Here is a 461,373-nt window from a genome sequence, read left to right as displayed (position 1 = left end):
TAATCCATTCTGATGAAGTTGTCCAAACATTGGAACTATTGATAAAAGTAACACAAGTCGTGTCACAGCTGTTTTGCGGCATACTGGAAAATGTAAAATTTGCACGGGGAAAATCAAGCACTGATATTAACTCATTTACCTTATCAGATCCACATTCGTTTGTCGCAATTAATGTAACTAAATAATTACCTGAATTTGGAAACATTTTTGTAAAATTATTAGCAGTTGATGATGTTCCATCATGGAATTGCCATAATATTTCTGTCTCATTACAACTTTTATGACTAAATAATACATCACTATTTATACACACAGTTTTAGGAAAATCAGCAATTGCTTTAGGCCTTAACATTAAACCAAATTTTATTGTACTAGGCTGGCAACTTATTCCTTCAGTGCAATATTTAATACCTGTAAATTCCAATGTAATAGTAATGACACCATTAATGTATTTACAAAGATTCGAATCCGGAATATTATAAGTATGAGAAAATGAGCTATAGTCATTCTTAATTTCAATAGGAGATCCATCACCCCAATCTACAATAAATTCACTAAATCCTAAAGACGGGTCTGTAGTGTTAGTAAGAGTAATAATTCGACCTTCACAGAATGCAATGCCTCCTTCAATTTTCATTGAAGGGTTCTTATTTCCTACGCCACATTTATCTATAGGAAAAGGACACTTATTTTGTGCATAAGTAAAATTGCATATAAGCATTGATAATGACAATAAAAATAAATTAATTAATCTTGCTTTACTTTGCTTGGTACCAAATATTCTCATACAATTTTCTTTTAGATGGAGAAATAGAATTGATTTCACATTTTACATCACTGCTATATGGCACTTCATCTCCCTTGCCAGCCAGTTTACACGAAGGGCTTGATGCAAAATGAATTGCAAAGGTCAACTCATACGTTGCACCTAGATAATTGCGAATACCGGAAATGTTATCTGAATAGGCCAGTCCAATCGCGATCTGACTATCTTTATTAATAAATTTAGCCAACTCAAGGCTCACGGTAAACCAATCCGTATTCCAACCGGATTTTGCCTGGCCATTGAAGTGATAACTGAAACCGATTGCTGCCTGACGATTCAGAGAAAGCCGTGCACCCGCCTCCCAATATTTTAAGTTTTGTTGCTTTTGGTATAATACCATTGGTTTTAAACTAACAAAAGACCTTTTGAGATTGACCATTATAAATTCAGAACTTAAGAGAAAATTATATCGGCTTGGGATTTTCGTTTCCTGCCCAAGAATGGATTCAGAGCCCCCGGTAACACTAGAGTTTCCTAAAGAATAAAAATTGTGCATAGCAAAGCCATATGTCATATTAAATCCTCTCTTACTGTCCTTATTAAATAAGACTTGGTGTACGAAGCCAATTGTAGGCGTAAAAAACCAAAGTGATCGTCCACCGTTTGGTGGTAAGAATCCGGATTTTAAATCATTACCAAATTCGTCCTTAAAACCGTATTTCGCATCCAATTCATCAGAAAAAACCAATTTGCTGTATTCAATGGTCTTCAGAGACCATTGCAATCCAACACCCACTTTGATATTGTGATGAGACTGTCCAATCTCGAAAGGGATAGCGCCTGAACCTCTTAATCCAGCTGTATAGGTAGTCAAAAACCCTTCGCCTTCCTGGTCCCAATCCAGATTTAAACCATAATCAAAATAACTACATGGCATACTTTCCTCAAAATAGAAGGACCCTGTATGAAAACCAGCTTTACCATATTGGTTCCATTGTGATTTATATTTTAAATTAACATTAGTGGAACCCTTAAACCCGGTAAATGCAGGGTTGAACCTGCTCTCATTGCCCAAAAAGTGGGTATAAAAAGGATCTTGAGCATTTAGAACATATCCCTGAGTCAAGCATAGGATCAGAACAATTTGAAGTAATTTAAACTTTACCATATTCATTTATAAACCTTTCAATTACTTTATAATAGTTTTAAGTGAACAATTGTCAACATCCAAAGAGGAATAATTTTACAATGTGTAATTTCATATCAATCCATATTGCCATATCCAACCATCGAAGCCCAGTAAAATGGATGAGAAGTGGACTTATTGCCTAATAGCGCAAGTTTTGCCTCTTGTAAAGCTTTCGCCTTATTTCCAATTGATTGCCCAGAATTATATGAATTTTGAATAAACTTACTACTCAGATCAAACATAGCCTTGTCATTTACTTTCCATAATGTGGAGCAGACATTGTGTACCCCCGATAATGCAAAAGCGTAATTTAAACCTATCATACCTTCACCTTTATGAAGTCCGCCTAAAGCTGTCTCGCATGCACTCAGGACAAACAAATCATTCTTTAAATTGATTCCAAATAACTCGCGTACATATAATACTCTGTCTGAAAAAGCAAGATATGAGTAGTCGCCATAACTGAGATCAGCCTTCCCGTGCGTACTCAAAAGAACGATATCGTGCTTTTGAACATTATCAAAAAATAAATTTGTAGATGCCAAAGTATCGAACGCTAAAAGCCCACTCCCAATTGCATTCATAAATGCATTGGCCTCTTTACCGGAATATGCCAAAGATGAAAAATCTGAAATAGCACTGTTATTTAACAAATTAAAATCGCTTACAAAAGGTGCCATTGCAAGACAACTTAGTTTAAACTTTGATTTCTCCTTATCCTTAATTTTACTATGGTAATAAAGGTTTGATGACAATGCGTAGCAAATGGATTTACCAGCTATTAAATATTCCAAATCGAATGTAATGTTTCCATTATGAGACTTTCTCTTAATTAAGGCATCAAATGGAATATACCCTAATTCGCGATCAGGAACAATAATTAAAGCCTCGTGCAATTTGTGTTCAATTGGCAAGATAAGTTTAGAATACAAAAATTCTGATGCTTTAATAAAACTTTCAAATCCAGCGTAAATAACATGGGATGTTGTATCCTTTCCCTTCAAAATGATTCCATCTAACAATGTCTGAATATGCTCGACCATACGAAAATCGTTAGGAATCGCAAATACTTCAAAATCCATTTTATTGATTACAAAAATGTAAATGGAACTATCTCCGACAAAATATTGAATTAATGTCTGCTTCTCCAATAAAACTTTTTGAATATCCCTCACTTCTAATTTTGACTTTTCATACTTAGCTTTATAGTATTCAGGATATTCTTTTTCAAGCAGTTGGTAAAACTTTTCCTGCCTTTCCAATGCACTGTATCGTTCGATGATTTTGTTATTTATCCATTGCTTGTTTGTTTCATTTGATTTACTTAATAAATCATGTTTCCCTATCTCCAAAGAAAGTATCTCCAATCGCAGTTTTTCTTCCTCGTTTATTAATTCTTCCGGAACATTTGCAAATTTCAAAGCTTCTATATGCAAAAATGTTTCGCGCAATGTTTGCAATCTGCTTCTTTCTGCCACTTCAAAGGCTTTGTAATAGCCTTCCCGCTCTTTCATTAAATCATAAGTTCGAATGACGTTTTCATAAATATGGTAATATTTATCTGCAAACACAACTTTGGATTTAAGCGACTTTATAACTCTTTTATGCCACTCCAATATCTCCATGGCTTCGATAAACGTAGAATTACTTAATTGAAGATGCAACATACTCCCAGAATGATTATACCAATCGCGGTAAAAACTACCTTTTACAATCAGAACATCAACTAATTTTGGTAAATTTTCTATTTTATATAAGTCTACATTACTTGTTCCGGAATAATTAAAGTGTGCTAACACTGTATCAATCATGGGTTCTGCTGTATTAAACTCACCCAGAGCCCCTTTTACTTCAATTATGGCAGCATAAATAATTGCCGGTATTGAATGACCTCTATCAAAAACTTTAATTGAACAAGTGTAACCAAGTTCATAATTAGACAATGCCATCTGATAGTTTCGGGTTTTGAAATAAACTCTACCAAGCTGATAATACGCCTTTCCTAACTCCTCGTAATTACTTAATGTTTCTCCATTGGCGAATAAATCAATACCCGACTGAATTGAAATAATTGCATCATTGTAGCTTCCCATTTCGACATACAGCAATCCTTTATTAGTGCGCAATGAGATCAAGCTCATAAAATCATTAATATTCAAATTTTTAAATATACTGTCCGCCTTATTGTAAAAAGTCAGCGCATTTCCATATTGCTTACTGTTCTTATATTCAATAGCCAGATTAATATACATTTTGCCGGCTAATTGGTGTTTAACATATTTAAGGTGCTTAAATATGTTAATGCTTGTTGTATCGCAGCAATTGCCTTTTCGTGCTCCTGTCTTTCCGCGAATAATCCGGCCAAGTTTATTGTACATTGTGCCTTAGCAATTAAATCGTTAGGCTGCGTTGAATTTCCACTCAATTCAATGCCTTTCTCCAAATATTCTTTGGCTTTCGGGCTATCATCTTTTATAAAATATAATGCCCCTAAAGAAACATAGAATGGCACCATCAAAGGGCTATTAGGTGGTATTAATGTCTTATAAATATTTAATCCTTCTAAAGAATACTTAATTGCTAAATCATAATTACATCTTTGGGATTCAAGCAATGCCTTACAACTGAATATTTGTGCCTCAAGTATCCACTGTCTTTCTTCAAATTTCGAAAGAATTAATTGCGCTTCCATTAACAAAGTATCAGCAAGTAACATGTCGCCTGAAAATATGCAACATTCCGCATAAGAAAAATTCAATGAAACCCTACTCCAATGTGCGTTTGAATTTTTCGCATTCAAAAATTCACTTCCTTTCTTAAAGTGCACTTTTGCAGTATAAAAACTATCCTGTTGCCGCAAAACCCTGCCTAATCCCAACCAACAATTTGCAATTTTTACCGAATCCAATTCATCAGATTCATAATAATAATTAATCGCTTTATTAAAACTATTTTTTGCCTCATCGATTTTTCTGCTTTGTAAATAAATATTTGAAATTGAATACCAGGATTCAGCAATATCTCTCTTAATGGGCCTTGAAATATGAGTTCTGATTTTTAAGGCTTTTTCCTGAAGCATCATGGCTTCACCCAGATTTTGAATCCTTGTATAAGTATCCCCTTTAACTTGGCATATTTTTGCATATAGCAAACTATCAAAATAAGATAGAACCTCTCCTAAAAATAATTCCGCAGTATCTAATTTAAATAATGCCAATTGGTGCTGTCCGGAATTGCCCAACTTACTAGCTTCAATTAAAAAGTTTTTAGCTAATGAAGTATCTTTTAAAGCATCTCTATTCGCAGTTAATAAATGCTTGCAATAAGCTGATGCATTTAAATTCAAGCAAAATAATATCGATAAAAATGCAAATAGTACTTTATTCATATATTAACTTAAACTCATACACTATTTTACTACCACCAAATTAGTTTTAGCTATTAAAATCTTGTCCAATAAAAAATCGGTCTTTCAGGGGTCACAATTGCCAAATTACAAATATCTCCCCACTAAATATTTAGATACTTTTACAAATAAACAGGTAACATTATATTCTTAGTTTCACATTGTCATAAGCAATATCACTTTCAATGAAAAATATTAAAAATGCCTTTTCCTGATTTTAGGATAACATTAAGCAACTCCAGCCAAAATACACAAATTTGTTTATACCACATTCATCACGTAAATACTACAGCATTACTCACCGAAAACTCTTTACCTTAAAGTTATAGCAAAAGGAAATTTTCTGAGAGTCGCAATCAATTCTTCCCCAAGTAAAAAACAAAATTCAAACCTGCTACTCCTTTGTTCCCAAAAAAGGATACACTGGCTGATTCTTCATCTCCAGTTCGCTCTGTAACATTGACGGTCTCCGATCCATTGGGAGAAGATTTAACCCTGTTGACCCGTTTGTAATCTTCCTCACCACTTATTTTAATAAAGGCAAAGCCCAACTTATACTCCAAACCAATAGATATTCTCTTGCCAACAAAATAGTTTAACCCGACAAATCCATCTAAGCCAAATCCAATTCCACCCGGAAGGAATTGCTCCGTAGTTGATAAATTATAGGTCCCATTTGAATAGTATTGATCAAACGTCTCTTTCAATTTCGTTTTACCCACAAACGCAATAGGTACAGCAGCCCCTATATAAGGTGACAAGCGTTTTGTGCCTGCATAGTGGTATTCAAAACCCGGCGATATTCCGATTGAAAATTGAGTTATGGATTCTTCACGATGGTCGTAATTCCCTGTTGAAGCATCCTCCGTAGAACTATTCTTATCATTGCGAAATGCAATGGTGAGATCAGTGCGAAGGTAAATATTCTCTGAATGAACCTTTCTTACCTGTAAAATAAGACTGTCAAAATTATTTTCCCAAATAAGTCCTTTGAGTCCGTCAGCCTTGATTCCAAAGCCAAGATCACCAATGTTAGGTTTAAGTGGTTCTATAATTTTTGAAACGATATCGGGTGGTTTGGGAACTTCCGTGGTTTGTGCCTGAAGGCCGCCGAAAGTAATGAAGCTAGCAATTGCCAGCTTGGAGAGTTTACTAATTTTCATGGTTATTGATTTCATACAAATATATAAATAATAAAGAAATAATAATTCAAATATTTTTGTCCATAAATGCATTTTAGCATTCCCGGGGTCAATAATGTTTCTTGTCTTAAATGTTCAACCGGACCAATGAAACTATCAGATACTCTTTCGAATAAAGACCAACTCCGGGTCAGTCAACAAGTCTTCTGCAATAACTGACACCCCGCAATGATGTTGTTTTGAAATGATAATGGACATATTTATCCAACACTTCGTTTCATAACGGCCATAAACAATGGACACGAGGTGTCGGCAATCTTGAACCTGAAAAGCAGGATGCTGATTTTTAATCTTGCTGAGCAAAGCGCCAAAGCCGCCATACTTATGTGCAAAATACGACGCAGCCTTATCCATCGCGAAGGGAAGTATACACATATCAAAGCATACAGGTGGCATTGCTAGGATTATACTATGCTCAAGTCCATCCTCTAAACTGAGATTTATTTTCCCATGTGCATATTGAGCCAACTCCTCCATTCTATCGGTTATAAACTCATAAATAAAATCACGTGTACCCGGAGAATTTGTTAGGATTCTATTCAAATGCAAGGTCATTTGGTTTACAAATATTTGTGACTCATCGTACATCATCGTATAGAAATATAATTGAACAATAAAACTAATAATGAGCTACAGCTGTAAAGATTCGTTTGAATCCAGACTTTCAGACATATGTTGCAACCGGATCCAAAACCTCCCTTATTCAACAAGGTGAAACGATGCAATACACTAACATTTATTTGTATAAGTATGGATTGAACCGATTTCATATCAACCTATTTACAATACTTATTAGTTAATTCTCACAAGCTGTTCTTTCAAGTTATTTGGAATTTCATGAATGCCATAAACTTTTAGGTCAGATTCTTTATCATCCGTAAGAGTTATTTTTGATAAATCCTCATTCACACTATTGGTTTTAAGCTTATACATAGCACCTGTTATCGGATCAATAATTAATATTCCAAGCAAACCTCCAAATAAAATATTTCCCCAATACCAACCAATTATTTTGCAATCAACCTTGACCTCTCGTACCATATTTCCGTTCATGTAAAACTTAATCCTATAAACCTCTTTCTTAAAAAAACCAGCTCCGGATTTTAACTTTAAAATTGATTTTTGGATATAAGCTTACCTAAAAAAATCTCCCGCAACCTCAACGACAACGGTCTCACCCCGAATCGTTTTAACCCTGACGTCTCTCGACTTTTTTCCATCAAGCGTAGATATTTCCAAATACTTCTCATTCACGGGAACACCATATAACTCACATGTCCCGGATCGCAATTCAGCTCCAAAAGGCAAATTGAAATCTCCAAAATATACCAATACCGTTTCACTATAATGATTGGTTACCTGGATAAACGCCGGTCCATGAGCATTGACAACCAATTCACATGATTGCCCTTCATCTTTGCTACAAGAACATAAGAAAAGGAAGGTGACAACTAAAACGTATAAATTTTTCATAATTTCAAATTTGGTTTTTAAAACATTATAAGACAGCCCATTTTTTTAATAGAGAAGAGGCTGTTTTATCTCCTAACTGGTAAGACAACTTCAGGTAAACAACAGCTTTATGAACATCTATTCTGACACCCAGGCCCTGGGCATGCATAATTCCTAATAAGTTTAGAGACTTTTGAATTGGTTTTAATGAAGTATCCGTGATTTCCCGATCAATTACTTTATTCAACAGTGCAAGTGAATACGCATAATTAACTTGACCAGATATCCCATTCAAATACATGACAGCCAACTGATACATACCTTGCGGATTTCCATAACTTGCCAACCTTTCAAGCCACCCCTTGGCTTCACTCAGGCGTCCCTCATCCTGGCATTGGTTCGCTATAAAAAGCATGCTTTTTTCTTCACCTTTCTCAGCAGCTTTTTGAATCCAGGAAATACCCATTTCATAATTCTTTTTATGTCCAATTCCTTTAAGATATGATACTCCAATATTATACATGGCATCCTTGCATCCTAGTTCGGTTGCTTTGAAATACAATTCGATAGCAGCTTTAACATTTTTTGAAATACCATTACCAAACATGTACATATTGGCTAGAATAAAAAGTGCATCTGCATTTGCTTGAACTAACTCAGGGTTTTTCATTAAGATTGAAAATGACTTTTGGTAATCGCTATTATAATAAGCCCGTATTGCTTCTTCTATCAAGTCTATACCATTGGTATTTTTGCATGTTTGAGAAATTGCCTGCCTGTTTATAACTCCACCTTCTGCACTGCCAAAAGTCCATGCCAAAATGGTACTCCAAAACGATTTAAAAGGAAGGTTAATAGTATTCATAATATCCATTTAATAGTATATAAACTGGGAATACAATTCGTCAACAGAATAGGTTAATTATTTTGAAATACGGTTAAAGGCTTATAGGTAAACCTCCTTGGCAAATAAATACATTTGGGCTCAAAGAGAGCACTCTCCTTATTCCCTAATCGGAATCATTCCTTTAATAAACAGACTCATTTTGTGGCTCCCATATTTAATATAGCAGGACATTGAGCCATTCGTACAAATTGTACGGCTACCAAATACGCTTTTCAAATTCTATGAAAAACTAATTTAGGTCAAAATTCATAGTGAAGATGCTAATCCATCCTCCCTAACTCTACCATAGCCGCCCAATAATACGGATGGGCTGTTGCGGTTCTATTGAGTAGCTTTAATTTAGCATCGCGAAGTGCTGCTGCCAGGCTAAGACTCTTTTTATTGGATCCAAATGCATTATCTACAAAATGAGAAGTCAACTCTGCTGTTGCCTTATCATTGACCTGCCATAGTGTCGAGCAAATATTTTTTGCCCCGGCAAAAGCAAATGCATAATTCATCCCAATCAGGCCTTCACCATTTTTCCACTGCCCCATTCCTGTTTCACAGGCACTCAGAATGACAAGGTCAGCTTTTAAGTTCAAACCAAAGATCTCCCTTACGTACAATTTTCGATCTGCAAATGCTATATAGGAATAATCTCCTGCATTCCGGTCAGCTTTACCGTGTGTGCTCAATAAGATGATGTTGTGATTTATTGCATTATTTATAAAATAATCAGTAGTTGCATTCATGTCCATCGCCGAATTTCCCTTTCCGATGATGGAAAGCACCTCAACGCTTTCTCTTTTCGAATAAGGCAGCTTATGAAATTCAGAACGCATAGCGTAATTTGACAGTTCGCCTGATTGAGCAAATGGCGCCATTGCTAGACAAGTATTTGATTCCAGCGTTGTTGTATGGCTTTCCTTATTATTCTTATAAAACAGCGCAGCAGAAAATGAATAAACTATGGTTTTTGTTCGCACCCAATATCCAGGATTCTTCAATTTTATTCCCTGCAAATCATCTTCGACGACCAGGGCTTCAAAGGGTATAAAACAAAGTGCTTTATCCGGAACAATGACTAATGTATTACAGAGAAACTCTTGAACTGGAGCCACCAGTTTTTTATAAAGCATTTGGGAAGCACTGTAAAACTTACTCCATCCCCCATTTATAGCAGCCAGGGTCGTGTCCATTGATTTTATGGTAATTCCTTCTAACATGTCCCGAACTTGATCTTCCAGATGAAAATTATTGGGAATAACTTTCATGTTGAAACTATTTTTGTTTACTACGAATATATAAATCAAACTATCACTCACAAAATACTCCAATATGGATTGGTCAGGATCCATTCTGCTTTGCATTTGATCGACTGCTATTTCTTCCGTTTTGTATTTTGAAGCATAGTATTCAGGATATTCATTTTCAATCTTTTTATAAAACAATTCGCGTTGGGTATTGAGTTCCAAATACTTTTTATCCAGACTGTCCAACCACAACCTTGATTCTTTATCTTGACTCTTCATCAACTCATGTCTGCCCACTTCAATGCTCAGGCTAGCCAATCTGAGTTGCTCTTCCACATCGGCTAATATTTTTGGAATTTTAAAATTATCATTGGCTTCATCCTTTTGGATCATATCTCTAAGAATTTGGGCCCTCCCTTTTTCTGCGACCACCAAAGCTTGCCTTTTACCACCTTCCGTATCCAAATAATCCAAGGCCCTTAACAATCCACCAAAAACGCTGAAGTATTTGTCTGCCAAAAGAAATTTAGAATAATCAGAATGAACCGTCCTTGATTGAAATTCAAAGGCCTTTAGCGCAGCCTCGTAAGCATTAATGGATTCCTCCAAATATTGATTTTGTTTATCGCGGATAAACCAGTATAAATAAAAATTGCCTTTGGCATAAAAAGCCTGAATGAGTAAATGGAGTCTGCTGACTTTGAAATAATCCACCTTTTCAATACTTTTAACATCTAATGCCTCAAATACACTTTCAATATAAGGCAAACCTTCTTCAAATGCACCCATCAAACTATACGTTTCAAAAATTGAAGCATATAAATGAGCTCTTAAAGGGTGCCGGAGAGGGGTCGTATGTTTAAAGATCGTATCTGCTATTTTAAAATGAATTATGGCTTCATTATACCTTTTTAATTTTTTATATAAACCTCCCAAACTCATATAGTAATCACCAAGTTCAAAATGCATTTTACCACCGGTGATTTCCACAACTTCATTCAAATAAGCGTTTAAAGTATCCAATGCCCATTGATAATGGCCTTGATCGGATATGAGATTACAAATATTCTGCTTGTTATGGATGTTGTCCAAATTTAAACCCTTTCTATAATTACTCAGATATTGATCAGCCTTCGAATAAGAGTCAAATGCTGATGAATAATTTTTCACATTTTTGTAAGCAACACCCAATTTCATATAAGCTGATCCTGCTATCAATGAATCAAGACCCGGAACATCCAGAAATAGATTCAGAGCCTGTTTTTGATATTCCAATGCTTTATGGTAATCTTCCATATCTGAAAACAAAGATCCTAGGCTTCCCATGATCTTCCCCAAATTTAATTTGTCATTTGTTTGCTGTGGATGAGCGCAAAATTCTATACCCGTAAACAATGCTGCTTTTGCACGTTTATAATCTCTTTTATGCTTATATAAATTTCCAATATTTAAATAGAATGGAGCTAATACAGTCTTGTTATTTGCATAAATTTTACTGTAAATGGATAAGGCATTGTTCGCATAAACCATAGCAGAATCATAAAACCCTTTTTTTTGATTCAACAAGGCCATTCCATTAAATATTTGGCCAAGTGTCAATAAGGATTTGCTCTTTCCTCTATAATACAACGAAAGCGCCGAATTCAATGTTTCCGTAGCCTTCAGCAATTCACCCTCCTCCAATAAATATTGAGAATATCCATACAACACTGTTTGCCTAATATTCCAAAATTTTGGATTATACTCCGGCAACAATATCAGTGATTGAAGAAAGTAATCTCTTGCACGCGAAGGCTCAGCCAGCAAATTGGCCACATTTGCCAAAGCAAAATAGCAACTACCCACCTTTATAGAATCAAATAAAGGAAGGTTTTTTAGTATCCATAAGGCACTATCATAATGGAGCCTTGCCTTTTCAAAATTGCGCAAGTCTAAATACACATTTCCCAACATATACCATGAACCAGCAGTTTCTGAATGTTGGTATCCGAAAATCTTATTTCTAATGAATTTAGCTGAATCATGAAAGCGAATGGCCCAATCATAATTCCTTAATCTGTAATTGCAATTACCCTTCTGATGGTAAATCTGAGCCAAAAAAAGGCTATCCTCTTTTTGCAAAGTAACTCCTACGGTTGTTCTGAGCGAATCCAGAAGTTGCAATGCTTTGCTATATTGACCCGTGGTTTCAAGTTTAAGAGTTTCGTCGAAAACATTTTGTCCACGCAGGGTATCTGCATGGGTACTCCATTCTAAACTACTGTAAACGATCAGGTCGTTTCCTGCATTTAAATCACATAGCGTAGAAAAGCCCAGCATAAACATGAAATTGATGCAAAAGCTTATCCTATTCATCATGGGTCCTATTTGATTTTTTTAAGTTTTAGTCCAGCTGCACGCTGCTTCAATTCGCTTTCAATACTTTCATCGTTCATAAATTCATCTATTAAAGCTTCAGCTTGGCTTTGAACAAGATTAGAGGCAGACAAATTTGAAAGCAATTTATACCATTTCGCCCTTCCATGCCACTCTCCGGCCATTTCATTTTGAACTATCAGATTATAACAACTATTTGCCTTTTCAAACTTCCTTTCTTTAAGGTAACTATACCCCAATTTCAAGTAATCGTTCATGTATTCATCAATGTTATCGACCTTGGTATAGTAGTCAATGGCAGCTTTATAATTTCCCTTTACAAAATTCATGAGACCCAATTTCCTGTAATCGCTTAGGTCAGTTTTTGAATTTTCACTTCTCAATCGATCTGTTGCAAAATCTTCATCCCGGTATGTATCATTCTGTACATATGCTAAAGCAACAAGTTCCATTTCGGAATGCTCTTCGTTAGCCATCATATTTCGGGAACCCTTAGTGTTCATTGGAGGATTATCCTTACTATGAAGTGAATCGATTCCACCAGGAGTTTCATCCGATCCAGGAATGATTTCCATTTCAGGCTTTAATTCCTTCCCGGTTTCATCTGGTTTATTTTCCAAATCTTTGAAGAACCACAATAGTATAGCGATCGTGGAAATACCCAATAAAATTAAAATCCATTTTTTTTTAAACCACTGCACATTTAAACGAGAAGGCCTCTCAGCATTTTTTGTTTTTTCATCTTCCATATCCGGATTCCCATCTATCCAAATACTTTTCCTGATTTCAGTGGCTGCTCTCCTCATTCCCATTCTCTTAATTCCCTCCTTCATGAATAGATGTCGTTCAAAAGCAGATTTAAATTCAGCATCTGACTCCAATTTGAGATTGAACTCTTTCCGGGTGTCGGGATTTAGTTTTCCTTCAATGTAATCATCGAAGGATGCCATTAATTGTTCTTTATCCATTGTTTATTTTCTCTATAAGATGCTCACAAAACTTATTTTCTCAATTTAACTTTAAGACATGGATCCAAATCTTCATTTTTAAGTCTGCTCAAGGTCTGCTTTACAACATTTCCAGCCTTTTTAAGTTCGTCTTCACTGACATTCGGTTTGGCATATGCCAACAATATGGCAATTTCTTCATAGGACTTTTCATCATAATCTCTCATCAATAAGATTTGCTTTTTCTTTTCCGAAAGCTTTTCAAAACAATCAGCAAAAGCCAGATATTCATCCCTTTCAAATTTTCGAAATGTCAGAATCTCCCTCAAGTCTTGCTTTGAAAGAGGATCTGGATCGTCCCCGCCTGTATTTTTATCACTAAAATTTATAGGATCTACAGGCCGGTCTCTTTTCTTTCTTTTCAATTCGCTCAACCACATATTTCTGGCTACTCCAAAAATGTAATGATCCAACGTGGATTCCGGATTATAATCAAAATGACCAGAGTCACAATTAGCCCAAAACTCGGTAACTGCATCATCGAGGATCATCAAACCTTCTTCTTTTGAACCACTATTATTCATAACATAATTAACAATGCTCTTGAGGTCATCTTTTCTGGTCTGATAGAGCAGTTTAATTGCTTTGTTGCCTTCCTTTTGCTTTATCAATTTGACAATCTCTGAATCACTTTTCGGATCCTTAGCCATGGATGAGGTATATTTATGAACTCAAAAATAGCCAATTCACCTGAGTTTACCGCTTAAAGAATTTTAACCATCGAGTAAAGCAAACTTCTACTGAATTTTAATTCCCTCATGAAATCAATTTATTTTCTTTTGGGTAAACCTTGCATTAATTCGTATGCTGCCTCATCTATAGAAAGTCCGGAACTCGCGATGGCCATTAAACCAAAAGAAGTATCTGAACCGGAGCCTACATTTTTCCACAATAATCTTCTATTTAGTTTGTCAAACACAAAACCGGAAATAGTCAATCCTGCGCGCTTACCAATGCCACATGAAGTTGATTCCTGTTCCATCAACACGGTTAAAAATACGTACCTCTGAGATGCATTTCCCAAATAGGACTCTATTTTTTCGTCATAATTGATAAGTTGTTCATATGAAATTTTCTCTGCTAAGATTTTTTCACTTGTCGTAAATACAGCATTGTAATTTTTTTTGCTCAGATACCTCAGCATATTCTTACGCAGATAGTTTTCCTTTTTAAAAACGTCCTTTGAATTTTTTCTTATATCAGCCAAAGAAAGTATATAAATGGTATCATTTGTTATGGAAGTAAATTGTGGATCCAGATGTTCTGGTGCAATGTATTTGGGCGTGACACAGGATTGCAAAACAGTCAATGCCAAACAAAATTTTAAAATGGTTTTCATATCATTTCAATTGATTGATGACTTCATTGTATTTCGTAACTGCTTTTTTCTTGCTTTTGCCACCCGGCAACCCGATCAGTACTCCTTAGAGTGAAATCGCTGCACCTGCAATCGTTTTTCCACCAATGGAGGATTCACTTGAAGTTGAGGCCAGACCCGCAAGCATTACTGCTAAACCTACGCATTGCACCACTATTCCTGCGGTTTGCAAATTCTTTCCTTTTTTGAATAATTGATTTACTTCTGCATTATTTGCTTTTTGCAGAGCCAATCCGAGAGGTTTTCCCGGTTTTAATCGGACGCCTTCCTGGTAAAATTTAGATTTTCTGATTTCAATAGATTTCAATGCAGGTGTTGGCATAGGTGCCTGACTGAAGCCCTGCATGCAGGTCAACAGGAAGAAGTAAAATAAAAAGCTGACTTTCATAATTGTAGTTTAAATTTTGAAGAATTTATTTTTTTAGAGATAAGTTGATTTGTTGTTTGATTTAGATCTTGCACGATTTCGTATAACTTTCCGCACATCTGTTATACACTCCTTGTTTATTGAAGAATGAATAACATTTTAAGCCACAGCAACAATCAACTTCTGTATGGCAGGGCTTGCAAAAGCCTTGAGAGCCGGGATCAAAGACGCGCTCTTTAAAACAACTGCTGAGCGAAATGGAAATCCAAACGAAAGCGCATATGAAAGATAATTTTATTGACTTTTTCATCGTGTTTGATTTTGTTGTTAAAGAATTATTTGCTCATTTCTTAATGAATAGGATTAATCGGATGATTGTCAACAAATCTTTTATCATTTTTTCAAAAATTAATTAAAAACGAGCTTCCCTTCGGATTGAAAAATGAGCAACAAATTCATTTTCAGATAATTAAAGAAAATTTAATCCAATTTCCCAAAGATTTGTTATATTAGAACACAACCAGCCTATATTTGCGCCCTTTAAAAAGTAAATAAATGAATGAGGTATATATAGTTTCCGCTGCACGCACCGCCATGGGCAGCTTTGGTGGTTCATTAGCAGGTATGTCTGCGATCCAATTGGGGATTCATGCTGCCCAAGGAGCAATCGCAAAATCAGGAATTGACAAAGAATTGATAGAGCAAGTTTGGATGGGTAATGTTTGCTCCGCAAATTTGGGCCAGGCTCCGGCAAGACAGGTTTGCCTGGGTTCTGAATTACCTGCTTCAACCATTTGTACAACCGTCAACAAAGTTTGCTCATCCGGCATGAAAGCTGTGGCATTGGGTGCACAGTCGATTCAATTGGGCGATGCAGATATCGTATTAGCTGGTGGAATGGAAAGTATGTCGAATATTCCGTTTTACGCGGAGTCCATGAGATGGGGCGCGAAATATGGACACTCCCAACTGATTGATGGCTTACAAAAGGATGGCCTTTCAGATGCTTACAACCATTCGGCCATGGGAGCATGTGGAGATCTTGCGGCGACTAAATATGGATTGACCAGAGAAATGCAAGATGCATATGCCATTCGCTCCTATCAGCGCTCACAAAAAGCCAGCGAAGCTGGTGATTTTAAAAATGAAATCATACCCATCCTGCTCCCGCAAAAAAAAGGCGACCCAATTTCATTTCAGGAAGATGAAGAAATCAGAAAAGTGGACTTTGCAAAAATACCAGGCTTGAAGGCTAGTTTTTCCAAAGATGGAACCGTTACTGCTGCCAATGCTTCTACCATCAATGATGGCGCATCTGCTTTGATACTTGTAAGTGAATCTAAATTAAAAGAACTCGGACTTAAACCACTTGCACGTATCGTTGCAAGTGCTGAGGCAGAACAAGCCCCTATATGGTTCACCACTTCACCCACCCTAGCCTCAAAAAAGTTTTGGATAAAGCCGGTTTACAATGGAATGATATTTCTTTTGTTGAAGTCAATGAAGCTTTTGCTGTAGTTCCTTTGGCTTTTCAACAAATTCTCCAAGTCAATCCGGATATCATCAACATCAAAGGCGGCGCTGTTGCTATGGGGCATCCGCTGGGTTCTTCGGGGTCTAGAATATTGACCACTCTTGTGTATATACTCAAGCAGCAAAATTCCAGATATGGTCTGGCCGCTATTTGTAATGGCGGCGGCGGAGCATCAGCAATGATTATCGAAAATATGCAGTAATTATTTTCCTTTGCCCTGAATCAATACCGCAACGGTATAAAACAAGATTTTAAAATCAAGACCCAAGGAACGGTTTTCGATGTAAAGAATATCATACTCCAATCGTTTCATCATTTCTTCTAATGAAGACGCATAGCCGAATTTAACCTGACCCCATGAGGTAATTCCCGGTCTCACTTTTAATAAATGTTTATAATGTGGCGCGTTCTGCATGATCTGATCGATAAAATATTTTCTTTCAGGACGTGGCCCTACAAGTGACATATCACCTTTAATCACATTTATGAATTGTGGAATTTCATCTAATCTCCATTTTCTAAGTATAGCGCCCCAGGGCGTAATGCGTGGATCGCCTTCATAGGACAACAAAGGTCCGTTTTCTTCTGCTTCTACATTCATAGATCTGAATTTATAGATTTGAAATGGCTTTCCATTTAAGCCAATACGCTCCTGACTATAAATAGCGGGCCCTCTTGCAGAAATTTTAGAGCGAAGATAAATATAAGCAATGAGTGGCATCAAAATGAGCAATGCCAGAAAACTGACCATCAAATCCAAAACTCTTTTGAAAAATATTTGCCATCTGGGCATAATCTCTTGTCGCACTTCAATTAGAATAGCCCCATACAAATGGTTTAATCGAACAGTACCCAATAAAATATCATAAGTGTCAGGAATGGTTCGAATAATTAAGCGATCACCAAATTCAAACAATACATCCAAAATGGATTTTAGTTTTTCATGTTCTGTAGATTCTATGGCAATAATCACTTCTTCAATATTTAAATTGCGAATCACAGTTTCAATATTTTTGAGTCCGCCAACTTCCGGAAGATATTGCACGAGTTCATTTGAACTTGAACCATTGGAGTGAATAAAACCTAAAAATTTATGGCCAAGAGAATAATGCAAAGAACTAATTTCTTTAAAAAGTTTTACTGCACTTTGATCCCCACCAATGATAATAGTATTAAATCCAACCTGACCTTTTTTGAGTCTATTACTGATATACGTGAGATAAACCAAGCGAAAAATTATAGAGAGTCCGAAATGCAGAGAAAAATAGACTGCAATCGCAGAAAAATACCTTCCGTCAAACTGAATATTTTTATTCGCTAGTAAAATAAAAAAAAGAACAAGGCTTCCGAATATAGAGGACATCAGGGTTTGCGAAAATACAGACCAGCGCGATAATCTATACACATCGCGGTATTGTTCGGTGAGTATATAAAACAAAGACCAACTAAAAGGGACTAGAAAGAATCCGATAAAGAAAAACAGGTCAATTTGATTCGGCTCTTTCGCACGGATATATTCGTTTGCACTTAGATATTCGAAAAAGAGGTACCAGGCGATCAGAGAAAGCAGGAAATCACCGGCCTGATATATAAAATTTTCTTTCCGTTTGAACATGGATTAACGATGTACCACTTTGATGTTATCCAATAAAATTCGCTGTATTGCAATAGCAGTATCCTCCTGAAAATTTGCTGAAATTGCCAGACGATATCCGTTTGCGTTGGAATCATTTATAATATCTCTGAAATCAAAATATGCTTTGGTCCATTCTTTTTTAGGTAAAAGACTTGCATTGATTAAATAATCTTCTCCCAATGCACCTTTATTCCCCAGAAATCCAATTGAAAATGGAATATCTGCTTTGAAATGTAATTCGAGAATGATGGGGTCCGGACTTTGCGGGATGACTTTTTCGATATCGTAAACCGCAAGCAAGGATTTGCGGTCCTTGGTTAATTCTATGACACCAGATCTCAATCCTTCGAAAGCATCTTCAACCGTGCTCAATAATATTTTTGTTTCCGAATTGCCATCGCGGTCAATATTTAAAAAATGGACACCCTCAAATTCTTCTAAAAAAGTAAAATCCAAATTTGCCTGGTAAGCAGTTGAAGGAGCTAGCTGCGTAGTTTCAAGCGGATCAAACAAGGCTGTTGTTTGATAAGGTTCTAACAATTCATAACGCGAAGGACTCGTAATCCGCCCATTTTTGCGAAAACCGGCTTGAATCAATACCTCTAACAAACCACTTGATAATACAGGGATTGTGGCCGGTAATTCATAAGCACCAACATATTGATTGTTTACATAAATCCAGGCGTCCGTAATATTTTGCCTTGAAGTCCCTTCGCCTGGTTTAGCCTGAAAGCTAAAGTCCTGGACCGTTAAATAAGCCGGGGCTGGTTCTTGCTCTGTATCACATGCATATAAAACCAAAAAAGATATAAAGTAAGTAAAGCGTTTTTGGAAAAAGCTCATTGGTTTTGGTCGATTTGCTTCGTTATTGCCTGAACCAAGGTCATTACCTGAATTCCTTCATGCAAATTGACCTCTGGAACTTCATCATTAACGATGCTTTTATGAAAAGATTTTAATTCTTCCACAATGGCGTTCATATTTTTTATTTCCGGATTGACCAGACTAATATATTTTTTACCTCGGTGTGTGTCAATTTCAATGGTATCATCAAGAGGTCCATCCAAAAGTCTGATGACCTGGGCTTCTTTTTCGAGCATATCCAGACTAATGTAGGCATCTTCCTGGAAAATTCGAAGTTTGCGCATTTGTTTAAGCGAAATCCTGCTGGCCGTAACATTACAAACCAAACCGCTTTCAAATTCAATGCGAGCGTTACAAATGTCGGGCAATGGACTTACCAATGAGACTCCGTTGGCCCGTATTTCTTTAAATGGACTATTGGCCATTAAACAGATCAAATCCAAATCATGGATCATGATGTCATGAACGACAGAAACATCCCTTCCACGAGGATTAAAACTGGATAATCGATGCGCTTCAATAAATCTCGGATTTTTTATAAAAGGTCTTACTGCAGCAAAGCTTGGATTGAAGCGCTCTACATGCCCAATCTGAACATTTACGCGATACTCTTTGCTGAGTTTTTCCAGGCTTACTGCTTCTTCCAGGGTACTACTCACCGGTTTTTCGATAAAGCAATGTTTCCCGGCCTGAATGCATCTAGTGGCCAATGAAGCGTGTGCAGAAGTTGAACTCACAATATCTAATGCATCGCATTTTTCGATGAATGCATCCAAATCATCGAAAGCTGGTATCCCAAAAAGTTTGGAGACCTCTGCTCTGGTTTCCGGCACAATGTCATAAAAACCAACAAGCTCCCATTGTGGCAATTCCAGCAAGCATTTTAAGTGAATTTTACCGAGATGTCCGGCACCCAATAGACCAATTTTCAATTTTTGAATGGACATGGGTTTATTGAATATTTCTCATGAAAAATAAAAGGAGGAATACGAGGATGATCACACACACAAAGAGCAAACCAGTCGTAAGCATGTGTTTGCGAAAACGATTCAGCAAATCGATATCATCTGGATATTGCGCAAGAATCTTTTCCCATCTTAATTTGCTGAAAATATCTTTAAAATGAAATTGGATGCGGCGATCTACCAGTTGCTTATAAAATTTAAACGTTTTCACACGGATGTAAATGTTAAATCCTACAAACAAAGCGAATATACAGAAGATATATATAAATGCCTGGATCATGTATTGACTTTTGAAATTTGTTCCTGAATCAATTGTTTAGAAAATTCAACCGCAGCATTGAGCCCATTTGCATTTTTACCGCCAGCGGTTGCAAAAAATGCCTGACCACCCCCACCACCATCTATATGCTTAGCAATTTCGCGAACCCAACTGGAAGCATTATAAGCGTATGCTTTCGTCAATTCCTCAGAAATGAGACACATCAATTGTGGCTTTTCGTTTTCGATAAAACCAAAAAGAATGATAGCAGGCTCCATTTCTTTTGCAATTTGATAAATGAGACTTTTGGCAATTTTGCCGTCATCGACAGGAATCACTTCACATAGCAGACGGATTCCGGCAATGCGATCACTTTTGCTGAGCATGGTCTGCTTCAAAGCCATGGCCTGAGCTTCTTTGAGTTCCTGGACCTGCTTTTGAAGTGTTTTATTTTCTTCAAGCAAATGATGAATCGAATCAACGGCATTATTCGGATTCTTTAATAAATTTTTGATTTCAAACATTTGTTGAAATTGTGCTCTGATCAATTTTTCCGCCTCAATAGCCGTGACGGCTTCTATTCGTCGGATACCTGCAGCGATGGCTGTTTCCGAAATAATTTTAAAGAAACCGATCTGCCCTGTAGTATCTACGTGACATCCTCCACATAACTCAATCGAATAAGCCGGGTCAAATGTGATCATTCTTACTTTATCTCCATATTTTTCACCAAAAAGCATCATAGCACCTGCTTGTTTTGCTTCATCAATGGGAGCTGACCTCCGTTCTATTCGTGCAATGTTTTCGCGGATTTTTTCATTGACCAACTGTTCTACCTTAGCGATAGATTCCTCATCCATTTTTTGGAAATGCGAAAAATCAAAACGCAGATAAGAATCCTGAACTAATGAACCTCTTTGCTGTACATGGCTTCCCAAAACTTTACGCAGCGCAGCGTGTAGTAAATGCGTTGCGCTATGGTTGTTTTCGATCAAACTTCTCCGGTAAGAATTTATTTTTAAGCTAACGGGTTTATCCAAATGCTCAGGTAAACTTGAAGCCATATGAAGGATGAGCTCGTTTTCTTTGAGGGTTTCTGTTATTTCAATGGGACTCCCATCAAATACTGCAATGCCTTTATCGCCTACCTGTCCGCCACCTTCCGGATAAAAGGGAGTCGTTTCAAATACCAACTGAAAAACGTTTTGTCCTTTTAGCGCAAGTTTTCTCCATCTCAACAATTTGGTAGATTCAACTTCATCTGTATCGTATCCAACAAAATGACTGGTTCCATCATGAATAATGTTCCAATCAGAATATTCTTTTTTGGCATCTGATCTCGAACGTTCCTTTTGTTGCAACATGGCATCATGAAAACCTTGCTCATCCACTTTCCAATTGTTTTCTTTTGCAATTAATTGGGTGAGGTCAAAAGGGAAACCATAAGTGTCATAGAGTTCAAATGCCAATTTGCCCGATAGGGTTTGCATATTTTGATCGAGGGCCTCGATTTTGCGCAAGCCCTCTTCTAAGGTGCGCAGAAAAGAAGCCTCTTCTTCCAGCAATACGTTACTGATCAATTTGCTTTGCGCCGCCAACTCCGTGTAAACATTTCCCATTTGTTCCAATAAGATCGGTACCAGTCTGAACAGAAATGGATCCTTAATTCCGAGAAAAGAGTAATAATATCTCACAGCTCTTCTTAAGATCCGGCGAATAACATAACCCGGACCTGTATTAGAAGGTAGAGATCCATCTGCAATGGCAAAGCAGACTGCTCTAATATGATCTGCAATTACGCGCATGGCAAGATCTGATTTTTCAGAAAAATCATAACTAGCTTTATAAGTGATCCCTGTAAATTCGGAAATGAAACGAATGAACGGACTAAAAATATCTGTATCGTAGCTGGCAGTTTTGCCTTGTAGGACCATCGCCAATCTTTCAAAACCCATTCCCGTATCAATATGTTTATCGGGAAGTTCTTCCAGACTACCATTTGCTTTTCTATTATACTGGATAAAAACGAGGTTCCAGATTTCGATGACATCGGGTGTTCCAACATTAACGAGATCAGCTCCTGGCTTTGACTTTCGCAATTCATCGCTTCTGATATCATAATGAATCTCTGAACAGGGACCGCATGGGCCGGTATCACCCATTTCCCAAAAATTATCTTTTTTGCCAAAACTCAGGATGCGCTCTTCGTCGACCCATTTTTTCCAGTATCCTATAGCCTCTTCATCTCTTGCCAATCCTTCCTGGGTATCTCCCCCAAATACAGAAACGTAGATTCTGTCTTTTTGCAAACCGTAGACCTCAGTAAGGAGTTTCCATGCCATCTCGATGGCCTCTTCTTTGAAATAATCTCCAAATGACCAGTTGCCCAACATTTCAAACATGGTGTGGTGATAGCCATCTGTGCCTACTTCTTCCAGATCGTTGTGTTTTCCACTCACTCGAAGACATTTCTGGCTATCGGCAATTCTTTTGTTTTGTGCGGGCTGATTCCCGAGAAAATAGTCTTTGAATTGATTCATCCCTGCGTTTGTGAACATCAAAGTGGGGTCATTTTTGACGACAATTGGCGCAGAAGGCACAATTTTATGTTGATGTTTTTCAAAAAACTCTAAAAACGTTTGGCGAATGCTGCGGGAATCCATATTATATTATAAGTATTTATTATATTTAAATAGCTAATTTATTGATAATTATATATTTAACAAGAATTTATAAACTTTTTGAGCGATTAAACCAAGGTTAATTATCAAAAAATCATTAATTTTGATCATTCAAACAAAGCGAGCGTAATCGGATCGCAAATTTAGTATTTTTAACGCAGGCAGGTTTTAATGAGATCTGAAAAATACGTTTATAATCCACAAACACTTCAGTTTGAGAAAGTTAAACTCAGCGGGACTTTTTACGTCTTACGTGTTTTAGCCTTCTTATCTGCTGTTATTGTTACTACCTTCCTCATCTATTTTTTTACATCCGAATTTTTTCCATCGCCACGCGAAAAAGCCCTTAAACGCGAACTAAGCCAAGTAGAATACCACATGCTTTCAATGAAAGACCAGATTGTCGTCATGGATAAAGTATTGGATAATCTGCAAAAACGCGATGCACAGGTTCACCGGGTCTTGTTTGGAATGGATCCCATCGACAAAGACCTTTGGGAAGGTGGAATTGGCGGCCATGACCCCAATGCCATGGATGGAAGTTTGAATGTTACCGGCAATACTTTTAAAAATCTAAAAGGCCAGGTTGGCAAATTAGAACGTCAGTTATACATCCAATCTAATTCGCTGGATGCCATCGAAAAGAGAATGAAAGAACGCGAGGATTTCTTTCAAAGTATTCCATCGATAAAGCCTGTAAGAGTCGACAAATTAAACAGAGGTGTTAGCCAAATGTCAGGATACGGAATCCGTCTCCACCCGATCCATAAAGTATCCAAAATGCACGAAGGCATAGATTTCGCTGCACCTGCAGGTACTGAAATTCAAGCTACCGGAAATGGCCGGGTGCTTAAAATAGAATCCAAAAAAAGCGGTTACGGAAGAAGCATTCTCATTGACCACGGACATGGTTTTTCTACACTGTATGCACACATGAAAGAAATTAAAGTTCGCATAGGTGAAAAGGTCAAAAAAGGCCAATTAATTGGTACCATTGGCAGTACAGGCACATCCACTGCTCCGCACCTGCATTATGAAGTCCGTCAAAATGGCAAAGCCGTTAATCCAATTCATTACTGTATGGATGGTCTTACTCCTGAAGAATATCAGGATATGGTGGACATGGCATCAACTTTGAATCAGTCGTTTGATTAGGGGTAAAGTCTTAAGGCTTAAGTCTTAAGGCTAAAGGCTAAAGGTAAAAGTTTAAAGGCTAGTTTAGGGGCTAAAAGCAGGAAGCACAAAGCTTTATTTGGTTTAAACTCGTTTCTACATCAAAGTGGGTATAAGAATGAATTTTCAACAATACATTTATACTAACGAACGATTGTTAGTCAGAATGGGCTGCCAACAAAACCCTAAGCACTGGAGACTGCAAACTTCCAAATTTTATGCATCAGAATTTTAAGATTCAAAAAAAGATAAACGGATCTAATTATGAGCTTCATAACCCATCCTTAGTTACTTTGACCTTTAGACTTTAAGCTTATCTCTACTGTCAGCTGTTCATTAAAAACTGCTAACTCCTTTAATCCACAATCAATACCTTCGTCTGATAGTTACTTTGTTGTCCGGTGGCCTGAATGATATATAATCCGGCTTTCCAAAGGGAAGTATTCACAAACATCAGTTTCGAATCAACGAGTCCGCTGAAAGCGACGTTTCCTTTTATATCAGAAATCCTTAGCGATAATGGATCTGTTGTCGCGATGTCTCTCAAATCAATAATGAGTTCTCCTTGTACAGGATTTGGATACACTCGTATTTCATTTGTAGTAAGGGGATCATCGTTTGATACGGTATAACTCAGATCAGCAGAACCCGATTGTAATATAGTTCTGTCGCTTTCCTGTAACCATGCAAGCACTTCAAGATTTGAAAAATCCTCAATACTATGTTCCGTATCGAGATTAATAATGTTTGCTGTCCGACCGTCTATTGGTAATCTATACGCGCCAGGGACTGTCCAGTTAAAATTAAATAGGATACTTGTATCTTCACTTAGAGGATTTATCATAATGCCCAAGGTATCGGGCAAGAATTTTTTCAAGACATGATTAAAACTCGTTTCGCCATTGCTTTTAACATTTTTTGAAGTTTGCTTTTCACTAATGACTACGTATAATTTAGTATTGTTAAGTAAAGGTGCTTCACTTTTAATTTCAACTTGAACATCTATTTGCTGAGCTTTCACTGAACCTTTGGGCAATATTTGGTAAAAGGCTGGAATTTCCTGACTAGATTTGAAACTTTGGTCGGTATAACTCAGTGGGCTGATGCCAATATTTCCGTCTACCAGTAAACTAGGTATAGATTGATTTCCAAGGCTGTAATATCTTCCTCTGGCTGCTGCTTCAGAAGTATGATAAGGGTCACCACCCTGTGGACTTCCCATAGGATATCTCAATTCCGTGTATACACCTGGAAAGGATTTTAATACATTGCTCATGGTATCATATCCCGTTTTTGTTTGTGTGGACGTTGGCGATGCAAAAAACTCATGCATAACAACTCTGTCAAAAATCGTATCATTGACTATGATGCTGGAAGAAAGTGTATCATCAGCGGCTTGAATTGCAGGATTATCGTTAATATTTCCAATCCAGGACCTGATCGTATGCTGCGCAAATTTTGTATTCCCATTTTGCCAAGGCGTAGTATGTGTTATTGAAAATTCCTCTAATGGTGCTATATCCAATCCGTTGATAGTCGCATTAAGAACGGGACCATTGTCAACCTGATAATGATAATCCAATTTATGGATGGAGTTGTTGCCTATATTTTTAAAAAAGCCTACAACCTCCAAAGGAAATTCACGATATAAGTAATAATCTTTGAAACCATGTTTTATCGATTCAATATCCAGATCTGGTCGTTGTCCTGGAATAAAAGCATAGTATGCATTATCTGCAGAGGTAGAAAGGTTTTGATTTTCGCTAGCATAAGCAGGTGAACCGGCAATCATAATTGCATTTGTGGAATCGATCTGAAGCCCTAAAGTGAGGTCAGTTTTATCGGTACAGTCAACATTGTTTTGTCTACAAATTGTTCGTTGGTCAACCAAATATATTTTATTGCTTGTTTCTTCTAAAACTATAGAAGCGTAAATATGTCCTCCACTTTTGAGATTCTGCTCGCTAAACGAATTATACGATATCCATAATTGACGATGGGGTTCAGATCCAAAGGTTTTGATCACGATGAAATCTCCCTGCAAAGCACGAAGCCCCCAAATACAAATAGAGCTGTCGGGAACGCGGGATGTTGGTAAAGCAATATTATTGGAATCTACGCGCATGCTGGTTTTTGAATTAAAGGTCACTACCCCGCTCGTAGATGCTTTGTAATTTCTAACCAAGGCACCATTAAAATAAAATTTAAATGGAACCTGAAATGTAGCTGACCAATTTCCCGAAGCTTGTGGACCTTGTAAAATGGTTTGCCATCCGGCGCTCAGTCCACCATTTTGAGGCAATTCATTGTCGCGGTTTAAATTTCCGGGATTCAGGCCGTTCTTCACAACTGGCAAAACATAGTATTGGCTTTGCCCAAGGGCACAAAACAGGAATAAAATTCCAAATAGAAAAGTGTTCTTCATATATTAAATTTAAATGCAATACATTAATAGCCGACAAAGATATGCGAATGATAGTCTGTAAGGATGGAATTGTGATCCGCAAATTAAGTTTTAACATTTGCGCCTTGGCTTGATAACATTTTTAAAAAGCAATGAAAAGTACATTCAGAGACCTCTAATTCATTCATGATCATAACCTATTGAAAATGTAACCTTCAGGAATTTTAATCCTTACTTTTGGCTTTGAGCTTTTTGCTTTTTGCTAAAAATGTAGCCCGGACAAGAATCGAACTTGTATCTAAAGTTTAGGAAACTTCTATTCTATCCATTGAACTACCGGGCCTGATCATTGAACGTCTATTTTGGCCGGATCGACTATTTGCCAAAGTTGAGGGTACAAATTTAACTGGAATTTACAATTTTAAACTTTTGAATTCTGTTGACTAAAAGATCGCAAATCTAAAACTTCATTTACATTTACGAAATCTTCTCGATCATTAGAGGCAATGATGACCAATCTGTCTTTCGTAAAATTTGCCAATAAATTTTGATACCATTCAATTGCCTGTTCATCAAGATTGGTCAATGGTTCATCTAAAAATAAAACTTTACTATCTGTGAGTATTGCTAATGCAAGGCGCAATCTTTGTTTCATACCTGAAGAATAAGTCTTGATCCATTTTTATTCGTGCCCTCGCACATAGCTGAGTTTGATAAAATTCTCAGTATTTACTTCCTTATAAAAGGATCGAAAATTCTGGTGATGATTCAATAATTCGGCTATGGTCAGGTAATCATAGACTTCTGCATATGGTGCACCGTAACTGATATACTTATACCATTCATCTTCAGGCAAATTCGAACCGTTAATATTATAAATGACTTTACCTTTCGATGGAGGTATGAGTCCGGCCAATATTTGCAATAATGTAGATTTTCCGGAGCCATTCGGACCTGCTATGCCGTAAATTATAGGAACTGAAAATTCGAATTGAATGTTTTTAAAAATCCAGTTTGACTGAAATCGTTTCCAAAGATTCTCTACATGAATTTGCATGTGAATTAACTTCGGTATCCTTTCATTACACCACGACTGGAATTTCTGACAAACTCAAGAATAGTATCCTTCTCTGGCGAATCCGGCAATTCAACTTCAATAGCCTTGGTGGCTTTGCCGATATTCTTGAATTTTACAAACATGTAGCGGTATATCTCATGAATCCGATTTACTTGATCTACTGTAAAACCTCTCCTTTTAAGACCTATAGAATTAATACCTTCATAAGATAGCGGGTCTCTGGCTGCTTTCGTAAATGGAGGTACATCTTTCATGACGAGTGACCCTCCGCCGATCATTGCATGTGCGCCAATTTTAACAAATTGATGAATTGCGGACATCCCACCTATAATAGCATAATCCTCTATTTCAATATGTCCTGCAAGATTGACGCTATTGGCTAAAATCACATTGTTTCCTACAACACAATCGTGAGCAACATGCACATAAGCCATCAAAAGACATCTGCTCCCAACTTTGGTGGTCATTGCTGCTTTTGTGCCTCTGTTAAGTGTACAACATTCGCGAATGACGGTATAATCACCTACTTCAAGCAAACTGTTTTCGCCGGCATATTTAAGATCCTGAGGGATTGCGCCTACAACAGCCCCCGGAAATACTTTACAATGGTTACCTATTCGACTTCCATCCATGATAGTGACGTAAGGACCGACCCAGCAATTGTCGCCGATGACAACATCTCCTTGAATCGTAGCAAACGGTTCAATGACTGTACCGTTACCAATTTTGGCATTAGGATGGATATTGCTTTGAATCGAACTCATGATCCTCTTTTCACTATTTGCGCTGTTAAGTCTGCTTCGCAAACCACTTTAGTACCTACATAAGCCGTGCCAAGCATTTGAACTATTCCTCTTCGAATGGGGGCGGCTAATTCCATCTTTAATATTAAGGTGTCGCCCGGAACTACTTTTTGCTTAAATCTGGCAGTATCAATTTTAAGAAAATAAGTATCCCATTGCCCTTTGTCTTCCACAGTTGATAGTGCCAAAATTCCACCAGTCTGGGCCAGGGCTTCAATTTGCAAGACCCCTGGAAATACATTATTGCCCGGAAAATGTCCTTGAAAAAAGGCTTCATTTCCGGTAACATTTTTTACACCAACAACCATTTTATCGGTGAGCTCGATAACTTTATCCAATAACAGGAATGGGTATCGGTGCGGTAACAAATTTTTGATCTGTTCTATATCGTAAATGACAGGTTTATCCGGATCATAAATCGGCATTCCAGACATTCTACGCTGTTCGATCATTTTCCTCTTTAGAATTTTCGCAAATTCAATATTGAGTTTATGGCCAGGTTTTTTAGTCAAAATATTTCCAATAATAGGCCTTCCTACCAATGCCAAATCGCCCATGACATCTAATAATTTATGTCTGGCCGGTTCATTGTCGAAATACAATTTGATGGTATTCAAAACACCTTCTTTTTCAACTTTAACACTGGGTTTATTCAGTTTACGAGCCAGAACATCCAATTCTTCCTGGTTCATCATTCTGTCAACAATGACTATAGCATTATTTAAATCACCACCTTTAATCAGGTTTTGATCAATCAATTTTTCCAATTCGTGCAAAAACACAAAAGTTCTACAAGGAGCTATTTCGGTTTTATAGTCTTCAATTTTGCCCAGGGTAGCATATTGTGGGGCAATAATCTTTGAATTAAAATCAATCATCGTTGTGATCTCTAATTTTTCGGATGGCATAGCCAGAAATTCAGCTCCCGTTTCAGGATCTTCAAAAGAAATGGGTTCTGTAATTTTAAAAAATTCACGGTTCGCAGTTTGGAATACTTTTCCGGCTGATTCCAGTGCATCCACAAAATCAATAGCACTTCCGTCTTTGATAGGAATTTCTGGTCCATTTATTAAAATGAGAACATTATCTATTCCCAGTCCGACGAGTGCCGACAAAACATGTTCTACCGTCCAAACCTGAGCAGCACCTTCCTGTAAAGTCGTTCCCCGATTAGTGGATGCTACTTTGCTGACATCTGCTAAAATGATGGGTTGGCCTTCCAGGTCTGTTCTTTGAAAACGAATTCCATGATTCTCTGGTGCTGGCTGAAATGTCATCCGCACAAATGAGCCTGTATGGAGTCCAATTCCTTCTATTTGGACTTCTTTTTGAATAGTAGATTGTTTGCAAACTTGTTCCATGAATTAAGATTTAAGGCGATCTTCTAGTACTTTAATGCGCTTTGCTAAAGTAGGCAAAGCTTTGAATTCTGCGAAAGAACGCAGATAGGCCAAATATTCAATGGCAGGAGATCCGTACCATTTGCCATTAGCGCTTTCCAGTGAACTGGCGATACCTGATTGAGCTTGGATTAGCGTCCCATCGGCAATGGTCAAATGCCCGGCGATGCCAACCTGGCCGCCAATTTGGCAAAAGGAACCTATGCGCGTACTTCCGGCTATCCCTGTTTGAGCAGCTATAACCGTGTGTTCACCAATCTGAACGTTATGGGCTATTTGTATGAGGTTATCCAACTTACAGCCGTTTCCAACTCGCGTGTCGCCCATGGTTCCTCTATCGATCGTGGTATTTGCTCCTATTTCAACATTATTTCCAATTTCAACATTGCCTAATTGAGCTATTTTCTGATAACTGCCTTTCTCGTCAGGAGAAAAGCCAAAACCGTCGGATCCGATGACCACATTTGAGTGAATGATACAATCATTCCCTATAACACACGCTTTATAAATTTTAACACCGGGATAAATGATCACCCTTTGTCCGATACTCACATTTTTATCCAAAAACACATGGCCATAGATCTTTGATTGATCACCTATCCGGCAAGCATCAGATATAACGGTATAGGGACCAACACTTACATGATTACCTAGTTGGGTTGTTGGCTCAATAATGGCGGTAGGATGTACACCTGTATAGGCAATTTTGGATTCTTCGAATTGGCTAAGGAGCTTGCCCACAGTCAGATAGACATTGTCTACCCGAATGAGTGCAGCACCAATCTTTTCCTTTGGTTGAAAGCCCTTTTCGACGATGACAGCTGAGGCCCGGGTTTGATAAATATAGGACTCATATTTTGGGTTAGCAAGAAAACTAATGCTCCCTTCTTCCCCCTCTTCTATCTTGCAGGGATGGGTGATCCAAATATCCGGATCCCCCTCCAATAAACCATCGACCATTCTGGCTAATTCACCTGTTGTTATTTTCACGGCCCAAAATTAGCAAATAGCCATCAAAGCATATACTATTATGGAATTCCTGTATTCAGCAACTTCCTTTTACCTTTGTAACTTAGGATCTGCCATATGGGTCAAAAAGCAAAAAAAAACAAACCAAACCAAGCTGAGCCTGTCAAAATACAGACCCAGAATGAAAGCATCCCGGGGTTGCGATACCTTTATATTTTACTTGCGTTTACCTTTCTGATATTTAGTCCGTCACTCAAGTGTGATTTCGTAAATTGGGATGATGACCGCAATGTCTATGAAAATATACTGGTCAAGGAATTTGATGTCGTAGGCATTTTTACTCAAAATGTAATAGGTAACTATAATCCCCTCAGTATTTTGAGCTTTGCGTTGGAGCACAAATTTTTTGGAATGGATCCCAAAGTGATGCATTTCAATAATGTTTTATTACATCTGCTTTGTGTATTTTTTTCATTTTTAATATTTAGTAAATTAGGTTTGCAAATGAGGTTTGCTCTTTTGGCAACTGCCTTTTTCGCGCTACATCCGCTTCGCGTCGAATCGGTCACCTGGCTTACGGAACGAAAGGATGTTTTATATGGCTTATTCTTCAGCTCAGCTATTTGGCTATACTTAAAAAATCTCGAAGAATATAAATCCACCAGAGCTATTTTGATATTTATTTTATTTGTATTGGGCCTGTTTGCAAAAATCCAAATGGTGAGTTTACCTCTGACAATGCTGGCTATTGATTATTGGAAAAACAGACCGATTCAAATGAAGCTGGTTTTTGAAAAATGGCATTTCTTTTTGGGAGCATTGGCATTTGGAATACTAGGCATCATCTTTTTGAAGGATCAGGGCTCATTGGAAACGAATGAAGCAGTGCATACGGGATTCTCAAGGCTGTTTATTGGTAGTTTTAGTTTGTTGATCTATCTCATAAAGTGTTTGATTCCGTTCAGGATGTCGCCCCTTTATCCTTATCCTGAATCATTGAGTCTATGGCATTATATTTCGATGCCAATAGTTTTATCATTGCTGGCATACATTTGGTATGCATTCAAAAAAGAAAAGAAAGCAGTTGTTTTCGGATTTAGTTTCTTTTTTGTAAACATCGTTTTTCTGTTGCAGATCCTGGGCGCCGGACAAGGATATCTTGCAGACAGATTTACTTACATTGCCTACATGGGATTGTTTTTTCTATTCGCCTATTTAGCACAAACTTGGTCCGAAAAAAAACCAGAATATATCACAGCCATTTTATCAGCCTGCATAACCTATTTAATGGTATTTTCATTTTTAGCCTATAAGCAAACTAAAATCTGGAAAGACTCAGGCACACTTTGGACTCACGTACTTCAATACTATAAAAACACACCCCTTCCTTATAATAACAGGGCTAATTTTTACAGAGACCAGAAAAAATTTGATTTAGCACTTCAAGATTATAGTAATGCAATTAAATACAAAGCCGGACACGCTACCTATAATAGCAGGGCAAAATTATTCTTTCAGCGCAATGAAGATGAAAAAGCATTACTGGATTATGATAAAGCCATAAGTTTGAATCCTATCGCAGAATATTATGTAAACAGAGGCGCAGCTAAAGCCAAACTTGGAAGAACGGAAGAAGCTTTTGCAGACATCAATAAAGGATTAAGTGTCGATCCCAATTGGAAAACAGGATATTTAAATCGCTCCATCCTCTATAACCAAAGAGGGCAATACGATTTGGCAGCAGCGGATATTGATCGCTATTTAAAATATGATGCCAGCAATGCCGATTTATGGTATGAAGGAGCAAGATGTTACCGGGCTATCAATCAATTTGAGAAAGCGCTTGAATATTATTCCAAAGCCATTCGCTTAAAACCTAATGTTGGTCTGTTTTATCTCGAAAGAGGAAGAACATATCAGATACTCGGCAAAACACAACTTGCTGATCAGGATTTGAACAAAGCACAGCAAATGGGCGAATCTATACGTTAACCAAAGAAGATGCTGAAAACACTATTTATTAAAAATTATGCACTCATCGATGAGTTGACAATTTCGTGGAATAAAGGCCTTACAACTATTACAGGAGAAACGGGAGCAGGAAAATCAATTATCATAGGTGCTTTACAATTGGCTACCGGCGAAAGGTCAGATTCAAAAGTTATCAGAGTTCCTGAAATAAAATGTATTGTAGAAGCCAGTTTCAGCTGTCCTGATGCTTTGCGCAATAAACTGATTCAGGAATTTGATCTCGACGAGTCTGAAGAAATTATATTGCGCCGCGAAATTTATCCTACCGGAAAATCAAGATGCTTTGTAAATGACAGTCCCAAATTATTGTCTGAACTCGAACAAATCGGAAATTACTTACTGGTCATACACCAGCAATTTGATCACCTTGATTTTTACGACCGCAAATTTCAATTGGAAGTTATCGATACATATGCCGGTAATACGCAATTGCTTGCAGACTACCAAATACAATACAAACAACTTATTGAAAAATTAAGAGAACAAAAAGAATTAGAGCGGCAAATACAAGAAACTATCCGTGAAAAAGAATTTTTATCCTTCCAATTAAACGAATTGGAACAGGCGCAATTAAAGGAAGGAGAAATTACACAACTCGAGCAGGAATTAAATTTAGCGACTAAGGCAGAAGATTTAAACGCCTTTAGTATTCAGATCAGTGAAGCCATCAACACAGACAATGGAATAGTTGACAAATTGCAAACTTGTTTAGGTTTGATCCGGCAGATTTTATTAAACGACCAGCTTAAAAATTTGTTCCAGCGTCTGGAAAATGTTAAACTAGATCTTGAAGATATTGCACGTGAATTGGAACAAATTGCAGATCACTCGGAAGCAAATCCGGAACGCATTGTTCAATTAAATCAAAGATTGGATTTGCTCAATAGTTTACTCAAAAAGCATCGTTTGAATACAGACCATGAATTAATCGCGTTGCTGGATCAAATAAATTCCAAACTGGATCTTATGGAACATTCTGATGAAAAACTCCAAGATATCAATAAAGAAATTTCAATACTTCAAAAATCTCTGCAAGTTATATCATCGCAACTAAGTGTTAGTCGCAAAAAAATCATCAAAGAATTGCAATCAAAAACCATTGCCTTGTTGCAAAAACTAGGAATGGAGTTCGCGCGTTTTGAAATTCAAATGATACAGGACCAGCCATTAACTGAATCAGGTTCTGATCTTGTTGAATTCTTATTTTCTGCAAATAAAGGCAATGTACTAAAGTCATTAAAAGATCAGAGTTCCGGAGGTGAATTGGCAAGATTTAACCTCGCTATCAAAGCACTTATGGCCAGCAAAAACGATACAAGTTGTTTGGTATTTGATGAAATTGATACCGGGGTGTCTGGACAAATTGCATTGCAAATGGGTACAATTTTAAAAAGTATTGCGATGCAACAACAAGTCATATGTATAACACATTCACCACAAGTCGCATCGAGAGCAGCATCGCATTATTATGTATACAAACAACATCAAGATCAGTCAAGTGAAACAAAAATAAGACCCCTTGATGAAAAGGAAAGGATCGTTGAACTTGCAAAAATGCTAAGTGGTGAACCCCCAACTAAAGCAGCCATTAACAACGCATCCGAATTGCTGCATTTAAAGGATCAATGAAACCTCTTGAAAATAACCAAAAAGGAATGAGTTTGCTTTCTATTTTTGCACTGAAAACATTTACATTATGTCAAATAATCTTTTAGCCGGAAAACGCGGCATCATCTTTGGCGCATTAGACGAACAGTCGATCGCATGGCATGTAGCCGAAAAATGCGTTGAACAGGGCGCGCGAATCACACTGACCAATGCTCCGGTTGCACTACGTATGGGAAAAATTCAGGAGCTCTCAAACAAATTAAATGCAGAACTCATTGGCGCAGATGCGACTTCTGTTGAAGATCTCGAAAAACTACTGACGCAGAGTATGGAGGTCCTGGGAGGTAAAATAGATTTCATATTACATTCTATAGGCATGTCATTAAACGTTAGAAAAGGAAAACCTTACACGGACTCTAACTATGATTTTATGCAAAAGACCTTCGACATTTCATCCATTTCATTTCATAAACTCATGCAATCAGCTTTAAAACTGGATGCAGTAGCAGATTGGGGGTCAATACTCGCGTTGACCTATATTGCAGCACAAAGAGTGTTTCCTGATTATGGAGAAATGGCAGAATCAAAAGCTTTACTTGAATCATTTGCCCGAAGTTTTGGTTATCATTTCGGCACTTTGAAAAAAGTCAGAGTGAATACGATTTCGCAATCACCGACCTGGACAACTGCCGGTTCGGGTGTCAAAGGATTTAAAGAATTTTTGAATATGCAGATAAAATGAGTCCATTGGGAAATGCATCCGCTGATGCTTGTGGCGATTATTGCGTTGTCATGTTTTCAGACCTGACCAAAATGGTCACCATGCAAAATTTATATCACGATGGTGGGTTTTCTCATATGGGAATGAATCCAGCCGTATTAAACTTATGAAAATGCCGGGATTATTTACAAGAGTCAATTGTCAAGAGTTAGGAGTTAAAAGGTCAAAATCAACGAACTTGAGTTATTTAAAATTTATAATCCAGAAATGTCTAATTTTTCTCTTTATACTTTTTATTGCTTTAGTTGCCAATATCCACGCACAGGCTCAAAAAATGAAACTGCTTGGGCATTGGAGGGATAGCAGCATTGTAGGCTCAGCGGCTTATGACAATGCCTTCAATGAAGCATGGGGCCTTGCAGTCAATGGCCATGAATATGCTATCATTGGATCGACTGCTGGTACTCATTTTATTGATATCACAGACCCAACAAAGCCATTTGAACGATATAGATTTCCGGGTGCTTTTAATGGAGATGGGGTTATTCATCGAGACTATGACGATTACAATTGCATGTTGTACGCGGTATGCGATGAAGGTAATAGTTCGCTTCAGATCATCGACTTCTCGAATTTGCCAGATACCGCTTTTGTCGTATATGATTCAAGAGAGTTTATGACAAGAGTCCACAATATTTATTTAGATGTTCCAAAAGCAAGATTGTATACTTGTGCAGAATCAGGTGTAGCAGGATTCAAAGCGCTGGGTCTTTACGATCTTTCGGATCCGGCGAAACCAAAGTTTGTAGGACATTACAACAGATTCGGAGATATTACGGCTTCTCATATTCACGATGCATTTGCAAGAAATGATACGGTTTACCTGAACTGCGGGAATGACGGTTTCGCCATCATGGATTTTAGCGATGCCACCGATCCGAAAGCCATTTTTACGGCCAAACCCAATGAATACCCCCATTCAGGATACAACCATTCCGGTTGGCTAACACCAGATGGAAAAACTTATGTAATGGCGGATGAAAATCACGGGCTCCCTTTGAAAATATATGACCTCAACGACATTAGCAATGCACAAGTAGTCTCCTTGCTATATGCCAACAAAGATACTTCGGTCGCCATTCCACATAACCCATTGGTTAGTTGTGATTACGCTTATGTGTCTTACTATTATGATGGACTGCAAGTTTATAACATCATTGATCCACAAGAACCGAAACTCGAATATTACTACCCCACTTCAGTGTTGCCAAATAATAGAAATTACAAGGGTTCTTGGGGTAATTACCCATATCTTCCTTCTGGGAATATTGTCATTGCAGATATGCAGAATGGATTATTTGTGGTAGAAGGAATTGAAAAGCTTTGCAATTCAGTTTACAATTGCCTTAAGGTATCAACCCACGATAATTTAGAAAATAAAGGATTGCAAGTTTATCCAATTCCGGCAGATGAGAATTTGAAGATTTCACTGCCTGAAAGCATGGTTGCAGAAACGTATGCTATTTTATCATTGACCGGACTACCCATCCAAACTGGAACCTTCACTACAACAAAAATGGAAGTAGCTATAGATCGGATAATGCCAGGAATGTATGTATTCGTTATTTATACTAAACAACAGGTATTGTTCAGACAAACCTTTATCAAAGAATAAATCAATCGCTCGTTTATCTGTTGCATATCTTAGCAAAATGAATTGCAGCAAGCAAATCATATTCATATGCTTATTTCAGCTTATTTTATGCAATGCATACGGTCAGCAAATTATCGACAGCTTGAAAGTTTCTGCTGTTGATAGTATCAAAACTGTAAAATTGAGTTTGTTTTCTTTTAGTGCGCAGGATCCTGAACATTTGATGGAGATCGATACGCAAATTTCATTATTACCAAGATTAAATAATTGGGGGCTTGCATTATCCAACGCTTATACCATTCGACTTGAAAATTTTGATCAATCTGCGAACAGCAGGTTTTATCAACATGGACAAAACAGCATGTCCAATTTGAAAGCTTTTCCGGAAAATTATGTTTTTACATTACCCAATCAAGCTTATTCCGAAGTTCAAACGAACAGATGGCGGGCATTAAGTAATTCGCAAGCAGGATTTCAGGACAATTTTGACATCAGCCTTATTTTTGCATCTGCCTTCAGAAATAACATTACCTGGAATTTTTCCTATGACCGACAGATTTACAAAGGTATTTATACTCATGAAAAACAACGCAATACCTTATTTACAACAGGTTTAAATTTTGCATCCAAATCAAAATCCTATCAAACAAATTTAGTCTTTACAACTGAAGGTCATTACCTGGAACATCATTGGGGAATTAGTTCTGATACATTTTTACAAATTTCTCAATTTTCGGTAAGGGAATCTGTACCGGTAAATAATCTTTTAGCATTTACAGAGTCATCCAATCGAAATCTTCAAAGCCATCATTTGATTCGGCTTAGAAAAGACACAACACTTCCTTTTTCCAGACTACAAATCAGGAGTTCACTTGGTCGTTTTGAATCAGACTACACAGATACTGATAACAGACCTAGTGATTCACTTTATTTTGCATACAATATTGATAGCAGCATTAGGCTCAATATTGAAGAAGATTATTGGACCAACCAGCTGGTTTTAAATTTGTATTCGACATCAAAGCAACAGATTTATGGAAATTTTCAATACGAATGGCAAAACTTTAAAACTGGATCATCAGATCGTTCAAGAACCGTCTTTAAATTGGGCGCTAAACATCATTATTTAATAGATTCAAAATCCGAAGTAAAAAGCGAGCTCAATTATTGGCTGGCAAGTAATAAATCTTACCCCGATTTAAACATTACCGGAATATTTAAAAACTATAAAGGACTTAGCGGAAATTTGAGTTTATACCATTTGCAAAAACCCATACCCAACGTATACGAAACTATTTATTTAAATGACAGCATTGCCATTACATCCGGTATATCACATTCAGATTTTTCCACAAGTGGATTCAGACTAAATGTAAAAATGGAATCACCCTTAAAGCCATTTCTTAGACTGGAATTCAAACGCTACGACCAATATTTTTATTTAGGCAGGAATGCCATGATTTCAGAACTAAACGACGCCAAATTATTTGAAATACAGGCTGGCATCGAATCGAATCCCGGGATCTGGCAACTCAAATTAGAAGGCCAGTATCAAAAAATGACACCAGATTCATTGGGCATTACCGGTTGGTTGCTAGAAAGTCAATTTGGACTGGCTACAACAGTATTTAAAAACAAAGTCTTTGCAAAATTGGGACTCCGCTGCAATTTGGCAGGATATGCAAATAAGCCAGCTTATTTCCCTCTGCTCCAGTTGTTTCAAACCTCGGGTGAATCAAATCAAACAATCTATTCAGTAGGTGCTTATGCACATTTTACCGTACAAGATTTTCAATTCAAACTGGATTTGGATCAAATTGATTCATTTTGGGAAAAACAACGCAAAGAATTTATTCACCGCTACCCTATTTACGACTTTATGCTGAGAATGGCTATTTCGTGGAGATTTTTGAATTGATAACAATGAATTCATTTGATAAAAATAAATCTGCTGACGTTACCAGGCAATGAACGAAGAACGCAAAGTTACCTGCGTATTTCAGGGCTATAACTCAAAAGTAGGACGTAATGAAGTACCAGCACCTTCCTCATAAAATCTCAAGACTTCTTTTACTACCTCTTCAGGAGTATCCACAACCGGCATCAATGTCAAATCATCCTCGCTGACATAATTGTAATTTTCAAGCATGGTCGTCCGAATCCAATCTTTAAGCGGAGCCCAAAAAGATTTACCGACCAAAATGATCGGTACTTTGTGAATTCTTCCGGTTTGTGTTAGCGTTAAAACTTCAAATAATTCATCGAGTGTACCAAATCCACCGGGCATGGCAATAAATGCCTGCGAATATTTCACAAACATCACTTTTCTAACAAAAAAATATCTGTGTTGTAAATTTTTATCACGATCAATGTAATCGTTTTCAGACTGTTCAAAGGGCAAGTGAATATTCAAGCCAACCGAAACCCCTTTATTGATAAAAGCACCCTTATTGACAGCTTCCATAATTCCGGGCCCCCCTCCAGTGATGACTCCAAATCCTTCATCGACAAGGGCCTGAGCGATTCGCATGGCTAATTGGTAGTGCGGATGATCCTCTTTTACCCGGGCAGAGCCAAAAATCGAAATACATGGTCCGATATTATTCATCGTTTCAAATCCATTGACAAATTCAGCTAGGACTTTAAACATCGTCCAGCTGTTTTCACCTTTGAGTTGAGACCATTGTTTCTGTGTTTTCATTTAGGCGTTCATTTAATGAGTATAAATATATGCATTCTAAGGACTAGAGAATACATTCCTATAACATTAAAAAAGCAATATTAAGGGCGGGAGAAATTAGCTTCCGTTTACAACTTGGAATCAAGCCGGCGTTTTAAACGCATTAAACTCCTTTTTGATAAAATCGTTGAGCTCTTGTAAGTTATCAAATTGCTCAAACAATTCTCTGAAGCGGAAACTTCGCTGACTGGCCGGAATGACATAATCCAACACTTCTTTTCTGCCTATTTTATTTTTAGAGAGAATGATCAATCTTTCGACTACGTTTCTTAGTTCTCGAATATTACCTGTCCAATTGTATTTCTCTAGTTCTTCAATGGCGGCATCGTCAATTTTTTTAACAGGCATTCCGTATTCGTAACAGATCAGATCTACAAAATAATCGACCAGCAATGGAATATCATCTTTGCGGTCGTTGAGTGATGGTACTTCCACGATGATAACTGCCAGACGATGGTAAAGGTCTTCGCGGAAACGGCCTCTGGCAATCTCCTCACGCAAATCCTTGTTGGTAGCTGCAATGACTCTAACATCTACGGGTATTTCTTTGTCACCGCCAACGCGGGTGATCCTGTTTTCCTGCAATGCACGGAGTACTTTGGCTTGTGCCGACAAACTCATATCTCCTACTTCATCTAAAAACAAAGTACCTCCATTCGCCAATTCGAATTTGCCGATGCGTTGTTTGATGGCTGAAGTAAATGAACCTTTCTCATGTCCAAATAATTCGCTCTCTATTAACTCTGAAGGAATAGCAGCACAATTCACCTCTACTATACTTCCTCCTGAGCGATTGCTTTTTTCATGGATCCAACGGGCAACCAATTCTTTTCCGGTACCATTGGGTCCGGTTACTAACACCCGTGCGTCTGTTGGTGCCACGAGATCAATGGTCTCACGCACTTTCAGAATTTGTTTAGACTCACCTACAATTTCCTGAACTTTTATTTTAGAAACTTTCTTTTGAAGGACTTTCTTTTCAGAGATCAGGGAAGATTTATCGATCGCATTTCGGATCGTAATCAACAAACGGTTGAGATCCGGTGGTTTGGATATAAAATCAAATGCTCCTTTTTTGACTGCTTCAACTGCTGTATCAATAGTTGCATGCCCACTAATCATGACTACCGGAGTATCCGGCGCCAACTGCTCAATTTTATCGAGAGCTTCCATCCCGTCCATCTTCGGCATTTTGATGTCGAGGATAATGACATCAAATTCTTTTTGCTTCAGCTTTACCAGGCAATCAAGGCCATCCACGGCCTCTTCTACTTCATACTTCTCGAGCAAAAGGATATCCTTTAGTGCTCTTCGTATGGCTTGTTCATCATCGACAATTAAAATTCTAGCCATGCATTAAGTCATCTACTATTTGAACCTTGTAGTTTAAAAGACAAAAATAATACTCTGGTTGATATCTAGTTACAAATTAGTAATTTATTTTATATGTATTTGCAAATTGACTTTTACCTAAAGACCCACTTTTCTAAACATTCAAAAAAATAAATGTTTATCCATCTGTGAATCAATCGCGAAGGTCCACTTGTAGTTGCATTGCCAGGTAGGCCATCAATCCAGCACCTACAGGTAAACATCGTTCATCGATATCAAAATTTGGGTTATGTACCGATACCTCTTTACCTATTCCGGTCCGATAAAAGATCGCTGGAACTTTTTGAGAGTAATATGCAAAGTCCTCAGACGTCATTCTTGTACCTAAATGCTCAACATTTTCATGCCCTAAATATTGCATAGCAAAGGTTTTCGCCTGATTTGTGCTGTTTTCATCATTGATCAGACTAGGATAGCCCAAATCAATTAAAATGCTTGCAGATGCTCCGTGTTTTTCACAAATACTTTCGATGGCCTTGCGAATACGGCTATGCATGTGCTCACGAAAACTTTCATCCAAGCACCGAAAAGTTCCTTCCAATCTTACTTGATCGGGAATCACGTTAGTAGCACCACCGAGACTGTTTATTTTACCGATACTCAATACGATTGGCTGGTTTTCTTTTTTTTCTTCATCGACCAGATTTTGAAGTGCAATCACAACTTGTGAAGCAATTTTGATGGGATCGATGCATAAATGCGCCAAAGCTGCATGTCCGCCTTTCCCCAAAATATCAATATACAATTCATCGCAAGATGCCATGAATTGTCCAGCCTTCAGCCCTACTACTCCGACATCCATTCCTGGCTGCACATGCTGGCCTATTATAACATCGGGTCTCGGATTTTCAAGTGCGCCTTCTGCGATCATTATAGACGCCCCGCCAGGTAATTTTTCTTCGCCGGGTTGAAAAATAAACTTAACAGTTCCACCCCATTGGGTTTTCATTTGCTGCAAAATAATCAATGCACCCAATAACCAAGTCATATGTACATCGTGACCGCAGGCATGCATTACGCCTTCATTTTGGGAACTATACGAACAGTTGTTTTTTTCCTGAATAGGCAGCGCATCCATATCTGCACGCAAGGCTATCACGCGTTTTTCATTTTGATGCCCATGCAAAGTACCTACAATTCCATATTGTGCAAATCCACTCTTATAAACAATACCATACTGATCTAAAATTTGCTGAATAAAAGCAGATGTCTTTTGTTCTTTAAATGACAATTCGGGCCAGCGGTGAAGATGGTTTCTCCATTCTACCAATTGATCTTGCAGAAGTGAAGCAAGCTCTTTGATTTTTGGGATGATTTGTGTCCTCATTTATTTTTGGTCCAGTTTTAAAAATTCTTTTAAGCAAATATCCAGGTCCATCCATACTGTATAATTCCAAGCATAATTGTGGACCATTTGAATCGCAATCTCTTGCATATATTGTTGTGAATTCAATTGGAAAACCTGTAAGATACCTTCTTTCAAAGGCGGAAGATTTAGTTCCATCTTTTTAAATCTGTCATAAGATACCCAGCTACGTTGATTTGTTATGACTTTAAAAATATTCAACAAATATTGTTTTTTATCCTTATATAAAAAAATGAGGATCCAAATAAAGCTCAAATGCAAACATGCAAACAATACATCAAACAATCTTTTCTGGCGTTGAAACACTTTTTGCGATAGATGATAATCAAGTTCAAATGAATAGATATCTCCGGGCTGATCTTTTGAAGAACTCCCAACGATTCCGCTTCCGCTGGAAGTCAATATTTTAAAATCAGCTTTTCCTCTAAACTTTGCGATAAACCCAAGAATTTCCTTCCATGGCATGTTTTTTTCGCATAAAATAATCTCATGGATATTATTTATGCGAATAAAATCAACCCACATTTCCGGTGTAAAGTTCAATGTGTTCTCTACATTTTTATGCATTAGTTGAATTTTATTCCGGGTAAATTGAATCAATACTTTAGCTTTTTCAAACTGCGAATCATCGCCTATGACAAGACCATTTAATGGCTGGTCGGAGCCAATGGTCCATTGGTTTTTAATAAATTTATTTAAAAATAATCTGCTCATGATGGCATAGCCGATTACATAAAAAAAAGAAAATACCAACAACATCCTGGAAGCTCTCCACTCCTCCGGCAGCATAGCATACAACATGAGATTTATAAAAAATCCCCAAATGGCAGCAATTACGATATCTTTAAGTGTATACTTTTTTTCATAAACGCCCTGATAATAAAAGCTTGAAATCCAAATCAGTATAAACAATGCGGTATTTATAAGGGTCGGTAATTTGTCCAAATAATCTGAGTTTCCATGATAAACTTCTGACCAAACATTTCGGATAAATTGAAATCCCAAACACAAAGCAATCCCATCTATCAACACCATTCGAAGTTGAATAAAGCTGCTCTTTACAGCGCTCATCAGTGCTTTGGCCCAAATAAGGGCTTTTAAAAAAACGATAAAAAACGTTTTTTGTCCGCCAGTGATATGTTTAAAAGAGAAAATGATCATCGCATTGTAAAATGCGGTGAGGTAATTCAAACTCGATTTGCGCGTACTTTCACCTTTGAAATGCAGGATCGTGGTTTCCGGAAAATAATAGTTTATGTATCCGGCTTTTTGAATTCTATAAGACAAATCAATGTCTTCGCCATACATAAAGTAAGCTTCATCAAAACCCTCCAATTGTCTGTACAATTCCGTTTTCATCATCATGAATGCTCCCGATAACACATCAACTTTTTGAATTTTGTCTTCGGTTAAATGCCCCAAATAATAAGCATTGAATAAAGATGATTTAGGAAAAAGTTTATAGAGTCCTGACATTTTACAAAATGAATTCCACAATCCTGGAAATCCTCTTTTGGACTCTGGCAAAAAATGTCCAGCACCATCCAGCATTTTAACACCTAAGGCACCTGTCTCCGGGTGCTTCTCAAAAAAATCTAAACATTTGATCAGACAATCTTCTTCAACCAGCGTATCAGGATTAAGAATCAAAACATATTGCCCGGTGGCTTGCCTTACGCCTATATTATTAGCTTTTGAAAATCCTAAATTCTCTTTTGAGGCTACTAATTTCACCGATGGAAACATTTCAAGGACCATTTCAACTGAATCGTCCATTGATGCGTTATCGACAACGATAATTTCGGCTTGAATGTTGGTGATTGCCTTGGAAACGGAATTTAAACACTGCTCCAAAAAATGCCGCACATTGTAATTGACAATTACGATACTGAGTTTCACCCGCTAGTGTTGTCTGTTAATTGATAAGGGGTGCGATTCATTATAGATCGACTCAAAGTTAATTCATCTGCATATTCCAATTCCGACCCGAATGACACACCTCTAGCCAACATTGATAACTTAACGTTGACATCAGGCATATTCTTATGAATATAATAGGCAGTTGTGTCGCCTTCTATGTTTGGGCGAATGGCCAGAATAATTTCCTTTACCAGACCGGTCCTAACTTTTTCGAATAAAGCTGCTATATTTATTTTGTCAGGTCCTATACCATCTAAAGGAGAAATCAGCCCTCCCAATACGTGATATTGGCCTTTAAAGCTATGGGTTTCTTCGATGGCAAATAAATCGCGAACGGATTCAACGACACAAACAAAACTTGAATTTCGATGCGGATTTGAGCAAATTGCACAAATTTCGAAATCGCTATAAGCAAAGCAATTTCTGCAAAATTTCAAATCTGTCGCAATCAAATTTACTGAAGCCGCGAGATTTTTAGTGCGTTCCTTATCCTGTTGTGCCATGTGCAAGACCAATCTCAATGCGGTCTTCTTCCCTATTCCCGGTAATCCGCTTAAGGACAAAACGGCCTCATCTAGAATTTTCGAAATTTGATTCATGGCTTAAAATTATACATTTTTATAATTCATAAGTATCTGATAACGGTCCATTTTAAACTATTATGTGGCTTTCGATGCGCAATCAGATAATTAAACGGGAATAACTTAATTTTGCATAAAATTAGTGCGATGGCTTCTGTAATTAAAATGCCCAGGCTTTCTGATACCATGTCTGAAGGTTTTATCAAAGGCTGGAACAAAAAAGTAGGTGACAAAGTTAAACCGGGAGATGTTTTAGCTGAGGTGGAAACGGATAAAGCAACCATGGATTTGGAGGCTTTTGAAGAAGGTACGCTTCTGCATATAGCTGTACAACAAGGGCCAGTACCAGTAGATGGCATTATTGCCATCGTCGGACAAGCCAATGAGGAATTTCAACATTTATTAAATCCGAAAAAAAACACGTCGGATTTAATAATAACAGCAACCAAAAACCAAGGCTCATCTTCAGATGCTACAAATAATTCTGTGCTTGCGACCCCATCGGAGCATGCATCAATTGCATCCACAACCGACCAACGCATTAAAGCCTCACCATTAGCAAAAAGTATCGCCCGTGAAATGGGCATCCCTTTGAATCAACTAACTGGTAGCGGAGATCATGGCCGGATTGTCAAAAAAGACGTAGAAAATTTCAAACCTTTAACTTCCACCATTTCAAAGAATTCGGCTCAGTTTGCTATTGGCGACAAAGAAGTAGAACTCAGTCAAATGCGCAAGACCATTGCAAGGAGATTAGCTGAGAGTAAATTCACAGCACCGCACTTCTATTTGACGACTGAAGTAAATATGGATTCATGCGTCCAGGCTAGAAATCAATTGAATGAAATCTCGCCTGTAAAAATATCTTACAATGATCTAATTGTGAAAGCTTGTGCATTGGCCCTTAAAAGTAATCCCGGAGTCAATGTTTCCTGGATGGGCGACAAAATGGTTTATCATGGTGATGTACACATAGGAGTGGCTGTAGCCATTGAAGATGGTTTGGTCGTTCCGGTCGTCAAACATGCAGATTTGAAATCTCTGATAAGCCTCAAAGAAGAAATTGGTGATAAAGCAACACGTGCAAAAGAGCGCAAATTAAACCTTGATGAAATGCAGGGAAACACGTTCACCATCTCAAATCTCGGCATGTTTGATATTGAACATTTTACAGCAATCATCAACCCACCGGATGCATGTATACTTGCTGTAGGCTCTATTCAGAAGAAACCTGCCGTTGTAGAAGACCAGCTGGTCATTTCACATCGCATGAAGATGACTTTGTCTTGCGATCACCGCGCCGTTGATGGAGCAACCGGAGCTAAATTTTTACAAAGTTTGAAAAACTTGCTCGAACAACCCGTGAGTATGTTGTTGTGATTTCAAACAAATATTAAGGCTACTGGAAAAACTAAAAAGGGAATTGATTCCCAATCCAATCAGGCCATCCCAAATTAACAAAAAATACCCGATAATTTCTTAATTCTTATTTTATTTCTGGGTTCCTGATTCTTTCTGAACAGGCACGGTAAGTTTGCGTCCACGCTTTTTGTGGCATTCACCAGCATTAGGTCCTGTTGGTTTTTCCATTTCTTTATCATCGGGAGAAGCAACTCTGAACTCTGCTCTGCGGTTGATGAGGTGGTTGGACTGATGTCCGCCCAATGGATGTTCTTCACCGCCATACATCAAAATAAAACGATCCCGTGAAATACCATAGGTATTGACCATATAATCTATGGCTTCTTTCGCTCGATTGTAGGATAATACCTTGTTGTATGCATTTGAATGCCTGATATCAGTATGTCCATGGACAGTGATCTTCAAACCTGGATGTGTTTTCATGACCTGGGCAACGCTGGCAAACTGAGGCGCATATTTTTCAAGTATACAATATTCGTCTAAATTGAAGTGCACCATTGGCAAGAACCACTCTACATTGCTCAACAAAGCTTTTGCTGCATCGCCGTCTTTGGTGCCGGGCGGTATACCCAATCTCTTGTCGAGTATATTTCGAACATCTCCTTCATTAATAGTTGGTGGAACGTTGGCAATTCCTTTGTCATTTACACCAAAACCTGGAGGAGAATACGGTTCCGCATCCAAATGATCTGGAATTCCGTCTTTATCACTATCTAAAGTCACGCCTCTGGTATCAACTGCTGCACCTGCAGGAGTTTCATTTTCCTGATCCAGTAAATCTATGATACCATCATTATCTGAATCTGTAGGATCGTATATAGGTCTTTGCTTTAAATCGGCGATATCCGACATGACTGCATCCAATGGATTCAACCAATACAGAGGTTCCTTTTTTGTTTTTAAAGCTACCAAGATTAATCGCTAACCTTAAATTGGTAAAATGTTGAACGTCATTTTCAGTTGTTTGATCAAGGTTCGTTCTCCATCTGATGCCATCGAGATAATCATTATCAGTTAAACCTATCTGATGCTCGAGCGCTATGTTTATTCGCCTGTTTATTTTTCTGGCAAGACCTATACCTGCCTGAAATAACACATGGGCATTGTAATCATCGCCAAAACGAAAAATGCCTTTTTGCTCATAGGCTTTCGTCTCATATTTTCCATCGTATATATTTTCTATTTTGTCTTTGATCTCAGATCTTCCCTTACTGGTGTTAAAACGATCTACCGTAAATCCGGTCAACTGCACAAGATTTTTATACACCCCATTTTGATCTTTTAAATCCAGTTCTGTCTTGTGGTGATCTAATCCCAAACCTACAAACATATACCAATTCCAAACATTGTGATCCTTATGAAACAAGATGTTACCAATATTGAGTACCCCTTGCAAACTTGCAGATAAATATTTTGTGCGATAGGAAGGAAACCAGGAATTGCCACCGGCATTAGTACCGTAACCATAGAAAACTTCCTGCTCATTGTCGAGAGAAGAATTGTATGGTTGTGGTTCTAAGCCATAAGCGATGCCATAAAATAAATCAGCACGTATTGAAAACGCATAATGCAATGCACGTCTTACATGTAAAGCAAATCCATAACCCGGAAGGCAATAATCTACATCACCACTGATAAAATAATTTCCAACACCCACACCTATTTCCCACATATGCTTCGGCTTCGGAGGATATTTTGCCTTTCCTGATTTCCACTGAGCATCTGCACCACCCAGTTGAAGGTCATTTTTAGAAGTATCCATTACGATGGTTCCTAACACCACATTCTTATCTTGGTCTTTCAGAAGCAGAGGTGCAGACATCGTTGGAGGTGAAGATTGAACGTCCAGGTTTTGTTGAATTTGAACGGCTTGGTTTGGCTTTTCTTCAATAAGTGGGGTTCTTCCTTCCTTGAATGTATCTACTACAACTACTACAGTGTCAGAGGATGGTGGAACTGCATGATTTTGCCCAAACGCTAAGTTCAAACCAATAAAAAGTAAAAAGTAAATGGATAATCGTAGCCTCATGCGGAAAACTTTGGTCAAAGGATATGGGCAAAAAATATGTCCTAACAAAGTTATGCAAAAACCCGGCCATTTTAGCTAAAGTTTATATAAAAATATTACTAGATACATATATTGCTTATAATGAGCATAATATGTAATTAATCACAAATAGAGGTCCAATGCATTTTGGATCAAAAAATTGGATTTTTGCCCATCATTTGTAATTCTGCAAACTGCCTTGGAAATAATTTGATCTACATCATTAAAAATCGCATTTTCTTCAATGGGGCCTTCACCAGATAACAAATAAGAGAAAAGTCGAGCGACCCCGCAATTTGCTATAAAGTCAGGAATAATGGCTACTTTTTCATCGAGCTCCCGAGACAATGAACCATAAATGATCTCTTCTTCATCGAAAGCAACATTCGCCCCACAAACCATCAATTCAAGTCCCTGTCGGAGTAAACCGTTGGATAATTCGCGGGTCAACAAGTCTTGAGGCGGCTGCTGGTATGAATGCATCAATTTTGAGCGTTTCAATCTGGGATGCAGCTAGTTGGCCTTCCTTTCCTTGTACCTGGAGCAAGGTATTTCCCTTTCTTTCCATAAAAGTTTATCAATATCTTCAAAGGATGCTCCCTTTCATTCAAATAATAAGAATTCCGATCCTGAATCAAAACGATCTTCCCACCATCTCTTGACAAGTACCATCCTGCAGCAGCTCCCACATTTCCCCAGCCTTGAATAAAAAATCGTTTGTCTTTGATTCCGCTTGAAGAAATCTGCTGGTAATAGGCTTTAATCGCAGAATACACTCCGAAACCGGTTATAATGTCTGCCGTGGAATAAGGTGATCCCGCTTTGAACGGGGCAAAATTGGGATTCGTCAAAAGCAAGGATGTACCTTGTTTTAAACGATTCAAACGGAGGGCACTTTTTTCTGCATTCAAGGCATAATGGCCCGTGAGAACACCTTGCTGCGGATGCATAATTCCAATCTCCTGCAACATCGGACTCACCTCCAAACGCTCATCCACATTTAAATCGCCTGCCGTTCCATAATAAGTTTTCAGCAAGGGACTTATAACTTTGAACCAACGGGACAACACTTCTTTTTTACGCGGATCATTGGGATCAAAATTAATTCCCGATTTCGCTCCACCGATTCCAGGTCCGCAAACATTAAATTTGACCTCCATGGTCTTAGCGAGTTCAACGACCTCAGTTTTAGTAAGGCCCTTCCGCATGCGAGTACCACCACCTGCCGCACCGCCTTTGAGTGAATTGATGACGACCCATCCGATCGCTTCCGATTCCGGATCTTTCCACTCGAATATGATTTCTGGCGCCTTGATTAAATATCGATCTAACGCATTCATACTTATAATTTCTTTAAAACATATTAAATAAATAATTAATATGTATATTTGTTCCACAATTTCGTTTATGCATTCAAATTCTTCACATGGATTTTTGGATCCTGGCTCAGATCTTGCTGGCATTTTTGCAAATCAAGCTGCAAATTACTACCGAAACCCAAATTCAAAATGGATACTTTTTAATGTACATTCTGAACAAGGAAATCGAATGATGCAGAGATTGGAAAATTTGTCATCGGCCTATTTTGATAAAGATGGTATATGTTATGGTGGTGAATTGTATCCGGAACAACTTGAAGAAAATACGAACATGCTTTATCATTTAATGCATGTAGAAAACAAAACTGTCATTCTTGCCGGTGCCGGTGCAGAATGGATTGCAGCCGTTCAAAAACAGTGGTCAGTGCATTACAATCCATATAGGTTAAGTATCGTGAGCGATAAAACTTTGCTCACACACAAAATTCAAGAGGATTGTATGTATTTAAAGGAGATGCACTTTTTAGGGCTCCAACGACATTTCTTAAACCCAGGAACAAAAGGAATTTCCCAAAGTATTCGATTGGGTGAATTGCGCAACAATGCAAGCTGTGCAGATCCGTATATTCGTTCTTCTGAATTTATATATTTTGATTTGAATGCAGTTCGTGCTGCTGATTGTCCGGCAACTACTTCACAAAATCCAAGTGGTTTATATGCAGAAGAAGCAGCAGCCTTGTCAAGAATGGCCGGAATGTCTGATCGAAACAAATGTTTTGTGATTTCTGATTGGAATTCAGAAAAAGATGAAAGAGATATTACTGCAGAACTCGTTGCTCAAATGGTATGGTATTTTTGGGAAGGTTGTCATTTAAAACAGCTCGACCAAGCGCTTCAAAGACATCAACTGACCAACTATCAGGTACACCTGCACAATATTGACTATGTTCTGAATTTTTACAAATCTGAACAATCCGGCAAATGGTGGTTTGAAGAGCCTCTGGTCGACAATGAGTTTTCCAATCAACTCATACCCTGCTCTTATGAAGAATATATGCTTACTGCAAAAGATCAAATTCCAAAAAGAATACTAGAAAAGATCAACGGATAAGTTTTTCAAGTTGCGATGATCTAGAACCTTTGATAAGAATGGCAGCACTTTCAGGCCAGTTTTCTTGAAGCCAAAGTTTACAATCTTCATTGGTGGTAAAATATTTGAGTTGATCATTTTCTTGAATATTTTGAAAAGCTGTTCCAATAAAAATAACTTTATTAAAATTTTTGGTGCTTGCAAAATGAATGAGATGCAAGTGTTCTTCTTCAGAATAATCTCCTAATTCTGCCATCTCACCCAGCACCACCCATTTGTTAGGGAGATCCATATTAGCAAATGTTTCTAAACTGCTATGCATCGAACTCGGATTTGCATTATAGGCATCCAATAATATGTTACACCCATTGTGTATCTTCCATTCTGAACGCATGTTCGTTGGGACATAAGCCTCTATACCTGTCTTTATTTTATTGGTTTCGATTCCAAACCAGGATGCTAATGCGCAAGCACAAAGGATGTTGCAATAGTTATACTTTCCCATGAGCTTTGAATGTATTCGCTCACCCTGGAATTCTAATTGTATATCCGGCAATTCCTGAATCAATCGTCCTGTGATCATAGCTGCCCATTGTTCGTCGCCAAAACTGATATGATGATCTGCATTTGTATAAATATTTCGAATGGAGTCATCATTAAGATTATAAAAGCAGGCACCTTTTTTGATATCTAGATATCGGAACAATTCCGATTTGGTTTTTAGGATCGCTTCATAAGAACCAAATCCTTCTAAATGAGCTTTTCCTATACTGGTAATTAATCCAACATCTGGATCTGCTATTTGACATAACTCGTCAATTTCAGTTGTCCTGTTTGCGCCCATCTCGATAATAGCTACTTCCGTTTGATCCGTAATGCGCAAAAGAGTAAGTGGGACACCAATATGATTGTTTAGATTTCCAATCGTTGCAAGGGTCTCAAAGCCCTTAGAAAAAATGCTATAACAAAGTTCTTTAGTAGTCGTTTTGCCATTACTTCCAGTTATAGCTATGATTCTGGCTTTCGAAAGTTTTCTATTTAATTGAGCCATGGTTTGCAACTCCTGCAAACAATTTTCGACGCGAATCAAACCCGGATGATAGGGCAGATCTTCATCTACAATGGCATAAGCGGCTCCTTGATCTAAGGCAGATAAAGCAAATTGGTTGGCATTGAAATGAGGACCTTTCAGGGCAAGGAAGACGCCACCGGAAATAACATTTCTGCTATCCGTAAATATTTTTCTGTCTTGTTGTAAATACCTGTTATAAGATTCCGGATAATTCATAAAAAAAAACTCACAGCAAAAATTGCCGTGAGTTTAATTGTTTTTTTAGAAATGACTGTAATTTATTTATAGTCTCTTTTCGTTTGAGGCAATTTGCGATTAAAATCAAGACCACCTGCATCATCATTTCCTTCGGGTCCTCCTGTACGCGTCATCGCGCAACGGAAACCGATGGTACGGTCAGATTTATCTTCATCTTTAAATCTTCTGGCTCCGGGTGATAACCAAAACAAGCGATCTGCCCAGGAACCTCCTTTGTATACCCGCGACTTTTCATTGATCAAAGAAGATTTTCCATATTGATATTTGATCAATTCATCATCGTCATCGCGGTATTTTTTAACATCTGCTTTATTATAGTTCTCGCGGAACTCAACAGCAGAGTCAGATACCACTTGATAAGTCAACTGGCCTATGCTGTCTTTTTCAACCGGATTACCTGATTCATCGAGGATCAATTCTTTGAATTCGTTACCACGAAAAGGGTTCAGGTCATGATTTTCAACATCGCGCAAAGTCGTTGATGTTAAAGGTCTGAACAAGTCTGCAACCCATTCTGCTACGTTTCCACCCATGTTATAGAGTCCGAAATCATTAGGATAATATGACTTAGCGGGAGCAGGGATATGTGCGTGGTCATTTAATTTACCGGCCATACCCATATAATCACCATGTGATCTTTTGAAGTTCGCCAAAATTTGTCCCATGTATTTATCTCTCCTCTTGTAACGCGCTCCTGCACCATCCCAAGGGAAATTTCTGCGATCTGTGATCAATTCATCTTTGTTTTCTGATTGTTTGCCTTTCAAAGCTAAAGCTGCATATTCCCACTCGGCTTCTGTTGGCAAGCGATACTCTGGAAGAAGGATTCCATCCTCAAATTTCACAGGTCTTTCTCCTCCGGTTTGAATGTCGGGTAAATTCTTGCGAACATTTCCTTGGTACTGTCCTGCCAAATAAGAATTGGTGTTGAAGTTGTCTGCATCAACCTGTTCCGGATTTGGGTTCAGAATGCCCTTTTCGATAAGGATCATTTCATTGACCCTGTTGGTACGCCATTTACAATATTCAACAGCTTGTAACCAGCTAACACCTACCACCGGATATTCATCATAAGATGGATACCTAAAATAAGTCTCAACGAATGGTTCGTTGTAAGCCAATTCTTCACGCCAAACTAAAGTATCCGGCAATGCTTGTCTGAAAACTTCAGGGTAAGATTTGTATACCCTGTTCAGCCAATAAATGTATTCTCTATAGTTGATATTGGAAACCTCAGTCTCATCCATATAGAAAGAAGATACCGTCACCCTTCTTGGAATGTTATTCCATTCATAGGTTACATCCTCTTCCGTTAGTCCCATTGTAAAGGTTCCCCCTTCAATGAGGACCAAGTTTGGACCTGTGATTTGACCTTGATAATCAACTTTTTCGAATCCGCCCCACTTAGGGTCATTGTACTTCCAGCCAGTGGCTGAAGATTCGTCTGTGCTTCTTTTACTGCAGGCTCCTACTATCAATAACGAGCCCAACAGAAAGACTAAATGGAAAAATTTGCCTTTCATCCTACTACTTACTTTTTAGGGGAACAAAGATAAACATTAATTTATTGTACAAACAAGAATTTTTTTCTACCTAAATGCTTCAAAACAATCACTTATATTGCTTTTCTGCTTGAATACTTCTTCAAGATACATTCCAATACTCAATTCATGGCTCCCACCTGTTCCAATCCCCAACGACGAAGTCGTATAATCGAAACTGTAAGCAAACTTCCACAGGCCCTTTCTCAATCCAAATACGGCGATGAGGGCATCTGAATTGTCTTTTGCCATTCGGTACCAAAGTCCACCAAAAACCGTGCTAACTTCTAATTGTGCCCCAACATTAACTTGCATAAATTCAGATTGTCGGGCAAACAACAAAGAAGGGTTAATAAATACCTGCCTGGATGTTCTTTTTCCAAGCCCAATCCTCGCACTTCCATGTAATACCCACCGAATAGGTATCCCATTATACGCTGCAGTATTGACTTGCAAGATATCATTACTCGGCGAATTAATATGTTTTGCTGAAAAGCCGACATTAAAATAGGGATTAAAATAAAGCAGTCCGGTTCCAATATCAAGATAGCTACTTTGTATTTTATTGGGACGCAATTCCTGACTGGGATATGGGGTTCCTCCAGGAGAAATGGCCCCAAATTCAGGATTTAGCTGATCTCCAAAAACATATTTGTCCCAACCATATCTCGTTTGTACCCCTCCAAGCTCTATACCTCCTCTCAGGTAATTGCCTTTGCTGATTTTAGCCTGATAACCATAAGTGAATGCTGCTTTTAAAGTTTTAATTAATCCACCACCCGCATCATCAGCAAGCAATTGAAAACCCAAACCGCTATTGATGTCTTTAAAAAACTGATCATAACTTACAGCATAGCTTACATAAGCCGGGGAAGATTTATCCAAAACCGGCCATTGATTTCGGTAGATCATTTCGATGTGCGGAGCATAACTGATACCACTAAAACCCGGATTGATATGCATAGGCATTGCATAATACTGACTAAACAATGGGTCCTGCGCTTGCACCTGAACATCAAATGTCCAGATAAAACACATCAGCATTATTCTATACACGAAAGCGTTAATGTGGCGAAAGCTTGGTAATATTTCAATCATTCAATCGTTAATCTTATATTTGGAAACAATTCTAGTCCCCCATTTATTGTAAACGTATGAAGTTCAAAATTATCTCTTTTTTACTCTTAGCCGTTCATTTTTTAAATTCACAATCGCAAAGGATTGAAGTTAACCTTCAATGGGAACTTGATGCATTCGAATCGAATGGCAACATACTCAACGACTTGAGCTTTAAACAAGCCTCTAAAAAAGCAGGATTAAGCAGACTCCCTTTTTATAAATATGAATTTAAATTGCCTCAAAATGGACATCTTGAAGCAAAACTTATCATTAAAAAAGAATTTTCCAAAAAAGCACAATTTACAAGTTCAGAAATTGACGAACTCAAAGATGCCTATATTCTTCAAACCCACGTTTTAGAATCCAGATCCAATTTTACAGGAATCATTGAACTTCTGCCACTTCGCAAACTGGAGGAGTCTCAGGTGCATTTGCTCCATCAATTTGAAATCGAATACAATTTCATTCCTGCATTCAGTCCTGTGCCAATACCTGAATTCACCAGAATATCAAACCTTTCGTCAGGAATCTGGCATAAAATAGGCATTCCGAAACGCGGACTGTATAAACTGGATAGGTCCTACTTTATCAATACGATGAAATTAGATGTGAGCAATCTTGACCCAAGGCGCATTCAAATTTATGGAAATGGTGGACAGATGTTGCCGGAATCGAATGACGAAGCATTTATCGATGATTTAAAAGAAAATGCAATTTATTTTAAAGGAGAATCAGATGGAAAATTTGATGATGGCGATTTTATTTTATTCTATGCTGCCGGTCCGGACAGTTATGCATTTGATTCTGCCAGTCAAAATTATTCCTATCGCAAAAATGTGTACATGGATGAGTCCATTTATTTCATAAGACTGGATGGAACGAATTCGAAACGAATGGCATCCATTCCATCTGCAGAAAATCCGGATTATACCAGTCAACAAACATTTGATTTTATACATTACGAAAATGATCTCGTCAACCTATTGGATTTAGATCCAGGAGGTGAAGGATCTGGTAAAGATTGGTATGGAGAAGAATTAAGTAATACCCGTGAATTTGATTTTGGGAATACTTTCATATTCGATCACATTGATGTGAACCAAAAAGCTAAATTCAGTTTTGCATTTGCAGGAAGAGCCCCAACGAGCAGTGTAGTTTACGCCGAAGTAGAAGATAAAACGGTCTCCCAAAATATATTTCAGATCACCATCAGCAGTATTAGCCGATTTGCGAACATTGCTCGCCGGACAGATGAATTCCAGCCGGTGAGTGATTTGATCCGCGCCAAGATAAGATATCCTCTAATCAACGGAACAAATTCTGAAGGATGGTTAGATCATTTCAGGATTTCCGCCTACAAAAAGCTAATTTGGACCGACAAACCTATTTACATTTTGGATCCCGTATCTGCAAAGTATGAAGTCAGTCAATTCAGAATTGAGAATGCCGGAACTGGAAAATTGATTTGGGATATATCAAATCCATTGGATGTTCAATCCATTCAGGCTAAACCCGCAACCGGTAGTGAACTTCAATTTGCTATTCCTACCAAAGCAAGATACAAACAGTTGTTAGTTTTTAGCGAAACAGGCTCCTACCCTACTCCTATTTATAAAGGAAGTACCGGCAACCAAAATTTACATAGTCTGGATCAGTTGGATATGCTGATCGTATATCATAAATCTTTTAAAAATGAAGCTGAACAATTACAAGAACACCGAAGTCAGCATTCAGGTTTACGGATCACTTCCGTCGAATTGGACCAGATCTATAATGAATTCTCTTCCGGATCACAGGATCCTGCCGCCATCAGGAATATGTGCAGGATGCTTTACTCCAGAAATTCGGATTTTAAATACCTTTTATTATTTGGTGACGGTAGTTACGATATGCGCCATCGGAATAAAAAAGATCCTGATGAAAATTTTATAGTGAGTTATGAAACAGACGAAAGTTTGGATCCCATTACTGCTTTTCCAAGTGATGATTTTTTGGATTATTGGATCCGGGAGAAGGCAAAAATCTGGCCGGAAAACTTGATTTAAATATTGGAAGATTGGTAGCTCGTGACAGTAGTGAGGCTAAAAATTTAGTTTCCAAAATCATCCGTTATGACAAAGACCCGAAAACCATGGGTGATTGGAAACTAAATACACTATATACTGCAGACGACGAAGATTCAAATATACATTTTCACCAGGCAGAAACGATCGCAGAAAAAACGGCATCCATTCACCCTGTTTTTAATCAGGAAAAAATATATTTGGATGCTTATACCCAAACTACAACACCAGGAGGGGAAAGATATCCTGAAGTGAATAAATCCATCGCCAATGCATTTTTCCAAGGCACACTGGTGATGAATTATTTAGGACACGGCGGTTATACCGGATTGGCGCAAGAGCGCGTATTTCAAAACAACGAAATACCCAATCTTGAAAACTATTACAAGCTTCCGTTGGTCATCGTTGCTTCCTGTACCTTCAACGGTTATGATGATCCCTCCAAGACCAATGCCGGCGAGGAAGGATTGCATAATACCAATGGCGGATTTCTAGCCCTGTTTTCAACGGTCAGGGCCGTTTACAGCGACGATAATTTTGACCTGACATCTTCTGTTTATAATTTACTTTTTCAATTTGAAAACGGAAAACCATTACCCCTGGGAGAAATTATGCGGCGGGCAAAAAATGAACACTCTTCGGGATTTATATTATTAAATTCTAGAAAATTCCTTTTGTTTGGAGACCCGTCTCAACATCTAGCCATCCCACAATTTAAAAACAAAGTCACAACGATCAACGGCAAGGCGGTTGGCAGTGCAATTGATACATTTCGGGCTTTGGAACGCGTCAATGTGAGCGGAATTGTAACCGACCAAAACGATGTACTACAATCGACTTTTAATGGTAAACTATATATAACTGTTTTTGATAAAGAAATTCAGCTTCGCACAAAAGCGAATGACCCGGGTTCTTATTCCGATAACTATTCCATTCAAAAAAATATTATTTACAAAGGATTGGTAAATGTGAAGGATGGCAATTGGAGTTTTAGTTTTAAAATTCCTAAGGATATTAATTACGAATTTGGTCGCGGTAAAATCAGTTTGTATGCTACGGACGAGATCAGTCGTGATGCTGCCGGATATGAAGACCAACTAATCATTGGAGGCGTTTCAAGCGATTCGTTAATAGATGATAATCCACCGGTTGTAAAAGCATTTATTAACGATGCAAATTTTATTTCAGGCGGTATCTGTGGGCCGGAAGCCAAATTATATGCCCAAATAAGTGATGATACGGGAATCAATATTTCAGGAAACAGCATAGGACATGATCTGATTGCCGTCATTGATCAAAATTCAAGATCCCCAATTGTTCTCAACCAATATTATACATCCCAACTCAACAATCCTCTGGAAGGAGAACTGTTGTATTTACTTCCAAGATTATCGCCGGGCAAACACAGCATTACAGTAACAGCATGGGATATCTCCAATAATTTTGGAACTGGTACAGTTGAGTTTTTCGTAATCGATGAAAACGAGATTGTGATCAAAGACGTTTATAATTATCCCAACCCATTTAATGAATATACGAAATTTCAGTTTCAAACTAATTGGTCTGCAGCCGAATTGTCCATTGAAATAGACATTAGGGCTATATCCGGGCAACCAGTGCGCAAGCTCCAACAGAAAATTCAAAATAATGGCTTTAGAGTTATAAGTATGGAGTGGGATGGCAGAGAAGATGGCGGAGCTGAAATTCCAAATGGCGTTTATACTTATAAAGTGACGATTAGTGGAAAAAAAGAAGGTGAAATCATTAAAAAAGAATCTCCACCTCAAAAATTGGTGCTTGTTAAATAATAAAACACAGGCATTTTGAGTTTATTCATTGATTTTCGTCAATAATTAAACTTTACGAACACATTATCGTAAAGCTTAATATTTAAAATCGTAGTACTTTTGCATCTTATGAATACTGATTTCCCTTTTATGCGTAGTTTAAGCCTCATTCTTCTCGTTTGTTCATTTCATTACATGAATGCTCAGACCTGGGATCCCAACCGTGGTTGTATCGTCGATAACAGCACCGGCGATTGTCTTCAAAACACTATTTTAACTGCAATGCCCTTTTTAAGGATCAATCCGGATACGCGATCAGGAGGACTCGGAGATGCAGGTGTAGCCCTTACCGCTGATCCCAATGCAATGCACCATAATGCTGCAAGGCTGGCTTTTTCAGAACAGAATCTCGGTATTTCAATTACTTACTCCCCATGGTTGAGGAATTTAGGAATTGACGATATTTATTTGCTATACGCCTCTGGTTATTATAAAATAGACAAATTTCAAACGGTTGGAGGATCGATCCGATATTTTTCGCTTGGCAAGATCGATTTCCGCGATGAAAATGGTGTAGACATAGGTACTGGTCAGCCCAATGAAATGGAAATTGCCGCTGGTTACTCCAGAAAGTTATCAGATGTATTTTCGGCCAGTTTGACGGCAAAATTTGCATATTCAAACCTTGCCACCGGAAGAACTTTGGGTGCCTTTACCATTACAACTGCTAAAACATTTGCTGCAGATATTGGATTTTTTTATCGCAACAAACTTGGTGCAAGTGGTCGGAGGAATTATTTAAATGCAGGCGTTGCTTTGACCAACCTTGGTGCTAAAGTGACTTATACCAAAGGAGTTGTAAAGGATTTCATCCCTTCAAATCTAGCCATTGGTGCAGCTTATGAAATGAATTTCGATGATTATAATTCATTGACTGCAACTATAGAAATCAATAAATTATTGATTCCAAGTCCCCGCAAACCAGGCGACCCCGAATACGATGTCGATAATAACAAAATAGCAGATTACCGCGAGAAAGGTTTGTTTGAAGGTGTGTTTGGATCTTTAAGTGATGCACCCGGCGGTGCTAGCGAAGAATTACAAGAACTCATGTACTCTGTAGGATTGGAGTATTGGTACGATAAGCAGTTCGCTGTACGTGCCGGTTATTTTCACGAACACGAATTGAAAGGAAACCGAAAATTTCTAACCCTTGGATGTGGTGTCAAATACAATGTATTTGGACTAAATCTTTCTTACTTAGTCCCGGCAACTAATAATCGCAGTCCATTGGCTAATACGGTGCGTTTCTCCATCAGCTATGATTTTGACGGTGGGGGAAAAAGCACAGCTGCAGGGGAGGAATAGGCGTTTAGGCATGTAGGCATTTAGGTGTTTAGGCTTATAGGCAGGAAGCTTTACCTACATGACTGCATGAGACCACATTCCTACATTCCTACATTCCTACATTCCTACATTCCTACATGCCTACATGCCTACATTCCTACATTCCTACATTCCTACATTCCTACATGCCTACATGCCTACATGCCTACATTCCTACATTCCTACATTCCTACATTCCTACATGCCTAAAAAAAAATTGGGCAAGCATTACGCTCACCCAAAATTCCACTGTAAGCCGGATTCTGTTACCTCCGCAGAACGGAAGCATCTTATCATTTATCTGCTCTGCCTACCCCTCCATCTGTCTAATGACACCTCAGGGCCAGAGTACCTTTTCAGGTAATGGATATACATGGCATTTCAATCCGCAAGGTTTATCCCTGTGTTCAATTGCTCAAACACAGCGTGTGCTCTTACCACACATTTTCACCCTTACCTCAACGAATTGAGGCGGTTCTTTTCTGTGACACTTTCTCGTCAGAATAAATTCTGAGCCACCTGTTAAGTGGTGCGGTTGCCCTGCATTGTCCGGACTTTCCTCACCGGTAAAACCGGCGCGATAAGACGTGGAAGAACAAAGTTAGCCCATTTTCTTATGTTGTTCATTTTCGTAAAAACACATTAAAATAAGATATAATGTATTAAATCTTAATTTTACCTATTATTTCTATTGTGAATACCAGGGTTTTTAGAAATGCATACTTGATCTGGGCAGCTGCCCTGATGTTGCTTTGTTTAGGCAAAGTCTATGAATGGGCTTACCCGGGTTTTGAACATGATTACCGCAACTTTTTAAAAAATGAGATCCAGAAGGAACTGCAATCGTTTCATAAAATAGAACAAACCCAGTCTCAGCAAATCCAGAATTTATTAAATAGAAAGGACAGTACGGGTTTTAATCCCACAGCATTAATACAATACCTCGTTCACCAGGCTAGCCTTCATTGTGTCGTTTTTGAAAATCATTCAGCCAGATACTGGAGTGGTGAAGCTGCCTTCCTTAAAGATCTTTGGAGTCCAAGCTCCCGCATCAATGGCTTTCGCATTATCAAACACCTGGATGCCTATTACCTTGTTAAGAAGATCCAGTTTTCAAAGTCAGGAATTCCATATACCCTGATCAGCTATAAACCATTAGAAGCAGCCAATCAATCGTATATCCATGTCAACATTGCAACGGAAAAAACCGAGAAAACCGGTCTGATCATCCGAAATCCCATGGATCCCAAAAAGGCCTTGGGTATTCTTCACTTGGAAGGTGAATTTCTTGCCCCTGTTTATGGTAATGTTTTGATTCTGTTTTACTTTTTTGTATTGCTGTTATTCTACATTCCAGTACACAAGGTTTCAAGATATTTTTACACCCATAAGGATTACCCTTGGGGAAACATGATCTTGCTATTAGGCATTTTAGTGACTTCAAGCATGTGTCAGTGGATTGTTCACCAGAATGACTTTTACCATAGCATACTCACTGACAAATTAATTCATACCCGTTTTTATAATTACACGCTTTTTGAGTTTACTGTTTTCTCCTGCCTGTTTTTTCACCTGAGTTACTTTTTTTATAAGTATGCACTCATCACACAACTTGCTGCACCCCGGTGGACAGGATATCTGATCGTGTTGTTTAATTATCTTATTGCCTTATTTGCATTGGTGATTTATTGTTTTATTTTCAGTGCTGTCTTTATCAAATCAGATTACTATTTTGACCTCAACAATATATTTTCATTTAATTTTCAGCATTTCATTTTATTATTTGATTTACTTACAGTCCTCCTTGCAATTTTTTTAATTACAAACAAACTCACCACCAGTACTTATAGTTTTCAACTTGAATTCCGCAAACGTTTTATTTTCTTTCTGTTGTCTCTCATCATCGCAATTCCATTTATTCTCCAGGCTAAATTAGAAATTGGGCTTGCCACATTTTTGTTAGGTGCAAGTATCATTATTTGGATGCAGGATTTTTTCAATGAAGACTATCAAAAAAATATTCTTTGGCTGATTTCATGGATCATCGTTATCAGCATTTTAAATTCGAGTCTGATCTTTCATTACCAAAATCAGAAAAAAAGGTATGTCAAAGAACAATTGGTAACAAGTTATGTGTCTTGCATGAATGAGAACAAACCGGATTGTCTGGCAGACCTCATACAAAATTGCAATACTAATAATTATGATTTTTATTTTTATGAAGACAGGCTGCTCAAATTTTCCAGCAATGTGTTTAAACCAAATTATGACGAAAGTTTGCAATTCCTTAAAAAAGACAGCATCCGTCATATTAATATTGAAAGCAAAGACATTTTATATTTAAAGCCCTCAGCAAATCAATTGCTCATTTTGAGTAATCCTCTGGAATCAAGTTTAAAAGGCATTTCTTTATTTTCATATATGTTTACTTTGCTGATTGTGATATCGTATATGATCAGCCTGGTACATCAGAGGTTTCCTTTTTTGCCAGAGGATTTGCAGATCAGTTTCCCGGACAAACCCTCCTTAAAAAACAGGATTCAATTTTATGTAATACTTGGAATTGTAATCAGTTTTCTCATCATAGCTTTGACCACCGTATTTTTTACCAAGCGATCTGAAAACGAAATTTTTAAAGAAAACCTGATCAGTAAGACCCGAAATTTAAGTGGTTTTTTAGAATCCGCGATTCGAAATGCAGGGAGTGCAGATGATGCAAAAATTATTCTCCGGACGCAAATCAAACAAACAAGTCAAATGGTGGATTTCGATATTCGATTTTTCCATGAGAACGGCTTTGAGGATTCTGATAAAAGCTTGCATCAACACTATAATAATTCCATTCAACTGCTGAATCCGGCTTTTTATTTTCAATATCCATCATATGCAGAAGATATAGTTGTACTGGAAAAATCTGATAAACCAGATGAATTATATGCTTACCGCAATATATTTTATAATAATCAAAGAGCAGGAGTATTACAAGTAGATGCCCTGGCTTCACGCGAGTTAAGTTATAGTGCAAGGCTTGCCAATCTTGTAAATACCTTACTCAATATATACGTCTTTTTATTTTTAATAGCTGCGAGTCTGGCAACATTATTGGCAAACTCCATTACATCTCCTCTGGTAAGCCTTACGGATAAACTCAGAAGTATCCGCCTTGGAAAATCAAATGAAATGCTCGAGTGGAAAAGTGAAGATGAAATAGGAGAACTCATTCAGAATTATAATCAAATGGTCAATCAATTGGATGAAAGCGCACAATTGTTAGCCAAGACAGAAAGAGATTCGGCATGGCGGGAGATGGCCAAACAAGTAGCCCATGAAATTAAAAATCCGCTGACGCCCATGAAACTATCTATTCAATATTTACAGCAATCACTGCGGACCGGCACAGAAGATATCAAAGAAATGGCACAGAAAGTATGCCACACACTGATCGAGCAAATAGACAGCTTAAGTAAGATTGCCACGGAGTTTAGCAATTTTGCAAAGATGCCTCAAGCTCATAACGAAAAATTAATCTTGAATGATATTCTTGCATCTGTGCACGATCTTTTTCGCAAAAGGGAAGATATTGATATTCATTTAACCGTACCTATTGATGAATTGTATGTTTTTGCCGACAAAGATCAAATCATTCGCGTTTTAAATAATTTGATCAATAACTCGATACAGGCGATACCGGATTCCAGGCGGGGACAGATTTTTATTAGTATGGATTCAAATGGAAAAAATGCTATCATCTGTGTCAGAGACAATGGAAGCGGAATTCCCGAAGAAATGCAGTCAAAAGTTTTTCTTCCAAATTTTACATCTAAAAGCTCTGGGACCGGGTTAGGACTTGCGATGTGTCAACAAATCATTGAGCTCGCGAATGGAAAAATATATTTCAAAACCATTCCTGAAAAAGGGACCAGTTTTTTTGTTGAAATTCCATTGATGCGGATTGTTGATTTTGAAGATGCGCAATAAATACTTTTGCATATGATCAAATAAATGAAATTGAATCCTCATTTGAAGCTAAACTTCAATACACAATTTGTGTTACTCTTAATATAGATAATAATTTCATGTTCACAGCAATTGCTTTAATCGTCGGTGCTTTCTTCTTTATGGAATTCATGGCCTGGTTTACTCATAAGTACATTATGCATGGAATTTTATGGTCATGGCATGCAGATCATCACGATCCGATTCATCTGAAAAAAGGATTTTGGGAAAAGAACGACCGTTTTTTCTTAGTTTTTGCATTACCCTCTGCAGCTTGTTATATGGCTGGCAGTTTTTATCCCGAGTTGAGATTTTTACTCTACATCGGTATTGGCATTTCCATTTATGGATTGTGTTATTTTCTAGTTCACGATGTTTACATCCACAGACGGTTCAATTGGTTTAAACAGTTGGAAACTGATTATTCTAAAGCTGTATTAAGAGCACATGGCGCCCATCACGCAAAGACCACAAAAGAAGATGGAGAATCTTTCGGAATGTTGCTGGTCCATCCCAGATATTTCAATAAGAAGAAAACAAAAGAGGAAGCAAATAAAGTTTAAGCTTTATTGAGGACAGCTTTCATAGTTGAACCTATATCTGCCGGAGATTGAACAACATGAATTCCACAGGCAGCCATCACTTCCATCTTGGCTTCTGCCGTATCTGCCTTACCACCGATGATAGCGCCGGCATGGCCCATTTTACGGCCTTTTGGAGCAGTTTTGCCTGCAATAAAACCGACCACTGGTTTCGTTCCATAAGCTTTGATCCATTCAGCAGCTTCGGTTTCCATATTACCACCGATTTCACCGATCATAACAATACCTTCTGTCTGATAATCTGCCATAAGCAATTGAATGGCTTCTAATGTTGTTGTACCCGGAACGGGGTCACCACCAATTCCGATGCAAGTCGATTGGCCCAGGCCTGCTTTTGTGACCTGGTCAACCGCTTCATAAGTGAGCGTACCAGAGCGCGAAACGATGCCAATACTTCCTTTTTTATGTATAAAACCGGGCATGATACCCACTTTAGCTTCGCCCGGCGTAATAATTCCGGGACAGTTGGGCCCGATAAGTTGTGTTGGATAATTTTTTAAATATTGCTTCACTTTGAGCATATCCTGAACGGGGACCCCCTCAGTGATGCACACGATGAGGTGAATTCCTGCTTCAGCAGCTTCCATAATGGCATCTGCGGCAAAAGCCGGAGGTACAAAAATGATTGATGTATTCGCGGCGACTGATTTTACAGCATCCGCGACCGTATTAAAAACCGGTCTGTCTAAATGCATTTGGCCTCCTTTGCCGGGTGTAACACCACCTACAACCGGAGTACCATAAGCAATCATCTGTTCTGCATGAAATGTGCCTTCTTTTCCTGTAAATCCTTGAACGATTACTCTAGATCCGGCGCCAACTAAAACTGCCATGTTTGTTTATTCTTAGGGGAATTCTGTTTGATGATAAATACGTCCTCATCTGATCTGGACATGTAATATTTTTCGCGTGCAAATTTCTCATAATTATTCTCAAAATCACGCTTATCCTCCCTAAGTTTTGAAATTAATTTTTGATACTCCGCTTTTTCTGTTTCCAATTTTTTGACATCGCTATAGATAGACCAGGCCACCGGAATCCGGTATTGATCAAAAAAAATCATATGCACAGCAAAAAAGCCAAAACTTAGGATGTACCGGTATCGGTCAATCCAATTTTTGAGCGCAGTGAGAATATGGGTTTGAGATTCCAATCTTGGCATCTAATCACGGGAATATTAGGCAAATATATATAATATTTATTTATCAAATATACTTTTTCCCGGATAGTGTGCCTGTTGTCCCAATTCCCACTCGATCCGGAGCAATTGATTGTACTTGGCGACCCGGTCAGACCTCGACAATGAACCAGTTTTGATTTGTCCACAATTCAATGCAACAGCGAGATCAGCGATTGTAGTATCTTCTGTTTCACCTGATCTGTGGCTCATTACACATTTATATTTATTTCTATGAGCTAATTGCACTGCATCAATTGTTTCAGTCAAAGTGCCAATTTGATTCACTTTTATTAAAACGGAGTTTGCTACGTTCATATCAATACCTTTTTGAATTCTTAAAGGATTTGTTACAAAAACATCATCGCCAACCAATTGAATTTTAGCACCCAATAAGCGAGTCAGTTCTTTCCAACCTTCCCAATCATCTTCAGCCATTCCATCCTCAATTGAAAAAATTGGATACTGGTCTACCAGACGATTCAAGTAATTGACCATTCCTGGAGCATCGAGAGATTCCGATCCGGATTTATGAAATACATATTTTTTGATATTATCGTCGTAGAATTCGCTTGCTGCAGCATCCATGGCAAGGACAAAATCCGTTCCTGTTTTGTATCCGGCTTGTTCAATTGCTTGCATGATTAAATCCAATGCTTCTTCATTGGATCTCAAATTTGGCGCAAATCCACCTTCATCACCTACATTTGTTGAATATGATTTTTCTTTCAATACTTTTTTTAAAGTATGAAACACTTCTGCACCCATGCGGAGTCCTTCTGTAAAACTGGAAGCTCCGACCGGCATAATCATAAATTCCTGAAAATCCAGTTTATTATCTGCATGTGATCCTCCATTTATAATATTCATCATAGGGACCGGGAGTACCGCAGCATTAACTCCACCAACGTAACGGTAAAGAGGTAAACCCGCTTCCATTGCTGCAGCTTTTGCCACTGCCAATGAAATACCCAACATAGCATTTGCCCCGAATTGGGATTTATTTTCGGTACCATCTGCTTCAATCATCAATTGATCGATTTCTCTTTGCTGACTTACTTCGATACCTAACAAACAATCTGATAATTCTTCTTCTACAAATGTGCAGGCTTTTAAAACACCTTTCCCTTTATATCTATTGGCATCGCCATCTCTTAACTCAAGTGCCTCGTGCTTTCCGGTAGAAGCTCCTGAAGGAATAGCAGCACGTTGTACGACACCGAATTCCGTTTCCACTTCAACCTCCAGGGTTGGGTAGCCACGACTGTCCAATATTTCTCTTGCACGAATATCAATAATTTCACTCATGTGTAATCTTTGTTGTTTGATGCAGCTTGCTGAGATTCTGGTAGAATTGGGTAAACAGGTATCTGGAATCATGGGGACCTGGACCTGCTTCCGGATGATATTGTACTCCGAATACCGGAAGCTTTTTGTGTTCTATTCCCTCAACCGATTTATCGTTTAAATTGATGTGGGTTAAACTAATGTCTGCAGATTTACGCTTCAGCATCTCTGCATCAACCGCAAAACCATGATTTTGGCTTGTGATTTCAGAGAGTCCGGTATTCAAATTCAATACGGGGTGATTACCGCCTCTATGTCCATGATGCATTTTGAAAGTTGGAACGCCAAGTGTAACACTTAATAACTGATGACCCAGACAAATTCCAAAAACCGGTTTTTTAGTTTCCACGAATTTTTGAACATTTTCCAAAGCATAGTCCATGGCCATCGGATCACCTGGGCCATTTGACAGAAAAAATGCATCCGGATTCCATCGATTTATGGATTCAAAGTCGGTTTTTGCGGGAAATACCTGCATATAGAATCCGGCCTTATCCAATTGTTTCAGAATGCTTTTTTTAATGCCATAATCCATCACTGCAAGCTTAAATTCAGCCTGTGGGTTTCCATAGTAATAAGCAGACTGGGTACTTACAATGCTTGCCAACTCCAATCCTTCCATAGATGGTACAGATTGAAGAAATGCTTTTAACTTGGCCAAATCATTGAATTCCGTTGATATTACTGCATTCATGGCTCCATGGATACGAATATGCCGTACGAGAGCCCTGGTATCTATGCCGTGAATGCATGGGATTCCGTTTGACTCTAAAAAGGATTGCAAGGAATCCTGAGCCAAAGGCCTGCTCAGATGATCCGAAAAATTTCTACAAACCAAGCCCCGGATTTGCACAGACGATGATTCCGATTCCGAATGAACGATGCCATAATTCCCAATATGAACATTTGTATTAATCATAATCTGACCGTAATAGCTTGGATCTGTATAGATTTCCTGATACCCGGTCATGCTTGTATTAAAACAGATCTCACCTCCTACTGTGCCCAATTTACCCGCTGCAAATCCTTCAAAATAACTTCCATCTTCCAGTAATAGAAAGGCGTTGGTTTGCGTGGTTCCTGACATGGATTAAATTTATATTAAAGTTTTGCAAATATATTACCAACTGGACAGCCCTGCGAATTCCGCAGGATGTTTTTTCCAAAAGGCAAAAAAAAAGCGGCCATTTGGCCGCTATCTATTAAAAATTAATTTGTTTCTTCCTGAATGGTTGTTTCAGCAGTGCTTGATTCATCTGACTTTTTCTTAGCCCGACTTCTCCTGGTTTTCTTCACTTCAGCCTCAGGAGCCGAAGATTTAGAAGCAGAGACCATTTCTGTATTGTAATCAACCATTTCGATCATTGCCATTTCAGCACCATCTCCTAAACGGAATCCGGTGCGAAGTACGCGGGTATAACCACCCGGTCTGTCGGCAATTTTTAGAGCTACCCCAGCAAATAATTCGGTAATAGCGTCATTATTTTGCAGATAGCTAAAAACGATACGCCTTGAATGTGTTGTATTGTTTTTGGCTTTTGTTAAAAGGGGTTCAATAAACGCTCTTAATGCCTTGGCTTTAGCCAGCGTTGTGTTGATTCTTTTATGCTTTATCAAAGAGATGGCTAGATTTCTTAATAATGAAACCCTATGTCCTTTTTTTCTACTTAGATGGTTAAATGCTTTTCCGTGGCGCATGGCAATTTTATTTGCTTACTAATTTATGAATACTAATCTTCGTCTAATTTATATTTGCTCAAGTCCATTCCGAAACTCAGATTTTTCAATTGAAGTAATTCTTCAATTTCAACCAAAGATTTTTTTCCGAAATTTCTAAACTTCAGCAATTCGTGTGTGTCGTAACGCACCAATTCTGCAAGGCTATTGATTTTAGCAGCTTTCAAACAGTTGTAGGCTCTTACGCTCAAATCCAAATCTTCCAAAGGTGTCTTTAGAAGTTTTCGCATATGTAAAATATGCTCATCGACAATCACATCTTCTTTGCGTACAGAATCCTCAAAAGTGATATTTTCATCCGTAATCAACATAAGATGTTGAATCATAATTCTTGCAGCTTCTTTGACGGCATCTTCAGGATGAATCGTACCATCCGTTTTAACATCGAGCAACAACTTTTCAAAGTCCGTTTTTTGTCCTACACGTGTATTTGAAACGCTATAAGAAACTTTTTTAATCGGCGTATATATGGCATCTACAGGAATAATTCCTATTGGTAAATCTTTGGTAATCATTTCATCTGCGGGAACATAACCTCTACCTTTTGAAATGGTCAACTCCAGTTCTAAATTAACAAAAGGTTCCATGCGACAAATGACCAAATCAGGATTGGTTACAGTAAATACATTCGTTGCATTTTGGATATCACCGGCAACAAATGAATCTTTTCCGCTGATGGATAGGTAGATTTTTTCTTCCTTTAAGCTATTGGCATCCATCGCAGGTTTCAAACGAACCTGTTTGAGATTCAGGATTACTTCCACGACGTCTTCCATAACACCTTTAATGGTAGAAAATTCGTGCTCAACGCCTGCAATTCGAACATAAGAAATAGCAAAGCCTTCTAATGAAGACAATAATATTCTTCTTAAAGAGTTGCCCACTGTTTGTCCAAAACCTGGTTCCAGTGGTTTGAATTCAAACGTTCCTTCAAAGTCGGTTGCTTTTTGAAGAATGATTTTATCCGGCTTTTGAAAGTTTAATATACTCATGCTTGAATTTTTTATAGTAATGGGTAAAATCTTATTTAGAATACAATTCGACGATCAGCTGCTCGTTGATGGGTTCCGGAACTTGATCGCGTGTTGGGTATTGTATAAACTTGCCTTCCATTTTATCCGGATTCCATTCCAGCCATGCGTATTTGCGCATATCTGTTTTTTGAGCTACGTTATGGCGAATGAGCTCCAATCCTTGTGATTTTCCACGTACCGTGACCACATCACCAGGTCTTAATCGAGCTGAAGGAATGTTGACGAGTTTACCATTCACCATGATATGGCGATGTGAAACCAACTGACGAGCACCTTTTCTCGTAGTTGAAATCCCCATCCGATAAACGGTATTATCAAGACGTGCTTCCAGATACTGAAAAAGATTTTCTCCAGTGATGCCACCTTTTTTATGGGCATCGTGGAAAATGTTTCTGAATTGTCTTTCAAGTACACCGTAAGTATATTTTGCTTTTTGCTTTTCGATCAACTGCAAAGCATAATCAGAGCGCTGCTTTTTTCTGCGGGAAGGTCCATGTTGACCCGGAGCATACTTTTTGCGTTCGAAAGATTTGTCATAACCCGTGAGGGATTGACCAAAAGATCTTGATTTTTTTGTTACCGGTCCAGTATATCTAGCCATGCTTCTTGTTCAATTTAAAATTATACCCTTCTGTGTTTTGGAGGTCTGCAACCATTATGTGGAATAGGCGTTAAATCTGTGATTTTGGTAATCCGAATCCCGGATGAGTCCAGACCGCGAATTGCAGCTTCTCTTCAAGAGCCCGGGCCTTTCACATAAACTTCTGCAGAACGCATTCCGGCCTCATAGGCAGTAGAAGCCGCACTGTTTGCAGACATTTGTGCTGCGAAGGGCGTATTCTTTTTTGAACCTTTGAATCCGGATTTACCTGCACTTGCCCAGGAGATAACTTCTCCAGCTTTATTGGTCAGCGAGATAATGATGTTGTTAAAGGTTGCCTGTATGTATGCCAAACCATCAGCATCCACTTTGACTTTCCTCTTTTTTGCTTTTTTACCTTTTGCCATATAAACAGTACTGTTAATTATTTAGTAGCTTTTTTCTTGTTTGCAACCGTCTTCCGTTTGCCTTTACGAGTTCTTGCATTGGTTTTGGTTCGTTGTCCTCTTACCGGCAAACCTTTTCTATGTCTGATACCTCGGTAACTAGCAATATCCATAAGCCTTTTAATACTCAACTGGACATCTGAGCGAAGTTCTCCCTCAACTCTATACTCTTCTTGTATGACTTTAGCGATCGCCTGAACCTGGTCATTGGACCAATCCACGACGCGTACACTTTCATTAAGCCCTACTTTACTTAAAATATTTTTTGCAGAGGTTGGACCTATGCCATAAATATAAGTGAGGCCTATTACGCCTCTTTTGTTTCTTGGTAAATCTATTCCTGATATACGTGCCATATAAGCTTGGGTTAATAACTATCCTTGACGTTGTTTGTATTTAGGATTCTTTTTATTAATAATGTACAGCCTGCCCTTTCTGCGGACAAACTTGCAATCAACGGTTCGCTTTTTAATCGAAGTTCTGACTTTCATACCTTATTTATTTATATCTATAAGTAATACGTCCTCGCGACAAGTCGTAAGGGCTCATTTCTACCGAAACCTTATCTCCTGGCAATATCCTGATGTAATTCATCCGCATTTTACCTGAAATTGTGGCGATTATCAGATGGTCATTTTGCAGTCGCACTCTAAACATTGCGTTTGAAAGGGCTTCTTCTATGATTCCATCCTGGATTATCAGGTCTTTTTTTGCCATCTAAATTTTTTCGGAGTGCAAATATCTATCTTTTTACGCAATTTCTGTCAATTCTTTGTTATTTTTAACGGAAGTTTCAATTATTGTGTGATCTGAGAGGCATTCTGCCCTATCTTTTCTAACAACAATGGTATGTTCGTAGTGCGCTGAGGTTTTTTTATCCTGAGTTGCAATGGTCCAACCATCCTTTAATTGTTTCACGCGATGGGTTCCAAGATTGATCATAGGCTCGATGGCAATAACCAATCCTTCCTTTAAGACCATACCCTTCCCTTTTTTTCCAAAATTTGGCACATCAGGCGGTTCATGGAGCTGTCTACCGATTCCATGGCCAACGAGCTCTCTTACGACTCCATAGTGATGATGGACCTCTGTGTACTCCTGAATGGCATTACTGATATCGCCTATGCGATTTCCTGCAATAGCCTGGCCGATACCAAGCCAAAGTGATTTAAGGGTAGCTTTTAATAGATTTAAAACTCCATCATGAACATCTCCAACGGCAAAAGAATAAGCAGAATCACCAAAGAATCCATTGAACTGTACTCCACAATCTACTGACACGACATCGCCTTCTTTGATAGGCAAGTTATTTGGTATGCCATGCACTACTTGTTCGTTCAATGAAATGCAAAGATTTGCTGGAAAGCCATGATAGCCTTTAAATGCAGGAGTCGCCTTATGATCTTGTATAAAAGTACCGGCAAGTGCATCCAATTCCAAACCCGTAACACCAGGTCTGAGGATCTTAGCAATTTCTGCCAACGTCTGACTTACCAACTGGCAACTTACTTTGATTTGTTGGATTTCCTCTTCAGTTTTGAGGTAAACCATTAGCTTTAACCATTGACTACAGGACCAACGCCCTGGCTAAAACGGCCTTCTATTCTTCCGGATTTTACCAGTCCGTCGTATTTGCGCATGAGTAAATACGATTCTACAACGGCGAGGGTATCCAGAATTACACCAACCATGATTAAAACTGAAGATCCCCCAAAGAATCGGGCAAATTCAGGATTCACTCCAAATAACACAGCTATAGCTGGCAAAATGGTCAGAAATCCCAGAAAAATTGAACCCGGTAAGGTAATCCTGGTAGTTGTCGCATCTATATACTCTTCTGTATCTTCTCCTGGTTTGATACCGGGAATAAATGCATTTTGTCTTTTTAAATATTCTGCATAATTCTGGGGATTCACAATCAAAGCGGTATAGATATAGGTAAACCCGACGACCAATAAAAAGGTCAGAAAATTATGCCAGAATCCGTAGGGATCTGTAATTGCTCCAAGAACCCCTGAAGTTCCCAAACTGGGATCAGAGGTCATATACTGTACAGCAGTCAATGGCAGAAATAAAATCGCTTGAGCAAAGATGATGGGCATTACCCCGGCTGCATTTACTTTTAGAGGAATAAAATCGCGATTATTTCCAACAGGCATGGAACCTGCACCTCTACCCACCATGCGTTTTGCAAATTGAATCGGTATTTTACGAACGCCCTGAATGACCAGAATACATGCTATAACTATTAAGAACAGGATGACCAATTCTACCAGGAATAGCAGTAACTGCTGTGTATTCAATTCGAAAGCAAAAGCCGAAGGCAAAGTTGCAATGATACCGATCATAATGAGGAGTGAAATTCCATTACCAATACCTCTATCTGTAATCCTTTCGCCTATCCACATACAGAATATGGTACCAGCAGCTAGAATAATACTGTTTGAAAACCAGAAAATAAACTGGCTTACATTAGGGTCAACAGCACCCATTGATTTTACATAAGTTAAGTAACCTCCCCCTTGAACCAGGGTTATTAATACGGTTAACATCCGGGTGATCTGGTTCAATTTCTTTCTACCTGATTCCCCTTCCTTTTGTTGCAAACGCTGAAAAAACGGAACTGCAAATCCCAACAACTGGATGATGATGGAAGCAGTAATATAAGGCATGACCCCTAAGGCAAATATGGAAGCCTTATCGAATGCACCGCCTGTATAACTCGAAATCAAACCAAAAAGACTATTTGAAGCATTGGTTGTTTTCTGACTTAAAATCGCAGGATCTACTCCTGGCAAAACGATAAAAGATCCTACCCTAAATATGATCAACAAGGTCAGTGTATAGATAATTTTATCTTTCAGCTCCGTGATACTCCAAATATGCTTAAAAGTCTCTACTAGTTTTTTCATTTTCTAAAAATTAAATCAATTCAACAGATCCTCCTGCAGCTTCAATTTTGGATTTTGCAGATGCGGAACATGCATGTATGGTGAGCTTATAAGATTTCGTCACATCGCCATTACCAAGTAATTTAATGCGGTCTCTTTTATTGAAGATTTTGTTTTTTACAAAGAAATCCTGATTCATTTCTGTGGAACCATATTCTTCAGAATATTTTTCCAAATTAGCCAGGTTCACCTCTTTATAATCAATACGGTTCACATTCCTGAAACCAAATTTTGGCAGACGTCTTTGCAAAGGGGTTTGACCTCCTTCAAATGATTTGGTAGTAGTTGCACCTGAACGGGCCTTCATACCTTTATGTCCTTTTCCGGAAGTGCCTCCATGACCTGATCCTTCACCTCTTGCAACTCTTTTTTCTTTATGAGTGGCTCCCTTGGCCGGTTTTAAATTATATAATTCCATAGTCCGTTATATCTTTTCAATGTGAATAAGATGATTTACTTTTTTCAACATTCCATCGATCTGAGGAGTGTGTTCCAATTCCACTTTATCATGGAGGTTGCGCAATCCAAGAGCTTGTATGGTAAGCTTCTGCTTAGAATTAGCCTTGATTACGCTTTTCGTTTGTGTGATTCTGATTTTAGACATGTTGCACTATTAAAATCCTTCAAAAACTTTTACCAAATCAATTTTTCTATCTTTTGCCACATCATACGGGCTTCTGATTTTTGTCAGGGCATCAAGGGTCGCCTTGACGACATTATGAGGATTGGAAGAGCCCATGGATTTTGCCAATACATTATGTATTCCTGCAATTTCCAAAACAGCTCTCATGGCACCTCCGGCAATAACTCCTGTTCCATCTGCAGCCGGTTTTATAAATACGCGACCAGCACCAAATTTTCCTTTTTGTTCGTGTGAAATGGTGCCCTTTTGAATTGGAACTTTGATTAAATTTTTCTTGGCATCATCAACTGCTTTAGAAATAGCGTCTGATACCTCACGCGCTTTACCGATTCCCTGCCCTACTATGCCATGACCATCGCCGACGACAACGAGTGCCGAAAAGCTAAAGGTCCTACCCCCTTTCGTTACTTTCGCAACGCGGTTAAGAGATACCAATTTTTCTTTAAGTTCCGTTTCTCCAGCCGCTTTAACTTTTACTACATGCGTTTTTCCCATGATCTATTTTTCTAATCGATTTATTAAAATTGAAGTCCGCCTTCGCGAGCAGCATCAGCCAGTGCTTTGATGCGACCGTGATAGATAAATCCACCTCTATCGAATACCACATTCTGTATTTTCATACCCTGTGCTTTGTTCGCGATGAGGGCCCCTACTTTTTTAGCCATTTCAGATTTAGGAGCCTTTTCCAAGCCCTTTTCCTTTGATGAAGCTGCGCATAAAGTATGCCCACTTAAGTCATCAATTAATTGGCAATAAATACCGGTATTGCTTTTAAATACTGCCAAACGAGGTTTTTCTGCAGTACCATTCACAGATTTGCGAATGCGGTATTTGATTTTTTGTCTTTTTATAATTTTCGTATTTTTCATTATACGTGGAATCTTACTTGTAAACGAATATTATTTTCCTGCTGACTTACCAGCTTTTCTTCTCAATATTTCTCCTTTGAATTTGATACCCTTGCCTTTGAATGGTTCCGGAGATTTCATGGCTCTGATTTTGGCACAAACCTGTCCGAGCAGTTGGTTGTCTGAGCCTTTCAGAATAATTCTTGGATTGGAACCTTTTTCTGTAACGGTCTCAACTTTGAGTTCTGAAGGAACAGCAAAATAAATAGGATGCGAAAAACCCACTGAAATCTCTAAAACATTACCAGCATTTGAAACCCTGTAACCTACACCGACTAACTCCATTTCGCGGGTAAACCCATCTGTAACACCAGTTACCATATTGCTCAATAAAGCTCTGGTCAGTCCGTGCGCAGATTTATGGCGTTTTTGTTCTGTAGGACGTGTAACCTGCATGATGCCATCCTCCACTTTAACGGTCATATCCGGATCAATTTGCTGAGTCAATGCGCCTTTCGGGCCTTTTACCGTAACAGAAGCTGTATCGATTTTGACATCCACTCCTGTCGGAATTTTGATTAATTTTTTACCTATCCGTGACATTCGATTCGGTTTAATGTTATTATTGAATATGACACAATATTTCTCCACCTACGTTGGCCTTCTTAGCTTCCTTATCGGTAAGTAAACCTTTAGAAGTGGAAATAATGGCGATGCCCAATCCATCAATGACGCGTTTTATATTATCGGCCTTAGCGTATACTCTTCGTCCTGGTTTACTAACTCTCGTTAGTGTCCGGATGATCGGTACACGGGTTAATGGATCGTATTTAAGCGCTATGCGGATCAAGCCTTGATTATTTTCAGTATCCTCGAATTTGTATTTGAGAATATAACCATAATTGTAAAGAATCTCCGTAATGCGTTTCTTTTCATTGGAAGCCGGAATATCTACGATGCGAAATCCAGCCTGCTGTGCATTGCGGATGCGCGTTAAATAATCTGCTATTGGATCGGTAACTGCTGACATAATTTTTTTACTTTAATAAACTACCAACTTGCTTTTACAATTCCTGGAATTTTTCCATCCAATGCCATTAAACGAAAGACATTTCTGGAAACTCCAAACCTTCTCATATATCCCTTAGGTCTGCCTGTCAATTGACATCTGTTTTTCAAACGCACCGGAGATGCATTCCTTGGCAATTTACTGAGGGCATCATAATTTCCTTCTGCCTTTAGTTTAAGGCGAAGTTCCCGGTATTTCGCAACTACTTTCTCGCGTTTTTCCTGGCGTGCTATAATTGACTTCTTGGACATATTTTCAATTAATTTTTCTGATTTTTAAATGGCAGTCCCAGTTGCTTCAACAATTCATAAGCTTCTGCATCTGTTTTTGCTGTAGTAACAAAGGTGATATCCATACCTGCAATCTTATTGATTTTGTCAAGATCAATTTCAGGAAAGATGATTTGCTCTGTAATTCCCAATGTATAATTTCCTCTACCGTCGAATGAATTATCATTAATCCCTCTAAAGTCACGTACACGAGGTAAGGCCACGGTTACAAGGCGATCCAGAAATTCGTACATGCGATCTCTGCGAAGTGTAACTTTTGCGCCAATGGGCATTTTCTCGCGAAGTTTAAAGTTAGATACTGCCTTTTTAGACATTGTTGCAACGGCTTTTTGGCCGGTAATCGTAGTCATTTCGTTAATCGAAATATCGACCAGCTTTTTGTCCTGTGTTGCGGAACCAACGCCTTGATTGATGCTGATTTTCACTAATTTGGGAACCTCCATAATGGATTTGTAATTAAACTTTTCCTTCAATGCAGGAACCACGCTGGTCAGGTATTGCTGTCTTAATCTGTTCTGGTAACTCATTACTTTATAATTTCACCTGATTGTTTAGAAACTCTTAGTTTTTTTCCATTCTCTACCTTATATCCTACCCTTGTTGGCTTTCCGCTTTTAGGATCTAAAAGCGCCAGGTTAGAAATATGTATAGGTGCCGACATTTCAACAATACCACCCGGATTATTATTGGTCGGTTTTGTATGCTTTTTAACAATATTAAGGCCTTCAATCACCGCGCGATCTTTTTCCAAGATCATTCTGGTGATGATACCCGATTTCCCTTTGTTGGAACCAGCTATCACCTCAACTTTATCACCTGTTTTTATTTTAAACTTTTTCATGTTTATACATTTTCGAATTAAAGTACTTCGGGGGCTAAAGAAACAATACGCATATAATCCTTTTCTCTGAGTTCGCGGGCTACCGGACCGAATATACGCGTACCTCTCGGTTCATCTGATGGATTTAGCAAAACGACTGCATTGTCGTCAAATCGAATGTATGTTCCATCCTTACGGCGGATCTCTTTTTTCGTTCTAACGATAACAGCTTTTGAAACCGTACCTTTTTTGACACCACCCGGAGTAGCGGACTTTACAGTAACAACTATTTTGTCACCCACTGAAGCATAGCGCCTTTTAGTGCCACCCAAAACGCGGATGCAAAGCACTTCTTTGGCACCACTATTATCTGCCACATTTAATCTGGATTCCTGCTGTATCATACCACTCTAATTTTTAAGCGTTAATTATTCTCCTTTTTTATAATTTCAACCAAACGCCATGTTTTATTTTTGCTCATAGGCCTGGTTTCCATGATCTTTACCATATCTCCAATTCCGCATTCATTTTTTTCATCGTGTGCGAAATATTTAGAAGTTTTCTTCATCTTTTTGCCATATTTGGCGTGCATCATGGAGCGCTCCACTTTAACCACAATGGTTTTCTCCATTTTGTTAGAGCTTACAACTCCTATTTTCGATTTTCTTAAATTCCGTTCTTCCATTCCAAATATGATTTTATGCTTTTGCTGAAGTTCTTTTGATGAGTTCCGTTTTCATTTGTGCAATTTCCTTGCGAATGTGTCTGATCTGAACCGGATTTTGTAAACCTTTAATCTTGTGTTCTAATTTCAAACGATGCCATTCAGTGACAGCTGTGTTTAAGTCTCTTTCAAGAACTTCCGTATCAAGTCCGGCAAATTCGCTATATTTTTTCAATGCCATATCTATTATAAATTATGCGGTTGCTAAATTTTGGAATTCTCTGCGAACGATCACCTTTGTTTTTATTGGCAACTTTTGGGCAGCCAATAAAAATGCCTGTGCAGCAATTTCGAAAGGCACTCCATCCATTTCAAACATTATGGTCCCTGCTTTCACGACGGCTACATAATGATCTAAAGCTCCTTTTCCCTTTCCCATCCTTACCTCAGCAGGTTTAGCTGTAATAGGTTTGTCCGGAAATATGCGGATCCAAACATTTCCTTCTCTTTTCATATGGCGGGTCATGGCAATACGTGCCGCTTCGATTTGGCGGTTGGTGATCCGGCTGCTTTCCAGCGCTTTCAAACCAAAGGTGCCAAAGGCAATCGTAGTACCTCTGTGAGCTACTCCCTTAATCCTTCCTTTCTGTTGCCTTCTGTATTTAAGGCGTTTTGGCTGTAACATACTATTTACCTTTTAAAAAAAGAATCGCAAAATTACGACTATTTAAAATTATTATCTCCTTTTTCCTCCGCGGTCCGGTCTTCTATCTCTGTTTTCGCGATCTCCGCCGCCGCCTCTTCTGTTTGGTCCCTGTCCCATGCCGCCTTTCGTTTCCTTTTTCTCTAATCCTACCAGCGGTGAAAGATCTCTTTTCGCAAACACCTCACCCTTACAGATCCAGGTTTTGATACCGATTTTACCATACACCGTTTGAGCTTCCTTGATCGAATAATCTATATCAGCCCTGAAAGTGTGAAGCGGAATACGGCCTTCTTTGTATTCTTCAGAACGGGCCATTTCTGCTCCGTTCAATCGTCCGGAAATGCGCACTTTTATCCCTTCTGCACCTGCACGAATCGTTGATTGAATGGACATTTTAATGGCACGTCTATAGTTAATTCTCGATTCAATCTGTTTTGCGATAGACTCCCCAACAATAGCGGCATCCAATTCAGGTTTGCGAATTTCAAGAATATTGATTTGGATGTCCTGATTCGTCAGTTTTTTCAATTCTTCGCGAATGCTATCCACTTCAGTACCTCCTTTACCTATTATGATACCAGGCCTTGATGTTTGTATTGAAACCGTGATGCGTTTCAGCGTTCTTTCGATGATAATGCGCGCCAGTCCGCCTTTTTCAATACGGGCATTGAGATAGTTTCTGATTTTTTCATCTTCCACTACTTTTTGCGCGAAAGCCTTTCCCCCAAACCAGTTGGAGTCCCATCCTCTGATGATTCCCAGGCGATTACCTATCGGATTTGCTTTTTGACCCATTCGAGTAAATTGTTTTTTTTATTAATCTTCTTTTTGAATGATTGTTCCATTTTTATTACCTACCACTAATGTTACGTGATTTCTGCGCTTGCGAATTCTGTGTGCTCGTCCATGAGGCGCAGGTTGAAAACGCTTTAGCATCATACCACCATCAACAAATGCTGTTTTAACAATTAGATCTGCTCCTTCTGCAGAGCCTTCGCCGTGCTTTTGCTCATAATTATTGATAGCAGATAACAATAGTTTCTCCAACCAAATAGATGCTTCTTTTTTGGTAAATTTCAAAATACTGAGTGCTTCACCCACTTTTTTCCCTCTTATCAAATCCACAACCAACCTCATTTTCCTGGCTGACATCGGGCAATTCCGCAATTTGGCTACAGCTTCCATCTGTTTTGCTTTTAATTTATTTATTATCTGTTTCCTGAATGTGTTCTAAATGTCCTTGTAGGTGAAAATTCTCCCAATTTATGGCCTACCATGTTTTCCGTGATGTACACAGGTATGAATGTTTTTCCGTTGTGAACAGCAATTGTCTCCCCAACCATATCCGGAATAATTACCGAAGCTCTGCTCCATGTTTTGATAACAGTCTTCTTTCCTCCTTCTTTGGATTTATGTACTTTTTCCATAAGCTTATGGTGTACAAAAGGGCCTTTTTTTATAGATCTAGTCATATCTAATCTTTATTAATTGGTTGTTTTTCTTCTGGAAATAATGAGTTTAGATGAATGCTTTTTGCGTGAACGCGTTTTGGCACCTTTTGCGATAAGTCCTTTTCTTGATCTTGGATGTCCTCCGGATGCACGACCTTCACCACCACCCATTGGGTGATCAACCGGGTTCATGGCTACCCCTCGAACTCTTGGCCTCCAGCCCAACCATCTGAATCTTCCAGCTTTACCCATACGCTCAAGGCTATGGTCCGGATTAGAAGTTGAACCCATGGTAGCTCTACAGGTCGCCAAAATACGGCGAATTTCACCTGAAGGCATTTTGATAGAAGCATACCTATCTTCTTTACCCATCATAGTTGCAGCTGTTCCTGCGCTTCTCACCAGACAAGCTCCCTGTCCGGGATGTAATTCAATAGCATGGATTGAAGAACCTAAGGGAACATCCTCTAAAAACAAGGTATTTCCAACATCGGGCGTTGCTTTTTTACCACTCATCACGCTATCTCCTACTTTGAGGCCGTGTGGAGCGATAATATATCTCTTTTCACCATCTGCGTAATTGAGTAAAGCAATATGCGATGAGCGATTTGGATCGTATTCAATGGATTTTACTTTTCCAGGAATTCCATCTTTGTCGCGAAAGAAATCAATTTTTCTGTATTGCCTTTTATGTCCACCACCGCGGTGACGCATTGTTTGTCTTCCCTGGTTATTGCGCCCGCCATGAGAACTGATGCTTTCGAGCAGCGATTTCTCAGGTTTTGAAGTCGTAATTTCTTCATGCGTCAGCTGAACGCGGAATCGCATTCCCGGGGTAATCGGATTTAATTTTTTAACTGGCATATCGTTTATTATTTCTCGTCACCAAAAATGTTAATTTCATCTCCCGCTTTCAAGCTCACAAATGCTTTTTTGTAGGAGGCTTTTTTACCTTTTAAAACGCCATTCCTGGTATTCCTCGTTTTGAGTTTGCCGGGATAGAGCGCTGTGTTTACAGATTCTACAGAAACGCTGTACATTTTTTCGATGGCTTTAGAAATCACTATTTTGTTGCTATCTCTTGCAACTAAAAAAGTGTACTGATTCTTTTTTGTGGAAAGCGTCTCAGATTTTTCAGTAACCACCGGTCTAATAATTATTTGCTTGTTCATGTCTCTGATATTAAGCTAATGTTTCACTTATTTTACCAATACTGGATTCTGTTAAAACCAGTTTTTTACAATTAAGGATATCGTAAGTATTTAAGTCTTTTGCAATTTTCAAATCAGCACATGGAATATTGCGGCTTGACAAATAAATTGCCTCGTTATATTCAGGAGTAACGACTACAGTTTTGATTTTATCAACCTGCAGATTTTTCATAATCCCAGCAAACTCGCTGGTTTTAATAGCGCTCATTTGAAAATCTTCAACGACTACAATTCCTTCGCCAGCTGCTTTTTGAGAAAGAGCAGACCTTCTGGCCAATTGGTTCACTTTTTTATTTAATTTCTGCGTGTAATCCCTTGGATGTGGTCCGAATGCGCGTCCACCTCCTTTAAAGGTTATATTTTTCATAGAACCTGCTCTAGCACCACCTGTTCCCTTTTGCTTTTTGATTTTACGGGTTGAACGGTTGACTTCATTGCGTTCTTTAGAATCATGTGTTCCTTGTCTTTGATTTGCCATATAAGCTTTAACCGCGAGATAAAGAACATGTTCGTTTGGTGCAATTCCAAATATATTGTCAGGCAAATCTATACTTCTGCCCGTGCTTTGACCCTGTGTATTCAGTACATCCAATTTCATGGCAACTTATTTTTTTTCTATGATTACAATGGAACCTTTGTGACCGGGAATCGCTCCCCTTACCAAAAGCAAATTTTTCTCTGGTAGGATTTTTGCAACTTTCAAATTCCTGACCTTAATATTAGTATTTCCATTCTGGCCGGCCATTCTTAAACCCTTCACGACTTTTGAAGGATATGAAGATGCACCAATTGAACCCGGTGCACGCAGCCTGTTATGTTGACCGTGGGTTGCATTTTGTACGCCACCAAAACCGTGACGTTTAATAACTCCCTGGAATCCCTTTCCTTTACAAACTCCACTTGCATGGATTACATCGCCTTCTGCAAAAACTTCTGTCACCAGCACTTCATCACCCAATTGTTTTTCCAGGCTGCAATCTCTAAATTCCACTGAGTTTCTTTTAGGAGTGGTCTTGGCATTATTAAAATGTCCGGTGATGGCACGGTTTGCATTTTTGGCTTTGGCCTCTCCGTGTGAAAACTGCAAAGCAGAGTAACCATCCGATTCCTCAGTTTTGACTTGTGTAACTACATTCGGAGAAATCTCTACAACGGTACATGCAATGAATTTGCCGTCCTTGTCATAGATACTCGTCATGCCGACTTTAGTTCCAATTAATCCGTTCACAATATGTGATTTTAATTATGTTATCAAATAAGATCTCCGTTTTACCGGAAACCTCAAAAAAAACAGAAATGGAAGACGCTTAAGACAACTTTACCTGTATGTCTACTCCACTGGGCAGTTCGAGCTTAGACAACGCATCTACCGTTTTATTGGTAGGTGTATAAATCTCGATGAGCCTTTTGTGCGTCCGAAGTTGAAACTGCTCTCGAGCTTTCTTATTTACGTGCGGTGATCTCAGCACTGTAAATATTTCCTTCTCGGTGGGCAGCGGAATCGGACCAGCAACTACTGCGCCACTACTGCGCACTGTCTTCACAATCTTCTCCGTACTCTTATCGACCAAATTGTGGTCATAAGAGCGAAGTTTTATCCGAATTTTTTGATTCATGCCTATATTTATTTCTAATCAATTTTTACAAACTATACTTTCACGGTACCTTTTGCTTTTGCAATAATTTCTTCAGCGACCTGTTTAGGAACCGGAGCATAATGAGAGAACTCCATCGTAGAACTTGCTCTTCCTGAAGTGATGGTGCGCAATTGCGTAACATAACCAAACATTTCAGAAAGCGGAACTTCTGCTTGTATCGCCACTGCACCGCCCATTCTTTGCTCTTGTCCTTTTGGCATTCCCCTTCTTCTGTTGAGGTCACCAATAACCGGACCCACATATTCGTCGGGTGTGATGACTTCCAATTTCATAATAGGTTCCATCAGTTGAGGACCTGTTTTAGGAGCAGCTTCCCGGAAACCGTCTTTTGCACAAAGTTCAAAAGCTTGTGGTTTAGAGTCAACAGAGTGCATAGAACCATCAAACACGCGAACTTTCATGTGTTCGAGGTTATATCCTGCCAATATGCCTTGATTCATCATAGATTCAAAACCTTTGATGATAGGCTGCATATATGCTTTATCGATAGCGCCTCCAAAAATATCCCAAATGAATTGCATTCTGGTCTTACCACTCTTAAACTCATCACTCTCCATAAATGCAGCATCAGCCGGACCCAATTCAAATTCCATATCTGCAAACAATCCCGAACCACCCGTTTGTTTTTTGAGGCGTTCGCGATGACCTACAGTTTTGGTCATGGACTCTTTATAATTAACCTGAGGGGCACCCTGATTGCATTCAACGCCAAATTCGCGTTTCAAGCGATCGACAATGATTTCAAGGTGTAATTCTCCCATTCCACTGATGATGGTCTGCCCTGTATTTTCATCAGTAAACACGCGGAAGGTAGGATCCTCTTCAGCTAATTTAGCCAAAGACATACCTAATTTATCCTGATCTTTTTGTGTTTTCGGTTCAATTGCAATGGAGATTACCGGTTCAGGGAATACCATAGATTCCAGAATGATCGGATTGTTCTCATCACATAAAGTATCGCCCGTTTTAATATCTTTAAATCCAACAGCTGCAACGATATCTCCGGCCTCCACAAAATCAATAGACTTACGATCGTTAGCATGCATAAGGAATAGTCTGGAAATGCGTTCTTTTTCCATGATAACGCGGTCCTTGTCGGTACGCACTTTCATCACATAAGATCCTGCATCCAGGCGACCTGAGTATACGCGCATGAAAACCAATCGTCCAACGAAAGGGTCGGTAGCAACTTTAAAAGCCAAAGCAGCAAATGGCTCAGTAGCAGAAGGTTTTCTAAATAATTCAGCATCAGTTTTTGGATGTGTTCCTTTCACATCCTCAATATCCATTGGAGATGGAAGGAAAGCGCAAACTGCATCTAAAACTGCCTGCACCCCTTTATTTTTAAAGGCCGAACCGCAAAGCATCGGCACAAATTTCATATCACAAACAGCAGAGCGAATTGCTGCAATCATTTCTTGCTCAGTGATAGTTTCTGGGGCATCAAAAAATTTAACCATCAGATCGTCATCGTATTCTGCAATAGCTTCGATCAGTTCCTGGCGGCATTCGTGCACTTGGTCTGCAATGTCTGCGGGAATTGGAATTTCATTATAGGACATGCCTTTTGAGGCATCATCCCAGATCATGGCTTTATTGGTGATGAGATCTACTACTCCGGTAAAGTGTTCTTCTGCACCAATGGGAACCTGAAGCGGAATAGCTTTAGAACCCAACATCGAACGTACCTGGCTAACTACATTGAAAAAATCAGCACCCTGGCGATCCATTTTATTTACGAATCCAAGTCTCGGAACTTTATAATTATCTGCAAGCCTCCAGTTTGTTTCACTTTGTGGTTCAACGCCATCAACAGCACTGAATAAGAAAACAAGACCGTCCAATACGCGAAGCGATCGATTTACTTCAACGGTAAAATCGACGTGTCCGGGTGTATCGATAATATTTACAATATAAGATTGACCTTTCCAATTCCAATTTGTCTGGGTGGCAGCAGAAGTAATGGTAATACCGCGTTCCTGTTCCTGAGCCATCCAGTCCATAGTTGCTGCACCATCGTGAACTTCACCGATTTTATGTGTCATTCCTGTGTAATAGAGGATGCGCTCGGTAGTTGTAGTTTTACCTGCATCTATATGCGCTGCAATTCCAATATTCCTCAAGTAACTTAAATCCTTTGACATCCTATATCCTTATTATTAAGATTTGAAATGTGCGAAAGCTCTGTTGGCTTCTGCCATTTTATGTGTATCTTCTCTCTTTTTAACTGCAGCACCTTCATTTTTGCTGGCAGAAATTATTTCATTCGCTAATTTATCAGCCATCCCCTTTCCTGCGCGCAATCTTGAATATTTGATTAGCCATTTAATAGCTGTTGCTGTTTTACGAGCTGGCCTCATTTCCTGTGGAATTTGGAAAGTAGCACCTCCGATTCGCTTCGGTTTAACCTCGATATGTGGCATCACATTCGTTAAAGCGCGCTGCCAAACTTCATGTGGATTTTCGCTCAGCTTTGTTTCAACCTGATCCATTGCCTGGTAAAAGATGCTATAGGCCGTACTTTTCTTGCCTTCCCATATCATATTATTCACAAACTGAGTAACCAGTGTATCACCAAACCTGGGGTCTGGTTCCATTATTCGCTTCTTTGGTTTATGTTTTCTCATGGACGATTGTAATCTTTAATCCTAATTATTATTTCTTTGGTCTTTTACTTCCGTACTTAGATCGACTCTTTTTGCGGTTATTCACACCAGCTGTATCCAAAGCACCTCTTACAATAGTATAACGCACACCGGGAAGATCTTTTACCCTACCTCCACGTACGAGGACGATAGAGTGTTCTTGAAGGTTGTGGCCTTCACCCGGGATATAACAGATGACCTCTATACCATTTGTCAACCTTACTTTAGCTACTTTACGCAAAGCCGAATTCGGTTTTTTGGGAGTTGTGGTATAAACTCTGGTGCAAACACCTCGTTTTTGAGGATTTGACTGGAGAGCTCTGGATTTACTCTTGTACTCCACTTTTTCCCGGCCTTTTCGGATCAACTGATTAATAGTAGGCATATTTTGGTTTATCTGTTTTTATCTAATTTTTATATAATGCACATTTTCAGTACCTTATGGCACACCTATCCCATAAAGAGACGCAAAAATAGTATTCTTTAGCTTATCAGCCAAGCCGATGTTCAAATTTATTCCATTATTTTGCATGTCGTTAACAGGCCCTGGACTATTAAATTGTTGAAATGGAAGTTAATAATGCAGTATTAAGGCTTGCAGTGCCGGAAGATGCCCCTAAGTTATTAGAACTGGTCATGGAATTGGCAGTCTATGAAAAAGCCCCGGAGGAGGTACGTACCGGACCAGAAGAATACAGAAACGGTCTTCAATCCGGTCTGTTTCAGGCAATCGTCGTCGAATTGCCCAATACCGGAATCGTGGGTATGGCCTTGTTCTTTCCTTATTTTTCAACCTGGGGTGGAAAAACTTTGTATTTGGAGGATTTTATCGTTCGGGAGCCTTTTCGCAGGTTTGGATTCGGAAAGCTCTTATTTGATGCTTTTCTGGAAACCGCCATTGCGCAATCTGCACGCAAAGTCAAATGGCAGGTATTGGACTGGAATGAACCTGCCAAGTCATTTTATAAAAAATACGGGGCCAAAATGATAGCTGGTTGGGAAAACGGGGTTATTCAATTAGATGATCAATGCTAGATCGGCTGATACGATTTATTGGGAATACCTATTTCAGCTACTTTTTAGGCGCCATCATAATGACTGCCATATTGCGCATTGCCGAAACCTTACATTTATTGATGAGATTTAATCCGCCCCAACTTTATAGTTCCGAATTATTGGGTTGGCTCATCGACATTTTTCAGGCAGGGCTCGTGCTTTGTCTCGTCTTTCCACTCCACCAAATACTCATTAAACGATTTCCAGGATTTGGAATTAAATATGGCTGGTATCTGATTGGCTTTTTTGTTTTCATGCATATCACGATCTCCGAATACTTTTTCTATCAACAGCGGCCACTAGATGTTTTTGTCTTTAAGCACAAAGCTGAAGAAATGGTCTTTTCAGTAAGCACCGCAGATTCACATATCTTGTTACCGGCCATGATCAAATACAGCGTTGTCATGTTAATTTATTTTATAATGGCCATATGGCTTTATAAATGCACACTTCCGGCAAAACTGAATAAGGTACTCTTACTACTATTTATAGCGATCTCATTGACCATAATGCCTGTCTTCCATAGTTTAAAACTACCCGTTGCAGGTAATCTGGTAGTCAATAAATCGACGTTTTTATATGTAAATTCCCTCAAGGAACTGTACCTCATGCTCACCGACAGCGGATTAAAAAAATATGCCAAACGCTTTCAAACAGAATTTCCAGGCCCCAATTATACAGACCCCAAATTTCCCTTTCTCCATTTGATTACCGGCGAAGATCGACTATCGAAACAACTGGATAAATTCGAATCCCCACCCCATATTGTCCTCATCATCGTTGAAGGCCTTGCAGACGATTTTATTCATCCCATGAAGGGAGGACTGCTCATGCCATTTATGGATAGTTTATCGCGGAAAAGTCTTTATTGGGACCGCTGTCTGAGCAATTCAGAACGTTCGTTTGGTGCTACACCTTCGCTGAATGGCTCTCTGCCTTTTGGCAACAACGGCTTTGCTTTAATGGATAAATATCCTTATCATTTTTCATTGGTCAACGTATTAAAAGAAAACCATTACCGCAGTCGTTTTTTTTACGGACAGGGGGCATGGTTTCACGGAAAAGAGCCCTTTTATCAATTTAATAATATTGATGAGATTATCGACAAGGAAGATTTCTCCTCCAAATTTACCAAAGTCTTCGTGGGGAAAGAAAAATTTTTTTGGGGTTATAATGATTTTGATTTGTTCAATCAATATTTTTTAAGCACTCCGGAACCGTCCAATAATTCCCGATATGATGTGTTTTTTACAGGAACTTCACACGCACCTTTTGCAGTGAACGACGAAAACCATTACCGAAAAAAATACCGACAGATCACTTCTAAAATCAGCGATCCACAAACGAAACAACATTACCAGCAGTATTCCAAGTATTACACTTCATTGCTCAACGTAGATGATGCTTTGAAACATTTGTTCGATAACTATTCAAAGCGAGAAGATTATTGCAATACCTTGTTTATAGTCACAGGAGATCATCCTATAACCGAAATTCCGGTAAACAATCCTTTAAAGAAGTACCATGTACCGCTGATCATATATTCTCCGCTATTAAAAGAAACTGAAAGGTTCCACGAAGTATGCAGTCATCTGGACTTATACCAAACCCTAATGCCTTATTTAAGATCTGAATATGATTTGCGAGTGCCTGTATTCAGCACAGCACTTGGTGAAGGATTGAAATTTGAAAAAACATTTAACCAAGCGAAAGTAATCCCGCTGATGACAGATAACCGGCGAATAGAAGATTTTTTCTACCATGGATTATTTATCTCCGAAAGCAACCGCATGTTTAAGGTTGATGAAAATTTTGAATTACACGAATATTACAACAACAAAAGTTTCCAAAACATTTATCATAAACTCAAATGTTATCAGGCGGCCAGCGTTGTTGCCACCGAAGATGAATATTTATTGCCGGTAAAGATCTACGACGATTTTTTTCAATACAAAGAAATAGCCCTTTTCCAAAGAAACGAACAGATGAGTTTATCGGAAGATGGAATCGTAATTTTTAATAATATCCCTTGTGAAGAGCATTTATATTATTTGGATGTAACAGTAAGTAGCTGGAATTTTTTCAATTTTGCACCCAATTGTATTTTGAATCTCAAAGACAAATCTACCGGAAAAATATTACAAACTTTTGAAGTACATAAATCCGGATCCACTACAGTACAATTTCATGTGCCGATTAAAATCCCGGAAGCCCTGCTTTCGAAAGTTGTATTGGAAGTAAAGATTACGGACAAGGAAGGCGGATTGACTTTGTTGTCTTCGTTGAAGGCGAGGTTGTATTATAAACAATCGGGGGAACCCTTTAAAAATTTAAGCGAATTGAATTATTGATAAATTTCCAGTTTCTAAACTCTGTAATACTCCCCAATTGTTAGACATAAAGTTGTGTTCGCTAATGTATTAAAACTAATATTATAATTTATCGTTATATGTTTATTAAGCAATAAAGAGAACCTGCTCAATTCAATCGGGACTATTTCATGTTAATTTCAACAGACTTTACAACTGCATTATCTCTTTTAAATCCGCTTGTCTTAGTCATATGACTTAAATAAATAGAATCGAATACTTCCTGTGAAATCATTTCATAATCAGAAAATTTATAAACCCAAATTTGTGGATTTGGTTTAAAATAAATGGTATCGTAAATGGCCCTTATTAATGTATCCGTTTTACTCCATTCAATGATCACCTTCTGCTCTGCGTTTTCTTTACTTTGCTCATCATTCGTAAATCCGGTATTCACAAATCGTGTACATTCCAAGATACTTTCGGCATTTCCCTCTTTTTTTTGTTTGACCACCCATTGGTCCAAGGTGAATATATTTTTCCGATAGACAAATGGACAATATAATAATCTCGTCATAAGACCTTTGGTTAAATCGGCATAAGGAGGTACTATTTTTTTAGAGTACATTTTTTCATTGACTGCATCAATTTGCGTTAAATGTTTATTTAGAGAAAGGCAGGCCAACTGATTATTTTTCACCACTATAAAATCGCGAATGGAATCAAGGTTTGATCTCTTCCTTGTATATACAGAAGAGCTGTAGGATTTGCCTGAAGATTTTGTTATAGATTGAAAACTAACATTCAAATTATAGCTGTAATTTTTCAAATTATAATATTTCATGTTTAATAAGTCTAAAATGGTGGCGGGGTCTACTTCTTGTGCAATACTGAGCCTAGACAAAAACAAGATCACAATGAAATACAATTTTCTTCTATAGGCATATCGTATCATCATATCATTATGTTAGCTCACTTTGAAGGCTTTTTAAAGCATTTCGGTTATTTGGTTGGTAATATTCGCCCTTTGAAAATGAACACTTTTTACCATAAGTTAGCTTTATTACATCTTAAAAATAGCATTTCTTCATCCGTTCTCTCAAATTAATTTTTCCCAATACCGCTCATCCTATTTGCAAATTTAAAAAATTGCCTACTTTAGTAGTTCAAAACAAAACAAAAATTATATGAAAAATCAACTGATCACTATTACCGTTACCGGAATCATTATTTTCATCTGGCAATTCTGTACCTGGGGCTTGCTCAATCTGCATGCGGATGAATTTAAATACAGTCCTAATCAGGATGCTATCCTAAATGCCTTAAATGCAAATCTGACAGAAGATGGGAATTATTATATGCCTACTTTGCCTATGGATGCAAGCCATGAACAACATGAGGCGGCAATGAAAGCAAATATGGGTAAACCCTGGGCAATGGTCAAATATCATAAAGTAGCTGATTTCAGCATGGGAATGAATATGTTTCGAGGCTTCGTCGTTGATCTCTTTGCAGCATTTTTACTGATCTGGCTGTTGATGCAATTTCGGGAGACGAGCTTTAAAACGGTCATGATGAGTTCCCTGGGCATCGGGTTCATAGGTTACCTGGTGATTACCTACACCAATAGCATTTGGTTTGATACCAATACGATGATGTATTTTGTTGATACAATTGTTTTGTGGGGATTGGTTGGTGCCTGGTTGGGTTGGTGGTTGAATAGAGGGCAGGCTAATGGCTAATGGATGATGGATTATGGATGTCCCGACATGAAGATGTTACTTTTTAACAACAACATGATGATGTCGGGAGATGATGGATGGTAATACATCCATTGCAACACGAGTACAAAACAAAAAATCTTAGATCTATGTTCCGTTTGGAAAACGGAGTTTTCCGATCACCCCAGCGTATCCCGCTTTGAAAAATTCTACGGAGTCCATTATACATTTATAAAGCGGGATGAAGACTACGCAGAGCGTTTTTAGTTGATGGATGATTGCTGAAGCTAACATTTGTTAGTTTTTGTAATACTGAATTACTTTTTATTTGATTATTTTGACTTTACTTTATAGATGCTGGATGGCGGGTTTTTTATTTTATGATAATCTCTTTTCCGCCTAAAATCACTTTTGATACTTTTGTTTTTGCAAGCTCTTCGTCTGTGCAAGTCAAGAGGTTCCGATCCAGGATTACAAAGTCAGCTAATTTACCGGCTTCAAGACTGCCTTTTAAATGTTCTTCTTTGGCTGCATAGGCATTCCAAATTGTATAAGAACGCAGGGCTTCCGTTCGGGTCATCTTTTGTTCGGAAAAAAATTCGAGTCCGTTATCCAATCGTTTTCGGGTTATGGCTGCGTACATGCACTCAAAAGGATTTACGGATTCTACCGGACAATCGGTGCCGTTGGCTAAACTTGCTCCTGAATCGATGAGTGATCTCCAGGCATAAGCTCCAAGGCGCGCCCTCTGCTCCCCAGTCTTTTTCGACAAAGGGCGCATCTGATGTACAATGTACCGCTTGCATGGAAGCTATGACTCCTAATCGCTTAAATCGCGGGATGTCGTCCGGATCCAGATGTTGGGCATGTTCGATGCGCCAACGATAATCCGATGGGCCATGTTTTAAAAAATGTTGCTCAAATACATTTAGGATCTCGCGATTTGCACGGTCCCCTATACCATGTGTGCACAATTGCAAATCTCTTGCGATACATAAACCTGCAATTTTATCCAGGTCTTCAAGCGACATTGTATTTTGACCAAAGTGCTCGGGTTTGTCTTCGTAATCATCGAGCATCCAGGCACCGTAACTTCCCAAAGCACCGTCAACATATGCTTTGACGGCTAAAGCACAAAAATTCTTTGCTGCATTATGTGCAACCGGTAAAAGACTTATTTGGCTTGCTATCTTGTCAGGGTCTTCATATAACATGACCCACATTCTGGTCTGAAGAATTGCAGAATCGCAGAGGCTTTTGAGTAGTTGAATTTCTTCGATACTACTTCCGGCGTCTTGAAAACTGGTGATACCTTGCTGTATACAGGCTTGTGATGCCAGCAATGCGTGTTTTCTTATGGTAGCTAATCGCTCTTCTCTGCTTTTTTTACTTTCTTCCTCATGAAAGGCCTGTTGGATCAATTGCATGGCATTCTCTTCAAAGACACCGGTTCTTTTCCATGTAGATCGGTCACAATCCTGCCACCTGGTGGCGATATGCTCTCAACGGTAATGCCTGCAAGATCCATAGCGCGTTGATTGGCCATCAGAGCATGCCCTGATGCATGCACGAGGATTACAGGATTGTCCGGACTTACTGCACTGAGGGCATCGTGATAAGGATATCCATTGAATTTAATTTCTGCTTCATCCTTCCATTTTTCCTGATGCCAGCCCCGGCCTTCTATCCACTGACCAGGATTAGCCTTGGCAATGGCTGTCTTGGTCTGTGCTACAATTTCCGACCAGGAAGTTGATTGCATGAGATTCAGTTCACTGAGGCTCGCCCCAATCCAAGAAAATGTCCGTGGCCTTCGATGAGCCCGGGCATAACGAATGCTCCTTTTAAATCAAACATTTTTGTTTGAGGGCCTGTCCAGCTCTTCATTTGTGCGAGACTACCCACGGCTGAAATCCGGTCACCGGAAATCGCAAGCGCCTCGACCAACTGATTCAGGGTATCGGCCGTGTAAATCTGGCCACCATACCATACCGTATCGGCTTTTTTATCTTGTTGACATGCAGACAAGAGTAAGAAAATATTAAACAGGTAAAAGAATGGATTTAGTTTTGCCTTCATTATGGCAAATGTAAGTCCGGAGGAAGAGTTCCTCAAATTGTTTGAAAAATTTGTTCAGGAATCTTCCGGAAAAACGAGTCCTTCAAGTTTGTATGAACCCGTTGAATACATACTTTCATTAGGTGGTAAAAAGATACGACCGGTAGCACTATTGCTCATTTGCAGACTACTAAAGGGAAATGAAGTCTCCGCGCTCAACGCAGCTTATGGAATCGAACTTTTTCATAACTTCACTTTGATGCATGACGATATCATGGATGCATCTGATTTCAGGAGATCGCAAGCAAGCGTTCATAAAAAATTCGGATTGAATGCAGCGATATTATCCGGGGATGTCATGTTGATTGACTCCATTCGTTTTGTGAGAACTTCGGAAGAGATCAGCGGCGCGAATCATCTCACTGATCTTTTGTTGCAAACTGCTAAAGAAGTTTGTGAAGGACAGGCCATGGACATGGAATTTGAGATGCGGGCGATTGTCAATATGGCTGAGTACCTCGAAATGATCAGACTTAAAACAGCTGTCCTGCTTGCAGCAAGTTTTAAATTAGCCGCATTAATAAGCCAGCGCCCGGATTTGGCGGATGCATTATACGAACTGGGAATCCAGGCCGGGATCGGATTTCAATTGGAAGACGACTGGTTAGACTACTATTCTGAGAATCCTGCTTTTGGTAAACAACATGCCGGAGATATCCGAAGAGGTAAAAAATCGGGATTGATTCTTGAATTAGCAGAACAAATGGATTCGATTGAAAAAACAGAATTTCTCGACGCTTACCAGCAAGAAAAAGAAGAACTGAAGAGAATAAAAATCGTAGAAAAATATTTGCTGAAATTTCCAATACGCGAAAAATTAAAAGCGCGATTTCTGAACTATAAATCCAAATCATTCGAATTGATAAAACAATTGAATGTAAGTGATGGTGTCCGGATTCAACTTTCTGATTTTATACATCAGATTTTAGAGCGAAAAAAGTGATCATGATTCAGTCGGTTCCTTATGAATTGATATCCCAAATATTTAACCCTGGCATTAAACACAAAAAGTTAAAATTTACGGGAAAATTCAAACCAGTCCAACTTTCAACAGCCTTTATTGTTCGAAACAGATGAAACGAAATGAATTTTTACAAACACTGGCTTATTTACCGATAACTGCAAGTCTGCTGCCTTTGAATGCACTTGGCAAATTGGTGGAAAATCTCGATGCAAGTCCGGAAATGCCGGTATTGTTTTTAGGTCATGGGAGTCCTATGAATGCCATCGAGGAAAATGAATTTGTAAAAGGATTTCGTGAAATTGCCAAAACTCTGCCAAAACCAAAAGCGATTCTGTGCATATCAGCACATTGGGAAACAAATGGAAGTTTTGTAACAGCCATGCCCAAGCCCAGGACGATCCATGATTTTGGAGGCTTTCCAAAAGAACTATACCAACAACAATATCCGGCACCTGGGCATCCATTACTTGCTAAAGAAATAAATGGTCTGATCGCAAAAACATCTGTTAAGCTGGATACGCAATGGGGTTTAGACCATGGTGCCTGGACCGTCATCAAACATTTGTATCCGAAAGCAGATGTACCTGTAATTCAATTCAGTCTGGATTATACCAAAGATCCTTTGTACCATTATGAACTCGCTCAACAATTGATGCCCCTGAGAAGAAAAGGTGTATTGATCATAGGTAGTGGAAACATCGTTCACAACCTCAGACTTGTTGCCTGGGATAAACTGAATAAGATTGATTTTGCATTTGAATGGGCACTAGAAGCGAGAGAAAAAATGAACCAATATCTTAAAATCGGTGACCACCAAAAACTGATCCATTATCAAAAACAAGGAAAAGCCTTTGAACTTGCTATACCGACCCCGGAACATTATTTACCCTTGCTTTACACTTTAGGCCTACAACACAAAAATGAAAAACTTCAGGTCTTTAACGATAAAGCTGTAGGTGGTTCATTGACGATGACATCATTAAAAATTGGTGGTTAATTGGAATAGTTCCATCAACCAAATCAGTGTAAGTTTCAAGCCTGGGACCTAATATTTGATTTAAGTTTGATCATTAAATCACAATAGAACGGCTTTAGTGCAAAGGCCTTTTCTTAATCATTCCACCACGCGTATCTTTGATTGGATATTGAATCACAAATGCTCCCGGATCGATTTTATCTATTTCTAAAAGTACTTTTGTAACTTCGAGTCGTGTCACCACACAAAACAATACATTCTTATCTTCAAGTTTGGTTCCTTTTTACCATGTCCGCCTTCAGACTTAAAAACGGTAAATCCTCTTCCGATTTTGTCGACTATGGATTGTTTAATGTCTTCCGATTCTTCAGATACGATCATGATACCTATATATTCCTCAATACCATTGATGATAAAATCGACAGTTTTGGATGCTGACAGATAGGTTAACATAGAATACATGGCTGTTTCAATATTCACGATAAGTGCAGCGACAGCAAACAAGATGATATTGAATACTGCAATAAAATCACCAACTGTCAAACTCGATCTCCTGCTCACTGCAATCGCAAGCACTTCTGTACCATCAATCACAGAACCTCCCCGAATGGACAATCCAATTCCAGCTCCCAGAAAAAATCCACCAAATACGGCTATGAGTAATTTATCGACCGTGACGACCGGATAATTTATAAAATGTACTACCAATGCCAGAGCGATAATGGCCAAGCTACTTTTAATTCCAAATTGCAAAGAGATCTGCTTAGTTCCTAATATGATAAATGGCAAATTGATGAGTACGATGAGAACTGACAGGTCAATACCTGTTTGAATTTTTAAAAGCAGCGAAACTCCCATGGCGCCACCATCCAAAAAATGACTGGGCAATAAAAAACATTTCAAGCCAATGGACGCCATGAATACGCCTAAAGCAATAAAGAAAATGTCTTTCACATGCCTAAACAAAATGATCCTTTGTATAAATTCGCTTTCGTGTATTTTAAGTATTCTATTCATGAAGCAAAATCATGGTAATTTTACAAATATAAGAGTTCAGAGAAATTTTCGGGAACTCATTTTATAAATGGATCGATAAAATAATGGAGCAAGGAAATGGGTTTCTGTTCTGCATGCTATTTCGCTGATTTCAAACTTGCCCGTCCGCCCAGAAATAAATGTAAATGGTAGCAGGACTTTCTGTTGAGAAATAGCAATTATCAGCTGCAATTTAGAGGCAATTGTGAAACCAGATCAAAGGTAAAATTACAAATCAAAGAGCTCAGGAAGCAATAATACTGTTGATGTTATTGATTGCGCATAACCAACTTAATTCCCAAAAAGCCCATAGGTAAATAGGCTCCAACAAGATCAAGGATGTTAAACCACATAGGCGATGGAAGCATAAAGACATTTGCAATTCCACCCATTAGGAAAAATGCAGCAACAACCATCCCACAAAGAAATGGACGCTCAGCTGCAAATTTAGCAGCCACAAAAGCACCTGCCAAAGTGCCCAATGCATGTGCCAAAAAAGGCATGATAAAATGCTTGGGTTGAAACAAAGCTAGCGTTGCTTTAAGTCCTTCCATGGTGGTCACATCTGCACCCTCCGGAGGCGGTATAACAGATCCACTTATAGATATTAAACTCATGTTGACGATGGATCCGACAATGATTCCGGCAACTACAGCAAGGATGTTTTTAATGGTTGGATTCATAACTTAGATATTGGATTATGGATTATGGATTATGGAAATTGAATATTGGATAAAATTGCCGATTTGTTTAAATTGTTCCATAGTTTAAAGGTAATCAAATTTATATATTACAATATCACAAACTATTAAATTTATTGCCTGTTTAAATTTCTGTAAGAAATTTAAATTGGTGATCTCAAATGCATTGCCCAATGAACAGAAGCGTTTTGGTAAAAGGTAACTCCAGATGAATTTCGCGCATCCCGTATTCCTGGTTAAAGGGTTTTCGATGCTTTAAATGAAAAACTTGATTTTCGATTTTGAGCCATAATTGATCAATGTCATCCACTTCTAGATAAAATTCCATTTGACCAATATTTTCACCGGCAGGAAGAAGATGAATCGTCAGGTGATCTTTTTCATATATGGCATACTCATTCTTTTCCATATGTGGCTTAAAGCCCAGAATATCTTTAAAAAACTTACCGGTCTCCACCAAATTGTACGATGGTATCATGGGACTTATGTAAAGAGCTTTATAAGTTGACACTTCAATTTTTTTTTTCAAAAATAAGGTATTTAATCCGCAATGCTATTGCAAAATAAAATGAATACTTTCCTATTGATAGGTTCACTTCCAAATATCAAAAATTATCAGCTCGAGGTCGCCGGAAAATATCTGTCCTCATTAAAAAAAAATCTCAATTTGTTATTAATTTACGGCTTGAGTTCATAAGGAAAGTCCAAAATTGCATATGATCTATGATTGAAATATTGTTGCCTACTATTACTCAATGAGTATGACTCTAGCATCCTTTTCATAACTCGTTTCAAACTTTAATAGAAAAGCCTTTTGTTTCATTAAATCAGGATATTCTTTTTCTACATAGTGTTGGCCAATTTCCACATTCATGCTTTTAAACTCATCTATTTTTAATCCGTCCAGAGTCCATAAAGAGATATGGATATCTGTGTTTTTGATGATCTGAAATTGCAAATTCAGAATTCCATTGCTTGGATTAGGATAAACCATAAGTTTTAAACTTCCATTAGAAGGCTTGTTTAATTCATCAATGGCTGTGTTAGGATTCTTAATTAAATTTACTTTCAACAACTGACTGCTTGCGACACTTTGTGATCCATCATTTACCCAAAAAATATTTGCTGCAGTACTATTTATGCCCCCAAATATATAACCTATGTGTGAAGTGCCATCTGGCAATTCATCTAATTTTAAAACACCATTTTCATATCGCGATAAATGCTCAAGCGGAATAAATTCGCTTCCGGCTCCCAATAACTCTGGAAGTTCGACAGGCAACTTATATTCAGCCATCGAACCATCAGATGTCCGTGTTACCCTGGCAATTGTTTTAACAAAGGGCACATTATTATCTTGCACTAAAATTCCTGAACTATCGTAATATTGAGCGATTCCACCAAAAAATATCGTATGCATTTCGTTTTTCGAAGCAGAAAATATGGGAATGTTTGCACAATGATAGTGATTGTAGTATTGTGTAAAATTATTATTTACAGCATAGGAATTGGCATCGATATTTACACAATTTAAATATGGTAAATCAGACTGCAGCTGAAATACTCCTGAAAAAGCTGTCAAACCAAACTTTCCATCTGGCATCATCTGCGGCACAAGATTGTAATCTCTTCTATGTAAATTCTGTGCATCTGTAAATCCAGGTAAATGATTTATTGTAATAATCGTACCATTATCAATGAGCTTAAATTTTCTGATCTGGTTGGTATATTCTTGTATGAAACCCGGACCGTGAGTGGGACCCATTGGATTATACCTGCCCATAAACTTTTGTCCGCCCACCAAATGAAAGTAATCCTCAATTTTCTCCAATCTTCCGCCGGTTACCTGAAATAAACTATCCTTTATCTGACGTATGTATGTCGCAAAATCGCGTCCATTAATAATAGCCTCCATTACTGCCGGAACATCAATCGCCGACAGATTTGCAAAAGTCGTATGATCTCCAAGTGTTTCACTATATCCATAACCTCCAATGAGATATAGATAATTGTTCTGCTGGTAGAATTCCATGTTGGTCGCTTGCAATTGTTCCTGAATACTTCTTGGAAGAGTAGTCAAAGGTGCTGACCACTTTTGTCTGTTAACCGGATCCACAATAAAAATTAGATTATTATGGCCCGCCAAATCAAAACTTGCAAATGGCTGTCTTCTGTGTAAACCATCCAAACGGCCTCCCACAATTAGCCATTTTCCATCGTGTTGCCCAAAAGCATATGATTGAATACCCCCAAGTCCTTCGATTTTATAAGGTTCTATCGATATATTAAAGGGGGAAGTTTGAGAATGGAAATAAGCTCCATTCAAAAGAATAAAAAAGAATGCCAAAATCTTCAAGGAATACATAAACCAAATTTAATATAACAAAATTACGCATGAAAGCAATTCTGGAATGTGACTTTAGTCACTTAGACATGAGACTTTGTCCTTCGTGATGTATATTATAAAAAATTCACTCGACCTACATCAAGATTTAAATTTGATTGATCAATTTAATAAGTACGATTTACTTCATTCTGACTAAAATGCTTAACTTCGTCATAAGTCAAAATCATCAACATGCTCTGGCCTCTTATCATTTTAGTCTATTTGTTGTTTCCAATTCTTGGATATGTACAATATAAACAACAAAAAAGTAAGGGCCTTGAACCCGACTATACGTTTCAAACAAAGGATCTTCGCTCCAAAGTCAAAGTACCCGGTTCAATAGAACTCATGCGTAGCGGTTTGTGGGCACTTGCTGTAACGGTGCTGAGTATAATACCATTTATGGGTTTGCCAGGAGGACTCTTTATTGAATTGTTGCATTTTATCGGTTTACTTCCTGCAGACAAATTTGCAGGAGAAGATCTTTGGCCAATGGCTCTTCTTTTATCATTTATATTGCCCTTTGGATGGCCGCTTGCTGTTTGGTTCCGCAACACCACAGTAAACTCATTTCAAATTTCTTCATCTATTCTATTTTGGTCGGTATTTTTAATCTGGATAGCCGCAATCTTACTTTTATTAATATTTTTGGAATAGTTAATTATCCTTCAAAAGCAAGTGTATTGGAGCTCACTTCTAAAACCACTTGTTTTTTTGTCCAATTTTAAATGGCTTCTTATTTGGAATTTTGTGTCATTTTTAAAATTAGAGAATCCTCGGCAACAGTTTTTATTTTAACAACGGTATCTGCATGTTCATTTGGAATGGTCATTGACAAAACATAATGTTTCACTTTCCAATGTATTCCTTCTTTTACCATCACACCAGATCCCCTGCATATTTTCATTTGAGTCTGGAGCAATTCATCAAACCAGGCCAATTCATGCGCTCCACTCAAATAAATATTTCTATCTACAGCTGTAAAACTCCAGGCCTTCCCTCTATCAAAATAAGGCTTTGAAAAAGCCTTAAATTCTTGCTTATTCCAATTCTCAGTAGCATCCGTACCAATAAAAATGGAAGAATCTGACATATAACTGAAATACAAATCAAAATCTGCCTTCGACGCGGCAAGATGCCATTCGTCTAAAATTTTATGAATAGCTTGATTTTCATGATCAGTACTTAATACTTGGTCATTTTTACAAGCTGAAAGAAAAATGACTACAAAAAATAATGCAAGGGTTGAATATTTCATATCATTAAATCTATGGATCATTTATAAAATGGAAATGGTTGTGAGAACCAAATTAATCAATTTTTTTGACATTGTACATTAATTTTTGAAGATCGAAACTTCCATATATAACATCCCCCTTCGGATAGTGGTAGATGGCATCTGCGGATGTAGCCAAACGGTAACCATTGAACTCTTTGTAATTTCTTAATGGAGTTGACCATTTAAGCTTCTTTGCGGCATCGAAATTGTATCGGTCATCAGATGAAAAATTAATGAGCTGACCTTCATCATTAAAATACAAGCAAGCAGTCACTACAATTTCTTTATTTGTAAAAGAAGCTTTTACCTGATTTCCATTAACTTCGACCCATTTAATTCTCTGATCTATCAAAGTTGGCGGGGCCAACACACACATGTCATTAAAAAAAGTCACAGTCTCGGCAACATCCATATCTCGTCCATCCATAAATTGCACTTGCAGCAGAGAAAACAGTCTGATATCCATAGTTGCCTTTCCATTTTTATAACTGTGGATACCTGCAACAGGAAGTGTTTTCATAACGGCATTCATAAAAAATAGTCTGGCCGGATTTGCCATAAAATTATATTGTTGGGTATGAAGCGGCATCCACTCATATTGATCATTCTTTCTGATTTTACCTGAAAATTCCGCTTCAAAATAATGCACATGAGGTTTACCTATAGAAGCTGTATATCGAAGATATTTTTGAACGGGTTCGGGCAATTCTACTATATCGCTTTCCGTCAAAATTTCTGATGTATTGGCAACATCCGATTGTAAAAATAAATCTACATCTTTTAAAAAGATATTGTAAAAACTGCAACTTGCATAAGCAATCATCAGCATCCCAAAAAGCAAGGCATTCGGAATCATCCCAAACTTTGCATCTTGCCATGTTGTGAAAATAAGAATTAGGGATAGTACAAGTCCGATCCCAGCTAAGGCCCACCAAAGTCTATAATTCAAAGCAAAAGTTATGGCTGCGCCAACCAATATCATAGCAGTTAATAACCATACAAGTCCCCAGGGTTTAGAAATTTCTTTTGCAATTTGGCTTACTTGTCCCCAATGGAATGCTTTCATGAACCCCATCAAATGGATCAAACCATGAATACTCAATATCAATACACCCAGAATTTTATACATAGATTTAAATTGAGATCAACGATTAAAAATTAAAAAAATCAGCTGAAACACAATAAAGCTGGTCCACCCTATCCAAATACAATGTAAGGTTTTAAGTCGGTGAACCACTTTTACAGACAAGGGAAACAAAATGAGAAATGAAAGCAAATAAAGCAAGTAACAAGCCCATAAAATGGTCCTAAAAACCGTTGGTGTGTTCATATCTATTTCATGTTGCCGTGCATCAATAACACCCACCATACTTAAAAAACTCATTGGTAGATCATGGATAAGGCTTCCCCACATCGAAATATTTATACTCAAAGCAATCAAAATCAAGGTTTGTTCAAAACTCCCATCGCCACCTAGAGCTTTCGAAAAAACCTGTACCATAGACGAAGCAAGTAACCAACAAATCAGCATACTTGGGGCCAATAAAAAAATATTTACAAAATAATAATCTTCAGATGGGATATTCAGCCAGGGTTTAAAAAAAGTGGGTGCGCCATTTGCCTTCCACAAAAAAAAATACATGCAGGTGTATGATGTTATTGGCACCATCAGATAAATTATACTCCAATAGATGAGATTTTTTTTAAGTATTACCTTTTCAAAATATTTATTAAGGAACATAAAATTATAACAGCGATTCCAAATTAATTTTAAAGAGTTTTAATTCTTCAGCATCAGCATTTAAATTAACCATTTTCTCGAATTCAAAATTCAATTTAATAAGCAATTTTATGGAGGAATGATTTTCAGTTTTCGTAATGGCATAGATCTCCGGTTGCTTGAGTTCGTGATAAGTATATTCCAACAAAGCCTTAGCAACTTCATAAGCATACCCCATTCCTGTATATTCAGGCAAAAAAGCAAAACCCAGATCAGGTTTATCCAGGGTATCGCGTTTAAGAATTCCACAAGTGCCTATTGAAACCCCATCCGCCTTCTTTTCAACTAAACTGAGTCCAAATCCATTTTCATAATAACTTTTTAGAGGGCCCTTCTCCAAATAATTTATCGCTTGGTCCTTTGTTCTCACATTTTTATCACCTATGAATTGTAGCCATCCAGGCGTATTTAATAACTCAATTATAAATTCAGAGTCTTCCAAATTGAGCTCCCGCAATCGAAGTCGGCTAGTTTCAAGTATCATCCCTTGATTTGTCATTTGAGACAAATATAAAATAGTATTTAAAGATGCAAAGGATAATCATCAGGCTGGTTTTCAGTAAACATCATAGCCAAGATGATTGCACCTCAAAACGCGTTTGTGAGAAAGAGGATAGCATTCGTTTATAAAGAACATTTTTGCTTTGAATTAAAATGTTCAGTTGGAGTTACCATCTCCAATTATGTTGATAAAACACTCTTGATGGAAATAATCTAAAACAACTGGTCCCATTGAGCATAAGTTTAGCGGGTGCCTGGTTCAATTGCTATAATACAAAACTTCTTCTTCCTCTCTGCTCACGTGGATAGCCCTTTCATATTTGAATCCCATTTTCTCAAGGAGCTTAATGGAACGAAAATTGGTCAAACTCGTGATGGCTGAAATTTTCGTAAAATGCAATTGCTCCTGCGCATAAAGCATCGTAGCACTTGCAATTTCAAAAGCATAACCCAGGCCTTGAAATTGAGGAAGGAAGGCAAATCCAATGTCAGGCGTTTCGTGTGTATCGCGTTTAATCATTCCGCAACAACCAATGAAGGTTTTGTTATCAATACTTTCAACGAGCGATAAGCCGAAACCATTTTCATGATAACTTTTCATCGGACCATTTTTCAAATACTGAATAGCCTGCTTTTCAGTCTTTACATTTTTATCTCCTATGAATTCAAGCCAACCGGGGCTGTTGAGCAGCTCAATGAGAAAAGGAGCATCTGCATAAGTGAATTGGCGGAGTCTTAAACGTTTGGTTACAAGTATGTATTTGGATAAGGAGTGTGGTTGAACGTATGTTAATTCGATGGTGAGTGGATTTATTTTTTTTAAATGATAATTTTATGAATTGCCTTTGCGAACGAATTTTGTCAGAATTACGATGGTACTTCCATCAATCTTTCCTTCAATTTGATCCGGATTATCGGGCACCAATCTGATTTTTGCCACTTTCGTGCCTTTGGCTGCCATAATACTGGAACCTTTTACATTCAAACTTTCTGTAAGAAAAACCGAATCACCACTGTTTAAAATAATACCATATGCATCCTTATGGACTACTTCATTTGCTTTCGATTCGCTTTCAGATAAGGCCCAGTTTAATTCTTCTTCAGAGAGGTAAGCTCCATCGATTGCTTCTTGTGCCCATTCCTCCGTTTTTAATCTGGAAAGCAAATTAAAAGAAAGCACTTTTACAGCGCTCACTTCACTCCAGATACTTCCTGTTAGAAATCGGAAGTAATTGGTATCCATTGCCTCTTTGTTTTGGATCTGTTGAAAACAGGCATCGCAAATCACCACAACATTTGCATCTATATCGTCTGTTCGGGTTGGAACTACAAAGGCCTGGAGCACTTCATCATTTAAAGTACACAATTCACAAACTCCATTACTTCGATCTATAAGTGATTGGGAAAGTTTCATTCTTCGAAGATTAAATTATTAAAATTTTGCTTTCTTAAATTAATGTTTCATTATGGCTGATAATTCCCTGAATGGGCTATACCTAAATTTGTAATATTGAAAGCAAATTAAACTTTTGAAATTAATATTTTCAGTCCAATTAAATAAACAAAACGGTTTCAAAAAAATCTTTATTAATAAATTTAGATGGTTCGTTTTGTTAACAAATGCTTTGCTAAAATCGATGAATTCCATAATTCATACGTAAAGATACAACAATTTTAGGGCAACAGAAAAGTAAAGGTCTTAGAATCCGCAAGTTACCATGGTTCTCAAATCAAGAAATTTATCCGGATGTGCGTATATCGCGTTTAATCTTTTACGGAAGCTACGAACCAGATAAATGAAGATTTCAAAAAGTAAGCCTATAAAACAAAAGACCATTTCAACAAACTTCCACGCATAAACATGAAGGGAACTAATTAGATTACAGAGTATTACAAAAATTCAAAATTTTGCCTTGTTCGATGAAATATTAAAAATCAAACAAGTCACCTAAAAATGAATCTTTCTTTTTCTTTTTATATTCATAATGACTGCTATCATAATGTTTTTGTTCGTATTGAGCATCTGAAGGACGATATTGCTCTTTAGGGCCAGAACTTTGCCCAAACTGGCCGGAGCGCTCGATGAGTTTATCAAGTTCTCCGCGGTCCAACCAAATACCCCGGCAGTCCGGACAATAATCGATTTCAACACCGCTGCGTTCGGTCATCATGAGATTTACATTACAACTTGGACATTTCATAAAGCTATTTTAGTTTTATTTAATCATTTTCATTGGAATGAATCTTTAAGTTCATGATATCTCATAGAATCACTCCAACAAATAAATAAAAATTATTCCACTTTGTTTAATGAACCTATTAATATTTTAAATAATGGCAATTAAATCCAATACAAATATTTAATAAGAAAAATAGGTATAAAATATAACTCACTTATTACCAAGTTGGATTTATAAAATTTTTATTTAATTGCCTGCTCTTGTAAAAGGCAGCCACATATATCCGTCATCTGTTTTTATCCCAATCCAATAAGACCCAACAGGAATCAAGTCCAAACTCAGCTTTACCCGAATGTCCTTCCCTTTAATCGGAAAAGCTGACATATACTTCCCATAGGCATCATACATTTCCACTTTAGCTTGAATATCTTTTTCAAATTCAAGTTTAAGCACTAAATGATCGAATGCAGGATTGGGAAAGAGTAGAGCGCTTTTTAACCCGGCCAAATTATTCTGACTGGTATTAAGCACTATATCTGTACAAAAATTTTCATTACAAGATTTGCAATCAGTTATTGTCACACAATACCTTCCCGGACTTAAGCCGTGAATTGCCGGCGTTGTATGTCCTGTATTCCAAATAAAATGATAAGGCGGACAGCCACCTGTGGGATCCAGGCTGATGGAACCATTCATTTGACCAGGATCCGCTTGCAAGACAAGCGGGTTTAGCGTCCATGCCGGAGCTTGATTCACTACAAAAGGTCCATAGACAGCACGATGGCCTGTTTCTGATTCAATCTCACAAGAGTAAACACCCGGTAAAAGTTGAGTTATTAATGTTCCGGTATCTAAAGAATGCAACCAACGAATGTTCAGCTTGGGTGTACCCCCTGAAATTTGCAATTGAATGGATCCGGTAGCTGTACCATAACAATCAATATTGTGATGAAAGCTTTTATTGTCGGCAAACTTGAGATTACATCCATTTGCTGGCAAAATGTATTTGTTGTACAGGCATCTGATGCTGATAGACAAATTTTGAAGCTGCCTTCTTTTGTGTAAAGATGAGTAGGTTGCAATTCTGTACTTTGTGTACCGTCACCAAAATCCCAAACAAAAGATGTGCTATTAACCGAATTATTTTTCAAAGTCAATTGATCAAAGTATAGGCTTGGGATAAAATCTGCTCTTGCATAAAAGCTAGAAGGATTAGTTTGGATTGAACCATTTACACCGGGACTCAAAAGATAAAACGTTCCACTCGCAGTGGTCCTTAATTCCACACTTCGAACCATATATTCTATCTGACCTTGCCCTGCACAGGAATCTACATATGTCTCCATTTTTTCTGGGTTCTGATTCTGTAAAACATATCCTGAATCTGCAGCCATTTTTTTATATATAAAATAGCCCACACTATTGACAGGCTTTTGCCATTCCAATTGTACGTGCAGTCCGATTTGTTTTAACTGCAGATTTTCAACAGCAGGATGATTGTACATCTTCAAGGTTGGATCACCCAACAGAGCAATACTTGCATACCCTCCATAAAAGGGTGGATAATACAAGCCTCTGTTATTCATCGTCAATTGGGTTGCATACCCTATGTGTTCTCCGAGTGCCATGTGATGAAACAGCCAGGAAGGTCTGTTTCCCCAGGTACTTGCCAGACAGGTTCTCGATGCAATGGCAGCTCTTAAAAAATTGTTCGGATAATCCCAATCTCCAAAATAGGAACCAAACAACATCGTAAAAATAGTTTGTAAGGAATCATTAGTAAAATTTGTAGTACTTGAAATATCAGATGCGCTTTCGGGTCCGCCACCGCCACAGCCATAAGACCATAAATAAGATAGCGTGGAAAGTGTTTGTCTAAACGGCAAGTCCTTCACTTGTGAAAACCCAAACATCGGCGTAAAATTTTTCCATCCAACCGATCCAAGTCCTTCAATGTCTCTAAAATTATTATCGACGAGTGCTCGTTCATTAGCTTGTAAGAGGCCTCTCCGCCATTGATGATCCTTATTGAGATACCTTCTCAACAATTGCTCTTCTGATTCTGCAAACTTCGTCATGTTTGCAAAATCCACGCGACCTATTTGTATTCTGACATGCTCAGGAATCACATTATTATCAAACTTTCCATCTCCTGGCAGATTGTCATTGCGCGAGCCCGGAGGAATATTCGTATTGATCGATTGATCTGTCCAGACGCCATCCATATCTGTATAATAACCATCACAAGGCCAGGCTCCTTTGTGGTCGGCGTGATGCCCATCTGGTACGATATTACCAGAATATGGAACAGGTACACGTCCTAACAGAAAAACTGCCTGATTGGAATCCCGCTGTTGTAAAGCCCAATTGCGAATTTGATCTTTGACCACTTTCACAGATCCATTTCGATGCACATAAATGCTATCTACCAACCATCCATCAGCGGTCATGTCCTCCATTAATCTAGAAATCTCAAAGGCTAACGATTGTTCATAACTGCTATCAATGACGATGAGACAAGATCCTTTATAATGAACCGGCGGAATTTTTATACCTGTATAAATATATCCAGAACCGAAGTTCGGAACCCCGTTACCGGCGGGATAGGCAGGCAGGCTTTTAATGATTTGATATTCATAGCCTCGACCTGCTTCAATCGTTGAATCCGTCCACGTAATACTCGAGGGACTGAGACTTACCAGGCTGTCTGTCCATATCTTATCGTATTTGGATTTTCGCCAAATGGTATAGCCTCCGTTAGCAGTATCCCGAACCCAATTTAAAGTAATGCGTGGCGGATCCTCCTGAACAACAGCCTGTACCAGTACTGATTGTCGCGCATCATAGAGTTGTTGAGCAGCTAAAGATGTAGCTATAAAATAAAAAATCAAAATGTGAATGCCTCTCCGTTTCATGCACAATGTTAAATAAAATATACGGGAGTAAAAAAGAACTGTATGAAACATCTAACAATAGCATTAGTCTTTAGAATACCTGATGTCCTCAAATAATGCAGTAATCACCCAATTCATTATGGCTTCAAAAAAATAAATTTTGATGCTTCTTTCAATTTATAAATTTTACTATAGCCATTTTCACTATGTTGAATTGTTTTTTGAAAATCATCAAGGTCCCTAAACTTTTTAGGTGCTAATTGGCTTCTCCGGCTTGTAAAATATAAGATCCCGTTTTTTTCATCGTAATATGGACAATACTCCATCGATTTGGTATTTACAGACGAACCCAAATTAGTTGCCACACCCCATTGGCCTTCAGAATTTCTGAAAGAAATGTATAAATCGCCACTACCCATTCCTCCGGCAGCATTGTATTTTGTATAAATGATAAAATCTTCGTTTCTTGAAATAAACGCATTAAATTCATAACCACTGCTATTGATACTGCTATCCATTAATTGAGGGGTGGTGTATGAAAATCCATTCCACTTGCTAAAATAAATATCATCCTTCCCCATACCTTGTTTTCTCTCTGAGGTGAAATATAAATTATTGTTAGAGGCCAATGTAGGATAAAATTCATCGAATTCTGTATTTACATCTCGACCTAAATTGATGGGCTTTGACCAGGGACTTTGTTTATGGGCACGCTCAACGTACCAAATGTCATAATCCTTAACATTCCTTGCGGTATCGCTCACCGGTCTGTTGGATGCAAAATACAATCTGGTCTGATCCGGCGATAAAAAAGCTTCCATGTCAGCATAAACATCAGAAAATTCCATCAACTGCGGAGGCGTCCACTTCCCCGCACTTAACTTCATAAATGCAATTTGGGAAATCTCCTGCATAGGTGATTGGATGGTGAAAAATACTTCGTCCTGATCATTCGAAATGGCGAAGTCCCTCACATTATCAAATTCATGCAAACGCTCGTTAGCGAATTCAACGTGACTATTGCTTTGGGATTGGCTATTGCTCAAAAACCCAAAAATTAAAATGAATGAATATTTAAATTTTTCCATCTACAAAATACATATCAATAAGTCCTTTATGTTTCGCTTCCACTTTTCCACGGTAGGTGCATCTGAAATGATCTTTGACCATTTCATAAGTCGAACCGCTGATATTAATTTTACCTGCTTCTCCAGCAGTTTCCAACCTCGATGCTGTGTTGACCGTATCGCCCCAAATATCATAGGCGAATTTCATGACCCCTACGATACCTGCTACAACAGGCCCTGTATGGATGCCAATCCGTATGTCATATAAATCCTTACCGTCTTTTTTGCACTGATTCATATACTCTTGTAAATCCCAAGCAGCGCGTACGACATCCAGTGCATGAGTATTGTTAGCTACCGGCAAGCCTCCTGCGCACATATAACTATCGCCAATGGTTTTAATTTTTTCAATGGTATATTTAGAAATAATCTTATCAAAAGCTTCAAAATAGGAATGTATATCTGCGACGAGTTGTTTGGGTGTCAGGTTTTCCGAGATTTTAGTAAAGTCCTTAAAATCTGTGAACATCACCGTCACATCTTCATATTGACGTGCTTCTGCACTCCCTTTTTCTTTCAATTCATCAGCTACTTCTGAAGGGAGAATATTCAATAATAATTCATCGGTGCGCAGTTTTTCCTTTTTAATGCGATTGCGTTGCACAAAAAAAACAGCGGCAAAAAGCAATAAACATATGGAACCAACAATCAATCCGTTGCGTATCAACTTTTGTTCATTAACTTCAGCTTCTTTCTCCCGTAACTCATCAAGATGTTTTTCTGCTTCCACTTTATTCCTTGCCCCCATTAAATACAATAAACTTTTTTGTCGGGTCATCGTATCTTTCGCTGCATTTGCCGAATCCAAATACAGATAGGCTTCTCTGGTCATTCCTCTTTCAGCAAATACTTTGGCAATGATGGGATAAACTTTAGCCCTCACGAGAATATTTGAACGATTGATCTTGTTGTTGATAATGTCTCTGGCTTTCAATATATATTCTATTGCTTTATCGGCCTGACCATAAGTCATATATATGGAACCACAGGTTGCCACAGATAAAGCAGCACTCATGTGGGAACCTCTTTGAAGACTTATACTTACATCCTTTTCAAATAATGGCAGAGCCATTTCAAGTTTACCTTGTTGGTAATAAATATTTGCTTTGTTACCACTGATGATTCCTATCCATTCTTCATCATGGTATAAACGAGCAATGTTTTCGGCCTGGTTAAAAAAATACTCCGATGAATCATAGACTTGCAAATTACTATAACATAAGCCAAGTGTATTAATTGGAGAAATATTTTTGCTTTGTTGCTCCTTGGGCAAAATTTTCCAGAATTCCAATAAATAATCTTTAGCTGTAGCGTAATCTGTAAAAAAATAAAATTTAGCAGCTAGATCTTTCAAATATATCAATTTACGTGGAAACTGAGAAAGCCCAAAAGTCTCATAAATCCTGCTACCATATAAATAATGCTCCAGTGCCTGTGCATAAGATTTGCGATTCCAATAAAAATTCCCGGCCATTTGCAAAGCATCAGCCCGGATTCGTTCGACATGATTCAATTGAGCTTCATCAAGTACCTCATGAATTGATTCCTTGAGACCTGGAGTCTGAAGTCCTCTTTCTACCTGATGATTCAGTATTAGAATCTTGATTAAAAAACTATAATTTTTATCCTCCTGTCCAAGGCTTGATTGATAGAGATCATGGAGTTTTTGCAGACTTACAGCGCTATCCAGATGATAAATATTGTTATACAGCGAATCCAATAATTTCACTTGTGAAGGATAGCTATCTGCACTCTGACCAAATAAAGAATTTGCCAAAATGCAACAGAGAAGAGCAAGTCGCTTACTTAAGGGTAATAATAAAATGAAAGGAATTTTAAAAATTGACCTATTGCCACATACACTGCAATAAAAATCTTTGAGGTTGCCTACATACATATCCTATGGCTAATGGAATTTTTAAGAATATCAAAGATAAGTCCGGCCCATTAGATAATCATTTAAATTTAGTATTAACCAAATAGCAAAACCCATTGGAATTTCGGATTTCACAATCTTCATAAATCAATCATATAATAACTAATTACATGTATTACATTCTGTATTTCAATTATATAATTTAATATTTTATAAATCAATCAGAATGATTGACCTGCTTTTTTAGTCCAGCTCCATGGCCATAAATTTTATACCGCAGCCTAAAACTGGCATTTATAATATCATTTGTTAAGCCAATTTTCGATGTTAAGTTGGCACCAAAAATGTGGTTCACCATCGCATTCGAAAATTCCATCCTTTACGAAGCCCAATTTATTCAATACAGCTTGTGACGCTAAATTATCACAATGCACAATCGAAAAAACTTCCTGAAGCTGAAGCTGCTCAATTCCAAAATTCAAAGTTGCTTTAGCAGTTTCACTCGCAATGCCCTGCCCCCAATACTTTCTCTGAATGCGATATCCTAGATCATAATAGTTTTGGTGATCATTAATCAGATTACGTTCCAATTTTAAACCTGACCAACCTACAAACTCCTCTGTTTTTTTATGCACAACGGCCCACCGACCTATCCCGTTGTCTATATATTGTTGTCTGATGAGTTGAATTACATTGCTCAATTTATCCTTGTCTGTTACAGGTTCATTACCCAGATAGCGGTGCACTTCAGGATCTGAATCCAACTCATAAAGTCCTTCAATATCAGTCGGTACTATTTCCCGTAAAATAAAGCGTTCGGTCTCTACAAATATTTTCATACTTACCAAGATAATTATTTAAGGATCTACTTCATAAAACTGCAAAATTAATTTACTATATAATTCAATCTTTTCCAAATCCAGGTATATAATTTTCAAGCATAAATGTAGCAGGCTTATTGAAAATATTAACTAGAAATACTAAAATAGCGCAAGCTTTGATTGACACTCTTAAATCCTATTGGAAACAATATCAGGCATCATCTGCAAACTTTTCCCATACAACGCTGAGACTTATTACCAATTTTTCATTTCCTTATCCTGCATTCCTTCAGTTCTCCATGTTATCTATATATTTCATGAAACAAAGAATTTTCTTTCACCCAATAAAATTTTATTTCAATTACTCCAAAATTTAAACCGCTAGATTATTCATTTTTTGGTCCGTAGATATTGAAAACCTTTTTCGAAAATGAAACTATGCTTGTGGCCAAAACGGCACCAGAAAATCATTCGACGAGTTCATATAATCCACTAATGGATAAAGTCAATTCAATGGGCAATATCCATGCAACGAGTTTAGGATATTTTAAACCAACGAGAAACATCTCCCGCATTGGATAAGCCAGTAAAAATCCAAAACTAAAATGAACGATCCGGTCGTAATGATTGCGGCTAGCGTGAAAATAATCCTGCAAGCAAAACCCCAATGGATTTTCTGCGTAGGTATATTTTGATCCATACACGTGCAGGCACAAATACAAAAAAATGAGCAAGTAGCTCAGATCGCTAAATTGAAATTTTTGAAATGTAAATATCAAGATAAGGATGAATGCTATCGTGAGCGTATTTTCCAGCACCCAATTATGAAGATCCGTTGTGCCTATTAAGGTATTCGCCCAAAGAATGCCAAACAAAGTTATAAAGCACCAAATCCAATAATTTCTCCGAATCGGAGTGCGATCTTGGGAAATAGCTATTGTAAAACGCATTTTTTATGATTTCAAATTTAAGGTAAATCCCAATATATCAAAGCGACAATACTGGGTAACAATGTTTAATCCCTACTGAATTTCATACAATATTAAGGGAAATTCTACAATCGGTAACGCCAGGTTCACCGTACCAAGAATCATTTGCTTCTTGCTAGTTCCGCCTATTGTTTCAATAATTTCTTAAGCAGGACTATCTGCCCGAGATGATAATGTGCATGTTCGATGGCTCCCTGTAAATTTCTATAATAATGTCCATACTTTTCGTTCTGAAAAACTTGTGTCAAAGTTGACGTTGGCAATACTTCAATCAACTGAGCCAAGTTTTCGACATTTCTCCAAATGGAGTCCAACATTTGATCCCAATCCTTTTGTGCATGGATTGGAGGATGGTCAAAACTGTCTGCATCCTTTGCATTCAAAGGATTTCCTTTCAACACTTCTATTTGAGCTGTCACATAATAACTTACATGATGCATGAGGACTGCTATCGTATTCATATCATTTACTTGCCTGGTAGCTTGAGTCCAGTCCACATCATTTAATACTTCTTTAAAATTCACGCAAGTCCAATTACCACCAAAATATACTTCGCGAAGATGTTTTGAGATCATTTTAGAAATTTCCATACTCAAGAATAAGTTAGATCCTGATAAAAGTTAATTCATAAAAATAAATGCTGGATATACACTTCAGATTGGTTTATACTGGTCCCAACTATCAATTACTAAACATATCTTCTAATTACATTTATTTCCAATTTAAAGAAGCAGCACCCATTTGTTTATCGTTTTGTGCTTATAAATGATCCTTAACAAATACATCCCCTTCGGATATGGGCTCAAATCAATGGTCAATTGTTCTGCAATATTGCTATAACTAAGAATGGGCACTCCGGAATTATTTTCTAGAACCAGGGCCAATGCATTTTGAAGCTTATTGATTTCTATTTTTCCGGAACTAGGATTTGGTATTACCCTAATTTCTGATGACTCCGGAATAAATTCAAAATTTTTTACAAACTTTTGAGATTTCTTAATAAGGATAAACACACCAAATTCTGGAAACGGGGTGGCAGGAATTTGGGTCGAAGCATTCGGATAAATAAAGGACATTCCAGTCATTGGCACATCAATTCTTTTGTTTGCCGGACATACAACTTTAATCGTATCGCTGAAACAATCCAAAACATTTACAAGATAAAAAGTCTCCCCTTCTGACACATTTGCTGCACTTACATCTACATTCACTGTCGATGCGCTATCCCAGTTGTATATGACCAAATGGCTTCGATTGGGGTCAAATCCATTCGGGATAATAAAATATTCCGGCCCTTGCTTGGGTTTCTCCGGAAAGTAATCATTCAATGGAAAATCCGTTTGGGTAAACCCCCATAAATAATAACCATAAACTGCGGGTATTCCTGCCATAATTTTATTTCCTTTTACAGAAGCATCAAAAATGGGCGTATTATTAAAACCCAAACGTGTCTGACAAGTCAGGTAGTTGCTATCCAAAATAAAATTGCGAACCCCATGGTTCAATCCAAATGCGTTCACAGACGGGCGTGGCATATTCGTTCCTGCATAAGTATAATTATGTTTAATGACCGTATTCAACAGGGGATTATTCGAGCCATTAGAAAGTACAAAAAAATTATGCGTCCTAGAATTATTGCCAACGCCACCCAAATTTTCAGAAGCCGCCCCTCCATTAAATAAAATATTTTTTGAATGTCAAAATTTCCAATTGCAGCAGTCGTCGTAGTTTGCCATATTTTAATCCCATTGCCATAGGTATTAAAAATGATATTGTTATGAATCTTCTTCATTCCGAAGGTATCATTTTGCAAATACAATCCATGGCCATGCCCTTCGAGATTTCCATTGTTGTTTAGATTATTCCCGATATGATATATGATGCAACCATAGACATCCGTGTTTTTTGCAGTCTTCCAAACATCTAATCCGTGGCCCGTGTCATAAATAATCATGTTAATGAATTTCATGTTTTCGGCGGTGCAGGTTACCCCGCCACCGATATTCTGATTTCGGCTGACCGACATAGAATTTCGAACTTCTATACCCCAGAACCAGGTATAACTGCAGTTTCCAAAACCTGAATAAAGTGTATACACTATATTTCCATCCAGGATGGCTCTCTCGTTATTGTAATTTCTAAATATGATAGGCGCCTTGTCTGTCCCATTTGTGAAACAACTAAAGGAAGATTGTGAATCAAAAGAATTCAAATACACACCAGCTTTCAACCAAATAGTATCACCCGGCAATACAGCCATCGGGTGATTTAAGGCAAACTGTAAGGTCCATGGCTTTTGAAAACTTCCATCGCCTGAGGTAGAACCGGACGGAGAAACAAAAAAACTTGCAGCCCATAACAAACTACCACTGGAGAAAATAAACAGTATAAAAAAAACTCCTCTCATCATATACTAAATTTAAATTATTAAAAAGCAATTATCCCAAAAGAATTCTCATTATAAAATAGTCTCCAGGTCCATTTAAAGCTGCCAGGTTTCCTATCAAAGATAAATCAATTTTAGGATGAATTGAAAGTGTTAAAACAAAATTAAATACGCAATAAAAGATGGGTCGCTTTGAAATGGCTTTTCAATCTTTGGATAGCCTGCATACCGCTTACAGTATAAGCGCATTTTCATTAAAAGTTTTAGAACTTTAAAATAAAAAAGAAATTAAAATATGCTCTGAGTTTCAGGATATTTTAAAATCCTTTAATCCTGCCGAACGCCCATATTCTTGCCTTCAAAATAATTATATTTGGAATCTCTCGCATCCGTCTCTCCGATGGCATGAGGCAAGACTTCAAAACTTTCCGGGTCTGCACCCTTTATCCTTTTATCTATAAAATAAACATTTTTACGATCCCTATTGTAATTTTCATTTAGAATTTTAAAAGATTCTACATCTGCGTCTGCATGTGGTTTGTCTTGGATGTAAATTTTGTTTTTGTCCCGCGCCACGACCTGTTCTCCTAAAAAATTTTCATTCTCCTGAAATACGTGAAAGGAAGCAGCGTCAGCACCAGACAATGGTTTATTTCTATAAAATATGAATTCACCGTCTGTCAAATATCCGTGCCCCAATAGTCTAAACCGGGCGGAATTCAGGCCTTTTACTTTTTTCCCTTCATAATATACATTTACTTTATCCTTGGCGTAAGGATATTCTAAAATTTCAAAACTTGAATAATCGCAATCTATTTTCGAAAAATGCTTCTTTCCAAACTCGTCTGTTCGAATCAAAAAATGCTGGGTCGCATCAGAAGCGTAATGAAGGTCTCCCAACTGAAAACTAGCCCCGTCTATTCCATCTACTATTTTGTCATATAAGTACACATGATACTGATCGGCATAGACGAAATCATTCAACATGCGAAAACTTACCAGGTCCTTAATGTAAACTTTATCCCCATTGAGAAATAAGTTGGTATCATCTTTTGCATACCCATATCCAAGTGATTGGAAGGCATCCACTGAAGCCACTTGCATGATTTTGGTTCTTATTTTTTTTGAAATAAAATAATCACTGCTGCTTCTGTAGGTATCATACCACAATATAACATTAGCATCCCTGGCATAGTATTCATCAATAAGCTTAAAAGTATTCGCTTCCATTCCGGATATTTCTGTATCCTTGTAATAGACCTTATTACCTTGAATTGTAAAATCTCCGATGTTATTTGTTTTGGATTTAGATTGGCTCTTCGGTTGGCAACTAAAAAATATAAATAAGCCAATAATAATAAGCAAGCAAATTGTAGTAAAAATAGTATTCATGAATTTTATCTATGTAAAGCAAATGTACTTAAATGTACTGTATTAAAGTCGCTTCTGCTACTTACGAAAACTTAAATAATAATTTTTCGCCAAAGATTACATCATCATTATGCAAATTCAAAAAAATAAGCTGGCCATCAGACGATTTACAGTATTTGATAAAATAATCCTACATTTGAAAGATAAAGTGTGAAATTGAAATTTATGAAATTTAAAACGATTGCATTGCTCTTGATGTGGAGCTTATACATCCACGCCCAAATCGTAAAACTGGACTCCTCGAATCTGCCCATTTGTATCATCGACACCCGCGGCCAAACCATAACTAACGAACCCAAAATCCTGGCACACATGAAGATCATTGATAATGGGCCAGGAGAAATAAACAGAATCAAAGATTTCAAATTCAATTACAATAATTTCATTGCGATTGAGATCCGGGGAAACAGTTCCCAATTCTATCCACAAAAACAATATGGCATTGAATTGCGCGACAGCACCAATGGAGATGATATCGATGCTTCTATAATGGGCATGCCCGCCGAAGAAGATTGGATCCTGTATGCGCCTTATAATGACATTAGTATGTTGAGAAATGTATTGACGTACCATTTATGGAACAACATGGGGCATTGGGGTCCTCGAACCCGATTTTGTGAAGTTATACTCAACAACGAATATGTAGGAGTCTATATCATGATGGAGTCGATCAAAAGAGGCGCTGACCGGGTAGATATCGCAAAGCTCACAACTGAAGATACAACAGGTCGGGACCTGACCGGAGGTTATATCATGAAGATCGATAAGAAAAACAATGCCGCAGATTTGAGTTTTATTTCTAAAGTCAAGTCAACGACCAATTCAGATATCAATTGGTTATTTCACTATCCGGAAGCGGATGATATCAAACTTAAACAACAAAATTACATTCGCAGTTTTATTGATACCTTAGAATTGTCGATTTCATCTACAGGATTTGCAGATCCTAAAAACGGATATCGAAAATATTTAAGTGTAAATTCCTTCATCGATTATTTTATATTGACTGAACTCTCCCGCAATATCGATGCCTACAAAGCCAGCAGTTTTTTCTATAAGGAAAAACTGGAAGCCGATGGCAGTAAAGGACAGTTAAAAGCAGGCCCGGTTTGGGATTATAATTTCGCATTTGGCAATGCCAGCTTTTGCTCGGGAGCCCAAACCACGGGATGGATGTACGACGGATGTGTTCCAGCAACATTGCCTACTCCAATCATGTGGAGAAGATTGCTTCAGGACAGCAACTATGCCAATGCTTTAAAATGCCGGTATCTAGAATTGCGCAAAACAATTATGGACACAAATTATCTTTTTCAATATCTCAACCGATATGCATTTGATACCCTTGATATTCCACAAAAAAGACATTTTACCAAATGGAAAATCCTTGGAACAAATCCCGGTGGATTTAATGCATACATAGCCAGTTCTTATAACGATGAAATGAACCTGTTTAAAACATGGATACGCAATAGACTCAACTGGATGGATGCAAATTTAATCGGTAGATGCATTCCACCACCTCCTATTGCTAAAATAGAGATTCCGCTCGACCCGGAATGTTTTACAGGTGTAAGGCCCATGCTTACAAAAACACAAGCCTTTCATACTTCGCCTTTTAACTATGCTGGTGCAGAATCTGTGAACAGCTTTCCACAAAATATTTTGCGTTGGGTCTTGGTTGAATTGCGCGATGGCAATGATTCCACATTAATAATTGAAAGACGGGCTGCGCTGCTGAGATCCGACAGCGTTTTGGTAGATACCAATTTTAATGTCGGCGTATTATTTCCAAAGTCAATTCCAAATTTATCGTATTATCTCGTCGTTCGTTATGATGCATTGTCTTTTTTGATGAGTAAAGAAAAAATTGCTTTACCCAACGACAATGATTATAATCTAAACCGAAATCATCGGGTCATACAAGTAGCACAAAATAGTCCTATAATTCTTATAAATGATTGGATTGGAATAGACAGTTTCCAAATTTGCGCTGGGGACAGCCTGGTATTACACGATTCCTATTTATCGAATTTGGGATATCCTCTATATGGACTCCAACTGAATAGCAGTTGGGGAAATAGTACATTGTACCAAAATCACAATTTATTGTTGAAATTCACAAATCCAGGATCGTTTAACATCAGGATTGATTTAAATTGTGCTTTACAAACGATCGTTAGTAATGTCTTTTCTGTCCAGGTAAATCCTTTGCCCCAGGTTCACATTTCCGGACCCTTCGGCATTTGTCCGAATGACAGCATTGTGTTGAGCTCAAATTCTTCAGACAGGCATTTGTGGAATACCGGCGACAGCACATCTTCGATACAAGTGACTGCTTCCGGCCAATACAGCTTAAAAATTACCAATGAATTCGGATGCACAGCAAGCCAATCCAAGGAAATTGTTCAACATCAAGAAATTCAAGGAAAAATTGGCACAGAACCCGGAGCTTTAGGACAAACTTGTAAATTCTATTTCATTCCTTCAGACCCTGCTCAAATCTATACGTATCTGTGGAGTACAGGTAGTCAATCGGATACACTTGAAACTCTTGAAAAATTGGTAACTCTTGAAGTGACGGATAGCAACGGTTGCAAGAAACTATTTGAAGTGATTTGCAGTCCTGTAGGCATTTCAGACCTTCATTCAAATAAAGTACGCATATCGCCGAATCCCAATTCCGGTACATTCGAGATTAGCAGTGAGCATTCTATAAAATCCCTGATGTTCTATTCCGGTACAGGGGCATTGGTCTATTCGTTTTACCGAAATGTTGGAATTCCTGAAACAAAAACGATTCAAATTGAACATTTGCCTAAAGGAGTTTATTTTGGAAACTTGTTTTCCGATTCGAGAGGATATGTATTTAAGGTTATCGTCGATTAATGATTCAACATTTCGATTTGTTTCCCGCAGATCTGCGCAAATCTGCGGGAAACACACGGATGTCGATCCAAATCGCAATTTAATTCCTCCAACCAAGCCTTTCCAATTGCCCTGAAACACAGTTTTACATTTATGTTACATCCTTTTACATCAAAAAATGAGCTTAAAATGGAATGGCCAGTAATTTTACCCCTTCATCTAAAACACTTAATATGTTATCAAACTTCGTATTTGCACTTTTAATGCTGATTCAAACAACGAGCCCTGCCACTATTCTACATGAACCTAAATGTTCACCTGTAGCCTCAAATCTGGTATTTCAATCTGCAGATGGTGGATTGACATGGCAGGATGTAAGTAGTGGACTCCCTCATAAATTGGAAGTCACAAACATCATAGCAGATGGTGAAGAGCTCATTCTAAGTTCCGCCAATGGCATTTATAGGAGTCCAGTAAAATTAAAAAGCCCTATGTGGAAGAAAGATGTATTCCTGAATGATAAAATTTCAGGTGTATTTTCCGGCCGTTCAGGACGTTTTGCCCGCAATTTTGATAATGGCTTTTATAGAGAAGTTCAGAATACCGGAACCTGGCTGCCCATTTTTAAAAATTTAAATGGAGTTTGGAAATGGGCTGTGCTTGAATGCCCAAATGAGCATATTCTCTTAGGCACCGACCATGGAATCTACAAATCTTCAAACCACGGGCAAAGCTGGAATCTGGCATTAGGCGATGAAAAAGTTTTTGAACTTGTTCAAAAAGATAAAGTTATTCTGGCCAACTCAACGAATGGCATACTCCGTTCGACAGACTCCGGTGAGACCTGGAATTGGGTGCTTCGCGAAAATAATATGTTTCGGAATATCGGAGTTATCGGCGAGCAATTGTATGCAATTACCAACGAAGATGAAGCCTCTAAAGATAAGAATTCAAATCAAAAAGGGATGGCCAATAAATTGCTGATTTCATCTGATCATGGACAAAGCTGGAAGAGAATTGATTCAGGATTGGAAGTCGGTAGATACGTTTACTTGAATTTAGACAAAACCTCTTCTAACTTTATTAACGATTTAACACAAGTTGGAAATTTTATGGTTTGCAGTATAGATTCGGGTATCTTCCGCTCGGCAGATGGAGGCAAAACCTGGGAACGCGTGTTGACCACCAAAGAAAATCACATCTTCAACTTTTCATCAACCGGCCATATGATCTATGCCGTCAAAGCAAACAGAGGATGCTAAAAAAATAGGTGTATTTTTGAAGGATGTTTCAGAATGACCCCCTCATAAAATTGCGACAACTTATCCTTGTCGCAATTTCTATTTTACCAGGATATGAATTAATAGCTGGGTCAACGATTACAGCAGCAGTTTCAACTGAAAACATCAACCTTGCCTTAAGACGCACAGCAGATGGCCTTTTGAGAGCTTCCGGAGACAGCACCAGCCGCATACCTTCGGTTGAACAAATCAAAGAGGGCGTTTGGCAAGTTAGACTTGAACGCGATTTCAGATATGAACAATTGCCCTTTATTCTCCAAACTTCACTAGATTTATATGGCATTCAACAAGCTTATCAGGTAAGCATTCGCAATTGCGAAGATTCAAAAATTGAACTTGGTTATCATCAATATGATTTTCTAAATACCAATCAAGTTCCTTGTCAGGGTCGCGAATTGCCCAAAGCCTGCAGATATATTGAAATCAGTTTTCTGGAAGCAACTCAACTACAGCAAACCCATTCATCGAAATTGACTTGGATCCTTTTTGCATTAGTGGGTCTGGTGAGTTTTTGGATATATAAAAAAAATAAAAATGATCATAAAGTAATTACATCTATCGAAGAAGTTGAGTGCTTGGAATTTGGAAATTTAAAATTAGACGCTGAAAATCAGATCTTGTATTGTGCTGACGATAGGCAGACACTCACTTTCCGGGAAACCAAATTGCTCAAATTGCTAATAAATCATCAAAATCAAATATTGGAGAGAGATCAACTGCTCCGGGAAGTATGGGCTGATGAAGGGATTTTGGTAGGTCGGAGTTTGGATGTTTTTGTGTCGAGGTTGCGCAAAAAAATAGCGGTCGATACTTCTGTTGCCATTGCTGCAATACACGGCGTCGGTTACCGCCTCGAAATTAAAAAGTAAGCACTGTATTTACTTGCCGTAGCTTACTCCATTATTCATTGTTTGCTTTTAATAGTTGGTGTCTTTCATTAAATATCCTGAGCAGAATCAGGATTACCAATAATGGGAAAATCCATATCATTTTACTGCCGAGTCGGTCAATAGCATTGGCAAAGGTGCCGCAAGCCCATGCATTTATAAAAACAGCAGATACTAAATATAATTTGATCTTGTTTAAGCTGTTCTCTTTTAAAATGATAAAAAATATCAAACACACTAATGAAATACATACGATCGCAAGCTGTAAATGATTAAACCAAGTCATAAACCCTAATTCATCTTTGTTTTGCTTAGAACTTGCATACGAATGCAATTCTGAGGGTACATATTTCTGAATTCTTTGATAGAGAACTGTTTCTTCCGTATAGGGTTTATTCCCATCGCCAATCTGAAATTGTGTCAATTGATCCATGGTGGCCAGGACCGATGCATAGATATGTTCTATGATATATTTGCGTTGGGTAAACGTATTCCAGATAATAGAATTGAACTCTTCTTTACTATCCCCCCAAGTACCCAGCTTATACAATGGACTGGTTTCGTCCCAAACAAATTGCCAGGCCTTTTCAGGTAATGAATCTTTATAGGCACACAATTGATATGTCTTAAATTTACAATTTTCATCCAGATATTTTTCAATAATACCATGTTCAACAAATGCACCCATCAAAAATACATGCTTTGACTTTGAAAGCGCTGAGCCCATAGTCAACAAAGAAGCTACCGTCAGCAAGCCTAAGTACAGAATAGATTTATATTTAAAATGGAATGGTTGCAGAAATTTTTTGAACAGGAACAATATCGGCAAGTAAACAAAAATGATGGTGACATGGGACATGTGCATTGCACAGGAAATCAAAAATATAAAATAGAGAAAGTAACGCTTCTTCCGGGATGCATCGTCCTCCAATAATAATACTATGGACAAAAACATAATAGCCGTAAAAATATCCGGCATGATTTGACTTGCCGTCCACGATACACTTGAAAACAAAGAAAGAAATATACAAATTACAAACCCAAGTATAGGATACAAGCTATTGTTTAGTAAAACATGTTTCGTCAACTGTATCACCAGAAAAGCCAGAATTCCGGATTGTGCGAGTAGTACGGTCCACAAAGAATAACCATTGAAACTAAAAAACCGAATAAACAGTCCATAGGTGATAGGCCTGTCAAAAGGCGTTTCCAATTCGAAGCCGGAAGCCAAATACGTGGAAGTATCTGAATACACCAGTGGATATCCATTTATGAAAGCAGGAATCAGTAATGCCAAGGCAGCACCTAGATAACTAATTACTCTAACAAATTTATCACGTATCATTTCTGATTCTGAACCAGATGCAAATCTATAAAATTCATACTACTCAAAGCTCTCCCATAAATGGATTCTCATACTTAAACACAACCCACGCTCAGCTAAATTCATTGTGAAGACTATTCATCACATTTATTGCTTTGCCGACACGACCCTTGCATTCTTTCGACTCAAATCTGAAACGTTGGCGTGGCGATTTTAAATAATTAATTTAGTTAAAATTTAAAAGAATCTAGATTTTCCTTGAAAATTCATTTGATTTGAGTATAATCCTGATTATCTTTGGTAGCCAGCGCATTTGACATTAGTGAAATTGTTAACCTGGCAAATGTTTTTTATTTACTTGACCCATCATTTTTAAACATGAAAAAGAACATTACACTGCTCGTATTTGCATTCCTTGCAACGACAAGTATTCAAGTGATTTATGGACAAAGTTGGGAGAAGTTAGCGGGACCTGTAGGCGCTTCTGTCGCAACTTCTATCATAACCCGTGATAAAGGAGAAATTTATTGCTTTTCCGCTTCGGGGAAAATGTTTTTTTCAACAGACCGAGGCAAGAACTGGATGAGAAGAGATCTTGGTTTGCCTGGTACAAAGGCAGCTTCCAATGCTACTCTTAAAGAATCAGCTATTGGTGAGGTCTTTTTAGCTGATGATAAGGATATCTATCGGTGGGATTCTTTAGCGAATACCTGGCTTAAAATAACAAGTGCATTAGCTGCTATTGAAGATTATAATTTTTCACCGGATGGCCGAACACTTTATTATGGGGGCACCCGTGATTTTTATATTTTTAATATTTTAACGGGCTCATCAAACCGTCAAACCTGGTGGACTCATAGCCTTGAATCTTTATGCTTAGGCAATCACCAAAATTTTGTACGCAGAACATTAGGCGCTTCAGGTGAAATCTGGAAATTTAATGACGACGGCTCTAATCTTCGAAAAATTTCAGATACGCGATGTTGCAGGAACCTGCTTTATCACCTTCCATCCAATACTTTATTTGACTACGATAATGATTTTTTTGTTTCAAAAGATTTTGGAAACACTTGGACCAAAAGAAACATAGACCCGAATATATATATTACCAAGATAATCCCATTGAAAGACGGTACATTACTTGGAATAGGCCGTTATGTTTATCGCTCCGGTGACGGAGGTATCAATTGGACCAAAGATCCTAGTTTCAATCTTGAGGAATTGGAATCCATTTATTATCGGACTAAATTTTCCATAGCAGATGATGATGCCATATTATTTGATAACGGTTCCAATGCATATTACCTTGATGCCTCTGGTAATATGTATGAGATGGAATTGCCGCTGGTTGAGCCAAACATAAACAACGTCCAACAAATTGGACAAAATCAAATTTTGTGCCGCAGTCAAAACAATTACCAGTTATCCTCAGATGGAGGACAATATTGGCAAAAATTACACTTAGACCTAAATAGAGAATTGCATTTATGGGAGGATGGTACATTAATGTATGCTACTTCTGACAGTTTGTATTTTAGTGAGGATTTATTTAAAACATTTATGCAAAACCTTTACCTGATTTTTTTTAGATAATATATATAAGAATAGTCAAGGACATCTCATTTTCATTTCACTTGATAAATCATTAATTTCTTATGACAAAGGCGATAACTGGAATATCATAGAAGGTACATTTGGTGTTACTACAAGCTATGGCTTGAAGTTGTCCAGACAAAATATTTTATATGGTACTCAATTTACGGATTCGATGCATTATTCCTTTGACTATGGGATCTCATGGAATAAGTTCTACGCAAAAGGAATTGATGATTTGTATGGAATAACATTGACCCAAAATAATGTGTTCTGGTGGTATGCTTATGATGACAATTTTGATTATCACCTGATGTATTCTATCGATTATGGAGCTACAACACATAAATATGAACCCGCCGAAAATGAAACTGTTTTGTACATTGATGAATTTGAAAATATTTATACCCAATCAGGAGTAAACACATCAAACATAAAAGTAACTAATGTACTAACAAATGAGACCCGTGAAATTAGTCTTGACGGAGTCCAATGGATAGACAACAGCAGAGTTAATTTGTATCGGGGCGACAACGACACTTTATATGCTTCCATTAACCATTCCCCTCTGTATAAGTATACCGGTAAAATGGATGCTGCAAACGGTCTCATCTCCGGTAATGTTCTGCAAGATGAACAATTGAATTGTTTCAGGGATAGTTTTGAAAATAAAACCGGAAACTTTCAAATAGTCCTTAAAGGAAATAATCGGTCGGTCATTTTACCTGTCGATCCAACGGGAGAATTTAAATCGTATGTCTCCTATGGCACTTATGACATGCAGCTCCAAAGTCCATCGTTGATTTGGTCGCCTTGCAATTTTCCTCAACAAATAAGCATTCAGCCCAATCAAAGCAACGACTACCGCGATTTGTTGGTCCAACCTTTAGAACAATGCGCAGATCTTTTTTCAAGTTTGGTGATGGGTCGTTTGAGACGATGTTTTGATAACAATTGGGCCACGCTCAAAATACGCAACGAAGGTTCTATAGCTGCTCAAAATACCAAAATCACGATCGTTCTCGATCCTTATTTTGAAAACATCCAAGCCTCAGTAAATCCAACATCTGTAATTGGAAACGAATGGACCTTCACTATCCCGGAACTAAAATCAGGTAAATCGGCCGTATTCAATTTTCAATTTAAAATATCCTGTACAGCAAGCCTGGGCCAGGAACATTGTATAAATTACTCAATCGACAACCCTCAGGAATGCATGCGTTTTCTACCTATCGGAGACAGTATTTGGGTTTGTGATGAAAACGTGGGTGCATTTGATCCCAATGATAAAACGGCTTTCGTTGGCGGTTCATCAGAAGATCACTTTCATAGCTCCGATACGTTGCTGCAATATCTCATACGATTCCAAAACACAGGAACGGATACTGCATTTAACATCCGCATTGAAGATAAACTTGATTACGCTCTCGATTGGTCTACATTTCTTCCTGTCGACGCCAGCCATCCCTACAGCTTCAAATTGGAAGAAAGCGGAAAACTGGAACTCTTCTTTAAAGACATCCTACTGCCCGACAGCAACCTCAACGAATCACTTTCACATGGCTATTTCCTATACAGTATCCGACCCAAACCCAACTTAAAAGTTGGAACGCTCGTTCACAATACTGCCGGAATCTATTTTGATTACAATGAACCAGTACTGACCAATGTAGCCTTACTTCGTTTGAAACAAACTACCGGAGTACGAGACCCTCAATCAAATAACAAACGTATGTTAGTTTCTGTACCCAATCCTGCCAGAAATTATGCAGACATTTACATTCCGGAGGAATGGCAGTATCATCGACTCACTGGATCCCTGATCTCTTCGGATGGTCGTCATTTACAAAACTATCATTGGACCGGAAACTTATTCAGATTAGATCGAAAGGATCTTCCATCTGGTTTATATTACTTGCTATTAAGAGACGAAAATGGAAGCACAGCTTATGCAAAAATTGTGTTTGAATAAAATGAGTTGATTGATGTTAGTTGTCCCGACATGAAGATGCCTCTTATTAACAAAGACTTTCTGATGTCGGGAGATGTTAGTGTGTTAGTTGTAGATGTTGGGTGATAGATGTTGGGTGTTTGTTGTTGGAATATTCTACTAACAAACGTTTGTTATATATCGATATTATAATTACGTCAGCCGGCTTCAGCCGGTTCAACAGCACTGATCAATAAAATGATCATTTGGAATCAAATCAAAAGCAAATGCTCATTTTTAAATCCTGCTATCAATAGGAATGGGTTTCAACCCATTCCGTAACGATAGAAAGTTCATTGTCGTCCGTATAGACAATTATGCCAGAAACAAAATAAATCAATTCATCATCCGACTTGAAAAAAGAGTTTCCCAAACACTCGAGCAGAGTCAAAGACTCTGCTCGGCCACTGCTATTAAAAAATTAAAACATTTTTAAAAGAACCATGAATTACTCCCCTCTCCGCTTCGTGGAGAGTGGTCGGGGGTGAGGTGAGGTGAACGCATTTACATTTTCAAAAATCGCTTCGTAACAATTCCCCCATTTGTATATAAATTTAAAAAATACACCCCTGTCTTTAACTGACTTATATCTAAAATAAGAACCTGTTGATCAAAAACTCCTTTCATACATTCGACTCCCTGTATATTTGTAAGCTGATAAGCGCGCGGAATATTTAAGGATTCACCCATTTCAATATATAATCTGTCACGACCCGGATTTGGAAAAATTCGAATGAGTCGTTCAGCTTTTTCATTTCTTGTCCCTGAAAGTATTTTGATACCCACATCCTCCGTTATTTGAAAGAATAAATTGGAGTTAAGACTCATATAATGTTCAATCTTTCCCGAAGACCAGATTACCACGAGGCTATCTATTTTTGGGGCATCTCCCAATCCAAAATGAACCCGCAGATCATTTTGCCCCTGAAAAGTATTTTGTGCATTTATTTCACGCATTTGCCAGACGGGAATTCCGTTAATGCTGACTTTGGCTTTTACTATAGTGCCAATAGCAGATTGGTTTGAAGTCGTACCCACAAGTTTAAAATTTACAAAATTGCGATTCCCAGCGACCGTATCATTGATGTATAATCCTACAGATCTTGTATGCCCATTATTGCCAAGTCCATTTGTAAAAATATCCAGATCACCATCGTTATCAAAATCAGCATTGCTGATACTGCCGATGGCTGTTGATGTCGAAAATCCACTCGTTAAAAAAGAAAAAGACATATTCCCGTTATTGCGATAATAACGTGCGGGCTGGTTGTCATTGGTGATGATGACATCCAAATCTCCATCGTTGTCGTAATCGCCCCAACAATTTGAAATATTCGTTGTGGCATTCGTAAAAGGCGTTTGAATGGACGCATACACACCGCTGTTGTTTTGATATAATCGCGTTTGAGTGCTGTAATAATTGGTCAAACACAAATCCAAATCTCCATCATTGTCGCAATCTATAAAATTATAACATTGGCCATCCTGATCCTGACTTGCAAATAATTCTGAAGTCATGAGCACAAGCGAATCCAGGCCCGTCTCTATTTTCAGATTTTTATAACAGAAATCTTTTAATGGCGTTCCCGATACCGGACCGCTGGCCATAAATAAATCCATGTCTCCATCCAAATCATAATCACTCCAGTAAGGGTTGGTATAAGGATAAAAAACACTCGTTAGTGGATACAGGTTTAGGCTCAAAGGATTAAATACCGGTGACTGTTGCCTGTAAAATTTACAAGTTGAATTTGGAGCCGGAGCATGGTATCCAAATGCATGTGCAAATATAAAATCCAGCAAACGATCTTCATTCGCATCGCCAATAGCTACAGCCCAACTTCCATACAATCCAAAATTCGGAATCCTGCTGGTAGAATCTGCAAAACTTCCATCCCCATTATTAAAAAAAAATTTGGAGGGCACACCGGCTAATATGATATCGTTATCGCCATCATTATCAAGATCGGCGCTGCTGCTGCCGAAAACACCATTGCGGATCATAAAAGGCAAAGAAACCGTTTGTCTGAAAGTACCATCGCCATTGTTCAGAAACAAGGTCTGCGGAGCAACATACAAATCGACAAATGCATCTCCATTGAGGTCAATAAATGAGCAACCTACATAGTTGAAAATAGTTGTAAAGCTACTTGTTGCATTCATTGGATTTTTATCTAAAATCCAGCCGCCTTGAGCATGGAGTACGGGACTACAATATAAAAGCATCAGTATCATTCTAAGCGTTGGCATACTTACTTCGTTTTTAACTAATTGACCAAATAGAGTTTGGGAGTATAGTGCTCCGATTCAAATGAACGATTGAAATAGAATGAATGTGAATGCGATAATGTGAATGAGGGTAGATTTAACATTTGGGCATCCGTGGGGTTTTCCGCAGATTGCGCAGATAATGCGCAGATTTTAAGCAGAAAATGTATCTGCAAGATTTGCGGAAAAAGATCCACATGTCACATCAATAACCAAATTTGACCTATGGCAGGAATGCCCAGGCGACAGAAGTTTATTTATTTAGTAGATATCACCAAACCAAAACCCGGAGCATTCAATTTTTTCATGACTGCACTTTTGAATCCTGCATTTGTAGCGAATTCTTGAATTTCATCAAATGAATAGGTATTGCCACCAGCCTGGTGCAAAAGATTGAGGGCCATGTAGGATGTCGTGGCTTTTGCTAATTGTGAGCTGCCACCTATACCCTTGATTTGGTCTAAAATTACAAAAATCCCCCCGGGATTTAAAAGCTGATATGCTTTTTGGGCAAGATGCAGGTTCTCGCTGACATTAAGCCCATGTATAATATTGAAAGCAAGAATGACATCATTTTCTGGTGGGAGTACATCTTTCATAAAATCTGCAGCAATAAAAGAAACGCGACTTGAAACGCTGCTTTTACCAATACATTCTTGTGCATACTTTGCTACAGGTGGCAAGTCAACAATCTTCGCCTGCAAATTTGCATTCCGATTACAAAGTTCTATGCTGTACAACCCATGCGATCCACCCAGATCTAAAATTTGTTTATACTGTTTTTGAATGGGTATTTTCCCGCAGACTTCTTTATAATTCGTGCTGGAGATATCGATCATGGCCCGAGAAAATAATTCCCATTCATGCGCTGACATTTCTTCCAGCATGGATGATTGAGGCCGCTTACCTAAACGAATCGTTTCATCCAAATTTAAATAACCCCTGTATAAATGGTCACAAAACAGAATAAAATATCTGAAATTATTCGGGGAATGCGGGGACAAATTTTTAAATCCTCTTTTCGTAAAAGCATATGTGTTGTTATTTTTAACAACATAACCCAACGCATCCAAACAATTTAAGATGATCTCTGCTCCATTCCGACTTACTTTAGCTCCTGTTGCAATGTCATCAATAGATAAATAATCCATCGAAAGCTGATCGGCAATTTTTAATTTAATGGCTGTTCCCAATGCAAAACCAAGCCCCACAGACGAAGCTGCATCTGCAAAGGGATGCGGTATAATATCATTTGCCAATAATAATTTCTCAATAATTGAAAATTTGTAAATCATGTTCAAAAATTAAATGAATGCTAAAGGGCAAATTTAGATTTATACATGTGAATAAAAATTGTACAAATCAGACATTTTTTCTTAAAGAAAGATATGTCCGGGTATTCCCTTGATAGCCTGCTTATAATTTTTTGGACTGATGTTTGCGAATGATTTAAATTCTGTCATAAAATGCGATTGATCGTAATAGCCCGCCTGCGTTCCTACCTGGGTTAAAGTATTTTGTGTTTTGTGAACGAGCTTTAATGCACACAAATATTTTTGATATTTGAGATAAGTGGCCGGATTCATTCCAAACCATTCCAAACAAAATCGATGCATTTGCCGATCAGAAAGAAAACATTTCTTACTCAGATCTGCCACCTTTACATCTTTTATCTGACAGGCATTTTGCAAAGTATATAATCTCTCCTGATATTTATGGCCTTCCAAGTTTGAAACCCTTTTACGAATCCATTTCAAAATAGTTTGAACCTGGTCTCCGAAATTAGTTTTGCTGTGTAATTCGGATGCCATTGAATTCAAAGTACGATCAATCAGTGCACTTTCATAAACTTTGTTGTTAAAATCATTTGCTGGTATATCAAACAAAAGTTTCAAGCCTATATCATTTAGTTGAATTCCAAGAAATTCCTGCCGCCCTTTTTTGATCAACTTAAAAGGTTTTAAGTTGATTCCGTTGATAAAGCTGTCCGGTAAAGTAATTCCAATATTATTTAGAGAACTTTGGTAAATTACATGATTTGAAAAATTAAAAATGATTTCCGCGGTACCTTTGGGAAGGATGAGCTCAGTTCGTTCATCTGCATGATCATCTGAAAGTTTCCAAATACATTTAATAATCTGGCTTTCAATATTTCCTTTTGGTTCGTAATATTGGGTTTCCGGAATCATCCTGAAATATATTTACTTCTGTTTTTAAAGAGCATTAAATGTATTCAATACCCAACCACTCCCCCATCCGGGCTGGATGAATCAGCTGCACCTGTATAGATCTTGTACTCCGGATCATATAAGATCCCCATTAGCGAACCCAGGTTATCGACCGCGCGCAAACGATGGCCCATTTTTTCAAGTTGTATTCTCGTATCGGGTGACATCAAATGTTTTTCGTAGGTCAATACATCCGGCAACCATTGATGATGGATTTTCATCGCTTCAATGGCTTTGTCGATCGGCATTTTATAAGCAAGCACACACAATACAGTTTGAAATACGGTATTGATGATGGTTCTTCCACCCGGTGAACCAATAATTAAGTAAGGTTTTCCATCTTTAGCAACGATGGCTGGGGTCATACTCGAAAGCATTCTTTTTTCCGGTGCTATGAGATTGGCCAGGGTTCCAATTTGCCCGGAAGTATTCGTGACGCCGGCTTCCGGATTGAAGTCGCCCATTTCATTATTAAATATGAATCCTAATTTTTCTGAACCTAAACCGGATCCGTAAGAATATTCCAATGTATAGGTTAGCGCTACAGCATTGCCATCTTTGTCAACTACTGAAAAATGCGTGGTGTTATCGCCTTCATAAATCTGCCCGAAGCGAGCTGAATCGCTGATGGACGCTTTTTCCATATCTAAATTTGCCAAGCGACTCTTTGCATAATCTTTTGAAATTAATTTTTCAATTGGCAGATCAGTATTATAATCTGGATCGCCTAGAAAAGCCGCCCGGTCGGCAAAAGAACGTCGCATGATTTCTGCTAACGAATGTACGTATCCAGCAGAATTAAATGCAAAGGTATCGAGTCTTGCTACTTCCACCATATTCAACATTCCGATTAATCCAATTCCACCTGAACTCGGAGGCGGTATGGAATAAATATCAAAACCCCGGTATGTTCCATGAATCGCTTGTCGCTCAATGGCTTTATACTTTTGAAGATCCTTTATGGTGATGAGGCCGCCATTCCATTCCATAAATTGGGCAATTTCCTGAGCCACCGGTCCGCTATAAAATCCATCATGTCCCTTGTCGCGAATGAGCGTTAAGGTATTGGCAAGGGCTGGTTGTTTCCATAGATCTCCAGGCTTTGTGACTTCATCTTTGCCATTTTTAAAATAGTTTCTCATAAATGGAATAGAAGCCCGCGATTTCACGATTTGTTTGGCTGCTTTGTACAATCCCCAACTCATCGCAATGCCATTCTTCGCCAGATTGATGGCTGGCTGCAGCAATTCTTTCCAAGGCAAGCGACCATATTTGGAATGTGCGAGATATAGTCCGGCAACGGTACCGGGTACTCCCACTGCCCGAATGCTGTTATGGTGTTCATCTTTCATGACTTTCCCATCTCGATCAATAAACATTTTAGAATTGGAAGCGAGCGGAGCTTTCTCGCGAAAGTCGATGGTACTAACGGCACCCTTATCATTCATAAAAACTAAAAAACCACCACCGCCAATATTTCCTGCTTCCGGGTGTATTACGGCCAATGCAAAAGCGGTAGCTACACTGGCATCAATTGCATTGCCACCCCGTTTCAGGATATCTACACCAATTTGTGATGCGAGGCTATTAGATGAAACCACCATCCCGTGTTCCGCTAAAGTCTGAGCTTGGAGCTCAGCTGTGGTAAAACAAATCCAAACAAAATTAAATCCGAAGAAGAACCATGTATTAGATAGGCTTAGTTGTTTCATGAGTTGATTTAAGCGACAAACTTAATAACTATCTCATTTCAATCTTTCCAAAACACCTTTTCGTTTCACTATATTTTTATAGTCCCATTGAATATTTCTCGATTTATCCAACCATCTGGTCAATGCTTCAATATCAATTTGCTCCACAGAGGTATATCGCTTTTCTGCTGCTTTAAAACTACCTTCATTTTTTAAATCAGTTTCTTCGAAAGATTGTCCGCTCCAAAACAAGAGTCGTACGCAGTTTTTGAGTTTATCATAACCTACTATGGGATTTCCATCCAAAAACCAAACCGGATGCGCATGCCAGACCTTGGACTCCGCATCTGGTAGTGCCGCATCTATTTCTTGTGCAAGTGTTTCGCAAATTGCCCGGTCACCGGGTAATTGTCTTTCATGATATGCCTGAATTTCTGAGTTCATAATTTCAAGAGAGCTAAAAGCCTAATGCTTAAAGACGAAAGATTGAGTGTTTAAAGTTCTGTAAAGATATGCTTTGTTTTACTTTTTAATAATGCCGGGATCAATAATTTGGAATGGATTGGATTGGAAGGAATGGGTTGAAACCCATTCCTATTGATGACAAGTGTTTAATTAAAGTTTTTTTTTGTTTCCATATATTCATTCTTTTCATCATGGCAATTTATCCGGATGAATTCTGCTAACGTTGATGGACATTCCGATTTATTGCAAATGATAATTATGAAAATAATATGTTACTGTTGTAACCAACGAACGTTTGTTAGTATTGGTTTGTGTGGGATGGGATGTTTGGTATGGATTTTACGGAATGGATTTACGGAATGGGTTGAAACCCATTCCTATTGATGACAGGTATTAAATTAAAGCTTTTTTTTGATTCATTTCCTTATGTTCATTTTTTGATCGGGATCCTTATCCGGCTGAAGCCGGCTGACGTAAATGGGCATTATGATTTATTGCAAATGATAATTATGAAAATAATATGTTACTGTTTTAACCAACGAACGTTTGTTAGTATTGGTTTGTGTGGATTGCTGAATGGAATAACCGGAATGAATTATACGGAATGGGTTGAAACCCATTCCTATTGATATCAAGTGTTTAATGAAAGCATTTTTTTGATCCGTTTTCCTATATTCATTTTTTTGATCAGCCAAACTTATCCGGCTGAAGCCGGCAAACGTATTGTCTGTAAGGCTAAAAACCAAATTCTATCATCCATCAAGTAAAATCTATTCCTCATAGGTCCTGGGAACCTTTGGATCCGTAATGATCACATAATCTCCTAAATATTTCAATGAACTCCAATCCATATTGGGAAAGGAATCATCAGGTCCGGCTGAGATCACCAAAGGTTTTAATTTAGAATTGTATTTTTTGAGTTGCGTGACGACTGCAAAATGTTCATCGCTGTGAAAGCGGCCATTGACATGCATCACAAATTTTTCTTTGTTTTTCTTAAGGTATTTGAATATGGAGTAAGCCATGGTTGCATCCCAAAGTGATTGTCCCATGATCAGATTAAATCCGCCCATGTTCATCGCCGGTATCGGCATTTTAACAGCGGTATCTTTTTTAGTCGTGTCGGCAACGGTAGTTGGCGCCGGACTATGGGCAGTGAGGTTAATGAGTTTTTCATAATATTTTCCGGAAGCGGTATCATAGGGCAAGGGTGCAAAATTCTTTTTGGATACTTCCGGCAAATCCATTAATGCTTTTTGACCTTTCCGACCTGCGAGATTAGTGTATCGGCTGGGGGCATTTGCACAAATCACATCCAATTTTTTTGCTTTTGCAAACTCAATCATGGGTTTGTAGTCCCGGTAATTGCTCCATACGCGGGCATCTTTTGTGAAATTCTTTTCACGGATACTTCCCATTAAATATTCATTCATCACCGGCTGTACATCTCTGTCAAACATTTCCAAAGAAAGTGCGAGGCGCTGTGGGTATTTATCATACAGCAATTCCAACAATTTAATTTGCAAATAATGCGCTACCGAATCATTGTGCTCTTCCCCAAAAATGACGACATCATAATTTTTCGCGTCTGCTGCCAGTTCCTGAAGACTGATCTCCCTCCCGGTTTTAGTGGCGTATATTTTATAATTTAAATCGGATAATTGCCCGAATGCATGCATGCATTGAAATAATACAAAGCCCAACAAAAAAAACCTGTTTACATTCATTCCTATTATTTTTTGAATCCTCCAAATCACATTAATCTTGTTTATCCCGACCATCTTAAAAATGTTTTCAAACCTGTTTACCCCGGTCCGCTTTAAGCTTTTAGCTTTTAGCTTTTAGCTTTAGGCTTCTTCCCAATCAGCGAAGCCATAATACTGATCACCAAAATAGCCAGCACTACCATTAACGCAACTTCGATGGGCAATTTATAAATATCTGCCAATACCATTTTGAGACCAATAAAAATGAGAATAGCCGCCAGTCCAATGTGTAAAAATCGAAACAATCCCATCATACCCGCCAGCGAAAAATATAAGGAGCGTAATCCAAGAATGGCAAATACATTGGAAGTAAATACGATAAAAGGATCTGTAGTGATGGCCAAAATCGCAGGGATCGAATCTACTGCAAAAATTAAATCTGTGATTTCAACAAACACCAGAACGATAAACAGAGGGGTTGCTATGAGGATGCCCTGTCTGTTGATAAAAAACTTGTCTTTATAAAAACCCTTGGTGACCGGAAATACTTTTTTAATTCCTTTGATGATGACATTTCTTTCGGGATGTACTTCCTGATCGGATTGAAACAACATTCGAACACCTGTGAAGATGATAAAAGCACCAAAAACATATATGATCCAGTGAAACTGGGTAATCAGTGCGATGCCCGCAAAAATGAAAATGACGCGCATGACCAGCGCGCCCAAGATCCCCCAAAACAGTACGCGATGCTGGTATTCAACAGGGACGTGGAAATACTTAAAAATGAGAATGAATAAAAACAAATTATCGACGCTCAACGACAATTCAATAATATAACCTGTTAAAAACTCGAAAGATTTTTCCGGACCTTTCCAGAAATACACCACCGTATTAAAAAGCATGGCCAGGATGAGCCATACGAAAGTCCACATCAAGGATTCTTTAAAGCTGACGGCATGCGATTTTCGGTGAAAAATACCCAGGTCTATAGCCAGCATGGCCAAGATGAACAGTGTAAAATAAATCCAGAATTGAATATCCGTATTCATGTGTGCGGGGATCTCAAGATTGAAGTCCAAAGATATGGCCTAAAACTGAATTTCGGAAGATGGAAAAGGAGCTCACAAAAGCCTATTTTTGAATCATCAACTTGCGACAGGTCAACAATTTATGATCTTTTACGATTTTTAAGAAATACATTCCCGCATTTAAATCAAGGTCCAGCTTGAGCGTTTTTTCTTGAACATTTTCCCAAATGTGGATGGGCCGTGATGAAACATCGGATACTACGATGCTAACATCCGTTAGGTCGGCTTGGGTATCGACATAAATAGAATTCTGTGTCGGATTCGGATAAATATTTATGGAATGTACTTCTTTAGGATCTTCAGCCGCGGTAAGCCATACAGTTTTACAAACCGCGGTAGCCGGCAACGCTGTGGCAGCATTGTTATTGCTAAAAGCACCTATGCCCAGCTGGCCATAGTTATTGCGGCCACTGGCCCAAAGTGATCCATCACTGCGAACAAAAAGGCTATTCTCACGGGTGGCTTCTGCGTGGATGATGTCGCCGGGAAACCAGGCCGGTATCACTCCTACCGGACTGGATCGGTCTATCGTCGTACCATCGCCCAATTGTCCGTTGTTATTACCCCCGCTGTTGAGGCCGCAGGCAAATACGCTGCCATCGCGTTTTACAAATACAGTATGGATACCTCCGGCTTCTGCCATTAGTATATCGTCTAATCCCGGAACCAGGCTTGCCAATTCTTTGTCGGTCGTGGTGCCATCGCCCAGTTGTCCGTATTGATTTCGCCCACAAGTATAGACCCGGCCGTCTTTATCTACAAAAGTGGAATGCCACTCCCCGGCCGAAATCTGCACGATGCCACTCAGTCCATTGATGTGTACGGGCACATTCGATGATTTTTTGCTACCATTTCCAAATTGACCGAAACCATTATGTCCGCAAGCCCAGACGCTGCCGTCGCTTTTGAGAAACAGGGAGAACTCGGCACCTGCTGCCAATTGAACTACATCGCTGAGTCCCGAAATGCGTACCGGACTGGTCTTCGTCTGATTGCTGCCATCACCCAATTGTCCGGAAGCATTTTGTCCGCAGGCCCAGACGCTGCCGTCTTCGCTTAAAAACAGCGAATGCTCGCCGCCGGCTGCTACTTTTTTGGTCTTGCTCAAGGAACCGATCAGCAAAGGTATAAATGCATTTGTCGTACCTCCGACTCCCAAAGCACCGGTCGCATTCCGGCCACAGGAAAAAACGCTGCCATCATTGTGCACAAACAAGGAATGAAACAACCCACCGGCCACATGAATGATTTTTGTCAATCCAATAACCGCTGTACCCGAATGTTGTTCTATTTCATTGCCGTTGCCCAGTTGCCCAAAGCCATTATAACCCCAGGCCACCACCGTGCTATCTGCGCAAATGGCGAGGCTGTGGCGACCGCCGGCGGAGATGGCTTGGGCTTGGAGGCGCTTTTCAAAAGTATGTAAAAGACAATAGGAGAAAATGTAGAAAAGAAGCTTTTTGCGATTCATAATTTGACTTTGATATGATTGTGCTGCGAACAAATATACATTTGAGTTCATTAAATTTAGTTAAGTAATCTTGTCGATTGCATGAAACAGTCGATTAAGTAAGGTTTGGATGCATTTAGAAAATAAATTAAAATGCGGATGTACTTTCAAAAATTCCAGTTCAATTTAATCCCATGGCATTGAACTCTAAACTCTCCAATAAAGTGATCGAATTTATAAAATCTTCGCAGCTGCCTGCGAATTTATGATATTATTGGATTCAAGAATTCTTTCGAAAACAATGGTGTAAAATCTTTAAAACCGGTGTATATTGTATAATTTGTAACTTTAAGCAATTGATATCCATAAATTGTGAATTATAAAAAGCTAGTTTTTTGCTGCATCTTATTTACATCAGGATTTATAAGTGAAGTTTTCAATCAAATCCCTTCCAAAATATGGTACTTTGGAAAGCAAGCAGGCTTGGATTTTAAAACAGACCCTCCGACACCACTGTATAATCAAAATCTCAATAATCAGGAAAGCAATGCAACGCTTACTGATAGTGCAGGTAATTTATTATTCTATGTGACTGCAGATAAGATTTACAACAAACAACATCTTATCATGGAAAATGGAGATGGCCTGATTTGTAATGGTGGATCCAGCGCCCAGGGTCCAATGATTTTACAAGATCCGGCAGACCCCATGAAATATTATATTTTTATGACGGCAGATGAAACCTTTCCGGAATACAGAGGTAATTTGCGATACATTGTAGTTAATCTTTGCGAAAATAATGGACTAGGCAAAGTAATTCCGGGACTCAAAAATGTTCAGATTCCTGGTTTCTTTTCAGAAAGAATAACAGCGATTTCGCTCCATCAAGGTCAAGCATATTGGATCATTACTTCAAGTCATTTCGAAAATACAATTGTTAGTTTTTATTTCGACAGCCGAGGAATAGATATTAATAATCCAGTTTTTAGCTACTTCGGCCGGGAATTTTCGCCACAGGTTGGACAAATAAAAGTCAATCATAAGAAAACACAAATTTTATATTCTGCCGGACTCGACCGATTCGGCAACGGTGTTTGGTTAATGGATTACGATACCATCCGAGGAGTCGCGAGCAACAGATTAGAAATTAATTCCGGTACACATGATTATGGAATTGAATTTTCGCCTGATGATCAACTGGTATATTATACGAGCTTTTACGTGATTTCAGGTGTTTATCAATATCAATTAAGTACTGGAAACAAAACCATTTTGTTCCAGAATAATTCAAATTATTATGTGGCCTCCATTAACAAAGATCCTCATGGTCGTTTAATTGTTTCGAGTGGTGTAAAAAATATAGTCAGTGCAATTTTAAATCCAAATATAGTTGGTGTACAGTGTAATTATCAGGAATCGTATATTCAGCTTTTACCAAATACTTCCGGGCATTTTGGAATGCAAAACACAGAACAATATTTTGGAAATCAACAAATAATAATAAATCAACAATTTTTAGGAAATGATACGCTGATTTGCGACGATAATAGTTTACGATTAACCACGAATTATTCAAATACAATATGGAGTACAGGACAAACGGGCTCCCAAATATCCATTAGCCGATCAGGAACCTACTGGGCTAGTTTCGAACGCGATTGTAAAACTTACACGGACACTATAAAGATTGATTTTATAAACCCTCCAGATTTAATTTCCAAAACCAAAATAAGCTTATGTGAAGGAGAATCTGATACGCTATCCACATTCCAGGATGTCATTTGGAGCGACGGAAGTTTTGACAAACAAATTATAATAAACAAAGCTGGCATTTATTGGGCAAAACTAAACACTCCTTGTGGCGATGTAATTGATTCGGTAGTTGTTGATATCATTAAAAAACTAGATCCTCCGGAAGCACTTCGCGATACTAGTTTTTGCAAAGGGCAAACTATTAATTATTCAATACAAATTAAAAATGCACAATGGAACACCGGAGCTTTTGAAATCATACACATTAATTCATCCGGGTTCTTTTCTTATTTGATAGAAAACGGCTGTGAAGAAATAAGCGATGCATTTCAAATCCATATCGATAGCATGCCCATATTGCTTCCGATTATGATCACCTCATGCGAGGGTGAAACGATTACACTAAACTCCGGTGATCCGCGTAGTTTGTGGAATACCGGACATATAGGTTCGCAAATACAAGTTAAAAAAAGTGGGATTTATAACTACAGTTTGCAAAATGCCTGTGGAACTTTCAATTCCAGTGTTGATGTTTACTTTGAAGTTGTCTTCACTGCCAACAACATGCCCAACGTCTTCAGTCCCAACGGAGACCAGATCAACGACGAGTTTCCGGGCCGGGAATTTAAGGAACCTTTCCATATCAGAATCTTCAGTCGCTGGGGAGAGTTGTTGTTTGAGGGGAGGAATCAATCCTGGGATGGACGTTTTCATTCGAGGCCTATGCCACCTGATACCTATGTATATGTCATTGAAGTAGAGGCTTGTCACCAGAAACAAAAACTGAAAGGATCTGCGACGTTGTTGCGCTGATGATTTGAGGTTTTATGGGCCCACAAGGTATAAAACTAGAGGGTTTTGATTTCCAATTTTGGAACGCCTCAAGCTGCACTAACAAACGTTTGTTAGTATAAGTATAAAAAAGGAAATAAGCGCTCTGAAATTGAATTAAGCTAACGCTGGAAGTCAATAATTTATCAAACCATAATTGCTACTGATACCATTCGCTTAGCCTATTATAAAATAGAACTCAAGCTTTGATCAGTTTCAAATAAGCTTTAAGATTTCATCTTGGCCATTGTAGGATAACAATCGCTGGAATCGAACTGCTTATTTGACGAGAATCATTTGATCACTTACCGCAAGTCCATTCCATAAAAGCTTACAAGTATACACACCGGCTGGCAAACCTGTGGCATTATAATCCAATGTATGTTTTCCGCCTTCTTTCATTTCGTTGACAAGTTCTGCACAAGGTTTTCCAGATGCATCCATCATTTTAAGATTTACAAATCCGCGATTGGGGATCTGGTATTCAATTGTGGTATTTTGAGCAAACGGATTGGGTGCATTGCGGATATAAAATGTCGCCCTTAATTTTTCGTTTTCAACGGAACTGATCATGGCCAAAACACTGGTTTCCCAGGATGTTCCGGCACGGATACCATCAACCTGAACATCAACGCCTTTCATGCCAGTTTGTGCATAATTATTGGTAAGAACAACCGTCGCCTGTCCGGTGAAATCATCTCCATCAGTGGAAGCTGCCAAAACTTGTGAAGGTTCTGTGGTGGGTACTCCATTTTCAAAAACAAATACGCTGGATGAATCATCATTTACGCCGTTATGAATGGCGTACTTCAGAACTCCCAGATAGGTTTTACCGGTTTCAAACACTTTATTGGAATAATTAACCGGGCTGGTTTTTCGCACTCCCACATTAAATTCAGTAGAACTCAGTCTTTTGATATAAAGTGCCGTATTCAAATAAGTGCCCCCAGTATTGGGATTCAAACAAATAAAGTAACCTTGCGTAACAGTAGCAGGCATACTGTCTATTCTAAACATAAAGGACAAGTAAACTGAACCTGATATAACTGCGGTTGGAAAATTTCTCAGAAGAATATCGCCGTCTCCATCATTGGTAATGCGGCAACTATTGCCCCTGCCCGATCCAACATAATCTACATATTCAAGACCTGGAGCAACCACCGTAACATTGTTCAAGAAATTGACTCCGGATCTGTGCCAGTTTCTAGTTTCCTCGAGGCTATCGACTGGATCGTAGACAAAATCTTCAGTGAGTAAATTTTGAGAAAAAGCTGATATGGCCAGCGATATGGTAAAAAATAAAGTCAGGTAGCTGTTTTTCATCTGGGTCGTTTTAATGATTTTAATAAAATGAATTGATTTTGATCAAGTAATTATTTGGGAGTCAAATGTAATCAAATTTCAAAGAAATGCTTGCTGTCTTGGTTTTCAATTGGGCCACTATCAACATCTGTGAAGATAGACATTAAGACTCTAAGACGCGAAGGACCACAAAGTGGAAAAACTTCGTGGTCCTTAGTGCCTTTGCGCCTTCGTGGCACAGAAGAAGCAAAAAGCTCAAAGCCTAAAGCCTAAAGCTCTTTAATGCGATATTAATAATCGCGTATCCTCTACTACTTTGTGTTCCTTCGTGTCTTCGTGCCTTAGTGGCATTTCTTCAAAAATTTTGGCTATGAAAATGAATCGACATTTATTTAAAATGGAACATCCGTTATTCTGCCACGAAGGCACAAAGGCACAAAGGACCACGAAGAAATTTAAAGGATGTCGTTTGGAGTATGGATTATGGAGTATAGATTATGGAGTATGGAGTATGGATTATGGAGTCACGACTTGAAGAAATTATTCAATTGGAAAGTGATAATTATGTCTGGATGATAAAATTCTTTTAGGATTGCAGCTATAAGCTTTTTGCATTTAGCTTTAGGCTTTCATTAGCTTTTCATGAGATTCAAAGTAGATAGCCAAACAATAGGAGAATTTCCTTGTTTTATAATTGAGAGTATATGATCTCAATAACGAATAAAATTGTAAACTCTTTAAATGCTTTCAATATGTTTGTTGAGAAGGAATTTATCATTATCAAAAAAATAAATATTTTATAAAAATGGAAAACAACAATTCATCGAACTCCTCCTACAATGTAAACGGAGAAAGCAAATGCCCGTTTCATGGCGGGGCTCTCAAGCAAAGTGCAGGCAGCGGCCTGGGCAACCGCGATTGGTGGCCCAATCAACTGAAATTAAACATCCTCAGACAGAACTCATCTTTATCGAATCCGATGGATGAAAATTTTAATTATGCAGAGGCTTTTAAGTCCTTAGATCTCGAAGCCGTAAAAAGGACATCTTCGCATTGATGACCGAATCACAAGATTGGTGGCCTGCAGATTATGGCCACTACGGTCCTTTTTTATCCGAATGGCTTGGCATAGTGCCGGTACTTACCGCATCTCTGATGGACGAGGTGGCGCCGGTTCAGGAACGCAGCGATCTGCAACCCTCAACAGTTGGCCCGACAATGCCAACCTAGACAAAGCGCGTTTGCTTTTGTGGCCCATTAAAAAGAAATATGGCAAGAAAATATCCTGGGCTGATCTGATGATTCTCGCCGGAAATTGTGCCTTGGAGTCCATGGGATTTAAAACCTTCGGCTTTGGTGGAGGCCGCGAAGATGTTTGGGAACCCGAGCAAGATGTGTATTGGGGCTCTGAACGCAAATGGCTGGATGACCAGCGGTATACCGGGGATCGCGAACTGGAAAACCCCTTAGCTGCTGTACAAATGGGTTTGATCTATGTCAACCCCGAAGGGCCCAATGGAAATCCCGATCCCCTGCTCGCTGCCCGCGATATCCGCGAGACCTTCGGTAGGATGGCCATGAACGATGAAGAAACCGTTGCCCTGATCGCAGGTGGTCATACTTTCGGTAAAACACACGGTGCTGCCGATCCGGGCAAATATGTAGGTCCCGAACCAGCGGCTGCAAGTATCGAAGATCAAGGACTGGGTTGGAAAAACAGTTTTGGCAGTGGCCATGGTGTGCATACTATCACCAGTGGACTCGAAGGGGCATGGACCACAACTCCCACCAAATGGAGCAATAATTTTTTCTGGAATCTCTTTGGCTACGAATGGGAGTTGAGTAAAAGTCCGGCAGGGGCCCATCAATGGATCCCGAAACACGGCATGGGAGCCGGTACAGTGCCCGACGCACACGATCCAAATTTGCGCCACACTCCAGTTATGCTTACTACGGATCTCGCATTGCGGATGGATCCGGCTTATGAAAAAATATCCAGGCGTTTTCACGAAAATCCCGATGACTTTGCAGATGCATTTGCGCGCGCCTGGTACAAACTAACGCATCGCGATATGGGTCCGATATCTCGTTATTTGGGACCTGAGGTGCCTAAGGAAGTTTTGATCTGGCAGGATCCGGTACCTCCTACAAGTCATAAACTTATTGATGAAAATGATACCGTTGCGCTTAAATCAAAAATCCAGAATTCAGGATTAACGGTATCGCAAATGGTATCCACTGCATGGGCTTCTGCCTCCACGTTCAGAGGTTCAGATAAACGCGGTGGTGCCAACGGTGCCCGTATTCGATTGGCGCCACAAAAAGATTGGGAAGTCAATAATCCGGCGCAACTTTCAAAAGTTCTCGAGACATTGGAATCCATACAAAAGGAATTTAATGCAGCTCAAACAAGCGGAAAGCAGATTTCCATGGCAGACTTGATTGTACTTGCTGGGAATGCAGGAATCGAAAAAGCGACAAAAAATGCAGGTCGCGAAGTTATAGTTCCTTTTACTCCGGGCAGGACAGATGCAACACAGGAGCAAACAGATGTGGAATCATTTGCCGTTCTTGAACCTGCAGCAGATGGCTTTAGAAATTATTTCAAAGCCAAACATGCGGTATCTGCAGAAGAAATGCTTATAGACAGAGCGCAATTGATGACTTTGACAGCCCCAGAAATGACTGCACTTATTGGTGGCATGCGCGTGCTGAATACCAATTACGATGGTTCGAAACATGGAGTGTTCACCAGCAACCGGAAACCTTGAGTAATGATTATTTTCAAAATCTTCTCAACTTAACTAACAGTTGGAAGTCTGGAAATGATGCACAAGATTTATTTGAAGCGCGTGATCGCAAATCAGGCGAACTCAAATGGACGGGAACCCGCGTGGATCTTATCTTCGGATCCAATTCAGAACTTCGGGCACTTGCAGAAGTTTATGCCTGCGAAGATGGTCATGATAACTTCATCCATGATTTTGTGAACGCGTGGAATAAGGTGATGAATCTGGATCGATTTGATTTGAAATAAAAAACGAATGTTTTCATTAAAGAAAAGCTGGATTGTATAAATTCAGCTTTTTTTATTTGAAGAAGATCCTATGATCAACTCAGGCTTGAAATGGTATGGGAGATCTGCTTCACATTCTGATAGTTTTTTCCATAGTCCACAACTGTTAGTTTAAAACTAGGTTGACTTAAAATCTCTATTTCCGAATCCACTTTATTTTGACCACATTTTTTTATGATCACTTTTTCGCCCCAGGATTTCCAGCTCTTTTCATATAAAATTGCGATTTCGCTTTTCTCTTCATTGAAAGACAGGTAGCCCGAATCCAAATGCGTCAACAAGATTTCAGAAATTTGTTTTAAGGACTTACTCGTTTTCAGTCTCACTTTCTGGAAAACACCCAGATGCACTCCGGAGAAAATAGAAATACCCATAAATTTCAACACCAATAAATGCGATGTAACAAACAAAAGAGTCAAGCCAAGGGCCCACCTTACCAATCTTTCAAATGATGATTGTTGCAAACCAAAAACACCTGAATTAACAAACTCTATCAGTAAATAAAAGAAACCAAGAAAGCCGATAAAGATAACAAAGGTTTTCAAATAAAGCAAAATGACGTTTTTCATAAAACCAAATTTAGACAAATATAATCAAAATCTTGATCACTAAATATTTGAACAATTGATTCATACTAAGCTTAAAATATAACGAACATATTGGGAACACAACCCTGGAATAGACTCAGCTTCACATTTAAAAGATTTCTCAAAACAGCTCATTCTAATTATTCAAAATTTGACTTCAAATTAAATTTCGATTCCACTCTATTATCAATGTAATTTAGCGGAGGCTCTATACTTAAATACTTTTAAGCAGATAAAATTATCAAAAAGTAAGTTCTTGGGTATGGCCTATTGAATAAACCTATGGACCCGTTAATACATTCCGGTTCATACAAACATCAATTATAAATCCATTTATGAGTAAACAATTAAAAACAAGGAAGGCCAATTGCAAGCCATTTAAAGATGTAGGATTTATGCAATTAATAAAAATAATTGTATAAATTATAACAATTCGTATATACTACCTTTCCAATTGAAATGAAAAAGTTTTTTCATTAAAATCAAAGCGTATATGTATCAATTAAAAAAGAAATTATTATTAATAGCATTAAGTGGCATCCTGGTTTTTGCAGGTTGCGCCTCTTTAAATAAAACCAAGAAAGGCGCCATCATAGGAACCGCTGCAGGCGCTGGAATGGGTGCCGTCATTGGAAAAGCAACTGGGAACACAGCTTTGGGTGCCATCATTGGAGCAGCTGTTGGCGGAACTGCCGGAGCCCTTATTGGCAATAAAATGGACAAACAAGCTGAACAAATCAAAGATGCCGTTCCGGATGCAAAAGTTATCCGCGTTGGTGAGGGCATAGTTGTAGAATTTTCAAGCAGTGTATTGTTTGCTTTCGACAAATCGAATTTATCAAATGATGCAAAATCCAACCTGGATAAATTAGTGACCGTTTTAAATACCTATCCCGATACGGATATCGAAATACAGGGCCACACCGATAGCAAAGGGAGCAAATCTTACAACCAAAATCTTTCTGTGCAAAGGGCAAGCGCCGTTTCCAGCTATTTAATAAACAAAAATGTAACCAGTCGTCGATTAAGCGTCATTGGGTTCGGTGAAATGCTCCCGAAGTATTTAAACGATAATGATGATGGACGCGATAAAAACCGCAGAGTAGAATTTTTAATAGCAGCAAATGAAAAAATGAAAGCAGATGCTAAATTACAATCAGGCCAATAAATTAAAATGAATCAAAATACAAAAATGAAAATGAAACGAATGCATATATTACTCATGCTCCTGTCGGCCGCGACCTTCGCCTTAGCTCAAGATTCAGGAAGCAATAAAATGAGATTTGCCCTTCTGGGTGGAGTCAATTTACAGACTTTAAACGGCAAGGATTTCAATGGCGATAAATTTGATAATGATTTGATCACCGGATTTCACATTGGAGTCAATGCACAAATTCCCATTGTCCCGGATTTTTATTTTCAACCCGGACTGTTGTTTACCACCAAAGGAGCCAAATCGACTGATGGAGATATCACAAGCACTTTCAAGCTTTCGTATATTGAGCTTCCATTGAACCTGGTGTATAAGGGTAGTTTGGGAAATGGATTTATCATGTTAGGATTTGGACCCTATGTAGCTTACGGAATTTCCGGTAAAGCCATCTATGAAGATGGTTCAACATCAGAGAAAATCGAAATGGATGTCGTATTTAAAAACGTGGTAGAAATCAATGATCCCGTATTAAGTCCCTATTTCAAAGCATTTGATGCAGGTGGAAATATTTTTGTCAGCTACGAAATGGCCGCTGGAATATTTATGCAACTGAATACACAATTTGGAATGTTCAAAATAAATCCCATAGATGATCGCATTCCCGGAGGAAAAATGTCGATCAAAAATACAGGATTTGGTCTTTCGCTCGGTTACAGGTTTTGAAATCTGTGGGTAGAATCCTAATGAATAAACAACTCCGGGAATTTTAGGATTCGTGCCTGTCGAGTCGCTCTACTAAAATTAAGATCGCATCTTATCTTTCTAAAAAAATGAAAAGAATCCAATGTTGCTTCCGGAACATTGGACTCTTCTATTTATCTTCAAGACCAAGGATATCACCATCTAATGAGCTAGCCCATTACCTGTCAGTAAACACAACTTGCTTATAATTCTGATATTACATCCGTTGACTCCACAACACAAATAAAGATTAAATGAAAGTTTAAGACATCTGCTTCAGCAGTGGCTGATTAAATTTAAATGGATCTGGTTGTAATGATCACGCGCTGATCCCAAGAAGATTTTGTGGCCCTGTAGTTCATCAGAAAAACAACCAATCTACCACCAAAGCATGAACCTCACAACAAATCCAATATAAAGATTCCGACTTAAGGGCAGGGTTTGCTTACCTTTCGCGGCATACCGTCTCCATCAAAAAAAACCTGTTTGCAACACATCCGCAAACAGGTCCAATATTCTTCAATAAAATCAATGAATTTTAAAACAAATTCATATTTATCAACGGGATTTTAAAACGGAGTCCTTTTCCTATTAGATCGCGAATGGCATCTATGATACCCGATCATCAATGAGAACATTTACAGACGTACGTTGGAGTTTATAAATGATATGTATTAATAGTTTTATCCCTATTAACCTCAAACTCAAAAACAGCTAATCACTGCTCAAGAATTGCTTTTGATCTCCTACGGCATCATCCCTATCTATTATAAGAAAGGCTCGTGTTTTATTTTTCAATAGACTCCCAACTTCAGAAATCTGTAAGGATCTCCGTAAAAAGCCAGAATTGCTGATTGAAAGCGCTAAGGTCTTTTAAAGTGCCGATGGATTTACATTGCATGCAAATCACAGTTGCAGAGCTTTACAAATTCATGAAAGCTATAAAAATTTCAAAAATCAAAACCTGAACCTTGTCAAATCGAAACAATACCAAATGCCCTCAACAACCACATGATGACAATAATAACGGCAACAACATTGAGGATACTTTTGATCTTTTGATCCATTGGTACAAAGTTATTAACAAGCCATAATATGACTCCAACAACAATCAGCACAATAAGTATATTTAATAGTGGCATATGAAAATTATTCTTTAAAATGTGAATTTAAACATTAAAAATGGGAAGTGGATAAGACCACTTTCCAGTTGGGAACCTGGGTATTAGGATCATCTTCAGCAGTGATAAATATTTTCGTGGGTTTTGTGGACGTGACTGTTTGAAAAGATGCTTTTAGCCCTTTTGAAAAAGTACCCGATGATGTTTTTATTTGCCCAATATTTTTGGTCATATCCTGATCCGTCTCCATCCAAACGATGTATATCTTGCCGGGGGTTGTAACCTGTCTGGTTCAGCCAAATTATAGATTTCCATATCAATGCTATAATTCTTATTCTTGTCTACCTTCATAGTTACATTACCTTGTGCAGCAGGCACTACAGATGAATTTAGGAAGGCTATTTTTTAGCACAAGATGGAAGCGCAAGCAGCAATAGAATTGAAAGGCTATAGTAAAATATGAAATTTATTTGTTTCATAAATGTAAATGTTCTCATATTGATTCATATTTATAAGGTGAAATAAATGTAATTCCGAAGTGATTTTACACTTTGATACTCTTTAGGAAATCTATAAGTCCGAAAACCTGCAGCAACCAAAGTATTACTACAATGACAGCTACTGTATTGAGTATGTTTTTAATTTTGTTGTCCATGGGAATATAATTATTAATCAGCCAGAGAACAAAACCAGCAACAATTAATACGATTAAAACATTGAAAATTGGCATAACTGATTTTTAAGAATTTATTTAGATGATTGTTTAAGCTAAAACTTTTTTCGTGCGCAAGAGTAAGAAAATACCCGCTACCAATAAAACAGCACCCAAGTATGGCGACAATTCTACAAAGTTATTCTTTTTTGTTTCTATTTGTACAGGCCCTATTTCAACCAATTTCTCAGTCGTTTGATAATTAAAGCCATTATAAGCAATCATAATAACACCAATGATAATTAATATCAGGCCGGGTACTTTTGTTTGCATGTGGTACTATATTTTTTTAAAAAATTATTACGAGAGAATGATTTATGAATGAATGTGCGAGGAACAGAGCAGTCGTTGCATTCATTGTTAATTTTACTATATGGAAGTAACTGTTGGATTTCAAATACCAAAACAAGAACCTTTGTCTATGCAGGTAGAAAAAAGCATTTTATAATACGAATTTTATTATCAATAAGTATTTTCCGATTTAATAAAATGGATTACTCATACAAAGCTCAAACTCTTCTACCTCAAGTGCTTAAATGACTTCATTCGTTTATAAAAGTGTTATTTAAACACAAAATTACCTTAAAGCAAAAGCACTAACAATAATATTATGAGTAGAATGCCACCAAGAGAAAGATAAACACCTCCTCCATTTGCTTTGAGTTCTGATTTTATGGCTTTCACCTCATCGCGTAATTCCTTTTTTTGGATGGCTGATAATCCTCTTTTATCCATTTTTTTAATTTCCGTCAGCCTTGCATTCAAAGTTTTAGCAACATCCGCTTCAGATATTTTTATTTCTTCTTTTCGCTCGGGAATGGCATCGACAGATGCTGTCAATTGCGCTGACAAAGCGGGTATGAGCCCAAAGAACAAGGCACTCATCAATAAAATTTGAATTAAGTTTTTCATGATACTGATTTTCTTCTGAGACTTATCTATCCCAACAATGCAAATATCCGATAAGCAATGTGTGTTGACGTTATACAATCCCAGTAAAAACTTACATTAATCCTACTTCCAGGACAAATCACAAGTCGAATTTTCAATGTATATAATCCATTATTTGATCTCCCATCAATTTATGCTCTCAATTCTTTTTCAAAATCGATAAACACCTGCCTCCATTTACTAACTTCATTACGAGCTTGCTCCATTGAATTTACGACTGTATCAAATTCTGAATCCACTTTGGCATCAAGACTCGAAAGTTCGAGCAGCAGCGTACCTACTGAATTTGCAGCATTGGCTTCACCGCCTATATAGTCCCACATTTTCTGTTTAATCAAATCAGGATCATTATAAATCAATCGATTCAACAAGGCATAAAGCCCTCTCCTTTCCAGATTAAAACTCGCCTCCCGAAGTTTATCGCAAAGTTGAAATTGACGGTACTTAGTTTCCCATCCCGGAAAACTTCCTAATTCACTGATTAACTGCTTGGCCTTTTGTTGATCTCCAAACTTCAATTCAGAAATAACTCCGGTGAGATGTTGCTTAAGAATGGTAAGCGTTTCGTCAACTAGTTCTGCAGTATCTGCTACCGCTTCCAGCATTTCTTTCCGATGCTTCTCAGGTATTTGGAGGGCAGATTTAACACCAGAAACTAATTCTTTGAGAATGTCAAAAACTTCTTGAAAACCCGAAATATTTATGGGCATATATTTACTTTTAAGATCTCAAATTTAATAATTAAACTTGGTTTATAAAAACAATTCAAAAGTATATGAGGCCTTACTTAAACCATTGTCGCAAAATGAACTTACGCAAATCCTAAAGCTATTGAAAATGAAACAACAAAGGAAATATAAAAATTACAATCAAAGCCCAAACAAGATATATAGGCAAATACCTTGCAATAGCGATTTCAACTCTTGAGCTTATAAATTTCTCTTTAACACTTTGAAAGAGTTGATAGGTGAGCAGACATAAATGCAACAACATCAAAACATTCGAACCCATAACAGCCATTCGGTTGGGAGTCAAGCCCCATTCTGAAATTCGGAAGAGAATGGCTGAAAGCGCAATTGCATTTACAATAATGGTGATGCCGGTTAAGGCTAATAATAAATAATGTCCGGACTTACTTGTTGAATTGTGTGGATCCGCTGAAATTGAAAAAAATACAAGTGCCATAACGCCGATGAGCAATACATTAAATAAGAGAAGAAATTCCCTGTCATTATAGGGGTCTTTCCCTGAGTACACCACTGCTATGAGATAAACGATGAGCATGACGATCACGAGGGGCGTAAAGATTTTGGCCACTACGGGTGCTATCATTTTGACCAGTTGCGGATTCGATTGTACCAGATACGCTCCCAATATGGGAACTGCAGGGAGACCAAATGCGAGGATGTATTTTTCAAAAAATGGCTCTACATTAATGCCTATAAGTTCGAAGAGTCCGAAACTAACAACCGTTAGTAATCCCCCGCAAATCAACTTAATCGCTGCGATCACCAGGAGTTCGCCGTTGAACCGGAGAAAATCCAAACGTTTGTGAACATCCATCAGCGCTGACCCGGTGAAAACATAAGCAAGGACAGCCCAAAGCACAAGGGGCAAATGAATACAGGCAAGAATCAAGGTATCGCTGGGCAAAATATTGGGGAGCGTATTGATGTAGATAACAGAAATCAGGAAAATTAAAAAACAATACCCAGACTTTTAGAAGACAAACGGTTTTCCAGGCGAGGTAAAACGTCAAAGTTGGAAACACCGCAAAGCCCAAATTGCGGGGATAAAAATAATCCTCTGAAATGCCCGTAAAGTGGGGAATTTTTGCAATTAATCCCGAAACAATAATGGCCAGCAATACCAAGAGCAATTCCTTTGAAGAGCCCCAGGATATACCTTCGTTTTCAAAATTTAAACGTTCGTTCCAAAATGGAGCTGATTTGGAAGCTTTGATTTCGGGATATAAATGGTTGAATTCCCTTTTGAATTGGGATTTATCTTTCCGGTACAATTTTTCAAGTTCCCCGGGTGCATCCAGATTATTTAGAATTTCGGTTCTCATCGGCGGGATTGCTGAAGTGTTTTGTGTTTCCATTTTTAAATTCAGTTTAATATTTTTAAAAAGTACTTTGTTTTTCAAAGTTAATAAATAAAAAAATTCAATTTGATTTCCGGATCAGTTTTTCAAGAGCATCGAGATGCTCGCCAAATGCTCTTTTACCGGATTTTGAAGCGGCATATGAGGTATTTGGCTTCTTACCTACAAATTGTTTTTTGACCAAGATGTATTTCAATTTTTCCAATGCCTGAATGTGGCTGGCCAAATTGCCATCGGTGATTTGCAAATGCTCTTTGAGGGTGTTGAAATCGACCGAATCGTTGACCATCAGGATTGACATGATGCCCAGGCGCACCCTGCTTTCAAAGGCCTTATTTAAATCTTCGATGAAATTTTTCACGCTTCGTATTTATAGTAGCTAATGATCCCATACGTTATATGCACGAGTCCAAAACCCAAGGCCCAGAACAGTAAGCCGTATTCTAAAAATAAAGAAGCCAACAAACCAATACAAATTTGGACGAAACCTAAATAGCGAATGTGTGCCATGGTGTATTTACTTGCATTGATTAGTGCTAAGCCATAGAATATCAATGTTAGTGGCATTATAAATTTTATTTGCTGATGATATAAAAGAATGATGCAATACACGCCTCCGACGATGAGTGGTATACATAAATTCAACAACAGTCTTTTAGCGGTAGGATCCCAAATAGACTGGCCATCCTGATTTGCTTTCCGGATGGTAAGCCAGGTGGCTGCAGCAATGGAGACCAGCAACACGGTCAGAAGAATGATCCCAATAAAGTAATATGCATTTGGATTGGACTCAACGTTGAGGAAACGATGATATCCGGCTTCATCAAAGGAAAGTCCCAGGAAACTATAAATGGCGGCAATCCCTGCTAATGCTGCCATCCCGGCAATCACGCCCGACAGTCCGCTCAATGACAGGAATCTGGACGAGCGCTCCATTAAGGACCGGATTTCTTTTAAGGTTTCTATGGGTTCATTTGCTTGCTTCATTCAATTGATATTAAAAGTACTTTGAAACGCAAAGTTAAATAAATATGTTGTTGATTTTTAAATATTTTATTTTGGGCTTCGTAGGGTGTTTAAGATAGCCACGAAGGCGCTAAGGCACTAAGGACCACTAAGCTTTCCACTTTGTGGTACTTTGTGTCTTCGTGACTTTGTGGCCTCGCTTTTTCGAGATCTTCATTTTATACGATATTTATTAATGTTCGGAATTCTATTGGGCTTTTTATTGCCACGAAGGCGCTAAGGCACTAAGGACCACTAAGTTTTCCACTTCGTGGTACTTTGTGTCTTCGTGACTTTGTGGCCTCGCTTTTTCGAGATCTTCTTTTTAGGATTCGATATTTATTAAAGGTCGGAGCTCTGTTCGGCTTGTTATTGCCACGAAGGCACAAAGGATCACAAAGGAATAGAAAATAAGCGATTATTAATATTGCATTAAAGAGCTTTGGGCTTTAGGCTTTAGGCTTTGGGCTAGGGCTTTGAGCTTTAGGCTTCATCTGTGCCCCGAAGACGCAAAGACACTAAGGCCCACTAAGTTTTTCCACTTCGTGGTGCTTCGCGTCTTTGTGACTTTGTGGCGAATAATCGCATTCCATATTGGCTAACGATATTTTTCACCTAACGAGGCATATCATTAAAACTGCGCCCTCAAGGCAATGACAAAATTTCTTCCGGGAGCAACCAATCCAGAACTATAAGTTTTGTAACGCTGATCTGTTATGTTTTCAATACCTGAGCTTACAGACCAATTTTGATGCAATTGGTACATTGCTTTAAAATTAAGCGTATACCATGAAGGCGAAAAAGGATTTCCGTTGGCATCTATAGCATAAATAGCGGGCTTGCCTTGTTCTTCCGGATTCAAATCTTCGAAACGAACTCCTGCACTATATGTCGCATAAACTTGCATGTCCAATTTGTTTTTGTGAAATGCCAAAGAGCTCAATCCAAATGCAGGTGCAGCATGTCTGGAGGGTTTAACTTCCCCATTGTCCATTTCTTCTTTTCCGACTTGAATATTATATTTTGAAATCAAACTAAAACCTTTGCCCAATTTGATTTCAAGCCCGGCATTAAATCCATAAACTTTTCCATAAGCTGCGTTCTGAATGGCATATACTTTACTCAATTCCCCATCATACAAAATACTATCCTGTCCATTGACTTGAAACGCTCTTCGAACCATTGCAGCATTCAGATAAGTATAAAAACAGGCCAACTCAAACTTTAATCTGTCACCAAATATTTTAGTAATGCCTATCTCTGCATTGTAAGCGTGTTCTGCTTTTAATGAAGTATTGGGAACGATGACTTCACCGGAAACAAAATCAAATATTTTCCCGATGTCATCGACATTTGGTGCACGAAATCCAGTACTTGCATTGATGCTGATTTTAAAACTTTCCTCGGGTCTGCAAACCATACCCACACTTCCAATAATTGCAGAATTCTTAACATTTGATTCCACAAAATCAAATGGAAAAAAATCGAGATGCCTTGCAAAATCCGATTGAATATCAAAAGCTCCAAATCTCAAACCGGCTTGCAATAATAATCAATCGGATGCGAGATATTGATAATTTCCATAAGCGGCATAACTCGTCCACGTGGATGCAGGGTATCTATCGGGTACGAGAATTGGATTTCCACTTCTGATATCAGTAGCTGTCCCTCTAGATTTTACATCATTTAAAACATATTCAAGACCATAATATAAACGATGCTTATTGATGTTTTTTTCAAAATCCAAATTCGCAGAATATGCCTGGACTTGCTCTGCATTATTACGCAAACGATGATGATTGAATCTCCGATCAATCCTGCTCTCTTCAAAATACTGATGCGCCAGGCGCAATGTAACTCCATCGTACAATTTGTTGGGCCCGGTATATGCTATTGACAAATTATTCATACTCCAAATTTGCGGACCATAGTTCCATACAGCCGAGACAGGCAGGCCGTTGCTTTGTTTTTCAATAAGACGATCATACCGCGAAAACTCGGAGGTTTCAGAAAAATGAAATCCATATTCTATATCCCAATTTATGGTCGGCGTGAAGCGAAATTTTTGCATGAAATTGATTTGGGAATATGCTGTTGGGTTCTGAACCCTGGGATCAAGATTCTCAACAACTCTGTCAATACTGTCTATTCTTTGCACATAGAATTGTTTGAGATATTCAGCGGGGCCATTTTTTCCCATTCTCAAATTACCATATTTCGAATAGGTCATACTGCTAACTGATGCCCATTTATTCCAACCGATATTTACATCAAAATGATTTGTGATTTCATCATTTGCCGATGAATATCTGCTTACTGCTTTGCCATTGATCAATAATTGTTCCGTCGAGGACATTTGCGGAGTTAAGGTCTGAAAGCTCATGACACCACCGATAGCATCGCTCCCGTAAATGATAGACCCCGGTCCGAAGAAAACCTCTGTATTTTCAATGGCAAATGGATCCAATGAAATAACATTTTGAATATTCCCCGCTCTAAAGATGGCGGAATTCATCCGAACTCCGTCAACGGTATATAATAATCGGTTGGTTGCAAAGCCCCGGATCATGGGACTCCCACCACCTTGCTGACTTTTTTGTATAAAGACCTCACCCGAAGAAGCCAATAAGTCAGCAGCTGTTTGAGGATTATATGAAGCCAGGTCTTTTGGAGAAATAACTGCTATTTTAGAAGGAATGTTTTTTGATGATTGTTTCCATCGGGTTGCAGATACTACGATCTCTTCGAAATGCGTCGTCGTAGCCTCCAAAAGAATCTCAAAATTCATCTGCTCAATTTCTGCATAATTTTTGACGAGAGTTTTATATCCAAACCTTAGGATCTGTATCATTTGGGCATTCCGGAATGCAGTGAAATCTGCCTGGCCCTTTGCATTTGTAGAAGCAAAAGCTTTGGGTGCTTCACTCAATAAGGTCACTGCTTCAATGGCTTCGCCTGTTAGTTGATCTTTGATACTTATTGTTTGGAGTCGCGCACTGAAGGCGAAGGCCGTAAATAAGCAAAGTATGAAAATTCGTTTCATTGTGAAATCAAATTATATTAATAAATAAAATAAATACAGTCCGCTTAATTACAGCAGACCATCTTAAAATGAAATAAATAAATTTGATCAAACGAATTTCGGAGGCGGTGCGGGAGGCACTATAATCGTTGAAGTAAAATATTCATGAACCTCGAAAATGCGCTTCTTTTTTGGAGTGATAGCAATATCCAGTGAGATCAATGGTTCAGTGATAAATAGCGATTTAAAAAATGAATATAATCTTTCTTGGTGATCCCTCTGCTCAGGAAGATTTCCCACTGCATAGTTGGTCAATTGGTCCAAAAGTTTGCAGAGTTTAGTCTCTTTATAATCCCACCAGCACCAAAAATAAGTGGTATCCCCAACTATGTTGCGTTCGACAACATCGAACATTTCGCCTTTGAATTTGAATTCCTTTGAATGTTCCCATTGCAATTGAGATTTCATTTCTTCATCCGTAAATTTCAATAAAACCAGGTCTTCCCTATCGATACCTGAGATGAGCAATTTTTTGACTTCCTTTTTGACCTGTCTCTTTTGCAATTGCAGATAGCTATAAGTCATACAGGCCGGCACCAGTAGACAGGATATTAATAACAAGCTGATAAATTTACTATTCAAAGCTTTGGAATTCAGCAACAAGTTAAGGAAATAAACAGATTGGATAGGCCAAAATATAAAGCATATTTGAATTAGAAAATTTCAACTAGCCAAAAGAAGGTAAGACTCTATTCTTCTTTTTGAATAATATCTATATCCTTAATAATATTACCAGCTTTTAACTTTTCCATTTCTTCTTCAGAAATGTTGTCCGAATCCGTTATCTTCTCATTGAGCTTATCATTTGTTTTATCATACCAATTCAATCCCGAATATTTATCCACTACCCAAATAGAAACTAAAATCACAATAACTCCTATTACTGTCGCAGTTGACCTGTCAATGCCTAGTCCACCTTCTCTATATATCGCAACTTTTAACACCCAAGTTAATAGCATAGTAAGAAAGCCTACACTAACAGAGCCTAATATTCCATATACCCAATAATTCTCTTTTGCTTTGTAAGCCTTGAAAAAAAAGTAAACAAATGAAAGTAAAAATGGAATTAACATATTTCAAAATTAAAGATATTCATCAAATATGAAATAAAGGTAACTCATATTTAAAATAAATAAATCAAAATATACTCAATATTTCTTCTTCAAATATTCGATGGATGCACCCATGATTTTATAAACAGCCTCCAGCTTAAAGTCTGATAACTTCTTAACATAAATACAGGCCTTTCCCAGTTTGAATTTTCCAAGGCCTTCTAGTAAATGTTCGTGTTCTTTGGCATCTGTACAGACATAAATCGAAATAGCCGCTTACCTGAGAGAAAATCCAAACATTGGCCAGTCCCCTTCCTGGCGGCTTCGATCTGATTTATAATGATACATGCTAAAACCTACAATAGATTGGTTCACATTTTGGGTTCAAAGCCTGTGAATTCATGCATGATTTTTACCAATTCAAAACTGTCTTTGCGTTTTTATTAGGTATTGGCAAAATTGTTGATGAATTCGGTAACGGAGGCTTCTTGTTGTTTCGTTTTAAATTCTGCCAAAGTAGAAAAGTTTGGAAACAAATTTGTTTCATTCCATGAGGGATTCTCAATCAAATTTCGGATGCGTTAGGTTTCTCAAGGGCATACATTGGGTTCCTGCAAATTTGCGCAGATCATGCACAGATTTAATAAATTCAGAATTCTGCGAACTGTCTGCGCAAATCTGCGGGAAACAATACGGATTAACCCATAGAATGCAAGCCCACTTTATTACCTTCGGTATCGCTGATGAGGGCAATAAATCCATTGGCTCCAATTGAAGTTTTAGCCAATAGGATCTGACCACCGGCAGCTTCAACTCTTGAAAGAGGATCACTGAGATCATCACCTCCATTGAGGTAAATCAGAGAACCATCCATAGAAGGCTCATAACCTTCGCCCTCAACAATACCACCGGTTACGCCATTTTGCATATCGCCAGGCAGAATGCCATACTTCATTTCAGGATGAGGCATGTCTTCGATGGCTGCATTAAATAAGGCTCCATAAAAAGCTTTCGCTCTGTCGAAATTTTTGACCGGAATTTCAAACCAGTTAATTGAATTTGTCATTTGTATTTGATTGAATTAATTATAGAATTTTATCTTAGAAATTTCTAATTTCTTACTTGAGCAAGTTATCTCTACTTTGCTGAAATAACTACCCAAAGTAAACGATTCACAAATGAAATTGTGTGACCGGGGATTAAAGAAATTGTAAATTTTTTTGCTAAAGCTGAAAAATGTATACTCCGCAACATGATTTGTAATACATGCTTCTAAAGCATCTCATTAAAAATCAAAACTAAAATGTAAATTCTTTATTGTTGAAATAATTAAAAGATTATGATTTCAAATGCCTGGCGGAGCAGAGTCTATGCAGTATTATGGATGAGAAATTTTATTTGAATTTAGTCTGCATATTTTGCAGATCTCTCCTTGAATCCCAAATTGAAATGATTTTTAATTCGGAATCGTTAAATTTATAAATTATGTAATAAGCCTTTATGATTTTGATTCTGGTCTCAGTGATATGATGCCGCTTTCCGATTTCTGGCATTTTAGCCAATAATTCAATTGCCCTTATTATAAGTGAATTCAACTTTACACTATATTCCTTTGACTTATTTCGATGAATCCAGTAATGAAGTATTTCAATTCGATCAGACTGAGCCTGATCTGACCAAATTATTGTTCTCGCAGCCACTTTTCCGTTTCTGAATTTGCTTGATCATGTGATTTAATTTTTCCCGATAAAATATCTTGTATGCCACTATTGATTTTATGAATTGCAATTTCAGGTAACATTATGTTTGATGCATCAATCTCCAACTCCAATAATTGAATTGCCTCCAATAATAAATTTTCATCCTCAATAAGATCTATTTTTTGATGGAGCCTCTTTTAAATCCGAAACAATCATTTTAAATCAATTTACTTGTAAATATATAATAAAAACTGGAAATCCTAATAAAATTTAGAAATGTTAAACTCAACTATTTATTGTACTTAGAATTGGTCAAGAATTGAATCTTAGTGTTTTTCTCTTGTATGCTTCAAGCATTTTTCTCTAACTCCACAAAATCCTGTCGTATCGGTAAAAATGCATCGATGACTTTGCAAGCTGTAATGGCCTTTGCCGAATGCGGAATATTCGAAGGAATAAATGCAGACATCCCTGGTTTTAATATTTTTTGTTCTCCTCCAAGTTTAAACATAAGCTCACCTTCAACGATATGTGTCCATTGCTCGTGGATATGATGATGTTCGGGAAGTTCAGCGCCTTCATCAATAGAAACATGTGCAAATGTCATTTGATCGGAATGATAAAAACTCGCAGTAAATCCTTCCCAGATTATAATTTTTTTCTGTGTTGTGAAATTTATAAATGGCATAAATCTTTTTACAAAAATGGAAACTTATTTTAAATAAAATTGACATGATACCAGCAGGAAGATTTGTATCATCAAACCTTCAACACTCCTCTAAAACCCCTCGCTGCATAATATGACTCTGCACCATTGTGATATATAAAAACATGATTAAACCGGCGGTCTCCAAACAATGCACCGCCCAGATTTCTGATGGCATCGGGAGTAAGAATCCAACTGGATGTTTTCAAGTCAAATTCACCAATAGTTTGAAGGACTCTGTATTCTTCTTCGGTTAAAATGCGAATGCCCATAACTTCTGCCAACTCCATTGCATTATCTGAGGGCTTATTGGCTTTTCTGGAATCCAATGCCTTGCGATCGTAACAAAAACTTCTTCGCCCTTTCGGACTCTCTTCGGAACAATCAAAAAAAATGTATTCGTCTGATTTTTGGTTATGACCAATGACATCCGGTTCGCCTCCGGTTTCTTCCATTTGATATAAGCTCCAGAGTTTATCCGATTGAGATTTCAACTTCGCTTCCAACTTTGTCCACTCCAGTTCTTTATGGCGTTGCATGTTTTTCTCAAAGCGAGATTTTAATATCGAAAGTAGTGATTCGCTTTGTTTGGGAGTTAGTGATTTAATCATGATTTTAACCAATGATAAATTATATTTGGTAAGCTAACAAACTAGAATCAATAACTGAAGTCATCAACAACAAAATTAAACCTGGCAATTCATTTCAAAACAACAGGAAAGAAAGAAGTGCTACCCGCCCCTTTTCTTTTTCATATTATTTCTTTTCAAAGAGTCCAATAACTCCTGATCCTTTGAACCATGTTTGATTCCGGTATTTGGAGAAATCCTGATACTTGTATCGTTTGGCGGATTCATTGAATCTTCAGGTTTTACGGAGCTTCCATCTTTGCTGTTTCCTGTATTCTTACCGCCGGTTGTCGATCCTGTAGATTTCGTGACCCCTCCTCCAACATTGTTGTTGCAAGAACTTGATAACAGAAGGATACAGAAAAGTATATTAATGCTGGATAACAATTTTTTCATTCGCTAAAATTTGCTGATTTTGTACAATCGATAAAATATAAACGCCAGAAACCAATCCTTCTGTATTCATTGAAAATGTATTTTCCCCTAATTGTGCAGTACTCTTCAACAATTCTTTGATGATAGTTCCGTCTTCACTTGTGCAGATCACTTTGGCTAGGCCAGTTTCAGGAGCCTGAAAGGTAAACGAAATTCTTTTTTGCACCGGATTGGGCCATACGACAAGTTTAACTTCGTCTTTGACATCGCGGTTTGCGACAGGCCCTGAATCGTGGACTTCAGCTGCATGACTTTCCCATTCTCCATCAAAATTGCCATGAGCCCCGGCTACCAATACACTTGGTGCATTCATGCTGTAATTCCTGCAAATGCCTGAATAATCTCCCCATCGCTGCACATCATTGCCGCTAAAACATTCAACCTCCCACAAGCCTTTGACATATGTTGAGCCGGACCAATTAAAATTATCATCTACATGCACTACTCTCGTTTCAGGATAATCGTCAGCCGCTGATCTTGCGAATTTAATCATCGCCGATTTACCTGTTGTCGTAGTAGCATAAGATGCGATGGAAGGATAAGCATAATCATAATCTTCTAAACCAAAAGATCCTTTGGTAGCGGTTCGATTGCCCACGTTGACCCTGTAATAATGAATTCCATTCCATTCATCGGGTCTCTTGGCTGCATGCACAAAATGTACAATACCATTCAAATAAAAGCCACTCAAAGCCCTACAATCGTTAATACTCAGTTTGCAAGTTGTACCACGTTGAAAAGCATCTGAACCTACTTCATAAGCTGGAACAGTAATTTCATAATAAATCATTTCGGGATTATTACCCAGATCATCTGTAAGATCATAAAGCCCAATTTTATTCCCCTGAGCAGATTCTGAGGCGACAATATAGGCACCTGGACCATAGGTATTATTCAATCCATAACTTACCGGTAGTAGTGTAAAATTAATGTCGCCGTCAAAGTTTGACCAGTATACAAATTGCAGATTTTGTCCGTTGTAACCGCTAGATTTATTGATTTGCCATAATTGAGAGTCTGAAAATTTACTATCAGAACCATATAAATTGGCGGTCAAAATAACTTCGTTGTTGGTGACTGCGATTTTGGATAATCAAAAAAGCGTCCTAAGCCGGTTTGGTCGCCTCTAAGTATGTACCGATACCAACCATCATTTGGATTTGCTGTTTTTGAAAACAACAAAGCCACTTTATTATTTTCAGAAGTACCGCAATGTTGCACGTACATAAAAAATCTTCTTGCCACGGGATCAAAAAGCACTACCGGATCACAGTAGGAATCCCAACCAGGATAGTTCAAAAAAGCCTCAAGTGTTGTCGTATAGGTCAGACTTCCATTTCTCGAATAACAAATTGAAGAATTTGCAGCTGTGACGACCCAAGCCGTATTTCCGATGGCAATCGTATTGTCCATTGGAGCACTTCCTGTAAATGGATTGGTATCCCAACGATCGCCCACTTCCGGATTCAAAGGCATCAGGCTATTTTGGACATCGACTTGATCACCGGGAACATTTGCAAGAGTTGAACTGCCTCCCAATTTTAAGATATGGTTTACCTTTTTTAATGAATCAATCAAATCCTGATCAGGCCCACGATGGCGAATGGTAGTTTTTCTCTTATAGGCTATCACTGGTGTAAATGACAGATCCAATGATGGCGGATTGGAAAAGCCATCACAGGGCATATATTGTATTTCACTTTTAATGCCAACGGATCTCCCACCGGGGCGGGTCTGCTTTGGCTTCATTTCCTGACCAAGAAGTTCGGTAATAAATAAAGCCAATACAACTGTTCCGAAAAATTTAAAGACTTTCATTTAGATTAAATTAGTAACTACGAAATTACAAGAAAAGCTGGTCAATTAATGATTGCGTTCAACTTATTTTATAAATCCGTTCATTATGAAAGTATTAAATGGAGATTGCCACAAAGCTCAAATGTTAAAATTCCCTTCCAGCACCTGAACTGCTTGGCCCGTTATAAACACTTTATCGTCCTCGAATTTCAATTCCATTTCTCCTGTTCGCTCAGAAGATTGAAATGCCCGCATGTGATTTTGATTTAATTTCGCAGACCAATAAGGTGTTAAAAATGTATGAACCCCACCCGTAACAGGGTCTTCATGGGTACCAGACCAGGGCCAGAAAAAACGATAGTGAAAATCAAAAGCTGTGCCCTGCGAAGCTGCCGTAACGCAAACTCCATTTATATTCTGGTAAGATTGAAGCAGCGCTGAATAATCTGGCTTCAGCTGGTCTAATGCATTACAATCTGCCATTTCTATGAGTATGATCTTTAATTCAGTATTATACCTTACACTCACCACCTCTTTAATGCCCAAAGCATTGATCATCTCACCAGGAATTTCGAGATCCAATAATTTATATGTTGGAAATAACATGGTCATTTTATCGAGCTGCTTTTGCACGATCAATTTTACACCATTCACATTTATAAAAACAATTTGATGCAGATCTGTTATCTCGAATACTATTTTTGCAGCAGCCAATGTAGCATGTCCGCAAATGGGAATTTCCTGTTTAGGCGTAAAAAATCGGATATTGTATCGATCTCCCGAAATATATTCTACAAAAGCTGTTTCGGAGAATCCAATTTCATTGGCTACACTTTGCATCATGGGAACTTCTAAAGTAATTTCAGGAAAACAGACTGCAGCAGGATTTCCCTTAAACTTTTGATTCGTGAAAGAATCGACGAAATAGGTTTTCATAAACATTTATTTAAAAAATAAGCCATAATGCGTTTGATCAAAAGGATTCGATGATAATAACAATCTTAAGCGTCCAATGTTGAACATCTTCAGATAAAATGAACATGTTTGGCTTGTCGAATATTTTCAAATGTTTTTAAAATCATAGATCGTACATTTAGGCCCTTTATCAAATCTATTCAATAAACTCCAAAATTGATATATATAAGGTTTAAAATGAAGAGGATAATTTTAAAACAAAATGAAAATTCTAAAGTAATTTAAACATGAAAATCGCATTGTTTAGCGTAGCCTTATTCATCAGTATCGCCTACTTTTTTGCGACCCGAAAATCCGGTAAAAATTTTGAACGAGATATTCCCTATGGGCCATTTACTATACGTGCAAAAGTTGGATCATCCCGAGATTTCAATATGAATTATGGGATGGTTGACCGCACCAGTATTGCATATACAGTATTGTTTAAGGGCAAGGCTATTGAAATGCCGGGAGATTTACAAAACAACACCGGATTGCCCTATATGTGGAATGTCTATGTCCTGGGAAGTGTCGAAGAACCGATGTTGATTGTTGGCAGTCAGAGTCTCTACTTGATTTACATCAAGGATGGTGTCCCTGTTGTAGAAGCTTTGTTAAAACAATCGCAAGATTTTGCTTCCCTGCAATTTTTGGACAGCGATAAAGGTCAGCCGGGACCATTTATTGAAGTTTTTGCTGAAAGTGATACCAACAATATAGATCCATTGAAAAAACTCGAAGGCGGGCGGTACTTGATGGTAGGTGAACAAAAGGTGTTAGATGTACAAACTCGAGATGTATGGTCATTTCATGTGGGTAATGAACCCATTGACAATTATTCATTTCCATCACCACATGGAGCTCTTGCCTTTTCCCCTGATAAAAATTGGATTGTGTTTTTAGCTGAGTTCCAATCCTGGAACAGCTCAGATGAGGATTTACCTGAATCTGAACATGCATTGATCGCATATGATTTTAAAAAAGATACTGGCTATTCAGTAAAATTCGATGATACAGAAACGCGGTTGATCAATATTCAGGAAGCTAATTTGGATTGGTTCCATCGCTTGTTTGAATGGAAAGAAAAAGATGGCGCCATTCGATTACAGCGCATTCCCCATCAAAAGCCGGAATATTGGACCGGACGCTATAAATCCGAAGATGGATATTATACCTTGTTTCCTGTAAAACCGGGAATACTACCTGTGTTTCTCGATTTCGTGTTGAAGCAAATGAATTGGACCAAAGCACAAATTGTTAAAGAGGAATTCCACGAATACACCGGACGCTGTATTGATCTTGCATCAGGCGAAACAAAACTGGATCTTCGATTCAAAGAAGATGAACAATCCCTTTCTTTTAGCAGCCATCTTTATAAAGAAAAAACGGAAGCAGATAAATTGCTCATTCAAAAAATTGCGGCAGCATTTGATGCAGAACTTAAAGCCGGCAAACACCAGGAACATTTTGGTAAAATCTTAAGCGAGACAAAAAAAATCCGGGGCTTATACAAATTAGATTAATTTTTATAAAAACGCAGAATGCAGCCCCCGATGATAAAGATAAAACCTATAAGCAACATCGAAACATGAAGCAAATTGAAATCTTTGACCATTAAGACTTGTATCCCGATCCACCCACAAAGCAGCATTCCTTGTAATATTGCCAATAATGAGCCCAAGCGATTTTTGCGCAAAATAAAAATGGTTGCGATCACATTCATGACGCCGTTCACGATGAATAAAATGATACCGGGGATCATATAAGAGTCAAAAGGCGAGTATTGTAGATAATCTGTATTCATACCCAACAATTTGCCTGTTGGATTCCATATGAATAAAATACCTGCAATGATGGCATTGATCGCTGTCAATAATAAAAGCGCTACGAGTAAACGTTTGATGGCACTTGCAAAAAGTTACCTGCATGTTAATTGTATAAATATGTTTCCTTCTGATAAGCCAAATGCCGGATATTTTCCAAGACTCTTCTCATATATCTTTTCCAAAATAATTTTGCGAACAAGACATTGAAGGGGTAAAGCAAAATACGGTTAGAATATAAGGTGTATGTGTATTCTACAAATATTTTATTGGATTCCAGTTCCGTTGTTTTCCACTCGCCCTCAAATTTATAAAAGCCCAGCATCCAAGATTGAAAATCACTGACCTCAATTTTCCAATATTTATTTTCTATGCGCTCAAGGACTTTATCAACAGATGCAAAACCACCTTTTTGAGAAATAGACTTGGCCACAAATATTTTTTTGCTGTAACCCGGCTTTCCCCAATTGTCATCATCTGTGCAATGGGTCACTTTGGGCATGATGCCATAGCCGGTATGTATTTTTGAAACATCGCAGAACATGGGTGTTTTAAAGGCTCGTTCAAGAGAGCAATTGAAAATGCTTGTAATACTAACGTTTGTGATCATATTAGAATTTTATTCGCGTGCAGTTTCGTTTCCCGCGGATTTCGCAGATTACACGCAGATTAATTCACTAGCGTAATCCTAGGTGAATTATCCGGCTGTTGACTGGAATTCAAAAATACTCTTTATAATTATAAATCCTTTTTAACAAAACATTCAATCCATGCAGGCCCCAGGCCTGGTTGATAATAATAATACAGGCTATCGTCGTGAGAAACCAATTTCGGTCGATGCCCAATTTTAATAGAACTAAAAGTGCTATTCTCCAATTTAAACAAATATGCATTTTCCAATACAATTGAATCAAAAAACAAACTTACGATAGAATCTTGTTTGGCTTTCAATAAAAAAACTTTCACTATACTGGTATCATAAGAGAATTCTGGAATTCCATGTCCGCCCCATGCAGTCACAACTTTGATCCCGGAATATTTTCCAACATAAGCATCGCGTTCATCCAATGCATTATTATCACAGGCCATCCATGAAGCCACAAGAAGTGTCAATGCCCATTTTACATATTTTCCAAAGAATACCCATTTACAGTCAGCAAACATATACTACAATGATTAGTTAGCAGGATGTTTCAAATTACTATTCCAGATTTCTCTATAAATCTTCCAATGGCCATCCTCAGTTTTCCAAATCGCAATAAATTTTCCTTTATCAAAGCTCCCTCCATTTCCATCCGGAAAATCGTAAATGCCTTCTTCCACGACCAGATCTTGAACCCCGTAAATTTCTTTTTCGCTGATCACAATTTTGAAGTCTTTATTTTTTCCGTCATTGTAATAATATTGTATGATGGAATCAATGCCGCAAACAGATTCCATACCTTCCGGCATAGCGCATGCATCTTTGCAATATCTTTCAAAGTACCATGTCCGATCGCCGGTTTCGAATCGTTTTCCATAAATGAGATTTGCTTCTCTGATAATACTTTGAATACTTTTCAGTTCAAATTTCTTATATAACATCATGTCTACATTGTCCTTACATGCCATAGAGAAAATTATACATAGGTAAATTAAAATTATTTTCATTTTGATTTCTTAATTTATCTTGCTTTTAGTAAAAATCAATTACCAAAAATGATATTTTATATTTTAAAAACCTTACTTAAATATGAATGATCTATCAATACGAACAAAATCCCAAAAGGTAATTTTTTTAAGTCGATTTGGTTTAAGCCTGATGCTAATTTCTGTTGATGTAAGCTTTTTCCGGTGCCGTCAAAAAGGTCCACAAATGCTAATTTCGTTCTTTTATTGTCAATAAAAAGCGTTTCATCACGGATGGATAAATCAAAATCTTCATTCCTGGTAACGAACTTCTCACTATTAACATTTGTGATCTTGGAACAATCATATTCGTATCCAATTTCCGGATTTCCAGTATTAAATGCTTTCGCTCCAAATATATCATTATAAAAACAACGTAAAATACCACCTTCTCCCCCATCTACTGCGACTTCCAATTCATCAAAGGGTAATATATAATGCTGTAAAGCCCCTACGTTTTTTAGAACTGTATCAATGCGATTTCCAAAATTATTGAATTTGTATCTAGCTATTTGACCTGAAACTTTTTGGCCTGAAATCATGGTTTCGAAAGTATCAAGTATCGAAATTAGCAAGGTATCTCTTGACCCTATATTCCTATTTACAATAGACCATTCAGTGCCAATCTTAGCAATAAAATTATATAAAGTATCGAATTGAATTGCATCTTCAGAATACAAAACAACTCCATTATCCGATTGCAAATACACCGGATTCATTTGCCATGTCGAAGCTGAACCACCCATTCTCGATTGCAGGGTTAGTTCTTTTTTGAATATTTTTGTAAGTCTGCCGTTTATAAATGTATCTCTATCAAATTGTACCTGACTTATTCCATATGACCAAAAACCCCGATGATTGTAAACCCATTTAGAATCATTTGAGGCAAACTCCTGAGCATATGTATTGCCATAAGTTGAAATGACTAAAATGAAATTGAATATAAATTTCTTCAACATGCACCTAAATATTTCTTATATCAATATAGAAATTATAATTATCAGAAATAAAATTTCTAGTTTTATAAAATAATTATTTTGCCAAAATCACCATTCCTGCCCCATCTAAGATCCAATTCTTTTCCAAAATTGCGGTATCCGCATCACAATAATTTGCTTCATAAATGATGATTTTATCTTTTGAAATCAAGGCTGCTTTCTGTATACACCCTTCTGCTATATCGTCGTAGGCGATGGTTTTGAAATCGATCAAGCGAAAATTGTGATCAAAATTAGCGAGATCCGTCCTAAGCTCATGCTCTCCGACTTGTGTTGTAAACACGACCGTTACAAATTGCTCAGACAGCGGTATCCGGTAACGCATTTCAGAAGACCTTATATCTTTGAGATCATATGGGCTCACTATAGCAGCTAAGTTAAATCGATATAATTGTTCCTGGGAGAGAAGTGCGCTGAACCTGAAATTATCAAAATTCGTAGAATCCCGGAATGGTGTATTTCTGACGGGTAAATTTCTGAGAAAACTGAATTTTAAATTAAAAGAATCGGTTTGAATATTTCCATTACTTAAAGAATTTGCATCTCTACTTATTGAGGATGACTCTTTTTTGCCCATTTCAGAGCAGGAAATGCACAAAGTGAATGCAACGATCGTCAGGTATTTCATTGTTTAAAAAGAATTAGGATGAATTGATTAAAAATTATTGCCAACCTACCAAAGCAAAAATAATCAATTATTCTAAGTTAGGCTTGAAACACCATGAGATCCCAATTTAATTTTCACTTATTTCCTCAAAATCTTTTCCATTGATTTCCCTTTGGCCAATTCATCAATCAATTTATCCAAATACCGAATCTTTTGCATGAGCGGATCTTCGATATCTTCGACGCGATAACCACAAATGAGACCCGTAATTTTTGATACATTGGGATTCAGCCGGGGAGCTTCAGTAAAAAAGTTTTCAAAATTGCATTTAATATCGAGCTGTTGCTGAAAGCTTTGTTCATTATATCCTGTGAGCCAATAAATAATTTCATCTACCTCTTCTTTAGTCCGCCCCTTTTTTTCTGCCTTTTGAAGGTACAAAGGATATACATTAGCAAAAATCATTTTAAAAACGCGTTCGTTATTTCTGGTATTCATACATAGTAAGACTTAAATTTGTATATGCTCCAAAATTCTTCCAATTTCAGGCAGCTTTTCTGCGTTGAACGATACCTTTGACGAAGCCAGAATTTTTGGTTATATTTTTGATCACATGTTTAACGCCAATGGGAACATCAAAATAATCTCCGGCGCTAAAACGCACAATCTGTCCTTCAAAGTCACATTCACATGCGCCTTCAATGATGAGAAAACTTTCTGTGAAATCCTCTTCGGGATGTTGGTCTTCTACCAACTCGCCATATAGCCAAACTAAATTCATTTCAACATCCGCTGTTGCTTTTAATGAGTGAATGGCAAAATCATCCTCACGATATTCCGGTTGCAACTCCACTAATGCCTCTTTCCATGCAAAGGCATCGCTATGCCTGGTAATGAATGGTGGATTTTTCAGATCAATCGTTTCTTTGGCAAGAAAAGGCTCTAAAAAATGTAGTGTACGGGATTTCAAATCTTTCGAAGCAGAAAGGTCCTGCCGGTAATTTTTCAGAGCTGCTAAGGTTTCATCGATCTCCATTTGAATTTCGGGGTATCGGGATGCCAGATCAAGGAGTTCGCGGGCTTCATCTTCAGGCAAATTTCCCAAACAATAAGATTCAATGACGCCGGACGATATATATTGATGGAGTTCAAACATTTTTCAAATTTTTTCTCAAAATAAGCAATGCGGTCCGGGTGCGGGTTTTTACGGTACCCAAAGGAAGGCCGGTTTCGTCTGCTATTTCCTGCATGGTATATCCTCTAAAATACTGATAATCTATCATTTGCTTTAAATGCGAGTCTAATTTATCAAGTTCCTTTTCCAAGCCAAGATAATCAAGCCGCTGCATTTCAGGGGCCGGGCCTGCAACAGCTACGGCGGATTCTTCATTTTGGATCTTCCTTTTCTCCAAAAAATAATTGGATCGCACAAAATCCAGCGCTACGCGACGGGCTATAATGACCAACCAGGTAAAAAGTCTCCCTTTAGTAGGCTCATAAAGTTGAATATTGCGCCAGATTTTTACAAAAGTATCCTGCACTAAATTTTCAGTGTCCGGTTCTGATTTGGCAATTTCAAAAATGACCTTATAAATGGCTTGTCCGTAACGGTCATACAATTCGCTGTAAGCCGAATGCTCAGCCCTTTTCAGACGCTCAACGAATTCGCACTCGGCTATATATTTCGAAGCTAAAACCTCCAATTATGTTTATTAACTGACTTCAAATTTAACTGTCGGCAGAAACTTTTTTAGAAATTTTTTCACCGATCTAAATCCAAATATCAAAACCAGTCGTAAATGTTTCCGAATTGACGATAAAAGAAATCCGTTTTCAAAATCGTCAAGGCAATTCAATCAAATTTAAAAACAAAATAAATCTTAAACACATGAAAAAGACAATTTTACTTTCGGCGTTTGTTGTACTCTTTGCAAGCGTCACAATAATCAGTCAGGAAAAAAGAGCCGAACAAATTGTTACCCATTATTTTAATTGGTTAGATGCAGGGGACCTGGATGCTACAGCTTCCTTACTAACAGAAGATTTTAAGGCGACTGCAGCCTTTGCTCCTGTAACTTTTGACAAAAAAAGCTGGCGAGCTGTGGGTGAAAATTTCAATACCGCATTTCCAGGTATGAAACACGAAATTTCAGATTGGTTTGCCGATGGAAACAAGGTCGTAGTGAGTGGTATATTTAAAGCCACCAACACAGGTCCAAACATGGGAAATCCAGCCACTGGCAATAAAGTTAGTCTTGCCTTCACTACCCTATTTCTTCTCGATGGAAAAGGCAAAATTAAAATGTTGGACACGAAATTCGACATGAAGTCATTTGAGGGACAGTTGATGGCAGGTATCAATCCACATGCAAAAGCGGAAGCCAATATTCGCAAGGCCTATGCTTCACTGGAAAAGAAAGATTATAAAAGTTTTGCCAGTGTGTGCACTCCGGAATTCATGGAACTCGGCTTGAGTCCCGAACCGATCAAAGGTGTATGGAATGCTGTTGAAGCTTACAAATCTTTTTTAACGGCATTTCCAGATACGAAGTTTGACATCAAAGAAATTATTCCTGCAGGCAAAAACAAATACTACCTCCATGAATGTGTCAGGTACCAATACCGGAAGTTTTATGGGTATTCCTCATACCGGTAAAAAAGCGATGGTGGAAGATATGGATATTGTGGAATTGAATGATCAGGGACTTTGCATTTCTCATAAATCAGTGAATCCAAATGGAATTTTGTACGCTGTCGGAATCATGGATAAACTCGATCCTTCGAATATGGCCGCAGAAGCTGCTGCTCTTGGGATTATGGCTGCAGCAGATGCCGGTGATACCGAAAAGTTAGTATCCTATTTTGCACCGGACGCCAAACATTATTTCAATGGGATAGCGAACTCCAACGACGAGTTAAAAAAACGAGTGACAGGATTTAAATCAGGATTTCCAGATGTGAAACGCAGTTTAACAGTTGTTGCGTCCGGCAATGGTGCAGTTAGCGTACAAGGTTGGTTGACTGGAACAAATACAGGCATGTTCATGGGCAATCCTGCGAGTGGAAATAAAATTAAAGTTTCCGCATTAGGTGTGTATAAATTTAATGATGCTGGAAAAGTAACTGAGGCATGGGTAGAGCTCGATGCCGCTACAATGCTCGCTCAATTAAAAGGTGAACAAAAAATGAGCACGGTTAAAGCAAAAAAATAATATTCAAGAAATGTACGTGGCACTTCGAAAGTCGTGCCACGATTTTAAAATATTTTAATCAACATCATATGAAAAACATACATTTACTTCCAACTTTGGTTTATGCAATTACAGCAATAGCTTGTACGCAACAGACTCCACAAACAAGCGCAATAATCGATAATTCAGCTATCAGCAAAAAAGCCCATTTGTTATTTAGTGAAAATAAGTTCGATAGTGTAGCCATTTTGGTAGGAGACAATATTCAAGTCATCAATTATGCCTCTGGACAAACATTTAACGGTAAGGCAGAATTTAGAAATTTTATGACGGGTTTCAAAACAGCATTTCCGGATATGATTATTAAGCACACAAATGTTTTTGAAGATAATAAGGGCAATGTAGCCCTAGAGTTTGAAGCGATTGGTACACATACCGGGCCATTCATAATACCAGGCGATACTTTACCTGCTACCGGCAAAATCGTCACATTATATGTGAGTGAAACACATCGGATAGAAAATGGAAAGATTGTAAGCATACATAATTACCAGGATTCCGGATCGCTATTGGCCCAATTGGGTATGTTGAAATAAAATTTTACTACGCCAACACAAAATGTAAGCGAACAACACGTTGGTGAATAAATTATTGAATAAATTTTTCCCAAGCTAAGTTGAAAGTATTAACAACTTTACCAACTAAAGCTTTTCGATCACAAAAATTAACATTAACAAATTGCATTTTCATTCAGTAAATACCTAAAACATATTCCTTATACAATCTCCCAGGAAGTTCCTCATCTAATATTACTCATATTAGTTCGACTTCCATTTTTGTTGAAATTGGATTACATACGTCGTTAATTGAAAGTATAACCTACAATTACTAAATATTAATCAAAAAACAAGCGAGAACATTTTCCAATATTAATAAATTTGACTGTCCATATATTTTATTTTCCTAAACTTAAGTCCCTTTTGTTCTTTTAGCATCCTCCACATGGGATCCGTCATTTTTATTGCAGTTGCATCCGCCTTATAATGCCCACTATGAGGATAAACCAGTAAGTTTCCTTTTTTGATTTGTATTTTTCCTGCACTATATACATCGCGACCTTGACCAGCAATCGTAGAGTGTATTAAATCATCATCACCCAGTTTCAATTCATATTTATCAAACGATAAAGTAAAATTCACAATGTTATCATTTTTTAAGCTCCTTTTTAATGCTTTCTTTGAAAGTGATTCAACATCCTCATCCGGAAATCCTCCAATACTTTTAAAGACAGAATTACCGAATTTATCCTCACCGCTCATTCGAAGCATTTCACACTCCCCAGATGGCTTACGACTATAGCGTTGCATAAATGCATTGTCGTCTCCAGAGTCGGCTTCAGAAACAACACTTCTCTTTGCTTTATAAATACTCACCCGTTGTTCGTCACTTACGACAGTCCCTTTGCTCTTTTTTAATGCTTTCAAAAAATCTCCACCCACTTCCTCAGCGCCTTTTGCATCTAAAGCAGCTTCATCCAAAACTGCTTCTTCCGGAGTTAATGCCCCATCTGTTAAAATGTCAGCGCCCACTTCAACACCTATAACCATAAGGATTGCAAAATCAGATAACACATCATGTCCGCTGGGATCATAGTATTTGATCGGGTTATTAAGTGTATAAGCATAATAGTTATAGGCATCTGTTTGCGTCATACCCCCACCCGGTCTGTCGTCGGCAGAAATAAAACGCGTCGTAACAGGATCATAATAACGGGCATTAAAATAATACAGACCAGTTTTATCCAATTCCTTACTACCGAATGTGTATCTAACTTTACCAGTTCCTGTTATTGCATATTGTTCACCGAATGGAGTATAGTGAATTTGCGTAGACAAACTTCCTTGTTCATTTGTTGTAAGACTAGTAGTGTTTACAAAATTCTGGTGGTAGTAGGTAGTTCTTGTGTTTTTAAAATTCGATTTTTTGCTTTTAACCTGTGTTACTGCTGCCACTATGTTTGTAGGTGAGACCACATATTTTGTATAATATGTAGAATCCGGTGTCATGCTAATTTCGTAATAAGGCGAAATATAAAGAGTCGTTTCTTTATTTTGCACATCGACTTTGCCGATACGTTGACCATTGTAATTATAAAGAAATATAAACAATGTGTCTTTCTTTTGGCGAATCCTTATCAGCCTATTAAAAACATCATAGTCATATGATAGGGCAGAAGAATCTCCTTTTAGTATCCTGGAGCGCTGTTGCAAATTTCCTTTTACATCATATTTTGCAGTAAATACTTGCTTCCCATTTTTGATGCCATTCGTTACCTGATAATTTTTGTAAGCAAACTGGATAGAATCTTTACCCAACAAATTGCCAGATAAATCGTATGTAAAAATATTTTTCCCATATTTGCCTACTGCAGTATCCAACCTGCCAGTTGGCTGATATGAGAAGTGCTGCGAAAAATCAGAATTTATACTATCTTGAATGGAAACAAGTTGATTTGCATCATTCCAAATATAATCGAGGTTTAATATTTGTTTGCCCTGTGCATCCGTTATGTCATATTGGTTTAATTTACCATATGCCAAATAATCAGCGTTTCTAACAACCTGATTGCCATATTGAATAGAAAGTTGATTGCCTTCTGCATCATACTGAAGGTAGTTTAAATAATGCTTAGATTTAAAACCATTTGCATGATCAGCCATAGAAATTTCTTTAAGTTGCTGATTAGGATAATAGCTATAAGACATTACTGAAGAATCAGGATATATGATATTCGAAGTACTTTGATTTGGGTTGAAGAAGAATGCTTCAGAATAGAGTACATTTTTTAGCTTTAAGGTACTTTTTATGTTTTGATTGTAAGAATTATATTGATAGGAATAAGTGATTCTTTCTTGTGGTGCAAACACAGAACACAATTTACTTTTTCCGTTTTTGGATTCTGGCAAATCATAATCAAACTGGTACAATACAACTTTGCCTTTTGATTGTAATAACAATCGATTCAAATTGTCATAAGTATTGACAATCGTATCTTGGTTATTTTTTATTAAAATAATTTGCTGCAAATTATAATTATAGATAAGTGAATCATTTCCACTGGACGGATTATGAGTAGAAGTGAGTTTACTGAGAGAATTATAGGTCTGTGCAGTTGTCAGTCCTCCCGGATCAGTGATGGAAATTTGATTACCTAATAAGTCATAGGTAAATATAGTATTTTGTCTTGATTGATTATTGTGCCGAACGATTCGCTTTGACGAATTAAAATAGTCGAAATAATAAATTGATGAAGACGAATCCTGGCTTCCAACCGCATCAAAGTAAGTAACTTGCTTCCCGTTGTAAGCCCATTTTGAAGTCACGCTTTCTGTATTCGATTTAGGATACGTCAGGCTACTGATCCTGCCATTAGGATCATATGTCCTGTAACTATAGAGAGCTAAATTAGTTTTCAGATATGGAGTAGATTGTCTGATAATTTTACCATGACCATTGTACGTTGTTTGTTGAAGAATTGTTTCCCCGTTTTGATCACTTTGTGTATTGAGGTAATTGCGCAACATTCCATCATAATATTGAGAACTAACATTCCATGATTGCCCTGCCCAATCATTTCGTTCAGCTTTTTGAACCTGATAACCAATTGAGTCGGGCACGTATAAAAGTTTAGCAAGGATTGTCATAACTCCACTGGTGTCGGGTCCCAAAATCAAACTATCTCTGCCTAAGGCATCCAATTGAATTTGAAAAATATTACTGTTAGCATCAATGGCCTGACTCACCTTGCCAAAAGCAGGATTGTAAAATGTTTTTACCACAAGCTTTTCTCCCCATTGATTTGGAGGCGAGATTCTACTTATTGGAAATGTGTTGTAAAAAGAATCATATTGGATAAAACTTGTATCTCCTGCAATATTGATATTGTACTTTTGATTGCCGCAAAGATCAAACCCTGTTTGCTGGGTAAGCCAGATATTATTTGTATTCAGCCATTGCGAAGATGATGTTTGGTTAAATGTAATTGAATCGTAAGTATACGTTGTCGCATTAAGTACATGCATTCCCTTTGGATCAGAAGCATTCACATTTGTCAATTGATATCCTATGTGCCAGTCTTCAGTATCATTGAGATAAGTCGCCAATGTGTTGACAACATTTTTAGACTGAGCTGTGTCACCCAAATCTGTGGTAAGTGTTTTATTCCCATAAGGGTCATACTGATAATTGTAACCCGTCGTATATTTATATGTATTGTTGTCGAAATAGCTTTTTCTGGACTTATCTACAGTAATATGGTAAATTTTTCCATTTGAATAATCAGCAGAAATACTATCGCTGTAATAATTTCTTGATGTTCGGAGAATATTACCCTCTAAATCAGTTAAAAGTGTGCTTTCCTGATTTCCAGTAAACGGGAAGTGTTGTAGATTATTTGTTTTTGAAACATTTTGTGCGGAGCTATCAATTCTTGTATTGATCTTAAATCCCAGCCAACCAACACCTAATATATCCACTTTTGCACCTTCATAGTGGTATTGGTAAGGATATCTATTTCCAAGCCCATCTGTTTGTGCATAAGCTGTTACTACGTACATACCATTTTGGGTAAATCGCATCGGATAATTAGATCCTTGAACCGGTGAGAGATTAAGTGCATTGAAAGAATTAAAAATACCTCTCCCAAAAGTGAGACCCTCTGCTGTTTCAGAAATTAAAGATTTCGTATAGATCGTATCATTAGAAATGGGTTGATATTTTAATTCTATATTACCCCCAACACCATTGCTAAAAAGCCATATCATATTGGGTAACTGATTATAATTTTTATATGTCTTCGACGAATCTGTAATTAGATATAATGACTGGGTATTCGCATTAAACACATCGGTTAAACCATCTCCATTAAAATCTCCTACCCAAATGCTTTGATTCGCAAAATTAAAACCCGTCAAAGGCCAAAACGAAAAATTAAAACCATTGGAATAGTATATCCCATATGTAGATCCACTACCACTTAGCAGATCCATCATACCGTCGGCATTATAATCACCTAGCCAACTGTTTTCCATATTAATAGACCCCGTATTAATGGGAACTCCGGATTGAATTCCATATCCATTCGACAGATATATTGAAAAAACTTGCCCGGTTTGGCCCACTAAATCAGCTAAATTATCTCCGTTGAAATCGGAAAAAAAATAAGAACTGTTATTATCAAAATGCGTATTTGCATAAATACCAGGTAAAAAGCCTTTTGCAATTGACCAATTAGACAAGTAAATTGAATCAACTCCAGCTGCTAAAAAATCTGCAAGTCCATCTCCATTAAAATCGGATATTAAATTCTTACCAACGTTTAATGCCGGAAATTGAAATGGGTAAAAAGCAGTAAATCCATTTCCTTTCGAGAAACTGATATAAGCTTCAATACCGGAAATGCTCAACAAATCACTTTTTCCATCCCCATTAAAATCCGCAGACCAAAAGCAGGAGCTACAGGAAGTGCTTGGCCATTTAATACTATCTGTTTGAATACTAATCCTGTTAAATGAAGTTCCTGTTGATAGAAATAAATTGGCTGCTGCACTTGAACCTGTAAAAACATCAGTTCGACCATCTCCATTAAAATCGGCAATAAATTCAAAATTACTTAAAATGATAGTTGTATCTAATGGAGAATTATGAAATCCTCCTTCCGACGCCAAATAGATGGATGAAATTTTACCATTGTTATTAATCAATAAATCTGTTCTGCCATCTGCATTAAAATCACCTTCAAATCCTGTTTCAGTATATGACCCGGGATAAGAAAATGACTGTTTGATCATTTGCTGTAGCCCATTCGTCCAATCATATGCATCTGCTGCATATACGACTCCATTCGCTCCGACTTCTTTGATTTGGGCTACCCTGCTGATATTTAAAGGCGTATTAGTTTGATAAACAATTTGATATTCAGTGATAAGGGTGGTGTCATTCTTTTCATCAATGATAAATGTCCTGATCTTTGATAATCGAGCCATGGTTTGCATGAGCCCGCCACCCAAATAGTGAACTGCTGTATCTGGTCTGGGTTCATAATAAAAACAGACTAATCGCTGCGCAGGCAAATTGGCCTTTTCATTAATTGTATACGATATTATATCCGGATATGACACACCTTTATTCGCAGTATTAGTGATCGGAGTTCCAGAAACGGTTTGTGGATTTTCTGTATAGCTGAATTGAATTTGATTGCCGTTTAAATCAGTTTGCTTATTAATAAACCAACTGTTGATGGAACCTGCTTTATTTCCACTTGAAAAAAGGGATCCACATGCGAAAACTTGTGAATCATCAGTATTGCCATATTCATAAACATTACCTTCCTTATCCGTCACAGTAAAACTGCAGGGGCCTTGCCCGCAATTTCCATTTGCAACAATCTTCGTCCAGGATTCAATTTCAGTATGGTACACAGCTCCTGAGGAAAAATATCCGTCACCTGTACTACTGACTTTCATTAATCGACTCGAACCAAGACTAAATCGATCATATGCATTATAATTAATGCCAGATTTAAAACCATCCTGTTGATAAGTAGCCCCAGTTCGATTTATACTTTGGATTCCACTCAAACTCATACCCTGCCCTAAAATGCCGTTTCCACCCTGACTGTTATAGTTGATTGTAAGTTGAGGTGCTGCATTATTTGTACCCGGAGGCACAGAGATATTTATTGAATAAGTGCTTCCTCCATTTTGATTTACTTTAAAAGCGCCATTTAGAGTAGACGTATAGGCAGACAACTGCGACTGTGCAAAAATAATATCATTTGTATTCCACACAATGGATAAAGAGATCACTAAGCTACATAGGTAGCGGTACATGGGGCTGTACATTTTATAATAATTTAAATTAAGTAAATAGAAAACTAAGTAAATAAATTAATGGTAATTACCGGGTTCATAACCTCTTCTGACTCACCGCTTCCATTTAAGTTCATCGTAAACCCTGACACTTCAAGGTAATATGATGTACCCTTTCCTGAAGGAGGTTGTAGAATGGCATAAAACCATTGATTTGCTTCAGCAGTAGAAGTTGTAGTCTCGCCCACTTCAGGATTGTTATAATAAATTATTAAAACCGTTCCATCATCGGAAGTGTACTTCAATAAACCTAAGGGGCCATATCCACTTTCTTTTCCAAAAGTAGCGATCAGCGTTTCAGCACTATCTCCCAATATGGAAGAAACTGGATTATTAACTGTTTTACCATGGTGCCGCCAAATATCAGTCTGACTAAAAACATGACTGGTATTATTGGCTACACTAATATTGATGGAGCAAGCATCATTGCTTGGAGAATAATTTGATGACATAACTTTAAATTTTAGAATAAATTAAGAAGCTTCAACGATGGTGATGGTCGCACTAAAAGAATTGACATTGGTAATATCCCAATAAATTTGAGTACTGTAAGAGCCATCACTCTGCAAGTATTCGATAGTATAATTCGGACAGCTGATTGCATTATATCCTTCATCTGGATTTGAATCTGGATGATTATACAAATGCCAGGTAATTTTAAATTGGGAACCATCAGGCATATTAAAATAGGATTCCCCCTGCGTTTCTCCTGAATAGCAATCAGATACTTGAAATGCCAAACTTGAAGCTCCGTTGTTTAAAATAGTAGGGAGAACAACAGGCGGACCTCCGTGTTCTACAGGATCAGGATTATAGTCTGTTGAAAAACCATTAAAGGTCATGTATCCTCCAACACAATTATTAATAATGTTGAGGACGAGCGTTGGGTTACTGGTCGTCATTTTCTGAGGTTTTAAGTATATTAAAAAATAATTAAATATAATTTTAAGCAAACTCTAAAGCACCGAGCTAAACTCCATTTATTATTCTATCTTAATCGCTATAAAACTTGTAATTTAAAAACCACCTTATCATTTAATACTTTTCGTTATAAATTCTATCAATGTTAGCCATATTAAGAAACTACCTTACAAAAGTCTTTCTGCATGAATTTCTGCATATATACCTACTAGAAATAGTAGTACCTTATAAAATTCAAAAACCAAAAGACTAAATTTAAGAATCAAAATAACATATGCTCATTCTTTCGTTCGTCCATTTAAATATTACAAAGGGAAAATAATTTCATGAACCTTAAAAGGGTGTTTTTCCTGTTTCTTCCAGGTGTTTTTCCTGTTTCTTCCGGATTTAAAAAATTCAATATATCTTGAATTCCAGCCCTTATTGCCAAATGGTATAAAGATGAGATATTGATAAGCGTCAAAAAATTGATGCCTTTTCATGAATCTAAGAAGCTAAAACAATTAACCTGGCAGTTAAATATGAATGCTCATCAAATATGAATCCAAATGCTTCTATTATATATCCTCATGAAATTTTTTAATTCGCACAAATTTCATTGCCCTACTTCCCGCTTAAATGTCTATTCAAGCTATTGAATCACTAAATTATTCAATTCATTCTTATCAAATTCGTCCATGTACAGTTCCATATACTCTGAGAGTTTTAAAAATTTCTCTTCTGCTGTCATCACGTCCAATTTGGTACCCATTTTAAGATATAAATCCCTAAAAGCGAGTTTCTCTGGTAATTCTTGCCAAAAAGTATCTTGGTCGTAATATTCAATTAAGATGTGCATTTCGTCTTCAAATGTAATCGTAGGATAAAATTGAGCATCTTCTTCTGAATATTCACAAACATTTTCGTCGCAATTTTTAAAAATAATTTGCTCGACATCTTGTTCCACTTTGAACTTTTCCTCAAAATCTACATGATTTGATTCCAACATCCATTTACCTAAAAATACCAATCTCGTTAAAGATTTAAACTGGTCTTCCGTAAAACTGAGATTTATGTTTTCCATCTGCCGTTTATTTATAAAATTTAAATATATAATACAAAAGTAATCGTCCGAAACATATTCGCAATGCAATATACCTTATAATCTGGCAAGAAACAAAACCCTAAACTCGAAAAAAATCAATCCACCCTGTACATTTAAGGATGGGCATTTTGCAAATAAAGGGTCATTGTACTGAAATCAAGCAATGCATTGCCCGATTTTAAAACATCTACGCCAATAAAACCAAATAAGACTTCCTTTGCACCTATATGTGCAAGTGATTCCCAGGCTGAATCCAGCGCCATGACAGCTACCACTAAATTGTCCATTTTGAAATTTCCTATTTCAAGCTTATTACCATATGAAGGTACATTCTCAATACCATGTGCCCCAAAACCGCCCCCGGTGAATTGTGCCTCTTCTTGTCTGAGATCCAATTTTAACGTTTCTATTTGTCTGGAATCCACGACCGTATGTCCTGCTCCCGAATCTAAAATATAAACGCCCTCGACATTGTTTATTTTTGCATGAATAAGCTGCTGGCCGGCGATATTTTGATGTAGGGCTATTGCTGTATATCCCATTGCGGAAAGTTTTGGAGGGAGTATTTCTGATTTTGCTGATGGGGGGTTCATGATTGTTGGTTTGTTATGATATTGTTTACTTTTTGCGATCGGAATTGATTTATCGCTTTTAGTTTGAATTATCCGATTCGCAATCCCTTCATCCGATTTTATGAATTTGTTTTCAGTTTCGTTATAAGGAATTGAATTGCATAAATGTCAAAAACAAAATTAGGGAATTATTTCGTATCGTGATTTGTTTCGGGATTAGATTTGGGATTCCGTTTGTTTTCGTGGGGGTTTGGGGTTTGGTTTCGTTTGGAATGGGTTGAAACCCATTCCTATTCATAGTTTTCGTTTCAATTTGTGTTTCTTTGGTTTCTCGTCTTTGATTTATCATTTCTGGATTTTCGTTTTTTGTCCGGCTGAAGCCGGCTTGGGGGTTTTAGGTGTTTTTAAAAAATTTAATTATTGTTACGTATAGTTATAATTACATGGGTATTACTATGCAATCCCGGATTCATTTTAATTTTGGATGGCTGTCTCTAAAATGGAAATGATGTACTTGTCAGTAATACTCAATTTTATCCAACCCAATTTAGCCGCCCCATTGTCAATTAATTTAATGCCGATGTATGCTATCCGATCATCAGGAAAAGAATGACAATCGTAATTGTAGCTGACTACTTTATATACCGATGTGTCAAGCGAATTATATACATTTTGCGCTGGAGGGGTGTAATTTTCATTATTCAAATCCAATTTCCCAGATAACCATGGACCCGAATTTCGGATCTCATCAAACCTGGCTAATACTTTAATATGCTTTGAATTTATAATACTCCTGATGGAATCAGTTGGACTTATCCTTTTACAAGAGTAAGTGTTTTTCAAAATAATATTCACCTTTCCTTGATAATTGGTATCGCTTTTTGTAAAGAGAAAAGCAGTATCTGAAATAGTTGCCACATAGATAAAAGCTAAATTATTCAGGCAACTGATATCTGCTTCAGGATGTTGACCAATAGCAGGAGATCCCCAAATATTACTTGTAAACTGAAAATCGCTTATCCCATTTTTGTCGATGTCTAAGGCAAATGAAACCGGAGAATGATAAGCACCTTCTATTTTAAAAGCATAAGATCTCAGGTTCATATTCTGGGTTCTATCAATTTGTATTTTTTCCGGATCTGCCAAACTGCCATCCCCACAGGAAATTACTCCTATTAATACCATTGAATGTAAATAAATATGCCAAGGATAAAATTTAACCATAGCTCGCAAAATATTCTGAAAATTAATCACCTACGACAAAGTTAAAAATAATCTAGTAAAACTCGATTTACTTCTCTTCTTCTAATTCGCCTTGGGATTGGTCTGATTGTACTCTATTTATCGATAATTCAATACGTTGTTATCCCAGGCTTAAAATCTGTTTACCCGACCTCAAATAAAATAAAATTACTCAATTCATGAAATTGCCTTAAATTACAGGATATAAATAGTAATAATTTATGAAAGTTTCAATCCTATTATTCGCATTAATAATCTCAACAAGTTATTTCGGCATTTCACAAAATCTATTAACAAGTGTTGCAGAACGTATAGATACGATAGTGGTGTACGACACGGAAACAAAAATTGAAGAAATTAAAATATTACATATAACATTTGCGCAGCTGGATGCTGACTTTTGCGATTCCTTTCATCAAAATTTTAAAGCTACAAGCAGTTATTTAAGTGTGACACAGGCAAGAAATTTATCAACAATCGATTTGAATTGCAATGGATTATTACAAAAACAATGGGACGGTGATTGGGAAATCAAATCATTTGAGCTCATTCTTAAAAAACCCAACCAGGTTCAAAGAAAAATAACTAATAAAGGATGGAATTTTAATGAAGAAACCAAAATGTTACTGACTGAAGTCAATCAAGGGGATATCCTTGCTTTCGAGCAAATTCAATTAGCCCATCCGAAAAAAGGTCATGCATCATTAAGATTTATGATGGAAGTAAAGTAAATAAAAGTACTTTAAATATTTGGCATCCCTTTTATTTTTACTGCCATTACAAGCCATAGATGAATAAGAGATCTTGCGCCAATATGATCTTCTTAGTTGATTCTCTTCCCCGGCATCTCCCTTCCGCCTTGATAAAGTGTCAAACTTTCTACTTTACCATCTTTGCTAAAAAAACTGATTTGCGCAGGGACAACTTTTAAGATGAAATCGGTATTAGATTTTGCAAACAACTCAAATTTTTCCTGCCCTGTAGCCTGGCCAAAAAGTTGATTTCCATTTTGAGTAATGGCGATGGTAAAGTTAGGTGCCAGTTCATACACTCCAACATAGCTCGCAAGTACACTTTCTTCAAGCTGGATCTCTTTTATCGATTCGCCAACACCCATTTTTGCCAACATCTCCACTGCATTCGTATTGGCAGGATTAAGCTCTAGTGATTTTTTGTAATTGATGATGGCAGCTTCTTTCTGGCCGTCTTTCATCATTGCTTCAGCATAGCTGTCATATACATTATCTGATTTGGGAAATTGATCCACATTAATTTTAAATACTGCTATGGCTTCTGCCATTTTTCCTTTTCCCATGTAAACATATCCCAGTGCGTTGATGGCAGATTCATCAAATTCATACATGGATTCTTCCATTTTAATTTTTGCGTAAATATTCAATGCTGCGTCTGCGCCTTGCTTATCCAATGCTTCTTTAATGTTTGCAAGGCCAGATTTTTTGACTTCGATCAATTTGGCCGTTGAGTTGAGTAAGCGCATTCCGATGTCGTCAGCACCAATATCAGAGTTTGTCAGGACTACTACTCCTTTTCCTATTTCTTTTACAAAGCCGATAAAGGTTCGGTAGCCTCCGGTTCCGCCACTGTGGGTAATAATGTCACCTTCAGCCCCTTTGCTAATGTGCCAACCCAGTCCAACCGATGTGCCTTCACCGGCTTTATCATGTTGAACCTGATGCGTCAGCTGCATCGCAGGAAGTAATTTGCTTTTGTTCAATCCAAGATTTGCTGCAACATAATGCAACATATCGTGTAAGGAACTTCTAATGGCACCTGCTCCGGCCAATGTTGGAATATCCCAATTTGATACTTGTTCACCATTGCTGTAACCCATCGCCAGATTCTGTTTCATTCTTTTATCCAAGGTAATTTTAGTTTCCTTCATCTGTAATGTTGCGGTAATTCTTTCCGTGAGTAAAGATTCATATGATTTGCCTTCATGGAGTGAAAGACAATGTCCCAACAGGCCTACCGCCAAATTGGAATATTCATATTGCGAACCAATTTCGCGAGTCAATTTGAAGTTATTTAAAAAATCATACATTTGTTCAACTGTATAATCAGCATAAGGATTGGCCGGGTCTTTAGGATTAAAATGGCTGGGCATCCGAGGCAATCCGGAAGTATGATTGGACAGTTGTGCAAGGGTAATTTGTTTACCATCTTTCGTTGGTAATTTTACATTTGATGGAAGATAACTTTGTGCAAGGTCTTCCACTTTCAACTTTCCTTCAAGTACCATTTGCGCCAGAAGAATCGCTGTAAATGTTTTAGATATAGAGCCTATCTCATAAATGGAATGTTCGTTAACCGGTTCCCCGCCTTTGGTTTTATTACCGAATGAATAATATTGAGATCCATTCTTATCAACTATGCCCACCACAATACTCGGTAATTGGCCATACTCTATTCTTTTTAATATGCTTTCATGAATCTCCGTTGGAAGTTTTTGCTGTGCGAATACAAAATTGAATATAAGTGCATAAGCGAGAAGGAATGCGGTTCTTTTCATTAGTTAGTTAATTGAATTATTATTAAGTAGTTTGTATGGAACCATCACTCATTTCGGAATTCCGGCTCTGGAAGCAAGTTATTTATTTTGGCTTGTTTACCTTATTTACAGCTAAAGATTAAATATTTTTTGTTCATTTATAATGCTTGATAAAAATGTCCGCTCGAATTTCGGTACTGCCAAAGTTCGGTCGATCTTTTTCTGCTTGATTGCATTCAACTATTTCATTGAATGCAAACCAATAGAATTTCCTTCGGTGTCCATCACCACAGCGCAAAAACCATAATCTCCAATGGGCATTTTAACTTGTAATACTTTTCCGCCTGCATCTTCTACCCGGCTTTCTTCGACAGAACAATCGTCACATGCAAAATATACCATCGTACCACCCGCGCCTGGTTTCACATGAGAAGTTTTGCATAACGCGCCACTTATATTGCTTCCGCCTTCAATCCAGGGAAAACTCAACATTTCTAAATCCCCAAAGTCGCCCGGTGCTTGCAAAGACACCATATTGATTTGCAATACACTTTCATAAAATTTTTGTGCTCTTCCCATATCCTCTACATAAATTTCTACCCATGTAAATGGATTTTTTGCTTGTGCTGTCATTATTAAATTAATTTAAGTTATAAATTTTCTTTCACCCTCGTTTAAAAAAACGCAAATTAAACATTTATAAATTTGAGATCTGTCCTATTCGAAAAAGCTAGGCTAATTCAAAACATTTAACATTTTGAAAACATAGGAGGTCCTTCAAATCAAAAAGTAATGATAAACAAATGCGGACCAGGAATTCACGGTCCGGAGGCTAAGGTTCTCTTATTTCTAATTAATTATTCAACATTCCGAGGAGTTGCGGGTCTTTGTTTCTTAAATCAAGGCCCCCTTCATAAACAGATTTCAAATTCACCAAAAAAAACGACCAACCAGTCGAGCAACCAAGTCGGATTCCTTGTTTTGATTTATCGTCGGTCGGAATATTTTTTTGTGTTAACTCTACAATTACATAATCATCTTGGCTTAAAAGTTGAATGTCCACTAAACATTCACCTGCAAATGTAAATTGTAGAAAATCTTTTCCGTTTGCTTCAGTTATTCTTCCGCGTTCTGTAACATCGTACAAATACCAACGCCATTCGTAACTCATCCCCGTTTCTATGGACTCATTCCTATTTATGGGAGTTTGCTGAGCATTATAAAATAACGCTTCGCTTAAAAACCATTTTTCAAGCTCCGAGACAGTTGTCCAGGCCTTGTAAATTTCAGAAATCTTTGCTTTAACAGCAATTTTTCGCGTAAAACGTGTCCAGTCAAAGTTATTCATGTTATTGCATTATTTATGGTCTTGATCTTTTAATTTGAATTTATAATACAGATTTTGGTTTTGGCTATTTCGTCATACACACTTCGCTCCCCCTTAGTTTTAACAATACTTGCAAAATAGACAATAGCTATTATTTGTGGGCCCATTAATAATCCCCATATCCACAAAGCTAGTTCCATTTCCTTTTGTGAATAATAAATGGTCCAATGCACGCCCGTATGTGCCAATTCCCAAGGTAAGTATTTAAGTAGATTCCTCAAGAAGATATGATCATGGGAAGCAGCTGGATTTGGAGTTACATTAATATTTAGGATTCTTTTTCCAATAGTCCCTTTCCAGTTGCTTTTTTCCGTCAGATAAGAATAAAGGAAAACAGGAAGTGTCAGACATAGAAATCCAATGAGTTGGCTTTCAAAAGGATGTATATTTAAATTGAGATTGCATTCTGATGCAATGCTTTGTGTCAATAGAAACAAAAAGATCCCATAGATCCCTATAATTCCATAATCTATAATTGAAGCAAAGATTCTTCTATACAGCAATTGCATAATGGACATAGCGGCATGATTTCTCACGCAATATTAAGGCGTTTATTTTGGGAAATCGAAAAATCGTTTGGGATTTCGTTTTTTGATTTCGTTTTGGGATTTCGTTTTAGGTTTCGTTTTGGATTTCATTTTGGATTTCGTTTCGGGATTCATTTTGGATTTCGTTTCGGGATTCATTTAGGATTTCGTTTCGGGATTCATTTTGGATTTCGTTTCGGGATTCATTTAGGATTTCGTTTCGGGATTCATTTTGGATTTCGTTTTGGGATTCATTTTGGATTTCGTTTTGGAATGGGTTGAAACCCATTCCTATTTATGGATTACGGTTCAATTACGGTTCAATTCATGTTTCTTTGGATTTTCGGTTTTGATTTTACCTTTTTGGGTTTTCGTTTTTTATTCCGGCTGAAGCCGGCTTGCGGGGTTTGATGTTCGTTGTATGATTTCATATTGACATTTCAAGAATTTTCGTCTTTTTTCCGGTTGATGCCGGCCTTTGGGTTTTTGATGTGATTTAAAATTTATTTCGATTTGGATGCATTCGATTCGAGAATAAAATCGGGCATTTAATTTCCCCAAATAGTCCTTATCTTCTTGGCTTTTAAGTAAAAATCTTCCCCGTTAATGATTGAATTTCCAACTGCTCCTCCCAAATATCCCAATGAATCGCAATTACTGTTTAATATATAAAATTGTTCGTGTTCGGAACCATCTCCTGAATCAATATAATAAACAATCCCATTTTGAAATTCGTATTCAATGATATAGGCCTGCTGGTAGCCAACATATTCATTGATATATTGGATTGACTTTAATAAACATGGCGGGGTGTGTAATAAATCATTTTCACCGCAATTCATGTAAATAAATAAATATCCGATCAAAATGCAAGTAAGCCGGCTTTTGTTATTTCTATTTTTTTTCATCATTTGTACTTCTCCTGATTATGAATGATCTTAATAATGTTAAAATGTCTATAGCATTATTTTATTGAATTCAAACTAATTCAACATAGTACATTGCCATTTCGCCTTTTCCTTTTACTTCAATTTTGCCTCTGTTTTCAAATTTAAAATCCTGATCGGCATGGAGTAAATCATAAGTTGACTGACTGATATTTACTTTGCCAACGTCACTATTGTTTTCAAACCTGCTGGCAATGTTTACGGTATCTCCCCATATATCATATTGGAATTTCTTAACTCCAACGATACCTGCGACAACCGGACCTGAATGTATGCCTACGCGCATTTCAAATGCTTGTTTGCCGATGGCATCATTCATGGTTTTGCGTTCTGCAATAAATCTTTGCATTTCCAGGGCAGCAAGAACCGTATTTTTCACTGATCGATCTGAAGGCACAGGCAGGCCTCCTGCTGCCATATAGGAATCGCCAATGGTTTTTATTTTTTCAATGCCATATTTTCCAACGATGCCGTCAAAAGTTTCGAAGCAGGTATTGATCTCATTCACCAATTCCGCAGCACTGAGTTTTGAAGATGTTTCAGTAAAACTTTTGAAATCAGTAAACAGAATGGAAACCAAATCAAAATCACGCGCATCTGCACGGCCTTTTTCCTTGAGTTCGGCAGCTATTTCAGCAGGTAAGATATTGAGCAGCAAATTTTCAGAACGGTCTTTTTCTTTTTCTATTATATTTTTTGCTTTGCGTACATAACGCAAACGACTGTACAAGCCCCCGGATAATAACAATATCATTCCGCCGATGCCATATGCAATATTTCGATTTTGATTCTTTTGCCGCACTTCTTCCTTGTGCACTGCTTCTATTAAGCGACTTTCTTCGGCTTTGACAATACTATCCTGCAACATTTGTTTTGCAAACTCCATCTGTTGTAGTTTTTTTCCGGTTTCTTCAGCTTTCAAACTATCTGTAATCCCATTCATCTTCTCCAGGTATTTCAGCGCTTCATTTCCTTTGCCCATAACTTTGTAGGTCTCATAAAGGCATTGACAAGCACCTTTTTGTTGGTCCAAGACACCAATTTCTTCAGCGATCAGCAAAGCATTTTGGCAAGCTTTCATCGCCATTTGAAAATCACCCTGATTTTGATAGATCACACCAATATTTTTTAAACTACTCGCAATTCCTGATTTATCCTTGATTTCTTCACGAACCGCAAGTGCCTTTTTCGTATATTCCAATGCACGGGAATAGTTGACTTGGTCTTTGTAGATTAGACCAATATTACTAAGACTATAAGCTATGCCTTTTTTATTTCCAAGACCTTCCTGGATCGCTAATGACTTTTCATAATATTCCAAGCCACGTGGATAGTTGCCTTGATTATGATAAATGTTGCCAATATTATTCAAGCTATTTGCATAACCTTGTTTGTCTCCTGATTTCTCAAATATCGCCGGCAATTTTTCATAGTATTCTAAGGCACGTTTGTAATTGCCTTGGTTTTTGTAAATATTGCCAATATTGCCCAGACTCGATGCGATTCCGCCTTTATCTCCAATTTCTTCTTTAATCGCCAGTGATTTTTCATAATAAGTTAAAGCGAGTGCATAGTTGCCTTGGTTATTGTAAAGATTACCAATATTGTTAAGGCTGTTTGCATAACCCAATTTGTCTCCGACTTCCTCAAAGATCGGCAGGGCTAACATATAATTTTCTAAAGCACGGGAGTAGTTACCTTGTAAATGGTTTGCGATACCTTTTAAGTTATAAGCCTGGGCAGCTGCTTTGGGATAGTTGTGTTCAGTTGCAAAACGGTTTAGGGATTCTGCTAACACAGCAGCAGTATCGGGTTTTGAAAAAAGGAAACCATTCCAAATGTAATCCTTGTAGGCAGCAACTCTTATGGAGTCGGACAGTGTTTTGTGCTGCCAAATGGAATGTAATGAATCCAGATTTTGAGCTTTGGCCGTAATTGCTAAAAGCAAGAGTAATAAAAAGTAATAGCAGTATAGCAAAATGAATCTTAAAAAATATAACATTTGCTTCATTTTGTTGTTTAGATTCAATTGAAAAACTTGAGCGGTAGCTTGCATATTTATATTTTTGATTCAATGCTGAATAGTGCCTATTTCATTTCGTTTGTTTTCTTTAATCCATATCAAAAATCACGAGATATACCGTTCCATTTTGATTCATAAATTAATTTAAATATCTAAAGAAAATACCGGATTTTATGGCCTATGCATAAATGCTTTACCCATCGTAAAGAATTTCATTGCCCATTATTTAAAAAATTAGTTTGAAAATTAAGAATTTGAATGTGTGTAAAATCGTGAAGTGCTGTCCTTCTTGCCATTAAATAAATGGTTTCTTCTCTTACTTTTCCGCTTTCCGTTATTTTTCTGTTCCAATCCAATTTTTTTAATGATTTTAAAAAATTCAAATATTTCTTTCGTTCATAACAATAAGCCATCAACAATTCATCCAATTTAAAATCTGCAAATAAATTCAGCCTGTCAAAATCCCTTTCAGCATGAATAGGATAAACGAGTGGGTTCTTCAAAAGAAATGCAGGATAGACCATCGTGTAGTTGGGTCCTTCAAAATTGAGCAAATGTATCAAGGTTTCTCTGAAGGAGCGTTTGCCTGAAATAATGGGATTTAATGATGTTCTTTCGTCAAATTGTTTGGCAATAGCTGTCAGAAAGTGAGGCGTGTATTCTAGCGTTGCGAAAATATAAGCAAGTGCCGCTTCGGAAAATATAGTCGGCATTTCGTTCTTTTTCTTTTGAACTAATTTTTCTAATTCTGCCTTGTAATTTAATTTCATTTTTTTTGATTTCCGATGATATTACTGGCAAAGCAATTTTGTTCGTGCTAATGCCCGATTATTTTATTCCGATGAATTTGGCCCCAATCGGCCAATTCCTTAATTACTTTCCTTAATGTCATTCCATGCTCTGTTATTGAATACTCAACTGTGGGCGGAAATGTGTCATAAACTTTTCTAATGATCAACTGATTTGTTTCCAATTCCTTTAGGTGTTTAGATAACATCTTATCCGTAATATCTCCTACATCCTTTGATATTTGTTTAAATCTCTTTGCCCCAAAAGAAATGGACAGCATAATTGGCAACTTCCATTTTCCATTTAAGACTTCCAAAGCGTCACGTACGGGAAGCATTCGTTTTTTACATGTTTCATGTTCTTGACTTGCTTGTGTTGTCGTTTTTGTAGTAGTCATCCTTTTATTACTATGTTTGAGGATATCACTATCCAAAAGGATAGTAATATCTTATGGATAGCAAATATAACTAATTTTGTCCCATCAAAAAAAAATAAATGGAACTCATAATTTGGATTTTTCAGACTTTACTAGCCCTAGTTTTCGCTGGAGCAGCAATGAAAAAATTAAACCCTTCAACAAATAACATGCTTGCAGGAAAACAATCGCTCCCAGATAGAAAGCTGATTTTTTTAAAAATTCTTGGGGTTTTGGAATTGCTTGGTGTGATTGGAATTATCGTACCTCAGCTTATAAATGTATATCCTATTCTTACTCCCGTTACAGCGGTCTGCTTTGTATTGGTATTAACAGGAGCTTTATTTGATAAAATAAAAAGTAAAGAAATGAAAATGTTGCCTTTAATTGTAGTCTGTATTTTAATGTCAATTGTTGTCGCTTATTATAGGTTCTAAAATGTATGTCTCAGGAAATTTTACGCCCATTCTACGGGCTGCTTGTTACGATTTCATGCAAAATGTATAAGAACCAATAAATATCCAATCATTCTTGTGGCATTTGTATATTGTCTTACTGTTTTGTCTGAACTTATCTCAAGAGGATCACTAAATACAAGATGAAAATTATTCGCTATGGTCGGTCCGATAAACAGGACTGTTGCGATAAAGAGTAAAATCAAAATATATACTTTCGCTTCAAAACCATTTGCGCGTCCTTCAAGATGATAATGGATTGGAATTATGTCGGGCAAGTATGCGTGGTTTGTTAAGGTCATTATCCAGCGAATGCATTTGTGTAATTCATGCGTTCCAATTTGCCGCATGAAAAAAATAGGTGGAGGTAAATTTAGTTGGCCAATCTATTATGTCAGCTTTTTTGGATTCAATTTATATTTTTATCAATTTGAATATTTTCCGGTCTTTGTTAGTCTGATGTTTTAAATTAATGATATACATACCTGCCGGAAACGAAGAAATATCTATGGTTTGGGCGGATTCTTTCCATTCAACACTTCTTACCATACGACCAAATGAATCAAACATCTCCAAGTCATATGAACCAGAAAATCTGCCTTTGATTGAAAACTTGTCCAGCACCGGCATCGGAAAAATTTGAATCCAATCTTGTTCATTTAAATTTCCATTATTTGAGACCACTTTAGGGTTATAGAAACCAAAATCGACGCTGTTATTTCCGTTGGCATCATAATTAAAATAACAATTAAATGGGTCGCCATCATTCAGTGGCTCTTCGTTTATTCCAAGGGTCACAATACCGGACATAATATCCGTGAAAGGATTTCCAAAACCATTATTGTCAAAATCAACATCATTGTTTGCATTTGCCTGGAATCCATTTGTGGATACAAAAAATTCTAATGGTTCTCCAGGATCCCAATTGTTCACCTGCCAAACAAAAACTACATAGTTGCCGGGCTTAAGACCTGAAAAGCGATAATATCCATTTTCATCTGTCACGCGAACACCCCCAAATCCTTTCCAGTCCGGAATACCATCGCCGTCTGAATCCGACCAAATGACCAGAGACACTCCCGGAATTCCAGGCTCATCGGGTTCATTGATGCCATTTCGATTCAAATCATTCCATACTCTGTTCCCAATCGATACGACATCAGGCAGTATCGGATTGGCGCAGTCCTGATAACAAAACGACATATCGTTGATCGCCAATATCATTTCATCACCCATGGCTTTGCCAATATTTAAAAAAGTCAGGGCATTATTGTTATAGTGATAAATGGCATCTTCCGGCGATTCTGACCGATTTAAATAAAATGGTTTCGAATTGACGAATCCAACTTTACCACCATAAATACTATCATTACAAGCCACGGTTTCTTGAGCCACAGAAACTATATTTTGCATACTCTGAACCCATGTGTCATTGGTTTGCTCATAGCCACCCTGGCCGGCGCTTGCTATAATTACAGGTAGTTTGGGGTTTTTCAGCTCATTTCTAACATCATTTACCAAATGATACAAATTGCTTTCATATTCATTCAAATGGTCGTCGGATGCGCCATCATTCCAACCTTGAAACCAGACAAATCCTGAAATTTCAAAATCCATTGCCTTGAGCTCGGGAAAATAACTTCCCATGTTTTCAGTAACATGGTTCAACTTTTGGATCAACGCCAGATAGGAATCGCCAACATTTCCTCCAGCCGAAGGCGGACGAAAATCAACGGCCAGACTTTTGCCTCCCCAGGCCGTTTTTATAATTAAAATGGGGTCTTCATAATATTTATCCAACTGATGTGCAAAGGTCAATTCAGGCCCAATCAAATCCGAATAGGCCCCTTGGCCTACTGTAACATTTGACTTTATGGTGTCGCTGCCTTGCTCATAGTAGAGGTATGCATTTTCAAGTGTAGTCCAATGATTTAAGCTCCCGATTTCAGACCACTTTCCGGTTGAATCATTTTGGATCACATGATTTAAGGTTCCGGGAGCATTTTCGGGACGATTGACGGAGCCATATCCTTGCATATTCGACTGACCGGCCATAACAAATACCCTTACTTTTTTTTGCGTTTTTTCTTGTCTGGTTACAATAGGAACATAACCTATTTCCAGGCCTGCCGGTGCTTGAATGATAGCCGCAGGATCAACGGTAGCAATTCTTCCGATGGCAGGATTTGCCAGGTATTCATCGGTATGACTCCAGTTGGCATGAATGAGTTCGATTCTTTGTTGGAGTTTGTTGCGCATATCCAAGGTTAGATTTGCATGGATGATAGCGGGTTGGTCCACAAAACGATACCAGTAATAGGTAATTGTGGTGCCGTCTCCGAGGTCTGCTTTAAATGGGCCCGCTACCGGTCCGGGATTGTTCCAGGGACCATTGGGATCTTGCCAAAGACAATCCGGGTCTAAAGGTGTCAAATAGGTGATTTCTGATCGAGGCGATTTAGGAACCGGGGTGGCTAACAAATTTGTAGAAGTGGGCACTTCGGTCTCTTCAATTGCATGCCATAAACTGTCGGTATCAAGCCTGAAATATTCGGGCAATTTAAAGACTTTTCCATCTTTCTCAACGACATTGAGATCATATTCAAAGCCCATGATATCATTATTGAGCTGCACGTTATCAATATAGTTGAGGTCGACCTCTTTTTTTATTCTCGTGGGTCCGTTTTCTTGAATCTCAGCAAACATAGATCCTCCATTATTGATAAAAGGAACCGGGCGAATCCCGGCAGCTTGAATGCGGGTTGGTACTTTAGGGCCACCATTAAACCAGGACTCCATGTCATTCCAAAGTGCATCCCGGGAATAAACTGAAATTTGGTTTAAAATCATTGATCTGTCATCATTATTGGCCGGAAACTGCAAGCGATTGACCTTAGCGTATCTTTTTCCATTGGCATCATGGGCGATGATAGCCGGAGACCCCGCATGTTCAACTCCAAAAGCTACATTGGGATCTGAAGGCCTAGTATCTAGCATCAGACCTTCTAAGCCAGGATTGAGCAAAACAGCTTCAGTCCAAAAAGTGGGCAGAAAAAAACTTACAGGCCCTTTAAAATTGGTGGAATTCAAGAATAAGGTCCAACATTGATTCCCTGTTTTGATGTTCGTGCCATTGGTATTGCTTATCGGTTCTGTTAAAGGCAAAGGAATATATCCATATCCAAGCATTTCACCATTCAGACTTTGGGCCATATTCAATCCGTCAGGTGCCCACAGTAATTTATTGGATAACTGGGCCACACCATATTTGCCTCCGGGAGTGCTCCAATCCCGCTGCCCATTTGGTAAGCTGTTACTTCTTCCAGCGCCGGGACCATTAGCCCAGGCATAAAAATCATGGGACACCCCACCCATAATAAACTTGGGGACTTTGGTACCAAAACGCGTGTCATGCCACCAACCCAAACCTCCTTCAATTGTAGTATAAAACTGTTCCTGCCCACTTATTTTTTGAGTCGTCAACCAGCTACTGCTCAAACCCGTTTGAAATTCGGCAGGCCCGGGATACTGCTTAAATATGGGCCAGGCGGCACAATACATGGTATAACCTGAACCAAAGCTCGTATCAGCAATATGTTCTGTACTTATCCAGGTGAATCCGGATTGTGAACCCTTTACAATTTGAGCATTGGCAATATTAAAAATGCCAGGAATTAATACTAATAAAACGGCAGCCCAATAATTTTTTTGTAGGATTTGAAACTTAATATTGGCTTTACACAAATTATTCATGATACATTTTTTAAAAAGCAGCTTTATCATATTTTTTTTTCGAGTATTGCTTGCGTATAAGTTACCTGATGTGGCATAGTCGCCACAAGTTCGAACATCAGCTGCCAAAATTAGTAATTAATTTTTCATTCACAGAAATATTGTAGCGCATGAAATAACATGTGCGTTTGTGTGTTTGTTGATCAGGAATCGCAGCAGCATTGCTTTCAGCTCTGCGAAAGCAGTATGTACTGAATCAATTGAATTGAAAATAAATTTAGGATTTAAAATCGTGATCTTAAGAAAGTTTTATAAATTTTTCAGGTCTCATAAAGTACCTGTTTTTAAATAATCTTTACAAAGTTGCTAAGTTCAGTACAGAATAGATGAAAAATTTTACTTACTAGGCCTGTAGTATATAAATCAATTACTTTGAAATAAGGATTGTAAAACCATATTGTCTTAAATATGCAAGTAGTATGCAATTATTTGTTTAATTTTTATCTTTCAAAAAAGCCTTTATTTCACCAATCAACTCATTGTGAAGCGGCAATTCGGCATTGTTATAAGTTGCCATATTTTCAGATGCATCGGCAGTGCTTTTTCTGAGCACATGATTCATACCTATTATTACTTTTAAGCTCGCTAAGTTTGTGAGCTTACTCATTTCTGTAGCACCTTCAACCGTTATTTGTAAGTCGGTAGTACCTTGAATTATTAAAATAGGGATGCCAAGTTTTTTAATTTCCTCTCTTGGCTCATATTTCATAAATGACAAAAAATAATTTTGGACAGCGGGACCCATCAGACTTTGCAGAAATGAAGGGACACTATCAACTTTTACACCTCTTTTCAGGCTATCCAAAATAGGAAAAGCTGCATCCTTTACAAAATTGGGCTTGTTTGATAATTGCCTTTTCAAAGTAGTATAGAGATCGTCTGTAAGCCCGGCTAAGGAGATGAATTTGTTAACCGGATTATTTTGAATTGCCAACATAGCAACCAATGCGCCTTGACTATGCCCAATGACGGCGATATCAGAATATTCTTTTTTTAAATAAGAAATCCAATTTGTTGCATCCGTGACGTAATCTTCAAAACGCAAGGATTCGTAAGATACTAAATCTGATAAACTTTTACCAACACCTCTCTTGTCATATCGCAAACTGGTATATCCCAAATTTGATAATTCTAAGGCAAGTTTTTTGAGGGCATCATTTACATATAGTGGTTTAGTATTTCCATCTCTATCCGTTTGTCCTGATCCGGAAATAATCAAGATAGCCTTATTTGTTTTCTTTTTAGCCAGCTCTAAAGTCCCCGATAATTCAATTCCGCCAGAAATTATAGTTACATTTTCCTGCGCCCAAAGAGAAGCTGAAAAGAAAAAGGCTGCCATCGATGTCATTAAAATTGCTGACCAAAGTTTTAACATACTGCAATGAAATTAAAAGAATGTTATTTTTAGGAGCACGACCATCAATTTCAAAACTTCTTTCATTTATTTTAAAAAATCACCGTCAATGATAAGAAGTTTTACCCATTTTTCAGATATAGAACGATGTGAACTAAGTCCATCAGATACTATATATGTTTCTCCTTTTATTAATTTAATTTTTTCACCCGTACTTAATTTGCTAATAAATTCTCCTTCTAAACAATAAACGATATGTCCTTTTTGACACCAGTGGTCTGCCAAATAGCCGTCTGAATATTCTACAATCCTTATTCTAAGTCCATTAAATAACATGGTCTGCCAAATTGCAGTACCTGATTCTCCTTTATATTCAATTTTTTCAACTGAATTCCAATCTATGGTTTGAAATGGAATATTACTCATAGGTTTTATCGATAATTTAAATGTAAAGTTATTGCTTGCCTATTTTATAAACATTTGGGTCAAATAATTCCATATATATTTCCGGCATAGGCAATTTGGTAAAGCCATACTTTTCGTAAAGCCAATCTGCTGTGGAAGTCAATAATATCCATCGTCTCAGCTTTTGTAAACCTGGGTGACCCATTACGATGTCCATTAGTTTTTGGAAAGCCCGAGACCCCGATAATCGTCCAAAATATAAATGTCTCCTAAATAAGCAATCGTTGAAAGGTCGGATATGACTCTTGCAAATCCTATTTGTTTGTTATTATGAAATAGTCCGAAGTTTAGAGAATTGTCAATAGAAGTCTTTACGGTTTCAAAAGGAATGTTGTCACACCAACCCGCATATTTTGATAGAAAGTCGTGAATTGCAGCAATATCCATTTTTGACTTGTCCGTCGTAATTAAAAAACTGTCAAAAGTGACTTCGATTATTTCCATTGTTGATTAATTACCAGATCTATTTTAGCTTTTTAAGTTGTTGTTTTTCATGATCATTCAAAATTATAATAAAGTACAAGGGTAAATTTGGCTCAACAAATTTAGGAAATATAACCATAACAATAAAGCTTCATTGCAATTTGGAAATCATTTTTGATTTAGTTTACAGTTTCGTTATGGATTGCGTTTTGCATTTCGTTTCGGAATGGGTTGAAACCCATTCCTATTTATGGTTTCCGGTTCAATTCATGATTCCTTGGATTTTCGGTTTTGATTCCACTTTTTTGAGTGTTCGCTTTTTATTCCGGCTGAAGCCGGCTTCCGGGGTTTGATGTTCCTTTTATGATTTCATTTTGAAATGGATTGCGTTTTGCATTTCGTTTCGGAATTTGTTTTCGTTTTGCATTTCGTTTTTTATTTTTCGTTTCGGAATGGGTTGAAACCCATTCCTATTTATGGTTTCCGGTTCAATTCATGTTTCTTTGGATTTTCGGTTTTGATTCCACATTTTTGAGTGTTCGCTTTTTATTCCGGCTGAAGCCGGCATCTGGGGTTTGATGTTCCTTTTATGATTTCATTTTTGAAATGGATTGCGTTTTGCATTTCATTTCGGAATGGGTTGAAACCCATTCCTATTTATGGTTTCCGGTTCAATTCAAGTTTCTTTGGATTTTCGGTTTTGATTCCGCATTTTTGAGTGTTCGTTTTTTATTCCGGCTGAAGCCGGCTTCCGGGGTTTGATGTTCCTTTTATGATTTCATTTTTGAAATGGATTGCGTTTTGCATTTCGTTTCGGAATGGGTTGAAACCCATTCCTATTTATGGTTTCCGGTTCAATTCAAGTTTCTTTGGATTTTCGGTTTTGATTCCACTTTTTTGAGTGTTCGTTTTTTATTCCGGCTGAAGCCGGCTTCCGGGGTTTGATGTTCCGTTTATGATTTCATTTTTGAAATGGATTGCGTTTTGCATTTCGTTTCGGAATTTGTTTTCGTTTTGGGTTTCGTTTTTTGCATTTCGTTTCGGAATGGGTTGAAACCCATTCCTATTTATGGTTTCCAGTTCAATTCATGTTTCTTTGGATTTTCGGTTTTGATTCCGCATTTTTGAGTGTTCGCTTTTTATTCCGGCTGAAGCCGGCTTCCGGGGTTTGATGTTCTTTTTATGATTTCATTTTTGAAATGGATTGCGTTTTGCATTTCGTTTCGGAATGGGTTGAAACCCATTCCTATTTATGGTTTCCGGTTCAATTCACGTTTCTTTGGATTTTCGGTTTTGATTCCACATTTTTGAGTGTTCGCTTTTTATTCCGGCTGAAGCCGGCTTCCAGCATGGTGAATAAGATATTTTGGAGTCTCAATTGCAAAATCAGAAACATATTAAAGCCAAGTTTCCATTTGCTGATTTAAATATTCAGGCGAATTTTCTTTAAAACAGCAGCTTTACTTTAATTGCTGTTAAAGTAAGATGCGCAGAAAGCATGTTTTCGGCTTAGGTAATGAAATTGCGTATTGGAGAGAGGTTAGATGAGTTTGAATTATGATTCAAACCGATTGGATAGGTTTTGAAGCTGAGTGAAATAAAATTGACCTATGCGATTTCCTTAAATTTTAAACCTCAAGTTTAATTTTCTTCTAATTCCAAAGTGATAGGAAAGTGATCACTAAAACCATCAGGATTAATGGGTTTTCCCATGCCCCCAAAAGGAATTGGCGAGGGGTATTGACCGGATCCGACCATTTCCGGGAAGTTATTAATTTGAACTGAAGCCGGTTTCGCTTTTATTTGAGCGCTTGTTTTAAGAAGATTCGCATTTGCAAGGAACTGGTCTAAGAGATTAGGCTGATTATTAAAAAAGAAAGACCCAACGCCTTCATCCATAAGGGGCCACATCATATTTAGGAAATAAGGATTCGTCCCATTCACAACTCTGTTTTTGCTTCTGAGTGACAATGCAAAATTAGTAAGCGCTTTATCGAAAGGCTCGTCGTTAAAATCGCCCATGGCCAGAACTGGCGTGTCCCGGCCGTGTATTTCCATAATGCGATGATGAAAATAAGCGAGGGTCTCACCTGCTATTTGACGATACCCTTCAGATTCATATTGGCCCCCACTGCGCGAAGGCCAATGGTTTACAATGATCACCAAACGACGGTTGCCGGCCACCGTCATAAAATTAACCTGGAGAATATCCCGCGTAGCGGTTCGCCGCATCACGACATGATTGAAAATCATATTGGGCTCCATGTTAAAACGCGTCTGGTCATAAATAATAGCGACATCAATACCTCTTTGATCGTTGGTATCAGAATGGATGACGGCATAATTTCTATTCGGCAGGTTTAGCGCTTGAACCAATAAATCCAAAACGTGTTTGTTCTCTACTTCGCAGACACCTAAAATATCAGGCCCTTGACCCGAATTCAGCTGCTGAATGATAGCAACCAACTGTTGAATTTTAAGGTCCAATTGAGTCTGGTCCCAACCAGTCAAATCATTGCCAATGGCTCTATCCAATTTATCCGACCTTCTTGGCGAACCTTGAATGTCAAATAAATTCTCCAGATTCCAAAAAGAAATGCTGTATTGTTCCATTGTTATGTTTTTTAAGATTTATTAAAATACTTTAGAATCTTGAGTGTCGATGCCAAAGTGAATCACTGATTCCGGATTAAAATTAGCCACTGTGTGTCGTATAATTTGAGATCCAATTTGAAGTAATGATTAATTCTTTATTGAGCCAATTGAATGAAACAAAGATTTCCGATCAGAAATTGGAAAAGAGGAAAACTTCAAGAGCTGCAACGGAGATAAAATGACACAATATTCATAAAACAATCCTTTCTTTCGCACGATATCCCCGAAGATTGATATTCACTCCAGGCATCCCAATATAAACTACAGCAAGTTTCGGTTTATGGCGTTTACATTGTTCGCACAGCCTGCGTTACGAAAACTTAGTTATTTAGCGGCAGTCTTTTCGCTCGCAGATAGCATTATTAAATAGATTGCATTAAGCAATTAAGATGGTTTTTGTGTGCTTGAAGAGGCTTTGTCCAAAGCTAAGAAAGAACAAACAAGACCTACCAGCCATATCAAAGACCTTACCCAGTTCATTCGTCCCCATTCAGATGCAACTCTTTTGAGCGTCTCTGTATCGGGAAGCTGTTCGGAAAGAAACATAATCTCATTTCTGGGATAAAAATAGGTAAAAGTTAAAATCATAGAGCTTATATAGCAAAGTAATGCTATACTCAAATACAGCCGTATGGAAGTTGATTTTTTCCAAAATAAAATTAATGTAATTGCAATCAATATCAGATTTGTAGGATCTATCAGTTGAAAAAAGGTACCAGGATTTGCAACTACAAAAAAATCCCTGGTAGCTGTTATGGAATAAGGGACGTTGCTTTCCCAGTTGGCTGCATTGACTATAGAATTGTAAATATTGGCAAAAAACAAACCGCTTGAAAATGCAACAGATGCATAAAGAACAAACCTTTTCATATTTAGTGATCTTTGTTACATCAAAAATAGATCTGAAAAGAAAATGGTGATAGTAAAAAATCGACAAAGTCAAATTTTGTCCCAGTCAAGCTGAAACTGCATATGTTCTCCCGATAAATCTTTGTGAGCAAGGGTGGGTGTGAGTTTAGAAAACTCTTTAAAATCCTTGATAAAGTGCATTTGGTCGTAATATCCTAATTCATATACCAAATTTGCCCAGGATATTGTCTTTCGGCTTTCGAGAATTTTATATGCCTTATGAAATCTGGAAATTCGTGCGTACATCTTGGCAGACATACCCAGTCGTTCTTTACATTTTCGCTCAAAATTACGGATACTCATACAAGCCAATCCTGCAATCCGGTCGATATTTGTGTTATGGTTTACCGACAGGAATTGCAAGGCATAATCAATGGGTAAGGGTTCTTTGACCTGAGATAGTTTTCCGAGAAAATACGACTGTACAATACTATCCAATTCGTCTCTAGAACTAGTGTCGTGAGATTTATCTATAAGTTCTTCTATCTCTTTGCCAATAACTTCCCTGGCATTGTACCCATTGTCAAATATTTCTGTCATTGGAATATTCAAAAACCGGTTTAATCCGCCGGGTTGAAAAATAATTGATACGGCTTTATGACTTTCTTCTACCAATAGTTTGAAGGGAGTAATTTGTGCTCCTATTATTGTACAGGAAGTAACCGTATTGAAATTGTGTTCTCCTGATTTTTTAGACTTGAATCGGGTATAAAGATTGATGAACATGGTCTGGTCGGGCGAGGGCATAAAATTACCTTCCAAACTTACAGGAACATTGCCGAAATCAGCTTCGATAATTACGACATGCCTTAACAGCGAACGTAATGCAGGATGAATGTTGCATTTTTCAGTACGGATATTTGGTAACAGCTTGTTCATTTTTTACGTACAAGAGCAATGGTAAGTAATTTATTCTTATTTGTGTTTTATCGGGCATTCCAAGATTGCTGTGAACACGAAGGAAAGTTGATGATTGCAGGATAAAATTACGGAATGGAAATCAATTCTACTAGCAGTCATCAACTTTTCGAGTTGAACGAAGCCGGGCATTACTATAAGGGAATTGTGCCTGCATGCCCACTCTCCTTAATCCTATTTGCGGTCTCGGAATTTACATTCGGGTATGTCGATCTACTTTGTGTAGAGCCTGGTGGTGATCCGCCTGATGTTTTGCCCATGATGGGTGTCCATCAGATTTTATTAGCTCCTCAAAATTGTACTCAGATTATACTGCCATGAGTGGCTCATTTTGCACCGGAATTGGTGGCTCACTTTGGCTGGAATACTCGCTTGCAGCATCCATCACTCTGCTCGGCTTAATGACTTTTGCTGTTAGGCATGGCTTCCTATTTTATTCACAGAACAATTTATGGCCTAAAATGAAAACTCAGATCAAAATAAACATTTTCAAAACTCTAATCTATTGCAAATCATTCTGTAACCAATTCGTTTTTTAGCACGACATCCCCATAGATTTCAATCCACTCCAGGCGTCCCAACATAAACTACCCCAGGTTTAGATCAAAGGCGTTTACATTGTTTGTGCTGCGTGCCCAAGGAAAACTTAGTTGTTGTCAACTCGCAATTTAATCTTGGCTCTCCTTATCATCTGGCCTCTTAAAAAGCTGTTGAGCTAATTTAATCATAGTTGCTTTTGGTGGATTCGAGTTCCCAAATTCATGTCTTGAATAACCAAGTAATAGCAAATGTTTCATTGTAGCTAGTTCGGTGTCGTTTGAATAATCATAAAAATATAGGTGCCTTAAATGACCCATTAAATCAAAGAGATAAAAGGAATTATTTTTTAATTTGCCTATATAGTTTTCAATACTTTTTCTCCATCCGTGGAATCTCATACTTATAATAAGTAAAGCTAATATATGTTTGTTGAGAGGAATCTTTTCTTGTTCAAATTTATCTAATAATAAGGGACCCATTTTTTCACTGTTAATATCATCTTTAAAAAACTTAATGATATTTCCGGGAATATGTTGCAAAATCATATTAATTCTTTCGTCCACCGAGTCTCCAAAATCGCCTTCAAGATTAAAAGATTGACCTTCATAAGCCGCTCGCCCTTTAATTGCCAATTCAGGAGTTAATATCATTAACGCTTTAGCTACTTGCTCATAGCTCGTAATAATTGAATCTATCATCGCTTTTTTCACATTTGAGTTCGCATAATCACTATTTCTTAGTGCTCTAGATGAAGCAACTATTTTTCTCATCAATACAGCTAAAGAGTATTCATTTAGAATTGTGTAAATACCTTGGTCGTAAGGTCTTAATTGATTTTGTCGTGAGTCTGCGTGCTGGTCTTTAATTTGTGGTGGTAGTTTTGAAGCCTGGACATTTTTGTTAATTTCATCACGAGCTTTTTCTATACTCTCATTAGACGGATTCCATTCTACTTTCAAATATGGATCTACATGTTGAGGAATACCTAGCTTATTCAATACGTCATTACATGTTAGTTTTAAATCATTATTTAGTATCGAGATTGCATCGGTTCTTCGCCTATCAATTCCAGTGTAAAATTCAATTATTTCAGGATAATTCACGTATTTTCCCGACTCAAAAATGAATTTACAAAAATCTGGATTTGCATGCATTCTATTGGCAGCAAAATAAAATAACCAATATCTTGCTCGGAATGTAAATACATTAGATTTTTCTTCAATGATGCCGTTTGAATTCAATATTTCAAACAAGGTTTTAGTATTAAGTGTGATATAACTTTCTGCACAAGTCTTTTTTGAAAATAACAAAAACTCATCCTTTGTAAAATGATATTTATCCCTGCGAATCAAGTCTTCACATAAAGCGCCAATTACGAACTCACAGTCTTTCAAATCAGGTATACTTGAATAACCAATATCTGCATTTAAATCGAATAAAATAAAAAGCACTTTGTTGAGCATATCAGATCGATTTACAGTTCGCTCATCAAAATACTTTTCGCTTACTTTTAACAAAGTCAAACAATTTAATGGAGTCCTATGAATATTTAATGTATCTAGATCTAAAACAATTTTATTCAATAATTTGTCTTCGTCTTGAATGTATTTTATTTCATTATAAGAAGAAACCATTTTTCTGATTTCTGTCTTGGGCAATGCAAGCAAATGCATTATTTCAAATTCTCTTTCAATTTTTTCGGACTGTGAATCATTTAAAAACTCTGCAGACTCTATGGTTTGCATTACTATTATTGGTGTATTCTTAAAAGTATTTGTTATGTTCCTTAACAATCTCATGCCGCCATGCAAAGAAACTTTCCAAGAGTCTAACACAATACATTTTATCAAGGTAATATTATCGGTTTGAAAATTTCGTCTTAATTCATTAACTATACCTTTTTCGATTGAATTGCGATTTATGTCCTTTGCATCTATGTATAACCATATATCATTATTCAGCCACGCCTTTAAAATAAAATAACGAGCTAAAGAGGTCAAACCAAATTGTGGAGGCGATTTAATAATAATAGATTTTGGAGTGTCTATTATTTCATTTAAATCAATACGTGCATTAAAATTATCTACATAATTGGAAGATATTTGGTCTGTTTTACACAAAATTGGCTCTATCCAACATGGATTGTAACCATCAAAAACACTAAGGGTATTCGATAAATTCTCGTTAAGAAGTTTTGTAATAACATCATTCTTTTCCTCCGTCTGAATTTCAATTATTCTTTCGTTTTTAGATAAATCTAATTCCTCTAAAAAGGACTTTGTAAGAGGCAGTCTTAAATTATCTTTGAATTGTTCGGTTCCAATATACTCATTGTAAAATCCACCAAGCGAAGCCACACGTTTTTTTAAATTGGAATACCTTGGCGATATGTTCAGGATCCATATTACTCTGTGGTATATCTTTTTGTTGAAATACATACATATTTCAATATCTTTTCGTGACTCATATTTACTATACGCGTCTTCAAATTCTTCGACTGTTCCTGATTCAGCCCTATCAGTCGGCGAGCCGAACCTTGACCACATTATTCCTATAAACACGTGATATTCTTTTAAAAGTAATTGTCGATTTATTACTGCTTGCCCGTCATCAGCAAATGATGGCCTGCTATCATCCTCCCACATTAGTGTTTCAACGCGAAAATTAAATTTCTCGCCAATTGTCTTGTTTATATGGCGTATAATTTCTTTGCAGGCTATGCGTTCGTCAATAGTGTCCCCTGGCGAACCAATAAAACATTTATATATAGTTGCTTCCATGTCTTAGGTTAATTATTGCTTGTTGCTAACGGTGGCATCTACACCGCATACCGCCACCTGCGTTGACTTTGAGCGTTAGGCTTAGCGGCGGTTGGCGTTGAGTGCTTTTTTTGCTTCATTTTATTATTCGCATTCACATTCAATTCCAAGTTCAAAACAAATCGCACTCCTACCTACTGATACTGCACCGTCTATGAAACCTTGCTTGTAGTTTTTGATGTTAAATGTGTCAACATCACATTTCTTTACTTCATTTTTTATTTCAAAGTTGGCATCATATGAAATGCAACGAATGCAGGTTCTGCATACTTCTTTTTTGCAGTTTGTAGCAAAAAACAGAAGAAAGACTATTGTTAAAAAAGCAACATTTTTCATATTTTAATTTTTAATTGCCATAGTAAAGTCTGTCATCTTGGGTGTTCAATTGATTATCTGCGCCAGCAAACCGAAGGATAAACCCCTTTTGCTATCAAGGCTATAATCAAGACGTTCCTTTTTTTAAGGCCAAGATTGCTGCATGAGCATTTACTTCGTCAAGGCCATTAGGGTATTTTCCATTATTTTGATAGAAACTATTAATAGAGTCTATCAGAGTTCTCATTGCTCTACCGTCGTTAAAGCCCTTATCTCTTGCAGTCATTTCTGGGACTTCAATGGTATTAAGAATTTCAAATACAGTGCAATTCCCTTGATTGGCACGTTTTACTGCAAGTATCTGCGGGTAAAGTCTTGTTTCCGCATCATAAATTTTCGATTTGATTGCTGACATTGATTGCAAGGCTGTTTGAATTGAGGCTTCGCTAATGTCAATAGGCAGGGTTATTAAGTCCGTAATTTTGCCAGATTCCATACCAATAACGTCAACGCTAAGTTGTCCCCTAAGTTGATTGGTTTTTGCTGCGATTCCAAGTCCAAAAAGGGAACTAATATCAACACCTGCTTTAAAGGTAGTTATCTGAGCGGTAACTCGTATACCAATTCCAACTTTTGCAAACCCTTCACAAGTGGTTCCATTTAATATTTTTAAGGTTGTAAATTTCCCATAATCCATGGTAATCGTGTATGAACCTTGCTCACCACTTAATGTGGCGGGACCAAATGATGCTTCGGCAGAATTGTCTACTTTTTTTACGGAGGCGTAAACAGTTTCGTTGGGCAAAAACTGCCTACACAAATCACTGTTCGCCGATAACTCCTTAATAGATAAAGTATCAAACTTACTTTTTGATTTATCATAAATCACTACAGTTTGTTCAAATTCCATTGGGGAAATTGGAATGAAATCCTTGTATTGAGATTCGGCGATGAACATACCCATGGGCGGTTTTTTCTTTTGTCCAAATAAATTAAAAGTGATTCCGAGAGTTAAACAGAAACAAATGAGGATTTTCTTATTCATATTATTTATTTTATTTTCGTGATTGAAGCGAACACAAAGGAAAGTTGATCATTGCAGGATAAAATTACGGAATACAAATCCATTCTACAAGTTGTCATCAACTTTTCGAGTTCAACGAAGCCGGGCTTTTATATAGGGGAATTGTGCATACATGCCCACACTCCATAATCCTGTTTGCAATCTCGGAATTTACACAACATCTTGTTTATGGATCTGGATCGCCGCTTTATTCACCTGTGTTTTCCGTTATTGTGATTTAAAGTAATGCTTTAGGTAATTTTAGCTCAAAGACTCCTATGGTCAAGCCAGGCCTGATTAAGACTTGCCAGTATTGCATTCGTGTTACTTTGATCTGTCTCCATGATAAACTAAAAATAATTTTCAGCCAAACAAAACAGTATATTGTACTTATTAAATGCTGCATATAAAAATCTAGCTCTTGAATATTTGATACATCACACGAAGACAATTATGCATTTGTAAAGCCTAAGTACTCAATACCTTTTAAAATTTATATTTCCTGAATAAAATTCAATTTTACTTAGTTTCAAGATTTGAAGAATAAGTAATCTCACTCTCAATTGACTTTACCTTGAACTTAAATTCTGCAGATGCATGATTTTTTACCATCGCTTTCCACTCTTCAATGTCCTTAGCATTACCCTCTGAACTTTCCAGTTTATATATAATTTGCTTAAATGAATGAGAATTTATCACTGAGTATCCCGGTGTATTAGCCACACTTTTAGCAGTAAAATAAATGATTTTGTCTTGAAACGAAAGCTCACCCTTTGGAAAAATTACCGCATCCGTTTTGCCTGAGTTAAGGATTCCGACAATAAAATTCAAATCTCCTGTCCTAAGTTTTTCGGTTTTATCATTAATAAAAGGAGTGACATAATTTACAAATCGCTCTATTTCTCTTTTTCGTTTTTCCGCGCTAAGACTAATACCTCGTAGTATTTGAAGCGCTCCTTTCGGATCTTCCTTTGCCAGCGAGTAAAGTGTTTTGCCACCAAATAATTCAGGATTCATGAATTCCAATAAAAGTTCACTTTTACCATCCCAGGAATTAATATTCTTAATGTTTGTCATAACTAAATTCAATGTTAAATCATATGCTAAATTAGCATCTCCAAGTGATTCCAAAACATAACTTACTTCTTCCTTTGACATTTGATTTTCAAAATCAGTAGCATCCAAATCCGTTAGCAATGAAAGTTCAATATTCATTTTCAAAGGATTGACAACACTATCAGGCAGTGCTAGATTATTAGATCCACTTGCTGAAACTACAGTAAATTGCTGCTCAATATTTGTTAATGTCAATTTTGGCCTTTCCAATTGTTGCCCAAGGTAATAAGCAAGAATAATTGAAACGGGGCTTAAGATGATCGCAATTGATCCACCAATTAAAGCTTTCTTTGCATCAAGAAAAAAGGGTTTTGTATTTTCCATAACTCATCAATTTATTAAAGGAATTAAACTTTTCATATTCATTCTAAATCACATTTTAGTCACCTTATATTAAAAGGTAAAACACCACATTTATTAATGCGAATAAAAAACTTATTATAGCTCCTTACAAGATTTCTCAACTAAAATTCTCCTATACCCTTCAAAATTCGGAATTAGAAATTGCGCCAAAAATTTCAGTACTAAACAAACCCCACGGCTTCGCCACACCCAGTCACATCCTGCTGCCGGGCAAGAAAAAAATTAAAACCTATCAATTCAACAAACTTCCAATAAATCGACAGGCAATTCAACTAAAAATCCCATCGGTATATATTCAAGTTTTATCTGAACTGTTTTTTTGCCTAAAATTTCTACCAGACAGCCCTTACAACCTTTCAGTACACCACTGGTCACCATCACCTTTTGGCCTTTCGACCAATTCACTTCTTGAAGCGATGAATACTGGATTCGCGAACCGCAGTTTTGAATCAGTTGAATTTCATCTTCGCGGATGGTAGCATCCCGCTGGTTGTACTTTACATAATGTATTACGCCTTTGGCATCAAAAACTTTATTGCGATCCTTTTCGTCTAAGTTGACAAAAACATATCCTGGAAATGCGGGAACTTTTAATTTTTTTACGCGATCAGACCAAACGCGCTCCACCTCCAGTTTGGGTACATAATGAGTGATGCCAAGCTTTTGAAACTGCTTTTCAACGGTGAATTCATACCGTCCTTGAACGTATAAAACTCTCCAGCTTAGCATGCGGGGTGGTTGGTTTGTTAATCGAAAATAATTCTTTTCCGCTTTTCAGACAAGCTTATCAAATTAAATTTTTGCAAGCCGGATCAGTTCAGCGTTCAGCGTATCCTTTTATTCAAAAGAAATTCTGATCAACAAATTTCATGGAATCTACATTCCTAAAAACAGGATAAACCCTCTTTCGCTACAGGAAAAACACCCTTTTTTTTATGATTCAAAAAATAAATCACGGCTATAACCTTGCCACATATTATTGACATTAATAAAATATGAAATGTATCGAAATTTTTAAACGGCTTCGCCGATCTTCAGTCACAAGTACTGAAACATGTTTGAATGTTATCTAACCACTCATAGCAGTCAGATCTAAGATTGGTAACAACAAAATTAAATCTTTTCGACAATTATACAATAATTGCAAAAAATATTTTCTGTTAAGTTTAAATAAAACGATTCTCCTTTTTCTATGCGCCATGGACACGAACGGATGTTGATCAAAAGAGCAATAGTATACCAACAGTCAAAAGTCAATAATTTAATTGAATAAAATGATACTTGTCTACTAAACTAACAGACTATCAGACTATCAGACTCACAGACTTCTTCCTAAAAGCCTACATGCCTACACGCCTACAAGCCTATTTCAGCCCCAACAAAAACCCTATCGTAAAATTCGCATCCCAGTCGAATACGAAGGTCTTACAAGCCGTCTCATCGGCAATAGCTTTGTAAATATTGATTCCGGCGCGCTGCTTCTCGCCTTCTGCTTTATAATCAGCAGGTGCTTTTAATACCGTATAACGCTCTTTTCCGTTGCGCACTTGTTTGGCTAATTCAAATGGAATCCCCCCAATGATAAAACAATATTCTCTGTTGGCAGCCGGTATCTGTGCGATCACTTTGCGCACATCGCTGTAAGCCTGCTCATCTGAAATCGATTTTTGGAAATACTTAGAACCCACACTTTCATAGGCCTGTATGCCTCTCGCTGATCTCCAGCTGATCTTGGTATTACCACTACCTATATCGATCATAAATGAATTGTCGCTAAAGGTCGCCGGAATGACACAATTCAGTCCAAAGGTTCCTTCTTGTTGTGCAGTCACTTCGTTCACAAAATATCCCAATGACTTCAAGCCTTTAGATATCTTCATCACACTCGGCTCGCTCTTGGCTCCGGAACTCACCACAAAATGAATATCCTTTCCAGGTACGCCGTAATCCAGCATTCCCCGGATATAATTTTTCAATCCGTTGCGCACGTCGTCATCTGTAGCCATGTTCTCATGCACCAGACTCGAACCAAACTCGGCTTTCTGCAGTTTCCAGTTTTTCTGTGCGTCGATCAAAACTATAAATGAATTGAATCCGGCTGCTCCTAACTCCACCACTCCTTTCAACTTTCCATTCACCGGCTCGGGAGCTACGTATGGAAAATCAGCTGTCTCAGCAGCAGTAGCCGATTCCTGAGTTTCGCCTTCAGCTTGTGCTGGCGGCATGTTTTCTGGAAGAGTCGTCTGCTCTGTTCCCGGCTGTACGCCAAATTTTTCCTGCAACATCGGACTGTATTTCTGATACAATAGAAAAATCACGGCCAAGACGGCAACAACAATGAGAAATCTTGAAAATCTGGTAAGCTGCATATTCTTTAGTTTGAGTGTAAAAATACCACATTTTGGAGACTATCGTTTGCCGTTTGATCCAATTTAGATCAGTGGCTTTTAAAATTGGGCAGGGGGTTTGAATTTAACGACGGAAAGGAGGGGAAAAGGCTGAAGGCTGAAGTTATAAAGCTTTTAACCAGCTCTGCAGAGTCTCCGACTCCGCAGAGCCAATTCCAATTTGAAAATCACAGATGATTCTTTTATTCAACTCCCTTCTCCACGCCAGTGGAGAGGGGCCGGGGGTGAGGTGCCAAATCATAAACGACAATCGCTGCAATCATCGGCCAGAAAATAAAACTGGCTTTGTCGGTATCCAAAAAATTATTCAAAAATCCGTGGGTGAAATACGTCACCAATCCGCAAGCAAGGGTGCAGATCATCACGCGATGCGATTTGTCTTTATTTGCTAAAAATGCGCGCATGGCATAATACATACACATCACAAACAAACTCATAAAAATCAACATGCCGATCATACCGGTCTCTGCCAGCGGACCCAGATATTCACTATGTGCATTGCCTATGTCACCAAAATTGGTGCTGATGGAGGTGTAGTTTCTACCCAATTGGTAAGGTGCATATTCAAACATATACGTACCCGGACCAAAACCAAAAACAGGTTTGTCATTCCACATCTCCAATGCACAGGCCCAGCGGTTGATGCGTTCGAGATTGGAAGGGTCAGAGCTGATGTTGGAAATGGATTCAATATTCTGTTCAAGATCATCTCCACCTGCCACTTTGTTACGCTCCATTTCTGTGATGATGCCTTCGATGTTCATAAACAAATAAGCCATCACAAGCAGCATTGCAGTAAATACCCATTTGAATCGGATGTGAAATACAAAAACCAAAAGCAAAAGTAAAGCCGGTACAATACTGGCCCAGGCCGCGCGGGAATAAGTTATGATGGTTCCAATGATTAGAATGACCATCGCGCTGAAAAAAAACATTCTTTTTACAACATCGCTCTTCGATAAACGGAATAATCCAAAACACAAGGGCAAAACCATAGCAGATACCGCACCGAGTATGGTGTGATCTTTAAAAAAGGGCTGCATGGTCGATTGCGAGGGCTTGTCTTCAAAGGAGTATTGCGCCAGATGTATAATGTTGTAACAACTGAGCACAAACATTCCTGCTACAAATAACATCAGATAGCGAAATAAATTTTTAGGTTCTCTAAAATAAGTGGCTGCTAAAAAATAGCCCGGAATGATAAACCACATTTTTGCAATCACAAATTTGATCGATACCACTTTATCTACACTGGTCGCCGTAGTTACCAGTAACCAGAAAAAATAAATGTAAATTAATATGCTGATCGGATGTTTCAACAAACGGGGATCGATCCTATCGGTCGTTAGTAAAACGTAAAAAAACAATACGACCAACAATGCCGCCATCGGTTCAGTGGGCAATGCCAAACTCAATTTTCCCAATTCCGCATCGTGCGGATTGATGGATAGGGGTGTTAAAAATCCAAGACTAAAAAAAAGTACATCGGGTTTTAAAAAAACAATGACGCCTAAAAGTATCGCAACGGGAATTGCAAGTAAATACAAGTATTGTCCACCAAAAGCAATTCCGCTGATCAATAAGCTCAGGGCGATGGGCAAAAATATTTCCGGTTTTTTAATCAGTGCAACTTGCATCAGGATAAGATTCCCTTGGCCAGTTCGGGCCATTTTTGTTTGGCCAACAATAAACTAACGGAGATGAGCATCGAAGAAAATACGCTGACCAATACCACCAACCATCGCACGGGATAAGATTTGCGCTCAGCCGGTTCAGCCGAATCCACGACAAATTTTTGAGAGAATTGAATTTCTGCATCGGCTTTAGATTGTACGAGGTATTTATTGATCAACATCAGATTTTCCAACTCCCGCTCATAAATTTTTTCCAACATATCAAAGTCTTCTCCCATACTGATATTGGCATCGACAATCGCGCGCAACTCTTTCCGTTCTTGCCCGGATGATTGGCCAAAGGCATCCAACAAATAACCCCGCTGAAACTGACTCATGATGCCTTTTTTGGTCATGCTGTCCATTTGCATTTTGAGACTGTCGATGATGAGTTGTTGTTTGGAGTGTTGGTGTTGCAAATTGCCGATGAGTTCATTGGCGCGAAGTTTCACCATTTCATATTTTAAAGTATCGAGATATTGAGCAATGGCATTGGCAATGTTGGCCGCCATTTCGGGCTTTTTATCCTGAACTGTAATTTCTATGGAGTTGAATTTGGTACGTTTAATGCCCACATTGCCCGAAAAAGTTCTGCGCGTAAAGGTGAGCGCTGCAGGATCATTGCGCGGAATTTCATAGTGCGTAAACAAATCAAACTTTTCAATGACGCGATCCATCAAACTGGTGGAGTTTAAAATTTCGAGCGCCTGCTCCGCTTCTCCGGTCTCACCAAAATCGCTGATATTACCTCTTCTGAAAGATGTTTCGTTGACCGGAGCTTGTCCCAGTTTCACCGGAAAAATGACGGTGGTCGATTTGTAATAAACGGGCAAGATCAAAGCGATGACTGCAGATCCGATGATCGTAAAAATGGCTATCATGATCAGGGTCCGGATATTTTTTACAATGATCCTGATCAATTCACTAAAACTCAATATTTCCATACTGTTTATTCTGGCTAAGGTATTTAGTTCCAACGCCCTACTCCAGCCAATTATTGGCTATGACTGCACCGGAAATCGCGCGAAGATAGAGATTGCCTTATAAATTGCAAGATTATTGGGCTTTCATCCGGTCGAACAAGCCTTTGAGGACCTCATAATATATGGGCTCGATACCGGTTTCGGAGATTTTCAATTTGACGTAATCAATGCGATCCTGGGTGACCGGGTGTGTCCGCATAAATTCCGGTACTTCCAATCCTTTACTGCCTTCATCCAGGAAGATCTGAAATAATCCCTGCATCCCACTCAACCCGATGTTGCGCTCCATCAACAGCTCAACTGCACGGGCATCTGCCTCCCGTTCAAATTCCCTGGAATAACTGAGATTTTGAATGGAATTTGCATTATCCAATAACACTCCCATGATGCCTGTCAGATCGCCAAACAACAAACTAAGAAACATATATCCCGACAAAGAACGGAACATGCTCCTGAGACTATGCCTCTTTTCCACATGTGCAAATTCGTGACCTAACAATCCGGCCAAGGCTTCGTAATTCTGCATTTTGTCAAATAATCCCTGGTACACGACGATGCTCCCACCGGGCATCGCAAAGGCATTGACCACCGTATCCCTCACAAAATAGAGTTTGATTGGATAATCCGTCGTCACCTTCATAGCTGTAAAAAAGGAGTCCAGCATCTGCGATTTCAGGGTATCCACCTTTCCTTCCGGTACTAATCCTGCAGCCACTTGTTTTCCAAGATCCAGTTCCCATTCAATGGGTACGTTTCGTGCGATTTTATCTGCCAGCCGGGGCGCAATTATAAAATATGCAGCAATCGACAAAGCAATGACAATTCCTATCCCAATAAATAAGATACCCACCGCATTTTTGGAAGCAGCCGATTTTTTCTTTTCCCACAATTTACCCGGATATACATTTTCCAAAATCATCAGCGCATCTGCCTGGTTAAACTCCAAATACTCCAAAGGCTTTACTACACCATAACTTAATATCAGGCGATTGTCATCAAAAGAATCATCAGGATGTATGGCCTGTACATCCCAATATCGGTCATCCTCATGCTCTTCCATGGTTTGAACAATGCGAAAAGCATCGTTCTCCAAATAAACAGCCACCGGTTTACCTACCGGCTTGATGCCTTTATAATAAGTTGCTTGCAGGATCTGCATGTGATCGTTTAGCTTTGAAATAATACGTAAATGTAAAATGAAAAAAGGAACTTCACCTCACCCCCGGCCCTCTCCACTGTTTGGAGAGGGGAGCGATATAAAATGAAATTAATTTATGAGGAAATCGCGTGTTATTATTTCATGTTGCAACTCCCCTCTCCGCTGCGCGGCCGGGGGTGAGGTGTGCACTCTAGCCTTCAAAGATAACCGCCCATAGGGTCGTCATCTTAAGAACAAGACTCATTTTTTCAAGAATTCAACACTACATTATTTTTCTAAAATTCTTTTCAATTGATCTGGATCCCTTCTTGAATCCCATACGCTAATTATATAAATGCAATCTGGTTTAATCTCGAAGAAAATAATGTAAGACTTGACAACAAAACTTCGAACTTTTTTTCTATCTGTATTGACAGATAAGTAAGGATACTTGCAGATTAATTTAACCGTATCCCGAAACAATACCAGTAATTTTTTAGAATATACATTTGATTTATTACGGGCATTAAAGTATTTCTTGATGGAAATAATATCCTGCTTAGCAATATCGGACCAGATTATTTTCTTACTCACCTAACAATTCCTTAAAAAGCTCATCATGCGAATGCGTGAGACCCTTTTCGTATTGCTTTTGAGCTTCCTGCAGCATAACATTTTGTTCTTCATTCAATATCAACATTTCAGTACATCCCTTAAGATCTTGAATTAAAGTATATACTTCCTGAAGAAGCTCTTCATTTTCTATGTTCTGAATGTCAGATAAAATCTTTTCTTTGACTGTCATGAATGCCGATTTAAGCAAAAATAAGAATAATATTGAACATCTCCACCTCACCCCCGGCCCCTCTCCACTGTGTGGAGAGGGGAGCGATATAAAATGAAATTAATTTATGAGGAAATCGCGTGTTATTATTTCATGTTGCAACTCCCCTCTCCGCTGCGCGGCCGGGGGTGAGGGCCTAAACCTCCTGCTCCATCATACACCTAAAATGCCCCTTCGGACAAGCCGCATATCCTAATTTAGAACAAGGTCTGCAGGATAAATTTTTGACTTCATGGCTATACCAGGGAAGCTGCTGATCTCCATAGTAAGGATACATTCCAAACTCGGGGATGGTGTTGCCCCAGTAAACATGCATCGATTTTTTTAGAGCGGCACCGATGTGCATCATGCCCGTATCCGGGGTCACCAGATATTCGCAAGATTGGATCACTGCTGCCGATTGCCGCAGTGTTGTATGTCCGCATAAATTGGTAATTTGATTTGGGAATTTGGACAAAAGTTCTTCTGCTAACAAACGTTCGTTAGTGCCTCCAAGTAACACCATGGGCAGGTTTGTTTTTTCAATGAGCTCCTTCCATTTCTGCGCTGGAATTTGCTTGGTAAAATAAGTCGCGCCCAGTACGCCGACCACATACTTATCTGGTAATTTAAAATTAGCGAGATCCTGAGCATGGAAAAAGCAATCCAGACCCCGGCCATCATTTAAAATTCCACAGGTTTTAAGGGCATCGAAGTAGCGGTCAACGATATGCTTTTTCGGCAAACAATTATACTTACTTACAACTGCTAGCCATTTTCTAAAATTCAATTTATCAAACCGAAGGGTCTTCACTCCCAAAACCCAACTGATGTGATACGAACGAATGTTTTTATGCAGATCTATGATGAGATCAAACTTCTCTGTCAGGAGCGCTGTTTTTATTTCTGTCCAATCTCTTTCAAAAGTCCAAAGTTTGTCGATCTGCGGGTGATCCGCCAGCAATTCCGAAAATTTTGACTTTGTCAAGTAATGGATCTCTGCCTCTGTCTGCTGCTTCAGACATCGTATGACCGGTGTAGTCAATATGATATCACCTATCGAACTAAAGCGCAGAATGAGGATTTTGCTTCCTTTTTTGATATGCATGTCAGGGAGAAAGTCAGTAGTCAAAAGTAAAGATTATAGTAAAGATTATAGATTATAGATTATAGATTATGGAGTATAGATTATGGATTATGGAGTTGGTCAATACATTTAAAAAAAAAAAAGCAATTAGATCTCAATAGTTAATAGAAAAAATCATTTCCCTTTTTTCCCATAAATCCCCACAGACTATCAGACTATCAGACTATCATCCTTTTCCTACATTCCTACAAGCCTACCCTCCTACAAGCCTACAAGCCTACAAGCCTGCAAGCCTGCATTCCCAAATTCCTATCCCTTCACTACAACCACACTCGCCGCAACTTTCCCGGACAACAATTGCAAATAATAAATCCCTGACGGAAGTTCTGTTACATTCAATTGAATTTCATTTTTACCAGATTCAATGATTCTTTTTTCTTTTAACACTTCAACTCCTAAACTATTGATCAATTGTATATTCAAATCCTGGCTGCGATCGCTGCTGAACGAAATATTCAACAATTTATCAAATGGAACGGGATACACTTCCAAATCATGAATCGTTTCAAGATCCTCATTTTTGATCAACACCCTTTTCCCGTTTGCAAAGAAAGAGCCCCATCTTGCTTCTGATATGAACAACTGTTCGGAACCTCCGGATTGAATTTTATTGGCCGCCAATTGTTTGAATTTGATCGAAATATTGCCACTGTTATCATAACCATTGTACATGATAAACTTATCATCGACGGAGTAATTCGGATATCCTGTATTATCTCTATCCGCTGCTATTTCTGCTAAATTTCCCGTTTCAACATTTGATCCCAGGATGTAAAATTTATTGCCGAATAAATCCTCTTCCAGATAATCAAAGGCAATGACATAAGGTGAGTTTTTTGAAAAAGAAGGATTACCAATACTTGTGTTTTCGGGCAAATCTGAAAATAGCTTATCGATATGTCCGTCGCCAAAATTATTACTGGCTAAATTCCAAACTCTTAAAAATCCGATGTCCCAGTATTCATAAATGGCACCACTGTTTTGTTCCAGTTTACTCAAGGCGTCGTACATCAGATATTGTCCTGAATGTTCGAAGTCCATAAAATCTGCATAACGCACATTTGAAGTAGCACCGCCGCCATTCGAAGTGGTTGGATTCGTAAGTGTAAATGTCTTCCACACTTGTCTCACAAAATCATATACGTGAATTTTATTTTCTTCCTGATCGTACAACACCGCCAGCAATCGGCCATCTTTTGAAATCGTTGCACTCCTGTAGATCGGGTCAGAATCTAATACGATCTCATCATACACTTTTGTTGTTTGATTTAAAAATAAACCGTACAATCGGGAATCAACGCCGACAAAATATATTTCGGAACCATCATCAGACACACTGGGTTTGCTTTTAATGCTTCTATTACTCAATTGAAAAATCTGGCTGGTTTGAATATTGATCAGATAAACGCCGAGGTTCCGATCGTCTGTACATACTGCAAATAAAGCTCCCGGATTGACAGGCAAATCATTTTGATATTGCTGGCCGCCACCACCGGGATTGCCACTTGACCCAATGCCCACCTGGTCGAATGCAAATTTAGCAGCATTGTGCACCGTTGAATTATTGCCATGCAAATCGATACATGCCTGCTCTACCGCATTGCGCAAATCTTTAAAATTAGAGGATCTCGTGAGATAATTGACCAATGTTCGGTAATAGACTTTCTCCGCAATTTTTTTGCCTTGTTCTTCTGTACTCCCTTTAGCAAGTTCTTTGACAAATAAATAAAATGCATAATTAGGTATCCCACTGTTGATGTGTACACCTCCATTATCTGAGCTTCCTTTATATTGTTCTGAAACGTGTTGTGGTTGCCATCTTCCAAAATCATTGGTTTGTGCTCCATTGTGAGGATTGCTCATATCTCTCATGGCTCCTGAAGGAAATGCGTTGAGGCGAACAATATCATCTCCTAATTTCCAATCATCGCGGTCAATCAAAACTCCAAAAATATCTGCAAAGGATTCATTGAGTGCGCCCGATTCATTTTCATAGGTAAGATTGGCCGTAGTCTGCACAACTCCGTGTGTCATTTCATGTCCGGCCACATCCAGACTCTTCGCTAAACTTGTAAATGCGGTACCTCCATTTCCATAAAAAATAGCCTCCCCATTCCAAAATGCATTGTCATATCCGCCGCCGCCGGCTTCAGTTATATTAATCACCGACAAAATGGTGCCGCCCTGCCCATTGATTGAATTCCGCGCATGGGTATTCAGATAATACTCATATGCTAACCCGGCGTTATAATGCGCAGAAATTGCATTTTTTGCCCAGGTGTTGGCATTACTGCGAATCTGCCCCATACGGATATTGTTTTCATTGCTATTCAATCCATCCATAGTCCATATGGCTCCTACAGGGTCGTCCAATTTGAATGAAGCTGCTTTAAACATGGATCGCGAAGCATCGAGCAAATATTGAAAACTTCCTTCCCTCCAAACCTGTATGGTCCGGTTGATGTCAAACAAATCTCTGGCTGTTGTTGTTTCTCCGCCTTGTGGCGACGGAAGTTCTGCTACATGATCGCGATGCGAACATTCGTTAGTAGTGTGCACATGTACATTGCACTGATCTTTTCTGAATTTTAAGATCGCCCCTGATTCCGCATCCATCCAAATGAGGTATTTGCTCAATGCTGTTGGATAATATACCATTTCATATATCAGTTTCCATTGGTCAGATCCAGGAACTTGTGCATAACCCAATGTGTAAGAACTTAGCCCTGTTTTTAAATATTTCTGCTCAGTTGATGGGCTTTCATTTAAAGTAATTCCTTCCCGGATAAATGCAGTTTTAACGAGTGCTACTGCCTGATCCAAATGAAATTTCGGCTCGAGGCTTTGATCCGGTTGTTGAAAATGTCCGTGAGCCAAAACTTTGCCATCTGCATATACATGGACATAATATTCTGACCCTATGACCGGTTTTCCATCAAACAGTTGCTGATATTTTAAATGTCTGATCTTCAGATCGTCTGATGTATCTGAAAGGTTTTTCCATTCAATGGCTTTATCTCCTTCAGAATCAAAAACCTGATTCAACTGTTGAGCCCAGAAAGATGCATCGGTAGTTGAATTTCTGGGTATGAGCGCATTTAAAGATAAACGCTTTGGATACCCGGCTTCATCTGTTTCTAAAACCGTATAATTTTTCTTAATACCAGATAGCTTATTAGCTGAAATGGGCTTCAGATTCAAAGTTCCGGTATATAAAAATGAAGAATTTGAATAAGGAAGGGCAAATCCGGGATTTTCAAAAGTCTTTCCCGAAATGCTCTGATTCCCATTTAACTGGAAATCTGGTTTGTTTTTTAGACCCTGGGATTGTGCCGGCAATATTCCGAGAGGAATTGCCAAAAACAATAAGATGAATTTTCTCATTTGCTGTGTTTCTTAATTAGGTAAAAAAGGTGATTATAATAGAGTTCAAGTGCTTTCGGATGTTCCGGATCATAGGGATCCCAAACCAACTTCCTGGCTACACCACCTTTGTTAAATTCAAGGAGATGGTAAATATTTCCAGGTTTCAGGTATTCGATCTGATCCAGCTGCAAGGTCTGTTTATTTTCTCTCAATTGACTGATTTCTTCTTTCGACAATCGGCCCAAATATTCCCCGGATTTCTCAATTCGGCCATTGTCGGATACTTTATAAATGGTCTCTACGCCGGTAAATCCGCCGCCATCGCCCAAAAGAGTGTATTCTTCCTGAGCCGGAGTTTTGGAACCGGAACAACTCAAACTTAGCATTGAAATCATTAAATAGCTGATAATCAGTGTAAAAACGTTTTTATTCATTGAAATTTACTTAAAGTCACGTTAAAAGTCCAAAGAAGGAACAAAATAATGCATTCATACGTTTTATCTTTGCTTCACTAAATTAAATAAAATAAACTTATGAAAAAATTAGTCTTGTTCGTTGTATTCGGATTATTCATGGCTACCAACTACAGCGTAGCTCAGTGTTCACATGCTGCTAAAACTGCAGAAACCAAACAATGTGTAAAACCCAGCGAAGCTGCTTTAAAAGCTGCTTCTATGGATGCTAGCATCGAAACCAAAGTTTGCGAAAATTCAGGTGCTGTTTGCTTTAAAAAGAAAACAGTAGGTGCTGATGGAGTAGCTTCTTATGCGGAAGTAAAATTTGATGAGTCAACAGCTCAGTTTGTTGCAATTCCTGCTGGCGATGCTTCCATGGAAAATGCTTCAACTAAAAAATCTTGTGCAAAGGCCTGTTGTGCAAAAGGCGGATCTGGAAAAGCTTGTTGCAGCAAATCTAAAGGAACTGCTTCAGCTACCAATTCAGAAAATGTAGCTCCTGCTCAACCAGCTAAATCAGAATAAGACTTAAATAATATATGATTTAAAGGCTTCCACACGGAAGCCTTTTTTATTTATTGCCATGCCATACAAGTTCCTTCATATTGTGTTCCTTTGCTTATTAATGTCAAATGCTTTCACACAAACGATCCTATTAGAGGCTGCCAACTGGCATTTCCGGGATGCCGATTCTTCAGATTGGATGCCCTGTCAGATGCCCGGAAATAATTACACAGCCTTATTTGAAAATAAAGCCATCCTGTCTCCATACTTCGGAGATCACGAAAAAAAATTGGCCGTACTCGCAAAAAAAAATTGGCAATTCAAACATAGTTTTAAAATTGACAGCCTTCTATTAAATCAGGAACACATTGAATTGGAATGTGATGGTTTAGATACTTATTGCGAGATATTTCTCAATGGTCATTTTTTAGGAAAAACGGACAATGCTTTTCGCAAATATCATTTCCCAATAAAAGAATTCCTTTCACTCGATCAAAATGAATTGCTGTTTTCATTTAATTCTGCAAAAGGTATAACAGATTCCTTGTACAGCCTACAAAATCCAGCTTTGCCGGGTGGTCCAAGAGTATGTGCACGCAAACCTCAGTTTCATTTTGGCTGGGATTTCGGACCGGAATTTGTGCTTTGCGGTCTCAGCCAGTTACCTAAAATTGTTTCCTGGAATCAACTTCGATTGGAAGAAGCAGGACTACATACCATCCAGATTGTTGAAGACCATGCGACCCTCCGACTGCAAGCGATCCTCATCAACGCCGATACCGTGCCGAGAGATGTCGCTATATCATGCAAAATTGCAGACCGTGAATTCAAGTTTAATACGCTGCTGTCACCGGGTAAAAATGTTTTTCGCAATAATATCGAATTCAAAAATCCAAATCTTTGGTGGCCCAGAGGTTCCGGCCCCGCTTATTTATACGATTGTAGTTTTCAATTACAAGATTCAAGCGGAGTCGTGTTGGCTCAAAAAAAATGGAAAACGGGCATTCGCACGATTCAGCTGATCGCAGAAGAAGATTCCATTGGTCAGTCATTTTATTTTAAAGTGAATGGCGAAGCTGTTTTTTGCAAGGGTTCCAACTACATTCCTTCAGATATCCTCTTTAATGCTGCAGAAAAATGGAAGTCATTATTGAATGCAGCTGTTGAAACTCATTTCAATATGTTGCGAATTTGGGGAGGCGGTATTTACGAATGCGATGCTTTTTATGAGACCTGCGACAGCCTTGGCATTATGGTGTGGCAGGATTTTATGTTTGCCTGTGCGATGTATCCAGGCGATACTGCATTCATAGATAATGTGTCGATAGAAGCAGAACAACAACTCCAAAGATTGTCCAAGCATGCAAGTATCGCATTGTTTTGTGGAAACAATGAAAATAAAGAAGGCTGGCATCGTTGGGGTTGGCAAGCATCTCTCGATGAAGCATCGAAACAGCGTTTATGGAATGATTATCAAAATTTATTTCAAAAGCTATTACCGGAAAAAGTGCAGTTGTGGGCCCCGGGAATTTCTTATTGGGATTCTTCTCCTCTTTTCGGAAGAGGTGATGATCGTTTCAAAACCCATGGCGATGCCCACGACTGGGGTTTGTGGCATGATGAAATGCCTTTCTCTAAATTGGAATCGCGGATTCCCAGATTCATGAGCGAGTTTGGTTTTCAATCTTTAGCTTCACTAACAACGCTTCAGGAATTTATTTCAGAAAATGATTTGATTTTCGAATCTCCTGCCTTGTTAAATCATCAAAAACATCCGCGTGGAAATAAATTGATCAAAGAATACCTGGACCGCGATTATCCCAAACCTGCCAATTTCGAGCATTTGGTTTATCTAAATCAACTCTGCCAGGCTGATGGGATCTCGCAAATTATCAGCGCTCACAGACGCGCTAAGCCATACTGCATGGGTAGTCTGTATTGGCAATTCAACGACTGCTGGCCGGGCATTTCATGGTCAGGCATTGATTATCTCGGACGGTGGAAGGCCTTACAACATCAACTAAAAATGGCATTTGCACCTGTTCAGTTTTCTGCTATGGAGTCAGATCAATACATTAAAATATATGGCATCAACGATTCGCGTGATATCAAAACTTTCCAATTGGATTTGACCGTACAGGATTTTTTTGGCAACCCATTGTACTTTCAATCCCTGGAAGATACCCTCAAAGAAAACAGTTCGAGATTAATTCACCTTATTTCTATTGATTTAAATGAACTTGCACTGCGCGAAACACATTATTTGCAATTAAAGTGGGTCGTTGAGGAAGATACTTTTTATGCTTCACATTTTTTTGAAAAACCAAAAAATCTTCAATTGCCAAAACCTGATGTGATCGTCGAAAATATTGGAAATACAAACGGACAATTGAGCGTGTCGTCAAATACTTTTGTGCGCGCCCTCTATTTAAAAGAAACAAAGGACGAAGTCTATTTTCCAAATTATTTTGATGTACATCCGGGTATTCCGGTGATCGTCACGCGAAAAAATTCAAAATCAAAATCGGAACTTCTTCCTGAATCTTTAAATTTATTCGACATTAAGAACTAAATTGTTTTCGAAAGATGTTTGCAAAAGATATACAAACAGGAATCCCGAAAGATTTACCGGACCACCCGGGAATCAATCCTGCAATGCCACATGCACCCAAAAGAATCATTGATGATGTATTGACTGCCGACGAAAAAAGATTGGCGCTTAAGAATGCATTGCGATATTTTCCGGATCATTTTCATGTTAGCTTATTGCCAGAGTTTGCAAGTGAATTGCAACAGTACGGTCGCATTTATATGTATCGGTTTATGCCTTTATATGAGATGTATGCGCGGCCTTTGGAAGCCTATCCTGCAAAATGCAAAGAAGCCGCATCCATCATGCTGATGATTCAGAATAATCTGGATCCTAAAGTTGCCAAATACCCTCAGGAGTTGATTACTTATGGTGGCAACGGTGCCGTATTTCAAAACTGGGCACAGTACTTATTGTGTATGCAATACCTATCGGAAATGACCGCCGAACAAACATTAGTTTTGTATTCCGGCCATCCTTTAGGTTTATTTCCTTCTTCAAAAGTAGCACCTCGTGTCGTCGTTACGAACGGCATGATGATTCCCAATTACAGCAAAAAAGAAGACTGGAATAAATACAATGCTCTAGGTGTCACACAATATGGTCAAATGACCGCCGGATCTTTTATGTATATCGGTCCGCAAGGCATCGTACATGGCACCACGCTTACACTGATGAATGCAGGCAGAAGAAAAAATGCTAACATTCAAAATTTAAACGGAAAAATATTTATTACCTCCGGCCTAGGTGGGATGTCCGGTGCTCAAGCCATTGCGGCAGTCATTACCGGCGTGACTTGCATTCTGGCAGAAGTTGATCCCGATGCAATCCAACAAAGATTGACCGACGGTTACATCCTAAAGGAAAATATTTACACAGATTTAAAATCTTTGTTCGATCGTGCTTTGCAATATCAAGCTGTCCATGAAAAAGGCATCGCTTTGATCTATGCGGGAAATATTATTGAGGTATGGGAATATGCTGCCAACAATAATATTCACATTGATCTGGGTTCTGATCAAACTTCACTACATAATATCCACGATCTCGGTTATTGTCCGGTAGGCTACCGTTTTTCGGAAGCTAAAAGCCTACTGCAAATGGACAAAGTAAAATTTATGGCTGAAGTCAAATCTTCATTACAAAGGCATGTCCGGGCGGTCAATATTTTAAGTGCGAAAGGCATGTATTTCTGGGATTATGGAAATGCCTTTTTAAAAGAAGCCGGAGAAGCAAGTGCCGAAATTTGGAAAGATGAAACTCACTTGAAATACAAATATCCTTCTTATGTGGAAGACATTATGGGCCCTTTGTGTTTCGATTACGGTTTTGGTCCGTTCCGATGGGTTTGTCTTTCAGGAGATTTGGCAGATCTTCAAAAATCAGATCAAATTGCTGCGAATGTCATTGAAAAATTAATGAAAGATGCCGATGGAAATACATTGTCACAGTATCTCGACAATTTGAAATGGATCCGGGATGCGGGACAAAATCTCCCCGTGGTTGGAAGCAAATCGCGCATCCTTTATGCAGATGCAAAATGCCGCATTGAAATTGCACTTGCATTCAACGAAGCCATTTCAAAAGGAGAATTATCGGCGGGTATTGTTTTGGGAAGAGACCATCACGATGTATCAGGTACGGATTCGCCCTTTCGCGAAACTGCAAATATTTACGACGGTTCAAGTTTCACCGCAGATATGGCGGTGCACAATGTCATTGGCGACAGTTTTCGGGGCGCCACCTGGGTATCGCTTCACAATGGTGGCGGTGTAGGATGGGGTGAAGTGATCAACGGTGGTTTTGGAATGTACATTGATGGATCTGACAAATCTGCCGCCCAAATCAAAAGCATGTTGCATTGGGATGTCAACAATGGAGTGAGCCGCAGGGCCTGGGCACGCAATGAAGGAGCCATTAAATCCATTCAAAAAGCCATGATGGAAGAGCCTTTGTTGAAAGTGACCTTACCTAATTTTGTCGATGAGCAGTTTTTACAAGACCAAACCAGAAATTTGGATTAATGGTCTACTATTGACTATCAGAACTTTATAATTTTTATTGCTTGTAAAATGGAAGTCTAAAAACTATTTTTAAGAGGCATTAACTCCAATTTAAAAACTTGTAATATCTTTCTGACCACAAAATTTCAAAGCTTATGATGAATGAACCAGTTTCCGCCATAATGGTCAATGACGTAATTACTGTCAAACCTGAAGATTCCTTACAATCCGTTAAAGAAATCCTCATCAACAACAGAATACACCATGTTCCGGTGGTTCAGGAAGATGGCACCTTAGTCGGAATTGTAACCACTTATGATTTATTCAAATTAAACGTTGATCATAAAGATTATCCGACAACCAAGGTGAGTAATGTAATGACTAAAATTCTAGCAACCATAGAAGCAACTGATAAAGTAGGTACCGCTGCGGAAGTATTTATGGAACACTTGTTTCACGCACTTCCTGTGGTCGAAGGAAAGAAACTCATTGGCATTGTAACGAGTTTCGATATTTTGAGATATGAATACAACAAAGAATATCCGCCGAGATAATTGTCTTTACCTAAGACTTTTACCTTAGGGTATTTATCAATAGAATTTCATTTTCAGTATATGTCAGGCACACAGATTTCTCTTTATATTTTTTTTGGATTATTGGTTATTGCTACTGTAATCTATTCGCTGTACCTAGTCAATAAGAATAACCGGGCGATGAAAGAAATTTTAAGAGAGCGCGATGAGTTGAAGTTTTTATACGACCAGCTGAGAAAAGAAAAATTGGATTTCGAAGATAAAATCATACAAGCCCAATCGCAGGAAAAAACTTATAAAGCAGCCTATGAAGATTGGAAATCGAAATATGCATTTTTAGAAGAAAAGCACATAAATCTAAAGAAAGAATTCGAAGGTGGACATTTATCAAGCAACGAAAAAGAATCCTTTCAAACAGAATTACAACAAAAAGACCAGGTGATCGCCGGTTTACAATTGCGTTTGAATCAATTAGAAAGCAAAGAAGGAAATACAGCCACCGCAGATTCGAAGATCGTTTCTGACTTAAAAGCAGTCCTAGATCAGCATTTGTCCATTATCAGTCAAATTATAGGTGATGAAAAAATGGAACAATACACTCAAAAGGCTAGCCCTTCTGATCCTTTGCACCTCATCAAAGGCATAGATGATAAGATCAGTAATGCGCTGCAATCACACGGTGTCCGCACGTTCGAACAAATTTCAAAAACGCCTAAAAAGGATCTCCGCAAATGGATGATCGAATTCGACGACGTCGACGATAAGCTCATCGAATCCTGGCCTTTCCAGGCTGAAGCCATTATGAATGTGCTAGCTTCGGAGAAGGAATAGGGGTAGTCTGTTAGTCTGGTAGTCTGGTAGTCTGGTAGTCTGTTAGTCTGTTAGTCTGTTAGTCTGGAAGTCTGGAAGTCTGGAAGTCTGTTAGTCTGGTAGTCTGGTAGTCTGGAAATCTGGAAGTCTGGAAGTCTGTTTGACTGTTTGACTGTTTGACTGTTTGACTGTTTGATTGTTTGATTGTTTGATTGTATGAAAGTCTTTGTGGCTCTTTTAGGCTTTTAGAAATCAATTGATACTAACGAATGTAAGTTCACTAAATTTATTTTATATTTAGATTCCCGTTAATCTCCTTTTCCCTTTTCCCTTTTCCCTTTTCCCTTTTCCCTTTTCCCTTTTCCCTTTAGCCTTTAGCCTTTAGCCTTTAGCCTTTTAATAAAAAAAAAGCCCTTGTGGTCAGCAAGGGCATAATCTACTATCATTCTCAGTTGGTTGAAATCAAAATAAGAATGTTAATATGGTAGGTTCAAATTTTAATGTTATCGTCTCAATTTTGAGAGCATGTTTTCGAGTTCGACTTCGGTAAAAACAAAGACCTCGCGCGGCTTGCTTCCTTCACCGGCGCCAACAATCCCCAACTGTTCTAATTGGTCCATGATGCGGCCGGCCCGATTGTATCCTAATTTTAATCTGCGTTGGATCATACTGGTACTGCCATGTTGCGCTTGGACGACCAGTCTTGCAGCTTCAAATAACATTTCGTCAAGATCACTGATATCGACTCCGTTGCCATTTGTACCGCTGTCATCGCCTTTGAATTCCGGCAACAAATAAGGTGTGCCGAAACTTTGTTGACTTGCTATGTGTCGCATTACTTTTTCAACTTCCACGGTATCTACATATGCACATTGCAAACGGATGATGTCGGATCCCAGATTGAACAGCATATCTCCGCGACCGATCAGTCGTTCGGCACCGCCACAATCGAGGATGGTACGCGAATCTATATTTGAAGAAACTTTGAAAGCAATACGTCCCGGGAAATTGGCTTTTATCAAACCTGTAATAATTTTGACAGAAGGTCTTTGCGTTGCAATGATTAAATGCATTCCGACGGCTCTGGCCAACTGTGCAAGTCTTCCCAAGGGCAATTCCACTTCTTTACCCGCTGTCATAATCAGATCTGCAAATTCATCGATGACTAATACGATATAGGGTAAAAACTTATGTCCTTTTTCAGGATTGAGTTTGCGTTTTTTGAATTTGTCATTGTATTCCAGAATATTTCGAACTCTGGCGAGTTTTAACAATTCATACCGCTGATCCATTTCGATGCAAAGAGAATTCAGGGTATAAATTACTTTGGAAGTATCTGTGATGATCGCTTCATCTGAATTCGGCAATTGGGCCAGAAAGTGTTTATAAATTTCAGCATAAATCGGTAACTCGACTTTTTTAGGATCGATTAAAACCAGTTTTACTTCAGAAGGATGTTTCCTGTATAATAAGGATAGGAGAATGGCATTGATCCCTACTGATTTTCCCTGTCCAGTCGCCCCGGCGATGAGCAAGTGAGGCATTTTAGTTAAATCGGAAACGATAACCTCATTTGAAATATTTTTTCCAAGCGCAATGGGCAATTCAATTTTAGGATCGTTGAATTTTTCAGTCTTCATCAATTCCTTTAAAGCAACGGTTTGCCTGTTTTTATTGGCTACTTCTATTCCAATAGTACCACGTCCGGGTATAGGTGCTATGATACGGATGCCTTGTGCTGATAAACTCAAAGCGATATCATCTTCCAAACTTTTGATGCGCGAAATACGGACACCCGGTGCCGGAACAATTTCGTATAAGGTGACTGTGGGACCGATGGTTGCTTTAATTTTTTGAATCTCAATTTTGTAATGCATGAGTGTAGCAATGATGAGATTCTTATTTGATTCCAATTCATCGCGATCTATTTCAAATTTCTGATCTGCATAATCATGGAGTAAATCCAAAGAAGGTGGTTTGTAACTGGAAAGACTGGCTTTGGGATCATAAGGTTTGCCATCCCCAGTTTCCCAGCCGTCGTCCTCATCGGCAACGGCTGCTCCGGAAAACTGTGGTTCGTTGAGTTCCATCTCTTTAAAAATAGTGTCGGTTTCGATTTTTGGAGTTTCTATTTCTAAGCTACAATTGGAATTTGGTTTTAAGGCTTCCGGAGCCAGTGATGCCAGGAGCACATCTGCATCCGGGTAATCGCTCCAGTCAACAGTAACAGGATCTTCCTGTGCAGTTGGAGTATTCGTTGTTTTGAGAAAAGCTTCCGGTGAGGATTGCCCTTCAGATTTAAATTCATGTCTAAACCTAAACCATTCCGCATTCCAAAAACTGGTAACAGCCGTGTGGCCGACAGCCTCTGCCTGAAAAGTTTGTAAGGATGGATTGTAATACCAAACCAATAATGCGAGCAATCCGAAAATTAAACACAGTCCGGCACCTATCGGACCCATAAAACCCTCCATCCACTCGCAATAGCGAGAACCAAAAGCGCCTCCAAATGGGAATTCAAATGTCTGAAATATATAATAGAAGATCATCGATAATAAGGACATGATGATCACAGAATGCGTCATAAATCGCAAAAAGGACAGCCAACCCTGGCGATGCAGAAAGCAAAAGCCCAAATAAATGGCAATGGGTATTATTAAGATGGCAGAGACGCCAAATCCATAATAGATAAAGAGGTGAGAACTAAGTGCTCCTAACTTCCCCATCCAGTTTTCAATGGCCACATTGGGTTTAAACAAGATATGCCAGGAGTAACTCAGTACTTTATCCTGATCTGCCTTCCATGAAAAGAAGTAAGAAATTGAAGAGAGGAGGAGGAAAATGCCCAGCATAAAGCATAAAACTGCTATAATTTTTGAGACTCTTTCATCCATCAGCCGGGCATAAAATAGTTGCCAGGCGGAAAGTTTATTCCGTTTTGACCGCGCCATGATCAATAGTAGATTATGTATTAATTATGACGCTAATGTATAATCATTTCACATATTATTCAAAACTATTATTTATTTTTATCAGAATATCTTCATTTTAAATATTATTAAAAATCATAATATGATAATCAAAAACATATATTAAATTTATTATATCTATAACACGTTTATATATCAATCTTATTCATATGTTAAATATTCCCTGTTATGAGCTTTTGAATTTCTAAGCAATAACTTTGCATTTCAATATTTTTTTGAATGGAATACGTAAAACATAAGGTCATTATAGCCGGTGCCGGTGGAATTGGAAGAGCCGCGGGACTCATTTTAGCTGAACAACCAGACTTCGATTGCGAAATTTTCATGGGCGATCTCTACCCTACAGTCGCCGAAGAAGCATCAGAATGGATTCAAAAGGGTGCATCGAGTCTCATCCAAATCGAAAATTTCAAAATTGAGCCGGCAGAAATTTCGGAACATATGGATTATATATTGAGGTCCGGAGACATCCTTCTTGATTGTCTTCCGGGTTCTGAGGCTCCGAGAATGGCGAGAATGGCCAGAAAATACGATCTGCATTACGTAAACCTCACTGAATACGTGTCTGAAACCAATGAAATCCTTGAAATTGCAAAAGATGCCAATACCGGTTTCATCCTACAATCTGGTCTAGCTCCGGGATATGTAGATGTTTTGGCGAACCACTTATATAAAGAGTTCGTTCAGGAATATGGCGATTCGGAGGTCGAAAATATCGCTATGAAAGTAGGTGCTTTGCCCAAAATGACCACGGGGCCACACTATTATGGCTTTACGTGGAGCCCCATCGGAGTAGCAACTGAATATGTTAAAGATGCAATCGTCATCCGCAATGGAATCAAAACGACCTGCCCGTCACTATCTGAAACCAGCACGCTCGTCATCGATGGTATTAAATTTGAAGATGATTTTACCAGTGGTGGCGCCGCAGATTTGCCGGATTATTTTTTGGGTAAAGTAAAATCTCTCGATTATAAAACCATTCGCTATCCGGGCCATTTCAATTGGGTACGCAACCAACTTCATGATATCCAGGAGGGGGTCGCCAAAGAAAATCAACTGCTCAAAAAAATGACCGATCAAATACCTTTTTCAGAAGATGATATGATCGTCTTATATGTTTCTGTCAAGGGTAAAGACCGCTCTGGAATATTGCGCATCAAAGAACGCAGCCTCAAAATTGAACCCAGTTTTGTTGGCAGTCACAAACTCAAAGCTATACAAACAGCGACCGCCGCTCCCATGCTCGAAGCAGCACGTATGCTCCTGAGTAATAAATATAAGGGTCCAATTTTACAATCACAAATAGATACCAAGGCCTTTTTGCATGGTAGTTTTATACAGTCTATTTATCATCCGAAGAATTATAAGGAGTTAGTGTAGCACCTCATCCCCAACCCTTCTCCACTAGCGAGGAGAAGGGCCGGGGATGAAGCCCGGATTTCCCCCTATTTGCTTACATTTGCAAGTGAACCCAATCTCAAGCCTGAGAGATCACTTTTAGTCTTTTAAATCTAAGTTTGTGAAATCCTATTTTCTTGCGATACTAATTGCGTTTCAATATTTTCCCGCATCAACTCAAGTTCAAGAAATCACACTGGATTCTTGCTTACACTGGTTTAGAAGTCACTACCCCATTTTCGCCCAACTTCAGCTGCAAAAACAAACAGAAGCACTGCAGTTATCGTCTGTTTCAAAATCCTGGTTTCCTCAGTTGAATATAATCGGACAGGCTACTTATCAATCGGATGTCACAGCGATAGAAATTGACATTCCTAATATTCTGTTGCCCGATCCATTGAGTAAAGACCAATACAAATTTTACGCAGATCTTCAACAGCTAATTTTTGATGGATTTTCAATAAGCAGGCAAAAAAATGCTTTGCGTTGGCAATCGCAGATGGAGTATGTAAAAAATGATATTGAGCTGTATAAAGCTGAGGGTCGCGTGCTCGTTTTGTTTTTTAGTGCGCTTATCTTAAATGAACAACAAAAGATTAATTCATATCTAATTTCTGATCTCGACGAACAAATATTAAAATTGCAGGCTGCTGTTGATGCCGGTGTGCTGCTGGAGTCTGCACTGCAATCTCTACTAGCTGAAAAATTATCTACCCAACAACGAACAGATGAAATTGTATACAAATTAAAACATATCAGGCAATCACTTTCATTGATGACAGGAAGAACAATTGGTGACAAAGACCAACTCCTGCTTCCGGAATTACCTATCCTCAAAAATCAAGTCAACAGAAAAGAATTACTTTGGAGTGACATGTATTCTAATCATGCAGAAGCACAATGGAAACTCAAACAAAGTCAGGGCATTCCTAAAATTTTATTATTTGGACAAGCAGGTTATTCCAATCCGGCACTTAATTTTTTAAAAAAAGGTTTTGATTCCTATTACATCGCAGGTCTCCGTTTGAGTTGGAATCTATCTCCGATGTATTCTTTTCGCAATGACAAAGAATTGTTTCGATTGGGAAAAAGTATGGCAGCTCTGCAAAAAGATTTGTTCCATATTAACAATCAACAAGTGATCAACGAACAACTGTTAGAAATTGAACGCCTGCAAAAATTAATGGAATCAGATGCATTGATTTTAAAATACAGAACAAATATTAAAGAAATAACGCGATCGCAATTAGACGAAGGCACCATTACAAGTGCGGATTATATCCGAGAATTAAATGCAGAAGAAAAAGCAAAAGTAAATGCCATTCTTCATAAAATTCAAAACATACAAGCTCATTTTACGCTGAACTATTATTATGGACAATAATATATCTACATTCGATATGAATAAAATGGTCTCTAGATTTTACATTTCAGCAGTAGTATACGCATTCGTACTTTTCGGATGCCAATCCAATCATCATGATTATGATGCTACGGGGATCATTGAAGCTGATGAAATTGTAGTATCTGCAGAAGTAAACGGCAAACTCCTCGAATATTCCATTGAAGAAGGTGCACAAATCAGTAAAGATTCAATAATCGGAAAAATTGATCCTTCTCAGTATAAATTGCAAAGTGAACAATTTGTTGAATCCATTAATGCAGTATTAAGTAAAACCGCATCGCCAGAACCTCAAATCAAAATTCTCGAAGCACAGGCAGAGGTTCAAAGACAGCAGCTGGAATTGGCAAAACGAAAATGGAATATCGCATTATATGAGCAAACCAGAGTTCAAAAACTACATGCAACGAATGCAGCTACCAGTAAGCAGTTGGATGATGTCAATCATGAAGTAATTCTTTCAAAAAAACAGTTCGACATAGCCCAAAGCCAAATTGCACTCACGGAAAGGCAAATTCAATCTCAAAGAGAATTGGTTAAAAATCAAAACAGAGGAATTTTAAGTGAACAGGAAGTATTCAAAAAGCGAAAAGAAGCAGCAGATGATCTTTTACAAAAAGCCAACATCCAAAATCCCACCACCGGTACCGTACTGAGCAATTATGTACATGCAGGAGAATGGGTAAATACAGGTAAGCCGCTTTACAAAATAGCAGACTTGAATACGGTCTATCTGCGATCTTATATTGATGGAAGCCAGTTGCTCAAGGTACAGCTCCGCCAGGACGTTAAAATAACTGTTCGATATGGAGAAAGTCAAAGAGAATATACGGGTAAAATAATTTGGATCTCCGATAAATCTGAGTTTACTCCTAAAACCATCCAGACGGCAGATGAGCGGGCACATTTGGTATATGCAACCAAAATTAAAATTGAAAATGATGGTTACCTCAAATTAGGAATGTACGGTGAGGTAAAATTCAACTAAGCTCATGCATAGTATTTCCGTAAATGGAATTTCAAAAACTTATCTGCAAAAAAAGCAGAAGCTTACAGCATTAGAAAATATTCAGCTAAACGTCGATAAAGGAGAGCTCTTCGGTTTGATTGGTCCGGATGGCGCAGGCAAAACGAGTTTGATTCGCATCCTCGTCACTTTGATCCTGGCAGATGAGGGCAACGCGTCTGTAGAAAACCTGGATGTCATCAAAGATTTAGATAAAATCAGAAAAATTGTTGGATATATGCCCGGCCGTTTCTCATTATACCAGGATCTTACGGTGGCTGAAAATCTTCAGTTTTTTGCTTCTGTTTTTAATACAGATATTCAATCCAATTACACGCTAATTAAAGAAGTTTATAAGTACCTCGAGCCCTTCCAAACAAGAAAAGCAGGACAACTTTCAGGTGGAATGAAGCAAAAACTTGCATTGAGTTGTGCATTGATCCACAAACCCAGCGTATTATTTCTGGATGAACCAACAACCGGAGTGGATGCTGTTTCGCGAAAAGAATTCTGGGAAATGCTCAAGGCACTTCAACTACATGGCATGACTATTTTTGTATCTACGCCTTATATGGATGAAGCTTCTTTATGTGATCGCGTAGCCTTGATTCAAAATGGAAAAATATTGCAAATCCAATCACCTGCAGGCATTATACAATCCTATCCAAAATCTCTTTACGAATTAAAATCTGATCGGATGTATCAATTACTCGTCGATCTGAAATCATTGCAGGGCATCTTCAGTTGTTTCGCTTTTGGCAATTCATATCATGTCGTTTTTGAGGATCAAGCTTCCATTCCTGATACCATGAAAATACTTGAACAAATGGGACATCAAAACATTCAGATAAAACCCATTTCTCCCAATATAGAAGATTGCTTCATGTATTATATGCAAACGACAAAATGAACTCCAGCATTATACATACCGAGGCACTTACAAAAACATTTGGAAACTTTACAGCCGTTGATCAAATCAGCTTTAGTGTTCACAAAGGTGAAATATTTGGATTTCTTGGAGCTAACGGTGCCGGCAAAACAACTGCAATTAAAATGTTGGCTGGATTGATCCAACCTACAAGTGGTTCTGCAAGTGTTTTAAATTTTAATGTATACAAAGAAAGTGAATCGATCAAAAGATCTATTGGTTACATGAGTCAGCGGTTTTCTTTGTACGAAGATCTCACGATCCTGGAGAATATGCGGTTTTATGGTGGAATTTATAGCATGTCTAAAAGTGAAATCCAAAAAAGATCAGCTGATGTATTAAATTTTCTAAACCTGGAAAATTATAAAAACCAGCTAGTCAAATCTTTGCCCCTTGGTTGGAAACAGAAATTGGCTTTTTCTGTTTCTATTTTTCATCAACCCAAATTGGTATTTTTAGATGAACCTACAGGCGGTGTAGATCCGATTACCCGGCGAGAATTTTGGGAACTCATCCTGGCCTATGCTGCACAGGGACATACTTTGTTTGTAACGACGCATTATCTCGATGAAGCTGAATATTGCTCAAGGGTATCGATCATGGTTGACGGAAAAATTGTTGCACTCGGAAGTCCTGAGGCCTTGAAACAAGAATATGCCAGCCCTAATATGGAAAGTGTTTTTCTCAAATTGGTTCAAACAAAATAATGATGCCAGCATGAGAACGACCCTTAAAACTTTCAGCGCATTTGTCACTAAAGAATGGAGACATATTTTCCGGGACCGGAAAACTTTAATCATTTTGTTCGGACTACCCATTGCTCAAATGCTCATTTTTGGATTTGCGCTCTCCAATGAAGTAAAGAATTCTAAAATTGCCATTCTGGATGAATCAAGAGATGCCTCAAGCATTGCGCTGACGCAGCGTATTGATGCAAGTAAATATTTTGATGTGGTGGCTAATATCCATAGTCGGGATGAGGTCGAAGCTATATTTAAGAAAGGAGATGTCAGAATGGTGGTCATCTTTCCAAGGTCCTTTGAAAAAAATCTAACTGCCTTGCATGAGGGCAACATCCAATTACTTGCAGATGCTTCTGATCCCAATGTAGGTTCAACCTTAGTGGCTTATCTGAGTGCGATCCTCAATAGTTACCAAAAAGAACTTTTACAACCGGATAAAATTCCATACTCCTTTCAGACAGAAGTTAGAATGATCTACAACCCACAATTAAAAGCAGCATTCAATTTTGTGCCGGGCGTTATGGCCATGATACTTCTGCTCATTTGTTCATTAATGACATCTGTTGCCATCGTCAGAGAAAAAGAAATGGGAAACATGGAAGTATTATTAGTTTCTCCGGTAAGGCCTGTGCTGGTGATCGTTTCTAAGACGATACCATATTTATTTCTTTCTTTTATTAATATTTGCACGATTCTATTGTTGAGTTATTTTGTATTGAATGTCCCGATCAAAGGCAATTTATTTTTATTGTTGGCGGTCAGTACATTATTCATTATCACTGCACTTTCACTGGGGATGTTTGTTTCTTCGATAGCTCAAACTCAGACCACAGCAATGTTTGCTACACTGGTTGGCCTATTCTTACCCACACTGATGTTTAGTGGATTTATGTTTCCGATCGACAATATGCCGCTGCCTTTGCAATTCTTATCCAATTTGATTCCGTCCAAATGGTATTTCTATATGGTAAAATCTGTAATGATTAAAGGACTTGGATTTGCAGATATTTGGAAGGAGGCCCTCATCCTTTTAGCAATGACATTGATCATGCTAACCGTCAGTATTCGAAAATTTGATAAACGATTAAAACTCTGACGATGCAAATTATCTGGAGTATCATTCAAAAAGAGTTTGCACAATTCTTTCGAGACAAAGCCAATATAAGGATGCTATTGGTGATGCCTGTCGTTCAGTTGATTCTCTTACCGCTGGCTGCAGACTACGAAGTCGAAAATATTAGATTATGCATTATTGACCACGACCATTCTGTTTATTCAGCAAAGTTGATTCACAAAATTGAAGCAAACCATCATTTCATTGTTAAACATTTTGCAAGTGACTATGATCAAGCTATGTCCTTCATGAAATGCGATCTGATTGATATTGCTTTGACCATTCCAGAATCCTTTGAAAAAGAAGTTGTTTTAAATAATGAACCCATATTATCAGCCAGCGTAAATGCTGTGAATGGCCAACGCGCTAGTATTGGCAGCCAATATTTACTTCAAGTGCTCAATGATTTTAATCGGGAAATACGTCTTGAATGGTTGCAGTTTCCAAGATTCAATCCTATGCCTTTGTTAAAAATAGAACATACTTATTTATTTAATCAGAGTATGAACTATCAGCAATTCATGGTTCCGGGGATCCTGGTTATATTGCTCACCATGGTTGGATTTACTTTATCTGCACTCAACCTCGTCAAAGAAAAAGAAATCGGAACCATCGAGCAAATCAATGTTTCACCCATACATAAATACCAATTTCTGCTCGGCAAATTAATTCCATTTTGGATACTCAGCCTGGTAGTATTGACCTTAGGCCTTTTCGTGGCCTATCTCGTTTATAATATTATTCCATCGGGACAGTTCGCATTGATTTATCTGTTTGCCTCCGTTTATTTATTAGCCGTCTTAGGATTGGGCTTATTGATTTCCATTTATACAGAGACCCAACAACAAACGATGCTGATCTCTTTTTTCATCATGATGATTTTTATATTACTCAGCGGACTTTATACACCTGTAGAGAGTATGCCCACTTGGGCACAATACACGACCTATATAAATCCTACAGCCTATTTTGTAAAAGTCATCCGCATGATCATCATGAAAGGGAGTGGCCTGATGGATATTATGCCGCATATTTTATCCGTTTTCGGCATGGCCATCGTATTGATCACATGGGCCATTTTCAGTTACCGCAAAGAAAGCTAATTGATTCTTCCTTTCCTGTCCAGCTGAAGCTGGAGGCTATTAATGGGATTTTGGGAAAATGATGATTCAATTTCGACATCAAATAAATTAAAACCGCAAGACGGCTTCAGCCGTATTCGAAAACGAAAATTTCAGGATGTTTTAAAATGTCGGGAACAAAGATGGATCATTTAATTTTACACAGTCCATCAATAGGGATGGGTTTTAACCCTTCCCGATCCGGAATCCCTGCCCGATTCGAAATCACAAACGAATTATAAAAATAATATTCAAATTTATGATCAGGTTCCCCCAGCTGAAGCTTGAAGCTATTGATGGGATTTGAGAAAAATGTTGATTCATTATCGACATCAAATAAATTAAAACCGCAAGACGGCTTCAGCCGTATTCGAAAACGAAAATTTCAGGATGTTTAAAAATGTCGGGAACAAAGAGGGATCATTTAATTTTACACATTCCATCAATAGGGATGGGTTTTAACCCTTCCCGATCCGGGATTATTTTTTAATCAACTTTCCACTTCCCAGAATTTCACCGGTATTGCTTTGAACTATGAGATGATAAATTCCCTGTTGTAAATCTTTAATTGGGATGTTTCTTGAAATATCGTAAATTTTTCTTTCATACACTTTTTGCCCATGATCATTATAAATATGCAAATAGTAGAAAGGAGATGGCACTTCTTTAGTCCATAGAATCCTCGTTTCAGTAATAGCAGGATTTGGACTTAAGTTGAATTCCTGGAAACTCTGATTTAGAACATTCTTTGTATTCACCGGAATAGGCAATCCCAAAGTATGATATTCAAGATTGGTTTTAACGCCAGCGTTGAAATCAAAAAATATTTCCGCATCGTTGTAAACTTTTGTTCCCTTCCATAATTTCTGAACAGGTTTTATGCGATATTGTAAAAAACCATGGGACGCTTTTTCGTTAATATTTGAATCCGGCAATTGAATATTGCTAAATGAAAAGATAAGTTTTCCTTCAGGGGTCACCAGATAATTATAAGGATGTGAGGATGCACCGGCTATAAAACTTGATAGATCCAATAGGTCTTTTCTGATTTGGTTTTCAATTCTTACCGAGAATGCAGTATCTGTTCCGGTATTTTGAAAACGAATGATATACTCCAACTCCTGATCAGTGTCAATGAATTTTTTATCAGTAAGCCCTTGGGGAAATCCTGTGATGTCATTAGGGTCGTAACTACCCCTGTTCTGGATACAAAATTTTGAAATGAAGGATTCGTCCTCATCGAGATTGGTAATGCGCAATGGCGGGAGGCCCGGCCCGGGATTAGATAAACAGGAAATAATTTCTGTTGTAGAATGTTGGTTATTTGGATAAAGCTCGTCCTGTTCAGCACTCAAGAGAACGCGTGCTCTGGATAATATAGTTTTTGTGAATTCTTGCCCTGCTCCCAATAAAAATGTTCCCGAATCGAAGATATCAATCGAACTGGAACTGTTTGACATATCTGCAACAAACCAACTTTTAGCAAGAGTCATATCTGCATTGCCTTCATTGCGAATGATCAACTTTATTGAATCGCCAAGGCATTCAGCATCGGTTCTGATTTGAGCAAATGAGGAGGGAATACACAAGCTATCCGGGAAAATATGTGCTTCAACACAATGAACATCGCCCAGTTTGGAATTACAGTTTACTTGAACCCTGATGGAGAATTCTCCAACACTCAATTTAGACAGATCACCTAATTCGAATCTGAATACGCGACCATTCTGACTGCTTAATGCGATGCTGCTGCTCACATAATCCAAAGAGTCATCCAACACAACATCTACATATGCATTGGTGGCCGTGGCCGTACCTGAGTTTGTGTAACGCACGATGATATCAGATTCAAAACATCTGCGAAAGAGCGAAGTTTGCGCATCAACCTCCAGGTAAGGACAAATCGTTTCCTCACTGACTCCTAAATAAAGCGTGTTAGCAAAATTATACTGGGCCGATTGAATTGTTGTTTTGCAGGATTTCCAATAATTATTCTTTGAGTTCACTTCCAATGTATAATCGCCTGAATTTAGTGGTACATAAAATTTCCCGTTCGCATCCGAAAACACTACAATTTGTTCATTTGCGCTCGTCGCATTGATCATGGCATTTGGTAACACCGCTTCTCCTGGATCTTGCTGACAATTCTTATTCGCATCGCTGAATGAAATTCCTTGCAAAACTTTTGAAGTACTCACCGGCAATATAGATCTATACAATCCAATAGCAGTGATGTACAATTTTTGATCCATACCGATGTAAGTTCCGGATATCGACTCCAATACATCCCCAAAGGCTTGTAGATTTCTACGATCAGGAGTAGATGCATATACTCTGTCGCCAGCAACAGATGAAGGAATAAATACGCGTCCGGTATTTGTCGATGCAAAACGCGAAAGGAATCCAAATAAACCATTTGATTGGTTGATCATTGTGCTCAAGCTCCAGCTTTGGCCATTATCATCGGAGTAATACATTTGGTTACCAGTGGAATTATAGCTTAAAATATATGCCGTATTAAATGCGTTTCCGGCGATACTAAAAAGTGAGATCACGTTTGTTGGAAAATCAAAAACTTGAGTCCAGCTTAAACCATTATCTTCAGAGCGGAAGACTGCCTTTGCTGTAGCAGCTATGAGATGGCCATTTGGAAAATCATACATTTGAATCACTCCCGGCAACTGCAGATTCGTCCAACTCTGACCTTTATCATCGGATCTGTGTATTTCCGAAAGATCATACACAAATATACTTGATGTAGATCTGTTGCTGTGAATATTAAATCGCTTGCCTTGATTAAATAAAGCATGTGTACGTTTCTGCGGAATAGATTTTGGATTGGACAAATAATATAATTCTGCTCCATCCATGTAAAATATTTCGCTACCCACAAGAGAAATATTATTTCTGTTGAAGTCTCCTAAAGTGCTTTTACTGCGAGCAATTAAATCCCAGTTTTTACCATCATCCTCAGTATAAAATATTCCATCATTTGTCAAGGCGGTAAATTGTCTTGCTGCTATAAAATCCAATTCAAAGATGTTCGCTTCCTGCATACCGTAGGCAGAAAAATTCCAACTTAATCCATTGTCGGTTGATTTATAAAGACTACCATATTGTCTTACGCCAAATACAACATTCCCAGAAGTTGCTGCCAAGGAATGAAAAACAGATGGATAAGCTGGATTTATAGGAAAAGACTTCCATTGTACGCCAAGATCATCCGAATAATAAGTGCGGTAATCCTCATATGCAAACAACCGACCTGAGTTACCGAGTGCCATGTGTACACTGCTGTTGGTGGTTCTTAGAATATTCGTTTTAATCATGAGATTAGCGCTGGTATCCCATCGCCAAATAAACTCATTTCCCGCAAGAAGTATATTCGAATTCGCAGCTTCAGCAAAACAAAACTGTTCGTTGCCGAAATCATCCACATAAAATTCATTCCAATTGGATCCTTTATCTTTGGATAGCCATAATTTCTGGCTACTGATTGCAAACACCCAATCCTGGATTTGAGATGGAAAAAATCTTTTGACTTGTCCGATAAATCCGGTTTGTATCCAGGTCAGCCCATTATTTGCAGAAGTAAAAATTTGATTGTCACCATATAAAATCAAAGTTCCGTCCTGGAGTGCGGTTATTTTTTCACCCAATGTATTTGCAGGTAAATTTAATTTAGACCATGAAAGCCCATCGTTAGTAGATTTGTAAAGATCACTGAATACCAGATAATACAATTGGCCGTCGCCTCCGATTTCTACTTGATAATATGTTGCATTTGTTGGAAAACTAAAAAATCTCCAGGTCGTACCGTTATCTGTAGAACGGTAAAATAATTTATTTCCTTCCAAAAATTGAAACAAGACCCCATTCTTCCCCTCATACACTTTCGACCCTCCCCCATAAGGTCCATTTAATTTTTCATAATTCTGTGCATGTAAAAAAAAGCAGGTGAATGCGAATAAAATTAGATAAAGGATTCTCATAATAATGAATTTAGAATGTGAGTGCTCAATTTAGATTTAGGATTAACAAATATAAAATAAAATTACTTTAAAATTAAAAGTTTAACTTTTTTCCAAGGAATCGGGGAAACCTACAAACTAAAGCCTCATTTTCACTTACCAGAGAAGAACTCAGGGTTTACCCTGATAAGTAAGCATAATCTATCAGGGTAAACCCTGATTTTTAACAGAAAGCTGGCGAATAACTTGCAGTAGCTGGATATTCCTTTTAATTTTAAAGCTATTTTTAAAATTAACATTTGGATATGTACATCCGCAGACACATTTATGTCCTCGTTCTTCTTGGCTTTCTCTCTCCATTAAATGCTCAAAAATTAATACTTGGCGGGCAAACCAACGAGCAGATAAAGATCTATTCCAGCGAAAACTGGCAACCTTTTAACCGAAAAGACAGTTGCAAGGCCAAATCGGCATTTAATGGCGATGGGCTTGTGGGACCCTATTATGAAACCAGCCGCTTTTTGTATCAGGCGAGTTTGGGATCGTCTTTTGAAGATATCAGGCAATTGGCATCGTCCGATTTTGAAACATGGATCGATCAACAACAATCGAGTCCGTACAGATCTTTATTGAACGATACACGCGAAATCATGAAAGAAGTGATTGATTGGCATTATGTGACCGGCGGTGATTCAGCCGATGCTCCTTCTTATGCTAATTGGCTGCAATTTCAATACGCATGGTGGAATCAGCATATGCTGCAAAAAGATCGTCTCAGACAACGCGTAGCTCTTGCATTGAGCGAAATTTTTGTCATCTCTATTGAATCTGATCTTCAGGGATTCGGAGAAGGTCTGGCTTCTTATTATGACATCCTCAAAAAACATGCTTTCGGCAATTACAGGAATTTACTAACAGATGTTAGTTTGCATCCAACCATGGGCTTTTATCTGAGTCATTTAAACAATCCCAAAACGGATACGGCTCAGGGAGTTCGTCCTGATGAAAATTATGCACGGGAGATCATGCAATTGTTCAGCATCGGTCTGGTCAAACTAAATCCAGATGGCAGTCCTGTATTGGATTCTGCGGGCCATGCCATTCCAACTTATACCCAAAAAGAAATTCAGGAACTGGCTAAAGTATTTACGGGATTAGGAATCGCTAAAGTGGTTCCAAACATGTATCTCGATACTGCCATTTTTGGAATGGGCATCTATTTGGCGGATATGACGGTACCTATGCGCATGTATCCCAGAATGCATGAATTCGGTCCGAAATATCTTCTGGATGGTGTAATAATTCCCGAAGGACAAAGTGGAATGGAGGATATCGATGCAGCCATCGATGCGCTGTTTCATCATCCGAATGTGGGACCTTTCATCTGCAAACAATTAATACAGCGATTGATCAAATCAAATCCTTCGCCTTCCTATGTAGAGCGCATTGCCGGAATTTTTAATGATGACGGACAAGGTATTCGCGGAAATCTCGGAGCAGTTATTAAAGCCATTTTATTAGATCCTGAGGCCAGAGATTGCAACGAAATGATGATGCCTTCCAATGGACAGTTAAGAGAACCCATTTTGCGATATACGCACTTTACCAAAGCCATGGACATAGAACAATATTATGGACGGTTCTGGAATACAGGTTATTATTATTGGCAAGGAACAGGACAATTGCCATTGAGTCCGCCAACGGTATTCAATTTCTTTTCTCCATCATATACTCCTAAAGGGGCACTCGATAATTTAAATTTGATGGGACCTGAATTTCAAATTCACAATTCTCGAACCAGTATTGGTTATATCAACCAGGTCAATAATTGGGCGATCTACGATTACGTCATGAATAGTTGGGAAACCGACGACCCTTATGCTACGATAAACACGCGCGAATTGGAAGACCTGGCTCAGGATCCTGAAGTATTATTAAATAAACTCGACATTGTACTTACGCATGGTCAGTTAAGTGATCGTACCCGACAGATTATTAAAAGTGCAATTGAACCATTTAAAACGGGCAACTATAGAGAAGAACGCGTGCGGATGGCGATGTACCTTATGATGATTTCACCCGATTATGCCATTTTTAAATAAAATCCCCTCATGAAAAAATATTCCAGAAGAAATTTTATTGGCCAAGCCAGTTGTGCTGCATTGGGATCTACCAGCATCATCAATGCTTTATTGCAATTGAAGGGGATCAATGCCCTTGCAATGTCTAATAGTGCTTTAGATCCGGGCTACAAAGCTTTGGTATGCCTCATGCTGTCTGGAGGTAACGACGCATTTAACATGGTTGTTCCGATGAGCACTAAAGAATACGGAGATTATCAAAAAAACCGGGCCAATTTAGCAATTCCAAAAAATGATCTCTTGCCCATACAATCCAACGGAACTCCAGGTCGCACATTTGGCTTAAATCCCATTATGACCGGATGCCAAAAGCTCTTTAACGATGGCAAACTAACATTCGTTAATAATGTTGGTACTTTATTGGAACCAACAGACCAAAGTGGATTTTATAACGGGACATCAAAATTGCCATTAGGCCTGCTTTCACATTCAGATCAAGCACAGCAATGGCAATCTTCGGTGGCCGATAAACGCGCCACTGTGGGTTGGGGCGGTCGAATGGCTGATCTCATTCGCGATCTAAACCCATCTGATCAAATCTCTATGAATATTTCATTAGCTGGAACCAATTTATTTCAAACCGGAAATGAAACCATTGAGTTTGCCATAGATCCCAGACAAGGAAGTGTAGGAATTGAGGGCTACGGATCCACGAATATGTACGATTATTTCAACATTGTTCGCGGCAAAGCACTAGATTCTATCATCGATCATTCCTATATAGATCCATTCCAGAAGACTTATATGGATGTCATTCGCGGTTCCAGAGACGGACATAGATTATTTTCCGGAGCGATCGAAAAAAGTCCGACGCTGAATACCCAGTTTTCAGATAATTACATTAGCCAATCATTTCAAATGATTGCGCGTACCATAGCTGTTCACGAAGATCTTGGTTTTAAGCGGCAGATCTTTTTCATTGATTTTCCGGGATGGGATCATCACGACGAAGTATTGCAAAATCAGCGCGAGATGTTGGGGATTGTAGATAGTGCTATGTCAGAATTCAATCAGGCTATGGAAGAACTTCAGCTGAGCAATCAGGTGACCACCTTCACCATGTCAGAATTCGGCAGATCTCTAAAATCGAATGGCAATGGATCGGATCACGCTTGGGGCGGCAATGTGATGGCCATGGGAGGTTCTGTTGTTGGTAAAAAAATGTACGGGCAATATCCCTTATTGGCATCTAATGCTCCGCTAAATGTTTATGACGGTGTAATTATACCTACAACCTCAGTAGATCAGTATTTTGCAGAATTTGCATTGTGGATGGGTGTTTCACCAGGTGATGTAAATTACATGTTACCTAATATTGGTAATTTCTACGATCCGCAATCCGGTAAAAATCCTTTAGGTTTTCTAAAAAACTAACACCATGAAAATGAAATTTATACAAGTTTGCTTATTTCTTTTTTGCACGACTCAAATTTTTGCGCAATGTTTTCCGGATCGCCACAGTACCAATTGGGTTGACTCCTGGATCAGTTGCTCGGTAAAATCAAATCCCAATCCTGCTCAAACTGAAAGTCATTGGATCATGTTTGATTTGAATAAACAATATCGCATCGATCGTTTCAAAATATGGAACCTCAATGATCCTGATCGCTTGGCATGGGGAATGCAGAACATTGCAATTGACTATTCAAAGGATAGTATCGTTTGGAATCATGCAGGAACATTCCTAATAGATAAAGCCAGTGGAAACAACCGATATGAAGGCATGCCCTGGATGGATATTATTATTCCCGAAGCCAGGTATGTGTTGATCACCGCATTATCAAATTATGGGGGAAATTGTGCCGGGCTCTCTGAAATTTTATTTTCCGCTGAAAAGGTACAATCGCCGGTTGATGTAGAAGATGAAACATTTGCTTCCGAATATAAAGTAGATATCAAACCCAATCCTTTTACAGATCTTCTCAGTATTTCATTTTCCGGAGAACAAGGAAGCCGGATTTCCTATCAAATTGTAGATCTCCTCGGCAAATCTCAAGAAGCAGGATTCATATCCCTTGATAATGGTTTCTCCTATTTGAAATTGTCAACGCGCAAATGGATGCCCGGAAGTTATTTGCTGATCACAAATGATGGAAAAACAATCCAAAGAAATGTGTTGGTAAAAATGTAGTCGGGATTAGAAGTTTAGAGTTATAATTTAAATGCTAAGAGCTTAAAGCTTAAAGCTTAAAGCTTAAAGCTTTGATCTGTTCAAATAATATTTTTGAGTATTATACCTAAACTTTAAACATATAATCTTTGCGTCATACTCCTCCCAACATTGTCATCATTTTTTTATTGAATAATGTCTTCAAGTCAGGACACCATAATCCATTCTCTTTGCACTATACTCCATAATCATTGCTCCATAATCCATACTTCTATACTCCATAATCATTGCTCCATAAACTATATTCCTTGATTGGAAAATAACTAACGATTGTTAGTAATAGTAAAATCAAGCATCAGCAATACTTCCTTTAAGCTTTGAGCTTTAGGCTTTGAGCCTTGAATTTAAACCATTACTGCTGCTTCCTGTAATACCGGATGAATCCATCCATGTGTATCGGGCAATCTACCGGAACGGATGCCATTGATCTCAGATTTCAAGGATTTCGATAAGGTCCAGTTGGATGGGTCCATCAATAAATCATTTCCCTTGTATCCGATGCGATCTACATTGGCAATTACGGCTGCTGTTCCGGCACCAAAGGCCTCCAGTAATTCTCCAGACTGGTGTGCACTGGCGATTTCTTCCATAGTAACGGGTCTTTCTTCAACAACATAACCTCTTTCTGAGAGCAGGGTTATGATGGATTCTCTTGTTATTCCTTTTAAGATGGTACCACTCAAATTAGGCGTAAGAATTTTGTCCTTTAGCACAAAAAATATATTCATCGTACCAACTTCCTGTACGTATTTAAATTCATGGGCATCCATCCAGATGACCTGGTCATATCCTTTTTCTTTTGCCAATTTGGTGGGATAAAGTGATGCTCCGTAATTTCCGGCAGCTTTGGCCTCGCCTACGCCCCCATCAACAGCTCTTACGTATTTTTCTTCCACCAAAAGAGACACCGGTTTTGCATAATAAGGCCCTGATGGAAGGTTCATGATCATCAATTTGAAAGTATCCGATGATCGTACACCCACAAATTCATCGGTTGCCATCATCACCGGTCTTATATATAATGCACTTTCCTCATTGCGAGGAATCCAATCCCTATCGATATAAATTAACTTACTCAATGCTTCCACGAATAGAGCTTCCGGAAATTCAGGCATACACATTCTCAATGCAGATTGATTAAGTCTGGCCGCATGGTCTTCTGGTCTGAAGAGCAAGGGCATTCCCTCCGCTGAAATGGAAGCTTTCATGCCTTCAAATATAGCTTGTCCATAATGCCAAGCCATTGTTGCGGGATGAAACGGAATTTTATCTAAAGGCTTAATTGCAAAATTTTTCCATTGCTGACCATCGAAATCAGCTATAAACATATGATCGGCGAACACTTTACCAAATGGTATATTGTTGAAGTCCACCGTTGAAATTCTAGAGTTCTTCGTTCTTTCAATGCTGATTTCGTAAGCCATAGTTTCTGTTTTGTACAAAGTTAATAAAATGTCTGCTTTATGCCTAATTTTAGCCTTCTATTATATTTAACTTGCAGAAAATAAAATTGTTGTGAATCATATTGACAATATTCCATTTTATTACGAGATCCCGATAAAATCAGGAGGCATTGATTTTTTTAAACCTGGTATCCACAATTATATTTTTGTGAATCAACAGGAATATGAGCAAACTTCCCAAATGGAATTTCTTCACAAAATAATGGGCGCTATAAAACTTGCGCCCAACATCAATACTTTGATAATACCGGTTCCTGCTGAATCCAAGATTCATGTTTCAGAAATGCCATCGAATGAAGAATTAAAATGTATATTTTTTGGAATTCCAACCAACAATTTGGACTATCAGGGAAGCTCAAGTCTTCATGAAAAAATACAAATGCTGCATTTGCAATTTTTATTTGCTAAAACATTGGGCGAATACAGTTCAGAAATAGATAAAAAAATGCTTTGGCAGGCTTTAAAACTCATGTTTTTATAATGCCATCAATTCATGAGTGCTTCAAGATTTTTATCTCATTTATTTTCGTCAAATCATTTTCACTGAATTTCTTTTCAACATGAAACTTTGTATTGCAACACATAACCTTCATAAAAAAGCAGAAATACAAGCTGTGCTGCCTTTGAACTATCAATTATTGGATTTGAATGATCTTGGATTTTTTGATCCTATTGAAGAAACCGGCAACAGTCTGGATGAAAATGCAATTCTTAAAGCAAAATTACTTTTCAGTCAACTCCAAAAACCTTGTATAGCAGATGATAGCGGATTAGAAGTCGAATCATTGAATATGGCTCCTGGTGTATACTCTGCCAGATATGCCGGTGAAGAAAAAGACGATCTGGCAAACATGAATTTACTATTAAGTAATTTAAAGCATATTGAAAACAGGTCTGCAAGATTTCGCACGGTTATTGCTTATATACCATCTTTTGAAGTACAGTTCTTATTTGAAGGCATCATAGAAGGGCGGATTGCGCATCATATGAAAGGATCCAATGGATTTGGTTATGATCCCATTTTTATACCAAACGGATACGATGAAACTTTTGGAGAATTGAGTTCAGAAATCAAACAAAAAATCAGCCATCGCAGCTTGGCCATTCAGAAATTTGTAGCATTTCTGAGTCAAAAATAAAAATCGATGATAATGCCTACAGCGAGGCATATACTCGCCAAGCCATTGGTAGAGAAAAATGCAAGATTAATTTTTGATAAATCGCCTTTTCCGACGATGATGTGCTGTGAGATAAGTAATATGATAAATGCAGCACTTCCAAAATAGATACCGTCATTAAGACCGTAGTCTCTGTGCAATAAATAAGTTGCCGACAGAATACAAACTCCACAAATAAAATGTAAGGCAGAAGAAATCCAAAGTGAAGTACGAATGCCAAATTTTGCAGGTATGGATTTTAAATGATGAGAAACATCAAACTCGACATCCTGAAGTGCGTAGATAATGTCAAAACCTGCAACCCAACTTACTACGGCTAAAGCATACATAGAAGGTAATAGTTCAAGACTGCCACGAACTGCTAAAAAGGCTCCTAAGGGTGCTAATGCCAAACCAAGTCCCAAAAACAAATGGCAAAGCCAAAAATATCTTTTCGTAAAAGAATAGCCTAATACGATAGCCAATGCCAGAGGTGATAAAATAAAACAAACGAAATTAATTTGGGAAGCACTCCAAACGAATAGCATTGAGTTCACAAGAACAAAAAAGATAGCTTTATTTGCAGAAATAATTCCTGCCGGAATTTCCCGCATTTGAGTGCGTGGATTCAATGCATCAATATCGCGATCTGCCCATCTGTTAAAAGCCATAGCTGCATTCCTGGCAGTCACCATACATACAAAAATCCAAATCAACAATTTATAATTCACCACCCATTCCGGCGAAGAATGAATGCCTATAATAAATCCAATGGCTGCAAAAGGTAGTGCAAATATGGTGTGACTGAATTTAACCAGTGACAGATACGATTTAATGGTCTGCATAATGGCGCTTAATTCTAAAACAAAAAAACCCGCACTGAAGTTCAGAGCGGGTTTTTTATCTTATCAATACTAAATTGATTAATGTGTAGGATTTGAAGTTGCAGGTTTTGCATTAGGATCTTTTCTAACAACTCCTGTAATTGTCAAATATGTCTGAGGAGGATTGGTATTAGCAGTAACCGTCACTTTCTTAGTTTGCTTCTGACCATCATCGCTACCTTTTCCTTTAGAATCAAATTCAACTTTGATTTCACCACTTGCTCCTGGAGCGATTGGCTCTCTAGGCCAATCAGGAACGGTACAACCGCAGCTGCCTTTTGCATCAGAAATAATTAATGGCTCTGAACCTGTATTCTTGAATTTGAATGCATATTTCATGTGCTCACCTTCTTTGAGTTCACCCCAATCGTGAACCATCTCAGAAAATTCCATAGTAGTAGTTGGACCAGTTGGAGCTGCTTCTGGTGGAACGGATCCTGAAGCACCTGGATCTGCTAAACCTGCAGTTGCATCCGCTGCTGCTGCACCATCTGTAGCTGCTGTTTCTGTAGTTTCTGCTTTATCAGATTTGCACGCACTGATCGCAAATAAACCTGCAAATAAAACAAAAGTTAGTAATTGTACTTTTTTCATGATGAATAAATGATTTTAATTTGTGTCAAATAAATAGAATGTAAAATTACTCCTTTACCAACCAGACCCATTTATTCTATTTCAAACGTAATGTTAACGATTATTAAAAGTTGCTTTTTTCATTTATCCAAGAAATAAATTCTGTACTTGACTTATAATTCAAACAATAATTTTTTAACAAGCCAGCTTTTCTGGCAGCCAGCACTCCATATTTTATGTCACTTATTCCTTTTAGGTTGTGTGCATCGGGATTTATTGAAATCTTAACTCCTTTTTCCATAGCATATGGTATCCATTTCCAATCCATATCCAATCTCATTGGGTTGGCATTTAGTTCAATTATGACATTATTATCCGCACATGCATCAATTATTTTTTGATGATCAACAGGGTATCCGGGTCGAGACAATAATAGTCTACCGGTCATATGACCAAGAATTCTCGTATACGGATTTTCAATAGCCTTTATGAGTCTGCTCATAGCTTTCGTAAGATCCATTTTTAATTGACTATGCACTGAGGCAATTACTAAATCAAATTTCTCCAGAATATCATCTGGATAATCTAATGATCCATCGTAGAGTATATCAGATTCAATGGATTTGAATATGGTAAAATCCTGCCATTGAGCATTCAACTGATCAATTTCCCGCCATTGTTGTTCGACGCGTTCGATACTTAAGCCATTGGCATAAAAAGCAGCCCGCGAATGATCTGAAATCACCAAATATTGATATCCCAATCGGATACACTCTTCGGCCATTTGTTCAATAGAATACATTCCATCACTATATAAGCTATGTGTATGAATGACCCCTTTAATGGCATCCATATCTACCAATTCAAGTGGATTGAATGTTGAAAATTCTTCCAGATCTCTGCATTCGGGAGGTATATAATTCAAATGAACATGCGAAAAAACTTGCTCTTCAGAGGCTGCAGAAATTTTTTGCAGCACAGATAATACATTTGTAACAAATGCATCGCTGCCGCTGGTGTACTTCGCTAAATTGAAATAAAAATCCGAATCTGAACTTGTATAGATTTGAACTGGAATATTTTCTTTCCATAGGTAATTCCGCTCATCTGATTTTATGAATTGTTCGGGCAAATGGAAAGATTCTGCATTTATCAAGAATTCAATTTTTTCAAGCACGGGATTTGCACGACGCAGTGCACCACACTTTTCAATTATAAGATCTGCATTTAATTGTTTGATTTGTTGAATCAAAAGTTCAGCTTCAGCATTTAATTTAGGAAACAAATAAAAACCGGCCTGACTATCTAAAAATGCAATATTGTTGAGAATATCTTCCTGAATTTTTTTGCCAAATCCCTTCAATTCAATGAGGCGATTTTCTTCGCATGCATAAGCCAATTCTCCAACTGATTCCAGCTGAAGTTCTTTCCAAATACTTTTTACTTTTTTAGGTCCTAGTCCTTTAATGCGCAACATCGCGCGAACTCCTTCCGGAGTTTTAGACCGGTACTCTTCCAATGTTGTAAAAGTTGCCTTTGTCTTTATTTCTTCCAACTTATCCTGAATAGCAGATCCAATTCCTTTAAACTGAGACCAATCGCTTTTTTCCATTTCAAGTAAGGGAACATCGAGTTTGCGCAATGCCAGATAAGCATTTTCATACGATCTCGTTTTAAATGAATTTTCATCATGGAGTTCCATGAGTGTTGCCAGCTCATGAAATAAACCGGCGATTTCCTTATTGGTCATGTTTACAACTTTGCTTTTTCAATACCGTTCTTCCATCCTTCTCTTGCGGATTTGTCGATTTCTATTGGTACGAAAAATTCCATATACGATAACCATTCCAATAGGTAACAAGAAATTTAGATATTTTAAAGTATTCCTCTTTGAATCTGTCAATTCTTCAATAGGTCTGGTGTCGACAGATTTAGTTCTCAGATCAATGAGCCCGGTATCGTCGCTTAAAAAATCGATACCATTTACCAATAAACTGATATTATCTTCATTTTGCCGGCGTTGCTCCCTTCCATTGATTGCAAAATCGCCATCAGTAATCACGATAATATTTCCTGCCGTTCCGGATTTAGATTTTAAAAGTCCGCCAATAGGTATGCTCTTTTCCAAAAAATCAGCTTCTGTCCAATTGCGTTGCACATCAAACTGAATAGGGATGTTTTCCCGGGATGATTTATCTGAAGTAAATAAGATGGATGTAAATTCATAGTCCGGATGCCCTTTAAAATTCAAGGGACTTGCAAATTCCAACAATACTTGTTCAAGGCCTTTGGTTATCGGGTGGTTTGAAAATTTTTGAATGAGTGGCAAATATGGAAATTGCACAGGTGTAGAAAAAGAGAAAAATCCTTGTTGTTGTGTGACATTCACCTGACCACAACGCGCATCTCTAACGAGCGCATCTTCGACATCCAGTCCTTTTGTGTTTAACCATTGTTTGATTCCGGTATTCAAGGTTGTAGCACTACCATATTGAATATTCGCATCAATCTGATTGAAAGCTATGATTAAATGTCCTCCTTTGGAAAGGTAATCATCCAATCTGGCAAAACGATCGGGCGGAATACTATCAGTTGGCTTTACCATGACCAAGGTTTTGTATGCCGTTAAATCTATCGTATCATTTTGCAGGTTAGTAGAATTTAGTTGATACAGAATGCTTAGTTCCTGATAAGCTTGTGCCATATCCTGTAAACTGGCTTCACCATGGCCTTGTGTAAATCCAACTTTGGGTTTGTTTTTTCCGACCAATTTTTTAATACCAGTTGTAAAAGCATATTCCATGGCAATGCCCGGCTGTATCACAGGAACTACATCTTTTGCTTCGCCCGCTTTTATGACTGCACCCAAATAGGCCTTCTGTTGTTTGGCCTGATCTTTTCGCGCACGTTGATCATTACCGGACGAATGCCGGCTTTGCTTGCTTCCTCTTCAGCAGTAGGACTTTCATTGGGATTTACAAATGTGTAAGTCAGTTTACCTTTCGACAAATTAGAATATTCATTCAACAAATTGTCGAGTTCTTCTTTCGACTTTGCAATATCTACAGGCAGGCCTTCAGAAAAATAAGCTGTTACTTCTACATGATCTTCCAAATCATTGAGTATATTCTTCGTTGCCTTTGATAAAGTAAAAGCATTGTTTTCTGTAAGATCAAGTCTGATGAAAAGATATTTTCCAAAATAGTTCAGGCCTATGAAAGCCAGCAGTATGATCAGAATGATATAATATTTTGATTTTAACATGATGACTTATTTAGTTCGTTTGGTCACAAATAATTCAGCGAGATATAATGCAGCTGCACATAAGCTCACAAAAAACAAGATATCCTTTGTATCCACCACACCTCTTGACATAGAATCGAAATGTCTTGAAGCACTTAAACTACTCAGCAACTGACCCATAAATCCTGAAGATCCGTAAGCCATCATATCAAATATAAAATGAAAGAATACTCCAATTAATAATGCAAGCAAAAAGGCAATGATCTGATTGTTGGTAATGCTACTGGCAAAAAGTCCGATCGATATATAACCGGCACTCAAAAAGAGCAATCCTAAATAACCACATAAAGTTGCACCATGATCGATATTTCCAATTTGGCTGACCGTCACATAATAACTCAAGGTAAATGCAAGTGTAATACCTATCAGGGACAAACAAGCGAAAAACTTTCCAAACACAATTTGTCTTGCAGTGATGGCCCTGGTGAGTAAAAGTTCAATGGTACCAGCCTTGTTTTCTTCTGCAAGCATCCGCATGGTAATTGCAGGAATAAAGAAAAATAAAGTCCACTTAGATACACTAAAAAAAACAGCAAGGTCGGCTTCCTTGCGCAGGAAAATATCAGATCCGGATATCCATGTAAAAAAACCACTAAAACCGAGAAAAACAATAATAAGGATGTATGCGGCAAGTGAATCAAAAAATGCATTCAACTCTTTTTTCGTAATGATCCATATAGAAGATTCCATAAATAGTAATTTTTTTTACTTATTAATTTAAGGTAAGGTCTCTGAAGATATCTTCCAATTTTGTTTCAAATGGAATGATTTCCAGCAATTCAAGATGATTGGAAACACAGGCATGAAAAACCTGTGCATTTGAAGTTTCTCCCGTTTTACTTTGAATTTCCAATATGCCTTTTACCGGATCCAGAAATTTCACATGCTCTACCGTTGGCAATGAAGTTATTATTTCAAACAATCGCTCGGGTTCTGTTCCTTCAATGCGAACATGAAGCAGCTGTTTGCCTTCCGATCTGGCACGCAATTCTTCCACACTTCCATCGGCCACAATTTTGCCCTTATTGATAATGAGTATCCGATCGCACGTAGCTTCAACTTCCGGAAGAATGTGAGTACTTAGGATAACCGTTTTTTCTCTGCCTAATTTTCTGATCAGCTCTCGTATTTCAACAATTTGGTTGGGATCCAAACCGGTCGTCGGTTCGTCTAATATCAGAATTTTAGGATTATGGCAAATGGCCTGGGCCAGACCAACTCTTTGACGAAATCCTTTTGAAAGCTCCCCAATTTTTTTGTGCTTTTCTACATCGAGTCCGCAAATGCGGATCATTTCTTTAATTCTGGAGGGTATTTCCGACTGGGGCATCCTTTGTAGAGCAGCCATAAATCCCAGATAGTCAATAACCGGCATATCCTCATAAAGCGGGTTATGCTCAGGCAGGTAGCCGATTTGGCGACGGATATCAGAATCCAAAGAACTGCTATTGCCGTACCATATCGTGCCCTCATCAGGCTGCAGATACTGGGTCAGCATTTTCATAGTAGTGGTTTTTCCTGCACCATTGGGCCCTAGAAAACCAACGATTTCACCGGATCTGATTTCAAATGAAATGTGGTCGACCGCCTTTTGCAATCCATAATGTTTACTCAAATTTTCAATCCGGACATCCATAATATATGAATTTGAATGCAAAAATAAGCGCATGATAGATATCTCCACCAATTGGAGACCCGAAACTGGAAAGCATAGGCTTTTGGGCTTGAAAATCAGCGCTCCATAAAGTTTTAAAATTTTCTTAAAAATAGAATTTTATGAAAAAGCAAACGAGATTTAACAAAATGAGCCTATTCATCGGAGACGATGTAAATTCGCATTTTAAGCCAATGATCAACTCCAGCCATAAAAAAATCGTCTATCTTGTATCCCATGGATTTGCTGCCCGAATGCTCACGCAAACCAATTTAATCGGGAAACTTTCGGCCAATGGAAATACACTAAGTCTTATTTGCCCGGATAGCAATGATCCTGTTTTGAAAGCCTATTGCCAGGAATGGAATATCAATTTGCTAAGCTTTAAATCCAACAAATATATCTGGAGGACAAACTACAGTCTATACCGGACCTATTTTCTGGAAGATGTAAAATCGAATCAAGCTTTGTTCGAAAAACATTATTACGAAATGCATCGCATGAAGTCGCGATTTGCATTTTTAAAATTCGTGCCGCGTTTTCTCATCATCGTTCATGTGGTCTTTTGTAAATTTCCTTTTTTGAAAAGACTTTATTCCTGGCTAGAAAAACTTCTCTTGAAAGATCAGCAGGCAGTTGAATTGTTAAATAAATTAGCTCCGGATATCGTCATATCAACTTATCCGGCTAATATACAAGAAGGGGTATTATTGTTTAACGCATCCCGAAAAAAGATCAAGACCGTCATTCATTTACTGAGTTGGGATAACATTACCAGTAAAGGCCGGTTTTATTCTATGGCAGATCATTATATGGTCTGGGGTCCCATTATGCGAAAAGAACTTCAACAATATTATTCAATACTGAATGAAAACATATTTGAATGTGGGGTGCCACATTTTGATTTACATCATCAAATCAAAACAGATTTGAATCGAGATCAATATATTTTGGACACAGGAATTCAAAAGAATAAACCCTATTTGTTATTCGGCATGAGTAGTCCGCGATTTGTTCCCTGCGAAATTGATATTGTTGAAAACCTGGCAGCTAAAATTGAAAATGATTTTTTTGGGCCAGACTTACAAATGTTAATTAGACCACATCCTCAAAATGTACAGGGTGGAATGGCCGACAAAAGTTGGTTGCCACGGTTACAAAAATTGGAGAGTAAACGAGTACGTGTTTTTTATCCCCTGTTGGCAGAAAGTAAGATGCCCTGGAGCATGGAGCGATTGGATATGAATAAACTAGCCGCAGCATTAAGCGGATGTTTGGTATGCATTAATTCCTGTTCAACCTTATCCATCGATGCCCTTATGGCCGAAAAAAGCAGCATTGCTCCTATGTTTGATGGACATCAAACACTTCCTTATTGGAGTTCTGCAAAGCGGCTCCTCAAATACATTCACATTGATAAGTTGATTCAATTTAAAGGCATAGAAGTTGCAGATAACTACAATGAAATGGACCATTTGATCAAAATGTATCAAACAAATGCAGAAGAACACTATCAAATAGCCAAATATGCGAAAATACAGGAATGCGGCATGGATGATGGCATGGCTACCGAAAAGGTAATCGCGTGTGTGGAGCGATTGGTTAGTTGATAGTTGTTGGTTGTTGGTTGCTAGATTGTTGGGTGTGTGTCCCCATTTGAAATCGCTTATTGTTTTCCATACTAACGTACGTTTGTTAGTCTCATCATCTATCATCGCTCACCTCACCTTCAGCTCCTCTCCACGATGCGGAGAGGAGAGCAGATCCTGGTTCCTTTTAGAATTGTTTTTTTATTTTAAATAAATAGCTCTGCGTAGTATTTTCCTGCTTTCAATATCCATCATCTATAATCCATCATCTATAATCTATAATCCATCCTCTACCATCTACCTCCCAAACTGCCTCAGCCATGATTGTATGGCCAATAATGCCAAGATGGAATATGCAGCATCGCGTTTGCCGGTCTTATTGGCCTGAATCAATTGGTTGACTGCTTTTGGATTAAAAATGCCTTGTGATTTCATGTGTTCTGCCGACAAATCGCGATCAATTGCAGTTTGAAATTCGCTTTTGATCCATGTTCTGACTGGGCCTCCGAATCCGGTTTTCTTACGGTGAATAATTTCCGGAGGTAAATATCTTTCTGCTAATTTCCGGAGTATATATTTTGTGGTTTTGCCTTTCAGCTTAAATTCATCGGGTATAGAAAAACTCAACTCTACTAAATCTTTGTCTAAAAAAGGTACTCTAATTTCAATACCGTGTTTCATACCAACTTTATCGGTATAATTCAAGTTGTGTTCAGGTAAATAATATTTAGCCTCTAAATATAATTGCTTCGTTAAATTGCTTGAAGCTTCAGAAATAGAATCCAGGTCCTTTAAAAAAACAGCATGTGGATTGTAATCTGCCAAAGCTTGTAATACGGGATCTGAAAAAAGCTTCCTTGTTTCCTCGGTCGGGATCCAATCGAAATACCCAAGCAAACGGTCGTTCATATTTGTAAAATCAAAGCCCGACAAGACTTTTTTTAATCTTCGCAAACCGGGAACATCATCCGGTAAAATCCTGGATGTATTCTTGATAAATCTTCTGAAAGCTAAGGGCAGTTTTGCAGTGTATGGATCCAGCGAATAAGCCAGGTGTCTTCTATAGCCTGCAAACAAGTCATCGCCTCCTATTCCACTGATAAGGACCACATGCCCTTGTGCTCTTGCCAATTTTGAGATCGCTGATATATATAATGGCACGGCATCACCTTGGGGCTCGTCCATATGCCAGATCATATCGTCAAAATCAGAAGGAGAAATATTATTAGATGAAATAATCTCTAAATCAATATTCAAATGCGATGCTAACATTTGAGCAAATGGCAGGTCTTCCTCAAATCCTTCCGATGTATTAATCGCATCAGATATCGTGTATCCTTTTATAGCTCTGTCTGGATACAAATGTTTTTGGATAGCTACCAGTAAACTTGAATCTAAACCACCGGAAACAAAATATCCAACAGGCACGTCCGCCTGTAATTGCCGCTCTACGGCTTGTTGCATACATGTATCCAAAGCATCCACCCATTGCTTTTCAGATCTGAACTTGGGCTTGGCATTCAACGGCCATTGATAATATCTTGAAATTTGCATTTCGGAAGGTCTCTCTATGTGTAGCCTGATATAAGTTCCCGAATCAAGTTTATGAATATTAAGGAAGGGCGTTCGACTTCCCGGAGACCAAAGAAACTGGATATAATTAAAAAGTGCTGAATAATCTATTGATTTATCCAAATCCGGAAAATTCAAAAATGATTTAAGTTCAGACCCAAAACAAAACGCATCTCCGCTCTGAAAATAGTAAAGGGGTTTAACCCCAAATGGATCCCGGGCAACAATCAATTCTTTAGAGTGTGTATCAAAAATGGCCAATGCAAATATTCCATTCAATTCAGCGAATGCATCCACTCCCCATTTTTCATACGCATACAGGATGGTCTCTGTATCCGATTGAGATTTATATACAACACCACTACCTATGCGCTCACGCAACTCGATATGGTTGTAAATTTCTCCATTGAATATAATAACAAATCTTTCATCATGTGAAAACATGGGTTGATGTCCCTTATAACTCAGGTCCAGAATGGAAAGCCTGTGATGTATAAGTTTCAAACCATCACTTTGATAATAACCTGTATCATCCGGTCCCCGATGCTTTATATTCAAGCCCTTCTCTTCGGCAATAAATTTCTCATCTTTTGAAATAAATCCTAAAATACCACACATCTCCTTTTTCTATATTATAATTTTACACCGTACAAATTGCATCCAATTTTTGAAAGAGCTCTCTGTTCACTTTCGACCCATCAAATTCAGCTCCAGATTTTAATGCATTTTCGCTCAACATTAAATAAGCTGGTTCATCAATTTTTTGGATAAGCTGTAGCCAATCATCGGCCATTCGAGAGCTTATTAAAAATCCGTTCTGCTCATGGACAATCAACTCCGGTAAGCTTAACCATTTTGAGCAAATGACCGGCACTGCCGAACATAATGCTTCAATAATGATTCCCGGATAACCTTCGCCCAAATGTCTGGTTGGCAACAACAGAATATCATATCCTTTGAGGACTTCAAAAACATTTTGAGGGTCGAAAACCCCTTTATAAAATGGTTCTGATATCAAATTTTGATACTTTTCTTCCAGTATGGGCCCATATACATCCAGGACATATTCCTCCGGAAGTATTGTTTTAAGTTCAAGAATCAGCTTGATCCCTTTTGCTTCATGGATCTGGCTTACAAATACCAATTTCTTTCGATAAGCAGATCGGGATCTAATATCTGAAGGAATTTTACGGGAAGTAGGTAACCAGGAAACGTTCTTCACTCTTTTTTTAAAATTTTCTACCAAGTTTTTTGTTTGTAATAAAAGCAGATCTGCATTTCGTATAATCTTTTCAAAAATTATATTTTTAATAATATTCCCGGATGAATAGATTTTCTCTTCATTCCCTCCAAAAACCCGAATCACAAATTTTTTACTCCACAATTTAGAATATAGAAATAAAACCGGGGAAAGAAAATACATGCCACTTGGACTCACGTTTAACAAAACAATTTTACATCTCGGAATTCTTATAGCCGAGAAAAATAAAATCCATATATAATTTAAATAGTTAAAATATTTTTTTGAAAATTTATTCGTCCTTATTACAGATATTTCCTTCCCAAAGCTTCTTGCGTATTCACAAAGTAAATCAAAACTAACGGTTGTACCACCAATTTCAGTCTTCGCCTTTTTATATTGCGGACCCAGGATTAAATACTTCATAGAAAACTGCTTGCTTTCATTCATATGCGATCAGCTAAGAGATTTCACAACTTTACAAGGATTCCCAACAGCAACGGAATTGGTGGCAATATCTGCATTGACTACAGAACCGGCTCCTATGATCACATTGTTGCCAATCGAAACTCCTTTTAAGATCATTACCTTTTCTCCAATCCAAACATTGTCTCCAATATGAATAGAAGCTGTGGTATAACCATCAAACACCATTTGGCCATCCAGCATTTTGGTTTTATGATCATGATCATAAATGGAAACACCTGCTGCTATGAGTACATTGTTGCCAATTATAATTTCTTTGTGACAAACCAATCTCACCTGGTCATTGATAAAACAACGGTCACCTATACTAAGTTTTCCTTGAATATCCACATAATTATATCTGCCAAAACTTGTACGTCGCCCTAAACGCAATAATCCTCTGATTTTAAAAATACTACCGATCCCGACTGCATGTATACCTTGCGAAATAATTTTACTAGGATTGAGATATTTAATCAGAAAAAAACGCAACACCATTAAAATTTGTTCTACCATAATTTAAGCCATTACGCGCAATGGATTTTCCGTAGAATTATACCATTCCACAAAACTATACAATCCGTCTTCAATGCTAATTTGAGGAGCAAAATCTATCTTTGAAGCAAGTTTATCTATATTGGCATATGTAATTTTCATTTCACCATTATAAGTTTCTGTAAATTTAAGATTTGCCTTTTTTTCGGAATATTTTTCCAACAATCGGATGAAATACAATAATTGGATAGGCTTATTATTTCCTATATTATAGACCGAAAAGGGTTCATGGGTAGTCGGGGGGAGATCCAATAATTTAAGCATAGAAATGACAATATCATTTACGTGCGTAAAATCCCTTTGCAATTCACCATTTCCAAAAACTTCAATGTTTGCCCCAGAATAAATATGATCCAGAAACTTAAAATAAGCCATATCCGGTCTACCATAAGGTCCATACACGGTAAAAAACCTCAAAGCTGAACTTGGAATATGGTATAGATTCGCATAGGAATAAGCTAATAGTTCATTCGACGCTTTACTTGCAGCGTACAAATTGAGTGGCTTTAAAATGGAGTGATGTTCAAGAAATGGGATTTCATCATTACCTCCATATACACTACTGCTGCTGGCAAAAATGAAATGTCTGACCTTCCATGTTTTGGCTAATTCCATGATTTGGTAAAAACCCAAGACATTTGAATTAATATAAGCCTCCGGATTTTCGAAACTGTATCGCACCCCAGCTTGAGCAGCAAGATGAATGATATAATTACATTGCAATTCTCTGATCAAGGAATTGCTTTGACCCGTTTGCGATAGATCTGCTTTCAGAAAAAATACATTTGGGTATTTATTTGAATTCAACCAGTACTTGGTTTCTAATAAATCCTGAAGAAATCCAAGATTCTCCAATCTCTTGTACTTTAACTTTACATCGTAATAAGAATTCAAATTATCTATGATGTACAATTCAATATTCGGATCCTTTGCCCATTGCATGGCCAGATGATAACCTACAAATCCAGCGCCTCCGGTTAAGAATATTTTTTTCAAAATTAGAATGTATTCAGATTCAACAAGTTGACCCAAGCTTTGCAGGATCAACTTCAAAGATTATATTTAAATAATTTTAATGTGTAAAAATATGTAATTTTGACCATATTAAATAATGACAGTGAATCATCATACTTCATGAACATCCTTATGCAGAGAATTTTCGTTTCATTTTCCAAAAGCAAATTCAGCTTTGGAAATGACTCGTTTTCTTATTGGAATGATTTGTTAATAAATGATCTCTACACAATTCCAATCATATACAGCTTCTCTAAGCGCGTTTAAAGACCGTCATTATGTGTGGAATATGTGGATTCAATCATCGAGATAAAAATGGCTTAAGCGCGATGCTTACAAAATTGCAACATCGCGGACCAGACCATGAAGGGCTTTATCTGAACGATGATTGGAGCCTCGGAATGAGAAGATTAGCTATCATTGATTTGGCCGGAGGCCAACAACCCGTGTGGAATGAAGACCAAAGCATCTGCGCTGTGATCAATGGTGAAATTTATAATTATAAAAAAATTCGAAATTTACTCCTGGAATGTGGACACAAACTAACAAGTGTTGCTGATTCGGAAATCATTGTTCACCTCTATGAAGAATTTGGTTTTGAAATGTTTGATTATCTCGAAGGAATGTTCTCCTTTTGCATTCTTGATCTGGCAAATAATACATGCATACTGGCACGCGATAGATTCGGAGAAAAACCTTTGTATTATTTTCATAAAGGAGCGGATTTTGCCTTTGCAAGTGAAATTCAGTCATTATTGAAGTTTCCAGGAATTGAAAGAAAACTAAATACCGCACATCTTAGATCCCTCTTGCATTTTGGATACAATTTACATCCTGCTACCCTTCTACAAAACGTACAGCTCTTAAAACCGGGACATTTCGTAGTTTTTAAAAATGGAAATCTAGAAAGTAAAGCTTATTACCAATGGAATTACGATCATATAAAGACGAATATTGAAGAACACGAAGCACTTCAAGTTGGGCGGAATTTATTAGTTCAGTCTGTAGAAAAACAAATGGTGGCCGATGTCCCTTTAGGCTGTTTCTTATCCGGTGGCATTGATTCAAGCACGATTTCAGCAATCATGCAAAACCTCTCGTCAAAAGCTATCAACACATTTAATGCAAAATTTGAAGAAGCTGATTTCGACGAAAGCGCTATTGCCCGCAAAGTAGCGAAACATTTGGGAAGCGATCATCATGAATTATTTGTGCCCAATGCTGTATTTCAGGAATCCTTCTTTTGGGAATTGCTTACGCATACAGGTCAACCCTTCATTGATTCATCAAGCATACCAAGTTATTTAATATCCAAAGAAATTCAAAATCACGTCAAAGTGGTCTTATCAGGAGATGGAGGTGATGAACTCTTCGGGGGATACGAAGATTTTAGATGGGGTACTCAAATTGAATTTTTACGAAAATTGGGCCCAAACCTAAATTCAATTGTGCTGTCATTCATACAAGCTTTACCTGAATTATCTGTCCGCACTAAAGACTGGAAACGCGGGGCTCTAAAGGCTCTTGAAATATCAGCCAGACAAGAAAACGAATTGATATCCCTACTCTACGCTATCTTTTCTGGAGATGAACAAACACAACTCCTTAAAAACAAGTGGAGTTCAAATAATGCGCTGCCCTACCCTGAGCATTTTGCAAATTGGTCAACGATGAGAAAATTAATGTGGTTCAGAACGGCTTACTCCTTGCCAGACGACATGTTAGTCAAAGTGGACCGCATGAGTATGCGTCATTCCATTGAAGTTCGATGCCCCTTTCTCGACAGAAGTTTATTTGAATTTGCGGCTACATTACCAGATCATTTTTTAAGAAGAGGAAAACAAAATAAATGGTTGCTCCGGAAAATGATGCAAAACATGCTACCACAGGAAGTATTTTCGCATCCCAAACAAGGGTTTAATTTTCCTTTGCACAAATTTTTTAATCCGGCATTTAAAACATTCTGTTATGCAACCATGCACAAAAATCACCCATTGTTTGAATTAATGGATTATGCTTCGGTGATGCAAATTGTTAAGTCCGGATTTGAACAAAATCAATCAACTGCCCAACAAAGTATTTATAAAAGCGCACACAAACTTTGGCTGTTGTTGCAAATTTTTGCATGGACAACTCACTTTGAAATTGACATTGATTGTTCATCTAATGTAAATTGAGACCTGCTCAATTTCATGTCTGCCAATGCACTCAAGAGTAAAATTACAAACCAAAAGGGAAGTGACTGAAATGTAGTATCAAAAAACGAAAAAACAAGGACGTTTACAAAACAAACAAACCACAAAGAACCCTCTTGCTGTTTGAGTTGCATTAAAAGTTTATAAAATATATTGAAATAAAAACTTATAAAAAGAAGAAAAGGAAGGATGCCAAATTCGAATAATACAGCCAGATAATCATTGTGTAAAACCAATCCTTCCTGAGAAACTAACATTGGATTATCAGAGGTTTGCAAATATTGGCTGTAGATTTTTGGGTTTTTAAACTGTTCGATTCCAAGACCTAAAAAATAAGTATCTTCGAATGCACGCCAACCCTGTATCCATAAAGTCAGCCGGGATTCCTCTCGTCCTGAAAGAGCTTCCAATCTATTCAACAAAGGAACAACATCCAGATATTTTTGGCCGATTTCATGCTGCCGAACCCAAATAAATACACCGAAAATAAATAGCAATGAAACAAAAAGTCTTTTCCAGCTGAAGTGGATGATACCAAATAACAAAATGGTAAGTATTAAGGAAACCAATGCACTTCTTGAACCTGTAACAAATATTCCTGCAAGCACAATACAAAAGGCAAGCAGATAATAAAGTCTGAAATATTTTTGTACTTGGCTACCCGGCAAAACTAATTTATAAAGATAAAAGGCTAATGAGATATTGAGCGTAAACGCTGCATAATTAGGATTATCCATAAAACCACTTTGTCGTCCGATATCCTCAAACACAAAAATATAAATCATATAAATGGCATTGAGCAAAGTAAAACAACAAAATATATGAAATAAGTGCTTGATTCTAAGCTCTGACAATTGGAGTGATTTTACCATAAAGTAGATCCACAAAATAATAAAGAGCTGTAAGCTTGTTAGTAAGAAATAATCGAACTCAAGCCTGTTATCCAGGAAGGCAACAAATGTTGGAATAAGTCCTAACAAATAAATACCGGCCAATTTTAAATCATTCGAAGAATAAATTAAATTCCGGAGTGGAATAATTAAAAAAATGAGGAAGCCAATGATAATAGCTAAAATCCTATGAGGCCTGAAAGGTGTATCTATTTCAGCAAGGATTATGAGGATATTTTCAAAGGGTAAACTTGCAGCCAACAAACACAGAAGTATAAAAATGAATGTTATCAATTTGCCTTCACCCGGGTCGGTTCGCCATAAAATTTCGTTATGCTGTGAGTTCATTTTGAAATTTTAAAAGTCTTCCATTGCTGCCACAACCAGATAAAATCATTCATTCGAGGTAAGATAAATTCCAAGTAGCCGATTTTATAATTTTTTGAAAGGAAAAACCAAGCTACCAAAGTCATCACGAAATAAGATATACTTGAAGACAAAGCAGCACCTAATATTGCAAATTTAGGAATGAGTAAAAAACAAAGTCCGAATGCAAGTACACTTCCTGCCAAACTTACATAACTCGTCCATATTACTTTGCCGGAGGAGGAAAATAATTTTGTAAGCAATTTTGAAGAAACCAAAATTAACGAGCCCGGCATAAGGATAAAAAAAAGCAAAGTTCAATTCCTGAGATGAATCTTTAAAAAAACATGGAATCACCATAAAATAAACGACTAAAATCCAAATAAAAGATAACATAGCACAAAGACATAAAACTACGCGGTGAATACGCGCCAATAATCCAATTCTTACCACTTCGGAATCAGTTTCCGCAAGCCTATTGAATAATACAGGTCCAAGTGCATCCGGAAAATACCAAATGAGTTCTGTTAGTTTAACTGCAATGTTGTAGACACCTATATTTGTGGCAGTGCTTATGGCGCCCAGAATCATTTGGTCCAATCTCAAATTGGCTCTCAATGCCATATCCCCCAACCAGGATTTTAGACCATAACTCAGTGAATCTTTTACAAACAATTTATCAAAACTGTATTGAAAACTGAATCGAAATAAAATAGAAACGTGCATCAAAAACAAAATCAATGCAAAAAGCCATTGCGCAAAAAAAATGTAATAAAGTTGTTCACCTCCAAAAAAGCACAAACTACCAAGCAACAAGATAGGATGAAGCGCGCTTGATGTTAAATCAAGAATATTCAAAGATCCAAAAGCTGAAACCCCAAAAAGGGATCTGCCCATAAAAAAGTTTAATGTTTGCATCCAGCATGCTGTTAAAAAAAACAGCCATTCGATTTGTGAAATTTCATCAAACGAAGAACCAAGCCAACCCACAGCATTTAGTAAAAGCAAGAACAATACATTGAGTAAACCAAAGAAACATGCAAGGACCAATTGGGTAATCAGGGTATTGTGAATATGATATCGTTTGGAACTCAATAAATAAATCGTTCCGGCACCAAAACCGAAAGAAGTGATAGGAATGATAAAGCCTATACATACGACGATATATGCGTAAATTCCAAAATGTTCAATTCCGACCATGCTCGGCAACATCAAAGTTGCACAGAATGCAATCCCTGCTGTTGCTATTTTAGCGAGTAGATTTCGAAATGCATGATTAAAGAATGCCAAGCTTCGCGGTTTATATTCTGGTCAAAATTAACCAACATTCTAACTCCATTAGCATAGAAAGCAAGCAGTATATAGGTGAATAGCCCGCACTAAATTGCATAATACATATATAAATTATTTTTAATATGTACTAATTTCAATAGCTGCTGTATTTTTGCAAACTGCCATGAAGGAGTCTAATAACATCATACGATTAGTGGAGCACTTGAAAATAAAAAATTCAAAGGTCTTTGATCCCGTAAGGCAAAAATGGTATGTATTCACGCCAGAAGAAAAGGTAAGGCAATGTCTGATCATCTGGTTAAATAAATATTGTCAAATTCCTTACAGTAGAATGGCAGTTGAAAAGAAAATAGTAGTTTTCAATCGTTTAAAACGATTTGATCTGCTTGTTTACGACCAACATCTAAAGGCTAAGATACTTTTTGAGTGTAAGGAACCCGGTTTTCCCATACATCAATCCATATTCAACCAGGCAGCAGTTTATAATTTTGATTTAAAAGCGCCTTTCTTGGGTATTTGTAATGGATTTGAACTGATCGTCGCCGAAATTGATTTTCTGAAGAACACTTACCAATTCACTGATCGGCTCCCAAATTATCCATTTTGACCCGCGGTAAGGCGAGCTTAATTCATGTTTTGAAGTCATTTATCTAACCGTCACAAATCGATGAATCATTATTCACATGTAAAAAATAAAAACGGAAACCGATTCAAAAAAACAAGGCGTTGGATAATATTTACGATTCATTAAGAACCAAATGTCCTTTGGACCGTTACATTTACGGACTAAAATTCTGCAGAGCGGAATTTTATATATTTTTTCAACTGGCCCAAAGAATACATTGATTTACAATTAATAAAGATCCGATGAAGCTTCAACTCTTAAAAAGTGCCGCATTTCTTTTTATTTTTCTTACGAGCTGTCAAAACAAGACCATTGAATCCGACCCACAGTCAAAATTGGCAGAACTCAAACAGCAAGCGAAAGATATCAATGACCAGATAAAGGCATTACAAATTCAGATTGCGGAATCAGACACTACGAATTTATCAAAAAAATCCAAAATTGTTGTCGTAGATACTTTGAAACCGATTGATTTCGCATACTATATCGATGTTCAGGGCCTGGTAGAATCTGATCTCAATGTCCTAGCATCCCCCCAAACACCTGGAGTAGTCACGGCTATTTACGTCAATGAGGGAGAAAAGGTTCAGGCAGGTAAAATTTTGGCTACACTAGATGCAGGCCCTATCAGAAAAGCTCAGGAAGAAATCAAAACCGGTTTGGATCTGGCGATTACACTGTATGATAAGCAAAAGAGGTTGTGGGACCAGCAAATCGGTTCGGAGGCACAATATCTTCAGGCTAAAAATCAAAAAGAGCAACTTGAACAAAAGCTCAAAACGCTCGACGCTCAAATCGCAATGAGTTATATTAAAGCTCCAGTTTCAGGCACCGTAGATGCTGTCCTCCTGAAAATTGGAGAAATGGCAGCTCCCGGCATGTCAGGCATTCGCGTTGTCAACAATAATGAAATGTCGATAAAAGCTCAATTGAGCGATAAATACGTGAATGAAGTCAAAAAAGGAGACAAAGTAAGCATCGAAATTCCAGGTAAAAATCTGGAGTTTAATTCCCGTATTGAATACGTTTCAAATTCAATCAGTGCAAGATCCCGAACATTTATTATCGATGTTGCCTTGCCTAAATCAAAATATACTTTTAATAGCAATCAATCTGTCAGATTAAAAATCAATTCAAGCAATATTCCCAAAGCATTGGTCATTTCTACAAATCTGATACAAACCAGCATCAATGGTGAAGAATATGTTTTGATAGCAGTACAGGAAAATGGATTTTGGCATGCAAAGCGTAAGAATATCACAACAGGAATTTCGTATCAGGGCCAAACGGAAATAAAGCAAGGTTTAACCGCAGGTGATCAAATTATTTCTAGTGGTTATAGCGAGTTGGTAGATGGTCAAATGATAGCCCTTTAATTTTCAAAACCTTTTTTATGAAACTTGACCACGTCAAACAACTCGGTTTTACAAACTGGTGCATCAGAAATTCAACCAGTATCTATGTAATAATTATACTCATCTCCATAGCAGGACTTCTCTCCTATCAACGGATACCAAAAGAATTATTTCCCGACATTGTAATTCCTACTATATCAGTTGCAACAATCTATCCCGGTGCTTCTCCTGAGGACATGGAAAATCTTATTGTAAAACCCATTGAAAAACAACTCAAATCCATCAATGGGATTAAAAAAGTAAAGAGCAATTCGGTTTCTGACTTTGCCATGATCTTTGCAGAGTTCAATGCAGATATGGATCCGAAAATATGTAAACAAAGAGTTTCAGATGCCGTTGACAAAGCTAAAAACGATCTCCCAACAGATTTGAAAGATGATCCACAGATTCAGGAATTTGATTTTAGTGAAATCCCGATCATGAATATCAATATTGCCGGAGATTTTCCATTAGACAAATTAAAATTATATGCAGAGCAATTAAAAGATAAAATCGAAGGAAATAAAGAAATTACGAGGGTTGATATCATAGGGGCTGTCGAAAGAGAAATTCAGGTGGAAGTTGATTTATACCGCATGAATGCAGCTGGAATTTCTTTAACAGATATTGAAAATGCATTGGGCCGACAAAACCTAAATATATCTGCAGGAGAATTGCGCATTGATGATTTAAGGAGAAATGTGAGAATAGCAGGAGAATTTAAGGACCCGAAAGAAATTGAAAATGTCATCATTCGCTCTTTTCAAGGACATACTTTGTTCTTAAAAGATATAGCAACGGTAAGAGATGGATTTAAAGAAAAACAAGATTTCGCAAGACTCAACAACAAACCGGTCATCACATTAAATGTTATCAAACGCAGCGGTGAGAATCTGATAACGGCGACAGATAAAATTTATGAAATCCTGGATGATTATAAAGAAAACAAATTTCCACAAGGATTGATCGTTAAAGTCACTGGTGATACTTCTGAAAATACCCGCGTGCAATTGCACGACCTTGTCAATACTGTAATTCTCGGCTTCATTTTCGTCGTTTTTATTTTGATGTTTTTTATGGGTTTCACCAATGCCTTTTTTGTGGGCTTGGCTGTTCCTTTATCCTGCTTCGTAACCTTTTTGATCATGCCTGGAATGGACATGACCCTAAACGTCATGGTCTTGTTTTCTTTGTTATTGGCCTTGGGTATCATTGTAGATGATGCCATTGTAGTCATTGAAAATACACACCGGATTTATCACAAACACCGGGAACTCACGATTGTAGAAGCAGCTCAAAATGCTGCAGGTGAAGTTTTTATTCCCGTATTAACGGGCACCTTGACCACCCTCATGCCATTTTTTCCACTTCTGCTTTGGCCAGGCATCATTGGCAAATTTATGTACCACATGCCTGTTACTTTGATCATCACTTTAGGTGCTTCCTTGTTTGTTGCTTTCGTCATGAATCCTGTATTTGCTGTGAGCTTTATGAAACATGATGATGCCGCCGATCAACGTCACAGTCTCAAAGAATTTAGGAAAGCGTTTATCGTCTTCAGCTCACTTGCAGTTGTTGGTTATCTGGGAGTTGGTACCGGATTAGGAAATTTTTCTGTTTTTTGTATTTTATTAATCTTACTTTATCACTTCCTGGGAAGAACAGCCATTATGAAATTTCAAACCCAATTATGGCCTGCAGTTTTAAATATATACCGGAAAGTACTTTATTTTTTATTACAAGGCTTTCGACCTCTGGCAGTGATCTTTTCTGTTTTCCTTTTACTCATTTTTAGCTTTGTATATTATACAAGTACCAATCCTTCTGTTGAAACTTTTCCTGAATCACAACCCAATTTTGCATTTGTATATTGTAAAATGCCGATTGGCACCGATGCCTGGATTACAGATTCTGTAACTAAAATTATTGAAACCAGAGTCAATAAAGTAATCGGTGAGAATAATCCGATTGTATCTTCCGTGATTTCAAATGTAGGTTTAGGTGCCGGAGATCCAGACAATCCTGACCGTGTGGCCACACCCCATAAAAGCAAAGTAAGCGTAGCTTTCGTGCGTTTTGCCGAACGACATGGAAAATCGACAACCGAGGTGTTAGAAGCTTTACGGGATGAATTTAAATCAGGCATAGCTGGAGCAGAGCTCACAGTTGAAAAAGAAAGAAACGGTCCACCTGTTGGAAAACCCATCAGTATTGAAATCAGTGGTGATGATTTTGATGTTTTAGATAAAATCAGTAAAAACATCGTCAATGGAATTCAGGAAAATGGAATTGAAGGTATTGATGGTTTAAAATCAGATCTGCAAATCAGCAAACCTGAAATTCTGATCGAATTAAATGAAGAAAAAGCACAACGAGAGGGCGTTAGTCTTGCACAAATCGGCATGGAGTTACGAACTGCATTATTTGGAAAAGAGGTCTCCAAATTCAGAGATAGCAATGATGATTATCCAATACAATTAAGAATTCGCGAAGAAGATCGCGATCAGCTTGAAGAATTAATGAATCTTGAAATCTCCTTTATGGATATGGCTAGTTTTCAATTTAAACAAATTCCAATATCATCCGTAGCTGATATCAAATATGGAAATTCACTTTCCAGTATTAACCGGAAAAATCAAAAACGCGTGGTGACTTTGGGATCTGACGTAGTGAGCGGATATAGTCCGGCATTCATCATTTCCCAGATACAAGAACTTACTTCACAAATGGATATCCCGGAAGGATACGAAATTTCATATTCAGGCGAACAAGCCGAATTGCAGGAAACAATTGATTTTCTTGCAATCGCATTCGGAGCAGCACTTGCATTGATGTTTCTAATTCTGGTGACGCAATTCAATTCAGTTGTCAAACCTTTTATCATATTCACGACTGTTTTATTCTGCCTGATCGGTATCAATTTAGGATTTGGATTTTTTCAAATAACCTTAAGTGCGGTCATGACCGGTGTAGGTATTTTTGCGCTTGCCGGCATCGTGGTGCGAAATGGAATCTTGCTCATTGAATTTATTGATGAACTTCGAAATCGGGGAGAAAACGTTATGGATGCAGTTGTCATTGGAGGATCCACCAGGATAACCCCTGTCGTACTTACAGCACTTTCCGCGATCCTTGGATTAATACCACTAGCTATTGGAGTCAATATGGATTTTGAAAAATTATTTTCCGAATTCGATCCTCATTTTTATCTGGGAGGTGATAACGTTGCTTTCTGGGGACCATTGGCATGGACCATTATTTTTGGATTGATCGCTTCTACGTTTCTAACTTTGTTGGTTGTTCCGGCGATGTATATTTTAGGCTACAGGACTCGGGAAAAGATTCAAAGCTGGTTTCATTAATTTGCTTACTTAGTAATTCAATCGATAAGGCCATAGCATGAAATGGGCTCTGTTTTTTGTAGCATTGATTTGTTCAGGGGTCCTGGTATTTGTCCTGATGCAGGCTCATTTAAAAAATCCGGATCCTTTAATTGTAAATACCGAAGCAAAACAAGTAACGACCCTTCAGCTTGATACAAATTCCAAGAACATTCCTGAATATGTACTCAAGACCCTCGAATATATTATTGAAAATGGAACTCCACCAAAAGAATATGTGGGAGGCAGGAATTTTCAGAACAGAGAAAAAAGATTAAAACAAAAGAATAAGGAAGGACAAAAAATTCTTTACAAAGAGTGGGATGTACATCCTAAAGTAAAAGGCATATCAAGAGGCGCAGAAAGGCTGATTACTGGGTCCGATCTATCTGCTTACTACACAAATGATCATTATAAAAGTTTTATTCAAATAAAATGAGTGCATCACATTTTCATCTATTAAGCAAACCTGAACAATTTCAGAATTTGAAATTCAGAAATGCCTTCGTCGTAAAAATAGACGGCGAATGTTCAAGGACTTCAGCAGACTTATACCTTCAACTCGAATCACAATTTGAGTTTCCTGAATTTTTTGGAAAAAATCTGGACGCACTTTATGATTGTTTGATGGATCTCGAATGGATCACCAAAGATCGAATCATTATATATTTCGAACGCACAGATTTACTCTTATCGCAGGAGCTTACCGATCCCGATATCCTTGAAGATTTCTTAGTGACCTTGCACGATGTTTGTGTTTCCTGGGAAGTAGGTGCTGAGGCCTTGATTTCTCCAAAAACAGTTTCAGTGTATTTTAGCTATGCAAATTCAATTGTTGAAATTCTCGATTCCAACGACATTGAGTATGATATACTGGATTAATCGCCTACTTTTTCCTGGGTAAAATCGGCAAGGCTTGTTTGACGACGAGCTGAACCGTGTTTCGCGTTCGCTCTTCCAATAGTATCACTTTTTCCTCCAGTAATTTGGCCAACATGGAATCCTGGTAATGTCTGACGGTCAATAACTCAAGGTCCTGATCAACAACCACTTTAAACATACTTTCAACTTCCTGGACTAACTGTTGGATACGAGATATATCATTGTTGACACATACCGAAAAAGATATCGCAGAATTGCGCATCATATTGACTTTGATCCTGAACTTATCAAACAATTCAAATAAATGTGCGAGATGATACTCTGCAATAAAGGATAAGTCGAGGGATGCAAAATGCAACAAAGCTTGTTTAGATTCCAGCACAACTATTGGAGGATACTCAAGATCCGCAGCTCCTGATATAAGAGTACCTTCATCTGCAGGCTGAATAAAAGATTTCACATAAAGCGGAATTCCTTTGAGTTTTAAAGGCTGAATTGTTTTTGGATGTATGACCTTACAACCATAATAGGTCATTTCTATTGCCTCTCTGTAACTTAGGCGATCAAGTTTGGTAACATTGACAAAGAGATCCGGATCAGCAGTCAAAACACCAGGCACATCTTTCCAGATATACATTCCATCGGCTCCTAATGCACTTGCCAATATGGCCGCTGTATAATCTGATCCTTCTCGCCCAAGCGTTGTGGTATTGTTTTCTAAAGTAGAAGCTATGAATCCCTGTGTCACCAAAATATGCCCTTCATTTAGCCTGGGTTCCATCGATTGTTTGATGCGTTGATTCGTTATTTCCCAGTTTACTCTTCCTTCGCGATAAGTATCGTTGGTGACCAGTATATCGCGGGCATCACACCATTCTACATCTATTTTTTCATGATCCAGCCAAGCCGTTAATATTCTGGATGAAACCAATTCACCAATACTCACTACCTGATCATAAACATAATCATATTTCATTTCGCGCATTTCCTCAAGAATCCATTCGGCTTCTACAAAATGCTCTTGAATATGTATTTCCAATTCTTGCGGAAGCTCCTGAAACAGTTCCAATATAATTTGATGATGATGTTCCTTGATTTTATTCAGTTTTGCAATGGATTCCGTTGGGGAAATAAATTTAGTTTCAACAACATCTTCAAGTTGATTCGTCGTTTTACCAATTGCTGAAACCACAACCGCCAGAGGATGATTTTCACTGTAACGAGCTATGATCTTCGCCACATTCCTAAAACCTTCTGCATTTTTTACAGAAGCACCACCAAACTTAAAGACTCTCATGAATATACTTTTAGATAACAAATTTAGTAACAATTGCGCTCATGCAGTTTGATCGTTTAAATTGAAATTTGAATAATCTTTAGAAGGAGGATACTCTATAAGACTTCGCACTGATATTACTTATAATCCTTAAACGCAAAAGTAGGCTACATCAGAACTAATTCAAGCAATAGTGGATAGCAAGTAAATACAATTTTACATGATTTCACCAAAGTCTAATGTTATGCTAAGTCATGAACTATGACAAACTGAATAAAAACAAAAATTGCCTTGAGTAATTGTTGAACCCTACAACAATAGAAGCTCTATTATTTCGTCTTGAATAACTCTTCGTACTGACTATTTGATAAGCTTGGGGTTTGGAGCTCTTTTTGGGTTTGTGGCATTGTAGAATCTAAACTTACAATTTCATTTTTGGCATCACCTAATAATTTCGAGACCCCTTCTTTTTCCCATTTCTCCAACATCTTCATTCCCTCCTCTTCAAAAACTCCATTTTGCAAATCGACGGATGCCATGAAATTTTCTGATAATTCCATAAACTGTTCCATCTCCCCTACTTTTCCACTAATATCATCAGCCAATACTTCGAGTGATTCTTCAAACAATGCACGTTTGTCCTTGTCGCCTGAAATAACGCTCATGGCTGATTTCATAGCTGAATGGCTGGCACGTATGGCCGAACGCTCCTGTTCTTTAATTTTGACCTGATCCGTGATATCTTCCGCCAGAATTTCAGAATTTTCGTACATCCTGGTCAAAACTCTGTACAATACATCCATTTTGGTGTAGAGGTCTTCAAGTTTAAGATTCGACTCTTTTAACCGTCCTGCCTGTCTCGATTTTAATACGAGGACCGTTTGTTTATTTCCGTGTTTGGCTTCCTCAGCCTGGCTTAAACTGCTATGTATTTGCTTTTGGTTATTAAAGATCTGCTCTTTCAAAACGTGCATTTGACTTCTCAGCTTTGTGATCTGTTTATTCATTTTGCCAAGATTATCTTTCAAATCTTCTACATAATTTTTCAATATGGCAATTGGATCAATTTTTACGAACAAAGAAGTGATCCAACGCATCACTGATTTGTATAAATAGCTAAAGAGTGCTCTTGTTTTAGGATCCAAAATCATATAAAGCACAGCTCCCAGGAGAATGAGTATGACTCCAAAATAAAGCATATTGGATGTTAAGGCGATCAAAGCCGGTAAGGCTTTGTACAAAGCATAACTTGCTCCGCCCAGCAATCCTGCCAAAACTACTGCACCTGTAACGCCTTCCGGTCTTTTCCAAAAATCTCTAACGGGTGATGCCATATTTTATGAATTAAAGATAAAACATCATTTGAGGTATTTATCCATATTTTGGATATCCAGTTGAATTTGATCGACCAATTGTTGATACACCTTCATAAATCCGATCCGGTTAGACTCAACTTTCGACGTCACTTGCGTTAAGCTTGCTTGCACTTGCTGCAATTGCTCCCTATGTTCGCCTAATTCGGTTTGCAGTTTTGCGACAAGCTCTTCTTTCTCCTTGATCGAAGATTCAAGTCTTTTACTTTCCGAATCACTGTTAGCCTGCTGTTTACTTAAATAATCTTTGGCCGTTTGCTGAAAGTTATTGAGTTCAAGTTCCAGCACATGAAGATACTTTTTGGCAGTGGATGTTAGCTTCTCCTCACTGACATTCATCGCATGTGCAGCTGCATATGCTGACTTGTAATGTGAAGATTCATCCATATTTTGCAATTTTTGAATGGACAATAATGCTTTTCTGAATTCCAGGTAATCAAATCCAGGTTCGTTGTGCTTTTCTAAAGCATCTGACAAAATTTTTACAAATTTGGATAAGTCTTCTGGAGCAGCCGGATTCTCAATTTGTTCTGAAACTGCAATTGTTTCTTCAATAGCCCTCGATTCAGTGGAATCTGACCCCTTTGATTGTTTTCCCTCTTCAGGTACAATGAAAACAGCTTTAACTTTCTCTAAAAAAGACATACGCAAAATTAGACTAACAATAAAAAGCTTACCGAACTTATAAAATTTCGATAAGCTTTTGTATTAGTTAATGAATCCGGTCCACTCCGAAATTATCTGAGCAGCAACTGAATCAGTTCTGTCATTACATCATCCCAATTTCCGTTGATGAAGTCTTCATAGGCTTCGTCGTCAGATTTCGCCAATTTCAAATTTGAATTCGAAGCTAAAGCATCAAAAGTTGTTGTGCCCGGCGTATTCGCAAGCAGTATTTCAAGAACGGCTTTGTAGAGATCGAATTTATATTGCAAAGACTGATCAAGCTGCCCACCATTATCGATGATTTCCTTGGCTTGAATTTCAATATTTGAAAAATTTTCCCCGACCAATTTTACAGCAACGTCCTTCTCGACAAGTTCAGGAACTTTTCCGGTTTGGCTAAATGCGTCCGTAAAACTAAAAACTGCGCATAAAAAAATTACAATCTTATTTTTCATAATTTATTATCTTTTGATCATTCAACAATGATTATTCAAAATTTTCTTATTCAACGATGACCATTCGTTTAGTTGCCGTATGATTTGCAGCATCCAACTGATAGTACAATACTCCACCAGCATTCAATTCAGACTTCTGTACCTTGAAGGTATTTAAGCCTTTTGTGCCCTGTGTTTCGTATACTCTCAATACTTTGCCAGTTACGTCATAGATGCTCAGTTTAACCGCTCCAGCTTCTGGTAAACGGTAGCTGATTACGGTCTCCTTAGCGAATGGGTTTGGAGAGTTCTGGTATAATTCGAATACACCAGATTCTACAACTCCTCTTTCTGTGCGTACACCTAAGTTAACATCTTTGATATTCAATGATGCATCATAAGCTTCTGCTGTTGTAACATCAGATGTGATTGCCAACAGGCTGCCAATACTTGCCTGGCTGCTTGCACGGAATACAACTGTGAACAAGGTAGCATCTGCATCAACGCTTTGTGCTACTTTGTTATTCCAGCTAGTAGTTAAGATACCTTCATTGATTCTTCCAGTTCCGAAATTGCTTTCGTCTGCATTTAAAACACCTGCTTCAATTCCTTCAAATGTCAATGCTTGACGATCAAATCTCAATGTGAACTGGTATCCAGAGATATTGGTAAAGTTGCTTGATTTGAATTCAACTTTGTACAGTTCACCTGCAACAGTGGTGTTGTTTTCAACTTCAAGGTTCAATTTACCATAACTTCTAGTGCTGCTTCCAGCTACTTGATGTCCTCTGGCGTTATTGGTTACATCACCCATTTTAACTGCAATAAAATTCTGAATGACTTTTATTGGATTTGGCAATGCAACTGTTACTTCCCTTGGCGCGCTCCATGGTTGTGTAGGATCTGCGAAAATATAATCTGAAGGCACAAAAGTCCAACTTTCAGATTTGCTGAATTCGTTACTTACGCCTAGAATGAGTTTGCGTATTTCAGATACATCTGAAGCAGTCACCGTTTTACTTGCATTCACGTCGGCAGCAATCAATTTATAAGGACTGTTTAAATTCTCAATACCCAGAATATGTCTTTGAATTTTCACAATATCTGCAGTACTAACACCATTTAATGGGTCATCTGTACGACTTGGTTTCACCACATATTCTTTCGACAAGCCAACAGGAAGATCACCAAACAAATACTTACCATCATTGACGGTCTTCATGTGTTTCATCATGATCCTACTGTCTAATAATTCGACTTCTACTTTTTCAGTGCCTTCATTATTTTGAGTCATCAATTCTCCAGTGATTTTGCCAAATGAACCAACATTAGGGCAGATATCTTGATAATCCTGAACGATCACGGTTGTTTTACAGCAGTCTTTATTGCCTTCCTCATCTTCAACGCATATCGTGACCGGAATGATTAATTCATCATCAATTCTGTTGGCAACAAAATCGTCACAACAAATCGTCATGCTATCACTTTCCAGGTCATCAAAATAAATGCGAAGATCTTCAGCAGCGGTACAGTTATCAAAGCTACCTGCGTCGAGATCTTTTGCCCAAATCGTTATACAACCACTGCTAGGCATTACTGTAGTAATAACTCCAACATGACAATATGGTGTCGGTGCTTTACAATCTGTGACCTCAAACAATTCACATCTGCTGGAGATGTTTCCACAACCATCTTCTACAAACCAGCAGAATTTATGGATACCTATCGGATAATTACCGCTTGCATTGAAAGGATCGTTTGGATTATCGGCCAGCGGATTGTGATTTTTAACGGGTCTCTTTCCAGCAGCAAAATCTTTTCGTGTCAGCGGACCAACAGCTAAATCGTAGCCAGAATGTTGACCGATTCCATCATTATATAAATCTATTTTATAATCATAAAATAACCAATCAAGCGGGCTGCAATTATCAGTTGCATTTGCAGTTACGACTACGGGAGCATAACAAATATTGTCGACAGGATTTTTAACCGCAGGCTGACATGGATCACCAAAGGCAATGGATACAGCAGGTTTATCTGTATCTGTTACTTTAATGATTTGTAAATATTCCCATCTTCCATTTTCCGGATCTAAGCTTGGGTCATATTGGCACCAATCGATGACAACCCATGTTCTCAATACTTTGAAACAAGCATCGGGCTCAATCGTAAAGATCTCATCAAAATATTCAATACTGATCAAAGCACAGAGATCATCTGAATTATTTTCAACGATGGGTCTGCCCAATAATGGATTGTCCGGACTTAGGTCTGCACCACAACCAGCTATGGTTGTAGCCTGACCTGTACAGTTACCTGGCCAGGTAATATCATCATCCGAATCGCAATTATCAGTTCGGTTGATATAGAATGGATCACAGTCTACCACCCAAATGGTTTGGGTAGCGGTAACACTCAATCCATTAGGTCCGCGTGCAACTACAGTCCGTGTCAATTGACCCTGACCGCATTCGCGATTATCGTTAACGGAAATGCTAAAATTGGTTCCACATGCACCTAAGACCATACCATCAAATCCCCAGGTTAACTCATGCTTTCTGTCGGCATGAGCTGTATCGTACAGTTCGCGATAAAAATCACAGGCACGATTCCATGCAGGTGGATTTGAAGGTGGTGCTCCCGGTACATATCCAGGATAACCTGTAATATCATTTCTAACACAATAATTATAACATACTAAATCCTTAGTTACGACTTTTCTTCTTACTGATAAATCATTTACAACTCTACCAAAAGTGGCATCATTTGGATCATCCAGGTTTTCAACATCAAACCAGAACCAGCAACTCACCACGATGTTTGGCGGCGCTACTACTGTTGGAGCACTCTTGTCCTGAACTTCAACTTCAACCATACAATCTGTGAAATGATTAAACAGATTTCCACCAGGATTCATTCTGCTAGGTGCAATCGGTCCAGCTCCAGTTTCCACATCAAATACCCTGAAAACGACCATCACATTGTCTCCTATGTCGCTACAGCAGAATTTCACATGGTCGTCAAAATAAATTTGATTTCCATCGAGGATGGCATTATCATCGCCGTTCACGGCCGCACAATTTGCACCATTGTCAGATTGATTGGCATTGCTTCCATTATTGGTACCTCTCAGTTGTTCCATACGGATCACTTTGAAAAATACATGTGGCGAGCAATTATCAAAACTTCCCTGATCAAAATATTGTGCAAAGACTTTTCCAAAATTTTCATTCGGACTTTGGTTTCCAGTCAAACTAACAATTGTTAGTTGATCACAGACAGCAATAGGTGGTGTGTTGTCAGGAACATTCACTGCGATTCTTCGTTTGGAAATGTTTCCACAACAATCTTCTGCAACGATAAACGCCTCACTGATTCCCCGTTCAATATTCACGATGATGAAGCCATCAATTTCATTTCCAGTGACCGTACCGCTGGTGCTTTCGACGCTATAATGTAATTCATTACTGCAATTATCAAGCAACCATGGCTTCGGCACTTCCCAGATACCCAAACAATTCCAGGGATCCATGTTTGCGGTGACCGTGTCAGGATATAAAATTTGAGGCCCTTCTCTATCGATCACTTTGATCAGCTGATTATGGCCGCCTACAGTTCCTGTACACCAGTCTAATACAGTCCATTGTCTGATAATTTTAAAACAGCCTATTTCTCCGGCATCACATCCTGGTGTTCCAATATCAATTTTATGATCATTGAACGTGATTCCAAGATTCGAACAATTGGATGCAGAAGGATATCCCGTTCCCTGCCACATGATGACTTCATCAGGTCCCCAACAAACTGGGTTTGTAGGTCTCCAACTTGGATGGGCAGGCCAGTAAACAGGCCAAGGGCTAGGATGTCCAATATAACGACCTGTATCCAGGCAATTCCAACCTAAGGTTTTCGGTAATCTTTCTCCTGCAAGATCTCCTGCCGGACTTGGTAAAAATCCACCGGTTGCAAACCAATGTGCGGAGTCTAATAAATAGCCATCCACACAATATGGAGATGCCAGATAATGAGCCGTATAATCTTTTGTTGTATTTATTTTTCCATCACAACTCAATGCCGGTGCTTCCAGTTCATCATAATTTAAAGGAACATCTACATCTGCTAATGTAGCTAAAGCAACTGTAATGACTTGTACGCAACTATTACTATTACCTGAAGCATCTACAGTTACCCATGTTCTTGTGATTTTTTCTTCAAACCCAAATCCACAACCGCCTTTCTCAACTTTATCAGTATAAGTAAGTGATGCTCCGCCACAGTTTTCAATCACTGTTGGAGTTCCCATATAAAATGGTGTGGTCAATGTCGAACCGCAAGGCACGCAAGTATCTCTTGCACAAATTAATTGTGGTGCTATTTTATCTTCTACGACTGCATGACCCCAACAACTGTTGCCGGTGACCGTATCGATGACGGTCACTTTAAATTCTCTTCCGATATCCTGAATACCTACCTGTGAACCTCTGAGATTTGGATTCCTATCGATGACCTGACCGGTAACCCAATCTTGAACGATAATTCGGTAATCATCGAAACATCTGTAAGGTCCGCCGGAAAGTAATTCATCTGCGCTTATAGTAGCAGAACAGTTTTCATCAAGACTCACTTGAATTTCATCGTTGCAAGCCAGTTCAGCATTAGGATTATCAAATTCGTTCAAAGTAATGCAGAAAGAACAGACAGATGAATTTCCTGAAAAATCAGTAGCCCGGTAACTCAAACAAGTCGTACCTCTTGGGAAAAAATCTCCGTTTTTGAAACCAGAATTATCAATTTGAGTAACTGTAGGATCGGCACCTACAATAGTCTGTTTTGTATAATTAATAGTTCCATTCCAAATTCTGCTTGCAAATGTGGTACCTGTAAATGCCGGAGTTGCTTTTCCAACACCTGCAAAGAGGCTAATGTCTCCATTATTATAAGTGGCGGTACCATTCGTATATCTTAACACAATACTACCTGCAGTGTAGTTGACTAAATGGACATAGATTCCATAGGTTTGACCCGGATTTATACTTAAACCTCCTATATTAAATAAGGTTGGAAGATTTAATCCGGCACAAGCAGCATTGCCTGAACCCAATAAAGTCCATTGGGCAGCATTTGCCTCTTTTCCTATATAAGTATTAGGTGTATAGTAAACTTCAATAATTACGTTTGTGCCGACAGCTGCTGAAATATTTGTAGCAAAAGAATTTAAAGTAATAATGCCGGTTGAAATATTATTCACATTGAACATGGCTCCAGCAAACTGATTGTTTGAAGCAAAAGTAGTTGTAATCGCTCCTGTTGCAGTTGAAGAAACTAAAGTACAATTATCTGTAGCTTCAGGATCATCAAAGCTGATAGCTCTGTTACATTCACCCGGATCCAGATTAACGGTCCAATCTTTTGGACACCAGAATACAGGTGCAATAGTATCTAAGACAGTTACCACAGAAGTACAAGTAGATGATTTTCCACATGAATCCCGGGCAATAAGAGTAACATTGTTAGCTCCGGTATTTCCACAATTAAAATCAGATTTGCTCAAACTTAAAGTAGCTGCTGTACTTCCATTATCGACATCAGCCGGAGTTATGTTAACCAGTCCATTGTCGTCGAGATAAACGGTAATATTTCTGCATCTCGCGACGGGTTGAGGAAGTACAGAAATTCTAAAGGTAATAGGCGATCCGGTACAAGTGACGGCTCCATTTGTAAAACTTGGAGTCACGGTAAATGTGCTGGTAATTCTAGCTGCGCTTGGATTCGTGGTGACAAATGATGGAATTGAACCTGTGCCATTAGTAGCCGCGAGTCCTATAGGTTCAGGGGTCCTGGTCCAGGTATAAACTGCGCCGGGAACATTTCCTGTGAAATTAATGATAGTAGTGATATCGCCATGGCAATATTGTACATCTGGTACTGCATTGATAGTTGGTGTCGGATTTACAGTTATGGTAAAAATCATGGGGCTTCCCGGACATGATCTTCCTGCATTTGTAAATACTGGAGTAACCGTAAATGTGGATGTAAGAGGAGTTGTACCTGTATTAGTACCCACAAATGCGGGAACAGATCCAGATCCATTAGTTACCGCCAAACCAATAGCCTCCGGAGTTCTGGTCCAGTTAAAGACAGTTCCAGGAGGTGTTCCGGTAAACATAATGGCGGTTGATGTTTGACCAACACATATAAACCTATTAGCTACAGGATTGACTGTCGGCACCGCATTAACTACAACTGACTGCGAAACGGATTGAATACATCCGGGATGCGATGGATTCGGAACCCCATCGGCTGCATCAAATGTGAACACAACGAGATGTGTGCCGGCACCCAATGCTGCCGGATTAAATACAGTTGCAGGAATTCCATTAATGGTAAAACTTCCGGTTCCCATGGCAGGTCCTCCCCCATTTCCTAATTGTGCATTGCCTACTAAAGTCACTGCAGGGTCATTAGCACAATAAACTGACGCAAGACCTACAATGCTAGGGTTTGGATAATAACAGGTATTGCCAATGCTCAAGGTGATGGATCCATTGCTGAAGGTCCCAGTGTAACCTAATGCATCAACATGCACACCTGTGAAAACGTAATTGCTGATTCCTCCACCTATGACGACCTCTGTCAATACAGTTCCGTTTGGAACAGGTATAGGAGCAGCCGGAGGAGCGGGGCTGGAACTTAAATATAATCCTGAACTTGCGCTAATGATCCAATTTTGGCCGCTAGGCGCATTTACGGTAATTGTTTCATTGAATTGTCCATTGGTCAATGTAGTAGCATTGTTTTTACATGAGCATGGATCAGTTATTGTCGGGGTGCAACTTAAGACGATAATAGTATTCGCAGCTGAAGGTCTGCAAGCCATACTAACAGGCGTAGGATCAAGAACCGCATATAAATAATAATTGCCTTCCGGTGAAATATTTGTATTGAGCACTGCACTTGTTCCGCCACCGGAAAGACCGGCATTAGAAACGATTCCTAAAGTAGTTCCACCTACATAAGGATCAGCTAATGGAGTTGTTGACATTTTAAAACGAATTCCATATAGAGTACCCATACCTGAAAGTCCTGTAGCAGTAAGCGTAAATGTTGTGGTTTTACATACAGTATTTACACTTTTCGTGAGTCCGCCTATAGCTGGACAAGTACCGCAATTACCGGGACCAGTTAGTGAGAAGGCCTTAGTGGCAGAACATCCATTTTTGGTAGAAGTCACAGTAATCAAATAAGATCCAACAGAAAGTCCGGTTTGGTCTTGTTGTCCGTTCACAAACCCGGTACCATCCGGTGTAAACCAGTTATATGTAAATGGACTTGCACCACTAATAATAAGATCGATGGATCCATCCAAAGAGAAACAAGTGGTAGGTTGAACGATGGTTTGAGAAATACCGACACCTGTTATGACCGAGACGGTTACTGTTTCAGTATCTGTACAAGCGTTTGCTGCTGTAACGGTAACGGTGTATGTTGTAGTTGAACCAGGACTTACCGTTGTGGTTGACACATTTGAACCGGTGCTCCAAGCATAGGAGCCACCACCGGATGCCGTCAATAACAAGGAAGTACCTGAACACAAAATTGGATTTGCTGGAGAAATGCTCGCAGCTGGACTTGGATTGACATTTACAATAGCGGTTGCAATGCCAGTACAACCATTTGGACCAGTAACGGTCACTGTATAAGTTGTTGTCATTGCTGGAGAAACAGATCTGATCGGATTGGTAGATCCATTATCCCACAAGTACGATACCCCGCCAGATGCTGTTAAATTAGTTGTTGAGCCACTACAAATAGTAATGGAAGCAGGAGTAATTGCAGCTGAAGGCGTTAAAAGAACTTTCAGCGTATCATACATTACAACCCGACAACCTGTTGCTACGGTAACAGTGTCGTTATAAATTGTAGTCGTTAAAGGAGCTTTGGAAATGGCATTGGTCGATTCACCGGTGTTCCATAAATGTGAAATACCACCTGTTACCGTTAAGGTTCCTACCGACCCTTGACAAATGAATTTATCGTTGGGTGTGCCAGAAGTCTCTGTAACAGCAATCGTTAAATTGCTTCCCGGATTAAATTCATCTGCGCCAATATCAGGGTTTGTGGTACTTCTTGTTTGATTGTCTATATCTTGAGTAATGCCCGGAATTACCATTGCTGCCTGATTAAGACATAGGTTTGCAGGATTGACCACTAAATGTAAATTTGTTGTATCTACAAATAACGGATCCATATTTAAGGAAAGTAAATCTTTTCCTGTAAATGCCTTCCATGCAGCAAGATCAACAACATCAATCGCACCCGGAATTCTTCCAAACACCCCTTCCGGACCACTCACAAAATAATTATTATTGTCGATAGATGTGAAAGCAGTTGCAGGAGCATCAGAGAAAATGGAATAAGCTTTAGCAACCCCGGTAATGTTTTCAACTTTATTGATCAGTATATTATTCTTTAAATTGATATTAGCTGCCCCGGTATGAAAATAAATAGCTGCACTAACGTCTGCTGTTGATGATCTGCTAATGAGACTATTTAGCACCACTGTATTATTGTAAATATTGATACCTGTACTAGGAGTAAGTATCCTGATTCCAACAATTGCATCAGAAGTTATCGTTGACCATCCATCTCCTAATAATTTGCTGATAAAATTGTTACTTATTGTCAAATTTGCATTTGCAGAGGCAGCTACGTCAATACCTTTTGCTGCAAAACCGCCGGTACCGGTATAACTTAAATTGTGTATATTATTTTTAGAAATAGAACCATTGGTCACCCCTGCTTCGATTCGAATCCCGGTTGGGTTTGTAATGGTAGAAACCAAATTAAAGATCTCATTTTCCTCGATCAATGCATTATCTGAATCATACATCTGGACCCCATACTTACCAATTTGCTCTGTGGTAATATTTGATCCAATTGTGTTTTTAGTGATTTTAGTATTATCGTTTTTGCCAACTACACCGCCTCTGCTATAAACTCCATAATAAGCCCGACTGATGGCATTATTCTGAATGCTAAGATTGTCATTATCATCGCCAATTCCTGCTGTACTTATAGCAGCTCCACCGACATGTACTCCAAATGTCGAAGTAACAGTTGTAGAACCTGCCATTAAATTGCAATTTTTGATAACATCATTTTTAGAACCCAAGCCGAGACCCAAACTTGCAACCCAAATAACAGCGGTACTTGTTCCTGTAGAAGTATTTACAATCGTCCAATTTCTGTCTGTTCCACCTGAATTCGATCCATCTAATGTAACCCAGTCTGCACCATTAAATTTGATGATACTGCTCGTTGAGCTTCCGCTCATCATAGCTGTATTACCGGCATTTGGTCTCACTGTTAAAGTGTTTACTGCACTCTGACCCGGGACTTGATTGATCGAAATCGGATAAGTTTCAGAAGGATAAGTAGGATCGATCAGCAAAAACGTTACTGCGCCAACAAGGCATTTTGTATTGTAATCATTTACGGCAGCTGTTAATGTGGCATAATCGCCACCAACTCCAACTGTATAAGTACCACTCAAAGCAGCTTTAACGGTTGCGCTAAATAATGAAGGCGGTGCTGTTATGACTGTATTTACATCCGTCGCAATTGCGCAAGCCGGATTGGATGATAAATTGAAAGGTATGGCTAAATCCTGGGCAATCACATAATAATCAATAACATCGCCAACCACAACACCACCCATATCTGCCATAATGATGTCAAATTTCCAATTCCCATTGCTTGCTGTACCCGAAGTCAATGTTCCGGGTCTTGATGACCAGGCACCCAGATTTTTCCGGTAGTATATTCTCGGTCTAAAACTTCCGGAAGTAGGAACGCCGGTAGCATCGATAATATTTACATTTACCAATGCAGTATCGCCGGTTCCGCATATTCCTTCCAGGGCTGTTATTGTAATGATCGGACCTGACAAATCAACGACATCAAAATCTCCGGCATCCGCACCTACGTCTGATGGAGTCAAACCTGCCCTTGCCTGCATATCAAAATCATTCACGGCTTCGGGGATTAGCATACCGGCTCTTTCAACCGGTGTTGGCATCGCAGAAATATGAAGATCTACTGTTGAATTAGTTCCATTTGGATTGACCAATTTGGGATCCCCGCTAAATGAGTTACAGTCCTGACCTGTTGCTGCTCTCCAATCGCTAAGTATCAAACGATCGGCTAAATCATAAAAGCCAATAAAGCCACCGGTCCCAGTAACAAAGAGATCATTAAAATTGCTAAAAAGTCCGGCAGGATTGATTCCGGTACCACCAGCACGGATGGCATAATGTTTTCCGGTTGAACCACTATTGGACCTTGCATTGAAGAATATATTATTTACATAATTTCTGGTACCTGAAATTCTTGCACTGTTGAATGCATGAGTGTTATTAGATAAAGTAGAAACTCCGGATCCGCCAATGTAAATGGTATTATGAACGAAATTATTTACTGTTCCACCAACTTCATTGATACCATTAATGGCCAATCCAGAAGTAATTGAAGCTCCCAGGGAATTTATACCCAGGCGAATCATATTGTTGCCAAAATTTGTAGTTCCGGCATTGATGTAAATTCCATTTAAGGTGGCCGTAGTACCTGTACCTGTTACATTTAAAGTATGAATAAAATTGCCTTCTACAGTCAATGTTGCAGTAGACGTAGAAATCGTAATCCCATTGACCCAGGCATTTGCTGCAGGTGAGGTATTGCTTAAGGTATGAATCGTGTTTTTTGAAACAGAAGCACCAGCTGCTGCACTGGACACATAAATCCCTTGAACGGAAGAAGTGGTTGCTGTTCCTGTAGATTGGTTATTCGTTGTTAAATGGCTGATCGTATTATTCAAAACTTGCGAAGGAGAAGTCTGAACATAAATACCTATGACTGTATTTCCATTTAAGCTGGCAGTGGTAGAAGTATTCATGGTTTTTAGTTCCGCACCAAAACCTCCGATTGTATTATTCTCAATTCTTAAATCATTAGTAGTACTGTTTCCAGCTCTTATACCTATCAATCCACAAGCAGCAGTTGATGTTTGTAAATGGGAAATGGCTCCAATGCTATTGTTATTAAATTCTGTGCGAACACTGGCAATAGAAACACTGGAATAAATTCCATAAACTTCAGAAGTAGAAGTATTTGCATTAGAAATTGTAATCGTTTTGCTTCCATCCAAACTACCAACAATATTATTATTAACGTCTGCCCATCCACTTGCAATTTGGACACCAATAAATGCCGACGTTGTCGTAGTTGTTCCCCAAATACCTGACAATGAAATGTTCTGGATTGCGTTGTTGGCGATAATTGTTTTGAGTGCAGTTCCATGTGAGGAAAGATAAATACCGATCATTCTGGATGCAGTACTCGCCCCTACCAAAGTGTAAGTGCCCGTTCCACTTGCATTTGCATAACCAATGGTATTACCAGTAATGGTGCAACCTTCCACATTCGTACTTCCTATTTGAATTGCGGCATGTATCGTACCTGTAGTTTGTGTTTTCGAAACTGTCTGATAAAATTTATTATTTGTAATCGTCCAAACGCTTGAGGCTGTTGTTAAATAAATACCCGCTGATTGTGAAGTTACACCGAAATAATCAAATATTTCGCAATTGGTAACCGTGTTGTTGCTATTGTTAAATGTGGTACTGGTTCCATTTGAATAGATCCCTTTAGTTGGCCAATTCGTGCCCACAGGTCCTATTTTACAACTGGTAATGAGGTTATTGTCCTGGCCTGTTAAGGTTGAACTTGCCCCAAACCAAAAATTACCGCCATTGGTACCTACGGGCATGGTACCTGAACCATTAACCGAAAGATTGACGAAAGTATTAAATGTGGCATCAGCCTGAAGATGAATGGTACTTGTTCCTGAAGTTGCAGACACTGTTGTGTTCTCGATCGTCAAGGCGTTACCTCCTGAATTTAATCCGTCGAAAGTAACGTTGTCTGCGCCGTTTAATTGGACCAAAGCGAGACCTGCAGTTGCGGCCCCACTGATGGTTCTGGAAGCACCACCAATCGGCTTCACTACAATTGAAGAATAGTTAGCCGCACCAGCACCGCTTGCATTAAGTATGGCACCTCCTGCAGGTTCTGTTGTATTCGCACTGATATTAAGAGTTATCGTCCCGGTATGTGTACCAGCGTTTATAGCTGCAAAAGCGGCTGACAAAGTGGTGTAAGATGCCATGGGAGTACCTCCGGAAGAAATAACATCAACCTGACTATACAAAGAACTGGAAAATAGAAATGCAAATAGGAATAGAGATGGGGCTAATACATAGGCTTTTATAGCCGCCTGGAAGAGCTGCTTACGTCTTTTCATGAGATTTGAGTTAGGTCCTAAAAAATATCTGCCAAATCCCGCTTCAAAGGATTTGACCTGCAAACATACTATTTTGTGGCATTCGCAGCATATTAATTTACTGTTTTCATCTAATTAATTTATTGAGATACAGTTAGATATGTAATGTTAATTTATAATAAAATGATTATCAATAAATTGAGTTCAGTATATTCTTTTAATTTTGTCGGCTTATGAATGCAGAATATATCATCAGTCAACTGGAAAAAAACAGCTCTATTTATAAAGCTCTTTTTGAGATTCACGAGCACGATTTTATCAAATGGAAACCCGGTACAGAGAAATGGTGTATGTTAGAAGTCGTCTGCCACCTATGTGATGAGGAAAGAGAAGATTTTAGAATGCGGGTCGATCTGGCCTTACATCGGTCCACAGAAGAATTACAAGCCATTGATCCTCAAGGCTGGGTGCTTTCCCGAAATTACATAGAACAGGATTATTTCAATAAAACCAAGGAGTTTTTACACGAACGCGAAAAATCTGTTCATTGGTTAAAAGCACTCAATGAACCCATCTGGGATGCTTTTTTTACACACCCAAAACTAGGTAAAATCACAGCATATTACATTTTGAGCAATTGGCTGGCCCACGATTATCTACATTTTAAACAAATGATCAGGTTGAAATACGATTATCTCGAAAAAATATCCAAAGTCAATTTGCATTATGCAGGCGACTGGGTATGAGGCTAAAGCTGTGCTTTCAAAATTCTGACTATTTTCGCGCTTGATACATGAGTAAAAATTCATGCTATTTTAAAATTTACATTCCCCCAATCACTCACACCACACACACGCACACACGCACTCACACTCACCCACACTCACACTCACACTCACACCTAAGTTCGGGGTGTAGCGCAGCCTGGTAGCGCACACGTCTGGGGGGCGTGGGGTCGCAAGTTCAAATCTTGTCACCCCGACTATAAAAGGTTCTCAACTTTTGAGAACCTTTTTTTTTGCGCATTTTGGCAAGTTCAAATGCTGACGAAGCCTGTTTTCTGATCTTTTCATTTTTTGACATCTCGTTCAGGCTTGTCAGCATGCCGACAAACCGGACTGATGATCTATTTTCCCTCTATGGTCCTTTTCCGGTTTCGTCGGCATCTTGTCACCCCGACATGAAATTAGTGGGCAGTTAACAGTAGACAGTTGCTACTTTAACTGCCTTTTTTATTTCTTACTGGCTTCTTCCAAGTTCAAATGCTGACGAAGCCTGTTTGCTGGTCTTTTCATTTTTGACATCTCGTTCAGGCTTGTCAGCATGCCGACAAACCGGACCAATGATCTATTTTCCCTCTATAGGCCCTTTCCGGTTTCGTCGGCATCTTGTCACCCCGACATGAAATTAGTGGGCAGTTAACAGTAGACAGTTGCTACTTTAACTGCCTTTTTTATTTCTTACTTGCTTCTTCCAAGTTCAAATGCTGACGAAGCCTGTTTTCTGATCGTTTCTTTTTTTCATATTTCGTTCAGGCTTGTCAGCATGCCGACATGAATTTAAGTGGCAGTTAATAGCTTGGTGCTTTCTGACTCCATTCAATAAATTCTTTAATCCTGTAAATTCTGATTCAGACAAACAAGCAGTTGGTCGTCCCTCCCGACATAAAGAATTATCTCGTTTTAAATAATCAAGATCATGTCGGGAATGAAGAATATTATTAGGAATTAAAACATTATAGTCATGTCGGGAGACTAAAGTTTAAAAAAAAAAAAGGGCTTATCAAAGGATGGAGAAACAGACAATCGTTCGCAAATTAAGTTGTTTGGAATTCATCACCTTTAACCTTTTGCCTTACAACTTTATTCCGCAAATTCTTTAATCCTGTAAATTCTGCTTCAGACAAATAAGCAGTTGGTCATCCCTCCCGACATAAAGAATTATCTCGTTTTAAATAATCAAGATCATGTCGGGAATGAAGAATATTATTAGGAATTAAAACATTATAGTCATGTCGGGAGACTAAATTTTTAAAAAAAAAAGGGCTTATCAAAGGATGGAGAAACAGACAATCGTTCGTAAATTAAGTTGTTTGGAATTCATCACCTTTAACCTTTTGCCTTACAACTTTATTCCGCAAATTCTTTAATCCTGTAAATTCTGCTTCAGACAAATAAGCAGTTGGTCATCCCTCCCGACATAAAGAATTATCTCGTTTTAAATAATCAAGATCATGTCGGGAATGAAGAATATTATTAGGAATTAAAACATTATAGTCATGTCGGGAAACTAAAGTTTAAACAAAAGGGCTTATCAGCGGATAGAGAAACAGACCATTGTTCGTAAATTAAGTTGTTTGTCGGTGGAATTCATCACCTTTAACCTTTTGCCTTACAACTTTATTCTGTAAATTCTTAAATCCTGTAAATTCTGATTCAGACAAACATGAAGATGATGGGTTCTACTATTTAACTTTTGGTTTTAAACTGCATATCTCCATATATTTCATTAAATTTGTAAGCATTATGCGAATTCATAATGTTTAAATTCTGACGATGAAATTTTCAAATCTGCTTCGTTTCATAATGATTTACTTCATGAGTTCAATTGCTCTAAGTGCCCAAAAATGGGAATCACTGGCTCCCATTCCCGAAAGTTTCACATTTCCCGTGGTAGCTGTGGCAAATGGTAAAATTCACATTATGGGCGGTGGCGGTGTAGGCGGAGCTACCAACAAACATTACGCCTACGATCCTGCTACAAATAGTTGGGCGGCGAAAGCAAACGTTCCCTATATGGCCCAGCAACCAGCAGGTACTTCTGTAAATAATAAAATTCATTTTTTCGGTGGTGGATTTCCCAATTCCGGTAGTCCATTGAATTCGCATCATGTTTACGATCCTTTGTCGGATAGCTGGAATGCTGCTGCAAATCTCACTGCGCCCAGAGCTATACATTATGCAGCCAATTTGAATGAAGAATTGTACAGCCTGGCCGGACAAGGAATGACCACACTTTGTCAAACTTATAACGCGGGGACCAACAGCTGGACTACAAAAAATCCATTACCAGACGGACAGTTTTTTTATGGTGCTCATGTTACTTCCAGCAATCACATATACCGGTTTTGTGGTGGCGGCTACACCGCTCCGCACAACCGCGTCCATCGTTATGATGCACATAATGACAGCTGGACTGCCCTGACAAATTTTCCTGCCAGGATTCATGGCTTTCAAGGTGCTGCCATTGGTGATCAGATTTTTCTGGCCGGTGGGTATTATGATTTTCAGGAAAGAACCGAAGTTTATCAATTTGATACGAAAGCAGAAACCGTCGGACAATATCCCATCTCGCTCCCCATTGGTGTGAATTATCACAATATGGTTAGTCTTGACAGTTGCATTTATGTCATTGGTGGAAATAATGCTATTGATCCTAATGTGAAATTTCAGTTGTTGCGTTTATGTCCCTATAAAACAACTACCAAACAATCCGACGAATATTCGAAAATAGATTTTCATGCTTATATGGCTGGCAGCATTCTTCAACTTGAACTTCCGGATCTTATGCTAAATCAACAAACTGAAGTTGCAATTTTCAATATCAATGGAACGCCGGTTTTTAAAAATGAATTTATAGCAAAAGCTAAAAATGCAATTGAAATAAATCAATTAAGCCTTAGGAATGGCATGTATTTGATTCAAATAAAATCTAAAACCACATTGGGCTATTCCAAAATAATTCATTACTTACCCTAAATCATTTTCAAAATAAGCATCATGAAAAAGCGCAATTTACTATTCATATACTTTTTATTATTATTACAAACGAATGCACAGGTCGGACAAATTGCTCCCGATTTTAAAGTAACTGACACACACGGCGATCAACACCGACTTTATGATTATCTCGAGAAAGGCAAAACAGTGGTTCTCGATTTTTATTTTACCACTTGTATACCCTGTCAATATTACTCACCCCAGGTAAATTTAGTTTTTAAAAAATATGGGTGCAACAAAAAAGATGTCGTGTTTATCGCTATCGACTACAACGATTCGAATGAAGAAGTAAAAGCCTATGATGCCAAATACCAGATCGAATATCCATCTATCAGCGGAACTGAGGGTGGTGGCAATGGCGTCGTTGATGCCTACAATGTAATTGGGTTTCCCACTTTTTACGTCATTGATTCCAGTAAAAAGATTGTTATGGAAATCGACCCCCCTACCCTTCAGGTTTTTGATTTTAGATTTAACCAGCTTGGGCTATCGCCTAAAGACTGTGAGTTGAGTGCAACTACTTCTTCATCATTGACAACAGGCCAGAACTTACATTCAAATATCATTGCTGGACAAGTACTAACAATTGTTAGTTTTGAACCAATAACCCATAACCAATATTTATCTGTTTTTGATCACATAGGAAGACCCATTTATACAAATAAAATAATACCTGCCTATTCCAATCACTACGATATCATTTTGCCGGAATTAGGGAAGGGATATTATTATTGTACTTTAAATTCCACAAATGGAGTTCAAATAAAATCAGTCGCATTTATCAAAATCTAAGGCTCGGTTACAGGCTCATACTCGCCAGAATCCCACCCATAACAGCGAGAGATATCAACCAAAAGCCGGCTTTAATAGCTACATACTCCCATCCTTTGTGTTCAAACAAAGCATCTGAAATGATGATGGGTACAGTAATAAAAATTCCGCCAATGAGGAGTCCATGGAAAGCAACATGTTGAAAAGTATGATTGGACGCAGCAAGTTTATCCAAATAGTATTGCATCCATTTTCCGGATTCAGAATTCGGATCCGGTTCCATTGCCCCGTTAGTTTCGTAATAAAGGGCACCAGCAATAAATGCATCATGGGTTGCAATAATATTTAAACCAAATGCCAAAATAATGGAACAAACAAAAAAGCCGCCAAAAATTTTAAGCATATTTCCGGCATTCATAGTTTCTTTAGTCATGCCAATAGATTCCAACCAGGCGTTTCCAAAAACTTTGTCGTGATACCAAATAAATCCTAAAATCATAGGTGCTATGGCTGCTAGAATCAGCGCTAATAAATTGAGTTCCATGGTAAAATGTTTTGCTTAAAAAATAAATTTACCCAAGCAAGATATGAAAATAATTTGACTCATTTAATTGCCGCCGGCATTTCCGCCTCCACCCCCATCACCTTCGCCTTGTTTCAAATCGTCGTTTAATTTTCCTTTCCGCTTTTTCTTGGATCCACCGAATTCCATTTTTCCAAAACGATAATCAAGGCTAGCTCTAATCCCCCAGCCCTCAAATCGATTAGCAGCTTTGTAGGAAAAGCTCTCCGATTTAAATTCAGAATCAAGATTCATTTTAGGATGGAAAATATTGTCGACCCCAATAGAGACCCCGCCCATTTTTTCCAAAGGTCTTTGCGCAATCCAATCGAATAAACAAACCAACTGGATTGTTTTCCCTGGGTCGTCAATTTTGGTGAATTAACAAATCCAAAAAAAGTAATTCCCAGCGTTGGGGTAATATTTACATTTGCAAATCCATTTAAACTGTAACTGAATGCATCATTTCGCACATCTGTAAACTGACTGCTTTCTAATTTTTGGTAATACAAATTGATGGTACCGTTTAAGATGATAGTTCCCAATTTCATAATGCCACCATTAATACTCAAACCTGAAGAGGTACTGCTCGCCAGGTTATTATAAGTTGCATTGGTTCGGCCGAGGGTATCAATAAATCTATAATTGTCGATCAGATCGTTTGTGACTTTATGATACACAGAGACCGTTGCATTTTTGATGTCTTTGGCAAAACTGTAACTCATTTCAAAAGACTCCGTGATCTCGGGTTGCAATTCCGGATTTCCATAGGAAATATTGGTAGGGTCGTTGTAGTTAACATAAGGATTCAGATAAAACATACTTGGCCTCTGAATTCTCCTAGAATATGAAAACTTCAAACTCGATTTATCCTTAAAAGTGTAAGCCAATAAACCGGAAGGAACCCAGGATGCATAATCATTTTCAAAATTGTTGCCATCTGAAATCGTCAATCCATTAATGAAAGTATGTTCGTATCGCAATCCACTTCTTGCTTTTAAATTATCGGAAATTGGAAATGTAATTTGACCATATGCAGATGCGACATTTTGATCATAGTCAAATAAATTATTTCTGCTTTCATCCCGCAAATATGTTTGTGTTGCAAAATTCAAGGTATCATAATAGATATCGCTGAACACATTCCTAAAAATGGATTTTACACCTGCTTCGATATTTATTTTTTTAGAAAAAGGGTGCAAATAGTCGGCAGCTATCGTGTATTCCTTATTGGTACTTAAATTAGGACCTAATTCCCGATAGTTTAATACTCCCAAGGAATCCAACTGGTCTGTTTCATAATCGCTGTTTTTATTGGAATAAGAGTACTGGCCAGAAAATGTAAACTCCCGGTCTGAATCTTTATCAAAAGTTTTTCGGTAATCGAAATTTAAATCTGTTCCAAAAGTACTATTGACGACATCGCTATTGCGCTCAAACAAAAAAGGCAAATTGATCTTTTGTGATCCGGTATATGTGGTCAGGTCATTTTCATTTGCAAATCTGTTTAATGGAAACCTCGTTGAAAGTGTCAGGGAATTTTTGGGATTGATATCATAATCTGCTGAAAGCTGCGTATACAAACCGCCTCCATTATTGGATGAATTTCCGATCTGCAAATAAAATGGATCTGAGGCTACATTAAAATTCTCGCGATCCACTTTTGTATCTCCTTTACCACGCCAATAATATCCCCCTACGTTGGCATTGAAACCAATTTTACCCATGCGGATGTTGACATTAGATCCAAGACTACTGCTCTTACTTCCGGCACTTGCGTATATGGATCCGGACACTCCTTGAATCTTCTTGGATTTTGTAACAATATTGATAATACCGCCCGTACCTTCAGCATCGTATTTCGCGCCCGGATTGGTGATCACTTCTACTTTTTCAATGACATCTGCAGGAATCATTTTTAAGGCATCGGCAATGCTCGATGACATGATTGATGAGGGTTTGCCATTGATCAATACTTTCAAATTGCTACTTCCCCGCATCGAAACATTACCCTCCAAATCGACCGTGAGTAATGGCGTTCTTCGCAATACATCTGCCGCAGTTCCACCTCTGGAGGTCACATCTTTTTCGGCATTGTAAACCAATCGGTCAATTTTATTTTCGATGAGGTCTTTGCTTCCCACCACTGTGACTTCACTCAAAACTTCAGCCTTCGGAACTAAAAGTATATTTCCCAATTTATACTCGTAGACGTCCTTGTTGATTTTAAAAGGTCCAAGAATTTTTGTTTCATATCCCAGAAAAGTGACGATGACATTATATTTAGCATTTTTTAATTCCTTAATGCTAAACTTTCCTTTCTCATCTGCAAGGCTTCCATCCACATCTTTTTTTTCGAGCGCTTCCTGAATGACGATGTTTGCAAAACCAACTGGTTGCTGGCTTATAGAATCTAAAACTTGTCCCTGAAATTTGCCAACATAAGTAGCGGTTACATTTGTAGCAGCACCGCTTCCAAATTGTGCATTCAGATGAGTAATTATGAAAACTAAAAAAAACGCAATAAAAACTTTTGCTCGAAGAAATAATCTTAAGTTCATTTTAAGGAAATAATTGTTAAACAAAGATAGGATCCAAATGGATTTCCTATTTATTCCTTAGATCAGTCCACTTCAATGATCGATCATTTGATGGAATTAACGGATGATTCAAAATCCGGAATGGATGCTGATGCCTTACATTCCGGATTGATCACACTTGCCAAGCCTATTTTTTAGGAAATGGAGGCGGCGCTGGCTCTTTATAGGTATTGTCTTTCATCAATCCCATAATAACTTCAATCGCTTTGTCTAATTGTTTGTCTGCGCCCAAATAAGATTCATAAGGATCATTCTCTACGACAATATCAGGATCTACTCCGTGACCTTCCATGATCCATTTTGTTCCTTCCAAATTATAACGCGAAAATTCCGGGCGATTTAAATAGCCACCATCTACAATCGGTAAACTACCACGAATACCTACGACACCACCCCAGGATCTTTTGCCAATGACGGGACCCATTTTATGCTTCTGAAAGCGATATGCAAAAATGTCGCCATCACTTGCAGAGTATTCATCGATTAAGGCTACTTTAGGGCCAATGATTTGTTCGACAGGTTCAAAGGATGGAGTTCCATTGCGGGATACGACAACCTGCACCGGTTCTCTTCTCAATCGCTCAATGATATGTGGAGAAACATTCCCACCTCCATTTCCGCGGTCATCAATGATGATGGCTTCTTTGATAAGCTGTGGGTAAAAGTATTTTACAAATTCATTCAGACCATCGGGTCCCATGTTGGGAATGTGTAAATATCCGACCCTGCCATTTGTGGCTTTCTGGACTCTTTCAATATTCGATTGCACCCAATTGTAGTAATAGAGATTACTTTCATCGGCGATAGGAATGATGGTAATTTCCCGCGAACCTTCCATTTTGGCTGTAGTATTGACGGTCAGGCGAACCTGTTTTTCTGCAGTGCCCACGAGGAGCTCAAAGAAATCATTTACATCTTTTGTAGAAACACCATTTACTGCCAAAATAAAATCTCCGGCTTTTACATTTAAACCTATTTCAGCTAAAGGAGATCTCACCGTTTTACTCCAGTTTTCGCCTTTTAGGATTTTATCTATTTTAATATAGCCGGAAGCATCCCGACTCACATGTGCGCCTAATAAACCCATAGGTATGCGATCTGCTTTAGGATAATCGCCACCACCAACATAGGAGTGCCCTAAATTCAATTCACCAATGAGCTCACCAATGACATATGTGAGATCTGCACGATGATTCACATAAGGCAATAATTCTGCATACGTTTTCTTTAAACCTTTCCAATCAACTCCATGCAGATTTGGGTCATATACATAATCGCGCATCTGTCTCCAGCATTCGTTAAAAATCTGGTTCCATTCTGCTTTGCGATCAATGTTGACTTTTAAATCATTTAAGTCTAAAGCATTTTCCAAATTCAATTTACCTGATGGAGCATCTACGATATATTGATTGCCTTTGGAAGATACCATCACTTTCTTTTTATCGGGAGTAAATGAATAACCATTTACATCAGCACTCAATTCTGTTTCTTTTTGCGTTTTCAGGTCATACACAAACCATTTCATGCGATCGCTGACAGTAGATCTGAAATAATACAGTTTTTCGCCCGATGATTCCAATCCAAAATAATTTCCTGCCACTGAAGTCACTTCAATCGTTCTGTTGAAAATTCCGTCAAAATCAATGCTGGATTTTTTGATCGTGCTGTCTGCAGCATCTGCTTTCATTCCTTCTTTATCTCCTTTTTTGTCTTTTTTGTCTTTATCTTCTTTCACAGATACTTCATCAGATTTCGGTTCAAAAGGATGCGGAGTTTCCTTACTTAAAGTGACCATATAAATTTTAGTCAAATCAAAATAAGCATGGTTCCATTCCAAATTATTGTACCGCGGACTAAAACTTCTCTCAGATGTAAAAAACAGATATTTTCCATCTGAACTAAAAACAGGAGAATTTGACTGGAACCAATATTCTGTCACTGCATTTGTTTTCTTTGATTCAAAATCATAGATCAAAATGGAAGAGTTATTCTTTTTTTCCGGATTTGTAAAACATACATAGCGACTGTCTGGAGACCAATTGTATTGGGATATTTCAAAAATGGCTGATGTATGAAGGAGCATTATTACTTTACTATCAACATCAACTGCATATAAACCCTGTTTGCGATCTGAGTATAAAATTTTCTTTGAATCTGGCGACCATTGCAAACCGTATTTATAATTATCCCCGTTTTTAGTGAGTTGTATGGCCGCAGATTTTCCATCCGGTGCCATCAGATATACTTCATCTTCACCGGTAACATCGCTGATGTAAGCAATATGTTTTCCATTTGGAGACCAACTTGCATTTCGGTCATGACTTCCGGAAGATTGCGTTAGATTGCGAATCACTCCATTTTTTAGAGGCACTGTAAAAACATCGCCTCTGGCTACATAAACTGCGCGATTTCCATCAGGACCGATATCCCATGAAGAAATATTTTGTTTTACTGAAGTCAATTTATTTCTACCGGTAGCAAAATCATCCGCAATTTGAATGCTTATTTTTTCAGCTTTATCGGTCGTGGTATTTAATTTATAAATGTAGCCGCCGTTTTCAAAAACGATCCATTGTCCGTTATGAGAAGGAAATTTACAGTCATAATCTTTAAATTGAGTTACCTTTTTAGTCTGTTTGGTCTTCGTATCATAACTGAATAAATTCATCCGGCTCTCTCTTGCAGATAAATAATAGATTTTATCGCCAACCCACATAGGAATGATATCCTGATGAATGTTGTCTGTAATTTTTTCACTTTTCTTGGTCGCAAAATCAAAAATCCGGATATCATCTGCCATACCACCTGTATATCTTTTCCAGGTGCGGAATTCCCTAAATACGTGATTGTAAGCTAACTTATTTTTATCTGGTGAATACGAACAAAAACCTCCGTGATTGAAGGGCAGTTGTTCAGATAATCCACCTTTAATATTGCACAAATACAATTGACCTCTAAAATCATTGTGTTCGCGCCAGCGACTTCTGTAAATGATTTGCTCATTATTCTTCCAACCGATGCAAAGATTATTGGGACCCATGCGGTCCGAAAGATCATCGCGATTAAGAGTTGCAGAATAAGTTAATCTTTTAGGCTCTCCACCTTGCGCTGGAATTAAATAAATTTCGGTATTGCCATCGTACTGACCAGAAAATGCAATGTTCTTACCGTCGGGAGAAAAACGTGCAAACATTTCATAACCTATATGACTGGTCAATTTTCGGGCTGTGCCCCCGTTGGCTGATACGGAATATAAATCACCGGCATAACTAAAGGCGATCTGGTCATTGGAAATGGTCGGAAACCGAAGTAATCGGGATTCCTGACCCGATAAGCCATTCATAAGTACAAATAAAAATAAAATGGATAGGTAACGCATGGATACTATTTTAAGATTAAAAAATTTCAACAAATGTACGAAGGATTTCGTAATTTCAAAATCACCACAAAGAAACTAAGGAAATGGTAAAATAAAGAATTGACTCAGGCTTTTTATATTAAAATATTATTTAATATATATTCAATTGTATTAATGATATATATATATATAATTAATTTATAATTTTTTACTTAAGAAAGAACCCCAAGCTGAGTACCTACTTTTATAAATGCGTTTACACATTTTTCGAGATGCTCCATCTCATGAACTGCAGATATTTGAACCCTGATCCGGGCCTTCCCTTGCGGCACTACCGGATAAAAGAAACCAATCACATAAATCCCTTCTTTTAACAAAGCCGCTGCAAAATCTTGAGCCAGGGTGGCCTCATACAGCATCACCGGTACAATGGGATGTTCGCCGGGCACAATATTAAAACCGGCAGCGGTCATCGCATTTCGAAAATATTTGGTATTGGCTTCCAGTTTATCCCGCAATTGGGTTGAAGCACTTAGCAATTCGAGCACTTTTATAGATGCTCCAACAATCGAAGGTGCAAGTGTATTTGAAAACAAATAAGGTCTGGATCGTTGCCTCAGCATATCCACAATTTCTTTCCGGGCTGCAGTAAATCCTCCAGATGCTCCACCTAATGCTTTTCCATAGGTCCCGGTAATGATATCAATGCGACCTAAGACGTTGCGATATTCATGGGTTCCACGGCCGGTCTTTCCCATAAAACCACTGGCGTGGCATTCATCGATCATGACCATGGCCTGATAGTGATCTGCGAGATCACAAATTTTATCTAGTTGTGCGATGGTCCCATCCATTGAAAAAACCCCATCTGTAACGATGAGTTTTCTCCTTGCTGTAGATGCTTCTTTTAATTTTTGTTCGAGGTCATCCATATTGTTGTTCAGATATCTGTAGCGTTGTGCTTTGCATAAACGGATTCCGTCAATTATGGAAGCGTGGTTCAATTCATCAGATATGATGGCATCTTGTTCATTCAATAAAGGTTCAAATACGCCACCATTCGCATCAAATGCAGCTGCATACAAGATGCAATCTTCCGTTCCCAAAAAATCTGCTGTTTGCCTTTCGAGCATTTTGTGCTGATCCTGCGTTCCGCAAATAAATCGTACGGAAGACATGCCGTAGCCATAGTGATCGATAGCTGTTTTAGCTGCTGCTATAACTTGTGGATGTGATGATAATCCCAGATAATTATTGGCACAAAAGTTCAGCACTTTGCCGCCTTCAAGTGTATCGATCAAAGCACCTTTGGGGTGAAGTGATGGTTCTTTCCTTTTTATACAATCCTGCGTCCTGAATCCCTTTTAATTCTGCAGCCAGTTGTTCTTTTACTTGTCCGTACATATCGAAGATTTATGGATGATCAATTGGAAGGTTGTTGTGCTTTCAACATTTGTATCATTTCCGAGGTCATTTTTTCAAGATCGTAATGGGGATTCCAGTTCCAATCTTTTCTCGCTTCGCTATCGTCTATACTTTCATTCCATGACTTGGCAATGGCTTGTCTGAAATCAGGTATATAATTTATGCTAAAGCCGGAGATATGCTTTTGAATTTCTACAGCCAATTCTGCAGGGGTAAAACTCATGCCTGCAAGATTGTAACTGGTACGCACCCGGATGTTTTCTTTTGGTGCATCCATAAGTTCAAGGGTAGCCCTTATACTGTCATCCATATAGATCATTGGCAATCGCGTATCAGCCTCCAAAAAACATGTATAGGTTCCATTTTTGATAGCTTCATGAAAAATTTCAACGGCATAATCCGTAGTGCCACCACCCGGAGGCGATTGCCAGCCTACTACTCCCGGATACCTAAGCGACCTAACATCCAAACTATAGCGTTGGTGAAAATAATTGCACCACAACTCGCCACTGTGCTTACTGATACCGTACACGGTGGTTGGAACAAAAATAGTTTGTTGCGGCGTCATGTGTTTCGGTGTGGTCGGACCATAAATGGCAATCGTGCTTGGATAAAATACTTTCTCCAATTTCATTTCGACCGCTGTATTCAGGACATTCAACAGCCCCTGCATATTGATGTTCCAGGTATTTATCGGATCCTGCTCGCCTCTTGCGGAAAGAATAGCCGCCAAGTGATAGATCTGGGTGACATTATACTTTAGAACAGCCTGCCGAATGCTTTCCTGATCCAAAACATTGATGAGTTCATAAGGTCCGCTGGGATGTGATGGCGCTTTTAAATCAGAGCTGATGACAGCTTCACGACCCCATTTCTGCCGAAGTGCTTCAACCAGGACAGTGCCGATCTGACCGTTTGCTCCCAGTACTAAAACTCTAGTTTGGCCCATTTCTCCGAATTTGATGGCGAAAGATAGGGGATTTTAACAGATGTAAAAAATCATCTCAAATACGCTGATTTTAAAGATCATTTTAAACTAATTCCATCTTCATGAGAACTAAGCTCCAAAACAATACGGGAATATTATCCGTTAAACATCAAATGATATTGTGTTGCGAAATATTTACTTACCTATAATCCTTTTATTTCAGGTCCATTGCCTCATTTCACAAAATGTACTAAATTATTTTAACGCAATAGCCGTCGATAAAAACATTTTACTGGAATGGCAAATGACTCAGGGCCAAACATGTGATGGAATCAGAATACTGCATTCGACGGATTCTATATCGTTTATTGAAATTGGATTTATTGGTGGTATTTGCGGCAGTAAAATCGAGACCGTTACTTATCAATTCACACATAAAGGTCCTCAATTGAACAGTAAACATTATTATCAGCTTGAATTTGGAAATGTGGGACCCAGTGAAACAGTCTCCGTTTTACTACTCGATTTTTCAAATGGCTATATCATTAGTCCGCATCCGGCACAAAACAATTCCCTACTCTACTTTAAACCAACAAATCCGAAATATCAACTTTCGATCTACCAAAACAATGGTCAAATTTTATTGAAATCAGAAACAGATCAAAATTATTTTGAATTGAGTCCGCATCAAATTCCGAATGGAGTTCACATTTTTGAAATCATTGATGCTCGTGGAATCCGGATCACTTCCGGCAAAATAATTATTTTAAATGAGTGATATGGTTTTCATTATTTAAAATAATTATTTTTACTGAATTATCAATCCAAAATTTGAAGTTTATATATTTTGAGATTTTTAAATAAATTTTAAATGCATTTATAAATGCATATTTACATCCCTTTTTATATAATATGTAGTATTCACACATGCAGTTTCGATAAAATTTGCAAGTTCTCTGTTAACTCCCAAATAATGGTTGAAAACCTTTTCTTTTAATGAACTCCTTGATCCCGAACGAATGCCCATAAAATAAGCATAACAGGCAGTTCAATGCCGGTCCCAAAAAAATTGAATACCTTTGTGACCAATTGATGCATTATGAAACAAGGGGTATACGTTGATTCGGAAATCAACAAATTATTAAAAGTGATCATCCACAGTCCGGATGAGGGGATCGACCGCATCAGTCCGAAGCGCGCTACCGAATTGCTTTTCGACGATATTGTACACCTGCCCACCATGCGCAGGGAACATCATATCTTTCGATCCGTATTGGTGAAATTTCTGGGCGAAAAAAACGTGTTAGAAACCCAACAACTCATCAAGGAATCATTAGATGCCGATGAAAAGATCAAAACCGAGGTCATGGATATGATCCGCGATTTTGAAGAATTGCCAAAAGCCTACTTTTCAGAATTGTGCAAAATGGATCACCATACTTTATCAGAAGTATTGATTTCCGGCTATTACAAAAAAGAAGATCAGATCTATTTTGATCCGATCCCCAATTTTATTTTTACGCGGGATATCGCCTTGACCATCAAAGATCATATTGTCATTACCAAAGCATCCAAATCCGTTAGACATCGCGAAAATCTGCTGACGCGGTTTATTTTGCATGCACATCCGGATTTCAGTTATCTCGCGAATGAAAACAAACTGATCAATTTGAATGTGATCGATGATTATCCACCCTCTAAAAAAGGAGAACCCATTAGCATCGAAGGCGGTGACCTCATGTTACTCAACGAAGAATATTTACTCATCGGCAGTAGCGAACGCACCACTGACCACGCACTTCAAACTCTAAAACGCGTATTATTTGAAAAAGACCTGATCAAAAATGTGGTTGAAGTGGATGTTCCCAAGGAACGTTCCTTTATGCATATTGATACGCTGTTCACGCAATTCGATCACCATCGTTTTATCGGATTCAAACCCATTGTAAAAGATGGACTGGGTTCGTATGTAACGGTTTACAGAAAATCAGGCAGCGTTGTAGAGTATCCTTCTGTCATCGACTTTATGCATGATGAGATCAGTCCGAACATCGAGTTCATTTGGAGCGGGAATGGAGAATCGCCTTATCAGGAAAGGGAACAGTGGACCGACGGCTGCAACTTACTCACTTTAAGGCCGGGTGTTGCACTTACCTATGACCGAAATCCGGTAACGGAAACCGCATTTCGCAATGCAGGTTATAAGATCATACATGCCACCGAATTATTAAAAACTGATTTCGATCCAGATCAAATTCATAAAACAATCATCACCTTGCCTTCCAGCGAACTCTCCAGAGCCCGTGGGGGCCCACATTGTATGTCCTGTCCGGTGTTACGAGCCATAAACTAACGAACGTTAATACATTTTTATGGTAAACTTACCTAAAGTCAAATGATATTCAGGCATCAAATTCAGGTAAGGGTCAGGTATAGCGAAACAGATCAGATGGGATATGTATATTATGGAAACTATACCCAATACTTTGAACTGGGTCGTGTAGAAGCCATGCGCGCCATGGGAATAAGGTATGCGGATCTGGAAAACGAACATAAAATCTGGATGCCAGTCGTATCTATGCATGTCAGATATCTCAGGCCTGCCCGTTATGATGAATTATTGAACATCCATACTTGTGTAAAAGAACCTAACAATGATCTCATAAGATTTGACACGGAAATTTACAATGAAGAAGGAAAATTATTGAATGCCGCACATGTCATCCTTTGTTTTTGGGATGCGCAAGCCGGTAAAAAAATTTCCGTACCCGATTTTGTGCTATACAAATTGAAAGCCCATTTTGAAAACCCAACGAAATAAATTTAGCATTCAGCTTTTGAATTTGCCTTGGGTCCAAACTTTAAAACACTGGATGCAGGAACATTCCTTTCCGGGTTTTCGAGGAGTTCCCATTTACAAAGTGTTGCATTTTTTATATCAGGAATCGCAAAGAAACGATCTGAATATGCGTGCAAGTGCCATGACCTATCATTTTTTTCTGGCCCTCTTCCCTTCACTTATTTTCTTATTTACCTTGACGGCTTATTTGCCCAAAAATCTTGATTTTTATTCCGCACTAGAACATGCTTTACAATCCATACTCCCGCCGGGAGCGAAAGATTATGTGATCCACGACATTATTGAAAACATAAGACCCAAAGCTAAAAGTAGTTTTTTATCTATTGGATTTGTGCTAGCCGTTTATTTTGGTTCTGAAGGAATTCTGGCGATGATGCGGGGATTTGATAAAACTTACAAACTGAGTTTCAGAAAGCGTAACTGGATCGAAAAACAATTTACAGCCATCGGGCTCACCTTTGCATTGGGCATTCTCTTGATTGTATCGGTCGTGTCGATTATTGTAGGAGAGAAAGTGCTTATAGGCGTTTTGAATTATATAGAATTATCCGGGTTTACTAAAATAGCCATCAGCAGTTTAAAATTTTTAGTAACCATTTTATTATTTTATTCAGTGATCTCCCTTGTTTATCGTTATGGTCCCTCAATTGAAAAACCCATCAAAGGAATTTCTCCGGGAGCTTTGTTTGCAACGCTATCGGTGATTGTAACATCCATTCTCTTTGGTATGTTTATCAATGCCTTTGGCACTTATCATAAAGTTTACGGAGCCATTAGTGCCCTCATCATTACCCTGGTCTGGCTTCGGTTAAACACTTTATTACTGATCCTCGGTTTCGAATTGAATGCTGCTATTGTGGTCAACAGGGATTTGATGTTGGAAAGTCAAATGAATAAGAGGTTGTTGAAGGAGGAAGATGATTGAATAAAATATTTCTTAAGGATAAATCATTATGGAATCCGATTTTTTGTTTTATTCGATTCAGCATACAGACAATTTTCATAATGTCAGAATCAGAATTTCTCAATTTTGCTTCTTCTTCATTCTGTGAATTCTTTCATTCAGCAAATTCTGCTTCAGACAAGATTTACTTTCAGAATCAGAATTTGCAGAATTTTAGAATTTTCAAAATAAGACTTTTCTAGATCCCGTATTTCATTCTGTGAATTCTTTCATTCTGTAAATTCTGCTTCAGACAAGATTCTTTTGTCCTAGCGAATAATTATTATATTGAAGTTTAATATTCAGGGTAAACCCTGATCTATCTAAGGGTAAACCCTGAATTTTAAAATTCAGGGTTTACCCCCTTGTTTGCTTGCGGTTTCTATACCAACTTTGTTTCTACACATTTAGGAATTCATTCATTTGTAAAATATTTGCCGATGGTAAGAACACGCTTTTACTGATTGACATTCTGCAAATAAATCAAATTAAAAAACAATTTTATTTGAATGCAGAGCCCAAAATTCAACCCATTGTTGAATTTATTATCCATGAGAGTTTTTATTAAGAAATTCCATGAAACACCATGAATAGAGTCACTACAAAAGGAATGGAGAATAATTTGTTCCGAACACTCCATAAATCAAAGTAGGACATTACTTTTAAATTAAACACAATGAATTTTTTTATTAAAATGGTGAGCATTACATTCTTTTTACTCGCAACTTCATACTTAACAAAAGGACAAGATCATGAAATTCCAGGTGTGCTCATTTCAAATGCATACACTGATAATTCTTCTCCCATGGTAGGTTGCGATGAGTTTAATGTTTGTGTATTTTTAATCAATATCACTTATCCATATCTTACATTTGATGACGCCATCATTCAAATGCATCTCGACCTGGATAAATATGAAATAGTTGATGCCGGGCCATTTACTAACACTAACCAAAACAACAATAATGGGGAAACTATTTTGAAACCATCCAAGAAATTATGTCCATAAATGATCCAAATTGGCAAGGCCCCAGCGATGGCACATATAGGTTTTGCATCAAAGTCAGAGCCAAATCATCAACCTTTCCTGGACAGGGATGATTCATGCAAGCTCTGTTTTGGAAAATACCATTTCATTAACCGGTAGTTCCGGAATTGGGATTGCTTTACATGAAGTGTTAGGTCAATTGACAACGGTAAATGACAATACAATCAATATTGGGCCAGGGCTGGTTGGCATTAGTCGGATCAATTGTCGTTATGATGCCATTGCATACAATTCCATATTTTCAAATCAAGCTACCTCTTTGGAAAATATAGGCATCAAATTGGAGGGGGGATCCGATAGTTGGGTGCTATGCAATCAACTCATTTCTGCTCAACAATGCGCCAATAAAGGAATTTCCGTTTATCAAACACCCAATAATATGACCGCTGGTAATTTTGCTAATGGTTGGTTCTTTGATCTGCATTATGTAGGCCCCAGTACGGGTACTTTTTTAAGTTCAAATGAGTTAGAAGATGCCAATCACGGTCTTTGTCTGGGAATTCCCGGTGTACCTATAGGCGGGGCCTTGATTGGGGTTCAGGAACACCTTGGCAATAAATGGCTTGGCAGCTATAATGGAAAGGCTGCGAAACATTATGGAACATCTGCAGATAGAGCTGAATCTTTGTTCATCATAAACTCTCAGGACCAACAACATCCAGAATATACTCCTTCTAATTTTATAGAATTGGTCAATGATGGTTGGTTTGCCGATGATTACAAAGAAGCAATCCAGGTAATTTGCCCCAATGGGCCGGGCAGCGGGAATTTTCCGAAGACTTTTCCTAAAGAAGAGGATTATCTGATCGCCAATAATGGTTTTGACTATGGCGAAGCAGCCGGTAGCAGAATTTGGAGCGCACGCAGGCAACTTTATCGTGAAATCAGTCGTCAGGATGATTTTGATAGTTTGTAATACTCCCCATTTATTGGACCAAAAGTTGAGTTCGTTAAGTTAATAAAATTCATATTAAGCTGCATGATTTTTAATGGAATCATCGTATCGTTTATTGGGAGTTTGTCCGGTAGTTTGCGCATTTTCCGGTGGTAATATGATATGGTTTTGAACTCCTTCAAAAAGTTCAAAACCATTATCGCATGGATTGAGATAAATATAATCGTACTTTAAAGTTTTCCAGAATCTTTCAATCCAGGTATTATCTGTAGCTCTTCCTTTGCCATCCATTGAGATCAATATCTTTTCAGATTCCAAATAATGAGTCCACATCGCACTTGTAAATTGGAGAACCTTGATCCGAGTTTATAATATTGGGTTTACCATTGACAGCAATGGCTTCTTTTAAAGCAGCAACACACCATTGTTTACTCATACTATTACTTATACTCCAGCCCATGATTTTGCGACTATAAACATCAATGAAGGCAATCATGTACATAAATCCTTTAGCCATCGGGATGTACGTAATATCGGTACACCAAACCTGATTGGCATGTGTGATTTCCAGATTTCTGAGTAAATACGGTTTAATAAATTGCTTTAGGCCCTGTTTTGTTAGGTTTTTGCGACGATATATTGTTTGCCATCCCATAACCTTAAACAACCTCCTTATTCGTTTAGGACCTACCGGATATCCTTTTTCCTTTAAAAGATTCACCATTGATTTAACCCCTTCTGTCGGGTGCTGTAACAAATGCTTATCCATGATATTCATCATTTTAACATTTTCAGGCTTTTCCTGAACAGGCTGGTAATAAAGTGTGCTCCTTGGTACGTTCAATAGATCACACTGTTTGCGGAATACTCAGCTTTTGTGGTTTCGTATGCACCATCTCTATTCGTTGTTTCATATCCCCAGTTTCTTGCAACTTTTTTTTAAAAAATCATTCTCTACTTTCAATTGGCCGATTTGTGCATACAATTTCTCCATTTCAGCTGAATCAGTATCATCCTGAGCTGGTTTTGAGTTCTCGAAAATAGATCCCATGTTCTCTAAAAATTCAGTTTTCCACTTGGAAATCATAACGGATTAACATCAAACTGAAGACTAAGATCAGCCATAGTCTTTTTGTTTTTAATGGCTTCTAAAGCCACACTGGCCTTAAAGGCCCCGGTAAATTTGCGTCTTGTTTTTTTCATAGGTCTAGTAAATTTAAGTGTTTTTTTTAACTAAACCTCTGGTCTCAATTTAGGGGAGTATTACAGTTTGCCATTACTCTTTCAAAATTATTATGTATCTCAGTCTGAAACAAGCGTTGGTCAATTTGAGCAAGTGGAGGCCGGCATTGAACAAGCGTTCTCCAGTGTTACACCACTCAATGAAAGCATCACAACATGGACTTTCCTCGCAGATAGTATAAACCAAATGATAGCTTCCCTGTTAGAAGTTTATTTATTGGAAACAGATTCTTCTGATAAACTCAACATTTTATTGCAAATAAATGATTACAAATCGGAATTGGATTCGTTATTGGAGGTAGTGGAAGTCACTTATACCACTATGATTGATAGTTTAGGCATACAATTGGCGTTAGTTGATGATCTGAATGGTGCTATCGTGTCCGATTCTTTGTTCGAGAGAATTCAGCAAGATGTGAACCACATGGCGCTCGCAAAAATGATGACCAGTAATTTTACTTTGAATGCATCGGAAATGGAATTACTTGACAGTTTGGCTGCAGTCTGTTCGCTATTTGGCGGCGAAGGAATTTACAGAGCACGATCGCTCGCTTTGATTTTTGGTTTGGAAAATCATCGCGATGACAGTCTCTGTGTACCATCAATGCTACCTAGAGTCAGAGAACAAAACAGCAATACACAAATCCAGTCTTCTGCCTTATCGGTTTATCCGAATCCAGCTAGTCATATCTTGCATATTTTTGTAGAAGATCCTGATTACAAGGTTGCAGAAATCAGAATTTTGGATATTTTGGGAAATGTTATTAATAAATTTGCTAATACTTCTGTTGATAGGTCAATGGATTTAGAAATAAATCAAATCTATAAAGGGATCTACAGGCTTGAAGTAAAATTTACAAATGGCATGGTAAACAGTAAAATATTTTTAAAATTTTAAACAACATCATTGGGTGTCTGAGATTTCAGACACCCTTTTGTCATCTTATGAAGGTAATTGTTTATTTATTTTGTTTGATTACATCAATTCAATTGATCGCACAAGGAAAGAGGGATTACATTTGGTTGTTAGGTGGCAATAGAACTCCAACTTTGGATACTTCCTTCCAGGGATTTCAAATAGATTTTAATTCAAAACCAAAAAATTATACATAAAAGACAGACCTGACCCCATTATTAGACAAAACAGTGCCAGCATCTGTGATACCGCCGGAAATTTACTGATGTATACCGCGGGTTGTTGGGTTTCTGATCGCAATTTTCAACGTATGCCCAATGGAACAATTAATCAAGGTGAAGGTCATGATTTGTCTTGCTCTAATGGAGACTATAGAATTTCTTTTGGTACTTTAATATTAAACCAAACTAATCAAAAGAATTACATTGTACTTCATAAATTTAAAGAATTTGTCCAGGACTCATTATCTATTATCGCAGTTACAAAACTTCTTTATTCCATTGCGGACACGAGCCTCAACAATGGCTTTGGTGACTTAACTCAAAAAAATCAGCTAGCCATTGATCGCTATCTTTCTGCTTCCGACCTGACGGCAGTCAGACATGCCAATGGCAGAGATTGGTGGGTAGTCTGTCCCGGCAGAGCCAACAACTCCTACTTTACCGTTTTGTTTACCGAAAATGGCCCTTTGCCCTATCGCGAACAAAAAAATCGGAACCGATTTCTACTTTCTCGATGACGGTGGTTCGCAATCTTGTTTTTCTCCCGATGGTAATTTATATGCTAGGATGACACCCAGCAGAGGACTGTTTATCATGGACTTTGACCGCAATACAGGTGTATTCAGCAATTTTCGTCAATTGCTTACCGGCAGTGAAACGACAGATCATACAGTGGGCGTTGCCTTTTCGCCTGATTCCCGCTTTGTATACCTCGTTTATCGATGGGACCTTTATCAGGCAGATACGAGATCTCCTGATATATCTTCCTCATTGGTCCATATTGACCATTGGGATGGCTATGTAGAAGATGGCATTTGGGCGGCTGGATTCGATGCAGCTATGTCCGGCCCGATTGTAAGATCTACATTCGCACCGGTACAAGCAATCGCGTCATGCATGTCATCCATCAACCTAATCAAAAAGGAAAAAACTGTCAGTTTGAACAACACGGACTGTTTCTGCCGGCTCGCAATCATGCAAGCATTCCTAATTTTGTTAATTATCGTCTTGGGCACGAAGCCTTTTGCGATTCGACACTGGTCGTAAACAATTGGCATTCATTTCAGGAAAATTATTCTGATTTGTTGTTATACCCAAATCCTGCAGGCTTGAGCTGTACAATGGAAGATCAAAATCAGGATAATTGTATTCAAAACATTCAAGTGTTCGATTTACAAGGAAAAAAATAGATGAATTCATTCCAATTTCCCAAACCTACAAACATAAGTTTTCTACTCAGCAATTCAAGTCAGGGGTATATGTACTTAAAGTAAAATTATCAAATCAAAAGTATCATTTCGCAAAGTTAATGATCCATTGAGATAAGAAATAATTAAATGAACAGGTAGTAGACAATACAAAATGTAATATCCATAATATTCAACTAACATTTGTTAGTTAATTGGATAAAAGTTATAGGTTTAATCCTGGCATTTTATTCCATTTCTCTTATACTTTTTCTCATTCTGTGAATCCCTTCATTCTGTAGATTCTGCTTCAGACAAGAGTTTTTTGTCAGAATCAGAATTTTAGAATTTTCAAAATAAGACTTTTCTAAATCCCGTATTCCATTCTGTGAATTCTTTCATTCTGTAAATTCTGCTTCAGACAAGATTTACTTTCAGAATCAGAATTTTAGAATTATCAAAATAGGACTTTTCTAAATCCCATTCCTTTTAATTCCAGGATTAAAATTTGGAGGCTTTAGGAGCCGGAATTTAGGGATTTTTAATTTAAAGCGTTTTTTAATGTTTTCTTTTTTTTTGGTAAGGGGTTTTGTTGGGAGTTTTAAGAGGTTGAAGTTTGGAATTTTAAATAAAATTTTAGTTTTCTATCTCGTGGGGTTTGTTTTTAGGTCTGTGCGACAATAGTTTACAAAATTTAATTTAAAATTTTTAACGTATTCCATTCTGTGAATTCTTTCATTCAGTAAATTCTGCTTCAGACAAGATTTTTTGTCCTAGCGAATAATTATTATATTGAAGTTTAATATTCAGGTAACCCTGATCTATCTAAGGGAAACCCTGAATTTTAAAATTCAGGGTTTACCCCTTGTTTGCTTGCGGTTTCTATACCAACTTTGTTTCTACACATTTAGGAATTCATTCATTTGTAAAATATTTGCCTATGGTAAGAACACGCTTTTACTGATTGACATTCTGCAAATAAATCAAATTAAAAACAATTTTATTTGAATGCAGAGCCTAAAATTCAACCCATTGTTGAATTTATTATCCATGAGAGTTTTTATTAAGAAATTCCATGAAACACCATGAATAGAGTCACTACAAAAGGAATGGAGAAAAATTTGTTCCGAACACTCCATAAATCAAAGTAGGACATTACTTTTAAATTAAACACAATGAATTTTTTTATTAAAATGGTGAGCATTACATTCTTTTTACTCGCAACTTCATACTTAACAAAAGGACAAGATCATGAAATTCCAGGTGTGCTCATTTCAAATGCATACACTGATAATTCTTCTCCCATGGTAGGTTGCGATGAGTTTAATGTTTGTGTATTTTTAATCAATATCACTTATCCATATCTTACATTTGATGACGCCATCATTCAAATGCATCTCGACCTGGATAAATATGAAATAGTTGATGCCGGGCCATTTACTAACACTAACCAAAACAACAGTAATGGGGAAACTATTTTTGAAACCATCCAAGAAATTATGTCCATAAATGATCCAAATTGGCAAGGCCCCAGCGATGGCACATATAGGTTTTGCAACAAAGTCAGAGCCAAATCATCAACCTTGCCTAAATCCGGTGTTTATGTGGATATAGATCTAGATGGTTCGCTAAAACTTGAGTATGACTCAGGATTTCTCAATATATTCAATATTATTAATGAAATCGGTACAGATATTAATAGCGTATGTACACTTTCTGTAATAGCTATTAAACAGAACAGTACGTTAGCCGATGGATTACTATTGACTCCTTTATTGGCGTGTGGCGGAACATCCGGCCCATATGAGCCTCAAACATTTGTTTTGCATGGAACTTTAATTGTTGACATCGATTATTGTTTTAGCGGGAGAATTTATATGGATGATGGGGCATCCATTTTAATCAAGCCTTCTGTTGTTTGCAATATTGGTTGGGACCAAACACCGAATATAACCACCCTCATTGATGCCTGCGGTAAAATGTGGAAAGAGATCGTGGTTTCTTCGGAATCCGATTTATTCATTCGAAAAGCAGAAATTAAAAACGGATTGTATGGAACCCGATTAGATGGCGGAAGAGTTTTTACCACTTCAGAAACTAAATATCTGAACAACTATATCGGAATCCATGGTAGAGGTATTGCCGTCGTCAACTCAAGCGAATTTAAATTTGAAGGAAATTTCCGTGCAGATTGCTCTAACTGCAGTGGTCTGCGACAATATGACAGATCCTTTGCCGGAATCAATTTGGAAAGTTCGGGACTCCAAGGGAATGATGTTCATTTCGAAAATTTGTTGAACGGAGTAAGGACATATCATTCCGGTTTTCAATTGATGGATTGTAATTTTCAGGAAATTAAAGATTATGGAACCAATAATTACAACACATTTTCAACAGAAATCTTCATTGGAAAAGGAGTTCATTCTGCCGGCCGACCCAGTTTGGCTAAAATATTAAATTCAAATTTCGATAACTGCAATTGGGGTATTTATACCAAAGGAGTGAATTGCCATGCAGAAGACAATATCATGACGGATGTACTTACTGGAATACAACTGGATTTCAGTCCTGGAAGATTTTTTGAAATTATTGATAATAACATTTCAGCCCAAAACATAGGGATCAACCTTTCCTGGACAGGGATGATTCAGGCAAGCTCTGTTTTGGAAAATACCATTTCATTAACCGGTAGTTCCGGAATTGGGATTGCTTTACATGAAGTGTTAGGTCAATTGACAACGGTAAATGACAATACAATCAATATTGGGCCAGGGCTGGTTGGCATTAGTCGGATCAATTGTCGTTATGATGCCATTGCATACAATTCCATATTTTCAAATCAAGCTACCTCTTTGGAAAATATAGGCATCAAATTGGAGGGGGGATCCGATAGTTGGGTGCTATGCAATCAACTCATTTCGGCTCAACAATGCGCCAATAAAGGAATTTCCGTTTATCAAACACCTAATAATATGACCGCTGGTAATTTTGCTAATGGTTGGTTCTTTGATCTGCATTATGTAGGCCCCAGTACGGGTACTTTTTTAAGTTCAAATGAGTTAGAAGATGCCAATCACGGTCTTTGTCTGGGAATTCCCGGTGTACCTATTGGAGGAGCTCTGATTGGGATTCAAGAGCATCTTGCAATAAATGGCTGGGCAGCTATAATGGCAAAGCTGCGAAACATTATGGAACATCTGCAGATAGAGCTGAATCTTTGTTCATCATAAACTCTCAGGACCAACAACATCCTGAATATACTCCTTCCAATTTTTCAGAACTGGTCAACGATGGTTGGTTTGAACATCAAACAGAATCAGCCATCCCAATTATTTGCCCCAATGGGCCGGGCAGCGGAGATTTTCCGAAGACTTTTCCTAAAGAAGAGGATTATCTGATAGCCAATAATGGTTTTGACTATGGCGACGCAGCCGGTAGCAGAATTTGGAGCGCACGCAGGCAACTTTATCGTGAAATCAGTCGTCAGGATAATTTTGATAGTCTGCCATTACTCTTTCAAAATTATTATGTATCTCAGTCTGAAACAAGCGTTGGTCAATTTGAGCAAGTGGAGGCCGGCATTGAACAAGCGTTCTCCAGTGTTACACCACTCAATGAAAGCATTACAACATGGACTTTCCTAGCAGATAGTATAAACCAAATGATAGCTTCCCTGTTAGAAGTTTATTTATTGGAAACAGATTCTTCTGTTAAACTCAACATTTTATTGCAAATCAATGATTACAAAACGGAATTGGATTCGTTATTGGAGGTAGTGGAAGTCACTTATACCACTATGATTGATAGTTTAGGCATACGATTGGCGTTAGTTGATGATCTGAATGGTGCTATCGTGTCCGATTCTTTGTTCGAGAGAATTCAGCAAGATGTGAACCACATGGCGCTCGCAAAAATGATGACCAGTAATTTTACTTTGAATGCATCGGAAATGGAATTACTTGACAGTTTGGCTGCTGTCTGTTCGCTATTTGGCGGCGAAGGAATTTACAGAGCACGATCGCTCGCTTTGATTTTTGGTTTGGAAAATCATCGCGATGACAGTCTCTGTGTACCATCAATGCTACCTAGAGTCAGAGAACAAAACAGCAATACACAAATCCAGTCTTCTGCCTTATCGGTTTATCCGAATCCAGCTAGTCATATCTTGCATATTTTTGTAGCAGATCCTGATTACAAGGTTGCAGAAATCAGAATTTTGGATATTTTGGGAAATGTTATTAATAAATTTGCTAATACTTCTGTTGATAGGTCAGTGGATTTAGAAATAAATCAAATCTATAAAGGGATCTACAGGCTTGAAGTAAAATTTACAAATGGCATGGTAAACAGTAAAATATTTTTAAAATTTTAAACAACATCATTGGGTGTCTGAGATTTCAGACACCCTTTTGTCATCTTATGAAGGTAATTGTTTATTTATTTTGTTTGATTACATCAATTCAATTGATCGCACAAGGAAAGAGGGATTATATTTGGCACCTTGGTGGCACAAATTCCACAAGTGCCGATTCTACCTATTGGAGATACAATATTGATTTCAATCAAATACCGAAAGAGATTTATATCACGCATAAAGATTTTAGAATTCATCAAAACAATGCCAGCATCTGTGATACTGCCGGAAATTTACTGATGTATACCGCGGGTTGTTGGGTTTCTGATCGCAATTTTCAACGTATGCCCAATGGGACAATTAATCAAGGTGAAGGTCATGATTTGTCTTGCTCTAATGGAGACTATAGAATTTCTTTTGGTACTTTAATATTAAACCAAACTAATCAAAAGAATTACATTGTACTACATAAATTTAAAGAATTCGTCCAGGACTCATTATCTATTATCGCAGTTACAAAACTTCTTTATTCCATTGCGGACATGAGCCTCAACAATGGCTTTGGTGACTTAACTCAAAAAAATCAGCTAGCCATTGATCGCTATCTTTCTGCTTCCGACCTGACGGCAGTCAGACATGCCAATGGCAGAGATTGGTGGGTAGTCTGTCCCGGCAGAGCCAACAACTCCTACTTTACCGTTTTGTTTACCGAAAATGGCCCTTTGCCCTATCGCGAACAAAAAATCGGAACCGATTTCTACTTTCTCGATGACGGTGGTTCGCAATCTTGTTTTTCTCCCGATGGCAATTTATATGCTAGGATGACTCCCAGCAGAGGACTGTTTCTCTTGGACTTTGACCGCAATACAGGTGTATTCAGCAATTTTCGTCAATTGATTACCGGCAGTGAAACGACAGATCATACAGTGGGCGTTGCCTTTTCGCCTGATTCCCGCTTTGTATACCTCGTTTATAGATGGGACCTTTACCAGGCTGATACGAGATCTCCTGATTTATCTTCCTCATTGGTCCATATTGACCATTGGGATGGCTATGTAGAAGATGGCATTTGGGTGGCAGGATTCGATGCAGCTATGTCCGGGCCCGATTGTAAGATCTACATTCGCACCGGTACAAGCAATCGCGTCATGCATGTCATCCATCAACCTAATCAAAAAGGAAAAAACTGTCAGTTTGAACAACACGGACTGTTTTTGCCGGCTCGCAATCATGCCAGCATTCCTAATTTTGTCAATTATCGTCTTGGGCACGAAGCCTTTTGCGATTCGACACTGGTCGTAAACAATTGGCATTCATTTCAGGAAAATTATTCTGATTTGTTGTTATACCCAAATCCTGCAGGCTTGAGCTGTACAATGGAAGATCAAAATCAGGATAATTGTATTCAAAACATTCAAGTGTTCGATTTACAAGGAAAAAAAATAGATGAATTCATTCCAATTTCCCAAACCTACAAACATAAGTTTTCTACTCAGCAATTCAAGTCAGGGGTATATGTACTTAAAGTAAAATTATCAAATCAAAAGTATCATTTCGCAAAGTTAATGATCCATTGAGATAAGAAATAATTAAATGAACAGGTAGTAGACAATACAAAATGTAATATCCATAATATTCAACTAACATTTGTTAGTTAATTGGATAAAAGTTATAGGTTTAATCCTGGCATTTTATTCCATTTCTCTTATACTTTTTCTCATTCGGTGAATTCTTTCATACAGCAAATTCTGCATCAGACAAGAGTTTTTTGTCAGAATCAGAATTTTCAGGATTTTAGAATTTTCAAAATGCGCCTTTTCTCAATTCAGTAATTCATTCTGTGAATTCTTTCATTCAGCAAATTCTGCATCAGACAAAGTTAGATGCCGGTTGAATCTATAAAGAATTTTTAGAAATGCTATTTCATTATTCCCCTGCCCTGATCGCCTGCTCTAAAAATACATTCACCGCTAGTGAATCCTTATAACAAGCAATGATTTCTTTGACCAGTTTTGGAGAAAAAAGCATCGTCTTATCTAAATTACAGTTAAAATAAAAATTCTTATTGTAGATAAGATTTTCCTGGGCCGCTGCTGCTTTCAGGTCGACGGGAAGTACTTTGTTCTGATCTCCCAAAATTTTTCCGAATCGATTCACAAACTTTTTGTCGGCTTTAACTTTTTGAAATTCTTTCAGATGATCTGCAATATAATATCGTATAGATGCCAATTGCTTCCGGTTGGGTTCATAGATCCCGGAGTACACTTTAATGCCTTCATGGTTAAATTCAATATAGACCCCAGTTGCAGTAAAATCTTTCCGGGCTCCCGGTGAAACAATGGCACTGATGTGTTCTTTATACGGGGTCTTATCTTTTGAAAAGCGAATATCCTTGTAAATTCTGAATACTGCATCTTTGGAATTGATCTGGATTTTAGGATTGATTTCTTTCATGGCATCAATGACATCCGTAACCAGTTCATGAAATGGTTTTTCAACTTTATTTTTAAAGAGTTCCTTATGGCTATTAAACCACTCACGCTTATTGTTTTTGACCAAACCTTTGAAGAATTTTTGAAAATCCTCGTCAAAATATACTGGCATACTTTAAATTTTGCTTAAAAGTAAAGGAAGCCGTCTAATTTTGCAAACGACTTATGATCTACGCATTTAAAGATTTTATCCCGGTCATCCACCCAACAGCCTTTGTGCACCCTCAGGCATCCATCACAGGCTGTGTCGTCATTGGCAAGGACGTTTATGTGGGTCCGTTTGCAGCCATTAGGGGCGATTTTGGAGCCATTTACATCGAAGACGGCTGTAACATCCAAGAAAACTGTACCATTCACATGTTTCCTGGTGTAGAAGTGCGACTCAAAGAAAATGCCCATATAGGCCACGGCGCCATCATACATGGGAGCACTATTGGCGTCAATTGCCTCATTGGCATGAATTCCGTCATCATGGATGAAGTAGAAATCGGCGATAACAGCATTGTAGGTGCCATGAGTTTTATTAAAGAGAATACTAAAATTCCACCCCGAAGTCTGGTCGTCGGTAATCCTGCACGAATTGTGAGAGAACTGAATGATGAAATGATCGATTGGAAAAGCAAAGGCACCGAATTATACCAACAATTAGCAAGAGATGCGCATTTGCATTTGAGAATTTGTGAACCTTTTCAACAAATGCCTGAAAATTATAAAACGCCTACCGGAGATTATAAATCCTGGAAAAAAAATTGATTCAAAAAAATGACTACAGATGGATGCTTTTGTCAATCATAAAATAGAAAACGGACTGGCCACCATTCAATTTTATCATCCGGCCCATAATTCCTTACCCGGTTTTTTATTGAAAAAATTGGCGACCACTATTGATGAACTCGGTCAGGATGATCGAGCAAAAATAATCCTGCTAACCGCCGATGGTGAGAAAACATTTTGTGCCGGTGCAAGTTTTGACGAACTGTCTTCGATTCAGGATTTGGAAACCGGAAAGAATTTTTTTAGTGGATTTGCGAATGTGATCTTAGCCATCCGGAATTGTCCGAAAATCATTTTATGCCGCATTCATGGCAAAGCCATCGGAGGCGGCGTTGGATTAGCAGCTGCTGCTGATTATGCCTTCGCCACAAAATATGCAAGTATCCGCTTAAGCGAACTCGCTGTGGGCATTGGACCTTTTGTTATCGGTCCTGCTGTCGAACGCAAAATGGGAACCTCCGCTTTTCAAATGATGGCCCTAAATCCCGACGAGTGGCAAACGGCCGAATGGGCTAAACAAAAAGGTCTGTACAATGAAGTTTTTGAATCCGGCCAGCAACTCGATGACTATATCCTTCACTTTTCCAATAAACTTTTAAGTTACAATCCGCAGGCTTTGTATAAACTTAAAACCGTATTCTGGGAAGGAACAGAAAACTGGGATCAACTGCTTTTTGAAAGAGCTGCCATCAGTGGGGAGTTGGTCTTGTCGGAATATTGTAAGAAAGCGATTGAGGAATTTAAAATGAAGGCTAAAGGCTGAAGCTTAAAGGAAGAAGTCCGTGAGTCTGAAAGTCTGCTAGTCTGTGAGGAGGATGGAAGGCGTGAAGGAAAAAGTCTGATCGTCTGTGAGTCTGATAGTCTGATAGTCTGTGTGGAGGATTTAATACTTGGAGGCTACAACAGTTGCTAACATATGTTAGTTTATAAAAAATATAATTTTTTAAGTGCTGAGCGTAGTCTTCATCCCGCTTTCTATGAATTTCTTGAAACCAATTGTGTGTTTCAAAGCGGGATCCGCTTGAGTGAAAGGGAAACTCTGTTTTCCAAACGGATGTTGAATTGAAATAGACTTTTAAAAGATCATTAAATACCTAATATCAAACTCTCTCAGCTTCTTATTTGTCTGAATCAGAATCAAAGAATTATCAGACTTGATAGATATTCATAAAAGTATTTGCATGCCCACCAGCTATTGGCTTTTGGCTTTATTCATAAGTCTCAAAAAAGGTAACTGACTCCGCCCTGCACACCCCAAGTTCTTTTGGTGATGTGAGGAAGGTTGCTATTGCTTTTTTGCATGATTCCGGCCACGCTCCATTGCAATCCCGCAAAATTTCTTTGGATTCCTGCTCCAAATCCGAAATTATTGATAAGCGTAGAACTGTTGGAAGCTTGATCAAGCCCACTTTCAGTAAGATATTGATTGGTAAAGTGGTTTAAATAATCAAAATCGAGAACCGTTTTACTTTGTATAGTGAGTTGCACACCGCCGAATACAAAAGCAGCCATTTTCGAACTGAAAGGAATGGTGTATTTCAATTCTAGTGGACAAACGACTTCGGAAGTTTTGATGCGAATGTTACTAAATTCTTCAGTAGTACTATGCCTTGGCTTGGCGATTTCCGTAAATGCAACCTGATTATCTTCTTTAAAATCGATTTCATTCTGATATTCCTTTTCGAAAAAATTCTGATACAAGATACCTGAACGGAAAGACACATTGCTATTGGTCTTGCGTTCGATCATACCACCAAAACTTGTATGTTCTTGTGCAATTGTTAGGCTTAAACCCGTTGCCCACTTGCTGATTCCGCGAGATTTTTGAAGTTTGAGTTCAACTTGATTTTTTTCATCAGGATAATTGGAGTGTAAGCTTGAAAAAGGAATTAAACTGATTTTTGAAGTGAGCTCTACAGTTGAAGTTATCATTGTGTTTTCTGAAATATTTGCATTGAACTGATTTGGTGCTGCAAGCTCGCTTGAGGCATTCGGTGTTGCTCCGAAAGACATGTTTTCACTTTCAGAATCAGTTTGAACATTATAAATATCAGCCGCAGGATTTATGACCGCTTGAGATTCATATTTATTTGGAATCGTCTTATGGTTTTGTAAAATCTTTGAATCGGCAGCATTAGAGATGTCTGAAGCATTTTTGTTTTGTTTAAGTTCACTCTGTTGCGATTGAACCTGAGTTTCAGATACTTTATCGACAGACCCACTATTTGCTATAATGATCTGCTGATGAGGATCATTGTCAAGTCGGCTGGCATCTGAACTACGGAAATAAGTAAATGCAACGCCACCTATTGTAACCAACAGTAATAACAATAAAAGATAACGCTTCCAGGCCGTATGTTCTTTTGCCTGAAACTTTTGTTGAAAGCGTAGCCAATCCCTCTCCTGAAAATCGGGCTCTATATGGCTTAATTTTTGCCTTAATTTCGAATCAAAATCTTCTACTCTCATAAATTGGATGGTAAGGTATAATTCATTAAATGAGGTGATAATTCATTTTTATACATCGTCAGCAACAATTCCTGCATTTTCATCCTTGCTTTTGATAAATTTGACTTGGAAGTGCCTTCGGTGATATTCAGCATTTCTGCTATTTCTTTGTGGTTATAGCCATCTATGACATACATCATAAAAACGGTTCGATACCCCGGACTCAATTTATGCACCGCCTTCATAATATCGTCTGTCGATAAATCTGCCAGCGTTTGTTCGGCGATGGTCAGATGCGGGTGATCATCGATTGAATTCGACATGATGTTTCTTAGCGATTGTCTATAATAATCGATGGCCGTATTGACCACAATCGTCCGCAACCAGGCCTTAAATGGTCTTTCAGCATTGTATTTATCCAGGTTTCTGAACATTTTCAGAAAGGCATCATCCATAACTTCCTCACAATCTTCTAATTTGGATGTATATCGCAGGCAAATGCCCTTTACAAAAGCATGAAAACACTCATACATCCTGCGCTGAGCCAGGGGCTGCTGATCGATACATGCTTTTATAAGCTTCTCCAGTTCCGGAACGTCTATATGTTGATCAAATCCCGCCAATATGGTTTAATATGGATTAGCTTTAATATGAACCTACGAATTTAGGCAGAAAATGGTTGCCTATTGCATAAATATATATTTTTTGAGAAATGTAAAAACACATTAAACCAAAATGTCTTCATACCATCCAATCTATAATTCAAAAAAATTTGATCCCGAATGGAACACGACTACCTAAACAATTATTAATCATTTTTTTAATTTAACATTTATGAAAAGTATTTTGAGTTTGATGGCGTTTGTCGCCATCCTGATGGCTTCATGTCAACAAGAAAGTTTAGTCGAAACGGGACTTGAAACCGGCACCCTGGAATTGACCGGGAACAATGATGAATCAGGGACAGATGAAGGTTTAAATGCCGACCTGGGTGCAGATCCTTCCACTATGGGAAAGAAAAAACACAGACGCGATTCTTTGTGCAAGCCAATTGCCATTGAAGATCTCCCTGCTTCCATTACTGACTACATTGCTTCCAATTATGCAAACGTCCTGGCAAAACGGGCATGCGAATTGAGAAATGGAAACATCATCGTGCTTATTCAATTGGGTGAAAAAGAATTTAAGATTTTGGAATTTGGTCCCGATGGTACTTTTATTAAAGAACTGGATCCTAAGAAAAAAGGACCTAAAGGCAAACGCAAACATTTAAAACCTGTTGACCCAAACACTTTACCTTCATTGATCACGGAGTATCTGGATGCAAATTATCAGGGCAATGTATTGAAACGCGCCGGCAGCACAAAATCAGGTGAATACATGATTGCCATCGAAGTTAACGGATTGCTCAAAGTTTTACTTTTTGATGCCAATGGAAACTTTGTGAAGGAATTGAAATAACGCGATTCAGAGCCCTAAATAAAAAGAGGATCCCGAAATTGTTTCGGATCCTCTTTTTTTTTCTCAAAAAGAAAGAAGACATTTTAAACTGGTCCGATGCTCCAAAATAATTCTTTATTCCCATGATGGTTGTCAACACATCATTATTTTGGCAGAACGTTAATGTTCATGGTATTTCCAAACTAAATTCTATTTTTGCTAAAGGTTTTATTTAATTCTATGGTGAACTTTATTACGCGATTTATTGTATTGACCTTCATTCTTTTAGCTTTTTACGCCTGTACAGATGAATATATTGGGATTGGCAGAGAAGTTTGTTATGAACAGGAAGTAGCGCCCCTGATCTTGTCATCCTGTACCCGGAGCGGTTGTCATAATAGCGCAGATCGGACGGAAGGCTACGATTTTACATCCTATGAAGAATTGTTGCGCATTGTAGAGCCCGGGAATTATGCCGGAAGCGAATTGTATAAAGTCATTACTTCAGCATTTAACACCATGCCACCCGATCCTTTCCCAAGATTAGGAAAAGAGGAAATTACGACCCTGGCACTGTGGATCGAACAAGGAGCCAAAAAGGATGTACCCTGTAGTGAGATTTTATGCGATACCTTAGACGTGCGGTATTCAACGACCATTTTACCTATTCTCGAACTCTATTGCAATGGTTGCCATGCGGGTAGCCAACCACAGGGAAGCATTAATTACAATAGCTATGCAGGTGTTAAGGAGACTGTAGATAATACCAGTTTATTAGGATCAATTCGTCGGGATAGAGGTTATGTCGCTATGCCCAAAAACGGAAGCAAAATACCCGATTGCAAAATAAGGCAAATTGAAAAATGGATTGCAGAAGGCGCCAAAAATAATTAAATCTTGTCGTCATTGGTTTTTAAAAATGTGCAAGCTTAAACTAACATTCGTTATGATTCTTAAAAAAATAGCTTTTTTATTATGCTCCTTGTGTTTTTACCAGTTGAATGCTCAAGATCTGCTTGATGTACTTGGAACAGAACCTGAACAGACCACTAAAATTACAAATGCTTTTAAATCTCCGAGAGTCATTAGTTCTCATAGCATGGAAATGCTTCCCGCAGGTGCTTTGGATTTTAGAATATTACACCGCTTCGGTCGAGTTGATCAGGGATTTGATGAATTTTTTGGTTTGGATAATGCAACCATGCGAATGAGTTTCGACTATGGAATCAGCAAAAATTTATCTGTCGGAATTGCAAGAAGTACTTTTAAAAAAGAATTGGATGCATTCGTAAAATATAGAATTCTTTGGCAATCAGAAGGTGCAAAAAATATGCCCGTTTCTGTAGTATGGACATCAGGTCTTATTCGGAACGGACAAAAAGAAAATGCTTTACCAGATCCTGAAATAGAAGTAACTGAGGTTAGAAGACTCTCCTATTTTCATCAGTTGATCATCGGAAGAAAATTCAGCGAAAAACTTACGGCCCAAATAAATCCGATCTTGATTCATAGCAATATTGTAGATAATGTTTTGATACCAAATAATATGTATGCATTAGGACTAGGGGCTCGATATAAACTGACCAAACGACTCGCATTGGTGGTAGATTATTATTATCCATTTAATAAATTTCCAAGAGATTTTCGTTCTCATCCACTTTCGGTTGGCGTTGATATTGAAACCGGTGGACATGTATTTCAATTGCATTTTTCAAATTCAACCGGAATGAATGAACGTGCACTAATGGCTGAAGAAAATGGAAATTTATTTTCAGGCGAGGTGCAATTCGGTTTTAATCTTTCCAGAATATTTCAAATTGTAAAAAATAAAATTGACGAGTAAGGTTATCAATAGTAAAAATTTCAAATCAGATTCAATGAAAAAAAATTTCAGCCTTTATTTTTTTATTGCCCTATTTTTCTTTTCACTTTTTAATTCTTCTGTACCTGAACCATCTAATCCACCTACTGCAAACACAGGTGCTCCGGGAGAAACCACTTGCCAGCAAAACAATTGCCACGGTGGAGGAAATTATACAGGCACTGCTGTATTGGTTGGACTTCCGGACACTTTGGAAGCCAATAAAACTTACGAAGTCACTATTTTGAACCAATCTGATTCTGCCATCCGCACAGGTTTCCAATTGACTGCACTCGACGACGGGTTTGCATCTGTTGGCACTCTGGCCGAAATTCCCAATGAACGCGTAAATGTTGCCCGGGACAATGTAACCCGGCGGTTTTATGCCAGGCATTTACAAGCCCGGTTTTTTGATGTGAATGGAGAAGCCCGGTGGAAATTTAATTACACGGCACCAGCCTCTGTTGCTAATGACAGTATCATTTTTTATTTCACTGCATTGTTAGCAAACGGAAACGGAGATCGCATTGGAGATAATGTTATTAAAGTAAGAAAGTCCTATGCATTCAAAATGCCTGTAGCCAATGAAGAACTTGACAAAAACGCTTTCGATTTTAATATTTTCAGCAACGGAAATGAAATCGTATTCCTGGGCACTCATACAGGCAGTGTACATTCCGTTAGCTTAAATGACATCAATGGCAATCTTATTTTACAACAGCATCAGCTGGAAAGAAATGTACTATTGATCGGTAAATTGCCCTCTGGCATTTATCTGGTTCACTTTAAGGTAGCACAATACAAAATCACCAAAAAGATTTATATACATTGATAGCGTGAATGATTTTTGAATCAAACAAAATTTAATAGGGTCCGGATTTGTTGAAGGCAATCGGACCCTTTTTTAAAGTTCATTTTGTTCCGACGCATCGTGGTTGCGGGTTATTAAAAAAAAGGAACAGCTATTTCATCAAGTCTGATACTCTTTAAAAATTCTAACAGAACTATAATATCAAAGTCTTAGTATTCCAATATTTGTCGGATCCTCATTAAGATAGTAGGTACATCGGGCAACATTTCTTTTTCCAGAGTACTGTTGAGTGGAATTGCCGGAAGATTTTTAGCCCCCATACATTGAGGCGGCGCGTCTAAATACTCAAAGCAATGCATGGCAATTCTGCCAGCCAGTGTTTGCGCAAAACTATTTTCTAAAGTCTCTTCCGTTAGTACTAATACCCGATGATGCTTTTGAACAGCTGCATAGATGGCAGATTCATCCAGCGGAACCAAAGTTCTTAAATCGATGATCTCTACCCTGTCTCTCAAATCGACTGATGCATTGAGAGCCCAATGCACACCCATACCATAAGTAATGATGCATATGCTTGAATGTTCTGATGTAGCTTCACATGTCTGAACGATTCGCGATTTCCCAAGTGGCACGATGTAATCTTCATCGGGCATTACACATTTGGCCATATCGGTTCCCGGAACTTTGGACCAATACAATCCTTTATGTTCGAAAACGACCACCGGATTCGGATCGTAATAAGCTGCTTTCATCAAACCTTTCAAGTCTGCGCCATTAGATGGATAAACTACTTTGATTCCTTTAATATTACAAACTACAGATTCCACACTTGAAGAATGATATGGACCGCCACTGCCATAGGCGCCAATTGGTACGCGCAGCACCATACTTACCGGCCATTTCCCGTTTGTGAGATAACAGGAACGTGCAACTTCTGTATACAATTGATTCAGGCCGGGCCAGATATAATCTGCAAACTGTACTTCAACAATGGGTTTTAATCCGACAGCAGACATGCCCACCGTGGAGCCTACGATGAAGGCTTCCTGAATGGGTGTATTAAAAACGCGATGATCTCCAAATTTTTGCGCCAGGGTTGCGGCTTCTCTGAATACCCCACCCAATCTCTTGCCCACATCCTGTCCGTACAATAAACATTCAGGATGTTTGCGCATCAACTCTTCTATGGCAAACAAAGCACAATCGACCATCACCTTTTCTTCTCCGCCTTCAGGATGCCTTACTCCGACCTCTTCTAAAAAATTATTTTCAGCAAAATCGTGTAAATAGAGATCTGATGGCATCGGATCATCTGCACTTTTGGCCTTTTCAAAATCAACTAACACTTGTTCGCGTGACTCCAATTCGAAGCGACTTAAATCATCCTCTGAAAATCCGTTATTTAACATCAGTTCAAAAAATTTCGGATATGGATCTCGTTTCATATGATCGTTCAAATCTTCGCGATACCACTCTTTGCGAACTCCACTGGTGTGATGATTTAATAATGGAACTTTAGCATGAATTAAAAAAGGTTTTCGCTTTTTTCGGATTTTTGAAATTACTTTATTTATAACGCGATAACATTCTAAAAAATCAGTCCCGTCAACGGAATAACATTCGATGCCTGGAAATCCTTTGATAAAATCTGTGACATCTCCTTTTCTGATTTCAGAAGCATGTGCACTAATGTCCCATTCATTATCCTGGACCAGGTACAAAATAGGCAATTGTTTAAGCGAAGCCATGTGAAAAGCTTCGGCAACTTCACCTTCGGTAACCGATGCATCTCCTAATGAACAAACTGCAATGGGCCGAAGCTCTGTGTCACCCTGCATTCCTGATAACTCCAAATATTGTAATCCCATGGCAATTCCGGTAGTAGGGATGGCTTGCATTCCAGTTGCTGAGGATTGGTGTGGAATTTTAGGCTTATCATCGCGCCTCAAACTCGGATGGCTGTAATAGGATCTACCTGCAGAAAACGGATCATCTCGTTTAGCCATAAGTTGCAACATGAGTTCATAAGGCTCCATTCCAATGGCCAATAACATGCTATCATCCCGATAATAGGCCGATAAAAAATCGATGTTTAATAATTGCAAACCTAATGCGATCTGAATCACTTCATGTCCTCTGGAAGTAGCGTGTACGTATTTGCTTACAAACTTGAAGTTCTCCTCATAAACATCTGTCAATGATTTTGCAGTAGCAATCAGGCGGAACGCCTTTTCTAATAATTCCGATGGGAGCGCTTGGTGTTTTTTCTTCGTCATAAAAGAGTATGCTTGCAAAGGTATGAATACTGTTCCCCGTCACCTAAATTTATGCTCCAATTAATTCCATGAATTGATGAAGAAGCTAATCCAACTTTGATTGCAACGCAGCAGCAATAGCCTTTGCAACTTTCTGTCCATCCATAGCTGCGGATAAAATGCCGCCAGCATATCCTGCCCCTTCACCTGCCGGATATAAGCCAGCAAGCTGTGGATGCATCAAATGATCCGGATTCCGCGGAATGGTAATGGGAGCGCTGGTTCTCGATTCTGTTGAAACGAGCACAGCGTCTTTATGTTTGTATTTAGGCAAGCGCTGGCAAAAAATCTCTAATCCTTTTCTCAATCGTTCTGCTAATGCTGAGGGCAAATGCTGATGCAATGCAGAAGGATAAATACCAGGAATATAGGAAGTCTCCGGCAATTCGGCACTTAGTTGTTTTTTTAAAAAATCCCCCAGTCTTTGCGCAGGTGCTTTCTGACCTCCATCACCCAAGTCAAACATCCTTTTTTCAATTTCAGCCTGAAACATCAAACCTTGTAAGGCCCCATGCTTTTCAAAGTGCTTGAAGTCCTTCTCATCTACAGTAGTCACCATCCCACTATTGGCAAAGGGTGAATCGCGGCGCGATAAAGACATCCCGTTTACGACGATCTCACCGGGAGCAGTTGCAGCGGGAATGATAAGCCCTCCCGGACACATGCAAAATGAAAACACTCCTTTTTCTGCAATCTGGCAACTCAAAGCATAACTCGCAGCTGGTAGGTAATCAGGCCTTTTTGCCTGTTTGTATTGAATGGCATCAATCGCAGTTTGAGGGTGCTCAATACGGACCCCTATTGCAAAGGGTTTCAATTGAATTAAAATTCCTTTATTTTGAAATAAATGATAAATATCCCGGGCCGAATGTCCAGTAGCCAAAATGACCCTTTCGGTTTTAAAATCACCGCGATTGGTTTTGAGTTGTACAATCTTTGCTTGCTCTACTTCAAAATCTTCCAGTCTGGTATTGAATAAAATTTCGCCGCCGCATTTTTCAATGGTGTTTCGCATATTTTGCACAATACCCGGTAATTTATTGCTACCGATATGTGGATGTACATCAACCGCGATGTCAGGGTCTGCGCCATGATAAATCAGCAAATCAAGTACTTTACGGATATTACCCCGGTTATCAGAACGCGTATAAAGTTTTCCATCTGAATAGGTACCAGCACCACCTTCGCCAAAACAATAATTGGAATCCGGATTTACAATCCCGTCTTGCTGGATAAATTTCAAATCGCGTCTTCTTTCGCGAACATCTTTACCCCGCTCAATGATGACTGGTTTGATTCCTGCCAAAATCAGTTCCAGTGCTGCAAAATATCCACATGGACCCGAACCTATGATATGAACTAAAGGTTTATCACTTACCTCCTTAAAATCAAACACTGGACTTTCATACAAACAAACGTTCGTTAGTGAAACCTCTGCCTTTAAAACAAAATAAATAAGCTGCCCTCTGGCATCTATGTTTCTACGCGTCACCCGATAATAAAAAACGGTATCGGGTAAAAGATTTAGCGCAGCCGAGATCGCGATGCGATGAACCTGATCATTGTTCCATTCTGAGGCCGGAATTCTGTAGTCAACATATAACATGTTTAACAGATGGCAGATCTGATGCGTAGCAATTTTTCCAGAAGCGGCTCCAACAAGGTCTAATTTCAGCATATTGGCTCCATCTGATTTGGCCAAATGTGGTTGGGGATGGGTCTCAATAAACAAACCATCAACGCCCACTGCAACGGCAGCACGAGCGATGGTTTCGATGAGCTGCGGTTTTCCACCGGTCACTCCGGATGATTGGTTGGGCTGTTGTAGAGAATGGGTACAGTCCATGACGACCGGTACTCCAAATGATTGCATCATTGGGATACCTCTATAATCGACGATGAGATCCTGATAACCAAATGTAGTTCCTCTATCTGTGAGCCTTACGTTTGGATTGCCACTTTGCTTAATTTTATCAACTGCAAACTGCATACCCTCAGGACTCATAAACTGTCCCTTCTTGACATTTACTACCTTTCCTGTTTTGGCAGCAGCCAGCAACAAAGAAGTTTGCCGGCATAAAAATGCAGGGATCTGCAAAACATCTACATATTCAGCTGCAAAACCAGCTTCTTCATCGGTGTGGATATCCGTAGTGACAGGGATTTGAAATGTATTCCCAATTTTTTGTATAATTTCCAATCCGGTTTGATCGCCAATTCCAGTAAACGAATCTAATTTCGAACGATTTGCTTTTCGATAAGAAGCTTTGAAAATGTAGGGCATATCAAAACGCTTGCACAATTCATTGACCTGCCCGGCGATATCATGACAAATTTGCTCTGATTCGACAACACAGGGACCAGCTATCAAAAAAAATTGTTTGTTTAAATTTAGTTGTATTTGATTGAGAATATCCTGTTTCATATTATTTATCCATTTTCAAAACCCATGCACCTGCATTGAAGTGTTTCTTCATTTCATTCAATAATTGTTGGAGGTCTTTTTCTTTACAATCAAATTGAATTCCTACGCGATTAAATTTTCCATAAATACCCCTATACAACTGGTAGTTTAATTTTTCAATTTTCTGAGCCATACGATCCGCATTTGATTTGTTTATAAAGGAACCGACAATGATGATGCAGGCTTTATGTTTGACAAGTTGGCTCAAAGAGTCTATAACTTCAGGAGTGATGTTGGTTTCTTGCGAATCCGGATCAACAACCAGCTGTGAAGAATTTTCTATCTGGGAATTGAGCGAATCATTGGGAGCCATTAAAATTGATTTGAGAACTGCGCTGTCTTCCTGCGTGAGCATATTAGTCGAGTCCATGACCGGTATCATTGATATTGCCTTTGTAGGCTTTTTATCCGGCCAAAAAAGCAATGCTAAAAAAATGATCCATAACAAACCCAAAATGACAAACAATGGATTTAGTGATTTTTTCTTTTTTCGAGCTTCAAAATAAACGGGGGGAGTTGCGATGACAGGATCCGGCTGATAAGCTTTTTGAACTGCTTGTACCGGCAGAGGTTTTGTTCCATAAAATTCCCTGTGAATATTTGAAGTACTCTGTTTGAAGACTAAAACATTTTTCTCCAGGCTTAATGCTCCGAAAGGGATGAATTCAAAATGACCCTGTTGCTCTAATTGAGTATTGGCTGTAAATTGAAGCGCAAGCAATTGTTCGCGTACATCCTCCTTTGCATAGCCGAAATCAGATTCCATGTGATCCAGCATTTCATTTGGGTCTGTATCTTCATCAGGTACTAATTCAATCAATAAATGCCCGGGATAAATTTGACCTTCCAAATGGTTCACATGAGCAGATCGGGATTCTGCTTTAAAGCAGGCAATACCCGGAATCTTAAACCAGAGGTACTGGTTCAAGTGCCACCAAAGCAAGTACAATATATTCGCCCTTTTTGTCAAATTGTTTACTGTATGCGAACACCAAAAATAATCAAAGAAGTTTTAAGGCAGCATGGGTAATTTATTATATATGTACCGCGCTAAGCAGTAATAGGGAGTTAGCTTATTCTGCTTCCTTTTTCTTGCGTTTGATCTTAAACAGGTCGATAATTTCCTTCTCAGTGAGGAATTCAAATTCTACAAATTGAGAACTGACATGTTTTTTGATCTCCTGGTATTCCTTGCTTCTTTTGTCCTTATAGAAAGCTAACAACTTGCGCACATAATCCATGCAAAGTCCTTTAGTCTCCTGATCAAATGCGCTGTTTCCAAACACATTCATGTAATTGTACAGTGTGCGAAGTAATTCAAAAAAATTATGATATTCCGGTTCTGTCAGATTTGTGATGACTTTGGAAAACAGTTGCAATACTGCCAGACGCAAACATTCATTGTTGATCGACATCCCTTCGTACTGACTGTAAAATGCATTGACTACATCCAATGTGTCTTCATGCACAAAACCTTTGTCATGAATGGCCATTAACAAATTGTAAAAGCGAATCAGGTCATCGCCTTCATTGCGATTGAGTAAATTAAAAACTTTGCGATCTACATTGGCCCAAATAAAATTCCACTGCGATAGGAATTTTTGAGAAACTTAAAATACAAATTATTAAACTGCGGGTTCTCATACCTGCATGCATTGAGTGCATTTGCAAGATGTTGGGTTTCAGTAGGATTCAATTCGATAAAATTGGCAATCAAAGCAATCAAATCAATGAACTCTGGTTCTTTGTAAAAACTTTTTTGACCTATGAGTTTATGAATCTCTTCGATATAACTGTCATGACTAGATTTAAATTCAATTCTGCTTTGCAGGAAATGTTTGAGTGCTGTCGACTCCAAATGAAGTTCATTGACTGTTTCCGGAAAATCAGCATGCAGGAAGTTGAAATGTGTAAACTGTTTTTTATAACGGCTTAATAAATTTTTGCGTTCTTCCGCATCCCGAAAACGATCATGAATCATCGATTGAAAATAGGCCTTCACCTTTTTATTTTCAATTTGATCCAATAAATTCGCAATCCAGATATCACTGCTCAAGGCAAAACCCAATTGTACAGTTTGACCAATTCGTTGACGGATCACATCAAAATTGGTGGAGTTTGCAATGGCCAGTAAAAATTGTTTGAATGTTTCCTGCGGGCGGACATATTTAAACTGATGGCTGATCTCTCCCCGCAAGACGCTATAGCCCAGGATTCTAGGCTGGAACAGGCCTTCAAAAAATGGATTTAGCAGGACTTTTTCCAATTCCGGCAATTGCAAAGGATGTTGTTCGGCCACCTCCTGATAAATTTCAGCTACCATGGGTTCATAAACTTCCTGTAGGACTTTATAAAGTTCTACTGTTTCCTCTTCGAGGTAAGCCGCCAGTTCATCTGAGCTCTGTATTAATTCTGCAACGGCCTGGAGACGTTCTTTGTAATCTTGAAGTAGCGCTTGCATAGGTTTTATTTTGTTTGCTAAGAATGACAAAACCTGAATAGAAATACATCCTATCCAGGTTTATAATATTTTATAATTTAGTACATTTATAAAATTATATTTCTATAATTTTATAAAATTCAAAACAAAAAACGGCAAATCGGTTAAGGGTTTCGGTTTTATTCCTCCTCAGTACTAGCTACGTCAGGTGTAGGTGCGGCTGCTTTTGCCTCTCCACTTACTTTTTATGGAAGTCGGCCATTTCCTGTTTGCGAGCTTCCACTTTTTGGGCAATATTGCCTTCTTTTGAATTTACCCATTCCTGATATTGGTGATCTGCTTGTTCCTGAGTGAGAGCGCCTTTTGTTACTCCCCTTTGCAGATGTTTGCGATGTAATACGCCTTTGTATCGAAGGATCGCATTTACAGTATCTGTGGGTTGAGCTCCTTCATTAACCATTCGAAAGCTTTATCGCGATCGATGTCTACAGTAGCTGGCTTCGTAATTGGGTTATAAATACCTAGTTTTTCGATGAATTTTCCATCTCTAGGAGACCTGGCATCGGCAATGACGATGTGGTAAAATGGTGCTTTTTGCGCCCTTTGCGTTGTAATCTGATTTTAACGGCCATTTATTCAGTTTTAATGTTTAGACCTCTATCGACTTACTCTGAAAACAGACTGTGCCGACATTAAGGGCCGCAAAGTTAAGGTAAATTCTAGAATATAGCTTAGAATCTTTCTAAAAAAATCTACAAACTGGATTTGTAGCAAACTATTTGACTATCAGACTAACTGTCTATTTGTCCATTTGTCTATTTGACTATTTGTCTATTTGTCTACCAGACTAGCAGACTTGCAGACTAACAGACTATTTGACTATTTGACTATTTGTCTAACAGACTGTTGGACTAGCAGACAAGCAGACTAACAGACTAACAGACTAACAGACAAGCAGACTATCAGACTTACAGACTAACAGACTTCCTCCCTACCAGACTTCCACAACTTGCAACCCTCCGATCCTTAGCGTCAAAATAATAGCGATAGCTCCAAAATTTTTTAAAAATCAAGCCTCAATCTCAAATTCAACCTTTGGCTGCTGAGATAATTGGGAATTTGATGGAGGCTTCATTTTTAACTTTGAGCAAATTAAAAACTTCGGCACTGATCCAGGCCTGTTTGCAAAATCTAAAAAAGGAATTCGGTTTTTGCATTCGTTTCGATCGGTCCCACAATTGCATCGAAAAACCGATATCCACGCGATGGTAAGCTTTGAGACTTTGATCGTTGCGGTAAACAGTGTTGGCTCCTTTAAGACCATAAGGCAATCCACTGGCCACATTGATCTGGATATGCATTTTAAAATTTTTATTCTGCGGCAAATAGTCCTGAAAAAAAATGCTCAATGCCATGAATTGATCAGTGGGTCTGGGTACATCATTGATATCTTTTCCTTCAGGCTGCTCAAGGCTGCGCTCTTTGTGTTGGATGCCTAACAAACGTTCGTGAGTGCGTAAAAGGACAGATTGACCCAGGATTCTGCGCCCGGTACAAATTCACCGTGAATCCGGTTATCCCATCCGATAGCATAGGCCTTGGCATCATTAGCTCCTGAATAACGGATGCGAACATTCTCAAGATCATAGGATACCACATCCCACAAATCTTTATAATAAACTTCAGAAATCCATTTGAATTTGGATGGACTCAGTTTTCGCATCCAGAATTCCTGTTGCATTCCCAGTACATAGTGCACAGATTTTTGAGCTTTTAATTTGGTATTTAAACTTCCATCAATAGCCCGCATCTCTCTGTAAAATGGAGCCTGGTGATAAAGTCCGGTTGAAATCCAAACATGTATATTGCGTTTGTTGTCGATGGGAATCCATTCCATTTTTAAGTCTAGGATTCATTAAGAATTCCTGATTTAATCCGGAATGATGAAGGCGAATCCCGCCGTTAATTTTTAATACATTTTGATCGTTTATTTTCCATTTTATTTCATCCTGGACCCAACATGCAAATTTGTCATTGACGATTTCATTGGAAGATTTGTAAACATTAAAAATCCTCAATCCGGAATCAGACAGAGGCAGGGCATATCCTGCAGAATCCAGGCGCTCCCATTCATTGATCTTGTCATCCAAATGTTCACGCCGGTACCATGCACCCCATTGCATAAAATGTCCGATTCCGGAGCTGGTTGAAGAAAAATCTATAGCACCTCGCCATTCGTAATGTTGCACTATACTTTCAAGCCGATTACGTGCATACAAATGTTGTGTTCCTACGCCCCATAATTTGACTTCCTTTCCTTCTTCATCATTCTGACCTGCTTCGACTTCGACCAAACGATAGTAGCCCAGGATATCAAATCGCTCAGCTTCATAACCATAATACAGTGCAGCATTCCACTTCATAAAAAATGGATATCGAGATTGATCTGATATAAAATTCAAGCTTAGGCCCGTCATATTTTGTTCAAAATAATCATCTTCAGATCCTTCAAACTCCGTATTCAGGTTTAGAATCTGAAAAAAACTGCCTTTTGCTACCGTTGAAGATTCAGGAATCAATTTAAAGTGACTGCGATTGATGTTTCCAATCCAGGACAACTTCCATTGTCTGCTTAAATCATAATTTACAAAGCCCTGCAAATCCAGAAAATCTGGAGTGTATTCGCCTTTCACATCAAGACTGCTCAATATATACCTGGTTGTTTTATATCTCGCACCAACCAAATAACTCAATTTTCTTGGAGCAGTATTTTTTCCAAATATATTGGAGCTGCCTTCTAAATGAAAGCTCATTCCTAACAAACTTGCAGCAGCACTGGCTTTCAAAGTATCCGGATTTTTATATCGGATGTCCATCACAGACGAAAGTTTATCTCCATATTTCGATTCGAATCCTCCGGAATAAAATTTGAGTTCTTTTACCAGATCGGGATTTGGAAAAGACAAACCTTCCTGTTGTCCATTGCGAATGAGCTGTGGCCTGAAGATTTCAAAATCATTGACAAAAACCAGATTCTCATCATAACTCCCGCCGCGAACGCTGTATTGAGAGGACAGTTCGCCGCCGGCGCTACTGCGCAATCCGAGAGCGATGGATGGTAAGACGCTTTCCAGATTTCCACTCACCGTTGGCAACATCGAAAAAGATTCAACATTTTCCCTAACCCCACTTTCCATATCCTCATTTTCTGCAGTGATCTCAACCTCTGTGTTTACGATCCGAGTCAATAAAATTTCAATTAATTTTCCTGATTGGACTTCCTTCCATTTGATCTTTTTCTCGATGGGTTTGAAGCCAAGTCGGTTCACTTTAATGAGATAATTTTCTTTTGAGGAAGAAACAATTGAAAATTTCCCAAGGCATCCGTTTCTGTAAAAATGGCTGTTTCGGAAATATAAACACTGGCCAGTTCAATCGGACTTCCATCTTGAGCATCGACTACTTTACCGTTTAGGGTAAAAGAAATAATTTGCGAATGCAACTGTGAGATTGCAATAAAAAAAAGTACCAAAGTAATTCTGATGGCTAGCTTGATCGCAGACAAGATTCGTATATAAAGTGAAGTATCAATCAAAATTCAAAAGCATTCACTGTTATGGATTTCAATTTATGGATCACTTCTTTTGGCTTGGCATCGGCAAAAACAGCATTTCCGGCGACCAGTACATCAGCACCGGCGCGGAGTATGGTTTCTGCATTTTGCAAACCAACACCACCATCTACTTCAATCAAAACATCGAGATTTCTGTTGATGATTTCAGCTTTTAAAGTTTTTATTTTATCCAATGTTCGGTAAATAAATTTTTGACCTCCAAATCCGGGATTCACCGACATCATACATACGATATCCACATTTTCAAGGACGTCGTACAATAAATGAACCGGTGTATGTGGATTCAAAGCGACGCCAGCTTTGGCTCCTGTTTCTTTGATTTGCTGAAGAACCCTGTGCAAATGTGGACAGGCCTCTAAATGGACCGTAATATGATCTGCTCCGGCGTTCCGAAAATCGGAGATGTATTTTTCAGGTTCCACGATCATGAGATGCACATCCAAAGGCTTTTGTGCCTTTCTATGCATCGCCGAAAGCACGGGTAGTCCAAAAGAAATATTCGGAACGAAGCGACCATCCATCACATCAATGTGATGCCAATCGGCTTCTGATTCTTCAAGCCAGGCTAACTCGTCTCCAATTTTCAGAAAATCGCAACTCAATAAGGAAGGGGCAATGAGGGCCATGTTTATAGTTTAAGGATTGTTCGATTTCAAAATACAATATTAGAGAAAATAAATTTAAGAGGCTAAAGGAAAAGGCCAAAGGTTAAAGAATGCATTGAATTGAAATTAATATTAACGCTATTACATACTTATTTGAATTTGATTGTAAAAACAATAAATTTCTCGTGTGGTCTTGCTTTTTACCTTTTACCTAAGCCTTTTAACCATACTTACCCTTCCGAAATAACAACCTGATCAAAAGGTATGGGCGCCTGCTGATGAAAACTCAAATAAACATTTGCGGTGACCCAGATATCCTGAGCACAATAGCGCGCAATGCGATCTATATCTTCTTCTTCATAATAGACCCGCCCTACCTGGCTACCATCTATATCTGATTTCGGACTTTCTAAACCGAGACAAGCTGATAATAAATCGAGTGAAATAAAATGTTTGATGTCTCCAAACTTCCACATTTCCATGGTGTCGAGCAGGTGCTTTAATTCCCATGGTTTTCTGACTAGATTCAGCGGTAACTGTTTCTAAATCTATAAACAATATATTATTAAGTTCCATAATGTTATACACTCAGCGTTTACCCTGATTTTTTAAAACAACATACTAAAATAAGTAAAATGCTTGTTATTTCACTAACTTTACCAAATCAAATACATATAAATATGTCAACATCAAATCAAAATGTGAAAGCGCTGGTCATTATAGTCATTCTGGATTGTTCGGATTGAACGTTTATCAATTTGTAAATAATTCCAATCTCCAAAAAGACAATCTCTCCAAAGAAAACGAATTGGTTCAATTGGAAGATACCAAAGCAAAATTAGATAAAGATTATCAGCAGGCTATTTCGGACTTGAACGATATGAAAACCAATAACGAAGAACTCAATCGAGTCATTGACACTCAAAAGGAAGAACTTCGCATTCAAAAAGATAAAATTTCAGGTTTGCTCAGAGATAGCAAAAATCTCTCCATAGCAAGAAAGGAAATTGAAGTCATGAAGTCAAACAGCAAAGAATACATAGCGGAGATCAATAAACTGAAAGCAGAAAATGAACAACTCAATGTTCAAAACACAAGCCTCCAAAAAGACAAGGAGAGTCTTACTCAGGAAGTTCAAACAAAGCTGTCTGAAAATCAAAATTAAACGAAGCTAAAGCAAACGTAACTGCAGAAAAGAAAATTTATCTAAAGAAAAAGATCAACTCAGCCGCAGATACAATAGGGCAACTGCCATTCCGGTTAGTAAAATTGACGCGGAAGCTTTTCAGGAAAGAGAAGGCAAAAACCTAAAGGTGTTTCCCAAAGCAGGTGAAGTTGATTTTATGGAAGTTTGTTTTAAAACCAGCGTCAATAAAAATGCAGAATCCGGTAGCGAAAAATTTTATATACGCATCATATCTCCAACAGGTGAAACGCAATCCATCGAATCAGAGGGTTCCGGCGTCATTCGCAATGATCTCAATGGCGAGATGATTAAATATTCGGCAGTGGTCACCACCGCTTACGCCAATGATGAAAAGAAAATTTGCGGACAATTCAAAAATCCAGGAGGATTCTCAGCAGGCATTTACCAAATTGAGGTATTTAATAAAGGTTATCTCGTTGGTACAGGTACGAAAAAACTAAAATAATTCGGCTACTATAGCATCTTTAAATTTAATAATACTAACTGCCATTTCCTGGTTCGATACTGCATTTACCCTTATTGGATATTCCATTAGTTTTATTGAATTAATTTCTGTTGCTGCGGGTATAGTGGCTGTTTATTATGCGGCCAAAGAAAACATCCTGACCTGGCCTATAGGACTTATAAATATCATCACAGCTTTTTTTATTTACTACCATGTCAGATTGTATTCTGATATGTTTCTCCAGATCTATTTTATTTGCATCAGTATATATATGGATGGCTTATATGGAATATGGAACATAGAAATGCAGTCCCTTTAAAGTATTTGTCAAACCAGGGATTGGCCTTTATTTGCATTTCTAATCATCATTTGCACAATAGTCTTTGGAAAGTTCATGTCGCATATTCACGAATTTTTTCCATCCGCATTTCCGGAACCTGCTGCTTATCCTTATTCAGATACGCTGGTGGCCGTAGCTAGCATCATCGCAAATACACTTATGGCCAGAAGATTTATTGAAAGTTGGATACTTTGGATTGGTGTAGATGTTATTTGCGTATACCTGTATTTTCAAAAGATATCAAGTTTATTGCCTTTGAGTTTTGATTTTTTAATCCTTGCTTGTTTCGGACTCTACAATTGGATTCAAATGAAACGAAAACAAGATCAGATTTCAAAGTCTTTGCATCGCTTGTGACAGATCATCTATTAAATAAGATGCATCTTCTAATCCTGCATACATTCTGATCATTCGGTGTGCTTCGATGTCCGGATTAAATTGTGCTTTATCAATTCCTGCCAATCTAGGTATAATCAGGCTTTCATGCCCACCCCAGCTTACAGCCATTAAAATATGTTTCAAATCATTGCAGAAGGATTCAATTTTTTCAATTGAGCTCGATTTAACTACAAATGAGAACAGACCACAAGCACCTGTCATTTGCTTTTGAGCCAAAGCAAATTGGGGAAAATCGGGATCAAATGGAAAAAGTACGCGTTCCACTTTTGGATGGGCTTTTAAGAATGCAACTACTGTTTGCGTTGTTTTTTCAATGCGCTCCAATCTTACCGGCAAGGTTCTTAAGCCCCGCAAAAGCAACCACGCGTTGAATGGTTGAATTCCATTTCCCGCTGTTAAATACTCGAGATTGAAAATTTTCTCCAACAAGGCTTTCTTCCCACATAAAACTCCAGCAACTGTATCGCTATGCCCTGATATATATTTGGTCGCTGAATGCAAAATTAAATCGATGCCCATTATTGCAGGTTGCTGAAATATCGGACTACAGTAGCTGTTATCTATAACCGTGAGTATATTTTGGGCCTTTGCGATTTTTGATATCGCCTCCAAATCCTGTATCGCAAAATCCCAGCTATTCGGTGATTCGAGATAAATGACACGGGTGTTATTTTGAATTGCTGCAATGAAATTCTCCGTATTTCTTCCGTCTACATAAGTCGTAGTAATTCCATATCTTGGTAGCCACTCATTAAATAATTTTTGAGCCCAAGTATAGGGTTCCCGCACCGACACGATATGATCACCTGACTTCACAAAAGGGACCACTGAACTAAAAATGGCAGAAGCCCCACTGTTAAATACGAGTGCATCTTCTGTCTGTTCCAGGGCAGCCAATTTTTTGCGCAAAATGTCGACTGTTGGATTCAACTCTTGAATAAAGATAACCGCCGTATTCATCTTTAAATCTTTGCCGCATTTCTTGAACACTATTGAATGCGAAATTGGAAGTCTGCATGATGGGAGGTGAGATGGCATTGAAATAAAGTTCCCGATCTTCAGCCAATTCATTGAGAATGTATTACAATTCAAGTGGATTCATGTGAATATTTACTGGTTATACTATCAATATTAATTGTAAAATTAAGACGATTTCGTTTGTATTCAATTTCTCTTTATTGATCTTAACTTTATATGATACCGGCATCTCAGAAGTGTCATTGGTATCAAATTCATTTCTATAGGTTTGCACAGATTGAGGCAGATCATAAAAGTCCAGAATTCAATAGCTCAAGAATTCTACAAAAATCTGCAGTTCTCAACTATTCTGAATCAATTGGTCTGTGATCATCTTTTAAAAATCCAAAAAACATACACCGACACATTTAAATGTAGTGTTAAATATTAAAAAGTGAGTAGTAATTATGAAGTGATAAGAGTATCCATAAATGATCAGCTATTCATTTGAAATTCGTTTTTAGCAAATGGTAAATTCGATCAAGCCAATAAACACGATTGCTGCTATGAGCCCATACTGAGGATACAAATAAATACATGAAACGCAGACAAAAGATAGGCCATTATAAACAGAACCGGAACGAAAGGATAAAATCGCATCGCATAAATTTGACTACTATCCTGTGAACTGGCATTTCTCCGAAGATAAAATAAGGTGGCCGCAGAAGCAGCCATACCCAGTGAATCCAGGATCATAACAAAGCCAAGAATTTTATCAAATGTTTCTGCAAAAAAAGTGATGACCAATGCAGTTGCTGCAAAAACGCTTAAACTGACAATAAATACCTGACTTGAGGGATGCCGTTTTGAAAATATTTTTGGGAGGACTCCATCTACACTCATTGCATACATAATCCTGGGATTACTTAACAGATTAACATTTACATAGGTCAATACGGCCAATACCAGCAAGCCCGTAAATATGGTTTCACCAGTGGATCCTAACAATTTTAAAACCACAACGGATGCAATTCCACTTGAAGTTTTAAGTTCGTCGAAACCAATAACTTTGTAATAACTGAAGTTGATCAATAGATAAAGAATAATAACAACGCTCATTCCAATGATAATTCCTCTTGGCATAGCCTTCGGTGCATTTTCAACTTCCTCCCCAAAATTGATCGAGTGCTGATAACCTCCATAGGTAAAAGAAACAGCAACCAAAGCTGCACCAAAAGCCCAGAAATAATCTTTCCAATTCGCATATTTAACAGCCTGTACCAAATTGGAATTATCAGCATGAATTTGTGGAAAAAATATTGCAGATATAATGAGAAGTATCATTGCAATTTTAATGAGCATTAATACATTGAGCGTTGTAGAACTGAATTTTAAGCCTTTGAGATTCACAAAATAAAATATAGCAATTGATCCAACTGCAATCCAGGTTTTAATAGCTACACCTACATTGGAATCGAATAATAGAGAACATAAATAATCACTTCCAATTAAAGACACGCCTCCGAGCGCTGCTGCGTTTGAAATTAAAATAGTGCCGTTCATGGCAAATGCAATGGACGGATGATAAGCAACAGAAAATATTCTATAGTAACCACCCGTAATGGGATACCTTGATCCAATCTCAGCATACGTAAGGGCTCCGCAAAGAGCAATAATGCCTCTGGTAATCCAGGCTATAAAAAACATTTCGGAATTCAAAGATGCATTTGCAGTAAACGATGCTGTTTTAAAAATGGCCATTCCAATAACCAGGCTAATCACCACAATGCTTAGCGAAAATAGTTTGAGTTTAGGCCTGGATGAAGTTTCCATAAGTAAGACTGTTAAATTTTTGTAAGATAATCCAAATTTAAAAGTTCATTCATTATAAAATATTTCAGGCAAGACCAGATTTTGTTCGAATCCCGCTGATGACTTAGATTTTGGTCGATTTAATTTCCTGCTTTTTTTAATCTATTCGATTTCCTTGTAAGCCCCCAGTATGAATAAAATAAATTTTTTGAAATGAATGTAAGTTATACTCCTTTGAAAAAGATAATAACAATGGACCCGTATAAACGCGATCTAATAATATTCCCTGTTCCGCTTGAAATGTTTTCATAAATAATTCTAATTCAGCATCCATTTTAGAAAATTGATGCGAATGATTTCCTCCCATCCAGTTCATCCGCGGATGATTTTCAAAATCGTAAATTGCACTGCGGACCACTCTTTTACTTGCTATTTGCAAAAGTTTTGTGTGGTTCAAAATTCCTCTAATAGTTGTGCCCGTGCCACATCCACATATCAATAGATGCTCCGCATGATCCAAATCTTCTGGCAACTCAGCTATAAGTTGACGGATCCCCATTTCTCCTGCATCTCCGCCACCTCCTTCGGGTATCCACATCAAATTTTTACCACCGATCTCCAAATGATTTTCGCTGTGCGTACGCAAGTCCGAAGCGTATGATCTGGTAATGGATGTACATTTTGCCTGCCAGTTTAAACAGTCCCTCAAAGTGGCTGATAGTTCCATAGGACCTTGATTATAAATCAAACAAGTGCATGGAATCTTCAATTGAAAACAAACAAAACTCATCGCATGCAAATGATTTGAATATGCACTTCCCATGCTTGCAATTCCATCAAAGTTTCCTTGCTTGTAAATTTCCAGATGGCCACACAATTTTCTCCATTTGTTGCCACTGATGACAGTATGTATCAGATCATCCCGCTTTATGGATAATTGAATTCCGATGGACGACCAATTTATTTGCTGCAATGGAGATGGAAGATGTAAGTGATCTGAAATAAATTCTTTCCACAGCTTGAAGGTATCCATTTGCATAAGCGTTTAAGTTATCAACGGGCCAACTTAAATTCGATGGGCAATTTAAACTGTACACTTACATTTCTACCTTTATTCTTCCCGGGAATCCAATCAGGTATAAGTCTGACGACCCTTAATGCTTCTGCATCACAAACGGGTGTTAGGGATTTTAAAACTTTAGGCTGCTTAACCCTGCCGTAGGAATCTACGATAAATCCAATAACTACGATTCCCTCTGTTTTTAAGGAAACGGCTTCCCTGGGATATACAAGTTTTGAATGAATGAACCAGGACAATGCATTGTTTCCACCCGGAAATTGGGGCATCACATCTGCAAAATCAACAGCAAAATCCCCATCATCATTCATCCCGGTTCTTTCCGGGTTCAGGATCGGTGATTGATGAATAGAATCACTCTCAATGGGATCAGGAGCCCGTGTCTCTTTATTTTGAACCGGTTCTTCGACATGATCCTCAACTACTTTGATCAACGTTTCACTTTTGGCTATTTTCTTTTTAATATCTGCCTTCGTCTCATTAGCCGGAGTACTTTGTTTCATCAATTTTGGCAAAACAAACTCAGGTGGAGCTTCCAGTCTTACTTCGGTTATATACACTAATGGTGCTTGCTCTTTATTGCATTTTAATGAAGGACCAAGAATACAAATTAAAAATATCACATAAGCCGAGAGTGTTCCTATGATTTTATTTCTGAGATAGTTATGTCTCAATACATAAGCACCATAAGATTTATTCCTTGATTCAAATAGAATTTCGGTGAGTTCTCCGGTGAAAAATAATGTTGGTTTCAGCAAATTAGAAATCCATGATGGAATTTTTCATGCGCGTTTTCTGTGTTGCATTTTAGCTATTTAACTTTGGGTTAGCCGTATTATTGCTTTTGAATTGATTTCATTTGATCGCATTTCAAAAGTTTTTTAAAATTTTATACAGCTGCATTAATGGAATAATTATTTCATCTTGCAGCCTTACTTTTTTTCAAACAACCATTTGATAGGTTGCGTTTCATTAAATGGCATCAGGTGTTTCTTTATATTAAAATTATTTTTAATATGATTGAGTATTTCTTCTTTGTCATCAGAAACTAAAAACAGATTCCTGTCAATCGGAGAGATGGTATGGTGCCGCTCCATAGCTTCCAAAAAATCCATGAGTTCTTTATGGTATTCTTTCCCGTAAATAATAATTGGAAAATGAATCAATTTTCCGGTTTGGATCAAGGTCATGGCTTCGAAAAACTCGTCCATGGTTCCAAAACCACCCGGAAAACGATAAAAGCGTAAGAATACTTGATGAGGATGGTCTTCCTGGTAAAAAATATTTCATACTGACCCACCTATCGAGATAAGGGTTAGGGAATTGCTCTGTCGGCAGTTCAATATTGCAGCCTACACTTTTGCCCCCCACAGATTGCGCTCCTTTATTTGCAGCCTCCATAATCCCAGGCCCTCCGCCAGTCATAATAGTAAAGCCCAGTTTCGCTACTTCTGCCGCCATTTGCTCTGCTTGCAAATAAAATGGATTGTCGCTGCTAAACCTGGCTGAACCAAAAATAGTGACACAAGGACCAACAAAATACATTTTGCGAATTCCATTAAATAAATCCCAAAACACATCCCAAACAAATCGCAGCTCTGAAATTCGACTCATGGGGCCATTTAAATACTCAATATTTCTAATCTTACGGATAGGTTCCATTTGTGAAATTAACAGCAAGGATAAAAAAAAAATTAAGCCCTTAAAGACAATTTTTCTAATTTGCATGCAATCAACAGGTATGGAAGCTAATAAAATAATGAACCCGCCCGTTTTGGCGAGTTCGAAAATGGCAGATACGCTGATTCCTTCAGAGATCATCAAATTAGCCAATGAAATCAACCTCAAAATGCAATCGGGGGAGCAGATTTTTAATCTGACCATCGGAGATTTTGATCCACGGATTTTTCCACTACCCGAATTGCTTACCCAGTTGATTATGAAGGCTTATGAAGATCATCAAACCAATTATCCAACGGCGAATGGGATGCTTGATTTGAGACAAAATCTGGCTTTACATATCTCAGACCGATTTGCCTTTAAATTATCATGCTGACGATATATTAGTTTCCAGTGGCGCGAGGCCGCTTATTTATGCAGTGTATAAGACATTACTTGACCCAGGCGATAAAGTTATTTATCCTGTTCCTTCATGGAATAACAATCATTACTGTCATTTGAGCGAAGCGCAAGCTATTGAAATAGAAGTTGGTGCTGATCAAAATTTTATGCCTAATGCCGGCGATCTTGCAGGACATATAGAAGACGCAACCCTCATTGCTTTATGTTCGCCCCAAAATCCTACGGGTACCGTGTTTTCGCGTGAATCACTTTCTGAAATTTGCCAATTGGTCAAACTGGAAAATAAAAGACGGCTATGCTCTCAGAAGCCACTTTATATTATGTACGATCAGATCTACTGTGAGTTATGCATGGATGGCATCCAACACGAGCATCCCGTGCAGCTTGAGCCGGAATTAAAAGATTATGTGATTAGTATCGATGGAATGTCAAAGGCATTTGCTGCTACAGGTATCCGGGTAGGATGGGCATTTGGACCAAAAGAACTCATGGCGAAAATGCGCGCTATTCTTTCACATGTAGGTGCATGGGCTCCTAAGCCCGAGCAAGTCGCCACCGCAAAGTTTCTCAAAGAGAGTGTGCAAATCAATAACTACCTGAATTGGTTTAAGTCTGAAATTGATTACAGATTAAACAGTCTGTATAAGGGTATGACAGATCTTAAAAACACGGGTTACCCGATTGACGTTATTCAGCCGCAAGCTGCCATTTATCTCACCGTAAAACTTCCATGGAAAGGAAGAATTACCAAAAATGGAATGTTATTTGCTCAGAAAGATGTTACAGATTATGTGTTGAATACATGCCGGGTTGGTCTGGTCCCATTCAAAGCCTTTGGATCTTCTTCAGAGTCTGAATGGTATCGCATATCTGTAGGTACACTTCACAGAGACGATATTCCTTCCATAATAAATGCTTTAAAAAGTGGAATGGATGGACTTGAAAAACATAGCTAATCCTTCGTTAAAATAAGCTTATCATCAGATGTACACAATAGAAAATAAGTTTAAAAATTTACATGCGGTTATTATGGCCGGCGGAGTAGGTAGCAGGTTTTGGCCATACAGCCGCAATCAAAAACCCAAACAATTTTTAGATGTATTGAATTGTGGAAGTAGTTTATTGCAATTGACTTATCAACGTTTGATGGCCATTATTCCAAATAATAATATTTGGGTGGTCAGCCATGTTGATTATTCAAATCTCGTGAAGGACCAATTACCGGATATTAGTTCCGACAGGATTTTATTAGAACCAAGTCGCAAAAATACGGCTGCCTGTATTATGTACGCCAGTAAGCATATTCAAGAAGTAGATCCGGAGTCATTGGTCTTTATTGCACCATCTGATCATTTAATCATCAATACCCTCGAATTTAACAATGCGCTGATAAAATCAGCCGCATTCCTGGCCAATCAAAGTGAAGGTTTACTCACATTTGGGATCAAAGCTTCGCGTCCGGATACGGGTTATGGATACATTCGTTTTCAAAAAAATGAAGACAGCTTAGGAGTTTGGCCTGTAGCACAATTTGTTGAGAAACCTGATCCAATCACAGCCAAAAGTTATATGGATTCAGGCAACTATGTTTGGAACTCAGGAATGTTTTTATGGAAAAATGCAACTATCCTTGAAATGATGAAACAACATGCTCCGGAAGTTTACTCTTGTTTTGGTACATATAAACCCGGCGATGTACTTGATGACATTTATGATCGCTGTCCTTCCATTTCAATAGATTATGCGGTCATGGAAAAAACCGATAAGGCATTTGTATTACCTGTTGATTTTGGTTGGAGCGATCTCGGCACCTGGGCATCCCTTTATGAGCTGCAGGAAAAAGATAATGATGAGAATGTGATTTTAGGTTCGCATATTTTACTTCGCGATACTAACAATTGTTTGGTACGAAACGAAGAAAATAAAATTATTGCATTACAAGGACTTGATCATCTCATCATTGTAAATACAGCTGAGGCCCTATTGATTTGTGAAAAATCACAGGAACAGGCTATAAAACAAATGGTGGCGGAATTACAAACTCAATTTGGAAATTCAGTCTTGTAATTCACCATAGCATTCAAATATTTTTTCAAACAGATATCCTTACTGGTACTACAAAAAAGGCTTAGCTATAGAATAGCTAAGCCCTCACTTTAAATATTTTATTATGATTACTTGATAATAACCAACCGTTCCATCTGACTATTCGTTCCGCTCGTTATTTTTACCAAATAACTTCCTTCGCTCAAATTGCCAGCATCAAATCTATACAATTTTTGCTCAATGTTTGCCTGCATTATAGGTTTACCATCCAGGGCAAAGATCTCTATCCTGCTTGGATTTTGAGCGCTGGCCTGCGTCTCAAAATAAATTTCTTGGGAAGCAGGATTTGGATAAATGCGCGAATGCAAGTTTTTCGAAACTCTTGCATATTTATTTAAATCTCCACCTTGAAATGGGTGTTGAAAGATTTTATCATCCAGCAAACTCTTTGTATTAGTGGTATGCTCAGGACATTCAATCGGAGATTGGACTTCAATATATTGGACTCGCGTCAATGCATTCGTACCGTTCGAATTTTTTACGGTAAGTTTTACGGCATATTTTCCATGCTGGTTAAAAATGACTTCCGGGTTTTTAGCTGTAGATGTAGCCGGAATCCCGGACTCGAATTGCCAGTCCCATTGTACAACGTCTACGCTTGATAAATCCTGAAAATTTACTTTTAATGGCGGGCAACCTTTTATGGTATTTGCAGAGAAATTAACTTTAGGAATGAGATAAACGGCAACTTTTTTGATGACCGTATCTGTTCCACATATATTCTGAGAAATCAATCGAACATTAAATTCACCTTCTACACCATAATCCATTTCCGGATTTTGTGTAAAGCTCGCTTTTCCATTTCCAAAGTCCCAAATGTAATTGGTCCCATCAATGGTTTGATTTGTAAAAAATGCTTTGAATCCAACTATGGATACATTAAAGTCGACATCCGGTTTGCTGCGAACTTCTATAAAATCCTTTTTGGTAATAGAATCTGAATAAAACACATTTTTAGCAACCAATTTAACATCGTATTTTCCTTTGGTTGGATAACTCACCGTAGGATTTGGATCTGTACTTGTAGAAGGATTTCCTCCAGGGAAATACCAAACATAATCATTGGCGGCTACGGATTGATTTTGAAAGCTTACCTGATAAGGTGCACAACCCGATTGTCTGTTGGAAACAAATGCCGGAGTAGGCACAACACCAATTGTTATTTTGGTTCTGGCAGTATCTCTTCCACAATTATTGATCGCAACATAAATTACATCATAAGTACCTTCTGTGTATAGGTGGACTGGACTCGAATCTGTACTCGTCGTATTATCCCCAAAGATCCACAAATGCGATTTTGCATACCTTGAGTTATGTGTAAAACTCACCTGACCAACATTGACCGATTGGGTGAATCCGGCGACCGGAACGCTATCAATCGTTACATATTCCTTTTTGGTAATAGAGCTATTAAATCGAGTACTATAAACCGTTAAGCGGACATCATATTTTCCGGGAAGATCATAACGAACGACTGGATTTCTTTGTGTAGATACACTTGGAACACCACCTGGAAAATCCCATTGAAATGTTTTAGCATTGGGTGAAGACATATCCTTGAAATGAATATTACCCGGTGCACAAGCGCCTGCTGTATCTGCTTCAAATTCCGCAGTGGGGATACTTTCAATTTTTAAAGTTTTCTTGATCGTATTTTCGCCACAATCATTGACCACCCTTAAGGTAATTTCATAAGTTGAATCTGTATAATAAACATGGAAAGGATTCATTTCATCGCTGAATTCACCATCTCCAAAATTCCAAAAATAATCAACTCCTCTTTCCGATAAATTGATAAAGAATACTTCTCTACCCTGAATACCCCAGTTAAAATCTGCCCTTGGAATATCGTTAATTTCAATAAAATCAGTTTTGGTAATCAGCACTTCGCAGCGATGATTTCCTGCTTCCAGTGTCACAGGATAAATGCCAGGAGTTCTATAAACGACCACCGGATTCTGAAGAATGGAGGTATCAGGTACACCGCCTGGAAATTTCCATTTCCAAGTTGTAGTATTAAGTGAATTGTCTTTAAATTTTACGGTAACCGGCTGACAACCATAAGTGACATCAGATGAAAATTCCGGTACAGGAGCTGACGAGTTGGGGCAAATGGAAATACAATTACCTAAAAACATCGCCTCTCTTACAAATAAGTTTAAAGCATCTTTAGAAAGAAATGACCAAATTTGGCCATGTGGTAGTCCGGGAGCCATAATAGTCGGTCCGGAAAATGGATCATGCACCATATTGAAATTATGTCCAAACTGGTGCGCCTGCAAAGTAAGATAATCGGGTTGTCTTCCTCCAGGTCCCCAGAAATCACTGCAAACACTATAACAACGTGCCGGGTCGCAGACTGATCCCTGATATCCTACACCAACTTCTCCGAGAGGTCCAAATTTGGCGGTCCACAAAGTTGCCAAATCGTAAGCCGAACTTGAGAATATAGATGGTGCTTCTACTGCGAATTTATCGAGCATTGCATTTAGATTTGTCAATTGATCGAAAGGATCCATTGCTTTATCTTCATAAATAAAAATACCTGTGGGTTCTACCACATATTCATTTTCAAATTCATCATCAAATACCGTTTGCACATCTGCAAGCACAGTAACCATTTGATTCTCGGTTGCTGCATAATCGCCGCCGTATTTTCTGTACATGTTGTAATCTGCTGCAAGTGCAACTTGAATTTCACCACAAGGTTTACAAGGTCTGGCAGCCAATGCCTGACTAACAGACTCCGTAATATTGTTTTTAAGAATATGTTCATCGTGGTTTTTGACTCCACACTTGTGTCCATTTTTTTCGATCAAATCAGATTTTTTATAAGCTATGAACTGTTCGTTTGCCGGCAAGTTGGCATTCAAACTTTCCATGTCCAGAGGTTCGATAAAATACGTTTCTTTAGTATCCTCAATCATCAATTTAAAAAAACCATCGGCCACAAATAGGCTCACTTTAGATTGATTGTTTCCCTTGATAAAGCCTTTAAAACTTCTGAAATCATTTCGTCTTTCAAGTTCTTTAATAGCCCCGGAACTCCCTGTAAATCTTTTATATTTTGAAGTCAAAAAGGAATATTCAAATAATTGCAAAGTCCATTTGAATTTTGGAGTGGACAATGTGATATACTCAATATTACCTGCTGTCCCATCAATTTGTTTGACAATTTCTTGCACCTTTAAAGTCAATAATTCATACGCTTTTAAATGTTCATCGGTACCATCTACAACTTTAGTTTGAAGCGGACGCATGGAAATGTTTTGGGCATTCACTGAATGAATAACACAAAACAAAAGAAATATAATTTTATTCATAATAATAATTGTTGAAAATAAATTAAAAATATAACATCACAATCTGATTTTTCAAACGGGAGAAAATATAAAATTTACCCTACAGCAATTGCACTCGAATTGGTAAATATCATTTATCTCGGCGATTGTCAAAATACTTTTCGCGTTTACAAGATGACTAACTTTGTTACTTTACTAATCTTAGAAGAACTGAATTTCACAAAGTAATTTCCGGCTTCCAAATTGTTTAAAGAAATGGATTCTGTCGGATTCCTCAAAATCTTTTTAAACCTGGATTGTCCACCTAAATTAAATATTTCCATTTGCATTAGATTCTGATCAGAAGCGTCAGACCAAATATAAAACTGACCGTTGCTTGGATTTGGAGCCAGGTGTGGAGTCAAGGCTTCAATGATATCATCTTTCGACCGTTTATCAATACCTGAACCAAAAGGATGGATATTAATATCACTGTTCAATAGGCTCCTGTCCCCTTTTGGAAATTCGGGACAGAGCACCGGTGATAAAACCTGAATGTATTGTAAACGCGTGAGTGCATTGGTTCCGTTGGTATTTTTCACTGTGAGCTTCACGGTATATTTTCCTTTATCGTAAAAAACAACTTTAGGATTTTTTTCATTGGATATTGATGGCGTACCGTTTTCAAATTGCCAATCCCATTCAATAACATCAATGGAAGAGCGATCAAAGAATTGAACTGTTAGCGGTGGACATCCTTTTAAAGTATCTGCAGCATAATTTACTTTAGGGATCAAATACACAGCAATTTTTCGATCCATGGTATCCCATCCGCATTCGTTTTGCACAACCAATCTCACATCGTATTCCCCTTCTGCACCATACTCGTGTTCCGGATCTTTTTCAAAACTAATTTGATTATCTCCAAAATCCCAGAAATAGTTGGAACTGCCGGTCGATTGGTTGGTATAAAAAACTTTAAAACCTGAAATTGTATTCACGAAATTCGAAACAGGCACTTTACTGACTTCAATAAAACCAGCCTGCCCTGTTGAGTCTGAAAACAGCGGATTGTAAGCAACCAGGCTCACATCAAAAACACCGGTATTATCGTAAGTTACCAAAGGATCTTTGTCGGTGCTGGTTGACGGATTGCCACCCGGAAAATACCATCTGAAAGCTGTTGCTGCTGCTGTAGACGTATTCTGAAACTGAACCTGATATGGTATACATCCCTTAGAATTGTTGACTTGAAATCCTGCAATGGGTTTTTGGCCGATCGTCACCTGTGTGAAAGCAGTATCAGATCCACAAGCATTACTTGTGATATACATCACATCATAACGACCTTCTGTATAAGTATGGCTTGGATTTTCCTGGGTACTTGTTTGTGAATCGCCAAAATCCCAGAAATGCGATTTTGCAAATCGGGAATAACTGGTGAAATCAACCTGATTGCCATTCGATTTAAAATCAAATTCCGCGTTAGGCAAACTATCTATGGTGATGTAAAGTTTTTTCGTTAAAGCATGATCAAATCTGGAAGCATAGACCGTCAGTCTGACATCATAAACACCGGGATTGTCATAGCGGACAACCGGATTCACTTCTGTAGATACGCTGGGTGAGCCACCTTTAAATTCCCATTGCCATTTTTTAACATTATTGGTTGATTTGTCAAAGAATTTAATAATTTTTGGCGCACAGCCGCCTGTAGTATCTGCTTCAAAATCAGCAAAAGGAATACTGACAATGGAAACTATTTTTTTAGAAGTATGCATTCCACAATCATTCTTAACTTTTAATGTGACTGTGTAAATAGTATCTCTGTCATAAATATGGAAAGGACTCGCCTCTTCACTGGTATTTCCATCTCCAAAATCCCAAAAGTATTCGTCAGCTCTCTGAGATTGGTCAATAAAGAATACTTCTTTACCCTGTTGTCCAAAACTAAAACCAGATACAGGAACATCATTTACTTCGATATATCCGATTTTAACGACCTCAGCTTCGCATCTAAAATTGCTGGCTTTTAATGAAACTTCATAAGTTCCTGCAACCCGATAAGTCACTACTGGATTCTCTAATGTTGATGTTGACGGAGTACCTCCGGGAAAAGACCATTCCCAAGTATCTGTAAATTGGGAAAGATTGTTAAAACGGACCACCACTGGCTGGCAGCCATATGTAGGTATAGCTTCAAAATCAGCAGAAGGTGCTTCTGAGCCAGGGCACATACTCAAACACCATCCCAAAAGCTGATGAATATTTACATAATTATTTAAACTGAACACAGATTGTGCAGACCAACGGCTACTACCATTAATGGTTGGGGCCATGATGGTAGGGGAAAGACTTCCATCGTGTTCCATACTCCAATTATGTCCTAATTCATGAGCCTGTAAAGTGAGATAGTCACCTTGTCTGCCCCCGGAGCCAAGGAAATCGCTACAAACATTATAGGGAGTGTTCCGGCATACCTGAGAAAGAAAAGCAACGCCAATAACACCAGTTGTATACTTTGCAGACCAATTTGTGGCTACTTCGTAAGCTACCGGAAAAATTTGGGGCGCAACTGCAGTAAATTCATCCAACTGCACAAAAATATCGCGGGTCATTGCCCATGGATCTCTGGCAAAATCATCGGATACCCACATGCCCGTTACCTGATATTCATATTCATTCTCAAATTCATTATCAAAAACTGTTTGTACATCAGCAAGTACAGATAACATTTGATTTTCTGTGGCCGCTACATCACTTCCATATTTTAAGAACATGGAATAATCTGCGCAAATACTGATTTGAACTTCAGCACATTTGGGACAAGTGGCAGCTCTGGATTCCAGTTTTTTGTTTTCAATATGTTGGTGTCCTTCCTTAATTCTTTGGTCGAGAATGTCTGCTCCGCAGGTAACTCCGGGTGTAGGTTTGACATCTGAATTTTTGTAGAGAAGAAATTGATGAGATGCAGGCAAGTCGTCTGATAAACTTTCAGGATTCAAAGGCTCGATGAAATATCGCTCCTTTCGATCATCTACCATGAGTTTCATAAATCCATTTGCAATAGACATCGAAACAAAAGAAGCATTTTGCCCCTTGATATGACCTTTAAAAGTTCTGAAATCTTTTCTTGGTTCCAGTCTGGTTGGATTTTTCGGATCTGTCGTCATTCTTGAAGCATAAGGAGCTATCAGAGAATACTCAAACAATTCCAAAATCCAAACCTTTTCGGGTGTCCGAATGGTTAATTCTTTGACGTTGCCGGAATTTGCATCCAATTTGTTGCGGACAACGGCAGGGTCCAAAGCCAATACTGAATAAGCTTTCAGGTGGTCGTGTGTGGCAGGGTCCACCTGGGTATTCAAGGGTTTAAGCGATACGGATTGGGCAATAATGAATTGGCAAATCAAGCCAAAAACAAGTGTTAAATTTTTTTTCATGTCAAATTTCTTTAAATTCTTTAGCTAAAATTATAATAAATTAATATTAAATATAATATATTAAATGCTGATTAACAAATATTTAGTTGGTATTACGGGCTTCGTCATCGAAACATTAAATATAATACATAATTGGAAATTTCATAAAACTTTAACACAGCTGAAATTCTGCGATATTCCGACCTGTTCACATGATTGGATGCCTTTTTTGGAATAATCAAAATAATATTCCCCAATTCTATAAAATAACTTATTTATCGGCTCTAACAATTCGCGAGAATAGACTGATTTTTTTATTCACCAAAAATTCGATGAATAATTTAAACCAGGATTTATGCGATTTCAAATGATCGTAATATTCGGGTGCAAGATTTTTAAGATCGGGCAATTTATTCCAGGGTATTGCTGGAAAGTCGTGATGTTCGTTATGATAGCCTACATTGAATGAAAGCTTGTTGAGTATGCCGTAATAACTGTAAGTTTCCTGATGATCGTCTTCAGTTAAATAATGCTCCTGAACCCAACGGGCACCGAGTGGATGCAATCCAACTGAAAAACTAAAACTAAGGGCCATATAGATCAAAGCTTTCCAACCGAAGAAATATACAATTGCAATTCCAAATAAAATTTGTGTAAGAAAATTAAACAAGGTCCAGGCATCAAATGGCTTGGTTGATCGGATTCGGAAAATTCGGATCGCCTGAAAAATAGGAAAAAATAACAACCACAATGCCTTCATGAATAAATTAGCATCGATCAACCGGGCTTCCCATCTGGAAGGTAAATCAGAATCGAGATCATAAACCCCTTGAAATGCATGGTGTTTGAGATGGTATTTCTCAAATGATATAAAACTGGGCAACAGATGCGGAAAATTGGCGACTAGTCCGAGTAATCTGTTTGCTGTGTGACTCTTGAAAATTAACTGATGGCTACACTCGTGAATCATGACAAACAATGCATGACTGATAAAGGCACCAATCAAGTAAGATCCCAAAATGAGTGCAATCCAGGAAGTTGATGCAAAAACGTAAGATAAATAAACCTGAAGAGCAACCAGCCCAACCGTGATGGGAAAGGTTAAAATGTTCTTACTGAACAAGGTTTTTACTTGTGGAAATTCTTTTAAGATTTTGCTGGCCCGTGCTGCGTGCGGAGCACTTTCGGTTGTTATCACAAAATCAGAAATGGTAGCTTCTTGTGCATTCATTTTTATATTGTTTATGAAATTTCCGGAGGCCAAACGAGGCTCCATTCATGAAACTTCTATTTACGGTGTAAGATAGCTCAAATTCAAATAAAATTGAATTTGGGCTGGCTTCAGAATTTACTTTTGACCGTTTGACCTGCGGGAATCTACTCTTGAAATTTCAAAGCCCCTCCCAAAATCCAATCCGTTCAGATCAAGTCTTTGTTTGATCTAATATGATGATTTACAGTCAATTAATAAAGATGAAATTTTATTTATACGTTTCCCATAGAAATAGATTATCTTCCACAACTTTTTTAAATTAAAACAAAATCAAAATGAAAAACAATCAAAATCTCATTGCATTATTGGGCTTGTTCCTTTTAGGCCTGATATCCTGTGCTGCACCGGCAGAAGCTCCCAAAGAAAGTTTAGACATGGGCAAACTCAAAACTGAAATCCAGGCGATGGAAGATGCCTTTGCTGCCGGTGAAAAAGCCAAAGATGCAGCAGCAGTAGTCGCTTATTATGCTGATGACGCAGTCAGCCATAGCAGAAATGAAGAACCTACTGTAGGCAAGGCAGCCATTCAAACCCGTATGCAGGGTCGCCTGGATAAAGACACCAGTGGTAATTACAATGTTTATCAGGTCGTCGATCTTTTTGCGGAAGGAAATATGGCTCTTGAAATTGGATCCTGGACAGAACACAATGCAGATAGCACTGTAAAAGATAAAGGCCATTACATGAGTTATTTTGAAAAAAGAAATGGAAAATATGTTTGCGTTCGCGACATGAGTGTGAGTACTATGCCAGAGAAAAAGGAAGAAATGAAGAAAGAAAATTAAACAATTCTGAATTCAATTAAATAAAAAGGGGTCCTTATTTCTGAGGACTCCCTTTTTATTTTACAAAAAATATTCACTTGAAATTCAATGGAGCATTTGGATTCAGAAAGTCTATTCAAATGGTTTCTGGCACATTACCTGATTAAGTTTAGATCTCCTTTGATTTCAATAATTTCTTTTTGCTTGTTTATAATCCTGGCATAGTAAAAATAAACTCCGGGATTTAATTTTTTTGATTGAAAACTTCCATTCCATCCTGCAAGCGGTTCATTTACAGGCACACCCATAATTTCAAATACTTTTTCCCCCAAACGATCGTAAATGGATAGGATTTCTACGATGTATCCATCTTCTCCTTTGATGAAAAAATAATCATTGATCTGGTCACCATTAGGTGAAAAACATTAGGCGCGAATACAGTAGTAGATTTTTGGACGCGAATAAAAATAGAATCTGTTTGAGCACAATTTCTATCGTCAATAGCCTGAGCATAGATCCAAAAATCCTGTTCAGCCTTCAATTCAATTTGCTTGCAGGTATCACACTGCGAGAATTTTGAGGGGCTCCAAATAATTTGGGATAATACTTTATTGGATTGAAGATTTAAAATAATTTGCGTTCCTGCTTTTACATTTCGATTGGGTCCGAGATCCACTATTAATTCTTCAGGATTTAACAATACAAACCTTAGCGTATCCGTAATACAATCTTTTTGGTCCCGCACATAAAGTTCATAATTTCCCGGTCCCAAATTAGAGATTCTATTCAAATTTCCAAAGCGTTGATGATTCAGGACGAGCTCAATGGGTTGGTTCAAATCTTTAATATTTAAGATGCTGAATGCTCCATCCTTTTGATTAAAACAACTAATGGAATCAAGTTTATAATTTAAAACCAGTGGTTCAAAATTTGTTTGGATTTGAACCAAACTATCGCAACCCTTTATATTTTTCAATAACACTTGAGTTCGACCAGTATCGGTAGGCTCACAACTTACCTGACGAATCCTTATTGTATCAGCTGGAATAAAATTTGTCTCAACAAAGACAATACTATCGCAAAATGTTCCTAAAAAAACAAGTGTATCCTTTCCTGTTGCAGCATAGTCACAAGTACTTTGTAAAATATAAGTGGTATCAGATGAAATGAACGAAGTTATTGTTTGAATGATGCTGTCACATCCCAAATGATTCATTAATATATCATATCGAATGCCGGCCTGTGATAACAAACAGGTAGATTGAAAAATTATAGTTGAATCCGGTGGAATAAATTCAATATCGGAAATAACTAAACTATCGCAACCGAATTGATTGGAAAAAATATTGAAAAAAGTACCCGATTTTGAAGGATCGCAGCTTACATTTTGTAACTTGGTCGTATCTAGAGGAAGCGAGGCAAAATGAGTAATGACCAGACTATCGCATAAACCCACGAAATATTTAAGCGTATCTACATATTCAAATGCCAACCCACAGATCTTTTCTTCGAGGTAGGTAACTTTTTGCTGGCTGTATAAAGTCATTATAGTCACAGTGCTATCGCAACCTGCTGAATTTGTAAATTTATACATACTAGTATCAGCTTGCGTTGAGTCACAGGTATGTTTAACTATGGAAATTTGATCTTTCCTTAAAGGAATGTACTCTGTGATGATGAATGAATCGCAAAACTGTCCTTGATATACAAGGGTATCTCGTGCGTACTGCAGAAAATTGCAATCTAAAATTTGAACAATTGATACTGCAGGAGGAGTGTATAAATATTCACGAAATATAAACGAATCACAAGCGAATATATTTACAAATTTCATGGTATCAAATCGTATTTGGGAGAGGTCGCAGGTATTTAATTTTATATAGACACTATCTGCTGAACGGCGCAGTTTTTCATGAATGACGATACTATCACAGCCATGATTTGTAAATTTTAAAGTGTCTATTGAATTTTGAACCCAGGCACAAGAATGCGAAGTAATTCTGAATGTATCACTGCTGTTTCTATATGAAAAAACTGCAAAACTGCTGTCTAAATTTCCACAACGATCTTTGACATAGAATGTAATTCCGAGCGGATTTTGCAAAGTGTCGCCATTAAAATCTGAATATTGTATGATTGTATCGCAATCGGCCGATATAGCTGAAAAGCCATTTGTTTGCAACCATGCAGTCAAGGAATCTTTTACATGAGGTTCACAGATCAAATTTTTGCTTTGAGCAACGACTACAAATGTTGGCGCTGTAGTATCTTTAACTTGAAAAATTGCGAATTCAGAATTTTGCAATCCACAATGGTCAACTGCAATAAACTCAACCTCTACTGAATCGCAATACTTATTGGGAGTATTTCCATAATTAGTGAACCAAACTACTTTACCACATGCATCGCTTGCGACAGCATTGCCCCGATTGATAATCCAGTTATTGAATTCTGTGGCCACATCATTTTCACAATAAACTACTTTGTTTTCAGGTTTTTTGATGAAGCTTGGAGGCGTTTTATCAATGATATCTACTACCTGACTTTGCACAATCTCATTACCACAGGCATCTTTAATGGTCCAAAATCTACTTAATTTTTGATGACATTGATCGATGGTCTCCATTTTTTCATGGAAACTCACAGTAGGTTTGTTGCTACAATTATCAAAAATATCTAAGGATGGAATCTTTGGAGTGTCGCGTTCACACCCAACTTCGACATCTGCCGGAGGATTGAAAATTTGCGGAAATTCATCGATCACATCTATGATTTGAGTAGCCGTAGTACTATTGCCGCAATCATCAGTAATGGTCCAGTTTCTACGAACTTTTTTGTTGCAAGGATCAATAATCTCAATTGTTTCTTTTAATACAATCACCGGACTGGTATCACAATTGTCACTGATATCTAAATCTATCGGTTTTGGAATATCCTTATCACATCCTACTTGTAAATCATCGGGAGGATTGTTTACCGTTGGTGCTTCTTCATCAACGAGATCGCAACCAAATATTTTAACATCATCGATCAGCATTCCGATCTGACTTCCATTGATCGTATTATTTCCAGTATCAGAAAATTCCAAATTGGCAGAAGAAGACTGTGCAGTAAATGGATAAGATGCCTTTAACCAAACAATATTTCCAGGATTTGTTGCTGTCCAATTTACATTGAGCCAGGATCCAATTTTAAGATTTGCAGTATAATTTCCAGGCTTGTCAAATTTTGCATAATAAAATTCAATAATATAATCAGCACCGGGAGTCAATCCGGTTAAAGGGTATTGCATGGTTCCCACTCCATGGCCGGGTCCGGCCGGCGAGCCGAATAAATCGATAAAATTGGAAGGCCCGTTGGGATTGCCGCAACTACTGCAGAAATAATGATCCTTATCTACATGATCCACAGAACCTGCAGAAATGTTCCAGGGTCCCATTGAATTTCCAGAAGGATAATTGATAAACCAAGCGGGGGGAGGTTCGGGAGTAAATTCAAAATCAAAACCTGAAAAAGGAAGCTCTGTCAATCCTCCGCAACAGCATTGAGTTTGGCAGTAAGCTGACGATAGTCCGAAAATGGAAATCAAGAAAGTAAACAATAGACCTTTTTTCATACTTTGATCTTTATTAAAAAAAAATGGTCTTCCGAGATTTAAAGAGTTTGAAAAGGATGCAAATTACACAATCCAAGTCTGACTCCTAAAGACACAATTTACAACAATTCATACATTGTAGCTCAATTAATGAGATTTTCAGGATCTATGAGGCCTCTTCTACAATTCAGAAGCTTAATTTATTCCAATTAATTTTGGCCATTCAGATTTGAACACTTGAGCATCTTCGGGTAGCATTGAATCGCGTTGTAGAAAATTGGAAATTAATGACCCATTAACTGCGATTAATTAAATAAATATTTGTGATGGTTCGTCAATCTGTTTAACTTTGAAAATAAAATAATCAATTACCAATGAAAAAAACCATACTTATTTTATTAAGTTTTTATTGCCATACCTGCCTCCTTGCTCAGGAAGTAACTGTATATGGTAAAATTCTGAATCCAACTGAAAACAAGGTTTACATTGGCTATTACCAAGACCAAATCGCATATGAGAGAATTTATGCTGATTCGGCCAGTTTGAACCAAGATGGAGAATTTGTTATTAAATTTAATTGGGCAACTGCAGCTTATGCAAATTTTCTGCACGGCCAGGAATACACTCCCCTATTTCTCAGTCCAGGAGACAGTCTTAAAATTGAGCTGGATGCTCTAAAAATGGATGAAACGGTTACACATTCCGGGAAAGGCGAATGGGTTAACAATTACCTGGCCAGCAAGTTGATCACATTTCCGGGTGGTCCGCCAACTCATTATAAGTTATCCGAAAATCTATTTCTAAAATACATAGATTCAGTATATCATTCCAAATTAGCATTTTTTACAAAGCATTTTTCAAACATTGCTGAAAATGATCCCTATACTAAAAGATTCAGGGAGTTGGAAGAAGCCGAAATGATCTACGACCATTTCATATCCAAAATGAATTATCCAGATTTTTATGCGTATTTCAATGGCCAAAAAGAAGCCTTATCAGTCGGCCCAAATTATTTTGATTTTCTCAAGGATGCCCAACTCGTCAATCCAAAAGCATATCCAGCGATTTCTTATTTATTGTTTGTCAAATATTATGTCGATCGCGAAGTTTACACCATGCACAAAAAAGATAGCAGCCAATCAATGGTTCAATTGAAAGAACAATTTATAGATAAAAATATGAACGGCGACATCAGAGAATATTTAATTGCCGATTGGGCATACCAATTACTAGTTCGTTTGGGGGATCTAAAGAATGGAAAAGCAATTTATGAAAAATATCTAAAAATTTCAGAAGTTAAGCCATATAAAGATCTGCTGGAAAAAGCCTATCAAAATGCGGAACGATTGGCTATTGGTCAACCCGCCCCGCAATTTAATTTAACTGATATAAATGGCAATATGGTATCGCTGAGCGATTTCAAAGGAAAGGTCGTCTATCTGGATATCTGGGCCAGTTGGTGTGGTCCATGCATCAGAGAAATTCCTTATGCTAAAAAACTTGAAGAAGAAATGCATGGAAAAGACATCGTGTTTTTGAATGTATCCATCGATGAAAATTTGGAGTCCTGGAAAAAAACTGTTGTCGATAAAGGAATCAAAGGGATTCATCTCAATTCGAAAGGAGGAAACGAGGCCCTGTTTTCCAAACTTTATAACGTGCAGGGCATACCAAAATACTACATCATCGATAAAAACGGATGGATTGCAAATAACAATCCGGAAAGACCGAGTGGAAATGTGAAAGATGAATTGGAGAGGCTTCTTAGATAAAAGCTAATAAGCTAAAAGTGATATAGCATTTTCAAGAAGTCAAAAATTTATGGGCATTAAAAAAAGTTAATCACAATTTCCGATTCCTGCATTGATGATTTCCTGAATACTATTACATCCATTTTGATTGCCTGAAATTGATATAGTTCCCTGAATTGCATTTGTAGAAGCTGCAAGAAACAAACCACAGCAAGCATACAGTTTAGGATTTTCGATCAACTCCAGGCCGGCTTTAATAGCAGCTATATTTTTAAAATGGTCTATATTTTCCAATGCAGGATTGTTTCTTACAAATAAACCTTCATTCAGTTTTGTAATTTTTTCAAACCCATTTACATTTTTTAGAGTTGCGTTGTCCTTGATAGAAATACTCTCTCCAATATTTTTTAAATTGCTTAAGTCTTCCAAATTCCTGAGGGCGCCATTTAACTCAATAATAAAGTCAGCCCCTATGGTACTTAAGTATTTCATTCCTATTAAACCGGTTAAAGAATCATTTTCCCTGATGATTAATAGCTTGCCGATTGTATCCAACTGCTTGAATCCTGATATTTGGCTTAACTTTCGATTGCCGGTAATGATCAATTGTCCAGAAATTTTTTGCAAAGCATTAAATCCAGAAATCGTTTGGAGGGAATCGGCAGCAGAAATAATTAAATTTCCTTTAATTGATTCCAGCCGGTTAAATCCATTCATATCTTTGATTACAGTCATCCTGGATAAATATACATCTCCTCCAACATATTTCAAAGAAGACATTTGCTCTAAGTTGACTACATGATCTTGTACGCTCATTGAAAAATTTCTTTCAATCGTTGTCAAATTCTGTAATCCGTCTAAATCAGAAAAGTCAGTTAGCAACATCTCTATTTCACCAACGCTCTTCAGAAAGCTTAGACCTCGCAAAGAAGTTATATCACCAATAATTTTTATTTTCCCAAGAAATTCAATGCAATCAGGAGGCAAAGTCTTTTGGAAGCTATCTACCTCTTCTTGTGTGTCCAAAACGACTTCCTGAAAAGAAGTTGCACAAGGATCACATGACTATATAGAAGTTTGAAAAGTAAAAAATGAAACTAACAAAAAGATAACTAACCGGATGATTTGCGCATTTTTTAAATCAAGCATAAATAATTATTTGAAAATTATAAAATTGGTTGTCACTGGCTTTTATGGAGTAAAATTTATTAATAATAATGAACCCAAATATATATAATTCTATTACCAATCTGAGATAATTATCCTTAAATTGATAAACGAATGATTTGGAATCAAAATTTCAGAATTATATTTTGATAAAGAAAGACGAAACATTGACTCACATCCTTTTTAATCTATTTTCGATTGAGGATGACTCAATCTCCCAAAATCGAAGCTTAATTCCTTTAAATACCATGCTGATACACTGTCATTAAAAGTTTTGGGACTCCATTTACAGCACAAAAAGAATTGCTAGATTTAGGTCTGGATCTTTACCAGTGGTAAGAGATAGTGTTGGAAGAAAAAGTAATCAATAACAACAACTTCCATGATGAAACACTGTTCTGCCGACAAGCAAGTTAGCTAGATTCTGCTTGGGAATGTTTTGAAATAATAGCCAAATTTATTTCTATATGATTGATCAAAAATAAATTAACTTTGAACATATGAAATATTGCCATTTATTTTTGATAGCCTTTACAATATCGTCTGTCATGTCTCAGACTGTTGATTCTATTGCATTAATACAGGTGGACAGTCTCATCAAAGTCTCCTTGGATTATACCCGTAAACACGATTTTAAAAATGCTATACAAGCAAATCTATCAGCTGAAAATATTGCTATTGAAAATTTCGGAAAAGAATCAGATTCTTATGCTAAAGTCTGCCAATATTTTGGGGTAATATATTATCATCAGGGGAATTATGAAGCAGCTGAACAAAAGTATATTGAATCCATATCCATTCGGGAGAGAGTCTTAGGACTTCATCATCCTGATTTGGCTGCGAGTATTAATAGTTTAGGTGTATTGTATCTAATGGTTGGTGATTTCGATACCGCTGAACCCTTATTACTAAAGTCATGGGGAATGCGTGAAAAAACGCTAGGTAAAAAACACGCAGATTATGCTGCAAGTCTGAATAATTTAGCCATGTTATATAATAAACTAGGACAGTTTAAAAAATCTGAGCTTTATTATATTGAGTCCAAAAATATTAGAAATGAAATATTTGGAAATATGCACACTGAATACGCTTCAAGTCTCAATAATCTGGCTATTCTTTATTTAGATTTAGGAAATTATAAATTAGCAGAGCCCTTATATTTAGAAGCTAAAACCATACGCAAAAAATTACTAGGCGAAAATCATCCAGAGTATGCAACTACTTTAAATAATCTTGGGGTCTTGTATTGGAAGATGGGTAATTATGAAGCTGCAATGAAATATTATTTAGAGTCCATCGCCATTTACAAAAAGGTATTCGGAGAGCATCATCCCCGCTATAGTAAGAGTTTAAATAATTTGGCAATTTTGTATAATGAAATGAATGATTTTGAAAGAGCAGAAATGCTTTATTTGGAGTCCTTACAAATCTTGGAAAAGACAAGTGGTAAAGATGACCTAAACTATGCGTGGGGTGCAAATAATCTTGCTATGAATTATAAAAATAGAGGTGAATTTGAAAAGGCCATGCCCCTCTTATTGGAAGCAAAGTTGATATGGGAAAAAGTTTATGGCAGGGATCATCCTGATTACGCTACCAGTTTAAGAAATTTGGCTGATTTATATTGTAAAATAAAAGATTTCAACAAAGCTGAGCCTTTATACTTGGAAGCCTTAACACTTCAATCCTTGTCGCTAGGTAATGAGCATCCAGACTATGCAAATAGTTTAGCGACTTTGGCAGATTATTATTATGCCATCGGAAATATTAATAAAGCAAAACCTTATCTATTAAAAAGTGTGGAAGTTGAAAAAAGATATATACGACAGGCAGCACAGCATCTTTCAGAATTGGAAATGACAAAATATATTAATAAATTTGTTAGCGGTCAAAATGGATGTTTTACATATGCGCAAAAGTTCCATCAACTGACGGATGTATGCTTTGACAACACTTTGTTTTACAAAGGATTTTTATTGAATGCAGTTTCTCAAATGAACAGTATAGTGATGAGAGACTCATTGAGTCGCGATAAGTTTGAACTTCTTAAATCATATCACAGGAGACTGGCTTCTGAATATCTTTTGCCCATTCAAGAAAGAGATAGTATAAGTATAATTCGGCTTCAGGATAAAGCCAATTTATTAGAAAAGGAGATCATAAGATCTGTTACAGGTTTAAGTGAAGTATTACAGCAACTAGAATGGAAAGATGTTCGAAAAAAATTAAAACTTCAGGAAGCTGCTATAGAATTTGTACAATACGAGTTTTGTTCAGATAGTCTGATGTATGCAGCACTTATTATTAAACCTGATTCTGAATTTCCTAATTTTATTGCTCTTTTTGAAGAACAACAACTCAATAAAATTTTAAGTCAAGAAAAAAATATCTCTTCAAAAGTAAATGTGCTATATGCTTCACGTGGTGCAATCCCTGTTTCTGAAAAAAATATGATTTCAAAGAAACTGTTTGAGCTTTTGTGGCATCCTCTTGAAAAGGAACTAAAAAATACAAAAACAATTTATTTTTCTCCTTCTGGCAAATTGAATCAATTGAATATTGGTGCAATTCCAATACAAGAAAACGAAACCATTGCTGATAGATATCAACTAGTCCAATTGACTAGCACACGACAATTGGTCATTCCAACAAAATTTATAAAGTCAAACAATAAAGCTGTGCTGTTCGGTGGAATCCAATTTGAACAAGACAGCACTTTTAATAACAATGAGAGCTTGCTCGGTTCGAGATCAAGAGATGAATTGACTTTTAGTTCAATTGATTCAACTTTACGTGGCGGTACATGGAACTATTTAGCCGGAACAGAACGCGAAGTGAATGCCATTGAAAAAATTATGCAAACTTCAGACATGTTAGTTCATTTGAACAAAGGCTATCAAGCCACTGAAGAATCTTTCAAAAATATTGTTGCAAATAACGTTTCTTCGCCTAGAATCTTACACATTGCAACACACGGATATTTTTTTCCGGATCCAAAAGTAAAAGTTGGCAGTTCACAGTTAGCATCCCGAGAATCGGGAGGCAGCCAAGAATCTGTTTTTAAAATGAGTGATCATCCAATGTTAAGATCCGGACTTATCTTGGCAGGTGGTAATGCTGCCTGGCAGGGAAAACCAACACTTGAAGGCAGAGAAGATGGAATATTGACTGCCTACGAAATTTCGCAAATGAATTTATCAAATACAGAATTAGTTGTGTTGTCTGCATGTGAGACAGGATTAGGCGATATACAAGGTAATGAAGGAGTTTATGGACTGCAACGTGCATTCAAAATAGCAGGTGCTAAATATCTGATCATGAGTTTATGGCAAGTTCCGGATAAACAGACATCTTTATTAATGACAACATTTTATAAAAAATGGTTAGAAGAAAAGATGACGATTCCAAATGCATTTCATGCAGCTCAAAAAGAATTGCGGGATATCGGTTTAGACCCATACCAATGGGCTGGATTTGTGTTGGTCGAGTAAAATCTGCTAAAACGAATAAGGGCTGCATCCGCTCTCGCACTCTTTCTCACTCTATTTTGCGGGTGGGGTTTGTTTTAGTGGAGTAAAAAATACACTACCACTCATGCCGAATGCCGACTGGTAGCGTCGACCCACTGACAAGCTTCGCTTCGTCAGCACTTTAACCTACTTGGGCTTAAATGACAAAAGCCCATCTGTCGACAGGCTTTTATATTTTTACAGCATTCCACACACACACTCACACACACACTCATGCCGGATTGTGGCGGAGGCAGGACTCTAACCTGCGGCCTTTGGGTTATGAGCCCAACGAGCTACCAACTGTATTTCAAACTGTTATGTATTTGAATTAATTTTAATTTAATTATTTCTCAATGAACGGATACCAAAATGGATACCATGATTTAATGATCCCAAATTTAACAAACATTCACTTTACCCGGAAATACATTTTCCACTTACTAGCAAATATGTAAATTTGGAATTACTAATCGCATACAAAGTATGAAATACATACTAAGCCTCATTTTGCTATGGTTTTCATATTTACTCCCATCTCAAGCTTCCATCATCTGGCAAAAAACTTATGGTGGTAATGGATCAGAATTTTTAAGAGGCGGTGTACTACCAACTTCTTATGGTTATGTCATAGCAGGAGATTCAGACTCAGATTTAACCGGAAATAAAAGTATTCAAAATTATGGTATTTGGTTGATAGGTATTGACACTGTGGGAGAGATTATTTGGCAAAAAGGATATTGCGCTCCAAGTAGCTTATGGTCATTCAAACCTACTGGAGACAATAATTATATTATTTGTGCATCTACTGGATCTGACACTTGTTCAGAAAAAAGCAAAAAGAGTGAAAAAAGTGATGTCTGGATAATCAAAATAAATGAACAGGGCGATATAATATGGGAAAATACAATTAGGGCAAATGATAACGAAAGTTCAGCCCAGCTCATTCAAGCCAATGACAGAGGCTATTTCTTAGGCATTACTACTAATTCCTCTCTTGGATTAGATAAAATAGATTCATCCAGAGGATTAGCAGATCTGTGGATATTAAAACTTCATAGTTTAGGTAAAATCCAATGGCAAAGGACAATTGGGGGAGCTGCCCAAGATGGGCTAACATCTATAAGTGAATCCCACGATGGGTTTTTGGTTTCTGGATATTCCCATTCAGCAGTTTCTGGAGACAAGACTGCAAACAAATTATGGAGGATCTGACTTTTGGATCATTAAATTGGATTTTGATGGTAATACTTTGTGGCAAAAAGGATTTGGCGGTAGTTTGAATGAGTCACCAAACTCCATAATTGAATTATCAGACAAGAATATTATTTGCGTTGGTGCTTCTTCATCTGGAGTCTCAGGAAATAAGTCAATTGCCACATATGGAAAGCTGGATTGGTGGGTTATAAAACTGGACAAAGCTGGAAATGAAATATGGCAAAAAAACTATGGAGGGATTGAACCTGAGTCTGAATTTGTATATCTTAAAACAGGAGAAAATGGTGAATTTTATCTATATGGTTCTTCAGTCTCAGGCCCTACAGGAAATAAAACTACATTGTCTCAAGGAAGTATGGATTACTGGTTATTAAAACTAAATGGTGATGGTGATATTCTATGGCAACATTCATTTGGAGGGAACTCTATTGATTATTTACGATCTCTTTTAGTTGAAAATGATTCATCTTTTATTTTATCTGGTCAATCTCAATCAGTGATATCTGGAGATAAAAATGAAAGCAGTTATGGAGGGTCTGATTATTGGGTTCTAAAAATAAAACTTGAGCAAACAACAGCCACATATAATGAAAAGGAATCTGAAGTTAATATTTTTCCTAATCCTACCAATGACTTTCTTTATATAAATTCAGATATTGAATTTGACCATTCCATTATTTCAAATTTATATGGAGGTAGATTTTACCAGAAATAAATGGCAAGCATTTTGTTGATTTAAGAAAATGCATGCCAGGTTTATTTTTTATAGCATTGATTGGGAAAAATGGAAAATACATTTATGGTAATTCAATCCATAAATTATAAAATGGATTGAATAGGTTATTTGTCCCTTCATTCTAATTTAATTCCTCAATTGGATAAAGCAGGTCCTTTTCCCCAAAACAAAATTTGTGTCTAAAAATATTTTTCATCTGATCTTTGAAATTTATATAAATGCAGCCATTCCCAATATCTTTATTTTTCATTAAAATTTTAAAATCGATTGATTAATTGGAATTAATAGTGCTATCTTCCATAAATACTTCCCAACTTTGCCCTTTATCGGAACTGCTAATTTTGAAACCAGAAGCATCCCCTCCAGTGTTATAAATTGAATATCCCATTCTTCCTTTGATCTAAAAGCTCGTTCAATACTTAAAACTGGGCGTATTTTTAATAAATATTCTTTTTTTAAAATATTACTTTGCTGACTTTGAAAATAGTTGGATGTTTTTAGAAGAACTAATTGCTCATAAAGGTAGGCCGATTGCTTTAAACTCTCTTCCGATAGCGATTTTAAACTCGAAATCTGAGATTTTGTATCTGCTTGTCCTTTTATTAAATAGAATAATGTTACTAGAAGTCCAATTGATTGGACAACATCCGTCCATTTAACATTTTTTATCAAATAATAAGTTTTTAAATAAAGTGCCTAATTTATTAATAGCATTTTGAATTTGTAATATCATTTAAAATGTTGTTATTCTATGTTATAAGAATCATTTTGGCTAATCATGTTAAAGTTACACAAATTGGAACAACTAGTTTTTAAAATGATGCATTCATTTCGAATTCTTTTGAAAATGAGCTTCAATTCCAACTAAAAGGGGTCAGTGTTTTTCACTGCAATAGCTGTTGGGAGAAAATGTTCCAAAAGCTGCACCCGGATTTACATTTCTCCTATAAGCCAAGAATGTAAATTTGGACTTCCAGTTACTTCAAAATATGGATAACATAATGTGTTAAGCCTGGCCTATTGATGGATTAACCTATTCTGACTTGTCACTTATATAGAATAGTAATTGTATTTATAGATTATTGTATATTTGTAAACCAGCGATATTTAACTTCGTTTATCCGGCTTTTTTGGATTGTTTAAGAAGTTTTATAATGGGTAAACGAGTTGGGTGCAATGCAGTATGGACAAATAATAATTTAAAAATGAATAACGAAAAATGGACACTTTTATTTACAGCAGTTGTATCAATATCAACTGTAGTTTATGCGATTTTAACATGGGCCCTAGTACGAGAGACAAGTAAAATGAGAAAAAATCTGGTTGAACCATATATAATTGCATATCTCGACAATACAGAAATTCACTCTAATATAATATTCATTAAAACAAAAAACATTGGACAAGGTGTAGCTTTAAATGTAAAGTTTAGAATAATAAAAGAATTGAATTTATCAGGTAACAAAAAACTAAACGATTATCATTATTTTCGAAATGGGGTCAAATATTTTCCACCAGGTCATTTAGACAAACATTTTATTATTTCATACCAATCAAGGAATGAACCCTCAGAAAATGATACTATCATTTTAGAAGTGGATTACGCCACAATTTTAAACGAGAAAAGGATGAATAGATATGAGCTTAATCTTTTAGAAATATTTGGAAAAGGAAATTTACGACCACCTGATACTCATTTAGGTAATATTGGTTATAGGCTTGAAATGATAGAAAAATTAATTGAAAAATATGTGTCAAACAACAAGGGATAGAAATACAGGAAGCACTGCACCCAACATGGCATACAACATTCATTTTACGCTAAAAAAGAACCCTTTGAATTTTGATGATCTGGAGGACTTCCTTCAATGTTACAACCCTTGCAATATCCATAAACGAAAGGAAACCTATCATCCAGATACCAATCCCGGGGGCAGATGGCGAAAATTCTCACTTCAGGAAATTCTAGAAAGAGACAAAACCAGTCTGGACTTAACTTGGATCAAGGACCAAAGTCTAACAGACCTGGATAATCTTCCAGATTCTGATGTTTTAGCATTAGGGATTATTGACAACCTGGAAGCCGGAGTGGAGCGTTTTAGGGAGATTATTGAATCTTTAAATACTAAATCAAAATAATTATGGCTTACGAGCTTTGGAGATCAAATATTACAGGTACATATAGAAAGAGAGCCACCTTCAAAGAACTACAAGATACATTTACAAATTATATTACCACTAGGTTCATTTATGAAGATATTTATTGCTGCAGAATTACAGATTCCGTTAGTGATGTAAAGTCAGCCCTTAAAGAAAGAAATTTTGACATAGCTGGCGTACGAGATACAAATGGAAAATTGATAGGCTGCGTTAATAACTTAAAACTAGGTTGAAGTATTTCAAAATCAATAATATCCATACAAAGTGATGATCTAATTTCAGATTCAACTCCATTAGCCTCCCTACTGAAGCACCTAAGCAAAAAGCCACATTTATTTGTTCTAAAGGAAAATGAAATTGATGGTATTATTACAAAATCAGATGTAGATAAACCGATATTCAGACTATATGTATTTGGTTTTATTTCCTTATTAGAAATGCATTTAAACTATTGGATAAATAAATTTCACATTAACATTCATGAAAATCTCGAATTATTAATTGGCGCTGAAAGAAAAATAAAAGCAGAAGAAATATTCAAATTGAGAAAAGCTACTAATGACGACCTTACATTCTTAGAATGTTTACAGTTTTGTGATAAAAAATTAGTTCTTAAAAAAACTACTGAATTTAAAAATATTTTTAAGTTTTCTAATAGCTCATTAGAGACATTTATTAGTAACGCTGAAAAAATAAGAAATGAATTATCACATAATCAAAACACTATAACAGTAGGCTTAGGATGGGATTTATTTGTAAAAGTTCTAAGTCGGGTAGAATCTTTTTTAATAAATTCTGAAGCAAGGATAGACTCCGAATGTCGGATCTATTAAATTCTTATTTTATGGATAAAGCAACTTATATATTTGGAACAGGAGCTAGTGCTCATTCCACAAAATAGCCTTGCATTTTTGATTTCCATTTTTCCAGCCTTAAGTGATCGACTAAATTCAATTTAGGATTTATAAAGTGCCCAATTACATTCCACTGGTCTTCTGAAATTGAAATACCGGTAGACAAAAGTTTCACATGTTGTAAAATAGAAATCCTACAATAAATAGGTGCTTTATTAAAAGCATTTAGTTTACTTCTATAAAAGAAAAAGGTAAAAGAGGCTTCTCCAATTTTCATAAATATAAAATTTAGAGATACCCAACTTGGAAGGTTCACTGAAGAATTGGATACCGAAATAGATACTTAATTAGATACCATATCACTTTCAGTTTACCCATAAATTAAAAAAGACCATAATACATAAATTATTGTATTACAGTCTTTTAATTTGATTTGTGGCGGAGGCAGGATGCTGACGAATCCCGCTTATCTTTTTTCTTCATTTAATATCCTGCGTTTCCGGGATTGTCAGCATGCTGACAAGCTTCACTTCGTCAGCACTCGAACCTGTTTTCTCTAAATGACAAAAGCCCGTCTGTCGACAGGCTTTTATATTTTACAGCATTTCACACACACACTCACACACACACTCATGCCGGATTGTGGCGGAGGCAGGACTCGAACCTGCGGCCTTTGGGTTATGAGCCCAACGAGCTACCAACTGCTCCACTCCGCGATATGAGGGTGCAAAGATAATACTTATTTTTGAAATATGAACAGAAAGGGCAATCGTGATAGGTAAGTTCTCATTTGAATTAATAATTTAATATGTATATAATTGATTATGTGACCATTTTGAAAATATTTAGCACAGATGAACGGCATCTATGATTTTTCAAAAAAGGTCTAACTTGATGCTTAGAACTAATAATATGAATACCGCACAAACTGCCTCGTTACTGATCTTAACCCTGCTTGTTTTACCTGTTGGTTGCTTTTATTTTGGAGCCTTCCCTGATCCTGAAGAATGGTCTTTACTAAAGCAATTATTAATCATTGCGCTGGCAATTGCACTATTGTGTTTTATCGTATCTGAAATGACCGGTAATTATTCTCAGGTAGATAAATTGTGGAGTCTGCTCCCAGTCGTTTATGTGTGGATAGTTACGTCTAACTATGAATTTAATGATCGCTTGATGCTGATGAGTATTCTTGTCACCATTTGGGGAGTCAGACTGACTTATAATTTTTCTTTGAAGGGTGCTTATTCCTGGAAATTCTGGCAAGGTGAAGAAGATTACCGATGGAAGGTACTCCGGCAAAAAACCGAATTTCAGCAGCCGTGGATATGGAGACTTTTCAATTTGGGTTTTATCTGTATATACCAAAATCTACTGATTCTCCTTTTTACCACACCCATCATCGTGGCAGCACAATACAATTCAATTCAGCTAAAAAGTTTTGATTGGATAATTGCTCTGGCCATGCTGAGTTTTATTACTTACGAAACAATTGCAGATTTTCAACAATGGAATTTTCAAAAAACAAAATGGCAAAAAATCAAAGCCGGTGAAATACTTACCGAAAACTTTCAGAAAGGATTTCTGACTCGTGGTCTGTGGGCCTACAGCCGCCATCCCAATTACTTTGCAGAACAATGTTTATGGATTTGTTTTTATTTGTTCAGCGCTACAGTCGGCGGATCGTGGATAAACTGGAGTATGGTCGGATGTTTATTGCTGATTTTACTTTTTCAGGGAAGTGCTCGATTCAGTGAAGAGATCAGCTCAACCAAATATCCTGAATACGGATCGTATCAAAAGAAAGTTCCGTTGTTTATCCCGAAATTATTTAATTTGAATAAAAGCTCAGTCGCAGAAAAATAATGATCAGCATTCTCAAATCTAAAATTGAACCAAAAGGCACTCGAATCGATTCGAAAGACCTTAGCATTATAAAACAATAAATTTAGATAAAATTGAAGCTGCTCCATTTGTCATAATGACATAATAGAATCCCGGACTTAATGAAAGGTTTATACTTTCACTTAAGTTGGTTTCATGAACGGGTAATTCACCATTAAACAACACTTGTCCTTGTAAATTTATTATTTGATAATCTAACTTCACAACACCCTCTAGGATCCCTTGAAAAGTGAGCTGTTGGTTGATATAATTTGTTTGAATGGCCGGCACGCTTTTGCCCGCTTCTCCAAATCCTTTATAAGGTGGTAAGTACTCCCCTTCCAATTGTGGAAATTCTATATAAAAATTTACAGTTACAAAACCATAAATCTCACAGTCGGCATCCATCGTTGTCCATTTAAATTGATAACTTCCAAATCTCGAAACACGAACTTTTGTAAATGGATCTGTCGGGTCAGTAAAAATCACCGGACTCGGTCCGCCAGCATAAGTCCAAAGTCCCTTTTTCCCAGATCCTTTCAATTTTGTGCCCAGTACTCCTTTGACTTCCTGGTTGGGTCCGGCAACATCCTGCTGAGATTTTCCAAATAATACTTCCAAACAAGCTTGCAAGCTGGTAGCACATGAATCAGAATAATTCACGCAAACTTTTCCAGAAGATTGCAAACTGTTTTTATCCCATCGTACACAGATGCTATCTGATTGATTAGGATTGGGGCTTTCGATCACTCCCTGATCAACTGTCCAATTAAAAGAATAAGGATTTTGCACAATATCGTCAATCTGATAACAAATCAATTCACCCTTGCATACTTCATTCTTACCTAAAAGGCTTCCCATGAGCGGATTCATCAAGTAAGCATCTTCATCAATGTTTTCTTCAAATTGAAAATTGCAGATTCCCAATTCTCCTCCTAGTTTATAATTTACTACCACTTGCAGTTGATAATTTCCTCTTTTGTTAATGACTAATTCTCTGTCGTTCGATAAAAACCGCAATTCGCTATTTACTTTTTCGTACCAAATATAAGCTAGGCTGGTTTCAATAGCAACCTTACATGTATCGGTAAAGTTGGTAATTTCCGGAACCATAAATACTTGCCCATTTCTGCATCGCAAATGCATCTTGTTCTGCAAATCGACAAATACTACGTTCAGCAAATAACTGCTATCGCAAGCATAGAATTCGGTAGATTTTGGAATGACAATTTTTTTGTTAACGGTACAGGTAAAATAATTTTGCTTCTGGACCGGGTCGTAATAGGGATCACTTTTCGAACAGGAAACATAGTTTATGAATGCTGATTGAGGTTTGTCTAAAATAATAAACTCCAGTGTACTATCATAAACCAAACAAAATTCCTTAAACTCTTGAGTATAAAATCCACTCGCGTTGATGCTGAGTTTATGCCATTTATATCCCTTTTCTTCATTACACAATACCCTTGTAGGGCCGGACCTGTGCTCTTGTCTCACTTGAATCATCGTACAAGTTGTATTGGATTCTCCACAATTTAAATTGGGCAATCCTACATATCCATGCACACAAAGTTCAAAATCTCCTTCATTTGGAAAATCTAAAAATACTTCCCGATCATGGTCGTTTAAAATCACTCCATCAAGGGTCCATTCATAATATCCTTCGCAAGGTTCAAGCTTTGGTTGCACCGTAAATTTTTGACTGCAGGCTCCACGCTTTAAATCAATACTATTCCCCGATATATTATTTATTCTATTGAGTTCTAAAGGCGCATTGGGAGCACCGCCATCAACCGTAAGAAAATAATCACAATAAGTGCCTTGAAGCCCATCGATGTGCAGATAATATATTTTACATGCTGTAGGATAGCTTAAATTTAAATGTATAGAATATACCCCAGGACCCGGATAAGTACCGGTCGTGCATAAATTCAAATTTCCGGAACAGCATTCGCTGGTTAAAATCATTTGAATTCCATTGTTACCCTGATATCCTCCATCACAATTTGTATAGGTCAATGTAATGGTCAATGCCGTGCCATTTGTGGTAAATGCATAATGCACTTGATTTTGTGGCGAATAACATACATTATTGCAATTATCTCCTGTATAATTGGCGTATGGCACCAATGCACAGTTAGAATTATTATTCAAAGTCGCCAGACCACAAATCAGAGGTACCTGACTACAATCGTCCGCCATATTAGCACAATTCTGACTGCATACATGGTTTACCCAGGCTAGAATAAGGAAACAAACAAAGTGTGAAATTCTAATTAAGGCAATTAAATGATACATTGAATTTTAAATTGATAGAAGGCATATATATCAAAGAGCTATTTAAAAGCGATTGCGATGCCCGAAGTGTGTTATTTATTTTATACACATCAATTCTCTCAATTTTTTTATAGCTGAAGTCCTGAAATTCACTTCTAAACGCATATAAGAATTATTAATATGTCTTTTCAGCGTGTTTACAGAAATAAATAAATCTTGGGCAATCTGTTGATTGGTTTTGCCTGCATATATCAATTGCATGACTTCAAATTCGCGCTGTGATAATGGACTTGCCAATCCTGTATTGATTTTTTGGAAATTCAATTCCTCCAAATTCTGGTTCGTATGAATTGCAAAATTTGCTAAAGAAATTTCAAGGGTCGTCAATAGTGATTTCTCATGAAATGGTTTCACCAGGTAACCTGAAGGTTGAACTTTCGTGGCTCTTTCCAATGTATTTTTATCTGAATAAGAGCTCAAAAAAACAAAAGGAATCATAATTTTTTCGTGAATGTACTTTCCTAAATCTATTCCATCCAATTTTCCATCCAGATTAATATCAAGCAAAACAATATCAGGTTTTTCGTTCTCCAGTTTCAAAATTCCATCTTCATAATCATAGGCAATTCCAGCAACTTCATAATCATGATTATTGAGATACATGGCAATGTTTTCTGCAATGAGCGGTTCGTCCTCTACTATGAGTACGCGAACTTTATAGTTGAACTCATTCATGGTATTCATCGTTTATTAAATTCGATACAAACACTCGTTCCGTGTTCCCGATTGATTGAAATAACCGCTTTTAGTTTTTGGACAAATGCCCGAATCATCTTATAACCAAAACTTTGAGAAGATTGAATGTTGAATGATTCGGGTAATCCAATTCCATTGTCTTCCACTTTTAGTTGCAGCATTTGGCCGAGCTCTTTTAAACTGACGGTTACAATTCCATAGCGACTCTTTACAAACGCATATTTCATAGAATTGGTTACCAACTCGTTGATGATCATTCCAATTGAAACAACAGTATCCATATGTAATTGTATGGGCTCAACCTGAACATCAATGGATACTTTTCATCTTCCTTTTGGTATGCTGTCATTAAATGATCCATTAAATTTTGAATATAATTTGGCATGTCTACCATGTTCATCCCAGTAGATTCATACAGATTTTGATGTATGAAAGCCATTGATTGCACTCTGTGTTTGCTCTCTTTCAACAAATCTTCATAAGCTTTATCTTGCGTGTATTGAGCTTGCAGATCCAATAAACTTGAAATGACCTGCAAATTATTTTTGACCCGGTGATGTACTTCTTTATTTACGAATTCCAGATCATTTGATTGTTTGACTATTATTCTGTTTTTTTCATGTTGTTTTCGGAATAAATAAAAAATCACCGCGCTTAATATGAAAAGCAAAAATATGCCCAACCATAAAATGGTTTGGAAATTGCGCTCCTCGCTTATGGTTGCCTGTCTTAATTCATTCTCCCGGATCAAAGACTGGTTGAGTGCTTTTTCTTTTTCCAATTGTTCGGTTTGCAAGATTTTTTCGCGCAATGATGCATTCATTAATAACTGTTCCTGTTGCAGACTGTAATCCTTTAATTCATTTTCCCTTCTCAAACTTTCCTGCATTAATAATTCGCGTTTCAATTTTTCTTCATTCAACTGATTTACGATTTTCAAATAATCGATCTCCCGATCGCGGATATTCACCTCTGATCCCAGCGCAATCGACTCCGCCAACTTTTGATTCTCTTTACTAGCATAGCTAGTGCTGTTGTGATGCAGATAATTTACCAATTCATAAGCTTTAGCCAAATTCCCTTTGCGGTAATAGGCATCCGCCAAATTGGATTTTATGTAGGAATCAATAAATGGCGTAAAACCCTGATGGGATAGTGCTTCGGCCTTATTAAATTCCAGCAATGCATTGGCTTCAGTATGAACTGCCATAACATACTTGCCTTTAAGCACCAAAAGTTTGACTTTTAAAAAATCACTCTTAGGTTTGTTTTCTGCAGTTTCACATTCGAGCAACAAATTTTCCAGTTTTGTATATTCATTTTTTTGATAATAATAATTGCCCAATTCGATTTTAGATTCAAATAATTCTGGTTTTAAATGCTCCTGTGCTGCCAGATCCAGACTTTGTTGAATGAAGAGGTAAGCTGAATCCAATTTTTCCAGCCCCAAATAAATTCTGCCAAGTGCCAAAGCATTTTTTTGCATGGCTGTCTTTTTTCCGAGCTTGGTAAATAGTTGCAATGAACGATTATAAAATTGCAAAGCTTTATCAGGTTTACTGATTTTATCAAAAACCTGGGCCAAATCTTCTTGCAATTCTGCAATCAATTCATCCTCCTTATGGGCTTTTGCAAGTTCCATTGCTGATCTGATTTGGACGGTGGAACTAAAAAACCGACCATTCCTGAAATCAATACTTGCCAAAGTCTTATAAGCCATCGCCTTCGGATAAAATTCTGCTTGCGTTATCAGTTTTTTTAATATTTGAACGGCTTCATCTGTGCGCCCATCCTCCATATAAGCCTGTGCCTGATATACAAGGCACAAATCCTCCATTCCGGTTTGTGTAAGCAGATGGTAATGCCGGGACCATTTTTCGAAAAGTTTTGCTGCAAACTCCGGATCAGCTTTAATCCATTGTAGCGCTGATGTTTTCAAATGCACGCGATCTAATGGCAGCAGGGTATCCTGACCATAAAGTGCATCGAAAGTGATACAACTTAAAATAAAACAAATAATAATTATATAACGCGCTATCAAAGAATTCAATAATTAGATTTCAAAGATAGGTTTAGAACCGATGTATCCACTAACCCTTATGGGTGATATTGCAACACACATCCAAAAATCACCCCAAGGGGTGAACGAATTGCCTTTGAATAAAGATTAAATTTGTACCATCAAAATCAGATCATATGAAAAGAATTTTTACCATTACTTTATTCCTATTTACCCTATTTCAATTATACAGTCAACGTCGCTATGATGTGCGATTCCCACTGGATGGACATATGCGCGAATGTATTGTAGTTCAACCCAGCACACCCCCTCCGCCTGGCGGGTATCCCATCGTATATATGCTACATGGTACCAGTGGAGACGGTGAAAAATTCTATAATATTTCAGGATGGAAAGAATTGGGTGAAGAAGAAAATTTTATCACTGTTTTTCCATCATCCCTGAGTTGGTGTTTTGTTGAAGACGGCATTGAAAAACACAATACGCGTTGGATCAATGGAAGTGTCACTGAAAATCCTTGCTCAGGTGCGCCACAGAATTATGTAGATGACGTTAAATTTTTAAAGTTATTGGCAAAGCTTATTTCCGACAGTTTACCTGTGAACCGGTCTATGATTTTTGCTTGTGGTTTCTCCAATGGCTGTTCGATGATCCATAAGCTTGCTGTAGATGCCGGAGATGTTTTTGCTGCATTAGCCGGTTGTAGCTCCGTTTTAGCGCAATCTGATTCCGCTCGTCCGATTGTGCGAGTTCCGCTTTGGACCTTGGTGGGTAGTTTGGATGATCGTTTTATTGTACCACCTTTTACAGAATTGCCTTTTGGCAATGATTCCATATTAGGATATTTAAAAGATCCCATCCGCCGAACGCTTGGATGTCAGGGACTCGAAGAATCATTTGTAAAAACAGAAACAGATAGTCTTCATACTTATCAATTTCTGGTCAATAAAACCGGAGAAGTGGCAGCACCCTATATATTCACACTTGCGAAAGGAATGACACATGAATTTCCAAATGGTAGCAATTATTTTTTTAACGGGCCACGAAGATTTTGGGAATTTTTTAAAAGGTCTATAACAGTAGAAGCTGAAGATTATGATTCATTAAAATCCATAATCAATATTTATCCAAATCCATCGAACCAGCTGTTGAATATTTCAGCAGCATCAGAACTTGAAGATTTTGATTGGAAAATATTTAATGTTCAGGGAAGCCTCATAAAGAGTGGACGTCATTTAAAGGGAACACAGCTTCAAATAAACAAATCTGATTGCGGGAGTGGCTTATTCCTGTTTCAATTGATCAGCGATCAATACAAGTCAACGCAAAAATTTTACTTCCATTAAATCATTCAATTAAAAATTTATAAAAATGAAAATCGCATTACAAATTATCATCATAGCATTCCACTTATTAAATCTAAATGGGCAAGTCAGATATGACCTTCAAATGATGGTAGAAGGGAGACTTAGAGAAACCATAGTGGTCATACCCAGCAAAGCACCGCCCACGGGAGGTTACCCTATCGTAGTTATGTTACACGGTACTTCACAGGATGGACCTCAATTTTATGATATTTCTGGTTGGAAAGAATTGGGCGAGGAAGAAAATTTTATCACTGTGTTTCCAACTTCTTTAAGATGGTGTTATCTCGATGATGGCATTGAAGAAATCAGTAGGAGGTGGGTCAATGGCAATGTAACGGATAACCCGTGTTCGGGCACTCCACAGAACTATGTGAGTGATGTGCATTTTCTTAAACTGCTGGTACAAAAAATTGCGGATACATTTCAAGTTAACAAAGCTATGATTTTTGCTTCCGGGTTCTCAAATGGAAGTGCCATGGTTCAAAAATTAGCAATGGATGCCGGTGATGTATTTGCGGCATGTGCAGGTTCAGGGGGATTTTTACCAATGGGAGACTCCACAAAACCATTAAACCGAATCCCTGTCTGGTTAATGTTGGGAACAAACGATGACCGGCACATCAGACCTCCATACACTGAAATCCCATTTGGAGGAGACTCGTTACTGGCATATTTTAAAGGTCCGCTGAACAGATTGCTGGTCTGTCAAGGCTTGACTGAGAACTATACAAAATTCGAAACGAGCATCACCCATAGCTATGAATTTTCTGAAAGTCAGCCGGGCGAAGAAGGCATGTTATTCAGGTTTACATTAATCCAGGATATGTTTCATATTTATCCAACCGAATTCAATTCCCGCATTAACGCGCCCAGATTGTTTTGGGAGTTTTTTAAAAATTCAGTAGCGGTTGCTAATTCTTCCCTAAATAATACCAAAGCGGAAGTTCGAATTTACCCCAATCCGTCAAATGATATCGTCACGGTGGATTTGAAAAATTTTACAGAAGCCAAACCAATTTACATTCTTGTCTTCAATTCAGTTGGGATATGTACTGCTAGTAAAAAATTAATTAACCAGACTCATGTTAACATCAGCAAAAACGAAATTGGAACCGGCCTTTTTATTTTACAAATATCTCAGGGCTCAAAATTTGGAACACAAACATTCTGCTTCAATTGATAAATTTATAATGTAATGTTTAATTGAATTCCATTCATTTGAATCAAATGAATGGAATTCAATTGATTCAAAAATTAACGTATTGCACTATTAAAAATTCCATCTAAGTTCAGGATTTGAGCTATCCACAAAAAGCAATTTTCTTTTGATGATCAAACAGCAAGTATTTCAATGAAGAGAATCAGGCTGAAAACTATTTTTTTTTAAAAAGCAAAGTTTATTGATTTGTAATAAAAATTCTTGATCCAATCTTTTCTTCGCTTCAGGTTCCAGGCCATGGTATATATGATTTTGCAAGGCCAGGACAGAATCAGCCAAAAGCTTCGTTTTCAAAATTATTTGATTTGCAGATGTCCTCAAGTTTTCCATTTGGGATTTAAGTTCCACATTACTTGTATCTATTAAGGTAGAATCTTCTAAAAAGCGAATCTGGTCTGCAAGCACAAATCTTTCGTTTTTGAGGGCTTCAGCCCTACAAAAAAGTTCGGCTAATTCAATGATCTGATCTGTATTTTCATTTGATCCATTTTTTTGATGACATCCTGCAAAGCAAAATGAAATTATAAATACAGAAAGAAAATATTTGCGCTTCAAAATTCAGTTGAATTATATAAAAAGGGGCACCGTTAATTTTCTGGCCAACTTATTCTTTTGTTGACATTGTCCCCAATGGCCCGGCCCATTTTCAGTCCATTAAGATTGTCCATGTTGTAATGGATTCCGCCGTATAATCTTGAATTGGCACACTCTTCAGCCATTTCAAAAAAGTTATTATAGTTTCGGACCGAAAAGCCAAATTGAATTTGGGTACGGTCTGTGAATGCATAATTACCATCCCCGTTGGTGAATAAAGCTGCAAATATGGCTGCTCCTGCGGCAGCTTCCGTAGCATGGCCTGATGTAAATGCAGGAAATGGCGGTGTGCCAATTACGGTTTGGAAAGTTGGATCAATATTTTCCCGGATATAAGTAAAAGGACGGATTAAAAAATAATCGTACTTGGTTTTCCAGCAAGCAATAAAAGCATCGTTTTCAGCTATTCCCAGTCTTGCATATGCAATGGCGGTCTGGCCAAGGTTTGCATTGTTTTCCTCTAAAAGCTGTGTCAAAATATTGAACGTATGCCCTGCCGGTGTACAAGTATTAAAAGGATCATCCGCCCAAAATCTGGCTATTTCCTTTTGTTCAGATGTGGCATTGGTCACAATTTGATATACCTCCATAGCTTCTTTGTAAAATTCTGATGAATTAGCAGTTGAATAAGGTATATGTGGCAAAGGTTGAGCCTCGACAATATTTGCATCCATGAATGGCCTGTTCGAATCCCAATTAGGTGCCAATGGGTTCAGAACGGCACCTGTAGGTTTCCATGCGCCCTGAATAACAGGCCAGGTATAAGGCAATTGAAAGGGATCAATGTATTGTTCATGCCCACCATCGTTTTTAGAATAATTAAATATGGCATTGGCCATGGATTTTCCAAATTCTTCTGATCTGCTGATATTCGCAGGCGTTAAATCACTTGAATATTCTGTTAACCACTTTTGCTCAAGTTGTAAAATCCTGTTTTGGTTATCGGCAGTGATGCGCTTTTCAAACAACAATTGGATCATTTGAGAAAGACAAGCATTGGCTACGAGGCCCCAATGGTATTTCTGACCTTTTTGTACGGTAGGCAAATCCGTTATATCAAGCCCATTTAATTGACCTGCAAGACTTAAAGGATTCTTCCATCCGGGAACCAGGCTTTCGTAAAGGGCTACTCCGGTATATCCTAATGCTCTTGCAGCCTGTGGTGGAAAAAATCCAGGTGTTTCTTTGATAATCCGGCATTCTAGTTGGTACCATTCGAAAACTACATCCGATTTATAGGTAGAAACAGATTCATCCGAAACTTCAGTTTCAGCCAAATCCTCATTACATGCATTTAGAAATAAAGACAAAATCATTAAAAAGGCTATCCAAGTTTTCATATGAGTAGATTAATATTACAATTCAAGTTTAACAAATATACAAATTCCAAATTCGCTTTGTCAAGTTTATGGTAAAAATAATCTCGAAGCAGGCAAGGTTTAACAAAAAACAAGCGGTTCAGAACCTGATTTTAGTAATTTTCTCCATAGAATCGGCCTTTTATCTATTCTGAATATTTTCTGCAAGCAAGGGGGAAAAGATATATAAATGATTCCAGGAGCATCCTTCTGACTACACATCATAATTTATTCTAATACATAATGAAATTCGAATAAATCGCAGAATTACTAAAAACACAAGCCCTAAAGCAAATGAAAACTGAACTTTCAAAATAGAATGTTGTTAGCTTTAAATTACCACTGAAATATGAAAACGCTGCTGCTAAATTTTTTCCTTTTGACAAGTTGTCACAACCCATCAGGTGAATTAAACAAACACGAAAAAACCACTATGGAAAATTCTACACAGGATCAGGAAGATCAAAGTCAAAAAGATAGTCTTGCAATCGCCACCCTTGGTGCTGGATGCTTTTGGTGTGTGGAAGCAGTATTTCAAGAACTTAAAGGGGTTTCAAAAGTTGAATCCGGATATTCAGGCGGGCATCTTGAAGATCCTTCATATCGGGCTATTTGCACAGGAACCACCGGACATGCTGAGGTATGCCAGATTCATTTTGATCCAAAGCTGATCAGCTATTCAGACATTCTCGAAGTATTTTGGACCACCCATGATCCGACTACTCTGAACCGGCAAGGAGCAGATGCGGGTACTCAATATCGATCTGTAATATATTATCACAATCCACAGCAAAAGGAAATCGCAGAAAAATCAAAAGCGACTATTGCCACTGAACTATGGGACGAGCCGATTGTAACGGAAATTAGTCCAGCGCAAAAATTCTACAAAGCCGAAGACTATCATCAGGATTATTATTCCGGAAATGGAGAACAGCCCTATTGCCAAATTGTGATCGCTCCGAAACTCAAAAAATTCAGAGAAAAATTTGCCAACAAGCTTAAAAAATGAAAACTCCGGATCAATATAATTTGCTCAATGCAGAAGAACAACGCATCATTCTGAGAAAAGGTACCGAAATGCCTTTCACCGGAAAATTCAACAAACATTACGAAACCGGTATTTACATTTGCAAACAGTGCGAAACTCCTTTATATCTGTCTGAAGCAAAATTCGATTCCGGATGTGGATGGCCCAGTTTTGATGACGAAATCGAGGGTGCCATCAAATATGTCGACGATGCAGATGGACGTCGGACTGAAATTTTATGCGCACATTGCAACGGACATTTAGGTCATGTTTTTACAGGCGAAAGATTTACTCCTAGAAATGTAAGGCATTGCGTGAATTCGGTGTCTTTGGATTTTAGGGAGGGAGGCGTTTAGGCGTGTAGGCGTGTAGGCAGGTAGGAAGGTAGGAAGGTAGGAAGGTAGGAAGAAGTCTGTTAGTCTGTTAGTCTGTTAGTCTGTTAGTCTGTTAGTCTGTTAGTCTGTTAGTCTGTTAGTCTGTTAAAAACAACACGTGCTAACAAATGTTAGTTCAATAAATTTCAATTATTTTTTAATTATTTTTTCGAACTTTTATTGATAAAAAAATTGATATGACTCCTTGACCGGAATGGGTTAAAACCCATTCCTATTGATAATTGAGGGTTCATCTAATGTGCCTTATGGCTTACGTTTTTTATACCTATAATTTTTTTGTCTGTCGGCTTCGTATCCGGCTGAAGCCGGCATTGATTTGAATTAAATTGACTTATGATCCCCTGTCCCGTAGGGACAAAATATTGGTAGCCGAATAAGAAAATCATTCACCGCGTGCCGTAGGTACGCAAGAGGGATTAAGAATTATAGAGTATAGAGTAAAGAAATCCTAACGAACGTTTCATAGTTTCTGTCGCTGGAAAATGGCTGATTCCCTGAATCGGAGTTTACAGAATTAAACGATTTGCTGAATAGAGTTCAAAAGTAAAAGTAGAAAAATTACTTAAAAGCTAAACTTACGAACGTTTGTTAGCTCTTTCAATTGTTCATTGCGAAACACCTCTCACTTCCAATTTTTCTGAAATTCCTCAAGCTTTCCTCCGACCATTTCTGCGGCCTGTAAGGTCAATTCTTCGCCTGAGTTTCCAAGTATGGGTTCAAAAAAATGCAAATACACTTCTGTCCTCCATTTTGAGAAACTCTGAAAATAAAGATTAAATAATCCATCGCCATACCAAAAATCGCGTCCAGGGTCGCCCATCTCCAGGGCAAAGGTTACTATAGGTCGTTTGGTTGCAGCTGCTGCGTGAAAAGTACCTTGTCTGAATTGTTTTGCCTTTACTTCGGTAGAAATTGTGCCTTCCGGAAATACAAGAACAGACATTCCTTTGCTTAACAAATCTGCGATAGCTTCGCGGGTAGACTTACGACTGTTAGCGCAGTCACGATCAACATAAATAACACCGGAGAGCATCGCTCCTGTATTGATCAAGGGGTACTTTGATACTTCCACTTTGCCAATCGCATAACCATTGGTGAGGTAAGCAAAAACAACAATGGGATCTACTAATGAACGATGATTGCCAACATAGAGCGTGCCTGGAGTTAGGTCCAGTTTTCCGGATTTATGCACGCGAACTCCAAGGATGAATAATGCCCATTTACAATAAAGGGACCGGATAGTAAAGGCATGGCGCTGCTGAAGTAAACCAAGCTTATGCAGGGTAATACCTACACCAACGATGAAGGCCAGTGTCAGGATAATGATCAACAAACGTAAAAATGCGAGTGCGTATCCGAAAGGATTTATAAATTTCTTTTGTATCATCTAAGTTAAGGCATTAATTTGAGTGCATCCTCAACTTTCGTGACGGGTAATTTACATACTTTATTTCTACAGACATATATGTAGGTACTCCCTTCCTGGAGTTTCTCTTTCAACAATTCCAAACTTTCTTTTTGTGCGTTACCCAATAAAATAACATGAGGTAAATAACTTGTCAATAATTGCTGCTGCAGTTTTTCATATTCAGGATCTACAATCGCAACTTCATAAGGAGGTTTGCAGAATTGAATATATTGCCGCAACCAATTTGAATAAAATACCGGATCCTGAATGGCAGGCCCATCTATCATGCCTTTGACCATATGTTGGCTACGCTTTAGATAGTCTGTGTTATAAAAATACAAACCCAGCTTATGCAGTACATCCGCCATTACAGAATTGGAGGAAGAGATCACCTGGTCTACCATTTCCTTTTTACGGGCAATCAATTTTGTATCTTCTGAGGCATTGTAATAGAAATAAACACCATCTTCATCAGTAAAAGATTTCAAGCTTTGTTCACAAAGTTTAAGTGCTGTTTGTAACCAGGATTCATCAAAACTGATTTCATACAATCGGATCATGGCTAAAATCGTAAAAGCATAATCATCTAAAAAACCATATTGAACATTTTTGGATCCAGGAACAGTCCGATAAAGTTTTCCTTCAGGGCTCAGCATCTCTTTTACTAAAAAGTTTCCGGTTTTTAGTGCTTCCTTTTTATAATTTTCATCGCCCAAAGCTGCACTAGCATCTGCCAAGGCTATGGCCATCATGGCATTCCAGGCACAAATGATTTTTTGATCTCGCTTTGGAGCCTTGCGTTGTTTTCTTACCTCTAATAATTTCAAGCGAATAGTCTCCAGATCATCCTGAATACTTTTGACATCTTTTGAAAGTTCTTTTGACAGTTGTTGAATGGATGTTGTCAAAAACAAAACATTTTTTCCTTTTTCCCAATTGCCTTCGTCCTTTAGATGATATACTTTAATGGCAAGTTCAATTAATTTATGATCGGCCAGTATTTGTTTCACTTCATCTAAAGTCCACACGTAATATTTACCTTCTTCGCCTTCTGTTTCCGCGTCAAAGGACGAATAATATTTCCCATCACCGGATGTAAAATCCGATTGCATAAAATTCAAAGTTCTGATCAAGGTATTTTTGTACGCTTCCGTTTTAAATTTTTTATAAGCATCAGCATATAAACTGATCAATTGAGCATTGTCGTACAACATTTTTTCGAAATGTGGTACCCGCCAATTTGGATCTGTGGAGTATCGGGCAAAACCACCGGCAAGTTGATCATTGATACCGCCATTCATAAGTTGCTTCAGGGTTTGATCTACCCAGTTCGCAGCTGTTTTATCAGTTACAAATCCGGCATACTCCAACTGATAACGCAACAAAGGAGGTAATGGAAATTTGATGTCGCCTTTTTTACCACCCCGGGTCAGGTCAAGATTATTTAAAACTTTCTGTTGTATGGTTTTTAATTCAGTTGCTTCAAAATTTAAATGATCGTTGGTCAATTTAAAACGATGATCACTCTGTAAATGGTTGGAAAGCTGATTGGCAATTTTTTGCAATTCGTTTTGATCCTCGTGGTATAAATCGTTGATCTGAGTTAATAAATTCATCCACTCATCCCGGTTCAAATAAGTGCCAACCCAAACAGGCCTTCCATCTGAAAGTGTAATGGCATTTAATGGCCATCCGCAACCACCATCAGGATTCATGATCTGGCAAGCCGTCATGTAAATTTGATCAACATCCGGTCGTTCTTCGCGATCTACTTTGATATTCACAAAATGAGCATTCATTAATCGGCTTACCGCGGTATCTGAAAAAGATTCACGTTCCATAACATGGCACCAATGACAAGAAGAATAACCGATACTTACAACGATGAGCTTCTTTTCTGTTTTAGCCTTTTGAAGAGCTTCTTCATTCCATGGAAACCAATCGACCGGATTATGCGCATGCTGCAAAAGATAAGCAGATGTCTCGTTGACCAGGTGATTGGTTTTTGAAATTGTCTGGTTGCCGGAATTGTCTTTACAGGAAATGAAAAATACGCAGACAACAATAAGTACAAGATATTTCATAAAATCGAAAACCTTTTAAATATGATTAGGATGGCTTTTTTTTTTTTCGCGGTGGCAAAGGTATTCTTTTAATTGTTAGTTAGGAATAAATTAGCCATTTCCACTGCGTTAAGTTATCTCCACTGGCCTTTTCTCAAATGGTTTATTGAATATTAAATTTTCTAAGTAATTAAAAAATAGGCCAGTATATAAAAATAATTTGTATATATTTATGCAAACTTCTATAAAATGAGTTGGAGAAGACTCAATGGTGACATCATTGAAATTCCGATATTAGAGGCCGTCGAACAAACCATCGTCAGAGAAACAGAGCAAGGTTACAAACTTAAACTCTGCATTGGTACCGACAGCCAGACCCGAGGTAATCATGTTGATTTTGCGACTGTTATCGTTTTTCTGCGCGAAGGAAGAGGTGGTTTTATGTTTATTCACCACAGCTCAACGAGAAGTAACATGGGTTTAAAAGAACGCATGATAACAGAAGTTGCCAAATCTATAGAAGTGGCATATCAACTATGTGATTTGTTGGAAAATTACCATATCGCTTTGGAAGTTCACGCCGACATCAATACCGACCCAGGATTTAAATCGAATACTGCATTACGTGAAGCTATGGGCTATATCTTATCGATGGGTTTTATATTTAAAGCCAAACCCGAAGCATTTGCCTCTTCATATTGTGCTGATAAAGTTGTTTAAATTATGATGAATATTTAGAGTAGGGATTTCAAAACATTCCAAGAAATAATATTATATTTTGCGAGTTCCTCCTCTCCTAAATTAAAAGGAATAAAATTTGCTGTCTTCAAATCGCATGAATAAAGGGCGAATCCTCGTGCAAATGGCCGGAGAAGTTCCTCTAATGATTTTTATAACTTCAGAAAACTCAATCCTTCCAATTTCATATCTCCATTCATGACCTCAATAAAATAAAGTCCTTTGTTAAAATTAGAAAGTTCGATATAATATTCTTGTTTCGCCAAAGTTGCAGAAAATAACTGGCTGTTGATTTTACGACCATACACATCATAAAAATTGAGTATTATTTGTCCATAGCGGTTGTCTGTTTCGTTTTTTACCAGGACTCTGTCCTGTGCCGGATTGGGATAAACAGAAAACTTAACATCGTGTTTGGTTTGTCCAGATTTTCGGATGGTGATTACTTGAGAAAATTTATAAGTTCCATCTTTTTCAAGCATTTTCAATCGATATGCTGCAAACGGCGTTATGTATTTATCGAGATAACTGTAGTTAAATATTTCATTGCTAGATCCAGTGGATCCTTTGCGTACGTCAATTTTGTCCAAATAGCTGAATGCGGAGGTGTTTGTGCTACTTTTTTCCAATTCAAAATGTGAAAACAAATGATCGGAACTGGCGGTCCATTCAATGAGATTGCCTTCAGGCTTTGATTCCCCTTTAAAAGCGAGTAACTTCACAGGTAAAACAACGCCACATACAACTACTGCACCATTTCCATTAGGTCCGCCTTCAGTGGCTCTGAACATATCGCCCATACAGGCAATATTTGTCCAACCTCCGGTTGTGCCATCTCCTGTAACGACTATTTTAGGAACATATGCGATGGGTGGTGTCGAACCACAGTTGATTTTGACTTTGAAACAAAATGGTTCTAAATCCGGAAAACTGGCATTTGGTGTTCCAATGCCATTATCGCCATAATTATTTTTAGGATTTCCATCACCTTCGTCTACATAAAACCCGGCACCAGGTAAATCGAAATTAACAGCACTTGCAGAGTCGATAAATTTCCATTTCCGGCTCCCGTGTTGGGCATCCTGAGACCCTGTCAGACCTTCACATACAATGGCTCCCTGGGGCAGATTGTCCCAAGCTACAAAAATACCATGTACCCAATTGGTATTGGATTCAAAAAAGTGTGTGAGTGTAAAGCAAAAGTTTATTTCAACATTGCCCGTAGCGGGATCAGAATAAGTGCCTTGACCGCCGCTTGCTGTAAAGCCCGTGAGTGTAACCACACCTTGAGCACATTGTGACCAAACAGTTCCATGGATACCTACCATCCAAAAAAATGCAATGGTGAGACGAAGCAAGCGAAAAGGATTCATAGGATGTCGATTTGCGGTTTCATAATAGATCACAGCGTACAGTAAGCAAAAAACATGCCAAAGAGCTCCATCTGCATTGTATAGCAATTAATATTTATATGTTTTATATTGATATAGTTTAATTAATACATTAAATAATTTTAATATATTAAATTATATTATTAATAAAGCTAATTTGTAAGTTCCTGATTTAAAATTGGGCTTAACTTGATGAGTCCGATATGAACACCATAAAAATTGCCCTCTGTGCATCGGGCATACAATTACAAACCACCTTGCCATGACTCCGTTATTTTTTCAGCAAGCCGGTATTTTGAATAAAATCAGAATCTTTGTCAAATGCGAATTTTAGAAATAAAAGGCTTGCAAGGATTGGACTTTTAAAGTTTAATTTTATGCCCGAAAAATAAGTTATGACCACAGATCAATCCTACATTCAAATCTTTATTACGGGCGGAACCTTTGATAAAGAATATAACTTTGTAACAGGCCAGCTTTATTTTAAGGATACCCATCTTCCGAAAATGTTGGATCGCGGACGTTGCACCTTGGAAATTGATATCAAAACTTTGATGATGCTGGATAGTCTGGATATGTCGGATGCTGATCGCGAAATCATCATTCACAATTGCCGGAAGAGTCCTTCCAATAAAATCCTGATTACCCATGGGACAGACACTATGAGCCTGACCGCAAAAGTGCTGGCAGAAAGTAATTTGACGGGCAAAACGATAGTATTGACAGGAGCTATGATCCCTTATGCATTTGGAAACTCTTCTGATGGATTTTTTAATCTTGGCAGTGCCTTGGCATTTCTCCAAATTCTAACTCCCGGTATTTATATTGCCATGAATGGGCGATATTTTAATTGGGACCAGGTTCGGAAGAATACAGCTACGGGATTTTTTGAATATCTTTGAGAGCGATATCCCATGTTATAATTCCCTGAAAAATACCCTATTGTATAGAATTTCACTTACATTTGCATAATAAATACTTTTGATATGAAGTCTTATTGTATCGTCGCTTTAACACTGATATTCGGAATTTTTTCGGAAGTCAGTGCCCAATATTTTGATTACAAACAAGGTTTGGTTGCGAGGAAGACTTTTTATGATTTCGGAACCCTAAGGGATGAAAATGCCGGTGCCATCAGAAATTATCAGAATGGTTTTGAACTGGCATATATCCGCAATTTTCCAAATCAGATTTCCGTCATGTTTCCAATAGGCGCCGGAGTTTATCGCGACAGTTCGAATGCATTTGTAAAATCTCCATTTTATACTTTTGGTGCTCAGGCACAATTACTACTCAAGAAAAATTTCAATTGGATAAATCCCTATATAAACGGTGGTGTCAATTTTATACTTCCAAAAGGAAAGGACTTTGCCATTCAAGTGCCTTTGGGATTAGGACTCATGTTTAAAATGCATCCGCAGGTCTATTTAAATATTCAATCTGACTATCGCGTATCTGTAGCTAATTGGGAAGGGCATCTTCAACATCAGTTTGGATTTGTTTATTTTTTCGGGAGCAAAAAACCACAAGAGGAAGCTGTGATTCAAAAACCAGATACTGATGGCGACGGAATCCCGGATGATGAAGATTTATGTCCCGGGGTCGCTGGATTATTAAAATTTTCTGGTTGTCCGGATTCTGATAAAGATGGAATTGAAGATTCAAAAGACAAATGTCCGGAGCTTGCCGGACTTGAAGAATTCATGGGATGTCCGGATACTGATGGGGATGGCATTCCGGATACCGAAGATGAGTGCCCTAATGTGAAAGGTATCAAAGAACTCAAAGGTTGTCCGGAACCAGATAAAGACGGCGATGGAATTCCTGACAACAAAGACGACTGTCCCGAAAAGGCAGGATCAAAAGAAATGAATGGCTGTCCGGACACAGACGGGGACGGAATTTCAGATAAGGAGGATAAATGTCCGGATAAAGCCGGCAATAAATCTAATGGTGGATGTCCGGAAGTAGCTTTAAAAGATAGTGATAAGGATGGAATCCCGGATGCTGAAGACGAATGTCCATTTGCCGCCGGACCTGAAAAGCATAATGGATGTCCCGACACAGATGGAGATGGAATTATGGATAAGCTCGATGGTTGTCCCAATACGCCGGGTCCAATTGCAAACAAAGGTTGTCCTGTGATTGAAAAAGCTGATATTGAAACTCTGGATTTTGCCATGAGAGCTGTACAGTTTGACCTGGGCCGGGCAACTTTGAGAAGTGAATCCTTTTCAATCTTAGATAAAGTTGCCAAAATTTTGAAAAAATATCCCGATTATAACTTAACCATTGCGGGCCATACAGATAATTCAGGCAGTGCAGGATTCAATCTGGACCTGTCGGAAAGGAGGGCTAAAATATGCTACGAATATCTCATATCTATCGGTATTTCTGCATCCAGACTGAGTTATGTGGGTTTCGGATCCAGCAAACCAATAGCACCAAACGACAATGAAACCGGACGATATCTGAACAGAAGGGTTGAATTCAATCTTTTGCCCAGATAAGCTGAAAAAGTACCGGATTTAAAGAAACTGTCATATTATTAAGTGCTTACTATAGGCCTTTTGCGGTTTATGGGTTTATCTTTGCGCCTGTTTTAGAAAAAACCATCAAATTTTATGGCAAATACTTCAGATATCCGGAATGGACTTTGTATCAATTTTAATAACGATATTTACGTAGTTGTTGAGTTTCAACACGTAAAACCAGGTAAGGGCAATGCATTTGTAAGAACCAAGCTCAAAAGTATGACCAGTGGCAAAGTTGTCGAAAATACCTTTACTGCAGGACATACTATTGATGATGTGCGCGTTGAGCGAAGAAAAATGCAATATCTTTACAAAGATGAATCGGGTTACCATTTTATGAATTCGGAAACGTTCGATCAGGAAGCTATTTCTGAAAATCTTCTTGAAAATGGTGAATTTTTGAAAGAAGGCATGGAAATTGAAGTGCTTTACCACGCTGAGAAGGATATTCCCTTAACTGCTGATTTACCACCGCATGTAATTATGAAAATTACCTATACGGAACCGGGAGTACGCGGAAATACGGCAACCAATGTCCAAAAATTGGCAACTTTGGAATCCGGAGCACAGGTAAAAGTGCCGATATTTATCGAAGAAGGTGATGTTGTAAAAGTGGATACCCGAACAAAAGAGTATCTTGAACGCGTTAAACAATAGGAAAATGAACTTTAAAGAAATTCAGGAACTTATCCGCCTTGTAGGAAAATCTGGAGTTTCCGTTTTTAAAATCAAGGAAGGTGAATTTGAGATGACTATTAAGACTAGTCAGGAACAGCACATTGTGCACTCCATGCCTGCTACACAAGCACCGCAGATGATCCATTCGCCGGTCGCTGCGATTGCGCCTAAATTTGCTGATCAATCATCCGGTGGAATAGCTGAAAATGCAGCAGAAGACAAAAAATATCTCGAAATCAAATCACCGATGGTTGGTACTTTTTACCGATCTCCGGGGCCTGAAAAAGGTCCGTTTGTAAAAGTAGGTGACAAAGTTGATTCCGGGACAACTGTGTGCATTATAGAAGCCATGAAACTATTTAACGAAATTGAAAGTGAGGTCAAAGGTACCATTGTAAAAGTGGTCGTAGAAGATGCTACACCTGTTGAATACGATCAGGTTTTATTTCTCGTAGAACCCTAATTTCCGACTCCATGTTTAATAAAATACTCATAGCCAATCGCGGTGAAATTGCCTTGCGCATCATTCGCACTGCTCGGGAGATGGGCATCAAAACAGTTGCGATTTATTCAACTGCTGACAGGGAAAGCCTGCATGTGCGATTTGCAGATGAAGCCGTCTGTATTGGTCCACCCGCTTCTTCCCAATCGTATTTGAACATTCCGAAGATTATGGCAGCTGTGGAAATTACAAATGCAGACGCTATACATCCAGGTTATGGTTTTTTGGCAGAGAATGCAGAGTTTGCTGAAATTTGTTCGCAATACGGAATTAAGTTTATAGGCCCCTCCCCGGATCAAATCCGAAAAATGGGCGATAAAATTACGGCCAAGGATACGATGATCAAAGCTCAGGTACCCGTAGTGCCTGGGTCTGATGGGCTATTAAAAGACCTCAAGCAAGGTAAGAAAATAGCAAAAGATATCGGCTACCCGGTCATCTTAAAAGCCACTGCCGGAGGCGGCGGACGAGGGATGCGCATTGTAACGAAAGAGGAAGAATTTGAGGACATGTGGAGCATTGCCCGTCAGGAAGCAAAAGCCGCATTTTCAAATGACGGGATTTATATTGAAAAATTCATTGAAGAACCACGTCATATTGAATTCCAGATTATTGGCGATCAGCATGGTCGCGTTGTTCACCTTTCAGAAAGAGATTGTTCGATCCAAAGAAGACATCAAAAATTAGTAGAAGAAAGTCCTTCGCCATTTATGACTTCTGAACTGCGGGAAGCGATGGGTGAAGCGGCTATCAAAGCCGGCAAATCGATAGATTACGAAGGTGTAGGTACTGTTGAATTTTTGGTAGACAAATACCGGAATTTCTATTTTATGGAAATGAATACCCGGATTCAAGTAGAACATCCCGTAACGGAAGAAGTCATCGATCACGATCTCATTAAAGAGCAAATAAAAGTAGCTGCAGGCTTGCCCATTACGGGTAAAAATTATTTTCCATCCATGCATGCTATTGAAGTAAGAATCAATGCTGAAGATCCGTTCAACGATTTCAGACCAAATCCCGGAAAGATTACTTCCCTGCATACTTCCAAGGGACATGGAGTCAGAGTTGATACTCATGTGTACTCCGGATACACCGTTCCACCTTATTACGATTCTATGATTGCAAAATTGATTTGCAAAGCTCAGACACGTGAAGAGTGTATCACTAAACTGGAAAGATCTTTAGATGAATTTATCATCGAAGGAATTAAAACGACGATTCCATTTCATCAGCAATTGATGAAGAATAAAGATTTTCGCGAAGGCAACTTCCATACCGGATTTCTAAATACATTTAAACTAGAGCCACCCAAGTAGCTCGCTACTTTACGATAAACACGAGTGAAAGCTTTTACAAAACTGATGCGCCTCGTAGCCCAATTCCGCTACAGGGTTTTATTACATTTTTTCTTTTACATCCTATCTACCTTTTTTACGATACTCAGCATTCCTGCTATTATTCCATTGTTGGAAATGTTGTTTCAAAAACAAATACCTGTTCAAACAAAACCCTCTCAAATTCAGAATTTGAGCGATGCCATGAATGCCATAAAATTTCATTTTGCAGAATGGATCAATAGTATGGACAGATCACAAGCCATCATGCTCATTTGCGGAGGACTTGCGCTCATCTTTTTATTAAAAAACTTTTTTCGTTACCTTGCTATTTATACGATGATCCCGGTCAGAGTTGGGATTTCTGCCATCCTGCGACAAAGATTGTTTGACAAATGGATGCGATTGCCGCTTTCCTATTTTTCAAATGAAAAAAAAGGTGATTTAATTTCGAGAATGACCACTGATGTACAAGAAGTGGAATACAGTATTTTGTCCATGCTTGAAGCCTTGGTCAAAGAACCATTACTTATTATTGGAAGTGTTGGTATCATGATTTATACCAGTCCCGACCTCACTTTGTTTGTCCTTGTATTAATGATGTTTACATCATTGGTGATTGGAGGCATATCGCGCAACTTAAAAAAACAATCCGGAATAGCTCAGCAAAAAATGGGCGATCTTATTTCCGTTCAGGAAGAAAGCTTAGGAGGCTTAAGAGTCATTAAATCATTTACTGCCGAACATTATGTAAAAAACCGATTTTCAACGATACTTCAATCGTATAAGAATTTGTTGATTCGCATGCACCGGCGGAGAGATTTATCATCTCCGCTTTCAGAATTTTTGGGTGTAAGTGTTGTTTGTTGTTTAATGTGGTATGGAGCAGAACTCGTTTTTAAAGACCAACTCTCAGGTTCTGTTTTCATCGCATTTCTGTATGCCTTTTTTAATGTGATAGAACCTTCTAAAGCATTATCTTCAGCTTACTTTAATATTCAAAAAGGGCTCGCAGCCGTAGACCGGATTTTTGATGTTTTGGAATCAGAGGAGCAAATACATGATTCTGAATTTTCCGTTTCTAAAATTCAAATTGAAAAAGAGATTCGCTTTGAAAATGTAAGTTTTAGTTATCCGAACCAGTCTTTGGAAGCATTGAAAGACATTGAACTCGTCATAGAGAAAGGAAAAACCATCGCATTGGTTGGAGCGAGCGGTTCCGGAAAAACCACGCTGGTTGATTTGTTAGCCCGATTTTATGATGTGACCCAAGGCCGCATTCTCATTGACGGCACCGACATTCGCAAGATCAAATTAAATGATTTGCGGAAGATGATGGGCATGGTAAGTCAGGAAGCCATTTTATTTAATGACAGCATCCGCAACAATATACGCTTTGGGAGGAATGAATTTGGAGATGAACAGATTCAGGAAAGTTTAAAAACCGCACACGCTGAAGGCTTTGTAAATGAACAAACGGAAAGATTGGACTACAATATTGGTGACCGGGGATTAAAATTATCTGGCGGGCAACGTCAACGGATCACTATTGCCCGGGCGGTGCTCAGAAATCCGCAACTCCTGATATTAGATGAAGCCACATCTGCTTTGGATTCCAACTCCGAAAAAATGATCCAGGAGGCCATGGTAGACGTCTTAAAAGGCAGGACAGCAGTCATTATTGCGCACCGCTTATCGACTATAAAAAATGCGGATCTCATCATCGTTTTGAAAGAAGGCAGGATCATAGAAAAAGGCAATCATGAAGAACTGTTAAAATTAAATGGAGAATACAGTCGATTTGTATCTTTACAATCATTTGAATCTTAAAATAACACAAAATGCATAAATTTTTTACAAAATCAATTTTGTCCATTTGCTGCATGAGCTTTGTAATTCTGCAAGCTCAAACGGTACTTACCAACAAAATCCAGCCATCGGTTGGCGATTCACTTTATTTTGCACTGGATTCAACAACTGTTGGAATCAGTTATGGCACACCGGGACCAAACCAGGAGTGGGATTTTAGAAATCTAAAAATTACAGCCAGCAGATCCGAAGTATACAGGCCCGCCTCAGCTGGCAATCAAGCTGCTCGTTTTCCATCTGCAGATGCAGTTTTGATACAAGGAATCAACGAACAGTATTTTAAATTTTATGCAGACCGGATTGAGTTGTTGGGAACAGCAACTTTAGGCGGCGGACCATTGCCGGGAGTTGGTGGAGCCAATGTATTTCCTAAACCTGTAGTTATCCAAAAATTTCCGGAAGCATATCTGGATGAATTGATGTATGTCACTTCTAATACGGTCACACTTCCTTCTTCGATACTTCCTGACAGCCTTTTAAATTCATTGCCTCTGAGACCTGATTCTTTTAGAATTATTTTCAGCCAACGATTTCAAAAGATAGCGGATGCCTGGGGAGAACTCAAGTTGCCGGCTAAAAACTGGAATGTACTCCGCGAAAAAAGAACGACTACGGGATCAACTAAAATCGAAGCGAAAGTAGCTATACTGGGTTGGGTCGATGTTACTGCATTGGCATCAGGAATTTTTGGCGGCCTCTTTGGAAACATCAATAATACTTCATATGCATTTGTAAGTAATGAGACGAAAGGTGTTGTTGCACAAGTCAATGTGGATACGCTAGGCAATATTCTAACGATCAGCTATAAACCGGATGATAAAACGTATACAGATGTTTCAAATTTAAAAATAAAAGGAGCTCTTAAGGTTTATCCCAACCCAACTTCCGACTACCTCACCATTGAAATGCCAAATAAGCATTATCAGTATTCGCATTATGAAATTGTAGACCTGAAAGGTAAAATGGTTAAACGCATTTTGGCAACAACAGATTTTATAAATTTAACAGATATAGAATCCGGCATATATTTCCTTCGTGTTTATCAAAAGAAAACATCAAATCCTATTTATGAACAGTCGTTTGTAAAAAAATAGAGTTAAGGAACTAGACGGAAAAACTGTTGATGGATACGAGGTTTATTTGATCTTACATTTATCACAAATCAGTTCTCAAATTTTTACAAATTTCCAAACAAGACTTCCTTGTTTGGTATTGACATTTAGAAAATAAATACCCGGAATTACATCAGCAACATCGATTGTTAACTTAGTCACTCCATTGCTTAAAATTCTTTCTTGCAAACAACCCGAATGATTGAAGATTTCAAAACTTTGCCGAGAATCTGAGCCCTTAAATTCTATAGTCATCTGACCAGACATTGACCTAAACGTATCGCCTAAACAAATACTAGTTTAGTTCCTCTAGTTGCGACATTTCTTTAATAAAGTAAGCATTCTCAAAATAATAAAATTGTGATTCTTTATAAGTAAAGTCTCTATGAATTAAATCCCTCAAAAATCCGGTCAAATACTTTTTTGTAAAATCAGTTTTATAATAATAAGTGTCTATTCCGAAAATAGGTCTCTCGATTAAATACTGCTTATTCATTTTAGTATAATCAAAATACTCAGCAACAATAAACAATTCAATGGTATACTTATCGCAGAATGATTGCAACAATTCAAGTTCAATGCAAGATTTACTTTTGCAATTGGGCCGCCAGATATATACCAATACCTTTGTTAATTTTGATATGCAATATTTAATATCAATTCCGTTTACAATAAATATTTTATTCTTTTTTGTTACCGAGCTCTCACATTGATAATGATTGGAATCAATAATATTTATTTTAAACTTATTTAGTTCCATCCGATTAGATGTCAGTCCTTTTAATGAACCCTTTATTTGGCAATTAAAGCTACTGACCATACAAAAGAAATACAAAAATGTAAATTGATGTGGTAATTTGAACTTCATGGAATTAATGTCAATCTCTTATATTTTCACCTAAAGTTACAACCTATTAATTTACGAACAATTTAATTAAGGATAATATCCATTAAATCCCGAATCAAATTGAAAAATAGAGCCCTGAATATAAATACAAGGCTCTTATTTTATAAACAAATTAAAAAATACACAATGATTCAATAACACAGAATATCTACAGTATACCCACCTTGAGATCCAATATTGGATAAGAATTGATAAACCCCAGCTTTCATTTTAATTGTATCAAATTCCTGGATTATTAATGTTGGATTAATGATGTCTTCATCAACATACAAATTCCATTGGTTGATAATAGCAGAATCTTGACCATTATAAGCTGAATTTAATTCAATAGTTAAAATTCCAATACCTGTCGTATCATTCAAGTTTAGATCACCTACAAGTGGTTGAGGATCGCAAAACCAACAATCCCTAAAATTGCATAAGCCCCAACTTCCACAATTTCTACTTTTTCTACCCCATTCATCCCATTCAACATGATAAATTTTCCATCGTTTTTGCAATTTTTGATTTGTATTATTAGGTTCTTGAAATAAATTTTCAGAATCACACGATACAAAAATTAGGATTAGCATCCAAATCAACTTTGATATTTTATTATTTGACATTTTCATCATAAATTATTATTTTGACTGACCGGCAGTACACACCGTTGATGTTTTATGGCATAATCTTGGAACTATGCAAGAGAACCAATATCTCATGCTACGACATCAGTAAATAAATTTCTTAAAAAAACTCAATACTATCTGATTTAGAAATAGTAAGATTAGGATTGTTTTATTAGACCGAATTATTCCATGAAAATCACTGATTTGCAATATTTTTTTCAAAATAAATCTTTCAGTTTCAGAAAAATCATCCGGTCAAATCCAGTCGGGTGGCATAAGATCAATGTTCTCCATGTTTATGGGTTTTGATGGTTAATTAATCGCCAATCTTCTTGACTCAGAGACGAGAATGCTTAAATCTACCGCATCGGTTGCAATATATATATATATATATGGAACATAAAATGAACGTTATTTTAACATAATTTTAACTAAATCAAGTTCCTGAATCAAACTCAGCATATCTTCATTTTAAGCATCTGAATTTATTTTACATTAAAAGCATATGATTACTAATATAACCTAGATGGTTAAATATTCCTGCTCTTTTTGATGCACAATTTCCTTATTTTTAAATCCAAGAATCTTCAATACTATGCTTTCCACCATCCGATTTCGCACGACATAAATTCTTATTAATTTTTCATGAATGGGCACATCAGGCTCACACACCAATATCATTTCATCACAATAAAAATCTGCAACAAAAATTGTGGATAGGCATTCAAAATTCCATGAATGATAAGATGCTGCGGAAGGAATTATAAATATTTAAATTTTATGTTTCGAAGATGATGTCAAAATTCTCTATCTGAATCTGGCATTATACGAAGAAGTTTTCTGGCTATTAGTATAACATTTAGTTTGCGGGTTCTCATGTTTTTAAAAGTGCTTCCTAGCGTCTATTGGGAACAGGTTTGGGAAAACGGATTTATTTTGGGTATGTTACTAATATTGGGGGTTTGCGTTTTTTAATTTTGAGTTTGGGGTTCGGTAGCGGGTTCGCCGACTCACCCCGGCGCTTTGCGCCACCCCTCTCTGATCTTTGGCAAGATCAAAGAGGGGATACCACAGTAGGCTTCCCTCTTTTTTGTGCCAACAAAAAAAGAGGGTGGCGTACAGCGCTAGGTGAGTCTAGATTTTCGGATTTTTATTGAACAGAAATTGTATTAGTTCAATTGTACGATGACAATGCCATCATTATCCAATTGATGCTCCAAATTATTATAGAAATCATTTATCGAACTGGTCCTTACAATTCCTTTTCCATAACATTGCATCTAATGTCAACGAAAATTCAGAACTACTTCCTCCTCTTCTTCGGTTTTACCAATTTCATTTCGTCGACCAGCCATTTGGCGCCGGCGAATTTGTCGATAATAAAAAGGATATACCGGGCATCTACCATGATGTTGCGACATATACTCCGGTCGTAATTGATATCGCTCATCGTACCTTCCCAAACGCGGTCAAAATTTAATCCGATGAGGTTGCCATGTGCATCGATGGCAGGACTTCCTGAATTTCCGCCGGTGGTGTGATTGCTCCCGATGAAGGCAAGCGGCATCTTACCATTTTCGCCGTAGATTCCATAGTCTTTATCGCGGTATAATTGTTGCAATTTTTTGGGCACATCGAATTCGTAATCGCCAGGGATATATTTTTCCAAAACACCATCCAGATATGTTTGACTCTTATACATCACTGCATCTTTGGGTTGGTAGCCTTCCACATTGCCATAAGTTACCCGCAAGGTAGAATTGGCATCAGGATAAAATCGACGTTCCGGAAAAACCTGTAACAATGCAGCCATGTGTTTGCGACGCAACTCTGCAATTTGATCTTCCAGTTCTCCGCATAATTTGTATAAATCATTGTCTAAATAAAATTTCATTTCATCGTAAAACTTCCACAAAGAATCTCGTTTCACCTGGATGATCCATTCTTTGTAAGGCAGTCGCATCAATTCCGCCAAAGATTCTTTTTGTGTAAATTTACTGGAATGATAAAGCTCTGTTGTAAACTTTACATAATCGTTTTGATGGCGATTTAATCCTTCCTTTAGATATGAAAATACAAATGCGGGATTCATTTCTTTGTGGAATTGTTCAAGCAGACTGGAAAATATTTCCCGATCAATTTTTGCATCAAAGTCTTTAAAATGACCTTCTATATTATCGAGGATAGCTTGTTTGCGTGTATTAAAAATTTCTTCTCCCCTACCCTCATAGGTATCGATCAATCCCGCCATCAGGCGATAATAAGTTACCAAATCAATATTTCTGTAAAAGGTTTCTAAGTAGTATTCTCTTGCATAAGCAAACGGCTCAAGTCTTTTGTATCTAAAATCCAAATCCGAGATCAATGAGCGGTGCATTTTAAATTCAGGTTTTGCATCTACAGCTATTTGAAAAGTTTTGTCCTCTTTATCCTTTTTGTCTAAACCTTTACTAACGCGAATACCCAAATTCTCACCGATCCATTTTTTCCAGGCATTTGCTATTCCAGCATATTTAGATGAATACTGGATTTTGGCTTGAGCATCAGCTCTCATATGCTTATCCATGATTTTAAGGGTCTTGTCGCGAAGAGAAATGCGCACGGGATTTAATACTTCTATTTGTTGTCGAACACCTTCTTTAGTTAAATATTCATTGGTTCTTCCCGGAAAACCGAACACCATTGTAAAATCACCATCCTGCACACCTGCAATGGAAACCGGGAGAAAATGTTTGGGCACATATGGTTTATTGTCAGATGAATAAGCTGCCGGCCTATTATCGGCGTCCGCATAAATGCGGAAGAGTGCAAAATCACCTGTATGCCGTGGCCATACCCAGTTGTCAGTATCGGCACCAAATTTTCCAATAGATTCAGGTGGCGCTCCCACCATCCTGACATCCTTATAGTTATCTGTTACAAATGCAAAAAATTGATTGTTGTTATAAAATCCTCTAATGAATACGTCCTGATCTTTTCTCTTTTCAATGAGTAGCTTTAGTTTCTCAATATTCGCATCAATCTTATTTCTGCGTCGATTCTCATCCCATAATGGATCAACCTCTTTTAAAATCTGGCCCGTAACATCGTCAATGCGCACAATGATGGTTGCGGTCAGTCCTTTGCAGGGCAATTCTTCTTTATGGTTTTTAGCCCAAAACCCATCCCTTATGTAATTATTTTCCAAACTCGTAAAGGACTGAATATAACCATAGCCACAATGGTGATTCGTGAGTAAAAGACCCTGATTGGAAATGATCTCAGACGTGCAACCACCGCCGAAATGAACAATGGCATCCTTCAATGAACCTTTGTTGACGCTGTAAATATCTTCTGCCGATATTTTCATTCCCATTGATTTCATTTCCTTTTCGTTCAAGGCTTTCAGAAACAAGGGCAACCACATGCCTTCTCCGCAGAAAAGAGCATTTGAAAAAAGAATGAATACAAAACAAATGGACAAGGTTTTTTTTAACATTTGATAATAGTATTTAATGCAAAATAAAATTGAAGTACTTACAAAGATACACAGATCATTTTTATTCAATAAGAAACACACACTTAGCTTCTATTAGTTTATTAAGCTTGAGATTTTCATGGCTTTTAGATTATAAATATATCTTGATTTGAGAACCAAATTTCTGGGTCCATGAGTTAGCTAAATTTGACTTAAAATTGAATTGATCGCCAAAAGGAAAGATGGTTTCAGCTCATCCAAAGATTTCTTATAAATTTTACAATAATAAAAAACAAATATTTTGCTAATTCGTCAAATCTAAATTCCGGCTGACTAAATACTTAAACTTACTAAGATATAAGCCAACATAAAATAGAAAAACATCCCTATAAATGTAAAGAAAAATATAAGTATACCTGCTAATAAAGCGATTAGCCAATTCCTTTTTGACCAGTTATAAACAAAATAAGTGCACATACATAAAGTCAACAAAGGGGGTAATATTTTTTGCAACCATATTGGATCCGGAATATATCTTTTAAGAAAAAACAGCGGAATACTGATGAGCAAATTCATTCCAATAAGATAAGCAGCAAAAATGCTATGATGTACAAATTTAGGGTCTTTGGAACGCCAAATGATATAGTTACCCAATGCTGTAAACGGCAAACACAAAATCCACAAAAACGAACCATACTCTTCAAATATCTTTGAAATTCTCTGCTCAAATTCATTCTGACTTTCATTCGGACTAAACGCACTTACTCCTAACCACTGCGAGATTAAAAAATTGATCGAAGCCCAAAAAAGTAAAAACTTTATGGGGTGATAAAACTGTTCTCTATCCTTTTCTATGAAGCTTTGAATCACTAACCCGGGTCTTCGAAACAGCTCTTTAATCGTTGTAAATAATTTCCGTTCCCAATTCGTTAAATACTCAAAAACGACATTAAAAAAGGAACCAAACTGAATAGCTCTGGATCGGGCAGGTCGTCCGCACTGACTGCAAAATGGTCCTTGAAGTTCAGATCCGCACTTTGGACAATTATCAATCTTCTCCATATGCTTGAATCACAATTATTCCAAAAAATGGCATCCCTATATTCGATTTATTTTATATTCGAATACTTTGCTTCCATTGCTACATTTCAAAATATAACTGCCCTTTTGCAAATGATTTAACTTCAATTCAAGCTGCTGTCCAAATTGCCTTTGATCTCTGATTAATATTTCTTTGCCACCCAATTCAAACAATTGAATTTTTAATTTATAGATGGGTTCTGCTTTGGATTTGATGATAAGTCTGTCAGAAAAAGGATTAGGATAGATTTCCAAAAATTCATTGCCGACTATTTCAGTATTGGTGAGTTCTTTAACTTCCAGATTATTCCATTCAACCTAACAATTGTTAGCATCTTTTAATTTTAAAGTGTAACTCCCCGGTACCAATTGATCTATATCTTCTTCTGTAGCTATCAAAATACCGTCTTTATACCACTCAAACATGTAAGGAGGCGTATTCCCTTTTACATTGATATGAATATAACCATCAGTCCCTGTACTGTGCCTGATGTCTGAAACTACATTAAAGCTGTCGGGCTCTGTTATTACAAACTGTTTTAAAAAGCTGCATTTGTTGGCATCAGATACCTGTAAAGTATACAGGCCTGCCGGCAGAGAAGAATTGATCGCTTTATCGCTTCCATTTGACCAATTGTAAACAAAAGGCAGCCTTCCTTTAGACAGTCTTACTTCGATGAAACCAGACTGATCTCCATTACATAAATTATTGAGCTGCCGGAAAGAATCCAGATTGGGATCTTCAAATTTCTCAATGATGATGGTATCTGAAAAAGGACAATTGGCAGATTTATTTAAAATCGTTAAAATAAACCTACCCCCCTCCTGAGTTTCCAAATTATAATCCGGAATAACATTATTTGAAGGAGTCTTCCAAACATAATCAAAAAGGAGCGTGTCTTTAACCATGCCCGGTTCTAAAAGTAAGGATGAATGTTGGCAATCCAAATGCGTATAATTAGAAGTGATCTTAAAATTGGGTCTAGGAATCACTCTTATGTAAACGGTATCCAAGCGCATGCATCCCGTTGGAGAAGTATATTCTAAAATGTAATTTCCGTTTTGGTTGAAATGATTAAAGATCCCGGCATTAAATTCAATATTATTTTCAATAACTGTATCCAGACGTGGACCTCTCCATCTGAAGGTGCCGGTCAGTTGATCCTGACTTTTAAATAATATTGTGCTTCCGGCGCAAACTTTTATGGAATCCTTTAATTCAAAACTTGACTGGTCAACACTCGTAAATAGGTTTAATGAAACGGGTGCACAATCAGGAAGATCAATAGAATAAAATCCTCTTCCATAAGTGCTGATATACATTTTTCTCAGACCCTGATGTAATTCAATATCTGTCACCGAAGTGTGGGGTAATCCAACACCGTAATATTGCCAGTCAACATTATCTGCATCTGAATAGAACACGCCAAAATCAGTACCTATGAACAAGGTATTGGAAGCCTCGTCATAACTGATGCACAAAACCGGAGTATTGACCATATTTTTGGTGATATTGATCCAGGAGGTTCCCTGATTATTGGATTCCATTACTTTGATGGCGCCATATGCTCCCCGGGTGCACCACATCCTGTTTGCATTTTTTGGATGAAATTCAAAGCCGGTGATTTCGAGATTACTAATCAGGTTTGAAGTTTTCCAGGTTTTTCCAAAATCTTTAGATGCATACATGATATTGCCTCTGGATGCCACTATAAAATTCGTATCAACAGGACTTATGCGCACTTCCCTTAAATCATTATCTACATGCCCTGTAAGATTTGAGCTGATTTGTCGAAAGGAATTTCCCCTATCGTGAGAAACGAAAACATCATTGTATCCGATGATGAATGTTTTTGGATTTTTAGGATTCAGTCCGAATGGCGTTACCCATTGTCCTGGCAACGATGCTCCAATATTTGTAGTGATGTCATCTAAACTATTAAAACCATTGGTCGTGCGATAAACTGCATTGCCACCCCAATATTCAGTATACCCGATATTGGCGTTGGTTGGGTCCATGATCTGAGTCATGGCATCGCCTCCATTTGTGTTACCCCAGCTTCCATTCGCCCTTCTGACCCAGCCTCCATTATCCTGGCTGCCCCCAATGAGTACCGGCGGGATGCTTGTAGAGATCGCCATTTTATAAAACTGAGTAATGGCAAGACCATTTACCAATTCATCCCAATTTTCTGTGCTTTCGCGATAGCGATAAACTCCTCCATCGCAACCAAAATACAATTCATCGCGATTGTTGGGATGGTGACCAATGAAATGATGATCTGCATGAATTTCGGGCAATCCTCGGCCGCTGGCCCACCAATCTGTAATTTGATTCCAGTTTTTACCGCCGTCTGTTGATTTATAAATAACGACATAACCACAATAAAGTATGGACTTATTGTTTTGAGAAAAATAAAGCACCAAATTTTCAGGCATATCAGATACGAATTCAAAGGATGCGGCACTGTTTTTTGATAAATAAAATTTTTTTCCACCATCAACACTCATATTTAATCCCAGATATTCTCTGTCTGCGAGAGTAGTAGCAAATTTTAAAAACACTTTTTGCAATCCAAAATCGCTGGTCTGCTGAAAGCTATTTCCTCCGTCGGTTGATTTATAAACATTCGAATTTCCCCAGTAATCATTACTCGCTGCATAAACTACGCTTGTATCTCCCGGCTTATAAACTACATCTGAAAAATTTTCAGTTCGAATTTGCGCCCAGGTGTTCCCGCCATTGAATGTTTTATAAATGCCATCACTTGTTGCAGCGATAAGAATTGCCGGATTAATTGGATTCATTTGCAAAGCATAAATCACTTTATTATCAGTGAGTTTCCAATTTAATGCAGTTGGACTCCAGGTCGTTCCACCATTGGTTGTTTTATATACACCCATACTGTATTGCCACCACCCTTCTTTCTCGCCCAAAGTCGCATAAAGTGTATTGGGACTTGAAGGATTCACAAGAACGATTCCTACCGGCTGGTAAGGCAAATTTTCAGCAATGGAAGCATAGGTTTTTCCACCATCCAGCGTTTTCCAAATCCCGCCATTGGGCGATGCTACAAAAAACGTATTGGGCTGACTTGGATGAAAACTAACATGTGTTGTTCTTCCCATACCCCAATAACCGCCTGTGTTTTTCAGAGGTCCCTCGTGTTTCCATTGCGGGATATTTCTTAAATTTATAGGAGCAGTTTCATTGGATACGCGATTGTAAACTTCCCACTGCTGGAGTAAATCCGGAAAAGTTCCGTCTGCATTGATCCTATCCCTCCAATACCATTTCCATCTTTCGAATTTTAATTTATCGTCGTCCAGAAAATCTTTATTTTTATTTTTTCTGAATTCACCTTCGCGATACGCCTCGTTTTCCAATTTGTTCTTGCGAATCATTTTGTCAGCTTTGCGACAGATCTCATAATAATCGTGGCCATCTTCGATATACTCTCTCAATGCCCTTACTTGTGCGTTTCCGTAAAATCCAGTGAGGATCATGATAAGTATGAGAATGCGCATTTTCATTTTGTTAAATTTTCAACAAAAATACCTAAAATATAAGTTTTTTAAAGTCCTCGTTTTTTCAAAGGCAAGTACCTGTTATCTAATGCTTTATAACATTTAATTTCATTTTCGAAATTTGGCTTATTCATGAGAGTTTATGGTCTTTAAACCTATCATTTTTAACAATTCCGGGTCTTCTATACAAGGAATCCCTTTAAGTTAATAGCCTGGTAAATATGGAGATCCATAAAAAATATTAAAAATGATAAAATAGTATTAATTTTATAAGTCGGGTGAATAATTCTCTAAAAAATCAAATTTTATGGTCAAAAAATTAATAGTCCTTATGCTGTTTTGTTTAAGCGGATTGAATTTAACAGGCCAGGCTGTCGAAGATTTATTTGACGCTTATGTCGATGAGAATTCGTCCGGTTACATTCAACCATTATCTGATTTATTCACATCGGCGCTTAACACCGGCATCAGAGAATGGTCGGCCATAGATACCGCTTTATATTTCAGAATAGGCATGGTGGCTTCAATAGCATTTCCATCTACCGCACAAAAGACGTTTACGGCTTCTACCGATCCTAATTTTGACCCTCACCAGACAGCAGAAGTTCCAACGATCATTGGAAACATTCAACCAGTTTATGTAAATGGTGTAAATGGAACTATTTATGTATTTCCAGGAGGTTATAATTTAAAGCGAATGCCCATGGCTACTCCACAAGTAACTGTAGGCGGAATTTTTAATACAGAATTTACAGCCAGATATTTTGCATTTGAGCTCGATGATAATTTTGGAAAAGTCAGTATGCTTGGCTTGGGTCTCCGACATGCTATTAATCCTTATTTCAAAAGCATTCCGATAGACCTTTCAGTTGGTTATTTTTATCACCAGTTTAAAGATGAACCTTATCTTGTTCACGACGCCCATTTATTTACTGTTCACATCGGAAAATCAGGAAAAATTTGGTCAGCTCAACTCATAGGAGCTGTTCAATCATCGAATACAGATGTAAAATATCAGTATACAAGAAATGGAGAAACGAAAGTGAATAAAATTCAGCTGAGCAATTCAAAAACAATGGCAGTTGAATTATCAGCCGCAATTCGATTGGCAATTATCAATCTACATTCTTCCATTCAATATTCAGAAGGTCTGACAGTAGCTGCTGGCATTAGTTTACATTTTTAAAAAAAATTTATATGAAAAATATTATTCTCTTAGGGCTTTTATATCTGGGTTTCAGCAGTTGTTGCGGATTAGAAGAATATCTTGGTGGAGGAGATGAAGCCTGTGCAAATCAGATTTTCACAGAAACGAGAAAGCTGCCATTTGTTGCCAATTATGTCGTTGATGAGGACAAAGTATTTCTTTTGGCCAATAAATTTACCGCAGCTGATATCAGAAGAGGACTTTCTATTCCGGATGAACCACACACCTTGTTATCACTACAGGTAACTTCTGCCAAAGTAAATTATTCCAGGGCTGATGACAATACTGCCGGTGCCATGTATTTGAATTTATTGATCGTTTCAGGAGATAGTACTCTTCAGCTGGTTATGCTAAAAGAGCAAAACGCTTTCTTGCCATTATACGATATTCCTGCAAGCCCATTTAATAATGCGGTTAAGTTGAACGAATATCTCAATGGTGGCGCCATTACTGAATTAAATAAAGCACTTACAAGGTATGTCATGTCAACCAGCCAACAAGACGATTTGTTATTTATCATGACCGGTGACCCCGCGCCAAAAGGCTTAAGAATGCATTTTACTTTAGATTTTACACTTGAACTAACCGTTGTTTATGAAGTTTGTCGTTATGCGCCATTGGGGGTGGGTGAGCGGATATGTGAATGAGATGAAAGCTTGAAGCGAAAAGCTTAAAAGCTTAAAAGCTTTTTTCTATATTAAAAGAAGCTCTAGTATAAATAGTTTTGTTTAATGTCTATTCTATTTGCTCTATAATCTATTATCTAGAGTTTGTTTCAAGCAAGATTATCATATTCTGAACAAAGGTCTTTCTACATTCCAAACCCCGAATGGTATCATTAAAAGAATGATCGCCAGTGCTACTGAAAACCAAATAAATGCAGTTTTAAATGAAGATGCACCATCGCATGCTTTTTTGGCTTTGATACTGCCAATTTGAGCTATGGCTATACCTATTACCATACCCATAAAATGTTCAACACTCCAAAAGCGGGTTTCTGCCATTTTCATGGATCCTCCAAAATCTGAAAGTATGCCTTTCATCATCGTTGAAGTTCCAAAATACACGATCAATCCCAACACGAGTTGCGTATGCAGGGAAGCGATAAACCAAGTGTTGATTTTTTTATAAAATCCGCCATACAACAAGCCGAATTTCCAGCCCCTGTAATTCGTATATAAAGCATAAACTCCTAGGCCTAATACGACCCATCTCAACCAGGAATGTAGAGACAAAACCAATTCTTCCATTTTTATTTATTTTGATGGTAAAACTAAGCATAAAACTTTAGTTGCTTTCAAATTGTTCTTTTCCAGATCTATAGGAAAGTCAATATATTTTCATAAATTCAGAATTATGGCTGAACCGCAACAAAAAATAAGTCCGGAACTCAGATTGTCATTTGAAAAAAGACTGGAAGAACTATTTGAATTATCATTAGCCGAAGAATTGGTCCAAAAAGCTCAATTCATGCAAATTGCATCAGGAGAGCGCATTATAGATTCTGGGCAGATCATCAGAAAAATGCCTTTGGTTTTGGAAGGCTCGATTAAAGTAAGTCGCATTGATGATGAAGGCAATGAGATATTTTTATATAATCTGATGCCCATGGAAATTTGTGCCATGACCATCACTTGTTGTATGCAACATCATCCTAGTGAAATTAAAGCCGAAGCTGATGGCAATTTATTTCTTTACGCCATTCCAATACAACTGATGGACGAGTGGTTGCTCAAATATCCAAGTTGGAAAAGTTTCATCATGCGCAACATGAAACTCAGGTTTGATGAATTGTTGAAAACCATAGACCAGATCGCTTTTCAAAAACTCGACGAAAGACTCATCTATTACCTGAAAGAAAAATCAAAAATTGCAGGGTCTAGCCTGATCAATCTTTCGCACCAGCAAATTGCCGAGGATCTGGCAAGCTCCAGAGTAGTAATTTCAAGACTTTTGAAAAAATTGGAAAATGATCAAAGACTTTTGCTTTACCGAAACCAGATCAAACTTTTGCAAGGATTTGAAAAGCTTTAAAAATCATCTCAAAAAGTAACCTAAGTCACATAAAGTCCTTTAAATACAAAGTAATTTTACATCGTAATTTTAAAATATGAAAATTCAACAAATTTATACGGGTTGCCTTGCTCAGGGAGCATATTACATTGAAAGCGAAGGAGAAGCAGCAATTATAGACCCTTTGCGCGAAGTACAACCATATATCGATATGGCTGAGAAAAATGGCACAAGGATCAAATACGTTTTTGAAACCCATTTTCACGCTGATTTTGTATCGGGACACAAAGATCTTGCTGAAAAAACAGCTGCCCAAATAGTATATGGACCCACTGAAATTGAAACGGGTTTTGAATGTTTAAAGGCCTCTGACGGAATGGTTTTTAATATCGGAAAGATCCAACTTAAACTTTTGCATACACCGGGACATACGCTTGAAAGTTCTTGTTACCTGCTCACTGATGAAGAAGGAATTGATAAGGCCATCTTCACCGGAGACACCTTATTTATTGGTGATGTTGGCAGACCGGATCTAGCACAGAAATTGGTCAAAGACTTGACTCAGGATATGTTGGCAGGAATGTTATATGATTCCCTTCGCAACAAAATCATGCCGCTTTCTGATGATATTATAGTTTATCCGGCTCACGGTGCGGGGAGTGCTTGCGGAAAAAACATGAGTAAAGAAACATCTGACACCCTTGGTCATCAAAAGTTGACCAACTATGCACTCCAAACGGAAATGACTAAAGATGAATTTATAAAAGAATTAACCAGTGGTTTAATAGCTCCCCCTTCTTATTTTCCAAAAAATGTTATGCTCAACATTCAGGGTTATGATCGCATTGATGAGGTGATGGAAAGAGGTGCCAGATCCCTTTCGGCGGAAACTTTTCAACTCATAGCTCAGGAAACTTCCGCATTGATATTAGACACCAGGAAACCACAACGGTTCAACAAAGGATTCATCCCGGGTTCGATCAACATTGGAATCGATGGCAACTTCGCTGTTTGGGTAGGTACATTGATCCCGGACATCCAACAAGAAATACTGATTGTAGCAGAGCCGGAAAGAGAAAAAGAAGTTGTCATGCGCCTGGCCAGAGTAGGTTACGATCACGCGATAGGTTACCTAGAAGGTGGAATGGAGTCCTGGATAAACCATAACTATCCAATTGATCAAATTCATTCCATCTCGGCAGAGGAATTGCATGCCATAAAAAATGAAAATCCAGATATCAATATTCTGGATGTTCGGAAAAAAAGTGAATATGATTCAGAACATATTTTGGATGCACAAAATGCGCCTCTTGATTTTATCAATGAAAGTATGGAAAGCATTGACAAAAACAAAACATATTATGTTCACTGTGCCGGAGGATATCGATCGATGGTTTTCTGCAGCATTTTAAAAGCGCGCGGATATGATAACTTAATTGAAATAAATGGTGGTTTTCAGGCCATTCAAAAAACAGCCAAGTTTCAGCTCACCGAATACGTTTGTCCTACGACATTGTTATAGTATAGTTGCAGTAAAGAACACAAGTTTTAAGCCTTTCAAAATATTTTTAAATTTTAAGTCAAAATCATTGACATGAAAGAAGTATGTCTTAAAATAGATCAAATTAAGTGCAGTGGATGCATTAGCACTATAAAAGATAAATTGCGGGAACAAGCAGACATATCCAACATTAGCGGAGAGCTGCAAACGAAAGAAATAAAATTCACAATCGCCGAAGAAATAAAGCTGACAGAAATCCTAAATATTTTAACGAAAATAGGATTTCCTGCGAATGAAGTAAGTTAGTTGGTGGCTGATAGTTGTTAGTTGGTGGTTGTTAGTTGTTAGTTGGTGGTTGGTGGTTGTTAGTTTAGTAATATGAACTACGCTTTGAGCTTTGAGCTTTGAGCTTTTAACTCTAAAAAAATGAATAATATTTTAAAATAAACTCTTCATGATACAATTCTTAAAAAAAATGTTTTCAAATACAAAAGTTGACTATAAACAAATTGTAAAAGCTGGTGCAATCATACTTGATGTCAGGACTCCTGCAGAATTTTCTGGAGGGCATATTCCCGGTAGTTTAAACATACCCTTACAAGACTTGAACAAAAAGCTGAGTAAACTGGATAAAAACAAAACCATTATAAGCTGTTGCGCGTCGGGTATGCGGAGTGCAGCTGCCAGAAAATTATTGCTTGAAAATGGTTTCGTAAATGTATACAATGGCGGTGGTTGGCATTCGCTATCTCATAAAATCAAATAAACATCTTACTGTTTACCAAAATAAATGAAAATGGAAATCAAAGAAAATAAAAGTTTTCAAAGCATCCTACAGGCCGAAAATCTGGTGTTGGTAGATTTTTTCACCGAGTGGTGTGGCCCCTGTAAGATGATGGCACCTGTGATCGATAAAATAAAATCCAAAACAGGTGATCACATCAGAATCTTCAAAGTAGATGTTGATAAGAATCCATCCGTTGTGAATAAATATCATATCAGGGGCGTACCCACACTTATCCTGTTCCATCGCGGCAACATTGTCTGGCAACATTCAGGAATGATTTCTGAAGAATCATTACTTCAAATAATTAAGTCGAACTTAAACTAAATCATATGGAATTTACACATTATTACAAAGTAGATGCACAATGGAATCAGTTGCGCAAAGGTACCATTCATTCTGCTGAACTCAGCGATTCTGTTGTAGTTGCAACACCACCTCCTTTTCCCGGTGGAATTGAAAAAATTTGGTCTCCGGAACACTTGTTAGTTGCGGCTGTCAATAGTTGTCTGATGACTACTTTTTTGGCTATCGCCGAAAACTCCAAACTTGAATTTTCAGACTATAGATGTAATGCCACCGGAAAACTTGAAAAAGTGGAAGGCAAATACGCGATTTCCGAAATTGTGCTTGAACCTGTTATCACGATTAAAAATGAAAATGACCGCGAAAAAGCTGAACGCATCATCCATAAAAGCGAATCAGCATGTTTAATCTCCAACTCTATTAAATCTACCGTAATATTGCAAGCAACTATCATTGTAAATGCTTAAAACTTCAGAATCCGGGGATCAAGATTTGCGCAAACCTACGGGTTTCCATTTATTTAATTGGAAGATCATTCTCCTGTTATGTCTTACAATTGGTTTAGCGCCATATACCCCGGAACCACATATTTGGGGCAAACTGAAATGGGTCATGGGAGGAGCAAATGGCATGGCTGCAATGGATTGGTTGGACCTCTTTTTTCATGGAATTCCCTGGTGTTTGCTCATTGCAAAATCTATCTTCTACATTATTAAACTAAAACGCAATTGATGATGTCCTATGTTGAAATTGCTTTAAACGCATACAAATCTTATGCAGCCTATCTTTGGCATGAAATCAGCTCACCGTCCTGGCATAGTTATTTTTATTGGCTCATAGGGATATCCATATTCGCATTTACTTTAGAATTGTTGTTTCCATGGCGAAAACAACAAGGAAAATTTCGTGAAGATTTTTGGTTGGATGCCTTTTATATGTTTTTTAATTTTTTTATTTTTTCCTTGATTGCATACAACGCTTTATCTGAAGTTGTTGTGACGCTGTTTAGTGATTTTCTGGGATTATTTGGAATTCAGAATTTAGTAGCCATTGAAATATCCAGTTGGCCTTTGTGGAGTAAATTGGTCGTGCTTTTTATACTCCGCGATTTTATACAATGGAATGTCCACAGGATGTTACATTACTTTCCAACCTTATGGGAGTTTCATAAAGTACACCATTCCGTACAACAAATGGGCTTTGCCGCTCATTTGCGTTATCATTTTATGGAGACCATCATCTATAGAACTGTAGAGTATATCCCACTTGCGATGATTGGATTTGGATTGACGGATTTTTTCATCGTACATATTTTTGCCTTAGCCATCGGGCATCTCAATCATTCAAATATATACTTGCCCTTAGGTCCCCTACAATACATTTTCAATTCTCCTCAAATGCATATCTGGCACCACGCTGAACACTTACCAGCGAATTCTAAAGGCGTGAATTATGGATTAACCTTGAGCATATGGGATTATATATTCAATACTGTTTATATGCCAAAATCAGGAAGAGATGAAAAACTCGGATTCGAAAATGTTGATCAATTTGCAAAAGGATTTGTGCAACAATCTTTGAGCCCTTTTAAAAATATTTTGAAGAAAAAAGGGGCTTCATCTGACTAAAAGACAAACTTCATTTTTATAAATATTTAAGTTTACTATTGTTTCGTACAAACCAACTCGGGATTAGTTGGAATCCTGTTTATTTTTGCAAAAAATAATAATGGGCATGAGTTATCCATTCCAAATTCAATCTTACGACCAGTACAAAGAAGTATATTTTAAAAGTATAAATGATCCAGATCAATTCTGGGATGAAATTGCTCAACATTTTAGCTGGCATCAAAAATGGAATCAAGTTTCTGAGACAGATATGGAGCGGGCTGATTCGAAGTGGTTCATTGGAGCTAAATTAAATATTACCGAAAATTGTCTTGACCGGCATCTCATTGATAAAGCAGATCAAATTGCACTGCTATGGGAACCCAATGATCCTAAGGAGGCGATCAGAAAGTTGAGCTATTCCGAATTGCACGAACAGGTTTGTATCGCTGCTCAAATGTTAAGGAATCATGGAGTCAAGAAAGGTGACCGGGTTTGTATTTATATGGGAATGATTCCAGAATTGGTCATTGCCATGTTAGCTTGTGCAAGAATAGGAGCCATACACAGCATTATTTTTGGTGGGTTTAGTGCACAAAGTATCGTTGACAGGGTTTTTGATGCCCAGGCAACATTTATCATAACTTGCGATGGAGCTTTCCGCGGCGGCAAAGATATTCAGTTGAAATCAATCGTAGACGAAGCCCTGGAACGCATTGACAGTATCAATAAAATTTTTGTTGTTCAAAGAACAAACTGCAAACCGCATATGGAACCCGGCCGCGATTTATGGTGGCATGAAGAAATGGACAAAACGGATCGTTATTCTGCATTATCTGCAAAAGCAGAATCCATGGATGCAGAAGATATGTTATTTATTTTATACACATCCGGATCTACGGGAAAACCTAAAGGAGTGGTCCACACTTGCGGAGGATATATGGTTTATGCTAGTTATAGTTTTGTAAATGTATTTCAATATAAACCTGGACAGATTCATTTTTGCACGGCCGATATTGGCTGGATCACCGGACATAGTTATATTGTTTATGGACCCTTGTGCTCCGGTGCAACCACACTGATGTTTGAAGGCATTCCCACCTGGCCTGATGCCGGGCGTTTTTGGGATATCGTAGATAGACATCAGGTAAACATTTTGTATACAGCTCCAACTGCCATCCGAAGTTTAATGACTTTTGGATCAGAACCCCTCAAAGGAAAATCTTTGGCAAGTTTGAAGGTATTGGGAAGTGTTGGTGAACCCATCAATGAGGAAGCCTGGGAGTGGTACTCTAAAGAAATAGGAAAAAATAATTGTCCCATTGCAGACACCTGGTGGCAAACTGAAACCGGAGGAATTCTCCTTTCAAATCTGGCTGGTGTTACTCCGCAAAAAGCATCCTATGCCACACTCCCACTACCTGGAATTATACCGGTATTACTCAATGAGAAAGGGGAAGAAATTTCAAGTCCTCATGTGAACGGCTATTTATGTTTAAAAAATTCATGGCCATCCATGATAAGAACGACTTATGGAAATCATGAGCGCTGCCGGCTTACATATTTCGATCAATATAAAGGATATTACTTCACAGGCGATGGCGCCTTCAAAGATGAAAACGGCTTTCTGAGAATCAGTGGGCGCGTCGATGATGTGCTTAAAATTAGTGGCCATCGCATCGGAACTGCAGAAGTTGAAAATGCTATAAATCAACATCCCAATATCATTGAAAGTGCAGTGGTTGGGATCCCCCATTCCATTAAAGGACAAGGAATTTATGCCTTTGTTGTACACGAACAGGAAATTTCAGGAAAGACCATACTACAGGATGAAATTAATGAGTTATTAAGCGAACAAATTGGCCCTATTGCCAAAACAGAAAAAATTCAACTCGTGAGTGGACTCCCTAAAACGAGAAGTGGTAAAATTATGAGAAGGATCCTGCGGAAAATCGCTGAAGGCGATATTGATCAATTAGGGGATACCAGCACTTTACTGGATCCCAACATTGTCGAAGAAATCATAAAAGGCAGAATTCACTGAAGCAACTTTTTTACAAACATTACATTCATTCCCGGAAACATCGCACATGAACACACAAAGCCATTTTAATTCCATAATTTTACGCGTATTGTTTTTCATCACCCTACTCTTTCAATGGAGTGCCTGCAGTAAAAAAATGAGTGAAACACTTCCTTCTGATCTTACTACTTCAGCTCCTGTATTGTTTGGTTCCAATTTAAATATTAAGGTAAAATTGGGACGACAAGAATTAAATTCGGTCATAAATTATTTGGTTACACAAAATTTCAGCGAAGGTTTAAACTATGAGGATGGCTATAAAATAAAAAGTCAATTGGATGGACCTTTAGACATACAAGCCAGTCAGCAACAAATTTTTGTACAGCTCCCGGTATCCGTTGAAATTTCACCTTCGGGTATTTTTAGTTCGTTTAAAGTAAATGGTGCTATTCAATTAAATTTTACTTCTACCTTCGATATCGTTGACAATAAACTTGTTTTCAAAACCGAATTAAGCCATCATCAATGGAAGAAAAAACCAGTTGTAAATGTGTTAGGGGTAAATTTACCTATTGAGGGCATTGGAAATTTTATAATTAAAAAATATAAGCAGCTGTTATGCAATTCTATTGACGAATCCATAACTCAAAATATTAAGCTGGATAAAATTAGCAATAGCTTGCACAACTACTTCAAAAATCCGGTCTACTCCTATTACGATAATGAGATTCATGTGTTTGCAAATCCACTGGATATGGCTTTGGGGCCAATATCAATGACATCCCAAAATCTCGAAATACCACTAATATTCTATTTTGAATCGGTCCTTGCTGATAGTATGCCTGAAGAGTTTAACCATAAATGTAGTTTCTCTGTCAGACCCCATTTTGAAGCCAGATCAGCTTTAAATATTCAATCGCGCATCCCATTACAATTCATTGATTCTCTTATCCAGTTGCAAATAGTCAATCAAACATTTGGGAGTGGTATTTCTAAAGTAAAAATTAAATCAGCCCATTTGACAGGTGGTGGAAATTATATGTATATCACACTAAACACTGAAGGTGCATACAGAGGTGATTTGTTGCTGAGTTTTATTCCCGAATTTGAACCCGGTGATCGGAAAATAACATTGCAGGATTTTAAAATTAAGGCCCAAAAAGGAAAAGGAATTAATAAATTGGTGTTTGCTGTGGTGAAAGGGATCGCAGAATTAAAAATTAAAAAATCTGTTGAAGAACAATTAAACAATACCCTTAAAGAATTCGAGGCCAATGTGCATAAAATGTTAGAGAAGAATGAAATCATGGAAGGTATGGAACTCAATGGTTACCTAAAAGATTATTCCTTAAGGAAAATACAATTTCATGACAACCGTTTGTATTTTTACTTAAATGCCGAATTGGAAATGGAAGCCATTGTCAAAAAAATTGATAAAGACAAATTAATTCTTCATAAATTTTAAAGTTTCGATTCCTTGTGTTGTTTCCAAACTCAAGAGGTATAGACCTGGTAATAAATCACTACAATCGATTTGCAAATGATCGTTTTTGTGCATTAAAATGGATTCCTGATCGATCAGTTTTAATTCTTTACTAAAAATTTTGAGATTTACCATTCCAGAAAATGAAGTTTTATGATGTAAAACCACATAGTCACTTACCGGATTAGGATAGAGATCCCAATCTTGTTTTCCTCCTTTCGTTTGTGCACGCACCCATTTGGATTCAATTTGATGGCCATTGATCCCAATGGTCGATAATTTGTAAAAATATACTTCATTGGGTTTTACCTCGAGATCTACATGCGATAATTGGTTAAATATCTGAGGAGTCAATTCAATTTCTTCCAACATAGAGTCTGATCCGGTTTTTTTAAACAAGCTTATTTTCTGAGGAATATGCTTTAATTCAGATCTCCAGTATAGTCTGATTTCTTGATCACCTGATGTAGCAAATAAGTCAAGGGATTCTGAAGCTAACAAAGTTAGTTCGAACAACTGTTTTTCACTCATATAACTACAATTAACAGGAACGCTATAATCTGCAATCCCATCTGTTCTGCTATAAGGACTACCTTGATTGGCATTAAAACCAAGACCTCTTCTGGCAAATACATTCCAGATCAAACAAGCGTTAGCACTTTGAAATAAAAGTGTATCAGCTTTTAATATAGCATTCCTTGCATCCACAAATCCGGGATTACATGCTTGCAACTTCATTGCTTCAATGATCAGCTTGTACACTTTTGTATTTCCCTTTCCTGAATTTACATTGTAGATGTCTGGTTCCAAACCATATTGTTTCACAAAAGCCCACACTAAATCCCAAAGCATAGAACACCAAATGTAGCCAATACCATGAGGTTGAGAGATCGTTGCAATTTGACTAAGTTGATTGTAATCTGCCGGATTCACCGTTAGAGAAACATGATAAGGGAAGGGCCGAATACCGCGTCCGCTCGTTCCCTGACATGAACTAAACGTACCCATCCCACGACTCTTATAAGCATGATCGCCTTGTACGATCGTCATGATTAAACCAAAAAAATCACTCCAGCCTTCACCCATTTGCTCGGCATTTGTTAAACATGAAACATTATTGGGTCCACCGGTGAGCCTGGTACTAATACCATGCCCGTATTCATGACAAATAATACCTGCATCGAACGTACCGTCAACCAATGCAGGGGTGTTATTTCTAAATTGTGCATTTACTGGAAAATTCAAACGAATGGTTTGACAATCTGCATTGCTGATTTGGATCACCGGAATGTTTATCAAATGTCCGTAATTTCCAGCCGGGATTATATCCGGATAACCATTACCTTGTTTGCATAATACAGCTGCCACTGCTCCATAATTCTGCACCTGCATGATCTTATAACTGGTTTCGCAATTCCCGTCTTCAATCAATGCAATTTTACCATTCAATTCAAATCCGTTCGTTATAAATTCACAGGCATCCATCGTATTATTTACATTATCCAATACCTGTACAATGGGCGCATTGAGATTTTGAATACTCTTGCCAAATTGAGCTCTGGAAAAAATGAATGATTTTTGCAAAATTCCAAATTTCAAAGCAGAACTAGGCAGTAAAGTTCCAACCACTCCATTGGATAACTGGAGTTTAATGCGCTGACAATCTGCTTTACTAAGCATTACAGCGGGAATAGTGAGACCATAAGACCAGCCGCCAATTCCGGAAGGTTCAGAATCTTCATTATTACAAACTATTACTGAAACTGCTCCAGCAGATTGGATGCGGGACATCTTACTTGTGAATGAACAGATCCCACGATCAACCATAGCTATCTTACCTAATAGTGCATTTGTGTTGGTAAGATTAGAGCACCCATAACTTGGATATGAACTAACATCTTGGACCAATACTATTTGTTTTGAAACGGGTGCATAAATAGATGGTGTAATGGGGGCATGTACAAATTTATATTTCCCATAAATGGATGGCGGTGATTCGATAATCATGGTGTCTGCTATGGGAAATTGCCAAAGATAAACTTGCATAATTCCACTCGTTCCATCAATAGGGGTTCCAAAAGTCGCATTATTTCTTGCATAATAAACATTGTCCAATCCTTGTGCTAAAATTGGATCACCACCCATTCCGCCCTTATTAAAATTATTCATTTGGAAATTTCCGGATGGTTCATGAAATCCATAGCGATGCCAAACATCATGCATCAAATTTGTCCAATAAAATAAATTGGTGATGGATGCATCCTTATTATTAAATGGTGGAAGTGAAGGATCATATGGAAAATCAAAATTCAATGCTGGTCCGCCATATGCTCTTGCAAGATCGCCCCCTGTAGGCATATCGTCATCATCGCTATCTTCATATGCATCTACATTGTTGCCTCTCGAACTATAATAAAAATTTAAACCATCACCATGCCAGCCAAAAGGACTGGCATCCGGTGCCTTCATCCATGGACTCATGACGACTTGACGATTGCCATGTATCGGGCTTTCTACCGGCATTGGGTACACTCTGTAACACGACTGATTTGTGAGAATTTCTTCAGCTCTTTGAATTTTAAATCTGTTGGATCTTGTAAAATCACCCGACTCAAAAGAACAAAATTTTAAGAGATTTACTTCTTTAATGATTTCTCCACTTGCAGCATCCTGAAGTATCTGCAACCATTCGTTCGTTTTATTTCTTTTCCAGAAAATGGAATAGGTAGGTATTAATAAATTTTGATCAGTCATAAAATAATATGACGACTTAATTTCGATTTGTTCATCTGTTGCAATCTGATCTAAAAATATTTTATAGCTATTTTTAGAATTTTGATTGCGCCTGCTAAAGCTTCGAACATTCAGCGAAATATCTCTATTTTGGCATATTAAATTCAAAGCTTTCAATTCTGATAAGAAATGCTTGCGACCGGCCAATTTTTCTTTGACCTCCAAAACAAATTGGTGTGCAAAATGTATTAATTCATTTTCTTTACTAAAATGCAATGACGCAAAGGATCCTTCGATAGGCAAGCCGTTAATTATTTGCTGCAAATATATATGTCGAAGATTTGTAAGGGAATCAAAATATTGAGCCGTAATCTCAAACTCTTCCCGTATAAAATTGATATGGTTATAATTTTTTTTAATAAAGGCGATATCCAATTCAGATGCCTGCTTTTGAGCAAACGCGCAAAAGTTTATATTTAAAAAAAATAAAATCGCAAATAAATTGAAACTCCGGATCATACTGAATTGCATTTGCTTTGAATTTATCTAAAAAAATAGGCAGTCCAAAACCGGACTGCCTATTAAAATTTTAGTTCATTGATTAATTAGTCAATGATGATCATCTTTCCGGTTTCAGTCAAATCTTTATAATCCAACTGATAATAATACACGCCCGCATGATCTAATTGACCTCTGCTAATAATGTATTCATGAAAACCTTTGGTCAAGTTTAGGTTTTGCACCAGGTGTATTTTTCCTGTGACATCATAAACAGTCAGTTTAATATCTCCGGCTTGTTGTAAATACAAACCAATTACCGTTTCGCGATTCCATGGGTCGGGTTCGTTGGGTGTGACTACAAATGTTTCCTTGCCCAATCCACTATATCTCAACACTACCTGTCCTTCATTACCATCTTGTGTTACACTCACGGCTGGTGTTATACTCGCTCCGATTCGCATCACTTCTGATAATGTAATTCGCTCTTTGGCCTTTACTCGCAATTTTATAAAATCCATCCCATCTTCCATCTCTCCATTCCAACTTACACTCAGTTTGCCATTCTGCAATTGATGCATTGCGTAATTATCCTCTCCTACCCGCTTCGATTTATTGCCCTCTACTCCCAGCACTTCTATTTGCTGATTCAACCACTCCAGGGTAAACTGTACTCCCGTATAGCCTGCTCCATTCTTGATCCGCAGTTCAATCTCGCTTTCTTCGCCTCCTAACAACTCCGCTTCCGTTATCTCCATTTCTAGTACCCGGCCGCCTCTCGTTACACTTCCGCTCAATCCTTTCGTCGCTGCCGTTCCATTCAGATCTCCAACTTTTACTGCATAAAAATCCAACTTCATATCTCCATATAAATTGCTGATCTCTACTCGTTCCGGTATCACTTCCTTTAATGCATTGCTAACATCGTTGAACGTATGTACACGGTTTACAAATCTCCAACTCGTATTGCCTGCAATCTCACTGGTGATTCCCAATATCAATCGCCTCAATTCAGATACATCTTTGGCCGTAATCTCGCCACTCCGATTTACATCCGCGGCTAACATCTGGTAGCCTGTTTTGATGGGCTCTATTCCCAATATATGCCTTTGGATTTTTACAATGTCGGCTGTACTTACTCCATTCAACCAACCATCTGTCTTCTTCGGCTTTAACTCATAGCGCTCGCCCGATGGCAGTTGTTCAAATGCAAATCTTCCATCGTAATTCGTCAGGATTTCATTCCTTCCGGAATTATACAACTCCACACTCACATTCTCCACACGTTCCTGCACTTCCGTCATAATCTCGCCTTCCACTTTCGCATTCTTTAATGTCGGTGGACAAAATCCACTGTTGTCCTGGATATCTATAAATGTTCTGCAAAATGATGTGTTGCCGTTAATATCCGTTACCCACATCTCCACTTCCTGTAAGCCACGATCATCACAATCGTATATCCGATAACGATCGTTCGTATCTGCTGTAAAACTCAATACTACATGATATCCACAATTGTGGTACGAGCCTGCATCAAAATCACTGGCCCACACCGTATCCATCGCTGTATCCGGTATTCCATCTCCATTCAAATCCATCGGTACCAAACTCGTCGACAATCCACTTATGCAATATGCTACCGGTGGTTTGCAGTTCTGTAAATCCAATGTAAAGTTTGCCTTCACTGTATTGCCACATCTGTCTTCCACTTCCCACTTCACAATATGTTTTCCTAATGGCCATGTGCCACTCGCTACATTGCCGCCTATACTACTTCTCGTAATGTCGATCGTGCCATCACTGTCTAAATCAATTTTATACGTGTACAACATCTGCTTGGGATCCGTACAATCATCTCCCGCTTCAATTGAAAAACTTACAGGGATCGGTCTGCAATTAATATCATAACTACAGATCACCGTATCCTGCGTTACTCTTATGATTGTTGGATCTATCCGGTTAAACACTTTTATATACTGCGTATCCTGCCAGATCAATACATTGTTATTGATATCGCGCTGACACCAATCAATTACTTTCCATACTCGTATGATCTTAAAACATGGATCGCCCGGTATGGTCGGTGATAATATGTGATCGTGATAACTCATCCCCACTAAACTACATTCATCATCATTGGTCACCGGTCTGTCGTATGGATACACCAATCGCTCCGGTATCAATTGATCCGGATCACAGATATCACTCGTCTCATAATCATCCGGCCAATTGATATCGTTGCCGTCAAATATATCGTGGTTCACTACGGTGATCACCTGATAACAAGCTTCACTCCGGTTTCCTTGCTGATCAACTGCCGTGAAATATCGGTAGATATAACCCAAGCCACATTGATTCAATCCTCCATAATCCTGCTCCTCTACAACTTCCGGCGGACAATTATCTTCCGCAAGTCCATCTTGCGGATGGCCTCCTATGTTATGCCAGTATCTTGGATCAATCACTATCTTTTCTCTCGCATTTTGTTCCGTCACTACTTTTCCAAATACTTCCAAATGTTCGCGGTCTATATCAAATCGACAATCAACTGTTATGTTTGGCGGACAACTTATCAATGGTCGGTCCTTATCTTGTACTTCTACATTCACCATACATATTGCTTCATTGCCGCTATGATCTATTGCTTTAAATCCTACCATCACCATCTTGCCCACATCTGCACAACAAAATCCTACTTCTGCACCCCAGTCATCTTCTCCTACTCCTCCACAAAAATCTCTGTCCATTCTTCTCACTTCAAAATGATGTAATGCACATTCATCAAAACTTCCATCGTCAAATACTTCTGCAGGTACCCAGCTATAACCATTATGTGTGATCGCAACTACCGTGTTCCGGTCGCATACCGCTACAGGTTCTGTATGATCTCTCACATGCACAACTATATATACTTCCGTTACATTGTAACACGCATCGTACACTCTATAATATACCGTATCTTCTCCAACCGGTAAATCTACCCAGCCGCCATTCTGATCCAGTAACACTCCGCCAGGATAGGCTATATCTACTCGCAAATCATTGTGACAGGCATCTACAGATTCAATCGGTGGCAACAATACACGCGCTAAACAATTCCGTTTACCAGTCGTCGCGTCAAATCCATATGGCATATGAGTGATCTCAGGGCCACTCTCGTCTTTGATAACGATCACTTGCAAAAAACTTCTCACCAGCTCTTCATTGCACCACCATTCCCGAATCGTCCACGTACGCATGATCTTGCGAACACAATTAATTTCACCTAAATCCAAATCTTCGTAACTTACTAATATGTGGCAATCCAACAATTCATTGAGTGGCCAGATTGCATTATAAGTTCCATCCGTTTGATAATGATATGGAACTCCTGTTATTTCAGGACTGGGGTGACCTTTTTCGTCCAATAAAAATGGCCGATTGCAATAAAGCTCAACCAGATCATCCGGAAATTCAAAAAAGTCAATATCTAATCGTCTTACCAATATCGTATCTGTACAATAATCTGTATTCCCTTTTACATCCGTAATTTGGATATCTCTATATATGGCTTTTATATATTGTCGATTGCATTCAATATGCTCTACATTTTCTCCAATTGTTTTAACACTATATCTGCTGCAATCAAAGCCATCGTAATTTAATGGAAACGCATCCTCTAATAAATTACAATCAACTGTATCTGCTCTGCAAATGATCACCGGTGATAATTTATCCTCAATTACAATATCAGACCAACAACTGTTGCCAGTCGTAGGATCCAAAACCGTTGCCGTCAAATGCTTCCATAAATAATTTGAATCAACAGGATTCGGTACAGGGGCTCCGTAATACGTCAGGCTAACTTCGAAAACGTCATAGCAATTATAAACGCCCGTTAGTAACATTTCTGGAGTGATCAATGCCTGACAATTTTCATCCAGGGAAACATTGATGTTTTTACAAGACAGACTCGTTGATCCTATAACATCTACCGTAAAACTGCATTCAGCAGTATTGCCATTGGAATCACAAGCCTGATAAACATTGGTTGTTTGTCCGGGAGGAAATGGGTTTCCTGAAGGAATTCCAGAAACCATCTTTATGGGTAGTCCACCTTCGAATTCTATGATGAATCTTCTGAATAATAGTGATGGAGAATCCCACCAGGTACCTACATTCAATAAATCTAAAAACCAAATAAATTCACCTGGAATAATTCCAGGTTGTCCGAATCCCCAGTTGGTATAATTGACTGGTTCCCCTGTGATCCATTTGTATTGATTCAACATTGGAGAATAGCGCAAGCCAAGCCAATACTGGTTTGATCCGATTCCATTTGCTGGGTTAATTGGATTTGCAAACGGAATATTTGAAGTAAGAAAAGTGTTTTCAGCTGCACTCTCGATGGTCACCAAATGTCCACCTAATTCAGCTGCCATTTGATTTGCCTGCAACCAATGCACATGGTTCACCAGTAGTGGCGATGAAATGAAATAGGTATTTCCATTAAATGTCCCAATAAACTGATAACCAGGTATAGTAGGCCTTAGTTGGGTACAATTATCAGTAGCCTCAACATTGTAACAATAAACTCTGCTACAATCGAAGGTATCTAATAAAATGGTTATATCCGGAGGACAATTTGTAAATACCGGTGGGGTATTATCAGGATCACACTGTCCTAAACCTGTTTGATTTAAGGACAATGAAAAGAAAAACAGGCAACAAAGCCTTAGCGTAGTAGTAATTTTCATGTTCAAAGAATTGAATGTTAAAAAACTCCGCTAAAAGCGCTGTTGTGCTAAAGAACGTTTACTTGGGTATAAAACTTCAAATATAATTATATTTTATATATAATAAAATTTTAATATATTTTTTTTCAAAAATGTAATAGGAAGGCCCTTCTTTCTAAATGGCCTTCCCACTATTGTTTATCTTTAGAAGATTAATCTACTATAATCATTTTATCCGTTTGGCTAAAATTCATATAATCAAGTTGGTAATAATAAACTCCAGCCTGCCCCAATCGATTCCTTTGTATTGCTATTTCATGATAACCTTTGTTGAAATCCAAATTTTCAACAAAGTGCACTTTTCCGTTTACATCATACACACTGAGTTTTACAGATCCATCGCGAGGTAATAAAAAGCCAATTACCGTTTCGCGATTCCATGGGTTGGGTTCGTTGGGTGTGACTACAAATGTTTCCTTGCCCAATCCACTATATCTTAACACGACCTGTCCTTCATTCCCATCTTGTGTTACACTCACGGCTGGTGTTATACTCGCTCCGATTCGCATCACTTCTGATAATGTAATTCGCTCTTTGGCCTTTACCCGCAATTTTATAAAATCCATCCCATCTTCCATCTCTCCATTCCAACTTACACTCAGTTTGCCATTCTGCAGTTGATGCATTGCGTAATTCTCCTCTCCTACCCGTTTCGATTTATTGCCCTCTACTCCCAGCACTTCTATTTGCTGATTCAACCACTCCAGGGTAAACTGTACTCCCGTATAGCCTGCTCCATTCTTGATCCGCAGTTCAATCTCTCTTTCTTCGCTTCCTAACATCTCCGCTTCCGTCATCTCCATTTCTAGTACCCGGCCGCCTCTCGTTACACTTCCGCTCAATCCTTTCGTCGCTGCCGTTCCATTCAGATCTCCAACTTTTACTGCATAAAAATCCAACTTCATATCTCCATATAAATTGCTGATCTCTACTCGTTCCGGTATCACTTCCTTTAATGCATTGCTCACATCGTTGAACGTATGTACACGGTTTACAAATCTCCAACTCGTATTGCCTGCAATCTCACTGGTGATTCCCAATATCAATCGCCTCAATTCAGATACATCTTTGGCCGTAATCTCGCCACTCCGATTTACATCCGCGGCCAACATCTGGTAGCCTGTTTTGATGGGCTCTATTCCCAATATATGCCTTTGTATTTTTACAATGTCGGCTGTACTTACTCCATTCAACCAACCATCTGTCTTCTTCGGCTTTAACTCATAGCGCTCGCCCGATGGCAGTTGTTCAAATGCAAATCTTCCATCGTAATTCGTCAGGATTTCATTCCTTCCGGAATTATACAACTCCACACTCACATTCTCCACACGTTCCTGCACTTCCGTCATAATCTCGCCTTCCACTTTTGCATTCTTTAACGTCGGTGGACAAAATCCACTGTTGTCCTGGATATCTATAAATGTTCTGCAAAATGATGTGTTGCCGTTAATATCCGTTACCCACATCTCCACTTCCTGTAAGCCACGATCATCACAATCGTATATCCGATAACGATCGTTCGTATCTGCTGTAAAACTCAATACTACATGATATCCACAATTGTGGTACGAGCCTGCATCAAAATCACTGGCCCACACCGTATCCATCGCTGTATCCGGTATTCCATCTCCATTCAAATCCATCGGTACCAAACTCGTCGACAATCCACTTATGCAATATGCTACCGGTGGTTTGCAGTTCTGTAAATCCAATGTAAAGTTTGCCTTCACTGTATTGCCACATCTGTCTTCCACTTCCCACTTCACAATATGTTTTCCTAATGGCCATGTGCCACTCGCTACATTGCCGCCTATACTACTTCTCGTAATGTCGATCGTGCCATCACTGTCTAAATCAATTTTATACGTGTACAACATCTGCTTGGGATCCGTACAATCATCTCCCGCTTCAATTGAAAAACTTACAGGATCGGTCTGCAATTAATATCATAACTACAGATCACCGTATCCTGCGTTACTCTTATGATTGTTGGATCTATCCGGTTAAACACTTTTATATACTGCGTATCCTGCCAGATCAATACATTGTTATTGATATCGCGCTGACACCAATCAATTACTTTCCATACTCGTATGATCTTAAAACATGGATCGCCCGGTATGGTCGGTGATAATATGTGATCGTGATAACTCATCCCCACTAAACTACATTCATCATCATTGGTCACCGGTCTGTCGTATGGATACACCAATCGCTCCGGTATCAATTGATCCGGATCACAGATATCACTCGTCTCATAATCATCCGGCCAATTGATATCGTTGCCGTCAAATATATCGTGGTTCACTACGGTGATCACCTGATAACAAGCTTCACTCCGGTTTCCTTGCTGATCAACTGCCGTGAAATATCGGTAGATATAACCCAAGCCACATTGATTCAATCCTCCATAATCCTGCTCCTCTACAACTTCCGGCGGACAATTATCTTCCGCAAGTCCATCTTGCGGATGGCCTCCTATGTTATGCCAGTATCTTGGATCAATCACTATCTTTTCTCTCGCATTTTGTTCCGTCACTACTTTTCCAAATACTTCCAAATGTTCGCGGTCTATATCAAATCGACAATCAACTGTTATGTTTGGCGGACAACTTATCAATGGTCGGTCCTTATCTTGTACTTCTACATTCACCATACATATTGCTTCATTGCCGCTATGATCTATTGCTTTAAATCCTACCATCACCATCTTGCCCACATCTGCACAACAAAATCCTACTTCTGCACCCCAGTCATCTTCTCCTACTCCTCCACAAAAATCTCTGTCCATTCTTCTCACTTCAAAATGATGTAATGCACATTCATCAAAACTTCCATCGTCAAATACTTCTGCAGGTACCCAGCTATAACCATTATGTGTGATCGCAACTACCGTGTTCCGGTCGCATACCGCTACAGGTTCTGTATGATCTCTCACATGCACAACTATATATACTTCCGTTACATTGTAACACGCATCGTACACTCTATAATATACCGTATCTTCTCCAACCGGTAAATCTACCCAGCCGCCATTCTGATCCAGTAACACTCGCCAGGATAGGCTATATCTACTCGCAAATCATTGTGACAGGCATCTACAGATTCAATCGGTGGCAACAATACACGCGCTAAACAATTCCGTTTACCAGTCGTCGCGTCAAATCCATATGGCATATGAGTGATCTCAGGGCCACTCTCGTCTTTGATTTGGATAATTTGAATCTGGCTGGCGACAAATTCCTGATGACACCACCACTCTCTGATGGTCCACACTCTCATTATTTTCCGAACACATTGAATCGTTCCTAAATCCGTATCTGTATAAGTGACCTGATAATTGCAATAAAAAATATCCGATGGCCAAATCGCTTTTCCGTTTAGGGTAGGTACCCCTGTCACTTCAGGTAAAGGAAGGCCATTGCTATCTTTCAGAAAAGGTATGGCACAATTTAAATCAAAGGGATCCGGAAAACAACTAAGCTCAAGTCAGGTCTTAGTATATAAATATTTTGAACACAGGTGTCGCTATAATTTCCATATTCATCAAAAGCAATCCATTTTCTTTGAATTAGTTTTGCCATTGTTGGAACACAATGAAGTTCTACATATTGTTCATCAAGAAGTTTAATTGTACTGGTGGTACAATTATCATAATGATAAGGTGTATAATCTTTACTATGAATTTCATGACAATCCAAAGAATAAGATTCACATAAAATAGTGGGGGCTAATTTGTCTTCAATTCTGATTTCACTCCAGCAAGAATTACCGGCAATCGTATCAACAAGTTTAGCAACAATACTTTTGCCCAAATGATGTTTGGCAACAAAATCTATCAAAGGTTCTCTGGTATAATAATCACATAAAATTACTTTTAGAAAATCGTAACAACTTGCATCTCCGCCCAAATAAATTGTACTTGGAGTTATGGAGAGTTCGCAATTTTGATCAAGTGAAATATTTACTGCACCCTTGCAAGCCAATGTTGGTGAAGCACTCAAATCAGGAATTATGGTAACACCAAAACTGCATGCAGCAATATTTCCTTTAGAGTCTGAGGCTCCATATGAAAGGACTGTAAGGCCCTCCGGAAACAAACTACCACTTTGCAATCCAGTTCCATCTGTTTGATGAATAACAGCTAGATCGCAATTATCAGAAGCAGTGATCTCATAATCAAACTTAGCTTTGCAATTGCCCAATGCCGCAACTATACTTGTGTCTTTGGGACAAAATAGTATAGGAGCTATTGTATCCAGAACTTGAACATTAGTTATACATTCACTGATATTTCCGCATGAATCAAAAGCTGTTACATTTACCTGAACCAGATCTCTATCCAAACAACTGAATGAAACGCGATCCACAGAAAAACCTTGGAACGCGCAATTATCGCTAAATGTTAATACGACATCCTCAGGATCAATTCCGGCTTCACCTATATCATTGAGATATACAACTACCGATTGACAAAAGATCATTGGTCTAATCGTATCCTGAACTTGTATCGACTGTGTGCAAGTATTCACATTCCCACAACTATCTGTTGCGATCCAACTGCGTATAATTTCATATTGAGCACTGCAGCTTCCATCTATTCGTACATCATTAAAATTTACATCTGTAACGGCTATTGCACAATTGTCCGTTGCTGTGGCCATCCCTGTAACTCCCGGATCTTTAGCGCCATCACAATTGACGGTCATTGTTGAAGGGCAATTTATGACAGGTCGCATGGTATCCTGTACATTAATTTGTTGCACACATGTGTTCGTATTTCCACAACTATCTGTTGCAGTCCATGTACGTTGAATCGTATAATTACCGGCGCATCCGCCTAAAGTGATCGCATCTGAATGTAAAAAACTATTTACTGCCAAATGACAATTATCAGTGGCTGTGGCCATCCCTGTAACTCCCGGATCTTTAGCGCCATCACAATTGACAGTCATTGTTGAAGGGCAATTTATGACAGGTCGCATGGTATCCTGGACAGTAATTTGTTGCACACAAGTGTTCGTATTTCCACAACTATCTGTTGCGGTCCATGTTCGGCTGATCGTATAATTTCCGGCACATGATCCTAATATGATCACATCTGAATTCGAAAAACTATTTACTGCTAAATGACAATTGTCGGTTGCTGTGGCCATCCCTGTAACTCCCGGATCTTTAGCGCCATCACAATTGACGGTCATTGTTGAAGGGCAATTTATGACAGGTCGCATGGTATCCTGTACATTAATTTGTTGCACACATGTGTTCGTATTTCCACAACTATCTGTTGCAGTCCATGTACGTTGAATCGTATAATTACCGGCACAGGAACCTAATGTGACCGCATCGGTATTTGAAAAACTATTTACTGCTAAATGACAATTGTCGGTTGCTGTGGCCATCCCTGTAACTCCCGGATCTTTAGCGCCATCACAATTGACAGTCATTGTTGAAGGGCAATTTATGCCAGGTCGCATGGTATCCTGGACAGTAATTTGTTGCACACAAGTGTTCGTATTTCCACAACTATCTGTTGCGGTCCATGTTCGGCTGATCGTATAATTTCCGGCACATGATCCTAATATGATCGCATCTGAATTCGAAAAACTATTTACTGCTAAATGACAATTATCGGAGGCTGTAGCCATTCCTGTAACTCCAGGATCTTTAGCGCCATCACAATTTACAGTAATGGTTGAAGGGCAATTTATGACTGGCCGCATCGTATCCTGTACATTAATTTGTTGCACACATGTGTTCGTATTTCCACAACTATCTGTTGCAGTCCATGTACGTTGAATCGTATAATTACCGGCACAGGAACCTAATGTGATGGCATCGGTATTTGTAAAACTATTTACTGCCAAATGACAATTATCAGTGGCTGTGGCCATCCCTGTAACTCCCGGATCTTTAGCGCCATCACAATTTATGATAATTGTTGAAGGACAATTTATTACTGGCCGCATGGTATCCTGTACATTAATTTCTTGCACACAAGTGTTCGTATTTCCGCAACTATCTGTTGCAGTCCATGTACGTTGAATCGTATAATTACCGGCACAGGAACCTAATGTGATGGCATCGGTATGTGAAAAACTATTTACTGCCAAATGACAATTGTCGGAGGCAGTGGCCATTCCTGTAACTCCTGGATCTTTAGCGACATCGCAATTTACAGTAATGGTTGAAGGACAATTTATTACTGGCCGCATGGTATCCTGTACGTTAATTTGTTGCATACAAGTGTTCGTATTTCCACAACTGTCTGCTGCAGTCCAAGTCCGGTTGATCGTGTAGTTTCCGGCACATGATCCGCCAATGAGCTGGTCTGTAAATGAAAAATCTGTTACCGCAACATCGCACAAATCAGTTGCAGTTGGTTCACCTGTAAAAGCAGGAGTTTTGTCTCCATCGCAATTCACAGTTGTTGTAACAGGACATATAATAGTTGGCCTAGTCGTATCGACAATGCTAAATATTTGAATACAAGTATCCTTAGCATCTGTAGTTAAGGGGTCTCCATCATCATCCGTAACAATGTAAAACCGCGTTAGAAATAAAGTGTCATTTGCACAGCCTTCACCACTGAATTCATGAGCAATACTATAAACGAGATCATAACATGAATCCATGGGTATGATCAAATTGAAATCGGGAGGAGGTACATCGCTCAAGCATGAATATTGGCCACCATCCATTGGCGGACAACTAATCCTTACAAAACAAACTTCTCCAATGCAACCACATACTTCGGCATCCATATCACAGTTTTCTGCATTGACTAAAGGGCCCTGACAAATGGAACCGCCACAACACCAGGAAGTTGCCTGTGGTAATACCCAAGTACCATTATTTACAATGTTTCCGGATTCTACATCGAGATGTGTAATTTCTGAAAAAGAACCTGCGTTTATGATTCCATCATTTATAAAATTTCCTGTAGAACCTCTGAATAATATTTTTGTATTATTCCATAAATGAATTGTGCTTAAACTCGGATCTACATTTAAAAAACTACCATCGCCATTCAATCCCAACCGAATGCAAAAATTAACCATGGTATCGGCACTTTTGTCATTGATGAAACTACCACCAATATCTATGCATCCACCTGTCACAACTCGACTTCCACCATCAGAATCCCAGTTTTCAGGTAATAATATATAACTGTCATTGACGCGAACAGTACCCTTATTAATAAAAGTTCCTGTTGCACTCGCGCCTGCACATTTAAGTCCAAACAACAAAGCACCATGGGTAATTTTAAAATGACCACCGGGCTCAATAGTTATTGAATGTCCATCACAGGGATGTGATGCCAAAGTATCTAAATAAATTTCAAGTAGTCCGCTTACAGAAAGATCTCCGGGCAAATCATACCACACATAGTGTAATATATTTACTGTATCGTTGACGTCGATCGTTGAACCGGGAATGTTACCACCTTGCCATGTTGCTGGGTCACTCCAGTCACCATCAGAAATGGTATTGAATGTTTGTCCAATAATAGGACTGAGATAAGCACTTACCAATAAGCAAATACTTATAATGCAGCTGCGCTGCTTTACTGCGGGGATGTTTAGCATATTAAAGTAGTTTACGGCTACTTTCGTCTGCTAAAAAATTCACTGTTTTTTAAGCTGGGATGCTTTTATGAACGCACAAATATATAAATAATTTATATATAAAAAAATTTATATGTGTTTTTTTAAAATTATTTTGGGCATTGCTCAAAAAAAAGGCCCTGACCGAAGCCAGAGCCCTATAAAAATTACTACTAATAATGCTCTAATCCATAATCACCATCTTTCCGGTGTGGCTTGCATCTCTGTAATCAAGCTGATAGTAATAGACTCCTGCCTGATTTACCTGCTCTTTGCCGATCCGGTATTCATGGTATCCTTTTGTCAATTCCATCTGATCGATGAAATGTATTTTACCGCTTACATCGTAAACGGTCAACTTGACTGTTCCGTTTTGTGGTAAGATCATTCCAATCATCGTTTCTTCATTCCAAGGATTCGGTTCATTGGGGATGACCACAAATGTTTCCTGACTGCTTCCTCTGAACTTAATTGCAAGCTGACCTTCACTTCCATCATTGACTACACTGAGTGCCGGAGTGATACTTTGTCCGATGCGCAAGACTTCAGAAGTATTACAATTTTCCTTTGCTCTAACTTTTAATGTCAACAACTCCATTCCATCTTCCATATTGCCATTCCAACTTAAGCTCAGCTTTCCGTTGGTCAATTGATGCAATGAATAATGGTCATCGCTTACTCCTTTTTTCGAATTGCCTTCCACTCCAATGATTTCTAATTGTTGCGTCAGCCATTCCAGGGTAAACTGTAATCCGTTATAATTCTTGCCGTTTACAATTCGCAGCGCAATCTCTGTTTCCTCACCTTTCATCAATGCTATTGCATCTGCTTCCAGCTCTAATACTTGTCCACTTCTATTGCTTATACTTCCAAATCCCTTTGTTGCTGCGGTACCATTGAGGTCTCCCACTTTCACTGCATAAAAATCAAGTTTCATATCGCTATGCAAACTCGATATTTCATAAGATTCAGGAATAACTTGTTTTAATGCATTGCTGACATCGTTGAATGCATGTAATGCATGTACAAATCTCCAACTGGTGTTGCCCTGGATTTCATTTGTAATACCAAGGATCAATCGTCTCAATTCAGATACGTCCTTCGCCGTAATCTCTCCGCTGCGATTGGCATCTGCTGCTATCATTTTATATCCGGATGTAAGAGGCTCGATGCCCAATATATGTCTTTGAATTTTGACAATGTCTGCTGTACTTACTCCATTCACCCAGCCATCGGTCTTTCTTGGCGTTAGTTCGTATTTTTGATTCGTCGGAATCTGATCAAATAAATATCCGCCATTGGTATTGGTCATCAGTTCATTCCGGCCTGAATTCAATAACTCTATCCGTACATTCTCTACCCTGTCCATCACTTCGGTCATGATTTCGCCCTCAACTTTAGCATTGGTAAACATAGGCGGGCAAAAATGGCTATTGTCCTGATATCTATAAAAGTTCTGCAGAATGAAGTGTTGCCATTGATATCTGTCACCCACATTTCTACTTCCCAATCCGCGATCGTCGCAATCAAATATCCGGTATATATCGTTGGTATCTGCTGAAAAACTCAATACCACATAATATCCACAATTATGATAAGAACCCGCATCAAAATCCTTTGCCCAAACGGTATCCATGGCTACATCCGGAATTCCATCGCCGGTAAGATCCATAGGCACCAGGCTCGTCGACAATCCGTTCAGACAATATGCAACGGGTGGTTTGCAGTTGAGCAATTCCAACGTGAAACTAGACTTCGCGGTATTTCCACAACGGTCTTCGACTTCCCATTTCACCAGGTGTGTGCCTAATGGCCACGTCCCATTCACTTCATCAACTCCGATTCTGCTTTGTATAAAATCGATGGTACCATCGCTATGGTAATCTATTTTACAGATATACAACAGTTCGTCAAAATTTGTGCAATCATCTGAAGCTTCAATAGAAAAACTTACAGGTATAGGTCTGCAATTGACATCGTAACTGCAAATGGTCGTATCAGGACTGATTCTGTCTATAGTTGGATCTACGTAATTAAATACTTTGATGTATTGTGTATCCTGCCAAATGATCACATTGTTATCAATATCTCTTTGACACCAGTCGATCACTTTCCACACTCTAATTATTTTAAAACATGGATCTCCAACATTGGTAGGTGACAATACATGATCGTGATAACTCAATCCGATTAAACTGCATTCATCGTCATTCGTTACTGGTTTATCATAAGGATAAAACAATCTTTCCGGAATCAATTGATTTGGATCGCAGATATCTGAGGTCTCGTAATCATCCGGCCAGTCGATATCATTGTTATCAAATATGTGGTGATTTACAACGGTAATTCTTTGAAAGCATTCCTGGCTGTAATTACCTTGTTGATCGCGTGCTGCAAAATACCGGTAAAAGTATCCGATTCCGCATTGGTTCAATTCAGGTCCGAGATATAGTCTTTCCAAAATCGTGGGTGGACAATTATCTGCTGCATATCCGTCTAATGGATGACCGTCTATATGATGGTAATAGCTTGGATCAATAATGATTTTTTCCCTTACAGATGTATCCGTAACTACTTTACCAAACACTTCCAAATTATTGTAGTCTATATCAAATCTGCAATCAACCGTAATATTTGGCGGACAACTGATTTGTGGAGCTTCTTTATCCTGAACTTCAACATTGACCATGCAAATGGCTTCGTTACCGCTATGATCAATCACTTTAAATCCAACCATTACAGTTTGTCCTACATCTTCGCAACAAAATCCAACTTCCGGACCCCAATCATCTTCCCTCTTGTGTTGCAATAATCATCCTGCATTCTTCTCACTTCAAAATGATGTACTGCGCATTCATCAAAACTGCCATCGTCAAATACTTCTGCCGGTACCTAGGTCTCTCTCCAAACCTGTTGAGTGCAACAACTGTATTCCTATCGCAAACTGCTACCGGTTCCGTTGCATCAATCACATTGATGATGATATAAACTTCAGTTAAATTGTAACAATCATCATAGACCCTGTAATAAATCGTATCTTTTCCTGCTGGTAAATCTACCCAACCACCATTTTGATTTAATAATATTCCACCGGGATATGCTATATCTACTCTCAGTTTATTGTGACAAGCATCTTCTGCTTCTATAGGTGGCAATAATACTCTTCCATAACAACTGCGCGGGCCTGTTGTCGCATCAAATCCATAGGGCATGTGTGTGATCACAGGACCGAATGGATCGCTAATGATAATCAATTGATTGGATTGTCTTGTGATTTCTGTATGACACCACCACTCCCTTACAGTCCAGGTACGCATGATCTTGCGAACACAATTGATCTCTCCTAAATCTGTATCTTCATAACTTATAAACAAATGACAATCCAGTAATTCATTTAATGGCCAAATCGGATTGATACCTCCATCACTTTGAACAACATAAGGTACTCTGGTAACCAATGGACTTGGGTTTCCATTTTGATCTTTTAAAAATTTAGTTTCACAAGTAAAATTATAAAAATCAAGCGTTGGTAAAACTACATCTTCAGCTTTGATCCTTTTTGTATAAATAGTATCTGTACAATAATCAGCACCACCAAACTCATCTCTAATTTCGATATCTCTGAAGATTCCTTTTAAAAATAATGAATCACAATCATAATGTACAAACCTTTCACCAATTGTAGTAACGGTATATTTACTGCAATCAAAACCTTCGTAATTCAATGGAAAATTTTCCTCCACCAAATTGCAATCAACAGTGTCTGCACGACAAACGATCACAGGCGCTAATTTGTCTTCAATTACCAAGCTTGACCAACAAGAATTGCCTGTTGTTGGATCTGTTACACTTGCCAAAATGGTTTTACCTATCCAATCTTGGGTGACCGGATTTGGAACAGGATGTCCATAGTGACTTAATGTGACTTCAAATAAATCGTAACAATTAAAATCTCCTGATAATAACATTTCCGGAGTGATCTCAGCATTACAATCTTCATTGAGGCTGATATTTAAATCAATGCATTGCATTGAAGCAGATCCAATCACATTTACATTAAAACTGCATTGCGCTGTTTGACCGGCGGCATCTTCAACTTCATAAATATTCGTAGTGACTCCCGGCGGAAAAACAGATCCGCTAGCCAAACCCGAAATTAATTTTATTTTTAATCCATCTTCAATTTCAATGATGTATCTTTTAATAGGAACAATTGAATCACCATCATACCATGTACCTGGCCCAAAACCTGGAACATTTATATCAAAATACCAAACATAATCACCATCGATAAAACCGGGTTGTAAAGGGCCCCAGTTTGAGTAAATAAATTCTTCTTCTGTGGTCCATTTAAAATGATCCAATCTAGGAGAGTACCTTAATCCGATCCAATATTGATTGGAACCTATTCCATTTCCGGGAAGGAAAGGATTTGTAAATGGAATGTTGCTTGTAAGGAAATTATTTTCTAAAACATCTTCAATGGTCACTAGATGTCCACCTAATTCAGCTGCAAGTTGATTGGCATCTAACCAGTTTTGATGGTTTGTTATTCCCGGAGGAGAAATAAAGTAAGAATTACCATTGAAACTTCCAATGAAATTGTAACCCGGTAGATTAACTACTCCGGTCGGACAAGTACCCGTTCCCGTGACTGCATAGCAATAAACTCTGTTGCAATCAAAAGTATCCAGGTCAATTGTAATGTCCGGTGGGCAGCTTATCGTTGTTTCTGAATCCAATAAAGTAAGAATTATTTGACAAGTTTCTTCGCATCCACTATTTGTAACTGTAACAGAGTAGGTATCTGCATTTATAACAGATATACAACGCGTTGTTTCACCAGTACTCCATAAATATGTGTCACCTACCAATTCGGGCACACACAACAAAGTACTTGTACCTGGGCATATCGTATTATTTCCGGTGATGATACAATCTGAAACGACACTTACCGTGCTTAAGCAACTACTTGTGCAACCATTCACATCTGTGATTGTAACCCTATAATTTCCAGCTGTACTTACACTAATGCAATTAGATGTTTCTCCGGTATTCCATAAATAACTACTACCGGCGACATTTGGCACGCACAGGTTAGTTGAATTTCCAGGACATATTCTGTTTAATCCGGTGATCGCACATATTGGCAATGGATTAATACTAACAAAAGTATTACAACTACTCACACAACCATTTGCAGCTGTAACCGTGACACTATAATTTCCTGCAGTAACAGCAGTGATACAATTTGAAGTTGCACCCGTGTTCCATAAATAAGTACTACCGACTACATTGGCAACACAAAGCAAAGTTGAACTCCCAAGACAAAAAGAGGTATTCCCTGATATAATACAATCTGCCAATGGGTTGACGGTAACTGTACGACTGCATAAACTTACACAGCCATTAGCTTGGGTAACAGTTACACTGTATGTTCCTGCATTACTATTTGTGAGGCAATTTGTTTGTTCGTTTGTACTCCATAGATAAGAATTTCCAATTACATTCGGTACACATAAGGTCGCAGAACTTCCTGCACAAATGGAGTTATTTCCCGAAATGTTACACGTTATTATTTGACTAACTATGACTGATTTACTACAAACATTTGAGCAACCATTGATGTCAGTAATCGTAACATTGAATGATCCGCTTGAATTTACCAAAATACATTCTGTGGTAGCGCCTGTGCTCCATTCGTAGGAATGACCAGTCACATTGGGTGCACATAAATTGGTAGAGCTACCCGGACAAATCAGTTCATCTCCGGAAATTGAGCAGGCAGGTAATGAATTTACGGTAACCTGGATATGATTTGAAGTATCACTTCCGCAAAGATTTGTGTTTACTACAAAATAATCTCCAGATGTAGAAACACTAATGGAAGGAGTTGTTGCACCCGTATTCCAAACTCCACCAACATTCCCTACAAGTATAACACTCCCACCTGTACAAAAAGTAGTGGCTCCAGTAGCGACGATACTTGAAGGTATTGGTCTTTGACTAATATTGACAACATTGTTAAATAATGAAATTGCACCGGCAGTTGACAAAGCTCTTCCATAAAGTGAAGAAGCTTCTAAAAGACTTATTGCTCCATTGGCAACGAGGGTTCCTCTAAAAACTGAACCTTCACCTAAAGCAAAAGCACCATTGACTTGCCAGTATACATTGCAAATAGATGCACCATTTATCAAAGTTACTTTTGAGAGCGTACTTGTAGATAGTGCGCCATTAATTTGAAATATAAATAATGCATTAGGATCACCTTGCCCATCTAAAATTAATTCAGCATTAAGAGTTGCCGCAGCTCCTATACAATAAACATCTGGACCTAGAACTTGTCCATTTCCCAGTGTCGAGCCTATAACTTGGTCACACATCACTCCGAATAAATCGCTATATACGAGAGCAACATCTGCTGCGGCTTGGGCAGCTGCAGGATCTGAAATATGTATGGAACCGATCACAATTCCGGGCGGGAATCCACTGAAGGCTCCAACGTTTGTGCCAATGTCACCTGTAATTACCGTTGCACCATTATTATTAAATGCACCAGCAGCAGTAAATAAAGCGAAACTTGAAGTTGATCTTAAATCGGGAGCTTGGGCAAAATTGAATTTTGCAATCAATGAAAAACAAACCAAATAAATTAGAGAAAAATTGGATCGTAGTTTAAAACTCATCATTGAGGATTTAGTTATTAGAAAATAACTAAATTTCGTTTTGAAGTGATCCGAGTCGGGAAATTACTGAGAAGCACTAAATAAATAAAGTTCTACTTATGAACTTTCACAAAATTAAACTTTAATTCGCAATTTTACTAACATATTATATAATTTAGATATGTAAATTTATAAAAATACATATATTATTGAATATCTGTTATATATACTTTAATTAAATAAATATGTTTTAAATTTAACCGGCATAAAAAAGGCCCTGACCGAAGCCAGAGCCCTATAAAAATTACTACTAATAATGCTCTAATCCATAATCACCATCTTTCCGGTGTGGCTTGCATCTCTGTAATCAAGCTGATAGTAATAGACTCCTGCCTGATTTACCTGCTCTTTGCCGATCCGGTATTCATGGTATCCTTTTGTCAATTCCATCTGATCGATGAAATGTATTTTACCGCTTACATCGTAAACGGTCAACTTGACTGTTCCGTTTTGTGGTAAGATCATTCCAATCATCGTTTCTTCATTCCAAGGATTCGGTTCATTGGGGATGACCACAAATGTTTCCTGACTGCTTCCTCTGAACTTAATTGCAAGCTGACCTTCACTTCCATCATTGACTACACTGAGTGCCGGAGTGATACTTTGTCCGATGCGCAAGACTTCAGAAGTATTACAATTTTCCTTTGCTCTAACTTTTAATGTCAACAACTCCATTCCATCTTCCATATTGCCATTCCAACTTAAGCTCAGCTTTCCGTTGGTCAATTGATGCAATGAATAATGGTCATCGCTTACTCCTTTTTTCGAATTGCCTTCCACTCCAATGATTTCTAATTGTTGCGTCAGCCATTCCAGGGTAAACTGTAATCCGTTATAATTCTTGCCGTTTACAATTCGCAGCGCAATCTCTGTTTCCTCACCTTTCATCAATGCTATTGCATCTGCTTCCAGCTCTAATACTTGTCCACTTCTATTGCTTATACTTCCAAATCCCTTTGTTGCTGCGGTACCATTGAGGTCTCCCACTTTCACTGCATAAAAATCAAGTTTCATATCGCTATGCAAACTCGATATTTCATAAGATTCAGGAATAACTTGTTTTAATGCATTGCTGACATCGTTGAATGCATGTAATGCATGTACAAATCTCCAACTGGTGTTGCCCTGGATTTCATTTGTAATACCAAGGATCAATCGTCTCAATTCAGATACGTCCTTCGCCGTAATCTCTCCGCTGCGATTGGCATCTGCTGCTATCATTTTATATCCGGATGTAAGAGGCTCGATGCCCAATATATGTCTTTGAATTTTGACAATGTCTGCTGTACTTACTCCATTCACCCAGCCATCGGTCTTTCTTGGCGTTAGTTCGTATTTTTGATTCGTCGGAATCTGATCAAATAAATATCCGCCATTGGTATTGGTCATCAGTTCATTCCGGCCTGAATTCAATAACTCTATCCGTACATTCTCTACCCTGTCCATCACTTCGGTCATGATTTCGCCCTCAACTTTAGCATTGGTAAACATAGGCGGGCAAAAATGGCTATTGTCCTGGATATCTATAAAAGTTCTGCAGAATGAAGTGTTGCCATTGATATCTGTCACCCACATTTCTACTTCCTGCAATCCGCGATCGTCGCAATCAAATATCCGGTATATATCGTTGGTATCTGCTGAAAAACTCAATACCACATAATATCCACAATTATGATAAGAACCCGCATCAAAATCCTTTGCCCAAACGGTATCCATGGCTACATCCGGAATTCCATCGCCGGTAAGATCCATAGGCACCAGGCTCGTCGACAATCCGTTCAGACAATATGCAACGGGTGGTTTGCAGTTGAGCAATTCCAACGTGAAACTAGACTTCGCGGTATTTCCACAACGGTCTTCGACTTCCCATTTCACCAGGTGTGTACCTAATGGCCACGTCCCATTCACTTCATCAACTCCGATTCTGCTTTGTATAAAATCGATGGTACCATCGCTATGGTAATCTATTTTACAGATATACAACAGTTCGTCAAAATTTGTGCAATCATCTGAAGCTTCAATAGAAAAACTTACAGGTATAGGTCTGCAATTGACATCGTAACTGCAAATGGTCGTATCAGGACTGATTCTGTCTATAGTTGGATCTACGTAATTAAATACTTTGATGTATTGTGTATCCTGCCAAATGATCACATTGTTATCAATATCTCTTTGACACCAGTCGATCACTTTCCACACTCTAATTATTTTAAAACATGGATCTCCAACATTGGTAGGTGACAATACATGATCGTGATAACTCAATCCGATTAAACTGCATTCATCGTCATTCGTTACTGGTTTATCATAAGGATAAAACAATCTTTCCGGAATCAATTGATTTGGATCGCAGATATCTGAGGTCTCGTAATCATCCGGCCAGTCGATATCATTGTTATCAAATATGTGGTGATTTACAACGGTAATTCTTTGAAAGCATTCCTGGCTGTAATTACCTTGTTGATCGCGTGCTGCAAAATACCGGTAAAAGTATCCGATTCCGCATTGGTTCAATTCAGGTCCGAGATATAGTCTTTCCAAAATCGTGGGTGGACAATTATCTGCTGCATATCCGTCTAATGGATGACCGTCTATATGATGGTAATAGCTTGGATCAATAATGATTTTTTCCTTACAGATGTATCCGTAACTACTTTACCAAACACTTCCAAATTATTGTAGTCTATATCAAATCTGCAATCAACCGTAATATTTGGCGGACAACTGATTTGTGGAGCTTCTTTATCCTGAACTTCAACATTGACCATGCAAATGGCTTCGTTACCGCTATGATCAATCACTTTAAATCCGACCATTACAGTTTGATTCACATCTTCGCAACAAAATCCAACTTCCGGACCCCAATCATCTTCCCCTCTTGTGTTGCAATAATCATCCTGCATTCTTCTCACTTCAAAATGATGTACTGCGCATTCATCAAAACTGCCATCGTCAAATACTTCTGCCGGTACCCAGGTCTCTCCAAACCTGTTGAGTGCAACAACTGTATTCCTATCGCAAACTGCTACCGGTTCCGTTGCATCAATCACATTGATGATGATATAAACTTCAGTTAAATTGTAACAAGCATCATAGACTCTATAATAAATCGTGTCTTTTCCTACAGGTAAATCAACCCAGCCGCCATTTTGATTCAACAAAATGCCGCCCGGATATGCGATATCTATTCTTAGATCATCATGACATACATCACGTGCTTCAATCGGTGGTAACAATACTCTTGCATAACAACTGCGCGGACCTGTCGTTGCATCAAAACCATATGGCATGTGTGTGATTTCAGGTCCATCGATGCCTCTGATAATGATTAACTGCGGAATATTTCTGGTAATTTCCGTATGACACCACCATTCGCGGATGGTCCACATTCTCATTATTTTCCGGACACAGTTTATTTCTCCAAGGTCAAGATCTTCATAGCTGATAAATAAATGACAATCTAATAATTCATTTAAAGGCCAGATAAAATTCAGCGTTCCATCAGTCTGATAGTGATATGGCAATCCAGTTATTTCAGGACTTGGATTTCCATTCTCATCTAAATCAATCGGCCGGTTACAATATAAATCAACTTGTTGATCAGGTAAGAAAATATCACCTAGTGTAATTCTTTTTACATAAATCGTATCTGTACAGTAATCAACTCCACCTTGCTCATCTTTAATTTCAATATCTCTGAAGATTCCCTTCAAAAATAAATCATTACAATCGTAATGTTCAAACCGCTCACCAATGGTAGTAACGGTGTATTTGCTGCAATCAAATCCATCATAATTCAATGGAAAATTCTCTTCCACCAAATTGCAATCAACCGTATCTGCACGGCATACAATCACCGGTGCCAATTTATCTTCTATCACAATATCACTCCAGCAACTATTGCCCGTAAGTGTATCGGTTACTTTTGCGGTGATGTGTTTCCACAACCAATCCTGGTTTATCGGATTATCGACCGGAATTCCGTAATGCGTTAATTCAACGATCATCGTTCCGGTGCAAACTCCTGTAACCAACATGTCTGGTGTAACTGTAGCCAGGCAATTTTCATCGAGGGAGAGATTGATATTTTTGCAAGGCATTGGACCACTACCTATTACCGTAACCTGAAATGCACAGGTATCTAAATTACCATAACAATCTGCCGCCTCAAATTCATAATCGTAAATTCCAGGACCTATCGGAGTATTTATATCCACGCCACTGATTTGAGTCAGTATAGGATCATCGTAAGTCATGCTAAAATTTGTAATCGTCAAAGTATCTTCAAAAGCCATGTTAGTTGAACGGACATAGAAGCACAATGGATTGACTCCATCGAGTTGAAGCGAAACAGTTCCTGATGCAAAAAATCCAGAAGGAGGAATGGAGAGGATACTATCCTTTCCATTAAATATAATTCCCGCCTCATCTCTTCTAAAATTCCCGAGATTAGCTTCAATGCTTGCAGACCAATCAAACTCAGCAACACCAGCGCAAAGAGGCTGCACACATGCTTTAATCGATGAGGTGTCATTTCGGTCATCTCCGGGAGTGCCGTTGTTAATACCTATTAATCGCAAACTATCTTCGTTATGACTCACCCACATGATACCATCAGTACCAATTATACCATCGCCCATGCCTGGTTCAGCAAACTCTTCTAAAATAGGACCGATAATCCTTGGATCCATTTCCCTTTTGAATCCAACTACCAAACTGCACGCATCTGCCGTTATCGGAGTTAATGCATTTACAATGGTATCACAATCAGTAGGATAATCCAATATAACAGTAGTATTCGAAGGACAATAGTCAAATAAATCTTTACCAGGCTCCTGCACCACTATAATATTATACTGACAAACAGAAGAGTTGCCAGAACAGTCTGTTGCAACAAATTCCATAGGATGAATTCCTGGAATAAATAACTCTCCACTTTTGGGTCCTTTGGTTTGATGAACTCCAAGTGCTATTGGGACGAAAACTAAATCGTATATAGTGAAACTATCTACACCCCCTTGGTTATCAGATTGTACTTCAAAACAAACTCTGTCACCTGCAAGAACTTGTTGCGCAATAACAGCGCCCGAGGCAGAATTTCCATTTCCTGTCGTTAATACAGCATTTACCGCCACTCCGTGTTCCTGATGATCAATCATCAATCTGGCGCGGTCCCCGGCAAATCCATCGCCATTATTCATTCGTGCCCTCCAATTGAATGAAATTGTTCCAAAACAACTGGCATAGAAACAAACATTAAATCGATTGTTTACACCGGCATTTCCATTTGTAGTGCCAACGATGGTAATGGAATCAAAAGCATGTTGAATGAATTGACCGTCGTCTCCAAAACCAGCGTTAATTTCATTGTGATAAGTAAAAAAGGATGCAGCACCAAAACCATTTACGAGACCACAATTATCAGCAGCTAATTGCGATGGTTGTGGAACTCCGGCACTTACAAAACAACTAAAATTACCAATATTTATGGTATAGTCTGGTGGACAATTGGAAATTACGGGTGCTTGTGTATCAATGTCACAAAATCCTTGAGCTCGTAGCTCAGAATTGAACACCGAAAAAATAATACTAATAAAAGACAAAAGACGTAGCGAAGAAAATAGTTTCATATTTCTTATTTTAAAATGAACCTTCGCTAAATTCTGTTCAGATGCTAAAAGAGCGCTTGGGTGTGCTTCGGGACAAAGATAAATTGTTCTTATTACATATTACAATTTTTTTTAATATTTTTTCTAAAAACAGCTCCCGAATGAACGGGAGCTGCAAAAAACGAAACCGATTACTACACACTATATCTTTGAACCTTAGTCGATTAGGATCATTCTCCGATAAACTTGGCTTTTCGCATTGCGCAATTGGTAGTAATAGATTCCTCCTTTTTGAAGTTGTGATTTATGAATCTCAACTTCATGATAACCTGCATTATAAAATCGTTTGGCTTCATAAACAATTTGGCCATTCATGTCTAAGATTCGCAATTGAATATCCATACTCTCATCTGTTGAAAAAGGTATGATCGTAGATTGACTGAATGGATTTGGAATATTCTGATGCAAGTTCAATCCATTCAAATTGGAGTGAATATCATTGAACTCAAGTTTGACAGGTACTACTTCATTTGAAGAAGTGTAGGCTTCTGAATTAAATGGCAACCATTCCATGTGCAATACATCCGATAAATTTGCAGTGGCATTCAGTTTTATTCGCAAACGGAAAACTCCTTGCTGCTGTTGATTAGGAATTTTTGCATAAGACAACCGCATCGATTTGGCATCATTATTTACGGATGAATTATCTTCATTCACAAATCCATCTTGTATTTCACTCCATTCCATCCAATCTACCAATTCCTGGTCTCCCTGCAATCCCAATTGTATTCCATCCAATTGCTCAAACTGAGAAATCCTGAATTCAATTTCATATATTTTCCCAGCTTCCAATTCCTGATCCTCTGTATGTACTAGAATAGGATTTGCAGCTCTTGTAATCAATCCTGACTGAAGACCTGAAGGAATATTAGAGTCATCAATATCGCCCATTTTTATACCAGTAAAGTCGATATAGAAATTCTTGTTTAACTGTTTGATCGTGAAATCAGTTGGATAATTTTCGTTCAAAGGATCTTCAATATCCTTAAACTTATAATCCGTCAGCAAAAATTTCCATGAAGGGCTATTTACAAACCGATCTGTCTTGCCCAATATCAATTTCCGAATTTCGACAATATCAGCAGTCGTAACTTTCTTATTACTATTTACATCTGCAGCAATATGTTTCAATGGATCCGCAAATGTTGCGATACCCAATATATGTCTTTGAATATGGATGATATCAGCCGTGCTCACTCCATTTAAAGGATTTATATCATGGCTTGAACCCACTTTATAACTACCACCGCTTGGCATATTATAAAATCCGTAATATCCATCCATACCTGAGTTCACTGATCCGGCTAAGCCATTGTCAAGCATCACTTCTACACCCTGCATATTGAGATCTTTTCTGGTTCTCACAAATCCTTTAATATGTGACAACAAGGTTGGACCACAAATCGTATCTTCATCAACGGCTTGCAATAAGGTGCAACATGAATCAATATTTCCCGCCTGATCTTTGAAGTATACTTTTACAGCTGTTGTATATTCATAATTTGTAATGGAATCACAACATATCGTGCGAATCGTATCGCTGAAATCGTCCCTATTAAAAGAAGTCATAATAAATGCTGAATCGGTACAATTGTCATCAACTTTTAATATAAACTCCTGAGAATTAAAATCAGCACAACCATCATCCTGAATTTTTTTCACAACTTTTCTGCAAGTAAATTCCGGAGCCACTGTGTCTATTACCGTAATACTCACCATCTTGGTTGCCACATTACAACAACCATCGACAGCTGTGAAGGTTACCACTGTTGTACCTACAGGATATAGCCCAGATGCATTTTCTTCATTATTAACGCCAAACTGTGAATCGTTCATGATGCTGATGTTTGCAGAATCACAATTATCTACAAATGCAATTAATGTAATAAAGTTATTGCACATTGAATCATTTGCATACACAGTGGTATCATTTACTCCTAAAATATTGGGCTCGTTCTTATCATCAATAATAATAAGTTGAACAAAAGTAAAAGTCCTGTCACTACAAGTATCATAAACAGTCCAGGTCCGCTCCCACTCACAATCCGTTCTGATTTCGCACCAATTCGTGTCTACGCTTGTAATCCTTGCTCTCAAACATGAGATTCCGGATGAATCAAACCCTGGAACACCTGTAACATTCGGATCAAAATCTTCACATTCACCTACTGTTATAGGTGATGGCGGCCAAATAATATCAACTTCATCCAAAGGATCAATGTTCTGAACAGTGATCGTTTGTGTACATGAATCACGGTTTCCTGATGCATCAATAGCGACAAACTTACGAGTGATCGTTCCAATGTCGCAAATGTTTAGATTGCGGGTCACCGTTTCTGTAATGACGACTCCCGGGCAATTATCCGTCGCACTTGCAGTTCCATAAGGTGTCAGGTCATTTGTGTCATCACCACAGGAAATCGTTACATTTCCGGGACAGGTGATTTCAGGTGGAACATTTTCAATGACCGTTACTTTGGTTGTACATGTTGCTACATTGCCACAACTATCTTGTGCGGTAAACACAACAAATGTCATACCTACCGGAAATACAGGCGGCGCATTATTTGTAAAGGTAACTCCTGTGTTGCAGTTGTTATTTAATGTTGGATTTGGAAGAACCAAAATCTTTCCACAAGTATTTCCATCTGCTGCTACAATTGTATCGCGCGGACAGGTAATAGATGGTGGGTCTTGATTCTTGGTCTCAATGATCTGAATAAATTGAAATCTCTGTGTCGGACTACACACATTTATGGCAGTCCATGTGCGCAATAATCCATTACAAGGACCGGAAGATCCGGGCTGATCACTAAAACTAAATGCAACGAGTCCACAATAATCTTTCTTCAAAGAAGGAGATCCCGTTATACTTGGATCAAGCGTTGGATTACAAGTAAAAGAGACAAAAAATGGAGCCGGCCATGTTATATCATTCGGATTCAGATCTACATCCAAAGTAATTTTTTGAACGTAAAAGAACGTTGAATCATAATCCGGTTCGCAAATAAATCTAATCTCCCAGTTTCTTTCGATTACAAAACATACTTCCGGATTGGTATAAATCGTGTCGTCTTTATACCAAAAACTAACACTATCACAAACACATAATGCTTTTGGTACACCATTCAACATTTCCGGCTTTAAGGATTGTTTACAATCCGTAACAGTTATATCCGGAGGAATAGTTACTCTTGGTTTAATCGGATTGGTCACTTTTAATATCTGTATAAAAGAGAACTCCTGTTTCGTCGGAGGATCAGAACATTCATTAGAAGCAATCCATGTTCTTCTAATCCATCGGCAAGTATCTCCTGATGTTGTTAAGATTTGATCTGTATATCTGAAAACAACATAACCACAATAATCTTTAGTCAATTTTGGTGTATTGTTGATCACAGCAGTATCTACGGATCCCGGACAATTATCAACAATGACCGTATCATTAGGCCACATGATATCCAAAGGATTCAAATTTATTCTAATGGTAATTTTCTGAGTTCCGCGGAATGTACCACTTACTTCCGGCGGACAATTATAAATGGATGTCCACTTTCTATAAATGACATAACAAGTGTTAGGCTCAGTGGTGACCAGTGAATCCTGGAATGTATGCGTAAATACATTACATGGACAATTTAATTTTGGAAATCCATTCAATGAATCTGGAAGTAATACTTTCTTACAATCAGTTACTGTAATATCAGCAGGGAATTTGACCTGAGGTCCACTAGGCTTGGTCACTTTGAGAACTTGTAAAAATGTGAATCGTTCCAATTGTGGAGCTGCACTACATGTATTCAAAACCGTCCAGGTTCTATGTATAATTCTGCAAGTATCATTTTGACTTATCGTCTGATCCGTAAAAGTAATCGTCACTTCACCGCAAAAATCTTTCTTTAATCTCGGAACATTATTGATCAGAGATGTATCTACAGATCCTCTGCAATTATCAACCAGAACCGAATCTTCCGGCCATTGAATATCATTGACTGTTAATGTAATTCTGACGGTGATTTTTTGCGTACCTCTGAAAGTACCGCTTACATCCGGCGGACAATTAAATACAGACGTCCACTTTCTGTAAATAACATAGCAGGTATTGGGTTCTGACTGAACAATGGAATCTACAAAGGTATGCTGGAATGTAGGACAAGGACAATTCGTTTTAGGAACTCCATTTAATGCACCCGGGTCGAATGAAACATGACAATCAGTTACCGTAATATCCGGAGGTAAAATATATCTGATGCCTGCACCTTCAATCACTTTCAGCACTTGCCTAAATGAATAAGTTTGTGAAGGAACGCATTTACTAAATACCCTCCAAATGCGCTCATAGAAAACACAATTAGCTTCTCTTCGGATTTCCTGGTCTTCATACATCAACATCACATCGCTATTGTGCACACAGAAACGAGGCACTTCTCCAACATCTGCAGTATCAATGGATCCACGACAATTGTCAACAATGACAGAGTCTTTTGGCCATACGATATCACTTTCTTTTAAATCGGTGGTCACAATGATAACCTGAGTTCTGTCGAAAGTTCTACCTGGCTCACCTACACAATCAAATGTTACCTTCCAGGTTCTGTAAACAGCCAAACAAGTGTTCGGTACATTCAATGCGACACTATCCTTATAACTTGTACCGGTATGTGTGCAGCCTGTGCAATTGCCAATGCTTGGTCTTGAATCAATAACAACAGGATCCGTATTCTGAGAACAATCTGTTATAGTAACATTAGGCGGAAATTTAACACAACCACAGAAACTTACATTGTTATTATCCTGAATATCGATATAGGTATTGCAGCAATCCTGCTTCCCATTACTTGCAGTAACACAAATGGTTACCGTTCTACGCCCTATGGAATCACAATCGTATTTTGCTGATTTAACAGTTGTGTCCTTTCCAAATGAATAAGTCAAAGGATAGCCACAAGGATGGTAACTGCCATGATCAAAATCTTTAGCCCAGATGATTACAAATTCATCATCTACACTACCATTTCCATTTACATCCATAGGAACTAAAGAGGTCGATAATCCTACTTTACAATATGCCGTAGGAGGTTTGCAATTCAGGATTTCAAAATTGACCGTGCAAACTGATTTATTTCCGCAACGGTCCTCAAATACATACTTTATGGAATGTTTGCCTAATGGATAAAAACCACTTGCATTTATAACAGCACCTACACCCAAATTGCTGTAATCTTCTATACCATCTTTGTTCAAATCAATGTGGTATTCCCAAACTATTTCATTATCTAAAGTACAATCGTCATCGGCTGTAGCAACTAAATATGCATCGCCACCCGCACAACTCGTATCTATAATTGCAAAAACAGTGTCTGTACATCCCGTTAAAATAGTCGGCGCAACTTTATTGTGGATTTTTATAATTTGTTCGCGGGTATAAATGATAGGATCATTTGTAATTGGATCATACAATCTGCACCAGTTGATCACTTTCCACTTTCTTATAATTTTATAACAGGCATCACTACCATTTATAAATCTAAATGTATGATCCTGGTAAGAAATTCCTACTAAATCACATATATCTTCATCAATATCAGGAAATCCATAACCCTGTGGCAATGTTTCAGGCAATAATCCATTGACCAAACAACCTGATGTCTCATAATCCAAAGGCCAGATAATATCTGATTCTTTGAATGGTGATGGATTTATAATCCAAATTCGTTGCACACACACATCAATACCTACTCCGTTTCCGGCTGTAAATACTCTGTCGATATAACCTTCCCGGCATTGGTCAATATTTGGAAATACCTGTTCGGTATAGGTAGTATTACAATTATCAGAAACACGCGGCGCACCAAACTGACTTAAATCATTCAAATCAAAATGATCGTGACAGCTTATAGTGACATCATGCGGACAATAGATATGGGGTATCGTTTTATCCTGCACTTCAACGGTGACCATACAAGTATTTTCATTTCCATCATGATCAGTTACTTTAAACATCACCATGACTTCCTGACCCAAATCTTTACAACAAAAATGAATGGAATCTCTAAATTCAAGATCATCAGGTCCACACTCTGCTTGAATGGTCATTCTTCTAACCGACATAGACTTGATGTGACAATCATCATAACTGCCATCATCAAATACATTCGCTGGCACCCATACTTCACCAAAACGGTCAAGAGTGACCACTGTTTCTTTATCGCATAAAGCCACCGGCGGCGTGTTATCAATTACATCCACAAAAAAGGTGCATGCATCCACATTATAACAAAGATCATAAGCATAGAAATTCAACTTATGAGATCCTTTTGGCAGTGAAATATATTGAGCTGTAAAATCTTTTATTAAGCCTCCCGGATATAACAGATCAATGCGAAGTATTTGGCTACAACTATCAATTGCCTTAGGCATAGGTATCCAAACATTTGCATTGCAGGTGTATGCATCCGTTGTAGCTGTAATATTATATGGGCAGGTGAGTTCAGGTGGTTTATGATCTACAATTTCGATCAATTGCACGTATGATTTTACTTCAAAAGTATTGCAATACCATAATGTAAATTTCCAGTTCCGCCTGAATTTACGAGTACAGGTATATCCCGTAAATAGTTCAAGGTCTTCATAACTCACGATATAATCACAATACTTATTATCATTATTGGGCCATGCTGGTAAGCCCCGATAAAGTGGAATACCTGAGACAGAAGGTAAAGGTCTTCCGTTTGCATCAGCTGCGAATTCACCACACAGCAGTGCATTTCCTTTAGGCACTATTAGTGAATCTGGAAATACTAAAGAATCCAATTGAATGCGCTTCAGGAAAATGTCCATTTTACAATCAACCGAATAGTTTCCGGATGCATCCTTTGCACGATAGGTCCGAGTTACAATCTTTGAGTATAAATCATTACAAGGCGTATTTTCAATGGTTTCATCAACAAGTATGCGTTGCGGATCTGTATCACAATTATCTACAATGAATGGTTTTAAATAAGACTTCATCAAAGTGCAGTCTATAGTGTCATTTATACAGGTAATATTTGGCTTTATTTTGTCTTCTACCAATATATTTGACCAACACGAATTCCCATTACAAACATTAATCACTTTAGCAATTAAAGTTTTCCCTAAATGGTTGTGATTTAAAATATTATTGGGAACAAGACTTCCATCCTTATTAAAAATCATTACCGCATAAGAATTATAATCATAGGGTCCACCTAATAATAACATTTGAGAAGTAATTTGCACTTCACAACCAGCAGACAATGAAGCCTGAATAGCTCCTATACAGCTAACAGTACCTGCTGTAGATCCTATGGTAACCGGAATGAGTAATGGGCTCAAACATGAATTTGCCAAGGTCACATCTACCTTAAGTGTATGCGTTGACCCAATATTGCCAGTCCATTCAACATCTACAAGATTGTCTGCTGGGTTGGAAATAATTGTTCCTCCACTCAATAATGTCCACTCATAAGAGGCGTTCGGTATGTCTTTAATTTCATAACGCACAACTTGTCCGGAGCAAACATTGTTTTGCGATTTCAACAAAGTCAGCTCATCATAATTACATTTGTTGACTCCACTGTTAAGTTTTACACCATATTGATTTGATAAAATAATATAATATCCTATACCTTCCACATGCACACCACGTATAGTATAAATACTGGTTCCGTCACCCAGATTATTTTCATCGAGGACATACCCTAAAGGCCCTGTTATAAAAGGCAAAGGAATGTTTGGCGGATCCATGCTCAATTCATGATAAAATCCATCAACCTGATAAATGAACCAAGTATCACCTGAAATTGATCTAAATTCCAGTTCATCGTAAAATTGGCCATCATCGCCATTATATGCATTGTCCAGGCAAAAGCATTCAACTGTTCTTTCCAAATCGACAATAATAATTCCGGCAGGATCTGCGTCGTCTTCATCATCAGGTGAAGTCAAAGGATCTGGATTGGCTGAACTACCATCCGAATCATTAAAGACCACCCCACCCGGATCATTAAGTGGGTCATCATCGGGATCAGAATCTTCATCAGATACATTTACTGCGTTTGTCGCCTTGTAAATTTCCGCTCTGTTGATAATTATTCCGGCAGCTTGATTTGGATCCACACGCAATTTTATATATGCGATGGTACTATCACCCGGCAACAATCCTCCAGCCGGTAACCTGCCATTTTGTTCGTTCATTTGAAAATAGGCTTTGGTAATCCCATTAAGAGAAACTCCGGTAGCCCAATTCGGATCTTCAAGAATTAATCCTTCCGGAATATAATCCACAAGTTCTATCTCTTTTGCGGCTGTGATACCCTGATTGTATATTCTGATATTAAATGTGAGCAACTGACTGCGACTAACAATCACCTGATCAATATCTTTAATAATTGCCAAATCAAAATTGACCGGATTACTATCTGCACCATCGTGATCATCTTCATCCAATTCACCATGATCATCAGTTACATTATCCAGTAAAGTTCCGGGCACGCCACCCTTATCATTCTTATCATTTTCATCAGGTGAAGAATCAAAATCATCGCCGGGATTTCCAACATTATCAAAAGCGCTGACGATTTCTGAATAATTCGGAATCAGTTCTCCTTTATTTAAACCTGCAAATTGCAGAAAAATGGACTTACTTGCTTTTTCACCAGGTAATAAGGTGAGTTCAAATAAATGCTTCACTTTACCATCCACGAGTTCCGACCAACCATCATTAAGAGATTTGTCAAATGTATATTTTGCATCCAGGTAATCAACTATAGTAATATCCTTAGCTATGACATTTCCCTGGTTGGAAATTTCAATAATGTATTCTACGGTATCGCCTTTTAGATAAGCAATTTTAGATTCAACTAATTTTTTAGTGAGTGCAAGATCAAATACTGGCACACCCGCAGGATCTGCATCATCTTCATCGATGAGTTCGTTTGCTGATACTACATTATCTGTTGAACTATTAGGCAACCCTCCAGGATCGTTATCTTTGATTTCATCTGGGGCGCTGTCAAAATCATAGTCTGAAAGATTTTCAGATCCATTTCCCCAAACTTCAGATATTTCAGCATAATTTACCAGATCGTTTGCAACAAAATTTGAAAGGTGATCAAGTTGTAAATTGATGGAAGTGTTTGAATTTGGCAATAGAGGCGTCTGTAATAAATATTTTGCATTTGCACCGGAAACACTCCATCCATTTTGTTTGGAAAAATTACTCAAAGCAAGGCCTTCAGGAATATAATCTGTAATTTCTATTTGTGATACCGGAATATTTACCTGGTTATACATGATCATTGAAAAATTCGCCTGACGCTTGTATTTTAGAGATGTTCCATTGTTATACAATTTTATCAAAGCCAGATCCATTAATAAAAGCTGTGCAGGGTCTGCATCATCTTCATCGCTGACTCCATCTCCATTAAAAATATTATCAGTTGGTGTGCTCACGACTCCGCCTGCATCATTTGCCGGATTCAAATCTGGATTGCTATCCCAATCTCTGAGGGAAATGTCATTACCAAATAAATCAAGAGCTCCTGTAATTTCTGCTTTTGCTAATAATTCACTAGGAATTGCATCCGTTTTGACGCGCATGATCACTTCTTGTGTCATACATTCTCCGCTTGCAATAAAAGATGGGGTATTTTTCCTCAATAAGCCACCCATAATAAACCATCCATTATGATCTGAAGGACTTAATTCCAATCCCAATGGTGTATAAAAAACAACATTATGTTCACTAACAGTTACATTGCCCTGATTGCAAACAGTCAATTGAAAAGTAATATCCTGATTTTTTTTAACCGGCTTTGTTTGATCTGTAGTCAATATCAAAGCAAGATCATGAATGCTGATTGCAGCAGGATCGGCATCATCTTCATCCAATGAGCCTGCGTCTGAAATCAAGTCATCAGTTTCAGTCCCCAGCAATCCACCATTATCATTTGATGGATTATTATCAGGAGTGCTGTCATAATCAACCAGCACATTTGCACCTGCATCTCTTGCTGCATAAATTTCTGCTGTATTGCTAAGTTGATTTATATTTTGTTGTACCAGTTTTAAATGGATATCAATAGATGTTGAACTACCCGGTTGAAGATTTGCCTGCAACGTTGTGTAAGCTTTGCCCCCATTTAAATTCCAGCCCGGGTTTAATACAGGGTCAAAAACATAATTAGATGATATGTAATTTACAATATCAATGGATGATGCTGCAATATTGCCCTGATTATAAATTTCCATTCTAAATGTAACAACTTCACCACGTTTAACAGGTTCGTTGTTTAAACTAATGTTGCGCAATGCCAAATCAGCTACCGGCAATGTTTCACTATCGTGATCGTCTTCGTCGATGTTATTGTTATCGATGATGTTGTCCGTATTTGAATTGGGAACGCCCCCTTTATCATTACCATTAATGTCATCCGGCGTTGAGTCCTCATCCTTGATTACAACGCTGTTTTCATTCCACATTCCAGAAATTTCAGCTGCATTGATAATCTTATCCGGCTTCAATGATGAATTTAATCGCAAAGTAATTTCTGCAATAAATTCCGTTTTCGGTTTAATCGCAGTGTTTACTTTCAATTTTGCTTTCCCATTTGCAAAAGACCAGTCCGGATTTAATGCGGGTTCAAATTGAAAATATGTTTCGATGTAATCTGTAAGTTCAAATTGTGGTATTTGCTGATTGCCCTGATTGGTCACGATCATTTGGAAAGTGATCAATTCACCATTTTTAACAACTTTTGATCCGGTCACTTTTTTAATCAATGCCAAATCATATATTTTATCATCTGGCGGAGGAGGTAATTCCGGTTTTTCAAGAACAAAACCAATATCGAATGAATAATCATTTTGACCGGATCCACCCGTATGGATATGTATATAAGGAAAATTATTATAGATTCCACATAAAGCGGAGTTCCATAATTGGGCATCGCTATTAACGAGCGTTAGTTCAAAATCAGATTTATGCGCAGCCAACTTAACAGTATCCAGGTCCAAAATAAGATGCGCTTCATTGACCAGAAATCGGGAATCATTTACAACTAAATAATAATCTTCAAAAGATTTTATTTCATCAGGCTGACCATCCATGTTGCTATCGACATTTCCGGAGTTAAATACGTAATATCCATAGTTGTCTGTAGTTGTTGCAGCTATAATATTGCAATTTTTATCCAATAAGATCAATTCCAAACCTTTTACGGGTTTTTCATTTCCATCCTGAATTCCATTTTCATTTACATCTATCCAAACGTAATTGCCAATTTCTATGGGCACACGTGGACATCCAATCGCCATATCTCCCAGACCTGCAGATTTGCCATAAGCTGAGCTTTGTTTATTATATAATTGAATGGCCGCAGATTTTTTTCCATTAAGCGTTGAATATTTATGAAATCCTCCTGAAAAAGATTCGTAAACAGGATCATAACAGCTTGAAACAACTTCTTCAACACCGGGTAAAACAAGAACACTACCGAAAGCAACTTCAGGGTGGAGTCCTGGTCCGACGATCCAATAGTCATCTCCAAAAAATTCACCGCCGCCGGGCCCTTCATAATGATTTGGTCCATTTCCTGCGCGTGTACCTGCAATCCCTTTATTCTCAAGTTGCCAGGTATTGCCATTTTTCCACAACATAAGGACATCACCATACTCTCCGGTCAAAGGATATACAGGATCGCAATAGGTATGTCCGGTGCGATCTGTGATACCCATCACCATGAAATCATCATTTACAAATGCAAGATTTGTCAACCATTGTGAAACCGGTCTTTGATTTCCGGGATTCTGCAACCAATATTCTTTAGCAAAAGTTGTTGAGAAAATAATATTAAAGGATTTGCTGAGGATATTGAATTCATAAATATGAAAGTAAAAATCAGATTTATTTTTGCTTCCTTCCGCTGTACAAGTTACACCTATAAAAACCTTCCCTTTATAATATTCGACGGCACCGATCACATAATTTCCATTGGAACATCCGGGATCCGGCACCTTAACTTCCATGATATTTGCAGCGGTTGGATGATCAACCGGAATGATCACTAATGATTTATTATAAAGATTGCTCACAAATAACAATCGGTCATCATCAGACATATCCATGTCACCCAAGCCTGCCTTTCCAACAGCATCTGAATAGCTACAATGTAATGGATTTGATTGGGTCACACTACCACAATTAACACCCTCGGCATTTAAATCAATAAATAAATTCGTCTGATTAGATTGTTGATCTGTAACATAAATACCACCTGTACCGCCGATACCTAATGCAGCGCCGTATTTTATAAAAGCCGAAGAATATAATTTTTGCTGTGCTTTATTCCAGGCAAGTCCCCAAACAGAACCCGTCTGATTTTGCATTGCAAGTTTATAGGGATTTGTATTCAGGTTAAACTGAAACGGCAAACCTACTAACGTTGGCGAAGTAACATCTCCATCTGCTCTGACAAAACAAGTTGTAAATACATTTGCAATGGAAGGAATGCAATCCGGATTTACAGGAAATGCACCAAAATTTATATCACATGCAGGGGCTTCGACAAATCTGACATCTTGCGAACCTTGAATGCCCATAGCAGAATAATAAAACCCCGCGGGCGCATACATTTCCAGCCTGAAAATATTTTGATTGACAATATTGGGTATCACATAGTGCCCGTTCCCATCTGTCAAAATAGCGCTTATGAGCTGATTTTGAGGCCCGAAAGCTTTAACAGTTGCTTGTCCAATGCCGATTTCACCGGGATCCTTAACTCCATTTCGGTCAAGGTCCATATAAACATAGCCTGCAATTTCATGATCCTTTGCAGTGCATTGGGCCTTGACTTGTTGCGTTGTTGCACCCAAGATCAGAAAAATACCAATGAAATGTTGGTTTAAAATTGGTTTTAGGGATTTCACTAATAATGAAAATCCCAAAGTGTGTGTAAGTCTAAGTTTTCTCATTTCAAGAAACAATAAGTTAAGCTTGATAATTTTCACGCTTGTTTTCAGATAACTGTATCTGAACCCAAACGAGTGCTAACTCGTTGATTCTTAAAGAGATTTAAGTTTATGGGATAGATATATTATATATATCTACGTTGCAAATATATAACTTGTTACTAAATAACAATGAAAATATTAAAAAAAAATATATTTGTTTTTACTTAAAGTGACTTTTTAGCCTCCCTTGCATAGAAGTTGAGCTTCCAATAAGGCCTGGTCCTGCCTGGAGCAAAAAAAAAGCCGGCACTTTGGCCGGCTTTCAATTTAGTGGGTATTTTGTTAATTTTCAAGGATTAGCATTTTTTCAGACACATTGCCATATGCACTGGAGATCACAAAATACATAAGACCCGTTGATGAAATATCAGTTTTTCGAATGTTCAGTTTATTATTTCCTTTGGTAGCATCCATCTGTTTTGAATAAATGAGTTTACCTGCCAAATTGTATACTTTAAATTCAACTTCACCTGCTTCCGGCATTTCAAATAATAATAATGCCTGATCTGCAAAAGGATTCGGTTGCAATTTGGCATACATCAAGGAAGTTGGTTGCACTATTTCTGCATTTAACCACTTCAAACTGATTGGAAACGCGGTTTCATGAATATACAGTTCGCTTTTGAATTCGTAATTTAAATTCAGATTTGCATTTACCATCGCCTTTGGATGATGTACCAGGACCGAAAACAATTTTTCTCCGGCATTCATCTGTTGAGGACTGTCAGTTGCCCAGCTCAATTTGAGTTTATCCTCTTCTAACAAATAATTTTCAGATGCAATTTCCAAAATTCCATTTTCAAATCCAAGTATTGTTGCTCCTGAATTGGTCTGGAGCCCCAACTGGATTCCGTCTAATGCAGCAGAATGACTGCTGTAGAAGTTCACTCTTGACGAATGGGCATCAATGCTTTCCATTTCAACAGAAATGATGTATTTCTCAAAGCCTCTGTTATTTGCATTTCCAAATTGAATTTCTGCACTTTGGTCGATATCACCTGTTTTGATTCCGGTAAAATCCAATTCATCAAGTACATCCGTCAGATCTGCACTTTCAAATTTATAACTTGCATCCCAGGGTTGATCCTGATTTGCAAATGGCTTAGTCCCATTTATAAATTTCCATACTGGTGTCTGATTTGGCCACTCGGTGATGACACCCAATATTGCTCTTCGGATATCCGAGATATCTTTTGCCGTCAAACTATTTGAATTATTGACATCTGCAGCAAGAATTTTATAAGGGGAATTCAAAGTTTTGACTCCCAGAATATGTCTTTGTATCAGAACGATATCAAGAGTGCTAACGCCATTGGTTAAATCATCGTTTTTGCTCGCTTTCAGGTGAAAGTCATTAATTTTCAAATCTTTAAATGTGTAAGTTCCTTGTAAATCTGAAATTTGACGATCCTGCTCTGTATTGTTTAGATTATCCATGAGAATTACATAAGTACCCGGAATGGCATCTTTGTTTTCTCTTTGAACTTTTCCGGATAAACTGAATCCCGGATTTGTACCCGGACATACATTATTATTGTCTTGTATGCGAATACTGGTTTCGCAATATTCCTGATTTCCATATTCGTCTGTAACATAAATCCTCACAATTTTTGTGATGACGCCTTGTCTTTCCAGACTATCGCAATTGTATGTGATGGAAGTATGCGTAGTATCTGCGCTGAAAGAATATTTCAAATTTTCAGGCCTTGTACAATTATCAAAACTTGCCAGGTTAAAATCTTTAGCCCAAACAGTTACTTCACCATTGGTATGCATCACCACCGTCACAACACCGTTAATACAATATGGTGTCGGTTTTTTACAATCTTTAATGGTAAATAGCTGATCGCATACGGAAGTGTTTCCGCACTGATCCCTTAAGTTCCATCTTATTTTATGTGTCCCTAATGGAAGGACCCCATTTGTAGATTGTCCGGAAAAATCTACACCAAAACTACCATCGTTATTTTCATCAATCTTGTAAGACCAAATTAAATTAGGGTCTTCTGTACAATCATCATGTCCAACACCAACCAATGAATAAGAACCCATACATCTTCTCGAATTATTATCGTAAAACGACAACGGATCACAAAATTCTTTTGGTTCACAAGATTCCAAAGTGGGCGGCTCAGAGCTTTTCACTGCAATAATTTGTGTGGTATCCCAAATTCCTGCGCCGGTAATCCGATCATACTGGCACCAGTCGATGACAACCCATTTTCTCAATATCTTATAACATGTACTGTCAAGTACTGCCAATTTCAAATCATCATAATTAGCTGCTACTTGTGCACAAGTTGTATTTCTAAAAATCGGATAACCTGTATGATCTGGATGCGTCATCACATTATTGCAGGTGTTTATCTCCACACTATTTGGCCAGATGATATCATTCCTTGTAAAGGGACTAGTATTGATTAAAGTAATTTTCTGATATTTAATAGTCACCAATCCTTGTCGATCGGTTGCTTCAAAAATTCTGTGTATAGACCCAGAGTTACACTGGATATTTTTCTCAACTCTTTCTGTGACTGTCACTTCACAGTTGTCATAGACCCAACCATCTATTCCTGCCACATAATTTTTACCAGCATAATAGCTATCGGGAATGATGATTGATTTGCGGTCAGCATCATTAGTCCTCAAATATCCAAAGATGCTTAAATCATCAAAATCTATTGGAAAATCACAGTGCACCGTTATATCAGTTGGCGGAATAATTACGGGTGGCTCTTTATCCTGGACGGTAACTTCAACCATACAGGTATTTTTATTTCTATAAAAGTCAGTGACTTCCA

General features: G+C 38.0%; 367 protein-coding genes, 3 tRNA genes, 1 other RNA gene and 15 pseudogenes (2 of these 386 only partly in view). 124 read left to right on the top strand and 262 right to left on the bottom strand.

What is annotated here, in order from left to right; genetic code table 11:
• The 14 genes from IPM92_05045 to IPM92_04980 form a co-directional block, all read right to left on the bottom strand.
• Positions 1-637, bottom strand: partial view of a PKD domain-containing protein gene (locus tag IPM92_05045; protein MBK9107748.1) — the start only. It extends 5,090 nt beyond the left edge of the window; 637 of the gene's 5,727 nt are visible here — the first part of the coding sequence; its start codon is at positions 635-637; the stop codon falls past the left edge of the window.
• Between the two features lie 121 nt (positions 638-758).
• Complete coding sequence (locus IPM92_05040) at positions 759-1,940, bottom strand: PorP/SprF family type IX secretion system membrane protein (GenBank protein MBK9107747.1); 1,182 nt, start codon at positions 1,938-1,940, stop codon at positions 759-761.
• 89 nt (positions 1,941-2,029) lie between these two features.
• A complete protein-coding gene (locus IPM92_05035) occupies positions 2,030-4,207 on the bottom strand; it encodes a CHAT domain-containing protein (GenBank protein ID MBK9107746.1) in 2,178 nt (725 codons plus the stop codon).
• An 8-nt stretch (positions 4,208-4,215) separates the two neighbouring features.
• Positions 4,216-5,343 carry a tetratricopeptide repeat protein gene (locus tag IPM92_05030; protein MBK9107745.1) on the bottom strand — a complete coding sequence of 376 codons (1,128 nt, stop codon included), beginning with the start codon at positions 5,341-5,343 and terminating at the stop codon, positions 4,216-4,218.
• 374 nt (positions 5,344-5,717) lie between these two features.
• Positions 5,718-6,524 carry a hypothetical protein gene (locus IPM92_05025; protein ID MBK9107744.1) on the bottom strand — a complete coding sequence of 269 codons (807 nt, stop codon included), beginning with the start codon at positions 6,522-6,524 and terminating at the stop codon, positions 5,718-5,720.
• Positions 6,525-6,659: 135 nt separating this feature from the next.
• Positions 6,660-7,154, bottom strand: a complete 495-nt coding sequence (locus IPM92_05020) for a hypothetical protein (protein MBK9107743.1) — start codon at positions 7,152-7,154, stop codon at positions 6,660-6,662.
• Between the two features lie 201 nt (positions 7,155-7,355).
• A complete protein-coding gene (locus IPM92_05015; protein ID MBK9107742.1) occupies positions 7,356-7,616 on the bottom strand; it encodes a hypothetical protein in 261 nt (86 codons plus the stop codon).
• 81 nt (positions 7,617-7,697) lie between these two features.
• Complete coding sequence (locus tag IPM92_05010; protein MBK9107741.1) at positions 7,698-8,036, bottom strand: hypothetical protein; 339 nt, start codon at positions 8,034-8,036, stop codon at positions 7,698-7,700.
• Between the two features lie 25 nt (positions 8,037-8,061).
• The gene (locus IPM92_05005) at positions 8,062-8,880 is read right to left on the bottom strand and encodes a sel1 repeat family protein (GenBank protein ID MBK9107740.1); all 819 of its coding nucleotides are present in this window, start codon (positions 8,878-8,880) and stop codon (positions 8,062-8,064) included.
• A 302-nt stretch (positions 8,881-9,182) separates the two neighbouring features.
• A complete protein-coding gene (locus IPM92_05000; protein ID MBK9107739.1) occupies positions 9,183-12,515 on the bottom strand; it encodes a CHAT domain-containing protein in 3,333 nt (1,110 codons plus the stop codon).
• A gap of 5 nt (positions 12,516-12,520) precedes the next feature.
• A complete protein-coding gene (locus IPM92_04995) occupies positions 12,521-13,501 on the bottom strand; it encodes a hypothetical protein (protein MBK9107738.1) in 981 nt (326 codons plus the stop codon).
• A gap of 32 nt (positions 13,502-13,533) precedes the next feature.
• Positions 13,534-14,190, bottom strand: coding sequence for a sigma-70 family RNA polymerase sigma factor (locus tag IPM92_04990; protein MBK9107737.1), 657 nt, complete (start codon positions 14,188-14,190; stop codon positions 13,534-13,536).
• Between the two features lie 119 nt (positions 14,191-14,309).
• Positions 14,310-14,879: a hypothetical protein gene (locus IPM92_04985; GenBank protein ID MBK9107736.1), complete on the bottom strand. Its 570-nt coding sequence runs from the start codon at positions 14,877-14,879 to the stop codon at positions 14,310-14,312.
• Between the two features lie 85 nt (positions 14,880-14,964).
• Positions 14,965-15,306, bottom strand: coding sequence for a hypothetical protein (locus IPM92_04980; GenBank protein ID MBK9107735.1), 342 nt, complete (start codon positions 15,304-15,306; stop codon positions 14,965-14,967).
• Positions 15,307-15,840: 534 nt separating this feature from the next.
• On the opposite strand from IPM92_04980, the pseudogene IPM92_04975 reads away from it, so the two are divergent.
• Positions 15,841-17,021: pseudogene (locus tag IPM92_04975) on the top strand (acetyl-CoA C-acyltransferase).
• Here the strand turns inward: IPM92_04975 and IPM92_04970 are convergent.
• From IPM92_04970 to alaS, 5 genes are read right to left on the bottom strand one after another with little or no spacing between them, the layout of a single operon-like run.
• Positions 17,022-18,434, bottom strand: coding sequence for a sugar transferase (locus tag IPM92_04970; protein ID MBK9107734.1), 1,413 nt, complete (start codon positions 18,432-18,434; stop codon positions 17,022-17,024).
• Between the two features lie 3 nt (positions 18,435-18,437).
• Positions 18,438-19,298, bottom strand: coding sequence for a hypothetical protein (locus IPM92_04965; protein ID MBK9107733.1), 861 nt, complete (start codon positions 19,296-19,298; stop codon positions 18,438-18,440).
• The gene (locus IPM92_04960; protein MBK9107732.1) at positions 19,295-20,260 is read right to left on the bottom strand and encodes a Gfo/Idh/MocA family oxidoreductase; all 966 of its coding nucleotides are present in this window, start codon (positions 20,258-20,260) and stop codon (positions 19,295-19,297) included. Before IPM92_04960 ends, IPM92_04965 begins: the two co-directional genes overlap by 4 nt.
• A 10-nt stretch (positions 20,261-20,270) precedes the next feature.
• Entirely contained in the window at positions 20,271-20,564 is a 294-nt protein-coding gene (locus IPM92_04955; GenBank protein MBK9107731.1) for a hypothetical protein, read from the bottom strand.
• Positions 20,561-23,206 (bottom strand): alanine--tRNA ligase, encoded by a 2,646-nt coding sequence (gene alaS, locus IPM92_04950; GenBank protein MBK9107730.1) that lies wholly within the window; start codon positions 23,204-23,206, stop codon positions 20,561-20,563. The genes IPM92_04955 and alaS overlap by 4 nt, the downstream gene beginning before the upstream one ends.
• Positions 23,207-23,395: 189 nt before the next feature.
• Between alaS and IPM92_04945 the strand changes: the two genes are divergently transcribed.
• Entirely contained in the window at positions 23,396-24,379 is a 984-nt protein-coding gene (locus IPM92_04945) for a M23 family metallopeptidase (protein MBK9107729.1), read from the top strand.
• 373 nt (positions 24,380-24,752) lie between these two features.
• Here IPM92_04945 and IPM92_04940 read toward each other — a convergent pair whose 3' ends face one another.
• From IPM92_04940 to lpxD, 7 genes are all read right to left on the bottom strand, one after another.
• Positions 24,753-26,822, bottom strand: a complete 2,070-nt coding sequence (locus tag IPM92_04940; GenBank protein ID MBK9107728.1) for a T9SS type A sorting domain-containing protein — start codon at positions 26,820-26,822, stop codon at positions 24,753-24,755.
• A gap of 250 nt (positions 26,823-27,072) precedes the next feature.
• Positions 27,073-27,144 (bottom strand) — tRNA-Arg (locus IPM92_04935).
• A gap of 78 nt (positions 27,145-27,222) precedes the next feature.
• Complete coding sequence (locus IPM92_04930; GenBank protein MBK9107727.1) at positions 27,223-27,456, bottom strand: hypothetical protein; 234 nt, start codon at positions 27,454-27,456, stop codon at positions 27,223-27,225.
• 27 nt (positions 27,457-27,483) lie between these two features.
• Complete coding sequence (locus IPM92_04925; GenBank protein ID MBK9107726.1) at positions 27,484-27,858, bottom strand: ATP-binding cassette domain-containing protein; 375 nt, start codon at positions 27,856-27,858, stop codon at positions 27,484-27,486.
• 5 nt (positions 27,859-27,863) lie between these two features.
• Positions 27,864-28,643, bottom strand: a complete 780-nt coding sequence (gene lpxA, locus IPM92_04920) for an acyl-ACP--UDP-N-acetylglucosamine O-acyltransferase (protein MBK9107725.1) — start codon at positions 28,641-28,643, stop codon at positions 27,864-27,866.
• Positions 28,640-30,043, bottom strand: coding sequence for a bifunctional UDP-3-O-[3-hydroxymyristoyl] N-acetylglucosamine deacetylase/3-hydroxyacyl-ACP dehydratase (locus IPM92_04915; protein MBK9107724.1), 1,404 nt, complete (start codon positions 30,041-30,043; stop codon positions 28,640-28,642). Before IPM92_04915 ends, lpxA begins: the two co-directional genes overlap by 4 nt.
• A gap of 3 nt (positions 30,044-30,046) precedes the next feature.
• Positions 30,047-31,072: a UDP-3-O-(3-hydroxymyristoyl)glucosamine N-acyltransferase gene (lpxD, locus tag IPM92_04910; GenBank protein MBK9107723.1), complete on the bottom strand. Its 1,026-nt coding sequence runs from the start codon at positions 31,070-31,072 to the stop codon at positions 30,047-30,049.
• A gap of 96 nt (positions 31,073-31,168) precedes the next feature.
• Between lpxD and IPM92_04905 the strand changes: the two genes are divergently transcribed.
• The 5 genes and pseudogenes from IPM92_04905 to IPM92_04885 all read left to right on the top strand — a co-directional run bounded on the left by IPM92_04905 (position 31,169) and on the right by IPM92_04885 (position 38,983).
• Entirely contained in the window at positions 31,169-33,043 is a 1,875-nt protein-coding gene (locus IPM92_04905) for a tetratricopeptide repeat protein (protein MBK9107722.1), read from the top strand.
• A 9-nt stretch (positions 33,044-33,052) separates the two neighbouring features.
• Positions 33,053-34,711: a DNA repair protein RecN gene (recN, locus tag IPM92_04900; protein MBK9107721.1), complete on the top strand. Its 1,659-nt coding sequence runs from the start codon at positions 33,053-33,055 to the stop codon at positions 34,709-34,711.
• A gap of 67 nt (positions 34,712-34,778) precedes the next feature.
• Positions 34,779-35,581: pseudogene (locus tag IPM92_04895) on the top strand (SDR family oxidoreductase).
• 2 nt (positions 35,582-35,583) lie between these two features.
• A complete protein-coding gene (locus IPM92_04890) occupies positions 35,584-37,086 on the top strand; it encodes a choice-of-anchor B family protein (protein MBK9107720.1) in 1,503 nt (500 codons plus the stop codon).
• A 37-nt stretch (positions 37,087-37,123) separates the two neighbouring features.
• Positions 37,124-38,983, top strand: a complete 1,860-nt coding sequence (locus IPM92_04885) for a hypothetical protein (GenBank protein ID MBK9107719.1) — start codon at positions 37,124-37,126, stop codon at positions 38,981-38,983.
• An 87-nt stretch (positions 38,984-39,070) separates the two neighbouring features.
• Here the strand turns inward: IPM92_04885 and IPM92_04880 are convergent, their stop codons facing one another.
• The 5 genes from IPM92_04880 to recR all read right to left on the bottom strand — a co-directional run bounded on the left by IPM92_04880 (position 39,071) and on the right by recR (position 45,082).
• Positions 39,071-39,766 (bottom strand): TIGR00730 family Rossman fold protein, encoded by a 696-nt coding sequence (locus tag IPM92_04880; GenBank protein ID MBK9107718.1) that lies wholly within the window; start codon positions 39,764-39,766, stop codon positions 39,071-39,073.
• 120 nt (positions 39,767-39,886) lie between these two features.
• Positions 39,887-41,158: a sigma-54-dependent Fis family transcriptional regulator gene (locus IPM92_04875; GenBank protein MBK9107717.1), complete on the bottom strand. Its 1,272-nt coding sequence runs from the start codon at positions 41,156-41,158 to the stop codon at positions 39,887-39,889.
• A gap of 172 nt (positions 41,159-41,330) precedes the next feature.
• A complete protein-coding gene (locus IPM92_04870) occupies positions 41,331-42,524 on the bottom strand; it encodes an amidohydrolase (protein ID MBK9107716.1) in 1,194 nt (397 codons plus the stop codon).
• Entirely contained in the window at positions 42,525-44,462 is a 1,938-nt protein-coding gene (locus IPM92_04865) for a glycosyltransferase (GenBank protein MBK9107715.1), read from the bottom strand.
• Positions 44,459-45,082, bottom strand: a complete 624-nt coding sequence (gene recR, locus IPM92_04860) for a recombination protein RecR (GenBank protein MBK9107714.1) — start codon at positions 45,080-45,082, stop codon at positions 44,459-44,461. Before recR ends, IPM92_04865 begins: the two co-directional genes overlap by 4 nt.
• A 129-nt stretch (positions 45,083-45,211) precedes the next feature.
• Between recR and IPM92_04855 the strand changes: the two genes are divergently transcribed.
• Positions 45,212-46,444: a 2-oxo acid dehydrogenase subunit E2 gene (locus tag IPM92_04855; GenBank protein MBK9107713.1), complete on the top strand. Its 1,233-nt coding sequence runs from the start codon at positions 45,212-45,214 to the stop codon at positions 46,442-46,444.
• Positions 46,445-46,555: 111 nt separating this feature from the next.
• Here the strand turns inward: IPM92_04855 and IPM92_04850 are convergent, their stop codons facing one another.
• The 4 genes from IPM92_04850 to IPM92_04835 form a co-directional block, all read right to left on the bottom strand.
• The gene (locus tag IPM92_04850; GenBank protein ID MBK9107712.1) at positions 46,556-47,338 is read right to left on the bottom strand and encodes an OmpA family protein; all 783 of its coding nucleotides are present in this window, start codon (positions 47,336-47,338) and stop codon (positions 46,556-46,558) included.
• Positions 47,280-48,515 carry a hypothetical protein gene (locus IPM92_04845; GenBank protein ID MBK9107711.1) on the bottom strand — a complete coding sequence of 412 codons (1,236 nt, stop codon included), beginning with the start codon at positions 48,513-48,515 and terminating at the stop codon, positions 47,280-47,282. The genes IPM92_04850 and IPM92_04845 overlap by 59 nt, the downstream gene beginning before the upstream one ends.
• Positions 48,516-48,656: 141 nt before the next feature.
• Entirely contained in the window at positions 48,657-49,019 is a 363-nt protein-coding gene (locus IPM92_04840) for a hypothetical protein (GenBank protein ID MBK9107710.1), read from the bottom strand.
• A gap of 11 nt (positions 49,020-49,030) precedes the next feature.
• Positions 49,031-49,873 carry a hypothetical protein gene (locus IPM92_04835; GenBank protein MBK9107709.1) on the bottom strand — a complete coding sequence of 281 codons (843 nt, stop codon included), beginning with the start codon at positions 49,871-49,873 and terminating at the stop codon, positions 49,031-49,033.
• A gap of 67 nt (positions 49,874-49,940) precedes the next feature.
• On the opposite strand from IPM92_04835, the gene IPM92_04830 reads away from it, so the two are divergent.
• Positions 49,941-50,963, top strand: coding sequence for a hypothetical protein (locus IPM92_04830; protein ID MBK9107708.1), 1,023 nt, complete (start codon positions 49,941-49,943; stop codon positions 50,961-50,963).
• Here the strand turns inward: IPM92_04830 and murF are convergent.
• The 3 genes from murF to IPM92_04815 form a co-directional block, all read right to left on the bottom strand.
• Positions 50,953-52,230 carry a UDP-N-acetylmuramoyl-tripeptide--D-alanyl-D-alanine ligase gene (gene murF / locus IPM92_04825; protein MBK9107707.1) on the bottom strand — a complete coding sequence of 426 codons (1,278 nt, stop codon included), beginning with the start codon at positions 52,228-52,230 and terminating at the stop codon, positions 50,953-50,955. The two genes, IPM92_04830 and murF, sit on opposite strands and share 11 nt — an antisense overlap.
• Before the next feature lie 62 nt (positions 52,231-52,292).
• On the bottom strand, positions 52,293-53,795 hold the full coding sequence (locus IPM92_04820) for an SUMF1/EgtB/PvdO family nonheme iron enzyme (protein ID MBK9107706.1): 1,503 nt from the start codon (positions 53,793-53,795) through the stop codon (positions 52,293-52,295).
• A 66-nt stretch (positions 53,796-53,861) separates the two neighbouring features.
• Positions 53,862-54,851, bottom strand: a complete 990-nt coding sequence (locus IPM92_04815) for a PorP/SprF family type IX secretion system membrane protein (protein MBK9107705.1) — start codon at positions 54,849-54,851, stop codon at positions 53,862-53,864.
• A gap of 116 nt (positions 54,852-54,967) precedes the next feature.
• Between IPM92_04815 and IPM92_04810 the strand changes: the two genes are divergently transcribed.
• From IPM92_04810 to porV, 3 genes are all read left to right on the top strand, one after another.
• Positions 54,968-56,977 (top strand): hypothetical protein, encoded by a 2,010-nt coding sequence (locus tag IPM92_04810; protein ID MBK9107704.1) that lies wholly within the window; start codon positions 54,968-54,970, stop codon positions 56,975-56,977.
• Positions 56,932-58,803 (top strand): type IX secretion system sortase PorU, encoded by a 1,872-nt coding sequence (gene porU, locus IPM92_04805; GenBank protein MBK9107703.1) that lies wholly within the window; start codon positions 56,932-56,934, stop codon positions 58,801-58,803. Before IPM92_04810 ends, porU begins: the two co-directional genes overlap by 46 nt.
• 108 nt (positions 58,804-58,911) lie before the next feature.
• A complete protein-coding gene (gene porV, locus IPM92_04800) occupies positions 58,912-60,150 on the top strand; it encodes a type IX secretion system outer membrane channel protein PorV (protein MBK9107702.1) in 1,239 nt (412 codons plus the stop codon).
• Between the two features lie 258 nt (positions 60,151-60,408).
• Here porV and rnpB read toward each other — a convergent pair.
• Positions 60,409-60,761: RNase P RNA component class A (rnpB, locus tag IPM92_04795), an RNA gene on the bottom strand.
• A 100-nt stretch (positions 60,762-60,861) separates the two neighbouring features.
• On the opposite strand from rnpB, the gene IPM92_04790 reads away from it, so the two are divergent.
• Both IPM92_04790 and IPM92_04785 read left to right on the top strand, forming a co-directional pair.
• Positions 60,862-64,146 (top strand): HAMP domain-containing histidine kinase, encoded by a 3,285-nt coding sequence (locus tag IPM92_04790; protein MBK9107701.1) that lies wholly within the window; start codon positions 60,862-60,864, stop codon positions 64,144-64,146.
• A gap of 98 nt (positions 64,147-64,244) precedes the next feature.
• The gene (locus IPM92_04785) at positions 64,245-64,727 is read left to right on the top strand and encodes a fatty acid hydroxylase (protein MBK9107700.1); all 483 of its coding nucleotides are present in this window, start codon (positions 64,245-64,247) and stop codon (positions 64,725-64,727) included.
• On the opposite strand, the gene sucD is transcribed toward IPM92_04785, so the two are convergent.
• The 37 genes and pseudogenes from sucD to IPM92_04600 all read right to left on the bottom strand — a co-directional run bounded on the left by sucD (position 64,724) and on the right by IPM92_04600 (position 86,449).
• Positions 64,724-65,599, bottom strand: a complete 876-nt coding sequence (gene sucD / locus IPM92_04780; protein MBK9107699.1) for a succinate--CoA ligase subunit alpha — start codon at positions 65,597-65,599, stop codon at positions 64,724-64,726. The two genes, IPM92_04785 and sucD, sit on opposite strands and share 4 nt — an antisense overlap.
• The gene (locus tag IPM92_04775; GenBank protein ID MBK9107698.1) at positions 65,587-65,928 is read right to left on the bottom strand and encodes a hypothetical protein; all 342 of its coding nucleotides are present in this window, start codon (positions 65,926-65,928) and stop codon (positions 65,587-65,589) included. The genes sucD and IPM92_04775 overlap by 13 nt, the downstream gene beginning before the upstream one ends.
• A 36-nt stretch (positions 65,929-65,964) precedes the next feature.
• Entirely contained in the window at positions 65,965-67,251 is a 1,287-nt protein-coding gene (gene eno / locus IPM92_04770; protein MBK9107697.1) for a phosphopyruvate hydratase, read from the bottom strand.
• Positions 67,244-68,377: a glutamine-hydrolyzing carbamoyl-phosphate synthase small subunit gene (carA, locus tag IPM92_04765; protein MBK9107696.1), complete on the bottom strand. Its 1,134-nt coding sequence runs from the start codon at positions 68,375-68,377 to the stop codon at positions 67,244-67,246. The genes eno and carA overlap by 8 nt, the downstream gene beginning before the upstream one ends.
• Before the next feature lie 122 nt (positions 68,378-68,499).
• A complete protein-coding gene (rplQ, locus tag IPM92_04760; protein MBK9107695.1) occupies positions 68,500-68,988 on the bottom strand; it encodes a 50S ribosomal protein L17 in 489 nt (162 codons plus the stop codon).
• A gap of 32 nt (positions 68,989-69,020) precedes the next feature.
• The gene (locus IPM92_04755) at positions 69,021-70,019 is read right to left on the bottom strand and encodes a DNA-directed RNA polymerase subunit alpha (GenBank protein MBK9107694.1); all 999 of its coding nucleotides are present in this window, start codon (positions 70,017-70,019) and stop codon (positions 69,021-69,023) included.
• A 31-nt stretch (positions 70,020-70,050) separates the two neighbouring features.
• Complete coding sequence (gene rpsD / locus IPM92_04750) at positions 70,051-70,662, bottom strand: 30S ribosomal protein S4 (protein ID MBK9107693.1); 612 nt, start codon at positions 70,660-70,662, stop codon at positions 70,051-70,053.
• Positions 70,663-70,682: 20 nt separating this feature from the next.
• Positions 70,683-71,069, bottom strand: a pseudogene (gene rpsK, locus IPM92_04745) (30S ribosomal protein S11).
• A gap of 17 nt (positions 71,070-71,086) precedes the next feature.
• A complete protein-coding gene (gene rpsM / locus IPM92_04740) occupies positions 71,087-71,464 on the bottom strand; it encodes a 30S ribosomal protein S13 (protein MBK9107692.1) in 378 nt (125 codons plus the stop codon).
• Between the two features lie 18 nt (positions 71,465-71,482).
• Positions 71,483-71,599 (bottom strand): 50S ribosomal protein L36, encoded by a 117-nt coding sequence (rpmJ, locus tag IPM92_04735; protein ID MBK9107691.1) that lies wholly within the window; start codon positions 71,597-71,599, stop codon positions 71,483-71,485.
• Positions 71,600-71,606: 7 nt separating this feature from the next.
• Positions 71,607-71,825: a translation initiation factor IF-1 gene (gene infA, locus IPM92_04730; GenBank protein MBK9107690.1), complete on the bottom strand. Its 219-nt coding sequence runs from the start codon at positions 71,823-71,825 to the stop codon at positions 71,607-71,609.
• A gap of 33 nt (positions 71,826-71,858) precedes the next feature.
• Complete coding sequence (gene map / locus IPM92_04725; protein ID MBK9107689.1) at positions 71,859-72,659, bottom strand: type I methionyl aminopeptidase; 801 nt, start codon at positions 72,657-72,659, stop codon at positions 71,859-71,861.
• A 5-nt stretch (positions 72,660-72,664) separates the two neighbouring features.
• Positions 72,665-74,020: a preprotein translocase subunit SecY gene (gene secY, locus IPM92_04720; GenBank protein ID MBK9107688.1), complete on the bottom strand. Its 1,356-nt coding sequence runs from the start codon at positions 74,018-74,020 to the stop codon at positions 72,665-72,667.
• 10 nt (positions 74,021-74,030) lie between these two features.
• A complete protein-coding gene (gene rplO / locus IPM92_04715) occupies positions 74,031-74,477 on the bottom strand; it encodes a 50S ribosomal protein L15 (protein MBK9107687.1) in 447 nt (148 codons plus the stop codon).
• A 6-nt stretch (positions 74,478-74,483) separates the two neighbouring features.
• A complete protein-coding gene (gene rpmD, locus IPM92_04710; GenBank protein ID MBK9107686.1) occupies positions 74,484-74,663 on the bottom strand; it encodes a 50S ribosomal protein L30 in 180 nt (59 codons plus the stop codon).
• A 9-nt stretch (positions 74,664-74,672) separates the two neighbouring features.
• Positions 74,673-75,197, bottom strand: coding sequence for a 30S ribosomal protein S5 (gene rpsE / locus IPM92_04705; protein MBK9107685.1), 525 nt, complete (start codon positions 75,195-75,197; stop codon positions 74,673-74,675).
• A 23-nt stretch (positions 75,198-75,220) separates the two neighbouring features.
• A complete protein-coding gene (locus IPM92_04700) occupies positions 75,221-75,571 on the bottom strand; it encodes a 50S ribosomal protein L18 (GenBank protein ID MBK9107684.1) in 351 nt (116 codons plus the stop codon).
• A 30-nt stretch (positions 75,572-75,601) separates the two neighbouring features.
• On the bottom strand, positions 75,602-76,153 hold the full coding sequence (gene rplF, locus IPM92_04695) for a 50S ribosomal protein L6 (GenBank protein ID MBK9107683.1): 552 nt from the start codon (positions 76,151-76,153) through the stop codon (positions 75,602-75,604).
• A gap of 19 nt (positions 76,154-76,172) precedes the next feature.
• Complete coding sequence (gene rpsH, locus IPM92_04690; protein MBK9107682.1) at positions 76,173-76,580, bottom strand: 30S ribosomal protein S8; 408 nt, start codon at positions 76,578-76,580, stop codon at positions 76,173-76,175.
• 20 nt (positions 76,581-76,600) lie between these two features.
• Positions 76,601-76,870: a 30S ribosomal protein S14 gene (gene rpsN, locus IPM92_04685; protein ID MBK9107681.1), complete on the bottom strand. Its 270-nt coding sequence runs from the start codon at positions 76,868-76,870 to the stop codon at positions 76,601-76,603.
• An 8-nt stretch (positions 76,871-76,878) separates the two neighbouring features.
• Positions 76,879-77,436 (bottom strand): 50S ribosomal protein L5, encoded by a 558-nt coding sequence (rplE, locus tag IPM92_04680; protein MBK9107680.1) that lies wholly within the window; start codon positions 77,434-77,436, stop codon positions 76,879-76,881.
• A complete protein-coding gene (gene rplX, locus IPM92_04675; GenBank protein ID MBK9107679.1) occupies positions 77,436-77,750 on the bottom strand; it encodes a 50S ribosomal protein L24 in 315 nt (104 codons plus the stop codon). Before rplX ends, rplE begins: the two co-directional genes overlap by 1 nt.
• A gap of 17 nt (positions 77,751-77,767) precedes the next feature.
• Positions 77,768-78,133 (bottom strand): 50S ribosomal protein L14, encoded by a 366-nt coding sequence (rplN, locus tag IPM92_04670; GenBank protein ID MBK9107678.1) that lies wholly within the window; start codon positions 78,131-78,133, stop codon positions 77,768-77,770.
• Positions 78,134-78,153: 20 nt separating this feature from the next.
• Positions 78,154-78,414, bottom strand: a complete 261-nt coding sequence (gene rpsQ / locus IPM92_04665; GenBank protein ID MBK9107677.1) for a 30S ribosomal protein S17 — start codon at positions 78,412-78,414, stop codon at positions 78,154-78,156.
• A gap of 13 nt (positions 78,415-78,427) precedes the next feature.
• Positions 78,428-78,634, bottom strand: a complete 207-nt coding sequence (gene rpmC / locus IPM92_04660) for a 50S ribosomal protein L29 (protein ID MBK9107676.1) — start codon at positions 78,632-78,634, stop codon at positions 78,428-78,430.
• Between the two features lie 12 nt (positions 78,635-78,646).
• On the bottom strand, positions 78,647-79,078 hold the full coding sequence (gene rplP, locus IPM92_04655) for a 50S ribosomal protein L16 (protein MBK9107675.1): 432 nt from the start codon (positions 79,076-79,078) through the stop codon (positions 78,647-78,649).
• Between the two features lie 51 nt (positions 79,079-79,129).
• Entirely contained in the window at positions 79,130-79,894 is a 765-nt protein-coding gene (gene rpsC, locus IPM92_04650) for a 30S ribosomal protein S3 (protein MBK9107674.1), read from the bottom strand.
• Positions 79,895-79,915: 21 nt separating this feature from the next.
• Positions 79,916-80,284: a 50S ribosomal protein L22 gene (rplV, locus tag IPM92_04645; GenBank protein ID MBK9107673.1), complete on the bottom strand. Its 369-nt coding sequence runs from the start codon at positions 80,282-80,284 to the stop codon at positions 79,916-79,918.
• Between the two features lie 23 nt (positions 80,285-80,307).
• Positions 80,308-80,571: a 30S ribosomal protein S19 gene (gene rpsS / locus IPM92_04640; protein ID MBK9107672.1), complete on the bottom strand. Its 264-nt coding sequence runs from the start codon at positions 80,569-80,571 to the stop codon at positions 80,308-80,310.
• Between the two features lie 12 nt (positions 80,572-80,583).
• Positions 80,584-81,414, bottom strand: a complete 831-nt coding sequence (rplB, locus tag IPM92_04635) for a 50S ribosomal protein L2 (protein MBK9107671.1) — start codon at positions 81,412-81,414, stop codon at positions 80,584-80,586.
• Between the two features lie 8 nt (positions 81,415-81,422).
• Complete coding sequence (gene rplW / locus IPM92_04630) at positions 81,423-81,722, bottom strand: 50S ribosomal protein L23 (protein MBK9107670.1); 300 nt, start codon at positions 81,720-81,722, stop codon at positions 81,423-81,425.
• A gap of 10 nt (positions 81,723-81,732) precedes the next feature.
• Complete coding sequence (rplD, locus tag IPM92_04625) at positions 81,733-82,359, bottom strand: 50S ribosomal protein L4 (protein ID MBK9107669.1); 627 nt, start codon at positions 82,357-82,359, stop codon at positions 81,733-81,735.
• A 6-nt stretch (positions 82,360-82,365) separates the two neighbouring features.
• Positions 82,366-82,989 (bottom strand): 50S ribosomal protein L3, encoded by a 624-nt coding sequence (gene rplC, locus IPM92_04620; protein ID MBK9107668.1) that lies wholly within the window; start codon positions 82,987-82,989, stop codon positions 82,366-82,368.
• Positions 82,990-83,068: 79 nt separating this feature from the next.
• A complete protein-coding gene (gene rpsJ / locus IPM92_04615) occupies positions 83,069-83,377 on the bottom strand; it encodes a 30S ribosomal protein S10 (protein MBK9107667.1) in 309 nt (102 codons plus the stop codon).
• 32 nt (positions 83,378-83,409) lie between these two features.
• Complete coding sequence (fusA, locus tag IPM92_04610) at positions 83,410-85,563, bottom strand: elongation factor G (protein MBK9107666.1); 2,154 nt, start codon at positions 85,561-85,563, stop codon at positions 83,410-83,412.
• Positions 85,564-85,578: 15 nt separating this feature from the next.
• Positions 85,579-86,046: a 30S ribosomal protein S7 gene (gene rpsG / locus IPM92_04605; protein MBK9107665.1), complete on the bottom strand. Its 468-nt coding sequence runs from the start codon at positions 86,044-86,046 to the stop codon at positions 85,579-85,581.
• A gap of 28 nt (positions 86,047-86,074) precedes the next feature.
• Positions 86,075-86,449, bottom strand: a complete 375-nt coding sequence (locus tag IPM92_04600; GenBank protein ID MBK9107664.1) for a 30S ribosomal protein S12 — start codon at positions 86,447-86,449, stop codon at positions 86,075-86,077.
• A 182-nt stretch (positions 86,450-86,631) separates the two neighbouring features.
• Here IPM92_04600 and IPM92_04595 point away from each other — a divergent pair, with 182 nt between their 5' ends.
• Positions 86,632-87,099 carry a GNAT family N-acetyltransferase gene (locus tag IPM92_04595; protein ID MBK9107663.1) on the top strand — a complete coding sequence of 156 codons (468 nt, stop codon included), beginning with the start codon at positions 86,632-86,634 and terminating at the stop codon, positions 87,097-87,099.
• A complete protein-coding gene (locus IPM92_04590; GenBank protein ID MBK9107662.1) occupies positions 87,093-89,471 on the top strand; it encodes an LTA synthase family protein in 2,379 nt (792 codons plus the stop codon). Before IPM92_04595 ends, IPM92_04590 begins: the two co-directional genes overlap by 7 nt.
• Before the next feature lie 142 nt (positions 89,472-89,613).
• Here IPM92_04590 and IPM92_04585 read toward each other — a convergent pair whose 3' ends face one another.
• Positions 89,614-90,387 carry a hypothetical protein gene (locus IPM92_04585; protein MBK9107661.1) on the bottom strand — a complete coding sequence of 258 codons (774 nt, stop codon included), beginning with the start codon at positions 90,385-90,387 and terminating at the stop codon, positions 89,614-89,616.
• Positions 90,388-90,616: 229 nt separating this feature from the next.
• Here IPM92_04585 and IPM92_04580 point away from each other — a divergent pair, with 229 nt between their 5' ends.
• The gene (locus IPM92_04580) at positions 90,617-91,171 is read left to right on the top strand and encodes a hypothetical protein (GenBank protein ID MBK9107660.1); all 555 of its coding nucleotides are present in this window, start codon (positions 90,617-90,619) and stop codon (positions 91,169-91,171) included.
• Between the two features lie 352 nt (positions 91,172-91,523).
• On the opposite strand, the pseudogene IPM92_04575 reads toward IPM92_04580, so the two are convergent.
• Positions 91,524-93,229 (bottom strand): annotated as a pseudogene (locus tag IPM92_04575) (amidohydrolase).
• Position 93,230: 1 nt separating this feature from the next.
• Between IPM92_04575 and IPM92_04570 the strand changes: the two are divergent.
• Both IPM92_04570 and ygiD read left to right on the top strand, forming a co-directional pair.
• The gene (locus IPM92_04570) at positions 93,231-94,211 is read left to right on the top strand and encodes a polyprenyl synthetase family protein (GenBank protein ID MBK9107659.1); all 981 of its coding nucleotides are present in this window, start codon (positions 93,231-93,233) and stop codon (positions 94,209-94,211) included.
• A gap of 130 nt (positions 94,212-94,341) precedes the next feature.
• Positions 94,342-95,229 carry a 4,5-DOPA dioxygenase extradiol gene (gene ygiD, locus IPM92_04565; protein MBK9107658.1) on the top strand — a complete coding sequence of 296 codons (888 nt, stop codon included), beginning with the start codon at positions 94,342-94,344 and terminating at the stop codon, positions 95,227-95,229.
• A gap of 94 nt (positions 95,230-95,323) precedes the next feature.
• On the opposite strand, the pseudogene IPM92_04560 reads toward ygiD, so the two are convergent.
• The 4 genes and pseudogenes from IPM92_04560 to IPM92_04545 all read right to left on the bottom strand — a co-directional run bounded on the left by IPM92_04560 (position 95,324) and on the right by IPM92_04545 (position 99,309).
• A pseudogene (locus IPM92_04560) lies at positions 95,324-96,225 on the bottom strand (YitT family protein).
• A gap of 287 nt (positions 96,226-96,512) precedes the next feature.
• Positions 96,513-96,926, bottom strand: a complete 414-nt coding sequence (locus IPM92_04555) for a hypothetical protein (GenBank protein MBK9107657.1) — start codon at positions 96,924-96,926, stop codon at positions 96,513-96,515.
• A gap of 175 nt (positions 96,927-97,101) precedes the next feature.
• Entirely contained in the window at positions 97,102-97,473 is a 372-nt protein-coding gene (locus tag IPM92_04550) for a hypothetical protein (GenBank protein ID MBK9107656.1), read from the bottom strand.
• Positions 97,474-97,692: 219 nt separating this feature from the next.
• Positions 97,693-99,309, bottom strand: a complete 1,617-nt coding sequence (locus IPM92_04545; protein ID MBK9107655.1) for a T9SS C-terminal target domain-containing protein — start codon at positions 99,307-99,309, stop codon at positions 97,693-97,695.
• A gap of 213 nt (positions 99,310-99,522) precedes the next feature.
• Between IPM92_04545 and IPM92_04540 the strand changes: the two genes are divergently transcribed.
• A complete protein-coding gene (locus IPM92_04540; GenBank protein MBK9107654.1) occupies positions 99,523-99,987 on the top strand; it encodes a hypothetical protein in 465 nt (154 codons plus the stop codon).
• 79 nt (positions 99,988-100,066) lie between these two features.
• On the opposite strand, the gene IPM92_04535 is transcribed toward IPM92_04540, so the two are convergent.
• The 16 genes from IPM92_04535 to IPM92_04460 form a co-directional block, all read right to left on the bottom strand.
• A complete protein-coding gene (locus tag IPM92_04535; GenBank protein ID MBK9107653.1) occupies positions 100,067-100,588 on the bottom strand; it encodes a nuclear transport factor 2 family protein in 522 nt (173 codons plus the stop codon).
• Between the two features lie 52 nt (positions 100,589-100,640).
• Complete coding sequence (locus tag IPM92_04530) at positions 100,641-101,738, bottom strand: hypothetical protein (protein MBK9107652.1); 1,098 nt, start codon at positions 101,736-101,738, stop codon at positions 100,641-100,643.
• 15 nt (positions 101,739-101,753) lie between these two features.
• Complete coding sequence (locus tag IPM92_04525) at positions 101,754-102,251, bottom strand: hypothetical protein (GenBank protein ID MBK9107651.1); 498 nt, start codon at positions 102,249-102,251, stop codon at positions 101,754-101,756.
• A 103-nt stretch (positions 102,252-102,354) separates the two neighbouring features.
• A complete protein-coding gene (locus tag IPM92_04520; GenBank protein ID MBK9107650.1) occupies positions 102,355-102,873 on the bottom strand; it encodes a GNAT family N-acetyltransferase in 519 nt (172 codons plus the stop codon).
• A gap of 276 nt (positions 102,874-103,149) precedes the next feature.
• Entirely contained in the window at positions 103,150-103,647 is a 498-nt protein-coding gene (locus IPM92_04515; protein ID MBK9107649.1) for a GNAT family N-acetyltransferase, read from the bottom strand.
• A 75-nt stretch (positions 103,648-103,722) separates the two neighbouring features.
• On the bottom strand, positions 103,723-104,304 hold the full coding sequence (locus IPM92_04510) for a PhnA domain-containing protein (GenBank protein MBK9107648.1): 582 nt from the start codon (positions 104,302-104,304) through the stop codon (positions 103,723-103,725).
• Positions 104,305-104,818: 514 nt separating this feature from the next.
• Positions 104,819-105,091, bottom strand: a complete 273-nt coding sequence (locus tag IPM92_04505; GenBank protein MBK9107647.1) for a zf-TFIIB domain-containing protein — start codon at positions 105,089-105,091, stop codon at positions 104,819-104,821.
• 225 nt (positions 105,092-105,316) lie between these two features.
• Entirely contained in the window at positions 105,317-106,069 is a 753-nt protein-coding gene (locus tag IPM92_04500; protein ID MBK9107646.1) for a hypothetical protein, read from the bottom strand.
• A gap of 2,032 nt (positions 106,070-108,101) precedes the next feature.
• Positions 108,102-109,052 carry a PD40 domain-containing protein gene (locus IPM92_04495; GenBank protein ID MBK9107645.1) on the bottom strand — a complete coding sequence of 317 codons (951 nt, stop codon included), beginning with the start codon at positions 109,050-109,052 and terminating at the stop codon, positions 108,102-108,104.
• Positions 109,039-110,868, bottom strand: a complete 1,830-nt coding sequence (locus IPM92_04490) for a hypothetical protein (protein MBK9107644.1) — start codon at positions 110,866-110,868, stop codon at positions 109,039-109,041. Before IPM92_04490 ends, IPM92_04495 begins: the two co-directional genes overlap by 14 nt.
• Before the next feature lie 401 nt (positions 110,869-111,269).
• On the bottom strand, positions 111,270-111,806 hold the full coding sequence (locus tag IPM92_04485; GenBank protein MBK9107643.1) for a GNAT family N-acetyltransferase: 537 nt from the start codon (positions 111,804-111,806) through the stop codon (positions 111,270-111,272).
• A 449-nt stretch (positions 111,807-112,255) separates the two neighbouring features.
• Positions 112,256-112,738, bottom strand: coding sequence for a DUF2238 domain-containing protein (locus IPM92_04480; protein ID MBK9107642.1), 483 nt, complete (start codon positions 112,736-112,738; stop codon positions 112,256-112,258).
• A gap of 164 nt (positions 112,739-112,902) precedes the next feature.
• Positions 112,903-113,367: a DUF1572 family protein gene (locus tag IPM92_04475; GenBank protein ID MBK9107641.1), complete on the bottom strand. Its 465-nt coding sequence runs from the start codon at positions 113,365-113,367 to the stop codon at positions 112,903-112,905.
• A 132-nt stretch (positions 113,368-113,499) separates the two neighbouring features.
• Positions 113,500-114,357 carry a T9SS type A sorting domain-containing protein gene (locus IPM92_04470; protein MBK9107640.1) on the bottom strand — a complete coding sequence of 286 codons (858 nt, stop codon included), beginning with the start codon at positions 114,355-114,357 and terminating at the stop codon, positions 113,500-113,502.
• Positions 114,354-115,187, bottom strand: a complete 834-nt coding sequence (locus IPM92_04465; GenBank protein ID MBK9107639.1) for a hypothetical protein — start codon at positions 115,185-115,187, stop codon at positions 114,354-114,356. Before IPM92_04465 ends, IPM92_04470 begins: the two co-directional genes overlap by 4 nt.
• 303 nt (positions 115,188-115,490) lie before the next feature.
• A complete protein-coding gene (locus IPM92_04460) occupies positions 115,491-116,555 on the bottom strand; it encodes a DKNYY domain-containing protein (protein MBK9107638.1) in 1,065 nt (354 codons plus the stop codon).
• A 204-nt stretch (positions 116,556-116,759) separates the two neighbouring features.
• On the opposite strand from IPM92_04460, the gene IPM92_04455 reads away from it, so the two are divergent.
• From IPM92_04455 to IPM92_04445, 3 genes are all read left to right on the top strand, one after another.
• The gene (locus IPM92_04455; protein ID MBK9107637.1) at positions 116,760-119,483 is read left to right on the top strand and encodes a CotH kinase family protein; all 2,724 of its coding nucleotides are present in this window, start codon (positions 116,760-116,762) and stop codon (positions 119,481-119,483) included.
• A 212-nt stretch (positions 119,484-119,695) separates the two neighbouring features.
• On the top strand, positions 119,696-120,724 hold the full coding sequence (locus tag IPM92_04450) for a hypothetical protein (GenBank protein MBK9107636.1): 1,029 nt from the start codon (positions 119,696-119,698) through the stop codon (positions 120,722-120,724).
• 50 nt (positions 120,725-120,774) lie between these two features.
• Positions 120,775-121,632, top strand: a complete 858-nt coding sequence (locus IPM92_04445) for a response regulator transcription factor (protein MBK9107635.1) — start codon at positions 120,775-120,777, stop codon at positions 121,630-121,632.
• A 31-nt stretch (positions 121,633-121,663) separates the two neighbouring features.
• Here the strand turns inward: IPM92_04445 and IPM92_04440 are convergent, their stop codons facing one another.
• Entirely contained in the window at positions 121,664-122,995 is a 1,332-nt protein-coding gene (locus tag IPM92_04440) for a hypothetical protein (GenBank protein MBK9107634.1), read from the bottom strand.
• Positions 122,996-123,352: 357 nt separating this feature from the next.
• Between IPM92_04440 and IPM92_04435 the strand changes: the two genes are divergently transcribed.
• Both IPM92_04435 and IPM92_04430 read left to right on the top strand, forming a co-directional pair.
• On the top strand, positions 123,353-124,567 hold the full coding sequence (locus tag IPM92_04435) for a hypothetical protein (protein MBK9107633.1): 1,215 nt from the start codon (positions 123,353-123,355) through the stop codon (positions 124,565-124,567).
• Positions 124,568-124,691: 124 nt separating this feature from the next.
• Complete coding sequence (locus IPM92_04430; protein ID MBK9107632.1) at positions 124,692-126,539, top strand: hypothetical protein; 1,848 nt, start codon at positions 124,692-124,694, stop codon at positions 126,537-126,539.
• A 522-nt stretch (positions 126,540-127,061) separates the two neighbouring features.
• Here IPM92_04430 and IPM92_04425 read toward each other — a convergent pair.
• The 8 genes from IPM92_04425 to IPM92_04390 form a co-directional block, all read right to left on the bottom strand.
• A complete protein-coding gene (locus tag IPM92_04425) occupies positions 127,062-128,807 on the bottom strand; it encodes a VCBS repeat-containing protein (protein MBK9107631.1) in 1,746 nt (581 codons plus the stop codon).
• 275 nt (positions 128,808-129,082) lie between these two features.
• Complete coding sequence (locus IPM92_04420; GenBank protein ID MBK9107630.1) at positions 129,083-130,120, bottom strand: methyltransferase domain-containing protein; 1,038 nt, start codon at positions 130,118-130,120, stop codon at positions 129,083-129,085.
• An 81-nt stretch (positions 130,121-130,201) separates the two neighbouring features.
• A complete protein-coding gene (locus IPM92_04415) occupies positions 130,202-131,014 on the bottom strand; it encodes a helix-turn-helix transcriptional regulator (GenBank protein MBK9107629.1) in 813 nt (270 codons plus the stop codon).
• Positions 131,015-131,058: 44 nt separating this feature from the next.
• Positions 131,059-132,765, bottom strand: a complete 1,707-nt coding sequence (gene ggt / locus IPM92_04410) for a gamma-glutamyltransferase (protein MBK9107628.1) — start codon at positions 132,763-132,765, stop codon at positions 131,059-131,061.
• Between the two features lie 33 nt (positions 132,766-132,798).
• Positions 132,799-133,188 carry a DUF1801 domain-containing protein gene (locus tag IPM92_04405; GenBank protein ID MBK9107627.1) on the bottom strand — a complete coding sequence of 130 codons (390 nt, stop codon included), beginning with the start codon at positions 133,186-133,188 and terminating at the stop codon, positions 132,799-132,801.
• Positions 133,189-133,979: 791 nt separating this feature from the next.
• On the bottom strand, positions 133,980-134,936 hold the full coding sequence (locus IPM92_04400; protein ID MBK9107626.1) for a ChaN family lipoprotein: 957 nt from the start codon (positions 134,934-134,936) through the stop codon (positions 133,980-133,982).
• A 107-nt stretch (positions 134,937-135,043) separates the two neighbouring features.
• On the bottom strand, positions 135,044-135,967 hold the full coding sequence (locus IPM92_04395) for a TerC family protein (protein MBK9107625.1): 924 nt from the start codon (positions 135,965-135,967) through the stop codon (positions 135,044-135,046).
• Between the two features lie 82 nt (positions 135,968-136,049).
• Positions 136,050-137,477 carry a T9SS type A sorting domain-containing protein gene (locus IPM92_04390; GenBank protein MBK9107624.1) on the bottom strand — a complete coding sequence of 476 codons (1,428 nt, stop codon included), beginning with the start codon at positions 137,475-137,477 and terminating at the stop codon, positions 136,050-136,052.
• A 351-nt stretch (positions 137,478-137,828) separates the two neighbouring features.
• Here IPM92_04390 and IPM92_04385 point away from each other — a divergent pair, with 351 nt between their 5' ends.
• Positions 137,829-140,021, top strand: coding sequence for a gliding motility-associated C-terminal domain-containing protein (locus tag IPM92_04385; GenBank protein MBK9107623.1), 2,193 nt, complete (start codon positions 137,829-137,831; stop codon positions 140,019-140,021).
• Positions 140,022-140,318: 297 nt separating this feature from the next.
• On the opposite strand, the gene IPM92_04380 is transcribed toward IPM92_04385, so the two are convergent.
• A complete protein-coding gene (locus tag IPM92_04380; GenBank protein ID MBK9107622.1) occupies positions 140,319-141,362 on the bottom strand; it encodes a hypothetical protein in 1,044 nt (347 codons plus the stop codon).
• A 349-nt stretch (positions 141,363-141,711) separates the two neighbouring features.
• On the opposite strand from IPM92_04380, the gene IPM92_04375 reads away from it, so the two are divergent.
• Together IPM92_04375 and katG are read left to right on the top strand one after the other, a co-directional pair.
• Complete coding sequence (locus tag IPM92_04375) at positions 141,712-141,876, top strand: hypothetical protein (protein ID MBK9107621.1); 165 nt, start codon at positions 141,712-141,714, stop codon at positions 141,874-141,876.
• A 270-nt stretch (positions 141,877-142,146) separates the two neighbouring features.
• Positions 142,147-144,378 (top strand): annotated as a pseudogene (gene katG / locus IPM92_04370) (catalase/peroxidase HPI).
• Positions 144,379-144,452: 74 nt separating this feature from the next.
• Here katG and IPM92_04365 read toward each other — a convergent pair.
• Entirely contained in the window at positions 144,453-144,986 is a 534-nt protein-coding gene (locus tag IPM92_04365; protein MBK9107620.1) for a hypothetical protein, read from the bottom strand.
• 511 nt (positions 144,987-145,497) lie between these two features.
• On the opposite strand from IPM92_04365, the gene IPM92_04360 reads away from it, so the two are divergent.
• Positions 145,498-146,172, top strand: a complete 675-nt coding sequence (locus IPM92_04360) for an OmpA family protein (GenBank protein MBK9107619.1) — start codon at positions 145,498-145,500, stop codon at positions 146,170-146,172.
• 24 nt (positions 146,173-146,196) lie between these two features.
• Positions 146,197-146,880 (top strand): outer membrane beta-barrel protein, encoded by a 684-nt coding sequence (locus IPM92_04355; protein ID MBK9107618.1) that lies wholly within the window; start codon positions 146,197-146,199, stop codon positions 146,878-146,880.
• Between the two features lie 1,194 nt (positions 146,881-148,074).
• On the opposite strand, the pseudogene IPM92_04350 reads toward IPM92_04355, so the two are convergent.
• The 18 genes and pseudogenes from IPM92_04350 to IPM92_04265 form a co-directional block, all read right to left on the bottom strand.
• Positions 148,075-148,498, bottom strand: a pseudogene (locus IPM92_04350) (hypothetical protein).
• A 284-nt stretch (positions 148,499-148,782) separates the two neighbouring features.
• Entirely contained in the window at positions 148,783-149,004 is a 222-nt protein-coding gene (locus IPM92_04345) for a hypothetical protein (protein MBK9107617.1), read from the bottom strand.
• Positions 149,005-149,313: 309 nt separating this feature from the next.
• On the bottom strand, positions 149,314-149,643 hold the full coding sequence (locus IPM92_04340; protein MBK9107616.1) for a hypothetical protein: 330 nt from the start codon (positions 149,641-149,643) through the stop codon (positions 149,314-149,316).
• A 170-nt stretch (positions 149,644-149,813) separates the two neighbouring features.
• Positions 149,814-150,392: a hypothetical protein gene (locus IPM92_04335; GenBank protein MBK9107615.1), complete on the bottom strand. Its 579-nt coding sequence runs from the start codon at positions 150,390-150,392 to the stop codon at positions 149,814-149,816.
• 118 nt (positions 150,393-150,510) lie between these two features.
• Positions 150,511-151,753 (bottom strand): annotated as a pseudogene (locus IPM92_04330) (hypothetical protein).
• Between the two features lie 97 nt (positions 151,754-151,850).
• Positions 151,851-152,150, bottom strand: a complete 300-nt coding sequence (locus tag IPM92_04325; GenBank protein MBK9107614.1) for a transcriptional regulator — start codon at positions 152,148-152,150, stop codon at positions 151,851-151,853.
• Entirely contained in the window at positions 152,147-152,776 is a 630-nt protein-coding gene (locus IPM92_04320; GenBank protein MBK9107613.1) for a hypothetical protein, read from the bottom strand. Before IPM92_04320 ends, IPM92_04325 begins: the two co-directional genes overlap by 4 nt.
• Positions 152,777-153,425: 649 nt before the next feature.
• Positions 153,426-155,837: pseudogene (locus tag IPM92_04315) on the bottom strand (TonB-dependent receptor).
• A gap of 87 nt (positions 155,838-155,924) precedes the next feature.
• Positions 155,925-156,458 carry a hypothetical protein gene (locus tag IPM92_04310; protein ID MBK9107612.1) on the bottom strand — a complete coding sequence of 178 codons (534 nt, stop codon included), beginning with the start codon at positions 156,456-156,458 and terminating at the stop codon, positions 155,925-155,927.
• Positions 156,459-156,565: 107 nt separating this feature from the next.
• Positions 156,566-156,949 carry a hypothetical protein gene (locus IPM92_04305; protein MBK9107611.1) on the bottom strand — a complete coding sequence of 128 codons (384 nt, stop codon included), beginning with the start codon at positions 156,947-156,949 and terminating at the stop codon, positions 156,566-156,568.
• 676 nt (positions 156,950-157,625) lie between these two features.
• Entirely contained in the window at positions 157,626-157,994 is a 369-nt protein-coding gene (locus IPM92_04300) for a VOC family protein (GenBank protein MBK9107610.1), read from the bottom strand.
• Positions 157,995-158,322: 328 nt separating this feature from the next.
• The gene (locus tag IPM92_04295) at positions 158,323-158,628 is read right to left on the bottom strand and encodes a type II toxin-antitoxin system RelE/ParE family toxin (GenBank protein ID MBK9107609.1); all 306 of its coding nucleotides are present in this window, start codon (positions 158,626-158,628) and stop codon (positions 158,323-158,325) included.
• Between the two features lie 349 nt (positions 158,629-158,977).
• Positions 158,978-159,316, bottom strand: coding sequence for a cupin domain-containing protein (locus IPM92_04290; protein MBK9107608.1), 339 nt, complete (start codon positions 159,314-159,316; stop codon positions 158,978-158,980).
• 71 nt (positions 159,317-159,387) lie between these two features.
• Positions 159,388-159,945 (bottom strand): DUF4256 domain-containing protein, encoded by a 558-nt coding sequence (locus IPM92_04285; GenBank protein MBK9107607.1) that lies wholly within the window; start codon positions 159,943-159,945, stop codon positions 159,388-159,390.
• A gap of 120 nt (positions 159,946-160,065) precedes the next feature.
• Positions 160,066-160,359, bottom strand: coding sequence for a hypothetical protein (locus tag IPM92_04280; protein ID MBK9107606.1), 294 nt, complete (start codon positions 160,357-160,359; stop codon positions 160,066-160,068).
• Positions 160,334-161,455 (bottom strand): T9SS type A sorting domain-containing protein, encoded by a 1,122-nt coding sequence (locus IPM92_04275; GenBank protein ID MBK9107605.1) that lies wholly within the window; start codon positions 161,453-161,455, stop codon positions 160,334-160,336. The genes IPM92_04280 and IPM92_04275 overlap by 26 nt, the downstream gene beginning before the upstream one ends.
• The gene (locus tag IPM92_04270) at positions 161,452-162,216 is read right to left on the bottom strand and encodes a hypothetical protein (GenBank protein MBK9107604.1); all 765 of its coding nucleotides are present in this window, start codon (positions 162,214-162,216) and stop codon (positions 161,452-161,454) included. The genes IPM92_04275 and IPM92_04270 overlap by 4 nt, the downstream gene beginning before the upstream one ends.
• 117 nt (positions 162,217-162,333) lie before the next feature.
• Entirely contained in the window at positions 162,334-163,131 is a 798-nt protein-coding gene (locus IPM92_04265; GenBank protein ID MBK9107603.1) for a PhzF family phenazine biosynthesis protein, read from the bottom strand.
• A gap of 266 nt (positions 163,132-163,397) precedes the next feature.
• Between IPM92_04265 and IPM92_04260 the strand changes: the two genes are divergently transcribed.
• Positions 163,398-164,672, top strand: a complete 1,275-nt coding sequence (locus IPM92_04260) for a hypothetical protein (GenBank protein MBK9107602.1) — start codon at positions 163,398-163,400, stop codon at positions 164,670-164,672.
• Here the strand turns inward: IPM92_04260 and IPM92_04255 are convergent.
• The 9 genes from IPM92_04255 to IPM92_04215 form a co-directional block, all read right to left on the bottom strand.
• Positions 164,669-165,022, bottom strand: a complete 354-nt coding sequence (locus IPM92_04255) for a hypothetical protein (protein ID MBK9107601.1) — start codon at positions 165,020-165,022, stop codon at positions 164,669-164,671. The genes IPM92_04260 and IPM92_04255 overlap by 4 nt on opposite strands.
• A gap of 56 nt (positions 165,023-165,078) precedes the next feature.
• Positions 165,079-165,582 carry a hypothetical protein gene (locus tag IPM92_04250; GenBank protein ID MBK9107600.1) on the bottom strand — a complete coding sequence of 168 codons (504 nt, stop codon included), beginning with the start codon at positions 165,580-165,582 and terminating at the stop codon, positions 165,079-165,081.
• Between the two features lie 128 nt (positions 165,583-165,710).
• Positions 165,711-166,136 carry a hypothetical protein gene (locus IPM92_04245; protein ID MBK9107599.1) on the bottom strand — a complete coding sequence of 142 codons (426 nt, stop codon included), beginning with the start codon at positions 166,134-166,136 and terminating at the stop codon, positions 165,711-165,713.
• 12 nt (positions 166,137-166,148) lie between these two features.
• Entirely contained in the window at positions 166,149-166,583 is a 435-nt protein-coding gene (locus tag IPM92_04240) for a nuclear transport factor 2 family protein (GenBank protein ID MBK9107598.1), read from the bottom strand.
• Between the two features lie 95 nt (positions 166,584-166,678).
• Positions 166,679-167,599, bottom strand: a complete 921-nt coding sequence (locus IPM92_04235) for a hypothetical protein (protein MBK9107597.1) — start codon at positions 167,597-167,599, stop codon at positions 166,679-166,681.
• A 73-nt stretch (positions 167,600-167,672) separates the two neighbouring features.
• On the bottom strand, positions 167,673-168,266 hold the full coding sequence (locus tag IPM92_04230; GenBank protein ID MBK9107596.1) for a hypothetical protein: 594 nt from the start codon (positions 168,264-168,266) through the stop codon (positions 167,673-167,675).
• Positions 168,267-168,383: 117 nt separating this feature from the next.
• Positions 168,384-168,743, bottom strand: coding sequence for a DUF2200 domain-containing protein (locus IPM92_04225; protein ID MBK9107595.1), 360 nt, complete (start codon positions 168,741-168,743; stop codon positions 168,384-168,386).
• A gap of 46 nt (positions 168,744-168,789) precedes the next feature.
• Complete coding sequence (locus tag IPM92_04220) at positions 168,790-169,401, bottom strand: hypothetical protein (protein MBK9107594.1); 612 nt, start codon at positions 169,399-169,401, stop codon at positions 168,790-168,792.
• Positions 169,394-169,948: a sigma-70 family RNA polymerase sigma factor gene (locus IPM92_04215; GenBank protein MBK9107593.1), complete on the bottom strand. Its 555-nt coding sequence runs from the start codon at positions 169,946-169,948 to the stop codon at positions 169,394-169,396. Before IPM92_04215 ends, IPM92_04220 begins: the two co-directional genes overlap by 8 nt.
• A gap of 185 nt (positions 169,949-170,133) precedes the next feature.
• On the opposite strand from IPM92_04215, the gene IPM92_04210 reads away from it, so the two are divergent.
• The 3 genes from IPM92_04210 to IPM92_04200 all read left to right on the top strand — a co-directional run bounded on the left by IPM92_04210 (position 170,134) and on the right by IPM92_04200 (position 172,032).
• Complete coding sequence (locus tag IPM92_04210) at positions 170,134-170,901, top strand: ester cyclase (GenBank protein ID MBK9107592.1); 768 nt, start codon at positions 170,134-170,136, stop codon at positions 170,899-170,901.
• Complete coding sequence (locus tag IPM92_04205; protein MBK9107591.1) at positions 170,846-171,457, top strand: ester cyclase; 612 nt, start codon at positions 170,846-170,848, stop codon at positions 171,455-171,457. The genes IPM92_04210 and IPM92_04205 overlap by 56 nt, the downstream gene beginning before the upstream one ends.
• Positions 171,458-171,525: 68 nt before the next feature.
• A complete protein-coding gene (locus tag IPM92_04200) occupies positions 171,526-172,032 on the top strand; it encodes an ester cyclase (protein ID MBK9107590.1) in 507 nt (168 codons plus the stop codon).
• 333 nt (positions 172,033-172,365) lie between these two features.
• Here the strand turns inward: IPM92_04200 and IPM92_04195 are convergent, their stop codons facing one another.
• The 6 genes from IPM92_04195 to IPM92_04170 all read right to left on the bottom strand — a co-directional run bounded on the left by IPM92_04195 (position 172,366) and on the right by IPM92_04170 (position 182,127).
• The gene (locus IPM92_04195) at positions 172,366-178,326 is read right to left on the bottom strand and encodes a VCBS repeat-containing protein (protein ID MBK9107589.1); all 5,961 of its coding nucleotides are present in this window, start codon (positions 178,324-178,326) and stop codon (positions 172,366-172,368) included.
• Between the two features lie 44 nt (positions 178,327-178,370).
• On the bottom strand, positions 178,371-178,817 hold the full coding sequence (locus IPM92_04190; protein MBK9107588.1) for a hypothetical protein: 447 nt from the start codon (positions 178,815-178,817) through the stop codon (positions 178,371-178,373).
• Between the two features lie 21 nt (positions 178,818-178,838).
• Complete coding sequence (locus tag IPM92_04185; protein MBK9107587.1) at positions 178,839-179,267, bottom strand: hypothetical protein; 429 nt, start codon at positions 179,265-179,267, stop codon at positions 178,839-178,841.
• A 650-nt stretch (positions 179,268-179,917) separates the two neighbouring features.
• Positions 179,918-180,349 carry a hypothetical protein gene (locus IPM92_04180; protein ID MBK9107586.1) on the bottom strand — a complete coding sequence of 144 codons (432 nt, stop codon included), beginning with the start codon at positions 180,347-180,349 and terminating at the stop codon, positions 179,918-179,920.
• Positions 180,350-180,483: 134 nt separating this feature from the next.
• On the bottom strand, positions 180,484-180,963 hold the full coding sequence (locus IPM92_04175; GenBank protein MBK9107585.1) for a clan AA aspartic protease: 480 nt from the start codon (positions 180,961-180,963) through the stop codon (positions 180,484-180,486).
• Between the two features lie 453 nt (positions 180,964-181,416).
• Positions 181,417-182,127 (bottom strand): hypothetical protein, encoded by a 711-nt coding sequence (locus IPM92_04170; protein ID MBK9107584.1) that lies wholly within the window; start codon positions 182,125-182,127, stop codon positions 181,417-181,419.
• Positions 182,128-182,405: 278 nt separating this feature from the next.
• Here IPM92_04170 and IPM92_04165 point away from each other — a divergent pair, with 278 nt between their 5' ends.
• Positions 182,406-182,915, top strand: a complete 510-nt coding sequence (locus tag IPM92_04165) for a hypothetical protein (protein MBK9107583.1) — start codon at positions 182,406-182,408, stop codon at positions 182,913-182,915.
• Between the two features lie 92 nt (positions 182,916-183,007).
• Here IPM92_04165 and IPM92_04160 read toward each other — a convergent pair whose 3' ends face one another.
• The 8 genes from IPM92_04160 to IPM92_04125 all read right to left on the bottom strand — a co-directional run bounded on the left by IPM92_04160 (position 183,008) and on the right by IPM92_04125 (position 190,763).
• Positions 183,008-184,714 (bottom strand): serine hydrolase, encoded by a 1,707-nt coding sequence (locus IPM92_04160; protein ID MBK9107582.1) that lies wholly within the window; start codon positions 184,712-184,714, stop codon positions 183,008-183,010.
• A 219-nt stretch (positions 184,715-184,933) separates the two neighbouring features.
• Entirely contained in the window at positions 184,934-185,326 is a 393-nt protein-coding gene (locus tag IPM92_04155; protein MBK9107581.1) for a VOC family protein, read from the bottom strand.
• 220 nt (positions 185,327-185,546) lie between these two features.
• Positions 185,547-186,041 (bottom strand): SRPBCC domain-containing protein, encoded by a 495-nt coding sequence (locus IPM92_04150; protein MBK9107580.1) that lies wholly within the window; start codon positions 186,039-186,041, stop codon positions 185,547-185,549.
• 29 nt (positions 186,042-186,070) lie between these two features.
• Positions 186,071-186,616, bottom strand: coding sequence for an RDD family protein (locus tag IPM92_04145; GenBank protein ID MBK9107579.1), 546 nt, complete (start codon positions 186,614-186,616; stop codon positions 186,071-186,073).
• A gap of 539 nt (positions 186,617-187,155) precedes the next feature.
• Positions 187,156-187,515 carry a hypothetical protein gene (locus IPM92_04140; protein MBK9107578.1) on the bottom strand — a complete coding sequence of 120 codons (360 nt, stop codon included), beginning with the start codon at positions 187,513-187,515 and terminating at the stop codon, positions 187,156-187,158.
• Between the two features lie 70 nt (positions 187,516-187,585).
• Positions 187,586-189,610 carry a tetratricopeptide repeat protein gene (locus tag IPM92_04135; protein ID MBK9107577.1) on the bottom strand — a complete coding sequence of 675 codons (2,025 nt, stop codon included), beginning with the start codon at positions 189,608-189,610 and terminating at the stop codon, positions 187,586-187,588.
• Between the two features lie 179 nt (positions 189,611-189,789).
• The gene (locus IPM92_04130) at positions 189,790-190,347 is read right to left on the bottom strand and encodes a hypothetical protein (protein MBK9107576.1); all 558 of its coding nucleotides are present in this window, start codon (positions 190,345-190,347) and stop codon (positions 189,790-189,792) included.
• Positions 190,348-190,394: 47 nt separating this feature from the next.
• Complete coding sequence (locus IPM92_04125) at positions 190,395-190,763, bottom strand: helix-turn-helix transcriptional regulator (GenBank protein MBK9107575.1); 369 nt, start codon at positions 190,761-190,763, stop codon at positions 190,395-190,397.
• 98 nt (positions 190,764-190,861) lie between these two features.
• Here IPM92_04125 and IPM92_04120 point away from each other — a divergent pair, with 98 nt between their 5' ends.
• On the top strand, positions 190,862-191,218 hold the full coding sequence (locus IPM92_04120; GenBank protein MBK9107574.1) for a DoxX family protein: 357 nt from the start codon (positions 190,862-190,864) through the stop codon (positions 191,216-191,218).
• A gap of 53 nt (positions 191,219-191,271) precedes the next feature.
• Here IPM92_04120 and IPM92_04115 read toward each other — a convergent pair whose 3' ends face one another.
• From IPM92_04115 to IPM92_04080, 8 genes and pseudogenes are all read right to left on the bottom strand, one after another.
• On the bottom strand, positions 191,272-191,514 hold the full coding sequence (locus IPM92_04115) for a hypothetical protein (GenBank protein MBK9107573.1): 243 nt from the start codon (positions 191,512-191,514) through the stop codon (positions 191,272-191,274).
• A 136-nt stretch (positions 191,515-191,650) separates the two neighbouring features.
• The gene (locus IPM92_04110) at positions 191,651-194,989 is read right to left on the bottom strand and encodes a T9SS type A sorting domain-containing protein (protein MBK9107572.1); all 3,339 of its coding nucleotides are present in this window, start codon (positions 194,987-194,989) and stop codon (positions 191,651-191,653) included.
• Between the two features lie 472 nt (positions 194,990-195,461).
• Positions 195,462-196,403, bottom strand: coding sequence for an alpha/beta fold hydrolase (locus IPM92_04105; GenBank protein ID MBK9107571.1), 942 nt, complete (start codon positions 196,401-196,403; stop codon positions 195,462-195,464).
• Positions 196,404-196,469: 66 nt separating this feature from the next.
• Positions 196,470-196,808, bottom strand: a complete 339-nt coding sequence (locus tag IPM92_04100) for a DHCW motif cupin fold protein (protein ID MBK9107570.1) — start codon at positions 196,806-196,808, stop codon at positions 196,470-196,472.
• A gap of 28 nt (positions 196,809-196,836) precedes the next feature.
• Positions 196,837-197,291: pseudogene (locus IPM92_04095) on the bottom strand (GNAT family N-acetyltransferase).
• A gap of 1,620 nt (positions 197,292-198,911) precedes the next feature.
• Positions 198,912-199,883 (bottom strand): endonuclease/exonuclease/phosphatase family protein, encoded by a 972-nt coding sequence (locus IPM92_04090; GenBank protein MBK9107569.1) that lies wholly within the window; start codon positions 199,881-199,883, stop codon positions 198,912-198,914.
• Positions 199,884-200,309: 426 nt separating this feature from the next.
• Positions 200,310-200,795 (bottom strand): DUF1772 domain-containing protein, encoded by a 486-nt coding sequence (locus tag IPM92_04085; protein ID MBK9107568.1) that lies wholly within the window; start codon positions 200,793-200,795, stop codon positions 200,310-200,312.
• Between the two features lie 69 nt (positions 200,796-200,864).
• Positions 200,865-201,713, bottom strand: coding sequence for an AraC family transcriptional regulator (locus tag IPM92_04080; protein MBK9107567.1), 849 nt, complete (start codon positions 201,711-201,713; stop codon positions 200,865-200,867).
• Between the two features lie 114 nt (positions 201,714-201,827).
• On the opposite strand from IPM92_04080, the gene IPM92_04075 reads away from it, so the two are divergent.
• Positions 201,828-202,073 (top strand): hypothetical protein, encoded by a 246-nt coding sequence (locus IPM92_04075; GenBank protein MBK9107566.1) that lies wholly within the window; start codon positions 201,828-201,830, stop codon positions 202,071-202,073.
• Between the two features lie 347 nt (positions 202,074-202,420).
• Here the strand turns inward: IPM92_04075 and IPM92_04070 are convergent, their stop codons facing one another.
• The 14 genes from IPM92_04070 to IPM92_04005 all read right to left on the bottom strand — a co-directional run bounded on the left by IPM92_04070 (position 202,421) and on the right by IPM92_04005 (position 219,940).
• A complete protein-coding gene (locus IPM92_04070) occupies positions 202,421-205,072 on the bottom strand; it encodes a hypothetical protein (GenBank protein MBK9107565.1) in 2,652 nt (883 codons plus the stop codon).
• Positions 205,073-205,195: 123 nt separating this feature from the next.
• The gene (locus IPM92_04065) at positions 205,196-205,447 is read right to left on the bottom strand and encodes a hypothetical protein (protein ID MBK9107564.1); all 252 of its coding nucleotides are present in this window, start codon (positions 205,445-205,447) and stop codon (positions 205,196-205,198) included.
• Between the two features lie 106 nt (positions 205,448-205,553).
• Positions 205,554-206,471 (bottom strand): hypothetical protein, encoded by a 918-nt coding sequence (locus IPM92_04060; GenBank protein MBK9107563.1) that lies wholly within the window; start codon positions 206,469-206,471, stop codon positions 205,554-205,556.
• A 537-nt stretch (positions 206,472-207,008) separates the two neighbouring features.
• Entirely contained in the window at positions 207,009-207,929 is a 921-nt protein-coding gene (locus IPM92_04055; GenBank protein MBK9107562.1) for a hypothetical protein, read from the bottom strand.
• A 276-nt stretch (positions 207,930-208,205) separates the two neighbouring features.
• Complete coding sequence (locus tag IPM92_04050; GenBank protein MBK9107561.1) at positions 208,206-208,697, bottom strand: UpxY family transcription antiterminator; 492 nt, start codon at positions 208,695-208,697, stop codon at positions 208,206-208,208.
• Between the two features lie 635 nt (positions 208,698-209,332).
• On the bottom strand, positions 209,333-210,337 hold the full coding sequence (locus IPM92_04045) for a hypothetical protein (GenBank protein MBK9107560.1): 1,005 nt from the start codon (positions 210,335-210,337) through the stop codon (positions 209,333-209,335).
• A gap of 221 nt (positions 210,338-210,558) precedes the next feature.
• Positions 210,559-212,013 (bottom strand): O-antigen ligase family protein, encoded by a 1,455-nt coding sequence (locus IPM92_04040; GenBank protein MBK9107559.1) that lies wholly within the window; start codon positions 212,011-212,013, stop codon positions 210,559-210,561.
• Positions 212,013-212,993, bottom strand: a complete 981-nt coding sequence (locus tag IPM92_04035) for a hypothetical protein (protein ID MBK9107558.1) — start codon at positions 212,991-212,993, stop codon at positions 212,013-212,015. Before IPM92_04035 ends, IPM92_04040 begins: the two co-directional genes overlap by 1 nt.
• Before the next feature lie 112 nt (positions 212,994-213,105).
• The gene (locus IPM92_04030) at positions 213,106-214,191 is read right to left on the bottom strand and encodes a M48 family metallopeptidase (GenBank protein ID MBK9107557.1); all 1,086 of its coding nucleotides are present in this window, start codon (positions 214,189-214,191) and stop codon (positions 213,106-213,108) included.
• A 267-nt stretch (positions 214,192-214,458) separates the two neighbouring features.
• Positions 214,459-214,764, bottom strand: a complete 306-nt coding sequence (locus IPM92_04025) for a type II toxin-antitoxin system RelE/ParE family toxin (GenBank protein ID MBK9107556.1) — start codon at positions 214,762-214,764, stop codon at positions 214,459-214,461.
• The gene (locus tag IPM92_04020) at positions 214,757-214,975 is read right to left on the bottom strand and encodes a hypothetical protein (GenBank protein MBK9107555.1); all 219 of its coding nucleotides are present in this window, start codon (positions 214,973-214,975) and stop codon (positions 214,757-214,759) included. The genes IPM92_04025 and IPM92_04020 overlap by 8 nt, the downstream gene beginning before the upstream one ends.
• 175 nt (positions 214,976-215,150) lie before the next feature.
• Positions 215,151-216,101, bottom strand: coding sequence for a glycosyltransferase family 9 protein (locus tag IPM92_04015; GenBank protein MBK9107554.1), 951 nt, complete (start codon positions 216,099-216,101; stop codon positions 215,151-215,153).
• Positions 216,102-216,389: 288 nt separating this feature from the next.
• Positions 216,390-219,524 (bottom strand): M4 family metallopeptidase, encoded by a 3,135-nt coding sequence (locus IPM92_04010; protein MBK9107553.1) that lies wholly within the window; start codon positions 219,522-219,524, stop codon positions 216,390-216,392.
• Positions 219,521-219,940, bottom strand: coding sequence for a hypothetical protein (locus IPM92_04005; protein ID MBK9107552.1), 420 nt, complete (start codon positions 219,938-219,940; stop codon positions 219,521-219,523). Before IPM92_04005 ends, IPM92_04010 begins: the two co-directional genes overlap by 4 nt.
• 99 nt (positions 219,941-220,039) lie before the next feature.
• Here IPM92_04005 and IPM92_04000 point away from each other — a divergent pair, with 99 nt between their 5' ends.
• From IPM92_04000 to IPM92_03980, 5 genes are all read left to right on the top strand, one after another.
• On the top strand, positions 220,040-220,486 hold the full coding sequence (locus IPM92_04000; protein ID MBK9107551.1) for a hypothetical protein: 447 nt from the start codon (positions 220,040-220,042) through the stop codon (positions 220,484-220,486).
• Positions 220,487-220,586: 100 nt separating this feature from the next.
• On the top strand, positions 220,587-223,037 hold the full coding sequence (locus IPM92_03995; GenBank protein MBK9107550.1) for a hypothetical protein: 2,451 nt from the start codon (positions 220,587-220,589) through the stop codon (positions 223,035-223,037).
• A 14-nt stretch (positions 223,038-223,051) separates the two neighbouring features.
• Positions 223,052-225,079 (top strand): urocanate hydratase, encoded by a 2,028-nt coding sequence (locus IPM92_03990; protein ID MBK9107549.1) that lies wholly within the window; start codon positions 223,052-223,054, stop codon positions 225,077-225,079.
• A 134-nt stretch (positions 225,080-225,213) separates the two neighbouring features.
• Positions 225,214-225,612 (top strand): CBS domain-containing protein, encoded by a 399-nt coding sequence (locus IPM92_03985; protein MBK9107548.1) that lies wholly within the window; start codon positions 225,214-225,216, stop codon positions 225,610-225,612.
• A 159-nt stretch (positions 225,613-225,771) separates the two neighbouring features.
• The gene (locus tag IPM92_03980; protein ID MBK9107547.1) at positions 225,772-226,422 is read left to right on the top strand and encodes a hypothetical protein; all 651 of its coding nucleotides are present in this window, start codon (positions 225,772-225,774) and stop codon (positions 226,420-226,422) included.
• A gap of 482 nt (positions 226,423-226,904) precedes the next feature.
• On the opposite strand, the gene IPM92_03975 is transcribed toward IPM92_03980, so the two are convergent.
• A complete protein-coding gene (locus IPM92_03975) occupies positions 226,905-229,352 on the bottom strand; it encodes a DNA translocase FtsK (GenBank protein MBK9107546.1) in 2,448 nt (815 codons plus the stop codon).
• Between the two features lie 258 nt (positions 229,353-229,610).
• On the opposite strand from IPM92_03975, the gene IPM92_03970 reads away from it, so the two are divergent.
• The 7 genes from IPM92_03970 to IPM92_03940 all read left to right on the top strand — a co-directional run bounded on the left by IPM92_03970 (position 229,611) and on the right by IPM92_03940 (position 237,088).
• A complete protein-coding gene (locus tag IPM92_03970; GenBank protein ID MBK9107545.1) occupies positions 229,611-230,774 on the top strand; it encodes a saccharopine dehydrogenase NADP-binding domain-containing protein in 1,164 nt (387 codons plus the stop codon).
• 139 nt (positions 230,775-230,913) lie between these two features.
• Positions 230,914-232,176, top strand: a complete 1,263-nt coding sequence (locus IPM92_03965) for a TolC family protein (GenBank protein ID MBK9107544.1) — start codon at positions 230,914-230,916, stop codon at positions 232,174-232,176.
• Positions 232,166-233,182, top strand: a complete 1,017-nt coding sequence (locus tag IPM92_03960) for an HlyD family efflux transporter periplasmic adaptor subunit (protein ID MBK9107543.1) — start codon at positions 232,166-232,168, stop codon at positions 233,180-233,182. The genes IPM92_03965 and IPM92_03960 overlap by 11 nt, the downstream gene beginning before the upstream one ends.
• A 4-nt stretch (positions 233,183-233,186) precedes the next feature.
• Positions 233,187-234,110 carry an ABC transporter ATP-binding protein gene (locus IPM92_03955; GenBank protein ID MBK9107542.1) on the top strand — a complete coding sequence of 308 codons (924 nt, stop codon included), beginning with the start codon at positions 233,187-233,189 and terminating at the stop codon, positions 234,108-234,110.
• The gene (locus IPM92_03950; protein MBK9107541.1) at positions 234,107-234,835 is read left to right on the top strand and encodes an ABC transporter ATP-binding protein; all 729 of its coding nucleotides are present in this window, start codon (positions 234,107-234,109) and stop codon (positions 234,833-234,835) included. Before IPM92_03955 ends, IPM92_03950 begins: the two co-directional genes overlap by 4 nt.
• A 10-nt stretch (positions 234,836-234,845) precedes the next feature.
• Positions 234,846-235,967 carry an ABC transporter permease gene (locus IPM92_03945; protein ID MBK9107540.1) on the top strand — a complete coding sequence of 374 codons (1,122 nt, stop codon included), beginning with the start codon at positions 234,846-234,848 and terminating at the stop codon, positions 235,965-235,967.
• A 2-nt stretch (positions 235,968-235,969) separates the two neighbouring features.
• On the top strand, positions 235,970-237,088 hold the full coding sequence (locus IPM92_03940) for an ABC transporter permease (GenBank protein MBK9107539.1): 1,119 nt from the start codon (positions 235,970-235,972) through the stop codon (positions 237,086-237,088).
• Positions 237,089-237,585: 497 nt separating this feature from the next.
• Here the strand turns inward: IPM92_03940 and IPM92_03935 are convergent, their stop codons facing one another.
• On the bottom strand, positions 237,586-241,098 hold the full coding sequence (locus IPM92_03935; protein ID MBK9107538.1) for a hypothetical protein: 3,513 nt from the start codon (positions 241,096-241,098) through the stop codon (positions 237,586-237,588).
• A gap of 284 nt (positions 241,099-241,382) precedes the next feature.
• Between IPM92_03935 and IPM92_03930 the strand changes: the two genes are divergently transcribed.
• From IPM92_03930 to IPM92_03920, 3 genes are read left to right on the top strand one after another with little or no spacing between them, the layout of a single operon-like run.
• On the top strand, positions 241,383-243,179 hold the full coding sequence (locus IPM92_03930) for a DUF1800 domain-containing protein (GenBank protein MBK9107537.1): 1,797 nt from the start codon (positions 241,383-241,385) through the stop codon (positions 243,177-243,179).
• A gap of 9 nt (positions 243,180-243,188) precedes the next feature.
• The gene (locus IPM92_03925; GenBank protein MBK9107536.1) at positions 243,189-244,592 is read left to right on the top strand and encodes a DUF1501 domain-containing protein; all 1,404 of its coding nucleotides are present in this window, start codon (positions 243,189-243,191) and stop codon (positions 244,590-244,592) included.
• A gap of 4 nt (positions 244,593-244,596) precedes the next feature.
• Entirely contained in the window at positions 244,597-245,349 is a 753-nt protein-coding gene (locus IPM92_03920; protein MBK9107535.1) for a discoidin domain-containing protein, read from the top strand.
• 383 nt (positions 245,350-245,732) lie between these two features.
• Here the strand turns inward: IPM92_03920 and IPM92_03915 are convergent, their stop codons facing one another.
• On the bottom strand, positions 245,733-246,812 hold the full coding sequence (locus tag IPM92_03915; protein MBK9107534.1) for a branched-chain amino acid aminotransferase: 1,080 nt from the start codon (positions 246,810-246,812) through the stop codon (positions 245,733-245,735).
• 91 nt (positions 246,813-246,903) lie between these two features.
• Here IPM92_03915 and IPM92_03910 point away from each other — a divergent pair, with 91 nt between their 5' ends.
• Entirely contained in the window at positions 246,904-247,332 is a 429-nt protein-coding gene (locus IPM92_03910) for a hypothetical protein (protein MBK9107533.1), read from the top strand.
• A 79-nt stretch (positions 247,333-247,411) separates the two neighbouring features.
• The gene (gene rdgB / locus IPM92_03905; GenBank protein ID MBK9107532.1) at positions 247,412-247,990 is read left to right on the top strand and encodes an RdgB/HAM1 family non-canonical purine NTP pyrophosphatase; all 579 of its coding nucleotides are present in this window, start codon (positions 247,412-247,414) and stop codon (positions 247,988-247,990) included.
• Here rdgB and IPM92_03900 read toward each other — a convergent pair.
• The 7 genes from IPM92_03900 to IPM92_03870 all read right to left on the bottom strand — a co-directional run bounded on the left by IPM92_03900 (position 247,981) and on the right by IPM92_03870 (position 254,404).
• Entirely contained in the window at positions 247,981-248,853 is an 873-nt protein-coding gene (locus IPM92_03900; protein ID MBK9107531.1) for a UbiA family prenyltransferase, read from the bottom strand. The genes rdgB and IPM92_03900 overlap by 10 nt on opposite strands.
• 78 nt (positions 248,854-248,931) lie before the next feature.
• On the bottom strand, positions 248,932-249,486 hold the full coding sequence (locus tag IPM92_03895; protein ID MBK9107530.1) for a DUF1573 domain-containing protein: 555 nt from the start codon (positions 249,484-249,486) through the stop codon (positions 248,932-248,934).
• Between the two features lie 103 nt (positions 249,487-249,589).
• On the bottom strand, positions 249,590-251,215 hold the full coding sequence (locus tag IPM92_03890; GenBank protein ID MBK9107529.1) for a DNA polymerase/3'-5' exonuclease PolX: 1,626 nt from the start codon (positions 251,213-251,215) through the stop codon (positions 249,590-249,592).
• Positions 251,216-251,233: 18 nt separating this feature from the next.
• Positions 251,234-252,334, bottom strand: a complete 1,101-nt coding sequence (locus tag IPM92_03885) for a Gldg family protein (GenBank protein ID MBK9107528.1) — start codon at positions 252,332-252,334, stop codon at positions 251,234-251,236.
• The gene (locus IPM92_03880) at positions 252,319-252,729 is read right to left on the bottom strand and encodes a GldG family protein (protein MBK9107527.1); all 411 of its coding nucleotides are present in this window, start codon (positions 252,727-252,729) and stop codon (positions 252,319-252,321) included. Before IPM92_03880 ends, IPM92_03885 begins: the two co-directional genes overlap by 16 nt.
• A gap of 6 nt (positions 252,730-252,735) precedes the next feature.
• Complete coding sequence (locus IPM92_03875) at positions 252,736-253,458, bottom strand: ABC transporter permease subunit (GenBank protein ID MBK9107526.1); 723 nt, start codon at positions 253,456-253,458, stop codon at positions 252,736-252,738.
• A 22-nt stretch (positions 253,459-253,480) separates the two neighbouring features.
• Positions 253,481-254,404, bottom strand: coding sequence for an ATP-binding cassette domain-containing protein (locus IPM92_03870; GenBank protein MBK9107525.1), 924 nt, complete (start codon positions 254,402-254,404; stop codon positions 253,481-253,483).
• A 140-nt stretch (positions 254,405-254,544) separates the two neighbouring features.
• On the opposite strand from IPM92_03870, the gene IPM92_03865 reads away from it, so the two are divergent.
• Positions 254,545-256,032 carry a hypothetical protein gene (locus IPM92_03865; protein MBK9107524.1) on the top strand — a complete coding sequence of 496 codons (1,488 nt, stop codon included), beginning with the start codon at positions 254,545-254,547 and terminating at the stop codon, positions 256,030-256,032.
• Between the two features lie 276 nt (positions 256,033-256,308).
• On the opposite strand, the gene asnB (IPM92_03860) is transcribed toward IPM92_03865, so the two are convergent.
• Genes asnB (IPM92_03860) through IPM92_03845 form a run of 4 tightly spaced genes read right to left on the bottom strand, consistent with a single transcriptional unit; the run spans position 256,309 to position 260,848 of the window.
• Positions 256,309-258,201, bottom strand: a complete 1,893-nt coding sequence (gene asnB / locus IPM92_03860; GenBank protein MBK9107523.1) for an asparagine synthase (glutamine-hydrolyzing) — start codon at positions 258,199-258,201, stop codon at positions 256,309-256,311.
• Between the two features lie 22 nt (positions 258,202-258,223).
• A complete protein-coding gene (locus IPM92_03855) occupies positions 258,224-259,249 on the bottom strand; it encodes a glycosyltransferase (protein MBK9107522.1) in 1,026 nt (341 codons plus the stop codon).
• A gap of 30 nt (positions 259,250-259,279) precedes the next feature.
• A complete protein-coding gene (locus IPM92_03850) occupies positions 259,280-259,804 on the bottom strand; it encodes an acyltransferase (protein ID MBK9107521.1) in 525 nt (174 codons plus the stop codon).
• A 3-nt stretch (positions 259,805-259,807) separates the two neighbouring features.
• The gene (locus tag IPM92_03845) at positions 259,808-260,848 is read right to left on the bottom strand and encodes an NAD-dependent epimerase/dehydratase family protein (protein ID MBK9107520.1); all 1,041 of its coding nucleotides are present in this window, start codon (positions 260,846-260,848) and stop codon (positions 259,808-259,810) included.
• 287 nt (positions 260,849-261,135) lie between these two features.
• On the opposite strand from IPM92_03845, the gene asnB (IPM92_03840) reads away from it, so the two are divergent.
• Positions 261,136-263,034, top strand: a complete 1,899-nt coding sequence (gene asnB / locus IPM92_03840) for an asparagine synthase (glutamine-hydrolyzing) (protein MBK9107519.1) — start codon at positions 261,136-261,138, stop codon at positions 263,032-263,034.
• Here the strand turns inward: asnB (IPM92_03840) and IPM92_03835 are convergent.
• Both IPM92_03835 and IPM92_03830 read right to left on the bottom strand, forming a co-directional pair.
• Positions 262,992-264,290, bottom strand: a complete 1,299-nt coding sequence (locus tag IPM92_03835) for an O-antigen ligase family protein (GenBank protein ID MBK9107518.1) — start codon at positions 264,288-264,290, stop codon at positions 262,992-262,994. The two genes, asnB (IPM92_03840) and IPM92_03835, sit on opposite strands and share 43 nt — an antisense overlap.
• A gap of 174 nt (positions 264,291-264,464) precedes the next feature.
• Positions 264,465-265,598, bottom strand: coding sequence for an oligosaccharide flippase family protein (locus tag IPM92_03830; protein ID MBK9107517.1), 1,134 nt, complete (start codon positions 265,596-265,598; stop codon positions 264,465-264,467).
• Between the two features lie 205 nt (positions 265,599-265,803).
• Here IPM92_03830 and IPM92_03825 point away from each other — a divergent pair, with 205 nt between their 5' ends.
• The 5 genes from IPM92_03825 (at position 265,804) to IPM92_03805 (ending at position 271,882) form a co-directional block, all read left to right on the top strand.
• The gene (locus IPM92_03825) at positions 265,804-266,208 is read left to right on the top strand and encodes a type I restriction enzyme HsdR N-terminal domain-containing protein (GenBank protein MBK9107516.1); all 405 of its coding nucleotides are present in this window, start codon (positions 265,804-265,806) and stop codon (positions 266,206-266,208) included.
• Positions 266,209-266,468: 260 nt separating this feature from the next.
• A complete protein-coding gene (locus IPM92_03820; protein ID MBK9107515.1) occupies positions 266,469-267,602 on the top strand; it encodes an efflux RND transporter periplasmic adaptor subunit in 1,134 nt (377 codons plus the stop codon).
• A gap of 17 nt (positions 267,603-267,619) precedes the next feature.
• On the top strand, positions 267,620-270,982 hold the full coding sequence (locus tag IPM92_03815) for an efflux RND transporter permease subunit (protein ID MBK9107514.1): 3,363 nt from the start codon (positions 267,620-267,622) through the stop codon (positions 270,980-270,982).
• 97 nt (positions 270,983-271,079) lie between these two features.
• Positions 271,080-271,439, top strand: a complete 360-nt coding sequence (locus IPM92_03810; GenBank protein MBK9107513.1) for a ribonuclease — start codon at positions 271,080-271,082, stop codon at positions 271,437-271,439.
• A complete protein-coding gene (locus tag IPM92_03805; GenBank protein MBK9107512.1) occupies positions 271,436-271,882 on the top strand; it encodes a barstar family protein in 447 nt (148 codons plus the stop codon). The genes IPM92_03810 and IPM92_03805 overlap by 4 nt, the downstream gene beginning before the upstream one ends.
• Before the next feature lie 4 nt (positions 271,883-271,886).
• On the opposite strand, the gene IPM92_03800 is transcribed toward IPM92_03805, so the two are convergent.
• The 5 genes from IPM92_03800 to IPM92_03780 form a co-directional block, all read right to left on the bottom strand.
• Positions 271,887-273,179, bottom strand: coding sequence for an aspartate kinase (locus IPM92_03800; protein ID MBK9107511.1), 1,293 nt, complete (start codon positions 273,177-273,179; stop codon positions 271,887-271,889).
• A gap of 308 nt (positions 273,180-273,487) precedes the next feature.
• Positions 273,488-274,492 (bottom strand): hypothetical protein, encoded by a 1,005-nt coding sequence (locus IPM92_03795; protein MBK9107510.1) that lies wholly within the window; start codon positions 274,490-274,492, stop codon positions 273,488-273,490.
• Positions 274,493-274,516: 24 nt separating this feature from the next.
• Positions 274,517-275,176: a hypothetical protein gene (locus tag IPM92_03790; GenBank protein ID MBK9107509.1), complete on the bottom strand. Its 660-nt coding sequence runs from the start codon at positions 275,174-275,176 to the stop codon at positions 274,517-274,519.
• 92 nt (positions 275,177-275,268) lie between these two features.
• Positions 275,269-275,652: a hypothetical protein gene (locus tag IPM92_03785; protein MBK9107508.1), complete on the bottom strand. Its 384-nt coding sequence runs from the start codon at positions 275,650-275,652 to the stop codon at positions 275,269-275,271.
• Positions 275,653-275,698: 46 nt separating this feature from the next.
• Positions 275,699-288,052 (bottom strand): HYR domain-containing protein, encoded by a 12,354-nt coding sequence (locus tag IPM92_03780; GenBank protein ID MBK9107507.1) that lies wholly within the window; start codon positions 288,050-288,052, stop codon positions 275,699-275,701.
• A 149-nt stretch (positions 288,053-288,201) separates the two neighbouring features.
• On the opposite strand from IPM92_03780, the gene IPM92_03775 reads away from it, so the two are divergent.
• The 4 genes from IPM92_03775 to IPM92_03760 all read left to right on the top strand — a co-directional run bounded on the left by IPM92_03775 (position 288,202) and on the right by IPM92_03760 (position 292,539).
• Positions 288,202-288,714 carry a hypothetical protein gene (locus IPM92_03775; GenBank protein ID MBK9107506.1) on the top strand — a complete coding sequence of 171 codons (513 nt, stop codon included), beginning with the start codon at positions 288,202-288,204 and terminating at the stop codon, positions 288,712-288,714.
• Between the two features lie 162 nt (positions 288,715-288,876).
• Positions 288,877-288,950, top strand: a tRNA-Pro gene (locus IPM92_03770).
• Positions 288,951-290,565: 1,615 nt separating this feature from the next.
• Positions 290,566-291,726 carry a T9SS type A sorting domain-containing protein gene (locus IPM92_03765; protein ID MBK9107505.1) on the top strand — a complete coding sequence of 387 codons (1,161 nt, stop codon included), beginning with the start codon at positions 290,566-290,568 and terminating at the stop codon, positions 291,724-291,726.
• Between the two features lie 21 nt (positions 291,727-291,747).
• Positions 291,748-292,539 (top strand): TlpA family protein disulfide reductase, encoded by a 792-nt coding sequence (locus IPM92_03760; GenBank protein ID MBK9107504.1) that lies wholly within the window; start codon positions 291,748-291,750, stop codon positions 292,537-292,539.
• 7 nt (positions 292,540-292,546) lie between these two features.
• On the opposite strand, the gene IPM92_03755 is transcribed toward IPM92_03760, so the two are convergent.
• From IPM92_03755 to IPM92_03730, 6 genes and pseudogenes are all read right to left on the bottom strand, one after another.
• Positions 292,547-293,062, bottom strand: coding sequence for a DUF1761 domain-containing protein (locus IPM92_03755; GenBank protein MBK9107503.1), 516 nt, complete (start codon positions 293,060-293,062; stop codon positions 292,547-292,549).
• Between the two features lie 63 nt (positions 293,063-293,125).
• Positions 293,126-293,335 carry a hypothetical protein gene (locus tag IPM92_03750; GenBank protein ID MBK9107502.1) on the bottom strand — a complete coding sequence of 70 codons (210 nt, stop codon included), beginning with the start codon at positions 293,333-293,335 and terminating at the stop codon, positions 293,126-293,128.
• Positions 293,332-295,641 (bottom strand): TonB-dependent receptor, encoded by a 2,310-nt coding sequence (locus IPM92_03745; protein ID MBK9107501.1) that lies wholly within the window; start codon positions 295,639-295,641, stop codon positions 293,332-293,334. The genes IPM92_03750 and IPM92_03745 overlap by 4 nt, the downstream gene beginning before the upstream one ends.
• A gap of 166 nt (positions 295,642-295,807) precedes the next feature.
• The gene (locus IPM92_03740; protein MBK9107500.1) at positions 295,808-299,059 is read right to left on the bottom strand and encodes a PD40 domain-containing protein; all 3,252 of its coding nucleotides are present in this window, start codon (positions 299,057-299,059) and stop codon (positions 295,808-295,810) included.
• Positions 299,060-299,250: 191 nt separating this feature from the next.
• A pseudogene (gene kbl / locus IPM92_03735) lies at positions 299,251-300,442 on the bottom strand (glycine C-acetyltransferase).
• A 19-nt stretch (positions 300,443-300,461) separates the two neighbouring features.
• Positions 300,462-301,412 (bottom strand): NAD-dependent epimerase/dehydratase family protein, encoded by a 951-nt coding sequence (locus IPM92_03730; GenBank protein MBK9107499.1) that lies wholly within the window; start codon positions 301,410-301,412, stop codon positions 300,462-300,464.
• A 163-nt stretch (positions 301,413-301,575) separates the two neighbouring features.
• Between IPM92_03730 and IPM92_03725 the strand changes: the two genes are divergently transcribed.
• From IPM92_03725 to IPM92_03700, 6 genes are all read left to right on the top strand, one after another.
• A complete protein-coding gene (locus IPM92_03725; protein MBK9107498.1) occupies positions 301,576-302,169 on the top strand; it encodes a T9SS type A sorting domain-containing protein in 594 nt (197 codons plus the stop codon).
• A 321-nt stretch (positions 302,170-302,490) separates the two neighbouring features.
• Positions 302,491-303,744: an arginine deiminase gene (locus IPM92_03720; GenBank protein ID MBK9107497.1), complete on the top strand. Its 1,254-nt coding sequence runs from the start codon at positions 302,491-302,493 to the stop codon at positions 303,742-303,744.
• Positions 303,745-303,789: 45 nt separating this feature from the next.
• Positions 303,790-304,212, top strand: a complete 423-nt coding sequence (locus IPM92_03715; GenBank protein ID MBK9107496.1) for an acyl-CoA thioesterase — start codon at positions 303,790-303,792, stop codon at positions 304,210-304,212.
• Positions 304,193-305,176, top strand: coding sequence for a YihY/virulence factor BrkB family protein (locus IPM92_03710; protein ID MBK9107495.1), 984 nt, complete (start codon positions 304,193-304,195; stop codon positions 305,174-305,176). The genes IPM92_03715 and IPM92_03710 overlap by 20 nt, the downstream gene beginning before the upstream one ends.
• Before the next feature lie 694 nt (positions 305,177-305,870).
• Complete coding sequence (locus IPM92_03705) at positions 305,871-306,203, top strand: hypothetical protein (protein ID MBK9107494.1); 333 nt, start codon at positions 305,871-305,873, stop codon at positions 306,201-306,203.
• A 43-nt stretch (positions 306,204-306,246) separates the two neighbouring features.
• The gene (locus IPM92_03700; GenBank protein MBK9107493.1) at positions 306,247-307,158 is read left to right on the top strand and encodes a hypothetical protein; all 912 of its coding nucleotides are present in this window, start codon (positions 306,247-306,249) and stop codon (positions 307,156-307,158) included.
• Between the two features lie 54 nt (positions 307,159-307,212).
• Here the strand turns inward: IPM92_03700 and IPM92_03695 are convergent, their stop codons facing one another.
• From IPM92_03695 to IPM92_03680, 4 genes are all read right to left on the bottom strand, one after another.
• Positions 307,213-307,470, bottom strand: coding sequence for a hypothetical protein (locus IPM92_03695; GenBank protein ID MBK9107492.1), 258 nt, complete (start codon positions 307,468-307,470; stop codon positions 307,213-307,215).
• Positions 307,445-307,906, bottom strand: a complete 462-nt coding sequence (locus IPM92_03690) for a DDE-type integrase/transposase/recombinase (GenBank protein MBK9107491.1) — start codon at positions 307,904-307,906, stop codon at positions 307,445-307,447. The genes IPM92_03695 and IPM92_03690 overlap by 26 nt, the downstream gene beginning before the upstream one ends.
• Positions 307,907-308,047: 141 nt before the next feature.
• The gene (locus IPM92_03685; protein MBK9107490.1) at positions 308,048-308,188 is read right to left on the bottom strand and encodes a hypothetical protein; all 141 of its coding nucleotides are present in this window, start codon (positions 308,186-308,188) and stop codon (positions 308,048-308,050) included.
• A 32-nt stretch (positions 308,189-308,220) separates the two neighbouring features.
• Complete coding sequence (locus IPM92_03680; protein MBK9107489.1) at positions 308,221-308,340, bottom strand: transposase; 120 nt, start codon at positions 308,338-308,340, stop codon at positions 308,221-308,223.
• A 67-nt stretch (positions 308,341-308,407) separates the two neighbouring features.
• On the opposite strand from IPM92_03680, the gene IPM92_03675 reads away from it, so the two are divergent.
• The 7 genes from IPM92_03675 to IPM92_03645 all read left to right on the top strand — a co-directional run bounded on the left by IPM92_03675 (position 308,408) and on the right by IPM92_03645 (position 316,634).
• A complete protein-coding gene (locus tag IPM92_03675; protein ID MBK9107488.1) occupies positions 308,408-309,277 on the top strand; it encodes a T9SS type A sorting domain-containing protein in 870 nt (289 codons plus the stop codon).
• 74 nt (positions 309,278-309,351) lie between these two features.
• Positions 309,352-309,492, top strand: a complete 141-nt coding sequence (locus tag IPM92_03670) for a hypothetical protein (GenBank protein ID MBK9107487.1) — start codon at positions 309,352-309,354, stop codon at positions 309,490-309,492.
• Positions 309,493-309,560: 68 nt separating this feature from the next.
• The gene (locus tag IPM92_03665) at positions 309,561-310,034 is read left to right on the top strand and encodes a hypothetical protein (GenBank protein ID MBK9107486.1); all 474 of its coding nucleotides are present in this window, start codon (positions 309,561-309,563) and stop codon (positions 310,032-310,034) included.
• Between the two features lie 49 nt (positions 310,035-310,083).
• Entirely contained in the window at positions 310,084-310,563 is a 480-nt protein-coding gene (locus IPM92_03660; protein MBK9107485.1) for a hypothetical protein, read from the top strand.
• 1,315 nt (positions 310,564-311,878) lie between these two features.
• Complete coding sequence (locus IPM92_03655) at positions 311,879-313,933, top strand: hypothetical protein (GenBank protein MBK9107484.1); 2,055 nt, start codon at positions 311,879-311,881, stop codon at positions 313,931-313,933.
• The gene (locus IPM92_03650; protein MBK9107483.1) at positions 313,921-315,075 is read left to right on the top strand and encodes a T9SS type A sorting domain-containing protein; all 1,155 of its coding nucleotides are present in this window, start codon (positions 313,921-313,923) and stop codon (positions 315,073-315,075) included. Before IPM92_03655 ends, IPM92_03650 begins: the two co-directional genes overlap by 13 nt.
• A gap of 74 nt (positions 315,076-315,149) precedes the next feature.
• Positions 315,150-316,634, top strand: coding sequence for a T9SS type A sorting domain-containing protein (locus IPM92_03645; protein ID MBK9107482.1), 1,485 nt, complete (start codon positions 315,150-315,152; stop codon positions 316,632-316,634).
• A gap of 349 nt (positions 316,635-316,983) precedes the next feature.
• Here IPM92_03645 and IPM92_03640 read toward each other — a convergent pair whose 3' ends face one another.
• Positions 316,984-317,661, bottom strand: coding sequence for a DUF2461 domain-containing protein (locus IPM92_03640; GenBank protein ID MBK9107481.1), 678 nt, complete (start codon positions 317,659-317,661; stop codon positions 316,984-316,986).
• 53 nt (positions 317,662-317,714) lie between these two features.
• Here IPM92_03640 and IPM92_03635 point away from each other — a divergent pair, with 53 nt between their 5' ends.
• Both IPM92_03635 and IPM92_03630 read left to right on the top strand, forming a co-directional pair.
• Entirely contained in the window at positions 317,715-318,302 is a 588-nt protein-coding gene (locus IPM92_03635; GenBank protein MBK9107480.1) for a transferase hexapeptide repeat family protein, read from the top strand.
• 19 nt (positions 318,303-318,321) lie between these two features.
• A complete protein-coding gene (locus IPM92_03630; GenBank protein MBK9107479.1) occupies positions 318,322-319,086 on the top strand; it encodes an enoyl-CoA hydratase/isomerase family protein in 765 nt (254 codons plus the stop codon).
• A gap of 458 nt (positions 319,087-319,544) precedes the next feature.
• On the opposite strand, the gene IPM92_03625 is transcribed toward IPM92_03630, so the two are convergent.
• Together IPM92_03625 and IPM92_03620 are read right to left on the bottom strand one after the other, a co-directional pair.
• Entirely contained in the window at positions 319,545-320,792 is a 1,248-nt protein-coding gene (locus IPM92_03625; protein ID MBK9107478.1) for a hypothetical protein, read from the bottom strand.
• On the bottom strand, positions 320,789-321,394 hold the full coding sequence (locus tag IPM92_03620; GenBank protein MBK9107477.1) for an RNA polymerase sigma factor: 606 nt from the start codon (positions 321,392-321,394) through the stop codon (positions 320,789-320,791). The genes IPM92_03625 and IPM92_03620 overlap by 4 nt, the downstream gene beginning before the upstream one ends.
• Positions 321,395-321,605: 211 nt before the next feature.
• On the opposite strand from IPM92_03620, the gene IPM92_03615 reads away from it, so the two are divergent.
• The 4 genes from IPM92_03615 to IPM92_03600 all read left to right on the top strand — a co-directional run bounded on the left by IPM92_03615 (position 321,606) and on the right by IPM92_03600 (position 324,904).
• Positions 321,606-322,232, top strand: coding sequence for a hypothetical protein (locus tag IPM92_03615; protein ID MBK9107476.1), 627 nt, complete (start codon positions 321,606-321,608; stop codon positions 322,230-322,232).
• A gap of 219 nt (positions 322,233-322,451) precedes the next feature.
• A complete protein-coding gene (locus IPM92_03610; GenBank protein ID MBK9107475.1) occupies positions 322,452-323,105 on the top strand; it encodes a hypothetical protein in 654 nt (217 codons plus the stop codon).
• Between the two features lie 52 nt (positions 323,106-323,157).
• A complete protein-coding gene (locus IPM92_03605) occupies positions 323,158-324,054 on the top strand; it encodes a hypothetical protein (protein MBK9107474.1) in 897 nt (298 codons plus the stop codon).
• A gap of 34 nt (positions 324,055-324,088) precedes the next feature.
• Positions 324,089-324,904 (top strand): T9SS type A sorting domain-containing protein, encoded by an 816-nt coding sequence (locus IPM92_03600; protein MBK9107473.1) that lies wholly within the window; start codon positions 324,089-324,091, stop codon positions 324,902-324,904.
• A gap of 188 nt (positions 324,905-325,092) precedes the next feature.
• Here IPM92_03600 and IPM92_03595 read toward each other — a convergent pair whose 3' ends face one another.
• The 12 genes and pseudogenes from IPM92_03595 to IPM92_03540 form a co-directional block, all read right to left on the bottom strand.
• Positions 325,093-327,159: a tungsten formylmethanofuran dehydrogenase gene (locus IPM92_03595; protein ID MBK9107472.1), complete on the bottom strand. Its 2,067-nt coding sequence runs from the start codon at positions 327,157-327,159 to the stop codon at positions 325,093-325,095.
• An 85-nt stretch (positions 327,160-327,244) separates the two neighbouring features.
• A complete protein-coding gene (gene kdsA / locus IPM92_03590) occupies positions 327,245-329,623 on the bottom strand; it encodes a 3-deoxy-8-phosphooctulonate synthase (GenBank protein MBK9107471.1) in 2,379 nt (792 codons plus the stop codon).
• A 1-nt stretch (position 329,624) separates the two neighbouring features.
• A complete protein-coding gene (locus IPM92_03585; protein MBK9107470.1) occupies positions 329,625-330,590 on the bottom strand; it encodes a hypothetical protein in 966 nt (321 codons plus the stop codon).
• 145 nt (positions 330,591-330,735) lie between these two features.
• Positions 330,736-331,155, bottom strand: coding sequence for a hypothetical protein (locus IPM92_03580; protein MBK9107469.1), 420 nt, complete (start codon positions 331,153-331,155; stop codon positions 330,736-330,738).
• Positions 331,156-331,223: 68 nt separating this feature from the next.
• Positions 331,224-332,123, bottom strand: a complete 900-nt coding sequence (locus IPM92_03575; protein ID MBK9107468.1) for a hypothetical protein — start codon at positions 332,121-332,123, stop codon at positions 331,224-331,226.
• Positions 332,124-332,340: 217 nt separating this feature from the next.
• Positions 332,341-332,734 (bottom strand): annotated as a pseudogene (gene rpsP / locus IPM92_03570) (30S ribosomal protein S16).
• 456 nt (positions 332,735-333,190) lie between these two features.
• Positions 333,191-333,604: a hypothetical protein gene (locus IPM92_03565; protein MBK9107467.1), complete on the bottom strand. Its 414-nt coding sequence runs from the start codon at positions 333,602-333,604 to the stop codon at positions 333,191-333,193.
• Entirely contained in the window at positions 333,598-333,912 is a 315-nt protein-coding gene (locus IPM92_03560) for a hypothetical protein (GenBank protein ID MBK9107466.1), read from the bottom strand. Before IPM92_03560 ends, IPM92_03565 begins: the two co-directional genes overlap by 7 nt.
• Positions 333,899-335,431 carry a TonB-dependent receptor plug domain-containing protein gene (locus tag IPM92_03555; GenBank protein MBK9107465.1) on the bottom strand — a complete coding sequence of 511 codons (1,533 nt, stop codon included), beginning with the start codon at positions 335,429-335,431 and terminating at the stop codon, positions 333,899-333,901. Before IPM92_03555 ends, IPM92_03560 begins: the two co-directional genes overlap by 14 nt.
• A complete protein-coding gene (locus tag IPM92_03550) occupies positions 335,428-335,670 on the bottom strand; it encodes a carboxypeptidase-like regulatory domain-containing protein (protein MBK9107464.1) in 243 nt (80 codons plus the stop codon). Before IPM92_03550 ends, IPM92_03555 begins: the two co-directional genes overlap by 4 nt.
• 23 nt (positions 335,671-335,693) lie before the next feature.
• Positions 335,694-336,362, bottom strand: a complete 669-nt coding sequence (locus tag IPM92_03545; protein MBK9107463.1) for a ribulose-phosphate 3-epimerase — start codon at positions 336,360-336,362, stop codon at positions 335,694-335,696.
• A 209-nt stretch (positions 336,363-336,571) separates the two neighbouring features.
• Positions 336,572-336,823 (bottom strand): hypothetical protein, encoded by a 252-nt coding sequence (locus IPM92_03540; protein MBK9107462.1) that lies wholly within the window; start codon positions 336,821-336,823, stop codon positions 336,572-336,574.
• A gap of 260 nt (positions 336,824-337,083) precedes the next feature.
• Here IPM92_03540 and IPM92_03535 point away from each other — a divergent pair, with 260 nt between their 5' ends.
• From IPM92_03535 to IPM92_03520, 4 genes are all read left to right on the top strand, one after another.
• Complete coding sequence (locus tag IPM92_03535; protein ID MBK9107461.1) at positions 337,084-337,506, top strand: hypothetical protein; 423 nt, start codon at positions 337,084-337,086, stop codon at positions 337,504-337,506.
• Positions 337,507-337,654: 148 nt separating this feature from the next.
• Positions 337,655-337,993: a hypothetical protein gene (locus IPM92_03530; protein MBK9107460.1), complete on the top strand. Its 339-nt coding sequence runs from the start codon at positions 337,655-337,657 to the stop codon at positions 337,991-337,993.
• Positions 337,994-338,117: 124 nt separating this feature from the next.
• The gene (locus tag IPM92_03525) at positions 338,118-338,312 is read left to right on the top strand and encodes a nicotinamide mononucleotide transporter (protein MBK9107459.1); all 195 of its coding nucleotides are present in this window, start codon (positions 338,118-338,120) and stop codon (positions 338,310-338,312) included.
• Positions 338,313-338,315: 3 nt separating this feature from the next.
• Complete coding sequence (locus IPM92_03520) at positions 338,316-338,690, top strand: nicotinamide mononucleotide transporter (protein MBK9107458.1); 375 nt, start codon at positions 338,316-338,318, stop codon at positions 338,688-338,690.
• Here the strand turns inward: IPM92_03520 and IPM92_03515 are convergent.
• From IPM92_03515 to IPM92_03495, 5 genes and pseudogenes are all read right to left on the bottom strand, one after another.
• Positions 338,667-339,834: pseudogene (locus IPM92_03515) on the bottom strand (aminotransferase class I/II-fold pyridoxal phosphate-dependent enzyme). The gene IPM92_03520 and the pseudogene IPM92_03515 sit on opposite strands and share 24 nt — an antisense overlap.
• 419 nt (positions 339,835-340,253) lie before the next feature.
• On the bottom strand, positions 340,254-341,522 hold the full coding sequence (locus IPM92_03510) for an APC family permease (GenBank protein MBK9107457.1): 1,269 nt from the start codon (positions 341,520-341,522) through the stop codon (positions 340,254-340,256).
• 136 nt (positions 341,523-341,658) lie between these two features.
• Positions 341,659-342,534 (bottom strand): hypothetical protein, encoded by an 876-nt coding sequence (locus IPM92_03505; protein MBK9107456.1) that lies wholly within the window; start codon positions 342,532-342,534, stop codon positions 341,659-341,661.
• A 20-nt stretch (positions 342,535-342,554) separates the two neighbouring features.
• On the bottom strand, positions 342,555-343,337 hold the full coding sequence (locus IPM92_03500) for a TonB family protein (protein ID MBK9107455.1): 783 nt from the start codon (positions 343,335-343,337) through the stop codon (positions 342,555-342,557).
• A gap of 174 nt (positions 343,338-343,511) precedes the next feature.
• Positions 343,512-344,241: pseudogene (locus tag IPM92_03495) on the bottom strand (TIGR00730 family Rossman fold protein).
• A gap of 112 nt (positions 344,242-344,353) precedes the next feature.
• On the opposite strand from IPM92_03495, the pseudogene IPM92_03490 reads away from it, so the two are divergent.
• Positions 344,354-345,617: pseudogene (locus IPM92_03490) on the top strand (pyridoxal phosphate-dependent aminotransferase).
• A 28-nt stretch (positions 345,618-345,645) separates the two neighbouring features.
• Positions 345,646-346,728: a mannose-1-phosphate guanylyltransferase gene (locus IPM92_03485; GenBank protein MBK9107454.1), complete on the top strand. Its 1,083-nt coding sequence runs from the start codon at positions 345,646-345,648 to the stop codon at positions 346,726-346,728.
• 107 nt (positions 346,729-346,835) lie between these two features.
• Here IPM92_03485 and IPM92_03480 read toward each other — a convergent pair whose 3' ends face one another.
• The 3 genes from IPM92_03480 to IPM92_03470 form a co-directional block, all read right to left on the bottom strand.
• The gene (locus tag IPM92_03480) at positions 346,836-350,027 is read right to left on the bottom strand and encodes a PKD domain-containing protein (GenBank protein MBK9107453.1); all 3,192 of its coding nucleotides are present in this window, start codon (positions 350,025-350,027) and stop codon (positions 346,836-346,838) included.
• Positions 350,028-350,236: 209 nt separating this feature from the next.
• Positions 350,237-353,491 carry a PKD domain-containing protein gene (locus IPM92_03475; protein MBK9107452.1) on the bottom strand — a complete coding sequence of 1,085 codons (3,255 nt, stop codon included), beginning with the start codon at positions 353,489-353,491 and terminating at the stop codon, positions 350,237-350,239.
• A gap of 250 nt (positions 353,492-353,741) precedes the next feature.
• A complete protein-coding gene (locus tag IPM92_03470; protein ID MBK9107451.1) occupies positions 353,742-354,701 on the bottom strand; it encodes a fatty acid desaturase in 960 nt (319 codons plus the stop codon).
• A 317-nt stretch (positions 354,702-355,018) separates the two neighbouring features.
• Between IPM92_03470 and IPM92_03465 the strand changes: the two genes are divergently transcribed.
• Positions 355,019-355,528: a DUF4440 domain-containing protein gene (locus IPM92_03465; protein MBK9107450.1), complete on the top strand. Its 510-nt coding sequence runs from the start codon at positions 355,019-355,021 to the stop codon at positions 355,526-355,528.
• A gap of 134 nt (positions 355,529-355,662) precedes the next feature.
• Here IPM92_03465 and IPM92_03460 read toward each other — a convergent pair whose 3' ends face one another.
• Positions 355,663-355,908, bottom strand: a complete 246-nt coding sequence (locus IPM92_03460; protein ID MBK9107449.1) for a gliding motility-associated C-terminal domain-containing protein — start codon at positions 355,906-355,908, stop codon at positions 355,663-355,665.
• Positions 355,863-359,123: a hypothetical protein gene (locus tag IPM92_03455; protein MBK9107448.1), complete on the bottom strand. Its 3,261-nt coding sequence runs from the start codon at positions 359,121-359,123 to the stop codon at positions 355,863-355,865. The genes IPM92_03460 and IPM92_03455 overlap by 46 nt, the downstream gene beginning before the upstream one ends.
• 353 nt (positions 359,124-359,476) lie before the next feature.
• On the opposite strand from IPM92_03455, the gene IPM92_03450 reads away from it, so the two are divergent.
• Positions 359,477-360,874 carry a TlpA family protein disulfide reductase gene (locus tag IPM92_03450; GenBank protein ID MBK9107447.1) on the top strand — a complete coding sequence of 466 codons (1,398 nt, stop codon included), beginning with the start codon at positions 359,477-359,479 and terminating at the stop codon, positions 360,872-360,874.
• Between the two features lie 66 nt (positions 360,875-360,940).
• On the opposite strand, the gene IPM92_03445 is transcribed toward IPM92_03450, so the two are convergent.
• Positions 360,941-361,879 (bottom strand): hypothetical protein, encoded by a 939-nt coding sequence (locus tag IPM92_03445; protein ID MBK9107446.1) that lies wholly within the window; start codon positions 361,877-361,879, stop codon positions 360,941-360,943.
• A 689-nt stretch (positions 361,880-362,568) separates the two neighbouring features.
• On the opposite strand from IPM92_03445, the gene IPM92_03440 reads away from it, so the two are divergent.
• From IPM92_03440 to IPM92_03430, 3 genes are all read left to right on the top strand, one after another.
• Positions 362,569-365,511, top strand: a complete 2,943-nt coding sequence (locus IPM92_03440) for a CHAT domain-containing protein (GenBank protein MBK9107445.1) — start codon at positions 362,569-362,571, stop codon at positions 365,509-365,511.
• A 504-nt stretch (positions 365,512-366,015) separates the two neighbouring features.
• Positions 366,016-366,744 carry a hypothetical protein gene (locus tag IPM92_03435; protein ID MBK9107444.1) on the top strand — a complete coding sequence of 243 codons (729 nt, stop codon included), beginning with the start codon at positions 366,016-366,018 and terminating at the stop codon, positions 366,742-366,744.
• Positions 366,745-366,781: 37 nt separating this feature from the next.
• On the top strand, positions 366,782-367,462 hold the full coding sequence (locus tag IPM92_03430) for a hypothetical protein (GenBank protein ID MBK9107443.1): 681 nt from the start codon (positions 366,782-366,784) through the stop codon (positions 367,460-367,462).
• Between the two features lie 270 nt (positions 367,463-367,732).
• On the opposite strand, the gene IPM92_03425 is transcribed toward IPM92_03430, so the two are convergent.
• Positions 367,733-368,155: a hypothetical protein gene (locus tag IPM92_03425; GenBank protein MBK9107442.1), complete on the bottom strand. Its 423-nt coding sequence runs from the start codon at positions 368,153-368,155 to the stop codon at positions 367,733-367,735.
• Positions 368,156-368,637: 482 nt separating this feature from the next.
• On the opposite strand from IPM92_03425, the gene IPM92_03420 reads away from it, so the two are divergent.
• From IPM92_03420 to IPM92_03405, 4 genes are all read left to right on the top strand, one after another.
• Positions 368,638-369,255, top strand: a complete 618-nt coding sequence (locus IPM92_03420) for a hypothetical protein (GenBank protein ID MBK9107441.1) — start codon at positions 368,638-368,640, stop codon at positions 369,253-369,255.
• The gene (locus tag IPM92_03415; protein MBK9107440.1) at positions 369,233-369,622 is read left to right on the top strand and encodes a hypothetical protein; all 390 of its coding nucleotides are present in this window, start codon (positions 369,233-369,235) and stop codon (positions 369,620-369,622) included. Before IPM92_03420 ends, IPM92_03415 begins: the two co-directional genes overlap by 23 nt.
• A 2-nt stretch (positions 369,623-369,624) precedes the next feature.
• A complete protein-coding gene (locus IPM92_03410) occupies positions 369,625-369,876 on the top strand; it encodes a hypothetical protein (GenBank protein ID MBK9107439.1) in 252 nt (83 codons plus the stop codon).
• A gap of 204 nt (positions 369,877-370,080) precedes the next feature.
• Entirely contained in the window at positions 370,081-370,476 is a 396-nt protein-coding gene (locus tag IPM92_03405) for a hypothetical protein (GenBank protein MBK9107438.1), read from the top strand.
• Between the two features lie 52 nt (positions 370,477-370,528).
• Here the strand turns inward: IPM92_03405 and IPM92_03400 are convergent, their stop codons facing one another.
• Entirely contained in the window at positions 370,529-370,774 is a 246-nt protein-coding gene (locus tag IPM92_03400) for a hypothetical protein (GenBank protein MBK9107437.1), read from the bottom strand.
• A 366-nt stretch (positions 370,775-371,140) separates the two neighbouring features.
• Positions 371,141-371,213: transfer RNA gene (locus tag IPM92_03395), tRNA-Met, on the bottom strand.
• 196 nt (positions 371,214-371,409) lie between these two features.
• Between IPM92_03395 and IPM92_03390 the strand changes: the two genes are divergently transcribed.
• Positions 371,410-372,363: a DUF1295 domain-containing protein gene (locus tag IPM92_03390; protein ID MBK9107436.1), complete on the top strand. Its 954-nt coding sequence runs from the start codon at positions 371,410-371,412 to the stop codon at positions 372,361-372,363.
• A gap of 66 nt (positions 372,364-372,429) precedes the next feature.
• On the opposite strand, the gene IPM92_03385 is transcribed toward IPM92_03390, so the two are convergent.
• From IPM92_03385 to IPM92_03370, 4 genes are all read right to left on the bottom strand, one after another.
• Positions 372,430-374,583, bottom strand: a complete 2,154-nt coding sequence (locus tag IPM92_03385) for a T9SS type A sorting domain-containing protein (GenBank protein MBK9107435.1) — start codon at positions 374,581-374,583, stop codon at positions 372,430-372,432.
• 171 nt (positions 374,584-374,754) lie between these two features.
• Entirely contained in the window at positions 374,755-375,402 is a 648-nt protein-coding gene (locus IPM92_03380; protein MBK9107434.1) for a response regulator transcription factor, read from the bottom strand.
• Positions 375,399-375,695, bottom strand: coding sequence for a sensor histidine kinase (locus tag IPM92_03375; GenBank protein MBK9107433.1), 297 nt, complete (start codon positions 375,693-375,695; stop codon positions 375,399-375,401). Before IPM92_03375 ends, IPM92_03380 begins: the two co-directional genes overlap by 4 nt.
• Positions 375,668-377,464, bottom strand: coding sequence for a hypothetical protein (locus IPM92_03370; GenBank protein MBK9107432.1), 1,797 nt, complete (start codon positions 377,462-377,464; stop codon positions 375,668-375,670). Before IPM92_03370 ends, IPM92_03375 begins: the two co-directional genes overlap by 28 nt.
• Before the next feature lie 146 nt (positions 377,465-377,610).
• On the opposite strand from IPM92_03370, the gene IPM92_03365 reads away from it, so the two are divergent.
• Entirely contained in the window at positions 377,611-378,780 is a 1,170-nt protein-coding gene (locus IPM92_03365; GenBank protein ID MBK9107431.1) for a T9SS type A sorting domain-containing protein, read from the top strand.
• Positions 378,781-378,805: 25 nt separating this feature from the next.
• The gene (locus IPM92_03360; GenBank protein ID MBK9107430.1) at positions 378,806-379,981 is read left to right on the top strand and encodes a T9SS type A sorting domain-containing protein; all 1,176 of its coding nucleotides are present in this window, start codon (positions 378,806-378,808) and stop codon (positions 379,979-379,981) included.
• A 168-nt stretch (positions 379,982-380,149) separates the two neighbouring features.
• Here IPM92_03360 and IPM92_03355 read toward each other — a convergent pair whose 3' ends face one another.
• Together IPM92_03355 and IPM92_03350 are read right to left on the bottom strand one after the other, a co-directional pair.
• Complete coding sequence (locus tag IPM92_03355; protein MBK9107429.1) at positions 380,150-380,575, bottom strand: hypothetical protein; 426 nt, start codon at positions 380,573-380,575, stop codon at positions 380,150-380,152.
• 32 nt (positions 380,576-380,607) lie between these two features.
• Entirely contained in the window at positions 380,608-381,954 is a 1,347-nt protein-coding gene (locus IPM92_03350) for a vanadium-dependent haloperoxidase (protein MBK9107428.1), read from the bottom strand.
• Positions 381,955-382,321: 367 nt separating this feature from the next.
• Between IPM92_03350 and msrA the strand changes: the two genes are divergently transcribed.
• Together msrA and IPM92_03340 are read left to right on the top strand one after the other, a co-directional pair.
• The gene (gene msrA / locus IPM92_03345; protein ID MBK9107427.1) at positions 382,322-382,981 is read left to right on the top strand and encodes a peptide-methionine (S)-S-oxide reductase MsrA; all 660 of its coding nucleotides are present in this window, start codon (positions 382,322-382,324) and stop codon (positions 382,979-382,981) included.
• On the top strand, positions 382,978-383,355 hold the full coding sequence (locus tag IPM92_03340) for a methionine-R-sulfoxide reductase (protein ID MBK9107426.1): 378 nt from the start codon (positions 382,978-382,980) through the stop codon (positions 383,353-383,355). Before msrA ends, IPM92_03340 begins: the two co-directional genes overlap by 4 nt.
• A 661-nt stretch (positions 383,356-384,016) precedes the next feature.
• On the opposite strand, the gene IPM92_03335 is transcribed toward IPM92_03340, so the two are convergent.
• Positions 384,017-384,781, bottom strand: coding sequence for a 1-acyl-sn-glycerol-3-phosphate acyltransferase (locus IPM92_03335; GenBank protein MBK9107425.1), 765 nt, complete (start codon positions 384,779-384,781; stop codon positions 384,017-384,019).
• 5 nt (positions 384,782-384,786) lie between these two features.
• Positions 384,787-386,886, bottom strand: a complete 2,100-nt coding sequence (locus tag IPM92_03330; protein MBK9107424.1) for a thioredoxin domain-containing protein — start codon at positions 386,884-386,886, stop codon at positions 384,787-384,789.
• 228 nt (positions 386,887-387,114) lie between these two features.
• On the opposite strand from IPM92_03330, the gene IPM92_03325 reads away from it, so the two are divergent.
• On the top strand, positions 387,115-387,585 hold the full coding sequence (locus IPM92_03325; GenBank protein MBK9107423.1) for a hypothetical protein: 471 nt from the start codon (positions 387,115-387,117) through the stop codon (positions 387,583-387,585).
• A gap of 170 nt (positions 387,586-387,755) precedes the next feature.
• Here IPM92_03325 and IPM92_03320 read toward each other — a convergent pair whose 3' ends face one another.
• Positions 387,756-388,976: a T9SS type A sorting domain-containing protein gene (locus IPM92_03320; protein ID MBK9107422.1), complete on the bottom strand. Its 1,221-nt coding sequence runs from the start codon at positions 388,974-388,976 to the stop codon at positions 387,756-387,758.
• A gap of 413 nt (positions 388,977-389,389) precedes the next feature.
• Between IPM92_03320 and IPM92_03315 the strand changes: the two genes are divergently transcribed.
• From IPM92_03315 to IPM92_03285, 7 genes are all read left to right on the top strand, one after another.
• On the top strand, positions 389,390-389,896 hold the full coding sequence (locus IPM92_03315) for an asparaginase (protein MBK9107421.1): 507 nt from the start codon (positions 389,390-389,392) through the stop codon (positions 389,894-389,896).
• An 84-nt stretch (positions 389,897-389,980) separates the two neighbouring features.
• The gene (locus IPM92_03310; protein ID MBK9107420.1) at positions 389,981-391,504 is read left to right on the top strand and encodes an OmpA family protein; all 1,524 of its coding nucleotides are present in this window, start codon (positions 389,981-389,983) and stop codon (positions 391,502-391,504) included.
• Between the two features lie 114 nt (positions 391,505-391,618).
• Positions 391,619-392,185: an elongation factor P gene (gene efp / locus IPM92_03305; protein ID MBK9107419.1), complete on the top strand. Its 567-nt coding sequence runs from the start codon at positions 391,619-391,621 to the stop codon at positions 392,183-392,185.
• A 4-nt stretch (positions 392,186-392,189) separates the two neighbouring features.
• The gene (gene accB / locus IPM92_03300; GenBank protein MBK9107418.1) at positions 392,190-392,669 is read left to right on the top strand and encodes an acetyl-CoA carboxylase biotin carboxyl carrier protein; all 480 of its coding nucleotides are present in this window, start codon (positions 392,190-392,192) and stop codon (positions 392,667-392,669) included.
• Between the two features lie 11 nt (positions 392,670-392,680).
• Positions 392,681-394,027 (top strand): acetyl-CoA carboxylase biotin carboxylase subunit, encoded by a 1,347-nt coding sequence (gene accC / locus IPM92_03295; protein MBK9107417.1) that lies wholly within the window; start codon positions 392,681-392,683, stop codon positions 394,025-394,027.
• Between the two features lie 45 nt (positions 394,028-394,072).
• Positions 394,073-395,875, top strand: coding sequence for an ABC transporter ATP-binding protein (locus IPM92_03290; protein ID MBK9107416.1), 1,803 nt, complete (start codon positions 394,073-394,075; stop codon positions 395,873-395,875).
• Positions 395,876-395,886: 11 nt separating this feature from the next.
• On the top strand, positions 395,887-397,008 hold the full coding sequence (locus IPM92_03285) for a T9SS type A sorting domain-containing protein (protein MBK9107415.1): 1,122 nt from the start codon (positions 395,887-395,889) through the stop codon (positions 397,006-397,008).
• Between the two features lie 75 nt (positions 397,009-397,083).
• On the opposite strand, the gene IPM92_03280 is transcribed toward IPM92_03285, so the two are convergent.
• The 8 genes from IPM92_03280 to IPM92_03245 all read right to left on the bottom strand — a co-directional run bounded on the left by IPM92_03280 (position 397,084) and on the right by IPM92_03245 (position 406,612).
• Positions 397,084-397,281, bottom strand: coding sequence for a T9SS type A sorting domain-containing protein (locus IPM92_03280; GenBank protein ID MBK9107414.1), 198 nt, complete (start codon positions 397,279-397,281; stop codon positions 397,084-397,086).
• A gap of 40 nt (positions 397,282-397,321) precedes the next feature.
• Entirely contained in the window at positions 397,322-397,894 is a 573-nt protein-coding gene (locus tag IPM92_03275; GenBank protein MBK9107413.1) for a hypothetical protein, read from the bottom strand.
• Between the two features lie 170 nt (positions 397,895-398,064).
• The gene (locus IPM92_03270) at positions 398,065-398,505 is read right to left on the bottom strand and encodes a hypothetical protein (protein ID MBK9107412.1); all 441 of its coding nucleotides are present in this window, start codon (positions 398,503-398,505) and stop codon (positions 398,065-398,067) included.
• Positions 398,506-399,063: 558 nt separating this feature from the next.
• Positions 399,064-399,222: a hypothetical protein gene (locus IPM92_03265; protein ID MBK9107411.1), complete on the bottom strand. Its 159-nt coding sequence runs from the start codon at positions 399,220-399,222 to the stop codon at positions 399,064-399,066.
• Positions 399,223-399,844: 622 nt separating this feature from the next.
• A complete protein-coding gene (locus tag IPM92_03260; GenBank protein MBK9107410.1) occupies positions 399,845-401,947 on the bottom strand; it encodes a S46 family peptidase in 2,103 nt (700 codons plus the stop codon).
• Positions 401,948-402,331: 384 nt separating this feature from the next.
• Complete coding sequence (locus tag IPM92_03255) at positions 402,332-403,060, bottom strand: DUF3667 domain-containing protein (GenBank protein MBK9107409.1); 729 nt, start codon at positions 403,058-403,060, stop codon at positions 402,332-402,334.
• A 36-nt stretch (positions 403,061-403,096) separates the two neighbouring features.
• The gene (locus IPM92_03250; GenBank protein MBK9107408.1) at positions 403,097-403,333 is read right to left on the bottom strand and encodes a T9SS type A sorting domain-containing protein; all 237 of its coding nucleotides are present in this window, start codon (positions 403,331-403,333) and stop codon (positions 403,097-403,099) included.
• Between the two features lie 63 nt (positions 403,334-403,396).
• On the bottom strand, positions 403,397-406,612 hold the full coding sequence (locus IPM92_03245) for a hypothetical protein (GenBank protein ID MBK9107407.1): 3,216 nt from the start codon (positions 406,610-406,612) through the stop codon (positions 403,397-403,399).
• A 301-nt stretch (positions 406,613-406,913) separates the two neighbouring features.
• Here IPM92_03245 and IPM92_03240 point away from each other — a divergent pair, with 301 nt between their 5' ends.
• Positions 406,914-407,792 carry a hypothetical protein gene (locus IPM92_03240; protein ID MBK9107406.1) on the top strand — a complete coding sequence of 293 codons (879 nt, stop codon included), beginning with the start codon at positions 406,914-406,916 and terminating at the stop codon, positions 407,790-407,792.
• Between the two features lie 11 nt (positions 407,793-407,803).
• Positions 407,804-408,460 carry a hypothetical protein gene (locus tag IPM92_03235; GenBank protein MBK9107405.1) on the top strand — a complete coding sequence of 219 codons (657 nt, stop codon included), beginning with the start codon at positions 407,804-407,806 and terminating at the stop codon, positions 408,458-408,460.
• 141 nt (positions 408,461-408,601) lie between these two features.
• Here IPM92_03235 and IPM92_03230 read toward each other — a convergent pair whose 3' ends face one another.
• Positions 408,602-409,063 carry a hypothetical protein gene (locus IPM92_03230; GenBank protein ID MBK9107404.1) on the bottom strand — a complete coding sequence of 154 codons (462 nt, stop codon included), beginning with the start codon at positions 409,061-409,063 and terminating at the stop codon, positions 408,602-408,604.
• 145 nt (positions 409,064-409,208) lie between these two features.
• On the opposite strand from IPM92_03230, the gene IPM92_03225 reads away from it, so the two are divergent.
• The 10 genes from IPM92_03225 to IPM92_03180 all read left to right on the top strand — a co-directional run bounded on the left by IPM92_03225 (position 409,209) and on the right by IPM92_03180 (position 417,512).
• Positions 409,209-409,847 carry a Crp/Fnr family transcriptional regulator gene (locus tag IPM92_03225; protein MBK9107403.1) on the top strand — a complete coding sequence of 213 codons (639 nt, stop codon included), beginning with the start codon at positions 409,209-409,211 and terminating at the stop codon, positions 409,845-409,847.
• Positions 409,848-409,923: 76 nt separating this feature from the next.
• Positions 409,924-411,348, top strand: a complete 1,425-nt coding sequence (locus IPM92_03220; protein ID MBK9107402.1) for an MBL fold metallo-hydrolase — start codon at positions 409,924-409,926, stop codon at positions 411,346-411,348.
• Between the two features lie 72 nt (positions 411,349-411,420).
• On the top strand, positions 411,421-411,633 hold the full coding sequence (locus IPM92_03215) for a heavy-metal-associated domain-containing protein (protein MBK9107401.1): 213 nt from the start codon (positions 411,421-411,423) through the stop codon (positions 411,631-411,633).
• 148 nt (positions 411,634-411,781) lie between these two features.
• The gene (locus IPM92_03210; protein ID MBK9107400.1) at positions 411,782-412,093 is read left to right on the top strand and encodes a rhodanese-like domain-containing protein; all 312 of its coding nucleotides are present in this window, start codon (positions 411,782-411,784) and stop codon (positions 412,091-412,093) included.
• Between the two features lie 30 nt (positions 412,094-412,123).
• Positions 412,124-412,438 carry a thioredoxin gene (gene trxA / locus IPM92_03205; GenBank protein MBK9107399.1) on the top strand — a complete coding sequence of 105 codons (315 nt, stop codon included), beginning with the start codon at positions 412,124-412,126 and terminating at the stop codon, positions 412,436-412,438.
• A 5-nt stretch (positions 412,439-412,443) separates the two neighbouring features.
• A complete protein-coding gene (locus IPM92_03200; protein ID MBK9107398.1) occupies positions 412,444-412,884 on the top strand; it encodes an OsmC family protein in 441 nt (146 codons plus the stop codon).
• A 25-nt stretch (positions 412,885-412,909) separates the two neighbouring features.
• Positions 412,910-413,149 carry a hypothetical protein gene (locus IPM92_03195; protein ID MBK9107397.1) on the top strand — a complete coding sequence of 80 codons (240 nt, stop codon included), beginning with the start codon at positions 412,910-412,912 and terminating at the stop codon, positions 413,147-413,149.
• Positions 413,149-414,045: a sterol desaturase family protein gene (locus IPM92_03190; GenBank protein MBK9107396.1), complete on the top strand. Its 897-nt coding sequence runs from the start codon at positions 413,149-413,151 to the stop codon at positions 414,043-414,045. Before IPM92_03195 ends, IPM92_03190 begins: the two co-directional genes overlap by 1 nt.
• Before the next feature lie 106 nt (positions 414,046-414,151).
• Complete coding sequence (gene acs / locus IPM92_03185) at positions 414,152-416,068, top strand: acetate--CoA ligase (GenBank protein MBK9107395.1); 1,917 nt, start codon at positions 414,152-414,154, stop codon at positions 416,066-416,068.
• 46 nt (positions 416,069-416,114) lie between these two features.
• Positions 416,115-417,512, top strand: a complete 1,398-nt coding sequence (locus IPM92_03180) for a DUF4403 family protein (protein MBK9107394.1) — start codon at positions 416,115-416,117, stop codon at positions 417,510-417,512.
• Here IPM92_03180 and IPM92_03175 read toward each other — a convergent pair.
• The 12 genes from IPM92_03175 to IPM92_03120 form a co-directional block, all read right to left on the bottom strand.
• Positions 417,492-420,794, bottom strand: a complete 3,303-nt coding sequence (locus IPM92_03175) for a M36 family metallopeptidase (GenBank protein MBK9107393.1) — start codon at positions 420,792-420,794, stop codon at positions 417,492-417,494. The genes IPM92_03180 and IPM92_03175 overlap by 21 nt on opposite strands.
• A gap of 74 nt (positions 420,795-420,868) precedes the next feature.
• Positions 420,869-425,497 carry an HYR domain-containing protein gene (locus IPM92_03170; protein MBK9107392.1) on the bottom strand — a complete coding sequence of 1,543 codons (4,629 nt, stop codon included), beginning with the start codon at positions 425,495-425,497 and terminating at the stop codon, positions 420,869-420,871.
• 191 nt (positions 425,498-425,688) lie between these two features.
• Positions 425,689-427,476 carry a T9SS type A sorting domain-containing protein gene (locus IPM92_03165; protein ID MBK9107391.1) on the bottom strand — a complete coding sequence of 596 codons (1,788 nt, stop codon included), beginning with the start codon at positions 427,474-427,476 and terminating at the stop codon, positions 425,689-425,691.
• A complete protein-coding gene (locus tag IPM92_03160) occupies positions 427,458-428,588 on the bottom strand; it encodes a hypothetical protein (GenBank protein ID MBK9107390.1) in 1,131 nt (376 codons plus the stop codon). Before IPM92_03160 ends, IPM92_03165 begins: the two co-directional genes overlap by 19 nt.
• A complete protein-coding gene (locus IPM92_03155) occupies positions 428,558-428,812 on the bottom strand; it encodes a hypothetical protein (GenBank protein MBK9107389.1) in 255 nt (84 codons plus the stop codon). The genes IPM92_03160 and IPM92_03155 overlap by 31 nt, the downstream gene beginning before the upstream one ends.
• 176 nt (positions 428,813-428,988) lie before the next feature.
• Positions 428,989-433,125, bottom strand: a complete 4,137-nt coding sequence (locus IPM92_03150; GenBank protein MBK9107388.1) for an HYR domain-containing protein — start codon at positions 433,123-433,125, stop codon at positions 428,989-428,991.
• Positions 433,126-433,327: 202 nt separating this feature from the next.
• Positions 433,328-435,952 carry a T9SS type A sorting domain-containing protein gene (locus IPM92_03145; GenBank protein ID MBK9107387.1) on the bottom strand — a complete coding sequence of 875 codons (2,625 nt, stop codon included), beginning with the start codon at positions 435,950-435,952 and terminating at the stop codon, positions 433,328-433,330.
• 19 nt (positions 435,953-435,971) lie between these two features.
• Positions 435,972-439,832, bottom strand: coding sequence for a DUF3494 domain-containing protein (locus tag IPM92_03140; GenBank protein MBK9107386.1), 3,861 nt, complete (start codon positions 439,830-439,832; stop codon positions 435,972-435,974).
• Positions 439,833-440,132: 300 nt separating this feature from the next.
• Positions 440,133-442,412, bottom strand: coding sequence for a T9SS type A sorting domain-containing protein (locus tag IPM92_03135; GenBank protein MBK9107385.1), 2,280 nt, complete (start codon positions 442,410-442,412; stop codon positions 440,133-440,135).
• Between the two features lie 50 nt (positions 442,413-442,462).
• Positions 442,463-445,501: a hypothetical protein gene (locus IPM92_03130; protein ID MBK9107384.1), complete on the bottom strand. Its 3,039-nt coding sequence runs from the start codon at positions 445,499-445,501 to the stop codon at positions 442,463-442,465.
• Positions 445,502-445,696: 195 nt separating this feature from the next.
• The gene (locus IPM92_03125) at positions 445,697-458,533 is read right to left on the bottom strand and encodes an HYR domain-containing protein (GenBank protein ID MBK9107383.1); all 12,837 of its coding nucleotides are present in this window, start codon (positions 458,531-458,533) and stop codon (positions 445,697-445,699) included.
• Between the two features lie 321 nt (positions 458,534-458,854).
• Positions 458,855-461,373, bottom strand: partial view of a hypothetical protein gene (locus IPM92_03120; protein ID MBK9107382.1) — the 3' portion only. Its footprint extends 1,489 nt past the window's final position; 2,519 of the gene's 4,008 nt are visible here — the last part of the coding sequence; its start codon lies off the right edge, out of view; its stop codon occupies positions 458,855-458,857.

Source organism: Saprospiraceae bacterium, from assembly GCA_016719615.1.
Taxonomy (GTDB): Bacteria; Bacteroidota; Bacteroidia; order Chitinophagales; family Saprospiraceae; genus Vicinibacter.
Note: the sequence above shows the minus strand (reverse complement) of the source record. Positions and strands in the feature narration are given on the sequence as shown.

Coding starts and splice junctions, on each gene's coding strand:
- IPM92_05040 (MBK9107747.1), bottom strand. CDS start 1,940: ATGAATATGGTAAAGTTTAAATTACTTCAAATTGTTCTGATCCTATGC.
- IPM92_05035 (MBK9107746.1), bottom strand. CDS start 4,207: ATGTATATTAATCTGGCTATTGAATATAAGAACAGTAAGCAATATGGA.
- IPM92_05030 (MBK9107745.1), bottom strand. CDS start 5,343: ATGAATAAAGTACTATTTGCATTTTTATCGATATTATTTTGCTTGAAT.
- IPM92_05025 (MBK9107744.1), bottom strand. CDS start 6,524: ATGAAAATTAGTAAACTCTCCAAGCTGGCAATTGCTAGCTTCATTACT.
- IPM92_05020 (MBK9107743.1), bottom strand. CDS start 7,154: ATGATGTACGATGAGTCACAAATATTTGTAAACCAAATGACCTTGCAT.
- IPM92_05015 (MBK9107742.1), bottom strand. CDS start 7,616: ATGAACGGAAATATGGTACGAGAGGTCAAGGTTGATTGCAAAATAATT.
- IPM92_05010 (MBK9107741.1), bottom strand. CDS start 8,036: ATGAAAAATTTATACGTTTTAGTTGTCACCTTCCTTTTCTTATGTTCT.
- IPM92_05005 (MBK9107740.1), bottom strand. CDS start 8,880: ATGAATACTATTAACCTTCCTTTTAAATCGTTTTGGAGTACCATTTTG.
- IPM92_05000 (MBK9107739.1), bottom strand. CDS start 12,515: ATGATGAATAGGATAAGCTTTTGCATCAATTTCATGTTTATGCTGGGC.
- IPM92_04995 (MBK9107738.1), bottom strand. CDS start 13,501: ATGGATAAAGAACAATTAATGGCATCCTTCGATGATTACATTGAAGGA.
- IPM92_04990 (MBK9107737.1), bottom strand. CDS start 14,190: ATGGCTAAGGATCCGAAAAGTGATTCAGAGATTGTCAAATTGATAAAG.
- IPM92_04985 (MBK9107736.1), bottom strand. CDS start 14,879: ATGAAAACCATTTTAAAATTTTGTTTGGCATTGACTGTTTTGCAATCC.
- IPM92_04980 (MBK9107735.1), bottom strand. CDS start 15,306: ATGAAAGTCAGCTTTTTATTTTACTTCTTCCTGTTGACCTGCATGCAG.
- IPM92_04970 (MBK9107734.1), bottom strand. CDS start 18,434: ATGTTCAAACGGAAAGAAAATTTTATATATCAGGCCGGTGATTTCCTG.
- IPM92_04965 (MBK9107733.1), bottom strand. CDS start 19,298: ATGAGCTTTTTCCAAAAACGCTTTACTTACTTTATATCTTTTTTGGTT.
- IPM92_04955 (MBK9107731.1), bottom strand. CDS start 20,564: ATGATCCAGGCATTTATATATATCTTCTGTATATTCGCTTTGTTTGTA.
- alaS (MBK9107730.1), bottom strand. CDS start 23,206: ATGGATTCCCGCAGCATTCGCCAAACGTTTTTAGAGTTTTTTGAAAAA.
- IPM92_04945 (MBK9107729.1), top strand. CDS start 23,396: ATGAGATCTGAAAAATACGTTTATAATCCACAAACACTTCAGTTTGAG.
- IPM92_04940 (MBK9107728.1), bottom strand. CDS start 26,822: ATGAAGAACACTTTTCTATTTGGAATTTTATTCCTGTTTTGTGCCCTT.
- IPM92_04930 (MBK9107727.1), bottom strand. CDS start 27,456: ATGAAACAAAGATTGCGCCTTGCATTAGCAATACTCACAGATAGTAAA.
- IPM92_04925 (MBK9107726.1), bottom strand. CDS start 27,858: ATGCAAATTCATGTAGAGAATCTTTGGAAACGATTTCAGTCAAACTGG.
- lpxA (MBK9107725.1), bottom strand. CDS start 28,643: ATGAGTTCGATTCAAAGCAATATCCATCCTAATGCCAAAATTGGTAAC.
- IPM92_04915 (MBK9107724.1), bottom strand. CDS start 30,043: ATGGAACAAGTTTGCAAACAATCTACTATTCAAAAAGAAGTCCAAATA.
- IPM92_04905 (MBK9107722.1), top strand. CDS start 31,169: ATGGGTCAAAAAGCAAAAAAAAACAAACCAAACCAAGCTGAGCCTGTC.
- recN (MBK9107721.1), top strand. CDS start 33,053: ATGCTGAAAACACTATTTATTAAAAATTATGCACTCATCGATGAGTTG.
- IPM92_04890 (MBK9107720.1), top strand. CDS start 35,584: ATGCCGGGATTATTTACAAGAGTCAATTGTCAAGAGTTAGGAGTTAAA.
- IPM92_04885 (MBK9107719.1), top strand. CDS start 37,124: ATGAATTGCAGCAAGCAAATCATATTCATATGCTTATTTCAGCTTATT.
- IPM92_04880 (MBK9107718.1), bottom strand. CDS start 39,766: ATGAAAACACAGAAACAATGGTCTCAACTCAAAGGTGAAAACAGCTGG.
- IPM92_04875 (MBK9107717.1), bottom strand. CDS start 41,158: ATGGCTAGAATTTTAATTGTCGATGATGAACAAGCCATACGAAGAGCA.
- IPM92_04870 (MBK9107716.1), bottom strand. CDS start 42,524: ATGAGGACACAAATCATCCCAAAAATCAAAGAGCTTGCTTCACTTCTG.
- recR (MBK9107714.1), bottom strand. CDS start 45,082: ATGAATCAAATTTCGAAAATTCTAGATGAGGCCGTTTTGTCCTTAAGC.
- IPM92_04855 (MBK9107713.1), top strand. CDS start 45,212: ATGGCTTCTGTAATTAAAATGCCCAGGCTTTCTGATACCATGTCTGAA.
- IPM92_04850 (MBK9107712.1), bottom strand. CDS start 47,338: ATGTCGGATATCGCCGATTTAAAGCAAAGACCTATATACGATCCTACA.
- IPM92_04845 (MBK9107711.1), bottom strand. CDS start 48,515: ATGAGGCTACGATTATCCATTTACTTTTTACTTTTTATTGGTTTGAAC.
- IPM92_04835 (MBK9107709.1), bottom strand. CDS start 49,873: ATGAATGCGTTAGATCGATATTTAATCAAGGCGCCAGAAATCATATTC.
- IPM92_04830 (MBK9107708.1), top strand. CDS start 49,941: ATGCATTCAAATTCTTCACATGGATTTTTGGATCCTGGCTCAGATCTT.
- murF (MBK9107707.1), bottom strand. CDS start 52,230: ATGAATTATCCGGAATCTTATAACAGGTATTTACAACAAGACAGAAAA.
- IPM92_04820 (MBK9107706.1), bottom strand. CDS start 53,795: ATGAAAGGCAAATTTTTCCATTTAGTCTTTCTGTTGGGCTCGTTATTG.
- IPM92_04815 (MBK9107705.1), bottom strand. CDS start 54,851: ATGTGTTTTATCTGGACATTTGATGTTCAGGTGCAAGCGCAGGACCCA.
- IPM92_04810 (MBK9107704.1), top strand. CDS start 54,968: ATGAAGTTCAAAATTATCTCTTTTTTACTCTTAGCCGTTCATTTTTTA.
- porV (MBK9107702.1), top strand. CDS start 58,912: ATGAATACTGATTTCCCTTTTATGCGTAGTTTAAGCCTCATTCTTCTC.
- IPM92_04785 (MBK9107700.1), top strand. CDS start 64,245: ATGTTCACAGCAATTGCTTTAATCGTCGGTGCTTTCTTCTTTATGGAA.
- sucD (MBK9107699.1), bottom strand. CDS start 65,599: ATGGCAGTTTTAGTTGGCGCCGGATCTAGAGTAATCGTTCAAGGATTT.
- IPM92_04775 (MBK9107698.1), bottom strand. CDS start 65,928: ATGCCAAGATTGGAATCTCAAACCCATATTCTCACTGCGCTCAAAAAT.
- eno (MBK9107697.1), bottom strand. CDS start 67,251: ATGAGTGAAATTATTGATATTCGTGCAAGAGAAATATTGGACAGTCGT.
- carA (MBK9107696.1), bottom strand. CDS start 68,377: ATGTCAGGAACCACGCAAACCAACGCCTTTCTATTACTGGAAGATGGA.
- rplQ (MBK9107695.1), bottom strand. CDS start 68,988: ATGCGCCACGGAAAAGCATTTAACCATCTAAGTAGAAAAAAAGGACAT.
- IPM92_04755 (MBK9107694.1), bottom strand. CDS start 70,019: ATGAGTATATTAAACTTTCAAAAGCCGGATAAAATCATTCTTCAAAAA.
- rpsD (MBK9107693.1), bottom strand. CDS start 70,662: ATGGCTAGATATACTGGACCGGTAACAAAAAAATCAAGATCTTTTGGT.
- rpsM (MBK9107692.1), bottom strand. CDS start 71,464: ATGGCACGTATATCAGGAATAGATTTACCAAGAAACAAAAGAGGCGTA.
- rpmJ (MBK9107691.1), bottom strand. CDS start 71,599: ATGAAAGTCAGAACTTCGATTAAAAAGCGAACCGTTGATTGCAAGTTT.
- infA (MBK9107690.1), bottom strand. CDS start 71,825: ATGGCAAAAAAAGACCTGATAATCCAGGATGGAATCATAGAAGAAGCC.
- map (MBK9107689.1), bottom strand. CDS start 72,659: ATGGTTTACCTCAAAACTGAAGAGGAAATCCAACAAATCAAAGTAAGT.
- secY (MBK9107688.1), bottom strand. CDS start 74,020: ATGAAAAAACTAGTAGAGACTTTTAAGCATATTTGGAGTATCACGGAG.
- rplO (MBK9107687.1), bottom strand. CDS start 74,477: ATGGAATTATATAATTTAAAACCGGCCAAGGGAGCCACTCATAAAGAA.
- rpmD (MBK9107686.1), bottom strand. CDS start 74,663: ATGTCTAAAATCAGAATCACACAAACGAAAAGCGTAATCAAGGCTAAT.
- rpsE (MBK9107685.1), bottom strand. CDS start 75,197: ATGGGAAAAACGCATGTAGTAAAAGTTAAAGCGGCTGGAGAAACGGAA.
- IPM92_04700 (MBK9107684.1), bottom strand. CDS start 75,571: ATGAAAAATACGAAAATTATAAAAAGACAAAAAATCAAATACCGCATT.
- rplF (MBK9107683.1), bottom strand. CDS start 76,153: ATGTCACGGATAGGTAAAAAATTAATCAAAATTCCGACAGGAGTGGAT.
- rpsH (MBK9107682.1), bottom strand. CDS start 76,580: ATGTCAGCAGTTACCGATCCAATAGCAGATTATTTAACGCGCATCCGC.
- rpsN (MBK9107681.1), bottom strand. CDS start 76,870: ATGTCCAAGAAGTCAATTATAGCACGCCAGGAAAAACGCGAGAAAGTA.
- rplE (MBK9107680.1), bottom strand. CDS start 77,436: ATGAGTTACCAGAACAGATTAAGACAGCAATACCTGACCAGCGTGGTT.
- rplX (MBK9107679.1), bottom strand. CDS start 77,750: ATGAAAAAGTTTAAAATAAAAACAGGTGATAAAGTTGAGGTGATAGCT.
- rplN (MBK9107678.1), bottom strand. CDS start 78,133: ATGATACAGCAGGAATCCAGATTAAATGTGGCAGATAATAGTGGTGCC.
- rpsQ (MBK9107677.1), bottom strand. CDS start 78,414: ATGGAAGAACGGAATTTAAGAAAATCGAAAATAGGAGTTGTAAGCTCT.
- rpmC (MBK9107676.1), bottom strand. CDS start 78,634: ATGGCATTGAAAAAATATAGCGAATTTGCCGGACTTGATACGGAAGTT.
- rplP (MBK9107675.1), bottom strand. CDS start 79,078: ATGTTACAGCCAAAACGCCTTAAATACAGAAGGCAACAGAAAGGAAGG.
- rpsC (MBK9107674.1), bottom strand. CDS start 79,894: ATGGGTCAAAAAGCAAATCCGATAGGTAATCGCCTGGGAATCATCAGA.
- rplV (MBK9107673.1), bottom strand. CDS start 80,284: ATGGAAGCTGTAGCCAAATTGCGGAATTGCCCGATGTCAGCCAGGAAA.
- rpsS (MBK9107672.1), bottom strand. CDS start 80,571: ATGACTAGATCTATAAAAAAAGGCCCTTTTGTACACCATAAGCTTATG.
- rplB (MBK9107671.1), bottom strand. CDS start 81,414: ATGCCAGTTAAAAAATTAAATCCGATTACCCCGGGAATGCGATTCCGC.
- rplW (MBK9107670.1), bottom strand. CDS start 81,722: ATGAACAAGCAAATAATTATTAGACCGGTGGTTACTGAAAAATCTGAG.
- rplD (MBK9107669.1), bottom strand. CDS start 82,359: ATGAAATTGGATGTACTGAATACACAGGGTCAAAGCACGGGCAGAAGT.
- rpsJ (MBK9107667.1), bottom strand. CDS start 83,377: ATGAATCAAAAAATTCGGATAAAACTTCGCTCTTATGACCACAATTTG.
- fusA (MBK9107666.1), bottom strand. CDS start 85,563: ATGTCAAAGGATTTAAGTTACTTGAGGAATATTGGAATTGCAGCGCAT.
- rpsG (MBK9107665.1), bottom strand. CDS start 86,046: ATGAGAAAACATAAACCAAAGAAGCGAATAATGGAACCAGACCCCAGG.
- IPM92_04600 (MBK9107664.1), bottom strand. CDS start 86,449: ATGCCTACTATTAATCAGTTGATCCGAAAAGGCCGGGAAAAAGTGGAG.
- IPM92_04595 (MBK9107663.1), top strand. CDS start 86,632: ATGGAAGTTAATAATGCAGTATTAAGGCTTGCAGTGCCGGAAGATGCC.
- IPM92_04590 (MBK9107662.1), top strand. CDS start 87,093: ATGCTAGATCGGCTGATACGATTTATTGGGAATACCTATTTCAGCTAC.
- IPM92_04585 (MBK9107661.1), bottom strand. CDS start 90,387: ATGATGATACGATATGCCTATAGAAGAAAATTGTATTTCATTGTGATC.
- IPM92_04580 (MBK9107660.1), top strand. CDS start 90,617: ATGAAAAATCAACTGATCACTATTACCGTTACCGGAATCATTATTTTC.
- IPM92_04570 (MBK9107659.1), top strand. CDS start 93,231: ATGGCAAATGTAAGTCCGGAGGAAGAGTTCCTCAAATTGTTTGAAAAA.
- ygiD (MBK9107658.1), top strand. CDS start 94,342: ATGAAACGAAATGAATTTTTACAAACACTGGCTTATTTACCGATAACT.
- IPM92_04555 (MBK9107657.1), bottom strand. CDS start 96,926: ATGAATCCAACCATTAAAAACATCCTTGCTGTAGTTGCCGGAATCATT.
- IPM92_04545 (MBK9107655.1), bottom strand. CDS start 99,309: ATGTATTCCTTGAAGATTTTGGCATTCTTTTTTATTCTTTTGAATGGA.
- IPM92_04540 (MBK9107654.1), top strand. CDS start 99,523: ATGCTCTGGCCTCTTATCATTTTAGTCTATTTGTTGTTTCCAATTCTT.
- IPM92_04535 (MBK9107653.1), bottom strand. CDS start 100,588: ATGAAATATTCAACCCTTGCATTATTTTTTGTAGTCATTTTTCTTTCA.
- IPM92_04530 (MBK9107652.1), bottom strand. CDS start 101,738: ATGTATAAAATTCTGGGTGTATTGATATTGAGTATTCATGGTTTGATC.
- IPM92_04525 (MBK9107651.1), bottom strand. CDS start 102,251: ATGTATTTTTTTTTGTGGAAGGCAAATGGCGCACCCACTTTTTTTAAA.
- IPM92_04520 (MBK9107650.1), bottom strand. CDS start 102,873: ATGATACTTGAAACTAGCCGACTTCGATTGCGGGAGCTCAATTTGGAA.
- IPM92_04510 (MBK9107648.1), bottom strand. CDS start 104,304: ATGAAACTTTCCCAATCACTTATAGATCGAAGTAATGGAGTTTGTGAA.
- IPM92_04505 (MBK9107647.1), bottom strand. CDS start 105,091: ATGAAATGTCCAAGTTGTAATGTAAATCTCATGATGACCGAACGCAGC.
- IPM92_04495 (MBK9107645.1), bottom strand. CDS start 109,052: ATGGAAAAATTTAAATATTCATTCATTTTAATTTTTGGGTTTTTGAGC.
- IPM92_04485 (MBK9107643.1), bottom strand. CDS start 111,806: ATGAAAATATTTGTAGAGACCGAACGCTTTATTTTACGGGAAATAGTA.
- IPM92_04480 (MBK9107642.1), bottom strand. CDS start 112,738: ATGCGTTTTACAATAGCTATTTCCCAAGATCGCACTCCGATTCGGAGA.
- IPM92_04475 (MBK9107641.1), bottom strand. CDS start 113,367: ATGGAAATTTCTAAAATGATCTCAAAACATCTTCGCGAAGTATATTTT.
- IPM92_04465 (MBK9107639.1), bottom strand. CDS start 115,187: ATGATGAGAGGAGTTTTTTTTATACTGTTTATTTTCTCCAGTGGTAGT.
- IPM92_04460 (MBK9107638.1), bottom strand. CDS start 116,555: ATGAATACTATTTTTACTACAATTTGCTTGCTTATTATTATTGGCTTA.
- IPM92_04455 (MBK9107637.1), top strand. CDS start 116,760: ATGAAATTTAAAACGATTGCATTGCTCTTGATGTGGAGCTTATACATC.
- IPM92_04450 (MBK9107636.1), top strand. CDS start 119,696: ATGTTATCAAACTTCGTATTTGCACTTTTAATGCTGATTCAAACAACG.
- IPM92_04440 (MBK9107634.1), bottom strand. CDS start 122,995: ATGATACGTGATAAATTTGTTAGAGTAATTAGTTATCTAGGTGCTGCC.
- IPM92_04435 (MBK9107633.1), top strand. CDS start 123,353: ATGAAAAAGAACATTACACTGCTCGTATTTGCATTCCTTGCAACGACA.
- IPM92_04425 (MBK9107631.1), bottom strand. CDS start 128,807: ATGCCAACGCTTAGAATGATACTGATGCTTTTATATTGTAGTCCCGTA.
- IPM92_04420 (MBK9107630.1), bottom strand. CDS start 130,120: ATGATTTACAAATTTTCAATTATTGAGAAATTATTATTGGCAAATGAT.
- IPM92_04415 (MBK9107629.1), bottom strand. CDS start 131,014: ATGATTCCGGAAACCCAATATTACGAACCAAAAGGAAATATTGAAAGC.
- ggt (MBK9107628.1), bottom strand. CDS start 132,765: ATGAAACAACTAAGCCTATCTAATACATGGTTCTTCTTCGGATTTAAT.
- IPM92_04405 (MBK9107627.1), bottom strand. CDS start 133,188: ATGAACTCAGAAATTCAGGCATATCATGAAAGACAATTACCCGGTGAC.
- IPM92_04400 (MBK9107626.1), bottom strand. CDS start 134,936: ATGAATGTAAACAGGTTTTTTTTGTTGGGCTTTGTATTATTTCAATGC.
- IPM92_04395 (MBK9107625.1), bottom strand. CDS start 135,967: ATGAATACGGATATTCAATTCTGGATTTATTTTACACTGTTCATCTTG.
- IPM92_04390 (MBK9107624.1), bottom strand. CDS start 137,477: ATGAATCGCAAAAAGCTTCTTTTCTACATTTTCTCCTATTGTCTTTTA.
- IPM92_04380 (MBK9107622.1), bottom strand. CDS start 141,362: ATGAAAAACAGCTACCTGACTTTATTTTTTACCATATCGCTGGCCATA.
- IPM92_04375 (MBK9107621.1), top strand. CDS start 141,712: ATGAAAATGAATCGACATTTATTTAAAATGGAACATCCGTTATTCTGC.
- IPM92_04365 (MBK9107620.1), bottom strand. CDS start 144,986: ATGAAAAACGTCATTTTGCTTTATTTGAAAACCTTTGTTATCTTTATC.
- IPM92_04360 (MBK9107619.1), top strand. CDS start 145,498: ATGTATCAATTAAAAAAGAAATTATTATTAATAGCATTAAGTGGCATC.
- IPM92_04355 (MBK9107618.1), top strand. CDS start 146,197: ATGAAAATGAAACGAATGCATATATTACTCATGCTCCTGTCGGCCGCG.
- IPM92_04345 (MBK9107617.1), bottom strand. CDS start 149,004: ATGCAAACAAAAGTACCCGGCCTGATATTAATTATCATTGGTGTTATT.
- IPM92_04340 (MBK9107616.1), bottom strand. CDS start 149,643: ATGAAAAACTTAATTCAAATTTTATTGATGAGTGCCTTGTTCTTTGGG.
- IPM92_04335 (MBK9107615.1), bottom strand. CDS start 150,392: ATGCCCATAAATATTTCGGGTTTTCAAGAAGTTTTTGACATTCTCAAA.
- IPM92_04320 (MBK9107613.1), bottom strand. CDS start 152,776: ATGAAGCAAGCAAATGAACCCATAGAAACCTTAAAAGAAATCCGGTCC.
- IPM92_04305 (MBK9107611.1), bottom strand. CDS start 156,949: ATGTTAATTCCATTTTTACTTTCATTTGTTTACTTTTTTTTCAAGGCT.
- IPM92_04300 (MBK9107610.1), bottom strand. CDS start 157,994: ATGACAAATTCAATTAACTGGTTTGAAATTCCGGTCAAAAATTTCGAC.
- IPM92_04290 (MBK9107608.1), bottom strand. CDS start 159,316: ATGCCATTTATAAATTTCACAACACAGAAAAAAATTATAATCTGGGAA.
- IPM92_04285 (MBK9107607.1), bottom strand. CDS start 159,945: ATGATTAAATCACTAACTCCCAAACAAAGCGAATCACTACTTTCGATA.
- IPM92_04280 (MBK9107606.1), bottom strand. CDS start 160,359: ATGAAAAAATTGTTATCCAGCATTAATATACTTTTCTGTATCCTTCTG.
- IPM92_04270 (MBK9107604.1), bottom strand. CDS start 162,216: ATGAAAGTCTTTAAATTTTTCGGAACAGTTGTATTGGCTTTATTTATT.
- IPM92_04265 (MBK9107603.1), bottom strand. CDS start 163,131: ATGAAAACCTATTTCGTCGATTCTTTCACGAATCAAAAGTTTAAGGGA.
- IPM92_04260 (MBK9107602.1), top strand. CDS start 163,398: ATGAAAATCGCATTGTTTAGCGTAGCCTTATTCATCAGTATCGCCTAC.
- IPM92_04250 (MBK9107600.1), bottom strand. CDS start 165,582: ATGATCACAAACGTTAGTATTACAAGCATTTTCAATTGCTCTCTTGAA.
- IPM92_04245 (MBK9107599.1), bottom strand. CDS start 166,136: ATGTTTGCTGACTGTAAATGGGTATTCTTTGGAAAATATGTAAAATGG.
- IPM92_04240 (MBK9107598.1), bottom strand. CDS start 166,583: ATGGCATGTAAGGACAATGTAGACATGATGTTATATAAGAAATTTGAA.
- IPM92_04235 (MBK9107597.1), bottom strand. CDS start 167,599: ATGTTGAAGAAATTTATATTCAATTTCATTTTAGTCATTTCAACTTAT.
- IPM92_04230 (MBK9107596.1), bottom strand. CDS start 168,266: ATGAAATACCTGACGATCGTTGCATTCACTTTGTGCATTTCCTGCTCT.
- IPM92_04225 (MBK9107595.1), bottom strand. CDS start 168,743: ATGAATACCAGAAATAACGAACGCGTTTTTAAAATGATTTTTGCTAAT.
- IPM92_04220 (MBK9107594.1), bottom strand. CDS start 169,401: ATGTTTGAACTCCATCAATATATATCGTCCGGCGTCATTGAATCTTAT.
- IPM92_04210 (MBK9107592.1), top strand. CDS start 170,134: ATGAAAAAGACAATTTTACTTTCGGCGTTTGTTGTACTCTTTGCAAGC.
- IPM92_04205 (MBK9107591.1), top strand. CDS start 170,846: ATGAATGTGTCAGGTACCAATACCGGAAGTTTTATGGGTATTCCTCAT.
- IPM92_04200 (MBK9107590.1), top strand. CDS start 171,526: ATGAAAAACATACATTTACTTCCAACTTTGGTTTATGCAATTACAGCA.
- IPM92_04195 (MBK9107589.1), bottom strand. CDS start 178,326: ATGTACCGCTACCTATGTAGCTTAGTGATCTCTTTATCCATTGTGTGG.
- IPM92_04190 (MBK9107588.1), bottom strand. CDS start 178,817: ATGTCATCAAATTATTCTCCAAGCAATGATGCTTGCTCCATCAATATT.
- IPM92_04185 (MBK9107587.1), bottom strand. CDS start 179,267: ATGACGACCAGTAACCCAACGCTCGTCCTCAACATTATTAATAATTGT.
- IPM92_04180 (MBK9107586.1), bottom strand. CDS start 180,349: ATGGAAAACATAAATCTCAGTTTTACGGAAGACCAGTTTAAATCTTTA.
- IPM92_04175 (MBK9107585.1), bottom strand. CDS start 180,963: ATGAACCCCCCATCAGCAAAATCAGAAATACTCCCTCCAAAACTTTCC.
- IPM92_04170 (MBK9107584.1), bottom strand. CDS start 182,127: ATGGTATTAATAGGAGTAATTTCCTGTGGGGATGGCAGTTTGGCAGAT.
- IPM92_04165 (MBK9107583.1), top strand. CDS start 182,406: ATGAAAGTTTCAATCCTATTATTCGCATTAATAATCTCAACAAGTTAT.
- IPM92_04160 (MBK9107582.1), bottom strand. CDS start 184,714: ATGAAAAGAACCGCATTCCTTCTCGCTTATGCACTTATATTCAATTTT.
- IPM92_04155 (MBK9107581.1), bottom strand. CDS start 185,326: ATGACAGCACAAGCAAAAAATCCATTTACATGGGTAGAAATTTATGTA.
- IPM92_04150 (MBK9107580.1), bottom strand. CDS start 186,041: ATGAATAACTTTGACTGGACACGTTTTACGCGAAAAATTGCTGTTAAA.
- IPM92_04140 (MBK9107578.1), bottom strand. CDS start 187,515: ATGAAAAAAAATAGAAATAACAAAAGCCGGCTTACTTGCATTTTGATC.
- IPM92_04135 (MBK9107577.1), bottom strand. CDS start 189,610: ATGCAAGCTACCGCTCAAGTTTTTCAATTGAATCTAAACAACAAAATG.
- IPM92_04130 (MBK9107576.1), bottom strand. CDS start 190,347: ATGAAATTAAATTACAAGGCAGAATTAGAAAAATTAGTTCAAAAGAAA.
- IPM92_04125 (MBK9107575.1), bottom strand. CDS start 190,763: ATGACTACTACAAAAACGACAACACAAGCAAGTCAAGAACATGAAACA.
- IPM92_04120 (MBK9107574.1), top strand. CDS start 190,862: ATGGAACTCATAATTTGGATTTTTCAGACTTTACTAGCCCTAGTTTTC.
- IPM92_04110 (MBK9107572.1), bottom strand. CDS start 194,989: ATGAATAATTTGTGTAAAGCCAATATTAAGTTTCAAATCCTACAAAAA.
- IPM92_04105 (MBK9107571.1), bottom strand. CDS start 196,403: ATGTTAAAACTTTGGTCAGCAATTTTAATGACATCGATGGCAGCCTTT.
- IPM92_04100 (MBK9107570.1), bottom strand. CDS start 196,808: ATGAGTAATATTCCATTTCAAACCATAGATTGGAATTCAGTTGAAAAA.
- IPM92_04090 (MBK9107569.1), bottom strand. CDS start 199,883: ATGGAACAATACAGCATTTCTTTTTGGAATCTGGAGAATTTATTTGAC.
- IPM92_04085 (MBK9107568.1), bottom strand. CDS start 200,795: ATGAAAAGGTTTGTTCTTTATGCATCTGTTGCATTTTCAAGCGGTTTG.
- IPM92_04080 (MBK9107567.1), bottom strand. CDS start 201,713: ATGAACAAGCTGTTACCAAATATCCGTACTGAAAAATGCAACATTCAT.
- IPM92_04075 (MBK9107566.1), top strand. CDS start 201,828: ATGGAAATCAATTCTACTAGCAGTCATCAACTTTTCGAGTTGAACGAA.
- IPM92_04070 (MBK9107565.1), bottom strand. CDS start 205,072: ATGGAAGCAACTATATATAAATGTTTTATTGGTTCGCCAGGGGACACT.
- IPM92_04065 (MBK9107564.1), bottom strand. CDS start 205,447: ATGAAAAATGTTGCTTTTTTAACAATAGTCTTTCTTCTGTTTTTTGCT.
- IPM92_04060 (MBK9107563.1), bottom strand. CDS start 206,471: ATGAATAAGAAAATCCTCATTTGTTTCTGTTTAACTCTCGGAATCACT.
- IPM92_04055 (MBK9107562.1), bottom strand. CDS start 207,929: ATGGAAAATACAAAACCCTTTTTTCTTGATGCAAAGAAAGCTTTAATT.
- IPM92_04050 (MBK9107561.1), bottom strand. CDS start 208,697: ATGCTAAGCTGGAGAGTTTTATACGTTCAAGGACGGTATGAATTCACC.
- IPM92_04045 (MBK9107560.1), bottom strand. CDS start 210,337: ATGCAGCTTACCAGATTTTCAAGATTTCTCATTGTTGTTGCCGTCTTG.
- IPM92_04040 (MBK9107559.1), bottom strand. CDS start 212,013: ATGCAAGTTGCACTGATTAAAAAACCGGAAATATTTTTGCCCATCGCC.
- IPM92_04035 (MBK9107558.1), bottom strand. CDS start 212,993: ATGGAAATATTGAGTTTTAGTGAATTGATCAGGATCATTGTAAAAAAT.
- IPM92_04030 (MBK9107557.1), bottom strand. CDS start 214,191: ATGCAGATCCTGCAAGCAACTTATTATAAAGGCATCAAGCCGGTAGGT.
- IPM92_04020 (MBK9107555.1), bottom strand. CDS start 214,975: ATGACAGTCAAAGAAAAGATTTTATCTGACATTCAGAACATAGAAAAT.
- IPM92_04015 (MBK9107554.1), bottom strand. CDS start 216,101: ATGCATATCAAAAAAGGAAGCAAAATCCTCATTCTGCGCTTTAGTTCG.
- IPM92_04010 (MBK9107553.1), bottom strand. CDS start 219,524: ATGAGAAAATTCATCTTATTGTTTTTGGCAATTCCTCTCGGAATATTG.
- IPM92_04005 (MBK9107552.1), bottom strand. CDS start 219,940: ATGAATAAAAACGTTTTTACACTGATTATCAGCTATTTAATGATTTCA.
- IPM92_04000 (MBK9107551.1), top strand. CDS start 220,040: ATGAAAAAATTAGTCTTGTTCGTTGTATTCGGATTATTCATGGCTACC.
- IPM92_03995 (MBK9107550.1), top strand. CDS start 220,587: ATGTCAAATGCTTTCACACAAACGATCCTATTAGAGGCTGCCAACTGG.
- IPM92_03990 (MBK9107549.1), top strand. CDS start 223,052: ATGTTTGCAAAAGATATACAAACAGGAATCCCGAAAGATTTACCGGAC.
- IPM92_03985 (MBK9107548.1), top strand. CDS start 225,214: ATGATGAATGAACCAGTTTCCGCCATAATGGTCAATGACGTAATTACT.
- IPM92_03980 (MBK9107547.1), top strand. CDS start 225,772: ATGAAAGAAATTTTAAGAGAGCGCGATGAGTTGAAGTTTTTATACGAC.
- IPM92_03975 (MBK9107546.1), bottom strand. CDS start 229,352: ATGGCGCGGTCAAAACGGAATAAACTTTCCGCCTGGCAACTATTTTAT.
- IPM92_03970 (MBK9107545.1), top strand. CDS start 229,611: ATGGAATACGTAAAACATAAGGTCATTATAGCCGGTGCCGGTGGAATT.
- IPM92_03960 (MBK9107543.1), top strand. CDS start 232,166: ATGGACAATAATATATCTACATTCGATATGAATAAAATGGTCTCTAGA.
- IPM92_03955 (MBK9107542.1), top strand. CDS start 233,187: ATGCATAGTATTTCCGTAAATGGAATTTCAAAAACTTATCTGCAAAAA.
- IPM92_03950 (MBK9107541.1), top strand. CDS start 234,107: ATGAACTCCAGCATTATACATACCGAGGCACTTACAAAAACATTTGGA.
- IPM92_03945 (MBK9107540.1), top strand. CDS start 234,846: ATGAGAACGACCCTTAAAACTTTCAGCGCATTTGTCACTAAAGAATGG.
- IPM92_03940 (MBK9107539.1), top strand. CDS start 235,970: ATGCAAATTATCTGGAGTATCATTCAAAAAGAGTTTGCACAATTCTTT.
- IPM92_03935 (MBK9107538.1), bottom strand. CDS start 241,098: ATGAGAATCCTTTATCTAATTTTATTCGCATTCACCTGCTTTTTTTTA.
- IPM92_03930 (MBK9107537.1), top strand. CDS start 241,383: ATGTACATCCGCAGACACATTTATGTCCTCGTTCTTCTTGGCTTTCTC.
- IPM92_03925 (MBK9107536.1), top strand. CDS start 243,189: ATGAAAAAATATTCCAGAAGAAATTTTATTGGCCAAGCCAGTTGTGCT.
- IPM92_03920 (MBK9107535.1), top strand. CDS start 244,597: ATGAAAATGAAATTTATACAAGTTTGCTTATTTCTTTTTTGCACGACT.
- IPM92_03915 (MBK9107534.1), bottom strand. CDS start 246,812: ATGGCTTACGAAATCAGCATTGAAAGAACGAAGAACTCTAGAATTTCA.
- rdgB (MBK9107532.1), top strand. CDS start 247,412: ATGAAACTTTGTATTGCAACACATAACCTTCATAAAAAAGCAGAAATA.
- IPM92_03900 (MBK9107531.1), bottom strand. CDS start 248,853: ATGCAGACCATTAAATCGTATCTGTCACTGGTTAAATTCAGTCACACC.
- IPM92_03895 (MBK9107530.1), bottom strand. CDS start 249,486: ATGAAAAAAGTACAATTACTAACTTTTGTTTTATTTGCAGGTTTATTT.
- IPM92_03890 (MBK9107529.1), bottom strand. CDS start 251,215: ATGACCAATAAGGAAATCGCCGGTTTATTTCATGAGCTGGCAACACTC.
- IPM92_03880 (MBK9107527.1), bottom strand. CDS start 252,729: ATGTTAAAATCAAAATATTATATCATTCTGATCATACTGCTGGCTTTC.
- IPM92_03875 (MBK9107526.1), bottom strand. CDS start 253,458: ATGGAATCTTCTATATGGATCATTACGAAAAAAGAGTTGAATGCATTT.
- IPM92_03870 (MBK9107525.1), bottom strand. CDS start 254,404: ATGGATGTCCGGATTGAAAATTTGAGTAAACATTATGGATTGCAAAAG.
- IPM92_03865 (MBK9107524.1), top strand. CDS start 254,545: ATGAAAAAGCAAACGAGATTTAACAAAATGAGCCTATTCATCGGAGAC.
- asnB (MBK9107523.1), bottom strand. CDS start 258,201: ATGTGTGGTATTTTAGGATTTATTTCAAAAGATGAGAAATTTATTGCC.
- IPM92_03855 (MBK9107522.1), bottom strand. CDS start 259,249: ATGAAGTATTTAATCCTGGGTCCGCAATATAAAAAGGCGAAGACTGAA.
- IPM92_03850 (MBK9107521.1), bottom strand. CDS start 259,804: ATGGTAGAACAAATTTTAATGGTGTTGCGTTTTTTTCTGATTAAATAT.
- asnB (MBK9107519.1), top strand. CDS start 261,136: ATGTGTGGAATATGTGGATTCAATCATCGAGATAAAAATGGCTTAAGC.
- IPM92_03835 (MBK9107518.1), bottom strand. CDS start 264,290: ATGAACTCACAGCATAACGAAATTTTATGGCGAACCGACCCGGGTGAA.
- IPM92_03820 (MBK9107515.1), top strand. CDS start 266,469: ATGAAGCTTCAACTCTTAAAAAGTGCCGCATTTCTTTTTATTTTTCTT.
- IPM92_03815 (MBK9107514.1), top strand. CDS start 267,620: ATGAAACTTGACCACGTCAAACAACTCGGTTTTACAAACTGGTGCATC.
- IPM92_03810 (MBK9107513.1), top strand. CDS start 271,080: ATGCAGGCTCATTTAAAAAATCCGGATCCTTTAATTGTAAATACCGAA.
- IPM92_03805 (MBK9107512.1), top strand. CDS start 271,436: ATGAGTGCATCACATTTTCATCTATTAAGCAAACCTGAACAATTTCAG.
- IPM92_03800 (MBK9107511.1), bottom strand. CDS start 273,179: ATGAGAGTCTTTAAGTTTGGTGGTGCTTCTGTAAAAAATGCAGAAGGT.
- IPM92_03795 (MBK9107510.1), bottom strand. CDS start 274,492: ATGGCATCACCCGTTAGAGATTTTTGGAAAAGACCGGAAGGCGTTACA.
- IPM92_03790 (MBK9107509.1), bottom strand. CDS start 275,176: ATGTCTTTTTTAGAGAAAGTTAAAGCTGTTTTCATTGTACCTGAAGAG.
- IPM92_03785 (MBK9107508.1), bottom strand. CDS start 275,652: ATGAAAAATAAGATTGTAATTTTTTTATGCGCAGTTTTTAGTTTTACG.
- IPM92_03775 (MBK9107506.1), top strand. CDS start 288,202: ATGAATGCAGAATATATCATCAGTCAACTGGAAAAAAACAGCTCTATT.
- IPM92_03765 (MBK9107505.1), top strand. CDS start 290,566: ATGAGTTCAATTGCTCTAAGTGCCCAAAAATGGGAATCACTGGCTCCC.
- IPM92_03760 (MBK9107504.1), top strand. CDS start 291,748: ATGAAAAAGCGCAATTTACTATTCATATACTTTTTATTATTATTACAA.
- IPM92_03755 (MBK9107503.1), bottom strand. CDS start 293,062: ATGGAACTCAATTTATTAGCGCTGATTCTAGCAGCCATAGCACCTATG.
- IPM92_03750 (MBK9107502.1), bottom strand. CDS start 293,335: ATGAATCTTGATTCTGAATTTAAATCGGAGAGCTTTTCCTACAAAGCT.
- IPM92_03745 (MBK9107501.1), bottom strand. CDS start 295,641: ATGAACTTAAGATTATTTCTTCGAGCAAAAGTTTTTATTGCGTTTTTT.
- IPM92_03740 (MBK9107500.1), bottom strand. CDS start 299,059: ATGCGTTACCTATCCATTTTATTTTTATTTGTACTTATGAATGGCTTA.
- IPM92_03730 (MBK9107499.1), bottom strand. CDS start 301,412: ATGGGCCAAACTAGAGTTTTAGTACTGGGAGCAAACGGTCAGATCGGC.
- IPM92_03720 (MBK9107497.1), top strand. CDS start 302,491: ATGAAACAAGGGGTATACGTTGATTCGGAAATCAACAAATTATTAAAA.
- IPM92_03705 (MBK9107494.1), top strand. CDS start 305,871: ATGAATTTTTTTATTAAAATGGTGAGCATTACATTCTTTTTACTCGCA.
- IPM92_03695 (MBK9107492.1), bottom strand. CDS start 307,470: ATGTGGACTCATTATTTGGAATCTGAAAAGATATTGATCTCAATGGAT.
- IPM92_03690 (MBK9107491.1), bottom strand. CDS start 307,906: ATGGATAAGCATTTGTTACAGCACCCGACAGAAGGGGTTAAATCAATG.
- IPM92_03685 (MBK9107490.1), bottom strand. CDS start 308,188: ATGGGATCTATTTTCGAGAACTCAAAACCAGCTCAGGATGATACTGAT.
- IPM92_03680 (MBK9107489.1), bottom strand. CDS start 308,340: ATGAAAAAAACAAGACGCAAATTTACCGGGGCCTTTAAGGCCAGTGTG.
- IPM92_03665 (MBK9107486.1), top strand. CDS start 309,561: ATGTATACCGCGGGTTGTTGGGTTTCTGATCGCAATTTTCAACGTATG.
- IPM92_03660 (MBK9107485.1), top strand. CDS start 310,084: ATGACACCCAGCAGAGGACTGTTTATCATGGACTTTGACCGCAATACA.
- IPM92_03655 (MBK9107484.1), top strand. CDS start 311,879: ATGAATTTTTTTATTAAAATGGTGAGCATTACATTCTTTTTACTCGCA.
- IPM92_03640 (MBK9107481.1), bottom strand. CDS start 317,661: ATGCCAGTATATTTTGACGAGGATTTTCAAAAATTCTTCAAAGGTTTG.
- IPM92_03635 (MBK9107480.1), top strand. CDS start 317,715: ATGATCTACGCATTTAAAGATTTTATCCCGGTCATCCACCCAACAGCC.
- IPM92_03630 (MBK9107479.1), top strand. CDS start 318,322: ATGGATGCTTTTGTCAATCATAAAATAGAAAACGGACTGGCCACCATT.
- IPM92_03625 (MBK9107478.1), bottom strand. CDS start 320,792: ATGAGAGTAGAAGATTTTGATTCGAAATTAAGGCAAAAATTAAGCCAT.
- IPM92_03615 (MBK9107476.1), top strand. CDS start 321,606: ATGAAAAGTATTTTGAGTTTGATGGCGTTTGTCGCCATCCTGATGGCT.
- IPM92_03610 (MBK9107475.1), top strand. CDS start 322,452: ATGGTGAACTTTATTACGCGATTTATTGTATTGACCTTCATTCTTTTA.
- IPM92_03605 (MBK9107474.1), top strand. CDS start 323,158: ATGATTCTTAAAAAAATAGCTTTTTTATTATGCTCCTTGTGTTTTTAC.
- IPM92_03600 (MBK9107473.1), top strand. CDS start 324,089: ATGAAAAAAAATTTCAGCCTTTATTTTTTTATTGCCCTATTTTTCTTT.
- IPM92_03595 (MBK9107472.1), bottom strand. CDS start 327,159: ATGACGAAGAAAAAACACCAAGCGCTCCCATCGGAATTATTAGAAAAG.
- kdsA (MBK9107471.1), bottom strand. CDS start 329,623: ATGAAACAGGATATTCTCAATCAAATACAACTAAATTTAAACAAACAA.
- IPM92_03580 (MBK9107469.1), bottom strand. CDS start 331,155: ATGGCCATTCATGACAAAGGTTTTGTGCATGAAGACACATTGGATGTA.
- IPM92_03575 (MBK9107468.1), bottom strand. CDS start 332,123: ATGCAAGCGCTACTTCAAGATTACAAAGAACGTCTCCAGGCCGTTGCA.
- IPM92_03560 (MBK9107466.1), bottom strand. CDS start 333,912: ATGCGGGCTATTGATGGAAGTTTAAATACCAAATTAAAAGCTCAAAAA.
- IPM92_03545 (MBK9107463.1), bottom strand. CDS start 336,362: ATGGCCCTCATTGCCCCTTCCTTATTGAGTTGCGATTTTCTGAAAATT.
- IPM92_03540 (MBK9107462.1), bottom strand. CDS start 336,823: ATGGAAATGTGGAAGTTTGGAGACATCAAACATTTTATTTCACTCGAT.
- IPM92_03510 (MBK9107457.1), bottom strand. CDS start 341,522: ATGGAAACTTCATCCAGGCCTAAACTCAAACTATTTTCGCTAAGCATT.
- IPM92_03505 (MBK9107456.1), bottom strand. CDS start 342,534: ATGGATACCTTCAAGCTGTGGAAAGAATTTATTTCAGATCACTTACAT.
- IPM92_03485 (MBK9107454.1), top strand. CDS start 345,646: ATGTACACAATAGAAAATAAGTTTAAAAATTTACATGCGGTTATTATG.
- IPM92_03480 (MBK9107453.1), bottom strand. CDS start 350,027: ATGCGTCCGCTTCAAACTAAAGTTGTAGATGGTACCGATGAACATTTA.
- IPM92_03475 (MBK9107452.1), bottom strand. CDS start 353,491: ATGAAAAAAAATTTAACACTTGTTTTTGGCTTGATTTGCCAATTCATT.
- IPM92_03470 (MBK9107451.1), bottom strand. CDS start 354,701: ATGAATGCACAAGAAGCTACCATTTCTGATTTTGTGATAACAACCGAA.
- IPM92_03465 (MBK9107450.1), top strand. CDS start 355,019: ATGAAAAACAATCAAAATCTCATTGCATTATTGGGCTTGTTCCTTTTA.
- IPM92_03455 (MBK9107448.1), bottom strand. CDS start 359,123: ATGAAAAAAGGTCTATTGTTTACTTTCTTGATTTCCATTTTCGGACTA.
- IPM92_03450 (MBK9107447.1), top strand. CDS start 359,477: ATGAAAAAAACCATACTTATTTTATTAAGTTTTTATTGCCATACCTGC.
- IPM92_03440 (MBK9107445.1), top strand. CDS start 362,569: ATGTCTCAGACTGTTGATTCTATTGCATTAATACAGGTGGACAGTCTC.
- IPM92_03435 (MBK9107444.1), top strand. CDS start 366,016: ATGAAATACATACTAAGCCTCATTTTGCTATGGTTTTCATATTTACTC.
- IPM92_03420 (MBK9107441.1), top strand. CDS start 368,638: ATGGGTAAACGAGTTGGGTGCAATGCAGTATGGACAAATAATAATTTA.
- IPM92_03415 (MBK9107440.1), top strand. CDS start 369,233: ATGTGTCAAACAACAAGGGATAGAAATACAGGAAGCACTGCACCCAAC.
- IPM92_03410 (MBK9107439.1), top strand. CDS start 369,625: ATGGCTTACGAGCTTTGGAGATCAAATATTACAGGTACATATAGAAAG.
- IPM92_03405 (MBK9107438.1), top strand. CDS start 370,081: ATGCATTTAAACTATTGGATAAATAAATTTCACATTAACATTCATGAA.
- IPM92_03400 (MBK9107437.1), bottom strand. CDS start 370,774: ATGAAAATTGGAGAAGCCTCTTTTACCTTTTTCTTTTATAGAAGTAAA.
- IPM92_03390 (MBK9107436.1), top strand. CDS start 371,410: ATGAATACCGCACAAACTGCCTCGTTACTGATCTTAACCCTGCTTGTT.
- IPM92_03385 (MBK9107435.1), bottom strand. CDS start 374,583: ATGGCGGACGATTGTAGTCAGGTACCTCTGATTTGTGGTCTGGCGACT.
- IPM92_03380 (MBK9107434.1), bottom strand. CDS start 375,402: ATGAATACCATGAATGAGTTCAACTATAAAGTTCGCGTACTCATAGTA.
- IPM92_03375 (MBK9107433.1), bottom strand. CDS start 375,695: ATGGATACTGTTGTTTCAATTGGAATGATCATCAACGAGTTGGTAACC.
- IPM92_03365 (MBK9107431.1), top strand. CDS start 377,611: ATGAAAAGAATTTTTACCATTACTTTATTCCTATTTACCCTATTTCAA.
- IPM92_03360 (MBK9107430.1), top strand. CDS start 378,806: ATGAAAATCGCATTACAAATTATCATCATAGCATTCCACTTATTAAAT.
- IPM92_03350 (MBK9107428.1), bottom strand. CDS start 381,954: ATGAAAACTTGGATAGCCTTTTTAATGATTTTGTCTTTATTTCTAAAT.
- msrA (MBK9107427.1), top strand. CDS start 382,322: ATGAAAACGCTGCTGCTAAATTTTTTCCTTTTGACAAGTTGTCACAAC.
- IPM92_03340 (MBK9107426.1), top strand. CDS start 382,978: ATGAAAACTCCGGATCAATATAATTTGCTCAATGCAGAAGAACAACGC.
- IPM92_03335 (MBK9107425.1), bottom strand. CDS start 384,781: ATGATACAAAAGAAATTTATAAATCCTTTCGGATACGCACTCGCATTT.
- IPM92_03330 (MBK9107424.1), bottom strand. CDS start 386,886: ATGAAATATCTTGTACTTATTGTTGTCTGCGTATTTTTCATTTCCTGT.
- IPM92_03325 (MBK9107423.1), top strand. CDS start 387,115: ATGAGTTGGAGAAGACTCAATGGTGACATCATTGAAATTCCGATATTA.
- IPM92_03320 (MBK9107422.1), bottom strand. CDS start 388,976: ATGAATCCTTTTCGCTTGCTTCGTCTCACCATTGCATTTTTTTGGATG.
- IPM92_03315 (MBK9107421.1), top strand. CDS start 389,390: ATGACCACAGATCAATCCTACATTCAAATCTTTATTACGGGCGGAACC.
- IPM92_03310 (MBK9107420.1), top strand. CDS start 389,981: ATGAAGTCTTATTGTATCGTCGCTTTAACACTGATATTCGGAATTTTT.
- efp (MBK9107419.1), top strand. CDS start 391,619: ATGGCAAATACTTCAGATATCCGGAATGGACTTTGTATCAATTTTAAT.
- accB (MBK9107418.1), top strand. CDS start 392,190: ATGAACTTTAAAGAAATTCAGGAACTTATCCGCCTTGTAGGAAAATCT.
- accC (MBK9107417.1), top strand. CDS start 392,681: ATGTTTAATAAAATACTCATAGCCAATCGCGGTGAAATTGCCTTGCGC.
- IPM92_03290 (MBK9107416.1), top strand. CDS start 394,073: ATGCGCCTCGTAGCCCAATTCCGCTACAGGGTTTTATTACATTTTTTC.
- IPM92_03285 (MBK9107415.1), top strand. CDS start 395,887: ATGCATAAATTTTTTACAAAATCAATTTTGTCCATTTGCTGCATGAGC.
- IPM92_03280 (MBK9107414.1), bottom strand. CDS start 397,281: ATGACTATAGAATTTAAGGGCTCAGATTCTCGGCAAAGTTTTGAAATC.
- IPM92_03275 (MBK9107413.1), bottom strand. CDS start 397,894: ATGAAGTTCAAATTACCACATCAATTTACATTTTTGTATTTCTTTTGT.
- IPM92_03270 (MBK9107412.1), bottom strand. CDS start 398,505: ATGCTAATCCTAATTTTTGTATCGTGTGATTCTGAAAATTTATTTCAA.
- IPM92_03265 (MBK9107411.1), bottom strand. CDS start 399,222: ATGATATTGGTGTGTGAGCCTGATGTGCCCATTCATGAAAAATTAATA.
- IPM92_03260 (MBK9107410.1), bottom strand. CDS start 401,947: ATGTGGTTGCCCTTGTTTCTGAAAGCCTTGAACGAAAAGGAAATGAAA.
- IPM92_03255 (MBK9107409.1), bottom strand. CDS start 403,060: ATGGAGAAGATTGATAATTGTCCAAAGTGCGGATCTGAACTTCAAGGA.
- IPM92_03245 (MBK9107407.1), bottom strand. CDS start 406,612: ATGAAAATGCGCATTCTCATACTTATCATGATCCTCACTGGATTTTAC.
- IPM92_03240 (MBK9107406.1), top strand. CDS start 406,914: ATGGTCAAAAAATTAATAGTCCTTATGCTGTTTTGTTTAAGCGGATTG.
- IPM92_03235 (MBK9107405.1), top strand. CDS start 407,804: ATGAAAAATATTATTCTCTTAGGGCTTTTATATCTGGGTTTCAGCAGT.
- IPM92_03230 (MBK9107404.1), bottom strand. CDS start 409,063: ATGGAAGAATTGGTTTTGTCTCTACATTCCTGGTTGAGATGGGTCGTA.
- IPM92_03220 (MBK9107402.1), top strand. CDS start 409,924: ATGAAAATTCAACAAATTTATACGGGTTGCCTTGCTCAGGGAGCATAT.
- IPM92_03215 (MBK9107401.1), top strand. CDS start 411,421: ATGAAAGAAGTATGTCTTAAAATAGATCAAATTAAGTGCAGTGGATGC.
- IPM92_03210 (MBK9107400.1), top strand. CDS start 411,782: ATGATACAATTCTTAAAAAAAATGTTTTCAAATACAAAAGTTGACTAT.
- trxA (MBK9107399.1), top strand. CDS start 412,124: ATGGAAATCAAAGAAAATAAAAGTTTTCAAAGCATCCTACAGGCCGAA.
- IPM92_03200 (MBK9107398.1), top strand. CDS start 412,444: ATGGAATTTACACATTATTACAAAGTAGATGCACAATGGAATCAGTTG.
- IPM92_03190 (MBK9107396.1), top strand. CDS start 413,149: ATGATGTCCTATGTTGAAATTGCTTTAAACGCATACAAATCTTATGCA.
- acs (MBK9107395.1), top strand. CDS start 414,152: ATGAGTTATCCATTCCAAATTCAATCTTACGACCAGTACAAAGAAGTA.
- IPM92_03180 (MBK9107394.1), top strand. CDS start 416,115: ATGAACACACAAAGCCATTTTAATTCCATAATTTTACGCGTATTGTTT.
- IPM92_03175 (MBK9107393.1), bottom strand. CDS start 420,794: ATGCAATTCAGTATGATCCGGAGTTTCAATTTATTTGCGATTTTATTT.
- IPM92_03170 (MBK9107392.1), bottom strand. CDS start 425,497: ATGAAAATTACTACTACGCTAAGGCTTTGTTGCCTGTTTTTCTTTTCA.
- IPM92_03150 (MBK9107388.1), bottom strand. CDS start 433,125: ATGCTAAACATCCCCGCAGTAAAGCAGCGCAGCTGCATTATAAGTATT.
- IPM92_03140 (MBK9107386.1), bottom strand. CDS start 439,832: ATGAGTTTTAAACTACGATCCAATTTTTCTCTAATTTATTTGGTTTGT.
- IPM92_03130 (MBK9107384.1), bottom strand. CDS start 445,501: ATGAAACTATTTTCTTCGCTACGTCTTTTGTCTTTTATTAGTATTATT.
- IPM92_03125 (MBK9107383.1), bottom strand. CDS start 458,533: ATGAGAAAACTTAGACTTACACACACTTTGGGATTTTCATTATTAGTG.